At 70.6% G+C, this 461,373-nt stretch carries 322 protein-coding genes and 1 tRNA gene (1 of these 323 running past the window's edge); 173 read left to right on the top strand and 150 right to left on the bottom strand.

The window, feature by feature from the left end:
• From WME79_RS23970 to WME79_RS23955, 4 genes are all read left to right on the top strand, one after another.
• Positions 1–370: the final stretch of a hypothetical protein gene (locus WME79_RS23970; protein ID WP_437539328.1), read on the top strand. The gene continues 647 nt to the left of window position 1, outside the view; the window shows 370 of its 1,017 coding nt (coding positions 648–1,017); the start codon falls outside the window, past its left edge; its stop codon occupies positions 368–370.
• A 92-nt stretch (positions 371–462) separates the two neighbouring features.
• Positions 463–2,106, top strand: a complete 1,644-nt coding sequence (locus tag WME79_RS23965; RefSeq protein WP_437539326.1) for a serine/threonine-protein kinase — start codon at positions 463–465, stop codon at positions 2,104–2,106.
• A 178-nt stretch (positions 2,107–2,284) separates the two neighbouring features.
• On the top strand, positions 2,285–7,630 hold the full coding sequence (locus tag WME79_RS23960) for a hypothetical protein (RefSeq protein ID WP_437539324.1): 5,346 nt from the start codon (positions 2,285–2,287) through the stop codon (positions 7,628–7,630).
• Entirely contained in the window at positions 7,620–8,606 is a 987-nt protein-coding gene (locus WME79_RS23955) for a S66 peptidase family protein (protein ID WP_437539322.1), read from the top strand. Before WME79_RS23960 ends, WME79_RS23955 begins: the two co-directional genes overlap by 11 nt.
• Before the next feature lie 68 nt (positions 8,607–8,674).
• Here WME79_RS23955 and WME79_RS23950 read toward each other — a convergent pair whose 3' ends face one another.
• Positions 8,675–9,601, bottom strand: coding sequence for a lysophospholipid acyltransferase family protein (locus tag WME79_RS23950; RefSeq protein WP_437539320.1), 927 nt, complete (start codon positions 9,599–9,601; stop codon positions 8,675–8,677).
• A 99-nt stretch (positions 9,602–9,700) separates the two neighbouring features.
• On the opposite strand from WME79_RS23950, the gene WME79_RS23945 reads away from it, so the two are divergent.
• From WME79_RS23945 to WME79_RS23935, 3 genes are all read left to right on the top strand, one after another.
• A complete protein-coding gene (locus WME79_RS23945; protein WP_272093067.1) occupies positions 9,701–10,666 on the top strand; it encodes an NAD-dependent epimerase/dehydratase family protein in 966 nt (321 codons plus the stop codon).
• Between the two features lie 8 nt (positions 10,667–10,674).
• Positions 10,675–11,340 carry a class I SAM-dependent DNA methyltransferase gene (locus tag WME79_RS23940; protein ID WP_437539318.1) on the top strand — a complete coding sequence of 222 codons (666 nt, stop codon included), beginning with the start codon at positions 10,675–10,677 and terminating at the stop codon, positions 11,338–11,340.
• A gap of 87 nt (positions 11,341–11,427) precedes the next feature.
• Complete coding sequence (locus WME79_RS23935) at positions 11,428–12,729, top strand: hypothetical protein (RefSeq protein WP_437539316.1); 1,302 nt, start codon at positions 11,428–11,430, stop codon at positions 12,727–12,729.
• Between the two features lie 251 nt (positions 12,730–12,980).
• Here WME79_RS23935 and WME79_RS23930 read toward each other — a convergent pair whose 3' ends face one another.
• Positions 12,981–13,982, bottom strand: coding sequence for a hypothetical protein (locus WME79_RS23930; protein ID WP_437539314.1), 1,002 nt, complete (start codon positions 13,980–13,982; stop codon positions 12,981–12,983).
• Between the two features lie 30 nt (positions 13,983–14,012).
• Positions 14,013–17,192, bottom strand: coding sequence for a TonB-dependent receptor (locus WME79_RS23925; RefSeq protein ID WP_437539312.1), 3,180 nt, complete (start codon positions 17,190–17,192; stop codon positions 14,013–14,015).
• Positions 17,193–17,458: 266 nt separating this feature from the next.
• Here WME79_RS23925 and WME79_RS23920 point away from each other — a divergent pair, with 266 nt between their 5' ends.
• From WME79_RS23920 to bioB, 8 genes are all read left to right on the top strand, one after another.
• Positions 17,459–18,247, top strand: a complete 789-nt coding sequence (locus WME79_RS23920) for an energy transducer TonB (protein WP_437539310.1) — start codon at positions 17,459–17,461, stop codon at positions 18,245–18,247.
• 237 nt (positions 18,248–18,484) lie between these two features.
• Positions 18,485–19,201: a MotA/TolQ/ExbB proton channel family protein gene (locus WME79_RS23915; protein WP_437539308.1), complete on the top strand. Its 717-nt coding sequence runs from the start codon at positions 18,485–18,487 to the stop codon at positions 19,199–19,201.
• 111 nt (positions 19,202–19,312) lie between these two features.
• Positions 19,313–19,729: an ExbD/TolR family protein gene (locus WME79_RS23910; protein WP_437330912.1), complete on the top strand. Its 417-nt coding sequence runs from the start codon at positions 19,313–19,315 to the stop codon at positions 19,727–19,729.
• Positions 19,730–19,734: 5 nt separating this feature from the next.
• Positions 19,735–20,187, top strand: a complete 453-nt coding sequence (locus WME79_RS23905) for an ExbD/TolR family protein (protein WP_437539306.1) — start codon at positions 19,735–19,737, stop codon at positions 20,185–20,187.
• Between the two features lie 127 nt (positions 20,188–20,314).
• Positions 20,315–21,703, top strand: a complete 1,389-nt coding sequence (gene thiC / locus WME79_RS23900) for a phosphomethylpyrimidine synthase ThiC (protein ID WP_437539304.1) — start codon at positions 20,315–20,317, stop codon at positions 21,701–21,703.
• Positions 21,700–22,398, top strand: a complete 699-nt coding sequence (locus WME79_RS23895; protein WP_437539302.1) for a thiamine biosynthesis protein — start codon at positions 21,700–21,702, stop codon at positions 22,396–22,398. Before thiC ends, WME79_RS23895 begins: the two co-directional genes overlap by 4 nt.
• A gap of 167 nt (positions 22,399–22,565) precedes the next feature.
• A complete protein-coding gene (locus tag WME79_RS23890) occupies positions 22,566–23,618 on the top strand; it encodes a type IV pilus twitching motility protein PilT (protein WP_437539300.1) in 1,053 nt (350 codons plus the stop codon).
• 131 nt (positions 23,619–23,749) lie between these two features.
• Positions 23,750–24,799 (top strand): biotin synthase BioB, encoded by a 1,050-nt coding sequence (gene bioB / locus WME79_RS23885; RefSeq protein WP_437539298.1) that lies wholly within the window; start codon positions 23,750–23,752, stop codon positions 24,797–24,799.
• Here the strand turns inward: bioB and WME79_RS23880 are convergent.
• The 4 genes from WME79_RS23880 to WME79_RS23865 all read right to left on the bottom strand — a co-directional run bounded on the left by WME79_RS23880 (position 24,741) and on the right by WME79_RS23865 (position 29,542).
• Positions 24,741–26,498, bottom strand: a complete 1,758-nt coding sequence (locus tag WME79_RS23880) for a mechanosensitive ion channel family protein (protein ID WP_437539296.1) — start codon at positions 26,496–26,498, stop codon at positions 24,741–24,743. The two genes, bioB and WME79_RS23880, sit on opposite strands and share 59 nt — an antisense overlap.
• Positions 26,499–26,644: 146 nt before the next feature.
• Complete coding sequence (locus tag WME79_RS23875) at positions 26,645–27,835, bottom strand: HRDC domain-containing protein (RefSeq protein ID WP_437539927.1); 1,191 nt, start codon at positions 27,833–27,835, stop codon at positions 26,645–26,647.
• A gap of 17 nt (positions 27,836–27,852) precedes the next feature.
• A complete protein-coding gene (locus WME79_RS23870; RefSeq protein WP_437539294.1) occupies positions 27,853–28,857 on the bottom strand; it encodes a matrixin family metalloprotease in 1,005 nt (334 codons plus the stop codon).
• The gene (locus WME79_RS23865) at positions 28,844–29,542 is read right to left on the bottom strand and encodes a hypothetical protein (RefSeq protein ID WP_437539292.1); all 699 of its coding nucleotides are present in this window, start codon (positions 29,540–29,542) and stop codon (positions 28,844–28,846) included. The genes WME79_RS23870 and WME79_RS23865 overlap by 14 nt, the downstream gene beginning before the upstream one ends.
• Before the next feature lie 123 nt (positions 29,543–29,665).
• Here WME79_RS23865 and WME79_RS23860 point away from each other — a divergent pair, with 123 nt between their 5' ends.
• From WME79_RS23860 to WME79_RS23840, 5 genes are all read left to right on the top strand, one after another.
• Positions 29,666–30,448 carry a thiazole synthase gene (locus WME79_RS23860; RefSeq protein ID WP_437539290.1) on the top strand — a complete coding sequence of 261 codons (783 nt, stop codon included), beginning with the start codon at positions 29,666–29,668 and terminating at the stop codon, positions 30,446–30,448.
• A gap of 301 nt (positions 30,449–30,749) precedes the next feature.
• Complete coding sequence (locus WME79_RS23855) at positions 30,750–32,015, top strand: glycosyltransferase (RefSeq protein ID WP_437539288.1); 1,266 nt, start codon at positions 30,750–30,752, stop codon at positions 32,013–32,015.
• 271 nt (positions 32,016–32,286) lie between these two features.
• Entirely contained in the window at positions 32,287–33,561 is a 1,275-nt protein-coding gene (locus tag WME79_RS23850; RefSeq protein ID WP_437539286.1) for a glycosyltransferase family 4 protein, read from the top strand.
• A gap of 106 nt (positions 33,562–33,667) precedes the next feature.
• Positions 33,668–33,985 (top strand): tetratricopeptide repeat protein, encoded by a 318-nt coding sequence (locus WME79_RS23845; RefSeq protein ID WP_437539284.1) that lies wholly within the window; start codon positions 33,668–33,670, stop codon positions 33,983–33,985.
• A gap of 31 nt (positions 33,986–34,016) precedes the next feature.
• On the top strand, positions 34,017–34,634 hold the full coding sequence (locus WME79_RS23840; protein ID WP_437539282.1) for a thiamine phosphate synthase: 618 nt from the start codon (positions 34,017–34,019) through the stop codon (positions 34,632–34,634).
• A 36-nt stretch (positions 34,635–34,670) separates the two neighbouring features.
• On the opposite strand, the gene WME79_RS23835 is transcribed toward WME79_RS23840, so the two are convergent.
• Complete coding sequence (locus WME79_RS23835; protein ID WP_437539280.1) at positions 34,671–35,264, bottom strand: Uma2 family endonuclease; 594 nt, start codon at positions 35,262–35,264, stop codon at positions 34,671–34,673.
• A gap of 98 nt (positions 35,265–35,362) precedes the next feature.
• Here WME79_RS23835 and WME79_RS23830 point away from each other — a divergent pair, with 98 nt between their 5' ends.
• Complete coding sequence (locus WME79_RS23830) at positions 35,363–39,274, top strand: class I tRNA ligase family protein (RefSeq protein WP_437539279.1); 3,912 nt, start codon at positions 35,363–35,365, stop codon at positions 39,272–39,274.
• An 87-nt stretch (positions 39,275–39,361) separates the two neighbouring features.
• On the opposite strand, the gene WME79_RS23825 is transcribed toward WME79_RS23830, so the two are convergent.
• Positions 39,362–40,447, bottom strand: a complete 1,086-nt coding sequence (locus tag WME79_RS23825; protein ID WP_437539277.1) for an aldo/keto reductase — start codon at positions 40,445–40,447, stop codon at positions 39,362–39,364.
• Between the two features lie 133 nt (positions 40,448–40,580).
• On the opposite strand from WME79_RS23825, the gene WME79_RS23820 reads away from it, so the two are divergent.
• Positions 40,581–41,429, top strand: a complete 849-nt coding sequence (locus WME79_RS23820; RefSeq protein ID WP_437539276.1) for a helix-turn-helix domain-containing protein — start codon at positions 40,581–40,583, stop codon at positions 41,427–41,429.
• Positions 41,430–41,688: 259 nt separating this feature from the next.
• A complete protein-coding gene (locus WME79_RS23815) occupies positions 41,689–42,939 on the top strand; it encodes an AAA family ATPase (RefSeq protein ID WP_437539274.1) in 1,251 nt (416 codons plus the stop codon).
• Between the two features lie 16 nt (positions 42,940–42,955).
• On the opposite strand, the gene WME79_RS23810 is transcribed toward WME79_RS23815, so the two are convergent.
• Entirely contained in the window at positions 42,956–43,648 is a 693-nt protein-coding gene (locus WME79_RS23810; protein WP_437539272.1) for an HAD family hydrolase, read from the bottom strand.
• Between the two features lie 143 nt (positions 43,649–43,791).
• Here WME79_RS23810 and WME79_RS23805 point away from each other — a divergent pair, with 143 nt between their 5' ends.
• Together WME79_RS23805 and WME79_RS23800 are read left to right on the top strand one after the other, a co-directional pair.
• Positions 43,792–45,726 (top strand): hypothetical protein, encoded by a 1,935-nt coding sequence (locus tag WME79_RS23805; RefSeq protein ID WP_437539270.1) that lies wholly within the window; start codon positions 43,792–43,794, stop codon positions 45,724–45,726.
• A 33-nt stretch (positions 45,727–45,759) separates the two neighbouring features.
• A complete protein-coding gene (locus tag WME79_RS23800; RefSeq protein WP_437539269.1) occupies positions 45,760–48,228 on the top strand; it encodes a hypothetical protein in 2,469 nt (822 codons plus the stop codon).
• Between the two features lie 28 nt (positions 48,229–48,256).
• Here WME79_RS23800 and WME79_RS23795 read toward each other — a convergent pair whose 3' ends face one another.
• On the bottom strand, positions 48,257–48,811 hold the full coding sequence (locus WME79_RS23795) for an exonuclease domain-containing protein (protein WP_437539267.1): 555 nt from the start codon (positions 48,809–48,811) through the stop codon (positions 48,257–48,259).
• Positions 48,812–49,119: 308 nt separating this feature from the next.
• Between WME79_RS23795 and WME79_RS23790 the strand changes: the two genes are divergently transcribed.
• Together WME79_RS23790 and WME79_RS23785 are read left to right on the top strand one after the other, a co-directional pair.
• On the top strand, positions 49,120–50,187 hold the full coding sequence (locus WME79_RS23790; RefSeq protein ID WP_437539265.1) for a serine/threonine-protein kinase: 1,068 nt from the start codon (positions 49,120–49,122) through the stop codon (positions 50,185–50,187).
• 159 nt (positions 50,188–50,346) lie between these two features.
• Complete coding sequence (locus tag WME79_RS23785) at positions 50,347–50,913, top strand: hemerythrin domain-containing protein (RefSeq protein WP_437539263.1); 567 nt, start codon at positions 50,347–50,349, stop codon at positions 50,911–50,913.
• Here WME79_RS23785 and WME79_RS23780 read toward each other — a convergent pair.
• The 3 genes from WME79_RS23780 to WME79_RS23770 all read right to left on the bottom strand — a co-directional run bounded on the left by WME79_RS23780 (position 50,910) and on the right by WME79_RS23770 (position 53,109).
• The gene (locus tag WME79_RS23780) at positions 50,910–51,254 is read right to left on the bottom strand and encodes a DUF2752 domain-containing protein (RefSeq protein WP_437539261.1); all 345 of its coding nucleotides are present in this window, start codon (positions 51,252–51,254) and stop codon (positions 50,910–50,912) included. The genes WME79_RS23785 and WME79_RS23780 overlap by 4 nt on opposite strands.
• Positions 51,255–51,386: 132 nt before the next feature.
• Complete coding sequence (locus WME79_RS23775) at positions 51,387–52,820, bottom strand: zinc ribbon domain-containing protein (RefSeq protein ID WP_437539259.1); 1,434 nt, start codon at positions 52,818–52,820, stop codon at positions 51,387–51,389.
• A 133-nt stretch (positions 52,821–52,953) separates the two neighbouring features.
• A complete protein-coding gene (locus WME79_RS23770) occupies positions 52,954–53,109 on the bottom strand; it encodes a hypothetical protein (RefSeq protein WP_437539257.1) in 156 nt (51 codons plus the stop codon).
• Between the two features lie 341 nt (positions 53,110–53,450).
• On the opposite strand from WME79_RS23770, the gene nuoE reads away from it, so the two are divergent.
• The 8 genes from nuoE (at position 53,451) to WME79_RS23730 (ending at position 63,607) form a co-directional block, all read left to right on the top strand.
• Positions 53,451–53,933, top strand: coding sequence for an NADH-quinone oxidoreductase subunit NuoE (gene nuoE, locus WME79_RS23765; RefSeq protein ID WP_437539255.1), 483 nt, complete (start codon positions 53,451–53,453; stop codon positions 53,931–53,933).
• A gap of 4 nt (positions 53,934–53,937) precedes the next feature.
• Positions 53,938–55,290, top strand: coding sequence for an NADH-quinone oxidoreductase subunit NuoF (gene nuoF, locus WME79_RS23760; protein WP_437539253.1), 1,353 nt, complete (start codon positions 53,938–53,940; stop codon positions 55,288–55,290).
• Positions 55,287–55,922: an NADH-quinone oxidoreductase subunit J family protein gene (locus WME79_RS23755; protein WP_437539251.1), complete on the top strand. Its 636-nt coding sequence runs from the start codon at positions 55,287–55,289 to the stop codon at positions 55,920–55,922. The genes nuoF and WME79_RS23755 overlap by 4 nt, the downstream gene beginning before the upstream one ends.
• Entirely contained in the window at positions 55,919–56,230 is a 312-nt protein-coding gene (gene nuoK, locus WME79_RS23750) for an NADH-quinone oxidoreductase subunit NuoK (protein ID WP_272093012.1), read from the top strand. The genes WME79_RS23755 and nuoK overlap by 4 nt, the downstream gene beginning before the upstream one ends.
• Position 56,231: 1 nt before the next feature.
• Positions 56,232–58,796, top strand: a complete 2,565-nt coding sequence (gene nuoL, locus WME79_RS23745; RefSeq protein ID WP_437539248.1) for an NADH-quinone oxidoreductase subunit L — start codon at positions 56,232–56,234, stop codon at positions 58,794–58,796.
• Positions 58,793–60,790, top strand: a complete 1,998-nt coding sequence (locus WME79_RS23740) for a complex I subunit 4 family protein (protein ID WP_437539246.1) — start codon at positions 58,793–58,795, stop codon at positions 60,788–60,790. The genes nuoL and WME79_RS23740 overlap by 4 nt, the downstream gene beginning before the upstream one ends.
• Positions 60,787–62,313 (top strand): NADH-quinone oxidoreductase subunit N, encoded by a 1,527-nt coding sequence (locus tag WME79_RS23735; protein ID WP_437539244.1) that lies wholly within the window; start codon positions 60,787–60,789, stop codon positions 62,311–62,313. Before WME79_RS23740 ends, WME79_RS23735 begins: the two co-directional genes overlap by 4 nt.
• Before the next feature lie 310 nt (positions 62,314–62,623).
• Positions 62,624–63,607 (top strand): hypothetical protein, encoded by a 984-nt coding sequence (locus tag WME79_RS23730; protein ID WP_437539242.1) that lies wholly within the window; start codon positions 62,624–62,626, stop codon positions 63,605–63,607.
• Positions 63,608–63,643: 36 nt separating this feature from the next.
• On the opposite strand, the gene WME79_RS23725 is transcribed toward WME79_RS23730, so the two are convergent.
• Together WME79_RS23725 and hisC are read right to left on the bottom strand one after the other, a co-directional pair.
• Entirely contained in the window at positions 63,644–64,825 is a 1,182-nt protein-coding gene (locus WME79_RS23725; RefSeq protein ID WP_437539240.1) for a tetratricopeptide repeat protein, read from the bottom strand.
• Positions 64,816–65,907, bottom strand: a complete 1,092-nt coding sequence (hisC, locus tag WME79_RS23720; protein ID WP_437539238.1) for a histidinol-phosphate transaminase — start codon at positions 65,905–65,907, stop codon at positions 64,816–64,818. Before hisC ends, WME79_RS23725 begins: the two co-directional genes overlap by 10 nt.
• 96 nt (positions 65,908–66,003) lie before the next feature.
• On the opposite strand from hisC, the gene WME79_RS23715 reads away from it, so the two are divergent.
• A complete protein-coding gene (locus tag WME79_RS23715; protein WP_437539237.1) occupies positions 66,004–66,933 on the top strand; it encodes a hypothetical protein in 930 nt (309 codons plus the stop codon).
• A gap of 16 nt (positions 66,934–66,949) precedes the next feature.
• On the opposite strand, the gene WME79_RS23710 is transcribed toward WME79_RS23715, so the two are convergent.
• From WME79_RS23710 to WME79_RS23680, 7 genes are all read right to left on the bottom strand, one after another.
• A complete protein-coding gene (locus WME79_RS23710; protein WP_437539235.1) occupies positions 66,950–71,101 on the bottom strand; it encodes a PAAR-like domain-containing protein in 4,152 nt (1,383 codons plus the stop codon).
• A 194-nt stretch (positions 71,102–71,295) separates the two neighbouring features.
• Positions 71,296–73,062: a hypothetical protein gene (locus WME79_RS23705; RefSeq protein ID WP_437539233.1), complete on the bottom strand. Its 1,767-nt coding sequence runs from the start codon at positions 73,060–73,062 to the stop codon at positions 71,296–71,298.
• A gap of 339 nt (positions 73,063–73,401) precedes the next feature.
• Complete coding sequence (locus WME79_RS23700; RefSeq protein ID WP_437539231.1) at positions 73,402–74,307, bottom strand: hypothetical protein; 906 nt, start codon at positions 74,305–74,307, stop codon at positions 73,402–73,404.
• Between the two features lie 510 nt (positions 74,308–74,817).
• The gene (locus tag WME79_RS23695) at positions 74,818–75,819 is read right to left on the bottom strand and encodes a hypothetical protein (protein ID WP_437539230.1); all 1,002 of its coding nucleotides are present in this window, start codon (positions 75,817–75,819) and stop codon (positions 74,818–74,820) included.
• A complete protein-coding gene (mvaD, locus tag WME79_RS23690; RefSeq protein ID WP_437539228.1) occupies positions 75,816–76,832 on the bottom strand; it encodes a diphosphomevalonate decarboxylase in 1,017 nt (338 codons plus the stop codon). Before mvaD ends, WME79_RS23695 begins: the two co-directional genes overlap by 4 nt.
• Positions 76,829–77,851: a mevalonate kinase gene (gene mvk, locus WME79_RS23685; protein WP_437539226.1), complete on the bottom strand. Its 1,023-nt coding sequence runs from the start codon at positions 77,849–77,851 to the stop codon at positions 76,829–76,831. Before mvk ends, mvaD begins: the two co-directional genes overlap by 4 nt.
• Positions 77,848–78,960, bottom strand: a complete 1,113-nt coding sequence (locus WME79_RS23680) for a polyprenyl synthetase family protein (RefSeq protein ID WP_437539224.1) — start codon at positions 78,958–78,960, stop codon at positions 77,848–77,850. Before WME79_RS23680 ends, mvk begins: the two co-directional genes overlap by 4 nt.
• A 229-nt stretch (positions 78,961–79,189) precedes the next feature.
• Between WME79_RS23680 and WME79_RS23675 the strand changes: the two genes are divergently transcribed.
• Positions 79,190–81,184, top strand: coding sequence for a DUF6345 domain-containing protein (locus WME79_RS23675; protein WP_437539222.1), 1,995 nt, complete (start codon positions 79,190–79,192; stop codon positions 81,182–81,184).
• Between the two features lie 130 nt (positions 81,185–81,314).
• Here WME79_RS23675 and WME79_RS23670 read toward each other — a convergent pair whose 3' ends face one another.
• Complete coding sequence (locus WME79_RS23670; protein WP_437539220.1) at positions 81,315–84,047, bottom strand: protein kinase domain-containing protein; 2,733 nt, start codon at positions 84,045–84,047, stop codon at positions 81,315–81,317.
• A gap of 380 nt (positions 84,048–84,427) precedes the next feature.
• On the opposite strand from WME79_RS23670, the gene WME79_RS23665 reads away from it, so the two are divergent.
• The 7 genes from WME79_RS23665 to WME79_RS23635 all read left to right on the top strand — a co-directional run bounded on the left by WME79_RS23665 (position 84,428) and on the right by WME79_RS23635 (position 110,811).
• On the top strand, positions 84,428–84,982 hold the full coding sequence (locus tag WME79_RS23665) for a GNAT family N-acetyltransferase (RefSeq protein WP_437539218.1): 555 nt from the start codon (positions 84,428–84,430) through the stop codon (positions 84,980–84,982).
• Between the two features lie 354 nt (positions 84,983–85,336).
• A complete protein-coding gene (locus WME79_RS23660) occupies positions 85,337–87,229 on the top strand; it encodes a phosphoenolpyruvate carboxykinase (GTP) (protein ID WP_437539925.1) in 1,893 nt (630 codons plus the stop codon).
• 331 nt (positions 87,230–87,560) lie between these two features.
• Entirely contained in the window at positions 87,561–93,263 is a 5,703-nt protein-coding gene (locus WME79_RS23655; RefSeq protein WP_437539216.1) for a sensor histidine kinase, read from the top strand.
• A 37-nt stretch (positions 93,264–93,300) separates the two neighbouring features.
• Positions 93,301–97,446, top strand: a complete 4,146-nt coding sequence (locus tag WME79_RS23650; protein WP_437539214.1) for an ATP-binding protein — start codon at positions 93,301–93,303, stop codon at positions 97,444–97,446.
• On the top strand, positions 97,377–99,074 hold the full coding sequence (locus WME79_RS23645) for a GAF domain-containing sensor histidine kinase (RefSeq protein ID WP_437539923.1): 1,698 nt from the start codon (positions 97,377–97,379) through the stop codon (positions 99,072–99,074). The genes WME79_RS23650 and WME79_RS23645 overlap by 70 nt, the downstream gene beginning before the upstream one ends.
• A gap of 224 nt (positions 99,075–99,298) precedes the next feature.
• The gene (locus tag WME79_RS23640) at positions 99,299–105,001 is read left to right on the top strand and encodes a sensor histidine kinase (RefSeq protein WP_437539212.1); all 5,703 of its coding nucleotides are present in this window, start codon (positions 99,299–99,301) and stop codon (positions 104,999–105,001) included.
• Between the two features lie 104 nt (positions 105,002–105,105).
• Positions 105,106–110,811, top strand: a complete 5,706-nt coding sequence (locus WME79_RS23635; protein WP_437539210.1) for a sensor histidine kinase — start codon at positions 105,106–105,108, stop codon at positions 110,809–110,811.
• 19 nt (positions 110,812–110,830) lie between these two features.
• Here the strand turns inward: WME79_RS23635 and WME79_RS23630 are convergent, their stop codons facing one another.
• Positions 110,831–111,847 (bottom strand): cation diffusion facilitator family transporter, encoded by a 1,017-nt coding sequence (locus WME79_RS23630; RefSeq protein ID WP_437539209.1) that lies wholly within the window; start codon positions 111,845–111,847, stop codon positions 110,831–110,833.
• A gap of 177 nt (positions 111,848–112,024) precedes the next feature.
• Between WME79_RS23630 and WME79_RS23625 the strand changes: the two genes are divergently transcribed.
• On the top strand, positions 112,025–117,712 hold the full coding sequence (locus WME79_RS23625; RefSeq protein WP_437539207.1) for a sensor histidine kinase: 5,688 nt from the start codon (positions 112,025–112,027) through the stop codon (positions 117,710–117,712).
• Positions 117,713–117,770: 58 nt separating this feature from the next.
• Here the strand turns inward: WME79_RS23625 and WME79_RS23620 are convergent, their stop codons facing one another.
• From WME79_RS23620 to WME79_RS23610, 3 genes are all read right to left on the bottom strand, one after another.
• Positions 117,771–119,021, bottom strand: a complete 1,251-nt coding sequence (locus WME79_RS23620) for a zinc-dependent alcohol dehydrogenase (RefSeq protein ID WP_437539205.1) — start codon at positions 119,019–119,021, stop codon at positions 117,771–117,773.
• 293 nt (positions 119,022–119,314) lie between these two features.
• The gene (locus WME79_RS23615) at positions 119,315–121,012 is read right to left on the bottom strand and encodes an AAA family ATPase (RefSeq protein WP_437539203.1); all 1,698 of its coding nucleotides are present in this window, start codon (positions 121,010–121,012) and stop codon (positions 119,315–119,317) included.
• Between the two features lie 101 nt (positions 121,013–121,113).
• Positions 121,114–121,884 carry a tetratricopeptide repeat protein gene (locus WME79_RS23610; RefSeq protein WP_437539201.1) on the bottom strand — a complete coding sequence of 257 codons (771 nt, stop codon included), beginning with the start codon at positions 121,882–121,884 and terminating at the stop codon, positions 121,114–121,116.
• Between the two features lie 52 nt (positions 121,885–121,936).
• Here WME79_RS23610 and WME79_RS23605 point away from each other — a divergent pair, with 52 nt between their 5' ends.
• From WME79_RS23605 to WME79_RS23585, 5 genes are all read left to right on the top strand, one after another.
• Positions 121,937–123,220 (top strand): glycoside hydrolase family 1 protein, encoded by a 1,284-nt coding sequence (locus WME79_RS23605; RefSeq protein ID WP_437539199.1) that lies wholly within the window; start codon positions 121,937–121,939, stop codon positions 123,218–123,220.
• 26 nt (positions 123,221–123,246) lie between these two features.
• A complete protein-coding gene (locus WME79_RS23600) occupies positions 123,247–125,076 on the top strand; it encodes a radical SAM protein (RefSeq protein WP_437539197.1) in 1,830 nt (609 codons plus the stop codon).
• A gap of 296 nt (positions 125,077–125,372) precedes the next feature.
• Positions 125,373–129,749, top strand: coding sequence for an SIR2 family protein (locus tag WME79_RS23595; protein ID WP_437539195.1), 4,377 nt, complete (start codon positions 125,373–125,375; stop codon positions 129,747–129,749).
• Between the two features lie 700 nt (positions 129,750–130,449).
• Positions 130,450–131,268, top strand: coding sequence for a HugZ family protein (locus WME79_RS23590; RefSeq protein ID WP_437539193.1), 819 nt, complete (start codon positions 130,450–130,452; stop codon positions 131,266–131,268).
• A gap of 156 nt (positions 131,269–131,424) precedes the next feature.
• Positions 131,425–132,369 (top strand): hypothetical protein, encoded by a 945-nt coding sequence (locus tag WME79_RS23585; protein WP_437539191.1) that lies wholly within the window; start codon positions 131,425–131,427, stop codon positions 132,367–132,369.
• Between the two features lie 45 nt (positions 132,370–132,414).
• Here WME79_RS23585 and WME79_RS23580 read toward each other — a convergent pair whose 3' ends face one another.
• Positions 132,415–133,704 carry a PAS domain S-box protein gene (locus WME79_RS23580; RefSeq protein WP_437539189.1) on the bottom strand — a complete coding sequence of 430 codons (1,290 nt, stop codon included), beginning with the start codon at positions 133,702–133,704 and terminating at the stop codon, positions 132,415–132,417.
• A 314-nt stretch (positions 133,705–134,018) separates the two neighbouring features.
• Between WME79_RS23580 and WME79_RS23575 the strand changes: the two genes are divergently transcribed.
• The 11 genes from WME79_RS23575 (at position 134,019) to WME79_RS23525 (ending at position 147,838) form a co-directional block, all read left to right on the top strand.
• Positions 134,019–135,152: a lysylphosphatidylglycerol synthase domain-containing protein gene (locus WME79_RS23575; RefSeq protein ID WP_437539187.1), complete on the top strand. Its 1,134-nt coding sequence runs from the start codon at positions 134,019–134,021 to the stop codon at positions 135,150–135,152.
• Between the two features lie 46 nt (positions 135,153–135,198).
• On the top strand, positions 135,199–136,275 hold the full coding sequence (locus tag WME79_RS23570; RefSeq protein WP_437539185.1) for a hypothetical protein: 1,077 nt from the start codon (positions 135,199–135,201) through the stop codon (positions 136,273–136,275).
• Positions 136,272–137,084: a cytidylyltransferase domain-containing protein gene (locus WME79_RS23565; protein ID WP_437539183.1), complete on the top strand. Its 813-nt coding sequence runs from the start codon at positions 136,272–136,274 to the stop codon at positions 137,082–137,084. Before WME79_RS23570 ends, WME79_RS23565 begins: the two co-directional genes overlap by 4 nt.
• On the top strand, positions 137,081–137,947 hold the full coding sequence (locus WME79_RS23560; RefSeq protein ID WP_437539182.1) for a transketolase: 867 nt from the start codon (positions 137,081–137,083) through the stop codon (positions 137,945–137,947). Before WME79_RS23565 ends, WME79_RS23560 begins: the two co-directional genes overlap by 4 nt.
• Positions 137,947–138,885, top strand: a complete 939-nt coding sequence (locus WME79_RS23555) for a transketolase family protein (RefSeq protein WP_437539180.1) — start codon at positions 137,947–137,949, stop codon at positions 138,883–138,885. Before WME79_RS23560 ends, WME79_RS23555 begins: the two co-directional genes overlap by 1 nt.
• 16 nt (positions 138,886–138,901) lie before the next feature.
• A complete protein-coding gene (locus WME79_RS23550) occupies positions 138,902–140,281 on the top strand; it encodes an aminotransferase class III-fold pyridoxal phosphate-dependent enzyme (RefSeq protein WP_437539178.1) in 1,380 nt (459 codons plus the stop codon).
• A 9-nt stretch (positions 140,282–140,290) separates the two neighbouring features.
• Positions 140,291–141,100: an SDR family oxidoreductase gene (locus WME79_RS23545; RefSeq protein ID WP_437539176.1), complete on the top strand. Its 810-nt coding sequence runs from the start codon at positions 140,291–140,293 to the stop codon at positions 141,098–141,100.
• Between the two features lie 13 nt (positions 141,101–141,113).
• Positions 141,114–141,626, top strand: a complete 513-nt coding sequence (locus tag WME79_RS23540; RefSeq protein ID WP_437539175.1) for a KdsC family phosphatase — start codon at positions 141,114–141,116, stop codon at positions 141,624–141,626.
• Between the two features lie 83 nt (positions 141,627–141,709).
• Positions 141,710–142,633 (top strand): N-acetylneuraminate synthase family protein, encoded by a 924-nt coding sequence (locus WME79_RS23535; protein ID WP_437539173.1) that lies wholly within the window; start codon positions 141,710–141,712, stop codon positions 142,631–142,633.
• A gap of 26 nt (positions 142,634–142,659) precedes the next feature.
• The gene (locus WME79_RS23530) at positions 142,660–143,541 is read left to right on the top strand and encodes a sterol desaturase family protein (RefSeq protein WP_437539171.1); all 882 of its coding nucleotides are present in this window, start codon (positions 142,660–142,662) and stop codon (positions 143,539–143,541) included.
• A gap of 289 nt (positions 143,542–143,830) precedes the next feature.
• Complete coding sequence (locus WME79_RS23525; protein ID WP_437539169.1) at positions 143,831–147,838, top strand: chemotaxis protein CheB; 4,008 nt, start codon at positions 143,831–143,833, stop codon at positions 147,836–147,838.
• 44 nt (positions 147,839–147,882) lie between these two features.
• On the opposite strand, the gene WME79_RS23520 is transcribed toward WME79_RS23525, so the two are convergent.
• The 4 genes from WME79_RS23520 to WME79_RS23505 all read right to left on the bottom strand — a co-directional run bounded on the left by WME79_RS23520 (position 147,883) and on the right by WME79_RS23505 (position 153,417).
• Positions 147,883–150,066, bottom strand: coding sequence for a hypothetical protein (locus WME79_RS23520; protein ID WP_437539167.1), 2,184 nt, complete (start codon positions 150,064–150,066; stop codon positions 147,883–147,885).
• Positions 150,067–150,331: 265 nt separating this feature from the next.
• Positions 150,332–150,721 (bottom strand): hypothetical protein, encoded by a 390-nt coding sequence (locus WME79_RS23515; protein WP_437539165.1) that lies wholly within the window; start codon positions 150,719–150,721, stop codon positions 150,332–150,334.
• Between the two features lie 816 nt (positions 150,722–151,537).
• Positions 151,538–152,092: a hypothetical protein gene (locus tag WME79_RS23510; RefSeq protein WP_437539163.1), complete on the bottom strand. Its 555-nt coding sequence runs from the start codon at positions 152,090–152,092 to the stop codon at positions 151,538–151,540.
• Positions 152,093–152,346: 254 nt separating this feature from the next.
• Positions 152,347–153,417: a lactonase family protein gene (locus WME79_RS23505; protein WP_437539161.1), complete on the bottom strand. Its 1,071-nt coding sequence runs from the start codon at positions 153,415–153,417 to the stop codon at positions 152,347–152,349.
• A 315-nt stretch (positions 153,418–153,732) separates the two neighbouring features.
• Here WME79_RS23505 and WME79_RS23500 point away from each other — a divergent pair, with 315 nt between their 5' ends.
• Positions 153,733–154,293, top strand: a complete 561-nt coding sequence (locus WME79_RS23500; RefSeq protein ID WP_437539159.1) for a hypothetical protein — start codon at positions 153,733–153,735, stop codon at positions 154,291–154,293.
• A gap of 85 nt (positions 154,294–154,378) precedes the next feature.
• Here WME79_RS23500 and WME79_RS23495 read toward each other — a convergent pair whose 3' ends face one another.
• Both WME79_RS23495 and WME79_RS23490 read right to left on the bottom strand, forming a co-directional pair.
• Positions 154,379–155,377 (bottom strand): hypothetical protein, encoded by a 999-nt coding sequence (locus tag WME79_RS23495; RefSeq protein WP_437539157.1) that lies wholly within the window; start codon positions 155,375–155,377, stop codon positions 154,379–154,381.
• A 35-nt stretch (positions 155,378–155,412) separates the two neighbouring features.
• Positions 155,413–156,177, bottom strand: coding sequence for a CAP domain-containing protein (locus WME79_RS23490; protein WP_437539155.1), 765 nt, complete (start codon positions 156,175–156,177; stop codon positions 155,413–155,415).
• On the opposite strand from WME79_RS23490, the gene WME79_RS23485 reads away from it, so the two are divergent.
• Positions 156,122–156,667, top strand: a complete 546-nt coding sequence (locus WME79_RS23485) for an RCC1-like domain-containing protein (protein ID WP_437539153.1) — start codon at positions 156,122–156,124, stop codon at positions 156,665–156,667. The genes WME79_RS23490 and WME79_RS23485 overlap by 56 nt on opposite strands.
• 100 nt (positions 156,668–156,767) lie before the next feature.
• Here the strand turns inward: WME79_RS23485 and WME79_RS23480 are convergent, their stop codons facing one another.
• Positions 156,768–158,051, bottom strand: a complete 1,284-nt coding sequence (locus tag WME79_RS23480; protein WP_437539151.1) for an extracellular catalytic domain type 1 short-chain-length polyhydroxyalkanoate depolymerase — start codon at positions 158,049–158,051, stop codon at positions 156,768–156,770.
• 455 nt (positions 158,052–158,506) lie between these two features.
• Here WME79_RS23480 and WME79_RS23475 point away from each other — a divergent pair, with 455 nt between their 5' ends.
• From WME79_RS23475 to WME79_RS23465, 3 genes are read left to right on the top strand one after another with little or no spacing between them, the layout of a single operon-like run.
• Positions 158,507–160,027, top strand: a complete 1,521-nt coding sequence (locus tag WME79_RS23475; RefSeq protein WP_437539149.1) for a serine/threonine-protein kinase — start codon at positions 158,507–158,509, stop codon at positions 160,025–160,027.
• Complete coding sequence (locus WME79_RS23470) at positions 160,017–161,018, top strand: hypothetical protein (protein ID WP_437539147.1); 1,002 nt, start codon at positions 160,017–160,019, stop codon at positions 161,016–161,018. Before WME79_RS23475 ends, WME79_RS23470 begins: the two co-directional genes overlap by 11 nt.
• Positions 161,018–161,812 (top strand): hypothetical protein, encoded by a 795-nt coding sequence (locus tag WME79_RS23465; protein ID WP_437539146.1) that lies wholly within the window; start codon positions 161,018–161,020, stop codon positions 161,810–161,812. The genes WME79_RS23470 and WME79_RS23465 overlap by 1 nt, the downstream gene beginning before the upstream one ends.
• Positions 161,813–161,935: 123 nt before the next feature.
• Here WME79_RS23465 and WME79_RS23460 read toward each other — a convergent pair whose 3' ends face one another.
• On the bottom strand, positions 161,936–162,262 hold the full coding sequence (locus WME79_RS23460) for a hypothetical protein (RefSeq protein ID WP_437539144.1): 327 nt from the start codon (positions 162,260–162,262) through the stop codon (positions 161,936–161,938).
• Between the two features lie 106 nt (positions 162,263–162,368).
• Here WME79_RS23460 and WME79_RS23455 point away from each other — a divergent pair, with 106 nt between their 5' ends.
• The gene (locus WME79_RS23455) at positions 162,369–164,072 is read left to right on the top strand and encodes a hypothetical protein (RefSeq protein ID WP_437539142.1); all 1,704 of its coding nucleotides are present in this window, start codon (positions 162,369–162,371) and stop codon (positions 164,070–164,072) included.
• Between the two features lie 87 nt (positions 164,073–164,159).
• Here the strand turns inward: WME79_RS23455 and WME79_RS23450 are convergent, their stop codons facing one another.
• Positions 164,160–165,287, bottom strand: a complete 1,128-nt coding sequence (locus WME79_RS23450) for a hypothetical protein (protein ID WP_437539140.1) — start codon at positions 165,285–165,287, stop codon at positions 164,160–164,162.
• A 284-nt stretch (positions 165,288–165,571) separates the two neighbouring features.
• Here WME79_RS23450 and WME79_RS23445 point away from each other — a divergent pair, with 284 nt between their 5' ends.
• Positions 165,572–165,757, top strand: coding sequence for a hypothetical protein (locus tag WME79_RS23445; protein WP_437539138.1), 186 nt, complete (start codon positions 165,572–165,574; stop codon positions 165,755–165,757).
• On the opposite strand, the gene WME79_RS23440 is transcribed toward WME79_RS23445, so the two are convergent.
• From WME79_RS23440 to rph, 3 genes are all read right to left on the bottom strand, one after another.
• The gene (locus WME79_RS23440; RefSeq protein WP_437539136.1) at positions 165,744–167,534 is read right to left on the bottom strand and encodes a trypsin-like serine peptidase; all 1,791 of its coding nucleotides are present in this window, start codon (positions 167,532–167,534) and stop codon (positions 165,744–165,746) included. The genes WME79_RS23445 and WME79_RS23440 overlap by 14 nt on opposite strands.
• Positions 167,535–167,895: 361 nt before the next feature.
• Complete coding sequence (locus tag WME79_RS23435; RefSeq protein WP_437539134.1) at positions 167,896–169,245, bottom strand: hypothetical protein; 1,350 nt, start codon at positions 169,243–169,245, stop codon at positions 167,896–167,898.
• A gap of 768 nt (positions 169,246–170,013) precedes the next feature.
• Complete coding sequence (gene rph, locus WME79_RS23430; protein ID WP_437539133.1) at positions 170,014–172,626, bottom strand: rifamycin-inactivating phosphotransferase; 2,613 nt, start codon at positions 172,624–172,626, stop codon at positions 170,014–170,016.
• A gap of 208 nt (positions 172,627–172,834) precedes the next feature.
• Between rph and WME79_RS23425 the strand changes: the two genes are divergently transcribed.
• The 3 genes from WME79_RS23425 (at position 172,835) to WME79_RS23415 (ending at position 179,855) form a co-directional block, all read left to right on the top strand.
• Complete coding sequence (locus tag WME79_RS23425) at positions 172,835–176,875, top strand: serine/threonine-protein kinase (RefSeq protein ID WP_437539131.1); 4,041 nt, start codon at positions 172,835–172,837, stop codon at positions 176,873–176,875.
• Between the two features lie 226 nt (positions 176,876–177,101).
• Positions 177,102–178,379: a hypothetical protein gene (locus WME79_RS23420; protein ID WP_437539129.1), complete on the top strand. Its 1,278-nt coding sequence runs from the start codon at positions 177,102–177,104 to the stop codon at positions 178,377–178,379.
• A 96-nt stretch (positions 178,380–178,475) separates the two neighbouring features.
• Complete coding sequence (locus WME79_RS23415; RefSeq protein WP_437539127.1) at positions 178,476–179,855, top strand: serine/threonine-protein kinase; 1,380 nt, start codon at positions 178,476–178,478, stop codon at positions 179,853–179,855.
• Between the two features lie 61 nt (positions 179,856–179,916).
• On the opposite strand, the gene WME79_RS23410 is transcribed toward WME79_RS23415, so the two are convergent.
• From WME79_RS23410 to WME79_RS23400, 3 genes are all read right to left on the bottom strand, one after another.
• Positions 179,917–180,714 (bottom strand): hypothetical protein, encoded by a 798-nt coding sequence (locus WME79_RS23410; RefSeq protein WP_437539125.1) that lies wholly within the window; start codon positions 180,712–180,714, stop codon positions 179,917–179,919.
• Positions 180,715–180,909: 195 nt separating this feature from the next.
• Positions 180,910–181,344 (bottom strand): YciI family protein, encoded by a 435-nt coding sequence (locus WME79_RS23405; RefSeq protein WP_437539123.1) that lies wholly within the window; start codon positions 181,342–181,344, stop codon positions 180,910–180,912.
• Positions 181,345–181,367: 23 nt separating this feature from the next.
• The gene (locus WME79_RS23400) at positions 181,368–182,033 is read right to left on the bottom strand and encodes a dihydrofolate reductase family protein (protein WP_437539121.1); all 666 of its coding nucleotides are present in this window, start codon (positions 182,031–182,033) and stop codon (positions 181,368–181,370) included.
• A 1,006-nt stretch (positions 182,034–183,039) separates the two neighbouring features.
• Here WME79_RS23400 and WME79_RS23395 point away from each other — a divergent pair.
• The 3 genes from WME79_RS23395 to WME79_RS23385 all read left to right on the top strand — a co-directional run bounded on the left by WME79_RS23395 (position 183,040) and on the right by WME79_RS23385 (position 184,856).
• Positions 183,040–183,417, top strand: a complete 378-nt coding sequence (locus WME79_RS23395; protein WP_437539119.1) for a hypothetical protein — start codon at positions 183,040–183,042, stop codon at positions 183,415–183,417.
• A 120-nt stretch (positions 183,418–183,537) separates the two neighbouring features.
• Positions 183,538–184,329: a hypothetical protein gene (locus tag WME79_RS23390; protein WP_437539117.1), complete on the top strand. Its 792-nt coding sequence runs from the start codon at positions 183,538–183,540 to the stop codon at positions 184,327–184,329.
• 14 nt (positions 184,330–184,343) lie between these two features.
• Complete coding sequence (locus WME79_RS23385) at positions 184,344–184,856, top strand: hypothetical protein (RefSeq protein ID WP_437539115.1); 513 nt, start codon at positions 184,344–184,346, stop codon at positions 184,854–184,856.
• Between the two features lie 31 nt (positions 184,857–184,887).
• Here WME79_RS23385 and WME79_RS23380 read toward each other — a convergent pair whose 3' ends face one another.
• Positions 184,888–185,940 carry an RCC1 domain-containing protein gene (locus tag WME79_RS23380; RefSeq protein ID WP_437539921.1) on the bottom strand — a complete coding sequence of 351 codons (1,053 nt, stop codon included), beginning with the start codon at positions 185,938–185,940 and terminating at the stop codon, positions 184,888–184,890.
• 13 nt (positions 185,941–185,953) lie between these two features.
• Between WME79_RS23380 and WME79_RS23375 the strand changes: the two genes are divergently transcribed.
• The 4 genes from WME79_RS23375 (at position 185,954) to WME79_RS23360 (ending at position 189,014) form a co-directional block, all read left to right on the top strand.
• Complete coding sequence (locus WME79_RS23375; protein WP_437540146.1) at positions 185,954–186,178, top strand: hypothetical protein; 225 nt, start codon at positions 185,954–185,956, stop codon at positions 186,176–186,178.
• A 507-nt stretch (positions 186,179–186,685) separates the two neighbouring features.
• Positions 186,686–187,987 (top strand): ferritin-like domain-containing protein, encoded by a 1,302-nt coding sequence (locus WME79_RS23370; protein WP_437539113.1) that lies wholly within the window; start codon positions 186,686–186,688, stop codon positions 187,985–187,987.
• Between the two features lie 167 nt (positions 187,988–188,154).
• Positions 188,155–188,520, top strand: coding sequence for an ArsR/SmtB family transcription factor (locus tag WME79_RS23365; RefSeq protein ID WP_437539111.1), 366 nt, complete (start codon positions 188,155–188,157; stop codon positions 188,518–188,520).
• On the top strand, positions 188,517–189,014 hold the full coding sequence (locus tag WME79_RS23360; RefSeq protein WP_437539109.1) for an SRPBCC family protein: 498 nt from the start codon (positions 188,517–188,519) through the stop codon (positions 189,012–189,014). The genes WME79_RS23365 and WME79_RS23360 overlap by 4 nt, the downstream gene beginning before the upstream one ends.
• A 46-nt stretch (positions 189,015–189,060) precedes the next feature.
• Here WME79_RS23360 and WME79_RS23355 read toward each other — a convergent pair whose 3' ends face one another.
• Positions 189,061–189,639 (bottom strand): superoxide dismutase, encoded by a 579-nt coding sequence (locus tag WME79_RS23355; RefSeq protein ID WP_437539107.1) that lies wholly within the window; start codon positions 189,637–189,639, stop codon positions 189,061–189,063.
• A gap of 803 nt (positions 189,640–190,442) precedes the next feature.
• Here WME79_RS23355 and WME79_RS23350 point away from each other — a divergent pair.
• The gene (locus WME79_RS23350; RefSeq protein WP_437539105.1) at positions 190,443–191,747 is read left to right on the top strand and encodes a S1 family peptidase; all 1,305 of its coding nucleotides are present in this window, start codon (positions 190,443–190,445) and stop codon (positions 191,745–191,747) included.
• Between the two features lie 100 nt (positions 191,748–191,847).
• On the opposite strand, the gene WME79_RS23345 is transcribed toward WME79_RS23350, so the two are convergent.
• Complete coding sequence (locus tag WME79_RS23345; protein WP_437539103.1) at positions 191,848–193,101, bottom strand: acyl-CoA dehydrogenase family protein; 1,254 nt, start codon at positions 193,099–193,101, stop codon at positions 191,848–191,850.
• A gap of 174 nt (positions 193,102–193,275) precedes the next feature.
• On the bottom strand, positions 193,276–193,752 hold the full coding sequence (locus tag WME79_RS23340) for an SRPBCC family protein (RefSeq protein ID WP_437539101.1): 477 nt from the start codon (positions 193,750–193,752) through the stop codon (positions 193,276–193,278).
• Between the two features lie 423 nt (positions 193,753–194,175).
• On the opposite strand from WME79_RS23340, the gene WME79_RS23335 reads away from it, so the two are divergent.
• Entirely contained in the window at positions 194,176–195,093 is a 918-nt protein-coding gene (locus tag WME79_RS23335; RefSeq protein ID WP_437539099.1) for a LysR family transcriptional regulator, read from the top strand.
• Between the two features lie 140 nt (positions 195,094–195,233).
• Here WME79_RS23335 and WME79_RS23330 read toward each other — a convergent pair whose 3' ends face one another.
• Positions 195,234–196,466, bottom strand: a complete 1,233-nt coding sequence (locus WME79_RS23330) for a GNAT family N-acetyltransferase (RefSeq protein ID WP_437539098.1) — start codon at positions 196,464–196,466, stop codon at positions 195,234–195,236.
• 193 nt (positions 196,467–196,659) lie between these two features.
• On the opposite strand from WME79_RS23330, the gene WME79_RS23325 reads away from it, so the two are divergent.
• Positions 196,660–197,535: a YkgJ family cysteine cluster protein gene (locus tag WME79_RS23325; protein ID WP_437539096.1), complete on the top strand. Its 876-nt coding sequence runs from the start codon at positions 196,660–196,662 to the stop codon at positions 197,533–197,535.
• 60 nt (positions 197,536–197,595) lie between these two features.
• Here the strand turns inward: WME79_RS23325 and WME79_RS23320 are convergent, their stop codons facing one another.
• The 4 genes from WME79_RS23320 to WME79_RS23305 form a co-directional block, all read right to left on the bottom strand.
• Positions 197,596–198,966, bottom strand: a complete 1,371-nt coding sequence (locus WME79_RS23320; protein WP_437539095.1) for a sigma 54-interacting transcriptional regulator — start codon at positions 198,964–198,966, stop codon at positions 197,596–197,598.
• Between the two features lie 90 nt (positions 198,967–199,056).
• Complete coding sequence (locus WME79_RS23315; protein WP_437539093.1) at positions 199,057–200,844, bottom strand: hypothetical protein; 1,788 nt, start codon at positions 200,842–200,844, stop codon at positions 199,057–199,059.
• Between the two features lie 97 nt (positions 200,845–200,941).
• The gene (locus WME79_RS23310; RefSeq protein WP_437539091.1) at positions 200,942–202,138 is read right to left on the bottom strand and encodes a hypothetical protein; all 1,197 of its coding nucleotides are present in this window, start codon (positions 202,136–202,138) and stop codon (positions 200,942–200,944) included.
• A gap of 125 nt (positions 202,139–202,263) precedes the next feature.
• Positions 202,264–203,085, bottom strand: a complete 822-nt coding sequence (locus WME79_RS23305; RefSeq protein WP_437539089.1) for an alpha/beta hydrolase — start codon at positions 203,083–203,085, stop codon at positions 202,264–202,266.
• A 540-nt stretch (positions 203,086–203,625) separates the two neighbouring features.
• Between WME79_RS23305 and WME79_RS23300 the strand changes: the two genes are divergently transcribed.
• Positions 203,626–205,326, top strand: coding sequence for a DUF1592 domain-containing protein (locus WME79_RS23300; protein WP_437539087.1), 1,701 nt, complete (start codon positions 203,626–203,628; stop codon positions 205,324–205,326).
• A complete protein-coding gene (locus tag WME79_RS23295) occupies positions 205,323–206,699 on the top strand; it encodes a DUF1552 domain-containing protein (RefSeq protein WP_437539085.1) in 1,377 nt (458 codons plus the stop codon). Before WME79_RS23300 ends, WME79_RS23295 begins: the two co-directional genes overlap by 4 nt.
• 171 nt (positions 206,700–206,870) lie before the next feature.
• Here the strand turns inward: WME79_RS23295 and WME79_RS23290 are convergent, their stop codons facing one another.
• Entirely contained in the window at positions 206,871–208,037 is a 1,167-nt protein-coding gene (locus WME79_RS23290) for a S1C family serine protease (RefSeq protein WP_437539083.1), read from the bottom strand.
• A gap of 205 nt (positions 208,038–208,242) precedes the next feature.
• Between WME79_RS23290 and serA the strand changes: the two genes are divergently transcribed.
• Both serA and WME79_RS23280 read left to right on the top strand, forming a co-directional pair.
• Entirely contained in the window at positions 208,243–209,502 is a 1,260-nt protein-coding gene (gene serA / locus WME79_RS23285; RefSeq protein WP_437539081.1) for a phosphoglycerate dehydrogenase, read from the top strand.
• 66 nt (positions 209,503–209,568) lie between these two features.
• On the top strand, positions 209,569–210,594 hold the full coding sequence (locus WME79_RS23280) for a LacI family DNA-binding transcriptional regulator (RefSeq protein WP_437539079.1): 1,026 nt from the start codon (positions 209,569–209,571) through the stop codon (positions 210,592–210,594).
• Between the two features lie 200 nt (positions 210,595–210,794).
• On the opposite strand, the gene WME79_RS23275 is transcribed toward WME79_RS23280, so the two are convergent.
• The 3 genes from WME79_RS23275 to WME79_RS23265 form a co-directional block, all read right to left on the bottom strand.
• On the bottom strand, positions 210,795–212,030 hold the full coding sequence (locus tag WME79_RS23275) for an MFS transporter (RefSeq protein ID WP_437539078.1): 1,236 nt from the start codon (positions 212,028–212,030) through the stop codon (positions 210,795–210,797).
• Between the two features lie 146 nt (positions 212,031–212,176).
• The gene (locus WME79_RS23270; RefSeq protein WP_437539076.1) at positions 212,177–213,049 is read right to left on the bottom strand and encodes an alpha/beta fold hydrolase; all 873 of its coding nucleotides are present in this window, start codon (positions 213,047–213,049) and stop codon (positions 212,177–212,179) included.
• A 130-nt stretch (positions 213,050–213,179) separates the two neighbouring features.
• The gene (locus WME79_RS23265; protein ID WP_437539075.1) at positions 213,180–214,586 is read right to left on the bottom strand and encodes an FAD-binding oxidoreductase; all 1,407 of its coding nucleotides are present in this window, start codon (positions 214,584–214,586) and stop codon (positions 213,180–213,182) included.
• A 178-nt stretch (positions 214,587–214,764) separates the two neighbouring features.
• Here WME79_RS23265 and WME79_RS23260 point away from each other — a divergent pair, with 178 nt between their 5' ends.
• From WME79_RS23260 to WME79_RS23250, 3 genes are all read left to right on the top strand, one after another.
• Positions 214,765–215,682, top strand: coding sequence for an alpha/beta hydrolase (locus tag WME79_RS23260; RefSeq protein WP_437539073.1), 918 nt, complete (start codon positions 214,765–214,767; stop codon positions 215,680–215,682).
• A gap of 579 nt (positions 215,683–216,261) precedes the next feature.
• On the top strand, positions 216,262–216,723 hold the full coding sequence (locus WME79_RS23255) for a hypothetical protein (protein WP_437539072.1): 462 nt from the start codon (positions 216,262–216,264) through the stop codon (positions 216,721–216,723).
• A gap of 477 nt (positions 216,724–217,200) precedes the next feature.
• Positions 217,201–218,025: a CBS domain-containing protein gene (locus WME79_RS23250; protein WP_437539071.1), complete on the top strand. Its 825-nt coding sequence runs from the start codon at positions 217,201–217,203 to the stop codon at positions 218,023–218,025.
• A 23-nt stretch (positions 218,026–218,048) separates the two neighbouring features.
• Here the strand turns inward: WME79_RS23250 and WME79_RS23245 are convergent, their stop codons facing one another.
• From WME79_RS23245 to WME79_RS23235, 3 genes are all read right to left on the bottom strand, one after another.
• Positions 218,049–219,857, bottom strand: a complete 1,809-nt coding sequence (locus tag WME79_RS23245) for a hypothetical protein (protein WP_437539070.1) — start codon at positions 219,855–219,857, stop codon at positions 218,049–218,051.
• Between the two features lie 126 nt (positions 219,858–219,983).
• Positions 219,984–221,066, bottom strand: coding sequence for an HmuY family protein (locus tag WME79_RS23240; protein ID WP_437539069.1), 1,083 nt, complete (start codon positions 221,064–221,066; stop codon positions 219,984–219,986).
• Positions 221,063–223,240, bottom strand: coding sequence for a TonB-dependent receptor plug domain-containing protein (locus tag WME79_RS23235; RefSeq protein ID WP_437539067.1), 2,178 nt, complete (start codon positions 223,238–223,240; stop codon positions 221,063–221,065). Before WME79_RS23235 ends, WME79_RS23240 begins: the two co-directional genes overlap by 4 nt.
• Positions 223,241–223,688: 448 nt before the next feature.
• Here WME79_RS23235 and WME79_RS23230 point away from each other — a divergent pair.
• Positions 223,689–223,763: transfer RNA gene (locus WME79_RS23230), tRNA-Glu, on the top strand.
• Positions 223,764–223,848: 85 nt separating this feature from the next.
• Here the strand turns inward: WME79_RS23230 and WME79_RS23225 are convergent.
• Positions 223,849–224,127: a Uma2 family endonuclease gene (locus WME79_RS23225; RefSeq protein ID WP_437539065.1), complete on the bottom strand. Its 279-nt coding sequence runs from the start codon at positions 224,125–224,127 to the stop codon at positions 223,849–223,851.
• 168 nt (positions 224,128–224,295) lie between these two features.
• Positions 224,296–224,532, bottom strand: coding sequence for a helix-turn-helix domain-containing protein (locus WME79_RS23220; protein WP_437539064.1), 237 nt, complete (start codon positions 224,530–224,532; stop codon positions 224,296–224,298).
• On the opposite strand from WME79_RS23220, the gene WME79_RS23215 reads away from it, so the two are divergent.
• Positions 224,468–224,950, top strand: a complete 483-nt coding sequence (locus tag WME79_RS23215) for a hypothetical protein (RefSeq protein WP_437540144.1) — start codon at positions 224,468–224,470, stop codon at positions 224,948–224,950. The two genes, WME79_RS23220 and WME79_RS23215, sit on opposite strands and share 65 nt — an antisense overlap.
• A 511-nt stretch (positions 224,951–225,461) precedes the next feature.
• Here the strand turns inward: WME79_RS23215 and WME79_RS23210 are convergent.
• Positions 225,462–225,944 (bottom strand): hypothetical protein, encoded by a 483-nt coding sequence (locus WME79_RS23210; RefSeq protein WP_437539062.1) that lies wholly within the window; start codon positions 225,942–225,944, stop codon positions 225,462–225,464.
• Between the two features lie 720 nt (positions 225,945–226,664).
• Here WME79_RS23210 and WME79_RS23205 point away from each other — a divergent pair.
• Entirely contained in the window at positions 226,665–228,173 is a 1,509-nt protein-coding gene (locus tag WME79_RS23205) for a cytochrome P450 (RefSeq protein ID WP_437539060.1), read from the top strand.
• The gene (locus WME79_RS23200) at positions 228,170–228,661 is read left to right on the top strand and encodes a nucleoside deaminase (RefSeq protein ID WP_437539058.1); all 492 of its coding nucleotides are present in this window, start codon (positions 228,170–228,172) and stop codon (positions 228,659–228,661) included. Before WME79_RS23205 ends, WME79_RS23200 begins: the two co-directional genes overlap by 4 nt.
• 24 nt (positions 228,662–228,685) lie before the next feature.
• On the opposite strand, the gene WME79_RS23195 is transcribed toward WME79_RS23200, so the two are convergent.
• Positions 228,686–229,582 carry a LysR family transcriptional regulator gene (locus WME79_RS23195; RefSeq protein WP_437539056.1) on the bottom strand — a complete coding sequence of 299 codons (897 nt, stop codon included), beginning with the start codon at positions 229,580–229,582 and terminating at the stop codon, positions 228,686–228,688.
• Positions 229,583–229,646: 64 nt separating this feature from the next.
• Here WME79_RS23195 and WME79_RS23190 point away from each other — a divergent pair, with 64 nt between their 5' ends.
• On the top strand, positions 229,647–230,198 hold the full coding sequence (locus tag WME79_RS23190; RefSeq protein ID WP_437539054.1) for a ferritin-like domain-containing protein: 552 nt from the start codon (positions 229,647–229,649) through the stop codon (positions 230,196–230,198).
• 89 nt (positions 230,199–230,287) lie between these two features.
• On the opposite strand, the gene WME79_RS23185 is transcribed toward WME79_RS23190, so the two are convergent.
• Positions 230,288–231,355: a hypothetical protein gene (locus WME79_RS23185; RefSeq protein ID WP_437539052.1), complete on the bottom strand. Its 1,068-nt coding sequence runs from the start codon at positions 231,353–231,355 to the stop codon at positions 230,288–230,290.
• Positions 231,356–231,553: 198 nt separating this feature from the next.
• On the opposite strand from WME79_RS23185, the gene WME79_RS23180 reads away from it, so the two are divergent.
• Positions 231,554–232,630 carry an ABC transporter substrate-binding protein gene (locus WME79_RS23180; protein ID WP_437539919.1) on the top strand — a complete coding sequence of 359 codons (1,077 nt, stop codon included), beginning with the start codon at positions 231,554–231,556 and terminating at the stop codon, positions 232,628–232,630.
• A gap of 70 nt (positions 232,631–232,700) precedes the next feature.
• On the opposite strand, the gene nudC is transcribed toward WME79_RS23180, so the two are convergent.
• From nudC to WME79_RS23165, 3 genes are all read right to left on the bottom strand, one after another.
• Complete coding sequence (gene nudC, locus WME79_RS23175; RefSeq protein ID WP_437539050.1) at positions 232,701–233,510, bottom strand: NAD(+) diphosphatase; 810 nt, start codon at positions 233,508–233,510, stop codon at positions 232,701–232,703.
• Positions 233,511–233,624: 114 nt separating this feature from the next.
• Positions 233,625–234,671: an ABC transporter substrate-binding protein gene (locus tag WME79_RS23170; RefSeq protein WP_437539048.1), complete on the bottom strand. Its 1,047-nt coding sequence runs from the start codon at positions 234,669–234,671 to the stop codon at positions 233,625–233,627.
• A 529-nt stretch (positions 234,672–235,200) separates the two neighbouring features.
• Positions 235,201–236,022 carry a polysaccharide deacetylase family protein gene (locus tag WME79_RS23165; protein ID WP_437539046.1) on the bottom strand — a complete coding sequence of 274 codons (822 nt, stop codon included), beginning with the start codon at positions 236,020–236,022 and terminating at the stop codon, positions 235,201–235,203.
• Between the two features lie 334 nt (positions 236,023–236,356).
• Between WME79_RS23165 and WME79_RS23160 the strand changes: the two genes are divergently transcribed.
• From WME79_RS23160 to WME79_RS23145, 4 genes are all read left to right on the top strand, one after another.
• Positions 236,357–237,517 carry an alpha/beta hydrolase family esterase gene (locus tag WME79_RS23160; RefSeq protein ID WP_437539044.1) on the top strand — a complete coding sequence of 387 codons (1,161 nt, stop codon included), beginning with the start codon at positions 236,357–236,359 and terminating at the stop codon, positions 237,515–237,517.
• Between the two features lie 466 nt (positions 237,518–237,983).
• A complete protein-coding gene (locus tag WME79_RS23155) occupies positions 237,984–238,706 on the top strand; it encodes a response regulator transcription factor (RefSeq protein ID WP_437539042.1) in 723 nt (240 codons plus the stop codon).
• A 400-nt stretch (positions 238,707–239,106) separates the two neighbouring features.
• Positions 239,107–239,514: a Kazal-type serine protease inhibitor family protein gene (locus WME79_RS23150; protein WP_437539040.1), complete on the top strand. Its 408-nt coding sequence runs from the start codon at positions 239,107–239,109 to the stop codon at positions 239,512–239,514.
• 367 nt (positions 239,515–239,881) lie between these two features.
• Positions 239,882–241,675, top strand: a complete 1,794-nt coding sequence (locus WME79_RS23145; RefSeq protein WP_437539038.1) for a CotH kinase family protein — start codon at positions 239,882–239,884, stop codon at positions 241,673–241,675.
• Positions 241,676–241,708: 33 nt separating this feature from the next.
• Here the strand turns inward: WME79_RS23145 and WME79_RS23140 are convergent, their stop codons facing one another.
• Both WME79_RS23140 and WME79_RS23135 read right to left on the bottom strand, forming a co-directional pair.
• Positions 241,709–242,803: an HmuY family protein gene (locus WME79_RS23140; protein ID WP_437539037.1), complete on the bottom strand. Its 1,095-nt coding sequence runs from the start codon at positions 242,801–242,803 to the stop codon at positions 241,709–241,711.
• Between the two features lie 11 nt (positions 242,804–242,814).
• Complete coding sequence (locus WME79_RS23135) at positions 242,815–244,815, bottom strand: TonB-dependent receptor plug domain-containing protein (RefSeq protein ID WP_437539035.1); 2,001 nt, start codon at positions 244,813–244,815, stop codon at positions 242,815–242,817.
• Between the two features lie 371 nt (positions 244,816–245,186).
• On the opposite strand from WME79_RS23135, the gene WME79_RS23130 reads away from it, so the two are divergent.
• Positions 245,187–246,422 carry a serpin family protein gene (locus WME79_RS23130; RefSeq protein ID WP_437539033.1) on the top strand — a complete coding sequence of 412 codons (1,236 nt, stop codon included), beginning with the start codon at positions 245,187–245,189 and terminating at the stop codon, positions 246,420–246,422.
• A gap of 36 nt (positions 246,423–246,458) precedes the next feature.
• On the opposite strand, the gene WME79_RS23125 is transcribed toward WME79_RS23130, so the two are convergent.
• The 4 genes from WME79_RS23125 to WME79_RS23110 form a co-directional block, all read right to left on the bottom strand.
• Positions 246,459–247,850 carry an MATE family efflux transporter gene (locus WME79_RS23125; protein WP_437539031.1) on the bottom strand — a complete coding sequence of 464 codons (1,392 nt, stop codon included), beginning with the start codon at positions 247,848–247,850 and terminating at the stop codon, positions 246,459–246,461.
• A 236-nt stretch (positions 247,851–248,086) separates the two neighbouring features.
• The gene (locus tag WME79_RS23120; RefSeq protein WP_437539029.1) at positions 248,087–248,686 is read right to left on the bottom strand and encodes a hypothetical protein; all 600 of its coding nucleotides are present in this window, start codon (positions 248,684–248,686) and stop codon (positions 248,087–248,089) included.
• A 403-nt stretch (positions 248,687–249,089) separates the two neighbouring features.
• Positions 249,090–249,479, bottom strand: a complete 390-nt coding sequence (locus WME79_RS23115; protein WP_437539027.1) for a hypothetical protein — start codon at positions 249,477–249,479, stop codon at positions 249,090–249,092.
• Between the two features lie 114 nt (positions 249,480–249,593).
• Entirely contained in the window at positions 249,594–250,112 is a 519-nt protein-coding gene (locus WME79_RS23110; RefSeq protein ID WP_437539025.1) for a hypothetical protein, read from the bottom strand.
• 289 nt (positions 250,113–250,401) lie between these two features.
• Between WME79_RS23110 and WME79_RS23105 the strand changes: the two genes are divergently transcribed.
• Positions 250,402–251,385 (top strand): MBL fold metallo-hydrolase, encoded by a 984-nt coding sequence (locus WME79_RS23105; protein WP_437539023.1) that lies wholly within the window; start codon positions 250,402–250,404, stop codon positions 251,383–251,385.
• Positions 251,386–251,439: 54 nt separating this feature from the next.
• Here the strand turns inward: WME79_RS23105 and WME79_RS23100 are convergent, their stop codons facing one another.
• Positions 251,440–252,360: a helix-turn-helix domain-containing protein gene (locus WME79_RS23100; RefSeq protein ID WP_437539021.1), complete on the bottom strand. Its 921-nt coding sequence runs from the start codon at positions 252,358–252,360 to the stop codon at positions 251,440–251,442.
• A gap of 216 nt (positions 252,361–252,576) precedes the next feature.
• Between WME79_RS23100 and WME79_RS23095 the strand changes: the two genes are divergently transcribed.
• The gene (locus WME79_RS23095) at positions 252,577–252,936 is read left to right on the top strand and encodes an SLOG family protein (protein ID WP_437539019.1); all 360 of its coding nucleotides are present in this window, start codon (positions 252,577–252,579) and stop codon (positions 252,934–252,936) included.
• Between the two features lie 53 nt (positions 252,937–252,989).
• The gene (locus WME79_RS23090; RefSeq protein WP_437539017.1) at positions 252,990–253,532 is read left to right on the top strand and encodes a hypothetical protein; all 543 of its coding nucleotides are present in this window, start codon (positions 252,990–252,992) and stop codon (positions 253,530–253,532) included.
• A gap of 12 nt (positions 253,533–253,544) precedes the next feature.
• On the opposite strand, the gene WME79_RS23085 is transcribed toward WME79_RS23090, so the two are convergent.
• The 3 genes from WME79_RS23085 to WME79_RS23075 all read right to left on the bottom strand — a co-directional run bounded on the left by WME79_RS23085 (position 253,545) and on the right by WME79_RS23075 (position 257,255).
• Positions 253,545–254,531 carry a protoglobin domain-containing protein gene (locus WME79_RS23085; RefSeq protein WP_437539015.1) on the bottom strand — a complete coding sequence of 329 codons (987 nt, stop codon included), beginning with the start codon at positions 254,529–254,531 and terminating at the stop codon, positions 253,545–253,547.
• Positions 254,532–254,766: 235 nt separating this feature from the next.
• Positions 254,767–256,143: a DUF5939 domain-containing protein gene (locus WME79_RS23080; protein ID WP_437539013.1), complete on the bottom strand. Its 1,377-nt coding sequence runs from the start codon at positions 256,141–256,143 to the stop codon at positions 254,767–254,769.
• A gap of 173 nt (positions 256,144–256,316) precedes the next feature.
• Positions 256,317–257,255 carry a fibrinogen-like YCDxxxxGGGW domain-containing protein gene (locus tag WME79_RS23075; protein ID WP_437539011.1) on the bottom strand — a complete coding sequence of 313 codons (939 nt, stop codon included), beginning with the start codon at positions 257,253–257,255 and terminating at the stop codon, positions 256,317–256,319.
• A gap of 299 nt (positions 257,256–257,554) precedes the next feature.
• On the opposite strand from WME79_RS23075, the gene WME79_RS23070 reads away from it, so the two are divergent.
• The 3 genes from WME79_RS23070 to WME79_RS23060 all read left to right on the top strand — a co-directional run bounded on the left by WME79_RS23070 (position 257,555) and on the right by WME79_RS23060 (position 261,318).
• Complete coding sequence (locus tag WME79_RS23070; RefSeq protein WP_437539010.1) at positions 257,555–257,686, top strand: nitrogenase-stabilizing/protective protein NifW; 132 nt, start codon at positions 257,555–257,557, stop codon at positions 257,684–257,686.
• 43 nt (positions 257,687–257,729) lie between these two features.
• Entirely contained in the window at positions 257,730–259,877 is a 2,148-nt protein-coding gene (locus WME79_RS23065; protein ID WP_437539008.1) for a DUF2169 domain-containing protein, read from the top strand.
• 205 nt (positions 259,878–260,082) lie between these two features.
• On the top strand, positions 260,083–261,318 hold the full coding sequence (locus WME79_RS23060) for a TIGR02270 family protein (RefSeq protein ID WP_437539006.1): 1,236 nt from the start codon (positions 260,083–260,085) through the stop codon (positions 261,316–261,318).
• Between the two features lie 75 nt (positions 261,319–261,393).
• Here WME79_RS23060 and WME79_RS23055 read toward each other — a convergent pair whose 3' ends face one another.
• From WME79_RS23055 to WME79_RS23030, 6 genes are all read right to left on the bottom strand, one after another.
• Entirely contained in the window at positions 261,394–262,401 is a 1,008-nt protein-coding gene (locus WME79_RS23055) for a hypothetical protein (RefSeq protein ID WP_437539004.1), read from the bottom strand.
• An 11-nt stretch (positions 262,402–262,412) separates the two neighbouring features.
• Positions 262,413–263,993 (bottom strand): PAAR-like domain-containing protein, encoded by a 1,581-nt coding sequence (locus WME79_RS23050; RefSeq protein ID WP_437539917.1) that lies wholly within the window; start codon positions 263,991–263,993, stop codon positions 262,413–262,415.
• Positions 263,994–264,008: 15 nt separating this feature from the next.
• Positions 264,009–265,088: a hypothetical protein gene (locus WME79_RS23045; RefSeq protein WP_437539002.1), complete on the bottom strand. Its 1,080-nt coding sequence runs from the start codon at positions 265,086–265,088 to the stop codon at positions 264,009–264,011.
• Between the two features lies 1 nt (position 265,089).
• On the bottom strand, positions 265,090–266,226 hold the full coding sequence (locus WME79_RS23040; RefSeq protein WP_437539000.1) for a DUF2169 family type VI secretion system accessory protein: 1,137 nt from the start codon (positions 266,224–266,226) through the stop codon (positions 265,090–265,092).
• 20 nt (positions 266,227–266,246) lie between these two features.
• Positions 266,247–268,493, bottom strand: coding sequence for a type VI secretion system Vgr family protein (locus tag WME79_RS23035; RefSeq protein ID WP_437538998.1), 2,247 nt, complete (start codon positions 268,491–268,493; stop codon positions 266,247–266,249).
• A 273-nt stretch (positions 268,494–268,766) separates the two neighbouring features.
• Entirely contained in the window at positions 268,767–271,514 is a 2,748-nt protein-coding gene (locus WME79_RS23030) for a bifunctional acetate--CoA ligase family protein/GNAT family N-acetyltransferase (RefSeq protein WP_437538996.1), read from the bottom strand.
• Between the two features lie 187 nt (positions 271,515–271,701).
• On the opposite strand from WME79_RS23030, the gene WME79_RS23025 reads away from it, so the two are divergent.
• Both WME79_RS23025 and uxuA read left to right on the top strand, forming a co-directional pair.
• The gene (locus WME79_RS23025; protein ID WP_437538994.1) at positions 271,702–273,318 is read left to right on the top strand and encodes a pectinesterase family protein; all 1,617 of its coding nucleotides are present in this window, start codon (positions 271,702–271,704) and stop codon (positions 273,316–273,318) included.
• Between the two features lie 70 nt (positions 273,319–273,388).
• A complete protein-coding gene (gene uxuA / locus WME79_RS23020; protein ID WP_437538992.1) occupies positions 273,389–274,462 on the top strand; it encodes a mannonate dehydratase in 1,074 nt (357 codons plus the stop codon).
• 52 nt (positions 274,463–274,514) lie between these two features.
• Here uxuA and WME79_RS23015 read toward each other — a convergent pair whose 3' ends face one another.
• The gene (locus tag WME79_RS23015; protein WP_437538990.1) at positions 274,515–278,189 is read right to left on the bottom strand and encodes a hydantoinase B/oxoprolinase family protein; all 3,675 of its coding nucleotides are present in this window, start codon (positions 278,187–278,189) and stop codon (positions 274,515–274,517) included.
• A 187-nt stretch (positions 278,190–278,376) separates the two neighbouring features.
• On the opposite strand from WME79_RS23015, the gene WME79_RS23010 reads away from it, so the two are divergent.
• The 6 genes from WME79_RS23010 (at position 278,377) to WME79_RS22985 (ending at position 288,348) form a co-directional block, all read left to right on the top strand.
• Positions 278,377–280,929, top strand: coding sequence for a DUF2169 domain-containing protein (locus WME79_RS23010; protein WP_437538988.1), 2,553 nt, complete (start codon positions 278,377–278,379; stop codon positions 280,927–280,929).
• A gap of 233 nt (positions 280,930–281,162) precedes the next feature.
• Complete coding sequence (locus WME79_RS23005; RefSeq protein WP_437538986.1) at positions 281,163–283,391, top strand: type VI secretion system Vgr family protein; 2,229 nt, start codon at positions 281,163–281,165, stop codon at positions 283,389–283,391.
• Complete coding sequence (locus tag WME79_RS23000; protein ID WP_437538984.1) at positions 283,388–284,320, top strand: DUF4123 domain-containing protein; 933 nt, start codon at positions 283,388–283,390, stop codon at positions 284,318–284,320. Before WME79_RS23005 ends, WME79_RS23000 begins: the two co-directional genes overlap by 4 nt.
• Positions 284,314–284,727, top strand: a complete 414-nt coding sequence (locus tag WME79_RS22995; protein WP_437538983.1) for a hypothetical protein — start codon at positions 284,314–284,316, stop codon at positions 284,725–284,727. The genes WME79_RS23000 and WME79_RS22995 overlap by 7 nt, the downstream gene beginning before the upstream one ends.
• A gap of 15 nt (positions 284,728–284,742) precedes the next feature.
• Complete coding sequence (locus tag WME79_RS22990; protein WP_437538981.1) at positions 284,743–286,113, top strand: T6SS phospholipase effector Tle1-like catalytic domain-containing protein; 1,371 nt, start codon at positions 284,743–284,745, stop codon at positions 286,111–286,113.
• A 39-nt stretch (positions 286,114–286,152) separates the two neighbouring features.
• A complete protein-coding gene (locus tag WME79_RS22985; protein WP_437538979.1) occupies positions 286,153–288,348 on the top strand; it encodes a type VI secretion system Vgr family protein in 2,196 nt (731 codons plus the stop codon).
• Positions 288,349–288,606: 258 nt separating this feature from the next.
• On the opposite strand, the gene WME79_RS22980 is transcribed toward WME79_RS22985, so the two are convergent.
• Both WME79_RS22980 and WME79_RS22975 read right to left on the bottom strand, forming a co-directional pair.
• On the bottom strand, positions 288,607–290,244 hold the full coding sequence (locus tag WME79_RS22980; RefSeq protein ID WP_437538977.1) for a peptidoglycan-binding protein: 1,638 nt from the start codon (positions 290,242–290,244) through the stop codon (positions 288,607–288,609).
• 30 nt (positions 290,245–290,274) lie between these two features.
• Positions 290,275–290,661, bottom strand: a complete 387-nt coding sequence (locus tag WME79_RS22975) for a PAAR domain-containing protein (protein WP_437538975.1) — start codon at positions 290,659–290,661, stop codon at positions 290,275–290,277.
• A 260-nt stretch (positions 290,662–290,921) separates the two neighbouring features.
• Here WME79_RS22975 and WME79_RS22970 point away from each other — a divergent pair, with 260 nt between their 5' ends.
• Both WME79_RS22970 and WME79_RS22965 read left to right on the top strand, forming a co-directional pair.
• Entirely contained in the window at positions 290,922–291,737 is an 816-nt protein-coding gene (locus WME79_RS22970) for a hypothetical protein (RefSeq protein ID WP_437538973.1), read from the top strand.
• Between the two features lie 175 nt (positions 291,738–291,912).
• Positions 291,913–293,496, top strand: coding sequence for a protein kinase domain-containing protein (locus WME79_RS22965; RefSeq protein WP_437538971.1), 1,584 nt, complete (start codon positions 291,913–291,915; stop codon positions 293,494–293,496).
• Between the two features lie 55 nt (positions 293,497–293,551).
• On the opposite strand, the gene WME79_RS22960 is transcribed toward WME79_RS22965, so the two are convergent.
• A complete protein-coding gene (locus tag WME79_RS22960; RefSeq protein WP_437538969.1) occupies positions 293,552–294,496 on the bottom strand; it encodes a bifunctional methylenetetrahydrofolate dehydrogenase/methenyltetrahydrofolate cyclohydrolase in 945 nt (314 codons plus the stop codon).
• Between the two features lie 295 nt (positions 294,497–294,791).
• Positions 294,792–295,589: a hypothetical protein gene (locus WME79_RS22955; protein ID WP_437538968.1), complete on the bottom strand. Its 798-nt coding sequence runs from the start codon at positions 295,587–295,589 to the stop codon at positions 294,792–294,794.
• Positions 295,590–295,992: 403 nt separating this feature from the next.
• Between WME79_RS22955 and WME79_RS22950 the strand changes: the two genes are divergently transcribed.
• Positions 295,993–296,847 (top strand): hypothetical protein, encoded by an 855-nt coding sequence (locus tag WME79_RS22950; protein WP_437538966.1) that lies wholly within the window; start codon positions 295,993–295,995, stop codon positions 296,845–296,847.
• A 193-nt stretch (positions 296,848–297,040) separates the two neighbouring features.
• The gene (locus tag WME79_RS22945; RefSeq protein WP_437538964.1) at positions 297,041–301,996 is read left to right on the top strand and encodes an MG2 domain-containing protein; all 4,956 of its coding nucleotides are present in this window, start codon (positions 297,041–297,043) and stop codon (positions 301,994–301,996) included.
• Positions 301,997–302,062: 66 nt separating this feature from the next.
• On the opposite strand, the gene WME79_RS22940 is transcribed toward WME79_RS22945, so the two are convergent.
• Positions 302,063–303,652 (bottom strand): endo alpha-1,4 polygalactosaminidase, encoded by a 1,590-nt coding sequence (locus WME79_RS22940; RefSeq protein WP_437538962.1) that lies wholly within the window; start codon positions 303,650–303,652, stop codon positions 302,063–302,065.
• A gap of 268 nt (positions 303,653–303,920) precedes the next feature.
• On the opposite strand from WME79_RS22940, the gene WME79_RS22935 reads away from it, so the two are divergent.
• Positions 303,921–305,405, top strand: coding sequence for a sigma 54-interacting transcriptional regulator (locus WME79_RS22935; protein ID WP_437538960.1), 1,485 nt, complete (start codon positions 303,921–303,923; stop codon positions 305,403–305,405).
• A gap of 52 nt (positions 305,406–305,457) precedes the next feature.
• On the opposite strand, the gene WME79_RS22930 is transcribed toward WME79_RS22935, so the two are convergent.
• The 7 genes from WME79_RS22930 to WME79_RS22900 form a co-directional block, all read right to left on the bottom strand.
• A complete protein-coding gene (locus WME79_RS22930) occupies positions 305,458–307,284 on the bottom strand; it encodes an amidohydrolase (protein ID WP_437538958.1) in 1,827 nt (608 codons plus the stop codon).
• Entirely contained in the window at positions 307,281–307,427 is a 147-nt protein-coding gene (locus tag WME79_RS22925; protein WP_437538956.1) for a hypothetical protein, read from the bottom strand. The genes WME79_RS22930 and WME79_RS22925 overlap by 4 nt, the downstream gene beginning before the upstream one ends.
• Before the next feature lie 11 nt (positions 307,428–307,438).
• A complete protein-coding gene (locus WME79_RS22920; protein WP_437538954.1) occupies positions 307,439–308,116 on the bottom strand; it encodes a hydrolase in 678 nt (225 codons plus the stop codon).
• 308 nt (positions 308,117–308,424) lie between these two features.
• Entirely contained in the window at positions 308,425–309,285 is an 861-nt protein-coding gene (locus WME79_RS22915) for a formylglycine-generating enzyme family protein (protein ID WP_437538953.1), read from the bottom strand.
• Positions 309,285–310,163 (bottom strand): hypothetical protein, encoded by an 879-nt coding sequence (locus tag WME79_RS22910; protein ID WP_437538951.1) that lies wholly within the window; start codon positions 310,161–310,163, stop codon positions 309,285–309,287. The genes WME79_RS22915 and WME79_RS22910 overlap by 1 nt, the downstream gene beginning before the upstream one ends.
• 4 nt (positions 310,164–310,167) lie before the next feature.
• Complete coding sequence (locus WME79_RS22905; RefSeq protein WP_437538949.1) at positions 310,168–312,018, bottom strand: serine/threonine-protein kinase; 1,851 nt, start codon at positions 312,016–312,018, stop codon at positions 310,168–310,170.
• 232 nt (positions 312,019–312,250) lie between these two features.
• Positions 312,251–312,646 carry a VOC family protein gene (locus WME79_RS22900; protein ID WP_437538947.1) on the bottom strand — a complete coding sequence of 132 codons (396 nt, stop codon included), beginning with the start codon at positions 312,644–312,646 and terminating at the stop codon, positions 312,251–312,253.
• A 372-nt stretch (positions 312,647–313,018) separates the two neighbouring features.
• On the opposite strand from WME79_RS22900, the gene WME79_RS22895 reads away from it, so the two are divergent.
• From WME79_RS22895 to WME79_RS22885, 3 genes are all read left to right on the top strand, one after another.
• Positions 313,019–313,201, top strand: coding sequence for a hypothetical protein (locus WME79_RS22895; RefSeq protein WP_437538945.1), 183 nt, complete (start codon positions 313,019–313,021; stop codon positions 313,199–313,201).
• A gap of 311 nt (positions 313,202–313,512) precedes the next feature.
• The gene (locus WME79_RS22890; protein WP_437538943.1) at positions 313,513–313,770 is read left to right on the top strand and encodes a hypothetical protein; all 258 of its coding nucleotides are present in this window, start codon (positions 313,513–313,515) and stop codon (positions 313,768–313,770) included.
• 209 nt (positions 313,771–313,979) lie between these two features.
• Positions 313,980–314,258, top strand: coding sequence for a hypothetical protein (locus tag WME79_RS22885; RefSeq protein ID WP_437538941.1), 279 nt, complete (start codon positions 313,980–313,982; stop codon positions 314,256–314,258).
• A 179-nt stretch (positions 314,259–314,437) separates the two neighbouring features.
• Here WME79_RS22885 and WME79_RS22880 read toward each other — a convergent pair whose 3' ends face one another.
• The 3 genes from WME79_RS22880 to WME79_RS22870 are packed head-to-tail and all read right to left on the bottom strand — an operon-like array spanning position 314,438 to position 318,670.
• Positions 314,438–315,970, bottom strand: a complete 1,533-nt coding sequence (locus tag WME79_RS22880) for a hypothetical protein (protein ID WP_437538939.1) — start codon at positions 315,968–315,970, stop codon at positions 314,438–314,440.
• A gap of 37 nt (positions 315,971–316,007) precedes the next feature.
• On the bottom strand, positions 316,008–317,648 hold the full coding sequence (locus WME79_RS22875) for a hypothetical protein (protein ID WP_437538937.1): 1,641 nt from the start codon (positions 317,646–317,648) through the stop codon (positions 316,008–316,010).
• Positions 317,649–317,668: 20 nt separating this feature from the next.
• Positions 317,669–318,670, bottom strand: a complete 1,002-nt coding sequence (locus WME79_RS22870) for a hypothetical protein (protein WP_437538935.1) — start codon at positions 318,668–318,670, stop codon at positions 317,669–317,671.
• A gap of 707 nt (positions 318,671–319,377) precedes the next feature.
• Here WME79_RS22870 and WME79_RS22865 point away from each other — a divergent pair.
• Complete coding sequence (locus WME79_RS22865) at positions 319,378–320,376, top strand: ATPase (protein ID WP_437538933.1); 999 nt, start codon at positions 319,378–319,380, stop codon at positions 320,374–320,376.
• A gap of 366 nt (positions 320,377–320,742) precedes the next feature.
• On the opposite strand, the gene WME79_RS22860 is transcribed toward WME79_RS22865, so the two are convergent.
• Positions 320,743–322,329, bottom strand: coding sequence for a hypothetical protein (locus tag WME79_RS22860; RefSeq protein WP_437538932.1), 1,587 nt, complete (start codon positions 322,327–322,329; stop codon positions 320,743–320,745).
• Between the two features lie 258 nt (positions 322,330–322,587).
• Here WME79_RS22860 and WME79_RS22855 point away from each other — a divergent pair, with 258 nt between their 5' ends.
• From WME79_RS22855 to WME79_RS22845, 3 genes are all read left to right on the top strand, one after another.
• Entirely contained in the window at positions 322,588–323,586 is a 999-nt protein-coding gene (locus WME79_RS22855; protein ID WP_437538930.1) for a hypothetical protein, read from the top strand.
• A gap of 1,947 nt (positions 323,587–325,533) precedes the next feature.
• On the top strand, positions 325,534–326,355 hold the full coding sequence (locus WME79_RS22850) for a hypothetical protein (protein ID WP_437538928.1): 822 nt from the start codon (positions 325,534–325,536) through the stop codon (positions 326,353–326,355).
• Positions 326,343–326,477 (top strand): pyrroline-5-carboxylate reductase dimerization domain-containing protein, encoded by a 135-nt coding sequence (locus tag WME79_RS22845; RefSeq protein ID WP_437538926.1) that lies wholly within the window; start codon positions 326,343–326,345, stop codon positions 326,475–326,477. Before WME79_RS22850 ends, WME79_RS22845 begins: the two co-directional genes overlap by 13 nt.
• Position 326,478: 1 nt before the next feature.
• Here the strand turns inward: WME79_RS22845 and WME79_RS22840 are convergent, their stop codons facing one another.
• On the bottom strand, positions 326,479–326,865 hold the full coding sequence (locus tag WME79_RS22840; RefSeq protein ID WP_437538924.1) for a hypothetical protein: 387 nt from the start codon (positions 326,863–326,865) through the stop codon (positions 326,479–326,481).
• 735 nt (positions 326,866–327,600) lie between these two features.
• Here WME79_RS22840 and WME79_RS22835 point away from each other — a divergent pair.
• Both WME79_RS22835 and WME79_RS22830 read left to right on the top strand, forming a co-directional pair.
• Positions 327,601–328,761: a hypothetical protein gene (locus WME79_RS22835; protein ID WP_437538923.1), complete on the top strand. Its 1,161-nt coding sequence runs from the start codon at positions 327,601–327,603 to the stop codon at positions 328,759–328,761.
• A 138-nt stretch (positions 328,762–328,899) separates the two neighbouring features.
• Positions 328,900–330,369: a hypothetical protein gene (locus tag WME79_RS22830; RefSeq protein WP_437538921.1), complete on the top strand. Its 1,470-nt coding sequence runs from the start codon at positions 328,900–328,902 to the stop codon at positions 330,367–330,369.
• 161 nt (positions 330,370–330,530) lie between these two features.
• Here the strand turns inward: WME79_RS22830 and WME79_RS22825 are convergent, their stop codons facing one another.
• The 5 genes from WME79_RS22825 to WME79_RS22805 all read right to left on the bottom strand — a co-directional run bounded on the left by WME79_RS22825 (position 330,531) and on the right by WME79_RS22805 (position 336,026).
• A complete protein-coding gene (locus WME79_RS22825; protein WP_437538919.1) occupies positions 330,531–331,472 on the bottom strand; it encodes a formylglycine-generating enzyme family protein in 942 nt (313 codons plus the stop codon).
• 6 nt (positions 331,473–331,478) lie between these two features.
• Entirely contained in the window at positions 331,479–332,081 is a 603-nt protein-coding gene (locus WME79_RS22820; protein WP_437538917.1) for a hypothetical protein, read from the bottom strand.
• Entirely contained in the window at positions 332,078–334,324 is a 2,247-nt protein-coding gene (locus tag WME79_RS22815) for a hypothetical protein (RefSeq protein ID WP_437538915.1), read from the bottom strand. Before WME79_RS22815 ends, WME79_RS22820 begins: the two co-directional genes overlap by 4 nt.
• 93 nt (positions 334,325–334,417) lie before the next feature.
• Positions 334,418–335,029 (bottom strand): 50S ribosomal protein L11 methyltransferase, encoded by a 612-nt coding sequence (locus tag WME79_RS22810; protein ID WP_437538913.1) that lies wholly within the window; start codon positions 335,027–335,029, stop codon positions 334,418–334,420.
• Between the two features lie 133 nt (positions 335,030–335,162).
• Complete coding sequence (locus WME79_RS22805; RefSeq protein WP_437538911.1) at positions 335,163–336,026, bottom strand: fibrinogen-like YCDxxxxGGGW domain-containing protein; 864 nt, start codon at positions 336,024–336,026, stop codon at positions 335,163–335,165.
• 598 nt (positions 336,027–336,624) lie between these two features.
• Between WME79_RS22805 and WME79_RS22800 the strand changes: the two genes are divergently transcribed.
• The 11 genes from WME79_RS22800 to WME79_RS22750 all read left to right on the top strand — a co-directional run bounded on the left by WME79_RS22800 (position 336,625) and on the right by WME79_RS22750 (position 356,410).
• Complete coding sequence (locus WME79_RS22800) at positions 336,625–337,944, top strand: CmpA/NrtA family ABC transporter substrate-binding protein (protein WP_437538910.1); 1,320 nt, start codon at positions 336,625–336,627, stop codon at positions 337,942–337,944.
• Between the two features lie 57 nt (positions 337,945–338,001).
• Positions 338,002–338,799 carry a nitrate ABC transporter permease gene (ntrB, locus tag WME79_RS22795; RefSeq protein WP_012236667.1) on the top strand — a complete coding sequence of 266 codons (798 nt, stop codon included), beginning with the start codon at positions 338,002–338,004 and terminating at the stop codon, positions 338,797–338,799.
• Positions 338,800–338,804: 5 nt separating this feature from the next.
• The gene (locus WME79_RS22790; protein ID WP_437539915.1) at positions 338,805–339,635 is read left to right on the top strand and encodes an ABC transporter ATP-binding protein; all 831 of its coding nucleotides are present in this window, start codon (positions 338,805–338,807) and stop codon (positions 339,633–339,635) included.
• On the top strand, positions 339,632–340,513 hold the full coding sequence (locus WME79_RS22785; RefSeq protein WP_437538908.1) for an ABC transporter ATP-binding protein: 882 nt from the start codon (positions 339,632–339,634) through the stop codon (positions 340,511–340,513). Before WME79_RS22790 ends, WME79_RS22785 begins: the two co-directional genes overlap by 4 nt.
• Before the next feature lie 374 nt (positions 340,514–340,887).
• Positions 340,888–342,624 (top strand): hypothetical protein, encoded by a 1,737-nt coding sequence (locus WME79_RS22780; RefSeq protein ID WP_437538906.1) that lies wholly within the window; start codon positions 340,888–340,890, stop codon positions 342,622–342,624.
• A gap of 56 nt (positions 342,625–342,680) precedes the next feature.
• Complete coding sequence (locus tag WME79_RS22775) at positions 342,681–343,922, top strand: vWA domain-containing protein (RefSeq protein ID WP_437538904.1); 1,242 nt, start codon at positions 342,681–342,683, stop codon at positions 343,920–343,922.
• A 338-nt stretch (positions 343,923–344,260) separates the two neighbouring features.
• The gene (locus WME79_RS22770) at positions 344,261–349,342 is read left to right on the top strand and encodes an AAA family ATPase (RefSeq protein ID WP_437538902.1); all 5,082 of its coding nucleotides are present in this window, start codon (positions 344,261–344,263) and stop codon (positions 349,340–349,342) included.
• 182 nt (positions 349,343–349,524) lie between these two features.
• Positions 349,525–350,547 (top strand): sugar-binding protein, encoded by a 1,023-nt coding sequence (locus WME79_RS22765; RefSeq protein WP_437538900.1) that lies wholly within the window; start codon positions 349,525–349,527, stop codon positions 350,545–350,547.
• 68 nt (positions 350,548–350,615) lie between these two features.
• Entirely contained in the window at positions 350,616–352,139 is a 1,524-nt protein-coding gene (locus tag WME79_RS22760) for a sugar ABC transporter ATP-binding protein (RefSeq protein WP_437538898.1), read from the top strand.
• A 35-nt stretch (positions 352,140–352,174) separates the two neighbouring features.
• Positions 352,175–353,311, top strand: a complete 1,137-nt coding sequence (locus WME79_RS22755; protein WP_437538896.1) for an ABC transporter permease — start codon at positions 352,175–352,177, stop codon at positions 353,309–353,311.
• A gap of 471 nt (positions 353,312–353,782) precedes the next feature.
• On the top strand, positions 353,783–356,410 hold the full coding sequence (locus tag WME79_RS22750; protein ID WP_437539913.1) for a glycoside hydrolase family 15 protein: 2,628 nt from the start codon (positions 353,783–353,785) through the stop codon (positions 356,408–356,410).
• A gap of 34 nt (positions 356,411–356,444) precedes the next feature.
• Here WME79_RS22750 and WME79_RS22745 read toward each other — a convergent pair whose 3' ends face one another.
• The 3 genes from WME79_RS22745 to WME79_RS22735 form a co-directional block, all read right to left on the bottom strand.
• Positions 356,445–357,635, bottom strand: coding sequence for an ATP-binding protein (locus WME79_RS22745; RefSeq protein ID WP_437538894.1), 1,191 nt, complete (start codon positions 357,633–357,635; stop codon positions 356,445–356,447).
• Positions 357,632–358,918 carry a sensor histidine kinase gene (locus WME79_RS22740; protein WP_437538892.1) on the bottom strand — a complete coding sequence of 429 codons (1,287 nt, stop codon included), beginning with the start codon at positions 358,916–358,918 and terminating at the stop codon, positions 357,632–357,634. The genes WME79_RS22745 and WME79_RS22740 overlap by 4 nt, the downstream gene beginning before the upstream one ends.
• 178 nt (positions 358,919–359,096) lie before the next feature.
• Positions 359,097–360,605: a cobalamin B12-binding domain-containing protein gene (locus WME79_RS22735; protein WP_437538890.1), complete on the bottom strand. Its 1,509-nt coding sequence runs from the start codon at positions 360,603–360,605 to the stop codon at positions 359,097–359,099.
• Between the two features lie 211 nt (positions 360,606–360,816).
• Here WME79_RS22735 and pucL point away from each other — a divergent pair, with 211 nt between their 5' ends.
• Both pucL and WME79_RS22725 read left to right on the top strand, forming a co-directional pair.
• Positions 360,817–361,662, top strand: a complete 846-nt coding sequence (gene pucL, locus WME79_RS22730; RefSeq protein WP_437538888.1) for a factor-independent urate hydroxylase — start codon at positions 360,817–360,819, stop codon at positions 361,660–361,662.
• 59 nt (positions 361,663–361,721) lie between these two features.
• Positions 361,722–362,933, top strand: a complete 1,212-nt coding sequence (locus WME79_RS22725) for a PAS domain-containing protein (RefSeq protein WP_437538886.1) — start codon at positions 361,722–361,724, stop codon at positions 362,931–362,933.
• A gap of 97 nt (positions 362,934–363,030) precedes the next feature.
• Here WME79_RS22725 and WME79_RS22720 read toward each other — a convergent pair whose 3' ends face one another.
• From WME79_RS22720 to WME79_RS22705, 4 genes are all read right to left on the bottom strand, one after another.
• On the bottom strand, positions 363,031–364,362 hold the full coding sequence (locus WME79_RS22720) for a hypothetical protein (RefSeq protein ID WP_437538884.1): 1,332 nt from the start codon (positions 364,360–364,362) through the stop codon (positions 363,031–363,033).
• Between the two features lie 37 nt (positions 364,363–364,399).
• Entirely contained in the window at positions 364,400–365,437 is a 1,038-nt protein-coding gene (locus tag WME79_RS22715; protein WP_437538882.1) for a hypothetical protein, read from the bottom strand.
• Positions 365,438–365,810: 373 nt separating this feature from the next.
• A complete protein-coding gene (locus tag WME79_RS22710; protein ID WP_437538880.1) occupies positions 365,811–366,938 on the bottom strand; it encodes a hypothetical protein in 1,128 nt (375 codons plus the stop codon).
• Between the two features lie 119 nt (positions 366,939–367,057).
• On the bottom strand, positions 367,058–367,981 hold the full coding sequence (locus WME79_RS22705) for a LysR family transcriptional regulator (RefSeq protein WP_437538878.1): 924 nt from the start codon (positions 367,979–367,981) through the stop codon (positions 367,058–367,060).
• Positions 367,982–368,063: 82 nt separating this feature from the next.
• On the opposite strand from WME79_RS22705, the gene WME79_RS22700 reads away from it, so the two are divergent.
• The 3 genes from WME79_RS22700 to WME79_RS22690 all read left to right on the top strand — a co-directional run bounded on the left by WME79_RS22700 (position 368,064) and on the right by WME79_RS22690 (position 372,654).
• Entirely contained in the window at positions 368,064–369,125 is a 1,062-nt protein-coding gene (locus WME79_RS22700; RefSeq protein WP_437538877.1) for an MBL fold metallo-hydrolase, read from the top strand.
• Positions 369,126–369,752: 627 nt separating this feature from the next.
• Positions 369,753–371,267 carry a DUF1592 domain-containing protein gene (locus tag WME79_RS22695; RefSeq protein WP_437538875.1) on the top strand — a complete coding sequence of 505 codons (1,515 nt, stop codon included), beginning with the start codon at positions 369,753–369,755 and terminating at the stop codon, positions 371,265–371,267.
• A 1-nt stretch (position 371,268) separates the two neighbouring features.
• Positions 371,269–372,654, top strand: coding sequence for a DUF1552 domain-containing protein (locus WME79_RS22690; RefSeq protein ID WP_437538873.1), 1,386 nt, complete (start codon positions 371,269–371,271; stop codon positions 372,652–372,654).
• Between the two features lie 226 nt (positions 372,655–372,880).
• Here WME79_RS22690 and WME79_RS22685 read toward each other — a convergent pair whose 3' ends face one another.
• The 3 genes from WME79_RS22685 to WME79_RS22675 all read right to left on the bottom strand — a co-directional run bounded on the left by WME79_RS22685 (position 372,881) and on the right by WME79_RS22675 (position 375,889).
• The gene (locus WME79_RS22685) at positions 372,881–373,216 is read right to left on the bottom strand and encodes a 4Fe-4S binding protein (protein ID WP_437538871.1); all 336 of its coding nucleotides are present in this window, start codon (positions 373,214–373,216) and stop codon (positions 372,881–372,883) included.
• Positions 373,213–374,847 (bottom strand): FAD-binding protein, encoded by a 1,635-nt coding sequence (locus tag WME79_RS22680; protein WP_437538869.1) that lies wholly within the window; start codon positions 374,845–374,847, stop codon positions 373,213–373,215. Before WME79_RS22680 ends, WME79_RS22685 begins: the two co-directional genes overlap by 4 nt.
• A 217-nt stretch (positions 374,848–375,064) precedes the next feature.
• Positions 375,065–375,889, bottom strand: a complete 825-nt coding sequence (locus WME79_RS22675) for a hypothetical protein (protein WP_437538867.1) — start codon at positions 375,887–375,889, stop codon at positions 375,065–375,067.
• A gap of 171 nt (positions 375,890–376,060) precedes the next feature.
• On the opposite strand from WME79_RS22675, the gene WME79_RS22670 reads away from it, so the two are divergent.
• The 6 genes from WME79_RS22670 to WME79_RS22645 all read left to right on the top strand — a co-directional run bounded on the left by WME79_RS22670 (position 376,061) and on the right by WME79_RS22645 (position 385,085).
• Complete coding sequence (locus WME79_RS22670) at positions 376,061–376,216, top strand: hypothetical protein (protein ID WP_437538865.1); 156 nt, start codon at positions 376,061–376,063, stop codon at positions 376,214–376,216.
• A gap of 45 nt (positions 376,217–376,261) precedes the next feature.
• Positions 376,262–380,092 (top strand): RHS repeat-associated core domain-containing protein, encoded by a 3,831-nt coding sequence (locus WME79_RS22665; RefSeq protein WP_437538863.1) that lies wholly within the window; start codon positions 376,262–376,264, stop codon positions 380,090–380,092.
• The gene (locus tag WME79_RS22660) at positions 380,089–380,931 is read left to right on the top strand and encodes a hypothetical protein (protein WP_437538861.1); all 843 of its coding nucleotides are present in this window, start codon (positions 380,089–380,091) and stop codon (positions 380,929–380,931) included. Before WME79_RS22665 ends, WME79_RS22660 begins: the two co-directional genes overlap by 4 nt.
• Positions 380,932–381,512: 581 nt before the next feature.
• Complete coding sequence (locus WME79_RS22655) at positions 381,513–381,971, top strand: DUF6640 family protein (protein ID WP_437538859.1); 459 nt, start codon at positions 381,513–381,515, stop codon at positions 381,969–381,971.
• A 210-nt stretch (positions 381,972–382,181) separates the two neighbouring features.
• Positions 382,182–383,216 carry an NAD-dependent epimerase/dehydratase family protein gene (locus WME79_RS22650; RefSeq protein ID WP_437538857.1) on the top strand — a complete coding sequence of 345 codons (1,035 nt, stop codon included), beginning with the start codon at positions 382,182–382,184 and terminating at the stop codon, positions 383,214–383,216.
• 150 nt (positions 383,217–383,366) lie between these two features.
• Entirely contained in the window at positions 383,367–385,085 is a 1,719-nt protein-coding gene (locus tag WME79_RS22645) for an RICIN domain-containing protein (RefSeq protein WP_437538855.1), read from the top strand.
• 117 nt (positions 385,086–385,202) lie between these two features.
• Here WME79_RS22645 and WME79_RS22640 read toward each other — a convergent pair whose 3' ends face one another.
• The gene (locus WME79_RS22640; protein WP_437538853.1) at positions 385,203–387,179 is read right to left on the bottom strand and encodes a hypothetical protein; all 1,977 of its coding nucleotides are present in this window, start codon (positions 387,177–387,179) and stop codon (positions 385,203–385,205) included.
• A gap of 57 nt (positions 387,180–387,236) precedes the next feature.
• Positions 387,237–389,711, bottom strand: a complete 2,475-nt coding sequence (locus tag WME79_RS22635) for a heavy metal translocating P-type ATPase (RefSeq protein ID WP_437538851.1) — start codon at positions 389,709–389,711, stop codon at positions 387,237–387,239.
• Here WME79_RS22635 and WME79_RS22630 point away from each other — a divergent pair.
• From WME79_RS22630 to WME79_RS22615, 4 genes are all read left to right on the top strand, one after another.
• Positions 389,710–390,540 carry a cadmium resistance transporter gene (locus WME79_RS22630; protein WP_437538849.1) on the top strand — a complete coding sequence of 277 codons (831 nt, stop codon included), beginning with the start codon at positions 389,710–389,712 and terminating at the stop codon, positions 390,538–390,540. The two genes, WME79_RS22635 and WME79_RS22630, sit on opposite strands and share 2 nt — an antisense overlap.
• Before the next feature lie 196 nt (positions 390,541–390,736).
• Positions 390,737–391,474 carry a TetR/AcrR family transcriptional regulator gene (locus tag WME79_RS22625; protein WP_437538847.1) on the top strand — a complete coding sequence of 246 codons (738 nt, stop codon included), beginning with the start codon at positions 390,737–390,739 and terminating at the stop codon, positions 391,472–391,474.
• 19 nt (positions 391,475–391,493) lie between these two features.
• Positions 391,494–391,919: a VOC family protein gene (locus WME79_RS22620; protein ID WP_437538846.1), complete on the top strand. Its 426-nt coding sequence runs from the start codon at positions 391,494–391,496 to the stop codon at positions 391,917–391,919.
• A 170-nt stretch (positions 391,920–392,089) separates the two neighbouring features.
• Positions 392,090–393,061, top strand: coding sequence for an SDR family NAD(P)-dependent oxidoreductase (locus WME79_RS22615; RefSeq protein ID WP_437538844.1), 972 nt, complete (start codon positions 392,090–392,092; stop codon positions 393,059–393,061).
• A gap of 88 nt (positions 393,062–393,149) precedes the next feature.
• Here the strand turns inward: WME79_RS22615 and WME79_RS22610 are convergent, their stop codons facing one another.
• The 3 genes from WME79_RS22610 to WME79_RS22600 all read right to left on the bottom strand — a co-directional run bounded on the left by WME79_RS22610 (position 393,150) and on the right by WME79_RS22600 (position 396,969).
• On the bottom strand, positions 393,150–394,181 hold the full coding sequence (locus tag WME79_RS22610; RefSeq protein WP_437538842.1) for a hypothetical protein: 1,032 nt from the start codon (positions 394,179–394,181) through the stop codon (positions 393,150–393,152).
• A gap of 299 nt (positions 394,182–394,480) precedes the next feature.
• Positions 394,481–395,485, bottom strand: a complete 1,005-nt coding sequence (locus tag WME79_RS22605) for a hypothetical protein (RefSeq protein ID WP_437538840.1) — start codon at positions 395,483–395,485, stop codon at positions 394,481–394,483.
• Positions 395,486–395,553: 68 nt separating this feature from the next.
• Positions 395,554–396,969 carry a protein kinase domain-containing protein gene (locus WME79_RS22600; RefSeq protein WP_437538838.1) on the bottom strand — a complete coding sequence of 472 codons (1,416 nt, stop codon included), beginning with the start codon at positions 396,967–396,969 and terminating at the stop codon, positions 395,554–395,556.
• Between the two features lie 270 nt (positions 396,970–397,239).
• Between WME79_RS22600 and WME79_RS22595 the strand changes: the two genes are divergently transcribed.
• Positions 397,240–398,046, top strand: a complete 807-nt coding sequence (locus WME79_RS22595) for a hypothetical protein (protein WP_437538836.1) — start codon at positions 397,240–397,242, stop codon at positions 398,044–398,046.
• A gap of 83 nt (positions 398,047–398,129) precedes the next feature.
• Here WME79_RS22595 and WME79_RS22590 read toward each other — a convergent pair whose 3' ends face one another.
• A complete protein-coding gene (locus tag WME79_RS22590) occupies positions 398,130–399,422 on the bottom strand; it encodes a glycosyl hydrolase family 18 protein (protein WP_437538834.1) in 1,293 nt (430 codons plus the stop codon).
• Between the two features lie 250 nt (positions 399,423–399,672).
• Here WME79_RS22590 and WME79_RS22585 point away from each other — a divergent pair, with 250 nt between their 5' ends.
• Positions 399,673–399,798, top strand: coding sequence for a hypothetical protein (locus WME79_RS22585; protein ID WP_437538832.1), 126 nt, complete (start codon positions 399,673–399,675; stop codon positions 399,796–399,798).
• 253 nt (positions 399,799–400,051) lie between these two features.
• Here the strand turns inward: WME79_RS22585 and WME79_RS22580 are convergent, their stop codons facing one another.
• Positions 400,052–401,449 (bottom strand): sigma 54-interacting transcriptional regulator, encoded by a 1,398-nt coding sequence (locus tag WME79_RS22580; protein WP_437538830.1) that lies wholly within the window; start codon positions 401,447–401,449, stop codon positions 400,052–400,054.
• Between the two features lie 400 nt (positions 401,450–401,849).
• Here WME79_RS22580 and WME79_RS22575 point away from each other — a divergent pair, with 400 nt between their 5' ends.
• On the top strand, positions 401,850–403,526 hold the full coding sequence (locus WME79_RS22575) for a cellulose binding domain-containing protein (protein ID WP_437538828.1): 1,677 nt from the start codon (positions 401,850–401,852) through the stop codon (positions 403,524–403,526).
• A gap of 15 nt (positions 403,527–403,541) precedes the next feature.
• Here the strand turns inward: WME79_RS22575 and WME79_RS22570 are convergent, their stop codons facing one another.
• Positions 403,542–404,384, bottom strand: a complete 843-nt coding sequence (locus tag WME79_RS22570) for an MBL fold metallo-hydrolase (protein WP_437538826.1) — start codon at positions 404,382–404,384, stop codon at positions 403,542–403,544.
• Between the two features lie 430 nt (positions 404,385–404,814).
• Between WME79_RS22570 and WME79_RS22565 the strand changes: the two genes are divergently transcribed.
• Entirely contained in the window at positions 404,815–405,828 is a 1,014-nt protein-coding gene (locus tag WME79_RS22565; RefSeq protein WP_437538824.1) for a glycoside hydrolase family 11 protein, read from the top strand.
• Positions 405,829–405,920: 92 nt separating this feature from the next.
• On the opposite strand, the gene WME79_RS22560 is transcribed toward WME79_RS22565, so the two are convergent.
• Complete coding sequence (locus WME79_RS22560) at positions 405,921–406,724, bottom strand: DeoR/GlpR family DNA-binding transcription regulator (protein ID WP_437538822.1); 804 nt, start codon at positions 406,722–406,724, stop codon at positions 405,921–405,923.
• Between the two features lie 190 nt (positions 406,725–406,914).
• Between WME79_RS22560 and WME79_RS22555 the strand changes: the two genes are divergently transcribed.
• Complete coding sequence (locus WME79_RS22555) at positions 406,915–408,132, top strand: MFS transporter (RefSeq protein ID WP_437538820.1); 1,218 nt, start codon at positions 406,915–406,917, stop codon at positions 408,130–408,132.
• A 62-nt stretch (positions 408,133–408,194) separates the two neighbouring features.
• On the opposite strand, the gene WME79_RS22550 is transcribed toward WME79_RS22555, so the two are convergent.
• Positions 408,195–408,824, bottom strand: coding sequence for a class I SAM-dependent methyltransferase (locus WME79_RS22550; protein WP_437538818.1), 630 nt, complete (start codon positions 408,822–408,824; stop codon positions 408,195–408,197).
• A 133-nt stretch (positions 408,825–408,957) separates the two neighbouring features.
• Between WME79_RS22550 and WME79_RS22545 the strand changes: the two genes are divergently transcribed.
• Positions 408,958–410,223, top strand: a complete 1,266-nt coding sequence (locus WME79_RS22545) for a sulfotransferase family protein (RefSeq protein WP_437538816.1) — start codon at positions 408,958–408,960, stop codon at positions 410,221–410,223.
• 30 nt (positions 410,224–410,253) lie between these two features.
• Here WME79_RS22545 and WME79_RS22540 read toward each other — a convergent pair whose 3' ends face one another.
• Positions 410,254–411,087 carry an alpha/beta fold hydrolase gene (locus WME79_RS22540; RefSeq protein WP_437538814.1) on the bottom strand — a complete coding sequence of 278 codons (834 nt, stop codon included), beginning with the start codon at positions 411,085–411,087 and terminating at the stop codon, positions 410,254–410,256.
• Between the two features lie 78 nt (positions 411,088–411,165).
• Here WME79_RS22540 and WME79_RS22535 point away from each other — a divergent pair, with 78 nt between their 5' ends.
• Positions 411,166–411,294, top strand: a complete 129-nt coding sequence (locus WME79_RS22535) for a hypothetical protein (RefSeq protein WP_437538813.1) — start codon at positions 411,166–411,168, stop codon at positions 411,292–411,294.
• 219 nt (positions 411,295–411,513) lie between these two features.
• Here WME79_RS22535 and WME79_RS22530 read toward each other — a convergent pair whose 3' ends face one another.
• Positions 411,514–413,841 carry an adenylate/guanylate cyclase domain-containing protein gene (locus tag WME79_RS22530; RefSeq protein WP_437538811.1) on the bottom strand — a complete coding sequence of 776 codons (2,328 nt, stop codon included), beginning with the start codon at positions 413,839–413,841 and terminating at the stop codon, positions 411,514–411,516.
• Between the two features lie 972 nt (positions 413,842–414,813).
• On the opposite strand from WME79_RS22530, the gene WME79_RS22525 reads away from it, so the two are divergent.
• Entirely contained in the window at positions 414,814–416,283 is a 1,470-nt protein-coding gene (locus WME79_RS22525) for a protein kinase domain-containing protein (RefSeq protein ID WP_437538809.1), read from the top strand.
• Between the two features lie 173 nt (positions 416,284–416,456).
• Here the strand turns inward: WME79_RS22525 and WME79_RS22520 are convergent, their stop codons facing one another.
• Positions 416,457–417,305 carry a helix-turn-helix domain-containing protein gene (locus WME79_RS22520; protein WP_437538807.1) on the bottom strand — a complete coding sequence of 283 codons (849 nt, stop codon included), beginning with the start codon at positions 417,303–417,305 and terminating at the stop codon, positions 416,457–416,459.
• A 193-nt stretch (positions 417,306–417,498) separates the two neighbouring features.
• Between WME79_RS22520 and WME79_RS22515 the strand changes: the two genes are divergently transcribed.
• Positions 417,499–417,897: a hypothetical protein gene (locus WME79_RS22515; RefSeq protein WP_437538805.1), complete on the top strand. Its 399-nt coding sequence runs from the start codon at positions 417,499–417,501 to the stop codon at positions 417,895–417,897.
• A gap of 6 nt (positions 417,898–417,903) precedes the next feature.
• On the opposite strand, the gene WME79_RS22510 is transcribed toward WME79_RS22515, so the two are convergent.
• The 4 genes from WME79_RS22510 to WME79_RS22495 all read right to left on the bottom strand — a co-directional run bounded on the left by WME79_RS22510 (position 417,904) and on the right by WME79_RS22495 (position 421,744).
• A complete protein-coding gene (locus WME79_RS22510) occupies positions 417,904–418,611 on the bottom strand; it encodes a DUF4336 domain-containing protein (protein WP_437538804.1) in 708 nt (235 codons plus the stop codon).
• Between the two features lie 66 nt (positions 418,612–418,677).
• Complete coding sequence (gene gstA / locus WME79_RS22505) at positions 418,678–419,283, bottom strand: glutathione transferase GstA (RefSeq protein WP_437539911.1); 606 nt, start codon at positions 419,281–419,283, stop codon at positions 418,678–418,680.
• A gap of 44 nt (positions 419,284–419,327) precedes the next feature.
• Positions 419,328–420,062: a Uma2 family endonuclease gene (locus WME79_RS22500; protein ID WP_437538802.1), complete on the bottom strand. Its 735-nt coding sequence runs from the start codon at positions 420,060–420,062 to the stop codon at positions 419,328–419,330.
• Between the two features lie 272 nt (positions 420,063–420,334).
• Entirely contained in the window at positions 420,335–421,744 is a 1,410-nt protein-coding gene (locus WME79_RS22495; protein WP_437538800.1) for a formylglycine-generating enzyme family protein, read from the bottom strand.
• A 785-nt stretch (positions 421,745–422,529) separates the two neighbouring features.
• On the opposite strand from WME79_RS22495, the gene WME79_RS22490 reads away from it, so the two are divergent.
• The 4 genes from WME79_RS22490 (at position 422,530) to WME79_RS22475 (ending at position 427,977) form a co-directional block, all read left to right on the top strand.
• The gene (locus WME79_RS22490; protein ID WP_437538798.1) at positions 422,530–423,978 is read left to right on the top strand and encodes a radical SAM protein; all 1,449 of its coding nucleotides are present in this window, start codon (positions 422,530–422,532) and stop codon (positions 423,976–423,978) included.
• Complete coding sequence (locus WME79_RS22485) at positions 423,968–424,576, top strand: LysE family translocator (RefSeq protein ID WP_437538796.1); 609 nt, start codon at positions 423,968–423,970, stop codon at positions 424,574–424,576. The genes WME79_RS22490 and WME79_RS22485 overlap by 11 nt, the downstream gene beginning before the upstream one ends.
• A gap of 422 nt (positions 424,577–424,998) precedes the next feature.
• Positions 424,999–426,633, top strand: a complete 1,635-nt coding sequence (locus tag WME79_RS22480) for a hypothetical protein (protein WP_437538794.1) — start codon at positions 424,999–425,001, stop codon at positions 426,631–426,633.
• A gap of 222 nt (positions 426,634–426,855) precedes the next feature.
• The gene (locus tag WME79_RS22475; protein WP_437538792.1) at positions 426,856–427,977 is read left to right on the top strand and encodes an acyl-CoA dehydrogenase family protein; all 1,122 of its coding nucleotides are present in this window, start codon (positions 426,856–426,858) and stop codon (positions 427,975–427,977) included.
• Between the two features lie 64 nt (positions 427,978–428,041).
• Here WME79_RS22475 and WME79_RS22470 read toward each other — a convergent pair whose 3' ends face one another.
• Both WME79_RS22470 and WME79_RS22465 read right to left on the bottom strand, forming a co-directional pair.
• On the bottom strand, positions 428,042–434,050 hold the full coding sequence (locus WME79_RS22470) for an AAA family ATPase (protein WP_437538790.1): 6,009 nt from the start codon (positions 434,048–434,050) through the stop codon (positions 428,042–428,044).
• A 64-nt stretch (positions 434,051–434,114) separates the two neighbouring features.
• The gene (locus WME79_RS22465; RefSeq protein ID WP_437538788.1) at positions 434,115–435,101 is read right to left on the bottom strand and encodes a response regulator; all 987 of its coding nucleotides are present in this window, start codon (positions 435,099–435,101) and stop codon (positions 434,115–434,117) included.
• A gap of 337 nt (positions 435,102–435,438) precedes the next feature.
• Between WME79_RS22465 and WME79_RS22460 the strand changes: the two genes are divergently transcribed.
• The 5 genes from WME79_RS22460 (at position 435,439) to WME79_RS22440 (ending at position 439,677) form a co-directional block, all read left to right on the top strand.
• Positions 435,439–435,594, top strand: coding sequence for a hypothetical protein (locus tag WME79_RS22460; protein WP_437538786.1), 156 nt, complete (start codon positions 435,439–435,441; stop codon positions 435,592–435,594).
• Positions 435,595–435,950: 356 nt separating this feature from the next.
• Positions 435,951–437,939 carry a transketolase gene (tkt, locus tag WME79_RS22455; RefSeq protein ID WP_437538785.1) on the top strand — a complete coding sequence of 663 codons (1,989 nt, stop codon included), beginning with the start codon at positions 435,951–435,953 and terminating at the stop codon, positions 437,937–437,939.
• Positions 437,940–438,052: 113 nt separating this feature from the next.
• A complete protein-coding gene (locus WME79_RS22450) occupies positions 438,053–438,250 on the top strand; it encodes a hypothetical protein (protein ID WP_437538783.1) in 198 nt (65 codons plus the stop codon).
• A gap of 39 nt (positions 438,251–438,289) precedes the next feature.
• Positions 438,290–438,691, top strand: coding sequence for a YybH family protein (locus WME79_RS22445; protein ID WP_437538781.1), 402 nt, complete (start codon positions 438,290–438,292; stop codon positions 438,689–438,691).
• A gap of 47 nt (positions 438,692–438,738) precedes the next feature.
• Positions 438,739–439,677 carry an AEC family transporter gene (locus tag WME79_RS22440; protein ID WP_437538779.1) on the top strand — a complete coding sequence of 313 codons (939 nt, stop codon included), beginning with the start codon at positions 438,739–438,741 and terminating at the stop codon, positions 439,675–439,677.
• 43 nt (positions 439,678–439,720) lie between these two features.
• On the opposite strand, the gene WME79_RS22435 is transcribed toward WME79_RS22440, so the two are convergent.
• From WME79_RS22435 to WME79_RS22410, 6 genes are all read right to left on the bottom strand, one after another.
• Complete coding sequence (locus WME79_RS22435) at positions 439,721–441,268, bottom strand: Hsp70 family protein (protein ID WP_437538777.1); 1,548 nt, start codon at positions 441,266–441,268, stop codon at positions 439,721–439,723.
• Positions 441,269–441,330: 62 nt separating this feature from the next.
• Positions 441,331–441,633: a Uma2 family endonuclease gene (locus WME79_RS22430; protein ID WP_437539909.1), complete on the bottom strand. Its 303-nt coding sequence runs from the start codon at positions 441,631–441,633 to the stop codon at positions 441,331–441,333.
• A 21-nt stretch (positions 441,634–441,654) separates the two neighbouring features.
• Complete coding sequence (locus tag WME79_RS22425; protein ID WP_437538775.1) at positions 441,655–442,476, bottom strand: hypothetical protein; 822 nt, start codon at positions 442,474–442,476, stop codon at positions 441,655–441,657.
• A 246-nt stretch (positions 442,477–442,722) separates the two neighbouring features.
• On the bottom strand, positions 442,723–443,805 hold the full coding sequence (locus tag WME79_RS22420; protein WP_437538774.1) for an NADH:flavin oxidoreductase/NADH oxidase: 1,083 nt from the start codon (positions 443,803–443,805) through the stop codon (positions 442,723–442,725).
• 302 nt (positions 443,806–444,107) lie between these two features.
• Positions 444,108–444,506 (bottom strand): PEGA domain-containing protein, encoded by a 399-nt coding sequence (locus WME79_RS22415; RefSeq protein WP_437538772.1) that lies wholly within the window; start codon positions 444,504–444,506, stop codon positions 444,108–444,110.
• A 446-nt stretch (positions 444,507–444,952) separates the two neighbouring features.
• Positions 444,953–445,339 carry a VOC family protein gene (locus tag WME79_RS22410; protein WP_437538770.1) on the bottom strand — a complete coding sequence of 129 codons (387 nt, stop codon included), beginning with the start codon at positions 445,337–445,339 and terminating at the stop codon, positions 444,953–444,955.
• 283 nt (positions 445,340–445,622) lie between these two features.
• On the opposite strand from WME79_RS22410, the gene WME79_RS22405 reads away from it, so the two are divergent.
• Positions 445,623–447,455: a M2 family metallopeptidase gene (locus WME79_RS22405; RefSeq protein ID WP_437538768.1), complete on the top strand. Its 1,833-nt coding sequence runs from the start codon at positions 445,623–445,625 to the stop codon at positions 447,453–447,455.
• A 15-nt stretch (positions 447,456–447,470) separates the two neighbouring features.
• Here WME79_RS22405 and WME79_RS22400 read toward each other — a convergent pair whose 3' ends face one another.
• The 6 genes from WME79_RS22400 to WME79_RS22375 all read right to left on the bottom strand — a co-directional run bounded on the left by WME79_RS22400 (position 447,471) and on the right by WME79_RS22375 (position 454,000).
• Positions 447,471–448,292, bottom strand: coding sequence for a GNAT family N-acetyltransferase (locus WME79_RS22400; RefSeq protein WP_437538766.1), 822 nt, complete (start codon positions 448,290–448,292; stop codon positions 447,471–447,473).
• 286 nt (positions 448,293–448,578) lie between these two features.
• Complete coding sequence (locus WME79_RS22395; protein WP_437538764.1) at positions 448,579–449,040, bottom strand: hypothetical protein; 462 nt, start codon at positions 449,038–449,040, stop codon at positions 448,579–448,581.
• 409 nt (positions 449,041–449,449) lie between these two features.
• On the bottom strand, positions 449,450–450,676 hold the full coding sequence (locus WME79_RS22390) for a ferritin-like domain-containing protein (RefSeq protein WP_437538763.1): 1,227 nt from the start codon (positions 450,674–450,676) through the stop codon (positions 449,450–449,452).
• Between the two features lie 71 nt (positions 450,677–450,747).
• Positions 450,748–452,040, bottom strand: a complete 1,293-nt coding sequence (locus WME79_RS22385) for a cytochrome P450 (RefSeq protein WP_437538761.1) — start codon at positions 452,038–452,040, stop codon at positions 450,748–450,750.
• Positions 452,041–452,342: 302 nt separating this feature from the next.
• The gene (locus tag WME79_RS22380; RefSeq protein WP_437538759.1) at positions 452,343–452,696 is read right to left on the bottom strand and encodes a hypothetical protein; all 354 of its coding nucleotides are present in this window, start codon (positions 452,694–452,696) and stop codon (positions 452,343–452,345) included.
• 617 nt (positions 452,697–453,313) lie between these two features.
• Positions 453,314–454,000, bottom strand: a complete 687-nt coding sequence (locus WME79_RS22375) for a DUF1349 domain-containing protein (RefSeq protein WP_437538757.1) — start codon at positions 453,998–454,000, stop codon at positions 453,314–453,316.
• A 394-nt stretch (positions 454,001–454,394) separates the two neighbouring features.
• On the opposite strand from WME79_RS22375, the gene WME79_RS22370 reads away from it, so the two are divergent.
• Positions 454,395–454,577 carry a hypothetical protein gene (locus WME79_RS22370; protein ID WP_437538755.1) on the top strand — a complete coding sequence of 61 codons (183 nt, stop codon included), beginning with the start codon at positions 454,395–454,397 and terminating at the stop codon, positions 454,575–454,577.
• Between the two features lie 19 nt (positions 454,578–454,596).
• Here WME79_RS22370 and WME79_RS22365 read toward each other — a convergent pair whose 3' ends face one another.
• On the bottom strand, positions 454,597–459,204 hold the full coding sequence (locus tag WME79_RS22365; RefSeq protein WP_437538753.1) for a HEAT repeat domain-containing protein: 4,608 nt from the start codon (positions 459,202–459,204) through the stop codon (positions 454,597–454,599).
• A 143-nt stretch (positions 459,205–459,347) separates the two neighbouring features.
• A complete protein-coding gene (locus WME79_RS22360) occupies positions 459,348–460,907 on the bottom strand; it encodes a hypothetical protein (RefSeq protein WP_437538752.1) in 1,560 nt (519 codons plus the stop codon).
• Positions 460,908–461,373: the final 466 nt, after the last annotated feature.

Raw genomic sequence — 461,373 nt, 5'->3', positions numbered from 1 at the left:
GTCCGGGCTCTGCGCCGAGGTTGAAGGGAGCGGCCGCTGCACCATCCCGTGCTGTGGCTCGGAGATGTGCCCGGACACGCCCGGCGAGGTGAGGCAGCGCGTGGGCTGCGCTGAGCTCGCGATCGACGGACGCTCGACCGTCCGCGCGTGCATCACGCTGCTGTCCGGGGACAGCCTCGCGGCCGTCGGCGTTCCGTGCACCACGCCCGAGGACTGTCGCAGTGGTATGTGCATCAAGCATCCTGAACAAACGCAGCGATTCTGTAGCGACGTCTGCTGCAGCGATGCGTCCTGCGGCGACGCCGCGTTCTTCGGCTGTCTCCCGAGAGCGACAGGCGAGTCGTGGGCCTTGCGGTGCGAGCCCAAGTAACGGACGATCCCCCCATCGCGGTGGTAGTTCGTGCAGCTGACGGCCAGTTCCCAGCCAGCGCCCCCGGGTCGCCCGGCGAGCCCAGCAGGGCCATGGCGCTGATTTGCCCGCGCTGTCACCTCCTCGCGGCCGTCGCTCTGGAGGGGAGGAGCTCGTCCAGCCAGCTCCCGTCCCCCGCCGGCGACCGCGGTTCCCAGGGCGGCCAGAGCGCGAGGCTACCTCGTTGCCCCCACGACGGGCTGGCCCTCGTGAGCCGCGAGGTGCTTGCCGAGACCGACGGAGATCCGTTCCTGGGGATCACGATCGCGGATCGGTTCGTGATCGTGGGCAAGCTCGGCGCCGGCTCGATGGGCACGGTGTACCGCGCGCGCCAGGAGGCGATGGGCCGCGACGTGGCCATCAAGATACTGCGATCGGACAGGGCCTTCGACGCGCAGGCGAAGGCGCGCTTCACCCGCGAGGCGCGCGCGATGAGCCTCCTCCGGTCGCCGCACACGGTCACCGTGTTCGATTTCGGCGAGGTCGTGGACGACGCGACGGACGCGGCCTTCGGCCGCGGTCGCTCTGCAGAGCAGAGCTCGCCCGTGGAGGGGACGACGTCGAGCAGCGGCTCCCTCTACCTCGCGATGGAGCTGCTCGAGGGCGAGTCGCTCGGCCAGCGGCTCAAGCGCCTGCGGCGGCTGCGCGTGGGCGACGCCGCCCGCTTCGCGCGGCACGCGCTCCTGTCGCTGGCCGAGGCGCATGACAAAGGGATCATCCACAGGGACCTCAAGCCGGACAACCTGTTCCTGGCGAGGCCCCCCGCGGGCGAGCACGAGGAGATCTGCAAGGTGCTCGATTTCGGCATCGCGAAGGTGATGACCGGGACAGAGCGGCCGGTCGACGCCCTCGAGACCCAGGCAGGCACCGTCTTCGGGACGCCGCGGTACATGTCGCCGGAACAGGCGCAGGGCAGGCCGCTCGACGCGCGGAGCGACCTCTACTCGCTCGGCGTCCTGCTCTATCAGATGCTGGTCGGGAGGCCGCCGTTCATCGACGACGATGCGGTCGTCGTGATGGCGAGGCACATCAAATCGTCGCCGGTGCCGGCGAGCGAGGCCGCGCCGGACGCCAGGATACCGCCGTCGCTCTCGCAGCTCCTGCAGCGCGCCCTGGCCAAGCGGCCCGAGGATCGGCCGCGGAGCGCCCAGGAGTTCATCGCCGAGCTCGATCGCGCGATGGACGAGGCCAGGCCGAGCCTCGACCGCGAGCGCCTCGGCCCGGCTCAGCCCGCCGAGGTCGGCGCCACGAGCGAGCTGCTCGCGGTCGTGGGCGACGGCGCCGACGCCGCGCAGGCGCCGAGCACGCTGCGTCCCGCGCCACGGAGGCGCACCTCGCGCGTGGTCGTCGGCGCCGGCGCCCTTTCTCTGATCGTGATGGCGCTCGCCGTGCGCGAGCTCCGCCGGCCTGCGGACGGCGGCGCGCGCAGCCTTCAGAAAGGGGTAGCGCTGGAAGCGAGGGCACTCGCGGGCGCGATCTCCCGCGCCGACCCGCCGCCCGCCGCTGCGCTGACCGCACCGGAGCCGCCGCCCGCGCCGGAGCCGCCGCCCGCCGCACCGGCGCCGCCGCCCGCCGCGCCGACCCCGGCGCCCGCGGGTGTCGCCAGCGCGGCGCCTGTGCCCACCGGCGTTCCATCGGCGTCGACACCCAGGCGAAAGTCAGCGCAGCCGCGCAAGCCGTATGTGAAATTCGACTGATGACGGCACGCGCGCGGCACCGCTGCGCGCGGCCGACGTGGGTCCCCGAAGGCCCGCTCTTCCATGGAGTCCCGTCGCGCGAGAGACAGCGGCGCCCGATCGTGAATGGCGCCGAGAGTCGCTGTACGAGCCGGAGGCTAACGTGTAACTTCGCCGCGCACCGATGGATCCCCGGGAGATGGAAACGCTCGTCCAGCGGCTCGTCACGAATCCGCATGACGGGGAAGCCCTGGCGTATGCTCACCGAGCCGGGGAGCAGGACCCACGCTCGTACGCCATGCTGCTCGAGCGCGTCGGCAGCTCCACCGCAGATCCATCGTACGCGGCGCACTGGTTGAGCGAGGCCGCGAACGTGTGGTCGACCACCATCGGCGACGCGCACCACGCCGCGCGGACGCTCATGATCGCGATCGACAAGGATCCGACGCAGCGGACCGCGGCGGAGCGGCTGGCGCAGCTCTACCGCGACAAGGGCGATCAGAAGGCGCTCGTCGCGCTCCTGGAGCGGCTCGTCAAGGCGCTCACGCCGCTGCTCTTCGAGCGGCCCGAGGTGCGCGCGCAGGTCTCGACCCTGCACGAGGAGCTCGGCCGGCTGTGGAGCGAGCCGCCGCTCTCGCGGCCGGAGCGCGCCCTCGAGAACTGGCGCCGCCTGGCGGAGCTCGACCCGCACAACGTCTACGCCATCTACGCCGCACGCGAGATGCTGAAGGCCCAGCAGCAGTACGCCGAGGCGATCCCGTACTTCGCGATGGAGCAGGCGCTCGTCGACGACCCGGAGCGGCGGCTCGCCCTGCTGCGCGACGAGGCTGACATCCGGCGTCGCGCCGGCGATCTCGCGGGCTCCACCGTGGCGCTGAGGAACGCGCGCGCGTTCGTGCCGCACGACGTGGGGCTCATCCAGGCGCTCGGCGTCGCCATCGTCGACCGCATCGAGGCGGGCGAGCCGGTGCCGCAGGCAGAGCGTGACGAGGCCGCGGAGCTCTTCGTGGCGCTCGCGGAGACGTACGACGGAGAGTACGGCTATTCGTACTCGGTCTACGCCCTCCGCGCGGCGCCCGGGCACGATCGCGCCATGCAGCTCGCCGACCACTACGGGAAGCAGCTGGGCCGCATCGCGGAGCTCCGACCGCGCTACCTCGCCTACCTCCAGGTCAACCCGAACGGGTTCATGGCGCCCGAGGCGCGCAAGCGGGCGTCCGTGCCGCCCCCCCCGCGGCTGCCGTCGGTGCCGCCGCCGCCCATGGGCGTGGCTGCCGCTCCTGCGCACCGGTCGTCGGTGCCGCCGAGCGCGGGAGCCGCCCATGCGCACGCGTCAGTGCCCCCCTCGGGTGTCCTCTCGTCGCCGGCTGTCGCTGGGCTGGTCGAGCCGGGGGTGGCCGCGTTCGCGCCGGCGTCTTCGTTCTCTCCCGCGCCAGGGTCGACGGCGCCGGACACGCTGGCTTCGCCTGCGGACGCCGCAGCGCCGGCCTCCGCGGGGGCGTACGGCCTGGCCGGCGCCGCGCCGGCGCCTGGTGCCTTCGGCGGCTCGGCCGCCTCGGAGGCGCTGCAGCCGCCGAGGGAGGAGCCGGCCGAGCTTCGCAAGCCGCTGACGCTCGCCAGGCTCCGCGAGATCCTCAAGGGCGAGCCGGCCAACCCGGACGTGCTCGCGCAGGTCGAGGAGCAGCTGCGCCAGAAGCGGATGTTCGTCGAGCTGCGGGACGTCCTGCTCGCGGCGGCGCGCGTCCCCGAGGCGCCCATCGAGCGCAGGAAGGCGCAGCTGCGCGACGTGGCCGGGCTGTGCGAGGCGCAGCTGCGGGACATCGACTCGGCGGTCCAGGCCTGGAAGCTGCTCTCCGAGCTCGATCCCGGCGACGCGCAGGCCCAGGCCGAGCTAAGGCGGCTGCTCGAGCGGAGCTCGCGGTGGGACGACCTCGCCGCGCTGCTCGAGCAGGACGCCGCGGCGACGCCCGACGTCGCGCAGAGGGTCGAGATCGAGAAGGCGCTCGTCGAGCTCCACGAGCAGAAGCGCCGCGACCCCATCGCGGCCGCGGAGGCGTGGGTGCGGATCGCGGGCCTCACGCCTGACGACGGCGCGGCGCTCCTGTCCGCCGTCAAGCTCTTCGAGCGCGGCGAGCGCTTCGATCTCGCGGCGCGGGTCCTCGCCGACGCGACCTCCTGGTTCCGGGGGAAGCTGAACCATGGGCCGCTCCTTCAGAAGCTCGGCGAGCTCCGGATGCGGCTCGACGAGCCGGGCGCCGCGGGCGACGCCTACGGCCAGGCCGCCGAACTCCTGCGCCAACCGAGGCTGTGGGAGCTCGCGCAGAAGGCCTACGTCGCGGCGGGGCGGCTCGCCGAGGCGGCGAGGGCGCTCTGCGAGCGCGCGCTGCTCGCGGATCGCAAGGCGCGCCCGGCGCTCCTCGTCCAGGCCGCCGAGCTGCTCCTGAGCGCAGGGGACGTCGACGGCGCGCTCGACCGCGTCGAGCGCGCCATCGAGATCGATCCGGCGACCGACGCCGCCCCGGCGATCGAGGACCTCTACCGGCGCGCCCACCGGCGGCCCGAGCTCGTGCGGTTCCTCCTGAGCCGGGCCGAGGTGCTGGGCGACAGGGCGGAGCGCGTCGCGGCGCGACGGGCCGCGGCGGCCCTGCAGCGCGAGCTCGGCGAGCGCGACGGGGAGCGCGCGACGCTCACGCTCCTGCTCGCCGACGGCGACGACGCCGAGGCGATCGCGCGGCTGGCCGAGGACGCCGGTGAGCGCGGCGATCACCAGCAGGGCGCGGAGCTCCTCCGCAAGCTCGGCGACCTGACGGACAGCGAGCCCGGCAAGATCTCGCTCGCCCTGCGTGAGGCGCGCATGCTCGCGGAGGGCCCCGGCGACCTCGAGGCCGCGATCGCGCGCTACGAGGCGGTCGTGGCGACGCTCGATCCGCAGAACCGGATCGCGCTGCGGGGGATCGCCGATCTGGAGGAGCAGCGCGGCAACCCGAAGGGGGTCGCGGGCGCGCTCGAGCGTGAGCTCGTGCTCGTGTACGACCACGACCAGGTCGACATCGCGCAGCGGCTCGCGGCGCTGTACGAGGGCCCGCTCGACGATCCGCGCGGCGCCGTCCGAGCGCTCGAGATCGTCCACGCCGTCGAGCCGGACGACCTCGATGCGGTCGCTCGGCTCCTGCGGCTCGCCGAGCGGCTGAACGACTGGCCGAAGGTCGCGCGTCTGATGGCGATCCTGATCGAGGTGGAGGGCGACGACGACGAGGCGTCGCAGATGACACGGCGCCTCGCCGAGATCCTGGACCAGCAGCTGGGCAAGAGCGACGAGGCGCTGGCGCTCCTGGAGCGGCTCGCCGATCAGGGCGACGAGCCGAGCCGAGAGGCGTACGTCGCGCTCGGCGACCGGATCGGGTGGAAGGGGATCGTCGCGACCAAGCTGGTCGCCTGGAACGAGTCGATCGCGCGCGCGGGGCGCGAGGTCGCCCTGCGCGGGGCCTTCGAGCGCTTCGTGGAGGTCGGTCGCCAGAAGGACGCCGCGCGCGTGGCGATGGAGCTCGCGCGCTCGCGCACCGCCGACGCCGGCCTCGCGGAGAAGCTCGAGGCGATCGCGGTGGAGCTCCAGGATCGCGAGGCCCTCACCGTCGCGCACGAGCTCCTCGCCAGGGATCTCGCGGGCACGGCCCGGGCGGTGGAGCTCGTGCGGCAGGCCGAGGTCCGGGTCTCCGTGGGCGCCGATCCGCTGGAGTCGATCCACCACGGCGAGGGCGCGCTCGCGAGCGTGCCGACCGCCGAGGTCGAGCCGCTGCTCCAGCGGCTCGCGGCGCTCGCCGAGGCCCCGGGCCTCATCATCGACCTCTTCGAGCGCCAGGTGAGCCGGTGCCGCACGCCGGCCGATCGCCTCGCGGCGCTCGTCCGCGCCGCCCAGATCGCCTGCGAGCGCGGCGCCATCGACCGGGCGAGGAGCTTCTTCGAGCTGGCCCTCGGCGGCGGCGTTCAGGAGGAGACGATCGCCACGCTCGAGCAGGTGGCGCGCGACGACGACGAGCGGTCGCGGTCGACGGCGCTGCGCACGGTCCTCGCCGAGGCGCTCGCGGCCGGCGGCCAGGGCTCGCGCGACGGCGGCCGCACCCGGGCGGCGCTCCTGCGGCGCGCGGCCACGATCGCGTACCAGGACCTCGGCGACGTCGACCGCGCCTTCGGCTGGCTGGGCGACGCCGTGCTCACGCAGGTCGACGACGCTTCGCTCGACGCGCTCGAGGCCCTCGGGCGCGAGGTGGGCGATCTGCCCCGCGTCGGCGCGACGCTGGACCGCGCGCTGGACGAGGTCTTTGACGGCCCGCTCGTGCGCAAGCTCCTGCAGCGTCGCGCCAGGCTGCGGCGCGACGTGCTCGGCGACCGGCAGGGCGCCGCGGCGGACCTGAAGAAGCTTCACGACCTGTCGCCCTCGGATCAGGACGTGATGAACGACCTGTCGGGTCTCCTGCTGGAGCTCGGCGATCACCGCGGCATGATCCAGCTGTACGAGGACCAGATCCTCCGCGGCCGCGATCCGGCGCAGCGGGCAGAGCTCGCGCGCAAGGTGGCGCGCCTCTGGGAGGAGGAGCTCGGCGAGGCGCGAGAGGCGGCGGACGCCTGGCGCCGCGTCCTCCGCATGAAGGCGGGCGATCCGGACGCGACCGCGGGCCTCGAGCGGGCCAAGACCGGCAAGCTCAAGCGCACCCCGCCGCCTCCTTCGCTGCCGACCCGGGCGCCGGGCCCGCCGCTGACTGAGCCGCCGCTCGCGCCCCGGGCGCCGGCGCTCGAGACGCTCGGCCTCGAGGCCAGCGCGGTGGCGGCGGCGGTGAGCAACGGCTACGCGGGCTCCGAGGCGCACGAGGGCGTCGAGGCGCAGCAGGCCGCGGAGGCGCAGCAGGCCGCGGAGGCGCAGCAGGCTGTGGAGGCGCAGCCGGTTGCGGAGGCGCAGCCCGTTGAGGTGTACCCGGCTGCAGAGGTGTACCCGGCCGCAGAGGTGTACCCGGCCGCAGAGGCGTACCCGGTTGCGGAGGCGTACCCGGCTGCGGAGGTGTACCCGGCTGCGGAGGCGTACCCGGCTGCGGAGGCGCAGCCGGCGGACGCCGCCGCCTCGCAAGCGCTGCCGGTCGAGCCGGAGCGGCAGGTCTGGGCCTACGGCGTCGCTTCGCACGCCGACGCGGTCGACGCGAACAGCGGCGCTGCCCATGTCGATGTGGTGCTGCGCGAGGGGCAGAGGCTCCCTCTGGATAGCGCCACCCAGGTCATCCAGATTGCTCCGGCTGCGTATTCCGATGCGCCAGCTGCTCCCGCGCACTGGTCGGAGCTCGACGCTCATGCAGCGCCGCCGACGCTCGGCGACGTCGACAACGGCGAGGCCCATCGAGCGCACGATGAGGCACCCCTCTCGGCCCCTGCGCTGCCCGTCGCGCCCGCAGCCCCCATGGCGCCTGTCGTGCCGCCCCTGCCTGGCTCCGACGCGATCGACGTCGACACCGATGCGGAAGACGTGGAGTTGATCGACGACGACCCTGGTGCTCGCTAGCTCTCCCCCGCCGATCCTGCCGCCGGCCCTCCGGCCGGGCGATACCGTCGCGGTGATCGCCCCTTCCAGCCCGTTCGAGCACGTCCTCGCGCGGGTCGGCATCGGCTGGCTCGCCCAGCGCTACCGCGTCCTCTTCGACGCGGGCGAGGGGCCTCCGTTCGACGGCGACGTCCACGGGGGCGGGCCGCCATCGCTGTCGGCGCCCTCCCATCACGGGCTGTTCGCGCGGGCCGGGTACCTGGCCGGCAGCGACGCCCGGCGCAGCGGCGAGCTCGCCCGCGCGCTCTCGCATCCCGACGTCAGGGCCATCTTCGCGGCCCGCGGCGGCTACGGCGCGAACCGGTTCGTCCACCGGCTCGACTGGAGCGTCCTCGCGGCGCACCCCCGCTGGATCGTCGGCTTCTCCGACGTCACGGCCCTCCACGTCGAGGCAGCGCGCGCGGGCGTGGCGTCGCTCCACGGTGTCCACGTCACCGCGCTCGGGCGCGGCGACGCCCGCGCCCGCGCCGCGCTGATCCGCGCCCTCGAAGATCCGCTGGGTGAGCGCCGCTTCGACGGCCTCACCACGCTGCGCGCCGGCGTGGCCGAGGGGCCGCTCTTCGGCGGCAACCTGGCCCTGCTCCACGCCTGCGCCGCCGCGGGACGGCTCCGGGTCCCGGAGGGGTGCATCCTCCTGCTCGAGGACGTCACCGAGCGGCCCTACCGCATCGATCGCATGCTCGCGACGCTCGAGGTCGGCGGCCACCTCGCCCCGGCCGCGGCGGTGGTCCTCGGCGACTTCGATCAGTGCGCACCAGGCCCCGACGGCATCACGGTGGACGAGGTCCTCCGCGACAGGCTGCTCCCGCTGGGCATCCCCGTCGTCGCCGGGCTGCCGATCGGCCACGGCCATCGCAACGAGCCCGCCATCCTTGGCGGCCACGCGCGCGTCCTCGCTCACGGCCCCGAGGCCGCGGTCACGCTGGCGGGCGCCTGAGCGCCCGCGCGCTCACGACATCACGCGCTCACGCGCTCACGCGCTCACGCCATCACGCGATCACGCGATCACCAGAAGATGCTCTTCCGCTCCTTCAGGCCGCGGTTCAGCATCGACTGGATCCGACCCTTCACGAGCGCCACCTTCTCCTGGATCACCGCGTCGTCGTCGTCGGGGTCACCGTGGAACGTCATCGGCTCGCCGAAGTAGATCCGGTATCGGGTCGGCAGCGGCAGCTGGCCGCCGGGGAGCAGGAGCTGTGGGATGATCGGGAACGTCGGCATGCCGAGCGCCTTCGAGACCGACTCGAGGTTGCCGAGCGAGATGTACTGTTCCTCGCCCCCGATGACCGCGATGGGCACGATCGGCGTGTCGGTCTCGAGCGCGAGCCGCATGAACCCGAGCCCGAAGTCGAGCAGCTGATAGCGGCTGGAGAACCCCTTCGAGATCCCCTTCGTTCCCTCCGGGAACACCAGGATCGCCGCGCCCATGTCGAGCAGCCGCCGCGCGTTCTCGGGGACGCCGACGACCTGGCCCACGCGCGAGAAGAAGGTCGCCACGAACGGCAGCGTCTGCGTCCACTTCTCGACCATGCTCCGCATCACGCGCGGCGGCTCCGCGTCCAGGAACAGCGAGGCCGCGATGAGCATGCCGTCGAACGGGAGCTGGCCCGAGTGGTTCGCGATGAGGAGCACACGGCCGGTCGGGACGCGCTCGATGCCGAACACCTCGGTCCGGAAATACAAGCGATGAAAGAACGCGGCGACCCCGACCGCGTACTTCGCCCACTCCCGGTCGAGGCCGAACGGGTCGACCCCGTCCGCCGCGTGCGGCAGCGCGACCCGGCGCAGCCGGTCCTCGAAGTCCTGACCGAGCAGCCGGATGGTGGCGTCGTCGATCGTGCCGCGCAGGCTGTCGACCCCGACGCGCGCGAGCGGCAGCGCGCTGTGGGTGACGAAGTGGCTCAGCCTGGCGAGCGTCGTTCTGCTGGCCATGGGCGGCGGACGATAGCAAAACTCGCGTGGGCCTGCACCGGCACGAAGGGCTTGACCATCGGCCTCCTCGAAGCGACCGTCGCTCCGATGAGCGAACGAATGCTCGGTCGAGGCCGCCGTCCCGCTGCGGACACCGATCCGTCCCTCCGGTCCATCCTCATCACCGGCATTTGTGGTCGCCTCGGGCGGCGCCTGGCGCGGCGCCTCCACCGCGAGCGGCACGTGATCGGCGTCGACCGGCGCAGCTTCGAGGGGCGCCCCAAGGACATCGAGCATCACCAGATCGACATCCGCCGCAAGAAGACCCAGGACATCTTCCGCCAGGAGCAGCTCGCCGCGGTGGTCCACCTCGGGGTCATGCACGATCCGCGGGTGAGCCAGATGGAGCACCACAGCTGGAACCTTGCTGGGTTCCAGCGGCTGCTCGAGTTCGTCGCGCAGTACGACGTGCCCAAGCTCATCGTGCTCTCGAGCGCGAACGCCTACGGGCCGCGCCCCGACAACCCGCAGTTCATCACCGAGGACGCCCCGCTGCTCGGCGGCGCGTCGTTCAGCGAGATCCGCGACCTCATCGAGGTCGACATGCTGGCGCAGTCGTTCTTCTGGAAGCACCCCCAGACCGAGACGGTCATCCTCAGGCCGGTCCACATCCTCGGCTCCGTGCGGAACGCGCCGTCGAACTACCTCCGGCTCAACGTGATCCCGACCCTCCTCGGCTTCGACCCGATGGTGCAGGTCATTCACCAGGACGACGTGGTGTCCGCGATCCTCGCGGCGCTCCGCCCCGGCGTGCGCGGGATCTTCAACCTCGCGGGGCCCGCGCCGCTGCCGCTCTCGCGCGTCATCGAGATGACCGGCCGGGCGCGCGCGGCGATTCCCCACTTCGTCATGCAGACGATCATCCCGCGGCTCTGGCGGTTCAGGGCGACCTCGTTCCCGGCCCCCGAGCTCGATCACATCCGCTACGTGTGCATGGTCGACGACCGGCGGGCGCGCGACATCCTCGGCTACACGCACGAGCACGACATCCAGGAGACCGTGCAGGCGGTCGACGACATCACCTGAAAGGCGTCATGAAGCGAGCGACCCGGATCGAGCGGCTCGTCGACTACTACGAGGACTTTGCGCCCGACTACGTCTCCACCTGGAAAGACATCCAGCACTACGAGAAGCCCGTGCGCGCGTTCCTGCGCGAGGTGGTCACCGAGGGCGCCCGGGTGCTCGACGCGGGCTGTGGTCCGGGCCACCTCACGCGCGATCTCCCGCCGTCCGTCGAGGTCGTCGGCTTCGACATCGCCGAGGGGATGCTCGAGATCGCGCGCAAGAAGCGGCCCCACGGCGCCTATCACCGGCACGACTACCACCTCCCGATCCCCCGCTCCTGGGGGCGGTTCGACGTCGCCCTTGCGCTCGGCACACTCGAGTTCTGCGACGAGCTCTCGCTCGTGCTCAAGAACCTCGCCGGCGCGATGCGCCCCGGCGGCCGCCTGCTGGTGAGCATCGTCGAGCGGCGGCCGAACGTCCGGCTCCACGAGCGCCACGCGCGCCCGCTCTCCGACGCCGAGCTGAGCGGCGTGAAGATGTATCTTTACACCTTCGCCGAGCAGACGGACGCCATCCTGGGTTCTGGCCTGCTCCCGCGCAGCTACCGGCTCCACCCCGGCTGGCGACACACCGAGTACGACGTCGACGTGCTCTACGCGCTCTGGGACCTCGAGGCATCAAGCAGCGGCCGGTGATGCACCGTGGACAGCGCGGCGAGCCTTTCCGCGCCGCGCTGTCCAGGGTATCTCGTGGAGAGTCGTGGAGAGGAGAGCCACGGTTCGATGGAAGTGAAGCTCGGCGGCACCTTCCTGACCTGCGCAATGGGGCCGCTGCACCACGCCGGCGCGTGCATGCAGGCGAGCCGTGTGCCGGAGGGGCTCCGCGAGCTGGCGCCGGAGGGGCTCCTCGGCGGCTTCCAGCGCGGCGTCGATCAGGCCGCGAAGCTCGCGGGCGTGCGCAGGGAGGACGTCGAGCGCCTCCTCCCGATGGCCGACGTGCGCGAGGCCATCGAGCGGCTCGGCGATAGCCAGTCCGAGGCCGTCCTCGCCTGGGACGTCTACGCCGGGCGCATCGGCGGGCTGCTCGAGGGCGTCGCCGAGGTGACCGACCACGGTCGGGCCCCCGACGCTGGCATGTGGCTCGAGCGGCTGGCGAACAAGGTCCGGCGCGATCGCCCGTTCGCGGAGCCGCTCCAGGTGCTCGCCGAGGACATCGCGCAATGGCAGGCGATGATCGGCCGCTGCCGCAAGCTGCTCGACGAGAGCGGCGGCGGCGCGCTCGCCAAGGCGTATCACCGGCGGAGGCTCCGCAGGATCGCGTCGATCGTCGTCTCGGCCCTCGTGATCGTCGCGGCGCTGTCGGTGATCGTGCGGTTCCGCGCCGCCCGCGCGCGCGTCGATGCGGTCCTGGAGCGCCCGGAGGTGTGCGCGGTCCGCGACATCGCAGAGGACGATCTCGGCCGCGCGGCGAGCGAGCAGCAGCGGCGCGTGGCCGCGCGGCTCGATCAGTGCGCCGCGGTGGAGGCCCGCGAGGCGCGCGAGCGCGAGGAGCGGCTGCGCGCCGAGGAGAGAGCCCGCGAGGAGCAGCGGCTGCGCGCGGAGCGCGACGAGAAGTGCGCCGCGCTCGCCGTGCGGTTCAAGGCGGGGGCGTTCTCGGACGACGACGGCAAGATCGCCGGCGTGGAGAACGATCTGCTCCGGCGGATCGCGGGGCGGCGGCTCCTCGCCACCGACGTCGGGCCCGCCGGTCCCGCGCTGCCGTGCGAAGGCGCGCGCGGCGGCGACGAGCTGCGCGCGGCGTTCGCGGACGCCCTGATCGCGTCGGTCTGGACGTGGGCGCCGGCCGCCGATCCCGGCCCGAAGCTCGGCGATTTGCTCGTGGCGCGGCGCGCGGAGCTGCCTCCCCGCGCGCAGACGATGCTCGGGGTCCGGACCGGATACGAGTCCAAGCGGGCCATCGTATCGGGCGATCCGGCGGCGCTCGGGCGGGCGTCGCGCCTGTGCGCGCTCACGGCGAAGCTCGAGATCGCGAGCGGGGCCGGCTGCGCGGCGCTGGCGAGGCTGGCCGTCAAACCGGGGCCGTGAGCCGGCGGTCCGAGGGATCGCGGCGGGAGCTGCGCTGACGTTGGGTCCGTCGGGCGAGCGCGTCGTCGCGGACGCTCATCACCTCTCGCTCGACCATCGCTGGCGCTGCGCAACGAGCAGGGGCTCTTCGAGCCTGCCGTCTTCGCGCGACGACCAGGGATGCGCCTGGGCGATGAGGGTTTAGGGGAGGTGAGGGGAGAGGGGCCGGAGGAGCGCTGGCGGGACGATGGGCGCCCCGCCAGCGAGGCTGCCTACTTGAGGGCGGGGATGGAGTCCGCGTCGAGCACGCACAGGCCCGCGCCAGCGTCGCACTTCACCTTGAGTTCCGGGGAGAGGCGAGGGTTCACGCAGAGGGCATCATCGCCCTTGTCTGTGGGGATCGGAGCGCCCCCGGGCTCGGGATTCGGGGCGTAGACCCGACAATCGATCGCCGGCCAAACTCCGACGACCTTGTACGTCGCCGAGCAGCTCTCCTCCGAGTAGGTGACTTCTGCCTCGAAATGATTGCCGAGGTTGGCGGCTGTCACGTACACGCGCATGTTGCGCCACTCGAGCTTGTGCGATCCCAGCGCCACCGGCGGTACGCCGCCTTCCCCACCGCCGCCCTCGCCGGCGCCACCGTCGCCGGCACCACCGGCTCCGCCAGCGCCGCCTTCCCCGGCGCCACCGGCACCGCCGTCGCCGGCACCACCGGCACCACCGGCACCGCCAGCGCCGCCAGCGCCGCCGTCGCCGGCACCACCAGCGCCGCCTTCCCCGGCGCCACCGGCACCGCCGTCGCCGGCACCACCGGCACCGCCAGCGCCGCCCTCGCCGCCGGGCAGCAACACCACCTCGGCGGGATCGAACGTCGGCACCGTGCAGATCTCGTTGTCATCCGGGTCGCGACTCGCGAAGGCACCGATCGCGAACGGGTTCAGATCCGGGTTCGGGTCGATCGTGGCGCCGCCGCGATACCAAGTGCCGAATTCCAGGGTCTGGATCGCGACGAGCTTCTCATCCACGTCGGGGAGCTTGTCGCCATTCTTGTCCTGATTGTACACCTGCATCCCGACCAGCTCGACAGTTCCGTCCTTCAGAGCACAGGGGCCCTCGGCATCCCCGTCGATCCGGGTAAACTTCGTTGCGAACGCGGACCCAAGGGCGCCGCCGACCGTGCACTCGGGCTTGGGCTGCGAGCAGCCCGGAGACATCGCCGCGAGCGGTGAGAGCGCCGCGAACCCTGCCATCCAAACAAGCCATCGCTTCTTCATCGCTTGCATCCTTTCCCGCGCGCGCCGCGCCTAGAACGTCACCCGCGCGCCGAACCGGAACTGCCGCGGTGTCTGGAACTGCGTGGGCTCGCCATAGTTCGGGTTCACGGCCTTCGGATCGAGCGGCTCGCCGGTGTTGTGGTCTTTCACGCACGTCGGCAGATCTTCCTTCGTTCCATCGACGCAGGGATCGACGTACGCGCTCGTGTAACGCTGGTCCACCTGGATGACCTCCTGGAAGTTGAAGAGGTTGAAGACATCCATGGTGACGGTGAGCTCGCTGTCCTTCGCGAGCTTGACCGAATAGCCGATGTGGCCGTCGACGTTGTGGACCCAGGGGAGGCGGTCGCCGGCGCCTCGGGGCAGGATGAACGACTCGTCGGGGCCGTACAGGTAGTGCGCTCCCCAGTAGTCGATGGGGGCGCCGGAGCGGGACCTGTACGTGAGGCCGACGTCGAGGACCATTCCCTTCGGGAGCTCGATCGCCTTCGCGCCGTAGACCTTGATCTCGTGCGTGTTGTCGCCGGGCAGGGCCCCCTCGCGGTTGACGAGGAGCGACGCCAGATCGAACTCCGTGTTGATGTTCGGATCGAGCTGGTCGGTCTCGGGCTTGAAGAGGCCCGGATAGTTGCCTCGCAGGTACGACAGCGTATAGCTCACCTGGGCGAGCCACAGGTCGGAGAAGGTCTTGTTGAAATAGAGGGTCAGCGCGTCGTAATCGCGCGTCGCCTCCGGGAAGTCCTTGGCGATCCCCTTCCCGGGGTTGCCGATGAAGTAGGTGTTCGCTTCGTCCCGGCTCATGTCCTCGATGACGTTGTTCATCCAGCGCTTCGTGTACGTCGCGCCGACCCGCCCGTTCGGGATGACCTCGTATTCGCCGCCGATCACGATCTCGTCCGACGACTGCGGCTCGAGATCCGGATCCACCGGAGACTTGCCGCCGCCGAACGTGAACCAGTTCTTGTTCGGATCGTAGTTCAGGGCCCCTGGGGCGCCGAAGGCCTCGTCGATCGGAACCCGGCTGTCGTCATTCCGGCACTGCCCTTCGCCATAACCCGTCGCGTCCTCGGGGTTCCCAGGGTTACAGCCGCTGGCGCCGCCCCGGTGGAAGGAGCGGATGTTCCGCTCGTCGCCGAACGCGCGATCCAGCATGTCGAGGGGGACGCTCTCGTAATACCGCGCGTAGTTCGCGAACACCTTCGACCGGCCCTCCTGCGTGATGTCGTAGACGACGCCCACGCGCGGAGACCACTGGTTCGCGAGCGCCAGCCCGAGCTTGCCGTCGCTCGCGTACAGGTACTGCGCGTCGTAGCGGACGCCGATGTTCAACGTCACCCGGTCGAGGATGCTCCAGCTGTCCTGCGCGAAGGCGCCGATCGTCGCCCCGAGCGACGACACCGTGAGCTTGTCCTGGATCACGTAGTCCCTGGCGCCGGGGCCGGTCGCCAGGCCGTCCGGACCGGTCAGGAAGCCGAGCTCTCGCTCGTCATGGGAGGCATCCCACTCTCCCTCCTCCACGTAGGTGGTGCCGCCCGCGTACGCCTTGATGTGCTTGTACGTCGTGATCTCGCCGTCGATGCCGGCCTTGACCACGTGGTGCCCGAGCCCCTCGAAGATGCTCGTCACCATCGCCTTCAGCTGGAAGCGGTTGAGCGCGGCGTCGTCGATGAAGTCGGGGCCGCCTTGCCAGTACTGGCGCACCGCGCAGGGCACCGCGGCGACCTCGCCGGTCTCCGTTTTCAGCGGCTCGCACATGGCCCGGGCCTCGGGCGAGAGCCTCTCGAAATCGTAGATCGAGTACGGGTTCGGGGAGTACCGCTGCCAGACCATGAGGGGCACGCCCGCCAGGCCCTCGCGCGTCCCGAGCTCCGAGCCGTCCGGGGGCAGCCGCGCGCTCCGCTGGTTGTGCCAGCCGAGGGTCGCGTCGAGGAGCAGGGTCTTGTTCTTGAACGCAGACGACCACTTCAGCGCGACGTCGGTGGACGACGCCACGTACTCGTGCGCCATCGCGCCGTACTGGCCGATGATGTTCGAGAGCTCGGTCACGCCCTGCTGCGGGTCGAACCCGAACGTGCCGTTGCCGCCCGAGGTGGAGGGCGAACCGTAGACGGAGAGCGCGACGCTGTGGTCTGGATCGATCTGGTAGGTCAGCTTCCCGAGGTACTGCAGCGTCTGCTCCTCGGCGCGGTAGAAGCGCTGCGTTCCCGGCAGCCGGTCGACGACGTTGAGCCCGGTCGCGCGATCCTCCACCGGCTCGAACGTGGTGGGGTTGTAGCGCGTGGCGTACAGGTTGCGCTCCATCGAGTAGCTCTTGAACGCGAGATCGGCGCCCGCGAAGAACCAGAGCTTGTCCTTCAGGATGGGGCCGCCGACCTCGAACCCGTAGTCGCGGATCGACGATAGGGTCTCGTCCGTCTGGATGGTCTCGCCCTGACGACGGACCGCCTTGGGCGCGCCCTCGAAGACGCCGGGCGTGATGTTGAAGAAGACCGAGCCCTGGAACGCGTTGCCGCCGCTCTTCGTGACGACATCGAGGACGCCCCCGGTCGCGCGGCCGAACTCGGGCATGTACCCGCCGGCCACCACGTTGACCTCCTTGATGAACTCTATGGTGAGCGGCGTGCCGACGATCCCGTAGGCCGGGTCGTTCACCGACAGGCCGTCGATCACGTACTGGTTCTCGGGGGAGGAGGTGCCGGCGATGGACGTGCCGAACTCGTCGGCCTGCGCCCCGGGGACGGTCGCGGCGACCGACTCGAAGGAGCGCGTCGTGGCGCCCTTCCCCGTGGGGGGCGAGACGGCGATGCGCCGGGTGAAGTCCTGGGTGATGCTCTGGCTCACGCTGCTCGAGCCGACGTCGACCGTCGGCGCGCGGCCGATAACGACGATCTCCTCCGCCTTCAGCGCCTCCGGGAGCAGCTCGACGTTGACGCGGAAGGTCGTCGCGGCGCGGACCCCGATCCCTCCGCGCGCGTACGGCTTGAACGCGTCCTTTTCGAAGCGCAGTGTGTAGTCGCCCGGCGGCAGGTTCGGGATACGGTACTGGCCAGTGCCGTCCGTGACGACCAGCTGCTCCCCTTGCAGCGCTGGCGATGTCGCCGTCACGACCACATCGGCGGCCGGCGCCCTGTTCGACGCGTCGACTACCCGCCCGAGGAGCACGCCGCTGCCCGTCTGCGCGAACGCAGGGTACGCGGTCAACAAAGTCATCGCGAGCAGCAGCAACGCCGCCCACGGCCCCAACGGCGCACGTGAGCGCCCTCCGTGTTCCAGCCTCTTTTCGAGAAACTTCACGGAATTCCCTCCAGAAATGTATGCCCCTCGAGTCCTTCCTTACCCTAGACAGGAATCGCGCCAGACAATAGACTTTTTTGTAGGACTCGCTCGCTTGTACACTCCGGGTAGGCGCCGCACGCTTCCATACGTCGCGGCTTCTCTACCTCGATCGGCTCGAGTCCTAGGAGTTACGACCCCTCATGTTCGACTCGGTACTCGGTCGCGCTACCGCCACCCAGGGGCGACTAGGGACGGGGACAGCGCTCTCCATTGTCGCCCATGTGGCGATCGCGGGGGCGATCCTCTGGCAGGCCACACGCCCTCGAACCGAGAAGCCGAAGGACGTCGAGGTCACATTTTTCGCCCCGGCGCCGCCCCCTCCGCCGCCGCCGCCTCCGCCGCCTCCGGGCGGCGGCGCGAAGCGCCCGCCGAAGGTGGAGCGCATCGAGCAGCCGAAGCCCGTCAAGACGCCTGACACGATCTACGACATGCCGGAGAAGCCCAAGGCCAAGGCGCCGGAGCCAGAGCCCAAGCCGGAGCCGGTCAAGGAGGATGCGCCGGAGCAGCCGGGCGGCGTCGAGGGGGGAGTCCAGGGCGGCGTTCAAGGGGGCACCGTCGGTGGCGAGGTCGGCGGTCAGATGGGCGGCCAGCTGGGCGGCAAAGTCGGCGGCCAGCTGGGCAGCACGGCGCCGCCGCAGAACGTGGTGCTTGCGTTCGGCGCCGGAATGACCCGGCCTTCGAAGGTCGCGGGGCGCGACCCGCAGTACACGCGCGAGGCGCTCGCCGCGCGCGTCGAGGGGCTCGCGATTGTCAAGTGCATTATCAAGCTGGACGGCTCGCTGAGCGGCTGCCGGATGGCCAAGTCGCTTCCTCACATGGATCGGGCGATCCTCGATGCGCTCGCGACGCATCGCTATACCCCCGTCATGTACCAGGGGCGCCCGGTCTCGGTGGACTACGTGTTCCCCATCCGGCTCAAGCTCCCTTGACGTCCGGGCGCGCAGGAGTGTTATTGAACCGCTGGAGCATCTAGTAGAGAAGGGTACGGGTAGGTCCGCGCTGCGGTGCTGCCGAGTCCGCTCGGTATCCACAGAGGTGCTGCTCCAGCATCACCTGAGGTGCTGCTCCAGCATCACCTGAGGTGCTGCTCCAGCATCACCCGAGGTGCTGCTCCAGCATCACCCAAACCATCACGCGACATGGGGCGCCAGGAGGCGCGAGAGACGATGCAATTCACGTTGATCGAGCTGTGGGGCCACATGGGGCTCTTCGCGAAGCTGATTGTCTTCGCGCTGGCCATCATGTCCGTTGCGTCGCTGATCGTCTTGGGCGAGCGCCTCGTCGTGTCGTTCCTGTCGCGCGCCGCCTCCCGCGCGTTTGCGGCGCGGGTCGGGCCGCTGCTCGCCCGGGGCGAGCTCGATGGGGCCTGGACCGCCGCGAGGCCGGGCGGCGAGAGCGGTTATCTCGGGCGCGTCATCGGCGCCGGGCTCGCCGCTTATGCCTCAAACACGCCTTCGCGGCTGCCGGCGCAGGGGCACGAGCGCGACGGAGTGTTCGAGTCGGTCTCGCGGGCGCTCGAGCGGCAGGCGCAGCGCGAGGTGCTCAGCCTGAAGCGAGGTTATGGCCTGCTCGCGACGGTCGGATCGACGGCGCCGTTCGTCGGCTTGCTCGGGACGGTCATGGGCATCGTGACGGCGTTCCAGCAGATGGCGGCCTCTGGCTCCGGCGGCCTCGGCACCGTCTCGGCGGGTATCGCGGAGGCGCTCATCACGACCGCCTTCGGGCTCATCGTCGCGATCCCGGCCGTCATGGGGTACAACTATCTCCAGGGTTGGGTCGAAGCCCGGTCGATCGACATCTCGGAGTCGTCGAACGAGCTCCTCGACGTCGTGGCGAAGCGGCTCGACGGGCGCCTCGGGCCGGCCGCTGAAGAGGCTGCTTGACAGAGGACCCGCGCGACACCCCGCGTGCCTCTCCGCGGAGCGCGGCGCCCGGCGCCTCGCCCCCGCGGCGCGGCGCGCGGTGACGCGCCCAGCAGGGAAGCGAGCGTTCCAATGGGGATGGGTGTCGGCCCGCAGAGGGGCCCCAAGAGCGAGATCAACGTCACGCCGCTCGTCGACGTCGTCCTCGTCCTGCTCATCATCTTCATGGTCGTCACGCCGATGCTCCAGCGCGGCAAGGACGTGAAGCTGCCGCAGGCCGCGAAGGTGGACGAGGAGAAGAAGGAGGTGGACCCGTTGATCCTCTCCGTGACGCTGGAGAAGACGGTGTGGGTCGAGAACGACAGATACGATGACGCCGGGCTCGCCGAGCGGCTCGCGCGCGAGTTCGCGGCGCAGCCGGGGCGCAAGGTGCTGGTCAAGGGGGACCAGCGCCTCTCGTTCGGCGACGTCCGCAGGGTGATGGAGACGGCACGCAAGTCGGGCGCGAAGAGCGTCTCGCTGGCGGTCGAGGAGCTGAAGGGGAGATAGCGGCGATGAGCGCGAGCGCGAAGAGGAAGTTCGTCATCAAGCCGGCGGTGCCCCTGAACTCCGACATCAACGTGACGCCGCTCGTCGACGTCGTGCTGGTGCTGCTCATCATCTTCATGGTCGTGACGCCGCTGCTCGAGAAGGACATCGGCGTGCGCGTGCCAGACACCGAGCAGGTCAAGCAGGACACCCCTCCGCCGCCCGACCAGCTCGTCGTCCGGGTGAGCGCGCAAGGTGAGCTGCAGGTGAACGACGAGCGGGTCGAGCGCGCCGAGCTCGTGGGCAAGCTCAGGCCGATCCTCGAGCGCCAGAGCAGGCCGCAGGACAGGATCGTCTTTGTCGTCGCCGACGACGGCGCCGTCTACGGCACCGTCGTGGAGGTGCTCGACGGCGCGAAGGCCGCCGGCGCACAGACGCTCGGCATGATGACCGAGCTCCCCGAAGCGCCGCCTCCCTGACAGCGGCGCGAGCGCTGGTAGAGGCGCGCTTTCTGGCCGGCTCGAGGTCGGGCGGCCAGGCGCGACGCGGCGCTTGCGTCGCGCGCGGTCGCGACCTAAACCGCCCACCTCGAAAGCGAGGTCGTCGATGTTGCGGTCCGAATGGGTGAGCAAGCGCGCCGGGAGCCCGAACCAGAGCCAGATGCACTTCGCGAGGAAGGGCATCATCACGGAGGAGATGGAGTACGTCGCCCGCCGTGAGAAGCTCGCACCCGAGCTCATCCGCAGCGAGGTCGCGCGCGGCCGGATGATCATCCCCGCGAACAAGAACCACCTGAACCTCGAGCCGATGTGCATCGGCATCGCGTCGCTCTGCAAGGTGAACGCGAACATCGGCAACAGCCAGACCACGAGCGACGTCAGCGGCGAGCTCGAGAAGCTGCGCTACTCCATCAAGTACGGCGCAGACACCGTGATGGATCTCTCGACCGGGGGCGACATCGACGGCATCCGCCGCGCGATCATCGCGGACTCCCCTGTGCCGATCGGGACGGTGCCGATCTATCAGGCGCTCGAGGCGTGCAAGGGCACCGCCAAGATGACGGCCGCGGACCTCATCGACATGCTCGAGCACCAGGCGAAGCAGGGGGTCGATTACTTCACGATCCACGCGGGCGTGCTGCTCGAGCACCTGCCGCTCGTGAAGGGCCGGATCACCGGCATCGTCTCGCGCGGCGGCTCGATCATGGCGCAGTGGATGATCGAGCACCACAAGCAGAACCCGTTCTACACCCACTGGGACAAGGTGCTCGAGGTCTGCGCCAAGTACGACGTCACGATCTCGGCGGGCGACGGCCTCCGCCCCGGCTGCCTCCACGACGCCAGCGACGCCGCCCAGTTCGCCGAGCTGAAGACGCTGGGCGAGCTCACGAAGCGCGCCTGGGAGAAGGACGTGCAGGTGATGATCGAGGGCCCCGGGCACGTGCCGTTCGATCAGATCGCGATGAACGTGCAGAAGGAGATGGAGCTCTGCCACGAGGCGCCGTTCTATGTGCTCGGCCCGCTCGTCACCGACTTCGCGCCTGGCTATGACCACATCACGAGCTGCATCGGCGCCACGATGGCCGGCTTCGCGGGCGCCGCGATGCTCTGCTACGTGACCCCGAAGGAGCACCTCGGCCTTCCGAACGCCGAGGACGTCAAGCAGGGCCTCATCGCCTACAAGATCGCGGCCCACGCCGCGGACGTGGCGCGGAAGCGCCCGGGCGCGCGGGATCGCGACGACGCGCTGAGCCGCGCCCGCTACGCCTTCGACTGGAAGCAGCAGTTCGCGCTCTCGCTCGATCCGGAGACGGCCCAGGCGATGCACGACGAGACGCTCCCTCAGGAGTACTTCAAGACCTCGGAGTTCTGCTCGATGTGCGGGCCGAAGTTCTGCTCGATGCACATCAACCGGGTGGTCGACGAGTACAACGCGCGGCAGGAGCCCGAGAACGCGCCCACGAAGCGGTCGCTCTCGATCCTCGATCAGCCGTGAAGCAGGGGAGGGGCCGCGACGGCATCCGCCGCGCGCGGCGGACGGCGCCTGTCGCGGCGCGCCTCGCCTTCGTCGTACCCGTCGCGCTCGTCCTGCTCGCGCCCCTCGGCTGTCGCCGCGAGCAGGGGAGCGCCCCTCGCGCCGCTGCGTCGCCCGCCTCGGCTGCTTCCTCGCCCTCCCTGGCGCCGCGCCCGCCGAGCCCTCGCCTCACCGATCCGCGCTGGCGCCTCGCCGCGGGGGACGACCCGCTGGAGTGTGCCCGGCTGGCCGAGGCCGAGGGCGCCTCCGGCCTCCTCGCCGCGCTCGATGACGGCGGCGACATCGCGCTCACGGCCCTGCGCGCTCTGCCGTACGCCGATGACGCCGACCTGGCGCTCGGACCGCTCGCCGAGCGCGCCCGCGCGTCGTCCGGGCCGTCGCTCCCGCCCCTGCTCGAAGCGCTCCTCGGGATCGCCGGGCGGCCACCGCGCCCGCGCGAGCCGCTCGACCCGGACGGGGCGCGCGGCGCGGCCGCGGCCCTGGTCGAGCTGTCAGGTCGGCGCGACCTCCCCTCGGACCAGCGCGCGCTCGCCGTCTCGGCGGCGCGCGCGCTCGCCGAGCGGGGGCTCGTCGATCCTCTCCGTATTCCGGCAGATCTGGATCCCGAGGGCTCCGTCGCGGGCGCCGCGGGAGGCCCGGCGGCGCCGCGTCCCTGACGTCCCGCGCGGCGGTCCCGGGCCGCGGGGCCGTCCCGCGCGGCGGCGCGGGCGCGCGGCCGTCCCGCGCGGCGGCGCGGCGCCCTCTGGGCTTTCGCCCTCTGGGCTTTCGGTTCGTGCAGCCGCGCTTTGGGCCGGTCGGGTTCCAATTTGGTACCTTGCCCCCCGTGACGACGCCGTACACCTCCGAGGCCTTCCTCCATCAGCTCCTCGGCAAGGCGCTTGCCGCCCACGCCAGCGACATCCACCTCAAGGTCGGTCAGCCGCCGGGCGCGCGGGTGCGCGGCGACATGGTCTACTTCCGCGTCGACAGGATCCGGCCCGAGGACAGCGAGGCCGCCGCGCGGGTGCTGCTCGCCGGGCGCCCTGCGCGCGAGCTGCTCGCCACGCTCCAGGAGCTCGACACCTCCTACGTCGTCCCGGGCCTCGGCCGGTTTCGCGTGAACATCTATCGCCAGCGCGGCTCGCTCGCGATCATCCTGCGGAGCATCCCGCTCAAGATCCCGACGTTCGAGGAGCTGGGCGTGCCCTCGGCCGTCCGGGCGATGGTGGAGCACGATCACGGCCTCGTGCTCGTCGCGGGCACGGCCGGCAGCGGCAAGAGCACGACCCTCGCCGCGTTCGTCGGGCACATCAACGCGACCGTGCCGCGCCACATCGTGACCCTGGAGGATCCGATCGAGCACGTGCACGAGGACAACCGGTCCAGCGTGAGCCAGCGCGAGATCGGCGTCGACACCGCGGATTTCCCGACCGCGCTGCGCTCCGCGCTGCGGCAGGACCCGGACGTCGTGCTGATCAGCGCGCTCCGCGACGGCGAGTCGCTCGATCTCGCGCTTCACGCCGCGGAGACCGGGCACCTCGTGCTCGCGGCGGTCAGCTCGGCGGACGTCACGCGCGCGCTCGGGCGGCTGATCGCGCTCGGCAAGAGCCCGAGCGAGGTGCGCGACCGGCTGGCCGACTGTCTCCATGGCATCGTCGCGCAGCGCCTGCTCCCTCGCCGCGATGGCTCGGGGGAGGTCCTCGCCGCCGAGGTGCTCGTCGGGACGGCAGCGGTGCGCGAGGCGATCCGGCGGCCGGAGGGGAACCCGTCGCTGCGCGAGCTGATGGAGAAGGGGGTCACGCCGTACGGCATGCAGACCTTCGACGCGCACCTCAGGCAGCTCGTCGCCCAGGGGACGATCGCCAAGGAGACGGCGAAGGCGGTGACGGCGCTCTAGAGCGAGAAGCGGGCCAAAGCCGCCAGAAAAGAGCAGAATTTCGAACCGCCAAGCCGCCAGGGACGCCAAGAAATCCCTCCCTATCGCGCCTTGCTTGCGGCGGCGCCTCAAGCCCGGCTATGAGCGAGCCCATGCTCGAAGGGATCGAACGAGAAGCGGCGGAGCACAGGAATGGATGCAGCGGCCCGGCCGGGCACGCCCCGCCGGCGGGCGCGCCCCGCCACGACTGGACCGTCGGGCAGGCGGTCGCCCTGCACGACCTCCCGCTCTTCGAGCTGATCGACCGCGCCCGCGCTGTCCACCGCGCGTTCCACGGCGAGCACGAGGTCCAGCTCTGCACCCTGCTCAGCGTCAAGACGGGGGGCTGCCCCGAGGACTGCGCTTACTGCCCGCAGTCGAGCCATTACGAGACCGAGGTCGGGCCGGAGCGCATGCTCGACGTCGGCGCGGTCCTCGCCGCCGCGGAGCGCGCCCGCGACGTCGGCTCGACGCGGTTCTGCATGGGCGCCGCGTGGCGCGAGGTGAAGGACGGCCCCGCCTTCGAGCGCGTCCTCGACATGGTGCGCGGCGTGAAAGCCCTCGGCCTCGAGGCGTGCTGCACGCTCGGCATGCTCACCGACGACCAGGCGCGCCGCCTGAAGGAGGCCGGCCTCGACGCCTACAACCACAACCTCGACACCTCGCGGAAGGCCTACAAATCCATCATCTCGACGCGCACGTACGACGAGCGGCTCGTCACCCTGCGCAACGTCCGGCGGGCGGGCATCACCGTCTGCTCGGGCGGCATCATCGGCATGGGCGAGTCGATCGCCGACCGCTGCGAGATGCTCGTCGAGCTCGCGCGCCTCGATCCCCACCCGGAGAGCGTGCCGATCAACGCCCTCGTGCGCTCGCCAGGGACGCCCCTCGAGAGCCTCCCCCCGGTCGATCCGATCGAGTTCGTCCGGATGATCGCGGTCGCGCGGGTCATGATGCCGCGCGCGATGGTGCGCCTGTCCGCCGGGCGGGCGGAGCTCTCGCGCGAGACGCAGCTGCTCTGCATGTACGCGGGGGCGAACTCGATCTTCTACGGGGACAAGCTGCTCACCACGCCGAACCCCGGCGAGGACGAGGACCGCGCGCTCATCGAGAAGGCGGGGCTTCAGCCGATGGCGCCCGCCGCGGCGCGCGCTGCCCGTTAGCGAAGCCCCCGGCCGCCGCCGCCTCCGGCTGCGGGCGCTCCCCTCCGCGCGGCGCGACGTGCAGCGTCTGCGTCGGGTAGGCGAGCCGCGACCCGGCCATGTCGATGATCTGCAGGAAGGTGATCAGCATCGACTGCCGGATGTCCCGGAACTCCGCGAAGTCGCTCGTCTGGAACCAGGCCGTCACCTCGACGTCGAGCGAGGACGGGCCGACGCCGATGAAGCGCACCACGATGTCATCGGGCCAGATCTTCGGGTGCTCCCGCAGCGCCCGCTCGCACTCTTCCACGATGGCGCGGAGCTGATCGGGCGATGTGTCGTGCTCGATCCCCAGCACGCAGGCGAGGCGTATCCGGTCGCGCGCCGTGAACGACTCGATCTGAAGATCGGCCAGCTTGCCGTTCGGGATCGTGACGATGGTCCGGTCGAGCGTGCGGATCCGGGTCGAGCGGAGCCCGATGCTCTCGACCGTGCCGAGGAGCGCGTCGACCTTCACGAAGTCGCCGACCTGGAACGGCCGGTCGATGCCGATCGCGACCGAGCCGAAGAGGTTCTCCACCGTCTTCTGCGCGGCGAGGGCCAGCGCGACGCCGCCGATGCCGAGGCCGGCGATGAGGCTCGCCACCGGGTAGCCGAGCTCCGAGAGCACGGCGATCACGCCGATGATCACGATCGCGACCTTCGCGATCCGCCCCATGAGCGGCACGAGCGAGCGCGCCGCGGGGTTATCGCGCGTCGCGGGGGCGGCGAGCAGGCGGCCGCCGACGGCGTCGATCGTGCGCAGGGCGAACCAGAAGACGGCGACGAAGACGCCGGCGCGCAGCACCTTGTCGAGGAACTCCTCGGCCGGCAGGTAGAGCCCGAGCCACGGGAGCGCGGCCGTGATCACGAGGAGCGCCGCCGCGAACGTGAACGGACCGCGCGCCCCCCCGAGGAGCACGTCGTCGAGCGTGGACTCCGTCCGGGCGATGACGCGGCGGAGCGCGGCGCGGATGAGGTAGCTCAGCACCGCGCCGACGAGCCAGCCGGCCAGCGCGAGGACCGGCAGCGCGAGCCACTGCCACCAGAGCAGCTCGCGCGGACCGGGGCGCAGGAGCGCCGGCGGCAGGTGATCGCGGAGCCAGCGATCTTCGAGCCGCGCGTACCACTCGTCGACGCGCTCCACCGTGGCGCGCGAGAAGATCCAGCGCACGCCGTCGGGCGTCGTGCGCCGCACCAGGCGCACCGGCTGGGGCCCCGTCCGCGTCGGGATCTTGCCGAGCTGCTCGACGCCGGCCCCGAGGTTGTCCTGCGTGTCCCCTTGCGGCTGCGGCGAGAGCGTCTCCACTTCCAGCCAGAGGTGCCGATCGAGCACCGCCTTGAGCCTCTGCGCGAGCACCGCGCCGTTCGCCCTCGGCGGCACGTCCAGGTAACGCGCGGCCTCGGCGTAGTCGCCCCCGCGGCACAGCTCGACGAAGCTGCGCATGGAGGCCCGAGGCGAGTCGGGCGCGACCGGGGTCACCTCCGGATCGGGGCCGACCTCGGCGTTCGCTGCGGGCGGCGGCGACGGCGGGGGCGGCGGAGCGGACAGCTCTCCGGCGCTCGCTCCCAGAAGGGCGCACCCGAACACGAGCGCGAAGGCGAACGCGGCGCGGAGCCACATCGCCGGCGGCCAGAGGCGGAGCCGCCTCGGCGCCTTGGGGTGATCGGTCGAGGGCATGGGCCCTGCTATTCCATCGCCCGGCGGCTCTGTCGACCGCGCGGCGCGCGCGCCACGTGCGCTCGCTCGCAGCGGGTTCCATGTGTCGGAGATCCCGGAGGGGATCGCGGACACGCGGAACCGACCTACGGAGCCGATACGCGGCGCTACGTCGCGGCGGCAGGCGGCTCGCCCGGCTGCGCCGCGGCCACGAGCGCCGCGAGCGCGCGGCCGTAACGCGCGAACCGTCCCGCGCCGAGCCCCGGGATGCGCGCGATCGCGGCGGCGATCGCCTCGTCCCCCGCGTGGCCCTCGGCCAGCGCGATCTCCGCGAGATCCTGCGCGCAGTGGCCGGGCAGCACGACCTGCTCGTCCACCTTCCGCGCCTTCGCCTCCGCCCTGCGCCACGCCGCGATCCGGGTCTCCACCGCGCGCCGCGCGGCGAGCTCCTTCCGGGGCGGGCGGGCTTGCTGGAAGAGGGCGCGCTCGCCCTCGGGCACGTCGCCGTCGCCGCACCCCTGCTCGACCGCGCGGAGCCACGCCGCGACGCACGTGGCCGCCCGGCCCGCCGCGGCCCCGCGGATCGCGCGCACGTCGTCTGCGCGGGCAGGCCTCCGCTGCGCGAGCTCGAGCAGCACCTCGCTGGCGACGATCTTGAAGGAGGGCACGTCGGCCCCCTCGGCGGCCGCCTCGCGCGCCGCCACGAGCCGCCGCAGGACCGCCCGGCCCTGCGGATCGAGCGCCTGGGCCCCCTTGATGCGCGCGTAAGCGGGCCGCGCATCGCGCGGCGGCCCGAGGGCGGTCGCGAGCTTGTAGGCGCACTCCTCCTCGATCTCCTCGTCGATCCCGAGGGCGCGGCTGCGCTCCGCGAGCCGCGCGCGGAGCGGGAGCAGGTGGCGCACGTCGTCGGCCAGGTAGCGCAGCTCGGCGTCCTCGATCGGCCTGCGCCCCCAGTCGTGCTGCTGGAGCTGCTTGTCGACCTTCACGTCGAGCTCCGACAGTAGCAGCGCGGCGAGCCCCGTCGCCGCGCACCCCAGCATGCGCGCGGCGACCGAGGTGTCGTGCGCGCCAGCGAGCGGCGCGCCCGCCTCGGCGAGCATGCGCGCGTCGAAGGTGAGGTCGTGCAGCACCTTGGGCGGGCCGGCGGCCCCGAGGAGCCGCGCGAGCGGCGCGACAGGCACACGGAGCGCATCGACGACCCCGACCGCGATGTCGTCCCCCTCGCGGAAGGCGAGCTGGACGGTGCAGAGCCGCGCCCGGTACGCGAACAGCCCGTTGGCCTCCACGTCGACCGCGAGCGCGTCGGCGCGGGCGGCGCGCTCGACCAGCAGGACGAGCTCGCCTTCGCGCTCGACCAGGACAGGAGGGCTCTGGCTCAGCAGGCCTCCTCCCGGCCCGCCCGCGCGGCCGCGCCGCGCCGCGCCCGTACGGCCACGCCGACCAGCGCGAGCGCGGCGAGGACGAGCCCGCCGCCGCGCCCGCGCTGGCCAGCGTTGCCGCGCGGGGCCGCGGCGCAGCCGTCCGACTCCTTCACCACGGGCTGATCCGCGGCGCACAGGGCAGAGAAGCCGTGGCGCGGCGTGGGGTCGCAGCCCTGGATCGGCTCCCCGGGCGGATACACCGCGCAGATCCCGTCGAGGTCGTCCTGCGAGAGGTCGCGGAGCGAAGAGGTCCCCGGCCGGTAGTCGGCGAACATCGTCGCGTCGCGCTCGCTCGAGTGCGAGAGCCCGAGGAAATGGCCAGCCTCGTGGGTGGCGATGCTCAGGAGGTCGAACGAGACGCTCTCGTCTCCCTGGGAGAGCGCCACGTCGAACGAGTTGACCTCCATGTCCGCGTCGTAGATCTCGCCGGTCTTGAGGTGGTAGGTGACGGTCGTGAGCGCGAGGGTGTTCCCGCCGCCGACGTACGGCCACCCGTCGTCCCGGAACGTGATGATGTTCGCGTTCGCCTTGCGCTTGTTGTACTCGTGCGTGTCGCACGCGACCGGGCCCAGGTAGGTGACCTCCATGCGCGGGGTCTGCCCGTCGCCGCAGTCGGCCTCTGTCCACGCGGCGAACGCCTGCTCGAAGATCGCCTCCGCCTCCTGGAGCGACACCTGGGCGGAGGCGTCCTCCTGGAGGGAGTAGCTCACGCACGGCGAAGGCCAGGCGAGCGGGGTGCCGCAGTCGGTGCTCTGCGACGGCGTGCAGACCGCCGCGGTCTCCGCCTTCCCCGACGCCGTCTGCTCCGGCGGACAGACGCTCGTGCGGCAGTAGGCCAGGGCGTCCCCGGGGTAGGCGAGCGCCGCGGCGATGAGCGCGCTGCAGGCTGCGGCGATGGTGGTGGCGCGCGCGGGGTGGCGCGCGCCCGCGGGTCGGGGCGCGAGGTCACTTCTGCGCATGTTTCGCCTTCCATGCCTGGTTCACCGCGTCGATCGCCGTGTCGAGCGTCGCGCCGATGAGCTGTTCGCGGGCCGAGATCGCGGGGCCGGGCCTGGGCAGGACGGTCCCGCTGTCGGGGCTCACGGCCAGCCGGCGCACGGCGATGCGCCGCGCGCCAGCCCCGCCGGCGACCGTCGGCTTCTCCTCGCCGTCGACGACGGGGTAGTGGCCCTGGGCCATCCCGGAGACGACAAGGGCTGAGCCCACCCTGGAGACGAAGACCATCGCCTGCGCGCCGATCGCGATCTGCGCGTCGCCCGACACGTGCTGTCCGACGTCCCCGACAACGCCCCCGAGCGTCCTGACCCAGACCTCGCCGTCGGGCTGTCCGGCCACGGTCCGGTCGATCGACAGGCGGGTATAGGTGACGATCCTCCTGGCCCCGCCGAGCTCTTCCCACTGGCTGCGCTGCTCGATCGCGGTCGCGACCACGACGTACGAGGCCGCGGCGACGAGCTCGTCCAGCGAGAGCTGAATGGCCACGGCCGCCTGCGCCGCGCGCGGACCGGACAGGAGCGCGCCGCGGCTCGCCTCCGCGCGCTCCTGGCCGGCCGGCGCGTGGCTGTCCGCTGTCGGGAGGGGCGTGAGCGTGAGCGCTGGGGGCAACGCGACGAGGAGGGCTATGCCAAAAGCTCTGGGAGACATAGGCGCAAAGATATCATGCTGCCGAGCGAGGCGCGCCGGGAGCGCCGGTTTTCGTCGACGCGCTGGACCCTGTGTCCCGGTCCGACTAGCAGATCGTCTGGGTCGACACCCGAGGAGCCTGCGATGACGAGCGACGCGTTGACGATCGGCAGATACACGTTCACTTCCCGCCTCTTCGTCGGGACGGGCAAGTACAAGGACCTGGATGAGACCCGTCGCGCGCTCGAAGCGTCCGGCGCGGAGGTGGTCACGGTGGCCCTCCGCCGCGTCAATTTGAAGGAGCGGGGCGAGGGGTCGATGATGTCGCTGCTCCAGCAGGGACGCGTCACGATCCTGCCGAACACGGCCGGTTGCTACACCGTCGAGGACGCGGTCCGCACCTGCCGGCTCGCGCGCGAGCTGGGTCTGTCCGAACTCGTGAAGCTCGAAGTCATCGGCGACGAACGGACGCTGTTCCCGGACAACGAGGCGACGCTGGAGGCGGCGCGGATCCTCGTGAAGGAGGGCTTCACGGTGCTGCCCTACTGCATGGATGACCCGATCGTCTGTCGTAAGCTGGAAGACATCGGGTGCGCGGCGGTGATGCCCCTGGCCGCGCCGATCGGCAGCGGGCTCGGCATCCGCAACCCGTACAACCTGATGATCATCCGAGAGACAGCGAAGGTGCCGGTGATCGTGGACGCGGGAGTCGGGACAGCGAGCGACGCCGCTGTGGCGATGGAGCTCGGGTGTGATGGGGTATTGATGAACACGGCCATCGCGGGCGCGCGGGACCCGATCCTGATGGCGCAGGCGATGAGGGACGCGGTGCGGGCCGGTCGGATGGCGTATCTCGCGGGGCGGATGCCGAAGAAGCTCTATGCGACGGCCTCGTCGCCGGAGCAGGGCAAGATCGCCGCGCTGTAGCGCGGCGCCGCGGGTGTGGCCGCGCACCTCGAGCCCCGCGCGCTCGCGTTCCGAGCGTATTCCACCGATGCGGGAGGCGCTTGCGGGCGCGATGAGGGATGATGAGCGAGCAGCCCCGACGTCCAGCACGGCGATGCTGCGGCGCCGCCAAGTCAAGCGAACAGCATCCGCATGTCATGATACGCTCACCTACCTGAGCCAAAATGACACGGAACGCTCATCGCACGGTCGACACGCTGTCGTGGCGCGTCACGGCGCTCCGACGACGACCGCGGCGACCTGACGGTCCGCTCAGGAGAATATGAGCAAGCCCAACGTCTGCATGGTCGTGAACAACCTCGAGGTCGGCGGGCTCGAGAAGGTGGTGCTGAGCCTCCTCGATCGCCTCGGCGATCACGGCTTCGACCTCTCGCTGATCTGCCTGGACGGCGAGGGACGGCTCTTCTCGGAGGTCAAGCTCCCCCGCTCGAAGTGCCTCGTGATCACGAAGGACCTCCGGCCGGTGCTGCCCGGCCTCAAGAGCGATCCAGAGGCGCTGCTCTGGATCCGGCGCTTCTTTCACCAGCGCTCGGTCGATATCGTCCACGTCCACAACCGTGCTCCGCTCATCTTCGCTGGCTTCGCGGCGCGCCTGCTCCGGAATCGGCCGCTGGTCGTCTACTCGGAGCACAACCAGATCAACCGGGCGAAGGGCTTCGATCGGCGCAAGTTCGGCTACTACGCCTACCTCGCCGACGAGATGGTCGCGGTGTCGCACGACCTCAGGCGCATCCTTGTCGACGACGTGAAGGTCCGCGCGCCCGTCCGGGTCATCCACAACGGCATCGACGGGACGCGCTTCGCCCGCGCCCGCGAGAGCGGCGCAGGCGCGCGAATCCGCGCGGAGCTCGGCATCGGCGAGCGGGAGTTCGTGTTCGGGTGCGCCGTTGTGCACATCGAGCAGAAGGGGCTCCGTTACCTCCTCGAGGCGGCGCCCGAGGTGCTGCGGCGCGCGCCGGAGGCGCGCTTCGTCATCGCCGGCGACGGCCCGCTCCGGCCGGAGCTGGAGCAGCGCGCCAGGGACGCGGGGCTCGGCGACCGGGTGATCTTCCCCGGGTATCGCTCGGACGTACCGGAGCTCGTCTCCGCGTTCGACACCTACGTGCTCCCGTCGCTCTGGGAGGGGCTGCCGCTCGCGCTGCTCGAGGCGCTCGCGCTCGGCAAGCCGATCGTGGCGAGCCGCGTCGGCGGCGTCCCCGAGATCATCGAGCACGGCGTCGACGGGTTCCTCGTCCCGTCGAAGGACCCTGGCGCGCTGGTCGAGCACCTCACGCGCGTCGCGCTCGACGGGGAGCTCCGCGAGCGAGCGCGCGCGCGCGGCCCCGCGAAGTTCACCGAGCAGTTCAGCCTGGAAGCGATGGTCGACGCGCACGTGCGCCTGTTCGACGAGCTCATCGCAAGGCGGCGCGGGGGCGACGCCCCGTCCCGGGCGCGCGCATCCTCGACGACCGCGGGGTCCTCCGGGCCGGCCGCTGGACGGGACGACGGCAACCAACGGGTTGGTCATCGGGCTGGTCTGGACGTGTAAGGACATACGATACCAGGTGAGACTGAATCGAACCTGACCAGGCCGAATACGATGCTGAGCGAGGCAAAATGGGACACCGAACGATGCTGAGCGAGGCAAAATGGGACGCTGAACGAGACTGACCGAGATTGGCGAAACGGACCAAGATTGGCGGGATTGACGAGACTGAGCGAGACTGGCTAGACCGATTACGAGACCGAGCGCGAACGACGTCCTCTTTCGAGGCGCTCACCGACTCGGCTCGCTCGGAGAGGAGGAGCTCTTGCGGCGGATGCGCGTTTTGCTGATCACGAAGATCTTCCCGAACGCGGTTCACCCGGACGAGGCGCCGTACAATCGGCGGCAGTTCGCCGCGCTGTCGCGCTACTGCGACGTCCGGGTGCTCGCGACGATTCCGTGGTTCCCCGGCATGGAGCGCCTCTCGAAGTGGCCTATCGGCGCCAGCGCGCCGCGCGAGGAGGTCATCGACGGGCTGCCGGTCCGGCACCCGCGGTACCTCTATGTGCCCAGGATCGCGCCCGCGCTGAACGGCCCGCTGTATGCGGCGTCGATGCTCCCGGAGCTCATCGGGCGCGGTCCGTTGCCCGACGTGATCGTCGGGGCTTTCGCCTACCCGGACGGCTTTGCCGCGGTCTGTCTGGGGCGATTGCTCGGGGTGCCGGCCGTGATCAAGACGCACGGTTCGGATATCGACGTGATCCCGCGCGACCGGCGGCTGCGACGGCCGCTCGGCTGGGGGCTCACGCGCGCCGCCCGGGTGGTCACGGTCAGCCGCAAGCTCGCGGACGGGGTCGCGGCGCTCGGCGTGCCGCGCGATCGCATCGACATCGTGATGAACGGCGTCGACGTGAAGACGTTCCAGCCTCGCAACCGCGCCGAGGCCCGCGCCGCGCTCGGCAAGTCGCCGAGCTCGCGGCTGATCGTCTTCGTCGGCCACTTGAACCGCGACAAGGGCGTGCTCGATCTGATCGAGGCGTTCGAGCGGCTCGCGCAGCTCCACCCGGACATCGATCTCGCGCTCGTGGGCAGCGGCGCCGAGGAGCAGGCGTGCAGGGCGGCCGCCGCCCGGATGGGCGGCCGGCTGACGGTGACCGGCTACTTGCCGCACGATCAGGTGTCGCTGTGGCTTGGCGCGTGCGACGCCCTCGCGCTCCCGAGCAAGCACGAGGGGACGCCCAACGTCCTGCTCGAGGCGCTCGCCTCGGGGCGCCGCGTGGTCGCGACGAGCGTGGGAGGCATCCCCGACGTCCTGCGCAGCGCCGAGCTCGGCGAGCTCATCCCGCCGGGGAACCGGGGCGTGCTGACGGATGCGCTGCTCCGCGCCGCCCGGGCCGACTACGACCCGGTGCGGATCGCGGAGCTCGCCGGCAGGCGCGACTGGGATGACAGCGCGCGCGCCCTCCACGAGTCGCTCCTGCGCGCGGTCCGCGGCGAGCCCCTGTCGAGCACCGGCGGTCAGGACACGGGCGACGCGCCCTTCGGCGCCCCCGCCTCGAAGGGCGGGTTCGAGAACGGCGCCGCCCGGACGGACGCCTCCCTGAACTAGCCCCGTTACCGACCGCCCGGCCGAGCGGGCCCGCGCGGCTCGGCCGGAGGAGCGGCGTCGCCGCGGCCGCGGCGTCCTCTTGACGCTCGCGCTCGTTCAGCGGCGAATGCCGCTCGTGTTCACCGGCTTCCGCGCGGCCTTCGGCTCCATCGCGATCTTCGCCGCTGTCGCGCAGGCTCCTTACCAGTGCGCGAGCGAGGTCGACCCGGATCGCCGCGTGTACGAGGACCCGAGCGAGGCCCTGTACGCGCTGGCCGAGCGCTTCAAGGCGAGCGGCGATCGCCGCGCCCAGGTCGACACGCTGCGTTTCCTGGTCGAGCGGTATCCTGCCAGCCGTTTCGCCCAGATGGCCCGGCAGGATCTCGAGGCGCTCGGCGAGGCGGGCGCCCCGGCAGAGCGCCCGCCGGGCGACGGATCGCGATGACGCGCCGCCGCCGGCGCGCTGGAGGACGGCCATGCTCACCCCGAGGTTGACCCTCATCACCCAGGCGGCGGACGTCCCGGAGCCCGTCCTGCTCGCGCGGCTCTCGGCGTTCGGCGCCCTGCCCCCCGAGGCCCGCGCCCGCGTGGCGGTGCAGCTTCGCGATCCCGAGCTCTCCGGCGCGGCGCTCCACGCGCTCGGCAGGCGCCTGCGCGACGCCACCGCCGCGCTCGGCGCCTCGTTCCTCGTCAACGATCGCCTGGATCTTGCGCTCCTCCTCGGCGCGGACGGCGTCCACCTCGGCCGCCGCTCGGTCGCGGTGGCCGACGCGCGCGCCCTGCTCGGGGCCGGCGCCTTCGTCTCCGTCGCATGCCACAGCGTCGACGACGTTCTCCGGGCGGCCGAGGCCGGCGCGGACGCCGCCGTGCTCTCGCCGATCTTCGCGACGCCCGGCAAGGGCCCGCCGCTCGGCCTCGCGGTCCTGCGCGAGGCGCGGGCCCGCCTCACCGCAGCCTCGCGAGGCATCGCGCTCCTCGCCCTCGGCGGCATCGACGCGGCCTCGGCGCCGGCCTGCCTCGAGGCGGGCGCGGACGGGGTGGCCGCCATCCGCGCGGATTTCAGCGGCGCGCTGCCGGCGCTGTGCGCGGGGTGAGCTGCGCGCGGCCGCGCTGCCCGTCCCGGCCGGCGATTACCGCGCCCAGAGCGCGGCGAGCGGCAGCTCGACCGCCTCGAACGGCTCGGGCCGCAAGATCTCGTCGCCCTCGTAGGTGTCGAGCAAGAACCACCGCCCGTCGTCGAGCCGGTAGACCTCGAGCATCTGCGCAACCGGGTTGAGCAGCCAGGCGTGGCGGACCCCTTCGCGCCGGTAGATCCGCATCTTCTTGCCCCGGTCGACGCGCTCGGTGCGCGGGGAGATCACCTCGCAGACCCAGTCGGGCGCGACGTTGTAATGCGCGGGCGCGTCCTCGGGCCCGAGCGCGTCGGGCATGCGCTCGCGGCGCCAGCCGGCGAGATCGGGGACGATCTTGTCGGGCCGCGGTCCCAGGTGGAGCTCGGGTTCGTCGAGGATGACCCATCCACCAGGTCCACCGGTGCCCAGATCGAATGGTCCCCCGAGACTCACGCCCAGCCGCGACGCCGTCCGCGTGTGCGGCCGCGCTGGCCGCGGGAACGTGTACAGCTCCCCGTCGAGGATCTCGGCGACCATCTCGTCCGGCACGGCCTGGAACGCGGCCTCGACCTCGGGCGCATTGCCTGGAAATAGCGGGTGCTGCGCGCTCATCGTGCGATCCTAGCACCCCTGCCGTTCGTCGCGCGCGCTCCGCGCCGGCCCAGCGCTTCCCTCGACGCTGGCAATGGGCCTTGCTACTAGGCCGGGCCATGTCCGAAGCGTCCTCGAAGAAACCGACCGACGGCCCGCCCGAGCCCCTGTTCGACAGGGTGGCGACCGAGCTGAACTTCCCCGCCGACGAGGCGAAGATCCTCGCCTTCTGGAAGCAGCGCCGCATCTTCGAGAAGACGCTCCGCGCCGAGACCCGCGCCACCGGCCCTTCGCGGGGCACGTTCGTGTTCTACGAGGGCCCGCCGACCGCCAACGGCATGCCGCACAACGGCCACGTGCTCACGCGCGCCGTGAAGGACGTCTTCCCCCGGTACAAGACCATGCGCGGCTACGACGTGCCGCGGAAGGCCGGCTGGGACACGCACGGGCTGCCGGTCGAGGTCGAGGTCGAGAAGGAGCTGCGCATCCACGGCAAGGCCGATATCGAGCGGTACGGCGTCGAGCCGTTCATCTCGCGCTGCGTCGACTCCGTCTTCCGGTACACCGAGGCGTGGGAGAACCTGACCGACAAGATCGGCTTCTGGGTCGACCTCGACAGCGCCTACGTCACCTACCACCGGAGCTACGTCGAGAGCGTCTGGTGGGCGCTCTCCCAGCTCCACAGGAAGGGGCTGCTCTACCGCGGCCACCGCGTCTGCTGGTGGTGGCCCCAGGGCGGGACGGCGCTCAGCGCGGCCGAGGTCGGCTCGAACTACAAGACGGTCGACGACCCCAGCGTGTTCGTCGCGTTCCCGCTCGTCGACGAGCCGGACACCGCGCTCTGCGCCTGGACGACGACCCCGTGGACCTTGCCCTCGAACGGCTACGCCGCGGTCCGGCCCGAGTTCGACTACGTCGTCGTGGACGCGGGCCCGCCCGCGGGGGGCGCGGCGCCCGTGGCCGGCAAGCTCATCGTGGCCGCGGCGCTGCGCGAGGAGCTCGCCAAGAAGTTCAAGCGGGACCTGCCCGTCCTCCGCGAGCTCAAGGGGAGCGAGCTCGTCGGCAAGCGCTACCGCCCGCCGTTCGACGCCTTCTCGAGGTCGCTCTTCGATACCCCCCTGCGCAGGAAGGACGGCAAGGCAGAGCCGCTCTACTGGGTCGTCCTCGGCGCGGATTTCGTCACGCTCGACTCCGGCACTGGCATCGTCCACGTCGCGCCCGCGTTCGGCGAGGACGACTTCAACGCGCACAGGCGGCGGATCGCGGAGCTCGCCGAGCCGGGCGCCGACGTCCCGATGCTCTGCGCGGTGCGGCCGGACGGCACGTTCGAGCCGGGGCTCACGTCGTTCTCGGGCCTCTGGGTGAAGGACGCCGATCCGCTGATCATCAAGGATCTCGCGGCCCGCGGGCTGCTCGTCCACGAGGAGAAGTACCGCCACGACTACCCGTTCTGCTGGCGCGCGGACGACGACCCGCTGATCCAGCTCGCGCGGCCGGCCTGGTACATCAGGACCCGGGACAACATCGACAAGGCGATCGCCAACAACCGCGCGGTCCACTGGCACCCGTCCCACATCCAGGAGGGCCGCTTCGGCGACTTCCTCGCCAACAACGTGGACTGGGCGCTCTCTCGCGAGCGGTACTGGGGGACGCCGCTCAACGTCTGGGTCTGCGCGAACGACGAGGAGCACCAGCTCGCCCCGGCCTCGGTCGCCGAGATCGAGGCGCTGAACCCGCGCGCCTTCGACCACTTCCGCGACGCCAAGAAGGCCGACCCCGGCCTGAACGATCACCTCATCGTCCACAAGCCGTGGATCGACAAGGTGACGTTCCCCTGTCCGTTTACGGCTGGGGGCCCGCCCGGCGAGCCGGGCTCTGCCCCCAGGCCCCCGTGCGGCGGCGAGATGCGGCGCGTGACCGAGGTCATCGACGCCTGGTTCGACAGCGGGAGCATGCCGTTCGCGCAGTGGGGCTACCCGCACGCGGAGGGCTCGAAGGAGCTGTTCGATCGCGCGTTCCCGGCGGACTTCATCAGCGAGGCGATCGATCAGACGCGGGGCTGGTTCTACTCGCTGCTGATGGTCTCGACGCTCGTCTTCGACGAGGCCACGCAGGAGAAGCTCGGGCTGTCGAGGGTCCGGAGCTACCCGCACCCGTACCAGACGTGCGTCGTGCTCGGGCACGTCTGCGACAGGGAGGGCAAGAAGGAGAGCAAGTCGAAGGGCAACTACACGCCGCCCGAGGTCATCCTCGAGCGCGTCCGGATGGAGTTCGCGGCGGCCGACGGCGCCGACGCCGGGCTCGGCGCGGCGAAGGACGGCGTCGCGATCATCGCGCGCGAGGACTACGAGGGGCTCGATCTCACGGGCGACTCGGCGAAGGTGCGGGTCTACCGCGCCGATCGCGAGGGCGCGGCGCTGACGCTGGAGCTCAGGCCGGCGACGGGCAACAAGCGCCTCCCGCGCCGCATCGTCGCGCTCTCCCGCGGAGACCTCGACCGCCTGGGCCTCTCGCCGGCCGACAAGGCGCTCTCGGTGATGCCCAACGACGTGCCCAGGCTGCCGCAGGACCAGCGCGTCTTCATCGAGGATCCGGCGACGCCCGCGCCCGGCGCCGACGCGTTCCGCTGGTTCTTCTACGCGTCCTCCCCGCCGTGGACGAACACGCGCCACTCGCTCACGAACGTGCGCGCGTACCAGAAGGAGTTCGCGGTCAAGCTCCGGAACGTCTACTCGTTCTTCACCATCTACGCGAACATCGACGGCTTCTCGCCCGCGGAGGGGAACCCGGGCGCGACGGACACGTCGCCCGCGGCGCTCGCGGCGAGCGCCGGCTACCGGCCGGCGCGGGAGCGAGCGCTCCTCGACCGGTGGATCCTGTCGGAGCTCGCGCTCTCGACGCGGGAGGTGACGGCGCACCTCGACGAGTACCGGCTGTACGAGGCGGCGCAGCGGCTGGTCGATCTCGTGGACGCGCTCTCGAACTGGTACGTCCGCCGGAGCCGCGCGCGCTTCTGGGCTCCGTCGATCGGAGACGCCCTGGAGATCGCGCCGGGTGCGGTGCGCGCTGCCCAGGACAAGCGCGACGCGTACTTCACGCTGTACGAGGTGCTCGTCGCGCTCGCCAAGCTGAGCGCGCCGTTCACGCCGTTCTTGGCCGAGGCGATGTACCAGAACCTGGTGCGGCGGCCGTGGCCTGCGTCGCAGCCGGAGAGCGTCCACCTCGTGGCGTTCCCCGAGGCGGACGCCGCCGCGGTGGACGAGCCGCTCGCGATCGAGATGCGCGCCGTGCGCGAGCTCGTCTCGCTCGGCCTGCAGGTGCGCACGGCGAACAAGCTCAAGGTGCGGCAGCCGCTCTCGCGGGCCGACATCGTGCTGTCGCAGCAGGGGCTCGCGGCGGCGCTCGCCGAGCACGTGCCGCTCATCGCCGAGGAGCTCAACGTCCACGAGGTGCGCTTCCTGAAGCCCGGAGAGGAGGGGAGCGCGGTCCGCTACGTGCTCAAGCCGAACTTCCGCGCGCTCGGGCCGAAGCTCGGAAAGAAGGTGCAGCTCGCGAAGCAGGTCCTGGCCAAGGCCGACGCGGCGGCGCTCCGCGCGGCGCTCGCGACCGAGGGCAAGATCGCGATCGCGCTCGACGGCGAGCAGGTCGAGCTCGGCCCCGAGGAGATCGACGTGGCGGTCGAGGCGGGCGAGGGGTTCGCGGCGGCCGGCGGCCGCGCGGGGGTCGTCGTGCTGCACACGGCGCTCACGGACGCGCTCCGCGACGAGGGGCTCGGCCGGGAGATCCTCTCGCGGGTGCAGGGGCTGCGCAAGGAGCTCGACCTCGGCTTCACCGAGCGGATCCGGCTCGCGCTCGACGGCGGCGAGCGGGCCCGCAAGGTCGCCGAGGCGGCGCGCGAGATGCTCATGCAGGAGGCGCTCGCCGCCGAGCTCGTGCTGGGCGCGGCGCCCGCGGCGTGGGGGCAGGGCGAGCGGCGCGAGGTCAACCTCGACGGCGAGGCGCTCGCGATAACGCTCGCGCGGACGGCGTGAGGGCGCCGGGGGGGCTCTGCCGCGAGGAACACCAAGAAGGGTGGGGAGGCGCGTACGAGCGCCCCCGCCCGGGCGCTCGGCGCGCGCTCAGTACCGCTCGCTGTCGTTCTTCGGCGCCATCGGCCACGCCGGCGCGCTCTCGCCGTTGATCGTCGTGCCGCCGTTCATGAACGTGCCGGCCAGGCGCAGGAAGCCGGCGGGGAAGTCGAGCGTCGGCGCCGAGAGCGCGTCGAGCGCGGCCACCTGATCGGGCGCGAGCCTGACCTCCAGGGAGGCGAGGTTGTCGTCGAGCTGCGCCAGCGTGCGTGCGCCGATGATGGTGGAGGTGACGCCCGGCCGGGCCACCACCCAGGCGAGCGCCACGCGCGCCGGCGTGGTGTCGAGATCCCTGGCGATCTCGACGAGCTTGTCGACGATGGCGTACGCCTTGTCGGTGAGCGCGGAGAGCACGAACGGGCCGCGATCGGTCTTGTGCTTGCCGGCGTTCTCCCGCGTGTACTTCCCGGAGAGCACGCCGCTCTTGAGGGGCGACCAGGGCGTGACGCCGAGGCCCAGCTCGCGCGCCATGGGGATGAGCTCCCCCTCCACCGTGCGCTCGAGGAGCGAGTGCTCGATCTGCAGCGCGATGAACTGCGCCCACCCGCGGAAGCCCGCCAGACCGTGCGCCTGCGCCACCTTCCACGCCGGGGTGTCGGAGACGCCGACGTAGCGGACCTTGCCGGCCGCCACCAGATCGTGGAGGGCTCGCGCGGTCTCCTCGATGGGCGTGTTCTTGTCCCAGACGTGCATCCAGTAGAGGTCGATGTAGTCGGTCTGCAAGCGGCGCAGCGACTGCTCGCACTGCGCGAAGATGGCCTTCCTCCCGGCCCCGCCGCCGTTGGGGTCGCCGAGGTAGAGGTTGGCGGTGAACTTGGTGGCGATCACCGCCCGGTCACGCTTGCTCGGGTGGCGTCCGATGTGATCGCCGATGATCTTCTCGGAGTGGCCCTTGGTGTAGGCGTTGGCGGTGTCGATGAAGTTGCCGCCGCGCTCGATGAAGCGATCGAGGATCGCCTCGGACTCCTTGACGCTGGATCCGAAGCCGTGGTCTTCGCCGAAGGTCATGGCGCCGAGGCACAGGGGGCTGACGCGCAGGCCGGAGCGGCCGAGGGTGACGTAGTGGTCGAGGTTCATCGTGGTCCTCCTGGGGGTTCGGGCTGAAGAGCCCTATCTGGACGGCACCGTGCGTCCCCGCCGGCGTGCAATCTTGGAGGAAACGGCCGAGACGGGGCCGGGTGGGTTGATGGCAGCCCGAGGCGAGCCCACGATGGCGAACGTGGTGGGATCGATCGAACAGGCCATCGCGCGGCGCGCCCCGCACCCGGAGGCCGGCGCGCCGGCGTCGCGTGTGCTCCGCAATTTCGTCGTCGCCGTCCGCGCCAGCACGCCGCCGGTCACGAACCTCGACCTGCTGCCCGATGGCACGACGTCGCTCGTCTTTCGCCTCCTCGACGCGGACCGCGCCGACATCGTCGTCCTCGGGCCCAAGACGCGCGCGGTGTACAAGCGCGTGCCGCGCTTCCGGCTCGCGGTGCAGGTGGTCTTTCGACCCGGCGGCGCGTACCCCTTCTTCGGCGTGCCGATGGACGAGCTCGCCGATCGCATCGTCCCGGCGCGCGATCTCTGGGGCCGACACGCTGACGCCCTGCTCGAGCAGCTGGTCGCGGTCGGAACGGGCGTCACGCGGGACCCTGCGCGAGCTCGCCTGGAGGTGATCGAACGCGCCCTCGAAGGCCGCATGCTCGGTCCCGACGTGTTCGAGCCCGCATCAGCGGCCGTCGCGCGCGCCGCGCTCCGGAAGCTCTCGCTCGCAGGAATCACCGTGGAAGAGACGGCGAGCGCGCTCCACGTCAGCCCGCGGAACCTGCGGCGCGCCTTCGTCGCGACCGTCGGCGTCTCGCCGAAGCAGTACGCGCGCATCGCCCGCTTCCAGCGCGTCGTCTCGAACGCGCAGGTCGCCCGCGGGTCGTGGTCGGAGATCGCCCTTGCGAGCGGGTACTGCGATCAGCCGCACCTGGTCAGGGAGTTCCGCGAGCTCGCGGGTCTCTCGCCGGTGGCGTTCATGAAGCGACGCTCGACCGGCGAGGTCAGCGGCTCGGGCGGGAGCCGCGGGTGAACGCTCCAAGGGCCCGAGGGCGTTCGGTGAGCGCGCGGATCGCGGGGCTCCGGCTCGATTACGTGCCGGGCCTTACGATCCTGCGGGTGTGATCGCCTCGCAGCGCGGGGCGGCGCTCCTTCCGCAAGGATCTTGTTGCGGACATCGCTGGCGAGGCGTTCGATGATCGTCGTCGGGTGGGGCGCATCGGAGACTTTCAGGACGGTACCGAGACGAAGGGCCGGGTATCGCCGGCCCGTGACGGGCGACAGCCTGCCCGGTGGACGTCCTCGAACCGAGGCTCCGCGCCGCGATGATCACCCACGTCTACGTCAGCAACTACGGCAGCGTCGGGGCTGGGCTCGAGCTCACGCTCGGGTCGCTCACCGCGCTCGTCGGTCCGTCCGGCTCGGGGAAGGGCTGCCTGCTCGACGCGGTGCGGTTCCTCGCCGAGTGCGCCAACGGGGCGTTCGATCTGGCGGCGGCGAACCGGCGCGGCGGCGCGCTGGAGGGCGCTCGCGGCGACGGCGCGCTCACCACGCTCGGGGTCGCGGTCTCCAGGACCGAGGGCCACGGGTTCTGGCTCGTGCAGCTCGCGCCGGGAGAGCGGGAGGGCGAGGCGCGCGTCAAGAGCGAGACGGCCGCGTGGTGGCAGCGCAGCGCGCTCACGCGGCTCGTCAAGCCGGGCCTGCGCGAGGTCTTCGACGCCGGCAGCGACGCGCCCGAGGTCTCCTTCGACCGGCTGAAGGGCAGCCCGAAGGGGTTCTCGCGCAAGGACAAGGGGCGCAGCGGCACGCTCGCGTACCGCGGCGTCGCCCCCATCGCCGTGAGCGGCACGAAGCTCGTCCTGCCGCTGCTCTCCGACGGACCGCTCACCCCGATGCTCGACGAGCTGCGCCGGGCGGTCCTCTACTCCCTCGCGCCGCGCACGCTTCGCTCGCCCCAGAAGCTCAGCGCGTCCCGGCGCCTTAAGGCGAGCGGCGACAACTGGGGCTCGGTCCTCCGCGCGCTCGCGAAGGAGCGATGGCAGGACCAGTTCCTCGCGGGCCTGTCCCAGGTGATCGGCGACGTCGACGGCGCCCGCGCGTCCTCGTCGGGTGGGTTCCTCGTCCCGGAGCTGCGCCACGGCGTCGACGGAGACGGGCGCGAGCGCTGGCGGGCCGCCGTGGACGAGCCGGACGCGACGCTGCGGCTCGCCGCCATGGTCACGGCGCTCTCGCAGGAGCCCCCGCTCGTGCTCGCCGGCTTCGAGCACCCCGACGCGGGCGTCGATCGCGCCGCGCTCCCGGCGCTCCTCGAGTACCTGCGTGGCGCGTCCGCCCAGCGACAGCTCCTGCTCACCACCGAGAGCCCCGCGCTCCTCGACCTCCTGCCGCCCGACGCCGTCTACTCGGTGGAGCGCCGCGACGGCTCGACCGCCGCGTCGGCCATCGACGAGCCGCAGCGGAGAGCGCTCCGGGAGCGGCTCGGCGCCCCGGAGAGCCAGCGCTCCCCGGCGGCGCGCGCCGGGCGCCCGCCCGGTGGCTCCTGAGCCTGCCCGCGCGCCGCTACGACGCGAGCCGCTCCCCGGGCGGCGCGAGCGGCGACGCGTCGTAGCGCGCGAGGAGATCCTCCGGATCGAGGTAGATCGCCGCGCACCCGGCCTCGAGGAGCTCCATCTCGGGGAAGCCTCCGCAGAGGAGCCCCACCGAGAGGAGGCCGAGCTTCGCCGCGGCCTCGGCGTCGGACGGCGCGTCGCCGACGAGCACGACCTCGCGAGGATCGACGCTGCCGAGCCGGTCGAGCGCGGCCTCGAGGACGTCGGGGCGCGGCTTCGACCTGTCCGCGTCGTCGGCCGATACCGTCCACGAGACCAGATCGCCCACCCGGGCGAGCTCGACGCTCGCGTCGAGCTCGCCGCGCGGCGTCGGCGAGGCGAGCACGATCCGGCGCCCGTCGCGCGCGACGCGCTGGAGCAGCTCGCGCACACACGGGAACGCCCGGGCGCCCGGGAGGAGCTCGCGCCCGTAGATCTGGTCGCGCAGCGACGAGATGCCTGCGCCGATCCAGCCCATCTCCTCGGGCGAGAGGAACGTCTGCAGCAGCTGGTCCGCGCCCTTGCCGACCTGGCTGCGCAGCTTCTCCCGCGAGACCTCGCGGCCGAACCGCCGGAAGGCCTGCTGCCAGGCGGCCGCGTGCAGATCGACGGTGTCGAGGATCGTGCCGTCGACACCGAAAATGACGGCGCTGACGCTGACCATGGCGCGACACGTGGCGCAGGGCGGGACGCACCGCCATCGGAGGGCTCCCGACGGCCCCCATCGCGCAGCGCCGGCTGCGCTCGGCCGGAGTCGCGATAGACTGGCCGGGGAGGGCGAGCAGGCAGGGCGATGACGACATGAACATGCGGCTGTCTGCACTCGCGGTCCTCCTCGGCGGGCTGCTTGGCCCGGCCGGCGCTGCAGCGGCCGAGCCGGCGCTGCTCGCGGTCGATCTGGACGACGACGACGCCGACGGCGTGCCGGACGGCGAGCAGCCTCGAGCGCCGCCCGCCCCGGAGCTCCTCGCGCTGCGCGCGCCGCGCGGCGCGAGCCAGGCGCCCGCGGCGATCCCCGCCGGCCTGCGGCTCCTCGTCGACGGAAGCCCGGTCAAGCCCGGCGCGGCGATCCCCGCGGGCGCACGCCGGGTCGAGGTCCAGGCGGTCCGCGCCGGGCGCAGCGAGATCGCGCTCTTCGGCGAGGCGCGGACGATCAGCGCGTTCGAGGTGCGCGCGATCGACGGCGCCGGGCGGCGCATCGACATGGCGCGCTCCCACGCCTCGCTTCAGCGCACGCCCCCGGACCGGCTCGGCGACGATCCGTTCGCGAACCTCGACGATCCCGACGCGATCCGGCTGCTCGTCATCGGCGCGCCGGAGGATCTGCCGCTCACGCTCGACGTCCACTCCGCGGCGCCGTCCGGCGGGGCGATCGATCGCCTGTCCGACGTGCCGCTTGGCCACGTGCGGTGTCCAGAGGATGTGCCGCCGGGCCTCGTGTGCGGATCGACGCGACCCCTCCGGGTGGTCGCGGATGACATCGATCGCAACCACCCGATGATCGCTGATCGCTCCGTGAAGGGCGAGGTCGGCGGGGCGCTCGTCGTCGCCCTGCCCGGCGGGCCGAAGGTCCAGATGATCCGCGTCGCCGGCCCGCGCGCCTCGCCGCTCGGGCCGCTCGGGCGCACGCGCGCGCGCCTCCGGATCGTCATGGTGCGCCCCCGCGCCGGCGGCCCGCCGCCGATGGGCGGCGACGACGCGGGAGCGCTCGCCATCGCGCGCGCGGAGGTCGAGCGGGCGAACGCCTTATGGGGCGCGTGCGGCGTGAGCTTCGGCCCGCCCGAGGCGCTCGACGTCACCTTCGTCGATCCGCCGCGCCCGCACCTGCTCGCGATCGGCTGCGACCACGGCCTGCCGGCCAGCGGCGGCGCGATCCGGGTGCGCGTCGACGGCCACGAGGTGACCGCGGCGATCGCGCCGCGCGCGCGCCCCGACGCGGCGGCCCGGGCCGTCGCCGCGGCGATCGGCGCGGCCGGGTTCTCGGTGCGCCTCTCCGACAACCCGGCGATCGGCGCGGGCGCCTACGGGACCACCGACGTGCTCGTGCGGCGGCCGGGCGGCGCGCTCGCGACCATCGAGCCGCCGGCGGCGGGCGCGCTGAGCACCGACGCGACGCTCACGGCGTGCATCGGCGCCGTGGACCTCGACGACGGCCTCCAGCACTTCAGCGACACCGACGCGATCGCCGGCACGGTCGAGGAGCGGGCGCTGCTCAAGGCGTTCGACGACGGCGACCCCTCGACCGTCGACGTCGTGATGGTCCCGAGCTTCGCGGGCGGTGGGCGGATCGGCGAGTCGTTCATCTTCGCCGACGGCGGCGCGATCCGGAACACGATCATCGAGGATCGCGCCGGCCTGCGCGCGGATCGCGCGTCGTTCGCGCTGTCGCACGAGCTCGGCCACGTGCTGCTCGACGAGCCGGGGCACCCGGACGATTTCGGGATCGACACGCCGACCCGGCTGATGGACGCCGACGCGGCCAACGCCTCCGCGTATGGGCCACGCCGCATCACCGTGGACGAGTGTGCGCGCGCGCTCCGACAGAGCGGCGCGGCAACGCCGCGCCTGGGTCAACCGAGCGGCGCCGCCGAGCCGCGCCTGGGCGGGCACCCGCCGCGCGGCGCGAAGGGCGCCCCGGGGGCCGTGGCGGAGGCGCTGGGCGGCGCGCCCGGGTTCCGGCCGAGCGGCCCCGTGCCGCTGCTCGCGCCGTGGCCGCTCGCACCGCTCGGTCGAGAGAGGTGAAAGGCCGCTTCGCGCTGTGGTAGGAGCGGGCCCATGCGGGTCCCCCAGCGGAGCGGCCTCTTCAGCGGCGTCGCAGCCCTCGCGTGCGCCTCGGTCCTGCTCGAGATCTCGCTCGCGCGGATCTACGCGGCGTTGTTCGGCGAGGTCCACGCGTTCCTCGTGCTCTCGCTGTCGCTCGTCGGCGCGGGCATGGGCGGCGCGCTGCTCTACGTCTTCCCGTCGCTCGCCCGCCCGCCGGCGCTCTTCGCCCGCATGGCGATCCTCGCCGCGCTCGCGTCGGGCGCGACCCTCGCCGCGGTCATCCTGCTCGCGCACCGCGAGCCCCTGTCCGTCCCCGCGCCGGGGTCGCTCCCGTGGCTCGCGCTGTGCTACGCGGCCTCCACGGTCCCGTTCGCGCTCGCGGGCCTCGCGCTCGCGGCCGCGATCCGGCACGCGGCGCCCGAGATGCCGCGCCTCTATCTGCTCGATCTCGTCGGCGGCGCGCTCGGCGGGCTCGCCGCGGCAGGCGCGCTCCGCGCAGGCGCGCCCCGCGCCGCGCTCGCGGCGGCGATCTTCTTCGCGGTGGCGGGCATCTTCTTCTACCTCGGGTCGCGCTGCTGTGAGGGCGAGGAGCGGGCGCCCGGCGGCCTCGTCGCCACGTTCGTGCTCGGCTCCTTCGTGCTGCTCGCCGGCGACGTCGGCGCTCCGTGGCTCCGGCTCGCCGGCATCCGCCGGGGGTCGCCCGATCGGACCGAGCACGAGGCCTGGACCGAGCGCTCGCTGATCACCGTCGATCGACCGAAGGCCGGCGCGGCGCTGATGCGGCTCGGCGGCGCCGCGGCGAGCCCGATCCTCGACGCGAAGACGACGCCCCCGCCGCAGCCCGAGGACATGGCGTACGCGCTGCACAAGGACCAGGGTCCAGCGCTCGTGGTCGGCGCCGGGGGCGGGCGCGACGTGCGCGTCGCGCTCAAGGCCGGGCAGCAGGAGGTGTACGCCGTCGAGGGCGACCGCGGCGTCCTCGAGGTGATGCGCGGGAAGTACGCCGCGTTCAGCGGCAACCTGCTCGACAAGCCCGAGGTCCACCTCGTGGTGGGCGACGGGCGGAGCTTCGCCAGGCGCACGCCGCTGCTCTTCAGGAACATCGTGATCCCGTCGACCGACACGGTCGAGGCATCGACGACCGGCGCGCTCGCGCTCTCGGAGAGCCGGCTCCTCACGCTGGAGGGCGTCGGGGACTTCCTCTCGCGCCTCCTGCCCGAAGGCACGCTCGTCCTGGCCCGAGCGGACGCGGACTTCGATCGGCTGCTCTCCCTCACGGCCACGGCGCTGCGCCGCGCCGGCGTGGCCGCGCCGAAGGATCACCTCTTCGCGTGCAGCGCCGCGCAGAAGACCGCGCTCCTCGCCCGGCGCACGCCGCTCGCGCGCGAGGACGTCGATGCGCTCCGCCGCCACTGCCGCAAGCACAAGTTCTCGGAGGTCCTCGCCCCCGACCGCCCGGCGACCCCGGTCCGCAGCCTGCTCGTCGCGGCGGTCGCGCCCTCGGCCTCCGTGGCGGCCGCGCGCGTCGCCGAGGGCGCAGCCGCGGAGGCCGATCTGACGCCGCCCACCGACGACCGGCCGTTCTTCGCGTACACCGTTCCGGCGCGCCGCCTGCCCGCGGTGCTCGGCGACGTCGGGGCCCTCCGCGCAGGGCACACGGCCCTCTTCGCGCTCGCGCTGCTGCTCGCCGTCGGCGCGCTCCTCTTCGCGCTCGGCGTGCTGCTCCCGGTGCTCGCCGCGCGCCGTCTGCGCGGGCACGTCGCGCCGCATGACGCCGGGGCGCCCGCGTCGCCGTCGACGCCGCCCGCCCGAGCGCTCGCGTTCTTCGCCGCGATCGGCGCGGGGTTCGCGCTCGTCGAGCTCGCCGTGGTCCGGCACGGTCTCCTCCTGCTCGACCTGCCTGCGCACGAGATCCCGGCCGTCCTCGTGATCCTCCTTGTATCAGCCGGCGTGGGCGGCTTCCTCACCGCCCGGGTGGCCCCGGGCGCCGCGACGGCGGTCTCCGGCAGGGTGGCGGAGGCGCTCGCTGTGGCCGCGGCGCTCTCGGCGGTGGGGCTCGTGCCGCTCGCCCGGTGGGGCCTCGGGCTCGGGGCCTTCCCGCGCGCGCTCCTCGCCATCGCGATCCTCGTGCCGTTCGGCGTGCTTGCGGGCTCGCTCGCGCCGCTCGGGGTCAAGATCGTGGACTCGGTCTCGTCGGCGCTGCTGCCGTGGTGCTGGGCGCTCTGCGCCCTCGCGGGCGCGACCGCGATGGCCGTCGGCGCCCTGTGCGCGCTGAACCTCGGCTACAGCGCGCTGCTGCTCGGCGCGGGCCTCGCTTACCTCCTCGCCGCGGCGACCGTGCCGCCCGCCGCGGCCGGGGCGAGCGTCGCGGGCGATGACGAGCGAGCGGCATCGTCCGGCGGCGCCGCCGCCAGCGAACCGCCGCCCCGGGACGCCGCAGGGGCGCAGCCCGAGGCGCTCGAGGCGGCGCCGATCGCCTGAGCGCCCTTCGCCGGCGGCGCCGCCGGCGTTACCGCCGCGCGGCCAGCAGGAGGTGCGCGAGCAGGCCCGCGATGTTGTAGGCGTCGTCGATGCCCCGGTGGTGCGTGCCCGCGAGCGGCAGGCCGGCGCGCTCCAGGGCCTCGGCCATCCCCACCTCGCGCGACAGCGCGTGCGTCACCGCGAAGAGGCTCTTCACGTTGAGGTGGCTCGGCCCGAACGGGAGCGGCACGCCGCGCGACTGGCACTGCCGCTCGAACATGCGCCGGTCGTAGTCGCCGTAGCTCGCCCAGAGGCGATCCTGCGCCTTGAGCTCGCTCCGGAGCGTCGCGCACGCCTCCCTGAACGACACGCCCGCGTCGACATCCGCCTGCGTCAGCGTCGTGAGCGCCGTACAGAACGGGCTCACGCGCGAGCGCTCCGGGCGCACCAGGATCGAGCGCCGCTCCCGGCGCCGGCACGAGGCGACCTCCAGCGGGCACACGCCGATCTCGATGATCTCGTTCTCTTCGCCTGGCGGCGGGTCGCCGTCCCAGCAGGTCGATTCCACGTCGATCACGAGAATGAGATCAAGACGCTTCGCCACGTCGTCGCCCTCGGCATGTAGTGAGGAGTGCGCTGCGAAGGTAACGGGGATCGGGACGCAATTTCCTTCAGGATTTTCCCGACCATCCGGAAACGCCTTGGGCGGTTCGCTTCGTCCGGGCAAAAACTGAGTAGAAACGGGACATAAGCCGGAGGTGCACCCACACGTCGTTGGTCGTTTAGGCACCCAATCCGCTTGCTTGGCGGGCCTGGTCCATGGACACTCGTCAGGTAATTTCTGACGAGGTTCTCTACGTGGATCCTGGCTCCCAACTGCGTTGCTCCTCCGGTTCGGCCAGGGAGAGGTCCGTGATCGCTGAGGCGCTGCCTGACGCTGACGACGCGGGCTGCGGTCCAGCCGAGGAGCGACGGCTGCCTCCTCGTTCCGGGATCGTCCGCCACGCGGGCCGCGAGCGGGGGGCGCCGAAAGCGCTCCCGGCGGGGCGTGGCGCCGGGGCGGTAGGCGGCATCACCACCGGGGCCCCGGCGTGTGGGCGGCTGGCCGTCGACCCGCTCGTCGGTCGTACAGAGCACGGACTGCACATCGAGCGGCTCATCGCCGAGGGGGGGATGGGCGCAGTGTACGCGGCCCGCCGCGCCGCGACGGGGGAGCCGGTCGCCCTCAAGGCGCTCCGGCGCGTGCACGCGGGGGACTCCGGGATCGAGAGCCGGTTCGCCCGCGAGGTGCGGCTCGCCCGCCGCATCGACCACCCGAACGTCTGCCCCGTGCTCGGCGAGGGGCGCCTCGAGGACGGGCGGCCGTTCTTCGTGATGCCGCTCTTCGACGGCGTCACCCTGAGCGAGGAGGTCCGGCAGCGCGGCCCCTTGCCGATCGGCCGCGCGCTCGCCCTCGCGGACCAGATCCTCGCCGGCCTCGCGGCGATGCACGCGGCGAAGGTCGTCCACCGCGACCTCCAGCCGGGCAACATCCTGCTCGTCCCCGGGGCGCGGGGCGCCGGGGCAGGGGAGGGCGCGACGACGGTCAAGCTCATCGATCTCGGCTTCGCGCACGAGCCCGGCGTCGACACGGGCGACGGCGTGACGCCGGACAGCCCCGGGTCGCTCGTCGGCACGCTGCTCTTCATGTCGCCGGAGCAGGCGATGCGGAGCCGCGCGATCACCGAGCGGAGCGACCTTTTCGCGGCCGCGCTGCTCATCTACTACGCCCTCTCGGGCAAGCTCCCCTTCCGCGGCCGGGGCGATCTCGACGTGCTCGTCGCGATCGTGCGGTCCGCGCCCGTGCCCCTCCGGCGGGAGCGCCGTGATGTCCCGCGCGTGCTCGACGAGGTGCTCTCGCGGGCCCTGTCCAAGCACCCCGACCACCGCTTCCCCAGCGCCTCGGCGATGCGCGACGCCCTCGCCGGCGTGCCGGTGTAGCCAAGGCAGCGCCCGCGCTCCGCGCGCTCCGGCGCCGGCCCGCTCCTTGCCACGACGGTGCCGCCTGCACCGCGCCGCCCGGCACCGCGATCCGGGGCTGTGCACGCGCTGCTCAAGCGCGGCGGCGCGAGGCGGTGAGCTTCACGCGAGGGGAACCCCATGGACGCACTCGATCTCTTGGAGCAGCAGCATCTCGAAGTCAGCGCCCTGATGGCGCGCATCGCCACCGAGCCCAGCCCGGGCCTCCGGACGTCGATGGTCGCGCAGCTCTCCCGGATGATCGACGCGCACGTACGCATCGAGGAGACGTACCTCTACCCGGTGTGTGCCGAGCGGATGGCCGGCGACAGGAAGCCGCTCCACGACGCGTACGAGAAGCACGGCCTCGCGCGCTTCGCGGCGGACAACCTGCTGCGCACGCGCGTGACCGATGTGCGCTTCGAGGCGCGCCTCCGGCTCCTGCGGGACATTTTCGCCCACCACGCCGACGAGGAGGAGGACGTCCTGTTCCCCAAGGCGAAGCGGGGCCTGACGGACGAGCAGCTCGACGTGATCGGCAGCGATCTGGAGCGCGCTTACGAGGTGCTGCTGCGCGTCGGCGTGCCCGAGGGCGCCCCGCTCCCGCGCTCGCAGCGCGGCTGGCCCCGGCGCGGCGCCCACGCCGTGCGCGCCCTGCGCCCCGTCTCACGGCGCCGGGGCGAAGCGATCCGCGTCCGCGGCTGCTAAACCGGCACGGGGCCGCCGAACGCGCCGAAGAAGCGCGCGATCCAGACGGTGAGCATCAGGACCGCCAGCGTGATGCCGAGCCGCGTGACCCACGCGCCCTGCATCCCCTCGGCGGCCGCGATGCGGCCGTCCTTCACGTAGATCGCCGCGTTGTACGCGAGCGCGGCGATGACGAGAGGCGCCATGACCGGGGAGAGCGGGTGGAGCCGCAGCGCGTCGGCCAGGTGGCCCTGCGCGAGGGCGAGCGTCGCGCGCGTGAGCCCGCAGCCGGGGCAGGGGTGGCGGGTGACGATCGCGAACGGGCAGAGCGGGGCGCCGCACGCGACAAGGAGCCCGAGCACGGCCGCCGCGGTACCGAGGCGCGCCGCGCGGCCGCGCGCGTGCGCCGCGCTCCATCGGGACAGGGCCGACGGAGCGGGCGAACGAGCTTCAGTCGAGCTGGACGGCGACACGGCGGAGGACCGCGGCGCGGGTCAGGCGGCGTTCGGGTCCCAGACCTCGTTGAGGTCCTTCGCGAGGGCGTAGAGCGGCAGGAAGACGTAGAGCACGATGCCCTCGGCCTGCTGGTTGCGCGAGCCGGCCATCTGCTTGGCCCGGGTCACCTGCTCCGGCACCTTCACCCAGAGGAAGTAGTAGTTGAGGAAGGGGATGAAGAGGTACCAGGGCTTGAACTCGGGGTCCTTCGTCGCCTGCTGGAGCTCGTTGAGCATCGCCCACATCTGCCAGATGGCGTAGAGGAAGCAGACCATCCCGATCACGCACACCGTGACCGGATTGCGGGTCTCACCCTTCGCGCCCGGGGCCATCGAACCGCCGCCGCCGTACACGCCCAGGTTGCTGGCCGCCTGGCCAAACTGGCCGGGCGCCGACATCTGCGCGCCGCCGGGCGATCCGCCGTAGCCAGGATCGCTCACGCCCGGAGGACTGCCATAGCTGCCGGCGGGCGAACCGCCGTAGCCGCCGCCCGGAGGGCTGCCGTAGCCGCCGCCCGGGGGACTGCCGTAGCTGCCGCCTGGAGGACTGCCGTAGCCGCCGCCGCCCGGAGGGCTGCCGTAGCCGCCGCCGCCCGGAGGGCTGCCGTAGCCGCCGCCCATCGGGTCCTGGCCCGGAGGCGGCCCGTACCCGCTGGCGCCGTGCTGCGGAGGCTGCCCGTAGCCGGGAGGCGCGCCGCCAGGCGGCTGCCCGTAGCCGGGCGGCTGCCCGTAGCCGGGCGGCTGCCCGTAGCCGGGCGGCTGCCCGTAGCTGGGCGGCTGCCCATAGCCGGGAGGCGCGCCGCCGAGGCCGCCCATCGGGTCCTGGCCCGGGGGCGGTCCGAAAGGATTCCCGCCCGGGCCGCCCTGCGGGGGCTGCCCGTAGCCGCCGGGCGGAGGAAACGCGCCGGCCGGCGCGCCCGCCCCGCCCATGCCGCCGGGCGGCTGGCCCGGGGCGCCGTACCCGGGCAGCTGGTCGATCGCCATGGTGCCGCCGAGCGGGTTCACGCCCTGGGGCTGCTGGCCGAACGGCGCATAGCCGCCCGACGGGCTCGCAGCCGCGCCGCCGAAGGCAGGGCCAGACGGCTGCTGTCCCGCGGGGGACGGCGAGCCGTAGCCCATCCCGGGAGGCGGCGGGGCAGGGGGAGGCCCCGCCGAAGCACCGAGCCCCGCCGGCGGGACGCCGACCACCGTGCCGGCGAGGCCCTGCGGCGGGCTCGGGATCGCGGCCATGCCCGGCGGCGCTCCCGCCGGAGGCGCAGGAGGCGGAGGCGCCCCCGGCGCGCGCGGACCCGCCGCGCCCGCCCCGGAGGACGGCTGACTCATCAGCATGGTGCCCTTGAACTTCGGCGCGGCCGCGCTCTTCAGGTTGTAGCCGCACTTCGTGCACGTGGACGCCGTTTCCGAGTTTTGCGTCCCACAATTCGGACAGAACACGCACCACCTCCGGAGGGGGGTTCGCTGCTACGGATGCCCGCGCCCCTGCGCGTCGTAATGGGCGCCGAGGGTAGTTGAAGCGCGTTCCGGTTCTCAAGTGAAAGACGAAGAACGCCGCGGACTTCTCCGCAGGCTACGCGGTCTTCGTCAGAAAACCCAGGGAGTACCGCGTGGCCACGTGCTCCAGGCGGGGGGGTGGGGCGGGTCCAGGCGGGGGGGCCGCGTCCACGTCCACGTCCACGACCACGACCACGACCACGTTTACGACCACGATCGCGGGCACGGCCACGTCGGGGGAGCTGTCCGGTTTCTGGGCAGCGGTAGGCTTTGTGTGGTCCGCTTTATGTTTCCCCCCGGCGCGCCTTGACAGTGACCACCGTCGCTCACTAGCGTGCCCGCGCCTCGGGACGGCTCCGTACGACGGACAACCGAATGCCCGGCCGCCGGTGCGCGGGGCTGTCCGCCTCCGGCAGGCGCCTCCAGATCGGAGGCGCACGAGGTAGCGCCCGGTCTGCCGGGCGGACCCTCGTTGAAAGGGACCCGCGTTGCGGGGTCCCGACTGCATGTGGAAGCGGGCACGCCGCGAGCGCGGCGCGCCCAGGGAGCCAGCGGACCGTGCCAACAGCCGACATGACCGAACAATTTGCTCTGAACGCCGAGCGGCGAACCGAGTTCGAGAAGATCCTCGCGCGCTACCCGAACCGCCAGGCCGCGTGCATCCCCGTGCTCCACCTCTGCCAGGAACAGGAGGGGTGGGTCTCCGAGCGCGTGCTCCGCTGGGTCGCCGAGCAGCTCGGCCTCTCCGCGGCGCACGTCCAGGGGGTCGCGACCTTCTACACGCTCTTCAACAAGGAGCCCGTCGGCAAGCACCAGGTCTGGGTGTGCCGGACGCTCAGCTGCGCGCTGAACGGCGCGGACCAGGTGCTCCACCACTGCGAGAAGCGGCTCGGGATCCACGCCGGCGAGACCACGAAGGACGGGAGGATCACGCTGCGCACCGCAGAGTGCCTCGCCTCGTGCGGCACCGCCCCGATGATGCAGGTCGATCGCGACTACCACGAGGGCCTCACGCTCGAGAAGGTGGACGCGATCCTCGATCGGTTGACGAGGTGACGAGATGCTCCGGCTGACGCGCTATCTGACCAAGAACTACGACACGCCCGACGGCCACAAGCTGTCCGTCTACGAGAAGGGCGGCGGCTACCAGCAGGCGAAGCGCGCCCTCGGGATGACGCGCGAGGCGCTCGTCGAGGAGATGAAGGCGGCGAACATCCGCGGCCGCGGCGGCGCCGGCTTCGCGATGGGCGTGAAGTGGAGCTTCATGCCGTGGCCCCCGAAGCCCGAGCGGCCGCACTACCTCGTCATCAACGCGGACGAGGGCGAGCCCGGCACCTTCAAGGACCGCACCTTGATGGAGAAGAACCCTCACGCCGTCGTCGAGGGGTGCATCATCGGGTGCTTCGGGATCGGCGCCCACGCCGCGTACATCTACGTGCGCGACGAGCTGCACCTCTCGAAGGCGCGGCTCTGGGGGGCGATCGAGGAGGCGCGCGCGAAGGGCTACCTCGGCAAGCGCCCGTTCGGGATCGACTACCCCGTCGAGGTCTACGTCCACACCGGCGCCGGCGCGTACATCTGCGGCGAGGAGACGTCGCTCCTCAACTCGCTCGAGGGCAAGCGCGGCGAGCCGCGGCTCAAGCCGCCGTTCCCCGCTCAGTTCGGCGCGTTCGGGATGCCGACGACCGTGAACAACCTGGAGACGATCGCGGCCGTGCCCACGGCGCTCGAGCTCGGGGGGGAGAACTTCTCGAAGCTCTCCTCGCTGCACCACCTGAAGGACGGCGGCTGCCGGCTCTTCGGCGTGAGCGGCCACGTGAACAACCCCGGGATCTTCGAGGCGGCCGTCGGGGTCACGCTCCGCGATCTCATCTACGAGTACGGCGGCGGCGTGAAGCACGGGAAGCTCCTCGCGGTCATCCCGGGCGGCTCGTCGTGCCCGATCCTGCGCGCCGACGAGGTCGTCAACGCGCCGAGCGACAAGTCGCCGCTCCACCCGTGGCACGGCCAGAGCGTGCTCGACGTGCCGCTCGGCGTGGACACGTTCCGCGCGCTCGGGACGATGCTCGGGACCTGCTGCGCCATCGTGCTCAGCGACAAGGCGTGCCCCGTCCTCGCGATGCACAACCTCATGCGCTTCTACCGCCACGAGTCGTGCGGCCAGTGCACGCCGTGCCGCGAGGGCAGCGCCTGGATCCACCGGATCCTCGATCGCATCGTGCACGGCGAGGGGACGATCGAGGAGCTCGATCGGCTGCACGAGATCGCCGACAACATCATGGGCAACACCATCTGCGCCTTCGGCGAGGGCACGGCGATGCCCGCGCTCGGCTTCCTCAAGAAGTTCCGCAAGGAGTTCGAGGCGTACATCCAGACCAAGGGCCGCTCGTCGACAGGGGTGCTCACGCCGTGAAAATCTTCGAGTTCGCCTTCTTTGGGCTGGCGTCGCTGCTCGTCCTGCTCGGCGGCCTGGCCACGGTCGCGGCCAGGAACCCGATCCGCGGCGCGATGGGCCTGCTCACGTCGATCGTCGGCATCGCGGGGCTCTACCTGATGCTCTCGGCGGAGTTCCTCGCCGCGATCCAGATCCTCGTGTACGCGGGCGCGATCGTCATCCTCTTCCTCTTCGTGATCATGCTCCTCGGCCCGTCGGCGACGTCGCCGCGCGACGCCCGCACCGCGGTGCCGCGCTACGTGGGCGCCGGCGTCCTCGGGGCGAGCAGCATCGGCGCGCTCGCCCTGGTCGCGAGCGCGTCGAAGCCCGGGGTCGTGGCCGTCCCGGCCGCCCCCGAGTCGCTCGGGACCATCGAGGCGCTCGGGCACGAGCTCTTCACGAAGGGGATCGTGCCGTTCGAGCTCTCGGGCGCGCTGCTCCTCGTCGCCGTGATCGGCGCCGTCGCCGTCGCCCGCGGCAAGCAGGTCGACCCGACGCTGCTGCCTGTCGGCGAAGGCGCCGGGTCGCCGGAGCCGGGCGACCAGGGGGCCGCGCAGCCGGGCGCCCTCGCGGGACACGCCACCCTGTCGGCCAAGGAGCCGCACTCATGATCTCCGTCCCCATCGAGTACTACCTCGTCGTCGCGGCGGTGCTGTTCGTGATCGGGTCGATCGGCTTCCTGCTGCGCAGGAACCTCCTGGTCCTCCTGATGAGCATCGAGCTGATGCTCAACGCCGTGAACCTCACGCTCGTCGCGTACAACCGGGTGCACCCGCACGATCACGCCGGGCAGATCTTCACCTTCTTCGTCATCGCCATCGCGGCGGCGGAAGCCGCAGTCGGTCTCGCGATCGTGCTCGCGTTCTACCGCATCCGGAAGACGATGCGCTCGGACGACGCCGATCTCCTGAGGAGTTAGCGTGGAAGCCCTGAGAGTCTTATTCCCCGCGTCCGAGTTCGCGCTGCTCGCCGTCATCCTCGGCCTGCCGGCGCTCGGCGCGTTCGTGAACGGCCTCTTCGGCAAGCGCCTCGGCAAGGACGCGGTCCGGCTGATGGCGCTCGCCGCGCTCGGCGGCGCCTTCCTGGCGGCCGTCACGACGTTCCTGATGCTGCCGCACGAGGGCGGCAAGCTCACCTGGACGGCCTGGCGCTGGTTCTCGATCACCGGCCGGATGGGCCAGACGATCCCGATCGACGCCGCCTTCAGCGTCGACGGCCTGAGCGGGACGATGATCCTCGTCGTCACCGGCGTCGGCTTCCTCATCCACCTCTACTCGTCCGCGTACATGCGCGAGGACCCGGGGTACTACCGGTTCTTCGCGTACCTGAACCTGTTCATCTTCTCGATGCTCGTGCTGATCATGGGCGACAACCTCGCCGTCCTCTTCGTGGGATGGGAGGGCGTCGGCATGTGCAGCTACCTGCTGATCGGGTTCTGGTTCAAGGACGACAAGAACGCGAGCGCCGGCAAGAAGGCGTTCGTCGTGAACCGCATCGGCGACTTCGGCCTCCTCGTGGCGATGGCGATGCTCGCCTACTACACGGGCACGCTGAACTTCGACGGCATCGCGGCGAACGCGGGCAACCTGCTCTCCGCGGTGAAGATCTGGCCGATCGGCAACATGTCGGTCGACACCGTGCCCGGCTTCCTGAGCTTCCTCATCCCGTCGCAGCCGGTGCTCGTGTACGCGGGGACGCTGGCCGCGCTCGCGCTGTTCCTCGGCTGCGCCGGCAAGAGCGCGCAGATCCCGCTCTACGTCTGGCTGCCCGACGCGATGGCGGGCCCGACGCCGGTCTCCGCCCTGATCCACGCCGCGACGATGGTGACCGCGGGCGTCTACCTCGTGGCCCGGCTCTCGGCGGTGTTCGTGCTGTCGCCGTTCGCGATGGCGGTCGTCGCGGTGACCGGCGTGGCCACGGCGCTGTTCGCGGCCTCGATCGGGCTCTTCCAGAACGACCTGAAGAAGGTGCTCGCCTACTCCACGGTGAGCCAGCTCGGGTTCATGTTCATCGGCGTGGGCGTCGGCGCGTTCGCGGCCGGCTTCTTCCACGTCCTCACGCACGCCTTCTTCAAGGCCTGTCTGTTCCTCGGCGCCGGCTCGGTGATCCACGCGATGCACGCCCGCATCCACGACACCGACCAGTCCCAGGACATGCGGAACATGGGCGGCCTCAAGAACTACATGCCGCTGACGCGCTGGACCTTCCTCCTCGCGTGCCTCTCGATCGCGGGCTTCCCCGGGTTCGCCGGGTTCTGGTCGAAGGACGAGATCCTGTGGCGCGCCTTCTCCAGCCGGATCGAGTCCGTCGCGACGCGCGGGCAGCCGGTGTGGCAGTGGCCCGAGTGGCTCGGCCCGGCGATCTACTGGGTCGGCATCCTGGCCGCGACGATGACCGCGTTCTACATGTTCCGCGCGTACTTCCAGACGTTCCACGGCGAGTTCCGCGGCTGGACGATCGTGCGCGGCTGGAAGGACCCGCACCCGCACGGCCACCACGACGATCACCACGGGCACGCGCACGGCGAGAAGCTCGAGGGCCCGGAGCCGCACGAGTCGCCGCTGCCGATGACGATCCCGCTGATCGTGCTCGGGGCGCTGTCGGTCTTCGCCGGCTTCCTCATGGCCGAGCCGCTGGTGCACCTCACCCACAACCACGCGTTCGCGCCGCTCGCGCACCTGCTCGAGCCGGTCTTCTCGATGACGTCGCGGGCGGTGACCGCGCGCGAGGGCGTCGAGGGGCTGCTCTTCCCGATGATGCTGCCCGGCGTCGCGGCGTGCTTCACCGGCATCGGCCTGGCGATGCTCGTGTACTGGAACAAGCGCGGCGAGCCCGAGCGGCGCTTCGCCGAGAGCTTCCCGGGGCTCTACCGGCTCATCTACGACAAGTGGCGGATCGACGAGCTCTACAACGCCACGGTGGTGGGCATGGTCGACGCGATCGCCGACATCTTCACGATGGCCGACAAGTGGATCATCGACGGCATCATCGCGAAGCTCTCCGCCGCGCTTGTCGGGTTCTTCGGCACGGTGCTGCGCGCGCTCCAGACGGGCCGCGTGCAGGTCTACGCCGCGTCGATGGTCGTCGGCCTCGCCGGCGTCGGCTGGTTCCTTGTCAAGCCGCACGCGGACGCGAACGTCGACGACGCGGAGCTGCGCCGGTCCGGTGAGGTGAGGCTCTCGGCGGCGCCGGGGCTCGGCTACCGGTACCGCTGGGAGGCGCCCGGCCTGCCGGCGCGCGACTTCTCCGAGGCGACCGACGTCACGGTGAAGCTCGAGCCCGGCGAGACGAAGGACGTCGTCCTCCGCGTGCGGAACGCCTTCGACCGCGAGGCGACCGAGACCTTCTCGTTCTCGAGGCCGGCGAGCCGCAAGGCCCCCGCGGGCCCGACCACCCTGCTGGGCTCGGACGTGCCCGCGCTGCCCCCGGGGGCGACCCCGGCGGAGCAGATCCATGACCTGATCCAGCCGAGAGGCCTGCAATGAGCGCGCTCGACCTCGTAACGCAGTACTGGCCGGCGCTCGCTGCCGGCGTCGTGGGAGCGATCCTCCCGCCGGGCGACGGCCACGGCGCCGACGCCGGCGACGATCACCACGACGGCCATGGTGACGACCACCATGGCGACGACCACCACGGCGACGAGCACGGCGAGGCCCACGCCGCCGCGGGGTACACCCCGTGGCAGCGGGCCGGCCTCGGGCTCATCGCGGCGCTCACGGTGCTCTTCGTGCAGTGGCTCTGGCCGTCCGGCGCGGCCGCCGAGGCTACCGAGGAGTGGTCGTCGCTGCTCAACGTGCTCATCGGCCTGCCCTTCGTGGGCGCCGCCGCGGTGCTGTTCGTGCCGCGGCAGCTGCTCTCGCTGCTCCGGGGCTTCACGCTGGTCGTGCTCGGCGCGGGCTTCCTCGCCTCGCTGTGGCTGCTCACCGTGCCGATGACCGTGGGCTGGCACTTCCAGTCGATCAAGGAGTGGATCCCGACGCTGGGCATCCGGTGGCACGTCGCGATCGACGGGATCAGCCTCTGGCTCGTTCTGCTGACGACGTTCATCGCGCCCATCGCGGCGTACGCGTCGTTCGGCTCGATCAAGAACCGGATCAAGGAGCTCTGCTTCTGCCTCCTGTTCCTGCAGGGGGCGATGCTCGGCGCGTTCGTCGCGCTCGACCTGTTCCTGTTCTTCCTCTTCTGGGAGCTGATGCTGGTGCCGATGTTCGTGATGATCGGCATCTGGGGCGGCGTCGAGAAGATCAAGGCGGCGATCAAGCTCTTCGTCTACACGATGGCGGGCTCGATGCTGATGCTCGCGGGCATCGTGTACCTCGTGTGGGCGAACCAGAAGCTCACGGGCGCCTACACGTTCGATTACCTCGCGCTGTCGCGCGTGGTGCTGCCCCGGGGCGCGCAGATGCTCTGCTTCTGGGCGTTCTCGATCGCGTTCTTCATCAAGGTGCCGATGTGGCCGGTGCACACGTGGCTGCCGGACGCCCACGTGCAGGCGCCGACCGGCGGCTCGGTGATCCTGGCCGCGGTGATGCTGAAGATCGGGACGTACGCGTACCTGCGCTTCTCGATGGGCCTGTTCCCCGGCCCGGCCTCGAGCCTCGCGGCCAACTTGGCGGGCATCGCGATCCTCGGCGGGGTGATCTACGGCGCGCTCGTCGCCTGGAAGCAGTCCGACGTGAAGCGCCTCGTGGCGTACTCGTCGGTCGCCCACCTGGGCTACGTGATGCTCGGGCTCTTCGGCGTCACGCCGAGCGGGATCCAGGGCGCGGTGCTCCAGATGGTGAACCACGGCGTCTCCACCGGCGCGCTCTTCCTCCTCGTCGGCGTGATCTACGACCGCCGGCACACCCGGGAGGTCTCGGAGTTCGGCGGCCTCGCCAAGGTGATGCCGGTCTACGCGACGCTCTTCCTGATCGTGACGTTCGCCTCCGTCGGCGTGCCCGGCACGAACGGGTTCATCGGCGAGTTCATGATCATCATGGGGACCTACGCCTCCGAGCGCCTCGGGACGTTCAGCGGGATCCACACGATCGGCGCCGCGGCGGGCGTCATCCTCGCCGCCGTCTACATGCTGAGCGTGGTGCAGAAGATGTTCTTCGGGCCGCTCACGAACCCGAAGAACAAGCACCTGCCCGACGTGACGCCCCGCGAGGGCCTCGCGCTCGCGCCCCTGATCCTCATGGTCTTCGTGATCGGCCTGTTCCCTGCGATCTTCCTCGATCGGATGAAGGAGTCGGTCCTGTCTACTTACAACCAGTTCAAGGTCGTCTCCGGGCAGGCGATCCTCTTCGCGGACGAACGGAACGCGAAGCTCCTGCCCGAGGACACGTTCTCCCCCGCCTTCCTGAAGGGGGCGCCCTCGCTGGGCTCCGGTGAGGGCGCGGCCGGGGCGGGTGAAGACGAGCAGGCTCAGCGCGATCGGGGCGCGCGCGGAGCAGACGGCGCGCTCGCGGCGCGCGCGGGGGAGGCGGCGCGATGATCCTCGGACCGTACATCGCGGTATCGCCGCTCATCGTCGTCTCGCTCGGCGGCGCGCTGCTGATGCTCGCGGAGGCGTTCTCGCACCGCCGCGAGGAGTCGCACGATCGCCGCTCCGGCCCCTCGTCCGACATCGCGCTCGGGACCGCGATCACGCTCCTCGCCGGGGCGGTGTTCTCGGGCGCTGTCGGGTTCGTCGGCCCCGAGACGCTGGAGGGGTTCGACTCGCTCGCCCCGTACCTGGTCATGGACCGGTTCACGCTGTTCTTCTCCTTTGTGCTCTGCCTGGGCGGCGCGCTCGCGGCGCTGCTCGCCGGGGGGTACCTCCCGGAGCACCGGCTCGACCGCGGGGAGTTCTATCCGCTGCTGACCTTCTCGACGGTCGGGGCGATCATCCTCGCCGGCGCTGGGGATCTGCTGACGCTCTTCCTCGGCCTGGAGACGATGTCGCTCGGGGCGTACGCGCTGACCGGCTTCCGCCGGACGTCGCCGCGGAGCACCGAGGCGGCGATCAAGTACTTCCTGCTCGGCTCGTTCGCGGCGGCGCTGCTGCTGTACGGCGGCGCGCTGATCTACGGGGCGACGGGGCACACCGACCTCGCGGGGATCGGCGAGGCCATCGCGGGCGCGAAGGGGGCCGCGGCGCCGAACCCGGCGCTGCTGCTCATCGGGGCGGCGCTGATGCTCGTCGGGCTCGCGTTCAAGGTGAGCGCGGTGCCGTTCCACATGTGGACGCCGGACGCGTACGAGGGCGCCCCGACGCCGGCCACGACGTTCATGGCGGTGGCGGTGAAGGGCGCGGCGTTCGCGACGCTCCTGCGGGTCCTGCTCGGGGCGTTCGGTAGCCCGGCGCTCTCGTCGTGGGCCGCGGGCTGGCCGCCGGCCGTGGCGGTGATGGCGCTGCTCACGATGACGGTCGCGAACCTGATCGCAGGCCGGCAGGAGTCGGTGAAGCGGATGCTCGCGTACTCGAGCATCGCGCACGCCGGGTACCTGCTGGTGGGCGTCGCGGCGACCGTGCGGGCGAGCGAGGATGGGCAGGCGAGCGTGCTGTTCTACCTGCTCACCTACACGGTCTCGACGGTCGGCGCCTTCGGGACGCTCATCCTCTGCGGCAGCCGTGGGGCCGAGGCCGTGAGCTACGAGGACCTCTCCGGCATCGGCAAGCGGCACCCGGTGGCGGCGCTCGCGTTCTCGCTCTTCCTGCTGTCGCTGGCCGGCGTGCCGCCGACCGCGGGCTTCTTCGGCAAGCTCTACATCGTCAAGGCGGCGATGGGCGCGGAGCTGTACACGCTGTCCGTGGCGCTGCTCCTCAACAGCGTGCTGTCGGCGTACTACTACCTGCGGGTGCTCGTGTACATGTACATGCGCGAGCCGGCCCCGGGCGCTCCGATCGCGCGGCCGATGCGCTCGGGCTACGTCAACGCGGCCCTGGTGGTGTCCGCGGTGCTCGTGATGGTCCTCGGCATCTGGCCGACGACCTCGCTCGGGATCGCGGTCCGCGCGGTCCTCGCCTCTCGCTAGAGCGGGGGCCCACCCGCTTCGGATACGGGCCCACCTCGACGTTTTCGGTGCTCGGCGTACTGGAGGTACGCCTGCGCGCCGAAAACGCCGATCTGGGCCCGTCTCCTGTGCGGGTGAACCCCCGCTCGGCAACGCGGGTGCTGGCCTGGAAGAGCGCTGCCAACTCGTATGGCAACGGGGCGCCGGCGCTGGCGGCGATCGCAGTTCATTCGGCAGCGAATACGCGGTGCTGCGCGGGGCGCGCGAGTTGCTAGAGTCGGCGCCGATGCGAACCGGCGAGAAGCTGCAGAGAAGAGCGGGGGATGGAAGGATGCGAGCGGCGTGCGTCGCGCTGCTCGGAGCGCTCGGGTGTCAGGGAGGGAACGCGAGCAGCGGCGCGACCGCGGGGAGCGCGACACCGGCGGGGAGCGCGGCGCCTGTGGCCACGGGAAGCGCGGCGCCTGTGGCCGCGGGAAGCGCGGCGCCGGTGGCCACGGGAAGCGCGGCGCCGGCGGCCGTGGGGAGCGCGAGCGCCGGCGCGGCGGCGAGCGCGCAGGCCGGGGCGGGTGAGGCGCACGCGATCACGCTGACCTCCGAGGACGTCGCGAAGGTGATGAACCCGAAGCGACAGGCGCCGTACAGCGGGCCCACGGGGACGCTGCGAGGACGCGTCACCATCAAGGGCGACCCGCCGCCCGATACAGGGCTCAGCTTTCCGATCGGCAAGTGCGGCGAGGCCGCTGCGACCTACGGGCGGCTGTTCCGCGTGGGACAGCAGAACGGGGTCGCCGACGCGCTCGTCACCGTCGTCAACTACAGCGGCTACGCGCCGGAGCGCGAAGAGGCGGAGAAGGTGACCATCCACGGGTGCGCGTTCTCGAAGCGGACCGTGGTCATGTCCTATGGACAGCGGCTCGAGGTCGCGAACCTCGATCCCCTCGAGCCGTACATGCCGAACCTCGAGGGCGCCCCCTTCCTGGCGGTCCTCGTCGCCGTGCCGCAAGGCGACCCGGTGAAGTTCTACCCGCCTCAGCCAGGCTACTACCACCTCGTGGACAAGCTGCCGAAGCCGTTCCTCAAGGCCGAGGTCTTCGTGCTCAAGTTCGCGACACACGACGTGACCGGGCTCGACGGCAAGTTCGAGATCAAGGACATCCCCGTGGGCAAGGTGCTCACCGCCGCCCTGCTGCCGGCGATCGAGCAGGACGTGAAGCGGGAGATCGAGATCAAGGAGGGCGACAACACGCTCGATTTCGAGCTCAACTTCGACCTCAAGAAGTACAACGAGAAGCCGCACACCAAGCGCTCGCCTTGAGGTACACGGCGGGGGCACGCGCCCCCGCCGCCCCGATCAAGGCGTGCCGCCCGCGAGCTCCCGGTGGACGCGCCGCTCTATCTCCTGGGACAGCGCATCCGGGGCGACGAGCGCGGGCGGCGGCGGGCCGAGCCAGGTGAGCGCGGCGTCGCGGCCGACGCGACGGAAGAGCAGCTCGGCAAAGAGGAGCCGGGCGAGCCGCGAGGGGGCCACCGTGGGGCCGCCCGCCGCCGCGGACAGGTCGAGGGCGTCGCAGGCCCGGGTCAGCGCGTCGAGATCGCCGCTCAGATCGGCCGCCACCGCGAGCGCCACGAGCGCCGAGGCGCTCGCCGGATCGGCCGCCGAGACGAGCTCGGCTTGCTCGCGGGCCTCGCCGAGGCGGCCCAGCGCGGCCGCGCGCACCGCGACCTCGGCGGGCGTCAGATCCGCGTCGCGCGCCAGGCTGCGGGCGCGGCGCAGCTGGCCCAGGACGAGCGCCTCGTCGACCTCGGCCAGCTGCCCGCCTGACGACATCCGCCGCCCCCGGACGGCTGCTTCCGGCGCAGCCAGCTCCCGCAGGCGCCGCGCAGCCTGCTCGGCCACCGCGCGATCGCCAGTCTCGACGGCCGCCGCGTGCAGCGCGCGCCACGCCTCCGTCGACCACGGGCGCCGCACCACGAGCGCCCGCAAGGCGAGGCGCGCGTCGTCCGTTCGGCCCAGGCGCCGCAGGATCTCGGCCCGGAGAAGGGCGCCGTCGTCTCGATCCGGATCGAGCAGCATCGCCCGCTCGATCCGCCCGAGCGCCGCGTCGAGCCGCCCCGCCGCGAGATCGCAGCGCGCCTGCTCGCGGTACGCCGGCTCGTAGTCGGGTTCGATCGCGCGGGCGCGCTCGAAGGCGGCGCCTGCCGCCTCCCCGCGCCCGAGCCGGCAGCGCACGGACCCGATACGGGTCCAGATGTCCGCGCTGTCGGGGTCTCCGTCCTCCGCCAGCTCGTACGCCTCCAGCGCCGTCGCGAGATCGCCGCGCGCCTCGGCCTCGGCGCCGATCGCATACAGCGCATAAGCGTGCGCCGCGATGGGACGACCCTCGATGATCTGGCCGTCGATCGAGCGCGCGACGCGGGGCGCGGCGCAGCCGGCCATGGACGTCAGCGCCGCGAGTGAGGCGAGCGCTGCGAGCGGGGCGAGGAACACGCGCGGCGCGCGCCGCGCGGCGGAGCGGGGCACGGCTACGCGCACGCGGCGATCTCGGCGAGGAGGCGATCGTTCTCCTCCGGGAGGCCGACGGTGATGCGGAGCCGGTGCGCGAGGCGCCCGCCCGCCGCGTGGAAGCTGCGCACGAGGACGCCGCGCGCCGCGAGCGCCTCGAAGACCTCGCCGGCAGGGCGGCGCGTGCCGATCCAGAGGAAATTGGCGTGGCTCGGCGCGACCGAGAGGCCGAGCTCGGCGAGCCCAGCCACGAGGCGCTCGCGCTCGGCCGTCACGGCGGCGGCGGCGCGGCGGAGCTCGCCGCCGAGCTCCCGCAGGGCGAAGGCGGCCGCGCGCTGCGACGGGGTGGGCAGGTTGTAGGGCTGGCGGACCTTGTCGAGCTCGGCCACGAGCTCCCGGGCGCCGATGAGCCAGCCGATCCGCAGCGACGCGAGGCCGATCTTCGAGAGCGTCCTCAGCACAGCGACGTTCGGGTGCTTGCGCAGGAGGGCGAGCTGGTCGCGCGGGGCGAAGTCGATGTACGCCTCGTCGACGATCACGAGGGCGTCGCTCGCCGCGGCGATGACGGCCTCGAGCCGATCCTCCGACATGAGCGCGCCCGTCGGGTTGTTCGGCGATGCGATGAAGACGACGTTGGGGCGCGCGAAATCGACGGCGCGCACGAGGCCCGCCACGTCGAGATCCCAGCCGGCGTCGAGCGGGACCTCGACGACGCGCATCCCGCGCGCGCGCGCGCTCAGCTTGTACATGACGAAGGTGGGGCTGACCGTCACGACGCTCGCCGCGTCCACGCCCTGCCGCGGGCGGCTGAGCGCTGTGAGCACGATCGAGATCACCTCGTCGGAGCCGACGCCGGCCAGGATCTCGTCAGGCTCGGCGCCGCAGTGGGCGGCGATGGCCTCGCGGAGATCGAGGGCGCGCGCGTCGGGGTAGCGGCCCCAGTCCTCGGGCGCCGCGGCCCGCGCGAGGGCCGCCCGCGCCTCGGCCGAGAGCAGCGGCGGGCTCTCGTTGGCGTCGAGGCGCACAGGAAAGTGCCCCGCGACCGGGGTGTAGGCGTGGAGCTCGGCGAGCTCCGGACGAAGCAGCGCAGGGAGGAAGTCGGGCAGCGGCATGGCTCGGTCCACGGTCGTCGCGGGCGCGGCGATGAGGGAGGAGGAGAGCGGTATACTACCCGCCTCCTTCCAGGACCAGAGGACCTCATGCCCACGATGAGCCACGCGACCGTGCTCGTGCCGTCGCTGTCGTCCCCCATCGCTCGAGACCAGACCCTGATCTTCTCGCCGGATTTCCCTCTGGAAGAGCGAGCGGGAGAGGCGTCCGCCGTGCCGCGCGCCGCCGGGTCGCCCTGGTCGGTCGCGCGCGTCGGCGCCGCGGCAGGAGCGCTCCGGGAGGTGGCGGAGGAGAGCGCGCGCGGGTTCGGGCCGCTCCCTGAGGGCGCGCTGCCGGAGAGCGCGCCTGGAGACACCCTCGGGGCGTACGCGTTCTCGTTCGTGAGCCCCTCGTTCGCAGCGCCCTTCGCCAGCCGGCGTGAGGGGGTGCTCTTCGCCGAGCGCGTCCTGCCTGCGTTCGGGCTCTGGAACGACGTCGACGACGCGACGTGGTCGCAGGCCGCGACGCAGCTGACGGTGCATCGCCACAGCGGCCCCGACGACTTCGTGATCGAGCTGGAGGCCAAGGGGGATGAGCGCGTGGTTGTCGCGCGGTGCCCGCACCCCGAGACGCTCGGGGCCGCCGTCGCGGAGGTCGTCGCGACGGCGCGGAGGCCGAGGGGCTGGCTCGGGAGATGGTTCGGCGTGAAGCCGTTCGACCGGCGCTGTGCGCTGAAGATCCCCCAGCTCGACCTGTGCGCGGCCCGTGTGCACGAGGAGCTCGTCGGCAAGCCGCTCGCGGGCGGGGAGGGGCGCAGGATCGGAGACGCTCGCCATGCCGTCCGCTTCCGCCTCGGCTGGGATGCGCTCCCGCCGACCGAGCCCGGGCCGCTCACCCTCGGGCGCGGCGATATGTACGAGCGCTACTTCGTGTGCGACGGCCCGTTCCTCGTCGTCGTCCTGGGTGCGCCGCCGCAGGACGAGGTGCGGCTCGCCGCATGGATCGGGTCGCCGGAGCCGCTGCAGGGCGCGACCGCCGGCGCGCCCTGAGCGGCGGGGCCGCCCATCACTGCCCGAACGTGTACCAGCGCGGCTTGATGTCCTTGATCAGGTGCCCGCCGCCGTTGACGTGCAGGTTGCCCGGGGCGTTGCCAGACCCGAGGCCGGTGGGCATTCCGCTGACCAGGCCGGAGGCGCCCGCGTTGCCCATCGCCGCAGCGGAGGCCACGCCGGGGACGCCCTTCGCTGTCGCGCCGGACGTCGTCGCTCCGGTCCGGTCCGCGACCGCCTGGGCGACGCTGCGGCCCATGAAGTTCGGCTTCGTCCCGCCGTTGCACGTGACGACGTCCACGCGCGCTCCAGGCATTTTCCCGTTGAACCCGGCGGCGTTCAGCTTGTCCGCGAGCTGGGCCCCCGAGATCTGCTTCCCCGCCCACTCGACGCTGCCCGGCCAGCCGTGGGTGTCGACGACGACATCCGTCTCGCCCTTGAGGCTGCCAGGCACGACCTGGTTCGGCTTGAGGATCGTCGCGCCCGGGTACTTCGCCGCGTACTGCGAATAGTAGGCGTTGTGGAGCTTGGGATCGTTCGAGGCCGTGATGATCGTGAGCAGCCCGAGCGGGTCGATGAAGAGCGTCGGGTTCGGGACGAAGCCGATCTCCTGCAGCGAGCCCGAGAGGCCGATGGGGTCCGGAGAGATGAACACGCGCAGGTCGGGCGCGTAGTAGCGGTACCGGTTGTAGTGCAGGCCGGTGAGCTCGTCGGCGCGCTGCCCGGCGAAGCGGAGCACGCCCGGCTCGCCGCGCTTGTGGGCGACCTCGCCCCAGGTGGTGAGGTCGATCTCGGTGATCTCGCCGGCCGCATCGAGGGTGAGCCACGGCGTCCCTGCGGCGTCGGTCGCCACGAGGCGGAAGCCCGCGCCGCCCTGCGACTCGAGAAGCGGCATGTGACCTGACGCATCGAAGACGCGGCGCGTGACCTGCCCGCCCGAGGCGCGCTCCTCGACGATGCTGTCGCCGTCCCAGCCGAACCACGTGCTCCCCTGGCCGACGATCTCGGCCACGCGGCGGCCGAGCGCGTCGTAGATGTACTGGACCTTCAGCCCGTCGCCGCGCACGGCCTCGGTCAGCCGATCGTTCTCGTCGAAGGCGTACCGCCACGTGCGCTGCGGATCGGGCGCGTCCCGGCCCGAGAGCCGGCCAAGGCGATCCCAGTACAGGACCTGATCGCCCGCCGCGCGCGGCCGTCCGCCGGCGCCGACCGACGCTTCACCCCGCGCGATCGCCGTGCCGTGCGGCGAGTAGGAGAACGCCTCCGTCGCGCCGAGCCCGCGCACGTCCACGGGCCGCCCGTGCGCGTCGAGCTCGTAGCGGCGCTCGCCGCGCTGGCTGTCGATCACGGAGGCCAGCGCCCCGGTCGGGTGCCAGCGGTAGGCGCGGGACCGGACGACGTCGCCTGGCGTGCCCTCCACCTGGATTTCGAGGGGGAAGCCCTCGGCGTTGCGCCGGGTCAGGATGGCGCCGGCGCCACCCTCGCGCCGGCGGGCGCGCTCGCCGTCCTGCTCGTCGCGCTCGAAGACGAAGCGCTCGGCGGCATCCGGATGGCCGACGCCCATCGCGGCGACCCGCCCGTACGTGTCGTGCTCCAGCGTCACGCGCCAGCCGGACGAGTACCGGCGCCCCACGAGCTGGCCGCCCTCGTCGTAGTCGTAGCTCGTGACGAACTTGAAGCCGCCGCAGGTCTGGGTGTCCCGCAGGATCGCGCCGCGCTCGTCGTACGCGAGCTCCGTCGTGCAGGCGCCGTTCGTCGCGCGCGCGACGCGCCCCAGGGCGTCGTACTCGAAGCGCTCGATGAGGCCCGACGAGTACTCCCGCGCGACGACGTTGCCCGCGCCGTCGCGCGAGAGCCGCACGATCGACTCGTCGGGGCGGAGGATCGACACGAGCCGGTCCGCGCCGTCGTACTCGTAGCGGTACTGGAGCCCCGTGAACGTCGTCTCGCGGACGAGGTTGCCGGCCGCGTCGTACTCGAACGAGCGCCGCTCGCCCGCGGCGTTCTGCATCCAGCTCAGCCGGAGGAGCGCGTCGTAGCCCATGGTCCAGCGCGAGCCGTCCGGCAGCACCTGCTCGACGAGCGCGCTGGCCACGTAGCGGTACTGCGCGCGGCCGCCGCCGGGGTACGAGGTCGCCGTGCACATCCCGAGCCCGTCGAAGGCGCGCTCGGTGCGCTGCCCGCTCGGCCCCACGGCGCTGACGATGTTGCCCGAGGAGTCGTACTCGAGCGTGGTCGCCGCGCCGCCGGGCGACTCGATGCGCACGGGCATGCCCAGGAGATCGTACACGTAGGTCCACACGCGCTCCCCCTGGGCGTAGCGGACGAGGTTGCCGTGCGCGTCGTACTCGAGCGTGTCGACAAGGCCGCTCGGGTACGTGATCTTCGTGTTCTTGCCGCGCGCGCTGTACTCGGCCGTCGTCTTGCCGAGCGCGTCCTCGATCTCGACGACGCGCCCCCGGCTGCGCCGCACGGTGGAGCGGTGGCCGTTCGGGGCGATGGTGGTGACGCCCTGCCGCTCCTCGTCCGTCTGGTACCGGACCGTGCCGTCGCCGCTGCTGATGGAGATCAGCCGTCCGGCGAGATCGTGGCGGCGTCGCTGCGTGGTCCCGGCGCCGTCGGTGACGGCGATGAGGCGCCCGACCCCGTCGTACGTGAACAGCATGGAGTAGCCGCGCGGGTCGACGTAGCGCTCGACGAGGCCCAGCGCGTTGCCCTGGTAGCGATGGACGTGGCCGAGCGCGTCCGTCACCGTCGTCTGGTAAGGCTCGGGCCCGTACGCGACGCGCGTGTGGAAGATGCCGCGAGGACCGCCGGCCGCGTGCGCTTCGGGGGCGCCGAGCGCGGCGAGGAGGTCGCCGCCGGGCAGCTCACCCCAGGTCTCCACGCAGCGCCGCTCGCCACCCACGTCCTGGTACACGAAATGGAAGACGACGCCGTCGGCCCGCGTCTCCGAGCGCAGGTAGTGCTCGTCGTCGTAGCTGAACCGGGTCTCCGCGCCGCCCACGTCGATGACCCGGACGAGGTCGCCGCGCCCGTCGAGCTCGTAGGTCACGAGGCGCCGGCGGTGCTCCTTGCCGCCTTCGTCGGCGACGGCGACGGACCAGATGCGCAGGTTCCCGTCGCGGGAGACCTCCGCGCGGCGGCCGACCGAGTCCGTGATGGCCACGACCTCGTCCTGATCCCACTCGATCGTGGCCCTGTTGCCGAAGGCGTCGCGCAGCTCGGCGAGCGCGTACGCCCGTGGATCCGCGGTGGGCCGGAGGACCCGCACGAGGTCGTCGCCCAGGTCGACGACGATCGCGTCCCCGTCGAGGTGCACCGTCCGGCCGTGGGGGAGGAGCAGCGCTTCGCTGGCCCCGGGCAGCGGCATCTCGGTGCGGCGCTGCTGGTCGTCGACGAGCACGAGGTGATCGCCGTTGCGCTCGGCGCGCCAGGCGAGGCTGTGCGACCAGCCCCACCCGAGGCCGCAGCGGTGGCGCACGGCCGAGGTGCTGTAGGTGCGGATCCACTGGACCCAGAGGAACCCGGTGAGCGTGAAGTCGGCCGCCGGGGTCGTGAACAGCGTCCCGGTCACGACATCGATCGGATGGCCCGCGGCCGCCTGGCCCTCCGCGCCCGGCGGCGCAGGCGGGCTCGGCGGCGCGGCGCCGCTGTTGCTGCCGCCGCCGCCTCCACCGCCGTTGCCGCCGCCTTGCGGGCTGCCGCCGCCCGGGCCTCCGGCGCCGCCGCCGCCGCCGCCTCCACCGCCGCCACCCCCGCCTGCGCCGCTCGCGTTGGCGCCGGCGCCGACGGTGATGCTCTTGTTCATCTGGCCCATGCTGCCGGTGATGCCGGCCATGCCGAGCTCGATGATGACGTTCGGCGCGCCGAGCCACGGGAAGCAAGGCCCGGCGGTGTTGAGGCTGACCACCTCCTTGAGCGTGCCAGGCTCGTTGCCGTGGCACGCCTTCATGCAGCCGCCGACCGTGAGGATCTTCGCGCCCTCGATCTTCGTGCGCATGCACGGGTCGATGATCCCCTCGGAGACCGTGCCCATGGTGGGGTAGGGGATCGGCAACGGGCTGGGCGCGGCCGGGGTCAGACACACGCTCACCGCCATACCGGTCATCTGGTGACCGGATTTCTCGGTGATGGTGTCCATGTGGAGGGCGGTGACCTTTCCCATGGTGGGTAAGGATGCTCTCACGCCCCTGAAGGGGTCCGCAACGGCGAGCACGTCCTCAGCGCGCCGCGAGGCGCGACGGCGGGATCAGCGCGTCAGGAGGCGGATCAACGCGCGACGAGGCGCATCGGGGGCGGCTGTGCTGGATGTGCTCGGCCCCGATCTATCCGAGCTCGCTGCGCCGGGCCGAGGTGCCGCTACGGCAGCCAGCGGCCCACCTCCGCGATCGCGGCGGCAGCGCCGACGATCGCCGCCGAGCCGCCCAGCCTGCGCACCAGCGGCGCGAGGTCCGTGAGCCCGCCCCAGCCGATCAAGAGGTCCTCGAAATCCCTCTGCCAGCGGTTCCCCAGCACATCGCAGAGCACGCACGCTGCGTCGTCCAGCGCCATCCACGGCGCACATGCGAGCACGGAGCGCAGCGTGTCGTCGTCGCCATGCTGCCAGTAGGCGTCCATGACCTCGGCCACGGCTCGTCCGCGGAGCGCTTCGGGCAGGTGCGGCACGATCGCCGCGAAGGCGGTGACGCGAAGGACGCCCTCCGTCCTGTCCGCCAGGCGCAAGGCTTCTTCCGGCTCAAGCCCCGCACACGCGGCCGCAGCCCCCTGATGAGGACCGGAGAGCAGAGACCCGAACTCGCTGGGAGCGGCATCGCGCAGCCGGCGCGTGAGCTCCGGATCGGCCTCTGTCGGGACGCCGGAGAACGAGGGGATCGGGCACGGCACGAGCTCGGCGACCTCATCGAGCGCGGCCCGCGCCTCGTCCGCCCACGCCTCCACCACCTCGCGTTCGGCCCCGGTCAGGGTGCCCGCCAGCGTGACGAGCGCCACCGCCCGCGCGCGCGCCGCGCCGGTCGGCTTCGCGAGATCCACGCTCGGCTCCCTGTAGGGGCGGGCGCGATCGTCACGCGGTCCGCGCCGGCTTCCCTCCTTGGCGAACAGCGCACCCTCGACGACGGCGCACCGCGTGATGTGGTTCAACGCCGCCGCGCGCTCCGGCTCGGTGGACGCGCCGAGCAGCGCATCTTCCGCAGCCGTGCGCGCGCGGCGCGCGTCCGTGACGAACCCCACGAGCCCTCCCGGTCTTTCCATCCAGGCGGCGAGCCACGCCGGCGAGACCAGATCCATGAAGGCGGACAGCGCAGGCGCTCGCCGCGTCATGTGGGCCCCCAGGTACTCGACGAGGTACGCAGGCCAGGCGATGGCGCTGCCCTCGGAGGACATGGCCGCGCGCAGGGCGGCCAGGCCTCGAGCGACGATGCCGTCTTCGAGCGACGCACTATCCACCGACGCAGCCCAGCGCGCGCGCGTCGCGTCGTCGCGGAAGCGGCAGGTCCCGTCCTCCGCAAGGACCACGAGATCACGCACCGCGCGCGGCGCGCGGTGGAGCGCCTCGATCGACCCGCTGGACAGCCCGAACGCCGCGATCAAGTCGTCGTTGGATACCGCCGCGAGCGCCGCCGCCAGGGCGTCGAGGCACCGCTCCGCAGCGCGCCCTTCGTCCCCGCTCTCCACCAGGGTCTCCTGCGCCAGCCCTCGCGCCGCTTCCGCTGCAGTCGCCTCCCCTGGCAGGTGGATCACGGCGGAGCGCTCCTCGGTCCACTCGAGAGCATCACGCCAGCCTGAGCTCCGGGCGTAGGGCCCTTGCACGTCCACAGACACGAGGATGCGCACCCTGTCGCCGGCTTCGTCCAGAAAGGGCACCCCCTTGTCAGGCGCCCAGTCCGCCGCGCGATCGAGCCCGTCGACGATCACGAGCAACACGGGATCCTCCATGTCCAGATCCCACCGCAACGCTTCTGCGATCGACCACCGGAGCTCGTTCGGGCCGCGTGGCCGAGAGAACGCCGCTGACGACGAGCTGCGAAACAGGCCGAGCAGCACCTTGAGCGACTCGCGCTCCACCGCTGTCCCGAAGCACGGGCTCACCGGAAGGAAGAGCACCTCTGCGCTGTTCCGCGCCGCCATCGACAGAGCCCATCGCGCGAGCACCGCGGCGCGCCTTGTCTGATCTGCACCGACGACGAGCGCGCAGGCCGGTCCTTCCGCGAACCACCTGTCGAATGCCGTCCAGAGATCGGCGTCTTGCTCGGACGCGGATCGTGCCAGGGCATCGCCTTGGAGCCATCGCCAGAACTCGGCCAGGCCAGCGTGTGACCGCGCGTACCCGCCGTCGGGTCCGCGCAATCGATCCGCGGCACCTGTTCGCATGCGGCCATCCTCGACGGCGCGACGCGAAAGTACAGTGGAGTTTGCGACGCAGCGCGCGCTTCGCCGCCGCGCGCCAGCGCCGTCGACCCGCGTAACTCAGCGCACCACGAGGCGCATCGGGGGGCGGCTGTGCTGGATGTGCTCGGCCTCGAACTCCTCGAGCTCGAACGCCCTGTCCATGTCCATGTCGAGCTCCGCGAGCTCGCGCTGCGTGCTCTCGCCGTTGTCGAGATCGTCGAGCTCGCGCATGAACCGGTCGATCTCCACGCACGTCGCGGGCGAATCCACGGGCGTCATCGACTGCTCGTGCATGAGCTGGATGAGCTCCAGGATGGTGGCGAGCTTCTGCGAGACGACCTCCAGCCCGTCGCGGGTCTGGTTCCAGCACTCGGCGCGCCGGTAGGCGATCGAGAGGCGCCGCTCGGACAGCCCGCGGGTCCGCCCCGCGGACGTGCTCCGGACCGCCTCGAGCGAGCGGATCGTGTCCATGAGCTCGCCGTGGTTGGTCATCGCGAGCGACTCCTGGCCGGCCTTGTGCGCGATCGCGAGGCGGATGTAGCTCATGATGAGGCGGCTCAGGCCGAAGCCCTCGTCGAGCAGGGGCGGGATCGATCCGCCGCGGCGCCGGATGTTCTCGCGGGTGCGATCGATCAGCCGATCGAGCCGCGCGAGCTCCTGCTGGTGCCGGATGTCCATCTGCCGGATCAAGGACTCGCGCGCCCTCGACCAGGCCGCCCGATCCACCTCGTCGAGCTGCGCGTCGATGCTGCGCCGGAAGAAGCCGCGCCAGGGGACGACGCACAGGATCATGAGCTCCGCCCCGAGCCCGAGCAGCAGGAGCAGCGGGCTCCAGCCGATGAAGCTCAGGAGGAGCGCGCTCCCCACGACGAGCAGGTTGTACGGGTGGACCAGCACCCGTCCCAGGTACGTGCTCGCTGTGCGCCTCCGCAGCGGTGCGACCTGGACGCCGAACGCTGCCAGCATGGCCCTCGACTCGGCCATGCTGGCGCCAAGCACATCCTCCAATCGGCAAAGCTCTCGATCGCACGTCGTCATGGAGCCCCCCTCCTCACCTGGTCCTCTGGTCCTCGTGCCACCTCACCCCGTTCACCACCCCCCGCGGCCGAACCGCGACTGACGGTCGGCGGTTCGGCGCGCCTGCGCGCGCCCCCGCGCCGATGCGACAGCGCGCTGTGAACGCAGGTCACGCCCGCCGAGCCCGCGCCGGCAGCCATCTGCCCGCGGAGCCCGCCTTGGAGGGCCGCACGTCCACCGCGCTCATCGGCCGTCCAGGCGGTATCACCATGAAAACTCAAGCTTTCACGGCGGCGCTGCAGCATCGCCAGCTCCACGAAGTCCATGCTTTCCCTGCTGTTCGCGTCCCGAAGGCCTCATGAACGACCGCGGTGCGTCGCCCGAGCGCAGCGCCGCGGTCGATCCGGGAGCGAGCAGAGCGGGCTCCGTGCCAAGCGCTCCGGCACCGCGCGGCGCACGATCGGCGAGGGGACGCGCTCAGGCGGGGAGCGGAGGGGCTGCGTCCAGCACGTGGACGCCGGGCGCGCCGAGCGACATCGGCACGCGATCGAGGCCGGCTTCGCGCGCTGCGGCAAGCCATGCCGTCGAGGGCGGCGCGCCGCCGACGAAGAGGGAGACGTCGCCTCCGCCCGCGCCGCTCGGCGCGATCGCTGCGCCCTCGGCGGCCGCGGCAGGGCGGAGGCGCCTGAGCGCGGGGGTGACGATCGGCGCGCCCGCCCGGTCGCCGAGCTCGGCGAGCGCGTCGACCTGGCGATCCAGCGCGGCCACGAGCGCGCGGGCGTCCGCGGCCATGACCGCGGCGCGCGCGCCCTCGGCGGCCGCGCCGAGCAGCGCGCGGTGCACCTCCGGCTCGCGGGCGGCGAGCGCGCGCACGCGCTCGAGCATGGCGCTCGTGCGCGCCGAGGCGTCGCTGGCGAAGACCTCGATCACGAGCCCGCCCGGCAGGGCGTGCGGCGCCACGTCGAGCTCGCCGCCCGGCCCGAGCCGGCAGCAGAGCACGCCGCCGTAGACGCTCGCCGCGACGTCGACGCCGCTGCCACCGCCCTGCGCGCGCCGGTGCGCCGCGAGCGCATCGAGGAAGAGCGCGCGGGGGTCCCACGCGGGCGCGCGCTGGTCCTCGGTGGATGCGCGCGCCGCCTGTGCTTCCGAGGCCGCCGCGGCGCGCGCGGCGAGCGTCGCGACGAGGATGGCGGCGCTCGAGCCAAGGCCCAGCTTGCGGCTCGCCTCGCGGGGCGGCGCGCCTGGCGAGGCCAGAGGCGGCTCAGGCTCCGCCGAGCGGAGCGCCGACGCATCGAACCACGCCGCCGCGTCGAGCGCGCCCGCGTCGATCGCGGCCTGGACCTCCTCGGTGACGAGCGCGGCGGGCCGCGCTGGATCGGCGAGGACGTACCGATCGACGGCGGCCACCAGCGCAGGCGCGCCCTCGAGCACGGCGTACGCGCCCGAGAGGACCAGCTTGCCAGGCGCCCGGACGATCACGCGCCCCCGGAGCCGGAAGAAGTGGACGCGAGGCGGGCGCCGCCGCCGGGGACCGCCGTGATGGTGCGGAGGACGCCAGGGACGGCGAGCAGCGCCGCGCCCACGGAGGCCTGCGCCTCGGGCGTCGTGAAGACCTTCACGTGCGGGCCGGCGTCGATGGTGAAGAACGCCGGCGTCCCCTGGGCGCGGAGCCTCCGCACCGCGGCGATCACCTCGACGGTGGCGCCGGTCCAGTAGAGCAGGCCTGGCGAGGCGGCGATGCTCGAGGCGTGCATGCACAGGGCGCTCGCCTCGGCCGCGGCGCCGAGCGCGGCGAAGTCGCGGGCGAGGACCGCGGCGCGGACCGCGTCGAAGAGCGACGGCGCCGCGTCCACCCACGCGGGGAAGTACGGGCTCGTCATCGCGGTGTGCCGCATGCCGTCGCTGGAGCCCACGTCCTTCGGGCCCTCGCGCGTCACCGCGATCACGACCGCCAGCGGCCAGTGGTCCTCGGGCGCGAGCGGCGTCGCGGCGAGCGCCTCGTCCCCGGGGCGGCCGGCGCGGAGCTCGACGAAGCCGCCGAACGCGGAGCGCGCGGCCGAGACCGAGGTCTTCCTCGCGAGATCGCTCACCAGCGCGGGCTCGGTGGGCAGGCCCGCGGCGGCGCTCGCGGCGAGCGCGAGCGCGGCGAACGCCGACGCGCTCGAGGCGAGGCCCGCCGCGGTGGGGAAGTCGTTCCGGCTGATCACGCGGGCGCGCTCGCGCTGCCCCGAGGCGGCGCGGACCCGGTCGAGGAGCCCGGCGACCCGGCGCGTCGCCTCCGCGTCCGGCGGCAAGGCCGCGCCGCCGAGGTGGAGCTCGTCGCGGTCGAGCGACGCGTCGAAGGCGACCTCGGTCGTCGTCGCCATCCCGGCGAGCGTCACCGAGAGGCTCGGGACGGCGGGCAGGTTGTGGCCATCGGCCCGCTTGCCCCAGTACTTCGCGAGGGCGATGTTCGGATGGGCGATCGCGGTCGCCCGGCTCACGACGCTCATGCTTGCTCCTGTGGCTCCGTCCTCGTCACGCCCGCCTTCACCCGGGTGACGAAGCCGCTGTACCCCGCGTCGCGCCAGGCGGCGAGCACGCGGTCCGCGGCGCCGTTCGACGTCGCCGCCCCGCCGCCGTCGCCCGGCGGACGCGGCGGGAGCAGCGCGATGACCGAGCCGCCGCCGCCGGCGCCGGTGAGCTTGGCGCCGAGCGCGCCCGACTCGCGCGCGAGCTTGCACAGGGCCTCGATCGCCTCGGTCGAGACGAACATGCCGGCGAGGAGCATCTGGTTCAGGTCCATCAGCCGGCCGAGCGCGACAGCGTCGCCCGCCTCGATCGCGAGGGCCGCGTTCTCGACGAGCGCGGTGATGCCGGCGATGGACGTCGCGGCCAGCGTGGGCTTGCGCTCGAAGAGCCTCGCCACGAGCTCGACCATGCTGCGCGTGGACGACGACACCCCGGTCGAGCCCACGCAGAGCCACAGGTCGTCGCGCGGGGAGACGGAGGTCGCCCCGTGCGCTCGGTTGAACCGGAAACAGCCGCCGCGGGCCGCGGCCGTCGTGTCGATGCCCGACGGGTTGCCGTGGAACACGCGCTCCCAGGCGGCCGCGGCGTCGGTGACGGCGGCCGTGGCTTGCACGGCGGTCGCGGCTTCGGCCGCGGTCCGCACGGCGGCCGCGGGCGCGCGCGCGAGCGCGGCCACCGACCGGGCGATCGCGACCCCGAGCGCCGCCGAGCTGCCCAGGCCGCCGCCGGGCGGCAGATCGCTCTCCGCCTCGACGCGCACCGGGCCGACATCGGGCAGCGCCGCCAGGAGCGCCGCGAACGCCCGCGCGACGTCCTCCTCGGCCGGCGCCGCGCGGAGCTCGCGCCCGCCCAGCCGGAGGGCGCTCGCGCCGGAGCAACGGATCGCCCGCGCGCGGGCGCCGCGCTCGATGCCGGCGGCGAGCGCGGGCGCCCCGTACACGACGGCGTGCTCGCCGAGCAGGATGACCTTGCCGGACGCCTCGCCGAGCGCCTCGGTCATGCGCCAGTCCACCGGAGCGCGCTCGCGGCCCCGCCCAGGATCTGCCGGGCCGACGCGCTCACCGGCAGCGACGTTGCGAGGACCTCGGCCTCGCCGCACAGGGCGGAGAGCCGCTCCTCGACGGCGCGCCGCGCGCCGCACGCCTCGAGCGCGAGCGTCGCGGCCGCCACGGCGTCGTCGCTCGCGTCCTTGCGGCCGAGCGCGCGCTCGACGGCGCTCCGGCCCGCGGCGTCGAGGCGCCCCTCGGCCGCGGCCAGCACGGCGGTGCGCTTGCCGGCGCGCAGGTCGTTGCCGACCGGCTTGCCGGTCGCGGCGGCGCTCCCGAAGGTGCCGAGGAGGTCGTCGCGCAGCTGGAAGGCGATGCCCACGGGCGCCGCGAACCGCTCGAGCGCCGCCACGGTCTCGGCCGGCGCGCCGGCCAGCGTGGCGCCGAGCGCGAGCGGGCCGCGCACCGTGTAGCTGCCGGTCTTGAGCGCGTGCATCTGCTCGACGTCCTCGGCTCGGCCGACCACGTCAAGGTGCTGCCCGATCACGACGTCCTCGTGCATCTTGCAGAACAGCCGGACGGCCGCGAGCGTCGTCGCCGGCGGCGCGTCCGCGCCCGCGAGCGCGCTCAGCGCGAAGCTCCAGGTGAGGTCGCCCGCGAGGATCGCGGACGAGGCCCCGAGGTGTGGATCGCCGAGCGTTTCGGTCAGCGCGACGTGGACGGTGCGGTCTCCGCGCCGGACGGTGTCGCCGTCGATCCAGTCGTCCTGGATGAGCAGGTACGTCTGGAGCAGCTCGAGCGCGACGCCAGCGTCGATCGCGGGGCCGAGCGGCGCGTCGGGCGCGACGCCCTGGTAGGCGGCGACGAGCAGCCCCGCGCGGAACCGCTTGCCGCCGCGCAGCGTGAGGCTCCGCGCCTCGGAGACCATGGCCTCGACCTCGCGGCCATAGCGCTGCACGGAGGCCGCCTTGTCGCGCCAGCGCTGATCGAGCGCGGCCTCGACGCGGGGGCGGATGGAGGAGAGGAAGTCGAGGAACAGGCGCGCGCCGGGATCCGCCGTCCCTTCGAGCGTCCGATCGCCGGCGCCGGGCGCGCTCTCTCCGTCCTTCGTGTGCGCTGTCATGGAATGCGCGGCAGCCTAGGAGCCGGACGCGAGGCGGTCAATCTCGGCCGAGAGCGCGCGGAGCGCGGGGAGTCGCGCCGCGGAGCGGCGCGGCCGAGGTGGCTTGGGTCGTGCAATGCGTGGTGCTCGCGTCGCGGGCCGCGAGCGCCGCGCGGAGGCTCCCTGCGAGATCGCTCGTGCGGAGTTGCGCGCCGAGCCTCGCCGTAGCCGCAGGGAAAGGGGGACTTTGATGAAGAGATCACCGGATGGGGTGTTGGGCGTCTTTCTCCTCGTGACCCTCGGCGTCGCCGGGTGCAGCGGCCGCGACGCCCGCGAGGATCTCCCGGAGAGCGCCGACCGCGGCGTGTTCCGCGCGGCGTCGCCTGCTGCGGGGTCGCCTGGCAGCGAGACGCGATCCCTGCCCGCATACCGCGTGATCGGCGGCGGCGCCGACGTCGCGCGGGCGTCGGCGCTCGCCGGCGCGCTCGGGCTCGCGGAGGATCCCGCGCGGGGAGGCGCCGCCGCGCTCGTGGCCGGCGGCGCGATTCGCTACCTCGACAGCGCGCGATTCCAGCGCTTGCCCACGAGGAAGGCCGACGCGCCCGCGCCTGGGTTCCGCGACGAGCGCGGCTTCGCCACGTCGGCGGGTGATGACGCGCTGGATTTCGAGGCGCTCGCGGCGCTGCACGTCCTGCCGGAGCCGGAAGCGGCGGCGCGGGCGTGGGCCGCGCTGGACGCCGCGGGCCTGTCGGTCGGGCACGATATCGCCGTCGGCCACTCGCTGATCGAGGCGGTCGACGCGGAGGGGCGTTATGTGGCGCGGGCCGAGCTCGACACGCAGGTGAGCTTTCGCGACGAGCTCGAGGGGATCCGGCTGATCGGCCCCGGGGCCAAGGTCCGGGTGACGTTCGACGGCGAGGGCGCCGTGACCCACCTGATCTACGCGCAGCGCGAGCTCGAGCGCGGGGAGGACGTCGCGATCGTCCCGGCCTCCGAGGCCCCCGCGCTGTGTGCTGGCGCGCTGGGCAGCGGCGCGGTGATCGCGGCCGAGCCGGAGCTCGTCTATTACGCTCCGCCGCTGTCCCGCGAGGTACGGCGGATCCTGCCCCATTACGTGTGCAGCGCACGGCGGACGGTCGGCGGGGAGGTCGTGGACGTTCGTAAGAGGATTGTGCCGGCCGTCATAGACGCTCCGAGGGCTGAGATCTCGGTCCGTGTGGACGGCGCGACCGCGCTCGCGGAGGCGAGCGTCACCGGAGGTACTGCGCCATACACGTACAGGTGGGTATCGTCGGCGCGCTCGCTCGACGGGCTCGACTCGGTCGACGAAGGGCGCGAAGGGCGCGAAGGGCGCGAAGGGCGCGAAGGGCGCGAAGGCAGCGCGAGGGTGAAGGTGTCTGGCGTCTCTGGCCTTCGCGGGGAGACGGAGACGCTCTCGCTCTATGTCACGGACGCCGACGGTCTGGTCGCGACGGCCGCGCAACGGCTCTCGCTCGGCCGCGCGTCGGCGGGGCTCGAGGCGGCGCGCCCGCCGACCCCGCCGCCGGTCGACGACAGCCGCGCGGTGGTCGGCGCCGAGTGGGTCGGTCTCTGCGGTGGCCTCGATCACTCGGCGGCGAACGTCGACGGGCTGCTGAAGAGCTTCCGGGAGGGGGGCATCGAGTCTCGCTTCAACTGGGGCGATCAGCGCGCTTGGGAGGTCGATTTCAAGGATCCAGCGCTGGGCGGCCAGGACGCGTCGTTCGCGGATTCGGTGGATCTCACGTTCTACACGGGGCACGCGAACGGCGTCGGGTTCATGTTCTGCAGCGCGATGAACGACCGGGTCCTCCATTTCAGCGACGCTCGCTGGGGCAACGCCAACCTGGAGTGGATGGTGGTGGCCGCCTGCGGCCCGCTCCAGGACGACGGCGGCGCGTGGCGCTACCGGTGGGCGGGCGCATTCGATGGGCTGCATCTGCTTCTCGGCTATGCGACGGAGTCGTTCGACGACACGACCGAAGGATCCAAGTTCGCGCGCTACCTGCTCGACGACGCGAGCCCGGCGCCGGTGCGGCAGGCGTGGGTGACGACGGCGATCGAGGTCCAGCCGGACGACGAAGTGATCTACGCGGTAATGGGGGCGTACGGGCAGGGGTGGACAGTGCCCAACTACGATGACCATTTCTGGGGGAAGGGGCCGGTTGGGCCGGATCTGACGGGGGCGGCGAGGATCGGGTTCTGGCGGATCTCTGGGCCGACTTAGCCCTATTGCGGGAGGTTGGTCGCGGAAAGAGAGGAGCCGCCAAGACGCCATAAGACGCCAAGAAACACAGAAAAAGTGTGGCGTATTATCGTGTCCTGGCGGCTCCATCACTCCGGCAGGGTGAGCGAACTCAGTACCCGAGCCACTTCGCGTCGAGCTCGATCGAGCAGTGATCGACGAACCGAAACCCGACGCCGCCCCCGTCGGCGCCCCCGATCGTGTACACCGACTCGTTTGCCTGCGGCCGATGGTCTGTCGCGCTGAACGAGATCGGCCCCGCCGTCATCCCGTCGAGCACCACGTTCTTGAAGCCCTCGAGCGCGGCCTTCAGGTCCGCTCCGGTCGGGTGCGTGCGGCCGGCGTCGACGGCGCGCTCGACGGCCTCGCGCCACATGAGCGCCGCGGCGTGGCCCTGGACGTAGGGCTGGTCCTGGTACAGCTCCAGCGGGTGGCCGTCCTTCTCCCGGTAGGCCCTGTGGATCCGCAGCATCTCCGCCATCCCGCTCGAGTGCTGGGTGTCGCCGTAGACGGGCACGGGGAACAGCCCATAGAAGATCCCCGCGCAGTCGGCCCCGCAGATCGCCAAGGTCCTCTCGCCGATACCCCAGTTGTTCGCCATCACGCGAAGCTGCCAGCGGTTCTTCTCCGGCCCCGGGAACGCCTGCTGGATGAGCTTCTGCGCCGCGGCCGCGCCCTTCCCGACGAAGGACGAGGGGAGGACGCTGTTGCCAGCCCAGAACCAGCTCGTCGGGACGTACGACGGGTCCGCCCGCTTCTTCTCGATCTCCCGCTTCACATGGCCGATCACCGCGTCGACGATGCGCCCCTCATCCTCGAGGGACGACGTCTGCGGGACGATCAGATCCTCGCCGAGCAGCATCCCAGGCAGCTCCTCCACGTAGGCTTTGCCCGCGGCGAGCGGATCGACGCAGTAAAGGCACTTGTCGATCGTGTCGTGCACCATCGCGATGCGCCCAGGCGCGATCTTCCAGGCGGCCTTGATGCCGATGCGGATGGCGGTCGAGTAGTCCGTGGCCGGGAAGAAGATGAAGGGATACCCAGGGCTCGTCTTGTGCTCTGTCGCGGCGGCGCTCTGGCCCAGGGCGTTGAACTCGGCATGGGACACGTCCGCCGAGATCGGCACCGGCGTGGCGAGCGAGCCTGCGTACGAGCCGGGAATGATGAGCTTCTTCTCGTCCGTGAGCCTCGGGGCGACACGCGTGGTCGGCCCGGTGCCGAACACGAACAGCGTGGAGACCTCGCTCCACCCGGGCTGCTGCCGCCACGCCTCGATGACCTCCTCCGTCTTGGCGGGGTCGTACTGCGCGTCCTTCATGTCGACGTCGATGGGACAGCCCCGGAGCCCTCCCTGACTGTCGTTGAGGTGACGCAGGTAGTCGTAGACCCCGTAGCTGTAGGGCGGCGAGATGTCGGTGGCCGTCCCTGTGTCGCCCGTCGTGATCCGGACGCGGAGCACCCCGGTGCAGCGAGCGCCGGCGTCCGGCTCGACGAGCACGGCCGCGGCGGAGCCGGCAGCGGGCGCCTGCCCACCAGGGCGGCGCGTGGAGAACGCCGCCGCCGCGACAAGCACGGCCGCGCCGAGCGCCCCGATCAGATAGCTGCGCTGCTGAGGCCCGGCGCCCGTGCGGAGGTTCGACTTCAGGCTTGTCGAGTCCGAGGCGGGGCGCCCGGGGCCCGGCGTCCCCGAGGTCCTCTGCCCCCGCTCCTCGTCGAGGGCGATCACGGGCTGAATGCGCCTTCCTTCTGCGCCCTCGAAATGGCTCACGCGGGAGATGCGGGGCTCGACGGGCGCGCTCGGGCGGTCCACATCCTGCGCGCTCTGATCGAGGTACGCCTTGACCTGCCGCTGCATGCTCGCCCGGCGCTCCGCGAATACCCCCATCATGCTCGCGCCGATCTCGTCCGACCCGACGTCCTCGCCCGCCGCGTGCAGGTAGTCCTCGAGCGCCGCGCGCATCTCCTGCGCTGTCGCGAACCGCTTCGCCGGATCGCGGTCGAGCGCCCGCGCCACGATGGCGTCAAGGGCCGGAGGGATGTCCGGCCGGAGGAGCGAGGGCCGCGGGATCTCGTCCACGGCCGCCAGCTTCCAGAGCGCGCTCACGGCGTCGCCCCCGAAGAGCCGCTCCCGCGTGAGGAGCTCCCAGAGCACGATCCCGGCGACGAAGATGTCGGCGCGTCGATCGGTCGACCCGCTGTCGACAGCCTGCTCCGGCGCCATGTACGAGGTCTTGCCCTTCAGCTTCCCGGTCTCGGTGAGATCGGTGTTGATGGACGCCTTGGCGATGCCGAAATCGAGCAGCTTCACCGCGCCGTCGTACGTGACGAAGATGTTGTGCGGGGAGACGTCGCGGTGGACGATGCCGAGCGGCGCGCCGTCGTAATCGCGGAGCTCGTGCGCATAGTGGAGGCCGCTCAAGAGGTCGGCCACGATCCTGACCAGGACGCCGCGCGTGAAGCCCGCCGCGCCCGGCTCCCCCTCGGCCACCGCCCTCATGATCGCGCTGAGCGGCTGGCCCTCCAGGTACTCCATCACGGTGAAGTAGCCGGCGTCGTCGTGGTCGACCTCGTAGGTCTGGACGATGTTGGGATGGTTGAGACGGGCGGACAGCTTCGCCTCGTCCAGGAACATGGCGACGACCTTCTCGCCGTCTCCGCCCACGCCGCTCACGCCGCGATGGCGCTTGACAACGACGAGCTTGTTGAAAGACCCCGGCCCGCGCGCGATCGCCAGGAACACGTCCCCCATCCCGCCCCGGCCGAGCTTCGCGATCAGCCGGTACTTGCCCATGATCGCCGCCTGGGTCGGCTCCGCGTCCGAGGTGTCTTGACCCGTGCCCACCATGTTACCGGCCGTCCTCAGGGGCGCGCGACGCTCCAAGCGGACTGGGTATATGAGCAAAGCCGGTTATCCTTGTCAACGCCCCCCGCGGGCGGACCCACGGCAGGCCGCCGGCGTCTTGCACGTCGCTGCACGTCGCTTCGGCGTCGCCGGCTCCGACAGGACGGAAAGCGCGGGCGCAGCCAGCGGGAGCTACGGCTGCGCAACGGCGTTCGCGTCCAGCGTGACGGCGCGTCGCCACCGGGATATATCTCGGAGCTCCTTCACCCATTCACGAATGCGCCCGAGGCACAGCGTGCCTCGTCCACGCGCCGCCTGGACGAGGCGCGTGGACGCACCGCGCTCGGCCGGAGCGCGGTGGAGCGAGCAGGGCCCAGAGACCCATGCAAGAAAAGCATATTTACCATCAAGACGAGCTCCCCGACTCCTTCCGGTGGCAGGCCGTGTCGTTCATGCGGGTGGCGTGGCCGTCGATATTCACCGGTCCACTCCGGCTGCTCCAGCACACGTATCCGCCCGACATGGGCACGGTCCACTTCACGATCAGCGAGGAGGGGGTGCTGCTCAGCTACGCTTCGGTGATGCGCCTCTCGCTGCCGCACGCGGGGGAGCAGCACGTCGTCTATGGCCTGGGCAACGTCTTCACATTCCCGCCCTACCGGGGCGAAGGCCACGGGCGGCAGGTCGTGGAGATGGCGACGCGCTTCCTCCAGGACAGCGACGCCGATGTCGCCGCGCTGTTCTGCAACCCCAGCCTCGAGCGCTTCTACGCCGCGTGCGGCTGGGAGGCGCCGCCCGGCGCGATCACGCGCATCGGCACGCCGGAGCGCCACTCCGTGTACAAGGAGCTCCGGATGATGCTGTTCCTCTCGGAGAAGGGGCGTCGCGCCCGGGCGGCGTTCGCACGGGAACCGCTGTACGTGGCGTGGCCATGGTGAGCACCGGCGCGCAGGCACCGGGGCATTGGCGGGCGGCGCGCCTGCCCGCGAGGAAGCCCTCGGGGCCACCCGCTGGACGGATTTCGGGGGATTACGGGCGGATCGACGACCCAGCGCATAGCGCAGGGCTCGCCCCCAGGCGCACCTGGTGCGCGCAACCCTGCTGTAGCGATCGGGCTCAGGAAGAATCAGAGCAGCCTCGCGGCCGCATTTCGGCCAGAATTGCTGTCGAGGGCGGGCAGGGCCTGCGCTTTGCAGAGCGCGTTCGACCCAGAGAGCCAGGAGGGTACGCAAGTGTCCGTAGCAGCCAGCCAGAACAGCCAGAGCTCGTTCCACTCGGAGCCGCCGCCGCCGGTGTCGATCCCCGGCCTGCGGGCGAAGATCGCGAACGAGAAGCTCAGGCAATGGATCGCCGAGGTCGTCGCGCTGTGCCAGCCGGACAACGTGCACGTGTGCGACGGCTCGAAGGAGGAGTACGACGCGCTCTGCGACCAGATGGTCAAGGCGGGCACGCTCATCCGTTTGAACCCGGAGAAGCGCCCGGACAGCTACCTCGCGCGCTCGGACCCGAGCGACGTCGCGCGGGTTGAAGACCGCACGTTCATCTGTAGCCGGCGAAAGCAGGACGCCGGCCCCACCAACAACTGGGCCGAGCCGCAGGAGATGAAGGCCACGCTGCGCCGGCTCTTCGCCGGGTCGATGCGGGGCCGCACGCTCTACGTCATCCCCTTCAGCATGGGCCCGATCGGCTCGCCTTACTCGCACATCGGCGTGGAGCTCAGCGACTCGCCGTACGTCGCCGCGAGCATGCGCATCATGACGCGCATGGGGCGCAAGGTGCTCGAGGCGCTCGGAGACGGCGATTTCGTCCCCTGCCTGCACTCGGTCGGCATGCCCCTCGCCCCGGGACAGGGCGACGTCCCGTGGCCGTGCAACGCGGAGCACAAGTACATCGTCCACTTCCCGGGAGAGCGGCTGATCTGGTCCTACGGGAGCGGCTATGGCGGCAATGCGCTGCTCGGCAAGAAGTGCTTCGCGCTGCGCATCGCCTCGGTCCTCGGCCGGGAGCAGGGGTGGCTCGCGGAGCACATGCTGATCCTGGGGGTCGAATCGCCGAAGGGCGAGAAGACGTATGTGGCCGCGGCCTTCCCGAGCGCCTGCGGCAAGACGAACTTCGCCATGCTCATCCCGCCGAAGGCGTTCGCGGGCTGGAAGGTCACGACGGTGGGCGACGACATCGCCTGGATGAAGCCCGGGCGGGACGGGCAGCTCTATGCGATCAACCCCGAGGCGGGCTATTTCGGCGTGGCCCCGGGGACGTCGGACAAGTCGAACGCGAACGCGATGGCGACCATCCGGAAGGGGACGATCTTCACCAACGTGGGGCTCACGCCCGACGGCGACGTCTGGTGGGAAGGGATGACCGACGAGCCGCCGCCGGAGCTCGTCGACTGGCAGGGGAAGCACTGGACGCCGGACTGCGGCCGCAAGGCGGCCCACCCGAACGCGCGCTTCACGACGCCTGCGTCGCAGTGTCCGTCGATCGATCCGCGCTGGGACGACCCGAACGGGGTGCCCATCAGCGCGATCGTCTTCGGCGGGCGGCGGGCGACGACGGTGCCGCTCGTGGTCCAGTCGTTCAACTGGAGCTTCGGCGTCTACACGGCCGCGACGATCGGCTCGGAGATGACGGCGGCGGCCGCCGGCAACATCGGCCAGGTGCGCCGCGACCCGATGGCGATGCTGCCCTTCTGCGGCTACCACATGGGCGATTATTTCAACCACTGGCTGCAGATGGGGCGCCAGATCGTCAATCCGCCCCGCATCTTTTCGGTGAACTGGTTCCGCAAGGACGACCAGGGCAACTTCCTCTGGCCGGGCTTCGGGGAGAACATGCGCGTCCTCAAGTGGATCGTCGACCGCGTGCATGGCCGCGGCTTCGCGGAGGAGAGCCCGCTGGGCTGGATGCCGCGCTACGAAGACATCGAGTGGCGGGGCATGGACCGCTTCTCGAAGGAGAAGTTCTACCAGCTGATGGCGGTCGACCGCGAGGCGTGGAAGGTCGAGTTCGGCTCGCACGGGGAGCTCTTCGAGCGGCTCTACGACCGGCTGCCCAAGGAAATCCTGCTGATGCGGGAGCTGCTCCTGTCGCAGCTCTGGCGCTCGCCCGAGCGGTGGGAGCTCGCGCCCGAGCGCTACCTCGAGGAGCACGAAGACCACGACGACGTTGACGAGCCCGGCGCCTAGAGGCCTTCCCGGGTGAGGGCGCCCGCGCGGCACACGGCGCGGGCGCTCCTCCGCGTGGGCGTCGAACGACCACATCGGAATTGACGGGCCTCCCCCATGGTAGTGTATCGGTAGTGTATCGATAGAGGGGGCGTGGGGTGGCACGACCGTCGGAGACGGTGACCGGGAACGCGGCGCCCGGCGGGCGCCACGCGCTCACGCCGCCGGTGGGGTTGGGTCGTCTCCGCGAGGCGCGCGGGCTCGACCGCGCCCGGGTCGACAGCTGCCCCCATGTCCTGCCGGACAGCCGGACTCCAACGCTTCGTGGCGCGTCTTCCGCAGGGGGCTCCCCATGGACGTGAGCGCTCCCTCTTACTTGGTCACCGAGACGCTTCACGAGGGCCAGCGGGTCAGCCTGATGCGCGCGGTCCGGAGCGCGGACGGCCTCTCGGTGGTCATGAAGGTCCTCGACCCGAGGCGCAGCCGCCCGCAGGACATCGAGCGGCTGAAGAACGAATACGCGATCGGCAAGCTGCTGGACCACGAGGCCGTCGTGGCGCCGCTCGCCCTCGAGACGCACGAGGGGCTGCCGGCGCTCGTCATGGAGGACTTCGGCGGCGAGTCGCTCGATCACTTCATCGGCGCGCCCATGAACCCTGCGCGGTTCCTCGACATCGCGGTCCGCATCGCGGCCTGCGTGGCGGCGATCCATGAGCGGGACGTCATCCACAAGGATCTCAAGCCGCAGAACATCCTCGTCAACGCAGCCACCGGTCAGGTGAAGCTCGCCGACTTCGGCCTCGCGTCGCGCCTCTCCCGCGAGCAGCCGCCGGCAGGGCCCTCGCGGCTCATCGAGGGGTCGTTGCCGTACCTGTCTCCTGAGCAGACAGGGCGAATGAACCGGGGGATCGACAGCCGCGCCGACCTGTATGCGCTCGGCGTGACGTTCTACGAGATGCTCACCGCGCGCCTGCCGTTCGAGGCGCGGGACCCGCTCGAGTGGGTGCACTGCCACGTCGCCCGCGCCCCGCCGGCGCCGTTGGCGCTGGTGCCTGAGCTGCCCGAGGTGCTCTCGGCGCTCGTCCTGAAGCTCCTGGCCAAGATGGCGGAGGATCGTTACCAGACCGCCCGCGGCCTCAAGCACGACCTCGAGCGGTGCCTCTCGCAGCTCCGGGCCACCGGCCGGATCGAGCGGTTTCCGCTGGCCGAGCGCGATGTCTCCGGTCGCTTCCAGGTCCCTCAGAAGCTCTATGGCCGCGAGGGCGACGTGGCCGCGCTGCTCTGCGCGTTCGAGCGGGTGGTGGCCACGGGAGCCCCCGAGCTCGTCCTGGTCTCCGGCTATTCCGGCATCGGCAAGTCGACGCTGGTGCACGAGCTCTACAGGCCGATCGTCCGGGAACGAGCCCTGTTTCTTTCAGGGAAGTTCGACCAGTACAAGCGCGATATCCCTTATTCCACGCTCGTCCAGGCCTTCCGGGAGCTGGTGCTCGAGATCCTCGCCGAGAGCGAGGATCGGATCGCAGCCTTCCGGCAGCGATTGCTCGGCGCCCTCGGGGGCAACGCGCAGCTCATCGTGGAGGTGATCCCCCAGATCGAGCTCGTCATCGGCCGGCAGCCTCCGGTCCCCGAGCTCCCGCCGTCCGAGGCGCAGAACCGGTTCCGGGTCGTGTTCCGGCACTTCATCGGGGTGTTCGCCCGGAAAGAGCACCCGCTCGCGCTCTTCCTCGACGATCTCCAGTGGACCGATTCGGCGAGCCTCGGGCTCCTCCGGGAGCTTTTGACGCACCCCGAGACGCATCATCTCCTCGTGATCGGCGCGTACCGCGACAACGAGGTGAGCCCCTCGCACCCGCTGATGATGGCGGTCGAGCAGGTGCGGAAGGAGGGCGCGCGCGTCTCGGACATCGCGCTCGGCTCGCTCTCCCGAGAGCACCTCGCCGCGCTCGTCAGCGACGCGCTCCACTGCAGCCGCGAGGACGCCGCGCCGCTCTCGGACCTCGTCCACGAGAAGACGGGCGGCAACCCCTTCTTCGCGATCCAGTTCCTCGCCGCGCTTCACGAAGAGCGGCTGATCGCGTTCGATGAGGGCGCCGAGGCCTTCCGGTGGGATGTGGCGAGGATCCGCGGAAAGGGCTTCACCGACAACGTGGTTGACCTGATGGTGGGCAAGCTCGTGCGGCTCCCTCCGAGCACGCAGAGGGCGCTGCAGCAGCTCGCCTGTCTGGGGAACACCGCGGAGGTCGCCCTCCTCGCGATGGTCCGCGGCCGCACGGAGCAGGACGCGCACGCTGACCTGTGGGAGGCCGTCTCCGCAGGGCTCGTCCAGCGCCTCCCCAGCGCGTACAAATTCATCCATGATCGGGTGCAGGAGGCGGCCTATTCACTCATCCCCGAAGGCGAGCGGGCGGAGGCGCACCTCGGGATAGGCAGGCTGCTCGCGAAGCGCACGGCGCCGGAGGAGCTCGAGGAGAAGATCTTCGAGATCGTCAATCAGCTCGACCGCGGCGCTCCGCTGATCACGTCACGGGAGGAGCGAGCGCAAGGCGCCAGGCTCAACCTCGTTGCCGGCAGGCGCGCCATGGCGTCGGCGGCCTTCGCCTCGGCCCTCACCTACCTCGTCGCCGGCGCCGCGTTCCTGGAGAAAGACCGCTGGGAGCGGCAGTACGAGCTCGCCTTCGCGCTCGAGCTGCGGCGCGCAGAGTGTGAGTACCTGACCGGGGAGCTCGGGGCGGCGGAGGAGCGGCTCGCGATGCTCTCGCGCCGCGCAGGGAGCCTCGTCGACGCGGCGGCGGTCGCGTGTGTGCGTGTGGACCTCTACACGACGCTCGATCGGAGCGAGCTCGCCGTCGAGATCTGCCTCGAGGTCCTGCGACGCGTCGGCGTCGCGTGGTCGCCGCACCCGACGGAGGAGGAGGTCCAGAAGGAGTACGAGCGGCTGTGGGGTCAGCTCGGGAGCCGGCCGATCGAGGCGCTCATGGACTTGCCCCCGATGACCGATCCGGCGATCCGCGCGATCATGGACATCCTCAACTGGGGCCAGGCGCCGGCCTTGTTCACCGACCAGAAGCTGCACAGCCTCCTCATCGGTCGCATGGTGAACCTGAGCCTCGAGCACGGCAACAGCGATGGATCGTGCTTCGGCTATGTCCATGTCGGCGCGGTCCTCGGCTCGCGCTTCGGCGATTACCGCGCGGGGTACCGCTTCGGAAAGCTCGGCCTCGATCTGGTGGACAAGCATGGGCTCGACCGCTTCAAGGTCCGCGTCTACCTGGATTTCGGAGTTCTGGTCAATCCCTGGACGAGGCACGTGCGCACCAGCATCGAGCTCCTGCGGCGCGTCATCGACATGGCGAGCGAGACCGGTGACCTCACCTTCGCTGCCTTTGCCCGCAATGCCTCTCTCGTGATCCTGCTCGCGAAGGCGGAGCCGCTCGGCGACGTGCAGCGCGAAGCCGAGAGCTCGCTCGCGTTCGTGCAGAAGGCGAAGTTCGGTCTCATCATCGATTGCATCATCGCGCAGCTGCAGCTCGTCCGGTGCCTCCGCGGTCTGACGCCAAGCTTCTCCTCCTTCAACGACGTGAGCTTTGACGAAGCCAGCTTCGAGCAGCACCTGGAGAGCGATCCGCGCCTCTCGGTAGCCGCCTGCTGGTACTGGATCTGCAGGCTCCAGGCGCACTTTCACGCCGGCGACTACGCTTCCGCCCTCGCCGTGGCGATGAAGATCGAGCGGCTCCGCTGGGCGGTGCAGTCGTTCCTCCTCGTGACCGACTACCATTTCTATGGCGCGCTCACGCGGGCGGCCTGCTGCGAGGTGGCACCCGCGTCGAACGACGAGCGGAACCAGCACCTCGCGGCGCTCGCCGCCCACCACGCGCAGCTCGAGGTCTGGGCCTCGAGCTGCCCCGAGAACTTCGGCAGCCGCGCCGCGCTGGTCGGCGCAGAGATCGCGCGCGTCGAGGGCCGGACGCTCGACGCCGAGCTGCTTTACGAGGAGGCGATCCGCGCCGCGCGTGAGAACGGCTTTGTCCACAATGAGGCGCTCGCGTACGAGATCGCGTCGAGGTTCTACCAGGCGCGGGGGTTCGACGCGTTCGCCGCGACGTACCTCCGCGACGCCCGCGCCCGCTACGCACGCTGGGGGGCGGACGGTAAGGTCAAGCAGATCGACCAGCAGAATCCGCCCCTCTGGGAGGCGAGGACGCTCGCCCAGTCCGCCTCCTTCGCCGCGCGGTCCGAGGAGCTCGACCTGCTCTCGGTGCTCAAGGCATCGCAGGCGATCTCGAGCGACATCGTCCTCGACAAGCTCCTGTGTACGCTGCTCACGGTCGTCCTCGAGCAGGGCGGCGCGCAGAGAGCTTGCCTCGTCGTGGCTCAGGGCGAGCGCCTCTCCATCGAGGCCGAGGCCACCCTCGAAGAGCGCGGGGCGGCGACGACCGTCGTCTCGCGTTCGACAGAGGAGGTTTCTCGGCGCGTGCCCATGTCGCTCGTCCGCTACGTCCAACGGACGAAGGAGCGCGTCATTCTGCACGACGCGGCCGCGGACGCGGGCAAGTTCTCGGGAGACGAGTACTTCGCGCGGAACAGGCCCAGATCGATCCTCTGCGCGCCGATCCTGAGGCGGTCCGAGGTGGCGGGCCTGCTCTACCTCGAGAACGACCTCCTCGCCGGCGCCTTCACGCCGGAGCGGCTCACCGCCCTCTCGCTCCTGGCCACGCAGGCGGCGATCTCGCTCGAGAACGCGCGGCTGCTCTCCAGGGAGCAGTCCGCGCGGAACGCGGCCGAGGCGGCGGAGCGGCGGGCCGCCTTCCTGGCGGAGGCCGGGGAGATCCTCTCCGGGTCGCTCGATTACGGAGAGACGCTGTCGCGCATCGCGCGGCTGTCGGTGCGAACGTTCTGCGACTGGTGCATCATCGACCTCGTGGAGGGCGGGGTGATCCGCCGGCTCTCCTGGGCGCACCGAGACCCTGCGAAGGAATCGTTGCTCGAGGAGCTACAGCGGCGGTATCCGCCTGGCTGGGATTCGCCGCACCCGGCCCTCAAGGTCCTGCGGGGCGGCGCGCCGCTCCTGCTCGCCGAGGTCTCCGACGAGGTCCGCCGGGAGCACTGCGAGGACGAAGGGCACGCGAGGCTCATCCGCGAGCTCGGGGCAGTGAGCTCGATCACCGTGCCGCTCGTGGCGCGGGGACAGACGATCGGCGTGCTGAACGTCGTCTCGTGCGTGCCGGGGCATCGCTACGGGGGCGCCGATCTCGAGTTCGTGCAGGAAGTGGCGCGTCGCGCGGCGATCGCGATCGACAATTCGCGGCTCTACCGGGCTGCCCAGGACGCCGTCTGCGTGCGGGACGAGTTCCTGACGGTGGCGACGCACGAGCTCAACACGCCGATGACGTCGCTCACGCTCACGCTCGAGGCCGTGGATCGGGCCCTCCAGTCGAGTCGACCCTGGGATCCGCAGGCCATGCGCAGGCAGGTCGACCGCGCGCTGCGGCAGGCTGCGCGCCTGACCCGCCTGAACAACGAGCTCCTCGATGTCTCGCGGATCAACGCGGCTCGGCTGTCGCTCGATGTCGCGGAGGTCGACCTCGTGGCGGTCGTGCGCGAGGTGATCTCCCGGTCCAAGCTGGATCTGGCGCGCGCCGGGTGCTCGGTCTCGCTGCGAGGCGGCGGCCGGAGCCTCGTGGGGCTCTGGGATCGCTCGCGGGTCGACCAGATCGTCTCGAACCTGCTCGCCAATGCGATCAAGTTCGGCGCGGGAAATCCCGTGGAGATCTCCGTCGGGGAGGAGGCGGGGACGGCGCGGCTCGCGATCAGGGATCATGGGATCGGGATCGACCCGGCGCGCCAGGGGCAGATCTTCGAGCGGTTCGAGCGCGCGGTGTCGGACAGGCACTACGGCGGGCTGGGGCTCGGCCTGTACATCAGCCGCAGGATCGCGGAGGCGCACGGCGGCTCGATCCGCGTCGAGAGCGCGCTCGGCGCCGGGGCGACGTTCATCGTCGAGCTGCCGCGCGCCGGGCCGCCGCGCGGGGCCGAGCCGGGCTCCCTGCCGGGCTGAGCGGCGCGCGCGCTGGACGGTCCCGCGTGGTATCCCCATGTCCCGCCAGGCCGCCAAGCCGCCGGGCGCCGGCGCTTCGCGGCGTGTCTTCCCCATCGGTGTCCGCATCGAGATGAGCGCTGTGCCCCCCTACACGATCACCGAGACGCTCCACGAGGGCCAGCGGGTCAGCCTGCTGCGCGCGGTCCGGAGCGACGATGGCCTCCCGGTGGTCATGAAGGTCCTCGACGCGAGGCGCAGCCGCCCGCAGGACATCGATCGGCTGAAGCACGAATACGCGATCGGCAAGCTGCTGGACCACGAGGCCGCCGTGATGCCGCTCGCCCTCGAGACGCACGAGGGGCTGCCGGCGCTCGTCATGGAGGACTTCGGCGGCGAGTCGCTCGACCACCTCATCGGCGCGCCCATGGATGCCGAGCGGTTCCTCGAGCTCGCGGTTCCCATCGCGGCCTGCGTGGCGGCGATCCATGAGCGGGACGTCCTCCACAAGGACCTCAAGCCGCAGAACATCCTCGTCAACGCGGCCACCGGCCAGGTGAAGCTCGCCGACTTCGGCCTCGCGTCCCGCTTCTCGCGCCAGCAGCCGCCGACAGGGCCTCCGCGGCTCATCGAAGGATCGCTGCCGTACCTGTCTCCGGAGCAGACGGGGCGAATGAACCGGGGGATCGACAGCCGCGCCGACCTGTATGCGCTCGGCGTGACGTTCTACGAGATGCTCACCGGGCGCCTGCCGTTCGAGGCGCAGGACCCGCTGGAGTGGGTCCATTGCCATGTCGCGCGCCCCCCGCGGCCGCCCTCGGCGCTGGTGCCTGAGCTGCCCGAGGTGCTCTCGGCGCTCGTCCTGAAGCTCCTGGCGAAGATGGCGGAGGATCGCTACCAGACCGCCCGCGGCCTCAAACACGACCTCGAACGGTGCGCGGCGCAGCGCCGAGCGACCGGCAGGATCGAGCCGTTCCCGTTGGCCGAACGCGATGTCTCCGGCCGCTTCCACGTCCCTCAGAAGCTCTATGGCCGCGAGGACGACGTGGCCGCGCTGCTCTGCGCGTTCGAGCGGGTGGTGGCCACGGGCTCTCCCGAGCTCGTCCTGGTCTCCGGCTATTCCGGCATCGGCAAGTCGGCGCTGGTGCACGAGCTCTACAGGCCGATCGTCCGGGAACGAGCCTTGTTTCTTTCGGGAAAGTTCGAGCAATACAAGCGCGATATCCCTTACTCCACGCTCGTCCAGGCGTTCCGGGAGCTCGTGCTCGAGATCTTCGCAGAGACAGAGGACCGGATCGCGGCCTTCCGGCAGCGATTGCTCGGCGCCCTCGGGAGCAATGCACAGCTCATCGTGGAGGTCATTCCCCAGGTCGAGCTCCTCATCGGCCGGCAACCGCCGGTCCCCGAGCTCCCGCCGATCGAGGCGCAGAACCGGTTCCGGGTCGTGTTCCGGCACTTCATCGGGGTGTTCGCCCGGCAGGAGCACCCGCTCGCCCTCTTCCTCGACGATCTCCAGTGGACCGATTCGGCGAGCCTCGGGCTCCTTGGCGATCTGTTGACGCACCCTGAGACCCGCCATCTTCTCGTGATCGGCGCGTACCGCGACAACGAGGTGCGCCCCTCGCACCCGCTGATGATGGCGGTCGAGCAGGTGCGGAAGGAGGGCGCGCGCGTCTCGGACATCGCGCTCGGCCCGCTCTCCCGAGAGCACCTCGCCGCGCTCGTCAGCGACGCGCTTCGCTGCCGCCGCGAGGACGCCGCGCCGCTCTCGGACCTCGTCCACGAGAAGACGGCGGGCAACCCCTTCTTCGCGATCCAGTTCCTCACCGCGCTGCACGAAGAGCGGCTGATCGCGTTCGACGAGGGCGCCGAGCGGTTTCGATGGGACGTGGCGAGGATCCGCGGAAAGGGCTTCACCGACAACGTGGTTGACCTGATGGTGGGCAAGCTCGTGCGGCTCCCTCCGAGCACGCAGAGGGCGCTGCAGCAGCTCGCCTGTCTGGGAAACACCGCGGCGGTCGCCCTGCTGACGACGGTCCGCGGCGGCCTGGAGGAGGACGTGCACGCGGATCTCCGGGACGCAGCGCGCGAGGGGCTCGCCTTCCGCCTGGACGGCACGTACAAGTTCCTCCACGACCGGGTGCAGGAGGCGGCCTATTCGCTCATCCCTGAAGGCGAGCGGGCGGCGGTGCACCTCGGGATAGGCAGGCTGCTCGCGAAGCGCACGGCGCCGGAAGAGCTCGAGGAGAAGATCTTCGAGATCGTCAATCAGCTCAACCGGGGGGCCGCGCTGATCACGGCGCGCGAGGAGCGTGAGCGGGCGGCGGAGCTCAATCTCATCGCGGGGAAGCGCGCGAAGGGGTCGACGGCCTACGCGTCGGCGCTCAAGTATTTCGCCGCGGGCGCGGCGTTCCTCGAAGAGGACAGCTGGGACCGGCGGTACGAGCTCACCTTCGCGCTCGCGTTCCACCGGGCTGGATGCGAGTTTCTGACCGGCGAGCTCGGGGCGGCGGAGGAGCGGCTCTCGGAGCTCGCGCGCCGCGCCGGGAGCCTCGCCGACGTGGCCGCCGTCGCGTGCGCGCGCGTGGATCTCTACACGACGCTGGATAGAAGCGAGATCGCCGTCGAGATCTGCCTCGATGTCCTGCGGCGCGTCGGCGTCGACTGGTCGCCGCACCCGACGGACGAGGAGGTCCGGCAGGAGTACGAGCGGATGTGGCAGCGGCTCGGGAGCCGCCCGATCGAGGAGATCCTCGACTTGCCCGCGATGACCGATCCGGACTGCCGCGCGATCATCGACGTCCTCACGTCGTGCGACGCGGCCGCGTTGTTCACTGACGAGAACCTGCTCTGCCTCATGAACGCTCGCATGGCGAACCTCAGCTTCGAGCATGGCAACAGCGATGGATCGTGCCTCGCCTACGTCCGGGTCGGGACGAGCCTTGGGCCGCGCTTCGGCGACTACCGCGCGGGGTTTCGCTTCGGTAAGCTCGGCTTCGATCTGGCGGAGAAGCGCGGACTGGTCCGCTTCAAGGCCCGCGTCGACCTGGTCTTCTGGTACGTGATCAATCCCTGGACGAGGCACATGCGCACCAGCGTCGGCCCCTTGCGACGCTCCTTCTATGCGGCGGAGGAGACCGGCGATCTCACGTATTCGTCCTGTATCCCCACGGCCCTGGTCGCGCTCCTCCTCGCCGAGGGAGAGCCGCTCGGCGAGGTGCAGCGAGAGGCCGAGGGCGGGCTCGAATTCACGCGGAAGGCGAGGTTCGGCCTCGCCATCGACACCATCACCACGCTGCTGCAGCTCACCCGGACGCTCCGGGGATTGACGCCGGTCTTCGGCTCGTTCAGCGACGACCAGTTCGACGAGCGCCGGTTCGAGCGGCGCCTCGAGGACGATCCGCGCCTGGCGTACGCCAAGTGCCTGTACTGGATCCGCAAGGTGCAAGCGCACTTTTGCGCGGGTGATTACGCTGCTTCCATCGAGGCCGCGGCGAGAGCGCGGACGGTCCTCTGGATGATGCCGTCGTTCCTCGATGTCGCCGAGTACCATTTCTATAGCGCGCTCGCGCACGCGGCCTGCCACGACGCGGCGCCCGCCGAGGAGCGTGCTCCGCACCTGACGGCGCTCGTCGCCCACCGCGAGCAGCTCGGGGTCTGGGCCGAGAACTGCCCCGAAAACTTCGGCGACCGCGCCGCGCTGGTGGACGCCGAGGTCGCGCGCATCCGCGGCGAATGGGACAAGGCGGCGCAGCTGTACGAGCAGGCGATACGCTCGGCGCGCGAGAGCGGCTTCGTCCACACCGAGGCGCTGGCCTACGAGCTCGCGTCGAGGTCTTACCGGGCGCGGGGGTTCGATCTGATCGCGGACACGTACCTGCGCGAGGCCCGCGCCTGCTACACCCGCTGGGGGGCGGACGGCAAGGTCAAGCAGATCGACCAGCAGAATCCCCGCCTCTGGGACACGAGGCCGCTCGCCCAGGCCGCCACCTTCGCGGCGCGGTCCGAGGAGCTCGACCTGCTCTCGGTGATCAAGGCATCGCAGACCATTTCGGGCGAAATCGTCCTCGACCAGCTCCTGCGCACGCTGCTCACGTCCGTCCTCGAGCAGGGGGCGCGCAGCGAGCTTGTCTCATTCTGTGTCAGGACGCGCGCCTCGCCATCGAAGCGGAGGCGACGCTCGATGAGAACGACCGGGGAGTGACGACGACCCTCCTCGCGCCCTCGCAGGGGGAATCTCCATGGCAGCGGGTCCCCAGCTCGCTCGTTCACTATGTGCAGCGGACGAAGGAGCGCGTCATCCTGCACGACGCGGCCGTCGACGCGGGCAAGTTCTCCAGCGACGCCTACTTCACGCGGAATCGGCCCAAATCTCTCCTCTGCGTGCCCATCCTGAGGCGGGCCGAGGTGGCGGGGCTGCTCTACCTCGAGAACAACCTGATCGCCGGCGCCTTCACACAGGAAAGGCTCTCCGCCCTCTCGCTCCTCGCCACACAGGCGGCGATCTCGCTGGAGAACGCGCGGCTCCTCTCGAAGGAGCAATCCGCGCGGACCGCGGCGGAGTCGGCGGAGCGGCGCGCGGCCTTCCTGGCCGAGGCCGGGGAGATCTTCTCGGCATCTCTCGATTACGGAGAGACGCTGTCGCGCCTCGCGCGGCTGTCGGTGCAGACGCTGTGCGACTGGTGCGTCATCGACGTCGTGGAATGTGGACAGATGCGACGGCTGTCCTGGGCGCACAGGGACCCGGCGAAGGCGCCGTTGCTCGAGGAGCTGGGGCGGCGGTATCCCACCCGCTGGGAGGCGCCTCATCCGGCGCTCAGGGTCCTCCAGTCCGGTGAGCCCCTCCTGATCCCCGAGACCTCCGACGAGGCCCTCCGGAGCCACTGCGAGGACGGCAGGCACGAGAGGCTTCTTCGCGAGCTCGGGATCTGCAGCCTTGTGATCGTGCCGCTCGTGGCGCGGGGACAGACGATCGGGATGCTGAGCGTCGCCTCGTCCGCGCCAGAGCGCCGCTACGGGGACGCCGACCTCGCGCTGGTGCAGGAGGTGGCGCGCCGGGCCGCGATCGCGATCGACAATGCCCGGCTCTACAGCGCTGCCCAGGAGGCGGTCCGCATGCGGGACGAGTTCCTGACGGTGGCGACGCACGAGCTGAACACGCCGTTGACGTCGCTCACGCTGACGCTCGAGGTCGTGGATCGGGCGCTCCGATCGGGCGACTCCTGGGACCCGCAGGCCATGGGCCGGCAGGTCGACCGCGCGCTGCGGCAGGCGGTGCGCCTGACCCGCCTGAACAGCGAGCTGCTCGACGTCTCGCGGATCAACGCGGCTCGGCTGAGGCTCGATGTGGCGGAGGTCGACCTCGGGGAGATCGTCCGCGACGTGCTCGCGCGGTTCAAGCTGGATCTGGAGCGCGCCGGGTGTGCGGTGTCGCTGCGGGAGGGCGGCCGGGTCGTGGGCCTCTGGGATGGTTCCCGCGTGGACCAGATCGTCTCGAACCTGCTCGCCAACGCGATCAAGTTCGGGGCTGGCAAGCCCGTGGAGATCTCCGTCGGCGAGGAGGCGGGGATGGCGCGGCTGTCGGTCCGGGATCATGGGATCGGGATCGACCCGACGCGTCAGGCGCAGATCTTCGAGCGGTTCGAGCGGGCCGTGTCGGACAGGCACTACGGCGGGCTGGGGCTCGGCCTGTACATCAGCCGCAGGATCGCGGAGGCGCATGGCGGCTCGATCTGCGTCGAGAGCGCGCTCGGCGCCGGGGCGACGTTCATCGTCGAGCTGCCGCGGACCGGGCCGCCGCGCAGGGCCGAGCCGAGCGCCCTGCCGGGGTGAGCAGCGCGCTGGATGATGAGCGAGCTCCCGCTTGCCGGACAAGCGTGCGCGAGCTCATGGCCATTCGTCTGGCGCCGTGTGTCCACACCAATCATATGGGTGTGCCCGCTCGGTGAGGCGCACGGACGCGACCACGTCCGAGTCGACGGCTGCCCCTATGTCCTGCTAGACCGCCAGGATCCAGCGCTCCGCAGCGGGCCTTCCGCGCGGGGCTGCCCATGGACATGAGCGCTCCGTCCTATACGGTCATCAAGACCCTTCACGAGGGCCAGCGGGTCAGCCTGCTGCGCGCGGTCCGGAGCGCCGATGGCCTCCCGGTGGTCTTGAAGGTCCCCGACTCGAGGCGCAGCCGCCCGCAGGACATCGAGCGGCTGAAGAACGAATACGCGATCGGCAAGCTGCTGGACCACGAGGCCGCCGTGGCGCCGCTCGCCCTCGAGACGCACGAGGGGCTGCCGGCGCTCGTCATGGAGGACTTCGGCGGCGAGTCGCTCGACCACCTCATCGGCGCGCCCATGGATGCCGAGCGGTTCCTCGAGCTCGCGGTCCGTATCGCGGCCTGCGTGGCGGTGATCCATGAGCGGGACATCCTCCACAAGGATCTCAAGCCGCAGAACATCCTCGTCAACACGGCCACCGGCCAGCTGAAGCTCGCCGACTTCGGCCTCGCGTCGCGCCTCTCCCGCGAGCAGCCGCCGGCAGGGCCCTCGCGGCTCATCGAGGGGTCGTTGCCGTACCTGTCTCCTGAGCAGACAGGGCGAATGAACCGGGGGATCGACAGCCGCGCCGACCTGTATGCGCTCGGCGTGACCTTCTACGAGATGCTCACCGGGCGCCTGCCGTTCGAGGCGCAGGACCCGCTGGAGTGGGTGCATTGCCACGTCGCGCGCCTCCCGCCGGCGCCGTCGGCGCTGGTGCCTGAGCTGCCCGAGGTGCTCTCGGCGCTCGTCCTGAAGCTCCTGGCCAAGATGGCGGAGGATCGCTACCAGACCGCGCGCGGCCTCAAACACGACCTCGAACGGTGCCTCTCGCAGCTCCGGGCCACCGGCAGGATCGAGCCGTTTTCCCTGGCCGAGCGCGACGTCTCCGGCCGCTTCCAGATCCCTCAGAAGCTCTATGGTCGTGAGGACGAGGTGGCTACCCTGCTGCGCGCGTTCGACCGCGTGGTGGCCACGGGCTCTCCCGAGCTCGTCCTGGTCTCCGGCTATTCCGGCATCGGCAAGTCGTCTCTGGTCCACGAGCTCTACAGGCCGATCGTCCGGGAACGAGCCCTGTTTCTTTCGGGGAAGTTCGATCAATACAAGCGCGACATCCCTTATTCCACGCTCGTCCAGGCGTTCCGGGAGCTCGTGCTCGAGATCCTCGCCCAGAGCGAGGACCGGATCGCGGCCTTCCGGCAGCGATTGCTCGGCGCGCTGGGGAGCAACGGGCAGCTCATCGTGGACGTGATTCCCCACGTCGAGCTCATCATCGGCCGGCAACCGCCGGTCCCCGAGCTTCCGCCGATCGAGGCGCAGCACCGGTTTCGCGTCGTGTTCCGGCGCTTCATCGGCGTGTTCGCCGGGAAGGGGCACCCCCTCGCGCTCTTCCTCGACGATCTCCAGTGGGCCGACTCGGCGAGCCTGGGCCTGCTCTGTGATCTGGTGACGCACCCCGAGACGCGCCACCTCCTCGTCATCGGCGCGTACCGCGCCAACGAGGTGACCCCCTCGCACCCGCTGATGCTGGCGATCGATCAGGTGCGGCACGACGGCGCGCTGGTCTCGGACATCGTGCTCGGCTCGCTCTCCCGAGAGCACCTCGGCGCGCTCGTCAGCGATGCGCTCCACTGCAGCCGCGAGGACGCCGCGCCTCTCGCTCTCCTCATTCACGAGAAGACCGGCGGCAACCCCTTCTTCGCGATCCAGTTCCTCACCGCGCTGCACGAAGAGCGGCTGATCGAGTTCGACGAGGGCGCCGAGGCCTTCCGGTGGCGCGTGGAGAAGATCCGCGAGAAAGGCTTCACCGACAACGTGGTCGACCTGATGGTCGGCAAGCTCGTGCGGCTCCCTCCGAGGACCCAGGAGGCGCTGAAGCAGCTCGCCTGTCTGGGGAACACCGCGGAGGTCGCCCTGCTGACGATGGTCCGCGGCGGCGTGGAGGAGGACGTGCACGCGGATCTCCGGGACGCAGCGCACGAGGGGCTCGCCTTCCGCCTGGATGGCACGTACAAGTTCCTCCACGACCGGGTGCAGGAGGCGGCCTATTCGCTCATCCCTGAAGGCGAGCGGGCGGCGGTGCACCTCGAGATAGGCAGGCTGCTCGCGAAGCGCACGGCGCCGGAGGAGCTCGAGGAGAAGATCTTCGAGATCGTCAACCAGCTCAACCGGGGGGCAGCGCTGATCACATCGCGCGAGGAGCGTGAGCGAGCGGCGGAGCTCAACCTCATCGCCGGCAAGCGCGCCAAGGGGTCGGCGGCGTTCGCCTCGGCGCTCACCTACCTCGCCTTCGGCTCGGCGTTCCTGGACGAAGACCGCTGGGAGCGGCGGTACGATCTCGCCTTCGCGCTCGAGCTGCACCGGGCCGAGTGCGAATTTCTGACGGGCGAGCTCGGGGCGGCGGAGGAGCGGCTCTCGATGCTCTCACGCCGCGCCGCGAACCTCGTCGACGCGGCGGCGGTCGCGTGTGTGCGCGTGGATCTCTACACGACGCAGGACAGGAGCGAGATCGCCGTCGAGATCTGCCTCGAGGTCCTGCGGCGCGTCGGCATCTCGTGGCCGCCGCACCCGACGGATGAGGAGGTACAGAAGGAGTACGAGCGGCTGTGGGAGCAGCTCGGGAGCCGCCCGATCGAGGCGCTCGTGGACTTGCCCTCGGTGACCGAGCCGGCCATTCGCGCGATCATGGACATCCTTGGTCGCGGCCAGGGGCCGACCTACTTCACCGACAAGCACCTGTACAGCCTCGTCGTCGGCCGCATGGCGAACCTGAGCCTCGAGCACGGGAACAGCGACGGATCGGGCTTCGGCTATGTCAATGTCGGCATGGTGCTCGGCGCGCACTTCGGCGACTACCGCGCGGGGTACCGCTTCGGCAAGGTCGGCTTCGAGCTTGTGCACAAGCGCGGCCTGGACCGCTTCAAGGCGCGCGTCTGCCTGACCTTCGGGCACCTCGTGAACCCCTGGACGAGGAACATGCGCAGCAGCCTCGAGCTGATGCAACGCGCCTTCGACATGGCGCATGAGACCGGCGATCTCATCTTCGCGTCCTATGCCTGCAATTGCTCGATCATGCTCCGTCTCGCCACGGGGGATCCGCTCGGCGACGTGCAGCAAGAGGCCGAGAGATCGCTCGAGTTCGTGCGGCAGTCGAGGTTCGGCCTCATCATCGATGTCATCACCGCGCAGCTCCAGTTCATCCGGTGCCTCCGGGGACTGACGACGAGCCTGTCGTCCTTCGACGACGCGAGCTTCGACGAGGCCAGGTTCGAGCAGCACCTGGAGAGCGATCCGCGGCTCTCTCACGCCGCCTGCTGGTACTGGATCTTCAAGATCCAGGCGCACTTCCTCGCCGGCGACTACGACTCCACGCTCGCCGCGGCGGCGAAGGCGGAGCGGCTCCTCTGGACGAAGCAGTCGTTCATCGACGTCGCCGACTACCATTTCTACAGCGCGCTCGCGCGGGCGGCGCTCTGCGAGGCGGGAGCTGCGCCGATCGGCGAGCGGTCCCAGCACCTCGCGGCGCTCGTCGCCCATCACAGGCAGCTCGACGTGTGGGCGGAGCACTGCCCCGAGAACTTCGGCAGCCGCGCCGCGCTGGTCAGCGCCGAGATCGCGCGCCTGGAGCACCGAGATCTCGACGCCGAGCTCCTCTACGAAGAGGCGTTCCGCTCCGCGCGCGAGAACGGCCTCGTTCACAACGAGGCGCTCGCCTACGAGATCGCGTCGAGGTTCTACCGGGCGCGGGGGTTCGACCTGTTCGGCGCGACGTACCTCCGCGAGGCGCGCGCCTGTTACGGGCGCTGGGGCGCGGAGGCCAAGGTCAAGCAGATCGATCAGCAGAGCTCGCCCACCTGGGAGGCGAGGGAGCCCGCATCGACCACCACCGTCGCGGTGCGATCCGAGCAGCTCGACCTGCTCTCGGTGCTCAAGGCCTCTCAGGCCATCTCGGGCGAGATTGTCCTCGACAAGCTGCTGTGTACGCTGCTCGGGGTCGTCCTCGAGCAGGGCGGCGCCCAGCGAGCTTGCCTCGTCGTGTATCAGGACGAGCGCCTCTCGATCGAAGCCGAGGCCACGCTCGACGAGCGGGGCGTCTCGACGGCGATCCGGCCGGGTCCGGCGGAGGGCTCTTCGCCCTGTATTCCCATGATTCCCATGTCGCTCGTCCGCTACGTCCACTGGACGAAGGAGCGCGTCATCCTGCGTGACGCGGCGGCCGACGCGGGCAAGTTCTCCGGGGACGAGTACTTCGCGCGGTGTCGGCCCAGATCGCTGCTCTGCGTGCCCGTCCTGAGGCAGGCCGAGGTGGCGGGCATACTCTACCTTGAGAACAACCTCCTCGCGGGCGCGTTCACGCAGGACAGGCTCACCGCCCTCTCGCTCCTCGCCACACAGGCGGCGATCTCGCTGGAGAACGCGCGGCTGCTCTCCAAGGAGCAATCCGCGCGCACCACGGCCGAGGCAGCGGAGCGGCGCGCAGCCTTCCTGGCCGAGGCCGGGGAGATCATCTCCGGGTCGCTCGATCACGGAGAGGCGCTGTCGCGACTCGCGCGGCTGTCGGTGCGATCGTTCTGCGACTGGTGCGTCATCGATTTTGCAGAAGGCGGGGAGACCCGACGTGCCTTCTGCGCCCACAAGGACCCTGCGAAGGAGCCCTTGCTCGAGGAGCTGCGACGGCGATACCCTCCTGACCCGCACTCGCCCCACCCGTCGGCCCGTGCCTGGCGGGACGGTGGGCCCCTCCTGCTCCCCGAGATCTCCGATGACATCATCCGGAGACACGCCGAGGACGACGGGCACGCGAGGCTCATCCGCGAGGTCGGGACGCGGAGCTCCGTCATCGCGCCGCTCGTGGCGCGGGGACAGGCGATCGGGATGCTGACCGTTGTCTCGTCCGCGCCAGAGCGCCGCTACGGGGATGCCGATGTCGCGCTGGTGCAGGAGGTGGCGCGCCGGGCGGCGATCGCGATCGACAACGCGCGGCTCTACAGCGCTGCCCAGGAGGCCGTCCGCGTTCGGGACGAGTTCCTGACGGTGGCGACGCACGAGCTCAACACGCCGATGACGTCGCTCACGCTGACGCTCGAGGCCATGGATCGGGCGCTCCGATCGGGCCGCTCCTGGGATCCGCAGGCCATGGGCCGGCAGGTCGACCGCGCGCTGCGGCAGGCTGCGCGGCTGACCCGCCTGAACAGCGAGCTGCTCGACGTCTCGCGGATCAACGCGGCTCGGCTGAGGCTCGATGTGGCAGAGGTCGACCTCGGGGAGATCGTCCGCGACGTGCTCGCGCGGTTCAAGCTGGATCTGGCGCGCGCCGGGTGCTCGGTGTCGCTGCGAGAGGGCGGCCGGATCGTGGGCCTGTGGGATGGTTCCCGCGTGGACCAGATCGTCTCGAACCTGCTCGCCAACGCGATCAAGTTCGGGGCCGGCAAGCCCGTGGAGATCTCCGTCGGGGAGGCGGCGGGGGCGGCGCGGCTGTCGGTCCGGGATCACGGGATCGGGATCGACCCGGCGCGCCAGGGGCAGATCTTCGAGCGGTTCGAGCGCGCGGTGTCGGACAGGCATTACGGCGGGCTGGGGCTCGGCCTGTACATCAGCCGCAGGATCGCGGAGGCGCACGGCGGCTCGATCCGCGTCGAGAGCGCGCTCGGCGCCGGGGCGACGTTCATCGTCGAGCTGCCGCGGACCGGACCGCCGCCCGGGGCCGAGCCGCGCGCCCTGCCAGGCTGAGCGGCGCGCGCGCTGGACGGTCCGGCGTGGTATCCCCATGTCCCGTCAGGCTGCCGGGCGCCGGCGCTTCGCGGCGTATCTTCCCCAGCGGTGTCCGCATCGACATGAGCGCTGTGTCCCCCTACACGATCACCGAGACGCTCCACGAGGGCCAATGGACCCGCCTGCTGCGTGCGGTCCGGAGCGCCGATGGCCGCCCGGTGATCTTGAAGGTCCTCGACCCGAGGCGCAGCCGCCCGCAGGACATCGATCGGCTGCAGCGCGAGTACGCGATTGGCAAGCTCGTGGACCACGACGCCATCGTGAGGCTGCTGGCCCTCGAGACCCACGAGGGGCTGCCGGCGCTCGTCATGGAGGATTTCGGCGGCGAGTCGCTCGACCGCCTCCTTGACGGGCCGATGAGCGCCGAGCGGTTCCTCGACCTCGCGGTCCCTATCGTGGCCGGGGTCGCGGAGCTCCACGAGCGGGACATCCTCCACAAGGATCTCAAGCCGCAGAACATCCTCGTCAATGCAGCCACCGGCCAGGTGAAGCTCGCCGACTTCGGCCTCGCGTCCCGCTTCTCCCGCGAGCAGCCGCCGGCAGGGCCCTCGCGCCTGATCGAGGGGTCGTTGCCGTACCTGTCTCCGGAGCAGACGGGGCGAATGAACCGGGGGATCGACGGCCGCGCCGATCTGTATGCGCTCGGCGTGACGTTTTACGAGATGCTCACCGGGCGCCTGCCGTTCGAGGCGCAGGATCCGCTGGAGTGGGTCCATTGCCACGTCGCGCGCCTCCCTCCATCCCCCTTGGCGCTGGTGCCTGAGCTGCCCGAGGTGCTCTCGGCGCTCGTCCTGAAGCTCCTGGCCAAGATGCCCGAGGATCGCTACCAGTCCGCCCGCGGCCTCAAGCACGATCTCGAGCGGTGCCTCTCGCAGCTCCGGGACACGGGCAAGATAGAGCCGTTTCCCCTGGCCGAGCGCGACGTCTCGGGCCGCTTCCAGATCCCTCGGAAGCTCTACGGCCGCGAGGGCGAGGTGGCTGCGCTGCTCTGCGCGTTCGAGCGGGTCGTGGGCACCGGCACCCCCGAGCTCGTGCTGATCTTTGGCTATTCCGGCATCGGCAAGTCGTCTCTGGTCCACGAGCTCTACAGGCCGATCGTCCGGGAGCGAGCGTTCTTCCTCTCGGGGAAGTTCGACCAGTACAAGCGCGACATCCCTTATTCCACGCTCGTCCAGGCGTTCCGGGAGCTCGTGCTCGAGATCCTCGTCGAGAGCGAGGACCGGATCGCAGCCTGCCGGCAGCGGCTGCTCGGCGCGCTCGGGAGCAACGGGCAGCTCATCGTGGACGTGATCCCTCAGATCGAGCTCATCCTCGGGCGGCAGCCGCCGGTCCCCGAGCTTCCGCCGATCGAGGCGCAGAACCGGTTTCGCGTCGTGTTCCGGCACTTCATCGGGGTGTTCGCCCGGAAGGAGCACCCCCTCGCGCTCTTCGTCGACGATCTCCAGTGGGCCGATCTGGCGAGCCTCGGGCTTCTTCGTGAGCTGATGACGCACCCCGAGACCCGCCATCTCCTCGTCATTGGCGCGTACCGCGACAACGAGGTGACCCCCTCGCACCCGCTGATGCTGGCGATCGAGCAGGTACGGAAGGAAGGCGCGCTGGTCTCAAACATCGTGCTCGGCGCGCTCTCCCGAGAGCACCTCGCCGCGCTCGTCAGCGGCGCGCTCCACTGCAGCCGCGAGGCCGCCGCGCCGCTCTCCGACCTCGTTCACGAGAAGACGGGCGGCAACCCCTTCTTTGCCATCCAGTTCCTCGCCGCGCTGCACGAGAAGCGGCTGATCGCGTTCGATGAGCGCGCCGAGGCCTTCCGGTGGGATGTCGCGAAGATCCGCGAGAAGGGCTTCACCGACAACGTGGTTGACCTGATGGTCGGCAAGCTCGCGCGGCTCCCTCCGAGCACCCAGCGGGCGCTGCAGCAGCTGGCCTGCCTGGGGAACAGCGCGGAAGTCGCCCTCCTGGCGATGGTCCAGGGCGGCTCGGAGGAGGAGATGCACGCGGATCTCCGGGACGCAGCGCACGAGGGGCTCGTCTTCCGCCTGGACGGCGCGTACAAGTTCCTCCACGACCGGGTGCAGGAGGCGGCCTATTCTCTGATCCCCGAAGACGAGCGCGCGGCGGCGCACCTCGAGATAGGCAGGCTGCTCGCGAAGCGCACGGCGCCGGAGGAGATCGAGGAGAAGATCTTCGAGATCGTCAATCAGCTCGACCGGGGGGCTGCGCTGATCAGGACGCGCGAGGAGCGCGAGCGGGCGGCTGAGCTCAACCTCATCGCAGGCAAGCGCGCCAAGGGGTCGACGGCCTACACATCGGCGCTCAAGTATCTCGCGGCCGGGGCGGCGTTCCTGGAACTGGAAGAGGACAGCTGGGAGCGGCGGTACGACCTCGCGTTCGCGCTCGCGTTCCACCGGGCCGGATGCGAGTATGTGACCGGCGAGCTCGGGGCGGCGGAGGAGCGGTTCTCGGAGCTCGCGCGCCGCGCCAGCAGCTTCGCTGACATCGCCGCCGTCACGTGCGCGCGCGTGGAGCTCTACACGATGCTGGATCGATGCGAGCTCGCTGTCGAGATCTGCCTCGATTTCCTGCGCCGCGCCGGCATCGCGTGGGCACCACACCCGACGGACGAGGAGGTCCGGCAGGAGTACGAGCGGATGTGGCAGACGCTCGGGAGCCGCCCGATCGAGGGGCTCGTCGACTTGCCACCGATGACAGACCCGGATTGCCGCGCGCTCATCGACGTCCTGATGTCGGGCGAGCCGCCGGCGTCTCTCACCGACGAGAACCTGTTCTGCCTCATGGTCGGTCGCATCGCGAACTTCTGCCTCAAGCATGGCAACAGCGACGGAGCATGCATGGCCTACACCTGGGTCGGGATGGCCCATAGCGCGTACTTCGGCGACCACCGCTCGGGATTTCGCTTCGGCATGCTCGGCCTGGATCTGGCCGCGAAGCGCGGGCCGGTCCGCTTCAAGGCCCGCGTCGACCTGATCTTCTGGTACGTCATCAACCCCTGGATCAGGCACATGCGAACCTGCGCGGAGCCGCTGCGGCGCGCCTTCGACGCGGCGCAGGAGGCCGGCGATCTCGCCTTTGCGTCCTATATCCTCAACGGCCTGCTCTCGCTCATGCTCATCGGGGGAGCTCCGCTCGGCGAAGCGAACCGAGAGGCCGAGAGCTCGCTCGCGTTCGCGCGGAGGGCGAAGTTCGGCCTCATCGTCGACCTCATTGTCGCTCAGCTGCTGGTCATCCGGGCGCTCCGGGGCTCGACGCCGGCGCTCGCGGCCGAGGACGACCCCCTCGACGAGGGGCGGTTCGAGCGGCGCCACGAGGGCGATCGAGGCCTCTCGGTGGCGACGTGCTGGTACTGGATCGGCAAGCTGGAAGCGCGCCTCTTCGCTGGCGATCATGCTTCTGCCATCGATGCTGCAGAGCGAGCGAAGGCGCTCCTCTGGACGTCGCGGTCGTATCTCGTGGTGGCCGAGTACCATTTCTATGGTGCGCTCGCGCGGGCGGGCCGCCATGACGCGGCTCCTGCCGATGAGCGGCCCCCGCTCCTCGTGGCGCTCGCCGCCCACCGCGATCAACTCGAGGTCTGGGCCAGCAACTGCCCCGAGAACTTCGGCGCCCGCGCCGCGCTGGTCGGCGCCGAGATCGCGCGCATCGGCGGCGAATGGGACAAGGCGGCGCAGCTGTACGAACAGGCGATCCGCTCGGCGCGCGAGAGCGGTTTTGTCCACATCGAGGCGCTGGCGTACGAGGTCGCGTCGAGGTCCTACCGGACGCGAGGGTTCGATCTGATCGCGGACACGTACCTCCGCGAGGCCCGCGCCTGTTATGCTCGCTGGGGCGCGGACGGGAAGGTCAGGCAGATCGACCAGCAGAACCCGCGGCTCTGGGATCGGAGGCCGCTCGCGCCGAGCGCCTCGTTCGCGGCGCGCTCCGACGAGCTCGATCTGCTCTCGGTGATCAAGGCGTCGCAGACGGTCTCGAGCGAGATCGTCCTCCACCAGCTCCTGCGGACGCTGCTCACGGTCGTCCTCGAGCAGGGCGGCGCGCAGCGGGCTTGCCTCTTCCTGTGCCAGGGAGAGCGCCTGACGCGCCTGACCATGGAGGCGGAGGCGACCCTCGAAGGGAAGGGCGCGGCGACGATCCTCCTCGCGCCCTCGCTGGACGATTCTTCGTGGCAGCGCGTCCCCGGCTCGCTCGTCCAGTATGTGCAGCGGACGAAGGAGCGCGTCATCCTGCACGACGCGGCCGCGGATGCGGGCAAGTTCTCCGGCGACGACTACTTCATACGGTATCGGTGCAGATCGGTCCTCTGCGTGCCCATCCTGAGGCAGGCCGGCGTCGCGGGCTTGCTCTACCTCGAGAACAACCTCCTCGCCGGCGCCTTCACGTCGGACCGGCTCACCGCGCTCTCGCTCCTCGCTTCACAGGCGGCGATCTCCCTGGAGAACGCGCGGCTGCTCTCCAAGGAGCAGGCCGCGCGGACCTCGGCAGAGTCGGCGCAGCGTCGCGCGGCCTTCCTGGCCGAGGCCGGGGAGATCCTCTCTGCCTCTCTCGATTACGGCGAGACGGTGTCGCGCGTCGCGCGGCTGGCGGTGCTGACGCTCTGCGACTGGTGCATCGTCGACCTCGTGGAAGGCGGAGGGATCCGGCGGCTGTCATGGGCCCACAGGGACCCGGCGAAGGAGCCGTTGATGGAGGAGCTGGAGCGGCGCTATCCTTCTCGCTGGGAATCGCGTCGCCCTGCGCTCCGGGTCCTCCGGACCGGCGAGCCGCTCCTGTTCCCGGAAATCCCCGAAGAGGTCCTCCGGAGGTACTGCGAGGACGACGATCACGAGAGGCTCATCCGCGAGCTCGGGATCCACAGCTCCATCGCCGTGCCGCTCGTGGCGCGCGGACAGCCGATCGGGGCGCTGAGCGTCGTCTCGTTCGCGCCAGGGCGCCGCTACGGGGACGCCGATCTCGAGCTCGTCCAGGAGGTGGCGCGCCTGGCCGCGATAGCGATCGACAACTCGCGGCTCTACCGCGCTGCGCACGAGGCGGTGCGGATGCGCGATGAGTTCCTGACCGTGGCGACGCACGAGCTCAACACGCCGATGACGTCGCTCCTGCTCACGCTCGAGGCCATGGAGCGGGGCATCCGGTCAGGGCGGTCCTGGGACCCTCAGGCCGTGGGCCGGCAGGTCGACCGCGCGCTGCGGCAGGCGACGCGCGTGATCCGCCTGAACCGTGAGCTGCTCGACGTCTCGCGGATCAACGCGGCTCGGCTGAGGCTCGATGTGGCGGAGGTCGACCTCGGGGCGGTGGTGCGCGAGGTGCTCGCGCGGTTCAAGCTGGATCTGGCGCGCGCCGGGTGCTCGGTCTCGCTGCGGGAGTGCGGCCGGGTCGTGGGCCTCTGGGATGGTTCCCGCGTGGACCAGATCGTCTCGAACCTTCTCGCCAACGCGATCAAGTTCGGGGCCGGCAAGCCCGTGGAGATCTCCGTCGGCGAGGAGGCCGGGACGGCGCGGCTCTCGGTCCGGGACCACGGGATCGGGATCGACCCGGCGCTCCAGAAGCAGATCTTCGAGCGCTTCGAGCGGGCCGTGTCGGACAAGCATTACGGCGGGCTGGGGCTCGGCCTGTACATCAGCCGCAGCCTCGTGGAGGCGCACGGCGGCTCGATCTGCGTCGAGAGCGCGCTGGGCGCCGGGGCGACGTTCATCGTCGAGCTGCCGCAGGCCGGTCCGCCGCCCGGGGCCGAGCCGCGCGCTCTGCCGGGCTGAGCGGCGCTGCCAGGCGCCCTCACGCCGGCTCGTCGCGCTCCGGGTCGATGTGCACGAGCACCTCGGCGTCGGGCTCGAGGGCGAGGATGGTGTCGCGTGCGCGGTCGCCGGTCGCGTGCGCGCGCGCGAGGGGGAGGTCGCCCGGGAGCTCGATGTGCACCTCGACGAACAGCGTGCGCCCGGCGATCCGCGTGCGCAGCCTGTGGTGGCCGAGGAGCTCGCCGCGCGCGCGCATGGCGTCGAGCGCGGCCGCGATGGCGCCGACGCGCTCCTCCGGGGCGCTCGTGTCGATGAGGTCGCGCACGCCGAGCCGGAGGAGGGTCCCTGCGGACGTGAGGATGTAGACGGCGACCGCGACCGAGAGGATGCCGTCGATGCGGGAGAAGCCCGTCGCGTACGTGAGGGCGACGCCGGCGAGGACCGCGAGGTTCGCGGCGATATCGGTGCGGTAGTGGACGGCGTCGGCCTGGATGGCGCTCGAACCGGTGCGCGCGGCGACGCGGCCGAGGTAGGCCACGAGCGCCGCGGTGATGAGCGCGGCGGCGGCCATCGTGCCGAGCGTGACGGCGGCGAGGCGGAGCGGCTCGGGCGAGAGCAGCCGCCGGATCCCCTCGATGAGCAGGTAGACCCCCGAGCCGCCGATGAGCAGGCCCTGACCGGCGGTCGCGAGCGTCTCGATCTTCGCGTGGCCGAACGGGTGCGAGCGGTCGGGCGCGGCGTGGGCCAGCTGGATGGCGAGGGCGTTCGCCGAGGAGGCGAAGAGGTCCGTGAGCGAGTCGACGGCGCTCGCGGTCACGGCCATCGATTGGCCGAGCTGGCCGGCGACGAGCTTGCCGAGGGCGAGGCCGCCGGCGGTCAGCGCCGCGATGCGCCCGGCGCGCAGCGCGGCGCGGGCGCGATCGGCAGGGTCGAGGCGGCGGTCTTCGGAGGCAGGGGCGCCGGGGTCGACGGCGCGGGCGGCGGGCGCAGCGCCGGGGTCCGGGCGGGTGGGGTCGGGGAGAGCGCCGGCGCGGGCGGCGGGAGGCGGTCCGCTCATGGCCGGCAGGCTACCCCGCGGCGCCCGCGCTCGTCATGCTCGCGGCGGGCCGGACGCCTCCGCCTGCCTGCGGCGGGCGGTTCAGCGCGCGGGCGGGCGTGCACGTGAGCCCGGGGATCCCTGCGCGTCGGCTCCGGCGAGGTGCAGGGAGGGCGCGTCCTCGCCATGGACATGGAGATGAGCCCCGCCTCGCCATACACCATCGTCGAGACCCTCCACGAGGGCCTGAGGACCAGCGTGCTCCGCGCGGTCCGGCGCTCGGATGGCCGCTCGGTGATCTTGAAGATCATCGACCCGAAGCGCAGCCGCCCGCAGGACGTCGAGCGGCTGAAGAACGAGTACGCGATCGGCAAGATGCTGGACCACGAGGCCATCGTGAAGCCGCTGGCCCTCGAGACCTACGAGGGACTGCCGGCGCTCGTCATGGAGGATTTCGGCGGCGAGTCGCTCGATCACTTCATCGGCGCGCCGATGCAGGCCGAGCGGTTCCTCGACCTCGCGGTCCGTATCGCGGCCGGCGTGGCGGCGCTCCACGCGCGGGGCATCCTTCACAAGGATCTCAAGCCCCAGAACATCCTCGTCAACGCGGCCACCGGCCAGGTCAAGCTCACCGACTTCGGCCTCGCGTCGCGCCTCTCCCGCGAGCAGCCGGCGGCGGGGCCTCCCCGGCTCATCGAGGGCTCGTTGCCGTACCTGTCTCCGGAGCAGACAGGGCGCATGAACCGGGCGATCGACAGCCGCGCCGACCTCTATGCGCTCGGCGTGACGTTCTACGAGATGCTCACCGGGCGCCTGCCGTTCGAGGCGCGGGACCCACCCGAGTGGGTGCACTGCCATGTCGCCCGCGAGCCGCAGCCGCCCTCCGCGTTCGTCCCGGAGTTGCCTGAGATCCTCTCCACGATCGTCCTGAAGCTCCTCGCCAAGATGGCGGAGGATCGCTACCAGACCGCGAGCAGCCTTCACCATGACCTCGAGCGGTGCCTGGCCGAGCTCCGGGCCACCGGCAGGCTCGATCCGTTCCCCTTGGCCGAGCGTGACGCCTCCGGCCTCTTCCAGATCCCTCAGAAGCTCTATGGGCGCGACGACGAGATCGCCGGGCTGATGTCCGCGTTCGAGCGCGTGGTCGGCACGGGGGCCCCGGAGATCCTCCTGGTCTCGGGCTATTCCGGGATCGGCAAGTCTGCGCTGGTGAGCGAGCTGCACAAGCCGATCGTCCGCGAGCGTGGATTCTTCCTCTCGGGGAAGTTCGAACAGCACAAGCGCGATATCCCGTACTCGACGATCGTCCAGGCCTTCCGGGAGCTGGTGCTCGAGCTCCTCGCCGAGAGCGAGGAGCGGCGCGCGGCCGTCCGGGAGCGGCTGCTCGCCGCCCTCGGGGTCAACGGACAGCTCATCGTGGACGTGATCCCGCAGGTCGAGCTCGTCATCGGGCGGCAACCGCCGGTCGCCCCGCTGCCGCCGAACGAGGCGCAGAGTCGGTTTCGCGTCGTGTTCCGGCGCTTCATCGGGGTGTTCACCCGGAAGGAGCACCCCCTCGCGCTCTTTCTCGACGATCTCCAGTGGGCCGATCCCGCGAGCCTCAGGCTCATCGAGGACCTGATGACGCACCCCGAGACGCGGTGTCTGCTCGTCATCGGCGCCTACCGCGACAACGAGGTGACCCGCTCCCACCCGCTGATGCTGGCGCTCGATCAGATGCGGAAGGGAGGCGCGAGCGTACGGGAGATCGTGCTTGCCCCGCTCTCCCGCGAGCACCTCGCCGCGCTCGTCAGCGACACGCTCCACTGCAGCCGCGAGGACGCCGCGCCGCTCTCGGATCTCGTCCACGAGAAGACGGCCGGCAACCCCTTCTTTGCGATCCAGTTTCTCATGGCGCTCCACGAGGAGCGCCTGATCGCGTTCGACGTCTACGCAGACGCCTGGCGGTGGGACGTCACGAAGATCCGCGCCAAGGGCTTCACCGACAACGTGGTGGCCCTGATGGTCGGGAAGCTCATGCGGCTCCCTGCCAGCACCCAGGAAGCAATGAAGCAGCTCGCCTGCCTGGGAAACACCGCAGAGGTCGCGTTCCTGGCGATGGTCCATGGCCGCTCGGAGGGGGTGTTGCACGCGGTCCTCTGGGAGGCCGTCCTCGCAGGGCTCGTCGTCCGCACGGACGGCGCGTACAAGTTTCTCCACGACCGCGTCCAGGAGGCGGCCTATTCGCTGATCCCCGAGGACGAGCGGGCGGCGATGCACCTCGGGATCGGCCGTCTGCTCTCGTCGCGGACGCCGCCCGAGGAGATCGAGGAGAAGATCTTCGAGATCGTGAACCAGCTGAACCGCGGCGCCGCGCTGATCACGGCGCGGGACGAGCGTCAGCGTGTGGCCGAGCTCAACCTCGTCGCGGGCGAGCGCGCCAGGAGAGCCACGGCTTACGCCTCGGCGCGGAGCTATCTCACGGTCGGCGCCGAGCTCCTGGGAGGTGAGGGCTGGGACACGCGGTACGAGCTCGCCTTCGCGATCGAGCTCCACCTTGCCGAGTGCGAGATTGTCACCGGCGCCCCGGCGGCGGAGGAGCGGCTCTCCGCGCTCTGGCGCCGCGCCCGGGATCTCGTCGACGCGGCCTCCGTCGCGCGCGCGCGCGTCGAGCTCTTCACGACCCTCACCTGGAGCGATCGCGCTGTCGAAGCGTGCCTTGAATACCTCCGGCGCGTCGACGTCGCGTGGTCGCCGCACCCGACCGACGAGGAGGTCCAGCGGGAGTTTGAGCGGCTATGGGAGCTCCTGGGGAGCCGCTCGATCGAGGCGCTCATCGATCTGCCCGCGATGACCGATCCGGTCTCGCGGGCGACCGTGGATGTCCTCACGTCGACCATCCCGCCAGCGCTCTTCACCGATGCCAATCTGCTCGCCCTCATCCTGGGTCGCGCCGTGAACCTCAGCATCGCGCATGGCAACAGCGACGCCTCGTCCTTCGCCTACGTCTACCTCAGCACGTGCCTCGGCCCGCGCTTCGGCGACTACCAGGCGGCGTACCGCTTCGGCAAGCTGGGCTTCGATCTGGTGGAGAAGCACGGGCTGCTCCGCTTCAAGGCCCGCGTCTACGCGACCTTCGCGTTCATGGTCCTGCCCTGGACGAGGCACCTGCGCGCCAGCGTCGAGCTCATGCGACGCGCCCGCGACGTGGCGCAGGAGACCGGCGACCTCGCGTATGTGGCCTATGCCGGCAGCTCCCTGGTCTCGCTCCTGCTCTCGGACGGCGATCCGCTCGACGAGGTGCAGCGCGAAGCCGAGAACGAGCTCGAATTCGCGCGGAGGGCGAGGTTCCACCTCATCATCGACCTCTACACCGGAAACCGGCGGCTCATCCGGACGCTCCGGGGCCTCTCGCCGGACTTCTCCACGTTCAATGACGCGGAGTTCGACGAGGGCCGGTTCGAGCAGCACCTCATGAGCGATCCCGCGCTGACGCTCGCCGCATGCTGGTACTGGATCCGCAAGCTGCAAGCGCGCTTCTACGCGGACGACCACGCCGCCGCCGTCGAGGCAGCATCGCAGGCAGCGCAGCTCGTCGGGTCGTCAGCGTCCTTCTTCGAGGCGGCGGAGTACCATTTCTATGCCGCGCTCGCGCGGGCAGCACACCACGACGCGGCGAGCGCCGACGAGCGCTGCCGGCACTGGGATGCCATCATCGCCCACCACCAGCAGCTCGAGCGCTGGGCGATGAACTGTCCCGAGAACTTCGGGAACCGCGCGGCGCTGGTCGCCGCCGAGATCGCGCGCATCGAGGACCGGCACCTCGACGCCGAGCGCCTCTACGAAGAGGCCATCCGCTCGGCGCGCGCCAGCGGCTTCGTCCACAACGAGGCGGTCGCATGCGAGGTCGCGTCTCGGTTCTACCGAGCGCGGGGGCTCGACAGGTTCGCCGACACCTACCTGGGCGACGCGCGGACCTGCTACGCCCGCTGGGGCGCCGACGGCAAGGTGGCGCAGCTCGACAGGGAGAATCCGCACCTCCGCGAGCCGAGGCCCACGCCGTTCACCGCCACCTTCGCGGCTCGACCCGAGCAGATCGACCTGCTCTCGGTGACCAAGGCCTCGCAAGCCATCTCGGGCGAGATCATCCTCGACAGGCTCCTGCGCACGCTGCTCGAGGTCGTCCTCGAGCAGGGCGGCGCCCAGCGGGCCTGCATCCTCCTGAGTCAGGACGGAACGCTCTCGATCGAAGCGGAGGCCGCGCTCAAGGAGGGAAGGGCGGTGGTGAGCACCCTCGAGTCGGGGCCGGTGGCGTCTTCTCAGCGCCTCCCCTTGTCGCTTGTCGACTACGTGTGGCGGACCGAGGAGCGGGTCATCCTGCACGACGCGGCCGCCGATGCGGGCAGGTTCTCCGGCGACGTCTACTTCGCGCGGAATCGGCCCAAATCGCTCCTCTGCATGCCCATCCTGAGGCGGGCCGAGGTGGTGGGCCTGCTCTTCCTCGAGAACAACCTCCTCGCCGGCGCGTTCACGCAGGAAAGGCTCACCGCCCTCTCGCTCCTCGCCTCGCAGGCGGCGATCTCCCTGGAGAACGCGCGGCTCCTCTCGAAGGAGCAGTCCGCGCGGACCGCGGCAGAGACGGCCGTGCGGCGCGCGGCCTTCCTGGCCGAGGCCGGGGAGATCCTCTCCGGGTCTCTCGATTATGGGGAGACGCTGTCGCGGCTCGCGCGGCTGTCGGTGCGATCGCTGTGCGACTGGTGCATCATCGATGTCGTCGACGGTGGAGAGACCCGGCCTGCGGCCTCGGCCCACAGAGATCCTGCGAAGCAGCCTTTGCTCGGGGAGCTACGACGGCGATACCCTCCTGGCCGGGATTCGCCCCACCCGACGGCCCGCGTCCTCAGGGACTGTGAGCCGATCCTGCTCCCCGAGATCTCGGACGAAGTCCTCCGGCGATACGCCGAGGACGACGGGCACGCGAGGCTCCTCCGCGAGCTCGGGTCACAGAGCTCCATCACCGTGCCGCTCGTGACGCGGGGACAGCCGCTCGGGGCGCTGAACGTCGTCTCGTCCGTGCCGGGGCGCCGCTACGGGGGCGCCGATCTCGAGTTCGTGCAGGAAATGGCGCGCCGGGCGGCGATGGCGATCGACAATTCGCGGCTCTACCGTGCTGCCCAGGAGGCCGTCCGGATGCGGGACGAGTTCCTGACCGTGGCGACGCACGAGCTCAACACGCCGATGACGTCGCTCACGCTCACGCTCGAGGCGATGGATCGGGCCATCCGGTCGGGTCGGATCTGGGACCCGCGCGCCATGGGCAGGCAGGTCGACCGCGCGCTGCGGCAGGGAGCGCGCCTGACCCGCCTGAACAGCGAGCTGCTCGACGTCTCGCAGATCAACGCGGCTCGGCTGAGGCTCAGCGTCGTGGAGGTCGACCTCAGGGAGGTCGCCCGCGACGTGCTCGCGCGGTTCAGGCACGATCTGGAGCGCGCCGGGTGCTCGGCCTGGCTCCGGGACGGCGAGCGGATCGTGGGCCGCTGGGATCGCTCTCGCGTCGATCAGATCGTGACGAACCTGCTCGCCAATGCGATCAAGTTCGGCGCGGGCAAGCCCATCGAGGTCGCCCTCGGCGAGGAGGCCGGGATAGCGTGGCTCTCGGTCAGGGATCACGGGATAGGCATCGATCCGGCGTGCCAGGAGTGGATCTTCGAGCGCTTCGAGCGCGCCGTCTCCAACCGGCACTACGGCGGGCTGGGGCTCGGCCTGTACATCAGCCGCAGGATCGCGGAGGCGCACGGCGGCTCGATCCGCGTAGAGAGCGCGCCCGGCGCCGGCGCCACGTTCATCGTCGAGCTGCCGCGCGCCGGGCCGCCGCGCACCGTCGATCCGAGCGTTCTGCCGAGCTGAGCGCCGCTTGCAGGGGGCGGGCGGGCGCCGCGCGCCGCCTTGAGCAGGCGGCGCCGGGCTACGCGACGGCGCGGTCCAGGTGGGCAGGCGCCCCCGCCCGCGACGGGCGGAGCTCGACCTTCACCCACCCGGCGTCTCGCCGATCGAAGGCCTTGTAGGCGTCGATCGCCGACTCCAGAGGCGCTTTCTTGGTGAGGATCGCGGTGGGATCCACCTGGCCGGTCTGCACGAGGTCCACGAGCTTCGGGATGTACTTCCGGTGATTGCAGTTGCCCATCTGGAGGGTGAGGTTCTTGTTCATGGCCTCTCCGATGGGGAACGTGCGCGACGTCTGCGGATAGACGCCGATGACCGCGATGGTCCCCGCCTTGGCGACGCACCGGACGGCCCACTGCAGCACCTGAGACGGCCCGTCGCCGGCGCGGAAGGCGTCGCCCGTCGTTCGCGCGTTGGGGGCGATCTGCTTGACCTCGAGGTCGAACGCCTTGGCCTGCTGCTTCGCCTCCTTGTGGGCGGGGCCTTCATGCGGGCGCTCGGCGTCGACGCCCACGGCGTCGATGGCGCGGTCCACGCCGATGCCGCCGGTGAGGCGCAGGATGGCCTCGATCGGGTCCTCGGCGGAGAAGTCGACGGTCTCGGCGCCCTGCTCGCGCGCCATCTCGAGGCGGTCGGGCACGCGATCGACGGCGATGATGCGCCCCGCGCCCATGAGCTTGGCGCTCGCGATCGTGAACAGGCCGACGGGGCCGCAGCCGAAGATCGCGACCGTGTCCCCGGGCTTGATCTCGGCGAGCTCGGCGCCGAAGTACGCCGTCGGGAAGATGTCGGAGAGCAGGATGGCCTGGTCGTCGCTGACGCCGCTTGGCAGCTTGACGAGGCCGACGCCGGCGAAGGGGATGCGCGCGAGCTCGGCCTGCAGCCCATCGAACGGGCCCGACATGGCGGGGCCGCCGAAGAACGCCGTGCCCGCGTGCTTGCCGTTCGGGTTCGCGTTGTCGCACTGCGCGTAGTACGCGGCGCGACAGTACGAGCAATAGCCGCACGCGATCGTCGAGGGCACGACGACGCGATCGCCCTTCTTGAGGTTCCGCACGTCGGCGCCGAGCTCCTCGACGACGCCGACCGCCTCGTGGCCGAGGACCGTGCCCGGCACCATCCCCGGCATCGTGCCGCGGACGAAGTGGAGATCGGTCCCGCAGATGGCGCTCGCCGTGATCCGGAGGATCGCGTCGCTCGGCTCCTTGATCTTCGGCTCCTTGACGTCGTCCATGCGGATGTCGCCGATGCCGTGAAACACTACCGCCTTCATGGGTTCTCGCTTTCTCCCTTCAGGGGGGCGGCGCGCCGGCCGGCCGAGAGGCGCAGGCCGCCGCGCTCTGCAGAGATGGCCGAGGTCCTGGACGCCGCGTGTCCGTGCCGATCCCGTGCCAGCTTGCGCGTGCAACCGCGGCGCGGAGGGCGCAGCAACCGAGGTGCCAGCGGACATCGCCGGGAGATCCGGCTCCGGCGCGCCGCCCGCATCCGCGGCGCGCTGCTCCTCGAGCGGTGGGGCGATCGTGACAATCTGCCCCGTCCGGGGCCGCCCGCCGCAGGCGAGCCCGGTTATCCGGGCTCGCCCGACCGGACGCGGACGACCTTGCCGTCGAACGCGACGGCCAGCGCATAGATGGGCGCGGCGCCGCTCGCGCGGAGCTCGGCGGCGTAGTCGCGCGCCCGGATCTGCGCCAGCGCCTCGTCGAGCGCCTGATCGAGGCTGACCCGCGGCGCGCGGGCGACCTTGAGCTCGAGCACGACGCCAGGCCGGCCCGGCTGCGCCGGCCGGATCATCACGTCGGGCCGCCCTTGCCCGGACTCGCGGTTGGAGCGCACCTGATGGCCCGGCTCGAGCGCCGCGAGCAGGCCGGCGACGAAGCCGTGATAGACCGCCTCCGGATCGACCCTCGTCGCGTCGTGGTACGAGAGCACGCCGGCGACGAAAGCCTGGAGCTCCGCCTCGAACCCCGCCGCGTCGCCCGAGAGGAGCGCGGCGAGGAGCCGTTGCATGCTGCTGCCCTGCCGCCTGAGCCGCGCCTCCGCCCAGCGGCGGAACGTGCCCGTATAGAGCAGCCGCACCTCGCGGTTCGGGATCTTCAGGGCGTGCGCGGGCTGCTCCCCGTGGCCGCGCGAGCGCTTCTCGGCGCGCAGGTATCCCGAGAAGACCAGCAGCCCGAACAGCGCATCTTCGTTCTGCGCGAGGTCGCCGATGGCGACGTTCTCGTCGAGCACGCGCTCGAGCTCGCCTCCCTCCATCAACACCTCCAGCGCGGGCTGCAGCGTCACGGCGTGCTCCTCGATCACCTTCTGGATGAGATCGTTGGAGCTCGTGCCGAGCCAGAAGGGGAGCGGATCCTGGTCTTGCCCTTCGAGGAAGCTGAGGATCGACCAGGGGTTATAGATGACCGCGCCGCCGAAGTCGTAGCCATTGTACCAGGCGCGGATCACCTCCAGCAGGCCGCGCCGCCCCGCCTTCTCGAGCAGCGCCTCCACGTCGGCCTCCGTGAACCCGAAGCAGGTGTTGAAGTCCGATCGGAGGAGCGAATAAGCGACCACGTTGTTGAGCCCGGAGAAGATGCTCTCGCGCGCCACCCGGAGGATGCCGGTGAGGACGGCCCTGTGGAGGTGCGGATTGCCCTTCAGCCCCTCGGTGAGGAACGTGCGCACGAAGTCGAGGATCCTCGGCGCATAACCGTGCAGATACCCGGCGTGGATGGGCTCATCGTACTCGTCGATGAGCATCACGACGCGCTCGCCATGGAGGCGGTGGAGGTGGCTCGACAGATCCAGCAGCGCCCGGCCATACACGGCCTCGGACGCCGTGCCGTCCAGCACTTCCTTGTACCGGCGCTGCTCCACCTCACCGAGCTGGCCGCTGTCGAGCACGTGGCGGTGCTGGTTGTAGAGCTCGACGATCTTCTCTCGCAGGGCAGCCCAGCAGCGCTCGAACGTCTCCTGTTTCGCTCCCTTCAGCGTCAGGTAGATGACGGGATACCGCTGGAAGTGCTCGCGATAGCGCTCTCCGGCCCGCCATACCGAGAGATCTTCGAACAGGTGGGACAGGTCCTCCTGCCGCTTCTCGAAGAACCAGCGCAGCATCGACAGGTTCAGCGTCTTGCCGAACCGCCGGGGGCGGGGGAGGAGGACGACCTCGACGCCTCCCTTGTCGACGAGCTCCAGGATGAGGTGGGACTTGTCGACGTACTCCAGCCCGGACTCGCGGAGCTTTCGGAAGTCGTCGATGCCGAGCGGGACGCGGAGGGACATGGGATTCCAGCCGTATGCGGCCCGTCCGATAGGAGGTCAAGCGAGCCGCGCCGCTGGCCGCTCCCCGTGGCCGATACGGCCGCCGGGCTGGCGTCGTGGCATCACCGCCCTTCGCGCCGCCGATCCGCGGCGTTCCCCCGCGCAGGCGTCGTGGCGTACCGCGCGAGCGCGCGCCGGACCGGGCCGCGATCGGCGCCGCCGGCGCGCACGGGATCGGCCTCGCCGACCAGCACCGACAGCGCGCGCGCCTGCGTCGTCGCCGCGGCCGTGAGGGCGCGATCGCCGTTCCGCGCGGCGAGCGCCGAGAGCCGCCGCGCCACGCCGAGCGCCGCCGGCAGCGCGCCCGCCGCCACGTATGCGGCCGCGAGCTCCTGGAGCAGCTTGCCGTCGTCGCCGCGGAGCGCCGCCGCCGCTTCCAGGTCGGCGATCGCCTCCTCGCGCCGCCCCTCGCGCGACCGCAGCGCCGCCCGGGCGCGGTGGCCCTCGACGAAGCCGCTCACGTGGTCCAGCCCCACGGTGTACGCGCGCTCCGCCTCGCGCGGATCGCCCGCCCGCTCGTACAGCGCGCCCAGCCCGAGGTACGCCGGGCCGTAGGTCGCGTCGAAGCGGACCGCCTCCAGGTACCGCTGCAGCGCCACATCGGCCTCGCCGGCCGCGGCGCGGACCTCGGCCTGGCGCGTCAGCTCGGCGGCCTGGGCCGTCGCCCAGCCGACCCCGTCCGCCCAGGCCAGCGCGGCCCCGTGCAGCACCGCCGCGGCGAGCCAGGCGGCGGCGAGGGCGCGCGCTCGGCGGCGCGCGCCCCCCGGATCTACGCACCGCGCCGCGCACACCGGGCCGAGCGTACCGGCGCCCGGCCCGTGGAGCAAACGCACGGCTGCTCCGGAAGGCAGCCGCCCGGCGCGAGTTCGCGTAGGATGCGCGCTCATGGGTGAGGATCTGCGCTTCCCGGACGGGTTCCTGTTCGGCACTGCCGCCTCCGCCACACAGGTCGAGGGGCACTGCGCGCAGAGCGACTGGGCCGCGTTCGCTCGCGAGCCGGGGCGCGTCCGCGGCGGCGATACGCCGGACGACGCGTGCGACCAGCTGCACCGCTTCCGCGAGGACGTCGCGCTCCAGGCGCGGCTCTGTATGGGGGCGCACCGGCTCTCCATCGAGTGGGCCCGCGTCGAGCGGGAGCCGGGCGAGTTCGATCCAGCCACGTGGGACCACTACCGGGACGTGCTCGGCGCGCACCGGGACGCCGGGATCACCCCGATGGTCACCGTCCATCACGTCACCCTGCCGCGCTGGGTCGCGCAGCGGGGCGGCCTGCTCTCGCAGGATCTGCCGGCGCTCCTCTCGCGCTTCGCCGAGCGCGCCGTCGAGGCGCTCGGCGACCTGTGCCAGCTCTGGGTCACCATCAACGAGCCCAACATGCTCGCCCTGCAGGCCCACCTGCTCGGCGTCTGGCCGCCGGCGCGGAGCTCGCCCGTCGAGGCGGTGCGCGCCCACCAGAACCTCTTCCGCGCCCACGCCGCCATGTACCGCGCCATGCACGAGGCCGCGGGCCGGCGAGGGCATTCCGTCTCGGTCGGCGTGGCGCACCACCTGCGCGTCATCGAGCCGGAGCGGTTCGGGCGGCTCGCCGACCGCATGTGGGCGGCCCTGTTCGAGCGGCTGTTCAACGACGCCTTCGCGCGCGCCGTCTGCGACAGCGGCCTGCACGACTTCTTCGGCGTGAACTACTACAGCCGCGACCTGGTCCGCTTCTCGCCGGCCCACGCGCGCGCGGGGTTCCTCCGGCGGCTCGTCCCCGAGGGGGCGGAGGTCAGCGATCTCGGCTGGGAGATCTACCCCGAGGGGCTCGGCTACGTGCTCGACGCCTGGTGGCCCCGCGCCCGGGTCCCGATCTACATCACGGAGAACGGCATCGCCGACGCTGACGACGACCAGCGCCCGCGGTTCCTCGTGCGGCACCTCGCGGAGGTCGCGCGGGCGATCGAGCGCGGCGTCGACGTGCGCGGGTACATGCACTGGTCGCTGCTCGACGGCTTCGAGTGGGCCGAGGGGTACGCCCCGCGCTTCGGGCTGGTCGAGGTCGACCGCGTGACCCAGGAGCGCAGCCCCCGGCCGAGCGCCGAGCTCTATGCCCGGATCGCACGCGCGCGCCGCATCGACGCGGACGGCGCGGGCGGCGCGCGGAGCGAGCGCGGCGCCGCGCCCGCGTGACCGACGGCACCGGAAAGGCAGGATCGATGCGCATCGCGCTGCTCTACCCACCGCCCTGGAAGATCCCCGCGCCCGGGGAGGCGCCCGACACGAGCGGGGACGGCCCGCCGGCCGAGTACCGCGAGGGTGACCTCGACCCGGACTTCCACCAGACCCCGTACGGGCTCTTCTCGCTGGGCGCGCAGGCCATCCGCGCGGGCCACCAGGTGAAGGTGCTGAACCTCTCGTCGTACCCGTTCTCGCAGGTCGAGCGGGTCGTGCGCGAGCTCGGCGCGGACGTGTTCGGCCTGTCGTGCTGGACCGCCAACCGGCGCGGCGTGGCGCTCACCGCCCGGTGCATCCGGCGGCTGCACCCCGGCGCGCACATCGTCGTCGGCGGGCCGCACGCGACCCCGCTCGCGGCCGAGATGCTGCGGCACCACCCGGAGATCGACACGGTGACGCTCGGCGAGAGCGAGCACTCGTTCCTCGAGCTCCTCGAGCGCCTCGAGGCCGGCCGGCCCGCGCTCGGCGTCGCCGGCACGGCCTACCGCGTCGACGGCCGGGTCGAGCTCGGCCCGCCCCGGCCCGCGATCGAGGAGCTCGACGCGCTCGCGTCGCCGCACGACCACTTCGCCACGCACATCGTGATGACCTCGCGCGGCTGCGCCTGGGCGTGCACGTTCTGCGGCGCCGAGGCGACCTGGGGCCGCGGCTTCCGGGGTCAGTCGGTGCCTTACGTGCTCGACTCCATCGAGGCCGCCGTGGCGAAGCTGCCGGTGAAGATGGTCCAGATCAAGGACGACACCTTCACGACGAACCGCAAGCGCGTCATCGAGATCTGCCGCGGCATCCGCGATCGGAAGATCTCTTTCCTGTGGAGCTGCGACACGCGCGTCGACGTGCTCGGCGAGGAGCTGCTCCGCGAGATGCGCCTCGCCGGCTGCCAGCGCCTGAGCCTCGGCGTCGAGTCGGGCTCGCCGTCCATCCTGAAGAACATCGACAAGAAGATCACGGTCAAGAAGATCATCGAGTCGACCGAGCTCGCGAAGAAGTACGGGATCCAGGTCCGCTACTACATGATGCTCGGCAACCGCGGCGAGACGGCGGAGACGTTCCGGGAGACGCTCGCGTTCCTGGAGGCGGCGAGGCCGCACCAGTACATCTTCTCGTGCCTGTCCATCTACCCCGGCACGCGTGACTTCGACGACGCCGAGGCGGCCGGCTGGCTGGAGCGCGACGTCTATTTCCGCGGCGACTTTCAGGAGCTCAAGACGCCGTTCGACGCCTCGGAGGAGGACACCGCGCTGATGAGCGCCTGGTTCGAGCAGAACAAGGGGCTGCGCGAGGTCTACCGCGAAGGGGTGGGGGAGCGCCTGGCGATCCTCGAGCGGCTCGGCGATCACCACGCGGCGCACCTGGAGCTCGGCGTCGCCTACCTCGACGCGGGGCAGCTCGACCTCGCGGAGCGGCACGCCGCGCGCGCGCTGGAGCTCGGCCATCCGCTGCCGGGGCTCGCGCTCAACGCGCTCGCGTGCGTCGCGGCGGGCCGGCGCGACTGGCAGGCGATGCAGGACCACTTCACGGCGGCCGCGAAGCGCGACCCGCAGCACGCCGTGCTCATCCGCAACGTGCAGGCGGCGCGCGCGTGGTTCGCGAAGGGCGGGCCGGGCAAGGGGCTCCCGCTCGATCTCGTCGCGCGCTGCGACTTCCAGCTCCTGGAGCGGACGGCGCAGCCAGCGCTCCCGGGGCCGCTCCCGGAGGACTTCTCGGTGTGGCCGCAGGCCGTGGCGCGGCCCGCGCCGCCGCGTCCGGCCGAGGCGGGCGGGCGCGACGCAGCGGCGCAGCGCGGGCGGCTCCGGGTGCTGCCGTCGTAGGGATGGCCGACGGGTCGCCGATGCCGCCGGCGATTCCTGTTGTCGAGCTCGATCGGGTCGTACGCCTCCTTAGAGCCGCTTTTTAATTTGGGGGCGAGCACCAGGCGGCGAGAATCCATCGGGCTCATGACGCAACGTGGGCGACAGTTAATGAGCGCAGGGGAAGGCGGGTGATGGCGGGTATGCACGGGGAAATAGACATTCCGTGGACGCGGTTTTGGATTCCGCGCGACACGAAGCCCGTGCTGGATGGACGGGGGTACCTAGCGGATCCCGAGGGAATGTATGGGCGACATATGAACCCGCAGGCGCGGACGCTGGAGCAGCTCGAGGATAGGCCGTGCGTCGCGCTTCTCGGAGAGCCCGGGAGCGGGAAGTCGTATGCGGTTGGTGCCTATGTATCCGGCCTTCGTGCAGAGCACTTCACGACGCTGCTCCACGTCGACTGTCGGTGGCATCCCGATCTGGAGAAGCAGATCTTCGCGACGGAGGCATTCAAGCAGTGGCTCGCGGATCGCATCGCGCTCACCCTCGTCCTCGACAGCCTCGACGAGCATCCGCTGGGAGCATACGAGGTTGCGTCGCAGCTCATCGACCAGATCCGGTCCGGGCCACTCGACTCCTTGCGGCTGCGCATCGTGTGCCGCACAGCGGAATGGCCCTCCATGCTCGACGAACAACTCCCGCTCCTGTGGAAGCCGCAGGGAGAAGAACCGCAGGCGACCTTCCATGCGCTGGCGCCGTTGCGGCAGAGCGACGTCGAACTGGCAGCAGGGAAGGATGCGGCCGGATTCATCTCAGAGATCGCGCGGGTGGACGCCGGATCACTGGCCGTCAAGCCGATAACGCTGGGCTTCATGCTCGACGAGTACCGGCGGTGCAGGAAGCTGCCGAGCACGCGACTGGAATTGTATGAGAAGGGATGCCGGATCCTCTGCGAAGAGTCGAGCAAATCGCGCCGGGGAGCACGCCGTACCGAGAAGCTGCGAGGTTTGGAGCGCATGGCGATCGCCTCCCGGATCGCGGCGGTCTGCGTCCTGGGACGTCGAAGCGTCGTGTTCACGGGCCTGGATCTCGGAACCATGCCGCCGGAGGCCGTCACGCTCGAAGACCTCGCTGGGGCCCCCGAGCCGAGCGCGTCCGGCCAGGTAACGGTGGATACCGAGGCGCTCGAAGAGGTGCTCAACGTGAGCAGCTTGTTTGCGCCGCGCGGCAGCGACCGGATCGGGTGGGCCCATCAGACATATGCCGAGTTCCTGACCGCTCGGTTTCTGCATGAGCGAGGGCTATCGACGGAGCAACTGGTTGTCCAAGTCTCGAACGGAGCGATGGGACGCGTGGTCCCGGCGCTGCGCGAGACGGTGGCGTGGCTGGCAAGCATGAATAAGGAGTTCTTCCAGCGCATGCTCGTTACGGATCCCGAACCGCTCCTTGCGAGCGACTTCGCGCTGGCAGGGAACGCGGAGCGCGAGGCATTGGTTCAAACTCTGCTGGAAAAGCTCGACCGGCGAGTGATGTCAATCAGGACGATCCTGCACCGACGTGAGCTTCTGGCGCGCCTCGAGCATGCCGGGCTCGCCGACCAGCTTCATCCTTACATCACCGGGCGTGACCGCTACTCCATGGCCCGGTGGGCGGCGCTGGAGTTCATGGACGTATGCAAGGTGGTCGCGCTCCAAGACGCAGCAGTGGATGTGGTGCTTGATGGAAGCGACGACAAGGAAATCCGTATATCGGCTGCGCGAACGCTTGTGCGTATCGGTTCGCGGGAAACCAACAGACGGCTCTTGCCGCTCCTTGGTGGCGATCACGAGGCAGACCCGGAAAACGAGCTGAAGGGATATGCGTTGTTGGCTCTCTGGCCGAACGATATCGCCGCGGCCGATGTATTTGCTAATTTGATGCCATCGCAAAGGCACTCTTATGGTGGGGCTTATGGGCACTTCCTGGATATACTGAACGAAACGTTGCCTCCAGCAGCGCTACCGGAGGCGCTCCGCTGGACTATGGGGTTGCCCTCACGCCGTGAGACACCGCTGGAGCTAGCCGACCTGCTTGACAAGATTCTTCGAATGGCTTGGGAGAGCGTCGAAGACGCCGAGGTGCGTGTGCTTCTCGCGCAAGCCGTGGTTCGGCGTCTGGCGGTCTACGACGGTATCTTCGAGCGTCGCGGTCATCGCGACGACGACACCCCCGATCCAGCGCGGGACGACGCTCGGCGACATCTGCTCGCAACCGCTATGGTCGCCTTGTTGCCCTGGGGGCCGCACGATACGTTCTCGATCGTTCATCACGGATTTATCCTCGCAAAGGACGTGCCCTGGGTCATCGAGCGACTCCGCGCCGGAGCGACGCCGGTAGAGCGTGGGCATTGGTCTGCTATCTTGAGGCAAGTTGTAGTACTCTCGAATTGGACATTTGAAATCGCGAATCCTATTCTTGGAGCATTGGACGAGCTCGACGAGATCCGTCTGGCAATGCCATGGCTCGTTAAGGAGGTTGAACTCGGGTCAGCCCTGTCCCGGTGGATGCGACGCGAGCATCGTCAGTCTCGCAAATTTCGTGGTCGCTTTCGGTTAAAGCCGCGCATATCCCGAAGAGTTCCGCGTGTGCAGAGGCGCATCCAGGGTTGCTTGCGACGGTTTGGTCAGGGCGATGTCGATGCTGGGTGGAGACTGCAGTTGTTGCTTGCGGTAGATCCTAAAGGTGAATCCCATCGAGATTTGCGTGGCGAGGAACTTAGGAGTTTTCCCGGCTGGCAACGCGCTGATGAAGAGACGCGGAGCCGTATTGTCGATGTCGGTCGTAAATATCTGTTATGCGCCAGCGAGCGATCGAGTGAGTGGCTTGGTAAATCGGTTTTGTATCATCCAGCTGCTGCCGGTTACAGATACATCTGCCTGCTCGATGTGCTTGATTCCGTGTGGCTCGACGAGCATGCAGTCGCCGTTTGGGCGAACTGGAGCGCTATCACTCTTGCCTTCGCACTAAACGCGGGCGCGCAAAGCCAGCGAGTCGTATCGCGCGCCTATCGGACCGAGCCCGAGCGCGTGCGGGATGTGCTGCGCGTTCTGCTCGATGAGGATCATCGCAAGCACGGTTACCCATTCCGTCTTCGCCAGATGGAAGCGTGCTGGGATGCGGACCTCGGGCGTTTCTTGCTCGAGTACGTACGACGTCCGGATCTGAAACCTCGATTTTTCGGCGAACTGCTCGACGAGTTGATCGTGCATGGGGTCGAGGGCTCAACGGACACGGCGGTGGCGATCCTGAACGGTCCGGTTCCCGAGTGTGGTCCTGGACGGCTTCGCGCGCATGCGGCAGCCCATGCGCTCATGGCTTTTAACCCCAAGAATGGCTGGCCCGCCGTGCGTCCTCTTCTCGAGGCGGATCCCGCCTTCGGGGAGGAAGTATTTCTCACATTCGTGAAAGAGATCGACCGTCGGCATTCCAGCGCCTGGGGTAAGTGTCTGTCGATTCCCGATGTAACGTCGATCTATGTGTGGATCGAGCGACACTTTTCACGCGATAGTGACCCACTGGACCCGCAGGGTGAGATTCATGAAATCACTTCGCGACACATGGTGGCTGAGCTTCGAAACTCGCTTCTCGGCGAGTTGACGTCGCGAGGCACCTTAGAGGCCGTCGCCGCAGTTGAACAACTCCAACAGACGTTCCCCAATCGCGACTTCACGTGGGCCATTCACGGCGCGAAAGATGCCGCCGCCCAGGGAACCTGGATCCCTCGCACTCCGCGTGAAATCATCGACCTCGGCCCTACCGCCTCCACCGCCGTAGCCGGCCGTCCTCCCCCTGTCGCCGTTCCCAGAGTCTTGTTCCCGGCCGGCCTCGTCGAAGCTTACCGGCAGAACAGGCTTGCCGTGCTCTTCGGCTCGGGCCTGTCCATGGCACGTGACGTCCAGGGGAATTTCCCGCGTTGGAACGAACTGTCCGAGCGGCTGCTTGTGCAGGTTGAGAAGTATGGCACGCTGTCGCCCAAGCAGATCGACGGTATGCGCAGCGTCCTCGGGGACGGGCATATCTCGCTCAAGATGATGTTGTCTGCCCTCGACTTGGTGAAGCAGGCGCTCGGCGAAGTTCGTAAGTACCGAGCCGCGATTAGCGCTGTCTTCCGGCCGCAGAGCGCGGCGCCGGGCGATGTTCATCGTGCACTCACCGAGTTGGATATCGACGTCCTCGTGACAACCAACTACGATCAGCTCCTCGAAGCCGTCGAAGGTCCCCCCGTTCGAGCACTCTATACATGGCGAGAGTCCGATGATGCGCATTCGGATATTCAGGAAGTGCGTAAGGTGCTCTTCAAGATTCACGGCACCGCTGAGCGCGGTGATACTGTTGTCCTTACGCATAGTGAATACGCGAATGCGGTGGCATGTGTTCCCTATCGATATGCTATGAGTTACCTGCTGCAGACGTTTACCTTTCTGCTGGTTGGGTATGGTATCAACGACCCACTCGACCTCGATCTCGTCTTTGAACTTAACGATCGTGCCTTTGGCGCAGCTGCGCGTACGCACTATGCGCTGATGGCGAACCCGAGCCCGAGCGATCGCGATCGCTGGCAGCGCGACTTCAATGTACAGGTCGTACCCTACCAGAACCACGACGACCTCCCGACCATCCTCCGCGCGCTACGAGCGACCAAGCCGTGATCTCCACACGAATCGACCGGCACTGCTACCGGGCAGGACTGCTCGTCGTTGCGCCGGAAGCGCTCGTCGCAGACTGATGCGTACAGCTGTCGGGAACGGCGCTCTGGGATTCGTCTTGCGGTTGCTCGTGCTCCGTCGCAACAGCACTCAGGTCGTGACGGATTCATCGGAAGCAACCCATCGACCAGAACTGGGCGTGCGCTCCGCGATGGCCTACGGTAGATGGCCTACGGTAGAGACGGAGCAAGATGGCCCGATTGCCGGCGCGATGCTACCCGCGCTCCAGTGGCTCGATCGCGAAGCGGCTCGCCGGGCGCTGGAGGTGATGTTGAAGAGTTACGAGTGCCAGAGCGATTTCACGTAGGAAGGACGTCGCGTAGAAGCGTATGTAGGAAGCAGCGCACTCGCTGTCGACCGTACGTTGCGCGTGCGGCATTGCGGTGCCCGAGGCGGCATGCGAGCGCATCGTCGCGTGGTCCAGGAGAACGCGGAGCACCTGGAGCACTGACTTGGAAGGTCGCCAGCGTCGGGGCGCTCACCGGAGTGTTCGACGAGTCGAGCTGAGCTGACGACGAACAGGGGCCGCCCGGAGCGTACCGATTCCGCCATCGAGCAGCTCGAGATCGGTGCGCCGCGCAGCGTCCCCGAAGCGCACGTGCCCCGGTTTCGCCGGCCCTCCCGGCGTGCTACCCGCCCTTCCATGTCGACGAGCACAGACCACGGCCGCCCCGGCGCCGGCCCGGAGCCGGCGGCGGACCCACCTCTCCAGGGCGCGAAGGCGCCGAGCCACGCCGAGCGCTGCCGCACGCTGGCGCAGCGGGCCCGCGCCGCCACGCTGTGCACGCTCGCGCGGGATCCCGCCGGCTATCCGTACGGCTCGCTCGTCGCCGTCACCGTGGACGCGCACGGGCGCCCGCTGCTGCTGCTCTCGGCGCTCGCCGAGCACACAGGCAACCTCAAGGTCCGCGCCGAGGCGTCGCTGCTCCTCGCCGAGCCCGCCGAGGGCCTGGCCGACCCGCTCGCGCTCGGCCGGATGACGCTGATCGGCCCGTGCCGCCCGCTCGAGGGCGCGGATGCGGCCGCCGCCCGGACGAGCTTCCTCGCGACGCACCCGCGTGCGTCGTACTACATCGACTTCACTGATTTTTCTTTCTACCGGCTCGATCCGGTGTCGATCCGCTACGTCGGCGGCTTCGGCCGCATGTCCTGGGTCGAGGCCGACGCGTACACGACCGCCGAGCCCGATCCGCTCGCCGCCGACGCCGCGGGCATCCTCGAGCACATGAACACCGACCACGCCGACGCTGTCCTCGCGTACGCGAAGGTCCTTGCCGGGATCAAGGACGCCACCGCCGCCACGATGACCTCGGTCGATCGTTACGGCTTCGAGCTGGACGTCATCACGCCGGCGGGGCCGAAGGCGGCGCGCCTCTCGTTCGGTGCGCCGGTCTCGGCGACGGACGAGGTGCGGAAGGCGATGGTGGCGATGGTGCGCGAGGCACGCGGCCGCACCGCCTAGCGGCGCGCCGCGCGGGCGCTGTCCTTCCGCCGCTGGCGCGGGGGCGGCCGCCTTCCGCCATGGCGGCGCCAGCCCCGGAGCGCGCTCCTCCTTGCCAAGACGACGCTGATTCCGGCGCTCCGGCCCATGGCACGCGATCTGCCGAGATCGCGCCGCATGGGAGACGCCGACATCACCTTGCGCCACATCGCGCGACGGTTTCCTGACGACCTGGCGTCCGTCTTTGTCCCCGAGGACGGGTCGGTCGAGGTCCTCGGCTGGATAGACACCCAGGTCACGAAGCTCGAGCGACGCGTCGACAAGGCGCTGCGCCTGCGCATCGGCGCCGAGCTGCGCGTGCTGCACGTCGAGTTCTGCTTCGCGTTGCGCGACGACGTGCCCGACCAGATGTTCGAGTACCTCGGCTTCCTCTTTTCGGCGCTCCGGCGCGAGGCTCCCGGAGCGCCGGTACCGCCGATCGAGAGCGTCGCCGTGGTCCTCTCGGGTCGCAGGCGGCGTCTGCCCGCGACAGGGAAGCGCCGCACCTCCTGGCGCGGGCGGCGGTTCAGCGGCACGCACTTTCGTGTCGACGCGGTCTACCAGCGCACGATGGCCGAGCTCCGGGCGCGAGGCAGCGTGTTCTGGCTCGTGTTCGCCCCGCTTACCAGGGACGCCACCGCCGCAGCGATGCGTGAGGTCGTCGCGGAGATCTCCGCGCGGGCGGCGACCGTCGAGGAACGGATCGAGCTATACACAGCGCTCCTGGTCATGGCCGCCATCGACCCCTGGGAGCACAACTTGCGGAAGGAGCTCGTCATGCTGATGGAGGACAGGGAGACGGAGAAGAAGCTGCTCCGGACCATACCGATCATCGGGGAAATGCTCGCCGAGGCCGAACAGGAAGGCGCGAAGGCGGCCGCGAAGGAGGCGGCGCAGAAGGCCGTCGCCGAGCTCCTCGGCCGCCTCTTCGCGCGGCGGGTCGGGCGCCAGCCGACCGCCGAGGAGGAGCGCTCGATCCTCGAGCGCGCACAGGCCATCGGGCCGGGCGAGGTCGAGGACGCCCTGCTCGATCTCGACAGCGATGCGCTGGTCCGCTGGCTCGCCGAGCCGATCCGCCGCTGACCCGAGCTCGATCCTGACGGCGATGTCTCGCCGGTGCGCAGCCCGTCACCCGTCGCGGCGCCGCGGGCTGCCCGACCTCCTCCCGCCGCGGCGCGAGCGCCCCAGCGCGTGGTGGAGCCCGCTCTGGAGCGAGCTCAGCGTGACGAGCTCCCGGAGGTCGATGCCGATACCCACCATCGTCTGCGCCACCTCGGGGCCGACGCCGGTGAGGATGACCTCCGCGCCGAGCAGCTTGACCGCCTGGGCCGCCCTGATCAGCGAGTCCGCGATCTCGGCGTCCACCACCGGCACGCCGGTGACGTCGAGGATGACCGTGGCCGCGCGCTGCGCCACCACCCCCTGGAGCAAGCGCTCCAGCAGCTGCTCGATGCGCACCCGGTCCAGCCTCCCGACGAGGGGCATCACCAGGATCCCCGCGTCGAGCGGGATGAGCGGCGTCGAGAGCTCCCGGATGGTCGCCTCCTGCGCGTCGATCATCTGCGCTTGAAGCGCCGCGCGCTCCGCCTCGGCCCGCCGGAGCTCGGTCACGTCGTACCCCTCGGCGATCAGGAGGACGCTCTGGCCCAGCATGTCGAAGATCGGCTTCATCTTCAGGTCGAGCGTCGCCACGCGCCCGCCGGGCCCGTGGATCTGGACCTCGCACGAGGACGGCTCGCCCGTCGCTGCCCGGCGAACGCACTCCCTGATCCGCTCCCCTGCGCGCGCTCCGCCGACCCAGAACGGCGCCTGCCAGAGCGGCCCGCCGCGCGCTTCGCCCGGCCGCGCCCCGGTGAAATCGGCCATCGTCCGGTTGCACTCGATCAGGTCCCCGTGCGGGGTGAGCAGGCCGATGAACATCGAGGTCTCGTCGAAGATCGCCCGGAACTTCTGCTCGCTCTCGCGCAGCGCCTGCTCGCGCTTCAGCTGCTCCGTGAGGGGGCGCGAGAAGGCCGAGAAGAACTGCTCATCACCGCTCTGGACGAGGTGAGAGCTGACCTCGACGTCGATGAGGTGGCCGTCCTTGTGCCGGTGCCTCGCGAGGAAGCGGAGCGACCCCTTGGCCTTGACCTCGTCGATGACCGTGGCGATCTCGTGCGGCGGCCGCGGGTCGATCTGGCCGATGTTCATCGTCAGGAGCTCGCTCCGGTCGTACCCCACGATGCCGGCGAAGGATGGATTGCAGTCGAGGATCTCGCCGTTCATCCCGACGACGTGGAACCCCTCGCCGGCCGCCTGCAGGATCAGCCGCGTCCGTTCCTCCCGGCGCTCCAGCTGCTCATGGAGCCTGTCGATCTCCTTTCGCAATCCGGCGTTCTCCACCCGGAGCCGCTCGATGCTGTCCTGATCCGTCTCCACGTTCGCTCTTCCTTCCATCCTTCCGGCCGCCCCCCTCCCACCCCGCCGAGGAGCCGCTCTCTCCTCCCGCGCGTCTCCAACAAACCAGGAAGATAGCCGATCCCGGCGTCACGCCGCGCGCTCCTCGGCTGCCCGAGCGCGTCGGGCGCGGTCGACCAGAGCGGTCGAGCCCGCCGCATCGCCGCGGTGTCGCGGCGTGCCGCGGTGTGTCGCGGCGGCGTTGCGCCCATGACATCAGCGCGCGACGCGCCTGCGCGATACGAGCACACGCCCTCGACCTTAGGCCCTCGGCGGCGCCGGAGCGCGAATGTGCGATGACCCTCCTTGCCCGTGACGCCCACGATGAGCCGCTCCCCGGGGCGCGATCCCGCCCGGGCGCGGGCGCCCTCGCGCTGAGGTGGCTCGGGGTCGCCGTCGCGGCGGCGGCGCTCTGGAGCACGCTGCGCGGCGCGGATCTCCCGAGCGTGGCGGCGCTCATCGCCTCGGTGGGAGCGCCGATGATGGCGCTCGCCCTGGTCCCCAACCTCGTCGCGCGGCTCCTCCAGGCCGAGGCGAGCCGGCGCGTCTTCGACACGTGCCACCCCGCTTCCGGGCGCCCCGCGCCGTTCTCCCGGTATCTCGCGCTCACGCTGTCGACCGAGGCGCTCAACATGAGCGTCCCCGCTGGCGCTGCCCTCTCCGAGTCGGTCACGTTCTATCTGCTGCACCGCTGGTGCGGGATCCCGGGGCCGCAGGGCGTCGCCGGCATCGCGGCGCGCAGGGCGCTGATCGTCCTCGCGAACGCGGCGTATGTGGCGATCGCCCTCGCGCTCGGCTTCGGCCACCTGGAGCGCGCCTCGCGCCCCCTGATCGGCGGGCCGGGGCTCCCGTGGCTCGTGGTCCTCTCGGGGCTCGGCCTGCTCGCCGTGGCGCTCGCGCTCGGGGGCGCGCTCCTCTCGGGCACTGTCGCGTCGCGGGTCTTCGCGTGGCTCAAGCGTCTGCCCGGCCAGCGCGTGAAGGCCTATTTCGAGGCGAGGGAGGCGGCCTTCTCCGCGACCGACCGGCACGCGGCCGCGCTCGGGGAGCGCCGCTCTGCGCTCGCGGCGGCGGCGCTGCTGCTGCTCGGGATGTGGCTCGCCGAGGGGGCGGAGACGTACTTCTTCCTCCGGCTCCTCGGGGTCGACGTCTCGTTCGCCGAGGTCCTCTCGTTCGAGGTCGTCCTCGCGCTCCTCCGCGCCGCCGCCTTCATGGTGCCTGCCGGGCTCGGCGTGCAGGACGCCGGCTATGTCGCCTTCCTGACCGCGCTCGGCGTGCCCGCCGCGGCCACGGTCGGCGCCGCCTTCGTCCTCATCAAGCGCGCCAAGGAGCTCGTGTGGATAGGGCTCGGCCTGCTCGTGTTCTTCGGCGGCCGGGCAGCATTCCGCCCGGCGCCCGCCCCCATGGCGGGAAGCGAGGTGACGAGAGGGTGAGACGTCGTGGTGATGAGATGACGCGAACTTAAAATGATGAGGTGAGATGATGTCGAGAAGCAAGGCGCTGTTCATCTGTGGATCCATCAACCAGACGACGCAGATGCACCAGATCGCCCGGGAGCTCCCCGAGGTCGACGCGTACTTCACCCCGTATTACGGCGATCGCGACGCCGAGCTCTTGCGGAGGCTCGGCGCGCTCGAGGGCACGATCGGCGGCAACAAGCTGCGCGGCCGCTGCCTCGACTACCTCGGGGAGCACGGCCTCCCGGTCGACGACGGGGGCCGGCGGGGCGATTACGACCTCGTCCTCCACTGCTCCGATCTCGTGTGGCCGAGCAACATCACCGGGAAGAACGTGGTGCTCGTCCAGGAGGGGATGACCGATCCCGAGAGCCTCCTCTTCCCGCTCGTCCAGCGGATGCCGTTCCTGCCGCGGTGGCTCGCGGGCACCTCGGCCACCGGCCTCAGCGACCGGTACACGCGCTTCTGCGTGGCGAGCCCGGGATACCGCGACCTCTTCGTCCGCCGCGGCGTCCGGCCGGAGAAGATCGTCGTCACCGGGATACCGAACTTCGACGACTGCGCGCGTTACCGCGACAACAACTTTCCCTTCCGGCACTACGTGCTCGTCTGCACATCGGACATCCGTGAGGTGTTCTGGTACGAGAACCGCGAGAAGTTCATCCGCAAGGCCCGCTCGATCGCCGCCGGGCGCCCGCTCCTGTTCAAGCTCCACCCGAACGAGAAGGTGTCGCGCGCGGTGGCCGAGATCTCGCGGTTCGCGCCCGAGGCGAGCGTCTTCACGGGCGGGTGCGCCGAGCACATGGTCGCCAACTGCGATGTGCTCATCTGCCAGTATTCCTCGCTGGCCCACGTCGGCCTCGCGCTCGGCAAGGAGGTCCACTCGTTCTTCGACCTCGACGAGCTCCGGCGGCTCTTGCCCCTCCAGCACGGGCGCGCCGCCAGCAACATCGCCGACGTGTGCCGCTCCCTGCTCGCAGGCGAGGGGCGCGCCGCGCGGGGGCCCGCCGCGGCCGACGCGCCGGCCGCCGCGCGGGGCGGCCGGCGCGGCCTCCCGGCGCGCACGGCCGCCGGCGAGGCGGAGGAGGTGAGGGCGTGACGACGCTCGTCGTGATCCAGGCCCGCATGGGATCGAGCCGCCTGCCCGGCAAGGTGATGCTGCCGCTCGCGGGCCGGCCGCTCCTCCAGCGCATGATCGCGCAGGTCGCCGCCGCGCGGTCGCCCTTCAAGCTCACCGTGGCCACCACGGTCGACCCGGCCGACGACCCGATCGCCGCGCTCTGCGCTGCGATCGGCGTGCGGTGCTTCCGCGGCCACCCGACCGATCTGCTCGACCGCCATTACCACGCTGCTGTGCTCGCTGGCGCCGATATCGTCGTGAAGATCCCGTCGGACTGCCCGCTCATCGATCCGGACGTCATCGATCGTGTGCTCGCGTTCTTCCGCAATACAGAGGGCCGCTACGATTACGTGAGCAACCTCCACCCTGCGACGTATCCCGACGGAAACGACGTCGAGGTCATGACCATCGCGGCGCTCGAGCAGGCGTTCCGCGAGGCGCGGCGCCCGCTCGAGCGCGAGCACACGACGCCGTTCCTCTGGGACAACCCGGGCCGCTTCCGGCTCGGCAACGTCACCTGGGAGACCCGGCTCGACGCCTCCATGTCTCACCGGTTCACGGTCGACTATCAAGAAGATTACGATTTCGTGAAGGCCGTTTACGAAGCGCTCTCCACCCCCCAGAATTCCGTCGTGAGGCTCGGCCCCATCCTCGAGCTGCTCGCCGCGCGCCCGGACATCATGGCCATCAACGCGAGGTACGCGGGCGTCAACTGGTACAGGCACCACCTGGGCGAGCTCAGGACCGTGTCCGCCAGGGAGACGAGGGTGCCTGGAGACACCGCATGAACGAACTCGGCCCGTCCTGCCGCGCGGAGCTCGCCGCGCTCGCGCTCCGCGTCCGGGAGCACATCGTCCGGATGTCGGCGGACGGAGGCTGCTTCATCGGCGCCTCGCTGTCGTGCGCCGACATCCTCGTCTACCTCTACGCGCGCGTGCTCAGGATAGCGCCGGCGACAGCCACGGATCCGGGGCGCGACTACTTCTTTCTCTCGAAGGGGCACGACGTCCCCGCGCTCTACGGCACCCTGGCGGAGCTCGGCTTCATCCCCAGGGCGCGCCTCGAGAACCACCTCAAGCCCTCGGATCGCATCTACTGGCACCCGAACCGCGCCGTCCCTGGGGTCGAGTTCCACTCCGGCTCTCTCGGACACCTGCTCTCGGTGGCGATCGGGGTCGCGCTCGACATCAAGCTCCGCGCCGAGGACGGCCGCGTCTACGTGCTGCTCGGCGACGGCGAGCTCGACGAGGGCTCGATCTGGGAGGCGTGCCTCGTGGCGCACGCCCAGGGGCTCGACAACCTCGTGGCGATCGTCGACAGGAACGGGTTCCAGGCCAACATGGCCACGGAAGATCTCCTCCCGCTCGAGCCCATCGACGAGAAATTCAGGGCGTTCGGCTGGTCGGCGTCGACCTGCGATGGACACGACTTCTCCTCGCTCGCGGCGGCGCTTCGGGGCCTCCCGCGCGAGCCCGACCGGCCGACCGCGATCATCGCGCGGACCGTCCGCGGCAAGGGGCTCCCCAGCATCGAGGGGCGCGCGGATCGCTGGTTCGTGAGCTTCACGCGCGCCGAGGTCGAGGCGCTGCTCGCGGAGCTCCACGGCGGCGGCCCGGCGGCGGTGACGTCCGAAGCGCGGATCGTGAGGTGATGAAGGTGCGTTACGAAGAGGCGCTCCTCGCGCTCTGTCAGGGCGACCCCCGGCTCATGGTGATGACCGCCGAGAACCGCGCGGCGATCCGTGGCCTGCCCCGCCGCCTCGGCGGCCGGTTCATCGACGTCGGCATCTGCGAGCAGACGATGATCGGCGCCGCCGCCGGCCTGGCGCTCCGCGGGCGCATCCCGATCGTCCACGCGCTCGCCACGTTCCTCGTGATGCGCGCCTTCGAGTTCATCCGCACCGACGTCGGCATCCCGGGCCTGCCGGTGAAGCTCATCGGCGCGGTGCCGGGCTTCCTCTCGGAGGCGAACGGGCCGACGCACCAGGCGCTCGAGGACGTCGCGCTGATGCGCGGCGTGCCGGGAATGCAGGTGTTCTGCCCCGCCGACGAGGCGGAGCTCGTCGCCTGTCTCCCCCAGGTCATCGCGAGCCCCGCGCCTTGCTACGTGCGCTACACGGCCCTCCCGCAGCGGTCTCCGCACCCCGAGCCGCCCGCGATCGGCAGGGCTGAGGTTCTCTCCCAGGGGCGCGACGTCGCGATCCTCACGTATGGCTTGCTGGTCGGCGAGGCGCTCTCTGCAGCCGAGTCGCTCGCCGCGCGGGGGCTCTCGGTGCGCGTCGTGAACCTCCGCTGGCTCAAGCCGATCGACGAGGACGCCGTGCTCGACGCGCTCGCCGCGGCGCGCCTCACCGTCCTCCTCGAGGACCACTTCACGACCGGCGGGCTCGCCTCGATCGTCGCGGAGCTCTGCCTCGCGCGCGGCGTCGCCGCGCCCGTCCTGCCGATCTCGCTCGGGGATCGCTGGTTCACGCCCGCGCTGCTCGCCGACGTCCTCGAGGAGGAGGGCTTCACCGGCCGGCAGATCGCCGCCCGCGTGCTGGCCGAGCTCGACCGGCGATCGTCGCGCTCTGCGCCTCCCACCCGCTGAGCCGGAGAGAGATCTCATGAGCCCTCCCAAGCAAAGCCGATCCGATTCGAGCGGTCCGAGCCCGGCGGACGCGCTCCACCCGCAGCACGCCTCGTACCCTGACATCACCCGATCGAACGCGCTGTTCGAGCGCGCCCGCGGGCTCATCCCGGCGGGGACGCAGACGCTCGCGAAGGGCCCTGGCCAGTGGGTCCGCGGCGTCTCGCCGAAGTACCTCGTGCGCGGCCGGGGCGCGCGCGTCTGGGACGCGGATGGCAACGAGTTCATCGATCTCGTGATGGGCGTCGGGCCGATCTCGCTCGGATACGCGTATCCCGCCGTGGATCGCGCGATCGCGGAGCAGCTCGCCGAGGGGATCACCTTCTCGCTCATGCACCCGCTCGAGGTCGAGGTGGCGGAGCTCGTGCGGGAGGTCGTCCCGGGCGCGGAGATGGTCCGTTTCAGCAAGACCGGCGCCGACGTCACCAGCGCCGCCGTGCGGCTCGCCCGCGCCTTCACCGGCCGCCGCAAGGTGCTGTGCTGCGGATACCACGGCTGGCACGACTGGTACATCGCGGTCACGGACCGGAGCGCGGGTATCCCGAGCGAGGCGAGGGATCTCACCTTCACCTTCCAGTACAACGACCTCTCGAGCGTCGAGGAGGCGCTCGACGGCGACACCGCGTGTGTGATCCTCGAGCCGACCGTGTTCGAGGCGCCGGCGCCCGGGTTCCTCGAGGGCCTCGCCGCGCTCTGCCGCGAGCGGGGCGCGCTCCTCATCTTCGACGAGATGTGGACGGGCTTCCGGCTCGCGCTCGGCGGCGCGCAGGAGCGCTTCGGGGTGAAGGCCGATCTCGCCTGCTTCTCCAAGGCGGTCGCGAACGGCATGCCGCTGTCGATCCTGACGGGGCGGCGCGACGTCATGCGCCTCTGCGAGAAGGACGTCTTCTTCTTCACCACCTTCGGTGGAGAGGCCTTGTCGCTCGCCGCCGCGAAGGCCACGATCGAGGAGATCCGCGACAGGGCCGTCCCCGAGCGGCTGGCCGAGCAGGGCAAGAAGCTGAAGGACGGTTACAACGGCCTCGCCCGCGCGCTCGACATGCCGTACACCGCGTGCTCCGGGCCCGAATGCCGCTCGATCGTGACGTTCTCGGGCCCCGAGCCGCTCCTCCTGAAGTCGCTCGTGCAGCAGGAGATGCTCGCGCGGGGCGTGCTCTGGGGCGGCTTCCACACGATGTGCTTCTCGCACACCGACGAGGACGTGGCGCGGGTGCTCGAGGCTTATGGAGAGGTCCTTCCGATCCTCAGGGACGCCGCCCGCCGCGGCGACGTCGCGGCGCGCCTCCGGGGCGAGCCGGTCGAGCCGGTCTTCCGGAAGACCCACAACTTCCACGTCAAGCCGAGGCCCGTGGGCTGAGGAGATCCGATGAGCACCACCGTTGCTTTCTCCCTCGACGGCCGCGTCGCCGTCGTCACCGGCGCCCTCGGGCTGCTCGGGAGGCACCATTGCCGCGCGCTCCGGGACGCGGGCGCCCGCGTGATCGCCGCGGATCTCGACCACGCCGCCTGCGAGCGCTTCGCCGCGGAGGAGGGGCTCGCGGCGGGGCAGGGCGTCGACATCACGCGCCGGGCCGCGGTCGAGCGCCTCACCGACGCGGTGCTCGCGCGGTTCGATCGCGTCGACGTGCTGGTGAACAACGCCGCGGTGAACGACAAGTTCGAGAGCCCCGCGGCCTCGGCCGAGCTGTCCCGGTTCGAGAACTACCCGATCGAGCTCTGGCAGCGCGCGCTCGACGTCAACGTGACGGGCACGTTCCTGTGCTGCCAGGTGATCGGCGCGCACATGGCCCGGCGGCGGCGGGGGAGCATCGTCAACATCGCTTCCACCTATGGCGTCGTGGCGCCGAACCAGTCGATTTACCGGCGCCCCGACGGGACGCAGTCGTTCTACAAATCGGTCGCTTACCCTGCGACCAAGGGGGCCGTGCTCTCGCTCACGCGCTTCGCGGCGGCGTACTGGGGCGCGGACGGGGTGCGGGTCAACGCGATCTCACCCGGCGGCGTGGAGGCCGGGCAAGAGGGGTATTTCATCGAGAACTACGCCAGCAAGACGCCGCTCGGCCGGATGGCGAAGCCGGAAGAGATCACGGGGGCGCTCGTGTACCTCGCGAGCGACGCCTCGAGCTACGTGACGGGCGCGAACCTGCTCGTCGACGGCGGCTTCACGGCGTGGTGAGGCGGGCGCTCCGATGATCGAGCTCCCCGAGGCCGAGCTGCGCCTGCGGGCGCGCCGGATCCGGCTCGTCCTGACGGACTGCGATGGAGTCCTGACGGACACCGGCGTGTATTACTCTGAGCGTGGCGAGGAGCTGAAGCGCTTCTCCCTGCGCGACGGGATGGGCGTGGAGCGCCTCACGCGCGCCGGCGTCGCGTCGGCGATCGTGACGGGCGAGACGTCGCCCAGCGTGCGGCGGCGCGCGGACAAGCTCGGGATGCGGGTGTTCCTTGGCGTCCGCGACAAGGAGGCTCACCTCCCGGCGGTGCTGCGGGAGGCCGGCGTCGCGCGCGGCGAGGTCGCGTACATCGGCGACGACGTGAACGACCTCGGGATCCTGCGAGCGGTCGCCGAGGAGGGCCTCACCGCCGCGCCCGCCGACGCCGTGGCCGCTGTCTTCTGCGCGGTGCACCGCCGGTGCGAGGCGCGCGGGGGCCACGGGGCGTTCCGCGATTTCGCCGACTGGATACTCGAGCTCGCGTCGTGAGCCGCGCCTCGCCGCCCTCCGGGGCGGCCGGCGCGGGCGCGGCGCGCGCGCCCCGCGCGGGCAATGGAAATGGAGGTTAGCTCATGTGGTCATCACCTGCTGTCGTCAAGATCGGCAATCGGCTCGTGGGCGACGGCGAGCCCGTGTTCGTCATCGCGGAGATCGGCATCAACCACAACGGCTCTCTCGAGATCGCGAAGAAGCTCATCGACGGCGCGTGCCTCGCGGGGTGCGACGCCGTGAAGTTCCAGAAGCGCACGCCGGAGAAGTGCGTGCCGCGGGACCAGTGGCACATCGAGCGCGACACGCCCTGGGGCCGGATGACGTACATCGATTACCGGCATCGGGTCGAGTTCGGCGAGCGTGAGTACGCCGAGATCGATCGCTACTGCAAGGAGCGAGGCATCCTCTGGTTCGCCTCGTGCTGGGATGAGGAGTCGGTCGAGGTGATGGAGCGGTTCGACCCGCCCTGTTACAAGGCGGCTTCGGCGGCGCTGACGGATCACGCCCTCTTGCGCGCGATGAAGGCCACGGGGCGCCCGCTCATCGCGTCGACAGGCATGTCGACGATGGAGGAGATCGAGGCCGGGGTCGCGGCGGTGGGGCAGGGCAAGCTGCTCATCGCGCACGCCACGTCGGCGTACCCCTGCGCGCCGGAGCAGCTCAACCTGAGGATGATCGCGACGCTCAAGGCGAGGTACCCGCGCTGCCCGATCGGCTATTCCGGCCACGAGACGGGGCTCGCGCCGTCGGGCGCGGCGGTGGCGCTCGGCGCCACGTTCATCGAGCGGCACATCACGCTCGATCGGGCGATGTGGGGCACCGACCAGGCGGCGTCGGTCGAGATCGTCGGGCTCGTCAAGCTGGTCGCGAACCTGCGCGACATCGAGCGCTCGCTCGGCGACGGGATCAAGCGGGTCTACGAGAACGAGCTCGCGCAGCGGAAGAAGCTCGCAAGGGTGCGCCCGTCGGACGGCGCCACGGCGAGCGGGGCGCGCGCCGACTGAGGCGGAGCGAGGCGGGCTGAGGGGCGATGCTGCTTGACGTGCTTGGTGACTGGAGGGTCCTCTCGCCGCTGCTCATCGCGGGCGCGGCGGGGGGGCTCATCGGCCTGGAGCGGCTGTTCCCGTACGATCCGGGCCAGCGCCTCTTCCGCAAGGGGTTCTTCAACGACTTCTTCCTTTACACGCTCGCGCAGAGCTATGTCCTCGGCCTCGTCATCGACGCGATCATCCGCGCGATCGACGGGGCGGCGGGGCCAGGGCGCCTTCACCTGGTCACGGGGTGGCCGGTCTGGGCGCAGCTCCTCTTCTTCTTCGTGATCCACGACTTCTATATCTACTGGTTCCACCGGCTCCAGCACTGGTCGCCGATCCTCTGGAGGACGCACGAGGCGCACCACTCGGTGGAGGACGTCGACTGGCTCGCGGGGTCGCGGTCGCACCCGATCGAGATCTTGATCAACCAGACGGTCGAGTTCGCGCCGATCGTGCTGCTCGGCGCCGCGCCCGAGGTCGCGCTGATGAAGGCGACGCTCGACGCGGTGTGGGGGATGTACATCCACTCGAACATCGACGTCCGGACAGGCCCGCTCCAGTGCGTGATCAACGGGCCGGAGATGCACCGGTGGCACCACTCGGGCGTCTTCACCGGGTACGGCTTCAACTTCGGGACGAAGCTCGCGGTGTGGGACTGGGTCTTCGGCACGGCGTACCGTCCGGCCGGGGAGAAGCCGCCCTGCTACGGGCTCGTGGGGGTCGAGTTTCCGGAGGGGTACCTGCGGCAGATCCTCTATGCGTTCCGGAGGGAGGAGGGCGTCGCCCGCGACAGCGCGGACGACGCTCCCGAGGCGGGCCCGGCATCGGGGGAGAGGGCTCCGGAGACCCCGACGAAGGGCTCGCCGGCCGCCGTGTGACGAGCCACGCCTGAGAGGGGCCCCGCTCCCTGCGCACCATCACCGCCGGCCATGAGCCGTTGCGAGGCCACAAGACTCACATGGGGCGCGCAGCGAGGCAATTTGCCACACATCTGATATCCGCCCGCCGCCGAAATTCCGGGGATTTTGGCCCCGCTGAAGGCGTTCGCGAGCGGCCCCAGCCTGGGCACGCTTGCTGCCGTCGAGGTCGGCTATGTCGACCGAGCGCGAGGTGCGCGATGCCACAAAGACAAGAACACGCACAGTCCGGCCAGAGGTAGCGCCTTACGTGGTAGGGATCGGCGCTTCGGCGGGGGGGCTCGAGGCGCTCGAGCACTTCTTCGAGAACATCCCGAAGGACAGCGGGATGGCCTTCGTCGTGGTCCAGCACCTGTCGCCAGACTTCAAGAGCCTGATGGACGAGATCCTCGGGCGCCGCACCGAGCTGCCCATTCACCTCGTCGAGAACGGCATGCTGGTCGAGCCCGACCACGTCTATCTGATCCCGCCGAAGAAGGAGATGATCATCTCCGGAGGCCGCCTGCTCCTCAGCGAGCGGGATCGCGACCAGGAGCTCGCGCTGCCCATCGACGTGTTCTTTCGATCCCTCGCGCAGGACTGCGGCCCGCGGGCGATCGCCGTGGTCCTCTCCGGGGGCGGCAGCGATGGCTCGCGGGGGATCCGCGCGGTTCACGAGGCGGGCGGGCTGGTCGTCGTGCAGGACGTCGACAGCGCGCAGTTCGATGGGATGCCGAAGACCGCGCGAGACGCCGGTGTGGCCGACTGCGTCCTGCCTCCCCAGGACATGCCGCGCGTCCTCCTCGAGCACGTGAGGTCCAAGGGACATCGGCCGGAGCGGGACGCGGTCAGCGTCGATCAGGGGATGAGCGCGGTCTACAGGATGCTCGAGGAGCAGTTCGGCATCGACTTCACGCACTACAAACCGAGCACCGTCACCCGGCGCATCGAGCGACGGATCCAGCTCGCGCATACGGACGATATTGAACAGTACGTCAAGCGCTTGAAGAGCAAGTCGAGCGAGCTCGACGTGCTCTACCGTGATCTCCTCATCGGCGTGACGCGCTTCTTCCGGAACGAGGAAGCGTTCGGCATCCTCGAGCGCTCGGTGCTCCCCGAGCTCCTGCGCGCGGGACCGCAGGACGCCCCGTTCCGCGTGTGGGTCGCCGGCTGCGCGACGGGCGAAGAGGTCTATTCGCTCGCCATCCTCCTCCACGAGCTCACGTCCGGGAGCGGCCACCGCCCGTTCAAGGTCTTCGCGACCGACGTGCACCATGGATCGCTCGAGATCGCGACGCGCGGGCTCTACGAGGAGGAGGCGGTGGTGAACGTCTCCCCCGAGCGCCTCGAGCGGCACTTCATCCGGCGCGGACGCAGCTACCAGGTTGTCCCGGATCTCCGCCAGTCGGTGGTCTTCGCGCACCACAACGTGATCAAGGACGCGCCGTTCACGCGCGTCGACTTCATCAGCTGCCGCAACGTGCTCATCTATCTTCAGCCGGCGGTGCAGCAGAAGGTCCTGAGCCTCTTTCACTTCGCGCTCAACCGCGGGGGCGTGGTCTTCCTCGGGCCCAGCGAGACGCCGGGGCACCTCGCGCACGACTTCGAGATCGTCGACAAGCAATGGCGGATCTACCGGAAGTACAGCGACCGGCGGATGCAGGTAGAGCCCCGCTTTCAGCCGGTATCGCCGAAGGCCCGGAGCGCCCCGCGCTCGGGGATCGCCGCGCCCGTCGCGCGCCACCCGGCGTCGCACCTGCTCGGGACCTACGACGCGCTGCTCGACGAGTTCATGCCTCCGAGCCTCCTCGTCAATGACACAGGGGAGCTCGTCCACGCGTTCGGCGGCGCGAGCCGATTCCTGAAGGTCAGGGATGGCAGACAGGGGCTCGACGCCTTCGAGATGCTGGACGGCGACCTCAAGCTGGTGCTGACGGGGGGCCTCCGGCGCGTCATCAAGGAGCGCACGGCGATCGTGTTCAAGGGGGTGCAAGCGGAGGGCGGCGTCTACAAGATCACGATGCGCCGGGTCGAGAGCCGACGAGGCACCTTGCCCCACGTCCTCATCACCTTCGACGCGATCGACGGGGCGCCGCGACGGGCGGCGATGCCGGTGAAGGAGATCGACCTGGACGACGTATCGCGCGAGCAGCTCGGCGCGCTCGAGGCGGAGCTCGGTCACACGAAGCAGACGTTGCAGGCGATGACCGAGCAGCTCGAGGCGAGCAACGAAGAGCTGCAGGCGGCGAACGAAGAGCTCCTCGCTTCCAACGAGGAGCTGCAGAGCACGAACGAGGAGCTCCAGAGCGTCAACGAGGAGCTTTACTCGGTGAACGCGGAGTACCAGCGGAAGATCGCTGATCTGACCGAGCTCGGAAACGACATGGAGAACCTCCTGTCGAGCACGGACATCGGCACCATCTTCCTCGATAGGGAGCTCAAGATCAGGAAATTCACGCCGCAGATCGCGGAGAGCTTCAACCTGCTCTTGCAGGACGTCGGCAGGCCGATCGAGACGTTCACGTATGCGGTCGACCACCCGGAGCTCACCGCGGATCTCAAGCGCGTGCTCGCGACGGGGGAGCGCGTGGAGCGCGAGCTGCGCGACCGGCATGGTCGCTCGTTCTTTCTTCGCATCCTCCCCTACCGTGCCAAGGGCACCATCGCGGGGGTCGTGCTCACGCTCATCGACGTGAGCGGCCTGAAAGCGGCGGAGGACGCGCTCTTCCACGAGCGCTATCTCCTGAATAGCCTGCTCCGCAGCGTGCCCGACGCGATCTACTTCAAGGACGCGCGCGGCCGGTTCATTCGCACGAACCACGCCATGGCGGATCGCCTCGGCCTCGCCGATCCAGGCGAAGCGGCGGGCAAGACCGGCTTCGAGCTGCCTGGGTACGAGGCGGCGCTCGCCGTTCACCAGCAGGACGAGGTGGTGCTGCGGACCGGCGAGGCACAGCATTACAAGCTGGAGCAGCGCGTACGGCAGGATGGCGCCGTGGAGTGGGACCTCGTCACGCGGCTCCCGCTCATCGATGCGGCGCGCCACATCGTGGGTATCATCGGGATCTTCCGGAGCGTCACCGCGCAAAAGCGATCGGAGGAACAGATCAAGGACGCCGTACGCAGGCGCGACGAGTTCCTCGCCATGCTGTCGCACGAGCTCCGCAACCCGCTTGGCGCCATCGTCCACGCCACGGCGCTGCTCAAGGAAGACTGCTCCGCGCCGGACGGCGCGTCCGGGCTCGACGAGAAGGTCGTCCAGATCCTCGAGCGTCAGTCCACGCAAATGGCGCGCCTGCTCGACGACCTGCTGGAGGCGAGCCGCGTCACGCAGAACAAGATCGAGCTTCGAAAGCGCGTGCTCGACCTCGGCTCGGTGGTGAAGGACGCCGCCGACGCGGTGAAGAACCTCATGGACACGCGCGGCGTCGATTTCTCGGTCGTGGTCGATCCCGAGCCGATCTGGGTCGAGGGCGACCCTGCGCGGCTCCAGCAGGTTCACGTGAACCTGCTCAACAACGCTGCGAAGTACACCTCGCGAGGGGGTCATGTCACCCTGGAGGCGCAGCGCGTGGACGACCACGCGGTGGTCCGCGTGAAGGACGACGGCGTCGGGATCCCGAGGGAGATGCTCGACACGGTGTTCGAGCTCTTCGTGCAATCGAGCCGCACGCTGGACCGATCGGCGGGAGGGCTCGGCGTGGGGCTCACCCTCGTCCGAGGCCTCGTTGAAAAGCACGGCGGCACCGTGAGCGCGCGGAGCGAGGGGGAGGGCAAAGGGTGCGAGTTCGAGGTGCGGCTGCCGATCTCCGAGCCGTCCTCCGAGGAGGAGGCGACGCGCGGCTCGCTCCTCGGGGAGCTCTCCAGGAGATCGCGGGTCGTCGTCGTGGAGGACAACGACGACGGCCGCGAGGCGCTCTGCGCGCTCCTGACGCGCGCCGGGTTCGATTGCCATGCGACGGCTCACGGGATCTCGGGGATCGAGCTCATGGACGAGGTGCTCCCGCACGTGGCCATCGTGGACATCGGGCTGCCGGGGATCGACGGCCTCGAGTTCGCGCGCCGCGTTCGCGAGAAACCCCAGCACAAGGACGTCTATCTGATCGCGCTCACCGGCTACGGGCAGCAGGGGGACCGCGAGAGGGCGCGTGAAGCCGGGTTTGACGAGCACCTCGTGAAGCCCGTCGATCTCGCCACGCTCAAGCGGCTGCTCGCCGAAGGAGAGCCAGTGACGGGCGAGCGCGGCGCCGGAAGCGCTCGCCCGGCGGGCCCCTCCTGAGCGCCGCGCGTCCTCGCCCAGCGAACAAGCTTATCTGGAGACGGTCATTCGAAGGCGATCGACCAGCCGCTCGAGCCGCAGCACTCGAAGGAGATCTGCCCGTCGTCACCGCCGCCGCCGACCATGCGGAGCGTGGCCTGGCTGGACACGACGCCGCTCACCGCGAAGCTCGTATCGCAAGCGGCGGTGACCTCGAGGGGAGTCGGCCCGTCGAAGGTCACGACGAAGTCGGCGGTCTCGCCGTCGTTGCAGCCGACCGAGATCCCGACGCTCGCGATCCGGTGTTCACCGCCGAGATCACAGGGATACTCGTCGCCCACCAAGATGGAGCCCGCGCCGGGGCAGAGCACCTCGCGAGGCCCGCACGGGGCGCAAGCGCCGCCGCAATCGACGCCGGCCTCGCCCTCGTCCTCCACGCCGTTGAAGCAGGGGTCGTCGCCGAAGTCGCCGAGCCCGTAGACGCAGAGCTGGTTGGAGAACGACGGGAGGAAGACCTTGCCGTCGGCGATGGTGGGCGGCGAGAACTTGGCGAAATCCCCGCAATCGTCGCGCGCGGCGACCTTCTGCGAGGTCCAGAGGACGCGCGAGAGATCCGAGGCATCGAACGCCTCCAGGATCCCCGGGCGCACGGCCTGGTTCGCGTCGCCGCGGAGCGGGTGCGTCGCCCAGAGGATGCCGGTGCCGGGGGCGCCGCCGTTGGCCGAGAGCGAGAGGATCCCGCCGGGCATGCCCGGCGGCGCCGGCCGCTCGCTCTGGCCAGCCGGCTGGAACTGCGCGCCGTCCCAGCGGAAGCCGCGGAGGTAGTTGTTCTCCCCCCACACGTAGATCATCGGGCCGCCCGGCAGATCCCAGACGATGGGGGAGCCGTGGACGTGGTCCGGCGTCACCGGGAACGTCTGCAGTATCTGCGTGTCGCCCTCCGGGTTGAACCCGCCCAGGTCGTGGCGATCGAGCACGTACACGTAACCGCCCTTGCCCGCGCCGACGAGCAGGTTCGAGCGGGGCAGGAGGAGCGCGCCGGACGAGCCGAGATCGAGGTCGAGCTCGTTGAGGTAGTCGACGTTGTACGGCGTGAAGTGATCGAGCACCTCGAGCTCGGGAGACAGCCGGACGACGCTGCTGCCGAAGTTCTCGGCGCCGTCGAAGGTGCCATTGCCGGTCAGGAGGTAGACGCTGCCGTCGGCGTCGACGCTCACCCCCTGCCCAGCCATCCAGATGCCGCCCGCCCAGCCGCCGGGCGTGTCGTTCCAGACCGCGCGCTGCTCGAGCGTCGCCGCGTCATGGGCGAGGACCCAGCCGTGGTAAGGCCCGGTGTCGCAGTAGCCGGCGAAGGCGATGTAGATCATGCCGTTCGCGAGCGTGAGCGCCGGCCTCTGGTTCTCGATCGCCGGGTCGAACGCGAGGGTGCCGTCCACGCTGCCGTCGCCGGTGCCCGGCACGCTGGCCTCGAGGACGACCGGGCTGTTCGGCCGTTCCGCGCCGGTGGCTAGATCGAGCGCGCGGAGCCGATAGACCTGCTCGCCGCCGTTCTCCTTGGTCTTGGCGACCACGTAGATCGTGCCCGTCGCGCCGTCGATCACGGGCGTGCTCAGGATGCCGATGTTGCCGCTGATGTCCCGGTAAACTCCGCACGCCTGGCCGACGTCGAGGTGGTCGACCGGCGTCACGCCGTTCGCCGGATCGTTGAAGTTGACGTGCCAGAGCGGCTCGCCGGCCTGCGGGTCGCGGGCGTCGAACGCGTAGACCGAGTTGTTCATCGTGGCGACGTAGACGACGTCGCGCGCGCCCTGGCCGGGGATGGCCACGCCGGGCACGTAGAGCGGCTGCGCGTAGATCTGGTCGTCGACGGCGCGCCGGAACAGGAGCCCGAACTGGCTCGCGTTCACGTTCTCGGTGGTGAGCGTGGTCTCGGCGAGGTTCGCGCCGGTGCGCTCGTTGTCGTTGTGGAACGTGAGGACGCGCGTGCTGCCCGGCGCGGCGCCGCCGCCTCCGCCGCCCTGCTCCCCCGCTCCGGCGGAGCCGCCGTCGCCGCCGTTGCCGCCGTCGCCGCCGTTGCCGCCGTTGCCGCCTCCGGCGCCGCCCGCGCCCGGGGTCGGCGACACGACCTCCGGAGCGACGCACGACGCGGCCGCGGCGCAGAGCGCCAGGGAGAGCCCGAGCGCGGTGATGGACGTGAGATGCCGGCGCGGGGCGCTCACGCGCCGGCCTGTGGAGAGAGAGCTTGCCATGACGAGCCTTTCGATGAAATCGGACCGAAGCGCGCCGGACGGGGCGGGCCGCGATGGCTCCGGACGACCGGCGACCGACGGACGACCGACAGAGGCGTCGCGGTGGATGCTCGCCTCTCGCTCATGAATACACCCGGCTCATCCGTCCTTCATGTCATAGCGCCCTGCCGTGTCATTTTCGTGTCGCCGGCGTTGGTCACGCCGCGGCGCGGGCGCGCCGTCGGCGAATGCGACAACTACCTTGGCGGATCTTTCAGACTACTTATCAATATTTTCGCACTGGGCTGTCGCTCGTCACGCACTGCCGCTCGCACATCCCGATCCACTCGTTGCAGGCCCACTGGGCATCCCACGTATTATGGCCCCACCAGATATCGACGTAGCCGACGATTGGCCGACCCCACCCCCCATTCGGGTCATTATTAGGACCGTAGCACTTCCATACGGTATGCAGCGCTTGCTCCGCGGTTCCAACCGCCTCCGCCGCGTCGGGGTCGATCGCGTTCGCTGACTCGAGATCCGCCGCCTCCACCGCGTCGGGCTGGGTCTCCTGCCCGTCATCGCCTTCGAGGGAAGCGTCGCCAACGCAGCCACCGAGCACGGCTGCGGCGCCGAGGAGCGCCAACGGGAGTACCATCTTGCTGAACAAGCTCATCTTTTTACTCTCCTGAGAACCTTTGCTGGAGCGGACCGTTTGCATCCCGCTCTTGCCTACCTGGATGCTCCGGTGTCGGGCCGTCCTTCACCCAATCGTGTGCGGCCATTTCTTTTTTTCGAAAGTGGTATATCGCTCCCCAACGGAGCGCGCTCCTGCATACCCACCTTCTCCCGCATCAGTGGCAACCCGCGCCCGGCGACGCGACCTCTGGAGCGACGCATGACGCGTCCGCGAGGGAGAGCCCGAGCGCGGCGATGCACGTGAGATGTCGGCGCGGGGTGCTCACGCGCCGGCCTGTGGAGAGGGAGCTTGCCATGACGAGCCTTTCGATGACATCGGGCCGAAGCGCGCCGGACGGGGCGAGCAGGCACGATGGCCCCGGACGATCGGCGACCGGCGACTGGCGACCGACACAGGCGTGGCGACGGATGCTCGCCTCCGGCTCATGAATGCACCCGGCTCAGCCGTCCTTCATGTCATCGCGCCGGGCCGTGTCGTTTTCCTGGGGCAGCCGTCGGTCGCGCCGCGGCGCGGGCGCCCCGTCGGCGAGGAGACATGAGCCCCTCACGTGAGCTTGGAGCTCACCCGAAGCCCACGACGGGCTTCACGTCCGCCGGCTGACGCGATGCCCGTCGAGGACCATCGCCGGTGCCCCTCCGGCAGCTCATAGGGGAAATTTAACGCTCTGGCCGGAAGTGCGGTGCGGCGAACGGGGGTTTCGGCGGCCATCCAAGGAGATCCAGGGATGGTGCGGGCGGGGTCAGGCGGCGCCAGCGCGGCTCGACGACCGTGCCGGCCGACGCCGGCGCGCTGTCAGAGGCACTCGACGAGGCCGTCGTAGAGCGATCTGTCCGTTCCGGGGAGCGCGGCGTTGATCGCCCGACCCGACGGCGCCGAGAGCGCCTCGACGAGGTCGGTCACGGCGGTCTCCGGGGCGACGGGCATCTCGCAGACGAAGATCCTGGCGTCCACCTCCACATCGCCTGTGGAAGGCACGATCTCCTCGTTGCTCGCGGCGAGGACCCACACGCAGCTGCCTATCGTCCCGGCGTGCTCCTCGACGGAGCAACGGAATCGAAGCGGCTCGTAGTTGGTGAAATCGCCTTCGCAGAACGTGTCGCCGCACACGACGTCGAAGTCGTCTTTCAGCTCGCGAAGCAGCTCGTACCAGGCGTCGATCTCGGCCGAGCTCGTGAAGTACGACTCGGCGTCGACGAAGCTCTTCGCGCCTGTGGAGCCGGCCGGAGCCGCTGCGTCGTCGCGCTGCGGTGTGGTGCTCTCCGGTGGCTCCGGGGTGGCGCCCTGCGCGGTGGAGCAGGCGAGCGCGAGGACAGGGAGAAACATGGACATGGCATGATGAACCGACATGGGTGCCTCCATCCGGGCGCGGCGCGTGACGCCGGCTCGGGCTAGCACGCCGCTTCCGGGCCTCGCGCTGTCCCGCAACGGCGGGACCAGCGCGAGGTCGGACCTCGCGGCGTTCTGGTGGGCACGTATTGCGAGCGGTGTGCCGCGGCCTTTTTGCCGGATCTTTGGGTCCTCTCCGCGCTCCGGGACCTGGCGGCCGCCATGCGCGCCGCCAGCTTCGCCAGCTCGGGGCTATCGCGCGCGCAGCGTTCAGATCACGGGAAGCTCAGGATCTCCACCCAGTGGGGACCGCGACCCACCGGGCACGCCTTCAAGGGCGTGAGCCGGCCGCTCTCGCGGTCGATCGCGTGCACGCGCACCGCATGCGAGAGCTGCCCGGCGGCGACGAGCCAGCGGCCGCTCGGGTCGATCCGGAAGCCGCGCGGCTGCTGCTCCGTGGGCGCGTGCGAGACCAGGCTCAGGCGGCCGGTCTGCGCATCGACGCTGAACGCGGCCAGCGTGCTGGAGGTGCGCTCCGACGTGTAGAGGAAGCGGCCGTCGGGCGTGAGGTGCAGGTCGGCCGCCCAGGGCTTGCCAGAGAAGCCCTCGGGCAGCGTGGAGAGGCTCTGCACCGGCGCCAGCGTCCCGCGCTCGGCGTCGAAGGCCAGGACGTCGACGCTCGCGTCCAGCTCGTTGAGCAGGTAGACGAAGCGCCCGTCGGGAGCGAACGCGAGGTGGCGCGGGCCGGCCTGCGGACGCACCGGAAACGCCGGTGGATCGTTGGGGGTGAGCCGGCCAGTGGCCGCGTCGAAGCGCCACTGCACCACCACATCCGAGCCGAGGGCGCTGACGAAGACGTAGCGGTTCGACGGATCCACCAGCGTGGCGTGCGCGTTGCGGCCGGTGGGCAACACCGCGGCTGGTTCGCCCACCGCGCCGTCGCTGCCGAGGGGGCTGATGCTGGTCATGTGACCGCCATAGGAGGCGCCGAAGAGATGGCGCCCGCTGTGATCGGTGATGAGGTGCGACATCCTGTCGGGCAGCGGCGCCGCCGACAGCGGCGTCAGCCGCCCGCTCGCCGCGTCGAGCGCGAAGCTCTGCACCGCGTGGGGCTCGGTGCGCAGCGCGACGTAGAGGAAGCGCCGGTCCGGCGAGACCGCCAGCGGGCCGGCCTGGCCTTCGATACCGACGGCCTGCACCGGCGCCAGCGACCCGTCGGCGGGGTCCAGGTGCAGCACCGAGATGTCGCAGCTCTCGGCGTTGGAGACATAGACGTAGGTGGCGGCTTGGGTCATCGCGGCGAAGGGGCTGAAGGCCGGCGCCAGTATCCACCATCGGGCCGGCATCGCGCCACAGATCCCGCTCCGGGCGGCGCGCCTGCCCACGTCGCAGCAACGCGCGCCATCAGGCAAGCCGAGCGGCAAGGGCGTGAGGCGCGGCTGCGGGAGAGGCGACGGCAGCGGTGAAACCCCATGGACGAATCGCGCGAGGACCGGCACGATACCTCGCCATGGGACGAAAGAAGCCGCATGCTGCGGCGATGCTCTCGCTCGTCGCGGCGCTCGCCCGGCCCTCGCGCGCGCTCTCGGCGGGGCGAATGAGCCGCTCGCCGCGGGCGTGATGGTCTGTCTCGGTGGTTGGGCGCGGAGGTGCAAGGTCCGATGCTGAAATGGCTGCTCGTCGGGCTCGTGGTGTTCCTCGTCTACCGGTTCGCGATGAAGCGGCCGCGTTACGATCGGCTGTTCTCGCCGGACCACCTGATCGAGCTCTCGCGCGGGCTCGGCCGCGCCAAGGACACCGCCCTCAGGCGCCCCGGGGGGGGCCCGCCCGCGGACCCGTTCGCCGAGGGCAATGCGTTCATCACGTCCGCCGACATCGCCGTGGTGTATACCGTCGCCGAGGCCGGCGAGGACGGACACGAGCACCACGTCTCGCTCTCGTTTCGCGGCGGCGCTCTCGCCCGCGCTGCCGCGGGATTCCTTGCCGCGGCGCTCTGTCGATTGCTCGGCCTGGGGGAGACGCAGCGCGTGCTCGCGGTCTCGAACAGCGGTGTCTACCACCTGATCTTCCAGGTGCCCGCCGCGGACGAGGCACGTTTCGCAGCGCGATCGGTCCAGAAGCTCGACGACGCGTCTGCGCGGAGGCTCGTCGGCGTGGCCATGGAGGATCGCGGCCCGCTGCTCGCGCGCCTCGGCAAGCTCGACGTCAAGGTCCCGAAATAAAGTTCTCGCGCCGCTTCGTGACCGGCGGGAGAGCGGGTGCGCGGCGCTCTCCGACCTCCCCGCCGTGCGCCGATTGACCGCGCCGTCAATTGCCGTCGGAGACACCCCATGAAAACCCCCGGGCCTCGATCGCGTCGAGCAGCGACGCCGTGGAGGGATGGGTGGCGATCAGGGAATCGACCAGGGTGCGGGCGGCGGTCCACGCCTCGGAGCCGTCGGCGTCGAACGTGTGGAAGACGAGCACGTCAATGCCGGCGAGCCGGGCGGCGAGCATCTGGAGGGCGGCCATCAGGACTCGATTTCCGCCGTAGGCGCCGGTGCCCCAGTGGCCGGTGTGCACGACGACGGCAGGGGCTTCGGCGGCGAGCCCCGACTCGAGCACCGCGGCGGAGAAGGCCGTCGTGGCGGTCGTCGTGATCTCCTCGATCTGGGCGCGCGTGTAGCGACCGTTGCCGCCGGGGGGCGCTTCCATGGCGATGAGGTTCGTGATCGTGGGCGGATCGATCCGGGTCGTGGCCTTGCGGATGACGTCCGGGGAGGCGCGGGCGAAGCGGTTCCCGTAGAGGCCATAGGGCATGGCGGCATCATGAGCGGTATCGACAGAGCAGCGGCGCTCGACGCCCCGGAGGAGGATCGGCGTCGGGACGGCGCCGTCGCGGGTGGTCGGCGGGAGCGCCGGATCCTGCGCGGCGAGCAGCGCCTCGCGGACGGAGCCGAGCACGGGGTGCTCGGCGGCCTGCATCTCGTCCTGCGCGAACAGGCGGCTTCCATAGGCCACGAACAGCAGGAGATCGGCGAAGTTGACGTGCCACTCGACGGCGGGGCGCGCGGCGGGCTCGGGAGCGTACGTGTAGACGTCCTCGCGCATGCGGAGCTCGGGGGCGGCGGCGGGCACGGCGGCGGGCAGCGGCACGGCCTGCCACCGGGAGACGACGACGGTGCCGCGGTGCGCAGCGCCGGGCGGACAGGCGATGGAATGGACGAGGCGCTTGTTCGCGTCGGTGATGCGCGGCGGGTGCGCGGCGACGAGGGCGGCGGCGTCGAACTCCTTCCGGGCAAGGAGGCGCGGTTCGCTGGCGGGCATCGAGGATCTCCTGGGAAGAAGGGGAACGAGAATCCTTACTCGCAGTCGACAAACACGACGTCGTAGGCGATGGTCGCCGAGATTCCGGAGACGCTCACAGAGTAGGTGTTGCCGGCTTCAGGGTCCCAACCGTTCGGCACGATGCGGATGGCGTTCGTGGAGCCGTAGCGCCCCTGGAGCGGCTCCACGTTGACGGCCAGAGGGGCTCCGCCGCTCGTGATCGTGACCTCGGCGTCCTCGAGCTGGATGTCCTCGCTCTGGATCGACCAGCCGGTGTCGCTGAGCGTGCTCCAGCGGTCGCCGTACGCCTGCATCGGGAACACCCCGGGCGGAGGCCAGGCCGTCCACTCCTTGCCGGCCCGCCCCGTCCCTCCGATGTTCTGCATGCAGGAGGCGCCGTTCTTCCCGGTAGAGCCGAGGCCGATCGGACCGAGATCGTTCGCAAGGATGATGCGCCGGTGGCCGAAGGTCGTCTCGTTCCCGGGGTCGATCAGATAGCCCTGAACGCTCGCAACGCCGGGGCCACTCGAGATGTTGCTCGTCCTCGCGCCGTCCGCGCCTGTCTTCGAGTAGCACTTCCAGCTCTCCGGCGGCTCGTGCGAGAGCGAATTGTTCGCGTCCATCATGAGCGCGCAGGCCTGGGCCTGAGCGTCGCGGGTGGGCTCGGTCACGACCGGGGGCAAGTCCGCCAGCCAGCGGTACAGGTTGAAGAGCCGGAGCGCGTTCGCTCGACCCTCGGGAGAGATGTCTCCGGGGTCGCACTCGGGATCGAGCGAGCCGCTCCACGTGCCTTCGCTCATGTCGGCAGTGTCGGCGTTGAAGCGCGCGCAGGTGCCTTCCGGCGAGCGATCGCCTGTCTCGGGCGCCGACCCTCCCGAACCCCCCGATGCCGTGCCTGCCGCGCCGCCGCCCCCTGCGCCTGTGCTGACCGCTGACGAACCTCCCGTGGAAATGCCGCCAGTTCCTTCGGCGCTCGAGGCGCCCGAGCCTGAACCCGCACCGCCGCTGCTCGCGGCCGCTCCACCCGTCCCGCCCGACCCACCGGCTGGCGGTGAGCCGCTCGACGAACCTGCTGTGCCAGGATCGGCATCTTCGCTGCCGCAGGACGCGGCAGCCGCGACGAGGAGCGCCGTCGATGCGACGAGTCGAAAGCGAGTGAAAGCCGTCTTCATGATGGAAGGAAATCCAAACGCTCCGGAAACGTCAAGCCCCAAGGGCACGTTCCTCCAGATCAGCGCAGGCGCGGATCACACCTGCGGACTGAGCACGGATGGCACGGCAGATTGCTGAGGGCAGCTCGAATGGAGGGGCTCAGGAGCCTGGGAGGCCGAGGAGGAGCGCCGGCGTGCCGAGCGCGAGGCCACCCGGGCCGTACGCCGGCGCTACACGCTCACGCAGCAGATCGGCGACGGCGGCGGGCCAGCGCGCCAATCCCTGCCACGAGCAATCCGACGAGCGCGCCGCCGGGCAGTTGACCCCTGGAGGCCGCGTTGAAGCTGCACCCACCGTCGTCCGACGCGCTGTCGCCGCCTGTCGTGGTCGGATCGCTGTCTCCGGAAGCGGCGCTTCCACTCGCGCTGCTCGTCGAGCCGCCCGTGGTGGCTCCGCTGGCGGCGTTCGTCGTGCCTCCGCTGGTCGCTCCGCTGCCCGTGCTGCCGCTCGCGTTGCCACCTGTGCCTGACGTGGCGCCGTTTGCGCTGCCACCTTCGCCACCGGCGCCGGAGGCGCTGCTGCCTCCGCCTGACGCGTCGCTGCCTCCGGTTCCATCACCGCCGCCCGCGCCTTCTCCCGTGGACGGAGGGTCCATATCCAGCCCGAAGAAGCGCACGGCGTCGGCCCACAGGCCTCGCCCCGAGAGGTCGTGCGGGGCGCCTTGCGCGGAGTTCGTCTCCAGGACGAGCGTCCCCGCAGCATTCGTGTAGGAGGACCGATTCCAGGTATCCGAGGAACCCCTGAAGCTGCTCGTCTTGCCGTCGGACTGATTCAGACCGAGGACGTTCGTCCACTGCGCGATCTCGGCAGGAAAGTTCGGTTCGTAGTTGAGGGTGGTGTCACCCGTTCCGTGCCAGAGCTGAACCCGAGGCCGTGCGCCGGTGAAGCCCGGATTCGCGTTGCGCACGAGGTCACCCCACTGGGCAGCGCTCCTGTTGGCAGGGGTCGTCCAGCCATAGGCGTTGCCTCCCGTCCAGGCGCCAGCGGGAACACCCGCCAGCACCGAACCCCCAGCGAACACGTCGGGGTAGGCAGCGAGGAGCGCATTCGTCATGCAAGCGCCGGAGGACGCCCCCGCAGCGAAGACTCGGGCCGGATCGGCGTGGTGCTGTGTGACGGCGTACTGGACCATCTTGGTGATGGCCTCTCGCTCACCGCTGCGCGCGGGCGTTGCGTCAAAGCAGTTGCCGCCTGCTTGCGGAGTGATGATGAGGAAGCCGTGCTGATCCGCCAGACCCTGGAACCAGCCATGAGCGTTTCCTGCATTCCCGCTGCAGTAGTGCAGCGAGACCACGACCCCCGGCGAAGCGTCGACCTTATCCGGGACGTAGAGGTCCATGGGCGTGTTCCCGCCGTAGTTGACCCGGGTTTGCCACGAAGCCGCCAACGACGGCGAAATCGCGAGCAACACGGTTGCGAGGGAAGCGGCGGCGGGCGCGACGAATCGAAAGGTGGTGGTCATTGGCTACCTCGCTATCGCTATATCAATAACAGTCGACGAGTAGAACAGAAATCGCGACTCGCCGACGTCCCATCGTTCGCTCCTGATCCTGATGTGAATTGCCGCGACGCGGCTTCCATGTGTAAGAGCATTTGTATCACATTTTTGCAGGCAAGCCGAGGCGCGTAGTCGAGGCAAGCCCGATCGCTGGGCGAGGAGGTGTGTCGTTTCGTAACAATCCGTGGGGGTGTGTCGTTTCGTAACAATCGGTGGAAGGAATGGAAGGGCCCGTCAGCGCCGCGGCCATCGCTGAAGATTAGGTCGTCGTCGCTCTGCTCCCAGCGGGTCGCGACGAGTCAGGTAGGAGCGGCCGCGACAGGACAGGATAGGCCAATCCATCGTACGTAGCGTAGCGCTGCCCGGCTGAGGCCGGTGCAGTGGAAAATTGCATGAGCCTCTCACCATGGCGTGGCATAGTGGATGCCCTTCTGCCGCCCTGGCCTGCCATGTCGAGCCCCGACGAGACCACGATTGCCCCCGGGGATGTCCTCCTCGGCAAGTATCGGGTGGAGAGCGTCCTCGGACGGGGCGCCATGGGGCTCGTCGTCGCCGCGCGCCACCTCGCCCTCGATGAGCGCGTCGCGATCAAGGTGCTGTTGCCGAAGTACGTGCGGGATCCGGAGATCCTCCAGCGCTTTCTGAGGGAGGGGCGCGCCGCCGTGCGCGTCCGCAGCCAGCACGTCGTGCGCGTCGCCGACGTCGGCACGCTCGAGAGCGGCGCGCCGTACATGGTGATGGATCACCTCGAGGGGAGGGACCTCGCCGCCGTGCTCGCGGAGAGCGGGCGCCTCGCGGTGCCCGTGGCCATCGAGCTCGTGCTCCAGGTCTGCGAGGCGCTCGCGGAGGCGCACGCGCAAGGCATCGTCCACCGGGACGTGAAGCCGAGCAACCTGTTCGTCACACGGAACGCGGACGGCTCACCGTGCGTCAAGGTGCTCGACTTCGGGATCTCCAAGATGACGCACGCGGAGGATCACGCGTTGACGCGGGTGGGGGGAGTGCTCGGCTCGCCGCTCTACATGTCCCCCGAGCAGCTCCGCTCGTCGAGCGACGTCGACGGCCGCGCGGACATCTATTCGCTGGGCGTCGTCCTCTTCGAGCTGCTCACGGGGCGAACGCCGTTCTTCGCGCAGGAGCTCGCGCAGCTGGTCTACCTGGTCACGCAGGGGGAGCCGCAGCGGCCGCGCGCCCTCCGCCCGGACCTCCCGGAGCCGCTGGAGCAGGTGATCCTCGCGGCGATCGCGCGCGATCGCGATCGCCGGTTCCCGACCGTCGCGGATCTCGCGCTCGCGCTCGTGCCGTTCGCCCCGCCGCACGCGCGCGCGGCGGCCGAGCGCCTCTTCGGCGCGCTGCGCGGCGCGCTCCCAGCTGGAGCCCTGCCGCCCGGCGCTCCTCCCGCAGCCACGGCGGTCACGGCGGCCGGGGCGACCCTCCCCGCGTCGACCGTGCCCCTCGACGGGGGAGCGCTCACGATCGCGCCGCTCGGTACGACGACCCGCAAGCCAGCGTCGCGCGAGAGGCGCGCCGCCCCGATCGCGATCGGGATCGGCGTTGCGCTCGTGAGCGGCGGCCTGCTCCTCTGGCGCTTCTCGGACGGAGCCCCGAGCGACATCGAGCGCGAGGCGGCATCGTCGGCGAGCCCTCAGGGCGCGGTCCCGGAGCCGCGCGCCGCGCAGCCGAGCGCCGGGCCAGAGCCGCGCCCCGCGCAGCCGAGCGTCGCGCCGGACGCGGCCGTCGGGCCTGCCGCCAGCGCCCCGCCGCCCCCCAGCGCCGCTCCCGGCGGGCCGGCCGAGGGGCCGCCGCCCGAGGCGCGCGCCACGGCCCCCGCACCGCAGAAGCCCGCGAGGCCGGGCGGCTCGGCGCAGCCGGCGAAGCGCGGCGCGCCGCAGGGGAAGCGGCCCTCCAGCGCCGACCCGTTCTCGCGCGATGTCTTCTGATACCTTTGATACCTTCGCCGACACGATGACGCCGTCGCAGACGAAGAGCCGACCGAAGCGCAGGCGCGCCGCGCGCCTCTGCGCGATCGGCATCGGCCTGGCGGCGGCGATCGCGGGAGGGCGTCCAGCGAGGGCCGAGGACAAGGCGGGCGCCGTGGCGCTGTTCCGGGAGGCGGGGGCGCTCGTCGACGCTGGCCAGGCGTCGCGCGCCTGCCCCAAGTACGAGGAGAGCCTGCGCCTCTACGACAGCGTCAACACCCGCTATTTCCTCGCCGATTGCTACGAGCGCATCGGCAAGATGGCCTCCGCGTGGGCGCACTTCCTCGAGGTCGCCGCGCGGGTGCACGCGAGCGGCGACCGGGAGAAGGAGGCGAAGGCGCGCGAGCGCGCGGCGGCCGTCCAGCCGAAGGTCTCGCGCCTCTCGGTGGTCGTCGAGGCCGCGAGCACGCCGGGCCTCGAGGTGAAGCGCGACGGCACGCCGGTCGGCCCCGGCCAGTGGGGCGTGCCCATGCCGGTCGACGCGGGGACCCACGTGATCCAGGCGATCGCGCCGGGCAAGCGGGCGTGGACGGCGCAGGTCGAGGTGAAGCCGGGCGGCGTGACCTCGACCCTCGTCGTGCGCGCGCTGGAGGACGACCCTGCGTCGAGGGACGCGGGCGGCGCGGGGGACGCCCGCCGCCCGATCGCGCTCGTCACGGCAGGCGCGGGGGTCGTGGCCGTGGGCGTCGGGGCGGCGCTCGGCTTCGCGGCGAAGTCGAGGTTCGACGAGTCGCGCCCGTTCTGCAACGGCGACCGCTGCGATCAGCGCGGCATGGACATCCGCAGCGGCGCCGTGGCGCGCGCGAACGTCGCGACCGTGGTCTTCGGCGTCGGCCTCGCGGCCATCGCTGGCGGCGGCGTGCTGTGGCTCACCGCGAGGAGCTCGACCCAGGGCGCGTCGCTCGCGATTTCGCCCGCGGTCGGCGGAGCGCTCGTGCAAGGCAGCTTCTGATGCGCTTCCAGGTGCTCACGGTCGCCCTCTGCGCGTCGATGTTGCTGAGCGGATGCGGCCTCGTCCTTGGCATCTCGCCCGGCGAATACGACCCGGATCCGTTTGGCCTCGATGACGGGTCCGGGGGAGCCGGCGGCTCGGACGTGGGCGCGGGCGGCGGCCCGGGCGGCGCCGGCGGCTCGGACGCGGAGCCCGAGATCCCGGCCTGCACCGCGCTCCTCGACGACCTGGAGGACGGCGACGGCGCGATCCTCCGGTGCAAGGACCGTGTCGGCAGCTGGTACACGTACAACGACGGCACCCGGGGCGGCACGCAGACCCCTCTGCCCGGCCGCCCGTTCGTACCGGTCTCGCCCGGGCACGACCCGAGCGAGTACGCCGCGCACGTCGCGGGGAGCGGATTCGTCTCGAGGGGTGCCGGCATGGGGTTTGATCTGAACTTCGCCCCAGGCGGGGCGAAGCTCACCTACGACGCTTCTGCCTACTCGGGCCTGACCTTCTGGGCCAAGGCGGCAGCGCCGACGCACATCTACGTGAACTTCCCCGACCGCAACACCGATCGCGAGGGCGGCGTGTGTGAAGGCTCCGGCTGCGGCGACCACTTCGGCGAAGGGATCGACATCACGACCGAGTGGGCGCAGTACACGGTCATGTTCGATATCCTCAGCACGGACGGCTGGGGCGTGCCTGCGCCCCCGGCGTTCGACGCTGCGCACGCTTACTCGGTGGAGTTCCACACCGCAAAGTCGACCGTGTTCGATATGCTCGTGGACGACATCGCGTTCGTCCCGTGAGCGCGGGCTCCTGACAGACCGGTAGAAGCCGCGTCTCGCGCGGCTCCATCCTGGATACCCTCTGGACGAAGGGCGGGTCAGAGCTTCAGGCGGTCGCAACGCGGCACCGCGAAGGCCTCAGCTTCAATAGCCGTGCTGATACCAGCCGTCGTCGTCATCATCGTTGTCGTCGTCGTCATCGTGATCGTCGTCGTCATCGTGATCGTCGTCGTCATCGTGATCGTCGTCGTCATCGCGGTCGTCGTCGTCGTCGCAGTCGTGGTCCTTGGGCTTGCCAGAGTGCTTCGTCTTCAGGCTCTGGATGTCCTGAACGAGCTCACCGTCGATCTCTGCAAGGCCGTCATCGTCTGCCCGCGAGCCGGCCAGCTGTTCGTCGCTGGGCTGCTCGCCCCCGCACGCATTCAGAAAGACCGCCAGATAACACATCCCCTTCAACGCGCTTCGCCGCATTGTGAGCCTCCTCACCGCACGCGTGGTGCGCGCGGTCGGGCACCGGTGAGCACCCGGCGTGCCTGACAGCCGCACGCGTGAGCGGTCCCCTCCTCATGAGCATTTCATGATGAGCATGTCATGGCCGCGCCCGTGTGTGTGGAACGCACCGGGCCCTTTTGACCGAGACTTCCGCTCCAGGAGCTGCGTCGAGAAGCCCTCGTATTTCTCCTCCTCGCGGGGCGACCCCACTGCGCGCGGTGTCGAACCGGAGTCGTCGCGCACGAAGCTCGTCGCCGCCCGCTCCACATCTGCTCGCGCAGCGCGCACGGCCCGAGCGGTCGGACCGTCGCCCGGCGGCGAGTCGAGTCCACACAGCACGCAGCGCCGTGCGCCGGCGAGAGACACCCGACACGCGGCCCCGACGGCACGAGCGGCCGATGAACGAGCAACCTCGGCACAGCGACTCACGTCGGCCGGGACGTGGATCACAGCGATGCTGGCGAGACGACCGAGGCCGCGAGTGCATAGATGCGCGCCGCCGGCGCTGCACCCGACGCCCACGACGCATCGCTCTCACCGGCGCCGGCGCTTGAACCCCGTGAACTGGCGAGCTGCCGTTGCTCACGCCCACCGGAAGTACTACTGTCCGCGCCTCTCCTGTTTGCCTATTTTCATGGTCTTACCGCTCGCCACGGGGAGGAATGCCATGGGCACAATCTACTGCGACCGCAGCTCCGAGAACGCCAGAGCATCGTTTGTTCAAAACGGCCACATGGTTACCGACGGCTCCGAACGCGCCGATCTTCTGTGGATTCGAAAAGGTTATCAATCGTACTTCGGCGCGCTGCGCGAAGATCAGCTGATTAACCACATCCCGAACGAACGGCACATGATCAACAAGGGGCTCATGACCCTGGCGCTGAAGCGGTTCGATCAGCGCCCGGCGAGCGGCGATCTGAGGCTCAGGGACTTCTACCAGGACACCTATCTCCTCTTCGATCGCGCCGAGCGCGCCCGCTTCTTCGCGCAGCTGCCCGGCAAGGACAGGAAGGACAACCTCTGGATCCTCAAGCCTGGCAACGAGTCGCGCGGCCGAGGCGTCCGGATCCTCTGGACGCTCCAGGGGCTCCGCCAGGCGTGCGAGGCCGGCCTCCTCGATCGCGCGTTCGAGGACAACCAGTACATCATCCAGCGGTACATCAAGACCCCGCTGCTTCTGGAGAACCGGAAGTCGGAGATCCGCGTCTACTGGCTCATCGCGAGCCTCGATCCTCTCGTCGTGCTCGTGTACAAGGAGGGGACCGTACGGCTGAACACCCTGCCGTTCGAGCTCGACGATTTCGACAATCCGCTGATTCACGTGACCAACGTCTACCAGCAGAAGCGACACCCCGGTCACGACCCGTCCGCGGTCCTGAAGTGGACCTTCGACGATCTGCGGCGCTACCTCGCCGATCGGCGGCAGGTGGCTGGCCCGACCTACCTGGAGGACAGCCTGAAGCCGGCGGTGAAACGGTGCCTGAGCTACGTGGTGCGCGCGTGTCATGGCGCGCTGCTGGAGCGGAGGCCGGCGCGTGGCCACTGCTTCGGCCTCTACGGCGCGGACCTGATCCTCGACGACACGCTTCACCCGTGGTTGACCGAGGTGCAGAAGGGGCCGGGGCTCAGCTTCGACGACCCGGTCAAGCGGACGCTGATCCCGGGAATGCTGGACGAGGCGGCGCGGATCATGCTCGAGATCCAGGGCCGGAAGACACGCCGCGAATCGCTCGCCGGGCTCGAGAGCGTGAAGGGGTTCGAGGTCGTGATCAACGAGGCGCAGGCCTGAGAGCGCGAGAGGACGAGACGGCCGGCGAGCGCACGCGGCCCGCGACGCCGCCGGCTCTCGAGGGCTGGAGCCCCGCCAGGCGGGTGCCTATTCTTCGGTGACGTACATGACGTTGCTGCTGCCGATGTGGACGAGGATCGCGTTGTCGGTCGCGAGGTGGGTGTCCAGTTGAAGGCTGGCGTTGAAGCCCGCGGTACCGGTGCTCGTGGTGCTCCACCCGCTCGTCCCCCGCTTGGCCCGCCAGGGCGCGCCGCTCTTTGTGTAGGCGATCTGCGGGTTGAAGGCGTCATCGAGCACCAAGGAGACATAGGGCCCCGGAACCGACGTGTCGACGGTGCTGACCGTCCAGGCCCCGGTCAAGAAACTCCACGAGGCGGATTTTAATTCATTGTTGCTCGTGTACGCGATCTCGTGGCGGAGCGACCTCGCGTCCATGGACACGTAGCCCCCGCCGTTCGCGTCGATCAGGGTGGTCGTCCAGCTGCCGAGAGCGGGAATGAACCGGCTCACCTGCACCCCGACCGAGGTCTCGGCGAAGGCGACGAACGGCGCCGTGCCCTCGATGGCAATCGCGTCGGAGGCGAGCCTGATCTGGTTCGTGTTCGCCTTGATCGTCGCGATAGACCATGGACCCACGCCGACCTTCTGCGCGTGTTTCAGGCTCCGGACGCCGGCGCTCGTCTCGGTCGTGTAGACGACGTGGATGACGTAATTCTGGATCGCCGAATCGAACCTGACCTCGATCGAGGGCGTGCGAATCGCGTCTGCGGAGACGACCGTCTCGCAGTCCCACTGGCTGAGGACGCCGCAGTTGCCGGCGTTGCCGCCGACCCGCCTGGCGACCTTCAGGCTAGAACTGTCGAGGTCGACGTACGCGATGAACTCGGTGCCGTCCTCCTTGCCGATGGTCATCGAGAGGCCGTGGAGGAAGTCCACGGATTCATCGACCGTCTCTACCACCCAGGGTAGCCATCCGCCCGGGAAGCCGACGTTGGCCTCCCGGCGGGCGACCTTGACGACATCGCCGGTCGTATCCCCGTAGGCGACGCTGTGCCACTTGGTCCAGGCGCCCCCTCCCCAGTCCCTCCACGCATAGCCCTGCGCCGTGTGTCCGGCCGCGCTGGCGCCAGGGATGGTGTTCGTGGACCACGCCATCGCCTCGGAGCCCACCAGCAAGATGGCCGCCGCCATCGTGAACTGAAAACCTCTGAACATGACTCGCCAACCTCCCGTTGCATTGTCCTGTAAGAGAGCCAGACGGAGCGCTGCCCCGTCGGCACGGGGCATCGGCAAGCTGCATGCGAAGGAAGCGAACCTCTCCAAGCACGACGGGTGCCACCCATGCCGGCGCGCCTCTTCGGCCCCGAGGAGCGGCGCTCACCGCGATCACCGAGCGCGACAGGCCGCGAGCGCGTCGGCCTCTCGGTCGCGCTCTGGCGTTCCTACGCATCGAGCGCACCTGCCGGATCCGTGACATGTCACGTGACATGTCACGTGACATGTCACGATATCGAACGCTCGAGATGGCGCTCTGGTGCCTGAAGCCCGACCCCGTGCGCGTCCGCGCCGCGCTCGGCGCTGCGCTGGCAGAGCCGGAGCTCGACGCACCCGCCCCGCTCACCCCGGGGAACGCGCGCCGAGGAGGTGCCGGCGGGCGGCACCGGCGTCGCGTCACATCGCGGTGATCGCGATGTTGTCGACGAGGACCGGATCGCCGGTCGAGACGCGGATCTGCAGGTTGTTGTCGTCCGACGGCGGGGTGAACGCCGCCGAGCAGGTGGTGCTCCAGGCGCTCGAGGGCGAGAAGCTCGTCCACATCACCTGGGTGCCGCCGCTCACGACGCGGAGCTCGGCCTGGGAAGACCCGCTCGCGGTGGTCCTGCGCGCGTCGAAGCAGATCTGGTACGGCCGCCCTGCCGCCAGCGCGAGCTGGCGGTTGCGCACCGGGTAGCCCGTCGCGCTCTGCGTCACGCGAACCGCCCAGTTGGGCGTGCCCGTCACCCGTCCGTCGGGCACCACCTGCGCCCGGCTCCCATCGACGTCGTTGCGCCAGTTCGTGCGCTTGTCGAAGGTGTCGAAGTTCATGACGGCGGTGCTCTTCACCACGCTCGGCGCGGACACGAGGATATCCGCGGTCCCGAACACGCCGAGCCCGAGCGTGAGCCCGTCGGACGGGGCGTTCACCTCGAACGTGTGCATCTGCCAGCCCGATCCCACGGTGTTCGCCACGTATTCGCCCCCGATCCACGTCGCGCCGCTCTTCAGGCCCACCCACAGCGAGCTCGCGTACTGGCTCGCCTGCGTGTAGGTCATGAGCGTGATCCGGTAGCTGCCCGCGGCCAGGTTCAGCTTGCCGTGCGAGAGCGCGTCGGCGTAGCCCGCGCCGGTCGTGCGGTTGATGCGCGCCCACCGGTTCGCCACGTCGAGGGTCGCGAGCGCGGTGAGGTCCCAGAGCGCGTTGCGGCGCTGACTGTCGAAGCCGAGGTTGTACCAGTCGCGCCGCGCCTCGCCGCGCAGCCGCTCGAGGTCGCGCTGGATGTCGAACTCCCAGTCGAGCTCCTTGTCCGCCCAGCCGTAGTAGTTGGCCGGGGTGAGGCCGAGGCTCGTGACGAGCGGGACGTTGACCGTGGGGCCCTGGGCCGCTGGGTCGAAGCTCGGGTTGATGTAACCCCAGTACAGCAGGTCGCGCATCGAGAGGGCGTTGCGGCCCCAGCACCCGCTGGAGCACGCCGTGGAGAGCGGGGCGATGATCATCTTGCCGTTCGCCGCGTTGAAATGGGGCGAGCCGCTCATGCCCCCTTCTCCCCAGACGTTCATCTCGACGCCGGTGTTCGGCGCCGAGGACGGGGTGAACCAGTGCCCCGCGCCGGTGACGCTCGTGACCTGGCCGTTCGCGTACATGCGCGTGTCGAAGGGGAGGCTGCCGTTCTGCTGGTTGTTCGCCGAGATGCTGTAGATCTGCTGTCCGACGACGGGCGGCGACACGTCGAAATCGACGTAGCCGTACTTGTCGCCCGGGTTCTCGCCCGCGGCGTTCGGCCAGCAGAAGAAGAGCACGCCGTCCGTGTCGTTGAACGTCTGCTCCATCGCGTCGCACGTGAAGCCCTCCGTGTCCGACGCGGCCGTGCTGCCGTTTCGGTACGTGCGGAAGGTGATGGTCGTCGGCCCGCCCCCGCAGTGGGCCGCGCTGAAGAAGACGTTCGGGCCGATCATCACGCCGTTGCAGTAGCCGCCCAGCGACGCCTCGGCGAACTGGCTCACCGCGATGTCCGGGTTCGTGGTGTAAAGGCTGGCGGCGTTGACGATCCGCTGGTTTGGGCTGAGCGTCATCTCGGTGGCGAGCGCGCTCTCGGCCTCTCCGACCGGCTCGTCGTCGAGCTCATCGACGCCGGCTGTCGCGGCGCAGCCGGTGGTGACAAGGATTCCGAGGAACGGTGCGGTGCGGAAGAAGTGCTTCGACATGGTCGTCTCCATGGGCTCCTGCGCTCTCGCGCGGCGCCGCGGCGCTGGCTGGCTGACACGCAGCGACGCGCCTGGATCGCTGTGCGTTCGACGCCCGCCCAAGCAATCGACATACCGTCCGTGAACCGTGGAATCTGCGCTGCTATCGGCGAGTTTGTCGCGCGGCCGTCGCACCGCGCCGCGCGGGTGTGGCCTGCGCGACCACAGGCCGGCGGCGCCCCGTGTCGACGTCCCCTTGGACGGCGTCGCGGGATCGATCGGACGGTGGACAACGAACCCTGCGATGCCGCGTACCGTTGCGATCCGGCTGCCCAGGCCTGCGCTCGGGCGGTAGAGCCCGACGTTTGCAGGTTGAAACAGATCAGTCGCAGGTGCCGCCCGCGTAGTTGCCGGTCACCTCGATGAGGAACGCGCCGGGGTCGATCTGATCGACGATGGCCTGGGCCTGGCAAGTCGGAAGCGACTCATTGTCCGTGATCGAGAGCGTTTTCTCCACGGTCTCAAGCGAGCCGAGCGCAGTGAGGCTCGTGAGCATCGGGTTTTGCCTGATCATGAGCCGGGGGACCGAGGTCAGATTGTCGAGCCCCGAAAGGGAGACGAGTCGATCGTTGCCAACGATGTGGGTGTAGCCAGTCACGGCTTCGAGCATCTCGAGTCCGGCGAGGTCGCTCAGCATGGGATTTCCGGTGACCCGCAGGGCGCTGAGGACGTCATTGTCTGGGCTGAGACCGGTGAGGCTCTGGAGATTTGCGTTGTCGGCGATGGAGAGCTCGTCGTGGATCCTGACGTTCTCGAGGCCCTCGAGGTTCGTCACGCCCGTTCCAAGGATCTCGATGCGGTCTGCCCGCGTCAAATTGCTCAGGGCTCGGAGGGACGTGATGCCCGGTGCGCTGACGATCGCAAGGAAGTCGATTCTCGTGTGGCCCCGCAGGACATCGATATTCGTGAGCGAGGCGTTGGCATTCAGCGAGAGCCCACCGAGCAGGACGCCAGCGAGCGCGTCGATATTCTCGAGCGCGTCGTTCGCGAGCACGGAAAGATCCATTATCTCGCTCATGTTTTGCAGGCCGACGAGATCGCGGAGCTTGGCGTTGGCCTCGATGCTTATATTGAATCCGCGAGTGAGGCCGTGGAGGCCGGCGATGCTCAGTAGCTCGCGATTTTGACCGATGTAAATTTGACCGCGGTTTTCGGTCAGCGACGATAGGGCGTCGAGGTTCGTGAGCGAGTCATTGCCGCTGATGAAGAGGTTTTCGGCTCGCTCCACGCGTAGACCGTCGAGACTTTCGAGCGCCGGGTTGTCTTGGACGATGAGATTTTGGGCCTCCGTGAGACCAAGGCCGTCCAAGCTCTCCAGGCTCTGATTCCGGAGGATCTCGAGAGTGCTCGAGTCCTGGACGTAGTGCTCGAGGCCGTGGAGATCGAGCAGGGCGACGTTGTCGAGAATGCTGAAGAAGGAGCCCACGTGACGAAGTCCTTCGAGGCCCGAAAGGGAGCGCAAGGCTCCGGTGTTCCTGACGGTGAGGGTGTTCGTGACCACCTGCAGTCGTTCGAGCCCGCGCAAATCCTCGAGCGAGTCGCTCGTGATGTCGATGGTGTCCGCCCCGGTCAGGCACCTGAAGCGCTGGAGGTTCTTGACGCCCTCATCAAGCGTGATGTTGGCCGCGCTGTGAATGAGCGGCAGCGCGTCGACCTGCGTCTGGGTCTGCACCCAAATTGGAGCGAAATAGGAGACGGAGTTCGCGCACTCCGGATCGGTCGGCTTGCCTGGGAGGCTCTCTCCGCCGCCACCGCCGCCTCCCGTGCCACCACCGCCGGTGGGCTGCGCACCGCCGCCTCCGCCCGCGGCGCCGGCTCCGCTCGTGCCCGTGGCGGCGGCGTCCCCGCCGCCCGTGCCCGTCGCAGCGGCTCCCGCGCCGCCCGTGCCCGTCGCAGCGGCTCCCGCGCCGCCCGTGCCCGTCGCAGCGGTTCCCCCGCCGCCCGTGCCCGTCGCGGTGGTGGTGCCCGGCGGGAACCCGCCCGTGCCCGTCGCGGTGGTGGTGCCCGGCGGGAACCCGCCCGTGCCCGTCGCGGTATCGGGACCATCACCCTCGCTGGGCTCTTCGCCAATCTGGAGCTCCGTCCTGCAGCCGCCGAGGAGCGGCGAAGTCGCCGCAAGCGAAGCGAGAAGGAAGAGGTTCGCGGCGCGCCGCGGGAACGTGGCGCACGAGGAAAAGCGATTCGACATGGGGGTTCTCCGCCGAAAGGACCGCATCGTGCGGTCACCTGGTGCGTGGAGCGATCGGCTCGATTTTTTGAGAGGATCCCTGGATGCCGAGCGATTCGAGCCCACCATCATGCCGGGCCCCTGCCGTATCGGTGTAAAAGTACGCGTCTTGCGCGGTCGGCCCCGCGATCCCGAGCCCGACGGCCCCGAAACAGCGGCCCCACGAAGCGGTGCCCCGCGCCGCCCCGGCGAGGAGCGCGAGCGCCGCGGATCTCACGTCAGGATTTCGACATACCCGTCCGTTCCATGCACGCGGATGCGTTGCCCATCCCGGATCAACCTGGTCGCGTTCTCCACGCAGACGACCGCCGGCAAGCCGTATTCCCGGGCGATCACCGCGCCATGGGTCGTCAGGCCCCCCACTTCGGTCACCAGGCCCTTGATGGACACGAACAAGGGCGTCCAGCTGGGGTCGGTGAAGGTGGTGACCAGGATGTCCCCCGCCTCCAGATCCGCATCGGCCATGTCCAGGAGGACGCGGGCTCGCCCCTCGACAACGCCGGAGGAGACCGCCAGGCCGACCATGGCTCCGGCGGGGAGATCGGCCCGTTTGTGCGCGCCTGACACGATTTCCCCATCGGACGTGATGACGAGCGGTGGCGACAGCTTCTTGTAGACCTCGTGTTCGGCTCTCCGCTTGCCGACCACCTGGTCGTCCAGCTGATGCGTGCGCACGACCTCACGAAGCTCGTCGAAGGTGAGGTAGTAGATGTCTTCGACGTCGCGGATCACGCTGGCCTGCACGAGCCGCTCGGCCTCTTGCAGCAAGGCGTGCTTGTAAACGAAGTAGCGATTGACGAGGCCGTACTTCGGATATTCGCGATAACCGATGAAATTCCGGAGCCGATCGATCATCCGCTGAGCTTCGCTGGCCTTCTGCTCCCCCTCCGGCAGCTGCCTCAACCGGTCGAGCAACACGCGCGCTCGCTGAAAGGCCTCCTGCCGCCCCTGCTCGAACCTCCGCTCGCCGGCGCGAGGCTCGAAGTTCTTGATATTGCTCAAGATCAAGGGGACCAGGGTCGTTGGCTTCTCGCTCCAGCGGGCCCTCGTGATGTCGATCTCCCCGGCACATCGCATGCCGTATTTGTGGAGGTAAGCCCGGATGGCGTCCCGAGCTTCCTTGCCACCGTCGAGCTCGACCAGATCCTCCAGGAAGCCATCGTGCTTCACGTTCTGCAAATAGGAGACCACGTCCGGATAAGGACGGATCACGTCGGCGACATCCAGCAACGCCAGGCCCATCTCCGACGTGATGTTGTTCGACACGGACTGGGAGAGCGTATCCGCGACGCTCCTCTCGCCGAGCCACGCCATCATCTTCTCGTTGATCCACGACGAAGCGTTCATGCCCGCCATGATCACGCCCATGCTCCGTGGCCCGAACATGGACTTGCTCAATCCCTGGATGTCCTCCCGGATGAAGTCGAACAACGCCGTTCCGGTCTTGGTCCGGATGTCGCGCTTCAGCTCCTCGAGCGCGGCCTGGCTGCGCTCGACCAGATCCGCGGCGATCGCCGGGTCGTCCTCGACCTGCGCGTCGAAGCGCCCGGGCGCCTGCTTGCCCTGGCCGGGAGGCGAGGCCGTCGGGTCGCCGGGCAAGGGCTCGATGAAGTCTCCCCGCTCGATGATCGTCAAGAGGGCGTCCTTGAGGAGCGGATGGGAGCGCCCCAGGAGATCCAGGAGGGCGTCCCGGCTGGCCGGTGAGGCCAGCTGCTTCGTGGGATCGACGAACAACCTGCCGCCCGCTGCGAGCATGCGGCCACCGGAGGTCAACTGGAACAACGAGAGCCCCAGGGGCTTCATCGGGTCGGTCATCATCTGTTGATGGCCGACGGAGATGTAGACGTGGTTGCCTCCATCACCTGCTTCGGGGATGGGATACAGGGTCGTGATCGGCCGGCTCTGGACGACGTGGAGCTCCTCCTCGGCCAGGCACCATTCGATGTCCTGGGGGTGGCCGAAATGCCCTTCGATCTGCCGGCCCAGGCGCTCGATCCGCAGGATCTGCGTGTCTGTCAGCACCTGCCCGTCCTGCCGCTCGGGCTCGATCGCCCGTTCTTCGGTGCCGCCCTCCGCCAAGGCACGAGTGGCCAGCGTCTTTTTCGCGATCGCCTTCTCGATGACCTGGCCGTTCCGCACCTTGTAGCGATCGGCCCTCGCCAGGCCGGCGACCAGGGCCTCCCCCAGGCCGAAGCCAGCCTCGATCGACGACACCTTCCGGTTCGACGTGACGGGATCGGCCGTGAAGACGATCCCCGCCGCCTGCGGGAAGACCATCTTCTGCACCACCACCGCCATGTGGATTTTGCGGTGATCGAAGCCGTGCTGGATCCGGTAGGTCACCGCCCGCTCGGTGAAGAGCGATGCCCAGCACCGGCGGACGTGGTGCAGGATCGCCTGCGTCCCGAGGACGTTCAGATACGTATCCTGCTGGCCCGCGAAGGAAGCCCCCGGCAAATCCTCCGCCGTCGCGCTGGACCGTACGGCGTAGGCATCGTCCGCGCCAAGCCTGGAAAGAGCCTGGGTGAGCGCCTCTTGCAGGTCCTCAGGGATGGCCGTCTCTTCGATGATCCGGCGCAGCTCGCCGCTGAGCTCCCGGATCCCGTCCCGGTCCTCCGCCGCGAGCAACGACAACCGATCGAGCAACCCGCCGATCGACGGCGCTTCTCCCATGATCCGCTGGAAAGCCTCGGTCGTGACGCAAAAACCAGCGGGCACGCGGATCCCCTCGATCCTCGAGAGCTCCCCCAGGTTCGCGCCCTTCCCCCCGACCCCCTTGGCCTTCGTTCGATCGACGTCCTGGAGAGCAAGCACATAGGTCCGCATCCGTTCACCTCCATCAGGGGCGTCGGCGGCTCGTTCGCGTCGACAGATCGTCACGCCCCCTCGTCGAAGGGCGCCACTATAACGCGAACCAGGATGGGCTCTACCGGACGAAACCCCACGATGGCGACCTCTTCAGGTCGGCGGGAGGCATCCATGCTTCCGGTGGCTCGACGCGCGCAGTAGCATCGCCCCGGAGGCAACCCCGCAGATGCGCTGCACCCTCTGTCACCGCAGGATCGGTGTCGTCGCGGGTTGCCCGCTGCACGGCGGCATGGCCGCGAGCGCCGCGAAGGAAGAGGCCGGGGCGGTGGAGGTCGCGCCCCGGATCCCGGGGTTCGATGGGCTCCGCCTCCTCGACGAGGGCGGCTTCGCCCGCGTGTTCGCGGCCTCGCGGCGCGAGGACGGCATCGCGGTGGCGCTCAAGATCGCGCGCCACCGAGGCGATCCGCGGTTCTCGCGCGAGGCGGCGGCGCTCCGCCGGGTCGGTCCGCCGGCGGTGCCGCGGCTGCTCGGCGAGGGCGAGATGGAAGGAGGTTTTCCTTATCTGGTCCTCGAGCTCGTCGACGGCGAGACGCTGGCGCGATGGATGGAGGCGCTCCCCGGGGCGGGCGCCGCCGCGCCGGTCGAGGCCATGCGGCTCGTCGATGCGATCGGCGCCGCGGTCGACAGGGTGCACGCGGCCGGCGTCGTGCACCGGGATCTGAAGCCCGAGAACGTGATGCTGCGTCGGATGGGGGGGCCGGCGCCGGAGGTCGCCCTCCTCGATCTCGGGCTCGCGCGGGCGGGGGAGGGGAGCGGCGCGGCGGAGGAGGGGAGCGAGGTCACGCACACGGGGCTCCGGCTCGGCAGCGTGCTGTACATGGCGCCGGAGCAATGCCTCGACGCGCGCGACGTCGACGCCCGCGCGGATCTGTACTCGCTCGGGGTCATCGCCTTCGAGCTGCTCACGGGGCGGCCGCCCTTCGCCGGGGACGCGTCGGCCGTCGTGCACGCGCACGTCTCCCAGCGCCCGCCGCGGCCGTCGCAGATCGCGCCCGTCGCCTGGGGCGCCGACGAGGTGCTGCTGCGCGCGCTGGCCAAGGCGCGCGAGGAGCGCTTCGGGTCGGCGCGCGCCTTCTGCGAGGCGCTCCGGGCCGCGCTCGCGGCGGTCGCGGCCCCCTCGCCGCGCCGGGCGGTCGATCCGGGGCTCCAGGGAGCCGCGTCGCCCCCCCAGGACGCCACGGCGACCGGGCGCGCTCCGCCGCGGAGCCCCGTCGCGCTCGTCGCGGTCCGCGGCAGCGCGCCGATGGACCGCGTCGTCGGCATTGCAGCCTCCTCCGGTGGGCGGCTCGCCAGGGTGCAGGACGGCCTCTACGTCATCGCCTTCCCCGGGCCAGCGGGCCTGCGCGCGCGCGCCGCGTTCCAGGCGGCCCAGCGGCTCGTCGCGTCGCTCGACGGCGTGACCTCGGCCGCGGTGCACGTCGCGGAGCTTCACGCGCGCGAGGGCGCGGGCGGGATGGTCTTCGCCGGGGCCGCGCTCGCGCGACCCGCCGACTTCTGGCCTCCCGGCGCGCCGGGTCCGGTGGTGGTCACCCCCGAGGCCGCCGCCCTCCTCGCCGAGGGCGCCGAGGCCGCCGAGGAGGGCGCCGAGGCCGCCCCAAGCGCGAGCTCCGCCGCGCTGGACACCCCGGCGCTCGCGCTGCCGCTCCGCGGGCGGGACGATCTCGTCGCCGAGGTCGTCGCGCATGCGCGCGGGGCCCTTCGCGACGGCGTGCCGCTCCTCTTCACGCTGCTCGGCGAGGTCGGCCACGGCAAGACGCGCCTCTGCGAGGCGGTGACCGCAGCGCTCTCCGCCGAGCCCGGCGTGCGCGCGATCGCGGTCGCAGCGAGGCCGCCCGACCTCGCCGAGCCGGCTGGCCTCGCCCGCGCGCTGCTCCGCGCCTGCCTCGACGTGGGCCCCGGCGCGGCGGCGGGCTCCCTCCGCGACGCCTGCGTCGCGCGGCTCGGGCCCGAGCTCGGCCTCGCCTCGTGGTCCGCCGTCGCGTTCGCGCTCGACGCCCTGCCCGAGACCGAGCCCGCCGTCGCCGCCATGCTCGCCGCGCCCGGCGCGCTCCGCCAGACGCTCGCCCGGGCCGCCGGCGAGGCGCTCCAGCGGCTCGCGCGGGAGCGCCCGCTCGTGCTGGTCGTCGACGACGCGCAGTGGGGTGACCAGGGCGGCCTCGACGCGATCGAGATCGCGACCCTCGCAGGCGCGCGCGCCCCGCTCGCCGTCCTCGTGGCGGCGCACCCCGCGCTGGCCGCCGCGCGCCCGCTCCTCGGCGAGCGGGCGGCGCGCGCCCGGCAGCAGACGCTCCCGCCGCTGGACGCCGGCGCCGCGCGCGCGTTGCTCCTCGACCGGCTGCACCCGGTCGAGTTCGCGCCGGAGCCGGTCCTCGCGAGCCTGCTCGGCGCCGCGCAGGGGGTCCCTCTCTTCGTGGTCGACCTCGCCGCCGCGCTCCGGCAGGCGGGCGCCATCAGGAAGGCGCGCGGCGGCCCGGGGTGGTACCTCGCCGGCGACGAGATCGCGCGGGGCGAGGCCGCGCCGGTCATGAGCGGCCTCGCACGGCGCGCGCTCGCCGGCTTGCCGCCGCCGCTCGCCGAGCTCGCAGAGGTGTGCGCCCTCGCGGGTGACGAGCTCGCGATCGATGAGATCGGGAGGCTCCTTGACGAGGCGGCGCGCGAGCGCGCGATCGGGGCGTGCGCGGAGCTCGACCCCGGCGTCGGCCTGTCGCGGCTCCTGCGCCGCGGCTTGCTGCGCGCCGCGGACGGGGGGCGGCTCGCCTTCGCGCACCCGCTGCTCCGCCGCGCGATCGAGGCGGAGGTGCCCGCGGCGAAGCGGCGGCGGCTGCACGGGATCGCGCTCCGGGGGCTCCTTGCGGCGCCCAGGGAGGGCGGCGCGGCGCTCGCCAGGATCGCGCGGCACGCGGCGGCGGCGGGCGCGCACGCCGAGGCCGCGGCGGCTTGCTTCGAGCTCGCCGAGGAGGCGCGGCGGCGGCACCTCTACGTCGACGCCGAGCGGCACTACACCGCGGCCCTCGCGGCGCTCGCGGAGAGCGGGCGCGCGGGCGCGGCGCCCGCGGACGCCGCGGCGGCGCTTCGAGGCCGCGTGAGCCGGGGCGCGGCGCTCGCGGGCCGGGGCAAGGTGCGTTACCGCATCCAGCGCTTCGACGACGCCGCGGACGACCTCCGCGGCGCGCGGGCCATCGCCGAGGCTTCCGGGGACGACTCCATGGTCGCGGATCTGCTCCTCGAAGAGGCGACCATCCTGGACTGGTGCGATGACTTCGCCGGCTCGCAGGCGCTCGTGGACCGGGCGGTACCCCTGCTGGAGCGGCGCGCGGATCCCGGCCTCGATGTGCGCTGCGACGTGGCCCTCGGGCGCGGGCACTTCCGCCGGCAAGAGCTCGAGGAGGCCATCGCGCGCCTCGCGCCCGCGGCGAGGCGCGCCGAGGCGCTCGGCGACCACGAGAGCCAGGTGATCGCCCTGCTGCTGGTCGCGCCCGCGCTGGTCTACGCCGGCCGGTTCGAGGAGGCCGAGGCCCGGTTCGACGAGGTCATCGCGCGCTGCGAGCGCGTGGGCGACCGCCTGCACCTCGGCGGCGCCTACCAGAACCGGCTGACGATCCGGTTGATGCGCGAGGACCCGGAGGGCGCCGTGAACGACCTCAGGACCGCGGTCGCGCTGGCACGCGAGCTCGGCAACGCGTACCTCGAGCGCGGCCCGGCCCATAACCTCGCCGAGCTGCTCTACTGGGGCGGCGAGCTCACCGAGGCGCTGCCCCTCGCGCTCCGCGCCCTCGAGCTCCAGCAGCGGTTCTTCGATGCGAGCGCCATGCCCGACTACGCGCTGCTCGTCGCGCGGATCCAGTGCGCGCGCGGCGAGCTCGCCGAGGCGAGGCGCCACCTCGACTGGGTGCGGGCCCGCTGCGATCTCGGCGCTGCCCCGCCGGTCACGCGGGTCCTGGTCCGCCTGTGCGCGCAGGTCGTGGAGGGCGCGGGCGCGCCGGCGGAGGCGTGGGGAGCGCTCGTCGCCGAGGTGCGGGAGGCCGCGCTCCTCAGCGAGCACATCGAGGTCCTCTGCTTCGCCGCGGCCGCCGCGCTGGAGAGCGGCAGGCGCGAGGACGCCCGCCGCTTCCTCGGAGAGGCGGCGCAGAAGACCTGGGGAACACGGTTCTGGAAGGGGCGGCTCTCGCGCCTCTCGGCGCAGCTCGACGGGCGCGAGCTCCCGTGAGCGGCCTCCCAGCAACGTCTGTCGTCGCCCAGGCGACAGGCCCCCGCCGGCTGTCGCGGCGCGCGCCACACCGCGCCCGGCCCCCGGAGAGGAAAGCGCGTATTCCCGGGGCCGAACGGGGTGGCGCGAGGCGTGCTTTAGACGGGCGGCTGACGTGTTGCGGATGTGCTTCCGACTCGATGACCGGAAAGGGGCAACGATGAATCGACGAACGGCTTGTCTCGGAGTGGCCACCCTGTCGCTGGCTGCGGGCATCATGCTCGCTGCCAGCGCCACGAGCGCGAGCGGCGCGCCCCCCGTGCCGCTCATGGTGATCGCCAACCACCTGACGCTCGACCACCTGGGCCACAACCTGCTTACAACCAACCGGCAGAGCCTTCAGGCGCTCGATCGCAATCCGCTGACGACAGCGTCGTTCGCCGCGGGCCCCCTCCATGACGCCCTGCTCGACCCGTGGGCGCGCGATGTGATGAAGGATCTCGTCGAGTGTGCCCTCTCCACAAAACAGCGCGTCGAGTGGACCCCGCCGGCGAACGAGGGAGCATGGGCCCCGACGCCGGAGGAACGCGCTGCGCGCGCGGCGAGCGCGCAGCCCGACAGCGCTCTCTCTTATTCCGGATCCATGGGGCTCTGCCCTGCGTGGGCTGATCCGCAGTGGCCCGCGCGGGACAAGGCGCATAACGCCATGAGGGCGAGCTGCCAGGAGCTGGTCTCGGCCTGCTTGCTCGCCAAGAACAACGCCTTCGGCGCGCGGGTCAATATCTCGGCTCGTGGCCGTGTGCTCCCGGAGAGGCCGGGTGTGCTCCCGGAGAGGCCGGGGGAGACCAGGATGCTCCCGGTGGACGTGGGGGAGAAGACGGATTATCCGTGGCGGGAGGGCGCGTTCTTCGGCAACCTCTTCAATGCGAGCGCGCTCAACACGGATTTCGAGGTCACGTTGGTCGCAGGCAAGGTCGTGCGACCGACCCTGACCACAGCGCACCTCGACGATATGATCTACGGGGAGGCGTTCGTCTGTCACCCGCAAGAGCACGCCGCGGGCCCGCAGTACGACGACTTCATCTACATGCAGCGGCGCGTGTGTGCCAGGTCCACGGGGGGAGGTCAGCCGGGGTGCCTCGCAAAGCATGTCGGCGCGTGCCGGAGCTACGCGGATGGCGTGTCCGGAACCGGAGAGATGGGCCGCGCGAATGTATGCGCTGGAGATCCGGTCGATGGGACGTACACGGGCCCCTGCACCGGCGAAGCCGGCGACACGAGACGGTGGATGCATCCCGTGACCGTGTACCTGCGCCAGCCGTGTGATGTCTTCGGTCCCAGGAGGTGCCTGGAGCTCAACGAGAACGGCTCGGGCCCGGTCGCCGTTCGCAAGCCGCCCGTCATCAACCGGCAGCCGCCGGATCCGATTTTTCGCGTCCCTCAGGGGGACCCGCCTCCCATGCAAGGTCCTCCCCCCCAGGGCAAGGTCGTTCCGACGCAGCTCCGCGGGCCGACAAAGCCGTGACGCTGCTGTCCGGCGGTCGCCCGGCCGGAGCCGTGCTTGGAAGCGTCACCATGGGGCTTGCGCCCCGCGGCCAGCTGCTGCGATCTCGGCAATGCAGTGGCCGCACCGACCCGATCCCTCGACCCCGCCTCCACCCTCCTCGACGAGGAGCCGGGTGCATCCGACGACCTCGCTCCCGGCACCCTCGCCGGGGAATTTCTTGTGGAGGCGGCGCGGAGCCACGGCGGCTTCGCGGTGGTCTACCTGGCCACGCAGCTTGGAACGGGGCGGCCCGTCGCGCTCAAGGTCCTCCGGCGCCGGCTCGCCGCAAGTACGCGTATCCTTGAGCGATTTCAGCAAGAGGCCGCGGCCCTCCGGGGCCTCGCTCACCCGCACATCGTCGCGAGCGTCGGCGTGGGCGACCTGCCGGACGGCAGGCCCTACATCGCGATGGAATGGATCGAGGGCCGCACGCTGAAGCAGGAGCTCCGCGCGCGCGGCGCGTTCGCGGCCGCGGAGGCGCTCGCCGTGCTCGAGGAGGTCGGCGGCGCGCTCTCCGCCGCGCATGCGCTGGGCATCGTCCACCGCGACGTCAAGGCGCAGAACGTCATGGCGATCCCGAGGGACGGGTGGTTCACGACGCGGCTCGTCGACTTCGGGATCGCCAAGCTGCTGGAGCCCGAGCGGCTCGGCCGCGGGCCGATCTTCACGCAGAGCAGCGTGCTCGGGACGCCGGGCAGCATGGCCCCCGAGCAGATCGCCGGCCGCACCGTCGACGCGCGGACAGACGTGTATGCGCTCGGCCTCTTGCTCTATGAGCTGCTCACGGGCCAACCCGCGTTCCACGCCGACAACTTCGTCGAGCTCGAGGAGCTCCAGCTCTTCGCGCCGCCACCTCGGGCGGGCGATCTCGTGACGGTGCCGCGGGCCTTCGACGCCGCGATCGCGCGCTGCCTCGAGAAGTCGCCGGACGCGCGCTACCCGAGCGTCGCCGAGCTCCTCGCGGATCTCCGCGCAGCGCCGCTCGCCACGAGGGACGACGCCCGCGTCTGCCCGGCGGCGGCGCTGCACGTCGCGGTGCAGATCGAGGGAGGGGACGAGCTCGACGAGGCGGCCTTCGACGACGCCGAGGCGGTGCTCGCGGCGGCGCGGCGCGCCGCGGCCGACGCGGGCCTGGTCATGCTGGTCGACGGCGGCGGGGTGCTGGTCGGCGCGACGGCGCTCCCCGGCGATCCGGAGGGCAGCCGCGCCGCCAGGGCCCGGCTGGTCGGGGCGGTGCGCGCGCTCGATGCGACCCTCGCGTCGCGGCCGCGGCCGAGCCCGGCGGTCCAGGTCGCGCTGGTGCTGCACGCCGCGCCGGCGACGGTCACAGGCCCGGACGGACGGGAGCGGGTCGCGGGGGGAGAGCTCTTGCGCCTCAACGAATGGACGGCAGGGCATCCCGGGCGCGGCCTTGTGATCTCGAAAGCCGTGCGCGCGGGGATCGACGAAGGCTAACCGGCCGCGTGAGGCCTCTGTTGAAGATGTCAATTCAGTCCGGCGCGGGTCGAGGGCGATTTCACCTCACGACGAGCTTCCCAGCCGACGTGACACACGATTTGTTGGGCTCAGGCGGCGTGTCGCCAGATTCGCACTCCACCGGCACTTTGTAGTCCTTGCCGACCGTCCCCTTCGGGTACCAGCACTCCGCGTCGAGGTAGCGTGTCAGGTAGTGGTCCCCGTCGGTCGACGACGCCTCGTTCGTCTTCCAGTCCGTGCCCGTGTAGAGGATGATCGAGCCTTGCCCGCACATCCTTTCGGCCTCCTTGACGAGCTCCGGCTTCCAGATGGGAGCAGGCGTCGTGCCCTTCTCCGGCACCTTGTCGCACGCCGTGAGCTCGCGCGAGCCGTCGTCCTGGGCGCGGAGGTTCGTCCGCTCGTTCGTATCGAAGTTCAGGGCGCCGCTCACGGTGGTGGTCCAGTCCATGCCGGGGCGCTGCTGTCCGCCTTGCACGCGGAGCGAGGCATAACCGCAGCCCTGCTCGCCCGAGTCCTTCTTGCGGAGCGCCGTCAGGATCTCGGCGCATTTGTCGCGCGCCTGCTGCACGTACATCTTCCCATCCACGGTCTCGGTCATCCACTCGTTGCCCACCGCGAGCTTGGTCTTGTCCGCACAGCTCGCGGCCACGATGATCGCGTTGAAATACGCCTCGTTCGTGTCGAGGTTCTTCTTCGACGCGGCGGACGTCTCGTTGTACCTCTTCGTGAACTCGTCGAGCTGAGCCTTCTCCTCCGGGCCGAGCGACGCGATCAACGCGCCGCAACCGAGCGGCGCCGCGCACGAGAGGAGCAGAATCGCCGTCAATGCCTTTGACATGGTTCCATTCATGGGGCGGTGCGATAGCGTCGCACGGATATGGCGTCAACGCGAATGCGCGCCGCGCGGCGAGCCGGCGCGCGCCTCCGCAGGTCGCGCGCCGCTCTCCTGTGTGACGGCGCCGCATCTCCGCCCACCTGCGCCGGGTGGATTCACGAAGCCGACACAATCGCCATCGATCGGGGAGCGCGACCTTCAGGACTTCCGCTGCCGCTCGATCTCGGCGCGCAGGCGTTCGTCCTGCTCGCGCAGCTCCGGCGTGAACTCCTCGCCGAAGTCCTCCGCCTCGAAGATCGGTCGAATCTCGAGCTCCCATTCCCCGCTGGGCATGTAGTCGGCGCAGCGCCTGGCCCACGCGACCGCGTCGTCCAGCGACTTCACCTGCCAGAGCCAGTATCCGCCGACGAGCTCCTTGGCTTCGGCGAAGGGGCCGTCGATGAGCGTCGTCCTGCCGTCCGAGATGCGCAGGCGCTTGCCTTTGCTGCTCGGGTGCAGCCCCTCTCCGCCGAGCATGACGCCGGCTTGGACGAGCTCCTCTTTGAACCTGCCCATCTCGGCGATGACCTTCTCGTCCGGCATCCTCCCCGCCTCGGATTCCTTCGTGGCCTTGACGAACACCATGACTTTCACGGAGCTCTTCTCCTTGGTAAAGGCTACTTCGTCAGGACGACATGGGTGGCGTGGCCCGAGGAAGCGTGCTCCGTGCATCGGTAGCCGAGGCTCACCGTATCGATGCCGGCGAGGAGGTGCTCGCCCCGGCCGAGGAGCACGGGGGAGATCACGAGGTGGAGCTCGTCGATGAGCCCCGCGGAGAGGTACTGCCGAACGGCGGAGACGCCGCCGCCGAGCCGGATATCCTTGCCCTGGGCCGCCTCCTTCGCGCGCTTCAGCGCGGCGTGGATGCCTTCGGTCACGAAGTGGAAGGTCGTTCCGCCCTCCATGGTGAAGGACTCACGAGCATGGTGCGTGAGCACGAAGACGGGCACGTGGTAGGGCGGGTTCTTGCCCCACCATCCCTTCCAGCCGTCGTCGGGCCAGGGGCCCCGCTGCGGCCCGAACATGTTGCGGCCCATGATCCAGGCGCCGAGGTTCTCGAAGCCGCGCGCGGCGAAGTCGTCGTCGACGCCTGTCCGGCCGACCGTGTCGCCGATCAGCGAGGCAGCGAAGTCGGCGGACATTTTCTGGAACGTCTTCGTGCCGAGGACCCACTGGTGCAGCGCCATCCCTCCGACGCCCATCGGATTGGCCAGATCCTGGCCGGGACCGGCGCCATGACCGTCGATCGAGATCCCAAACGCGTTTACCCGAAGCCTCGACATGCGCGCAACTCCTTCTGGCGCAGGCATCGCCTGCGGCCCTTCTGACGACCGTTCTCCTGAAGTGGCGACGAACGAGCCGGGGCCGGATCGACACGCCGGCGAAATTTTTCTTTTTTGCTGGCCGATTGTCACATGAAAACGCTGTGTATTCAATGACTTAGGATGTCCCAGGCGGGCGGACCGCTGCTCGCACGGCCGCGAGCGTCGTGGTCCGGCGGAGGCCGTGGTCCGGCGGGGAACCCCGACGCCGGCCTTCCGGAGCGCGGCGGAGACGAGCGGCCGGAGCTCGCCGCGATCGTCCCGGGGCCGAGCGCGGAGCGGGCGCCCCCTCCCAGAGCTGCGTATACGCGGGCCGCGGTCTTCAACGCGGCCGAAACCGCCCCGCGAGGCGCCGTCCCAGGCTTGCCCGCCCGGGTTGCTCACGAAGCGGTCGGTCAATCACCGTCAGGCGGCTTCGCGAGGCTGCAAATCGGCATGCGCTCACCTCACCATGCGTGGCGTGTGCCACGCTGGCGATACCAACAATATATTATATTGTACACTCATTGTGGAGATTGCGGATCAATGACACGAATTCGTTGCATGACACCCATGAGGTCGCTATCATTGGGTCATCAAGCGGTTGCTTGGAGCGCCGAACAAGACTGGACCTCGCCAGGCAGGTGAGGGGGCAGCGCCCGGAGTGCCGAGGAGCCCTACTGAAGTAGGGTGATGAGGCGTAATGACGCGATGCGCGCCCCCTGTCTGCCTGCCTGACGTTGAGAGGCGCTCTTGTTATGGCACCACTATGGGTTGGCTTCGCTGCGCTTCGCTTTGCAGCGTCTTAGACGGGTGAACTTCGATGAAGGGTTACGTCAATGGGCTCTTTGTTTCTATGGTTCTGTTCGCGCTCTGCTCGTTCGTACCTGGAGCTCATGCTTTCCCTAGGGACGGTGAGGCGGTGCCGGACGCGCGCGTCGAAGATGTCGACGGCCGATCTATCGAGAGTAGCTCCTGGAAAGGGAGAGTGACGATCCTTTTCTATGAGAGCCGGAGCTCATCGGAGCAGAACCAGGCGCTCAAAGAAGAGCTCGCGAGGCTGTCGAAGCAGGCGTCGTACCGGTCGATGATGCGCGTCGCGGCCATCGCAGACGTGAGCGAGTACAATTATTGGCCTGTCAAAGGGATCGTGAAGGACAAGGTCCGTGAGCAATCGGCTGCGAGGGGAATGCCCATCTACTGTGATTGGGATGGATCTTTCCGCAAGAAGCTCGAGCTCAGGCAGGACGCGAGCAACGTGATCCTGATCGGCAGGGACGGGCGTGTGCGGGTCGCGTTCGCGGGCACGGGCAAGGCAGCGGACCGGGCGCTCCTCATCGATCGGCTCCGCGCCGAGGTGGAATGAAGGCTCATGACGGCGCCTCGTTCACCTCGAACATGAAATGGACGAGCCGTTCGATGATGCTTCCGTGGGCTCGTGGTGAGAAGCGACGCGTGCGGCCCAAATGACGCTGGTGAGCCGTCCATGGCCGATTGGGGAAACTCCATGATGCTGGGTCCATTCGATCTTTGTCGTGTGCGTCGTGCTGCTTTTACCTTGGTACGCGCTGTTTTTGTCGTACCTGACTCGCAGCGCGCGATCCTTGATGCTCCCTATCAATTCTATGTTTTTGAGCTGTTTCATCGGAGCTGGATCAACAAGCTCTCCCATTTCGTTGGCATTCCTGTCGCGATGATGTGCGCCTATTCCGGGCTGTCCTTGACGGGGGCGGCTGTGCTCGCATCCGTGATGCTTGGCATGCACATCGCGATCGCCCGCGCGAGCAGGCTGGAGGGCCACATTGTCGTGCCGCTCGTCGTCGCGCACGGGCTGTTGTTCTCGGGCGGGGTTTTCGTGGTCGCCCCCTTCAACGGCGCAGGCGCCGAGCTCTACAGGAATCCCTGGCTGCAGGTCCTCGCCTGCTCGGTGCTCCAATACCTCACCCACATGCTCGAGCCGTGCGTCCCCGCGCCGCTCAGCCTGGACGGGAGGATGCAGCCGATGCGGCTGTGGGTGCGATCCCTGACGCTCCGTAGAGCGGTCGGTGTCCTTCTGCTCTCGGTGCCCCATGTGATGGTCGAGCTGATCTCCAGCCCTCGCAACCTCTTTCTTCTCATCGTCTACGCCTGGAAGCGCTGCGGCTACAGCCTGATGTCACTGAGCCGCATGTGGGACTTCATCTCCAGCGAGCTATCGAGCGTCCGGCCGGCGTTCTCGCTGGCTGAATTCCGGCACAGGTTCAACAGCATCCAGTCTTGCTCGGATGACCTCTCATGACACAGATCCCCTCCATGGCTGCAAACTTCGATGCGGAGCGATTTCTTGGCACGTGGCACATCGTCGCGACCAACTATGGGTTCTGGAAGAACCGCATCCACCCCACGGTTACCTACTCTCGATGTCCTGGGCCGGGATTCTGCATGAGCGATAGGCTGTCGTTCGAGGCCCGACCGCTCTTCGGAGGGCAGTATCGACCGGCGGTGCTCGAGGGCATCGATACGCAGGACGCCCAGCACGCCGCGCACTTCGTGTGGCGTGGCGCGGGCATCCTTGGCCTCATCCGCAGCCCTTGGTACGTCGTTGCCGTGGGCGAGGCGTACGACTGGGCCGTCACCTACTTCGGGCGATCCAACGTGGGCACGGCCCCGGGCGTGGACATTTATTCGAGGGAGCCGTCGCTCGCCCCGGAGAAGGTGAAGGCGATCCTCAAAGATCTCCGCGCTGACCCGTTCATGGCGGCGAAGTCCGATGGCATGTTCGCGACCGTGCAACCGGGCGTTCCGCCGGGCCAGGTTGCGTTGTAGGACGAGCCCCCGGACGGACGCGCTCCCGCAGCTACGGCCACACCACGTCGGTCGGGCTGCTTCGATCCGTCGTCGTCCCGTCGCCGAGCTGCCCGTTCGAGTTCGAGCCGAAGCAGCGGATCGCACCGGTGTCGCCGAGCGCGCACGTGTGCAGATCGCCGAGCGCGACCTCGACGACGCCCTCGAGGCTCGTGATCTGGGTCGGCACGTGCCGCTCCGTTTGCGTTCCGTCGCCGAGCTGCCCAACATCGTTGCGACCCCAGCACCAGAGGGTTCCGTCGGACTTTACCGCACACGTGTGCTTGCGTCCCGCCGCGATCTGCACGACGTCCGTGAGGCCCTCGATCGTCGTGGGCGTCGTGTGGAAGGCGGTGCCGCCGTCGCCGAGCTGACCGTTCCGATTGTCGCCCCAGCACGCGACGCCACGGCTCTGGAGCAGGGCACATGAGAATTGCTGGCCGGCCGCGAGCTGCAGCGGATGGTCGATCCCGCCGACGAGCGTTGGTGTCGGCACCGGCTCGCTGCTGAACGTTCCGTTGCCGACTTCGCCCCAGCCGTTGGAGCCCCAGCAACGCACCGAGCCGTCGCCGCTCGCCGCGCAGGTATGAAAATAGCCGAACGCGAGCCGCTCGACGCCGTTGATCGGGAGCGCGGTGGGCGTTGGGTGATCATCGGTATCGACATCGCCGAGCCCGAGCTGCCCGCTGGAGTTGTCGCCCGAGCAGGAGAGCGTGCCGCCGCCGTGTATCACGCAGTTGTGCCAGTGGCCGAGCGCGAAGTCGCCGAGGCGCTCGACGCCGGCGACAGCGACCGGCGCCGGCGACAGCTCGATGTCCGTCCCGCCGTTGCCGAGCGCGCCGTTCGGATTCGCCCCCCAGCAGCTCGCGGCGGCCGCGTTCGTGCGTACGCACGTGAACTCGTACCCGAGCCCGATCTGGACGACGCCAGTGACGCCCGGAACGGCGAGCGCAACGCTCGAGTCTCCGGAGCGTCCCTGGCCGAGCTGGCTCGCGTTGCCTGCGCCCCAGCACCGCACCGTGGTGTCGGCGAGCACGGCGCAGGTGTGTTGCCCACCGGCGGCGATGTGGTTCGGCGCGTTGCCCGATGCGCCCCCAGCGCCGGTGCCGGAGCCAACGGAGCTCGAGCTCGTGGAGCCGCCGGCGCCGGACGCGCTGGAGCCCGAGCTCGTGGAGCCGCCGGCGCCGGACGCGGCGGAGCTCGCGCTCGTGGAGCCTCCGGCGCCGGATGCGCTGGCGCTCGGGCTTGTGGAGCCGCCGGTGCCGGACGAGCCGGAGCCAGGGCCTGTGGAGTTGCACGGATGATCGGTCAGAGCGAGGGAGAGGAGAACGGCGCTGTGCAGTGTGAAGGTGCCGTTCATCTGGGATCGAGAAGGGTTGGACATGGGAACGAAACCTCCGAAACGCGCAGTATACGCCGGACGGGTTTGGTCGAACATCCTTCGCATGACGTCTTGAGCGACTCGTGGATACCTGTCGGCGTGGTGTGGATAACATTGCTCAAACGAGTGAGCCCGCTGGCGCTGTGGGTTCTTGTCGGCGGGTCAGGGGTTCGTACGTTTTGAACGTTCTGGTTGCTGCCGGTGATTGCTGGCAGCACCCGCAACGTCGTGCCGAGACCTTCCACGAGCTCTCGAGGGGCAGGCTCCTCGCCGCCGTTCAGCCGGTGGAAGATGTCGAGGTGAAGCTCGACGCCGAACGAAAGCGGTTCGAGCTCTCCGGTGGGGGATGCGACGGTTTCGTGCCGCGTGATGCTTCGATCAAGCTCGTGACAAACTCCCCCTGGCTCTCGTTCTGGTAGGTTCAACGAACATGAGACGCAGGATCAAGCTCGTCGCGATCGAGATCGCCGGTGCGGTCGCGTTCCTGGTGCCGGCGCAGGCCCTGGCGCGGTCCGAGGGGTCGTTCAACCCCGGCTTCTTGCTGTCCGCCGGCAGCGGCGAATGCCCGGTGGGGGTCGGCACGGAAATCAGCGGCATGGTTTTCCCGAAGGGCGACCCGGGCTCGATCGGTTACGGTGGTTTCTTCCAGGCGCAGACATATGCCGGCGACTATGCGCGCCTGGCGTTCGGGTTTCAGCTCGGGAACGTCGTCGGTGGAGAGCTCGGCCTCGCGGGTCTGACCCGCAGCAATCTCCACACGTCGACGTTCGCGCTGCACACGGGCGTCTTCGCCTCGGCCGCCGTGCTGGGGACGGGGCTGCGCGTGACGATCCCGATGAGCGGCGCCGATCACGGCCTCCCGGCTCACGGCGTCGAAGTGTCGTGGGTCTTGACCCTCAAGGCTCCGATCTACAGCGGCGGCAGGCTCTTCACCTCGTTCGGCCGGCCGCTGCGAGACGAAGAGGGCCCCATCACGGCCGCGGCGCTCGAAGCGAGCGGCTGGGCGGACACCAGCGACCCCGCGCTGGTCGCTCACCTTTCGCCCCGGGAGCGCGAAGAGCTCGCCGCCCTCTGGCTCGAGGCCGCGCTCGTCGAGCACGCCTCGATCGCGACGTTCTCCGCGCTCGCGCTGGAGCTCCTGGCGCTCGGAGCACCCGCAGACTTGCTCGCGGCTTGCCAGCAGGCGGCGCAAGACGAGATCGAACACGCGCGCCTCTCTTTCGGTCTCGCGAGCACGTATGCGGGGCTATCGCTCGGGCCGGCCAAGTTGCCGTTGCCGGCCAGCGCGCTCTCGGGCGACGCCGCCTCCGTCGCGTACCTGAGCTTCACCGACGGCTGCATCGGTGAAACCTTCGCCGCTTCGCTCGCGCGGCGAGCGCAGCGCCACGCCGCCGATCCGGCCGTCGCGCGGGCGCTCGCGCGCATCGCGACGGATGAAGCGCGGCATGCCGCGCTCGCCTGGAGCATCGTCGCATGGTGCCTGACGCTCGACCCGGTGCGCGTCCGCGCCGCGCTCGGCGCTGCGCTGACCGAGCCGGAGCTCGAAACGCCCGCCGCCCCGCCAACGGACGTTCTGGGGCTGCCGATCGCGCCGGCGGCTCGCCACGGAGCGGTGCCCGTCGAGGAGCAGAAGCCGCTACGGCGCCGCGCCGAGCGCACCGCGCGGGCGCGCCTGAAGCGCATGCTGCGAGCGCCGCGCGAAGCGCGGGTCGAGGGAGACCTCGCGCCCTGACCGGGACGCCCTACGCGAGCGCTCGCGCCTGACACACAGGTGAGCCGCCGCGGAGCTGCGCCGCGCTGAGCCGCGCTCCACGCGGGCCGGCGAGGTCCGGCCGCGCGTGCAGCCCCGCGCGCGTTCGCGCTTGACCGACGTATGCACTGTCGTGTATATGTACCGGCATGCAACTGGACGTCTTCCAGGCCCTGGCTGATCCCACGCGCCGCCGCATCATCGAGGCTCTCCTTTCTGGCGAGCAGCAGGTGGCCGAGGTCGTGGAGAAGGCCGGCATCCACCAGTCGGGCGTGTCGCGGCACCTGCGCATCCTCTCGGAGTCAGGTTTCGTCTCGATGCGACCCGACGGGCAGCGGCGCCTCTACTCCCTTCGTCCCGAGCCGTTCCGCGAGCTCGAGGACTGGCTCGGCCGCTACCGGCAGCTCTGGGAGGAGCGTCTCGATCGTTTTGGTGCCGCGCTCGAGAAGAAGCGCGCGCAAGTGCAGAAGAACCCGGCCATTCAAGACGGCCCAACCACGAGGAAGCGATCATGAACAGCGCAGTCAAAGCCCAGGCCCGATCCAAAGTCAGAGTCGAGCGCACCTATCGCGCCACGTTGCAGGAGGTCTGGGACCTCTGGACCACGCGAGAGGGCTTCGAGTCCTGGTGGGGGCCGCGAAACTTTCGAGCCGCCGTGGCGGAGCTCGACGCGAGGCCGGGCGGCACCCTGCGCTACGAGATGATCGCCGCGACGCCCGAGATGGTCCGCGCCATGGCGGAGATCGGCCAGCCACCCTCGCACGGCGTCACCTCCACCTTTGCCGAGGTCATGCCCATGACACGGCTCGTGCTCCGCAATGTGATCGACTTCTTGCCCGGCGTGCCGCCCTACGAGAACGACATCGAGGTCGAGCTCACGGAGCTCGGCGACCGCGTGAAGATGGTGGTGCTGCTCGACACCATGCATAGCGCCGAGTTCACCGAGATGCAGAAGGAAGGCTTCACCAGCCAGCTCACCAAGCTGGACGAGAAGTTCGGGGTGGCGTGAGCGTCATCGCCACGACAATGGCGCCCACGTCACGGGAGCGCGTGGGTCACAGCTTCGAGGCGGCGTGGTCCCAGTTCACCAGGTTCCACCATGCCTCGACGTACTTCGGCCGGGCATTGCGGTAGTCGATGTAATACGCGTGCTCCCACACGTCGCACGTGAGCAGCGGCGTCTTGCCCTCCGTGAGCGGGGACCCGGCGTTGCCCGTCTGCACGATCTCCAGCTTGCCGGAGCTATTCTTCACCAGCCAAGCCCAGCCCGAGCCGAACTGACCGACGGCCGCGGCGCTGAACTTCTCCTTGAACGACGACACGCTTCCGAACGCCTCCTCGATCGCCGCACGGAGCGCGGCGGGAGGCTCACCGCCGCCCTGCGGCTTCATGCTGTGCCAGTAGAACGTGTGATTCCACACCTGAGCTGCCTGGTTGAAGACCGCGCCGGACGTCGTGCGGACGAGATCCTCGAGGCTCTTGCCCGCGAGCGCCGCGTCCGCTGCCACGAGCTCGTTCAGCTTCGTGACGTAGGCGTTGTGGTGCTTGCCGTGGTGGAAATCGAGCGTCTCGGCCGAGATGTGGGGAACCAGTGCGTCTCTGGAGTAGGGGAGCTCGGGGAGAGTGAAGGCCATGGTTCTGTTCCTCTGTTTGCGTGTCGACGGCTGCGCGCTCGTCGCAGCCCGTGGTGAGTAGCTAGGCGAAGACCTTCGGGTGGCGCTCCAGCCACGGATCGAACGTCCGCGCGTCGCGGCCAGACAGCCGCTCCGCGTCGCCGGGTCCGGCGCCAGCCTAGCAACCCCGGTGGGCGCGCGTGGTGTCTTGCCAATGGGTTGGCAGGTTTCCATCCATTTGGAGAGGCGGCCTCCCGGCCAGCGGTTCAGTGGTTCCGCAAGCCTGCCAGAGCCGACCGGGGCCGGCCCAACCGAGCGGAGCGCCCTGACGCATAGGCGTTTGCGGGGGGACTGCGCCGTGGCCCATGGATGAGGCTGCGGCGAGCCGAGCGCGCCCACGCCGATGGCCGGGTCGTGGCCGCCGACTGGGTCGTCGCGCTCATCCTAAAGATGCAGCTCGATGCGAACAGCGAGATGGAGCTTTGTTCCGCGCCTCGAACGCCGCCGTTCCATATCTCCGTATGGCATCGCTCCCGGTAACGCCGCATACTCACGGACGTGATCCTTGAGCGGTTGCGGGGCGGGTTTCATACGCCCACCTCTGGCCCTCCCGCTCCGGTCGTCTCCCCACCGTAGTCGACCCGGTGTGCCCCATGGGCCTGCTCGGAGACGCCGTCGCCGAGGCGGCATGCCGTGATCACAGCGCCCGTCCATCTGCCTGCTGAGAACGCTTGCTTGACCTCGATGGCGCTGGCAGCCGCGTGGCAGAGGCGGACTCCGTCGGCGCGAACGATCGTCTGAGCAGAAGATGATGTGGAGACAGAATGAAGAAGAAAGAACTTGGTAATACGCTGGGTCTCGTGGTCTGCGCCGGCGCCGCGCTCGGCCTCTCCACGGCCTGCTCGGGCGCCGACGTGTCGGACGAGCCGCTCGAGGAGCTCGGGTCGGCGTCGGCCGAGATCATCAGCGGCGGGCTCGCCGAGGCGAGCCCCTGGGCCGTCCAGGTCTTCGACGTGCGCGGGAATACGGGCGACTTCTACCAGTGCACCGGCACGCTCGTCGCGCCGCGCTGGGTGCTCACCGCGCAGCACTGCATTGCGGACGAGGGCGAGACGTCGGCGATCCGCATCGGCAGCAACACGTACCGCGAGGGCCGGCGCATCGCGGTCGATGCCGTCGAGGTGCCCTCGGCCGGCGTCGACATCGCGCTGCTCCACCTGACCGAGGACGCCGGCGGCCCGGTCGTCCAGCTCGCCAACGCGGCGCCGGCCGCGCCGGCCAGCGCGACGATCTACGGCTGGGGGAGCGAGGGCACGCCGCTGGTGATGGCGCCGTCGCTCAAGAAGGCGAGCATCAACATCGATGGCCGGTATTCCGACAACGAGCTCAGGGCGATCGGCGTGACGGGCTCGCCCTATAGCGGCGACTCCGGCGGCCCGTGGTTCGTCAACGGGCGTCAGGTCGCGGTGTACACGGGCTCGATCGGTCAGGACGGCACGAACTTGAACGCGACGCTCATCGGCGTCGACGTCGCGCGCCACCGCGCGTGGATCGACGCGACGATCGCCGGCGGCCCCACCGTCCATCCCGCCAGCGAGGTGGTGCTCTACGATCTCTCGAACTTCTCCGGCGTCTCGCAGGGCTTCGGGATCGGCCGCTACAGGCTCGCGGACATGGCGATCATCGGCAGCGACCGCGCGAGCGCGATCAGGGTCCCCGCCGGGCTCCGGGTCACGGCCTTCCTGGGCGACAACTTCGAGTGGGATGCGCGCGTCTTCACCTCGGACACGGATCTCGTGGCCGCGGGCTTCGACAGTACCATCTCGAGCCTCGTCGTCGCGCGCGCCTCGGACCCGCAGCTGGACGTGGTCACCTTCTACGAGAACGCCAACTTCTCGGGCGACTCGTTCCTATTCGGTGTCGGCGGCGCCCTCTTGTTCGCCATCCCATGGACCCATTGGGACTCGCGGATCAGCTCCGTCCGCGTCCCCCCGGGCCTGAAGGTGACGCTCTCCGCCGGATGGATCGGGTATTTCCCGGTGGAGACGCGCGTCTTCACGGCAGACGCGAACCTCGCTCCCCACACCTTCGACAACAAGACCCGAAGCTTCCTCATCGAGCGCTTGTAGGAGCGCGCGCGGCGCGGGTGGCTCGCGTCGCGCGGTGGGCGCCGAATTCTCCCCACGCTGGCCGCGCGAGGCGAAAACGGCGCTCTCTCGCGGTCCTTGCTCAGTAGGCGCCCTTCGGCTCGAGCCCCAACATGTGCTGGCCGACCATCGTGGACACGGCGTCCCAGTTGAGGGTGATGTGCTGGGCGATCGCGTTGCCGTCCCGCCACATGCGCTGGATCGGTTGACCGAGCTCCAAGCTGCTGCCACCGACGCACGAGAACAACGCGTCAATGGCGGAGTGCGACAGCTTCGCCGCGTAGGCGTGGCCTCGCCGATTGCGGATGCGCTTCTCGATGCTCACGGACCTCCCCTGGGCTGCTGTCAGCTCCACCTCGGTGATGTCGCGGTCGAGGACGAGCCTCGCCGCGTCGACGGCGGCCGCGGCGTCGGCCAGGCGCGACTGGACGTGAGCGAACTGGCAGAGGCGCGCTCCCGCGCCGCCGATGCCGCCGCGCGTGACGCGACTGTCACACAGATCGATGAAGGCATCGATGGCGCCTTGGGCGGTGCCCAGGAGCGGGGCCACGAGGCAGACGGGGATCGCCGAGAGGAAGGAGATGCTGTAGATACGGTTGGGGTTCACCGAGCCCCCTGGAGGCGCGCCGGACGCGGCCTCCGCGAAGGTGAGCTTCCGATGACCCGGGACGAAGGTCGGCTTGTTGAGCACCACGGTCTTGGACCCGGTGCCAGCTTGACCCGCGACGTGCCAGTCGTCCTCGATCGACCAGTCGGCGCGGGGCACGAGCAAGAAGCCAGCGTTGGGGGTGGCGTCGTTCTCCCTCGGAAACTGGACGCCCAGCACGGCCCATTGTGAGTTGTCGACGTTGGACGCGAAGCGCCAGTTGCCCTGGATCAGGTACCCGCCATCGACCGCGTGCGCTGCGGTGATGGGCGAGTAGGAGCCGCACATGATGGCCCGGGGATTTTCCCTCCACACGTCGTCCTGCGCCTGCGCAGGGAACAACCCAAGCAGCCACTGGTGGATCGCCCCGAGCGAGCATGCCCAGGCGGACGAGGTGCAGCCTCGCCCGATCTCGCTGATCACGTCGAGGAGCGCGGTGAAGCCGTACTCGTAGCCGCCGTAGCGAGCCGGCTGCATCAGCCGAAAGAAGCCGGCGCGATGGAAGAGCTGGTTCGTTTCCTCCGAGACGCGGCGCTCGATCTCCGTTTGCTGGGCTCGCTCGCGGAGACCGGGGACGAGCTCGCGCGCAGTGGAGACCAGACTCTCGAGGGATGGCGCGTTGGCGGCGGGGCTGATCCGACCGGGCGCCTTCATGACCACAGCTCTGATAGACGACTGTTCGAAGCTCATAGAGTATCCCTCGCGTGACGAAGATTCGCTGCCTGGCGCGACCCGATCGGCGCGGCCAGGGGCACGCGCGCCGGTCCAGCCGAGTGGGCCGACATCGAGGCTGACGAGAACGGCGCTGGCGACTTTGTCCCTGCAGCCGCGCCAGCGGCTGCAGGGACGGCTGCCTGCTGCTCCCTACCGCGCGGACTGGTGCTCGCTCGACACCATCTTCCGGATGGCGTCCAGCGTGGCGTCCACCGCCTTCACGTACTCCCGCTCAACCACCTCACGGAACTCCCGCTCCCTGGCGCTGCCGGACGGCGCGTCCAGGAGCTGCAGCGCGAAGCTGAACCGCAGGCGCAGGTCGCCGTCTTCGCCGAGGATCTCGTTGACGATGAAGCCGTCTATACTTCCCGACTGGCGAACGAACACGACCTTCTCCTCCGGGTAGAAGGTGACCTTCTCTCTCGCCTCTTCGCCTCGGAAGACGATATCCCGAACAAGGCTCCCGGGCGAGCGCTGGACGACATCACACTTCGCCAGGCCGGGGACGAAGGGCAAGGCGTTCTCGGCCTTCATGACGAGGCCTCTCCAGATTTCGCCTCTGCTGAGCTTCGGATGGGTCGAGGCGGGATCCCGGTTCACGGCGACCTCTCTGAACACGTAGATCATGCTGTCTCCTGATCGATCTTCCCCCCAGATGGCCATGCGCCGGGGGCCGCGAGGCACCTCTATGATAGGATACTACAGCCGCACCTGGTCCGAGGTGCGGTTGTAGGCGTCAAGATCGTCGAGAAATTGGTCTACGTCCGCCCGTCCGCCCGTCCGCCCATCCGCCCTTCCACCCGTCGACCGCCGCCGATGGGCCGCACGTGCGGCTGTGGCGCCACGGCGTGGCCGATGGCGCGCGCTGCGCCTTCAGGATCCCCGGGGAGACCGGCATCGCCGATGGCGGCCCGCGCATCGGCGCGGATCGCCGCGAAGCCGGACGCCGCGCCGGCGCCGCCTCGCTTAGGATCACGTCCGGAGTATGCGAAGATGCCCGCGACGGCGCCAGAGGGCGCCATGGAACGGCCGCGTTCGAGGAGTGGAACGTTGAGGGAGCCCGATGATCTGTCCGGTCTGTCGATGTTCGTGCGCATCGTCGAGGAAGGCTCCCTCAGCGCGGCCGGCCGGGCGCTCGGTCTGCCCAAGGCGACCATCAGCCGAAACCTCGCGCTGCTGGAGAAGCGGCTCGGCGCGCCGCTGCTCATCCGCTCCACGCGCGCGCTCAGCTTGACGGATACGGGCAGGCGTTTCTTCGACAAGGTCCAGCCCATCGTTCGAGAGGCGCAGCAGGCGACCGCCGAGGTCAAGATCCTCCACGCGGCTCCCTCGGGGCTGCTGCGTATCACCGCGCCCGTCGCCTATGGCCAGGCGGCGATCGCGCCCCGCCTGCTCTCGTTCATGAGGCGTTATCCGGCGGTTCGCATCGACCTGCATCTCCATGACGGGCGCGTCAACCTGGTCAACGGCGGCTACGACCTGGCCGTCCGCATGGGGGCGATCGAGGACAGCGAGCTGATCAGCCACAAGCTGGCCGACATCACCATGGTCATCGTCGCCTCGCCGAGCTGGCTGGAGCAGCACGGCGTGCCCCGGAGGCCCGCCGACCTCGCGCAGCATGGCGCCGTCGTCACGCGGCCCGAGCTCGTTCATTGGAAAGTCGGCGGGGAGACCGTGCGCGTCCCCTGGCGCATGAGCACCGGCAACATGATCGTCACGCGGGATGCCGCGAGGGCTGGTCTGGGCATCGCTTTCGTACCCGAGTTCCTTGCGTTGCGTGACCTGGAACGAGGAACGCTGGTACGCCTGCTCCCCGACCTCGATCTGCCGGTGATTCAAGCGACCGCGCTGTATACCCGCGCCGCCAGCCAATCCGTGGCGCTGCGCACCCTGCTGGACGACCTCCTGTCCAGCCGACCCATCGAGGTCGACACCGCGCCATCCCAACCCTGCCCGGGCGCGGTGTGACCCTTGGCGTCTTATGGCGTCATGGCGGTTCCATCATTCCGGCAAGGTGGGGTAATTACTCCACCACCGGCGCGCGCGCATCGGCCCGGGGATATCCCGCCGGCGCGAGCGTCATCACGCGCGGGACCAGCCGCCGGCCTTCAGAACCGATCCGCCAGCGTGAGCTGCGGGTGCTGCGCCGGGAAGAGCACCGGGACGAGCCGGGCGGCGTCTCCTGCAAGCCGGAGCTTCCCCGCGTCGCACACCTCCAGCGGCGCGTCCGAGCCGAGGAGGAGGCGCGCCACCGCCCAGCCGCCGTGGACCGCGCTGCGCGCCCCCGCGGCGCTCCGCCCGCGGACGACCTCGACGCGGCCGCGGTCGAGGCGGAGCGTCGCCGTCTCCTCCGGGCTGGTGAGGGTGAGCGCGCCGCGGTAGCTCGCGAGCTCGGACGCGGCGAGCCGGGCCGAGAGCTCCGGCGCCATCGCCGTGAGGCATCCCGGGAGGTCGACGACCCGGACCATCGCGGCGCCGCTTTCAGCATACCGCTGCTCGTAGCGGCTGTTCAGGGTCCGGAGCCGCGCGGCGAGCGCCGAGCGGAAGGGGAGCGTGTCGAAGCGGAGCTCGGGGAGCGCCTTTCGCCGGCAGAGGGCCGCGAGCGCCGAGAGCACCGCGTCCGGTGCGCCGGTCGCCTCGGCGCACACGAGCCGGATCCTGCTCGCCTGGACGACGACATGCCCTTCGGGGCGCTCTCGATCCGCGCCCCAGCACCAGGCCTCGACGTCCTTGCGCATGCCGCTCCACGAGCGCAGAAAGGTCGGCCGCACCGCCGTGCCGGTGAGGCCGGCGTTCCACCGGTTGTGCAGCCGCACCAGCGCCTGCGTGGGCGCCGCGGGGATCCGGCGCAGCCCGCGCAGCCGAGGCAGCGTGGCCGGGAGGTCGGCGAGCTTCACGCGCCACCGTGACTCGGGCCAGGCCGGCACGTAGCCGAACCGGTGGTAGAAGTCGTCGATCCCGAACAGGATCGAGAGGTGATATCCGCGGGCGCGCATGCGGTCGAGGCTGTGCGGAGCCGTGCGGGCCATGAGCCCTTTGCCGCGGTGGGCCGCCTCCGTGGCCACCGCGCCGATGCCGCCGCAGCGCACCTCCGCCCGACCGATCCGCATACGATAACCCCACACGCCCCAGTGGGTGACCATCGCATCACCGAGGAACCCGATGACCGAGGCGTCCCAGTCGTAGTGGCTGTGGTTCACGTACCAGGCGGCGCAGTCGGCGCGGAAGCGCGCGTAATTGCCAAAGGTGCGCGCCGCGATCTCGATCACCGCCGTCGCGTCGGCGACCGGAGCGGGGGAGCGGACGGTGAGGGGCGGAGTCTTCAGAAGCGTACCCGCCATCGGTAGGAGCGGTTCGCCCACGGCGTGGGATCGAGCATGCGTCCCTCGTATCCGGACCCCGCCAACTCTGGCCAAATTTCTGCTGCGCGGAGCGGGGCCCAGCCCCTGACAGGATCCAGCGGTGTGATGGCGTCGTCGTCGGACATGGAAGATCCGGCAGACGTCACTTATCCTCGGCCGAGCGGAGGTGAGCGTGATCGAGCGTGGGAGGGGGGACAGCCAGGCCATTCGCGCCAACGTGGCGCAGGCATCGCCGGCCCTTCAGGCCTTCTTTCAGGCAGAGCTCGAGCGGGCCAAGGAGGTGCTGGCGGGCGGCGCGGAGAGCCCGAGCGCGCTCGCCGAGAGCGCCGCGGCGCGCGTCGCGCAGCACCTGGAGCGGCTCGGGGTGGCCGACGCCCCGGCGTGCACCCGGGGGTGCTCCTTCTGCTGCCGGGGGCGCGCGGTCGAGGCGCTGGCCCCCGAGGCGATCGCGATCGCGGCGTTCCTCGCCGAGGCGCGATCTGCCGGCGAGCTGGCCCGCCTGCGCGCGCAGATCGCGGAAGCGTCGCAGAGGGCGCGCTCGCTCGACGCGGAGCGGCGCTGGCGTGAACAGACGCCCTGTTTCTTCCTGAACACCGAGACGGGGGCGTGCTCGATCTACCCCGTTCGTCCGCTGGTCTGCCGACTCCACAACTCGGTCGATCGAGACCAGTGCCAGCGCGCGTCCGAGGACATGACCCAGAACACGGCCGTCCCCAGGCATGGAGCCTACGAGATCCTTTATGGCCTCGCCCAGTCCGCGATCATCGTCGCGTGCCAGGACGCTGGGCTCGACGCGCGCTCGCTCGAGCTCACGACCGCCGTGGCCATCGCGCTCGCCGAGCCAGAGGCCAGCGCGCGCTGGGCGCGCGGCGAGGCGATCTTCGAGCCTGCGGCGACGCAGCGCGAGCCGGCGCTCGCGTCCCAGGCGGCGCCTCGGGCCGTCCAGCCAGGCCTGGTGCCGCCCGAGCGCCTCGCCGAAAGCGCGCACAACGCGGCCAGAAACGCGCGCAAGCGGGAGCGGAAGGCGCGCCGGAGCGGACAGCGCTGACGCTCCCTCGCGCGCAGCCCGTCACTGCCTCCTGCACGACCCGAGCGAGCCGCCGCGGCGCTACCCCTCCGGATCGCGCTCCGGCCCCAGCCCGTGCCGGTGGAGCAGGCGGTACAGGTACCGCCGATCCAGCCCCGCCGCGGCCGCGGCCCGCGAGACCTTGCCGTCGTGGGCGCGGAGCAGCGCCTCGAAGTAGCGCCGCTCGAAGTCCGAGAGGACCCGGTCGCGCGCCTCGGCGTACGGCACGCTCGCGTCGACCGGCGGCGGCGCGCTCACCGGCGCGAGCTCGCTCACGGGCGGCGGCGCGCGGAACACCAGGTACTGCTCCACGTAGTTCCTCAGCTCGCGCACGTTGCCCGGCCACGCCGCGCGCTTCAGGCGGGCGATGACCTTCGGCTCCCGCAGCGCCGCGGCCTCCTCCGGCGTCGCGTGGAGCGCGGCGAGGAGATCGTCGAGCAGCGCCGGGATGTCCTCCGGCCGCCGCCGGAGGGGCGGCATCGGGATCCGCACGACCGCGATCCGGAAGTAGAGATCGGCTCGGAAGCGGCCCGCGTTCACCTCGGAGCGCAGGTCCCGGTGCGTGGCCGCGATGACGCGCACGTCGACCTGCCGCGCCGTGTTCGTCCCGACGCGGCGGATCTCGCGCGCCTCGAGCGCCCGCAGGAGCTTCGGCTGGAGGTCGAGCGGCAGCTCGCCGATCTCGTCGAGGAAGATCGTCCCGCCCGACGCCTCCTCGAAGGCGCCGACGCGCTGCTCCGCCGCGCCCGTGAACGCGCCCTTCGCGTGCCCGAAGAGCTCGCTCTCGATCAGGTTGCCGTGGATGGCCCCGCAGTCGACGACGACGAACGGCTTCTCCTGCCGCGCGCTCCGCTCGTGGATCGAGCGGGCCGCCTGGCTCTTGCCGGTGCCGGTCTCGCCCTCGAGCAGCACGGTGACGTCGCGCTCCGCCGCCCGGGCCAGGAGCGCGAACACCCCGCGCATGGCCGCCGACGCGCCCGAGAGCGCGCCGAACCGCGCCTCGTCCCACAGCGGGAGGCGGTTGTGCTCCGTGCCGAACTCGAAGCGCGCCACGGTCTTGCCGACGCGGATGAGGCTGCCCGTGCGCAGGAACGCCTCGACGACGGAGACGCCGTCGACGGCCGTGCCGTTGCGGCTCTTCAGGTCGCGGACGCGCGCGCCGGCCTCGTCGATGCGGATCTCGCAGTGGAAGCGTGAGACGGTGGGGTCTGCGACGACGAGGTCGTTGCCTTCGTCCGATCCGAGCGCGCATCGATCGGCGGAGGAATCCCACACGACGCCCCGGGCCGGCCCCTCGACGAGCTCCAGACGGAAGCGGCGCACCGCGCTCGCGCTGTCATCTGCAGGCGAGCCGGTGTGCGTCAGCGTCTCGGGGCCGCCTTCGGCCGCCTTGCTCGGAGGTCTGCTGGGCACGCGGCCACGGTATCACAGCGGGCGGGGGAGCCATCGCGCCGCGCTCGGGCGGCTCGAGCGCGCCGGGCGTCCGTGGGTGGGACGCCGCGCTCAGAAGAACCCGATCGGCCCCGGCGACCACGCGAACTCCACCGCCTCGCCGAGCGCGGGCGGCGCGACGCGGCGGAGCCTCCCATCGCGCCACGCCAGGATCACGAGCCCCGGATCCTCGAGCGGCGCGCCCAGGTCGACCTCGAGCCGCACGGGCCTCCCGTCCGCGACCTCGGCGACCCGGATCGTGGCGCCGCACTGGCCGACCTCGTAGCCCGCGGCGATCGGCGAGGACGGCGCGCGGTAGAGCGTCTCGAACGCCCCGGTCAGCATCGTCCCGTCGATGCGCCCCAGGGAGAACGAGGACGGGCCTGTGCGCGTGAGGCGGTGCGTGCCCTTGTTCATCGAGAGGATCGACCAGCAGGAGAACGAATCGGGCGACTCCAGGGCGCGGATCGCCTGAGGGTACATGGCTGCCATCGGATCCGAGGCGGCCGCGATGAAGACCCGCTTGCGGGGCGGCGCGTCGATCTCCGCGCTGCGGGCGATGTCCTCGAGCTTGCGGGCGATATCGATGCTCGACGAGGTGGCGGCGAGGAACAGGAGCGGCGCGATCCCGAGGTGCACAGCGGCGAGGAACCAGGCGCCGGCGCGGCGAGGCCATGACGCGACCCCGGGTGAGGGGGCGCGGCGCAGCCCGCGCAGGACGACGACGGCGAGGAGCGGCGCGATCCCGAGGCCCGGCATCAGCAGCAGGCGCGACCCAGGGAAGCCCCCGAGGCTCGTGAAGAACGCGAGGAGCGCCCCGGGGACGAGCCAGCGCAAGGCGGCCCGCTCGCGCTCGGGGACCGCGGGGAGGCAAGCGCGGTAGAGGAGGGCGACGCCGGCGGCCGCCGCGAGCCCGATCGCGATGAAGGGGAGCTTGGGGAGCGGGACGGAGAGATCCGCGGGCACGGCCACGAGGGCGCCGCCGATCAGGATGGGCAGCCGCTCCGCCGCGGTGGCCACGAAGGTGAGGGGGCTGGTGAGCGGGTCGATATAACCGCCGGTGTGCGCGGCGCCGCCGCCGAACGCCTTGTACGCGGCGAAGTACCCGAGGAGGCCGAGCGCCGGGAGCACGCCGGCCGCCCGGGCGCGCCAGCCGTCCGCGCGGCCCGGCGGCACGGGACCGGCGAGCTGATAGGCGATCCAGTACGCCGCCCCGCCGAGCGCCGCCTCGCCGCCGAGGAGCCCGATCCCGAGCCCGAGCGGCCCGAGGTACAGCCCGGGTCGCCACCCTTCCTCGCGGTAGCGGAGATAGGCAAGGAGCCCGAGCACCACCGGGAGCGCCGCGAGCAGCATGTGCTGGCACGCGATCCAGCCGACCGGGTGAACGTGGTTCCCGCTGATCGCGAAGATCAGCACCGCGAGCGCCGCGGTTGCGCCCGGGAGCACCCGCAGGAACAGCCTGCCTGCGGCCGCGACCAGGGCGAGATAGAGCCCGATCGAGACAAGGTGGTACCCGAGCGGAGTGTCGCCGAAGACCGCGCGCTCCAGCGTGAACACCGCGCTCGCCAGGGGGCGGACAAGGTGGATCCTGAGCTCCGGATCGGTCCACCACGGCAGCCCGGAGATGGAGACGGCAGCCCGTGTCTCCTCCGGGGCGCCGGGGAAGAAGTTGTAGAGATCGTACCAGGGAGGCGAGGCAGGGATCAGCTTCGCGAGGTAGCAGAACAGGATGTAGTCATCGGCATAGAAGGCGATCGCCACCGTGGGCAGCGCCAGGGCGAGCGCGAGGAGCAAGACAGCCGGGACGAAGCGAGGGTGGCTGAGCCACCGCGCGAAGCGATCGGAAGGATCCGGTTTCATTCGGGCCCACAACGTAGGGGAGGCTGCGCGCGCCGTGTAGATGGCGCCGAGCACCCGCGCGTGCTCCGCGTGCTCGAGGGGGGTCGATGCGGTCGGGTCAGGGAAGGCTCAACGTCGTCCGGTAGATGATCGTTGGCCCGCCCTGCGCCCGGAACCAATCGAGATCCTCGCCGTCCAGCGGAGAGGTGTAGTTGTACACGGTCATCTCGTGCTCGCCGGCGTCGAGCGCCGAGGCGAAGCACGTGTCCCCGCGCGACGGCAGGTCGAGGACGAAGGAGACCGAGAGCGCGTCCGGGTCGACCTTCCAGAGCGAGCACCGCTTGGGCTCGAACGAGTATTCGACGAGGTATTTCTGCGCCTGCTGCGCCGGCGGGAGCTCATCCATGTCGAGATCGTAATTGCCTGTCTCGTTCAGGTTGCGGCGGCCGATCAGGTAGATCTCCTCGCCGCGGCGGAAGACGAGGGGAGAGTCGTATTTCCGCTTGTCGCTCTTGCACTCCCAGTCGCCGAGCCGCTCTGGCTCGGCGCGGCATATCTTGGAGCCCCACCCGAGCTCGTCGCCGGCCTCGTTGCGCGTCACCGCGATCACCGAGCCGTCGTCCTGGAACACGAAATCGGTCTCGGAGCCGCCGCCGATCTGCACCGTCGGCTGGCCCGGCACGACCGGCTCCCAGGCGAGCCCGTCGCGGCTCTTCAGCCACTTGACCCGGATGGGCTCGCCGTCGGGCTGATAGATGTTCTCGCCGCCCTCGTAGCCGATCATGTAGGCGACCCCGTCGATCACCTTGAGCCTCCAGGGGATGAACCCCGGCTGATCTTCCCACCAGGAAGGCTCGCTGAACCGGCCGGGCCCCTCGTACACGGCGAACATCGTCCCCTGCGGCTCGAACTTCGTCGGATCCTTCCCGAGCACGGCGAAGTAGAGGTACAGCGCGCCGCCGTACGAGAGCAGCCGCGGCTCGCGCACGTCGGTCCCGAGCGCGACGCGGGTCTCCAGCGTCCAGCGCGCCTGGTCGGTCGAGCTGACCACGTAGAGCTCGGCCTTGTCGCTGGCGAAGTGGTTCGGGGCCGTGCGGAACGCCAGGAAGTACCGGCCCTCGTGGGCGACGACGTCGAGGTTGTTGTTGGCCTGCTGCGTCTCGACGCCCTCGGGCGTCGCGGCGAACGGCACGACCTGGATCGGCGCGGCGACCGCCGGGCCGAGGGGAGCGATGCCGTCCTCGGCGCCGCAGCCCGAGAGCGAGAGCAGGAGAGCTGCCGGAGGGAACGAGACAAGAGGCGAGTTCGAACGCATGAGCCCCACTCCTCGCGGCCGGCGGTGCGACCGCGCTCCTGCCGGTGCGGGTAGCACACCCGCCCCTGGAAGACAGCGCGCCCGGGCCGGCGGGCCGAGGGGCCGCGGCTGTGCCCGGACGGCCGTCAGCGCATCTCGGCGGCGGCGCCGCGGATGAGCTGCAGGAGGTCGCGCCGCATCTCGTCGCTCACCGAGTGGCCGACGCCAGGGTAGCTCGCCAGTCTCGCCCTGACGCCGCGCCCGTCGAGCGCCGCGATCGCGTCGCGCGTCGGGCCGATCGGGACGCGCCGGTCGTCCTCGCCGTGCAGCGCGACGAGCGCCGGAGGCGCCGGCGCCGCCGCGCCTGCGCCGGGGAGCACCGCCGGGGGGACCCAGCCGCCCATGGGGAACGCGGCGCCGACAACACGCGGGTGGTGAAGAGCGAGCGCAAACGTGAGCGCGCCGCCCTGGGAAAAGCCGGTCACGATGGCCTTTCCTCGCGTCGGCCGCTCGGCGGCGACCCGCTCGATCGTCGCCGCGAGCGCGGCGGCCGCGCGCAAGATGCCCTGTCCCACCTCCTCGCTCGCGAGCGCCTGCTGGAGCGGAAACCACGAGTAGCCGCCGCCGTACGGCGTGAGCCCGCGCGGCACGATGAGGCGCACCTTGACGTCGGCGCCCGACAGCAGACCCGCGAACGACTCGGGCCTGTCGCCGAGCCCGTGAATCGCGACGACGAGGGGGAGCGCCTCGTTCCGGTCCGCGCCGCCCGTGATCTCTTCGAGGTACTCGACCGCGGCGGTGGAGACCGTTGCGCTCGCGGATGGCGCGGCGGGAGGCGCCTGCTGCTCGGTGCCCGCCGCGCCTCCCCCGCGCGGGGCTGCCCGTCGCTCGCACGCCGCGAGCGAGACGAGCGACGCGAGCGCCAGCGCAGACCAGGCGTAGCAGCGGCGGAGGCGAGAGGGGCGCATCGAGGAGATGCTTGCTGAACCCGCTGCTCGGCAGCAACAGCGAACTTCCCCCGGCGGCGACACCGCACCCGCCTCGGCAGGATTGGCCAGCCATCGAGATCTCCTTCCATGGCCGGAGTGCACGGGAGATCACACCCACGAGAACGAGAGCTTTTGGTGCCGTTGGATTTGTCTGCTCCACGACGATCGCTGCGCATCTGCCCATGGACCAAGATTTTTTTGGGTTGTTAGTAAAGTGTATTTCCTACATAACTGGATCTAGCTGCTTGGCTTAGAGCGACGAATCCTCTTGTTGCCAGGCAGCCGATGGTCGGCGCGTCGCGTCGTTGCTCCGCGTCGCCCTGCTTCAGCAGGGCGCCTCGTCGCACCTGACGTTGCGCCCACCCTCGGCTGCCTGGCGAGGTCCGGCTTGGTTCGGAGCCTTTCTTCGGGAGAGCTCGGCGACATCACTGGCTTATCAATTGACCACCTCCTCACGGTGGCGGCGGTCAAGGTGTGTCTCCTGCATACACAATCGATCTGCTGATCAGGAGAGCTCTGATGATCTCACCGCCTTGTCGATTGACCGCCTTCCCGCGGTGGCGGCGGCTGCTCGGCGCGCAGCTGAGCGTCGCCGCGCTCCTGATTTCGGGGTGTACGGGCGCCGCGGGCGATCCGGGAGGGGGCGACGGGGATGGCGTCATCCCGGGCGGGCCGACAGGGCCCGAGGTCGCCGAGCGCAGCATGTTCCCGCGGCTGACCCACGTGCAGTGGGAGAACACGGTGCGCGACCTCCTGCGCCTCGACGACCGGCCTGGCCTCTCGGCGTCGTTCACGAGCGACCCGCTCGGCGGCGTGTTCGACAACAACGAGGCTGCGCTCCTGGTGACGCCGGGCCTCTGGGGCGATTACCAGCGCGCCGCCGAGGAGCTCGCGGCGATGGTGACCGCCGACCAGGGCAAGCTCGATCGGATCGCGCCCGCGGACCTACCGGACGCGCCGGAGGCGCGGGCGCAGGCGTTCGTCGAGCGGTTCGGCGAGCGGGCGTTCCGGCGCCCGCTCACGGCCGAGGAGCGGAATGTGTACGTCGCGCTGTTCCACCGCGGCGAGGAGCTCTTCGAGGGCGAGGACCCGTTCGCCGCGGGTGTTCGCGCGGCGATCGAGGCGTTTCTGCAGTCCCCCCATTTCGTCTACCGCGTCGAGATCGGCGCCGGCCCGGCGGAGGGCGGGCTCATCCCGCTCGGCGGACACGAGATCGCGACCAAGCTCGCCTACTCCCTGTGGAACACGATGCCCTCCGACGCGCTCCTCGAGGCGGCGAAGGCGGGCGAGCTCTCGACCCGCGAGGCCGTCCGCGCCTACGCCGCGGGGATGCTCGACGACCCGCGCGCCCGCGAGGTCGTCGGCGCGTTCCACCGGCAACTCTACGACTACGAGCAGTACCACGATCTCAACAAGGACCAGGCGCTCTACCCCGAGTTCGTCCCCGAGATGGGCGACGACATGCAGCGCGAGGCGGAGCTCTTCGTGGATCACGTCGTCTTCGACGAGGAGGGCGGGCTCACCGACCTGCTCACCGCGCGCACCGCGTTCGTGAACGAGCACCTGGCCGCGGTCTACGGCGTCGAGGGTGAATTCTCGGACGAGTTCAAGCGGGTGGAGCTCGACGAGGCCGAGCGCTCGGGGCTGCTCACGCGCCTGGGCTTCCTCGCGGCCAAGGCGACGGCGCGGCAGCCGGACTCGATCCACCGCGGCGTCTTCGTGAACCTCAGGATCCTCTGCGCCACGCTGCCGCAGCCGCCCGACGACGCGACCTCGCTGCCGCCGGGCGAGCTCGCGACCAACCGCGAGCGCGTCGAGGCGCACACGGGCAAGGGGACGTGCGGCGCGTCGTGCCACGGGCTGCTCATCAACCCCGCCGGGTTCGCCTTCGAGCATTACGACGCGATCGGCAAGTACCGCACGATCGACAACGGCGCGCCCGTCAACTCCGCGGACGTCTACACGCTCGGCGGCCAGCCGAGGAGCTACGCGGATGCGGTCGAGTTCAGCCAGCTCCTCGCCGAGAGCAGCGAGGCGCATGGGTGCTACGCGGAGCGCTGGATCGAGTTCACCCACGGCCGCGGCGTGCGCGCGGAGGACCGGGCGCTCGTCCAGGAGCTCGGCGAGGCGTCGCGCGGCGGCGCCTCGACCAAGGAGCTCATCGTCCGGATCGTCTCCTCCACTGCTTTCCTCGCTCGCGTTCCCGCGGAGGCGCCATGATCACCCGACGACGTGTGCTTCGAGGCCTGTTCGGCGTCACGGTGGCGCTCCCGTTCCTGGAGACCTTCGCGCCGCGCCGCGCCGCGGCCGGCGCGGGGGACGCGCCGCCCTTCGCGATCTTCATGCGCCAGGCCAACGGCGTGGCGCAGCAGGTCGGCGAGGAGCCGGAGATGTTCTGGCCCAGCGCGCCGGGCCCGCTGACCGCCGAGTCGATGGCCGCGGACGCCGATCGGGCGGTCAGCGAGCTCAAGGACTACGCGAGCCGGCTGATCATGGTGCGCGGCGTCCGCTTCGCGTTCGAGGGCAACGGGTGCGGCCACTCCGGCGGCGGCAACCAGTGCCTGACGGCCGCGCAGGTGTCGGAGGATCCGGCGGGCAACGAGTCGCTGGCGATGGGCGAGTCGATCGACAACCGCATCGCGACCGAGCTCAACCCGGCGGGCGTCGAGCCGCTGACGCTCTACGCGGGCAGGATGGCCGGTTACATCAACGAGGTGCTCTCGTACCGCGGGCCGAAGCAGCTGCGCGCCGCCGAGCGCGACCCGTACAAGGCGTACCAGAAGCTCTTCGGGCTCGCCGAGGTGGACGCCGCGGCCGCGAAGGCGCTGGCCGCGCGCCGGGCCAGCGTGAACGACCTGGTCCGGGAGCAGATGCAGGCGCTCATGCGCCGGAATGACCTCAGCAAGGGCGACCGCGAGCGGCTGGAGCTCCACTTCGACAGCATCCGCGACCTCGAGGTCGGGCTCGCCTGCGCGCTCCCGCCGGAGCGGGTCGCGGAGATGGAGGCGATCTCCCCGGACGTCGGTGACTACGACAACGTGGAGACCGTCGCCCGCATGCAGCTGGACATCATCGCGCTCGCGATGGCGTGCGGCGCGACGCGCGCGGCGACCCTGCAGGTCGGCGACGGCAACGACTCGACCGAGTACACGATCCACGGCGTACGGCAGAAGAGCTTCCACAAGATCTCGCACCGCATCGACGGCGACGGCGAGGAGGGCCCGCCGATCGAGGGCGCGCAGGAGCTGCACCACCAGATCGACCGGATCCACGCGCGGCTCTTCAAGCACCTGCTCGACAGGCTCTCGTCGTACGATCTCGGCTCGGGGACGCTCCTCGACCGCGGCGTGGCCGTGTGGCTCAACGACCTCGCGGACAAGTACCACGCCTACTCCAGGGTTCCGTACATCCTCGCCGGCGGCGCCGCAGGCTACCTGAAGACCGGCCAGTTCATCGACCAGCGGGTCACCATCAACAAGCTGCTCAACACGATCGGCACGGCCGTCGGCTGCACGAACGGCCAGGGCGGCCCGCTCGACGATTTCGGCGATGAGAGCCTCGAAGGCGGGCTAGTCGACACAATCATCTCTTGAGAGAGGAGCTCGCCCGCGGCGGATACGGGCCCACCTCGACGTTTTCGGTGCTCGGCGTACAGGAGTACGCCTCCGCGCCGAAAACGCCGATCTGGGCCCGTCTCCTGTGCGGGCGAGCTCCGCCGGCGCTTGGGTAAATGGGGGATGGGGACGGGGGCGAGACGGGGTGGCTCAGCCGAGGAGCTCGACCGCGACTTCGATGGTGGCCTTCTCGGCGTTGGGGCCGCGGAGGACGTCGACCTTCACCTTGTCGCCCGGCTTCTTGCCGTCGAGCGCCTGGTACAGCCCGTCGTAGTCGGCGACGGGCGCGCCGTCGATCCCGACGATCACGTCGCCCAGGACGAGCCCGCGGTCGCCCTCGGAGAGGCCGCGCAGGCCCGCCTTGTCGGCGGGGCCGCCCGGGACGACGGTCATGATGATGAGGCCGCGGATGCCGTTGCGCCGCTCGAGGCGGCGGGACTGATCGAGCTGGATGCCGAGGCCGACCTGCTCGGCCTTCCCGGTCCGGATGATCTGCGGGACGATCCGCGCGATCGTCGTCGACGGCACGGCGAAGCCGATGCCGGCCGAGCTGCCGCTCTTCGAGAAGATCATCGTGTTCATCCCGATGAGGTGCCCGCTCGAGTCGAGCAGCGGGCCGCCGGAGTTGCCGGGGTTGATCGCGGCGTCGGTCTGGATCATGTCGCGGATGGTCACCTCGCCAACGCCCTGGACCTGGCGCCCGAGCGCGCTGATGATGCCGGTCGTCAGCGTGTGATCGAGGCCGAACGGGTTGCCGATCGCGATCGCCTTCTGCCCGACCTCCAGCGGCTCGCGCAGGGGCGCGACCTGGATCGGCTTCAGCATGTCCTTGGGGGCGTCGATCTTGATGACCGCGATGTCCTTGCGCGGCTCGACGCCGACGAGCTTCGCCGGGAACGTCTTCTCCCCCTGGAGCCGGACGACGAGCGACTGCGCGCCGGCCACGACGTGGTAGTTCGTGACGACGTGCCCGTCGGCGTCCCAGACGAAGCCCGAGCCCGAGCCCGCGGGCACCTCGACGGCGGTCCCCCAGAAGCGGTCCACCACGAGCCGCTGCTGGGTCACGAACACCGTCGAGGGCGCGACGTCCCGGAACACGGCGATCGAGTTGCGCTCGTCCTCGATGAGCGCGCCCTTCGACGGCGGGACGGGCGGCGGCGTCGTGTCGATCGTCGCCGACGTCGCCGGCGCGTCGGGGACCTTCGTCGCGTTGGGCGACGGGCCGCTGGGGCCGGGCTTCCCCTTGCATCCAGCGGAGGCGGCGAGCGCGGCGACGACGAGGACGGCAGGGAGTCGAGCGTGTCTGCGGTGGCGCATGCGGCGCAATCTAGCTTGCTATCGGCAAGGCGTCTCCTCTGCGGCGCGCGGCGAGATGGCGCGGCAGTCTGCCGCGCGCAACGGATGCGCGGAGCCGATGCGCGGGACGGTCGCGCTCTGGCATCGGCGCGCATTCCACGTGTCGCCGTCGGATCGGATCCTGGGATGCAAAAGGGCAAAGTTGCGGTAGATGTGGCCTTGACGGATGAAGCCCATGACGCCCTCAGCAACGAAATTTCAGACGACCCCCCCTGTCGCGAAGGAGCCCGTCAAGGTGCTCCTGCTCGAGAACATCCACCAGAGCGCGCACGAGCTGTTCCGGTCGCGATCGTTCGAGATCGAGACGCGGAGCTCCGCGCTGAAGGAAGACGAGCTCATCGCCGCGCTCGCGGGCGTGGACATGCTCGGCATCCGGAGCAAGACGCACGTCACCGCGCGCGTGCTGGAGAAGGCGGACAAGCTGCTCTCCATCGGGTGCTTCTGCATCGGCACGAACCAGGTCGACCTCGACGCGGCGAACCGGCGCGGGGTGCCGGTGTTCAATGCGCCGTTCAGCAACACGCGCAGCGTCGCCGAGATGATCATCGGCGAGTCCATCATGCTGGCCCGGCAGCTCGGGGACAGGTCGCGTGAGGTGCACTCCGGCACCTGGAAGAAGGTCTCGAAGGCCTGCTACGAGATCCGCGGCAAGACCATCGGCCTCATCGGCTACGGCCACATCGGCCAGCAGCTCGGGGTGCTCGCCGAGGCGATGGGGATGCGCGTTGTCTACTACGACATCGCCCAGAAGCTGCCGATGGGCAACAACCGCGCGCTGCCGACGCTCCAGGCCCTGCTCGCCGAGTCGGATTTCGTCTCGCTCCACGTGCCGGCCACGCCGGAGACGCACAACATGATCGGCGCCGCCGAGCTCGCGCACATGCGCAAGGGCGCGTACCTGCTCAACGCGAGCCGCGGCTCGGTCGTCGTGATCCCGGCGCTGGCCGAGGCGCTGAAGAGCGGCCACCTCGCGGGCGCGGCGATCGACGTCTACCCGGAGGAGCCGGAGTCGAACTCTGACGGCTTCCTGACCGAGCTGCAGAAGCTCCCGAACGTGATCCTGACGCCGCACATCGGCGGCTCGACCGAGGAGGCGCAGGAGGCGATCGGCCGCGAGGTGTCGCGCGCGCTGACGCAGCTCGTGACCACCGGGGCGACGACGAGCGCCGTGAACTTCCCGAACGTCGAGCTCCCGCCGCTCAAGGCCACGCACCGCATCCTCAACGTCCACCGCAACGTGCCTGGCGTGCTCCGCGACGTGAACCGCATCGTGTCGGACGTGAACGCCAACATCGACAGCCAGGTCCTGTCGACGGACGCCAACATCGGTTACCTCATCATGGACCTGTCGCAGGACGTGTCCGCCGAGGTGAGCCGGCGCATCGGGGCGCTGGAGACGAGCATCCGCACCCGCGTGCTCTACTGAACGTGCGTCGAGCCGGGGCGCCGCCGCGCCCCGGTCCGAGTCCCCGGCCCCGAGAGGTGCCCCGCCTTGTCGCCACCGTTCACGATCCAGCCGGGGCCGCGGCCGCAGATCCGGATCGAGGAGGTCGCCAAGCGCGCTCGCGTCTCGCCCGCGACCGTCAGCCGTGTGGTGAACGGCAGGGGCAAGTACAGCGCGGAGACCCGGGAGCGCGTGCTGGCGGTGATCGACGAGCTCGGCTACGTGCCGAACACCGCCGCCAGGAGCCTCGCGCAGGGGAAGACGGGTGTCCTCGGCCTGCTCCTGCCGAACATCAGCACCGAGTTCATCTCCAGCCTCGTGCGGGCCATCGCCGCCTCGGCGGCCGAGGCCGGCTACGACGTGCTGCTCTCCCTGAGGCCGGAGGCGCCGGCGCGGCGCCTCGTCGGGCGGCACAACACGGACGGGGTGCTCATCTTCGGCCATTACGTCCACGAGGCCGACCTCCAGCAGCTGGTCCACCAGAAGTGTCCGGCGGTGCTCATGTACCAGTCGTCGCCCGCGGACGTCCCGCTGCCCAGCGTGATCATCAAGAACGCCTCCGGCGCGCGCGCCATCGTGGGGCACGTGATCGAGGCCCACGGCCGGCGCCGGATCGCCTTCCTCCATGGCGTCTCGGAGAGCGAGGACTCCACGACGCGCGCGGAGGGGTACCGGGAGGCGCTGGCCGAGCACGGCATCGCCGTGGACCCGCGCCTGATGCGCCGCGGCTTCGACGCGCGGGAGGCGCGGGCCGCGACGCTCGCGTGGGTGCGCGAGGGGGTCGACTTCGACGCGATCTTCGCGTGGTGCGACCACGCGGCGGCAGGCGCGATGGAGGCGCTGCGCGCCGCGGGCAAGCGCGTGCCCGTGGACGTCTCGGTCGTCGGCTTCGACGACGCGCCGTCAGCGCGACACCTCGAGCCCGCGCTCACGACGGTGCGCGCGCCGACGGACGGGGTGGGCTACCGCGCGGTGCAGGCGCTGGTGGACCTCATCCAGACGGGCAAGGCCGAGCGGAGGATCGAGCTGCCGACGGAGCTGATCGTCCGGCGCTCGTGCGGCTGCGATCTCTGAACCCGGCGAGGATCCTTGCTCCGCGGATCGAATTTCCGGGGAATTTCACAGGGAGGCGGGGAGACGGGGCGTAAAATCCCACCAATCTCCCCGTCTCCCCGCCTCCCTGTTCAATTTCTTCTTCCCGCTGCCAATGAATGAGGGGATTTGGCAGGTTTCGACGTTGAGTGCCGCGATGGACCTCGCCGCCGGGACAGCCCTTATTCATTCCAGACCGGGACGCTGACGCGCTCTCCGGCGCTGCGCCGGGAGGCCGGATCGTCGCCCGCGAAGACGACGGTGAACACGACGAACGCGGCCCACAGCGCCGCGAGGTGGTAGATCATCGCGATGCCGCCCGCGGCCTGGTAAATGGCGCTCGACGCGGGAGGGCCGAGGAGCATCCCGGCGGCGTAGAAGACGTTGTAGATCGAGTTCGCGCGGCTGTAGTCGCGCGGCGCGGTGACGACGCCCTGGAGCGCCAGGCTGAGCGGCGATATCGACGCGAGCGTCGCCCCCGCGATGAACACGGCCACGCACATCGCGTCGTAACGATCCAGGTACACGAAGCCGAGGATCATCAGCGTGCCGACCGTGCCGAGCACGCGCATGAGCAGGAGATGGCCGCGGCGGTCGCCGATCCGGCCAAAGACGTTGGTGAAGAGGAGCATGCCCACCGCGAAGTAGGCGGGGATCTGGATCGTCTGATCGCGCGTGACCCCCTTGGACGCCATCAGGTAGAGCGGCAGGAACAGCACGACCGACGCCTGGAAATAGCCGTAGGCGAAGGTCGCGAAGCACGCGGTCTTGATGCGCCAGAGGATCGAGGCGGAGGACGACGAGGGATCCGCCCCGCTCGCCGCGCCGGCCTTCCCGTGGGCCTCGGACATGCCCGGCAGGTCGCGGTCGAGGCGCGCGAGCACGAGGACGGCCGAGAGCAGCGAGATGATGCATGAGAGGAGGAACGCCGAGGGCATCGAGGAGAGCGCGACGATGTGCGGCGCGCAGAGCGGCCCGAGGACGTAGCCGAGCGCCATCGAGACGGCGTAGAGGCTCGTGACGAACGCCTTGTTGTCCTTGTCCGACCGGGCGAGCAGGATCGTCTCGCAGCTCACCCAGATGCCGACCGAGCAGGCCCCGTCGACGAAACGCACCGCGGCGATGGCGGCGAAGCTCGGTAAGAAGGGGAAGGCGCCGACCGCCGCCGCGTACCCGACCAGCGCGAGCACCAGCGTGGCCTTCGCCGAGAACCGGCGGATGAGCGTGTCCATCGGCAGCGAGAGCAGGACGATGCCGAGCGCGAAGCACGACGCGAGCAGGCCGATGTCGGTCTTGGTGAACCCGCGCTCATCGAGGAAGACCGACGTGAGCGAGATGGCGATGCCGTAGGCGAGACCGAGGAGGAAGATCGCCCCGAAGACGAGCCAGATGTTGCGATCAGGGATGCGGCGGAGCATAAGCGCCCGCCAGGTTCGATCGGTCGCTCCGCCGTGTCAAACGGGTACGTGCGGCAGGAAGCGCGCCTCGCCGCGGGTGTCGCCGCGCGCGCACGCGCGAGCGCTGCTCGCGGCACAGCGCGGCGCGACCGCGTGCAGCGAGGGCGTCAGCGCAGGAACTCGAGGAGGAGCTGATTGACCTTCTCCGGCCTGTCGTAGTGCACGAAATGGCTCGCGTCGGGGATGCGGGCGACTCGGGCGTTCGGGACCAGCTTCGGATCCGGCGCGGCGAGCTCGGAGCCGAGATAGCGATCGTGCTCGCCCCAGATCACCTGCACCGGGATGTCGATGCGGGGCGGCCTGCCGAGCTCGCGAAGGCCGCCCGGGCGGAAGAGGGCCCGGTAATAGTTGATCATCGCCGTGAGAGCGCCGGGCTGCGACCATGCCTGGACGTAATGGGCGAGATCCTCGTCGCTCACCGCGCCCGGGCGCCGCGGGTCGTCCTTCACCGACGCGCGAAGCAGGGCAAAATCGTCCCTCCGCGCGGCGAGCTCCGGGAGCTTCGGGAGCTGGAAGAAGAACATGTACCAGCTCTTGCGGAGCTGCTGCGCCGTGCGGAACCCGGCGAACAGCCGCTCGGGGTGCGGGCAGTTGAGGATGGCCAGCCGATCGAGGAGCGCCGGATACTGCGCCGCGAACCCCCAGGCGACGCCGCCGCCCCAGTCGTGGCCGACCACCGCGGCGGCGCGCTCCGCGCCAGAAGCCTGGATCAGCGCGGCCACGTCCGCGGTGAGCTCGGAGAGCGTGTACGCGGCGACGCCCTCGGGCTTGTCCGAGAGGTTGTAGCCGCGCATGTCGGGCGCGATCACGCGGTAACCCGCCTCGACAAGCGCGGGGATCTGATGGCGCCACGAGTACCAGATCTCGGGAAAGCCGTGGAGGAGCACGACGAGCGGCCCGTCGCCCGCCTCGACGTAGTGGAGGCGCACGCCGCCGTGCTCGGTGAACCGGTGCGAGAGCTTGGATTCGTCGAGGGTCATCGTCTCTCCTTGCGCTGATTCCGTCGAACGGCCGCCGGCGCTCTGCCGCGCGGTCACGGGTTGAATCGCTGGTGGCACCATGGTGGTCCGGGGGCGTGGCGAGCGAAGCGAGGGGGCGAGCGGAAGGCGCTCAGACGTCGATGATCTTGCCCGGGTTCATGAGGTTCAGCGGATCGAGCACCCGCTTGATCGACCTCATGATCGCGAGCTCCTCGGTCGAGCGCGAGTAGGGCAGGTAATCCTTCTTGAGAAGGCCGATGCCGTGCTCGGCGGAGATGCTGCCGTGGTACTTCTTCACGAGCGAGAAGATGGCGTGATCCGCCTCGTGGGTGCGCTTCAGGAACTCTTCGCGCGTGAGGTCGTCGGGCTTCATCACGTTGATGTGCAGGTTGCCGTCGCCGATGTGGCCGAAGAGCGCGATCTCCCACCCTGGATAGCGGGCCTCGAAGAGGCTCTCGAGCTCGGAGCAGAAGCCCTCGAGCTCCTGGATGGGGAGGGACACGTCATTCTTGTGCGGCAGCCCGGTCGCCGACAGGCTCTCGCTGATCCCTTCGCGGAGCGCCCAGAGCTCGGCGGCCTGCGCCCCGTGCTGCGCGAGCGTGCCGTCGGTGACCAGCCCGCGCTCGAACAGCGAGGTGATCCACGCCTCGAGCGCCTCGGGCTCGCCGCGCTCGACCTCGATGAGCACGTAGTAGTCCGACGGCGCAGAGAGCGGCACACGCACGTTCCGGTGGCGGCGCAGCCGCGCCTGGCACTTCTCGGTGAAGAACTCGTAGGCCATCACCACGAACGGCCCCGTCCGGGCCTCGCGGAACAGCGCGAGCACGCCGGCGAGGTCGGGCACCGCGAACAGGAACACGTTGAGCGCCTCGGGCACCCGCGTGAGCTTGAGCGTCGCCTCGGTGATGATGCCGAGCGTGCCCTCGCTGCCGATGAACAGCTGGCGCAGATCAATGCCCGTGTTGTTCTTCTCGAGCGCGCCGTTCAGCTCGAGCACGGCGCCGCTCGCGGTGACGACGGTGAGCCCGAGGACCCACTGGCGCGTGAGGCCATAGCGGATGACCTTCACGCCGCCGGCGTTCGTGGCGATGTTGCCGCCGACCTGGCTCGACCCCTTCGAGGCGAAGTCGACAGGCCAGGTGAGGCCGTGCGGCGCGACGTACTGGTGCACCGCCTCGGTCACCGCGCCGGCCTCGACCCGCACGGTCGCGCCGAGGACATCGACCGGGCCCATCTTGCGCATCCGATCGAGCGACACGACGAGCTCGCCCCTGGCCGCCACGGCGCCGGCGGCGAGCCCCGTGCGGCCGCCGGAGGGCACGACCGGGACGCGGTGCTCGGAGCAGAGGCGGAGCAGCCGCGAGACCTCGTCCGTCGAGCGCGGGAGCGCGAGGGCGGAGGGCCTGGGCTCGTGGACCTTGGTCCAATCGCGGCCGAACGTCGCCAGATCGGCGGCGTCCGTCGAGAGGAAATCCGCGGGGAACTCACGCTGGATGGCCGCGAGGAAGGGGCCGGGGAGGCCGGTAAGTGGGGTCATGGTCGGGTCGGTACTGCGGCATCGCCGGGAGGGCAAGGGCAGGCGGTCTTCGCCCTCACCCAGGGGCTGGCGCGCCGAGCGGGTCGCTTCGCCGGCGGGGCGGGGGTCCTCGCGGCGCAGGCGCCGCGCGAGCGTTGCCGCGCCACGACCGACAGGGCATCTTGACCGAGGAGCGCGCATGGACAGGACAGACCGCGCGGCAATCGTGGCAAGCATGGCGGTGCTCGCGCTGGCCGCGTGCGAGCGCGCTGCCAGCGAGGCGCCGCGTGGATCCAGCACCGAGGGCGGCGGGGGCGGCGCCGCCCCGGACCCGATCGCGGCGAGCAGCGGCGCGTCGGGCGCGAGCGAGCAAGGGAGCGCGGGCGGGCAGGGCGGCGGGGGCGGCGAGGGCGGGGCGCTGAGCTGGGAGCCGGTCGAGACGGACTGGTGCTCCGCGGGCTGGATCGGCCTGGACGACCACACCTGCTTCCATGTGCCGGAGACCGCGCCTCGAGGCGCGCCGATCCTTTATGTGCTGCACGGGGCCATGGCGCCCGACTCGCTGCCCGTGGACCTCCAGGCCATCGCCGCGGGGGCCGCCGAGGCGCTCGGGGCCGTCGCGGTGTTCCCGCGCGGGAGACCAGGACTCTGCACCTGGGATCCGTCCGTGGAGACCTACTCCTGCTGGCCGACGCGCCGCGAGACCGTCGACGCCGCGGCGCCCGCCCTGATCGACGAGTGGATGCGCGCAGAGGCGCTGATGGAGCGGATCCTCGGCGAGACGTTCGGCGGGCGTTATGTCATGGGCTTCTCCAACGGAGGCTATTTCGCGAGCTACGTGGCGCTGGAAGGCCTCGTCGCCGTCGACGGCGCTGCGCTCGTCGGCGCGGGGCGCATGGTCATCGAGGAGCACCTGTTCTCCGAGGAGAGGCCGCCGATCTTCATCGCCGTCGGCGAGCTCGAGCTCGCCTCCACCATCGCGAGCGCCGAGAACCTCGCCGACGTGCTGACCCAGCACGGCTGGGAGCACGAGCTCGTTGTGCACCCGGGGCGCGGCCACGAGATCCACGCCGACGACTTCTCTCGAGCCTGGGAGACCTGGGTCGCCGCGCCCTGAGCGGCCCCGCGCCGCCGCCGCGCTCGCCCGGCGGAGGATGGAGCCGATTCGACAGGACCCCTGACGCTCGCGACGCGGGATGCCCGGAGCGTCCTTTTTGAGCACTCTCGCGTACACGAGCGCAGAGGAGATGGGCTGAGCGCGCCGCGCGGGGCGGCGCTGATCGCCTGAGGACGGCAAACGCATCTGCGGTGGTATCGCTCCTTGTCTCATGTTGTCGGCGGGGAGTCTCGACATCGTCGGAGACGCCTCGTCGACGCGCGCTGCGCCGACAAGTCTGCAGCGCGCGAAAGGCGTGTTATTGCCGGAGCCGCCGCGTTGCGCGAGGCGCTCCCGGCGGGCGCCGAGCGCGCCTGGAAGCGCCTTCTCTGCGCAGTGATCCGGCGCGGGGGGACGCGCCGGATCACTGCGGGGTCGTGCGCTGTTTAGGAATGTCGGTTTGTCGTTGCCTCGCGCCCGCAGCGCGCGCCCTTGGGCGGCAGGCTCTGCACACCAGCTCTCGGGCATGAGCGCTGCTCTCTCCGCAACCCGACTGACGCGACGGTCTTGCAGACGTCGCGGGCAGGGCAAGGAGGAGAAATGGTCGAGCTGTTGAATACCAGGTTGATGTGCGTCGCGATGGCGATGGCGGCGCTGACCACCGGGTGCGCGGTGGGCGCGGGCGATGCCGACGTCGACGAGAGTGATGCGGACGAGGCCGTGACGGTGGAGGAGGCCTCCCAGGCGCTGTGCGGCAACGCCGGCTGGCGGAGCTGCGGCGGCGCTCCCGGGATCGGGGGCTTCACAGGCGCGAACCCCTGGGGCTGGAACAACGGGAACTGGGGCGTCCCGAACTGCGGCAACGGGGGCTTCACAGGCGGCTGGAACCCCTGGGGCAGCCAGGGCTGGAACAACTGGGGCAACTTCGGCTCTCCCGGCTGGAACAACTTCGGGAACTCCAGGCCTTGCGGCGGGAACCCTTGGGGCGGCTGGAAGCCGCCGTGCGGCGGCTCCGGCGTTGGCGGTTTCCCCGGCTGGGGCGGCGGCTGCGGCAGGTTCTAGCCCACTGGCCCGGAGTCCAATCCGCGGCGACGAAGGCGAGCGCGGGCCCTGGACCGGCGCGCGACGGGCCCTCGGAGCACGAGGGACCCCCTGCGCGCCCGGCGCCTGAGCAGCGGGTCGTCTGATGGGTCGCCCGGGGAGAGGCACCGGGACCCTGGCCTCCGGGAGCTCGCGGCGAGCGCGCGGCTCCTGGAGGCCAGGCGCCCCGGGGCTGCGGGTCGGCGACGGCCATGCGGCTGACGGCCACATTCAGGGGCCCCCCACCTGTCGCATTTTAGGACATCGCCGCCGGGCAGGCGCACCTGGGTCTGGCGGCTCAGCCGCTGCCCAGCTTGTTACACACCTCGGCGCAGATCGCGCGTCGACGCGCGGTGCCTGCGCTTGCGCCACGCCCCGGCAGCCCTCGTCGCATGGCGGATCGCTTCTTGCTCCCTCCGGAGCGCGCCGGTGCGCCGGCGTCCTTGAGGAATGCTCGCCATGATGTCTTTTGCGACACCCGTCTCGCGTTACATGACCTGTGAAGTCATCGCGGCGTCCGACATGACGCCGCTGCCAGAGGTGCACCGCACGCTGGGCGAGCGCTCGATTTCCTGCGTTCCGATCCTGGACGCGGCGTCGCGCGCGATCGGCGTGCTGTCCCGCACCGACCTGCTCCGGCTCGGCAGGTTCGAGACGAAGACGAACAGCCGAGGAATGCTGCTCACCTTGCCCGATGTCCCGGCGCGGGCCGTGCTGCGCCCGGGCATCATCACCGTCGGGCGCGCGACGCTGGTCGTCCAGGCGGCGAGCGTGCTGCTGAAGCACCGTATCCATCGCGTGTTCGTCCGCGAGGACGAAGCCTTGACCGGCGTGTTCAGCACCAAGGATCTCCTGCTCTCCCTGGTCGAGGCGCGGGACCCGACGCCGATCGCCGGGCTCATGTCGGCGCCCGCGTACACGATCCCGCTCGACGCGCCGCTCGCGCTCGCCGCCGACCGGCTGACGACGGCGCAGGTGAGCGGGCTCGTGGTCGTGGATCCCGGCGGGTGGCCGGTGGGGATGTTCACCCAGACCGAGGCGCTGCTCGCGCACGGCGTGCTGTCCGATTCACCGGTCGAGGACGTGATGAGCCCGGCCATGGTCTGCCTCGACGTCCGGACGCCGCTCCACCGCGCCGCGGCCGCCGCGCACGCGGCGCAGGCGCGGCGCGTGCTCGTGGTGCAGGGGCGGCGGCTCCGCGGCGTGCTGACGGGGCTGGACTTCGCGCGCGCCGTCGCAGGGACGGGCGTGATCTCCATGGCCGCGAGGTCCAGGGCGGGATAACGCCGGCCGCGGGGAGCGCAGCCTCACCGCGCGGCGGCGCGGGTCGCCATCCGCTCGACGACGCTGTCGGGGTCGGCGGTCAGGCGCGCAGCGAGCGCGCGGGCGGCGGCGCGCGAGGCGGACGCGACCCCCTCGACGGCGCCGAGCCGCGCGCGGCGCGGGAGTCGCGGGTCCGCGGCGAGGGCCTGGAGCTCCGCGATCACGCGCGCCGAGGCGAAGGAACGCGTGGCGGCGCGGCCCGCCGCGGTGAGGGCGCGCGCCCTCACGTACGCCGGCACGCCGGGATCGCGGCCGACCGCGAGCAGCCGATCGGCGTCGGCGCCGCCGGCCGCGCGGAGCAGCTCGTCGAAGTCCGCGCCTCGGGCCGCGCTCTGGCCGCAAAAGTGCCCCGCGAGCAGCGCCGCCGCGTGCGGCGGGAGCGCGGCGGTGGAGGCGAGGCGGTCAGGCGCAAACGAGCGAGCACCCTCGCCCGGAGCCGGCGGCGCGATGGGCGCTCCGCTCGCCGGCGTGTCGGCCGGGAGCGGGACGGCCGCCCCGCCGCCCTGCTCGACGATCCCGCGGTAGAGCGCGCTCGCCCGCACGATCGCCTTCTGTTGCGGCGTCAACGTGCCCGAGAAGTCGCCCCCCGTCGGGAACATGAGATTCCCGAAATCCGGGCAGCGCTCCATCAGCGAGTTCACGTCGCCGCACTGCGAGGTGTCGTCCAGCGGGTCGCCGAAGTCCGCGTCGAACTCGGTGGTGTGGAACAGCCCGGCGAGGTGGCCGAGCTCATGGCGCAGGATGACGGTGTCGACCGAGGGCTCCTCGTAGAGCGTGACCACGATGCCGCTCAGGTGGGTGCCGTGCTCGACCGCGACCGAGGGCACGGCGGGCGTCACGCCGGACGCCTGCGCAATGCTCCCCCCGAACGCCGTCACCGCGATCACGTTGAGGGCCGGACGGCCGGGGGCGCCGGCCGTCTGCTCGAGCAGGCCGGGGAGGACCTCCTCGTCGACGAACTCCCACTCCGAGCCGATGTGGTGGACGTTGATGCTGCCCACGCCGAGGCCTACATACCCCTCGTACGCCTCGAGCAGCGCGCGCCGCATGTACTGCTCGGAGATCGCGTCGCCGGCGATGAAGGCGTTGATGTCGATCTTCCCGCCGTGAAAGCGCCCGTCGAGCGTCTGGCGGTGCCACACCGAGAGGCGCACAGGCTCTGCCAGGGGGCCGGCTCCGCCGTTGCCGAGCTTGATCCAGTAGATGCCCGGCGCGAGCGGCGCGGATGCGTCCGCGCCCGTCTGGGGGACGGCCGCCGTGCCGATGCCCTGGTTGAAGAACGCGGCCATCGTGCCTGGGATGGTGTAGTCGGCCGCCAGCAGCCTGCCGTCGGGGCCGCGGATGCTCTCGATCCCGATCGGCTCGAAGCTCGGCGATGACGCCATGATCTCGGCGACGGCCGTGAAGCCCAGGGTGCCCGGCTGGACGCTCACCGGGATGGCATCGTCGAAGCCGACGTTGTTGTGCTCTTCCTTGACGAGGGGCGGAATCGGTGGTGCGCCTCCCTCGCCGATGCTGCCGCCTTGACCGATTCCGGACGAGCCTTCCGACGCGGAGCTCGCGGTGTCTCCGGAGCTCCAGGAGCCACCGGCGCCGTCGGAGCCCTCGGGCGGTGGCTCGAACCCGTCGACCACCACCCTGCCGCCGCAGGCGCCCGCGACGAGGGCGGCGAGGGCGCCCGCCGCGAGGAGACCGCCACGGCGCACCCGCGCTGCCCGGCGCTCGCCGTCCGGCTTCCCGTCCACGCGAGACGGATCGATGGCGCTCGATGCCGGTGCAAGCGACGTTGACATAAGCATGCTCCTGCGTCGGTAAGGGCCCTCCCTCACCGCGCGCGCAGTATGCGCGGGCCATCGCGCGGTGTCACGCGCTGCGCACGCTCGTGACCTCGGCAGGGTGTGCGATGGCGTGAGCGGCGCTCATTCCACTTGCTTGACGCGCATTCTCACCCGACCTGGAGATGCTTCCGTCGCGCCCTCGAAGCGCTCGATGACGATCACGAAGCGCGATACGCCGTCCGCGCTCTGGACGAGCCACGCGGCGTCCTTGGCCGGAGCGGGGGGCGTCGCGCCGGGTTCGAGCCACCGCCCCGTGAAGGCGGTCGCGATGTGGTCGCCGCGGTACGGGACGGCGGGATCGGTGAGGGCCGCGTGGTCGGCCGCGTCGAACCGCGCCTGCTCCGACGCGGCGGTGCGCGCCTCGACGTCGGCGAGCTTCTCGGAGGCCGACGCAGCTGCCTGGAGGTCGGCGGCGCGCGTGGTCCCGGGGCCGCCGAGCTCGCCGTTGACGCTGACGAGCGATCTTCGGAAGCAGACGTTCCACTCCGTCGACGCGCGCGCCTCTTCCGGCGTGAGCATCAGCTGCCGGTTGCCCGCGAGGTCGAGGCAAGCGCTCGGCTCGGTCTCGACCGCGTCGATGCCGCCCGCGGTCGCGTCGAGATCCTGGATGTCGACGGTCGGGCCAGAGCCGTCGGGGAGCACCTCGGCATAGCGGAGCTGATAGAGCGCCGTGACCGGCGCCCCGTCGACCTCCCCATAAAAGGAGAAGATCTGCAGCTTCCAGTACCTGCCCTCGTGCTCGATCGCGTGGACGTGGTAGCGGCTGAAGGCGACGTGCTCCTCGCCGTCGTAGGCGTACCAGCGCGAGAAGGCGCCGCCGGAGTCGTCCGTGAGCAGGAAGGGGGTGCTCGGCAGCTCACCCGCCCTGTAGTCCTCGAGGCCGATCGGCAGCGCCCCGCCTTCGCCGGGGCCGCTGATGCCGCTGTTGGTGAAGACGTCGTAGCCCGAGAGCGCGAGATCCCAGTCGGTGGACGCCGCGCCGTCGCCTTCCGCGACCACGATCTCCGGCGTGGCGAGGCGGAGGAAGACGCGGCCGGTGGCCGGCACGTCGACCTCGAGGAGCGCGCCGTCGTCCGTGGTCCCGGGCTCTCCGCTGGAGCTCCCGCCGTCGCCGCACGCCGGGGTGAGCAGGAGAAGCGCTGCCGCGACCGATCCTCTTGTCATGAGTCCTCCCACGGTAGATCGGCGCGGACGCCGACGTAAAACGTGCGCCCCTCGAGGGGCCGGTGATCGCCGCGGCGATCCGGGTCCTTTTGCGCGCCAAGAAGGTTCCTGACGCCGATATACGCCTGCGACGAAGGCCAGAGCGGCCGCGCGAGCCGCGCGTCGAGCGTCGTGAACCCGGGGGCGTACACGTCTTCCTCGGCGCGCGGGTCTCTCTCGACGAACGCGCTGCTGAGGGTCCGGAGACGGGTGACGAGCTCGAGCCGGAGCGGCAGATCGGCGCGGAGCGCCGCCTGCGCCGTGTGCGGTGGTTTGCCGGAGAGCGGCTGTCCGGGATCGGCCGTGTCGTCGCGTGTCCAGAGGTAGGCGTAGCCGGCCTCGATGCGGAGCCACGATGTGGCCTGGAGCGTGGCCGAGAGATCGAGGCCTGCGGTGCGCGCCTCGGCGATGTTCGTGTAGGTGTACGTATCGACGCCGTCGGAGGAGCTGACGGGGCTCGGGTCGACGTCGATCAGGTTGTCGACCCAGTTCGAGAAGGCGCCGGCCCGCGCCGTGATGCCCTCTCGGGGGATCCATGTGACATCGCCGTTCACGCCCCAGGACGTCTCGGGGGCGAGCTCCGGGTTGCCCTCGAGGATGTAGCCGAGGCTCGAGTGGTCGAACGAGAACCCGAGCTCCTTCGCGCTGGGGGCGCGGAATCCCCGCCCGCCGGAGACGCGCAGCGTGAGCGACGGCGAGGGCCGGTACGCGAGGGCGAGGCGTGGGGCGACGACGCCGCCGTAGCGGACGCGGAGCTCGCCGCGAATGCCGGGCATGAGGGTGAGCTCGTCGGTGAGCTTCCACCCGAGCTGGCCGTAGAGCGCGGCGCTGCCGAGCCGGGTGCTGGGCACCTCGTCGTTCGGTGGGATCTCCTCGGTGCCGGAGGTGGTCACGGCGGTGATCTTGAGCACCTGGTCGAGCGTCTCCACCTCGGCGCGCGCCCCGGCGACCCAGGTGCGCTTCCCGTCGGCGACGGTGGCGATCGCCTCGTAGCTCTGGAGGCTGCCTGAGCGCTCGCGCAGCTCCTCGTAGGGCGAGCCGCGCTGGTCGCGGCCGCTCGAACGGAAGGCCCATTGTTGGCCTGCGGCGAGGCGCAGGCTGGAGCCGCCGCCGAGGTCGAGCGTCTCGGCGAGGTGCAGGGTGATGCGGTCGGTCACCTCGGGGAGGTCGTAGAGATAGACCCCCAGGACGGGCCGCTCCTTCTGCTCGATTCCGTCCTGCTCGTCGTGGATCCAGCGCGCGCGGAGCCGCAGGTCGATGCCCCTGCCGAGCGCGGCGCCGGCGCGCAGGCCGAGGAGGGTCTGGGAGCGCTCGGGCAGGGCGGTGGGGGCGTCGGCGCCGGCCTCGGGATGGGCGAGGTTTTCGGCGGGCTCGACGAGGGAGAGGCTGTCCTCCCGCTGGAACGAGGTGTCGGCGCTGACCCAGGCGCGCTCGCCCCGGTAGGCGCCCGATCCATGGAGGACGAGCCCGGCGCGGCTCCGGCCTTCGAGGCGAGCGCGGCCGCTGAAGCCGGGGTGTTCGGGGGGCGCGGAGAGGACGTTGACGACGCCGCCGATGGCGCTGGTGCCGTAGAGCGAGCTGGTCGGCCCGGTGACGAGCTCGATGCGGGAGACGTCGCCGAGCGGGAGGGCGGAGAGGTCGATGGCGCCGCCGGCGTCGCCGATGACGCGCTCGCCGTCCTCGAGGACGAGGACGCGGTCGAGGTCGAAGCCCTGGATCTGGATGGCGCTCGGGTTGCCGAGCGCGCCGTAGGCGCTCGGGTTGACCTGGACGCCGAGCTCGCCGTCGAGCGCCTCACCGACGTTGGTGGCGCCGCGCCGCTCGGCCTCGTCGCGGGTGACGACGCGCGTGCGCACCGTGGCGCGCTGGCTGCTCTCGGGGGTGCGGGTGCCGGTGACGACGACCTCGATGGGAGGTGGCGCGGCGGGCGAGGGGGGAGGAGGCGAAGGGGAAGGAGGAGAAGCGGGAGAGGGAGGCGGAGAAGCGGGAAGAGGCGAAGAGGAAGGGGGCGCGGCTGAGGGCTGCTCGGAAGGGAGCTGCGCGAGCGCAGGGCGCGAGAACGCGGCTGGGACGAGCGCCGGGAGCGGGCAGAAGGCGAGCAGCGCGGCGCGCGTCAGGCGCCGACGCCGGGGCACGGTCCTCCCTGGGACATCGGAACGGCAGGCTCGAGGCGCGGGGACGGCAGCATGGGGAGAGCTCGGCCTGTGCGGCGTTCGGTCGATGGAGTGAGGTAGGGTGGGGATGGTCGCCCGATTCAAGGCGGTCGTCCAGCGGTTCGGGGGCGGCGGGCGCCGCGGGCGGGGTAGATGGCGTGCAGCGGAGCGGGAGCAGGGGAGGAGCTCGTGTCGTGTCGGGACGGAGGCTCGTGGCGGGCGAGCGGCGAGCCGGAGAGCGGCGATGCCGAGCGACCGACGCCTCGGCGGGTGGCCTGCGGTGCGCCATGAGAGGCCGCGCGGTCGGCGCGCGCCGCGGCTGCGGGGGGCGCGGGCGGGAGCGGTCCCGACGGCGGAAACCCCAACGGGCGACGCGAGTTGGGCTTGCATTGCTCGACAACGGAAGGTAGGGTCCCGCGCCGAATCGCCGGTCCCCATCGTCTAGCCCGGCCCAGGACTCAGCCCTTTCAAGGCTGCTACGCGGGTTCGAATCCCGCTGGGGACGCAATTCATTCATAATTTCAAGCGCTTGGCGACGCGCTGAGCGTCGGCTGGAGGTTCAGGTAGATGCCGCACGAAGGGCGGCAACGCTACTGGGCCGCCGGGTCTCCGAGCGCTCCTTCTCCGGATTCAGGACCGAGCAGCTCCACCTCGCTCCAGAGCGCGTCGAGATCGAGCGAGAGTCCCTCCAGGCCGGGAATACTGCCGACGATCCCGTCGGCCGCCGAGCGCGCGTGCACGTAGCGGCGGTCGGTTCCTGGCTCGAGGAGCTCGAGCGTCCTTTCCTGCGGGTCGATGATCCAATACCAGCGCACCCCGAAAGACGCGTACTCGTGGAGCTTCTCGACACGGTCGCGTCGTGCGTCCACGGGCGCCTAGCTGAAAACGCGGTGCGCCTCCGGACCAAAGGGCATGAGGAGGTGGTCAGGAAGAATTCGTGGGCTGCTCTTCCTGCCGTCCCGCCTTCATGTTGATTCTCTCTGGCTCTCAACCCGATTTCAACGCGCCGCGACGATCTCGTGCGTGAGTGAAATCCTCTACTCCGCGAGCTCGGCGTCAGCGGTCCGTTCCATCTCCGCAGGGCTGGTGGGCTTCGCAGCTTTCACGCGCTTGAAGGGCCGGATCCCGCCGGACGAGACGAGGCTGTACTCGGCGCCCCTCGTTGTCCCGGCTCTCGCCACGCGGCCGCGAGCCACGAGCGCGCGAAGCGTGACGTACACGCTCCCGTTCGGTAGCCCGCTGCGCGTGGCGATCTCCGTCGCCGTCCCTCGCACGAGGGATCGAACGGTTTCGAGCACCACAGCCTCCCGGTCGCTCGCGGAGGCTCCCGTCGCCGTCGTCGTGCCAGCCGTGGTTTGGTCCGCGCCGGATGCCGGTGCGGAGGTCTTCCTCGTGGACGGTGCGGAGGTCCTCGTGGACGGTGCGGAGGTCCTCGTGGACGGTGCGGAGGTCCTCCTCGTGGACGGTACGGAGGTCCTCCTCGTGGACGGTGCCGTCGTCGAGGAGCTTGACGCTCCCGAGAGCGCGCCCTGCTTCCCGCTCCTCGTAGGCGTCGCCACGCTCTTTTGGGCGTGCGTGGGCTTCTTCCGGGGCTTCGGACGGCGCGCCGAGGAGGCGTTCTCCGCTGGCCGTCCCAGATCGGCGAGCATCGTCGTCACAGTCCGGTGCGCTGCGGCGCGGTGCTCCTCCTGAACTCGTTCGACCAGGCTCAGGATGTCCTTTACAAAGCGGTCCACCCGCTCCTTGATCGCGTCAGAGGCGTTCATGGGCGGCGCCTTAGTAGCACGAACGCTCCGACAGTCGAGAGCTTGAAAGCAAGCTGGGCCGGTCTGGGCAACCGGTGGCGTTGACTACGCGCGCCAGGAGCCGGATCCCGAAGGCCGTCCGCGCGCGCCGCGCCGGCATGTCTCCGGCACCGTCGAGCGCGCTCTCGGGTCACTCCCCGCCGAGCGGACTCGCCAGGCGTGCGGGAGCAAGCGTCGGGTCGAATGCCGCTGCCGCGCGCCTCTCGGCACCCGCTCACGCCATGGAGGCGAAGGGAGCGGGGAGGGCCTTCCGGGCATCCTCGGGGTGGCGGCCAGCATCGAGCGCAGGCAACCGATGCGCCTCTTCGCCTCGGCCGCCGTTCAGCGGACCTGGTGTCTTCTTCCCCGGCGGTTCCCCGGCGGCTCGCTCCCCGCTGCAGTAATCCAGCGAGACGACATCACGGACACGCGTTCGGGGCAGCGGTGCAGTTGCCGAGTGCCCCGCACACATAGGAGCGCGCGCACGTCTTGGCGTCATCCTGGGAGTACGTCACGACGTGCTGGGTCGACCTCCCGAAGGGACTGGTGACGCATATCGCGTACGTTCGCGCCGCCCCCGCCGGGGCGAGCTGAACCCCCTGGAGCGCGGCCGTCGCGGCGGCGCATCCCAGCGCCTCCACTTCCGAGTCCGCGAAGATCACGAGCCCCGGGCCCGCGCAGCGCGTGTCCGGCAATGCGGTGTTGAACGTATAGGTGTTTGCCCCACGGCAATCGTTGAAGCTCGGTTCGCGCGTCCGGGCAGCGCCGTCGCGCACACCGCTGGCATCGCCTCGTCCGTCCTCGGCAGGGCCGCCGCCGGCCGAAGGCGATCCGCTCGCGGGGGTCATGGTGAACAGCAAGAAGGCACTCGAGGCATGTAGCGCCGTTGCGAGCAGTCTCATGAATCGTCTCTTATCGTAACCGGCCGACCGAGCTCGCTCAGAAGTCGAGTGTTGGCAGGCAGCACGTTGGTTAGCACGTTGGTCAGCACATCTCGTGCCGCGCCGCAGGGCTCGCGCTTCAACGCCTTTCCAGTGGCGGCGGTCGCAACAAGGGGCACGTTTTCTTGTCCTCTTCCCTGATCGGCGCGGGCAAGAAGCGTCCTTTTGCGCATTCGAGCAAGATCTTGATGCTGGCTCCTTCTTCCTCAGTCCCGACGTTTCGAGCTCGCAATGTCGTTCGGGCTTCACCTGGGGCCGGCTCGTCGGCGCGGATCGCGGGTTGCCTGGGCAATGACAGCGCCTTGAGCGTCGCCGTGGGGCTCGTGGCGCGGCACCCGCGTCTGGCGCGGTCAGGGAGCTACCCCGCAGGACGCCGCAGGCGATCGACCTCTGCCGTTGACACCGCATGCGCAGTGCGGGAGGATGAGCTGAAGCAGCGAGCATGAGGGCTTCGCACAAGCCCAGTCCCTGCCTCACCGTCTCGCCCTGTTCGAACGTTGACGGCGGATAAATCGGAAGAAGACAGACGCGGCGCCTTGCGGGGGGCGGGCGGCACGGCATGGTGGAGGACCACCCAGGGGCAGCACACAGGTGGTGCCCGTCGGCGAGCGTGGCATTCGGCTCTTCCCTTAACAGCGGTCGTAACGCTCTCTCCTGTGCGAGCGTTGGAGTCACCATCTCATGCAAAATACATCTCGATCGCAGTCGGATAGCAGCGCTCCGCAGCCGCTCACCGGCCGCACCCGGCGGAAGATCGTGCGGGCGCTCGTCCGTGCCGAGTCCCGGTCCAACGGGGCGGGGCCGCCGCGGCTGGGGGCGATCGTGCCGGGCATCGGCACGGCGATCGCGCTGCTGGCCGACCCGATCGAGCTCCAGCGCGCAGGCCACGAGGCGCTGGGTGATGTATTTACTCTATCGCTGTTCGGGCTGCCGCTCACGTTCGTCGGCGGCAAGGACGCCGCGCAGCGCTTCATCGACGCGGGTGAAGAGCTGAACCTCGTGGACGCGTACCGGCGGCTCGCCGGCAGGATCCTCGGCGAAGACCTCTTCGTCGAGGTCCAGCCCCACGTGCTCCGCGCGCTCTCCGGCGCGTCCGTGCGTCGCCAGAGCGGCCCTCTCGCGGATTTCACGGCGCGCTTTCTGCGCGCGCGGCTCGCCGGGGGCGGCGAAATCGACGCGCTCGCGCTCGCCAACGACCTCGTGCTGCACATGGCATGTCGGTTCGTGTGCGGCGACACCATCTCCGAGGCGCTGTGCGACGAGCTCGCGCGCCAGTTCCACATCCTCGAGAGCGAGCTGAACCTCACGGGCTTCTTCTTGCCCATCGAGACGCCCTCGGCGAAGCGCCGCAAGCAGGCGCGGGAGCGCATCATCTCGATCTTCATGAGCGAGGTGCGGCGCGTGGCGGCCGAGGGCAGCGCTGATCCGGAAGGTTATCTCCATGCGGTGATCAAGAGCTCCCTCGGAGACGAGCCCACGGCCGCGACGCCCGAGCAGCTCCGCAATGCCGCGCTCGCCGTGATGGGCGCGGTGCTCGGCGCGCACACGAACACGGCCATGAGCCTCGCCGCAAGCCTGTCGGAGCTGCTGGAGCACCCGCGGGCGCTCGCCGCGGTGCTCGAGGAGCAATCTGGCGTCCTCCAGGATGGGCAAGCCCTCGATCTCGGCGCGCTCTGCCGCATGCCGGTGTTGCTCCGCTCGATCAACGAGTCGCTGCGCCTCCATGGCAACGGTGGCCTCTGGCGGGTTTCGCGAGAGCCGGTGGAGCTGGGCGGCCACATGATCCCGGCCGGCAGCCTCATCGGGATGTCGATGGGGCTTGTCAACGGCGACTCGTCTTTCTACCACGATCCCGCTCGCTACGAGCCCGATCGGTATTGCGACATGAAGACGGACGCCTTCCAGAGCCCCGCGGTCAAGGATCGGCGGTTTGGCGCGTTCGGGCTCGGCCATCACCTCTGCCCTGGCCGGACGCTCGCCTACACGATGTTGGGAATTGCGCTCACCGTGCTCCTGCGCGACTTCCGGATCGAGGTGCTTCGCCGGCCGCGCGCGTGGCTCGACCTCATGATGGGCGGCATGGCACGCCCTGTCGGTCAGCTCCGTATCCGTGTGACGCCTGTGCGCCGCGCGCCCGCAGGCGTGATCCCGCGCTCGAGCTCGGTGGACGGCGAGGTCGGTTTACCATGACCCATCAACCAGGCAGCCCCAGGGACGTTGGCTTCATGCAGCTCGCCGTGGACGCCGCGAGCGACACCCTGCGCGCGGGCAACATGCCGTTTGGCGCGGTGCTCGTGCAAGGCGATCAGGTGCTCCAGGTGAGCAGCAACCAGCGGCGCACGGCCAACGCAGGGCAGGGAGACTGCACCGCACACGCCGAGGTGGTGTTGATCCGCGAAGCAACGGCGGCGCACGGCCCGCAAGCGCTCGCGGGCGGCACCGTGTACGCCAGCGGGGAGCCTTGCGCCATGTGCTCGGGGGCGCTGTTCTGGGCGGGGGTGAGCCGCATCGTCTACGCAGCCAGCACGCAGGACATCATCGACGCGCTCGGCGGGCCAGCGCTGCCGGTGCGCTGCCACGAGGTGCTGGCGAACGCCTCTCCCGCCGTGCGCGTGGACGGGCCGATCTTGCGAGATGCCGCTGTGGCGCTGCTGCGGAGCGCCGTGGAGCGCTCGTAGCCCGCTCCGCGACCCGGCGGGCCATCACCCTGCCCGCGCCGCGCCCTTGCCGATCTCGACGATCCGCGCCGCCAGCCGTTCGGCCGCCGGAGGCAGCTCGGCGCCGCGGCGGGTGATGAGCCGGTAACACACGGTCCCCAGCTCGGGCACGGGCCGCAAGATCACCCCGCGCGGCGGCGCGCAGATGCCGTTCACCACGGCGACGCCGAGGCCGAGCGCCGCGAACTGGAGCATGAGCGGCCAGCCGTCGGCCTCGATGGGCGGATCGACCTCGTGGCCGAGGCGCGCGATGGCGCGGCCGATCAGATCGCGGTGCGATCGGCCCGCGGGGGGCAGCACGAGGCGCTCGCCCGCGAGGTCCATGAGGCGCAGCGAGCGGCGGCGCGCGAGGCGGTGGCGGCGCGGCATGGCCACGCAGAGCGGCGTGCGCAGCACGTCGCGCGCAACGAGCTCGGGCGGCACGAGATCGAGCACGCCGACCGCGAGGTGCGCGTCGCCCGCGCGCACCGCCGCGCAGGCCGACGGTGCGCCCAGCGTGAGCAGGCGGAGGCTCGCCCCCTCGGCGGCGAAGCGCGCCAGGGCCGGGCCGAGCAGATAGAGGAAGGCGCCCTCGCCGGCGGCGAGCGTGACCGACTCGCGCTGCGGCTCGCCGCGGAGATCCCGCGCAAAGGCCTCGGCCCGCGCGACCGCGTCGCGGGCGTGCGCGGCCACGCGCAGGCCGCGATCGGTGAGGCGGAGGTGCTTGCCTGTGCGCTCGTAGAGCGGCGCCCCGAGCTCGTCGCCGAGCCGGCGCACCCGTTCGAAGAGCGCCGGCTGCGAGAGCCCCACGCGCCGCGCGGCGTGCGTGAAATTGAGGGTGTCGGCGAAGGCCACGAAGGCGCGGAGGAGGTCGCCGTCAAGTATCGGTCCGGCCGATGGCATATCCGATCATTCTAGTCGACGCCGATGGTCCGGTCCCCCAGATCGAACGTCGAAGGAGGCCACCATGAACGCTTCGAATCCCGTCGTTCTCCGAGACAGCCACGCCTGGTGGGAGGCCGTGAAGAAGGACCCGGAGGCGCTCGTCGCCTGGCTGCTGGATCAATACCGCGGCGAGGCCACCGCGGCCGGCCGCATCGAGATGCTGCGCGACGCGTTCGCGGAGCCCGGGACGCGCGCACACCGGATCCTCGGCGTCATCGCCGGGCAGGAGCGCCGCCACGCTGTCTGGGTGGGAGACCTGCTCACCGCCCGCGGGATCGAGCCGAAGATCGGCGCGAAGCGCGAGCGTTACTGGAAGGAGACCCTCGATGTCGTCCGCGATCTCGAGACCGGGTGCGCGGTGGGCGCGCACTCCGAGCGCATGCGCCTCGAGCGCATCGAGGCCATCGCCGCCGACCCGGAGGCGCCCCCCGACGTGCGCGCGGTGTTCGAGCGCATCCTGCCCGAGGAGCGCTTCCACGCGCGCGCCTTCGCGGAGCTCGCGGGCGCGGAGGCGCTGGCGGCGACGCAGGGCGCGCACGATCTCGGCCGCCGCGCGCTCGGCCTCGCGCCGTGATCCGCGCCGCCGCTCGTTCACGGCGGCCCCCGAAAGCTCGGTCGCCACGCAGCGCGCGGGTCCTCGCGGGGCGAGCGCGACGGTTCCGCTCAGAATACGATGGTGGAGTACGGGCAGCGCCTCTTGATCTCGTCCACATCGCACACCTGAGGCGGCTGGCAGTCAAACGACGGCGGGCAGCTCGGGTCCTGCTCGCAGCCGCACCCGCACTCGTTGGAGACGTAGGTCAGGCCTCCGGTGCAGGCGAAGTCGATGACCGCGCACTCCTTCGGGCTGGTGCTCACGTACTGGCGCCACCACTCGCTCGACGGGTCGCAGCCGCAATAACGCTCGGTGCACGCCACGCCCCCGCCGGCGGTGCAGGTGCAGGTGTTGCAGCCGTCGAGGGAGGGGAAGCTGTCGCCCTGCTCGTACCTCACACCTCCGTAGGTGCAGGTGTCCGGACAGCCCTTCTCCGTGCATGCGACGCTGCCATCCCCGCCGCACGTGCAGGTGTTGCAGCCGTCGAGGGCAGGGAAGCTGTCGCCCGGCATGTACTCCACGCCTCCATACGTGCAGCCCTCCGGGCAAGCCACGTCCGTGCACACGATCTCGCCGTCTGCGTTGCACGTGCAGGTGTTGCAGCCGTCGCCCGGTGGGACCGGCGCCCCCGCCGCGTAACCGATGCCGTCTCGTTCACAGCCGTGACACGCGATCTTGGTACAGCCGATGTTCCCGGACCCCGAGGGATCGCAGGTGCAGGTGTTGCACCCGTCGGACGCCGGGAACGAGTCACCGGGCATGTAGGAGAGCCCGTCGTAGGTGCAGCGGCCGCTGCAGTCCACCAGGGTGCAGGCGACGTTCCCGTCCTCCATGCAGAAGCAGCTGTTGCACCCGTCCCCGGCAGGGAACGACTCGCCCGGCGCGTGGGTGACCCCGCCCCACGTGCAGTCGGAGGTGCACTCCATCAGGGTGCAGGCCACGTTCCCGTCCTCCGTGCAGGAGCAACTGTTGCACCCGTCCTTGTCACGAAATTCGTCGCCGGGGCTGTACTCGACGCCGTCGTACTCACACGTCGTCCAGCCGATCGGTCCGCAGCCCGCGAGCGCGCCGGAAAGGGCGATCGCGAGCGAGAACGCGGGGCCGAAATGAAACCAGGTAGCTCGAAGGTCTGTCATTGGATTCGCTCCTGTGCCAAAGAGTGCCAGGGCCGCGCGTGGGAGAATCCCCACAAAAACGCGCGGTTTGATGCAAGACAGCGCTCAAGAAAAACCTGTGCCAGGCACGTCGAGGGCCACGCGTTCTGACGCACGCGCGAGATCGCCGGCAAGAGGAGAGGCTTGTATTCTAACGGATATTTGTCTAATATAACGGATATGACCCCTCCGCGTTCAATCCCTGCTGAGCTGCGCCGCGCTGCGCTGCGTGCGGTCCTCCTTTTCGCCCTGCTGGTGTCGTGCGGCGCGCTGGGCTGCTCGCGCGACGACGCTTCGCGTGCCTCCGCCCCCGGATCGGAGGGCGAGTTCGAGACGCTCGAGCTCCGTTATCAGGGCAACAACGGCACGGTGACGCCGATCGAGCTCGCGGAAGATCTCGGTTACCTCGCGCCGATCCGCCTGCATTTCGTCGGCAGCACGGTGAGCGGCCCCCAGAGCGTGCAAGCCGTGGTCACCGGCGACACCGACTTCGGCGGCGCCTTCAACGGCGCCATCATCAAGCTGATCGCGGCCAAGGCGCCCATCATCGCCGTCGCGGGCTACTACGGTGTCGACGAGCAACGCCAGAGCGGCTTCTATGTGCTGAACGACAGCCCGCTGCGCACCGCGCGCGATCTGCTGGACAAGACGATCTCCATGAACACGCTCGGTGCCCACAGCGAGTTCATGGTCAGGGAGTTTCTGTCGCGAGGCCAGCTCACGCCGGAGGAGGCCCGGCGCGTCACGCTGCTCGTCATTCCTCCGGTGAACGGCGAGCAGCTGCTCCGCGAGAAGCAGGTCGACGTGGCGACGCTCGGCGACATCTATCGCGATCGCGCGCTCGAGCGCGGCGGCATCCGCTCGCTGTTCTCGGACTATGAGCTCTACGGCAAGTTCACCGCGGGCAGCTATGTGATGAAGACGAGCTTCATCAAGGAAAACCCCAAGACCGCGCGGCGCTTCGTCGAGGCAACGGCCAAGGCCATCGAGTGGGCCCGGGACACGCCGCGCGAGACGGTGGTGGCGCGCTGCATCGCGCTGATGAAAAAGCGCGGTCGGAACGAGGAGGACTCGGCCATCAAGTTCTGGCGTAGCTACGGCGTCGCCGGCAAGGGAGGCTTGATCACGGAGCGCGATTTCCAGGTCTGGATCGACTGGATGGTCAAGAGCGGCGAGCTCAAGCCGGGGGAGATCGCCCTGAGCCGCGTCTACACGAACGAGCTCAACCCCTACGCGAACGACCAGGCCGCGAAATAGACAACGTCGGTCGCCGAGGGGATGGCCTGGCGCACGAACCTGCTCCCCGCTGTAGCGCGGCGGCCGTCGCTCAAGACCGTGGCGCGGAGCGCTGGACGAAGGCGTCGATCAAACGTCGCGCGATGCTCACCTTGGGGGGGAGGTCGGGCAGCTGCTCGCGCGAGAACCAGTCGGCTTCGACGATCTCGTGGCCGTCCGGCGTGAGCGCGCCGCCAGCATACGTGGCCGAGAAGCCGATCATCAGCGAGCGACCGAACGGCCACGGCTGGCTGCCGAAATACTTCAAATCACGGATCTGAACGCCGACCTCCTCGCTGACTTCGCGCGCAGCCGCTTGCTCGAGCGACTCGCCGATCTCCACGAAGCCTGCCACCGCGCTGAAGCGCCCGGGCGGAAAGCGCGCGCTGCGCGCCAGGAGCACGCGGTCCTCGCGCTCCACCAGCACGATCACGGCGGGCGCGATCCGCGGGTGCACGCTCAACCCACAGCTCGGGCAGCGCCGTGTCTGCTCACCGACGCTGGGTTCGCGCCCATCCGAAGTCGCGGCGTCCTGTTGGGTGGCTGTTCCGCACCGCCCGCAGTGGCGGTGCGTCTCGGCGAACTCGACACCAGCAAGCGCGAGCCCCAGGATGTGCAGCGTGGGCTCGGGCAGCTCAGAGAAGAGGGAGCGGACCGAGGCGAACGCGAGCTCGGCCGGAAGCTCGACGCTGGGCCGAGCTCGCGCCGCGTACCAGCCCCGACCCTCGAACCTGCCGAGGAACACGGGTAGATCGGCGAACGCCGCGATGGCATCGCGCTGGCCGAGGAACAGCCCGCCGGCACGCTCCACGACCACCTCCAGCCCGCGCACGATCACCACGAACTCTTCATTGACCATCATAGCGGAGCGACAGGATACCAGGCTCGCCGAGCGCCGTCACCGCCGCGCACGACAGCTCGCAGCAGAAGCTCGGGTCGCCTCCTCCGGCAGCTCCGCTTCGAACTCTTGACTGCGTCAGGGCAGCGTGCGGGGCTTCCAGAAACCTTCGAGCTTCTCCTCTCTCAGGACTTGATCGAGGAAGCTGCGATCGACCCAGGGCTCGAAGTCGAACGTCGTGCGGATCAGGCCCAGGCGCTTGGCGTCGGCGATGCTGTTCTTGTAGCGAGCGACCACGTACGCGTCCACGAGCGGGCTATCTCTGTCGCGCACCGACTCGCCGGCCCAGTCCTCCTTGAAGGCGCCGAACGGGACGCCGGAGCGCGACCAGACGCGGTATGCCGGGCTCAGGTCCTTCTCCTGCTCCGCGAGCCATTTCGCTGCCAGGACGTACTGCCGCACCACGCGCTTGGTGATCTCGGGGTACTTTCGGATGAAATCTTCCGAGCCGATGATGGTGCTGTTGCAGGTGTAGCGGGGGTCGCCCTTGGTCGAGTAGATGATGCGCACGATGCCTTGATCGCGCTGGGCGAGCAGGTCAGGGCCGCCGATGGCGGCGTCGACGTCCTTGGTCGCCAGCGCTGCCTTGGTGGTCGCGTTGTCCATGTTGATGGCGCGGGTGTCGCGCTCGCTGAGCCCGTTGGCCTCCAGGATGCGCGCCGCCGAGAGCTGCAGGCAGGTGCCCTTGAACACCGCGAAGCGCTTGCCCTTGAGATCCTTGATGCTCTGGATCGGCGAGTCCGAGGGTACGGCGATGTACAGGTTGCTCTTCGGCCCGCTCGCGAGGATGCGCGTCTTCAGGCCGCCGGCGCGGCCGATGATCGACGGCAGATCGCCGAGCAGCGAGAAGTCGGTCAGCCCGTTGGCGTACGTCTCGTTCACCGCCGGTCCCGCGCCGCGCAGGAAGTTCCAGCGCACCGGCACGCCATCGCTCTTGAATTCACTCTCGAGCGTGCTGTTCAGGTTGAGCAGCGACCAGGCCGAGCCCCCCACCACCGGGCGATTGCCGACGCCCACGCCCGGGTTGGCGACGCGGATCTCGGTCGGTTTTTCTGCAGCCTGGGCGCTCAGCGCGATGACGAGCGGCGCGAGCACCAGGGCGAGCAGCTTGAACAGCTGTTTCATGCAAAGCTCCCTTTCGTTGGGCGTCCGTCGCGAACTATCGAGCGGACGATTTGTCCACTATAACGGATGAGCTGGCCGAGCGAAAGTGGGCATCGCGCGATGACGCTCTGATCTGGGCAGATCGATGGTCGGCGGCGACGAGCTTGCGGCTCGAGCTGCGGAGGAGCTGCTGCTGGAGCAGCAGGGGTGGTGAGGAGGTGCTCGAATCCGTGCAGCGGCGCAACAACAAATGGCCGCTCCAGCGGCTCCAGGACCACCCTCCACGGCGGAAGACAGGCGATCCGCGTCGCGGCACCTGGATTGCTCTCACGGCCATGCCTGGACCATCCGCCTCCAGTCCTGTCGATCCAGGAGTTCCCGCCATAACCTCCCGCTTTGCCGCGCGCGCACGTTATGCAAGCCGCTCCAGGTTGAGCCCGACGCGCGGCTCTCCGCTTCATGGCGCTCTTCCTTCCCGCGCGCGATAGCGGCAACCGGCCTGCCTCGCGGCGGCGCGCGGGGGCGGGGTGGCGGAACGCGCACAGGCCGCCTAGCGAGGCACCTCGCCGTGGATCACCTGCCGCACCGTCAGGACGACGACGCGGCCCGCGTCGCGCTCCTCCGCGAGCCAGTCCAGGAGGGTGGAGAAGTCCTGGCTGGAGATGCTGTACTTGCCGCAGGCGTCACAGACGTGGTGGAAGATGAGCTGTATCCATCCGCCGTCCTCCTGCGCGCGGCGGATGAGCGCCTTGATCGCGGGGACGCGCTCGCTGCGGCTGAGCGAGCCGGGCGCGCGGGTGGCGGTGAGGTCGCGCGGAGGGATGGACTCTGTCCATGGGCACAAGATGCATGAGGCGAACGCGAGCCCGCCCGAGCGCCTTCCGCTGTCGTAACCACAGGAGCGCACCAGCTCGGTGCTGACGCTATCGTGAGCGCCCCAGGGGTAGGCGAAGTTGCTCACGGCGAAGCCCAGCGCGAGGAGAGCGCGGCGATCATCGCAGATCTGCCGGCGCTGCTCGCTGGCCGTGAGCCCGGGCAGCCGCAGGTGATTGAGGGTGTGGCCGCCGATCTCATGGCCGTCGGACGCGAGCGCGCGGAGCTGCGCGACCGTCAGGTGGCCGGGGCGATCGAGCGCACCGCTGTTCACGAAGAACGTGGCATGCATCCTGTGCTCGGCGAGGACGGAGCGCACGGAGATCTGATCCGCCAGCGTGTCGTCAAACTCGATGGACACGACAAGGGCGCCCGGGGGACGTCGCGTCAGGTGGACCGAGGAGAGGAGGACGGCGGCGAGGCACGCCACGATGAACGCCAGCGCCGCCTGCTGTCGGCGCGTCGCGAGGCGCAGCGCACAGCCCCTCTCCGTGGGCACGATCTCCACGGAACACGTTGCCGTATCATCGACCGTGCCTGGGGCTCCGGCGCCCGTCCGGGAAGACCAGGGCGCTCTGCGCCTTCCAGGAACGGCTGGAGATCTCGCGGGACGGCGAACGACGGCGAGCGGCTGCGGCGTCGGGCGTCGAGACATAGGCCGGTATGCCCATGCCGCGAGCCAGCGGCCTCGGATATGACAGCCACCTGCATCGTGGTGATGCGAGGGCGGACGGCGATCCTGGGACGGGGAGCCGGCGCTGCCTCGCACTTCCGAGGGCGTGACGTGATCACCGGATAGCCGTCTTGTGTTCACCGGACAAAGGTGCTGACCAATGATGTACGGACGAACGAGTTTATCGAAGCAACTTCTGCTGTCAGGAGCGCTTGGCATCTCCCTCTGGGGCTGCGGCGGCGGCAGCGACGGGACGACCAGCGCCGGCGGCGACGGCGGCGGCTCCGCCGAGAGCGCCAGCACGAGCGGCACTTCGGGCAGCGGCGGCGGGACCACGGCGGCGGGCACGACGTCCTCGGCCGGCGGGAACAGCAGCGGCAGCACCAGCGCTGGCAGCACCAGCGCCGGCAGCACCAGCGCTGGCAGCACCGGCGCTGGCGGTGATGGCGCCGGCGGCAGCGGCGCCGGCGCGGGCCCTGCTGGGGCCGGGGGCAGCGGCGCAGGCGCCGGCGGCGGGAGCGTCACCTGCCCGTCGCCCGCGCTGCGCGCCGGCGATACGAACAAGACGATCACGGTCGGCTCCACGAACCGCAGCTATGTCTTGCATGTCCCTGCCGCGTACGACGGCAGCAAGCCGGTTCCCCTCGTGGTGGACCTCCACCCCCTCGGCGGCTCAGGCCCGTCGGAGCGATCGGGCTCGCCGTATCCGGCGCAGACCGACCCGGAGGGGGTGATCATGGCGTTCCCGTCAGGGCTGTCAGGCCCGTCGGGCGGCGCCTGGAACGTCGGGCCCTGCTGCGTGAAGAACACCGACGACGTGGCCTTCGTCAAGGCGATGGTGGCAGAGGTCCAGGAGACCGCCTGCATCGACCCCAAGCGCATCTACGCGGTCGGCTTCTCGATGGGAGGCGGCATGTCCCACTACCTCGCTTGCCACGCGGCCGACGTGTTCGCCGCGGTGGCGCCCGCCGCCTTCGATCTCCTGGAGGAGAACGTCGGCGACTGCAACCCGTCGCGCCCCATCACCGTGATCTCGTTCCGCGGCACCTCGGATCCGATTGTGCCTTACGCCGGTGGACACTCCGCGGTGGTGAGCGGCATGCCCATCACGTTCCTCGGGGCGAAATCGACCCTCGAGAAGTGGGGCGAGATCAACGGGTGCACGGGCTCGCCATCGGCCGAAGACAGCAAGGGCTGCTCGACCTTTTCGAGCTGCGAGGGCGGCGTCGAAGTGGCCCTTTGCACCAAGCAGGGAGGGAGCCACGAGCCCGGCAACGCCGCGGTCGGCTGGCCCGTCCTGAAGCGGCACACCCTGCCGTAACCTCCTCCTGACGCGCGCTCTGCGTGCTCGACGCGGCGCGTCCCACCATTCCCGTGCGCGGCGTCCCTCGACCCTCGCCGCCCTGCTCACACCCGCCTCGACATTCGAGCGCCTCCGCTGACATCGAGATACGACCCGCTGTGGGAAGCAATGACGCTGCGCATCCGCAGCGCGGTCCCTCGGCCTGCAGCGCCATCGGAAGAATCTGTTGCTGATGTGCGAATGTCGCGCGATGGTCGATGCGTCGATGCGACGTGACGCGCGGACTCGCGCGTTGGCGGCTAACGCCTTGATCGATCGAGGTGGCGAGTGATACTTTGCGAGCCTGCCTCCCGAGCGGCCTCGCGGTCCAGCGGCAGGCGTCAACGAGCTTCCCATGAAGGTCAGCGGAACCACAATCCTGACGCGGAAGGCCTTGGTGAGCCGGAGATTCGGCTCGGAAGCGTGGCGCGGTCTCTTTCGAGACATGGCGCTGAGCCACCCGTGGTTCAGGCAGCCGATCACGGCCAGCAGCCTGGTTCCGCTGCCCGAGTTCCTCACGTTCCACGACGAGCTCGTGCGGCGCTTCTATCCGGACCGCAAGGACGCTCTCTTCGAGCTCGGGGCCGAGTCGGCGCGCTGGGCGCTCGTCGATGGCCCGCTGAAGCGCTTCGTCCGAGATCCAGGGATCTCCTCCCTGGTCACGACCATTCCCACGCTCTGGCATCGTTACTTTTCCGAGACCGACAGCCGCTCCGAAGCGGCGCTGCGGGACGCTGGCGTCGAATTTCGAGTTCGCGACCTTCCGGCCTGGCACCCGTATTTCGAGCATTTTGTGATCGGGTACACGAAGGAGATGCTGGAGCTCTATTGCGCCAACCCGATCTGGACGCATCGCCTCGCCGGGGGACGCGGGACGACGTACAACTATCTGCTCGCCACTGATCCCGCTCCGAGCGCTCCTCCGAGCGGCGAGCGCGCAGGCGGCGGTCGCGCTCGGCTCGTCCGGTCACGAAGGGCGCTCACGGGGCGCGAGCTGGAGGTGCTGCGGCTCGTCGGGGTCGGCAAGACCAACCGCGAGATCGCCGTCATCCTTCACATCTCCCAGAAGACCGTGCAGCATCACATCGCCCACGCCTACGACAAGCTCGGCATCTACAGCCGCGCCGGCGCGACGCTGTGGCTGGGCGAGCGGGGGCTCCTCGGCTGAGGGGCGGCGAGACGGCGCCAGTCGTCAGAGGGCCGCGCAGGCCACGCTGCGGGGGCCGGTTGCGCAAGCCCTAGCTCATATTGCGCAGCTTTCGCCCGATCCGGGCGGCCTCTGACGCCGCAGCCGGGCGCGCACGCCGTGGAAACCGCCGCCCGACGCGTGGCCCGACTCCTGCCAAGGGGACCGTGCCCCCGCGGCGCTGCGACCGTCGGCTCGAGGTCTCATCGCAGGTCGGTCGCGTCGAGTGGACTCTCGCGCTCGCCGACCGATCGGCAGGGGGATGACAGGGATCACGCGCCGCGCTCGCGCCCGGCGCAAGGCGCCCTTTCTCTCCAGGGGAGGGGCTCGCGCACGAACATCGCTTTGCCGGGAGCGGCGAGGCGACATTGGAGGAAACATCATGAACGTTCAGGCTTGGTTCAAGGGAAGTCGCATCGCATCCGTCGTCTGGCTCGCGCTCGCCATGGCCCCGCTCGCCGCGGGCTGTCAGGTGGAGGTGGCCGACGATGCGCCCGAATCGATCGTCTCCGAGTCGAGTGAGGTGAGGGGAGGCCGCGGGCCACAGGGCGGCGTCTGCGGCGGCCTCGCCGGGATCGCGTGCGAGCGCGGCTTCTTCTGTGACTACGACATCAAGGCGCAGTGCGGCGCGGGCGATCAGACGGGCGTCTGCGCGCCCATCCCGGCGGCGTGCACCCAGCAGTACAATCCCGTTTGCGGCTGCGACGGCAAGACGTACAGCAATGCATGCTTCGCGAACGCGGCAGGCGTCTCGGTCGCGTCGCCCGGCAAGTGCGGCGCGCCCTCGTGAACGCGCGCCGCGGGGGGCCTGATGTGCCGCGTCCCCCCGCGGCGTCGACTCGATAGCTCCCGCTGCTCTCCCGCGTCGATGTCGGCCTACCTTGCTCTCCTCGGGGAGCGGAGAGGCCTGCGCGATCGTCGCGGGAGGACGCGCGGCGCGCCTGCGCCGCCCTCCTTCCATGTGGAAATCTCCACTGCATCATCAATGGAAAAATCCTCTCCGATTGATGTGAAAAGTTCCACCACGTCCCAGCCCTGCGCCGTGCGTCGATCCGGCCGATGACGGCATGCCGCACGCTTCTGGCGCGAGGTTTCGTCACGCAATCGATGCAGAATTGACATAAGATTGCCCCGAAACGCGAGCTGAGGAGCGATCGATGACCTTAAGAATTCTTCGTTGCCTGTTGCCTTTCGCCACGTTGGCGGCCGCGCCTCTCGTGGGCTGCGGCTCGTCCGACGACCCCGGCGCGACCGGGACGGGCGCCGGCGTGAGCAGCAGCACCGGAGGGCAGGGCGCGGGCGGCGACGGCGCGGGCGGCGACGGCGCGGGCGGCGACGGCGCGGGCGGCGACGGCGAGGCGGGCGGTATCCCCACGGAGCCGCCGGATTACGCCGCCGCGTTCCCGCAGGACCGGGTTCCCCGCATCGACATCACCATCGGGCCCGACCAGTGGCAGCAGATGGTCGACGACATGACGGACATGGCCGGCGAGTTCGGCTCGCAGGCCGGTCCATTCGCACCGCCTCCGGAGTGGGTCACGGCCTGCGATGGTCTCGTGGCCGGCGACGCCTGCACGATAGACCTCTTCGGGGCCGCCACCGAGGGAGCGTGCACGGAGCTCCCCGGCGGCCTGACCTGCCAGCCGATCCCGCAGGAGCCCGGGGAATTCGTGCCGCCGCCGGACTGGATCGCCGCCTGCGAGGGGCTGGCGGCGGACGCCAGCTGCACGATCGATATCTTCGGGACCGCCACCGAGGGAGCGTGCACCGACGTCGAGGGCGAGCTCACCTGCATGCCGCCCGGCCCTGGGGGCGGCGATCCGGGGCTCATCAGCAGCGTCGAGCTGCTCCCGCGCACGCCTGTTTACGCCGAGTGCGACGTCGCCACCGAGGATCGGCAGTGGAAGCACGTCGGCATCCGCTTCAAGGGCAACTCGAGCCTGCTCCTGCCCTGGAACGCGGGCAACTGGAAGCTGCCGCTGCGCCTCAACTTCGACCGATACGAGGACGAGTATCCCGAGACCAAGAATCAGCGCTTCTACGGGTTCGACTCGATGTCGTTCGCGAGCGGGTACCTGGATCCCTCGCTCCTGCGCGAGAAGATCGGCACCGACATCTTCGCCAAGGCGGGGATCCCTGCGCCCGCGACCGCGTTCTACCGGGTCTTCATCGATCACGGGGAAGGGCCCGTCTATTTCGGGCTGTACACCGGCATCGAGCTCCCGTCGGACGAGTCGTTCCTCGACACCCATTTCGGTGGCAACAAGGGCAACCTCTACAAGCCCGATGGCACGGGCGCGCGGTGGGAGACGTGGGACCCCGACACCATCGTCAAGGAGAACAACGAGGACGATACCGATCTCTCGGATGCGCGGGCGCTGTTCGACGCGCTGCACGCCGACAGGACCGACGCCGCCGCCTGGCGCGCGGGGCTCGAGGCGCGCCTCGACGTCGACGGCTTCCTGCACTGGTTCGCGCTGAACGCGGTGGTCGAGGACTGGGACGTGTACGGCCGCCTGCCGCACAACTATTATCTCTACGCGGACCCGAACAAGGGCGGGCAGTTCACGTGGATCCCCTGGGATCACACCTTCGCGTTCTCGGACGCCGACGCGGGCGTGACCATCGGGCTGACGGCGCTGCCCCTCTCGATGGCCGACGTGACCGAGCAATGGCCGCTCGTCCGCTACCTGCTCGACGATCCGGTCTATCTCGAGGTCTACCGCGGCTACGTGGCGCAGGCCGCCGCCGAGGAGTACGAGGCGGCCGCTACAGAGGCGTGGTTCAAGGCGGCGCACGACCTGATCGCGCCGTACGTCGTCGGGCCGGAGGGCGAGATCGAGGGGCACACCCACCTCGCGACGCCCGAGGACTTCGACAACGGCCTCGCGACGCTGATCGCCCACGCCAAGGGGCGGACAGCGGAGGTGGCCCTCTACCTCGAGCAGTGAGGGGCGCGCCGTCACCTCACAGGAGGATCGACGTCACTCCGCGACCGCCTTGACGTGAAGGACGACGGTCCCTGGCGATGTGGCGGTCGCGCCCTTGAGCTCGCTGAAGCCAAGGAAATACCTCGCCTGGCCGCCCGCGTCGGCGGCGAGCCAGGCGGCGCTCGCGGGCGCGACGGGCGACTTCGTGCGATCGAGCCACGCGCCGCCGAACCCGCTCACCACGCGATCGCCCAGGAACTCCTGCTCGGAGAACGCCTCGGCCGACACGCCCTGGAACCGCGGGAGCTCGCCCTCCGCGGTCTTCGCGGAGACCTCCTCGGTCGTCTCCTCGGCAGTCCGAGCGACATCGAGATCGACAGCGCCCACGCCGCGCGGGCCGCCGAGCCCGCCGTTCACGCTGATGGCGTCGCGGCGGAAGCAGAGGTGCCACGCCTCCGACGCGCTCGCCTCCTCGGCCGATAACGTCGTCTTCTCGCCGGTCCCGAGGTCGACGCACTCGCTCGGCTCCCCCGGAGGCGCCTCCCGGCCGCCGGCGGTCCCGTCGATGCCCGCGATCTCGGTCACTTCCCCTGCGCTGTCGCCGGTGATCTCCGCGACCCGGATCTGGTAGAGCCCACCCACGGTCGCGCCGTCCCGCTCGCCGTAATAGCTCATGATCTGCACCTTCCAGAGGCGCTCTCCGTCCTGGATCCCGTAGACGTGGTACCGGCTGAAGAGCGTGTGCGTCGCGTCGTCGTAAGCGTACCAGTCGAGGAAGGCGCCTCCGGCCTTGTCGGCCGAGAGGAAGGGGACGGCCGGGGCCTCGTCCGAGGCGAAGGTGGCCACGTCGAAGGGGCCGATGACCCCGGCGCTGCCGCCCCCGGACGGGCCGCTGTTCGTGAAGACGTCGAACCCCTCGAACGCGAGGTCCCAGTCGAGCGAGGCCTTCGGGTCGCCCGCCGGCTCCGCGATCGCGGGCGTCCCGAGCTTCACGAAGACGCGCCCGGACGCGGGGACGGGGATCTCCAGCGCGGTCCCGGACGCAAACGGGTCTCCTTCTGGACCTTGCCCACCGGATGGACCGCTCGACGGATCACCCGCCGAGTCGCTGCAGCCGATGAGCAGCGACGAGACCAACGAGACGCTCATGAAGATGCGCATCACTCCTCCTCTTCCAGGGGCCAGTCGGCGCGGAGCCCCGCGTAGACGACCCGCCCCAGCGGCGGCCTGAGATCGCCGACGACCCCCGGCTCCTGATGTGAATCAAGCAGGTTCCTGACCCCCACGTACGCCTGAGAGCCCGACCAGACCTCGCGCGCGATCCGCAGATCGACGGTCTCGTGGGCCGGTGATCGGGTGTCCGCGTCGACGAACGCGTCGGACGCGACTTGAGCGCGGAGACAGGCCTCGACCTCCCAGGGCAGGATCGCCCGGAGCGAGGCGGTCACCACGTGCGGCGGCCTGCCGCCGAGCGGCGCGTCGATGACGTCGTTGCGCGTCCAGAGGTAGTCGTAGGCGACCTGGCCGCTCACGCGCTCGCCGAGGCGCACAGACCCCGAGGCCTGCGCGCCGAACGTCCGCGCCTCGCCGAAGTTCTCATAACGATAGTCGACCGTCGCGCCGGACGAGCTGCCGCGCGCCACGTCGAGATCGATGAGGTTGTCGACCCAGTTCATGAATGCGCCCGCGCGCAGCGTCGCCTCGGCCGAGGGGCGGTAGGTGACGTCGGCGTTCACGCCCCACGACGTCTCGGGCGCCAGGTCCTCATTCCCGAGGACGCGGTAGCCGTACGCCGAGTGATCGAAGACGAAGCCGAGCTCCTTGGCCGTGGGCGCGCGGAACCCGCGGCCCACCGAGGCGCGCAGCTGGAGCGCCTCGAAGGGGCGGAACGACGCCGCGAGGCGCGGCACGATCGCCTGCCCGGAGCGCACGTCCGCCTCGGCGCGGACGCCGGGGAGCACCGTGAGCGTCGGGCCGAGCTTCCACTGGAGCTGCCCGTAGAGCGCCGCGCTCCCGAGCGTTTGCGGCGCGACCTCGGTCGCGGGCCGCATCACGACGCCGGTGCTCAGGCTCTCCGTCTCTGTCGACGTCTGCTCGAAGCTCCCGGCCTCGGCGCGCGCCCCGAGCACCCAGGTGCGCGGGCCGTCCGCGAGCGCGGCCACCACCTCTGCGCTCTGCATGCGGGCGCGCCGCGCGTGCCGGGCGCCGATCCGCGAGCCGCGCTGGATGGCGGCCGTGGCGTTGTCCACCCACTGCCGGCCCAGGGTGAGCCGCAGGCTCGACCCGCCGCCGAGATCGATCGTCTCCAGCAGGTGGAGCGCGAGCCTGTCGGTCCGCGCGGGCTCGTCGAGCAGGTACCGCCCGCGGAGCGGATCGGGCCGGGACAGGACGCCATCCAGGCGATCGCGCACCCACCGGGCGCGGGCGCGGACGTCGATCCGCCCGGCGAGCGTGGCCCCGGCGCGCGCTCCGATCGCGCTCCGGGATGTCGCTGGAATGCGGGTGTCGGGGACGCCCGGGGCGAGCGTCACCGCGTCGCCCTGGGTGAAGCTCGCGTCCGCGCCCGCCCAGGCGGACTCTCCGCGGTAGGCCGCGCTGCCCTGGAGGGAGAGGCCGAGCGGGCTGCGCCCCTCGACCCGCGCGCGTGCGCTCGGCCCCAGGAGCCGGGGAGGCGCCGTGAGGATGTTGACGACCCCGCCGATCGCGCGGGACCCGTAGAGCGCGCTCGTCGGGCCGGTCACGATCTCGATCCGCTCGACGTCGGCCGTGGAGATGGCCGAGAGGTCGATGGCGCCGCCGATGTCGCCGATCACCGGCTCGCCGTCCTCGAGGATGAGGACGCGATCGCGGTCGAACCCCTGCACCTGGATCGCGCCGACGTACCCGAGGTGCCCGTACGCCCCCGGGTTGACCTGCACGCCAGGCTGCGTGGCGAGCGCCTCCGCCACGTCGGCCGCCCCGCGCCGCTCGATCTCGTCGCGCCCGACGACGTCCGTCTTCACGGCCGAGCGCTGCGCGCTCTCCGGCGTCCTCGTGCCGGTGACGACCACGGTGACGCCGGCCGTATCGGGCTCGCCCGCCCGGGCGTCCTCGCCGCGGGCGCCGCGCTGCGCGCCGGAGGTCGCGAGCAGCAGCGAAAGGGCCGTCGCCGCGGGCCTCACGGCGAAAGCCCGCCCGTGCCGCCGTGCGCTCGCCCGGGCTCGTCAGCGCCCGCCACCGACACCCGCAGAGCCTCCGCGCGACGTATGAATAATGAAAATGATTTTCATTATTCATACGTCGATGCCCTGGATCCGGGGTTGAGTCAAGACAAAAAAGTCCTGCGCCACAGTGGGCCAGCCCTGTCCCTGCGATCGCGGGCGCTGCACCGGCGTGAGTCACCGCCGCGAGAGCGACCGTCTCCGCGGGGTTCGATGACATCGGGGCCCCTGGCACAAGCGCTGCTGCGCCGGGGCGCATGCGTTATCACCAAATTTCTTCAGTCCTCATACCCCTGTCCGTGGTCGTCGCCGGCTGCTCCTCCGAGAGCACCGTGCCCGACCTGTTGCCCCTGCCGTCCGGGTGCAGCGATCCGGAGACGCCGGGGTGCGTCCTCACCTCCGAGAAGCAGCGGATCCTCGCCCCCTCGGTGCCCGACGCCGATCGCGAGGCGCTCGCCGACGGCAACACGGCGTTTGCGCTCGACCTCTACGGGAAGCTCGGCGCCGCGCCGGGCAACGTCTTCTATTCGCCGCACAGCGTGTCGAGCGCGCTGGCGATGACGTACGCGGGCGCGCGCACCGAGACGGAGACGGAGATGGCGAGCGCGCTGCGCTTCACGCTGCCCCAGGAGCGGCTGCATCCGGCGTTCAACGCGCTGGATCTGGCGCTCGAGAGCCGCGGCGAGGTCGCCGAGGGGCAGGACGGCGAGGGGTTCCGGCTCAACATCGCCAACGCGCTCTGGGGGCAGGCCGGCTATCCATTCCTGCCCGCGTTCCTCGACGTGCTCGCGGAGAACTACGGGGCCGGGATGAACCTCGTCGACTTCGGCCAGACGACCGAGGCCCGGGAGATCATCAACGGATGGGTGGCTGAGCGCACCGAGGACCGGATCAAGGACCTCCTGCCGGAAGGTTCCATCAGCGGCGCGACCCGGCTCGTGCTGACGAACGCCATCTATTTCAACGCGGCGTGGAAGTTCCCCTTCAAGGAGGAGGCGACGGACATTGGCGACTTCACGCTGGCGGACGGCTCCACGATCTCCGTGTCGATGATGGCCGGCACGTCGGAGGTCCGCTACGGCGAGGGCGACGGCTACGCGGCGCTCGAGATGCCCTATGACGGCGACGAGCTTTCGATGGTGCTCGTGCTGCCGTCCGACATCGAGGCGTTCGAGGACGGCCTCGACGGCGCGCGCCTCGACGGCGTCCTGGGCTCGCTGGAGCCGCGGAACGTCACCATCGGGCTGCCGAAATTCAAGGTGGAGTCGACGTTCGACCTCATCCCGCCCCTCATGGATCTGGGGATGAGCGCCGCCTTCGGTGCCGCGGATTTCTCGGGGATCGACGGGCAGCGGAGCCTTTCCATCTCCGCCGTGATCCACAAGGCGTTCGTCTCCGTGAACGAGGCGGGCACGGAGGCCGCGGCGGCGACCGCGGTGGCCCTCGACGAGAGCGGGCCGCCCGAGCCCGCCGCCATCCGCTTCGATCGCCCGTTCTTCTTCTTCATCCGGGACAACGCGACGAGCGCGATCCTGTTCGTGGGCCGCGTGTCCGACCCGTCGCCGTAGCGCCGCGAGGCCGCGCGTCCGGCGCGCGGGCGCGGCTCACCCGGCGGTCGCCTCGCGCAGCGGGGCGCTGGCCTCGGCGCCGCGCCCGTCGAGCCTCCGGAACTCCCGGCCGACCAGGAGGACCACGAGCACGAAGATCGCGATGTCGATCGCGGCGTTCGCCCAGAACACCCCGCTCACCCCGGCGATCTTGGGCAAGAGCCACATCAGGGGGAGATAGAACACGAGCTGCCTCAGCAGGGCGAGCGCGCTCGCGAGCTTCGCCCGCTCCACGGAGGGGAAGAACACGAGCGCCATGAAGACCCACGGCATGACGGGCAGGGCGAGGACGGAGATCCGGAAGTCGAGCAGCTGCTGCGCGGCGAAGTCGAACCCCGGCAGCATGGAGCCGAGGACGGCCTCCGGGGCCAGCATCATCGAGACCCAGAACGGCAGGAGCAGCACGAGCCCGGCGATCGAGAAGTGGCTGAAGGCCTGCTTCACCCTGCCGTAGCGCCGCGCCCCGTAGCTGATCCCCTCCACGGGCTGCAAGGCCCGCATCAGGCCGAACAGCGGCGTCATCATGAACAGGGAGATGCGGTTGCAGGCGGCGAAGAAGGCGACGTCGTGCTCCGTGCCATAGGTCGACACCGCCCCGTAGACCACGAGGTTCTGGACGACGCCCATGATGCACACGATCATCGCCGGCATGCCCAGGGAGACGATCTGTCGCCGGATCGCCGGGTCGATGCGGATCGTGCGCCAGGCGGTGTCGAACGAGGCGCGGCCCCTCGCGTAGTACAGGAGCCCGATGGCCGAGTAGACGAACATGGCCGCGTTGGTGGCCCAGGCCGCGCCCTGCACGCCCCAGCCGAACGTGTGGATGAACAGCGGCTTCAAGGCGACGTCCACCAGCAAGCCGAGGGAGATCATCCAGGCCGCCGTCTTCATCTTGCCTTCGCCGCGAACGGTCATGTTCACCGCGAGGCCGTGCACCCAGAACAGCGAGCCGAGGGCCGTCGCCTGGAAGTACGCGGTGCCGTGCGCAAGGATCTCCCCGCTGCCGCCCATCGCGCGCACGAGCGGCTCTGCAAATGCATAGGCGAGCACGGCGTACGGCAAGCTGACGAGGAGCGACAGCCCGTTCACGCTCCCCAGGAGGCCGTGGAGCTTGCCCCGGTCGTCCGCGCCCAGGTAGATGCTCAGCGCCGTGCCGGCGCCGGTCCCGATCAGGCTGCCCAGCCCCAGCGTGAACTGCGACAGGGGATAGGCGATCCCCACGCCGGCCAGGGCGCTCTCGTTCATCAGCTGGCCGACGAACACGGCGTCCAGGAACGAGTTGAGCCCGTACAGGACCATGGCCAGCACGGCCGGCCACGAGAGCCGCCACATCACGGCCTTCAGGTCGCCTTCGAGGATGAACTGCTTGTGCGCGTCTCTATCGCTCATGGCACAGGTCTCCGTTGATCCGGCCGCATCGACTCCACGCGGCCAGGGCGGCGCGCGCACGGTACCTCGGCGGTCCCGGAGCCGGGAAGCGAGCTGATCGCGTGACGCCGCCATCTCGAGGGCGCAGGCCCGAGCGTCCGGAGGCGCCGTGAACCGTCAGCAGAATGGGCTCGTTCGGCGCCCGGTCGGAAAGAACGAATCACGTCTCGGCCGTCGCCGATGTCGGGTTCAAGGCGTCATCTCGAAGGGCTGCGCGGCTTTCGCCGACGCGCCGGCCGTCGCCGCGAGGCCGCCGCGAGGCGCTTCTGGATCGCCGCCTGCGTTTCGCGAGGCAGCGTCGCGATGTACTCCGTGGACAACGCGCGGAGCACCGCGTCCGGCAGGGCGAGCACCGCCTGCGCCTCGGTGAGCCCGGCGAGCCGCTGCTCGGGGGCGAGGCCAGCGAGCCGCTGCTCGGGGGCGAGCCCCGCGAGTAGCTCCTCGGGGGCGAGGCCGGCGAGCCGCTGCTCGGGGGCGAGACCCGCGAGCCGCTGCTCGGGGGCGAGCCCCGCGAGTAGCTCCTCGGGGGCGAGGCCGGCGAGCCGCTGCTTGGGCGGCACCCGCGCGACGAGGCGCGCGAGGACCTTCTCGAAGCTCTCGACCACCCGCTTTTCGTCCTTCATGTGCCGCTTCCTCTGCCCCGGGAGCGGACGTCGAAGCTGCTCGACATGCTCCAGGAGCGCCCAGAACACCGCGATCTCCGCCGGGGAGAGCGCCGGGATCCCGCCGGGGTCGGCGACCATCCCAGGCGTCACAGTGTACAGCAGATGGTCGCCCTTGCGAGCGTTCGCCGGCACCGTCTCCACCACCCGCAGCGGGAAGACGCAGAGCCGACCCTCGTGCGTGCCCGGTCCCGTCGGCGTGAGCGCGCAGCCGAGGGACCTCAGCGCCTCGACGAAGCGCGGGGTCAGGCGGGGCGCGGAGCGGCTCGCGCGCGAGCTGAAACTCCGAGATGCACTGATACCAGCCTGCGGGCAGCACGTGCTCGAGGAGCGCAACGAGCACCGGATGCCACGCCGTGTAGACGCGGACGCGACGGCGCCCCTGCGGCGAGCGCGTCCCGCTCTTCGTCGCTGTGCGCGCGGCCTTCGGCATGAGGAGCAGCGCTACCACGACCGCCGCCGACAGGCGAGCTCGTGGCGTGAAGCGGTGACGCTGGCGGCGCAGCGCGGTGCCCGCCATTCATGGCCACCAGCACGATTACGTGGCGCCCGGAGTTGTCGTTCCGGTGAATGCATCCCAGGCCCGAATGTAAGCGCGCGCCTCGGGTCCCAGATGAGAGACGACGCGCGCAACGGCGGCGGGGGCATCAACGCTGTGGGCGCAGATGGCCTCCAAGAGCCCTGTCGCGACCGCATCTGCCTCTGGGCCGCTTCCCGACAGCGAATGCTCCACGAGCCGCGAAACCTTGTCCAACGTGGTGTCATCGAGATCGGATTCAAGTTGGACAAGCGTACGACCGATGTGGCCGAAACCGACCGTTATAGGGACCGCATCGGGCTCCCAGTAGGCGACGACCTCAGACACCGCTTCCCGCAACTTCGGGTGGCAAGCGGCAAACTCCTGGTACGGGTTGAGCGAATCTGCCATCAACGTTCTCCTGCTCGGAGAGGGCCCCCCTCGACGTCCAGGCCGTATGGGGGCTTCGTCATGTGGCACCTATGCTCGCGAGCGGCTGTCGGCTGCCGCGAAGGCGCTATTTCGTTAGACATGGGCGATTTTGCGACCAAACCGGGCCATCATTTCCCTGGCGCGCGGAGATGAGCTCAGCTGGTTCGCCACCACCGGATGATCGGCCTTTCCTGCGTGTTCGATCGCAATCACGGCCTCGGCTGCCGTGTCCACGTCTCGATCGAGCGCTCCGGCGAGCACGGATACCGTCTCGTCGTCGTTCCAGCCGATGCGTCGGAGGGCATGGATCGCTTCCGCCGAGAGAATTTCGGTTGAATGGCGAGCGGCGTCGCGCAGGAGAGGCTCTAAACTGATGGCCTGTGCTCCCATGAGTCCGGCGGAGATCAGAGCGCATCGGTAGACCTCACCGAAGCTCCGGTACGAATGCCCGAAACGATTGACCGCCGAGCCATCCAAGACCGATCGGATGGCAACAAGAGCCGGCGCGCCCATTTCTGCCATTCGGTGCGTGGCGAAGACTCGAGCCGCAGGATCGGAGAACAGCGTGATGAGCTCTTCCGGAGTCTTGGCGCTTAGATCCGGCTTCTCCATGATTCCTTCGTCCTCGCCAGGCAACGAGCGCTGGGTAGCCCAGTCTAGTCCATCGGGCCTGGTTCCGCATAGCACGCGAAGCCTGGCCCCACCGAACCCGTTCGATCGAGCCCTAGCGAGCCCCCCAGGGACGCCATTCGTCCAGGCATCCAGGCCACGCCCCCCGCCGCTGGCGCGTACGAGCAAAACATTGGCTTCTGGGAGGAAGCGCGCCAGCGCCGATCTTCGCATCTTCTCCCCCGTCTCCGGGGCAGGACGCCCCGCGATGCCATCGAGAGAGGAACCCACCATGTCGAAGCTCATCCGCGCCGCCGCTGTCGCCTCGTTCACCGCCCTCGCCGCCTGCGCCTCGGAGGCCGCGGGCCCGGGCGTGCCCGCGGAGGGCCCCTCCGGCGCGCCGGCCGCGCGGCTCGCCGCGTTCACGTCGGACGCCGCCGGCTTTGATACACGCTCGTATTACTACGACACCGGGCGCGAGGTCGTCGTGTTCGACGCCCAGTTCACGGGAGCGTACGCCCGGAGCGCCATCGAGCAGATCCGCCGGGAGACGCAGAGCCCGATCACGTACGTCGTGGTGACGCACCCGAACCCGGACAAGTTCAACGGCACCTCCGAGTTCCAGAAGATCGGCGCGAAGGTCGTCGCGAGCCGCGCCACCGCGGGCGCGATCGACGAGGTCCACGCCTACAAGAAGGCGTACTTCATCGGCGCAGGCATGTTCACCGAGGAGACGTACCCGCCGAAGGCCGTCGTCGACGTGACGTTCGAGGGCACGTACTCGCTCCCGCTGCAGGCCGGCGCGGTCGAGCTGCGCGAGCTCGAGCACGCCGGCATCTCGACGACGCAGACCGTCGCGATCGTCCCCTCGGCCAGGGCGCTCGTCGTCGGCGATCTCGTGCACCACAAGGCGCACGCGTGGCTCGAGGGCGGCATCCGCAACGGCAAGCCGTCGCCGGACCTCGCCTCGTGGCGCGCGGCGCTCGACGAGCTGCTGGAGTTCGACGGGCTCACCGTTTATGGCGGCCGGGGGCAGACCGCCCCGGTGCGCGCCGCGGTGGACGAGCAGAAGGCGTACCTCACGGGGATGGAGTCGCTCGTCGAGCGCTACGTCGCCTCGCTCGGCGCGAAGAAGAGCGAGCTCTCGGGGGCCGAGGCGTCGAGCCACCACAAGCAGATTGCGGCCCTCGCGAGCGCCGAGTTCCCTGACTACGATCTCGCCTACATGGTCGAGTACGGCGTCTACGGGCTCGTGAACGCGATCGCGAGCAAGTGAGGGCCCCGGCGCGGCCGCCCGGGCGCGCTGTTCGCTCGCGCGCGCCGCGCCGCTTCACCTCGTGGGCGCTTCGTTCGCTTGTGCGCGAGCCCGGTAGTCCTTCGGCCGCTCGCCCGTGAAGGCGGCGAACGCGCGGGTGAACGCCCCCAGGCTGTCGAACCCGACCGCGACCGCGACGTCGGTGACGCGGGCGCCGCCTCCGGCCAGCAGCTCCATCGCGTGCAGCATCCGGGCGGTGCTCAGGTACTCGGTCCACGTTGTCTGCGCCTCCTCGACGAACCGCCGTGACAGCGTGCGCGTCGAGGTGCGCGCCGCGCGCGCGGCGTCGTCGAGGGTCGGGTGTTCGCCGAGGTGCTCGCGCGCGAACCGCATCGCGCGGGCGAGCTCGGGCGAGCGCGCCACCGGCAGCTTGAACGGGAGCGGCTCGGCGACCCACTCCCGGCACAGCGCCCCGAGCGTCTTGAAGAAGAGCGAGGCGGTCGCGTCGCGCCCGCCGTGGTCTGGCCCCCAGCGCATCGCGTGGAGGACCATCTCTCGCGCGAGCGGTGTCACCGCGAAGACGCGGCAGTCGACGCGCTCCTCGCCTTGCGGGTCGCCGGAAGGCAGCGGCACCTGGGTGAGCCGCGGCGACAGGTACACCGTCCGCAGCGCGACGGGCCCCGCGGCGTGCGCGCGGTGCATGACGTGAGCCGCGATGAACGCCGCGCGCTGCGGCGGCAGGATCCAGTGGGCGCTGCCGACCTCGAGGTGCAGGACGCCTGCGCTCGCGTAGAGCAGCTGGTGCTTGCGGTGCGCGTGCACGTCGCCGCTGAACGGCAGCACATCGTCGGCGAGGCCGAACGCGGGCAGGTCGACCGCATCGACGTCGACCGGCGCGCGCGGCGCGGAGCCCGACGCCCCCGGCGCAGGCGAGCCGGCGAGGAGCGGGGTGGCCGCCTTCAAGACGCTCTCGGCCGGAGGGGGCGTCGTGCTCACCCCGCGCGCGGCCTGCCTGTGGGCAAGGCGGGTTGGACTGCTCGATCCCATGCTCGTTGAGATGATAGGGCGGAATTCGCCGCGAGGGCGCCTGGCGAGGCGGTCGCCCCACAGAGCGGGATGGTTCGGCGGGCGGGCACTGCGCCGGGAGGGCCAGGCGGGGGTGTGTACATCCTGATGTTCCCGCTCCGCGCGCTTCGAGGGTAGGATGGTGGAATGACGCGTGTGATCGTCGCCGGCGCTGTGGCGTGGACCAAAGTGGACGCGATCCGGCGCGAGCTGGCGAAGCTTCCTGTGGGGGCGACCGTGATCCACGGCGACTCGCCGGGCGCGGACGCCCTGGCCGGGCGCGTCGCAGCCGATCTAGGGCTCTCCGTGGAGCCGATGGCGAAGAACAAGGCGGACTATGCGAAGTACAAGCGTGGTGCCTGGAAGGGGCTCAACGAGCGGATGCTGGCGAGCGGGGTAGTGCGGGTGCTGGTGTTTCATCCGGCGGTCGACAAGAGCCGCGGGTCGGGACACCTCGTCGGGCTGGCGAAGGCGGCTGGTGTCGAGGTGAGCGTGTTCGTGGAATGAGGGGCACGGAGGGCGCGGCTGGCAGGAGTGCAACGGATGAGAGGTTCTGGGACATGACGGCAGCTTGGCGACAGCATCCGAGGCTTGAGGGGCGTTTCCTCGTCGATCACCCGGACGATCTGCAAGTCCTGGTTCATGATGGTGGACCGCGGCTCACCGATCGCCGTCCGGAGCTTGTCTGGGTGCGGGTTACCGCATGCGACGGCGATGTCTTTACCGCTCGGGTCCTGAACCAGCCGCACCAGTTGAAGACCGTCAGCGAAGGCGCAGAGGTTCGGTTCATTGCGCCGACCGGCGGCGAGCACTTGCTGCAGGCCCGCGAGCGGTACCTGCGAGAGCGCGCAGACTGGATCATTGGCCCGTGTAGCAAGTGTGGCTTGGACGAGCTGTTCGACGCGCCTTCCGAGCTGATCGCGAAAGTCTTCCCGAATATTCCTGCTGGCGCAAGAATGGACGCATTCAGCGCCTTCTGCGGTGCCTGTGGCGGTGTCCAGCTGGTCCAGCACAAGGACTTCAGAGAGGACCACGGTGGGGGGCCGGACGAGCAAACGGAAAGGCAGTCTCCGGGCAAAAAGTGGTGGCAATTCTGGAAGTGAGCCATTGCGGGATCACCGCGCGCCGCCGGACGCGGGCCGTGGGCGGCGCTCGGCGGCGCACGCCGGGGGCTCCGCCGTGCGCTGTCGCTCCGCTCTGGGCATGATCGCCTTGCCCACGATATCGAGCGCGAGCTCGATCCCTGCGGCCAGCTCTCCGACCGTGTGCATTCCGGACATGTCCGCGTCGATCTCGACCAGGGTCTTCGCCAGGCCGGGGCGGACCCCTGTGAGCACCACGCTCGCCCCGAGCAGCCGCACAGCGGCTGTGGTCTTCACCAGGTGTTGAGCGATCTGCGCGTCCACCGTGGAGATGCCGGCGATGTCGAGGAGGAGGACCCGCGCTTGCTCCTCGCTCACGCGCTGCAGCACGGCCTCGATGATCTGCTGCGCGCGCTGATCGTCGATGGCGCCGATCAGGGGCAGGAGCAGCACGCCGTCGTGGACGCGGATGATCGGCGTGGACATCGCGCGGATCGACGCTTCATGGCGCCTTAACACGTCGAACGTCGTGGAGAAGTACGCGTCGAGCGCCAGGGAGACGTCGAAATAGACCAGCTTCTGGACGCTCGTGAACGCGCGTACCACCTCTGCAGGATCTCCGATGTCCTCGGAGAACGCCTCGAGCAAGAGGTGCATGTACCGACGATACGCGCCTAGGTACCACGTGGGCTCGACGCCGATGCGCGCGTGCGCCGCGCCGACGTGCAGCCGGTGCTCGACATAGGCTCGGTCCAGCTTGCCGGTGAAGAGTCCCAGGAAATACTCGCGTTGCAGGCGCTTCGCGCGGCGAAGGGAGTCGCCGTCGCGGAAGAGCTGGCGCGTCGGCCCGAAGGCGAGCAACAGCTCGTAAAACGCGTCGACGATCGTCTCGGTGCGCTTCTCGGCGTGCGGCCGCAGCGCCGCGATGCGCGCGAGATCTTCGTCGGTGATCTGGAAGAACGCGCGGCGATCCTCGACTTCGCGCTCGAGCGGGCGCGGCCATATGCTGTCTTGGGCCATGATGGGTCTTTGAAGAGGCGAAAGGGCGATAGCACGCTTCGGGCCAAGGCAGATATGTCCCGGTCGTATTCGCTCGCGGCGAGTGGCGGGCGGAGCGGTCTGCCCTCATCACGTGCAAGATCTGCGACGCCGCGCAAGGCGTGCGTGGTTTGCTGACGCGATCGGTGGGACGACGCGGAGCGCGCCGCTGGCCGCGCACGGTGAGCGGGTCCGGTGCGTCGGAGAGGCGCGCGCGTCAGCGCGCAGCCATGCCGGGAAAACCCGCCGAATGCACGGTGCGGGTCCCCTCGATCCCCTTCAGGTCGACGTGCGAGGCGCGCGGCGGCGCCCAGCCCTCGGCGGTGAGCAGACCGACGAGCTCGGCGTCGGCGGCGAGCGGCGCAGAGACGGTGAGCTCGCCGCCTGCGGAGACGCCGAGCAGGCGCGCCGCCGTGTTCACGGTGCGGCCGAAGTAGTCGAGGCGTTGGTTCAGGTTGACGAGCAACGCCGGGCCGCGGTGCATGCCCGCCCGGAGCACGAGGCGCTCGCCCTCGGGTCGGCCGGCGTTGTGGCCGAGCATGCCGCGCATGGCTGCGCTCAGCGCCGTCACCGCGGACCGCTCGTCCAGGAAAGTGGCCATGACCGCATCGCCGATGGTCTTGACCACCGCGCCGCCCTGAGCTTCGACGGCGCCGATCACGACGTCGAAGTGATCGCGCACCAGGTTGTACGCGGGGGCGTCGCCGATCCGCTCGTACAGCCGCGTGGAACCGCACAGATCGGTGAAGACGACGAGGACCGATCGGACCGTCAGCCGCTCCCGCGCCGACAGCACCATGCCGCCGAAGTAGCGCCGGTACTCCGGCACGTGGAGCAGCTCTAGCCCGCTGAGCCGCCGCGGCAGGCTGGCCGGATCGAGCTCGTCCTTCAGGACATCGTGATGAACGATGAAGCCGCACTGCGGCCAGCCGACGTTGGTGAGCGCGATCGTGAGCGGGCCGGGCCGCACCGCGAGCTCCGTCACGTCATACTGGGGTCCCGCGAGCTGCGAGATCGCGACAGCCTGCACCTCGTCTGTGGGCTCACCCTCGACGCGAAGGATGCCCTTGGCGCGGGTCAAGGGGCAGAAGTAGCGGTAGCGGCCCGGGGTGAGCACCTCGGTCGCCGCTGCGGTCTCGCCGAGCGCGGCGGTCAGACCGTAGCGGGGGTGGAGCGCCGACGGCGGCTGGCAAGTAGGGGGGAAGCCGAGGTCCTCGATGGACCGGCCGAGCGAGAACGTCACCTCGACGCGCGCCGCGATGTCGACGTCGAAGGAGTACTCGCACATCGGGCAGAACGAGACGGCGGCGGCCGTGGCGAGGTCGTCGATCGCCTCGGCCAGCATGTTGCAATGGCTGCAGTGGACGTCCCAGTGCATGTCGAAGAGGCCAGTCTGGGTGCCGTGCAGCAGGACGCGGATGACCGCGTGCGCGTCGAGCGCGGTGTCCGCCGCGACCACGTGGGGGTTGATACGGTAGCGACGGATGAGCGGCGCGTCGTGGAGCCATCGCTCGACCGCATCGATCTCGCCTGCGTTCACGGGGTGCTGCTGCCTGAGCCGCTCGAACAGGCTCTTCAGACGGTGGATATCCATGGCTGCTCCCCGAGCATGCGCATGTCTCGCAGGCGGCGGGAAGCGCCACGTGCGTGCCCGGCCGCGCCGCCCCCCACCTTCCCACGGGTGCTCCCTGCCGGTCCGGGGTCAAAGGCAGGCTGTGGTGGCTGCCCGCCCGTCCCCCGCCGAGCGGCGGTGTCCCCGGCTGGCGTTCACCACCGGACCCAGCGGGATATCCTCCTCACGCGCGTGTATGCGCTCTCGTCGGCGTGGAGACCGAGGCGCCGCGCGGCCGCTGATTGCAAATGGGGGCCCCAGCCGGTGTCGTCCAGCGGGTTGTCCGCGTCGGAGCCGAGGTTGTATACCCAGCAGGCGCTGTAATGCTGGGTCACGTGCGAATACTGCTCGGAGCAGTTCGACGTCGAGGTGTCTCCATCGAAGTCCGAAGAGGACCACCCGGCCGCGAACTGCGCCGCATAGATCTCGGAATCGCCGGACACGAGCTCCGGGGACGTGAAGCGCATGGTTTCTGGCACGATCCCGGTCGTTGTTGCGCGGAACAGCGGGGCGACCTTCCCATCCAGGTCCTCCGCCTCGTCGCGGTACTCGGTCCCATGGAGATAGAGCCACCCCGCATAGACGTTGGCGCTGAGCGACGGCTCTCCCTTGCCGCCGAACCGCTGGAGCAGCGGAATGTCCCAGAAAGGCATCGTGGTACCGGTGTCCGAGCCGACGCTGTTGTAGAGGAGCGTCCAACCGCCGCCGTCGGTCTCCATGTCGCAGTAGACCGCTGGCGGCTGGATCGCCCCGGCGGCGGCGGGATCTGAGAGGTACACGCCGCTCGGCGAGCCGGCAGGGACGGCGGCGCAGCTCGGGTAGACGCACGCTTCGTTGACCTTGCCGTCGCAGTTCTCGTCCGCGGGCGTGTCGCACAGCTCGTCCGTGGGCCGGACCTGCCCCTCACAAGGCCCATAGTCCATCCCGTCGTCGTTGCAGGTCTTGAGCCCGGTCTTGCAGGCGCCCACGGCGGCCGTGGATGGCGGGCCGCTGTAGCAGAGCTCCTCCGTTCCGGGCACGCAGATCGGCTCGAACTTCCGCGGCGAGGAGGAGCACGCCGCTGCGGTCAGCAGCGCGGCTGCCGCACAGGACATATGGGCTCTCGATGCGACGCCGATGAGCATCCGTCACCCCCCCCTCGGTCCCCGTGCAACCAGAGCTACACGGCGCAGCGCCTCTGGACGTTCGCCCCGGCGCCCGGCAAGATCGCGAGCACCTCATGCAAGCACGTTCTCTTGATGCCGCAGGAGAAGATGCGTTTCTCGGAAGACGAGGCACATCAGGCGTCCGCGGCGCGCCGTACCACGAGGAGGGCTGCTGAGCGAGCTTCCGTGGCTGCAGAGGGCCTGTCGGCCGGATCGAGCTCGACCACGACGTCGGCGTCGCAGAAGGAATGAGCCGACGATCCGCGATCGTATACCGCGGGCGCCTCGCGGCGGAATATCACGATTTCGTGTCGCGCTCGCCGCTCCAGGAGCGTCTGTTCAAGGTGCTGAAAGACGCCGTGCCCCGCGGTCGCGCTTGACGCCGAAGCGCATGCAGGTGCAGCCAGGACGTGAGGTGCGGGCATGGATGTGATCTCGGATTGTGCCCTCCTTGTGTCGAAGATCGGGTGGCAGCCGCGGCATGGCAGCTTCGCGCTCACCGTGGTGTGCAAGGCGACGTTCGAGCTGCGGCCCGAGCTGTCGCCGCTCGCCGCCACGCAGGAGCCCGTGGTCGAGGCCGACGTGTACACCGGCGAGGGCGGTGCCCTCGCGCTCGCGTCGGAGCTGGTGCCATTCAAGGCGCGGCCCGAGGTGCTCGTCTCCGGGCATGCGTATGCGCCGGAGGGGCGGCCCGTACCGTCGCTCGTCGCGCGGCTCGCGGTCGGTGACATCGACAAAGCGATCCAGGTGGTGGGCGATCGGGTCTGCGGCCACGATGGGCGGCTCGGCGAGCCGTCGCATTTCACCCGCATGCCGCTCGCATGGGAGCGCGCGGCCGGCGGCCCGGACACGAGCAATCCAGCCGGCAGGCCATTCGGCGCCGCGGCGCGAGCTGACCGCTCGGGCCGCGAGCCGGCGCCCAACCTGTGGCCTGTCGGGCGCCGGCTCGCGTCGCAGGGTGACATCGTCTCGCCGGTGGGCTTCGGCCCGATCGCGCCGGCGTGGCCACTGCGCGCGGCCTGCCTGCACCGGCATGCCGCCTTCTGGAACCCGCGGCGGTGGCATGAATGGCCGCTTCCTGAGGACATCGACGTCGGGTACTTCAACGCCGCGCCGCCCGACCAGCAATGCACCGAGCCATTCGGTGCGGAGGTGATCTACCTCGAGAACCTGCACCCGCGCTTCGCGCACCTGTCGACGCGGCTCGCGCCTGTCACGCCGGCCGCGATGGTCGAGCATGGATCCGGACGGCGGCGGCTTCAGCTGCGCTGCGACACGCTGCAACTCGATACGGATCGCGGGCTCGCGATGCTCGTGTGGCGAGCGCACGTGCTGCTCGAGCGCGCAGACAGCCGTGGTCGCGTGGTCGTGACAGGACCCGGCGCGCCGGAGGCGCTGCCCTCCAGGCGGGCGCGCGACGCGCTCGGCGTCGACGGCACGCTCGCGGTGGGGGCCGCGATGCCCTCGTCGACGGCGCTGCCGTTCTCAGGCGTCGTGGCGCGGGCCCCGAGCTCCGTCCCGCCGCTGGCGTCGGTCCGCGCCGTATCGGCGTCTCTGGCGCCCGCCAGAGAGCACACGACCCAGACGAGCTCGGGCACAATCACACCGTCGCTCATCGAGCATCCACTCGCGAGGACCGAGGCGCCGGGGCTCATCGAGCATCCACTCGCGAGGAGGACCGAGACGCCAGGGCACGCCGAATACCCGCCCGCGGGGAGGACCGAAACGCTGGGGCGCGCCGAGCACCCGCTCACGAGGACCGAGACGCCGGGGCTCGTCGCGTCGTCGGCCGCGTTGCCCTTCGCCTCTGCGCAAGGGCATAACGCGCCCCGGAGCGACGCCCCGCCCCGAGCGAGCACGTCGGGGCTCCCGTTTGTACCGCCGTCGGAGCCGCCTCGCCCCTCCGCGCCGCCGCTGTTGGTGCCGCCGTCGGAGCCACCTCGCCCCTCCGCGCCGCCGCCGCTGTTTGTGCCGCCGTCGGAGCCGCCTCGCCCCTCCGCGCCGCCGCCGCTGCTCGGCGCGATCGCGGCGTTCTCCGCAGGACCCTCCGACGCGCCCGCGCCCGTCACCGAGCGGCCTCCGGCCACGGAAGCCGATGCGACGGATGCGCCGGCGCCGGTCGTCGAGTCCGCGCCGGAGGTCGCGTTCGAATCGTATCCGCCGGAGCGATGCGGTGCGATCGCGGCGCGCCTCGCGTGCGACACGGGCTCGGCCGGCGACGTGCTCCGCGCCGAGGAGCTCGACGAGGCGCGTTGGCAGCGCGTCCACGCGCACTGGCTCGACCTGATCCGCGGTGACGCCGCGCGCAGCAGGAAGACGCTGCTCTCGATCTATGACAACGCCTATGTGAGCGCGCTCGAAGCGGAGCGCGGCCCCATTGCGCCGGACGACTACGCGCGCCTCGCGGAGGCCGCCGAGCGCAGCGAGATCGCGGGAGCGCTCGCCGAGCGTGGCCTACCGGCCGACGCGTGGCCGCATATTCACCGCGTATGGATCCAGCGCCTGGTGAAGGACGTGCGGCTTGGAAAGCAGGTGCGGAGGGTCATCGATGCGCTGCGCGAGGCGAGCTGAGCCCGCCGCGGTTGATCTCGACCGAGCCGCCCTGGATCGGGCGCGCACCGAACCGCAATCGTCGTCGTGAGGAGCGTGCATGAACCGGGCACGGAGCGTCGAGCGCTCGTGCCAAGTGCGTGACGCCGCTCGACAGCGACCCGCGCTGCGCCAACAATGCCGCGCGCGTTGCGCGGTGGGCGCGACCGGCAGCCGAGCGCGCGCGATGAACAGGGTCCTGGTTCAGATCGTTGAGAGGCACGCCGATGAGGCCTCCTTCCTGTGGGAGCGACGGGAGCGGGCGTGCCGCTCGCCGCTGTTCGATCTGGACGCGCTCGCGGAGATCGACCGGAGGCTCCAGGCGAACCTGGAGGGCCTCGCCATCGCCGGTGATGTCGGCCTCGAGAAGAGCCTGGAGGCAGCGTCGCGCGGCGGCGTCCCCGAGCTCTTCGTCGCCGTGCACGTCGCCGCAGAGCGGGGCAACGCGATGGCGCTGGCCCGGCTCCTCGTCGGCGCAGAGAAGCGATCGGGAGCTGAGCGCGCCGTGGTGTCGGCGCTCGCGTGGCTGTCGGACCTGCGCGCGAGCAACGTCCTTGACGAGCTGCTCGCCAACGAGTGTCCGCCGGTGTTCCAGGGCTTCGCCATCGCGGCGCACGCTGCCCGCCGACAGGATCCCGGCGCGGCGCTTCGCAGGAGCATGGGTGCTCCGGATGCCGGGCTCCGCGCGCGAGCCTTTCGCGCTGCCGGTCGGCTCGGGCGGCGCGACCTGCTCCCGGAGCTGTGCGCGGCGGCGCAGCCCGGCGAGGACGAGGCGTGGCCGTGGGCCGCGTGGGCCGCGGTGCTCCTCGGCGATACCGGCGCTTTGCCTTCGCTGTGGGAAGCCGCTGCTGCCCGGCGCGAGCCCGCGGCCTCGGCCGCGTGTGAGCTCGCCGTGCGTTGTGTCGGCGCGGCGGAAGCGGCCGCCCGCCTCGCCGAGCTCGCCGCGGCCCCGGAGAGCCTGTCGACGGCGCTCGCGGGGGCGGCCGCTCGGGGCGATGCGGCGTGCATTCCGTGGATACTCGAGGTGATCGAGCGCGAGCCCGCGCTGTCGCGCCGCGCCTCATGGGTGTACGCGACCGTCACCGGCGCCAGGCTGGAGCCGCCGCTCGCGGTGCGCGCGCCCGACATCGAGCCTCCCGATGACGTGGTGGCCCGAGCCGTCGTGAGCCCCTGGGAGGACCTGCCCGAGCCCGATTGCGCCGCGATCCGCGCGCACTGGGAGCAGGCGCGGCCCGGACATGCGCCAGGAGAGCGGCGCCTCGGCGGGCGCGCGCTCACGGCCGCGTGGGTCGAGGCGTGTCTCCGCACAGGCGCTCAGCCGTGGCGGGCCTCCGCTGCAGTGGAGCTCCTGCGGGCGTCGAGGACAGGCGGGCTGTTCCCGGTGCACGCGCCCGGATACGCGCAGGCCGCCCTGCTGAAATGAGACAGCGGCCCTGGCGTGGACACCGAAGCGCGCCATACCGCTCGCTGTGATCGAGAGGGTCGCCGGCTCCGCGCTTCAGGCAAACTCGTGGGAGCTGAAGAGGAGCTCCCAGCGCGCTCCATCGAACAGCGCGGCGCCGTGCGCGCCGGCAGTGAGCAGATGGCCGCCGTCAGGGGAGACGTCGATACGGCCCGACGCCAGGAAGACCTCCGCGGGAATATCTGCCGTCGTGAGCTCGTCGCCCTCGACCGTCCACAGACCGTAATCCGAGCCGCACCACAGCTTGCCTGCGAACCAGGCGCTGTCCCGGAACGGCACGCTGCGCTCGACGTCGACCAGGAGCTTCCAGGCGTCGCCGCGGCCGACCCAGACGCTACCGGTCTGGGTGGTCACATAGACCTTGCCATCGGCGCCGCAGGCGACGGTGCACAGCCGGTGGTTCGTGGGGAACGCGCACCGGCCCCACCGCGCGCCGTCGAAGCGCCACACCTCACCGGCGTCGCCCACCACGTACATGTCCGTCTCCGCGAAGCCGGCGAGATCGTTGAACGTGTAGTTTGTCTGCGCCTCGATCCGATCGTCCTCGTGGCTGCTGCTCAGCTTCTTCGGCAGAGGCATCCCGTTGTCCAGCGGCGCCCAGGACGAGATGCCCGCGCGAAGGTACACGCGGCGCGGCCAGCCCACCGCGTACATGGATTGCCCGACACGCACGATCTTGCTCGTGGCGGCGAGGAGCGTCGTGGAAGGAAGCTCGCCCGGGATGTCGGCCTCCTGACCTGCGCGGGATCGATCGTAGGAAAAGACCTGCCTGCCCGTGTCGACGGCCACGAACTCGATCGCCGACGGGCCATACGCGATCTCGGTGAAGCCGAAGTTGCCTAGCTCGCTGCGGACGAACCGCTTCTGATCCAGGGGTCTGTCGGCGCGCGCGAACAGGAAGCGCGTCCGCGGCAGAGGATCCCTGTGGGGGCTGTCCGTGCTCTCGACCATCACGTAGAAGGTGCGCGCAGCGTCCATGATCGCGCAGTCATACACGGTATAACCTGCGCAGTGCCTCTCCCAGTGCTCTCGGTCCAGGATCATCCGCCTCTCCACTACATTCCGTCGTGCTCGACGCTGGGCCCGCCGCCGGCCATCCCGGAGTGAGGCACGACCTTCGCGCCCGCCAGCGGGCCGCAGTTATGGGCGCCCTGGTAATAGGCGTCAAGCTGCGCCTTGAGGCAGTCGGCGTCGCACCCATAGAGCCGGGCGACCTCGTTCACCATCAGATCGCGCGCTTCCTTGTAGCTCATCGTGCGGCTGTTCAGGTGCGGCTTCATTTTCAATTCTGTATACTTGTGGAACAGCCCGTGGCTCCCCTGCGTGTTGTTGGTGCCCTCCATGCAGATCGTCGGGGCGCCCTTCTCGGTGTAGCCCTGCCAGCACTCTTCCTTCGGCAGGTTGTCGCGCGGGATCGTCTTCCCCTTCGTCGCGGGGTCCTTGTTCCAGGCATCGCGGTACGCCGCCGTCTTCTCGGGGTTGCGGAACATCGCGTCCGGTAGCAGGTGGTGCCCTGTCTGACCGGGGCAACATCCCTTTCCGGCCCAGGTGTCCGCCTGGCTGTCGGTCTCCTTGTAGGGGACCAGGAGACACTTGCGCGCCCGGAGGCACGGGCTCGCCGCCGCATAGGCGCTCTGCACGTCGGCCATGACCTCGCTGGCGACCTTCTTCTGCTCCTCCGGTGACAGCTTGTCGAAGTTCTTTATCTTGTCCTTGAACCTGTCGAAGGTGCTGGTGATCTTCCGGGCGCCCTCGTCCAGCGACGAGGCCATCTTCTTCAGCTCGTCGAGCTCGTCCCTCATCTGAGGGATCTTCTCCGCCAGCTCGATGCCCGTGCTGACCACGTCCACCGCGGTGATGACCCATCCGACGACGGGGATCCAGCCGGTGAGGCCGCGGCGCGCGGCGAACGCGACCGCCTTCTTCACGGCGAACTCGGCGATCTCTTTCTCCAGCTTGGCGATGACCTCGCTCTGGAGGGTGGCGGTCGCCTGGCTGATGACCGAGTTGATGTCGCCGAAGTCCTTCAGCCAGCTGTCGAAGTCGACGCCGGGCTTGACGAAGAGCGGCCCGCAGTGGTCGAGCACCCACGAGCCATGGTTGCCGCCCTGCCTGTCCGCCGGGATGCCCTTGCGCTTCTTCCGCTTGTCGTCGTCGGGCTTGCAGCGCTTCTCCATGCGCTCGACGTCCTTCTTGCAGGCGCCGGGCGGCGCAGCGCGGGAGATGTAATAGACCGGCGGCGTGTTGGCGGGGTTGGAATGGTTGTGCGTCACCATGTCCATGTGCCGGGTCACGGCGAGCCCCTCGACGAACACGTTGGGGGACCAGGAGACGAAGTAGCACTTGCCCTGCACGGCGCCGGAGACCGTGCCTTTCTTCATGGCCTGCGTGGCCGGCTCATCTCCGTAGCTCGTCGCGAAGTAGCTCTTGTCCTCGAGGCAGATCTCCTCCCCCTTGATGAACACCGTCTTCGACCCGTTGGTGATATCCGGGGCCTTGCACATGTTCATGTAAGGCACGGGCACGCCGGGCATCGGCGCGCCGGGGGAGAAGCAGACGTCGGTGGCCATCACCGATGTTCCATCGGCGCTCCTGGAGCAGATCTCGTTGCCGTTTGCGTAGACGTGGTGGGCCATCGGATTCACCCGTTCTCATGACGCGACGAGCAGCAGCGCTCCACGCGGCGTGGCGCTGCTGGAGAGGTGCACGAGCGTGTTCGGGCCGGCCGCCCGGCCCTTGCGAGCGTCGTCGAGCGCGATCGCGAGGAGGAGCGGCGCCATGGCCGCGCCGACGTGCCCCACCCGCGTGACGGGCGTGAAGAGCTTGTGTCCAGGCGGCGATGGACTGCGCAGCACGCGCGTCCATGCGTAGCTGGCCTCCTCGAAGAAATAGGGCTCCCCGGAGATGTCGGCGTAGCGGGCGTGAACCGCGTCGGCGGGGACGCCGGCCTCCTCCAGGGCCTGCCGGATGGCCCTGGACAGGCCGACGCCGCGGCTGCGCTGCCTGGCTTGCAGCGTCTGCGGCTCGTTTGCCATGCCGAGGCCTGCGATCGAGAGCGCCGGCGCGCGTTGGACGTCCCGCGCGTCTCGCTCGCCGCTGCGCGTGACGAGCACGCAGGCCGCGGCTTCCCCGGGAATGAAGCCCCCGGCGCTCCGGCCTGTGAGCAGCCGTTCGTCGCTCAGCGCCTCGCTGATCTCCTCGGGGTCGAGCAGGCTGTCCGCGCCTGCGACGAGGACGCCGTGGATCGACGGGGAGGCCAGCAACTCTCGAGCGTGGGTGAGCGCCTCGATCAGGCCGGGGCTGCCGCCCTGGATCGCGCGGGCCTCGGCGTGGAGCTTCCTGCCGCAGGCGCTCTCGAGGGCGGCGACGCGACGTCGCAGCATGTCCTCTGGCGGAGCGGGACGGCCCTCTTCCGGGCCCAGGATCAGGAGGCACGTCCGCGCGACGTCGAGACCGTCGACCTGCTCGAGACACTCGGAGGCGGCCAGCGCGAACATGCGCGCGAGCCTCCCGTCTCCGCCCAGCGTGGCGCCGTCGGCCTCGTCCGGCAGCTCCAGCGCCCCGGCTGGTATCACCGCGCCGAGGATCGGCTCGCCGAGACGGTCGATGAACTGCGTCTCTGCGAAGCTGTCGATCGAGGCGCGGATCGCGGCGCAGGCAGCGGCCGTCGAGAGGCCGACGCTGCATACGACGCCCGAGGAGACGACGGAGATGGGCGGCTTTCTGGCCATCTCAGTCCAGCGCCTTCGTGACCGGGGCCAGGTCTTCGTCTCCGGTCTCGACCCCGCCGCAGCCGCAATCCTCCGTGCCGAAGACCCGGCTCTTCCACCAGCGCTTGCAGACGCTGCCGGCCGCGACCGTGTGGATCTCGTCGATGCTCCGCGCGAGGGGCAGGCGGGCGCGCCAGACGAGGTCGAACGTGGCGGTGTCCGCGTCGATGGCGAGGGTGTCGACGACCGGCGCGAGCACGGCGTGGCCGTGGCGCCTCGACAGCGCGACCAGGGGCAGATCGAGATCTGGGAGCCGGAAGCTCGCGACGCCGCTGGCGGAGAGCAGGTTCAGCAGGGTGACCTCCTCACCGCCCTTCGGATAAGGCATCTGCTGATCGGCGGGCGCGCACTGGTGATAACGCTCGTCGAAATCGGGCGGGGGCAGGGGGAAGATCTCGTCCCGCCACGCCTGATCGTACGTGCCGGCCAGCGCCAGCCTGGGCGCCCAGTTGCGCGCGATCGGACCGAGCGACATGGGCGCGTAGAGCCTCTCGGGATCCGAGACGGGGGTGCCGGGGGCCTCGAGGTTGGGGACGGGCCGACCCTCGAGGAGCTTCAGGAACTTGCCGCGCGCGTACCCGCACCCGATCAGGTTCGCTGGATGTGCCAGGAAATCGGCGGGGTCGTCGGAGCCTATCGCCCGGTGGTCGAACGCGCCGCCGAAGGCGCGGCTGTACGTGATCGGCACCGCGGCGAACGGCGCAGGCTTGCTCGGCTCGTACCCGCTCAAGCGCTTGACCCAGGTCCTGTTCCCGAGCACGCGGACGGCCTTCTGGATGGGGCCGACCTTGATGCCAGCGGTCGTCTCGGTGACCGGTTTGCCCTGCGGCGCGTGCGCGGAGCCCTTGACGATGACGTCGCACGCGGGCTTGAACGGGACCATGTCGTTCTCGAACAGGGGTGTGGACAGGCCCTCTTCTCCCTCGAACACGTCCTTGTACAGGAGCCCACGCGGCCTGTCGGAGAGCTCGGGCGTCGCCGCGGGGTGGGTGGGGATGCGGTAGGTGGCCTTCGCGACGACCACGAGCCACGGCCGCCCGCTCTTGTCGATCGACTCCGTGGCGTTCATGTCGAGGTTGGTGGCGTTGATGACTTCCATCGGTCGAGCACCCGGACGGGTCAGTTCATGTGGATCTTCGATCCCTTGACGTTCACGTTGGCGGCGCTCTCGACGTTCACGTCGCCCTTGGCGTTCACGTTCACGACGCCCGTCGCGCTGACCGTGATGTCTTTACCCGAGATAGTGATCAGCCCTTCCTTGTCCATCGTGATGACGCTGGCGCCGCAGGTGATCGTGATCTTGTCGCCCACGGTCACCGTCTTGCTCAACCCGACGCTCTCGGTCTGCACGAGCGCCACGTTCGTCGCCATCGCCCCGCCCACCGTGATCGCGTAGGCCGCGCCCACGGTCAGCGCCTTCGCTGCGCCCACGGTCTCGGCCGAGGCGAGCGCCACCGTCTCCGCCTTCGCCATGCCGACGCTCACGCTCATGTTCGCGCCGATCGTCTCGCGGTGGTTCGCCCCGACGGCCACGGTGCGGTTCGCGCCGATCTGCTCGCTCTGGTTGACGCCCACGAACAGCGACTCGTTGACGCCCACCGACTTCGTTCGGCTGTTCCCGATGGTGACGCTCTCGTTGTTCCCGACCAGCCGGGTGCGGTCGTTTCCGATGCTCACCGACTCGTCATGCACGACCGTCCGCGCGCGATCGTGGCCCACGACGAGCATGTCGTCGTGCCCCACCTGCTTCGTGCGGTCGTGGCCGATGCGCACGGCCTCGTCGTGCTTCACGAGCTTGTCGAGGTCCTTCTCCGCCTGCATGCGCAAGAGCTCCTGGCCCTTCTTGTCCTCGAACATGATCTCGTTGTAGTTGTCGCCGCCGCCGCCCGGGGACGATCGGCTCTGCCAGCCGCTCTGGGTCTTGTTGTCGGGGAGCTTGTACGGCGTCGTCTGGAGTCCGGTGTACACGCGGCCAACGATGATGGGCCGATCGGGATCACCTCCGAGGAAGTCGACGATCACCTCCTGGCCGATGCGCGGGAGGTTCGTGCCGCCGAAGCCCGCGCCGGACCACGGCTGGCTCACGTGGATCCAGCAGGAGGAGGTCTCGTCCATCCTCGACTCGCGGTCCCAGTGGAAGTGGACGCGCACGCGGCCGAGCTCGTCCGTGTGGATCTCCTCGCCGGGAGGGCCGACCACCGTCGCGCTCTCCACGCCGGCCGCCTTCGGCTTCGGGGTGACGAGCGGCGGCCGGTAGGTCAGGCTGGCGCTCACGGCCTCGCAGGTGCAGGACCATTCGCTGTGACGCTCGCCGCTGAGCGTGGCGTGCGTCACGAGGAAGGCGCTGCTCGGGGACAGCTCGCTCTTTGGATGATCGAGGAAGGAGACGACGGCGCCTGGCGCGAGATCGAGCGTGTTCGTGTCGAAGGCGACGGCCCGCGCCCCCACGCGCTGCGCGTCGAGCCTGCGCTGCGCCAGAGCGCCGGCTTCTTTCTCGTCAGTCCGGTAACGCCCCCTGTCGTCGGCGACGGGCGTGGGCTGTCCCTTGTCGCTCTCGTACAGGAAGGCGCCGGGTACATAATGGAACCGCTCGAGCGACTCCTCCAGCGGCTCCGCGGCCTTCGCCGTGCTGAGGAGAGCGTAGTTCGGCGGCCGGCGGTGGTCGTGATCGCGCACCGAATATCTGCCAGGCCGGATCTGGCGACCGACGCGCACCTTGGTGACGTGCTCGAGGTCGGCGTCCGTCGGGTTGTCGCGGAATGCGATCGATGGCTCTCTCGGGGCGTTCCGGTGCGGGGCCTCGTCAAGGACCAGCCGCGTCTCGCCGTCCTCCGTCGTCTGGAAGTAGAAGCTGATCCCCGCGTCTTCGAGCATCCTGCAGATGAACGCGAAGTCCGTCTCGCCGTACTGGACGCGAACTTTGCGCTTCCCGTACGTGGCGGAGATGCGCTCCGACGTCGGGATGTTCCACTCCGCGAGGAGCGTCCGCACGATGTCGAGCTCCGATTGGAGCTGGAACATGCGGTGATTCCGGCGCTGGGTCAGCAGCCACAGCGCGGGTACGAGGACGAGCTTGTACGTGGAGACGCCGATGTCCTCGGCCGCCGATTGCTCGATGTGGCTGCAGATGCCCGTCCACGTGCGCGCGCCCCGCCCGACGGCGCTCTGACGCAGCGTGAACCTCATCGGCTGGCCAGCGATGGCCTCGAAGTCGATGTCTGCGTTGTCCGATACGACGACGAGGGAGATCTCGAACAGCGCGCTCATCCGCTCCGTGACGTGGAAGTGCCGGACATCCAGCCGATCCCCGGAAGCGACGGTGACGTCGATATAGCGGAGCACGTCGGACGGAGAGAACGTAGCCATGCAAACATGATTCAGGAAGCCGTCCCGCCGCGCCAGAGGAAATCGTGCGGGACGGCGCGCTGATCCGGCGTGCGGATCGCTGCCATTTGCCTTGCTGCCATAATCGTAACCAACAGGTCACCTGGAGGACACTGAAGGCACGAATGCGAGGCGTATCGGTTTCAACGACGTTGGCGGTGGACAGGATGCCTGGACGTGCGCCAGCCGGGACCGCCGCGACGGCGGGCCCGCACCGACAAGGTCACTGGGCGGGACGAGAGCTCGTGGACGCGCCTACAGCGTCAGCTCCGCCCTCGCGGTCGAGTCCCCGATCTCGCGCGTCACCCGGAAGCCGAGCTTCTGCGCCACGCGCTGCATCTCCACGTTCTCGGCCAGGATGTCGGCGCTGATGCGGGAGAGCCCCTCGTCGCGGCCGATCTGGACGAGGAGGCCCAGCAGCCGGGAACCGAGCCCCTGCCGCTGGTGCTCATCGCTGATCAGCAGGGCGAACTCCGCGTCGCGCGTGCCTGGCAGCTTGCTCAGCCGGCCGACGCCGATGATCTGCCTCTGCGCGCCGCCCGCGGGCGGCTTCTCGACGACGAGCGCCATCTCGCGGTCGTAGTCCGCGAAGCAGACGCGCGTCAGCCGCTCGTGCGCGGTGCGCAAGTCGAGCTGCATCGGGTAGAAATACCGGAGCCGCACCGTCCGCTCGGACAGCTTCTGGTGGAACTCGACCATCTGCGGCTCGTCCTCGGGGCGGATGGGCCGAATTGTGAACGACGCCTGCCCGTCCTTGCTCTTGAGCTCCGTCACATACTGCGTGGGATACTCGCGGATCGCCGACCTGGGGAGCGCGGACTCCGGCGTGTCCGGCGGGTGCAGGACGACGCGGGCGTCGAGGGCGATGGCGCCCTCCGCGCTCACGGCGAGCGGGTTGATGTCAATCTCGCTTATCCATCGCTGCTCGATCACGAGCTGCGAGAACCTCACGAGCAGGTGCTCCAGGGCGGTGAGGTCCACCGGCTTGCGGCCGCGCACGCCCTTGAGCGCGCGGTAGATCCTTGTCTGCTCCATCATGCGCCGGGCCAGCGTCGCGTTGAGCGGCGGCAGGCCGAGCGAGCGGTCCTTGAAGATCTCGACGAGCTGCCCTCCGGCCCCGAACAAGAGCACCGGGCCGAACTGCGGATCGACCGAGCTGCCAAGGATGATCTCATAGGCGTCCTTCAGCGAGATCATCGGCTGGACCGTCACGCCCTGGAAGTGCTGCGCGCCGGCACGCCGCGAGACGCTCTCCTGGATCTCCTCGAACGCGCTGCGCACGGCGTCATCGTCGCGCAGACCGAGCTTCACGCCGCCCACGTCGGTCTTGTGGGTGATCGTCGCGCTGTACAGCTTGAGGACGGCCGGATACCCCATCTCCCTGGCCGTGGCCACGGCCTCGTCCGCGCTCCTCGCGACGGCCGTGGGCACCGTCGGGAGGCCGTACGCCGCCATGAGCTGCTTCGACTCCACCTCATCCAGGAGCGTCCGGCCCGACGCGCGCACGCTGGCGATGAGCTCCCTGGCCTTCTCGCGATCGACGTTCAGCGCTCGCTCGTCCGTGCTCGGCGTCTCGTACAGCGCCCGGAGGGCGTAGGCGTAGCGGACCATGGAACAGAACGAGCGAGCGGCGGTGTCGGGGTACTCGAACGTCGGGACCCCGGCGCGGTTCAAGATCGCTTTGCCCGCCTCCACCTCCACGCCGCCCATCCAGCTGGCGAGGACCGGCTTGCCCTCGACGTGCGCGTGCTTGCGCAGCGCCTCGGCGGTCTGGGTCGATTCGGTCATGTCCTGCGGCGTGAGGATGACGAGCACGCCGTCGTTGTTCGGGTCCTTGGCGCAGATCTCGAGCGCCTTTGCGTAGCGGTCGGCGCCGGCGTCGCCGAGCACGTCGACCGGGTTGTTGCGGCTCCATGCGGCGGGGAGGAAGCCGCTCAGCTCGCCCAGGATCTCCGGCGAGAGCGGCGCCAGCTCACCGCCGTTCGCGACGAGCGCGTCCGTCGCCAGCACGCCCGGGCCGCCGGCGTTGGTGACGATGCACAGCCGGTTGCCGCGGGGCCGCGGCTGCTTGGCCAGCGTCTCGGCCATGGAGAACAGGTCCGCGATGTCGTTCACGCGCAGCACGCCCACGCGCCGGAACGCCGCGTCGAGCACCTCGTCCGAGCCGGTGAGCGAGCCGGTGTGCGAGGCGGCCGCCTTCGCCGCCGCGTCGCTGCGGCCTGGCTTGATCACGATGATCGGCTTGGTGAGCGCCACCTCGCGGGCGGCCGACAGGAATGCTCGCGCGTCCCGCGGGTCGCCGATCGACTCCATGTAGATGAGGATGCTGCTCGTCTTGGGGTCGTTGCCGAGGTGGTCGATCAGGTCGCCCCAGCCGACGTCGAGCATCGAGCCGACGCTGACGAACGCGCTGAAGCCGACCTGTTCGTTGAGGCTCCAGTCGAGCACCGCCGTGCAGAGCGCGCCGGACTGGCTGATGAACGCGACCTTGCCCGGCCGCGCCTGCCCCTTCGCGAACGTCGCGTTGAGCCCGCCGATCGGGTTCATGACGCCAAGGCAGTTCGGGCCGATGATGCGCATCTTCCCGCGGGCGCGATCCATGATCTGCTGCTCTAGCTGGACGCCCGGGGGGCCCATCTCCTTGAAGCCGGCCGAGATGATGATCGCGCCGGGGACGCCGGCGTCCACGCACTCGCCGATGAGGCCCGGCACGCTCGCGGCGGGCGTGACGAGGACCGCGAGATCCACCTTCGCCGGCACGGCCGCGATGCTCGGATAGGCCTTGATACCGAGGACGCTCTGCCGCTTCGGGTTCACCGGAAAGACGGTGCCGCCGAACGGGTTGCTGATCAGGTTCCAGAGGAGCGTGCGGCCGACGGCGCCGCTGTTCTCGGTCGCGCCGATGACCGCGACGTTCCGCGGCCTGAAGATGGGGTCGAGGCTCTGAGGCTCCTGACGAAGGACATCGTGGGCACGGTCGGTCATGGGTACGGAGTCAGCCATGAAGCTCCTCGAGGGTGGATGGGGCGGACCTACCAGGGGCCATTGCGCGGGAACGACGATGGGCGTCGTGCCACACGGCCGGGCTGGATGCATGGGGAGTCTCTGCGAACAGAGCAGGGGGGCACGTTCCGTGCCCTGAGCGTAGATTGCCAGGCTGCGCAGCGCCTTGATATCCTGCGCCGACGCCATGATCCGCTCTCGACTTTTTCTCTTCGGGCTCCTCGGTCTGTGTGCCATCGCCTGCGAGGGCGCTGGGACGGCGGACGACGGGAGCACCGAGGCGTCCAGCGACGCCTCGACCACCAGCGCTTCGACCAGCGGCGCTTCGACCAGCGGCGCTTCGACCAGCGGCGCTTCGACCAGCGGCAGTTCGACCAGCAGCGCGGCGTCGGGCGGCGGCGGGTCGACCAGCAGCGCGGCGTCGGGTGGCGCGGGAGCGGGCGGCGCCGGCGCGGCCGGCGGCGGCGAGGGCACGGGCGCGAGCCAAGGCGACGGCGGCGCGGGCCCGGTCGACCTCCCTGCTGGCGTGAGCGCGCTGTTCCCCGTGCCAGGCGCCCGCGGGCTCTGCCCAGATCCGCCGCTCCGCATCACGTTCCCCGGCGCTCCGACGCTGGGCAGCACGGGCTCCGTTCGCGTGTTCAACGCCGCCCGGCCAGGCGCGGCGGTCGCGACGGTCGACATGGCCTCGATGACCGTGAGCGCCACGATCGGCGGCCGGACGTTCAACGTACCTCGCCCGGTGTACGTGGACGGCAACGATGCTGTCGTGTCCTTGCCGTCGCGCGCGCTCGACTACGGCCAGTCCTATTACGTCACGGTCGACCCCGGCGCCGTCGTCCCCCCGGGGGGCGGCTCGTTCGCGATCGCGGACGCGACGGCGTGGCGCTTCGACACGGCGGATGCAGGCCCATCGAGCGTCTCGTCGCTCGAGGTGGCGCTCGACGGCTCCGGCGACTTCTGCTCGGTGCAAGGCGCGCTCGACGCGGTCCCGGCGAACAACCGGGACAGCGTGGTCATCACCGTTCAGCGAGGGACCCACCACGGGGTGGTCTACTTCGAGAACAAGCACAACATCACGCTGCGCGGGGCCGACCGCAAAGGCACGGTCCTCTCGGGCACGAACAACAACAACCTGAACCCGAGCACCAGGGGGCGCGCGCTGGTCGGCGCCGACAAGGTGAGCGGCCTCATCATCGAGAACCTCACCATCCACAACCTCACGCCGCAGGGCGGCTCCCAGGCGGAGGCGCTGCGCATCCAGGACTGCGACAAGTGCGTCGTGCGCGACGCCGACATCCTGAGCCTCCAGGACACGCTGCTCTGGTCCGGGCGCATCTACGCGGACAACTGCACCATCGCTGGCAACGTCGACTTCGTGTGGGGCACGGGCGCGGCGTATTTCAACCGGTGCGAGATCAAGACGGTCGGTCGATCCGGCTACATCGTGCAGGCGCGCAACGGCGACGCTGGCAACGGCTATGTCTTCGTCGACTCGCGCATCACCAGCGACGCCGGCATCACGGGGAACACGCTGGCGAGGATCGACGTGAGCCAGTATCCGGCGAGCCACGTCGCGTACATCAACTGCACGCTCGGCAGCCACATCTCGCGGGCGGGGTGGACGATCACCGGCGGGGCCGCGCCGCGCTCCCTCCGTTTCTGGGAGTACCAGAGCCGGGACACGGAAGGGCGTCTCATCGACACCAGCGGGCGTATCGCCGGATCGACGCAGATCTCCGCCGAGCAAGCGGCGACGATGCGCGATCCAGCGACCGTGCTCGGCGGCTGGGACCCTCCGCGCTGAGCCGGCCGCGCCGCGCCTCGACCCCTGAACCCTGCACGGGATGACCCGTGACGCTGGAAGGACCGCAACGATGAAGATGACCTTTCGCTGGTACGGCGAGAACGACCCTGTGAAGCTCGAGTACATCCGTCAGATCCCGGGCATCTACGGCATCGTTTCGGCTATTTACGATGTGCCGGTGGGCGAGGTGTGGCCGGTCGAGCGGCTGCAGGCGCTCAGGGCGCGCATCGAGGGCGTCGGCCTCCGGTTCGAGGTGGTGGAGAGCGTGCCCGTGCACGAGGACATCAAGCTCGGCAAGCCGACTCGCGAGCGGCTGATCGACAATTTCTGCCAGAACATCCGCAACTGCGCGGCCGCCGGCGTGAAGGTGATCTGCTACAACTTCATGCCGGTCTTCGACTGGACCCGCACCGAGATGGCCAGAGAGCTGCCCGACGGCTCGCTGACCCTGGCCTTCGACGCCGCGGCGGTGGCCGAGATCGACCCGGAACAAGGCATCTCGCTGCCCGGCTGGGACTCGAGCTACAAGCCGGAGCAGCTCCGCGCCGTCCTCGACGAGTACAAGAACGTCGGCGAAGACGCTCTATGGGAGCACCTGGAACACTTCCTCCGGCGCATCATCCCGGTCGCCGAGGAGGTCGGCGTCCGCATGGCCATGCACCCGGACGACCCACCCCGGCCGATCTTCGGCCTGCCGCGCATCGTCAAGAACCGCGACGACCTGATGCGCCTCGTGAAGACCGTCGATTCTCCGGCCAACGGCATCACGCTGTGCTCCGGCTCGCTGGGCGCCGATCTGTGCAACAACATCGTATCGCTTGTGCGCGAGTTCGGCGGCTTGGGCCGCATTCCCTTCGGTCACCTGCGCAACGTGGCGGTGCAGGAGGACGGCACCTTCTTCGAATCTGCCCACCTGTCCTGTGAGGGCTCGCTCGACATGGCCGCCATCGTGAAGGCGTACCATGACGTCGGCTTCGACGGCTACGTGCGCCCGGACCACGGCCGCATGATCTGGGGCGAGACCGGCAAGCCGGGATATGGTCTGTACGACCGCGCGCTGGGCCTCGTGTACCTCAACGGCCTGTGGGAGGCCACGTGCAAGCTCTCGCCCGGACCCGCCGCCAAGCCGCCCACTCCTGGATGAGCGGGTGAGCGGGTAGGGGAGCAGGACGCCGCGGCATCAGTGGAACGCGCCCTCACGCGGGCACCGGCGCTCCGTACCCGCCGCCCCCCGGCGTCTCGATCACGAACACATCGCCGCTCCCCATCTCGACCGATCCGATGTGCCCCAGCACCTCGACCGAGCCGTCCGCGCGCACCACCAGGTTGCGCCCGGGCGCGCCCGCCCGCCCGCCGGCCAGGCCGAACGCGGCCGTCGAGCGCCCGTTCGACAGGATCGACGCCGTCATCGGCTCCAGGAAGCGCACAGCGCGCGTGCCGCCGTTCCCGCCCGGAAAGCGCCCGGCCCCGCCGGAGCCCTCGCGGATCTCGTAGCGATCCAGCCGCACCGGGAACCGGTGCTCCAGCACCTCCGGATCCGTCAGGCGCGAGTTCGTCATGTGCGTCTGCACGACGCTCGTCCCCGCAAAGCCGCGCTCGGCGCGCGTGCCACCGCCGCCGCTCCCGCCGATCTCGATGCCCGCCCCCGAGCCGCCCGAGATCGTCTCGTAGTACTGGAGCCGCTCGTTGCCGAACGTGAAGTTGTTCATCGTCGGCTGGCTGCTCGCGAGCACGCCGAGGGCCCCGTACAGCGCGTTCGTGACGCAGGTCGACACCTCCACATTGCCCGCCACCACCGCGGCCGGCGGGCGCGGGCTCAGCATCGAGCCCTCGGGGATGACGACCTCGATCGGCTTCAGGCAGCCCGCGTTGAGCGGGATGTCGTCGTCCACGAGGGTGCGGAAGACGTAGAGCACCGCGGCCATCGTCACCGCGCGGGGCGCGTTGAAGTTGTTCTCCATCTGCCCGGACGTGCCGGTGAAGTCCACGATCGCGGCGCGGCGCTCCCGGTCGATCCGGAGGGCCACCTCGATCGTCGCGCCGTTGTCGAGCGGCAGCGAGAAGCGCCCGTCGTGGAGGAGCGCCGGGTCGAGCCGTGCGATCGCGAGGCGCACGCTCTCCTCGGCGTTGTCCTGCACGTGCTTCATGTAGGCCTGCACCGTCGGGAGGCCGAACTGCGCCACCATCGCGGCGAGCTCCTGCGCGCCCTTCTCGTTCGCCGCGATCTGCGCGCGCAGGTCGGCCAGGTTCTGCTGCCGGTTGCGCGCCGGGTACGGCCCTGCGCCGAGCAGCGCCAGGATCTCCGCCTCGCGGAGCCGCCCGGCCTCGACCAGCTTCACGTTGTCGAGGAGGACGCCCTCCTCCTCGATCGTCCTGGAGAACGGCGGCATCGAGCCCGGCGTGATGCCGCCGATGTCCGCGTGATGGCCGCGCGACGCCACGTAGAACAGCACGCGAGGCCCCGTCTCGTCGCCCTCGTCCCACACCGGCGTGACCACCGTCACGTCCGGCAGGTGGGTGCCGCCGCGGTACGGATCGTTGAGCGCGTAGACGTCCCCCGGCTTCATCCCTGGGTTCCGCGCGATCACGGTCTTGATCGACTCGCCCATCGAGCCGAGGTGCACCGGCATGTGCGGCGCGTTCGCGATCAGGCTGCCCTCCGCGTCGAACAGCGCGCACGAGAAGTCGAGCCGCTCCTTGATGTTGACCGAGTGGGCGGTGTTCTGGAGGCGCAGGCCCATCTGCTCGGCGATGTTCATGAACAGGTTGTTGAACACCTCGAGCATCACCGGGTCGACCTCGGTGCCCACCGCGCGCCGCTCCGGGCGCGGCGCCACCCGGGTGAGCACCATGTGGCCTAGCGCGGTGATCTCGGCCTGCCAGCCGGGCTCGACCACGGTCGTCGCGTTGGCCTCGGCGACGATGGCCGGCCCGTCGATCACCGCGCCGCGCCCGAGCCGCTCGCGCCGGTACAGCGCCGCGTCGTGGAACGCCCCCTCGGCGTACATCCGCACCCGAGCGTCGGCCTCGGGGCGGTGCGGGCGCGCCTCCACGGGCCGCTCCTCGGCGGCCTCGCCCGGCCCGATCGCCTCCACGGAGACGCTCTCCAGGACGAGCGCCTTGTCCGGCATCAGGAACGCGAACCGCCTGCGGTAGGCCGCGTCGAAGGCGGCGCGGATCGCCTCCGCGCTGCCGTCGGGCACGACGAGGGCGGTGTCGGTGCCCTCGTAGCGGACGTGGACGCGCCGGACGAGCCGCACCCGCTCCGGCGAGAACCCTTGCCCCACGAGCTCGGCCTCCGCGTCGCGGCCGATGCGCGCGAGCGCCTCGCGCGCCGCGCAGAGCCCCGCCTCGTCGAGGCGCCGCTCCACGGCCGCCTCGCGGATCGCGCTCTGGTCCGAGAGGCCCATGCCATAGGCGGAAAGGACCCCCGCGAGCGGGTGGACGAAGACGCGGCGCATGCCGAGCGCGTCGGCCACGGCGCACGCGTGCTGGCCGCCGGCGCCGCCGAAGCATTGCAGGGTGTACTGGGTGACGTCGTGCCCGCGCGCCACCGAGATCTTCTTCACCGCGTTGGCCATGTTCGCGACGGCGATCTGCAGGAAGCCCTCGGCCAGCTGCTCGGGCGTGATCGGGCGCGACGTGTCGCGCTGCACGTCGGCCGCCATGGCCCGGAAGCGCTGCTCGACGACCTCGCGGTCGAGCGGCGCATCGGCGCCCGGGCCGAACACGTGCGGGAAGAACTCCGGCTGGATCTTGCCGAGCATCACGTTCGCGTCGGTGACGGCCAGCCTCCCGCCGCGGCGGTAGCACGCAGGCCCCGGGTTGGCGCCGGCCGACTCCGGCCCCACGCGCAGCCGCGCGCCGTCGAAGCCGAGGAGCGAGCCGCCCCCCGCGGCCACGGTGTGGATGCTCATCATCGGCGCGCGCATCCGGACGCCGGCCACCTGCGTCTCGAAGGCGCGCTCGAGCTCGCCTGCGTAGTGCGACACGTCGGTCGAGGTGCCGCCCATGTCGAAGCCGATGACCTTCTCGTGCCCGCCCGCGATCGCGGTGCGCACCATGCCGACGATGCCGCCCGCCGGGCCGCTCAGGATCGCGTCCTTGCCCTGGAAGCGGCCGGCCAGCGTCAGCCCGCCGCTCGACTGCATGAAGTAGAGCGGCACGCCGGGCATCTGGCTGGCCACCTGCTCGACGTAGCGGCGCAGGATGGGCGACAGGTACGCGTCGACCACCGTGGTGTCGCCGCGCGAGACGAGCTTCATCAGCGGGCTCACCTCGTGCGACGCGGAGACCTGCGTGAACCCGACCTCGCGCGCGATCTCGGCCGCCCGCCGCTCGTGCGCGGCGAACCTGTAGCCGTGCAGGAAGACGATGGCGCAGGCGCGGATCCCGGCCTCGAACGCCTCCGAGAGCGGGCGGCGCAGCGCCTCGCCGTCGAGCGGCTCGACCACATCGCCGCGCGCGCCGACGCGCTCGCGGGCCTCGACCACGCGCTCGTAGAGCAGGTCGTGCAGCGCGATATGGCGATCGAACAGGCGAGGGCGGTTCTGGTACCCGATGCGCAGCGCGTCGCGGAAGCCGCGCGTGGTGACCAGCACGGTGCGGTCCCCCTTGCGCTCGAGCAGCGCGTTCGTGGCCACCGTGGTGCCCATCTTCACGCACTCGACCTCGGCGGGAGAGATGACCTGACCGGGCGCGAGGCCGAGCAGGCGGCGGATCCCCTCGACCGCCGCGTCGGCGTACTGCTCGGGGTTCTCCGACAGGAGCTTGGCGGTGGTGAGCGAGCCGTCTGGCCGCCTGGCCACGACGTCTGTGAACGTGCCTCCGCGATCGATCCAGAACTGCCACTTGTGCGAGGTCGAGGTCATGGAACCCACTCCTTGCCGGCCGCATCCTCCGCCGCGCTCCGCCCCGTCCTGCCCGCCGAAGGGACGCAAGACTAAGTTTTCATTGAACAATCTTCAACTGCCGGGAGGGTGGACCTGCCCATGTCACTGGAAGCTCGCAGCGTTCCGGGAATTGCTGTCCTGGACGTAACAGTGATATCTCGGCCTGATGGAGGTCCTTGCCGTTGGCCCGCTTCCCGTGGCCTCGCTCCTCTGGCAGCCGCGTCCGGGCGCGTGGATGTTCACGTTCGTCTGCAAGGCCACGTTCGTGCTGCGGCCGGGCGAGTCGCCGCTCGCGCCGGAGCAGGAGGCGCTGCTCGAGGCCGACGCGCACTGGCGCGACGATCCGGCGTTCAGCCTCTACGCCTCCACGGACATCGTCCCGATCCGCCCGCGCGTGGACGTCGTGCTCGTGGGCCACGCCTTCGCGCCGGGCCAGGCGCTGGTCCGCTCGCTGGTCGCCCGGCTCGCCATCGCGGAGATCGACAAGTCGATCGAGGTCGTGTGCGACAGGAGCGTCACGAAGGACGGCGCGGCGCGCGAGGGGCAGCCGTTCGCGCGGATGCCGCTCCTGTGGGAGCGCGCCGCCGGGGGCGCGGACACGGTGAATGCGGTCGGCGCCGCGGCCGGCGCGCGCGACGCGTACGGCGCGCGCCGCCTCCCGAACCTCGTGCCGCCGGGCACGGTCGTCTCGGGGCCCGATGACGTCGTCGAGCCGATCGGCTTCGGCCCCGTCGCCCCGTCCTGGCTTGCGCGCCGGAGCAAGCTCGGGCGCCACGCCGCGGCCTTCGCGTCGGGTGAGTGGCAGCGGAGCCCGCTCCCGGCCGACATCGATGCGTCGTACTTCAACGCGGCCCCGCCCGATCAACAGCTCGCCGCGCTCCGCGGGGACGAGCGGCTCGTGCTCGAGAACCTGCACCCGGAGCACCCGCACCTCGCCACGCGCCTCGCGGGTGAGCGCCCTCAGGCGTTCGTGGAGCGCCCGGGCCAGGCCCCCCAGCCGGTCGCGATGCGCGCGGATCTGCTGTGGATCCACACGGATCGCGCCGTGTGCGCGCTGACGTGGCGCGGGCAGATCCCGCTCGCGCACCCGCACGACGCGGGCGTGGTGCGGATCGGCCTGGTGAGCGCGCCGGCGAGCGCGCCGATCTCGTCCGCGCGGCGCGAGAGCGAGCCAGGCGAGGCGCGGGAGGTGCCTTCTTCGCCGCGGTCGAGCGACCCTGGCGCGCGCGCCGCGCGCGGGGCGGTGCGCGTGGAGCTTGCCGCGAACTCGCTCGGCGAGACGGTGCCGACCACCGGGGCGGGGGGTGTAGCGCTCCCGTTCGTCACGCCCGCCGGCGCTCCGCAGCCGTCGCAGGCGGCGAAGTCCGCGTTCCAGCGCTTCGCCGGCATGCCGTTCGTCGCTTCGCCCGCGGTCGCCCCGCCCGCGGTCGCCCCGCCCGCGGTCGCCCTGTCCGCGGGGGCGCCAGCGTCGGGCGCGCCAACGTCGGTCGCCTCGGCTGCGGCGGCCTCGCTGGCGATCGCTCCAACGTCGGTCACCCCGCCCGCGGTCGCTCCAACGTCGGTCGTTCCGCCTGCGGTCACCCCGGCCGCGGTCGCTCCGCCTGCGGTCGCGCCAACGTCGGTCGCCCCGGCTGCGGTCGCCCTGCCTGCGGTCGCGCCAATGTCGGTCGCCCCGGTCGCGGTCGCCCCGGCTGCGGTCGCCCCGCCAGCGGCGGTCCCGCGGCCCGCCGTGGTCCCGCCGGCCGCCGAGAGCCCCTGGGCGGCTGGCGCCTCGCGCGCCCCCGGAGCGCCCGCGCCCACGTTCGGCTCCGCCGCGGTCCAGGCCCAGGCGTCCCCTGCGCCGCCGGTCGTCCCGCCGCGATCCGACGCGGCGCCGGCCCCGGCCCGGCCGTCTTCCGTGAGGGCCCCGGCCACGGCGCGCTCGAGCGCCTCCGAGATCGTCCACCTCCTCTGGTACGACCCGGAGAGCGTCCCGCGTGTCCGCCGCCAGCCCTCCTTCCGTCCGCTGCTCGAGGAGCTCGACGAGCGGCCGATCGACCGCGAGGCGGACGAGCCGGCGCTCGCGAAGGATCCGATGGCGGTCGAGGATCGCCGCGAGGTCTTCGAGATCATCGCCCGCGCCAGCGCGACGGACGCCGAGGGCACGCAGGAAGCCGTCGTCGACGCCGTGCGCGAGGGCGGCAAGTTCGTCCCGCCGGTCTGCCTCCTCGCCGGCGAGCTGATCTTCCACTTCGACGAGCTGGAGACCCTGAAGGCGACGGTCACCGCGGCGGCGCCGCTCGCGGGCAACGACGAGCAGCTCAAGGCGGCGGTGGTGGCCGCGCAGGACTTCCTGAAGCTGCCGGACCTCCGCTGCGCCCCGTCGGTCGCCGAGGGCCTGACGACGCGCATCAAGGAGGCGCTCGACGGCAAGCGCGGCGCCCCGCCGGGCTACCTCAAGGCGCAGACGGAGCGCGTGCTCCTCGACCAGCGGCACTACCAGAAGCGCCCGGTCCTCGGCGGCCCCCACCTGCGCGCGTTGCTCCAGCCCTCGGGCTCATCGCAGCAGATCCCGGCCTACCTCCCTGAGGCCCTCGCGCAGCAGCTCCCGTTGTACCAGCGCTTCCGGTCACGGCTCGTCGCCGAGCTGCACCTCCAGGTCGACCAGAGCGAGTCGCACGCCGTCGCGCTGCGCGTCCTCGCGCTGGCCCGCGTGGCGCCGCTCCCCGCGCGCCGCTGACGCCTCTGACGGAGATGCGCGTGAGGTGTGATCTGTGCGCGTGTGAACGAGAACGATCTTTATCGCCCGAACCCCTCATCGTCTCTTCCTTATGACCTCTTCCTGTGATGACCCTCCCTCTGCTGTCTCTTCCCATGTTGACGTGCCTCGGAGTGTTGTCGTTCTCCGGTCTCCACCTACGTTTGGCCAGCGCGTCGAAGCCCGCCGCGTAGAGGGCACCTAAGGATCCGCGCATGCCGCACCTGGAGCTTTCGTTCGAATGCGGAGAGGCCTCGCTCTCCGTCCATCAGTTCAGCGTCCACGAGGCGATATCGACGCTGTTCACCGTCTCGGTCGTCGCCCGGTCGGAGAGCAGCTCCATCGATCTCCAGGCCATCGTCGGGCTGCCCGCGTCGCTGCGCGCAGCGAGCGGCGTCCGCGCCGTGCGCGGCGAGGGCGCGCGCCTCTGGGCGGGCATCGTCAGCAACATCGAGCAGGTCGAGGCCGTCGAGACGTCCCCGAGCGCCCTCGAGGTGTCGACCTACCACCTGCGCATCGTGCCCACGCTCTGGCTGCTCGGCCAGCGCCGTGACTATCGTATCTACCAGCACCTCACGATACCCGATATCGTCGACAGGCTCCTCGGCGAGTGGTCCATCGCGCCCGTCTGGAAGATCAACCGGGGCCAGTACCCGAAGCTCGAGTACAAGGCGCAGTACGGCGAGACCGACCACGCGTTCCTGAGCCGCCTGCTCGAGGAGGCGGGCATCGCGTTCGTGTTCGCGAACGACGAGGCGGGCGGCTCCGCGCTCACGCTCGTGGACCGGCCCCACGCCGGGGAGACGCGCACAGGCGGCCCGCTGCGCTTCGTGAACAGCGCGAACCAGGTCGGCGAGACGGAGTTCGTCACCCGCGTGCGCCTCGCCCACGAGGTCAGGCCCGGCGCCTTCACGATCCGCGATCACGACCATCGCAACCCCGCCTATCCGCTCTTCGGCGAGGCCGCGAAGGCGCGCGAGCCCGAGGACAGGCTGGAGCAGTACCTTTACGAGCCCGGGGCGTTCCTTGTCGAGACGGGCAAGGGCGGCGGCACCCCGGTCGCGGACGACAAGGGGGTCGCGCGGTACGACGAGGCGTACGGCAAGGCGCGCGCCGAGCGGCTCCTCTCGGGCGCCCGCGCCGGCAAGCGCCTGGTGTCGTTCGAGACGAACGCGATGGATCTCATGCCGGGGTCGATCTGCTCGATCGAGCACCACCCGCACGCCGAGCTCGGCGAGGCGGCGAGCCTGCTCGTCAGCGCGTGCACGGTGGAGGGCTCTCCCACGGTCGAGTGGAGGACGTCGGCGGAGGCCGTGTTCACCGACGTGCCTTATCACCCCCCGCAGCGGACGCCGAAGCCGCGCGTGGAGGGCGTCCAGAGCGCGACCGTGGTGGGCCCCGCGGGCCAGGAGATCCACGTCGACGAGCTCGGCCGCGTCCGCGTCCAGTTCCCGTGGGACCGCGAGGGCCGCCTCGACGACAACAGCTCGTCCTGGGTCCGCGTCAGCCAGGGCTGGGCGGGCACCGGATACGGCATGATCGTGATCCCGCGTATCGGCCAGGAGGTCCTCGTCGCCTTCCTCGACGGCGATCCCGACCAGCCCGTCATCGTCGGACGCGTCTTCAACGCCGCGCAGAAGGTGCCGTACAAGCTGCCCGATCACAAGACCAGGAGCACCTGGAAGAGCGACTCCTCGCCTGGCTCGAACGGCTCCAACGAGATCATGTTCGAGGACCTGAAGGGCAAGGAGCTCGTCTATCTGCAGGCCCAGCGGGACCTGCGCAAGCTCGTCAAGAACGACGAGGCGATCACGGTGGGCCACGACCGGCAGAAGCTCGTCGTGCGCAACGAGCTCGAGACCACCGGCGGCAACCTCACGGAGGTCACCGGCGTGAACCGCACCGAGATCACGGGCGCGAACCGCCTCACCGTGGTCGGCGGGGCGCACGGCAAGCTGGTGATCGGCGACGAGAGCGAGCGGACGGACGGCGGCCTCGCGCTCTTCGTCGGGGAGGATCAGGACCTCGTTGTACGGCAGGTGAAGCGCGAGCGCGTCGAGGGCGACGCCCACCTGCGCGTGAAGGGCAAGCGGAACGAGCAGATCGACGGCAAGGAGTCGCTGACCGTCGGGAAAGACAGGCACGAGAAGATCGCGAAGAGCCACGCGCTCGAGGCCGGCAAGCAGATCCACCTCAAGGCCGGCACGGCGCTCGTGATCGAGGCGGTGAAGGATCTAACGCTGAAGGGCCCGGGCGGCTTCATCCGGATCGACGCCCAGGGGGTGACGATCCAGGGTGATCTGGTGAAGATCAACAGCGGCGGATCGGCGGGGTCCGGCGCGGGGGCGGAGCCCGAGGCGCCGGAGGAGGCGAAGGAGGCAGAGGTGATCGAGCCGGTGAAGCCCGAGCCGGAGAACGTGGCGCTCACGGGGCTCGGCCAGTGAGCGCGCCTGTGCAGCGCGCGATCGTCGAGGTCCCTCACGGGCCCATGAAGGGGCAGAAGACCGCGATCGCGCCTGGCGGCCGCCTGCGCGTCGGCCGCGTCGACCGGGCCGATCTCGCGATCCCGCGGGATGCGCAGATGTCCGCGCTCCACTTCGAGGTGCGCTGGGACGGCGCGACGTGCCGTGTCCGGGATCTCGGCAGCGCCCGCGGGACGCTGGTCGGCGGGGAGCCGGTGACCGAGGCGGAGCTCGCGAACGGCGCCTGGATCCGGGCGGGCGAGACCGATTTCATGGTGTACTTCGAGGCGGCGACGCCGCCGGACGACGAGGGCGACGACGGGATCGACCCGGACGCGCCGGACGCGCCGTACCAGCGGCGGCTCGCGGCGGCGGCCGCGGAGCGCCGCGCGTACTGCCGTCGGGTCGCGAAGGACCGGCTGCGCCGCGCGCCCGCCCCCCTGTATGCGGTGCTCGACGCGGCGAGGAGCCCGCGGATCCTGGTGCTCCTGCGCGAGTCGGTGGCTCCATACCGGTCGCTGTACGAGGGTATCGAGGGGGAGGCGCTCGCGGACGTGGCGCCGTACCTCGTCCGGCTACCGATCGACGCTGGCGGCGATGGCGACGGCGGCGGCCTCCTCGATCGGCTGGTGGACGAGGGCTGGGGCAAGCGATGGGGGATATTCCTTGCCTGCCCGCTGCCGTTCCGCGACGTGCGGCGCCACCTGCGCCGCTTCCTGATGGTCGAGGAGGACGAGACCGGGGAGCGCCTCTATTTCCGCTTCTACGACCCCGGCGTCCTCCGCGCGTTCGTGCCCACGTGCACGCCGCTCCAGAAGGGAGATCTCTTCGGCGAGATCCGGGAGATGTACATGGAGAGCGAGGATCTCGACGTCCTCCGCTACGCGCGCCCGAGGGGGAGGCCATGCTGAGGGTGAAGCGCCACCAGCGGAGCCAGGCCGGCGATCCCGCGTTCGTGGACCGGACAGCGGCGCACTTCCGGCGGTTTCACGGGGACGCGACAGCGGGCCTGTCGGACGACGAGCTGCGCTTCCGGATCCGGCACGGGATCGAGCGCGGGCGCGCCCACGGGCTCACGTGGGAGTCGAGCCTCACGGTCTTCGTGGCGCACATGATCGAGATCTGCCCGGCGTTCGACGAGCACCCGGCCGCGGCGCGCGTGCTCGCGGACGAGGCGATCCCGGCGGACGAGCGGGTCGAGGCCCTCCTTTCGCACCTCAGCGAGGACGAGTGGGAGGAGGCCGCGCGCATGGGTGATCCCGCCGCGTACTGGGCACGCGTCCACGCGGAGGAAGAGGACGGCGAAGGGCGAGGCTGAGCTTCTGGAGGTCGCATGAAGGGCAAGAGCATCGACGCCAACGAGCCGCTCGACGGCGGCACCCCGGCGCACGTCAAGGCGAGCTTCAACCAGCAGTCGGCGAGCGCGCTCCCGAACGAGCCGCCGTCCGGCACCGAGCGCTGCCCCGCGGGGCGCATCCGGATCGGCGTGTTCTTCGACGGCACGGGCAACAACATGTTCGTGGACTGGGCGAGGAAGAACCCGTCGAACGTCGCCAAGCTCTTCAAGCTCTACAAGCGCGAGGGCACGGTGCAGACGTCCGCGTACCACATCGGCGTCGGCTCCCAGGTGATGTCGAGCGGCGCCAGCCAGAAGGTGGAGGACATCCTCGGCGGCGCCGCCGGCCTCGGCGGCCGCAAGCGCATCGACTGGGGCCGTGAGCAGCTCAACGAGTTCTTCAACCGCGGCAAGAACCACCTCGCCGTCGAGAAGATCATCGACGTCTACGGCTTCAGCCGCGGGGCCGCGCTGGCGCGCGATTTCGTCAACAACGTCAAGAAGTTCCGCGTGGACAACACCCACGCGACGCCCCGCACCGACTACGTGGTGGTGGGGGCTTCGATGGCGGGGGCCGCGGTCGTGCCGGTGAAGGTCTATCCGCCGCTCGGCGGGCTCAAGGTGGCTTTCCTTGGCGTCTTCGACTCGGTCGGCTCCTTCACGGTGGCGGGCAAGGACATGGACGTCGAGTACGACTTCAACGTCGACGCGGACTGGGTCGCGTGGACGACGCACTACATCGCCGAGGACGAGCGGCGGAGCTTCTTCTCGCTCCAGTCGATCCAGGGCAAGAGCGCGTGGCGGCGGCTCTTCAACAGCGTCGGAGGCGAGGAGCCGCTGCCGGCGAACATGGAGGAGACCCCGTATCCGGGGGCGCACGCGGACGTGGGCGGCGGCTACAAGCCGGGCGAGCAGGGCAGGCTGGTCAACCTCGCCCACATCCCGCTCAGGGACATGCACGCTCGGAGCAAGGAGAAGAAGGTCCCGCTCTTGCCGCTCACGAGCCTGCCCGCGGAGTTCCACGTCATCCCGGGCGACCTGCTGGTCGCCTACAACAGGTACCGCGCCGACCGCACGCCCCTGCTCGGCCAGCGGTACCTCCAGGCGCTCGATAACGACGAGTACAAGGAGATCTCCGTGGCGCGGGCCATGATGAAGTCGTGGAGCTACCTCAAGACGAAGTACATCCACGATCAGCTCGACGAGTTCGGGCCGACGACGTTCCTCGACTGGCCATCTGACAAGCTCAGCAAGGTGAACGACTGGCTGAACAACCCGATCGACAACCTCGTCGACTGGTACAAGGACAGGCCGAGGCCTCCTGTGCGCCAGCGGAGCGTGTACTTCAATGCCTCGCGCAGCAAGTGACGTTGCGCGCCGCCCCCGAACCACCAGGGAGACCCGCTGATGCCCCTCCTCGAGCTCACGTTCGAACGCCTCGACCCGTCGCTCTCGGTGCGCCGCTTCGCCGTCCGGGAGGCGATATCGACGCTCTTCAGCGTGACCGTCTGGGCGCGGAGCCCTGACCCGTCGCTCGATCTGTCGGCGCTCGTGGGCGCGCCCGCCACGTTGGTTGCGTTTGCGGCGGGCCCTGGTCACGTGCTCTCGGGCGAGGGGGGGGCGCGGCGCTTCTCGGGCCTGGTGCGCCACATGGAGCTCGCGGAGGTCGAGCCGAGGGGGCTGTCGCTCTATGAGATCCACATTGTCCCGGCGCTCTGGCTGCTCACGCAGCGCAGGAACAACCGCATCTTCCAGCACCTCGCGATCCCCGACATCCTCGGCGCGCTGCTCGGCGAGTGGGGGCTGGAGCACGCGTGGGAGATCGACCGCGGGCGCTATCCGAGGCTCGAGTACAAGGTGCAGTATGGAGAGACCGATTTCGATTTCTTCAGCCGGCTGCTGGAGGAGGCGGGCATCGCTTATGTGTTCCCGGAGGACGGCGGCGGCTCGCGGCTGCTCCTGAGCGATCGGCTGACCGAGGCGGCGGCGCGACCGGCGCCGATCCCGTACGCGAGCAGCCTGAGCGCGCCAGGACCAGAAGAAGAGGTGGAGCGCGTGACGCGCGCCTCGCTGGTCCACGAGGTGCGCCCGGGGGCGTTCACGCTGCGCGGTGTCGATTTCAGGAGCCCTGCTGTCGCGGTCACGGGGGAGGCGCCGCGGGCGAGCGCGCCGGAGGACAGGTACGAGCAGTACCACTACCAGCCGGGCGGCGCGCTGGCGGAGACGGGCCGGCCCGGGGGGACGCCGGTGGCCGACGCGAAGGGGGTCGCGCGCGGCGACGCCGCGTACGCGCAGGGCCGCGCCGCGCGTGCGCTCGAGGGCGAGCGCGCGGGCCGGCGCGCGATCGACTTCTCGACGAACGCGGCGGATCTGCGGCCGGGCACGGTGTTCTCGATGAGCGGCCACCCGCACCCGGACCTGGCCGGCGCGCCGCGGCTGCTCGTGACCGCGCTCTCCCTGGAGGGGACGCACGACGACGTCTGGCAGATCACCGGTCGCGCGGCGCTCGCCGACGCGCCCTATGCGCCGCCGCTCCGGGCGCCGAAGCCGAGGATCCACGGCGTGCAGAGCGCGCGGGTGGTCGGTCCGCCGGGGCAGGAGATCCACACCGACGAGTTCGGTCGGGTGCGGGTGCATTTCCCGTGGGATCGCGCGGGAACGCGCGACCCCGAGGCCTCGATGTGGATCCGCGTGAGCCACGGCTGGGCCGGGGCCGGCCATGGTTTGCTCGCGCTGCCGCGCGTCGGCCAGGAGGTGCTCGTCACGTTCCTGGAGGGGGATCCGGATCAACCGGTCGTCCTGGGCCGGGCGTACAACGCGATAGAGCCCGCGCCCTACGGTTTGCCGGGGAGCAAGGCGATCAGCGCGTGGAAGAGCGAGTCGTCGCCGGGCGGGGGCGGGTTCAACGAGATCAAGCTCGATGACGCGGGCGGAGAGGAGCTGTTCTATTTCCAGGCGGAGAAGAACCTGCGATCGCTCGTCAAGAACGACGAGACGATCACGGTGGGCCGAGATCGCAAGAAGCAGGTGATGGCGAGCGAGATCGACACCACGGGGGTGAACCGGACCGAGGTGACGGGGCTGAATCGCGTCGAGGTGACAGGGACCGACCGGGCGCTCGTGGTCGGCGCCGGGCGGGCGCAGCGCGTGCGGAAGACGTCGACCGAGCGGATCGAGGGGCTCCACGCGCGGCTCGTCGGCAAGGACCTGGACGAGGTCGTGAAGGGGAAGCGGCGGGAGCGGGTGGAGGAGGCGCTGCACACCCGCGTGAAGAAGGATCGCCGGCAGCAGATCGACGGGATGCAATCGCTCACGGTCCTCGAGGATCGGCACGAGAAGGTCGCTGGCACCCACGCGCTGGCGGCGGGGAAGGCGGTCTCTCTGGTCGCCGGCGAGGACATGGTCGGCGAGGGCGACAAGGCCGTGACGGTGAAGGGGCCCGGGGGTTTCCTGCAGATCGACAGCGCCGGGGTGACGATCAAGGGGATGCTGGTGAAGATCAACGCGGGCGGGTCGGCCGGCAAGGGCGAGGGCCCGAAGGCCGAGGCGCCGGAGGAGGCCGTGGAGGCCGTGGTTCCGGTGCCGCCCGGGGTGGGGTCATAGGCCTTAACCAAGCCTCGCGCCGCGTTCTCCTACATCCGAACGTTTACGTGAACGTTTACGTGGTCGTGGTCGTGGTCGTGGTCGTCAACGATAGGCCGTGAACGACCACGACCACGACCACGTTCACGACCACGTTCACGTTCATGTAAACGTTTACGTTGGTGACCGATGGTGGGGTGGGGGGGCGGGCTTCGCGCCCTGAGTGTAACCGAACGAGCTTGGTTAACGCCTATGCCTGGGTAGGGTAGGGCGCGCGCGTCAGGGCTTCTTCGCAGCGCCGGCCGCGCCCGGCGCCGTGATCTCGTACTCGCCCGGGGGCACCGCCTGCAGCGCGCGCGCCCTCTCACAGGCCTCCTTCGCGCAGCCGGCGATGAGGTCCTCCACGACAGCCCGGTAGTCGTCGCGCGTCACGAACCCGTCGCCGTCCCTGTCCAGGGCCGAGCTGCGTTTGTAGACGGCGCGCTGGCGCCTCGTGACGCGGATCTCCTGGCCGTCCTTCGTCGCGGTGTAATACGTCGCCTTCTCGTCGACCCCGAGGAGCTCGCCGTCCTGAGAGATGACGCTGCGTCCGCCTGCCTCCCTCCGGTGTGCCTTGTAGTAGGCCGTCACGTCGTCGGAGATCTCGACGCGTCCCGCGCCGGGATCGTCGAAGAACGGGCCGCGGCAGATCGAGGCGGAGACACCGAGGAGGTCGTGGGCCGGATCCAGGCCGTCCGGCTCCAGGACGGCGAGCGCGACGTCCCGGATCTCGCTGAAATCGGCCGCTGGATACGCCTGCTTCCGCGCCTCGAAATACGCCTCGGCGACCTCGAGCTGCGCTATCCGGCACATGCCCGCGAGCGACGCCGTGGACGTGCCGAGCTCCGCGGCCGTGCCCGGCGCGATCTGCAGGAGGCCCACGGCGTTCGAGCCGGGATCCTTGACGCTGGGAGAGCAGGTGTGGCCCGTCACGAGGTGGATGACGCCCACGAACGCTCCCGCGTCGCCGCCGAGGCGACGGGCCATCTCGCTCGTGGCGAGGAGGAAGTTGTGGTCGTTGTCGAGGCAGTCCTCATGCTGCGCGCACAGGGCGCATGTCCCTTTGCGCGGGGGCCTGAGCACGTTGGGTGTCGCCGGGGAGACGGCGTTCGCGCGGGCCCGCCCTTCCTTCCTGGCGAGCGCGGCGCAGAGCGCGGGCGTCGCGGGGAGCGCCTCCACGAGCCTGACCGCGGGGGCGCCCTCGGCCTGGGCGGGCACCTCCCTGGCAGGCGCGGCCTCGCCCTTGTGCGCGGCCTCGAGCCGCCGCATCGTCTCCTCGTCGGCGTGGCCGGTCGCGGGGAGGCCGAAGTCCCGTTGGAACCGCCTGAGCGCGCGCACCGCGGCTTCCAGCGGCGACCCGGCCGACGGCTCGATCGCGTAGCCGAGGTTCCTGAGCCGCTCGACGATGCCCGAGGTTCCCTCGTCGGGCGTGCTCGCGATCGGGTTCAGGTGAGCGATGTCGAGGTCCCAGCGGTACCTCCCCACGTCGAGCCTCGCCTTCGCGGCCTCGGCCGGCATCTCTCGGACGATCGCGCCCGCGGCGTCGGTGGTCCCCGTGAGCGTCTCGCCCCCGACCTCCAGGGTGAACGCCTGCTCCGCGAGCGGCTGGCCCCGCGGATCGCGCAGGAAGAGGTGGAGCTTCCTCGCCGACGAGGCGGCCGCCGCCGCGATCGGGAGGCCGCGCTTCTTCACCGACCTTGCGCCGCTTTCGGGGATGAAGAGCACATCGCCCGGGTAGAGCACGTTGGCGTCGCCGTCGCGCCTGTCGTGGAGGTCCTTGTTGGCCGCGTCGGTCCAGATGACCATGGGATCGGAGAAGCCGTATCGCTTCGCGATCGAGGACAGGCACTCTCCCTGATGTACGGTGTGGCTGGGCATGGCGCTCCCGGGGGTCCTCGCGCTCTCTGGTTATCCTTGCCGCTGCTGCCGCGCCTCGCGCTCCTTGCGCTTGCGCTCGCACTCTTCGCAGAACGGCTCATCGGTCTTCAGGGTCTCGGCCTGGGCCGACGACCCGATCATCACGGTCGGGCACCCCGCCACGATCACCCCCCCGTGACCGGTCGGATCCCCCATGCGCGCGGCGGGCTTGTTGCCGATGAGCACCGTGCTCTCCCCCTGCTTCACGGAGTCCGGCGGCCCGACGCAGGTGAGCGTGTCGCCCTCGCGGGCCGCCGGCTGAAACCCGATCAGGACGGTGGACTCCCCGAGCAGGACGGGACCACCGACGTGCGGTACGGGGCCCGGCTCGACCTTGGGGCAGGTGTGCATGTCGGTGATGCGCGCAGCAGGGGGCATGGCGTCTCGTCTCCGTCGCGTCCGGCGCAGCGTCATCGTCGCGCGTTCGTCCGGGGCGATCATAGTACGGATCCATTCGCGCGCGTCGTCGGGCGCGCTGGGCCGCTGCACCGTGGTCCGCCGTGGTCCCGCGGGGCCTGCTGCCTCGCCACGGCCCCATGGCCGCGTGCGTCCGTCCGGAACCGGCGTTCAGCGCTGTACAACCGTTCGTGCGGCGTGATAAGCGCTCGAGCAGCCCTCGAACGAGAGGATCTGCTCGAATGTCCAGCAAGCAACCTCCTCCGCACGTCACCGCCGCCCACGCGGCGGGGCTGGCTGCGCTGCTCGGCGCGACGGACGCTGCCGCGGAGAACGAGCGCGCGGGGAGGGCGGAGCGGCACTTCGAGCGGGCACGGCGGGGGCGGTCGGCGCAGCCCGGGCCACGCGCGAAGCCCGCCGCTGGCCCGCTCCCGCCGAGCGGCAGGTCGAACGCGGGGGGCGCGAGGGAGTACGTGCGCGCCGCGCCGACGCGCTCGCCGGTGCTGAACGCGTTCCTGAGCGAGCTCGGCACGGAAGGCGAAGCGCTCGTGCCGGCGAACGTCCACGTCTTCGACGAGCACACCCTCGCGCCGAGGCTCGTCGAGCTCGCGCGCCAGCGGGTGGTCTCCATGCTGCTCGCCGTGGGCAGGACCGAGGTGGCCATGACCCTGGCGCAGATGCCGTCGATCACCAACGAGCGCGCCGCGCGGCTCTTCATGAGGCAGGCGGTCCACGTCGGCGGCGATCTCGGTGAGATCACGGGCGACTACGCGCGGCACTACCGGCGCTCGGGGGCCCCGGAGCGCGACGACCAGCGCGCGGGCTGCATCATGGCCGCGTTCGCAGGACGCCTGAGCGCCATGGCGGAGAAGCTGCTCGGCCCGCACGTGCGGGCCGAGCTGCGCGCCGCCCTGGAGGCGCTGACGTCGCAGGGCAGCCCTCCCGCGCGGCGGGCGCGCGCGAGCGATCTCCGCGCGCCGCAGGCCGCCGGGCGAGGCGCCCCCGCGACGGCGGCGCGCGACGCCGCGAGCTCGGCGGCACGGCCGAGGCGCAAGTAGGCGGCGCGCGGCGCCGCGGGCTCGGCGATCCGGTCGAGGCGCAAGGACGCGGCGCGCGGTCCGGGTCGGATCCTGTTGCGGTGGGCCCGTTCGTTTGCTTCGTTGGGCGCGAGGCGCCCCGGCTGCTCGACCCTGAGCCCCTGGGGTGCGCGTTCCCAGCGAGAGGCCGAGGCTCATGAATTCGCTCGTAGAAGGCAGCGTCGTCGCCGGTAGATACCGCCTCGAGCGCATGCTCGCGCGGGGCGGGATGGGGTCGATCTGGGTGGCCCGGCACCTCCAGCTCGACGCCACAGTCGCGGTCAAGCTCATGGCGCCCGAGTACGCTTCCTCGTCCACCGCGCGGGCGCGCTTCGAGCGCGAGGCGAGGGCCGCGGCGCAGCTCAAGATACCGAACGTCGTGCACGTGCACGATTATGGGATCGAGGGCGACACGCCTTTCCTCGTGATGGAGCTCCTCGAGGGCGAGGATCTCGAGACACGGCTCTCGCGGGAGAGGCGCCTCTCCACGGCGGCTACGCTCGGCATCCTCACGCAGGTGTGCAAGGCCCTGCGTCGCGCGCACGAGATGGGGATCGTCCACCGCGACCTCAAGCCGGCGAACCTCTTTCTCTCGCGGCAGGACGAGGACGAGATCGTGAAGATCCTCGACTTCGGGATCGCCAAGGCCCAGGGCACGCTGCTGGCCGGCAACGAGACGAAGACAGGCACGCTCGTCGGCTCGCCCTACTTCATGAGCCCCGAGCAGGTGCGCCGCAGCAAGACCCTCGACTGGCGCAGCGATCTCTGGTCCGTCGGCGTGATCGCGTATCGCTGCCTCACCGGCCATCTCCCGTTCCCGGGCGAGGAGATCGGCGAGGTGTTCGTGGCGATCTGCACGGAGGACGCCCCCCTCGCATCCAGCATCGTGCCGGAGCTCGGGCCCGGGGTGGATGGGTTCTTCTCACGGGCGCTCGCGCGCGACCCGGCGCATCGGTTCCAGGGCGCGAGCGAGCTCGCCGAGGCGCTCGGCGCGGCGGTCGGCGCGGCGGGGTCGGAGCCCCGACCTCTCCAGCCGTCGGTTCCCGCGGAGGGGGCGACTCCGCTGCTCGTCGTCCGTGGCGGCACGATGGCCGCGAGCCCAGATGCGATAGTGGCGCGTCCAGACGCGATAGTGGCGCGTCCAGACGCGATAGTGGCGCGTCCAGATGCGGCGAGCCCTGGAATGATGGGACCGAGTCCCGGCACGATGGGCGCCGCCTCCAGCGCGTCCGCGCCCACGCAGCGAAACGAAGCAGGACCCCCCTTCCACGGCTCTCCGAGCGGTGGCGCCTCGGAGGGCGCTGCGCCGGCGTTCCAGGGGTCCATCAGCACGTTGACGTCGGCCGGAAATACCCTCGCTCCGACGAAAGCCGACAGCCGCCGCGCCAGGATCTCGCTGGCCGTGGGCGCGACCGCGCTCGCGCTGGGGCTCGTCACCTATGCGGTCCTTCGCGCCCCCGCGCCGGGCGGCGAGCCGACCTCGCAGCCCGACCCGGCGGCGTCGCCTGTCTCCGCGTCCGCGCTCTCCGCCGCCCCGCCGTCAACCGCGTCACCGGAGCCTCAGCCGCCGCCCTCCCACAGCGCGACGGCCGCGCCGAGCGCGCCTGCAGCCTCCGAGGCACCGACCAGCGCGCCCGCGCCCGTGCGCGCGACGCCGGCGCCGTCATCGTCCGCCAGAAAACGGGCGCCGCTGCCCTCGAGGCCCCGGACCCCTCGGGACGATCCCACCGACCACATGTGACCAGCCGCCGCGTCGCGAGGAGCCCGTGCGCTCGCGCACGCCGCCGCGCGCGAGCTCACCCGCCCGGGTGGGTGTTCTTGTAGAGCCGCAGGCTGTTTCGGATCGCCATCGTCACCGTCATGGGGCCGACGCGGGGCACGAACACGCTCGCCTTGCTCTGGATATCGTCGCTGAAGTTCTTGAAGGTGGAGAAGTTGATGCAGAGGGCGCCCTCGCGGATCTCGTCGCCCTGCACGACAGGGAAGCTCCTCGAGGGCACGCCGGTCACCACGATGTCCGCCTGCCGCAGCGCGCTCGCCCGGTCCACGGTCGTCTCGCGCACCTCGTGCATGTCGCCCGAGGAGCTGGGCACGAAGAGCAACGGACCGTCGATGTCGAACGACGTCACGTGGGCTCCGTCGTGCGCCATCATGCTCGCGAGCGGCCTCCCGACGACCTCGCTCCGGTTGAAGATGCATACGCGCCGGCCCGCGAGCGGCTGCTCCCCCTCGCCGAAAAAGCCGGCCGCCTCGACCAGCTTGAGGACGGCCAGCGGCGTGCACGGCAGGATCGCCTTCCTGGTCTTCGCCTCGTCCAGGAAGCGCTGGTTCTGGTACAGGCAACGTGCCCAGAACGTGTGGAGCCCCTCGATGTCCTTCGCGGGATCGACGCTGTCCCGCAAGTACACGTCCTGCTCCGTGCCGAAGATCGGGTAATACACCATCATCCCGTGCACGCGCGCGTCCTCGTTCGCCGCGCGGATGGTGTCCTCGGCGTCGAGCCGTGTCGCGTGGCGGATCTCGAAGCGGACCCCCACGGCCTCGCACGCCTTGCGCGTGTACTCGGCGTACGTGTACGACGGCCCGTGATCCGCCGCGAGCACACCGACCAGGACCAGCGGCTCGGGCAGCGCCGCGAGCTCCGCCCGGATCTCGCTGCGGTACGTCTCCGCCACCGCGGTCGGATCGAGGACGCTGGCCGTGCGAGTGCCCGGGCTCGGCGGAATGTGGTGAGGGTCCATCCTGGGGCGGAGACGAGCACGCGCGAGCATCGGTGTCAAGTTTCCGGCGGGGCAACTCTCTCACCTCTGCCGACGCTGCCAGTTCTGCCGATTCCTACTTTGACTTCGCCGGCGCGATGCGCGATCGGTGACTCGGGCGCTTCGTGGCGTGGAGTTCCCGGCAGGGCGGTATCGCGCCGCGCTGGAAGCGCGACGTGTCCCATCCCAACCATGGTTCACGCCGGGGCCGAGGAGGAGCGCGGGCAGGGGCGGAGACTCCAGCCCTCCGGAGAGCCGCCTTGCCTGGCTCACGAGCTCATCGCGAGGAGGACCGCCGCTCCGGGCCCGCGTCCACCACGGGCGCCGCCACGCGGTTGCCTTCGGTCTCGGCGGGGCTGCCGGCGCCGGGAACGCGGAGGACCATACCGCCCTTGCCGCGCAGCTCATCGACGAAGTTCGCTCCGAACACCTCCTCGGGTGTGTCGCCGTCGCGGCCGCCCATGCCGGAGAGCCCCTCGAGGCTAGCGATGTTTCCGTCCCGGCGTCTGGGCGCCGGACGAGAGCGCAAAACATCGTCCCGGGTCACCTTCAGCGCCACCACGTCCTCGCGCATCACGTCGATCCAGGATGCGGGGAAGTCGGCCTCGGCGCCCGCGGGGCCGCGCACGCGGAGCCGCGAGATGTCGTTGCCAGGATCGTTCGCGCCGATGCCCACGAGCTGCGCCTCGGCCTCGTCGGCGGTCATCACCCGCGTGTCGGGGCCGAGCTCGACCGTATCGTCCGTGACCCCGAGCGCCTCCTCCAGCTCCTGCCTCCGCTCGGGCGGCTGCGGCACGAGCGAGGTATCGACGCGCCCCGGCGGCTGCGCCGTCGTCCGCCCGTCGTAGTACCGAGGCAGCGCCAGGAGCTCGTCCCGCCCGGACCGTAAGTAGAGGTGCCCGTCCGCCGTGCCCTGCACGAGATCCATCGAGATCAGCAGCTCCTCGCTCGCCAGCGGAGAACGGAGCACCACGTGGGTCAGCACGCCCCGCTCCCGGTCGATCAGGACGCGGTCGAGCACGCCCGCATCGAGGCCGCCGTCGGCCATCACGGGCATCTCGAAGTCGATCTGCATGGTCCCCTCCTCGGCGGCGAAACGCCTCGCACTCGGGCGAGAACCTGAGACGGTCGGATGCCGATGTCCAGGGGAGCACGGCGCGGACGCTCGTGACCGGTCGACCCCATCCCATGGGCCGGGCGCGCCGCGTGGCCTCGCCATCGCAGGTGGTCGGCGGTCCTCGGCGCTTCGAGTCCTCGAGTTGTCGAGTCGCAGAGGCGTCGCTGACGCGGGCGAGAGCGCTGATGGTCACGCGATGCCGTGATCTCGTGATGCCCTGGCGGCGCGATTCCGTGATCTCGTGTGCCGTGACGCTGTTAAAAACCGCGTTGTCGCGGTCCTGCGTGGCTGTATCGCCGGGACTGAAGCGGTGTTATGGCTGGAAATCATGGGGATGATGCGAGCTCGATACGCGATGCTGATGGGGCCAGCCGTTCTGTGGTTGGCTGTGGCGCAGGGCTGTTCGACGACAGTACGAGACTTCGGAGGTGGCAGCGGCGGCGATGGCGGCAGCGGCGGTGACGACAGCGGCAGCGGCAGCAGCGGTGGTCATGGCGCCGGGGAGAGCGGCGGTGAAGGCGGCAGCGTCGGCGAAGGCGGCAGCAGCGGCGAAGGCGGTAGCGTCGGCGAAGGCGGCAGCAGCGGCGAAGGCGGCAGCGTCGGCGAAGGCGGCAGCGTCGGCGAAGGCGGCAGCGGCGGCGAAGGCGGGGGTGGGCCGGTGTGTACGCCGGAGACCGACGGCGAGCTCTGCACCGCGCGCGGCCAGGAGTGCGGCGGCTTCGAGGCCGTCGATCGGTGCGGCGAGCGCAGGCAGGTCGCCTGCAATGGGTGCGCGCTCCCGGCGCGCTGCGGGGGCGGCGGCGCGGTGGACCGCTGCGCCGCGCACCCGTCGCTGATCGGCATCGACGGCTACATCCTGCAGGAAGGCTCGCTCGGAGGGCGATTCCACGTCACCTTCGCCAACGATGGCGTGGCCACCGCCGGTGGCTTTTGCTGCGCCGATACCGTCGCGGAGGCGCGGAGCGCGTACCCGGGCAAGAACATGATCGTGTTGCCAGGTCAGTCCCGGGTGACCGCCGGAGAGGTGCCGTCGCTCCGGCGCGTCGATGGGTACATCGTTCCTTCCCGCCCCGGAGACGCCGGACCGCTCCGGGTCGAGTTCGCCATCGACGGCGCCCTCACCGGCGAGGGGACCTGCTGCGCCGAGAGCATCGACGCCGCACGCGCGGCGCACCCCGACAAGAACCTCGGCTACCTCCCCGAGTTCCCCATGTGAACGGAGACCGGCGCGCCGGGGAGGCGCCGGTGAGCCAGAATCTTGGCACACCCTGGCGCACCTCCCGCGCGCCGTCTGCGTCTATTCCCGCGGATTTGCTGCTCCAGGGCCGAGGTCCATCTTGGTACGTCGGATGCAACCTACGCGCCGGCCGCTGGGGATGTGCCAGCGCCGATCGGGAGGATTTGGACTTATGCGCGTACGCTTCGATGCTCTCCGCCGACGCTGGAGCTCTCCCCACCTGCTCGCTGCGCTGGCGCTGGCGAGCGCGTTCGCGGCGGGGTGCTCCTCCGATGAGGCCCCGCCAACGACGCTCGGTCGCCCGGATCAACCGCGGAACGGCACGCTCGAAATCGACGAAGCGAGGCTGCTGGGCGCGATCGACGGGGGCGATCTGCGCCTCCAGATCCCGGTGCGCAACCTGACCGCCGGCGCGACGAGCGGCCACCTGCGCGTCACGCTCGTCGATCTCGCCGCGGACAAGGAACAAGGCACGACCGAGGTCGACCTGGAGATCGCGGGCGGGACGGCGACGACCGCGGAGGCGCGCCTTCCGGCGCCGGCCGTGAGCGCGCAGCCGGGCCTCGCGAGGTACGTCGTTCGCGTCGACGACGGGTCGGAGGAGGGGCTGCTCGTCACGCGGAGCCTTCTCCGCGTCATCCCGCCCTACGACGTGCAGCTCGAGGGGCCGGCGCGCGTGGTGCGCGGGCGCACGGCGAGCTACCGCGTGCGCGCGACCGACGCTTTCTCCCATCAGCCGGTGCCCAACGTGGAGGTCGAGCTCTCGGTGGGCGAGGGGGCGCGGCCGCTCCGCGGGACGACCGACGCGCTCGGCGCCGCGGTGTTCGAGGTGGAGCCCGGCGCGCTCGGCGCGCACCCCGTCTCCGCGCAGGCGCTCGGCTTCGGCGTCAACGCGGCCCTCACCGCGAACATCACCGTCGAGGGCCCCGGCCCGAAGCTGCTCCTCACCACCGACAAGCCGCTCTACAAGCCCGGCCAGACGATCCACCTGCGCGCGCTCGCGCTCGAGCGGGGGAACAACGCGCCGCTCGTCCGCGAGCCGATCACGTTCGAGGTGGAGGACGGCAAGGGCAACAAGATCTTCAAGAAGCCGATCGTGACCGACGCTTATGGCGTCGCGGCGACGACGTTCCGGATCGGATCCATCGTCAACACCGGCGAGTTCAAGGTGCGCCTCGTGAGCGGGGAGACCACGACGGAGAAGGTCGTGACTGTGGGGCAGTACGCGCTGCCCAAGTTCGAGGTCGCCGTGAGGACCGACAGGCCGTGGTACACGGCGGGCGACACGCTGACTGGCACCATCGATGCGCGCTATTTCTTCGGCAAGAACGTCGCCGGCGGCAGCGTGACCATCGAGGCGGCGTCGCTGGACATCGGTCAGACGACGTTCCAGCGCATCGTGGGCGAGCTCAACGCCGAGGGCCATTACGGGTTCAGCCTGACGCTTCCGCCGAGCCTCGCGGGCCTGCCGCTGGAGCAGGGCGACGCGGCCGTGACGCTCACCGTCACCGTCGCGGACACGGCGGGACAGGAGGTCACGAAGGCGATCCCGGTCAAGGTCGCCGCCGACGCGGCCTCGATCGTGCTCGTGCCCGAGGCGCGCGAGCTCGTCCCGGGGATCCCCAACACCCTCCTTCTCTTCGTCACCGACCCGCTCGGGGCGCCGCTCGCCGACACGGCCGCGGTCATCACGGCGCCGGACGGCACGCAGCTCACCGCGCGCACCGACGCCTTCGGCCAGGCCGTGGTGAGCTTCACCCCGCCGGTCGCGACGGCGGACGGCGCGACGGCGGACGGCGCGTTCGAGGTGCGGGCGACGGTGGGGGAGCGGGCGGTCACGCGGAAGTTCTCGTTCGGCACGCAGACGGGCGGCGAGCACCTCCTCGTGCGCACCGACCGGGCCGTCTACGAGACCGGCGAGACGGTCGAGGTCACCATCGAGTCCAGCGAGGAGGCCGGCAGCGTCTATGTCGACTGGCTGAACGACGGTCAGGCCGTCGACATGCGCTCTCTCGAGCTCGAGGGCGGGCGCGCCCATTTCAGCATGCCCGTCGACGCCGGCCTGCTCGGCAGCAACCGGGTCGAGGCCTACCTGGTCGACGACGATGGCAACCTGGTCCGCTCCGGCCGCACCGTGTTCGCGCGGGGCGACTCCGCGCTGAGCGTCGAGGTCCAGGCCGACAAGCCGCTGTATGCGCCGGGGGAGACGGCGACGCTGCGGCTGTCGGTCAAGGACGACGCGGGGAACCCGAAGGTCGCCGCGCTCGGCGTCCAGGTGGTCGATCAGGCCGTCTTCGCGCTGGTCGACGCCCAGCCCGGGCTGCTCCGCACGTACTTCGAGCTGGAGGACGAGTTCGCGAAGCCGAGCTACGAGATCCACGGCCCGGCCGCGAACCTCCAGGACCTGCTGTTCAACGCGACCGCGAGCGAGGATCCCGAGCAGGCCGAGGCCGCGCAGGTGAAGACCCAGGCCTCGCTCGCCGCGCTCGCCGGCACGTCGCTCACCGGGCTCCAGGCGCGCACGTGGCCCGCCGTGCTGGCGAAGGTGCCGGAGGAGCTCGCGCCGTTCTACGAGCGCCAGAAGGGCGTCATGAAGCCCTGGCTCGCGGAGGCCACCGTGGCCGCCGCGCAGGAGCTGAAGGCGCTCGGCTGCGACAGCACCCAGTTCAGCTGCAACGGGGGGGGCGTGTACGTCGAGCTGCTCGGGAGCCGGGTCGCCGAGCGCCTGCGCGCCTTTGATGTGTGGGGCAACGCGTACCGGGTGGCCTCCAGCTGGAGCGGGCTCACGCTGCAATCGTCGGGGCCCGACGAGGTGGAGCAGAGCCAGGACGACGCGACGTTCGCGTTCGCGTTCAGCGATCTCGGGGTCCAGGTGCCCCCGCAAGGGTGGGATGAAGGGGCCGTCCCTGACGCGGACGGCGGCTGGGCCAATGGTGGCGTCGCGAGCGCGAGCGGAGCGGGGACCGGAACGGGCGGCGGCTCGGCCGGGGAGCCCACCGAGGAGCCTGGCGGCGCCGGCGGGCCGCGCGTCCGGCGCGAGTTCCCGGAGACCCTCTACGTCAACCCGAGCGTGATCACGAGCCCCGACGGCACGGCCACCCTGAGCATCCCGCTCGCGGACAGCATCACCGAGTGGCGGCTCTCGGCGCTGGCGAACTCGACCGACGGCAAGCTCGGCGGCATCCAGAGCGGCTTCAAGGTGTTCCAGGACTTCTTCGTCGACGTGAGCTTCCCGGCCACGCTCACGCGCGGCGATGAGGTCGAGTTCCCGATCGCCGTCTACAACTACCTGGAGACGCCGCAGACGGTCGATCTCAGCCTCGAGCCGGGGAGCTGGTATACGCCGCTCGGCGCGACGTCGACGACGGTGTCCCTCGCGGCGGGCGAGGTGCGCGGCGTCCGGTTCCCGGTGAAGGTGAACACGGTGGGCGTCAACTCGCTCACCGTCACCGCGCGGGGCAGCGCGGGCGCCGACGCCGTGGCCCGCACCGTGCGCGTGGTCCCGGACGGGAAGCCCTTTGCAGAGAGCGAGTCTGGCATGCTCGCGCCGGGCAACGCCGCCCACGCGCTGTCGTTCCCTGCGGACGCGGTCCCCGGCTCGAACCAGCTCTATCTCGAGATCTACCCCGCGTTCCTGTCGCAGGTCGTGAGCGGCATGGACAGCATGCTCCAGGTCCCGAATGGCTGCTTCGAGCAGACCACCTCGACGACCTGGCCCAACGTGCTCGTCACGCAGTACATGAAGCAGACTGGCCAGATCACCCCGGAGATCCAGATGAAGGCCGAGTCGCTGATCTCGGCGGGGTACCAGCGATTGCTCACGTTCGAGCACTCGGGCGGCGGCTTCTCGTGGTTCGGTGAGCAGGACGGGCATCCGTACCTGTCGGTCACAGCGTTCGGCGTCATGGAGTTCGCCGACATGATCAAGGTCCACACCGTGGACGAGGCGATGCTCGCCCGGACCGTCGCGTGGCTCGCCGGGCAGCAGAAGGCGGACGGCACGTGGGAAGGCGACCAGACCGAGTTCTTCAGCTTCCACACGGGCACGCTCCGCAACAGCGCCTTCGTGCTCTGGGCGCTCGCGAGCGCGGGGTACACGGGGCCCGAGATCGGGACGGGGCTCGCCTACCTGGGCCGCTCGCTGAAGCCGGCGACCGACGACCTGTACACGCTGGCGATCGCGGCCAACGCGCTCGCCGTGGCCGACCCCTCCGGCGCGCTGACCGACAGCGTGCTCGACGCGCTGGACCAGCGCAAGACCGCGGAAGGAGACGCATTTTACTGGGATGACGGGGGCACGCAGACCTCGTTCTACGAGTCCGGGAACGACGCCAGGGTCACGACCACCGCGCTCGCGGCCCACGCGCTGCTCTCCGCGGGTGCCCACCGGCCGAGCGCCGACGGCGGCGTGAAGTTCCTGACCCAGTCGAAGGACGCGAACGGCAATTTCGGCTCCACCCAGGCGACGATCTGGAGCCTGCGCACCCTGCTCCTCGCCGCGAGCAAGGGGACGGAGGGCGCCACGGGGACGGTGACCGTCGCGGTCGACGGCGAGGCGGCGGGCACGGTCTCCCTGCGCGAGGACCAGGCCGACGTCATGACGACGGTCGACCTCACACACCTCGCGACCGCGGGCGCGCACGACGTCACGATCGCGTTCTCGGGCGAGGGGAAGCTCAGCTACAACCTGGTAGGCCGCCACAACCTGCCGTGGAGCGCGGTCCCGAACGACGCGGGAGGCCCGCTCGCGGTCAGCGTGACGTACGACAAGACCCAGCTGTACGTGGACGACATCGTGACGGCGTCGCTGAGCGTCCAGAACAAGACGGACTCGGTGCAGAGCATGGTCCTCGTGACCGTGGGGCTGCCGCCCGGCTTCCAGCTCCTGACCGAGGATCTCCAGGAGTACATCGCGGCGGGCCAGCTCTCGAAGTTCGAGATCACGGGCAAGCAGCTGATCCTCTACGTGAAGGAGATCCCTGCGGGGCGCGCGGCCACCTTCGCTTACCGGCTGCAAGCGACCATGCCTGTCAGGGCGGAGGACGGCGGCGCCGAGGCGCACCCGTACTACCAGCCGGAACAGCAGAGCTTCTCCGGAGCGCAGCTCCTCGAAGTGGCGGGGGAGTGAGGGGCTGAGCGGGCGAGGGGCGCTGACCGCGGGTGCGCGGCCAGCGCCCCTGCGCTGGCGTGGGGATCAGGGGCAGGCGACGCGCCAGGCGTCGAGGTCGAGCTTCTTGATCAAGGTCGAGAGCCCGAGCGGCTTCGTGGCGGCGCAGACGGCGTTTGCCTGCGAGGCGTCGACGTACTCCGCGTGGAACACCGCCTTGCCCGCGCGAATGAACGGGGTGAGCATGTCGCACTCGTCGTATTCGTGGCACTCCTCGTTCAGGGCCCAGTCGAAGCTTCCCACCAGGTCTTTCACCTGATCGAGATCGTTCTTCAGCCCGATGGACAGCCCGCGCGCGTGCGCCTCGGTGGCCAGGAATCGGTTGTAATCGAGCTGCGTCGCCGCCGTCAGCGGGAAGCCGGGGCTGTTGGTGTAGCCGTCGACGTTGTCGGGCTCCACGCCGTCGCAGCGCTTCTGCACCGCCAGATCCAGCCGAGCCTTCATGACGTTGCGCACGCCGGCGTTGCGGGTGTCGAGCCACCGCTCGCCCGGCCAGCCGTCGAGCGGGTTGCCGAGCCCTGCGGCGGGGAACTTCGACGCGTCGTCGCGCCAGTCCTCGCTGCTCCCCGCGCTGAAGTAGCAGATCACCTTCTTCCCGGCCGCGCGCAGCGTGTCGATCTTCGCCTGCGGGGCATCGAAGAGGTCGATATCGTACATGGCGACATCGAGGCTGGTGTCGATGGTGCCCGTGAGCTGCCATTGCCACGTCGTCCCCGGCGCGGGGACCCAGATGCCGCCGGTGGAGCCACCGGTGCCGGTGGAGCCGCCGGAGCCACCGGTGCCGGTGGAACCGCCGGAACCACCGCTGCCGCCGGAGCCGCCGGAGCCGCCGGTGCCGCCAGTGCCGCCGGAGCCGCCGGAGCCACCGCTGCCGCCGGAGCCGCCGGTGCCGCCAGTGCCGCCGGAGCCGCCGGAGCCACCGCTGCCGCCGGAGCCGCCGGTGCCGCCGCTGCCACCGGTACCGGTGGAGCCGCTGGTGCTAGTGGAGCCGTCGCTGGTCGTGCCCGTGAGGACGAGCTTGTCGAGCAGCGAGCTGTCGGCGGAGCTGCTCGTCGCGTACCGGATCTTGAGGGTGCCGCCCGCCACGAACCGCCCGAGCGGCTCCGGCAGGCTCAGGCTCGCGCTCGTCCAGGACCAGTTGCGCGCGAACGCGTTGTCGCCGACCGGGACCCAGGCGCCGGCGGCCGCGTCCCACGCCTCGAAGGTCCAGCGCATCGCCGACTTCGCCGGGCCGCGGTAATTCACGCCCAGCGCGAGGGACGAGAGCTGCGCCGCCGAGGTGCCCGAGGGGAGCGCGTACTCGCACGTCGCGCTCGTGCCGGGCGCGAACTCGACGTACTTCTTCCACACATCCTGCTTGCCCGTGAGATCCGCCGTCGCGAGCGCGGCGGCCGTCTGCCCGGCGCCGATGCTGCCCCGGCTCACCGTCAGCTTGGAGCAGGTCATCGTCAGGGCGCCGCTGACCGCGTCGCCGCTCGCCGCCGAGGCGATCTCCGCGTCGGAGCCCGGATCCGCGCCGCACCCGACGGCGGCGAGCGTCGCGGCCAGGCTCACGAGGGCATGGCGCAGGGCGCCGCAGATCGCGAGAGAGGACGCCGGTCGGATGGGATAAGTCATGCTCGTCTCCTGTCGTGTTGGTCGTTCGTGAAGCCAGGCGCACGTCGGCGCGATGCGTCTCCAGACGCTCCGGTCCCCGCGATGGCTCTCGGCGATGGCGGCTCCAGCAGCGTCTCCACGCGCGCCGTCGAGGCACTGGGTCCGTGCGCTCCGCAGAGGCATTGCAAGGCGGGGACCAGCGTGCGCTCCGCGTCTTCCGCGCGGCGGCGCGCGCTGCGGTTGCTGCGGGTTGCGCAAGCGTCGTACACTTGCGCAACCTTCGAACGGCATGGCGGAGCGAGACCCTCGTCGACAGGCAGCTTCTCCGCCGAGCGCGGCGCCGCCGCGTACCGCGGCCGAGGTCGCGACCGAGCTCGACGCCGCGGAGAGCGCGCCCGGCGAGGGGACGCCGCAGGGGCAGGCTTCCCTGATCATCCGCGCCGGTGATGGCGCGGCGCGGGTGATCGATCTCACCGACGGCGAGGTGGTCGCGGTCGGCCGCGCGCCGGAGTCCACGGTCTGCCTCGACGACGCCCGCGTCTCGCGCAACCACGCGTGCGTCGCGCGGCGGGGCCAGACCGTCGCGCTCGTCGACCTCGGGAGCCGCAACGGCACGTCGGTGAACGGCGCCGTCGTGCGCGGGGCGGAGCGGCCCCTCGCCGGCGGCGACGTGATCCGCATCGGCCCGGTCGAGATCGTCGTCGCGATCGCGGCGCCTGCGCGCGTCGAGGCGGCGCCGCCGGGGGCCGAGCCGGAGGCGCTGGAGGGCCCGCCCTCTGGCCTCGGCGCCGGGTTCGTCGTCGCGGACGAGGCGATGGTGAAGGTCTTCCAGGTGGTGCAGCGCCTCGCGCGCGCGCAGACGACGGTGCTCGTGCTCGGCGAGACGGGCGCGGGGAAAGAGGTCGTCTCCGAGCAGCTCCACCGCGCCAGCCCGCGCGCCGGGGGCCCGTTCGTGAGGCTCAGCTGCGCGGCGCTGCCCGAGGCGCTGCTCGAGAGCGAGCTCTTCGGGCACGAGAAGGCCGCGTTCACCGGGGCGGATCGCCGCAAGATCGGCTACTTCGAGGCGGCGCAGGGCGGCACGCTGCTGCTCGACGAGATCGGCGAGATGCCGCTCGCCATGCAGGCCAAGCTGCTGCGCGTGCTCGAGAGCCGGCGCGTGGCCCGGATCGGCGGCACGCAGGAGATCGAGCTCGACGTGCGCGTCGTGTGCGCGACGCACCGGGACCTCCAGGCCGAGGTGGCAGCCGGGAGGTTCCGGCAGGATCTTTACTATCGCATCAGCACGTTCGTCCTCCGCGTCCCGCCGCTGCGCGAGCGGCGCGCCGAGATCGCGCTGCTCGCGCACCGCTTCGCGCAGCAGATCGCCGGGCGCATGGGGGAGCGGGCGCCGCGCTTCGCGCCCGCGGCGATGCAGGCGCTCGAGGCGCACGCGTGGCCCGGCAACCTGCGCGAGCTGCGCAACGCGGTGGAGCACGCCGTCGTCCTGGCCGAGAGTGGCGTCATCGAGGTCGAGCACCTTCCGGCCTCCGTGGTGGAGGGCGCCGAGGGCGGCGCGCCCCCCGCGAGCGCGGGCGCGCCGCCGGCGAGCACGGGGGCGCCACCGCCGTCCGCCGACGGCGGGACGATGCCGGCGCGCCTCGCCGAGCTGGAGAAGAAGAGCATCGAGGACGCCCTCGCCGCCGAGGGGAACAACCAGACGCGCGCGGCGAAGCGGCTCGGCATCTCGCGGCGCGCGCTGCTCTACAAGCTGGACAAGTACGACATCAGGCGGTGAGCGTCGGGAGAGCACATGGGCGCCGCGCCCGGTGGCCGGCCGCTCGCGGGCGTCAGAACGCGAAGCACTCGCACCCGCCGTCGAGCAGGCCGCGCAGCTCCGAGAGCCATCGCGGGAGCTCCGCCCTGCGCTGGAGGGCGGTCGCCCGCGAGAGCGCCTGGCCCGCGGGCTCCTGGCCCGCCGAGGAGCGCCGCCACGCGCCGGGGTGATGGTGGAGCGGCGACCAGTCGGGCATGACGGGCAGGTCGCCCGGGTCGAGCGGCTTGAAGTCACCCGCCGCGTACACCGGCTTGCCGCCGAGGATCGTGAGCACCGACTCGAGCGACTGGATCTCCTCGTCAGGGATACGGAAGTAGTCGTCGCTCAGGACGGCCAGATCGGCGAGCTGGCCAGCCGCGATTGTGCCGCGGGTGCCCTCGTCTCGCGACATCCACGTGCTGCCTTGCGTGTACAGCCGGAGCGCTTCTTCCCGTGTCAGCCGCGATTTCGCGGGATAGAGGGAGAGCCCTCCCAGCGTCTTTCCCGTGGTCATCCAGTACAGCGCGACGAACGGGTTGTAGCTCGCCACGCGCGTGGCGTCGGTCCCTGCGCCGACCGGGATGCCGAGCTCCAGCATGCGCCGGATGGGCGGCGTGCGCTCGGCCGCCCGCGCGCCGTACCGCTCCACGAAATACTCGCCCTGGAACGCCATCCGGTGCTGGACGGCGATGCCGCCGCCGAGCGCCCTCACGCGCTCCATGTTGCGGTCGGAGATCGTCTCGCAGTGATCGAAGAACCAGCGCAGCCCTCCGAGCGGCGCGTCCCGGTCGACCTTCTCGAAGACGTCCAGGAACCGCGCGATCGACTCGTCGTATGTGGCATGGATCCGGAAGGGCCAGCGGTTCTCGGCCAGGAAGCGCACGACGCGCTCGAGCTCGGCCTCCATCGTCTCCGGGAGATCCGGGCGCGGCTCCAGGAAGTCCTCGAAGTCCGCCGCGGAGAAGACGAGCATCTCCCCGGCGCCGTTGCAGCGGAGGAGGTCATCGCCCTCGCCCGGCTCGACGACCTTGGACCAACGCATGAAGTCCTCGAGCTCCGCGCCGGCCTTCTGCGTGAACAGGTTGTAGGCGATGCGCAGGGTCATCTCGCCGCGCTCGTGCAGCTTCTGGATGATCTCGTAGTCCTCGGGATAACGCTGGAAGCCGCCGCCGGCGTCGCACACGCTCGTGACGCCCAGGCGGTTCAGCTCCCGCATGAAGTGGCGTGTCGAATTGACTTGGTGCTCCGGCGGGAGCTTTGGCCCCTTGGCCAGCGTCGCGTAGAGGATGGTCGCGTTCGGCCGGGCGATCAGGAGGCCTGTGGGGTTGCCCGCCCTGTCGCGGGCGATCTCGCCCCCGGGCGGGTCGGGCGTCTCCCGGGTGTAGCCGCAGGCCCGCAGGGCCGCGCGGTTGAGCAAGGCCTGGCCGTAGAGGTGCAGGAGGAAGGCCGGCGTGTCCGGCGCCGCGGCGTTGATCTCGTCCAGCGTCGGCAGGCGGCGCTCGGCGAACTGGAACTCGCTGAAGCCGCCGACGACGCGCACCCACTGCGGGGCCGGCGTGCGCGCCGCCTGCTCGCGGAGCATCCGGAGCGCGATGGACAGCGAAGGCACGCCTTCCCAGCGCAGCTCCATGTTGTAGTTCAGGCCGCCGCGGATGACGTGGAGGTGCGAGTCGTTGAGGCCAGGGATGACCCTGCGCCCGCCGAGGTCGACCACCTTGGTGTCCGGCCCGCGGTGGAACTCCGAGGCGTTGTCGACCCCGGCGATCCGCCCGCCGACCACGACGACCTCGCGCGCCTCGGGGCGCCGCGGATCGAGCGTGGTGATGCGTCCGTTGGAGAGGATGAGATCGGCAGGTTTCATGGGTCTCCGTTCGTCGGGTTGAGCCACTGCGCGGCCAGCTCGTCCAGGGACCGGCGCGCGAACTCGGCCAGGCCCCGCTCGAACGCCTCGGCGTGCTCCTTCCGGACACGCCGGGTGATGGCGACGTGGATCGTCCGGCTCATCTGCGGGCCGCCTAGTGGCCGGATTTCTTCGGCACGATCTGCGGCTTCGCCGCGGACTGAGGCGCGCGGTGGACCATCGTGTAGGCGTACTCGACGCCCACGCCGTACGCGCCGGCCTGCTGCTTGAGCAGCCCCATCAGGTTGTTGTAGTGCTCGCGACGCGCCCAGTCGCGCTGCCACTCCAGCAGCGCGGGGAGCGTCGTGAGGCGCACGGCGCCCGCCTGGACCATGCGCGACAAGGCTGCTTCATGGGCCGCGGGAGAGGTGGCTCCACAGCAATCCTCGACGACATAGACGTTGTAGCCGGCGCCCAGGAGCTCGATGGTCGGCCAGGTCACGCAGACCTCGGTCCAGAGCCCCGTCATCAGGAGGTTCTTTCTCCCCGTCGCCTCGATGGCCTTCCGGAACGCCGGGTCGTCCCACGAGTTCATCGAGCTGCGCTCGATGACGGGCTGGCCGGGGAACACGTCGAGGAGCTGAGGCCACACATAGCCACTGAAGGACTCCGTCTCCACCGACGTGAGGATGACCGGGACCTTGAACTCCTTCGCCACCTTCGCGAGGAGCGTCACGTTGTTGATCAGCGTCGCGCGGTCGATGCTGGCGACGCCGAACATCATCTGCGGCTGATGATCGATGAAGACGACGGCGGTGTCCTGCGGTGTGTACAGCTTTTGATACTGGTTCATGTCTCTCTCATCGCTCCTGCCATTGACGGTCGAACGGACGACCTTGCCGATCACGAGCGGCGTCCGCGCCCCCCTCGGGCCGGTGCGGCCGTCACCCTATGCGGTCGTGACCGCACGTTCTTGGACGAAACTGCCGAGAGCCGAAGGCTCCTGTGGTGCTCTCGCGGCCCGAAGTCGAGCGATGAAGATCGCAGGTTCGTCCTGGACCACCGCCGGCCGGCTGCGTCCGGGGGGGCCCTTCGACGAGCTCGCGCGCTCCTCTCGACCTCGAAGGGAGAGGGCGAGCGGCCGCCGGCGCCGTCGAGGCGCTACCCGCTACAGCAGCGGAAGCCGATGGTGTGATCGGTGTCGGCGCGCTCGCGCTCGTCGCGCGCGTCGCACCGGAGCTCTTCGAGCGCTCCCCCGCTGTCGAACGCCCCGCCCCGGGTCCTGCAGAGGTCGCCGGGGCCGACGTCGTCGGAGCACGCGTCTTCCCACTCGCGGACGTTTCCGCTCATGTGCTGCAGGCCGAGGTAGCCGCCCTCGCACGCCAGGCTGGCGTCGTCGCCGACCGGCACCGTCTCGGTGCTGTCGCCGTTGCACTGGAGAGCGTTGAACTCGCCGGTGGAGTGAGCGAGCGCGCCCTGCTTGCTGCACGCGTCGAACCACTCGCCCTGCGCCAACTCACCGCGGAACGGCAGCGGGCCGCCGTTGCGCTCGCCGCAGAGGCGCTTGCCCTGGCTCTTGCAGAAGGCGCGCGCGTCGCACCAGTCGACGCAGGTGGCGGGGTGCTCGTCCTCCTTGCGGCGCGTCGTGCACACGGGGGGCGCGTCGGGCCCGGTGTCGTCGAAATCGAACGTGCTGTTGAACGAGCAGAACGGCTCCTGCGCCGCGACGTCCGGCTGCGTGGCGAGGAAGGCGCGGTAGGCGGCGTTCGACACCTCGGTCTGGTCGATGCAGAACGAGCTCTCGATCGTCACCATGCCGGCGGGGCACTGGCAGACGCCCTCGGCGCAAGCGGCCGTCGCGCAGTCGGCGCTGGCGTCGCAGGGCTGGCCGTACAGGCAGGAGGCGTTGCCGGCCCCGGGCTCGCAGGTGAGGCCGTGCAGCGGCCGCACGAGCGAGCACGCCGAGAGGAAGGCAACCACCAGGGCGGCGGCGCCGCCGCGGGCGCGGGCCGACGCGCGCATCAGAAGGCCCCCGCGACGCCCGCGGCGTTGCCGGCGATGAACGGCCAGAGCGCCGTCGCGCCGGCCTTCGGGGGCTGCGCCGCGGCCGGCCGGGTCATGTAGAGCCACGCCGCGGCGCCCAGCGCGACGACGCCCACGCCGAGGCCGATGTCCGCGACCGCGTGCTGGACCCGGATGGCGCGCACCTCGCCCTCCGTGCAGCGCGGGGCGCACGTGGCGCGCAGGTCGGCCTCGGCGCTCAGCGAGAGAGCGCCGGCGACGGCGAACACGGCGAGCCCAGCGACGCCGACGGCGCCGGAGGCCCACACGAGCCCCGGGACCGAGGGCTCCGCAGGGGGCGCGGCGCGCGGGGCGAGCGGGCGAGGGGAGGCGGGCGCGCCGGCCGGAGGCGCGCCCAGGGTCACGGTGAGCGGGCGGTTCTTCTCGCCTTCGCGGATCAGCACGCGCTCCTCGACGGCGGGGCCCGTCGCGGGCTCGAAGCGGAAGGTGTGTGGGCCCGGGTCCACCGGCAGCGCCTTGCCGTCGAGCGCCGCGGCGAGGGGGCGCCCGTCCACGAGCACGCGAACGTCGAGGCGCTCTCGCCCGTGCGCGTCCCTCGCGACGACGACCACGGAGGGCAGGCTCTTCTCGACCTCGGCGAGCCACGGCCCGCAGTCGGCCACCGCGGCCGCCGGGCACGTCGGCTGCGAGCAGGTGACGAGCGCGTCGCGCGCCTCGATCAGCCGGCCGTCGCGGCGGAGGCCCTGCGCGCGCTCGTAGGCGGCGGCGCACGCCTGCTTGTGCGGCGCGGCGTCGGTGCGGGCGCCGGTGAGCGAGAGCGCCGCGGCGGCGGCGAGGGAGAGCGCGAGCCGGGCGCGGGCGGGACAGAGAGGGGTCATCGGTTCACAGGCACTCAGGCTTGAGCCGGCGTATGCCGGCCTTGTCCACGGTATAGGGCGGGGAGCAGCGCTGGGCGTCGGCGCGGGTCGTCCGCGGCGCGGGTGCGGGTGCGCGCGTGCCGGCGGTCGGGCGCGCCGGGCGCTGTGCGGGCGCTGGCGCGACGGCGTTCGCCGGGTCAGCCGCGGCAGCGCTCGTCGGGTCAGCCGCGGCAGCGCTCGCCGGATCAGCCGCGACGGTGCTCGTTGGGCTCGCTGCGACGGCGCTCGTCGGGCTCGCTGCGACGGTGCTCGTTGGGCTCGCCGCGACGGCGCTCGTTGGGCTCGCTGCGACGGCGCTCGTCGGGCTTGTCGCGACGGTGCTCGTTGGGCTCGCCGCGACGGCGCTCGCCGCCGAGGCGCTGGCCGGCTGCGCCGCGGGCGCGTGGACCGCGCGCGCGGCGTCCTCCGGGCCGGGAGGGGCGCGGCGCCACGACTGCGCCGCGAGCACGGCCGCGCCGCCGAGGAGCAGCACACCGAGCAGCGCGAGCGGCCGGCGCGCGCGCTTCCTTGCGGTGGGGGGCGGGCCGTCGCTCCGCGCGCCGTCCGTCGCAGGGAGTCCCAGCGAGATCCCGCTGGACGTCACCGACCCGAGCGGGGGCTCAGCCGCCAGCGTCCCCTGGACGAGCGCCCTCGCCGGGATCGCGGGCGCGGTCTCTGCCAGCCCCCGCGCCGGGTGGTTCGGCGGCGTGGGCTCGCGTTCGCCCCAGTCGCTGGGCTCGCTCGGCCCGCCCAGCGCGGCCGCGTCCGCGCTGGCCGTCGCCGGGCCGCTCGGCATCGCCGCCGACGCGCTCTCGATCGCGGCGACGCGGGCCGCCCGCCGCGCGAGCGCGTCGCCGGCGAGCTCCTCCACCCACTCACCCACGGCGCGCGGCGACGCGAGCGGGACGGCGTCCTCGATGGCGACCGCGAGCTCGCGGGCGGTCGGGTAGCGGCCCTCCGCGTTCCGCTCGAGCGCACGGAGGACGATGGCGTCGAGCGCAGACGGCACGTGCGCTGCGAGCGCGCTCGGGGGCACGATCGGCCCCTCGAGCACGGCCCGGATGAGGGCGCCCTCGTCGCCGCCGTCGAAGAGCCGGCGGCCTGCGAGCGCCTCCCAGAGGACCGCGCCCGCCGCGAACACGTCGGTCCGCTGGGTCACATCGGCGCAGAGGAGCTGCTCGGGCGCCATGTACGCGAGCTTGCCCTTGATCTGCCCGCCGCGGGTGGTGCTGAGCCGCCCGCGCGCCTTGGCGATGCCGAAGTCGAGCAGCCGCGCCGTTCCGTCGACGCCGACGAGCACGTTCTCGGGCGAGACGTCCCGGTGCACGATGCCCAGCGGATCGCCCGACTCGCTGCGCGCCTCGTGGGCCGCGTGCAGGCCGTGGAGCGCGCCGCACGCGATGCTCGCGACGATGGGGACCGGCGCCGGCGCGCCGCGCGCGCGCGCCGCCCGGAGCAGCCGCGCGAGCGACTCGCCCCGCACGTACTCCATGACCAGGAACGCCTCGTCCTCGGCGAGGAGGAGGTCGACCATGGCGACGACGTTGGGGTGCTGGATGCGCGCGACGATGCGGGCCTCGTCGCGCAGGCTCTCGGCGATCTCGGGCGCCTCGGCGAGCGCGGGGTGCAGCCGCTTGATGGCCACGGTGCGCGAGAAGCCCGCGTCGCCGACGAGCCGGCCGAGGTGCACGGACGCCATGCCGCCGGATGCGATCGGGCTGTACAGCAGATATCGCCCGATGGGCCTGGGCTGCGACGGCTCCGACGACATGCCGGCGTGATGATACACGAGCACGCCCGCGAGGGGCGAACGACACGGCACGAGCGACGGGCTCATGCAACTGACGTCGTTCGCCGCTGTCGGCTCATGGCGTGGGGGCCTCGGGCGTGCGCTCTGGCGCCGCAACCAGGGCCGCGCGGATCAGCTGGGGATACAGATCCTCTGTCGGAATGGGAGCGTCACGGCGCCGACGCCGGGGTTGCGCCTGGTCGTGACGGGGCCGTGGCAGGCCATGTTCCAGGCCGTTTCGAACCTCCAGGTGAGAACCTTCCGGCGCGGGCGGGGGCCGTCAGTCCTCGAGGGGCGTGCTCGGCTCGACGAAGCAGAGGCGGTAGCCGTCGGGGTCGGTGACGACGACCTCCCGTGTGTGCCACGGCTGGTCGCGCGGCCCGTCGACGGCGGCGCCGGCCGCCGCGGCGCGCGCGGCGATCGTCTCGATGCCGCGGTCGCCGGCGGCGCTGAAGCAGGCGATGACGCCGAGGCCGCGCTGCCCGGAGAACGAGACCCCCGGCGGCGTCGCGACGAGGAAGACATCCGCATAGCGTGCCCAGCGCAGGTGGATGAACACCGGATCCTGGTGGACGCGGGTGAAGCCGAGGAGCTCGTAGAACGAGGCGGAGCGCTCCGCGTCGGCGACGAGGAGCTTGACGTAGGCGGGCATCACGTAGGGGTCGTCGCTGGGCATGGTCGCTGGGCGCGAAGGTGCGCCGCGCCGGGCCGGAAGGCAAGGCGCGAGCGCCGGACGAGGCAGCGGCCGCCCGCGAGCCCGGCGGTCCGCTGGGCAGCGCGAGAGATCGAGAGAGCGGAACGAGTTCTGAGATGGAAAGTCAATTCTCTCCGCTGCTCGCGCGCATGTTCGCTGACAAGACGCTCTCTCTCGAAGCGGTGCGCTCTTACCGCGGAATCGTGTGCGCACGGGCGAATGCCCGGAACGGAGCGACTCATGTCGTTTCGGATGCGCTCGCCGAGTTTCTATTTGACGCCTAGACCACACTCGGAAGAAATGGCGAGTGCATCCGCACCGCGTGTCGCCGCCGCTCGGCGAGGAGCCTGCACCATGTCGATGCGCTTCCACGGCAAGCTCGGGCTCTTCTGCGCTTGTGCCCTCGTCGTCGCTCCCGCGCCGGCGCTGGCGCTCGAGTTCAGCGGCGGCGTGAGCGTCGGCGGGATCCAGGTCGGGACCGAGCCCGAGCTCGCCGTGAGCCCCTTCGTCGAAATGTCTTCGCGGGTGCGAAGATGATTGCAAGTGAGGTCCAATGTTCGAGCTGACGACTATATTTACCCCTGCGGACGGCAGCCCGCCGCGAACCATCACGCTCCGAATCAGTGATGTGCGACCCGATTCCGATGGGGCATCCTGGTCTGTCGCTGTAGAGATCCTCGGGTTCAGAGATGATGACAAAGTTCGGTTGAAACAGGTGGACTGGACCCAGGCGATCGTGGACGGTGCCCAATTCATCGCTCGGAGGGTCAACGACAAGGTCAAGAACGTCGGCGGCGGAACCCTCGATCCACCCATTTGGAACACGGAGTGGGGGACTTGATCCGCTGATGATCGAGCTGACGTTTAGGCTGACCCCTGAAAACGGCGAGCCGCGCGACGTCCTGGTTCGTATCCATGAGCCAACCCGAAACCCTTCGGAAGAAGAGTGGCCTTGGGATGTCAAAGTGGACATCGATGGGGGCCAAACGGCCACGTGCGGGATGGATCCTCTCGATGCGATCGAGAACGAAACTCGCCACGCCGCGATCGTGCTGCGCGAGGTCTATGGCGATGCGCTCGATCCGCCCGTCGAGCCGCAAGATTAGGAAGATTTGTAACCGATGAGCACCCACACGGCCACCAGGGCGCTGGTGCGCACGCTCGAAATGACCCTGCCCGGATCGAGCGACGTCCACGACATCGTTGTTCGCATCGGGCTGCCAGAGCCCGATCCCCTTCCAGGCGGAGACTTGTCGAGCGGAAGATGAGGGCGGCACGCTTGAGCTACCGATTGTGCCATAAAGAGAGAGGATGGATGAACGCAATAATAGAGGTTACGTCCATATTCACGCCCTCGGGTGGAGGCGCGCCGCGGACCATCACGATCCGCGTTAGCGACCTCCGCGAGGATCCCGACGGACTGTGGTCTGTGGCCGTGGACGTGCTCGGCTTCAAGACCGATGATCACGTACGTCTCAAGGGCGCTGACTGGCTGAACACCATCGAGAGCGCGGCTGGCTTCATTCGGCAGCTCGCCGGAGGCAAGGTCAGGGATTACGGCGGCACCATGACTCCGCTCCTCCTTCCGCCTTGACGTCTGCGCCGCGAGAGTCCGAGCTCGCATCGCGCCGCCTTCGGCGTCGAGGCGCCTCTGGACCGCAGCGGCCGTGCCAGAGTCCGCTTGCTCCTTCCTGCGGGCGTCTGGATGTCCTGGTCCGCGTTGACGCTCCCTCGGCCCAGCCGGAGAGTTCGCCACAGCAGGCCTCAATCCGTTTACTCAGGAAACCGCAACGTCTCGTGGGCCTCGCCGCTCTCTCCCACCGTCGTGCTGCCATCGTGGTTCCAGCTGGTGCCGCCCGTGCCCGGCTTTCCGGTCTCGATGGTGACGCCCTCGAGCGTGAGCTGATCCTCGTCGAGGTAGGCGACTCCGATGGAGTCGCCGCCGCGCCCCGGGCCGCCGTAGCCGCCGGGCGCTCCATTGCCGCCATGGCCGCCGACACAGGAGTAGAATCCATCCCCCAGCGCTCCACCCGCTGCGCCTCGACCGCCTCGGCCGCCGCGCTGGGGTGGCCCGCCGTCGCCACCACCGCCGCCAAAACCCGCTGTGATCTTGGTGTCGCGCACCGTCACCCGGGCGTGAAGCGCGAGGACGCCGATGGACGGCTGTCCGTTCCCTCCACCGCGGCCTCCTCGGCCTCCGCAACCACCGGCCCCTCCCGAGCCTCCTCCTGGGCCTCCCTTGGAGGCCACGTCGCACAGGGCGAGCCCGCCCAGGCGACCGCCGCCGCCGCCGCCGCCCTGGCCCTGCGTGCCCCAGGTGCCCTCGCCCCCCGTGTCGCCCTCCCATCCCGTCTCGGTGAGGCGCCCGATGCCCTTGCCCGGTGCGCCCTGCGTTCCTGAAGCGCCCGGGCCCCCGGTGGATCCGATGGAGCAACTGCGGTTGTCCTGCTCCCCGACACCACCGCTTGCGGGCGGCAATAGGTCGGCGGGTTCACCATCGCCTCCATCCTCGGCGCTGTCGGGGCGCCCGTCCCCTCCCTTGCCCCCGGTGCTCGTGACCCCGTTCTCGCACCGGTTCACGGCTGCAGGCCCTCCGGCGACGAGGGTCGCCGAGCACGCGTCCCCTCCGATGTTGCCATCCGGTCCGTCCGGTTGATTGGTCGGCCACTGCTCGCCAGGGCTGCCTGCATTTGCCCCGCGGGTGGAGATCTCGCTCCGAAGGATCTCCACCGCCGTGCTCGACTGAACGAGCACGCCGACCGGGCCCGTCGAGTGGACGTCGAGATCGGCGAGCGTCGACACCCCGTCCGCGGCCCCCCTGTCCTCGGGGCCCGCGGGCTCGACGAGCACGATGGGGCCGAAGATCCACCGGTGCTGTAACAAGGACCGCTTGGGTAGATCGCTGCGGACCCATTTCCGGCAGTCGAAGCCCCCGAGGAGATCCACGCCGGAGGGCAGCCTGATCATCTGCTCCACCAGGAATCCGTCGTTGCAGATGAACACGCGCCCTCGTCCAGCGCGCGCGAGCTCGACGCCGCGCTCGACGGTGAACACCGGCTTCGCCTTCGTGCCGGGGTTCCCGTCGTCGCCCCCACCGAATTCTGCGGCGACGAACACGCCACAGCCGTCGTCGAGGATGTCGGCGGCGACGTGCTCGACGCAGACCGACTCCGGGGGCGGCTCTTCCTCGCACGAGGTGCCTTCACAAGGCGTCACGCCAGGGTCGTTCACGTCAGGCACAGTTCCGCAGCCGGTCGCCCAGGGTGACAGCAGGAGGACGAAGGTTGCAGCGGTGATTTTCCTCATGGGCGTATCCTCACGTGTGCCGACAGCACAGGGCGGTTCATCGAGGCGGCTCCGGGTCTGGCGCATCGAACCGGTACCAGAACCGCGTAATCCCTTCGTCCCCATTGCCGGGCATGGTTTGCGGGGTTGCGTTGCCGCCGAGCCCCCCCTTACCGGCTTGTCCGGGCGAGACCGTCGCATCCTCCAAAAGTGCCACGGAGGCGCCCACCGAGCCGATGCCGAGCGAGTGGCCCCCGAGACCGCCGCCGGCATCGCCCCCGCGGCCGCCGTGGCCGCCAGCGCCGCCGGCGCAGCCTCGCGACGTGCCGGTCAGAGACATGTTTCCGCCGAGGCCGCCGCCCCAGCCAGGGCCTCCCCACTGGCCCGTTCCGCCGACCCCGCCATTGCCGCCCTTGGCCCCGAGGACCTTGCTGGCCTTGATCGTGAGGTCGCTCCCCTGCAGCGCCACGATCGCGATGCTCGCGCCGCCGTAGTTGCCCCCCTGGCCGCCGTTGCCCCCGCATCCGCCGCTGCCCCCCGATCCGCCGGCCGCACCGCCCTGGGGTCGACCTGCCGGACACGCGTTCATGGGGCCGCGCCCCTTGCCGCCGCCACCCCCGCCGCCGCCCTGACCGACGCCGCCCTTCTCCCCGTCTTTGCCGCGGACGCCGACCCATCCGTCGATGTCCAGGAGGCCGGCGCTGTCCGCTCCGGCGGCGCGCTCCGCAGGGGCGCCGTCTGCTCCCTTCGCCCCTTCCTTGCAGTCCATGCTGGATGACGCGCCGAGGCCACCCAGACCTACCTCGGGCGGATTCCCGACCGGCTCCGACAGTCCTGACGTCCCATCGCCGCCCGTATCGAGGCCTCCATCGCCCCCCTGGCCACCCATCGACTCGATGCCTTCGCCGCAGACGGTCACGGCCGGAAGGGCGCCCGGCGCCATGTCCGCCGTGCAGGCGTCCACGCCGTTGTTCCCCACCACGCCGGCGTTCGCGCGGAAGCTCGGCGCGTCCTCGCCCGGATCTCCATCCTTGCCATCGCCTGCGAGGATCACGCTCGACCGCACGATCGCCCTGGCTCCATGTTCCAGGATCATCGCGATCGACGATTTGCCATCGCGCGCGGAGGCGTCGGCCGCCACGGCGCGCACGCCGAAGATCACCGACGTCGCGTCGTCTCCCGCGATGACCGCATCGTCCCCCCCGAGGACCCGCACCGGGATCCCCACGGGCGGCGCGATGACGGTCAACGCGCTCTGCCCGTCGAGCGGCCCTCCATAGGACCAGTCGCCGCCGGCGCACTGACGGCCGCCCCAGAGGTCGACCCCCTGGGAAAGCGCGATCGCCTCCTCGAACACCCCGCCGCACGCGTACACGCGCCGGGTCGCTGCTTCGCCGGGGCCTCGACCGCTCGCGGCGAGCCTGATCGCGTGCTGGAGCGTCTTGACCGGCGCGCCCTTCGTGCCGGGGCTCGTGTCGTCGCCCTGCTCGCTGACGAACACGCCGCATTCGTCGAGCGCTGGCGCCGTGCCGGGCTCTCCGTCGCACAGACCCGGCGGAGGCTCGGGATCGGGGGCGCACGCCGCCACCTCCCCGCAAAGATCGGTGTAAGCGCACCCCGTCAGCGTGCCCGCGCCGCACGCGCAGAGCGCGACAGCGACGACGGACGTCGCCGCGCGCCGTCCTTTCTTCGAGCGCATCTCCTCTACCCCCGATGTGCTCACCACTGCCCCTCGATGCTCACGCCGGTCTCTCGCCCGGTCGCCACGGGCGCGAGGTGAACTCGACCCTGCGTCGGCGTGCGCCCCAGGAAGGAGAAGTCGGTGAAGAACGACGCAGCGGTCAGTGCTCCGATCACACCCCCCGCGATGACCAGGCCAGTCCCCACGCCGGCGGACAGGTTGCGCGCGTCTCGCAGCCGGACAAGGTCAGCGCACGGGGAGTCCTGCGGCGCTTGCCAGCACATGGACGAGCTCGGCGTCGCACCACGCGTCAGCCCGTCGCGCCGCTCGCTCAGGTCCCCATCCAGCTTGCTGGCCCTGACCATGAAGATGCCGCCCCCGAGCAGGGCGCCCGTCGTGACGGCGATGCCCGTGATACGCAGCGTCCCCGGCCAGGAAGCCCACGGGCTGGGGGCCTGCGCGCGCGGAGCGGGCAAAGTGCGCACGGAGATCGGCGTCGTCGACGCGGCCTCCTTGGCGCTGCTCGCCTCCTTGGCGCTGCTCGTCGCCGCACACGGCAACGGCATCGTGAACTCGTGCTCCGCGTCCGCCACGGCGCGCAACGTATGCAGCGCGTCCTGACAGCCCGGTGCACGGCCCCTCACCATGTGTTGGCCCGGCTCCAAGAACAGCGTGTAGGTCCGCGCAGTCCGGCCGATGCGCTTGCCGTCGACGAGCACCTCGGCGTCGGGCGGATCGACCGCGAAAATGAGCGTCGCGACGTGCTTCGCTGCCTCGCGCAGTCCTGCCTCGAATCGCCGCCGGAGCGCTTCCGGCAGCGCTTCGCGCAGTTCCAGGCTCCTGGCAAGGTGCTCGGCCGCGTCGCGGTGCTTGTGCAGCGCGACCTCGCAAAGGCCGAGCTCGCCGGCGAGCTCCGCGCGCTCTCTCTCGGTGCTGGTCGCCGGGTCTGCGGCCTCGAAGGCCGCCTTGTAGGCAGCGTGTGCCTCGGTCCACTGTCCCGCTGCGCGCGCTCTCTGACCACGGCGAACATGGTCCTTCACCGACGCACTGCCGCTCGGATTCGTCTTCGGCTGGCTCCCGTTCGCGCTGGCCGAGCTCGTGACGCCTGTTGCGGCCCCGAGCGTGAGAAGAACCGAGCACGCATGTGCCATCAAACGCATGTGGTCACGGTACTCACGCTCACTGCGCAGCGTCAATCAGCAGGAATTTTCAAGTTCTTGCCCTCTTCGTGAGAAAATGTCACCCGAGGCCGCAATGCCGTCGTTTGCCGCCAGGGTTCATGGGGCCTTGCGCGGCGCCGGTGGCGTTGCTGCGCGGCCTCGGCGCCCTGCTGAGCGGCCTCGGCGCCCGCCTGCGCAGCCCCGGCGACCCGCCTGCGCACCTATTTGTGTGTCCTATCGTACGATCGTGCGGCTCCTGAGCAGCCCCCCGCGACCTCCTGCGCACCCATTTGTGTGTCCTATCGTACGATCACGTGGGTCCTGCGCCGCTTCAGCGCCCCTCTGCGCGCCCAGTTGGTGGCCTGCGTTGCCATGGCTCGACGCCGGCGCGCGCATGGCCGTCGCCGCTGCTGCGCAGCCTCGGCGTCCGCTCGCGCGGCGCCTCGGTCTCCTCGCGACCTTGCGACGAAAGCGTCGATATCGTGCTCTCCTGTGACCCGAAGCCTCGGTGGCGCCGATTCCCTTATCAAGCGACCGCTCCTCTGCTCGGAGGGGCGCTGAGCCCGACAAGGAGACATTTCATCGCCATGGCACCGAAGGCTTCCACCGCCGCTTCCTCCAGGACCAAGAACGCCCAGAATAGGCGCGCTTCGAGCGACGCAGGAGGCGCGCACCGCTCGTCGGGCGGTGCGCCCGAGTTCGCGCTGAGCGCCGAGCGAGAGGCCGAGCTGCTCCGAGAGGCCGAGTCGCTCGGCGACAACACCTCCCTCTTTCCAGGCAAGCTCGCTCGACGCGTCATCTGGTCGAGCCGCATCCAGCTCGCCGCCGAGCGCGACGCGGCGGATCTCGTGCGCACGCCGTTCGCCGAGGGCGAGCCCCCGCTCACGCACGACGAGATCCGCGGGCTTCGTGAGAAGATCGAGCTCCTGCGCGGCGTGCAATCGCGCTGGCAAGCGGCGCAGCAGCGCCAGGAGCGAGCCGCCGCGGCCTTCGAGAAGCCCGCCGCCGAGGCCGTCCAGATCAAGCAATCGCTCCTCCGCTTCTTCGATCTCCGCTTCAAGAACAGCCCCGGAGGCCAGAAGCGGCTCATGGCGATCCGGGCGGGCAGCGGCGACGCGGATCTGGTCCAGGACGTCTCCGATCTCCTCTTGCTCTGCTCCGAGCACGCGGAGGCCCTTCAAAAGGCGCCTCGCGGCGAGGCCGCCGCGGCGGACCGCCTGCGCGAGCTCTCGCCGCTGCTCGCGCGCATGCTCGCCGACAAGACGCTCTCTCTGGAGGCGGTGCGCTCGCGCAAGCTCCGCGACGCCGCGTACACTCTCGTCGTGAACGCCGAGCGGAAGCTGCGCGCCGCCGCGGAGTACTGGTACGCGGGCACCGACAAGATGAAGGACTATGCGCCGTTCCCCGCCTCCCGCGGCGTCCACGGCGGAGGAGAAGAGGAGGGGGAGGGTGGCGGCGAGTCGGAGGAGGTCGAGCCGGAAGACAGCGAGTCGGAGGAGGCCGAGCCGGAAGACGGCGAGTCGGAGGAGGGCGAGTCGGGAGACGACGAGACAGGCGATGACGGGGAAGACGGGGAGTCGCGCTGAGCTCGCCTTTCACGACTCCCTGACGGGACGACCCAGGGCCCGACCGACGAGCGCCGGTCCCGGAGAGCTCCCGCCAGCTGACTCACCTCCGGCGCCGTAGTCGCCTCGCTCACCAGCTCGCTGAGCCACGCCGTCACCACCGGTAACGCGGTGGCGGCACGGACCGTCCGGGGCCGTCGGCTGTTGCACGACGACGTCGTCTATGGCGTAGAAGCGCTCGTTGGTCTTTGGCTCCACCGCTCGCGATCCTCGGCGCAGCTCTCGAGGCGCTGCTCGACATCGTACTTCGCAGCGCGATCGTCGCCCTTGGCGCGTAGCGCACCCGATCAGCTTGAAAGCCCAAGGGCCTTCTCATGAAGGCACAGATCAGGGCGAGAGCTTCAGAAGGAAGACATCTCGCATCTGGGCGGAGATCGGGCCGCTTCCGAAATCGACCGTGCCCGCGAATCCGCCGAGGACGAAGGCGTTGCCCCCAGGGTCTGTGTCGATATCCCATCCGAACTGCGCTCCGGCGCCGCAGAAGCATCGGCTCCAGAGCGCGTCCCCGTGGGGATCGAGCTTGGCGACGAAAGCCTCTTCCACCGCGCCGTCGCCGCTACCGATAGGCCCGTTGCCGAAGTCGATCGTGCCGCCGAAGGAGCCCGTCAGCACGGTGTTGCCCTGATCGTCCGCCGCGATCTGGTAATGGACCAGGCTCATGCCGTCGCCGAATTGCCTGCTCCAGATGTGCTGTCCGTCGGGATCGAGCTTCGCGACAGCGATACCAGAGCTCGCGGTGAGAGCGCCTCCGCCGAAGTCCACCGTGCCGTCGAGCGCCGCGAGGACGTGCAGAGCCCCATGTCCATCGGTATCGATGTCGAGGCCGGTCTGATTGAGCGCACCGCCGAAGCGCTTGCTCCAGCGCGGGGTGCCGTCGGGGTCGAGCTTCGCCACGAAGATGTCTCGGTCCCCCGCGCTGACGAGGGGGCCACCGCCGAAATCAATGGTTCCGCCGAAATCGCCCATGACGAGCACATTGCCCTGCCTGTCCAGCGCGACGCCCCTGCAGGCCTGGTAGTCGTGATCTCCGAAGAGCTTCCCCCAGAGCACCTCGCCGGTGGCATCGAGCTTCATCACGAGGGCATCGACGCCGCCGGCGCCCACGATCGGCTCGTCGCCGATGGGAATGGATCCCCTCGCGCCGCCGGTGACGACCGCGTTCCCGGCCCGGTCGACCGCGATCTGGGGCGCGAGCTGGACGGCATCGTTACCGAAGCGCTTCGCCCAGAGGAGGCGGCCATCGGGGGCATATTTTGCGATCAGGATATCCTGGCTCTCCGTCGCGCCTGCCATGGGACCCGCGCCGAGGTCGAAGGTGCCACGGGCCAGGCCTGCGGCGAGCAGATTGCCCTGCGCGTCGGCCGCGAGGGTCGAGTACTTTGCGATGCCGCTCGCCGTGTTCGGCAAGGCGACGTTCCAGAGGCAGGCACCCGACGCGTCGAGCTTGGCGACGAAGGCGCCGAGATCCGGGGCGTTGAGGGGCTCTGGCGCTGCGCTCAAGGGGCCGCAGCCGAGATCGATCGACTCGTAGATCTCGGCCGACAAGAAGACGTTCCCTTGTGGATCTGCCGCCACGGCGCGGGGACTCTCCGCTCCGGAACCCGCGATCGTCTTGCTCCAGGGTAGATCGTCCGGCGTGACTGTTCCTCCGGAGCCTGTGGCCGTCTCCGCGCCTCCGGAGCCTGTGGCCGTCTCCGCGCCTCCGGAGCCCGTGGCCGTCTCCGCACCTCCGGAGCCCGTGGCCGTCTCCGCGCCTCCGGTGCTGGTCGCGCCGCCGTCGCCGCCTGTGCCTCCGCTGCGCTGATCCGGAATGACGACCGAGGAGCATGCCGTGAGGCATGCTGCGGCGAGCAGCGCAGCCCTGCGTCCGCGCGATCCGCCGTTCTGAAAAAACACCCATCGAGTGCCGCTCATTCAATGCCTCCGTTGTGAATCCGTGTCGATCGCCCGAACGCTCCAAGAATGTCCCGTCAGCTACAGCATGGCTGTATGAGACGCACACAGCAGCGAGGGCTTCACCATTCGGAAGCCGTTTGCTTGTCCTGGCTAGCCCCTCTGAGCGTGAGCACGGCGATGTTTCGGCTCCTCCGGACCCTCTGCGGTCCGTGCGGAGGGGGCGCCCGCGCGCGCGGCGCCATTGTCTTTCTCCGCGACGTCGGAGACGATGGGCCCATGAACGCAGTCGGACGGCGACTTGCCGGGGTCCTCGGGTCGCTGGCGGCCGCGCTGATTGCCGCCGCCGGTTGCAGCGCGGGCGGGGAGGCTTCGGGCACGGGCGGCGCGGCGGGATCGGGCGCGACGGGAGGCGCGTCCGCCACCGGCGGCGGTTCCGCGACCGCAGGCGCGCCGGGGACGGGTGGCGGGCCCGCGGCAGACGCCTCGGGGACGGCCGGCGGATCTGAAACCGGAGGCAGCACGGCTGCGATGGGCGGCACGAGCGAGGCAGCCGGAGGGGAGGGGGCGGGGAACGGCGGCGCGGGTGGCGCAGCGGGAGCTGGCGGCGCCGGCACGGCGGGCGCGGCGCCGACCGGCGGCACGGGCGGCGCGTTCCCGGTCGGCGACGAGTTCGAAGGCAGCGCGCTCTCGCCGGACTGGACCGTGCTGCGGCCCGACCTCGCGGACGTGGTGGTGAGCGGCGGCGCGCTCTCGCTCACGCCGCACGGCGGGGCGCTGTGGTACCAGGCGAGCCAGGGCGTGCTTGTCTACAAGCTCGTGACCGGCGACTTCAAGGTCACCGCCACCGTCCACGCCCGGCGGGCGTCGAACCGCGAGCAGACGCCGAACCAGTTCGCCGACGTCGGCGGCCTCATGGGCCGGAACCCGAGCGGGAGCTCCGAGAACTACGTGCTGGGCGTCGTCGGCTACGCCGAGATGAACCAGCTCGCCGTCGAGCACAAAAGCACCACCAACAGCAAGAGCACGTACGGCGAGACGGCCTTCACCGCCGACGCCGAGCTGCGGCTCTGCCGGACGGGCGCGACCTTCACGATCTACTACCGCCACCCCGTCGACACGGGGTGGCCGACGTCGGTCGCGCCCATCAACCGCGCCGATCTGCCGGCGACGCTTCAGGTCGGCATGATCGCCTACACCGGCGTGCGGTCCCCCGACTACGTCTCCATCTTCGATCGCATCACCTTCGAGCCGGTCGGCGCAGGTTGCGATCGCTGACATGCGGCCGGCGCGCCTCCACAGTGGTTCGGCCCTCTTCGCCGCCTCACGAGGGTGATCCTGGTGATCACGAGGCGCTGATCCGAGCGATCACGATGTGGTGATCTTGGTGATCAAGATGGCGTGAAGTCCGCACCGCGCCTCCATCGAGGAAGCGGTTCGCGGCGGCGAGGCCGTGTTCAACTGCGTGCACATCGCAGGCTTCTGGGCGACGATCCACCCAAAGGCGTCCGTGGCGCACCCTGTGTCCGTTTGGTAGTAGGCGATACGAACCACCGCGCCGGTCCCCCCCCGCGGCGCTGTCCGAGGCTGCGATCGACGGGTAGTCGATCTGGCGCATGCAGGGCGTCGTGGGTTGGATGGACTCGGCCGTGGCCAGCGGAGCGGCCTGGTTGGCAGGGAAAGATAGGTGCTTCACAGAATTCGCAGAAACCGACGCCATATGCATTGTGACCCCATACGCCGTGATTGTTGGCGCATGGGCATCTCGGCTGGAGGGGTCGGATGTCACCTTGAAGGCGGGGCTCCAACCAGCGGCGCTCTTGCTGGCGTAGTAGACCTCGCGCGTGGCGTTCGCCCCGGTTGCGTCTCGAATGTGGAGGACCCCGATGGTGCCGTCCGAAGCGGCCGCGATGGCCGGCCTGTAGGCACTTGCAGCGTCGATGGCGAAGGGGGGGCCCAGGTGATGCCATCCGGTGAACTCGAATAGTAGACCGTGCCCCCGTCGGCCCAGACCGTGTGAAGGCCGCTCTTCGTGTCGACGGTCTTCGTCCCGTTGGTGTCGTAAAGGAGGCCCTGCGTCGTGCTCGGGTAGGGCGTGACCGGGGCGGTGAAGGCGAGCGCCTCGGCCACTTCGGCCACAGGCTCCTGCCGTGGCTCGTTGCCCCCGAACTCACCGACGCAACCGCTCGCCATCGGTAGGATGCAACAAATTGCTGCAGCCCCTGCGTACCGGTGCAACAGGTTCGATGTCATCGTGCTCCTCCCTGACCGAACATTGATCGTCGCGCAATCTCTCGTGTCCGAGAACCGAGCTCTACCCACCCGGGCCGGCTCGATCTCCGTGTCCTTCTTGTTGATAGGCATGGGCTTGCCGAGCTGGAGTTGCATGGTCGTTCCTTCTTCTCAGAGCGTGGACGGGCATCGTCTACGGCCGGGCCCTCTGCCCGATCGTGTCCTGCCCCTTCAATGGATTACGCCGCTCGATGGATGATCTATCAAGACGCGCAAAAAAAGAGGCGGAGGTCGTCGAGCTCCGCCTCCCGGCGCCGCAGGACGCGCCGCTGCTTCATGAGCTCATCGCTGCATCAGCAGGATTGTCTCCGTCGGATTGCCGAGGAGGGTAGTGAACTTCGGCGCGAGCGCGCTCAGGTCCCGGTTCTACTGCTGGACCGGGGCGATCCGCGGGTCGGCGCGCGCGATCCGCGGCCTATCCTGCTCTACGCTCCGAGGAACACCGATCTATCGAGCGCGGAGGATTTTTTTTCGGGGAACGATCACCCGGAAGCTCGCCCGGTCGGCGGCCGGCTCTCGGCCCGGATCTCCTTTCTGGGTCCTTGTGTGCCCAACCCGAGGTTCCCGAGGGCGGAGGGAAAGCGCCACCCCGCCATCGCATCAGCTCGCACGGCACCGACCTCCTCGCTGCAGGCGACCTCGTGATGCCCTCCCTGCTGCCCCGAGAACGAGCCCCCCGCGGAGCGCCCCATCCCCCCAATCGGGGCCACCGGAGCGCACGAGCGCGGACGCGTCGCGCCACCTCGCCCACGTCGTCCTTCGAGGGCGGCGGCGCCTCGTGGAAGCACGCTCCCTCGGCGCTCTTCTCGAAAATGTCACCCGCGCGAGCGGTAAGCCGCGTGCCCGTTGTCACCGGGTCGGGTCAGCGTAGCATTGCCGTCGCAGCACGCCGCCTCGGCCCGCTGCGTTCGAAAAGGGGAACATCCTATGCACATGCAACTAGTTCGCACTTGTTTTCGCGTGCTGTCGGTCGCTTCGGTCGTCGCCGTCCTGGGGTGCAACGTCGAGGTCGAGAGCCCGGATCAGGGCGACGGCGACGTCGACGGGGGCGAGGACGAGGCGATCGGCGCCGCCGAGCAGGCGTTTGCCGCGTTCGGGTACAGCAGCGCCACCGCGACGTCAGGCAACGCCTTCCAGAACCTCGGCACCTGGAGCGGGAACGCGGCGTACATCATGGGCGTGACGGGAAACCTCCAGGACGGTGGCAACGTCGCGATGTACAGCTACCTCGGCACGGCGCGCGTGTTCGCGCACGCCGACTCGGGTGTGTCGGTTCGTGCCTACGGTGGGCTCGCCAACCCCGGCACCATGATCACGCAGGTCGGTTACTCCAACAACAGCTACATCACGACCAACCCCAGGGTGTACCTCGCGTCCACCAGCAACAACCGACGCTGCTTCCTGACGCAGGTCATCAACTACGAGGGCAGCGACAACTTCGCCAACGCGTCGGACTACATCGGCGTGGAGAAAGACGGCAACTCTTGGTACCTCCACGGGCAGGGGAAGGTCGCCGGCTACGCGAGCTGCGTACAGGTGACGGACTACCTCGGCGAGGCTTACCACGGCATCCAGGCAGGGTCGGTGGACCTCGGCCCCGCGGTGGCCGGCAAGACGTGCTGGCTCAAGGGGATTGGCGGCATTCTCCGCGGCGGCGTCTCCACCGGCGTGGTCGTCCAGTACGACGCCACCCAGTCCAGGTGGGAGATGAACGTCTCCGCGAACACGCAGGGCTTCGTGGAGTGCAGCATCTGATCGGCCGAGGGGGCACCACCGCCGCGGCGATCGAGACGCTCGACCGCCACGCGGCGCAGGCCGCCTTCGTCGAGGCCATCGGCAACGCGCGCCGGCGCGCCCAGGAGCTGGGCGGCCGCTGAATCAGTGGTCCGTCGACGCGAAGATGCGCAGCCCCTGCGGCGTGCGCAGCAGGTTGTAGCTCTCGCGCCAGGTCGACAGCACGCCGCCTGACGCGTCCAGCAGGTCCCACGACACGGTGGCGAGCAGCGCCTCGCCCCCCATCGTCACCACCTGGAGCCCGCGGTGGCGGCAGGCCGTGCAGCCGTCGCCGCGGTACTGGTCGACGATGCGCTGGAAGTAGGCCCCGACGGCCTCCGCGCTCGTCAGCAGGTCGTGCCGGCCGGCGGCGTGCATCGCGAGGTACGGCACGTGGTAGCGGTGGGCGATCAGCGGCCCGTCGAAGCGCGCGAACGCGGCGACGAAGTCATCGAAGAAGGCGGTGGCTTCAGCGTGGTGGACGTCGGTCATCGACAGGGCTCCGGGGCGGGCAACCCGCCACCGTAGCGGGCGCGGGGGACGACAACACTGCTGCCGCCATGGATAACACACGGCCGACCGCCCAGCGGGGAGCAGGTTCGTGCGCTACGGGCTCATCCGCGTCGTTCGGCTCCCTGCGGCGTACTTTCGTACGCCTCACTCGCCTGCCTAGCGGCTGAACCCGTAGCGCACGAACCTGCTCCCCGCTGTGGAATGCGCCTCCACGGTCCCGTTTCGGACCCCAGTATGCATCCAGGCCACCAGGGCGACAGCCGGCCTGTGCATGTGGATCGTCGATCGAGCCACAGCTCGCTCCTGCGGAAGGTCGATCGTGCAAGGGGGTCTATGTTCACACGTGTGCAGCGTGGCTGTACGACGGCTGCTACAACGAGCTTGACTTCCGGATCGCTCTTGGATTCTCTAGATCCCGCCATGCGCCTACCTTTTCGCTGCCTTGGGATCCTCGCGGCCAGCCTTTGCGCCGGCTGTTTCATCGATAGTGTGCGGCCTGGGGCCGAGGCCACCGACCTCGTGGGCGGGCATTACGAGTCCGGCGAAGATGCGGCTCCAGAGGAAGAGACGACTCCCACCCCTCCACAGAAGGGTGAGACAGATACGAGCGAGTCGAACGATGAGGCTGACTCGCCTCCGATAGATACGGAGGGGCAGGCGGGCGGTCCGATAGAGGATGATCCGATAGAGGATGATCCGATAGAGGATGAGCCGATGGAGGATGGTCCGATAGAAACGGATGGTCCGATAGCGCCGTTGCAACCCGACCGGTCGCCAGTTGTGCACGATCCGGGGACGTGTTTGCCCTCCACGGTGCAGGAGGGGGACGATTTTTGTTCGGCGCGCCAGGTGTGCACCGGTAACACGATCACGGCGAACTGCAGGATTATCGGTGGGGTTGTCAGCTGTGTTTGTCAAGACAGCTTTGGCGGCGGGAATGCCTTCTCGCTTCCGAGCTTGTCTGCCGGGGTATGTGGCCCGATCCTCGAGGCGTGCAAGGTGGGGAATCTTGTATACGGCGAGCCCGTGTGCGCCGAGCCGATCACGCAGGTCTTTGACAGCGTTTGCCAGACCGACCGCAGGTGTGAGGTTCCGCTGATGGTGGGAGCGATCAGCGCTTTTGCTTACGACGATCAGCAATCTTTCTGCACCGCCAGAAGCGCCGGTGGGATGAACTGCACCTCTTCCACCGAGGCCCGTTATACATCGTACCACCTCGCGGAGAACGACCTGGAAGCGGGCTGCGAGCAAGCCCTCGCGGTATGTGTCTCCGGAGACGACGCGTCGCCCTTCACCGAACCTCCGAGCTGTGCGCCGACTGACCAGGGGCAAGCAGAGGATTCCTGCATCCTCGGTACGTCCTGCATTTACTCGGCAGACCTCGGGGGCGGTGTCACGCAAACTGCGGCGGCTGGTTACGTCATCAACTGCGGCGCAGACGCCGGAGGCAGCGCCTGGGGATGCAGGTGTTCGGACAACCGGAACAGTGTGTATTTCGACATTCCCAACAATGCCTCCGGCTCGGAGATCTGCACGAACCTGGCAGAGCCATGCAAGTCACTTCATCCCGAGACGGTTTTTCGCGATGCCACATGCAGCCAGTTTCACCGAACTGCGAGCCGTGGCGTCTGCTATTCCGAGCTCGATTGCCAGCGGCCGTCCAGCTTGGGAGGTCTGGATGTCGTGTTGCACGCGTCGTTGAACATCAGCTGTAAGCAGGAAGATCCGGCATTCGGGTGGCAGTGCGAGTGCAGCGGAGCGGACCGTCACGTCGTCACCGTCGACGCCGAAGACGCGCTGGGCGCCTGTGACACCGCCGCCGCACCGTGCCAAGAACTGGCAAAACTGAGCGCGACCTCTGCGACCGCTGAGTGACGCGTCCGGTGTCAGGGATGCATCGCCGGCCCACCACCCGCGCGATGGCTCTCGCCAGTCCTCGCGCTTGACCGGCGCGACCAGCGCCGTATTCTCGAGCCGTTCGGGCGCGCCGACGACCGGCTGAGCCACGCCGCCATGAAAAAACATCAGCGCTTCTTCGGTACCAGGAAACACGCCGCGGTCTTCGTCACGCTCGCCCTTGCCGCTGGCGCGGTCGCCTCCGGCTGCAACGGGAGCGACTCTCCCGAAGAGCCCACGGGCGGCACGGGGGGAACGTCGAGCTCAAGCGGAACGGTGAGTGGCTCTGCGGGAACGGGCGGCTCCCCCTCCACGCAGGGATCCCCTTGCCCGGAGCCGACGGGAGCCGGCACCGTTCACGATACGTTGTTCATCGAAGCGGACGAGACCTGGACGGCCGAGGCGAGCCCGCATCACGTTCCTTCGAGCATCGCCATCCGCGGAGCGACCGTGACGGTCGAAGCGTGCGCGGTCGTCGTCATCGGTGAAGACCAGACCATCGAGATTGGCGATTCGTCCGGGGAGCCCGCTGCGCTGCGCGCCACGGGAGAGGTCGACGCAGGCACCCTTCGCCCCGCCACTTTCACCTCGGAGGGCGATGGCTCCTACTTCGGCAGCCTCTGGGTCGACGTGACGGGGGCGCTCGAGCTCGAGAATACCGTCATTGTCGGGGGCGGCAGCGTGAATACGGGGACCACGAACGGTGCCATCGTCGCCATGGGCCCTCTCGGCCTGCCAGCGAACGACAGCGTGCACCTGGTGAACGTCACCGTCTCGGACTCGGCCGGGATCGGCGTCCATCTGGGCGACTTCACGGCATTCTCGGCGGACTCGGATGGCCTCGCCATCGAGGGGGCCGGCGCCGTGACGCCGGTCGGCAGCGAAGAGACCCTCTACCCGCTGGCGGTGACCACGGCTGCGTTGAGCTCGATCCCGCGCGGAGACTACGTGAACAACGCGCGCGACGCGGTCCTTGTCGACGCGGCCGATCGGTATCCCGCCGACGTCGTGCTCCGGGATCGCGGCGTGCCGTATGTCTCCGCAGGCGACTTCCACCTCGAGCCCGACGACGCGAACGCCCTCGATTTCACGATCGAAGCGGGGGTCACTGTGGCATTCCCAGCCGAGTCACGTCTGGCACTCGGCTCGGCCTCGGGCCCTGTGCGCGTCGTCGCGCAGGGCACGGCGGCCAAGCCCATCGTCTTCACTTCGGTGAAGGACACGAAAGCCGCCGGGGATTGGGTGGGTGTCGATTGGGGGGGAGCGCCGGCAGGCGGCAACGTGTTCGACTTCGTGCGGATCGAGTATGCGGGCGCTCCTTCGCAAATCTCGAGCTTCGGATGCGGCCCGAACGCCAACGACGCGGCGCTCATCCTCACCGGCTGGCGCCCGGACGGCGCCTTCATCGAGAACTCGAGCTTCGTCGACTCGGCGGGGGGCGGCATCGTGAGCGGGTGGGACTCGGACCAGGCGGGCCCCGATCTGACGTCGAACAACGTATTCGAGGGCCTCGCAGCGTGCAGCGTCACTCAGCCGAAGGTCAGCGGGGCTTGCCCCGGTGCCGACGCCACGCCGGACTGTTATTGACGCCTCGGGCAGAAGTCCGATTTCATCCTGGAAACCCGGGTATGGGCTGAGCCATTCACCGCGCGGCGGGAAGCGCTGGCGGCATGGCGCCGAGCCGCACGCGACGTCGCGCGGACGGCTGTTCCTTCGGGCGCGACGGGCGCTGGCCGACGCGGCGCAGCTTACTTGGTCGGCTGGGCCGCCGGCTCGACGACGCAGCGGATCCCGAGGAACCCGCAGCGGTACGTCGCCTCGAAGCCTCCCGGCCGCGCGGACCTGACGAGCGGCGCGATGCCGTCGCGCCAGCTGCCGCCGCGGGCGATGCGCATCTTGCCCTTGCCGTCGTTGGCGCTGGTGGTCCACTCGAAGACGTTGCCCGCCAGGTCCTGGATGCCCTGCGGGCTCGCGCCGGCTGGGAAGCTCCCCACGTCGCACGCGGTCTTGCGCGCGGTGCCGCCGCCGGACCAGCAGAGCTGATCCTTCGGGGCCTCCTCGCCCCACGGATACGGCCGCGCCTCCTCGCCGCCGCGGGCCGCCCACTCCCACTCGTCGTCGCGCGGCAACCGCTTGCCCTGCGCCGCGCAGTAGGCCTGGGCCTGCGAGAAGTCGACGCAGACCATCGGCAGCTTCTCCTTGCCGGCCACGCCGTAGGTCGACGCCTCCTTGGCGCAATCCGCGAATGTATCCGTGCACTTGCCAGCCTTGACACACGCCGCGAAGGACTCGGCCGTGACCTCGGTCCTGTCGACGCAGAGGTCACCCACGGTGGCCTTCACCTTGAGCGGGCCCATCACGAAGCTGCCGCCCGGGACCCGGGCCATGCTGTCGGGGCAGCCGTCCGAGGGCTTCGCTGCCTCGGCGGGCGCGGCGGGCGGCTCGGCGCCGGGCTGCCCGGCGCTCGCCTGCGCCGAGGCCGCTGTCGGCTCGGGCTGGGGCGGCGCCGGGGCGAGCGCCGCCCCGGTCGAGGCCGGGTTCGTGGCCGTGGGCTGCGCAGCGGTCGCCTGAGCTGCGGGCAGGCCGCCGGGAGCCGCGGGGGCGGCGCCGCACGCGGCGGCGAGGACGCCGGTCGCAGCGGCAAGGAGGAACAGCGAGGAGATGGCGCGGAGCGTGGTGTGGGATCGCATGGTGTCTCAGGAGGCGGTCACGGTCGGCGCCGGCTCGTCTTCCAGCCATTGCTCCTGGATGACGATCGCCGGCAACAAGGTGAACGGCCCGTCGTAGCCCGGGCCGAACGTCAGGATCTGGATCACCCGCCGATCGCCGCGGCGGATCGGGAACATCACCTCGCCCCCGCGCGGGAGCTCGCTGCCGCCGCGGGCCGGATCGATCCAGAAGGCCACGCCCTCGGACTTCCCGCCGAGCAGCGAGATGGCCGAGACGGTGAGCTCCGGGCAGCGGATGCGCAGCCACTCCCTCGCCCTGTACGCGCGGCAGCCCGCGGCCGCGGGGCCGGCGCGGGAGAGGCGGACGCGGGGCGCCGCCTTCCACTCGACGGCCGTGGGCTGCTTGGACGGTTCGGGCGGGAACGGCGCGGCGTCGAGGGGCAGCTCGTCGCCGGCATCGGTCGCGCCGGCGTCGGTCGCCGTGGCGTTCCTCGCGCCGGCGTCGGTCGCGGCGCTCGCCGCGGCCTTGGGCGCGCCGCCGGGCTGCGCGCCTGGCGCCCCGGACGCCGCGGCCAGGACGGAGGCCACGCCAGCACCCATCAAGGCGAGCAGCACGGAGCGCGGCCTCATAACGTCTCCAGGAACGCCACGAGCGCCGCCCTGTCCTCGGGCGACAGGTGGCTGGTCTTGCCCATCCAGTCGGCGTTCTGCTCGATGAGCTCCGCCAGCGTGCCGGCGCGCCCGTCGTGAAGGTAGGGCGGCCGGCCTCCGACGAAGCGCAGCGACGGCGTCTTGTACTCGGGGCGCGGATCCTCGTCGTAGCCCGGCGGCGGCGGTCGCTTCGGCATCGGGTACGCCGTGCGATCGGTGTAATCGCTCGTGGGCACGTGGCAGCGGGAGCACTTCGCCTCGTCGCTCTGGAAGATCTCCCGGCCGCGCTTCACGCGCTCGTCCGGCGCCCCCTCGGCGCGCGGCGGCGTGACGAGGCCCCGGCGGAGGAACATCGCCAGATAGGTCGCCCGCGCCGCGAGGCCGGCCGGCGTATGGTCGATCGGCAGCCCGCCCCAGCGGTGCAGCCCCATGCCCGTCTGGAGCCTGCTGACGAGGTCCTCGCTCTCGCCGTGCCAGCCGTACGGCCCAGCCGCGCCCACGTTGCCGGCGAGCATCGGGGTGCGCCGCGGAACCCCTCGCTTCTTGGCGACCTCGGGGATGTTCTCCAGCCGTCCGACGAAGTTCGCGTGCTCGCCGTCGGCCGTGCTGAAGGTGGCCTCGCGCCAGACGTACCCGTCGTCGCGCCCGTCGGGGTGGCATCCCGCGCAGCCGAGATTGCCGCTCACCGTGGCGTCGAGCGCGCTGTAGAAGAGCCGGCGGCCCTTCGCGACCTCCGGGCCGAGCGGATCATCGGCGAGGTGCACGAGCGCCGACGGCCCTTCCGTCACGGCAGCCGTGGATGACGCGGGCGCGGGGCTGGCCGCGCCCGTCTGGCCCGCCGCTCCAGCGGGCGCCACGCCCGGGCCCGCCGCCGCGTCGTGCAACCGGAGCGCCGCCACGTCGCCGGTCGATCGGCAGAAGACCCACGCCGTCGCCTCGTCCGCGGAGAGCGCGAGGCCTGTCGGCGCGCCGCACGTGCCAGCCACGCGGATGTGCGGATCGTAGCGGCCGCCGACCGGGTAGCTCCTTACGATCGCGAGCGTCGGATCCACCGCGGTCGCGTCCACCTCGAGCACGAGATCGTCGCCCTCGCCCGCGACGAGCAGCGTGCGCGCGCCTTTGCGGTACGCCAGGGCGCGCGGCTGGGTGACGGGCGTGACGCCCGCGCCTGGCAGGGTGATCACGCTCTCCGGGGTGATCACCTGCTCCGCGAACGCCGACCGGAGCACCGGCAGGTTGCCGTGGTGCGGCGGGGCGAGCGGCTCGTCCCGGCCCGTGATCAGCACGTCCACCGTCGCGGCGCCGAACCACGCGGCGTGGCCCATGGCGCCGAGCGCGTGCCGCGCCGCGAACAGGCGCCGCCCGTCCTCGGAGAGCGAGAGCGCATACCCCAGCGACGCGGCGAGCCGCTCGCCCGACGGCGCGCGCAGCGGCGAGGCGGGCAGGGCGACGCGCCGGACCTTCGGCGCCCCGCCGAGATCGTCGATCCTCGTGAGATCGGCGCCGACGAGGTGGCTGACGTACGCGGCGCTGCCGTCGGGCAGCACCGCCACGCCCCGCGGCTCGCGCGCCACGTCGACGGTCCACCGCGTCTGCTTGGTCTCGAGGTCGACGGCCGAGACCTTGTGGGTCCACGCCGAGGTCACGATCGCTGTCTTTTCGTCGGGCGTGACCGCGATGCCCCACGCGTCGGCGGGCAGCGGCACGCGGCCCACCTCGACGAGGCCGGCCGCAGGATCCGCCCGGAAGATCAGCAGCAGCCCCGGGTCGCGGACGGTGGCGAGCACACGCGCTTCGTGTCCGCCGAGCGCGAGCACCTGCGCGGGCCTGCCTGGCGCGGGGATCCCGGCGCCGGGCCGGGCGGGGTCGAGCGGCAGCGGCACGACGCGCACGACGCCGTGGTCCTCGTCGGCCACGTAGAGCGCGTCCTCGCGCGCGGCGCGGGACAGGGCGCCGCCCTCGCGGACCGGCGCGCGCAGCGGCGCGGCCGCGGACGGGGGCAGGGGAGCCGCCGGGGCGCCCGCGCCGCTGGCCGAGGAGCTCGCGCTGCCGGCCGGGCCAGGCCCCGCGTCGGTGCCGGGCGTGGGGCCGCGGGAGCAGGCGCTCGCGGCGAGCGCGAGGAGCGCGGCAAGGTGGCGTGTCGCGGGGAAGGTGGGCAAGGGATCGCCGGATGTTCGCGCGCCCTCGCGCCCCGGGTCAACGGCCGCGCTGCGAAAGGGCACGACGGCGCTGCTTCCTCATCCCCCTCCTCCGGTTCCGGTCATGGAGTCATGCGGTCGTCCGCGGGCATCCGGGTGACGCCCGCCGCGCCGAGATCATGTCGCGGCTCCGGCATCGACGCGCGGCTCGGCGTTCCGCCACACGAGCGTGCGCCACGCGCCCCGCTCGAAGATCTCCGGTCGACGCTCGGCGAGGAGCGGCGCATAACGCGCCACGATCTCCGGAACGTCGGTGGACACGAGCCCCGAGAGGATCAACGTCCCGCGGGGAGCCAGGCGAGCCACGATCCGAGGGGCGAGCGCCGTGAGGACGTCGCGAAGGATGTTGGCCACGACGATGTCGAACGTCCCCTCCGGCCACGTCGCCGCGAAGCTCACGCGCGCTTCCACCGCGCTCCGCCGTGCGTTGTCCGCCGCGATCGCGTTGGCGGCGGCGTCGATGTCGACCCCGATCGCCTCGCCGCCAAGCTTCGCGGCGCCGATCGAGAGGATCCCCGTCCCGCTCCCGACGTCGAAGAGGCGGAAGCCGCTGCGTGGCGCGAACGACGCGAGCGCCTGAAGGCACATCCGCGTGCTCTCGTGCCGGCCGTCGCCGAACGCGTGGCTCGGGCCGAGGACGATGGTGCGCTCGTCGACCTCCGCGTCCCGCGGACCGGTGATCACGCGAAAGCGAGGCGGCACTTCAACGAGGGTCGAACGGTCGCTCATTCGTCGTCGAAGTCTGCCACCGCGGCGGCCGGGGCGTCATCCGTGCGGTGGGCCTCGGAGGCGCCGAGCGGCGGGGGTTCGCGGGGCGCCGACCCGGCCCTGCAGCGAGCGCGCTGACCCGGGCGTGGCGCGATCACCAGCGGGTCCAGCGGGAGATCCGCTGCACGCGCGTATAACCGCTCCCGTCGTCGGAGAGCCCGTACGACGTCGCGTCCGGCGTGCTGATGTGCGGGCCCCAGCCCTCGTCCTCGATCGGCTCATCGGCGTCCGCGCCGAGGTTGTAGACGAAGCAGTACCCGTAATGCTGTGTGACGCCCGCATAAGCGCTCGCGCAATTGCCGTCGTCCTTGGTGTCTGCGTCGAAATCCGGCGACGACCACCCGGTGGCGAATTGCCACGAAAAGAGGTGTTCATCGCCGCCGATCCGTATCGGCGCGAGGAGTTGCATGGTCTCGGTGTCGATGCCCTCGGCGGTCGCGTGCATCACCTCGGCGACGGTCCCTGCGATGTCCTCGATCTCGTCGCGGTATTCCCGGCCGGTGATGTACAGCGACGGCTGGTAATGGTTGTCGCCGAGCGACGGCGTCCCCTTGGCGGCGAGCCGATCGGCATACAGGATCTTCCAGAACGGGAGCGTCGCGCCGTCCGCTGACCCGACGCTGTTGTAGAGGAGCGCCCAGCGATCGCCGTCCACAGGCTCACCGCAGTAGACCTCGACCTGCTCCTGCGGGCCGGGCCCGTCGGGATCGAGCGCGTAGACGCCGCTCGGGGCGCTCGCGGGGACGGCGCCGCACCGGTCGTAGACGCACCCTGCGCTCGCCTCCTCGGCGCAGTCTTGCCCGCCGGCGCCCCCGCCACCCCCTCCGCCCCCGGCGCCCCCGCCGGCGCCCCCGCCCGCCTCCAGGTGATAGGGCCCATCGAGCCCCGCGAGGGACGTACACCCGCACGCCAGAAGGCACGCCGCCGCCCCCACCCACGTCGCGGACCCGCTCGTCATCCTCGCTCCCATGACCTGCTGCCTGCCGCATCACACCCGCCGGACCGGCGTGGCGCTCCTCCTGCGCCGCGCGGACGCTACAGCCTCACCCCAGACCTGGCAAGCCACCGCTCCGTTCGCGACGCTTCCCGACCGCGCTCGCCCGGGCGCGCCGCTGCCACGCAGTCATTGAAACTGAAGAAGGCGACGTGACCAACGCAACCAACGCAACGAACGCGAAGTGAATGAAGAAAAAATATCCTACAGAAACTTCATAGAAACAGGCGCCCATGCATCGTCCTTGGCAAATCATGGGCCCGTGTATGGCTGAGGCCATCCAGGGCGCACGCCCGCGGCGAGATCGCGCTCACCCTGCCGATCCCACCGCGGAGCTGGCCTGGAACACCAATCACGTTGATCAAGCGAGAAATAAGCCGCCAAGACGCCATAAGACGCCAAAAAACACAAAATTCTTGGCGTCTTATGGCGTCTTGGCGGTTCGAAATTCTGCGCTTTTCAGGCAGTTTCAACGCAGCCCGTCCAGTCTGCCCCGACCGGCGGGCGTGTCTCTCTCCATGCGCCCGAGGCTCCACGGTCATCCCAGCAAAGGATCTTTGGAATGAAGAGACGAGAACCTGCGAGTGAGGCCCCGAGCGCCGCGCCGCTCGACCGCCGCCATTTCCTCGGCGGTGCGCTCGCGCTCGGGGGAGCCGCGCTCCTCCCCGCTTGCGAATCGCGGTCCGAAGCGTCGGCGAAGCCCGCGGCGACCGCCGCGCCCGTCATCCCGGACGCCGCCAGGCCGGAGGTGTCCGATCTGCGCTTCGGCATCATCGCGCTGACCGACTGCTCTCCTCTCGTGATCGCCCACGAGAAGGGGTTCTTCAAGAAGTATGGCATCAATGCGACCATCGTGAAGGGCGCGAGCTGGGCGGCGATCCGCGACTCGCTGACGAACGGGGATCTCCAGGCGACGCACATGCTCTTCGGCATGCCGCTCGCCTCGACGATGGGGCTCCTCGGATCCCCGAAGAAGCCCATGGTCATCCCGTGGCTGCTCAACCGCAACGGCCAGGCGCTCACGATGAAGAGCGACCTCCGGGGCAAGGTGGCCGGGGATCCCAAGGCGCTCAAGCCGTTCGTCGACGAGGCGAAGGAGAAGGGGGCGCCCATGACCTTCGCGATGACGTTCCCGCCGGGAACGCACGCCATGTGGACCCGTTATTACCTGGGCGCGGGCGGCGTCCACCCGGACAAGGACGTCGCGCTCGTGACCATCCCGCCCGCCCAGATGGTCGCCAACATGAAGGTGGGCAAGATGGACGGCTTCTGCGTCGGCGAGCCGTGGAACGCCAGGGCGATCGCCGACCAGATCGGCTACACGGCCCTCACCACCCAGGAGCTCTGGAGGGACCACCCCGAGAAGGTGTGCGCGTTCACCGCGGAGTTCGCCGACAAGAACCCGAAGACGGTGAAGGCGGTGATCAAGGCGCTCCACGAGGCGAGCGTCTGGCTGGACAGGCTCGACAACCGCCCCGAGCAGGCGGACATCGTGTCGAGGCCCACGTACATCAACTGTCCGCCGGAGCTCATCCTCGGCCGGCTGCAGGGGCACTACGACTACGGCGACGGGCGCAAGAAAGAGGACAAGGACTACATGATCTTCAGCGAGCGGGGCTGCAATTACCCGCAGCCCAAGTACGCGCTCTGGTGGCTCAGCCAGTTCCGCCGATGGGGCATGGTGGAGGGGAAGCCGGACTACGAGGGCGTCGTCAAGCAGGTCATGCGCCCCGATCTCTACGAGGAGGCGATGAAGGAGCTCGGGGTCGCCCACGGCGGCAGGAGCGACGCGCCCGAGGCGCTGTTCGACGGCGTGACGTTCGATCCGAAGGACCCGGAGAAGTACGCGACGTCGTTCCCGGTCCACGCCCTGAAGGGATGAACCCACACCGCCGGGCCGGCGGGAGGCGCGGCGGCGGAAGCGGAAGAGGAGTGCTGCATGAGCGAGGCGAAGGCGATCTCTCCGAGGATTCGAGTCGACCACATGATCCTGCCCCTCTTCGGGGTGGCGTGCGTGATCGGTCTATGGGCCGCCGCGAGCAGCCTGTGGACCCAGGCGCTGCCCTCTCCGCTCAAGACATGGGAGGTGAGCAGGCCTTACATCTTCGAGCCGTTCGAGAAGCGGGGAGAGCTCGACCAGGGCATCCTCCGCTTCACCTGGTACTCGCTCCAGCGGGTCGCCAAGGGCTACACGCTGGCGATCCTCCTCGGGACGCCGATCGGGTTCTTCCTGGGCGCGTCGCGGCTGTTCAAGTCGAGCTTCGATCCCATCATCCAGATCCTCCGCCCCGTCTCGCCGCTCGCGTGGCTCCCGCTCGGCCTCGTGCTCTTCCAGAAGCCCGACCCTGCCGGCGTCTTCACCATCGCGATGTGCTCGATGTGGCCGACGGTCCTGAACACCGCGCTCGGGGTGCGATCGATCCCGCAGGACTACATGAACGTCGCCCGGGTGCTCCGGCTGTCGCGCATGAAGACGCTGTTCAAGGTGCAGCTCCCCGCGGCGCTCCCCTACATGTTCACGGGCTTCCGGCTCAGCCTCGGCATCGCCTGGCTGGTCATCGTCGCTGTGGAGATGCTGACCGGCTCGCCCGGGGTCGGGGGCTTCCTCTGGCAGGAGTACAACAGCCTCATCTACGAGCACATCATCCTGTGCATCATCACCATCGGCGTCGTCGGCTTCCTCCTGGACGCCCTGATGAGCCTCGTCGAGCGCCGGCTCAAGCTGGCGGGAGCGTGACGTCCATGCCGCTGGTCGAGCTCTGCAACGTCGGGAAGAGCTATGGCGGCGGGGCCACCCGCACCGAGGTGCTCAGGGACATCCACCTGGAGATCGAGAAGGGCGAGTTCGTCGCCGTGGTCGGCTATTCGGGCGCCGGCAAGACGACGCTCATGTCCCTCATCGCCGGGCTCCTCACGCCGGACACCGGCGAGGTCAAGCTGAACGGGAAGGCGATCGAGGGGCCGGGCCCGGACCGCGGCGTCATCTTCCAGAACTATTCACTCCTGCCCTGGCTCACGGTCTACGAGAACGTCTACCTGGCCGTCGACCAGATCTTCGGCGCCTGGTCCACAGAGAAGAAGCGAGAACACACCGAGCGCTACATCGCCATGGTGAAGCTCACCGAGGCCCGCGAAAAGAAGCCGGCGCAGCTCTCGGGCGGGATGCGCCAGCGGGTCTCGGTGGCGCGGGCGCTCGCCATGGATCCGGAGGTCCTCCTGATGGACGAGCCGTTCGGCGCGCTGGACGCGCTCACGCGCGCGACGCTCCAGGACGAGCTCGCGCGGATCTGGCGCGCCACCCGGAAGACCGTGCTCCTCATCACGAACGACGTCGACGAGGGCATCCTCCTCGCCGACCGGATCGTCCCGCTCAGCAAGGGCCCCCGCGCCACGCTGGGGCCCGGGATCACCGTCGATCTCGAGCGCCCTCGAGATCGCAAGGCCCTCAACCACGATCCGCGGTTCAAGGAGATCCGCGGCGCGGTGATCAGCTATCTGCTCGGCCCGGGCGCCGGGCCCAAGGCGCGCGAGAGCGCGCCCGACGCAGCGCGGAGCGCGGAGGCGGTCGCATGAAGAAGTACCTCGAGATCTGGAATGTCACGAAGACCTTTCCCACGCCGAAGGGCCCCTCGATCGTCGTCCGGAACTTCGACCTGAACCTGAGGAAGGGAGAGTTCCTGTCCCTCATCGGCCACTCCGGGTGCGGGAAGTCCACCGTGCTGTCGATGGTCGCGGGCCTCTCCGAGATCACGAGCGGCGGTATCGTCCTCGCGGGCAGGCAGATCCAGGGGCCTGGCCCGGACCGCGGGGTCGTGTTCCAGTCGCCCTGCCTCCTTCACTGGATGACGGCGCTCGAGAACGTCCTGCTCGGGGTCGAGCAGGTCCACCGGCAGAAGAGCAAGAAGGACTGCATCGAGATCGCGACGCACTACCTCGAGCTCGTGGGGCTCGAGGAGTCCCTGCACAAGAAGCCGCGCGAGCTGTCGTCGGGGATGCAGCAGCGGGTCGGGCTGGCGCGCGCCTTCGCCCTGTCACCCAAGATGCTCCTGCTGGACGAGCCCTTCGGCATGCTCGACTCGCTCACCCGGTTCGAGCTCCAGGAGGTGCTCATGAACCTGTGGGCAGAGGACCAGAAGACGGCGCTGATGGTCACGCACGACGTCGACGAGGCCCTGTTCCTGTCGGACCGCATCGCGATGATGACGAACGGCCCGGGGGCGCGGGTCGGCGAGATCCTGGAGGTCCCGTTCCCGCACCCGCGGGACCGTCAGGAGGTGCTGGAGGACCCGATGTACTATCCTCTCCGAGAGCGGCTGATCACCTTCCTCGAGGGCCAGGCCCACAAGGAGAAGCCCGCCGAGGAGAGCGCCAGAGAGTCCGTCCCTGAAGGCGCCGTGAAGACGGGGCGGTTCTGGAGCGCGCTCTGGAAGGGGACGAGGACATCGGCGTAGAGCGGGGGACAAGGAGAGCGGGCGGCCGTCGCCGGGCCGCTCTCATGAACGTGCCTCTCCAATCAGCCTGCATGTCCTCTCTTATCGAGGCATGCGACAGCGTCGCTTCCTCGTACGAGGGCTCTTTGCGACGAACCTCACCAAAACGCGGATTGCGGTCTCGCTGACCGTTCGGGGCAGAGGTCATCGCGTCCAAGCGAGCTCTGCGCCGCGCGCCTGTGCGCGCAGCGCTCACGACGCTCACCACCTCCGACAAAAATGGAGGGAGAGGGGCATGCCCTGAAACAAAAGCCATACGGACAAGCTGGAGTTGCGCGAATGTATCCTTTCTCCGACTGCGTCGGTTGCGGCAAGCGATCAAGCGAGGAAAGTGTATGCGCGTATCTCGAATCTTCGCGGCTGTCGGCATCGTATGGCTCTCTGGTGCCTGCGGCTCGTCCGAGGGCACCGGCTCGGGAGGCGAAGGTGGCATCGCCACCACGTCAGGGCCCTCCAGCGGCGCGGCCGGGGGCAGCTCCTCCGCCGGTGGCTCCGGGGGGGCCAACGCTGGCGGCGGCGGGATGACCGGAACGGGCGGCGCCGGCGCGGCGGCTGGCTCTGGAGAAGGCGGTGCGGGCGCGGGCACAGGCGTTGGCGGCGCCGGCGGTGCGGGCGGCGCGGGCGGCGCGCTCGCCAGCGGTACGGGCGCCGGCGGTGCGGACGGCGTCGGCGGTACGGGCGGTTCTGACACGGGGGTCGAGGTGCCGAGCTGCGCGCCTTTCGGGTCCACGTGCGCGCGCTCTGGAGATTGCTGTTCTGGCATCTGCGACAGCGCGACCAGCGCCTGCGCCTCGCCGCTCAGCGTCTGCCTCGGGACCGGCGCCGCTTGCGGCGAATCCTCGGAGTGCTGTAGCCTCAACTGCGCTTCGGGCAGGTGCAGCCCGACCGCCTGCCTCCCCGATGGCTCCGACTGCACTGCAGGCGGCGCCGCGTGCTGCAGCGGCATGTGCGTCGGCGGGACGTGCAGCGACGTCAACGGCGGCACCGCATGCCAGACGGGCGGCAACCCGTGCACCGAGGACAGCCAGTGTTGCTCCCAGCTCTGCGGGCGAGACAACCGCTGCGTCCTCTACTCCTCGTTCTGTGTTCAGCGCAACGACGCCTGCAAGGGCGACAGCGACTGCTGTACCGGCGTGTGCGTGAAGCGGAACACATCCGACCCCGCGGGCTACTGCGGCGCGGAGCCGTCGACGTCGAGCCGCTGCAACAGCGGCGGCATCGACGGTACGGTCTGCGACAGCTGCGGCTTCTGCTGCAGCCGCGTCTGCGCGCCGTACGGCCCCACCGGGATCGCCGTCTGCCAGCCGCCGAGCGGCTGCCGCGTGAACGGCGCCCTGTGCCGGCGCAACGAGGACTGCTGCGGCGGCGATCCCACAGCCGATCTGCCGGGCGCCGGCAATGTCGTCTGCGACAAGTCGGGGGATCCGGACGGGGAGATCGGCCGCTGCCGCAACCCGAACGGCTGTACACCCCAGGGCGGCGTCTGTCACTTCAAGGACAGCTATTGCTCGGATACGTCCACCAGCGCTCCCAATAACTGCTGCAACTACCTGGGCCACGCCAGCAATTGCCGCCTCGACGCCCTCGGCGTGCCTCGGTGCAACGCGCTCACGGCCTGCCGCCAGGCAGGCGAGGACTGCGCCTCCGCCGACGACTGCTGCGACGGCGCTCCCTGCGTGCGGAACAGCGAAACTGGCAAGCTCCAGTGTTATGACACACCCGGAGGGACGCCCCAATGTGTCATCGAGGGCGGACCCTGCACGAACAACGGCGACTGCTGCGTTGGAACGACGTGCGAGTACGAGCCGGGCTCTCTTTCGGGCACGTGCACGACGCCGGACACCCCGCCAGGCGCGACAGGGAGCTCGAGCGCGAGCGCGAGCGGGAGCTCGAGCGCGACCGGCGGAACGGGCGGCGCCGGCGGCGCTGGCGGCGGCGGTGGCTCGGACGGGGCAGGCGGCACCCCGCCGCGATGTGCCGAGTACGGGCAGCTCTGCAGCGCGACGTCCGACTGCTGCAACGCCGGAACCGTGCAGTGTTACAACGGCATCTGCCGCATTCCTCCGGGCTGACGCCGCGTTCGGGCGCGTTGACTCGTGGCGACTCACTCGTGTCGAGGAGAATGGATATGACCGGCAAGAACCGCGGGATCTACGCCCGCTCCTTGTTCCTGACGTCGCTCTGGTGCCTGGGCTGGGCGCTTGCGTTGGGATGTTCGGGATCGGAAGGCGGAACGGGCGGGGGCGGCGACGGCTCCGGAAACGCCGGCTCCGGAAACGGCGGCTCCGGCGGGGCGGACTCCGGTGGAACGGGCGGAGACCCCTCCCTCGGAGGCGGCTTCATCGCGACCGGGCCGGGCGCCAGCTCGGGCGGGGGGGAGGGCGGCGGCGACTGCGGCGGCCAGCAGGTCGACGCTCAGCCGCGGCAGGTTCACCTCGTGATCGTGCTCGATCGCTCCGACAGCATGACCAAAGCCTGGGAAGCGAGCGACCGATGGACGATGACGAAGGGCGCCCTCGGCACCGCGCTCGACGTGATCAAGGACAGGATGTCCGTCGGGCTTCAGCTCTTTCCCTCCGACGACCACTGCGGCATGGCGGCGGGGGAGGACCTGAGCGTGGCCGTGGCGCCGGGCGCGACCTCTGTCCCCGCCATCAAGACCCTCCTGGAGGCCACAGACCCCGGCGGCGCGACGCCGACCGCGGACGCCCTCGCGCGCGCCCTCGGGTACCTCACCGTGGGAGCCGGCGGCGCCCTCGAAGGCGACAAGTACGTCCTCCTGGCGACCGATGGCGGCCCCAACTGCAACCAGGAGCCAGCCATGACCTGCGAGGCCGCGACCTGCACCACGAACATGGATGGGGACTGCCCTTCGGGCGTGCCGAACTGCTGCGTCGCGGGCTTGACGGACGCGTGCCTGGACGACGCGCGCACGGTGCAGCAGGTGAAGGACCTGCGCGCGGCCGGTATCAAGACCTTCGTCGTCGGCATCCCCGGCGCGACGGCCTATGCCGCTGTGCTGGACCAGCTCGCCGTCGAGGGCGACACGGCCAGGTCGGAGACCTCACCCCGTTACTTCGAGGTGGTGGACGCGGCGAGCCTCGGCGATACGCTGACCAGCATCACGAGGGAGCTCGTGAGGACCTGCGAGCTCTCGCTGGAGACCGAGCCGCCGGACCGCGCGAAGGTGAACGTCTTCATCGACGAGCAGGTGCTGCCGAAGCCGGGCGACGACGGCTGGGATTACGACGACTCGACGACCCCGCCCACCATCGTGATCAAGGGCGCCACATGCGAGCAGGTGAAGTCCATGGGGGCGGAGAGCGTCCGTGTCGAGTTCGGTTGTCCCACCGTCGAGGTGCCGCAATAGCCTGCGCCTGTGACGCGCCCTCCCGGCGCACCGCGTGATCGACCTCCTGCAGCCCTCCGAGAGCCAGCCCACATCGCATGAAGCGGCGCGCCGGCGCCGTACTGCCGCGCTCGGCAACGGGCGCGAACACCAGACTCCGTCCCAATTGGATATCTAGCGCACAAACGCTGAAAAATATCATCCGGGACGAATGACTGCTGTGATTTCGATGATGACTCGGGCGCAGCGATCTAGACATAATCCGCCCATGGTGCGCTTGTGCGAGAACACCGTCCGTCCTGCCTGCTCGACGCGAGCACCAGCGTCGGCGGGCCGGCCCAGCGCCCCGGCGAGGTGAGATGCTCTCCGCGACCTGTTCCGTGAGCCAGCCGATCTACGTCGACTCGAGCATCGAGGTGTTCGAAGGGACCTGGGGTGACGAGCGCAAGCCTGCTGTCTTCAAGGTCCTGAAGAGCGAGTTCCCGAGCGCGCGCGAGCTCGCGGCGCTCCGGCACGAGTACAACGTGCTCTGTGCGCTCGACGTCGAGGGCGTCGTCAAGGCGTACGGGCTCGAGAAGCACAGGAACGGCCTCGCCCTCGTGCTCGAGAGGCCGAGCAGGACGACGCTCCACGACATCCTGCGCGCCGGCCGGCTGGAGCTCAAGGCGGCCTTGACGATCGCCCGCTCGGCGGCCCGGGTCCTCGACGAGTTTCACCGCCGCAAGGTGATTCACAAGGACATCAAGCCGCACAACCTGCTCGTCGACCCGGACACGCTCGAGGTCCACTTCGTCGGCTTCGGCATCGCGACGCTCCTGCCGCAGGAGATGCAGCAGGCGATAAGCCCCGAGGCGCTCGAGGGGACGCTCGCGTACATGTCGCCCGAGCAGACGGGCCGGATGAACCGCGTGATCGACCGCCGCACCGACCTCTACTCGTTCGGCGTGACGCTCTATCAGATGCTCACCGGCGTCCTGCCGTTCACCGGCAGCGACCCGCTGGATCTCATCCATGGCCACATCGCGCGGACGCCGGTGCCCCCGCCCGAGCAGGTCCCGGGCGTGCCCGACGCGGTCTCCCGGATCGTGATGAAGCTCCTCGAGAAGAACGCGGAGGATCGGTACCAGAGCGCCTTCGGGCTCTTCGCCGACCTCGACGCGTGCCTCCGCCAGCTCGCGACCACCGGCGCCGTGGCGCCCTTCGCGCTCGGCCTGCGCGACATCCCGGACACGCTGCGCATCCCGCAGAAGCTCTACGGCCGCGCCGAGGAGGAGCGCGCGCTGCTCGCCGCCTTCGAGCGCGCCGCAGGCGGGGAGGGTGAGCTCCTGCTCCTGTCGGGGTACTCGGGCATGGGCAAGTCGGCCCTGGTGAACGAGATCCACAGGGCCATCGCCCAGCGAGGCGGCTACTTCACCGCGGGCAAGTTCGAACAGCTGAACCGCGGGGCGCCGTACGCCTCGCTCGCGCGCGCCTTCCGGGAGCTCATCCGGCACATCCTCACCGAGCGGCCGGAGCAGCTCGCGCGCTGGAGCGCGGCGCTCGGCCGCGCGCTCGGGAGCAGCGGCCAGCTCCTCGTCGACCTCATCCCGGAGCTCGAGTGGATCATCGGCCAGCAGCCCCCGGTCCAGCAGCTCCCGCCGGCGGAGGCGCAGGGCCGCTTTCACGCGACCTTCAAGGCGTTCGTCCGCGTCTTCGCGACCGCCGAGCACCCCCTCGTCCTCTTCCTGGACGACCTGCAATGGGCCGACCCGGCCTCGCTCAAGCTGCTCCAGGTCCTGGCCGCCGATCCCGAGCGCGGCTACCTGCTCCTCCTCGGCGCCTTCCGCGACAACGAGGTGTACGCGGCCCACCCGCTCCGCGTCGCGCTCGGCGAGATCGAGAAGGCGGGCGCGCCGCTCCGCGAGCTCAAGCTGAGGCCGCTCGCCCTCGCCGACGTGAGCGCGCTGCTCTCGGACGCGCTCTCCGCGGCCCGCGACGACGTCGAGCCGCTCGCCCGCGTGGTGTTCGATCGGACCCAGAGCAACCCGTTCTTCGTGCGGCAGTTCCTGGGCTCGCTCCACGCGGAGGGCCTGCTCCGCTTCGAGGCGGGCGCCTGGACATGGGATCTCGATGGCATCCGGCGGCGCACGGTCACCGACAACGTCGTCGACTTCATGGCGCGCAAGATCGAGGAGCTCGATCCCGAGCTCGTGCGCGTCCTGCGCCTCGCGGCCTGCATCGGGCACGAGTTCGGCCTGCGCACCCTCGCGGTCATCAGCGAGCGGCCGGCGCACGAGACCGTGGCCGCGCTGTGGAAGATCCTGCAAGAGGGCCTGATCGCGCCCGTGGACACGGATTACCGCCTCGCCCACGCGGCCGACGACGAGGAGCGGACCGGCGTCGACTGGCGCGTCAACTACCGCTTCCTGCACGATCGCGTCCAGCAGGCGGCGTACTCGCTCATCAGCGAGGATCGCAAGCGCGAGGTCCACCTCAGCATCGGGCGGCTCATGCTCGCCAGCTGCGAGGGCGCGGCCCGGGACGAGGCGCTGTTCGACATCGTCAACCACTTCAACATCGCGGCGCCCATCGTGACCTCGCCCGCGGAGCAGGCCTCGGCCGCCGAGCTCAACCTCGCCGCCGGCAGGAGGTCCAAGGCCGCCACCGCCTACGAGGCCGCGGCCGGCTATTTCCGGGCGGGGCTCGGGTTTCTGTCCCACGGCGGCTTCGACGACCACTACGAGCTCGCCCTCGCGCTCCACAGGGAGCGCGCCGAGGTCGAGTCGCTCTGCGGCGCCTTCGAGGAGGCCGAGCGGCTCTGTACCGCGGCGCTCGCGCGCGCCCGGACGGCCATGGACAAGGTCTCTGTCCTCCTCGTCCAGGCGAACCAGTACCTGCTCCAGTGGCGCAATCACGAGGCGACCCTGGTCCAGAAGGCCGGCCTCCGGCTCCTCGGCTGTCCGATCCCCGAGGGCCGAGAGGAGGTCGCCGCGCTGCTCGAGCAGGAGCTCGAGGCGGTGCCCGTCCTCCTCGGCGGGCGCAGCATCGAGGAGCTCGCCCACGCCCCGAGGACGACGAACCCCGAGCACCCCGTGACGCTGGAGCTGCTCGTGAACCTGTTCTTCGGGGCCTACAACTCGAGCGACCAGACGCTCGCGAACCTCGCCATCGTGAAGATGGTGACGCTCTCGCTGCAGCACGGAAATAGCGATATGTCCGCGTTCGGATACGTCGCGTACGGCATGGTGGTCGGCCCGCTGCTCGGCGAGTACGAGACGGCCTATCGGTTCGGCAAGATGGCCGTCGAGCTCGCAGACCAGCTCGACAACCTCGTGCTCCGGGCCAAGACCTACCACATCTTCTCCGCGGACGTGCACAGCTGGACGCAGCCCCTGCGGAGGGCAGATCCCTATTACGACCGGGTCTACGACCTCGGGCTCCAGGCCGGCGACTGGACGGCCATGGGGTACATGATCAGCCAGAGCGGCTCGGACCGGCTCACCTACGGGATGAACCTCGCGGAGCTCTCGCAGCTCACCGAGATGCACCTCGCGTTCCTGCGGCGCGCCCGGAGCCATGACATCATCGATATCCTCCTCGCGGGCGTGATCCAGCCCCTCCGCTGCCTGCAAGGGCTCACGAGGGATCGGCTCAGCTTCGACGACGACGGGTTCGACGAGGCGTCCTACGCGGCGAAGCACGGCGGGTCGCCCTACCACATGGGGTGGCTGTATTACTCCAAGATCCGGAATGCCTACCTGTTCGGCGACAGGGCGCGTTTTGCCGATCTGATGCCGAAGCTCGCCGTGATCGAGAGCGCCTTGCCGACGCACGCCAAGGTGCCCGAGGCGACGTTCTACGCGGGCCTCATGCGGATCGCCGCCTGGGAGGGCGCCGAGGGCGCGGAGCGGCGGGAGCACGAGGAGCACCTGCTGCGGCTCCTCGGGCGGATGAAGCGCTGGGCCGACGCCGGACCCGACAACGTGCTTCACAAGCACCTGCTCCTGCTCGCCGAGCAGGCCCGCGTCGAGGGGCGGAGGGCCGAGGCGATGGACCTCTACGAGCGGGGCATCGAGGCCGCGCGGCAGGCCGACTACGTCAACAACCAGGCGCTCGGGAACGAGCTTTACGGCAGGTTCTGGCTCGCCCAGGGCCGGGCCGAGTTCGCGCACATCTTCCTGCGCAGGGCGGTTTACCTGTACGAGCGCTGGGGAGCGAGCGAGAAGGTCAAGGCGCTGCGCGTGGAGCTCGCGCCGGCCGACCCCTCGGCCCTGGGACAGGCTCCGCCGCTCTCGCCGACTGGCACCGCGCTCCAGGGCCTCGTCGCGGGGGAGAGCTTCGATCTCGCCACGGTCCTCACGACCGCGCAGGCCATCTCCAGCGCGATCGTGCTCGACAAGGTGATCGAGCAGGTCTTGCGCAACGTGATCAAGTGCGCCGGGGCGAGCCGGGGGTTCCTCATCCTCGCGCGCGGCGAGGCCTTGACGGTCGAGGCGATGATCGCGGTCGGCCCCGATACCGTGAGCCTGGGCCTGTCGATGCCCCTGGAGGCGCGCCTCGATCTGGCCCGCTCGGTCGTGCATTACGTGACGCGCTCTCGCGAGGCGCTCGTGATCGGGCGCGCGGAGGACGACCCGCGCCTCGCCGGCGATCCGCACGTGATCGCGCGCCGGCCGAAATCGATCCTGGGCTTGCCGCTCCTGCACCAGGGCCGGCTGAGCGGGGTGCTGTACCTGGAGAACCACCTCGCGGAGCACGCGTTCACCGCCGATCGCATCGAGCTCTTGCGGCTCCTGTCCTCGCAGGCGGCGGTGGCGGTCGAGAACGCGCTGCTCTACGCCGACCTCACGGCGGTGAGCGCCGAGCTCCGGGAGGCCAACGAGCGGCTGGAGCAGGAGGTGAGGGAGCGGACGGAGGAGCTCTCTCTGGCGAACGTGCGCCTCTCCGCGCAGAGCGCCGAGCTCCGGGAGGCCAATGTGCGCCTGCTGCACGAGCTCGGCGAGCGCGAGCGCGCCGAGGAGGCCCGGGCCGAGCTGCAAGAGGAGGTGATCCGGTTCCAGCGGGCGAAGATCTCCGAGCTGTCGACCCCGCTCGTACCCATCACGAACGACGTCATGGTCATGCCGCTCATCGGCACGCTGGACGAGGAGCGCGCGCACGACGTGCTCACGACCCTGCTCGACGGCGCGACAAGGAGCAGCACCCGGACCGTCATCATCGATGTTACGGGGATCAAGGGGGTCGATCAACGCGTGGCGAACGCCCTGCTCAACGCGGCGAACGCCCTCCGGTTGCTCGGGGTCCAGGCGGTGCTGACGGGCATCCGCGGCGAGGTCGCGCAGGCGCTCCTCCAGCTCGACATCGACATGTCGCGCATCGTGATCCGCGGGACGCTGCAGAGCGGGATCGCCTACGCCGTCGGCCGATCGGGCGGCATCAACGCGCCGAGCGCGCGGCGCTAGGGGTGCGGGAGCCGCGGTAGGGATCTCCGCGTCGAATCGTGTAGACACGTCTGGAGCGGATCGCGCATCATGAGCTGGCCAGTTGGCACGGGGGTGCTTGCTCCGTCGTGCATCGGCACGAGGCGCCCGGATCCGCTGCGCGAGGCGGCTCTTGTCGGGTGGACGGGTGGAGGGGAGAGCGCATGTTGAAGAGCATCGGTCGGTTCATCGTCGGGGTCTGCGTGGCAGCAGGGCTCGCGGCACTGGGCTGCGACAACAGCGGCGCGCCGGCGGCGGGGGGCAAGCCGAAGCTCGCCTACATCACGAACGGCGTCGCCCCGTTCTGGACCATCGCCGAGAAGGGCGTCATCGACGGTGCGAAGGAGTACAACGTCGAGGTGAGCGTCGTGATGCCGAGCGACGTGAACGACCAGATGCATCGGGTCGAGGATCTCCTGATCCGCGGCGTTGACGGCATCGCGATCAGCCCGATCGACGCGGAGAACCAGGTCCCGCTGCTCAACAAGGCGGCCGCGAAGACAAAGCTCATCACGCAGGACTCGGACGCTCCGAAGAGCGATCGCATCGTGTACATCGGCATCGACAACTACGTCGCTGGCCGGATGGCGGGGCAGCTCGTGAAGGAGGCGATCCCCGGCGGCGGCAAGGTGGCCATCCTGGTCGGGCGGCTCGAGGGGGACAACGCCCGCAAGCGCCGTCAAGGCGTGCTCGACGAGCTGCTCGATCGCCAGGACAGCAGCGCTGGGAACGACCCGCTCAGCCAGGAGCTGAAGGGGGCGAAATACACCATCGTCGCGACCCTGACCGACCAGATCGACGCCGCCAAGGCGAAGAGCAACGCCGAAGACATGATGTCGGCGCACCCGGACCTCGTGGGCCTGATCGGCCTGAACGCGTACCACACGCCGGCCCTGCTCGAGGCGGTCAAGCAGGCGGGGAAGATGAGCTCGATCCAGGTCGTCGGCTTCGACGAGCAGGACGCCACGCTGCGCGCGATCCAGGACGGCGAGGTGGTCGGCACCGTGGTGCAGAATCCGTACATGTACGGCAAGGAGTCGGTGCGCGTGCTCTCGGCGCTCGTGCGGGGGGATAACTCCGTCGTGCCCCAGGACAAGTTCATCTCCCTGCCGGCCCGGCAGATCCGCAAGAGCAACCTGGGCGAGTTCTGGGCTGATCTGAAGCAGAAGGCGGGCCAACAACCGTGAGCCCGGCGTCGGGCTGCGCGGCGCCGCGCGCGCACCGCGCCGGCGACGCCTGACGTGGACTGACGCGAATGACAGCCTCCTCGCCCGAACTGGACGCGACGCCGGTGCTCGAGGCGCGCGGCCTCACCAAGCGCTTCCCCGGCGTGCTCGCGCTCAGCGGCGTGCACCTCACGCTCGGCCGCGGCGAGGTGCTCGGCATCGTCGGCGAGAACGGCGCTGGCAAGAGCACCCTCATGAAGATCCTCGCCGGCGTCGAGGCGCCCGACGCCGGCGAGATGCTCTTTGACGGGCGGCCTGTCGCGCTCGGCTCTGTCAGGGAGGCGCTCTCCCGCGGGATCGCGCTCATCCACCAGGAGCTCAATCTGGCGGACAACCTCGATGTAGCGGCCAACATCTATCTTGGCCGGGAGCCGCGGCGGGGCGGCTTCATCGACGAGGGCAGGATGGAGCGGGAGGCGCGGGCGATCATGGCGCGGGTCGGCCTCGCGTGCTCGCCGCGCGCGCTCGTCAGCGGCCTGTCGCTCGGGCAGCGGCACCTTGTCGAGATCGCGAAGGCGCTCTCCGCGAACGCGCGGGTGCTCATCATGGATGAGCCCACGTCGTGCCTGTGTCCGCACGAGGCCGAGGCGCTCTTCCAGGTGGTGAGGGAGCTCCGCGCGGGCGGGATCAGCGTCGTGTACATCTCTCACCGTCTCGGCGAGGTGAGGGCGCTCTCGGATCGCGTGCTCGTGCTGCGCGACGGCGAGAACGCGGGCGAGCTCTCGCGCGAGGAGATGAGCCACGATCGCATCGTGAGGTTGATGGTGGGCCGCGATCTCTCGCAGTTCTATCCGCACGTCCCGAACCCGCCGGGCGAGCCGGTGCTCGAGGTCTCTGGCCTCCGGACGCCGAGGCACCCCGAGCGAGCGCTCTCCTTCACCGTGCGCGCCGGGGAGATCGTCGGCGTGGCGGGGCTCCTCGGCGCGGGGCGCACATCGCTGCTCCGGACGCTGTTCGGCGTCACGCCGGCGGCCGGAGGCGCCGTCCGCGTTGCCGGGCGGGCGATCACGCCGCGCGCCCCGCGAGACGCCATCGCCGCCGGGATAGGCCTGGTCCCGGAGGATCGCCAGCAACAGGGCATCATCCTGGAGATGGCGATCCGGGCGAACGTGAGCCTCCCGAGCCTCGGCAGGGCGCAGCGCTACGGCGTCCTCGACCGCGCGGGCGAGCGCCGGATGTCGGTGCAGATGATCCGGGAGCTCGGCGTGCGGACGCCGAGCGACGTGCAGCCGGCGCAGCACCTGTCCGGCGGCAATCAGCAGAAGGTCGTCATCGCAAAGTGGCTCTCGATGTCGCCGCGCGTCCTCCTCCTGGACGAGCCGACCCGCGGCATTGACGTCGGCGCCAAGCACGAGATATACCAGCTGATGGAGCGATTGGCAGCGAGCGGCATGGCCACCCTGTTCGTCTCCAGCGACATGGAAGAGGTGATGGGCATGTCCGACCGTGCGCTGGTGATGCACGAGGGGCGCATCGCCGGCGAGCTCGGCCGCGCCGAGCTGAGCGAGGAGGCGATCATGCAGCTCGCGACCGGCAGCGACGCCGCGGCGTGACGCGGCGTGACCAGGACCCATCGAGGCCAGAGAGCATGTCTGTGACGACGACACAGGATCTCCGGGCGCGCGGCGCCGCGCCGGCCGCGCCGCTCGTGCACAGCACGCGACGGAAGGTGCTCGGCGTCTTCTGGCTCCTCCTCGCGGTGTCGCTCGGCACCGCGCTCCTGAACGGGAGGTTCCTCCTCGCAGAGAACCTCGAGAACCTGATCCGGCGGACGGCGCTGTTCGGCATCCTCAGCATCGGGGCGGGCTTCGTGATCATCACGGGCGGTATCGACCTGTCGATCGGCTCGGTCGTGGCGCTCGCCGGCTGCATGCTGCCGTGGCTCCTCTCGGTGCAGCACTGGCCGGCCTCGCTGGCGGTGCCCGTGCTGCTCGCCATCTCCCTGTGCATCGGGCTCGCGCACGGGCTGCTCATCACGAAGCTCCGGCTCCAGCCGTTCGTGGTGACGCTCTGCGGTCTCTTGCTCTACCGGGGCACCGCGCGCGGGATCTCCGGCGATCAGACGCAGGGGTTCGGCGTCGGGTTCGAGTCGCTTCGCTACCTGTCGGTCGGCAGCCCGGTGTCGGTCCCCGTGCCGTTCCTCTCGTGGATCTCCGAGGGGCGCTTCAGCCCCTACGCGGTGCACCCGTTCACCGGCGTGAAGACGCGGCTCGATCTGATCGCGTGGATCGACATCCCGATGCCGTTCCTCTTGTTCCTCGCGATCGCGGTGGCGGCGTCGATCTTCCTGAACCGCACCGTCTACGGCCGCTATCTGATGGCGCTGGGCCGCAACGAGCAGGCGGCCCGCTACAGCGGGGTCGATACCGACAGGATGACGATCCTCGCGTATGTCCTCTGCTCGGTGCTCGCCTGCTTCGGGGGCATGCTGTTCGCGTTGGAGGTCAACTCGGCCCAGCCGGTCGATTTCGGCAATTTCTACGAGCTCTACGCGATCGCCGCGGCCGTGCTGGGCGGCTTCAGCTTGCGCGGCGGCGAGGGCGCGGTGCTGGGCGTCATCCTGGGCACCGCGCTGATGCAGGTGCTGCGCAACGCCATCAACATGCTGGGCGTCCCGACCCAGATCGAGTTCGCGGTCATCGGCGCCGTCATCCTGATCGGCGTCATCGCGGACGAGGTGGTCAGGCGCTACGCGGCGGCGAGGCGCAAGGTGGTGGGCTCGTGAGCTCATGAGCTCGCGGCGGCGAGCTCGCGGCCGCGCTCCGTCGAGCCCGCGATGGGCGCGGCGCCGTTTGCGTCGATCGCCAACCCGCGGTTGACGGTTTCGGTGTTGGTGGATCCGCGTCGACACGGCGCGTAAAGCGCAGCGTCGCTGTCCTTGCCAGGAGCTCGGCATAGCGGCGCGCAAGTGCGCGCAAGCGTGGGAAGATCGCGTGCTACGCTACAACATTGCTGGCGTCCCACGCGGAGCCGGAGCGAAGTGAGCGCAGGGGGCCCGGGCCGCGATCCGCCAGCTCGATCTAAAAACATCAACCAAGTCGCTGTCTTACGGTAGCCGTGGAGCGGTCTTCACGCGACGGCCACCCGATGGAAAGGGAATGGCGTGATGCTGAAGCGCATTTCTTGTGGCACTACAATTATTTACCTGACGCTCGGGCTCGCGGGCTGCGCGCTCGACACGGATGCAGAGGAGCCGATGGCCGGGGAGTCCGCGGTCCCGTTCCCGTTCGGCGCTGCCGGCACGGCCCCGCCAAAGGGTTCGGCCCTGAAGGCCGTGGGCGCCGGCCTTGCCGCCAAGGGGGTCGGGGTACCCTCTGTGTGGGGACCTGCTGAGAAGTCCTTCCTTGGCACCTCGACGACCGCGGCCTCGAGGGTCTACTTCACCGGTCATCGCGGCATCGTGTCCGAGGTGTTCTATCCGGTGCTCGACACCGTGAACACCGTCGATCTGCAGTTCCTGGTGGGGGACACGGCGAAGACCTTCGTCGACGAGGAGAAGCAACAGAGCTTCACCGTGTCCCAGCCGGACAAGCGATCCATGCGCTGGCAGGCGACGACCAATAACAGCGCCCACAACTGGCGGATCACCAAGACGATCTTCACCGATCCAGGGCGCAACGCGCTGATCCAGCGCGTCCAGTTCGACGCTCTGGGCGGCAGGAACGTCACCCAGTTCGACCTCTACCTGCTCCACAACCCGGCGATGGACAACTCAGGGGCCGGCGACACGTCGAGGACCGTGGCGGCAGGGGGGCGCACGCTGCTCGTCGCCTCGGAGAACAGCCGCGCCTCGGCGCTCGCCACGTCGCGCCCCTGGAAGGTGGTGAGCGGCGCGCCGATGGTGTCGAGCGGCTTCGTCGGCGAGTCGGACGGCTGGACCGACCTCCTCGGCGGGAACGTCGACAGGACCATGACGTGGCGAAACGACCTGGCGAGCGGCGGCAATGTGGCGCAGATGGGCTGGATCGATCTCGGCACGAGCGCCGTCACGAGCGTCTCGTTCGACGTCGTGCTCGGCTTCGGCGCGACCGAGACCGAGGCGACCTCCACCGCGAACGCGACGCTCGGCAGCAGCCTGAGCACCCTGCAAACCACCTACGACAACGGGTGGAAGACCTACGCCGCCGGGCTCAGCAGCCAGAGCGCCACCGCCGACGACCAGTATTACCTCGCGGCGATGTCGCTCAAAACGATCCAGGACAAGTCGAACGGCGCCATGATCGCGGGGATGGGCACGCCCTGGGGCGAGACCAACGGCGACGGCAACAACGGCGGCTACCACCTGGTCTGGGCGCGCGATCTCTTCAAGTTCGCCAGCGCGCTGGTGACGGCCGGCGACACCGCGACCGGGACCTCGGTGGTCAACTACCTGTTCAACACCCTGCAGCAGTCGAGCGACTGCGGCGTCGCCGAGTACAACGCGCCGAGCTGCCCGCAGGGCTACAGCCGCGTCGGCCGCTTCCCGCAGAACGCCTGGGTCAGCGGCTGGCAGTACTGGCAAGGCACGCAGATGGATGAGCAGGCGATGCCGATCATCCTCGCGTGGCGGCTCGGACCTTCCGTTTACAACCCGCTGTGGACGAAGATCAAGAGGACCGCCGACTACATCGTCAACACCGGCCCATGGACCCAGCAGGAGCGCTGGGAGGAGAACGCCGGGTACTCGCCGTCGACCATCGCGGCGGAGATCGCGGGCCTCGTCTGCGCCGCCACGATCGCCCGCGCGAACGGCGACACCACCAGCGCGGCGCGCTACATGGCCGCCGCCGACTACTGGCAGCAGAGCGTCGACCGCTGGACGTTCACGACCACGGGGTACCACGGCGACGGCCGGTATTACATCCGCATCAACCCCTCTGCGCGGGGCAACACCGGCAGCGGGCCGCAGGTGTACAACCCGGTGTCCGGGCCGGACGCGGCGATCACCTTCACGATCGGCAACGGCGGCGGCACGCACGACCAGCGTTACATCGTCGACGGCGGGTTCCTCGAGCTCGTGCGGATGGGGGTGAAGCGGCCCGACGATCCCTCGATCGTCGCGACGCTGCCCGAGTACGACGCCATCCTGAAGCGGACCATCGCCGGCAAGGGCGACGCCTGGTTCCGCTACAACTACGATGGATACGGCGAGAAGAACGACGGCGGCAACTTCGACGGGAGCGGCGGCCGGGGCCGGCTGTGGCCCATCTTCACGGCCGAGCGCGGCATGTTCAACATCGCCAGCACGGGTGTCGGCGCCGACGGCAACCCCTTCCTGACCGCGGTGAAGGCGTTCTCGACGCCGCAGGGCTTCATCCCCGAGCAGGTGTGGAGCGAGACGACGGACGTCACCGGCTGGTCCGTCCAGAAGCCGGCGAACGTCACGGCGGGCACCCCGACGCGGTCGATGAGCCCCCTGAACTGGGCCATGGGCGAGTACATCAGCCTGCTGGCGTCGATCCGGGCGGGCAGGGTCGTCGATATCCCCTCGGTGGTCTGCGGCCGCTACAACACGTGTGTGGTGCCGCCCGCGTCCGGCGAGGCCGGCGTCACGGTCAACGTCACCGCGACCACCGTGGTCGGCCAGCAGATGTACGTCACTGGCAACACCGCGGCGCTCGGCAGCTGGAACACCGATCTCGGTGTCCCGGTCGATCCGCGCAGTTACCCCGTGTGGACGAACCGCGTCAACCTGCCGGCCAGCAGCGCGCTCCAGTACAAGTACTATCGCAAGAACGCCGACGGCACCGTGACCTGGGAGAACCTCCCGGGCGGCGGCAATCGCACGGTGAGCACGCCCGCGTCCGGCGGGACGCTCACGCTCAACGACACCGTGAGCTGGTAAGTCGGACGTGGCGCGCGCGGCGCGCGCGGCGAGCCTACGCCGCGGAGCGCTCGGGCTCGCAGGCGCGCCCATCCTTCATCGGGAGCGTGAAGAACACCCGCGTTCCCCGGCCGAGCTCGCTCTCCACGCGGATCGTGCCGCCGTGGCGCTCGACGAGGTTCTTGCAGATCGACAGGCCGAGCCCCGTGCTCTTCTCGCCGCCGGTCGACCGGGTGCTCGTCCTCCGGAACTTGCTGAACAGGCCGCTGATCTCGTCCGGGCGAATGCCCAGGCCCTGATCCTCGATCATCACCTCGATCGCCTGACCGACCCTCCGCGCGCGCACCGTCACCGTCGTGCCCGGATGAGAGAACTTGAACGCGTTGCTGAGCAGGTTGCTCAGGACCTGCTCGATCCGCGCGACGTCGCAGCAGACGGGCGGGAGATCGGCGGGCACGTCGACGTCCACCGCGATCCCCTTCCGGCCGGCGCCGTGCTCGTTCAGGGAGACCGCCGCCGCGATGATGCCCCGCAGGTCGGCCTCCTGCATGCCAAGCACGGCGTGCCCGTGCTCCAGCGTCGTGATGTCGAGCAGGTTCTCGAGCAGCTGCAGCGCGAACTCGGCGTTGTCCTGGATCTTCAGGGCGTAGCGCCGCGTGTCCTCGGGCCCCGCGCCGACGCCGGCCAGCTGCATCTTCGAGAACCACTGGATCGCTGCGATCGGATTGCGCAGATCGTGCGCGGCGATGCCCATGAGCTCATGGGTCCTCTGGGTCGCCTCGGCGAGCTGCTGGTTCTCGACGTGGAGCGCGTCGGCGCTCGTCTTGAGGCTCGAGAGGAGCCGCTGGCAGCGGCTGATGCGCTCGTGCTGGGCGAACGCGTCGCTCAACACGCCGGCGAGCGCCGGCGGATCCCACGGCTTGGAGATGAACCTGTACACGCCGCCCTCGTTGATGGCCTGGATGGCGGCGCTCGTGTCCGCGTAGGCGGTCATGAGGAGGCGGACGGTCTCCGGGAATTCGGCCTTGAGCCTCGCGTAGAACTCCGTGCCCGTCGTGCCCGGCATCCGCTGATCGCTGAGGACGACAGGGATGGACCGCTCGCGCAGGATCGCGTGGCCCTGCTCGGCGCTCTCCGCGATGAGGACATCGTAGTCGCGCCGGAGCTCGCGGCGGAGCGCCTTCAATGTCTCGCGCTCGTCGTCGACGATGAGCAGCGAGCGCCGCTCGCCGGAGGCGTGCGTCATGGGTCGAGCTCCTTCGGTAGCGTGATCGTGAAGGTGCTGCCCACCCCGGGGGTCGACCGGGCGGTGAGCGTGCCGCCGTGCTGATCGACGATGATCTTGTGGGAGATGGTGAGGCCTAGCCCCGTGCCCTGCCCGACAGGCTTGGTGGTGAAGAACGGATCGAAGATCCGGCCGAGGACGTCAGGGGTTATCCCGGCGCCGTTGTCCTCGAACTCCAGGACGACCCCGCATTCTTCATTGCGCTCGCGGATCACGATACGACCGTTCCCCCGGCCTCGGCACTCGACCGCCTGGGCCGCGTTGATGAGGAGGTTCAGGAACACCTGGCTGAGCTCCGCCGGCTTGCAGCGCAGCTTTGGCAGCTCGGCCCACTCGACCGTCACCCGGACGCCGCCGTCCTTCAGCGTCGGTCCCGCGATCGCGAGGGTGCTCTCCAGGCACTCCTTCAGATCGCAGCGCTCCTCCTCCGCCCGGTCGATCCGCGTGAAGGTCCTGAGGTCCTCGACGATCTTCTGCACGCGCGCGAGGCCTCCCAGCGTGCCTTTCACGAGATCCCCCGTATCCTCACGCAGAAAGTCGAGCTCGACCTCCGCGCGGAGCGCCTCGGCGAGGCCCTTCACGTCGTCCGAGCCTGCGCTGACGGCGGCCCGATCGAGCGCCTCGTAGGCCGCAAACAGCCGATCGAGCGACTCTGCCAGGGTGTGCACGTTGCTGCGGACGAAGGCGAGCGGGTTGTTGATCTCGTGGGCCACGCCGGCGGCGAGCTTGCCGAGCGCGTTCATCTTCTCGGAGTGGACGAGCATCGATTGCGTGGCGCGCAGCTGCTCGAGCGACCGCTCGAGCTCCTTCTGCTCGGAGACGAGCCGCCGCTGGAGGCTCGAGATCCGCGAGTTGAGCGCGGACACCTCGGCGACGACGCGCTCGAGCTCGATGACGTCGAACTCGGCGAGGAGCAGCAGGTCGTGGCCGACCCGCCAGACCTCCCCCCGGAGGCTGTGCGCGATCGACCGGAGATCCCCGAAGTGCAGCATGCCGCTGTAGATCGGCTCCTCGGCGCCGCGCCCGGCCGCGGCGAGCTGCGCGAAGCTCGGGCTGACGAGGCGAGCCTCGGCGCGACCCGGCTCGCCCGCCCCAGCGAGCAGCCGGCGCATGCCGTGGTTGGTGAGCCTCGGCGCGCCGTCCGGCGTGAACACGCCAATCGCGAGCGCGGTCGAGGCCATGAGGAAAGCGGCGGTGCGCTCCGCGACTGGACCGCTGAGCTCGTGTTCCGGCGGCGGGGCCACGAGCGGCGCTCCTTCGTTTTCTCCTGCGCTTTGCGTCCTGCGCGGTTCCATCGGAATCATCGGAAGCCGAGCCTCTCCCTCGCTCGCGGCGGAGGCGCTCTGTCTTTGCCAGGCCGGCGCGGAGCTCGCTATGCGAAACGCACGCCGCGGGGCCTGCGCGTGAGGGCGCGGAGCGGGGTCATGCGCTCCGCTTCGCGAGGAGCTGCTCCGCCGTGCGGACGGCCCGCTCTGCGCTCGGCGCCGAGCCGTCGGCCCCGAGCTGCCTCCAGAGATCGTCGACGACGCAGAACGGCTGGCCCCCGACCAGGACGACGACGCCCCTGCACCGATCGTCGCCGCGCGCTGCGGCGATCACCTGGCGGACGCTCGAGAGCTGATCGCTGAGCGCGGCCGAGACCGCGAGGACGTCGGCCTTCCGCTGGACGACCTCCTGGAGCACGTGCTCGGCCGGCGTGCTGGCCCCGAGATAGAAGGTGTCCCACCCCGCCATCTCGAAGTAATCGGCGACGAAGCGCGCGCCGATCTCGTGGAGGTTCCCGTCCACGGCGGTGGCCACGAGGCGACGGCCGGCGCGATCGGCGCTGACCACGTGTGGATAGAGCTGGCTCAGGATCATCTGCGTGACCGCCGTGCAGTAGTGCTCCCCGGCGATGCTGAGCTGACGGAGCTGCCAGCGCCGGCCCAGCTCGTACTGGCACGGCTGCAGCACGTGAGCATAGATGTCCTTGATCGGCGTGCCCGCGTCGACCGCCTCCCGGATGGCCCGCACCGCTCGCCTTCGGTCCCGCTCGAGCAGCGCGTCGAGGTAGCCGCACGCGACGGCGCCGAGCGGAGCCTCCGGGCGGACGAAGCTGGGATTCTCGGCGTGCATCGAGGTGAGCCGCTCGATCGCCGCCGCCAGGTACCGCCGCGGCGCCTCGGCGAGGCGCTCCGGCAGCGTGAGCGCTAGGACGTCGCCGAGCGCGCGCAGGTAACCCACGAGCTCGGCGGGGTCGAGGCCATGCTGCACCAGCAGCGTCTGCGCCCACTCCGCATAGGCGCTGAAGAGCTCCGGTGAGTCGTGGTCGATCGCCGCGGCGAGCTGCGCGACGTGGCGCCTGGCGTCGTCGAGGCAGAGGGCGCGCTTCGCGCCGGCGGCGAGCGCGTCCGCCGGGCGCCGCATGAAGCTCAGCGCGACGCTCATCGGCGCGATGCGCGCCGCCGAGCGCTCGATGGCCTCCGCCGGCGAGCCGGCCTCGCCGGCGGCGTACGGGGCCTCGGGGATGGCCGCCAGCGCGGCCGGCGTCACGAGGGGCGAGGCGCAGAGGCGCTCCCGGCCCGCGGCCAGCGCGTCCTGCGCCAGCGAAGAGAGCGCCGGATCGAGCTGCTCGCCGATGCTCTCGCTCAGGGCGTCGAGCGCGGCCCCGAGCGCGCGCCGGGGCACCCCGAGCGCCTCGAGGAACACCGCCGTGAACGCGCAGTACTCGCAGAGCTGCCGGGCGCCCGCCGCGCGGAGCGCCGCGGCGAGGGCGTCGATGTGCGCCGCGAGGTCCACGTGGCAGCGCGAGAGCGCCTCGCGCTCGCCGCGCGCTCCGAAGGCGCGCGGCGCGACGGACGCAGCCTCGAGGCGGGCGAGCGCGGCGTCCCTCAACGATTCTCGGCGAGCGACGAGCTCATCGGCCGCCCTGTCACGCTCTGTGGTCACCATGCCCGCGTATGTGGTGACGCGCCATGGTCGCCGCACGTGCGATATCGCACGGGCCCGCCCGACGACGCTCCGGCGGGCGGCCGCCGCCGGAGCGTCGTCGCGCGCCGCGCGCCGAGGGGCCCGCCAGGCTTGAGGCGGCGTCGTGCTTCAAGCTACCGTCTCTCCCGCGTCTCAAGGGAGCGTCGTCGTCCGGCGCGGGAGCTGAAGAACGATGTCCATCTCGTTGGTGCGGAACGCCTACGGCAAATCGAGGGTGCGGCTCGTGAAGGTCCGCCGCGCGGGCGCGCGGCACGAGCTCACCGACGTCCAGGTCGACATCCAGCTGGAGGGCGAGTTCGACGACGCCTACATGAAGGGTGACAACAGCAAGGTGCTGCCGACGGACACGATGAAGAACACCGTGTACGCGCTCGCCAAGGGCCACCCCGTCGAGCCGATCGAGGACTTCGGCGTCCTGCTCGCAGAACACTTCCTCGGCAAGCCGCACACCCGGCGGGCGAGGGTAGATATCGCAGAGAACGTCTGGTCTCGCGTCGACGCGGGCGGCGCGCCGCACCCTCACGCCTTCCTCCGCGCGGCAGGGGAGCGGCGGACCGCGGAGATCTCCGCGGCTCCTGGCGAGGTCGAGATCACGTCCGGCATCGCAGACCTCCTCGTCCTCAAGACCACCGGCTCGGCGTTCTCGGGTTTTCCGCGCGATGAATACACGACGCTCAAGGAGACCGGGGACCGCATCCTCTCGACGCTCATGGTGGCCCGCTGGCGCACGGGCGGCCGCGACCCGGCGCCCACGGCGACGTGGGAGCGCGCCCGCCGCGCCCTGATCGAGACGTTTGCAGAGCGACACAGCCTCTCGGTGCAGCACACCATCCATGACCTCGGGGAGGCGGTGCTCGCCGCCTGTCCTGCCATCGACGAGGTGAGCCTCTCGCTCCCCAACAAGCACTGCCTGCTCGTCGATCTCGCACCCTTCGGGCTCACCAACGACAACGAGATCTTCGTCCCGGTCGACGAGCCGCACGGGCTCATCGAGGCCACGATGAAGCGAGGGAGCTGACCATCGGGCGCGGCCGTTTTTCTCGACATTCCGACGATGTGCCCGGTACAGTGCGGCGCATGGACCAGCTGGCGGGCCCGGACGAGCTTGAGGTCGCGACGAGCTACATGAACGCAGTCCTCAACGGACCGTTCATCGCCGTGGAGTGCACGGGCGACGTCGGGTCTCTCGAGATCGCCGCGTGGAGCGCCGGGGCGGAGCGGCTGCTGGGTTATACCGGGGAAGAGGTGATTGGCCGCCTCCTCGCGGACACGGCGCTGGGCAGCGCTGAAGTCGACCTCTGGCGACGCCTCTGCGACGGTCAGGGCGGCGCGCCGCTCACCGTCGAGCACCGGCGGAAGGACGGGCGCGTCGTCGCGTGTGTGTGGGTGCACGAGCCGGTGCGCGGCGCCGACGGCCAGGTGGTGCGCAGGCTCTTCATCGGGCAGGACGTGACCGACCGCGGCCGCCTCGCGGACGTGTCGCGGGACGACTCGATCATCCTGCGCGCCATCCTCGATCACGTCCCGATCGCCGCGTGCAAGTATGATCGCGACGGGGTCTTCACCCACCACGACGGCAAGGGGCTCGAGCACTCGGGCGTGAAGCCTGGGGCGCTCATCGGCAAGAACGTCTTCGACCTCTACGGGTCCAGCCCGGAGGCCGCGGACGGGATGCGGCGCGTGCTGGCGGGGGAGGTCGTGGAGAACCAGGTCGAGACCCACGGCGTCACCTGGCGGTCCTGGCTGCTCCCCGTCTTCGACGAGCGCCGCGCGCCGAACGGCGCGGTGTCCGTGACGTTCGACATCACGGACATGAAGCGCAAGGAGGTCGAGCTCCAGGCGAGGCTCGACATGATCCAGGCCCAGCAGCAGGTGATTCGCGCGCTGTCGACGCCCATCATCGAGGTCTGGGATCGCGTGCTGACGCTCCCGATGGTCGGTGTCGTCGACAGCGTGAGGACCTCCGAGGTGATGGACAGCCTCCTCGACGCGATCTCGAGCAAGGGGGCGCGCTTCGCGATACTCGATCTGACCGGGGTCGACGCGGTGGACACGAAGACGGCGAGCTACCTCATCGAGATGGTCCGCGCGATACGGCTCCTCGGCGCGGAGGGGGTGATCACGGGTATCCGCTCGAACGTGGCACAGACGATGATCGCGCTGGGGGTCGATCTCTCGGGGATCATCACGATGGGCAACCTCCGCGCCGGCCTCAAGCTCTGCATCCAGCGGATGAACGGCGCCGACGCCGCCGCGGCCAACGGCGCGCGGCGGGCCGAGCCCCGCTGATCGGAGCTTCGAGGGCACGATCGATCTCGGCGCCGGACCGAGCACGAGCCCCGAAGCGGAGGGGTCGATGCGGGCATGGCGGCGCGGTCGGAGCGGGCTATGGCGCTGGCGTACGCGGCGGCGAGATGTCGAGATCTGCCATCTTCCCCTCTCGCTCTAGCCGCCAGATGTCCTCGTCGGTGACGAACTCCTGCGCGAGGAGCGCTCGCGCCCGCTTGATCTTGGCGAGGAGGACGGGCTCCGTGACCGGTGTGCTCGACTCTTTGGTCGGCGCGGGCGGCGGCTTCATCAGCGAGAACGTCCCGCGCGCCGCGTGCCCCTCCGCCGTCTCGCCCTCGAGAATGTACGTGATGGTGAAGACATCCGGCTCACGCACCGTGTCGAGCCTCACCTCCACGTCGACCCCTTGCCCCGGTGGGATCTCGACCAGGCCGAGCGAGGCCTTCTCGTGCGGTGAGGCGCTCGACGCCCCCGCGTGGTGCCGCACGGCCGTGACCGCATCGATCCGGACCGGCGCGTCGCTGTGATGCCAGAGGCGGAAGGTCTGCCGGACCACGCCGTCGCCGTCCTGCCGGGGAAAGCGGGGCGTCGGCGTCGCCGCGATGGTCACGATCCCCCGCTCCGCGAGGTCCTGAAACATCATGTTCGGGATCTGGAGCAGGGCGCGGCCGGTGAGCTTCTCGCCCGCTTCGCCCTGGACCTCCACCCGGATCAGAAACTCGGAGACGAGCGCGGTTTGCGGGCGGCGCTCGTAGCTGTGGGTCACGAACGGCGCCTTCGTCTTCTCCGAGCCGCCGTCGTCGAACACCCAGGCATAACTCGCGGGCTTGAACGGCCTCGCGTCGGGGTTGTCCTTGAGCCCGACGTCGACGATCTGTGCCGTGAGCTCGAATTCACCGGGGGTGCTCGGCAGGAGCCTGTGGGTGATGACGACGATCCGCTCCGGCTTGCAGGCGTTGACCTTGTATCTCGGGACCTCGATCTGAGTCACCGCGTTGTTACGCCCGAACACGGAGATGGTGGGCATCTCGTACGATCCGTCCATCTCGGGCCAGATGCGGAGCGGCACCCGCGATCCGGTGCGCGTGCCAATGACGCTGTGGAGGTATTCGTCTGTCCCGTTCGTGGTATGGGAGCGCACCGTGATGAGGTTCTCCTCACCGGCGCACACTTCCGGCTTCTCGACCTCGATCTCGTCGATGAGGGGGGCCGGGTCCTCCGCGGGCGCCCTCGTGCTTGCCGTAACGGCGCTCGCCGCGCGTCTCGCGCTCGGGGGGGCCTCCGGCGCGCTTGCCCTCGGCGCTGCGCGGACGGGCTCGGGCGTCTTGGGGGCACGGATCGACCAGACCAGGACCCAGAGCGCGGCGGCGAGCAGCACCACACCGACCCATCGCGCCTTTGACCGATGCGCACCGATCCTGGTCGTCATGGCCTGAGCTCCTCATTCCATTGTGCTCGAACGTTCGTCAGTACCAGCACCCGTAGACGTTGCCTCCGGAGTTCCACTGGACGTTGTGGTTCGTATCGGCGGACCAGACGGTCGCGCCGGCCTGCGTCCCCCAGGGGTGCCCGCTCCAGCCGCCGATGCGGTCGGGGCTGATGGACACGGCGACGGTCTTCGGGTCGTCTCGGACCCCTCTCCACAAGCTGCTGCTGCCGGTGTCGCATGCGTGCGAGGCCATGCAGTTCGCGACCTGATTGGCGGCCTTGTCGCAGACGTCCGTGAGGCAGACGATCGATGTGCCGATCGAGCCCCAGAACCCCAGGCTGTTCTCGCAGCTGTCCATCACCCCGTCGTGAAGGGCGTTGGCCGCGCTGGCGAGCTTGGCGTGGCTGTACGTGTACGGCGGGATGGCGCCCTGGCCGTCGAGATAGTGCGCGTAGGCCAGGAATGACGAGCAAACCATACCGTTGTTCCACGCCGGCCCGCCGGTGGGCGTGCCCTCGGTGTTGCGGTACTGGAAGAACGAGTAGTGCACCCGGTCGCCGCGAACGCTCAGCCGAGGGATCTCGACCCCTTCGTCGATGATCGAGCGTTCGGCGTAGTAGGGCACCTCCCACCAGATGGCTTCGCCGATCGACGCGGCCCGCTTGGGATCGCCGACCTGGTAGGTCAGCGCGGCCGGGCCGCTCCCGCCGCTCCCGTAGAGGAAGCGGTAGATCCCACCCTGGTTGACCTGCGCGAGCCCGGGATAACCATCGAGCAGATCGTTCGATACGATGGGCGTGCTGCACACCTCAGGCCAGGAGTTCTCGCGTGGCTGCTTCATGGTGGCATGCGTCACCCACCGTCCGGGTCCGTGTGACAGCATCGAGTGCGTCCGGAACTCGCCGACGGCGTTAAGGACGTCTCCGATCGGCCCCGAGCCGGCGCTGAACACCGCCGCGCCGTTCGGCGCGTTCCAGCCGGCGCTGGAGTACCCGCACGCCTGCTCGGCGGCGGCAGCGGCGGAGGCGAGGCACGACGATACGATGACGAGCGGTAGGACGAACGCTGGTTTCACGGGCGCACCTCCGATCGAGAGCATGGCCGTCGAGACACGGGGCAGTGAAGCGGGCGCGTGGAGCGTCCTGGGCTCTGACGGACGAACGCCGCGAGCGGCCCGAGCCGGAGGGGGCGCTCGCTCGAGATACGGAAGGATGACGCTCCAGAGGCGGCGCGTGCGGGTGCCCCACCCCCGGCAGATAGTGTGGTCTGAGGAAACCGTGGGCAAGAAGAAAATGGAGGCGCGATTGCCTTCTACCGCCGTGATCGAGCCCCTCAGGCGGGCGGGCCTGGCTAATGCACAGGATGATGCACAGGATGATGCACAGGATGATGCACAGGATGATGCACAGGATGATGCACAGGACGGACCGGCGGGACCCGGGGACGCCTCATCGGTTGACGGGAGGCAGCGATCCCCGTCCCGGGGCTCCGAGCACCTCGACCGCCCCCTCCGACGACAACAAGATCTGCGGGTTGGCCTGCGCCGGCGAGATCACGTTGAGCACGCCCCTCGCGCGCACGCGCAGGCCTGGCTTGATGAACTTGTTGCGCGCGTCCACCGGCGCGCCGTGGTGCGCCGCCCAGCCCCGCGCGAGTTTGTCGCGGATCGCCTTGAAGAGCTCAGGATCGCTGAAATTGACCAGCGTATACTCGCGCTCCACCCGATCGCTGTCGACGACGCGCAGCGCCCAGATGTCGAATTTGATCTGCGGGCTCCTCGGGAAGAGCACGAGATCGCCCTCCAGCGCGATCGGCTGGCCGTGACCGGCCTGCATGCGCTCCAGCACCTCGATGGGCCTCGAGACGGCCGGATCGAGCCGCAGGTGGATCGGGCGGTCGGGGTGCTCGGCGATCACGTAATGCAACCGGATCTTGTCATTGCGCCACAGGTCTCGCACGTGCTCAGGGCGGGTCACGAAGACCGGCACCACCTTGTCTGCGAGCTCGACCACGAGGACCTTGCCCTCGGCGTCGACGCCGTGCACACGACCCACGAGCTCGCGCCCCCCAAGGAGCGCCGCGGGGATCGTCGTGTCGTGCGCATAGGACGGCGCGTCCACGCCGGAGGAGAACCGCGTGATCACCTCGATGCGGCGCACGCGGACATGGCGCTGAGGGCCCTTTTTCTCGAGGTTGCCGAAGACGCGCAGCCGGTCATGCCGCCGGAGCCCGGCGAGCTCCCGCGCGACCTCGGGCGACCCCGGGATCATCGGAAAGTCAGCGTAACGGAAGAAATCGTGCGGGAGCCGGTAGGTGAATACGAAGAGACCGGCCTCAGCCGCCGCGCCGTGCATCCATCCATCGAGCCCGCCGCCGGCGAGCGCCGCGGCGATACCGGCATCATCGTCCGGGTCGATCACGGCCGAGGGATCGCGCGGGGTCGGCGTCGCGTGATGGATCGGAGTCGCGCGCGCGGGCGGCGCGGCCGGAGCCTGTGTCGACGGAAGACTGCAGGCGGACGGAACGATCAAGAGGGCGAGAAGCCAGCCGAACACCGCGACCCCAGGTTGACCCATGCGACAGCATAGCAATATCGGAGTCGAACCCGCACGGAGACCGTGGAGTGCCTGAGCGGCGCTATCGCCTGCTCCGGTCGAATCGGGCCCGCAGAGCGATCCACACGAACGTTGGAGGCTCATGTGGACGCCCTGGAGCGGCCTCTCGCGGTGGAGCTGGAGATCAGGCTCTCCCGGATGCTGCGATGGCGCGGGTCGGTCGTCCAGCGTGGATGAAACACGACGTGGAGCGTGAACGGCTCGACCTCGAAGGGGAGCGGTCGGGTCGTGAGCGGGAGCCCCGAGGCGCGGACGATGCGCGCGGGCAGCGTAGCGACGAGCTCGGTCTCCGCTGCCAGCGAGAGCGCGAGCAGCAGCGACGGCACACGCACCTGCACGTCCCGCGATCGTTCGAGCCGCGCGATCGCCCGCTGTACCGTCGAGAGCCCCGGCAGCGCGTTGCCCACGACGACGTGCCCGCACGCGAGGTACCGCTCGAACGTCGCGCGCCCGCGCGTGAGCGGGTGCCCACGCCGGGTCACGATCACGTGTTCGTCGTCAACGATGGGGCGGAACACGAACTGCTCCAATCCGTCGATGTCCACCCGCGGGATCAGCGCCAGGTCGACCTCCCCGCGCTCGAGAGCGCCGATCGTCTCCAGCGAGGGCTGGACGATGCGCAGCGTCGTCATCGGCCGCGCCTCGGCCTGCTGCGCGAGCCACGGCCTCAGCACGACCAGGGTGCCGTAGTCAGACGTCGCCACGCGCAGCGGAAACGGCTCGTCCTCGCGCTTCTGGCGGACCATGGGATCGAAGACCGTGCGCAGCGCCCACAGGGCGCGCTCCACGTCGGGCTGGAGCGCGAGCGCCATGGGCGTCGGCTCGAGGGCGCGGCCGGTGGACACGAACAAGGGATCACCGAAGACCTCTCGGAGCCGCGCGAGCGAGCGGCTCATGTTGGGCTGCGTCGTGCCGAGGCGCCGCGCCGCCTGGGTCACGCTCCGCGTCTCGAGCAGGTGGTGGAGCGCGCGCAGCCCGTTGAAGTCGACGTCCTCGATCCGCATCTCCGGATCATATCCCGCGCGACATGGCAGGCATCACGCCGAAGCATGACTCGTGTGCGACCGCGCGCCGTACAACCGAGGCATGCGTGATGTTTCGCTCGATGAAGCTCCTTCGCTGACGCCGCCCGAGCCGCCGATCGTGCCTCGCCGGCCCTCCACGTTCATCCGCCCGTGGCTTCGCCGGATCGGCGCCGGGCTCGGCGCCGTCGTCGCGCTCGGGGCGGCGCTCGTGATCTGGGCCGGACTTGGCAGCCCATCGAAGCTCCCTCGCGTGGAGCTCGCCGTGCCGCCGCAGCGCGCCTCCGCGTGGGAGGACGTGTTCGCGCGCGGCCAGCGCGTGCGGCTCTGTACCCTCGAGACGGGCGAGGTCGGCGGAGCGCGCTCGATGTTGCTTCGCAGCGACCACGTCGCGTTCGATCGCGCCCGCGAGCACGAACCGCTGCCGATCTACGCGCACCTCGTCCGCCATCCCGCGCGCGGCGACGTGCTGATCGACGCCGGCCTCTCCGCCCCGTTCGAGCGGGATCCGTTCGGCGACATCCGCGCGCCGGTGAGCTGGCTGCACCGGGCGATGGGCACGCGGTTCACGCTCCCAGCGGGGCGCTCGCTCGGTGCTCAGCTCGCGCGCTTCGGCTCACGCCCGCGTCAGGTCTACCTGACGCACGTTCATGGCGATCACACCGCCGGCCTCGGCGAGCTCCCGGGTGACGTGGAGATCGTGACCGGCGAGCACGAGGCCGACGATCTCGCGGGGCACCTCGGCTACGGGCACTTCGCCGAGGGAGCGACGCTCTCGGAGCTCTCGTTCGCGCGCGGCGTCCCCATGCCGCCGTTCGACCTGGCCATCGACGTATGGGGCGACGGCGCGCTCTGGGCGCTCCCGACGCCTGGCCACTCGCGCGGTCACCTCTCGTTTGTGGTCAACGCCGAGTCCGGCCCGGTGCTGCTCGTCGGTGATGCATCTCATTACGCCTGGGCATTCGAGCGCGGCATCGGCCCGCGCGGTCCCTCGGCGAGCGACGAAGCCGTGGGACAGCGGAGCCTGGATCGCCTGCGCGAGCTCGTCCGCGCCCACCCGAGCCTGCGCGTCGTCTACGGGCACGAAGCGCCCCAGGTGATCTGCGAACTCTCCCCCACGCCGTGACGCCGCGAGGCGCGCGGCGCGTGGGAAGCCGCTGGTCGAAATTGGAGAGTTTTCGGCGGCTCGTGATCAATACGCGCCGGAGCGGGAATTCCAGGAATCGCTGTTCGTGTGCGCGGCGTGGGTGGCTTGGAGAGGTGCGACGGCGTCGCGCTATCGCCTCGCTGCTCGGGCTGGCGTGCGCCCGGTCCTGCTGGCCTGACGCGGCGCGTGTTGCGTCAAGTGGCGGCCAGTCGATCCATAATATGACGGGAGTGGAGTCTTCGGGCAGTATCAGACTTCGCCTGCGGATGGTTCGTTGTTGACCGCTGTCCGGCCATTGAACGGCGGCGTCTGGCGCTGTGAATTGGTGGGAGCAGCGCTTGACGTCTGACGAGGCTTCACCGTAGGTTGTGACCGACGGTAGGAGGTCACGGTATGGCTGACTTAGGATATCGTCGCTGGCGAGCCGGTCACGCGCTCATAGCGACGCTCGCGCTGACGGCCGCGGCCGGGTGCGGTAACGGGCAGATTGGAGCTTCGGGCTCCGAGTCTGGCCCAGGCTCCAGCTCCGGGGGGGACGGCTCGACGTCCGGACAAGAAGATCCCCCGGTGTGCGGCGCCGAGCGGATCCTCGCACCGCAGCGGCGTTTGACGCGATTCGAATACAACAACACGGTCCGAGATCTCCTCGGAACGTCCCTCACCCCAGCCGATCAATTCCCCCCGGATGAGATCGCCGGCGGTTTCAACAACAACGCGACGGTGCTGACCGTATCTGCGCTGCACGCGGAGAAATACCTCCTGGCTGCCGAGGCGCTCGCGACCGAGGCTGTTGCGGGCGATCTGTCGAAGCTCGTGCCGTGTGATCCGGCCGCGGTCGAGGGGCAAGTCGCTCAGGAGGAGGCGTGCGCGCGGCAATTCGTCCAGGACTTCGGCCGTCGCGCGTACCGCCGACCGCTCGAGACGTCGGAGGTCGACCGGCTGATGCGCGCCTACGCCGCAGGGCGCACGGACGGGTCGTTCCGTGAGGGCATCGAGGTCGTCATCCGGGCCGCGCTGCAATCGCCGAAATTCCTGTTCCGCCTGGAGCTGCGTCACGATTCCGATGCCGCCTCGTCGCGGGTGCGCCTCGACCCGTACGAGATGGCGTCGCGCCTGTCGTACCTCGTCTGGGCGTCCGGCCCCGACGAGGAGCTGCTCGATGCCGCGGAGGCGGGCCAGCTCGATACCCGCGAGCAGCTCGCCGAGCGAACCCGCCAGATGCTGGAGCACCCGCGGGCGCGCCGGGCCATCACGGAGTTCTACAAGCAATGGCTCAACCTCGGGAAGCTCGGGACCATCGTCAAGGAGGAGAGCAAGTTCCCCGGGTACAACGACGAGCTCGTCGCGGGGATCAGCGCGGAGACTCCCGCGTTCGTCGAGCACGTGCTGTGGTCCGGGGACCACAAGCTCTCGAGCCTGCTCACGCTGCCCGTCGGCTTCGCCACCGAGTCCGTCGCCGAGCTGTATGGCGTGACGGTCCCGCCCGGCTCGACCACACCCCAGCTCGTGCAGCTCCCGCCGGACCAGCGCGCAGGGGTGCTCACGCAGCCCGCGTTCCTGGCCGTCCACGCGCACCCCGATCAGACCTCTCCGGTGCTGCGCGGCAAGGCCATCCGCTCGAAGTTCATGTGCCAGGATCCGCCGCCTCCCCCTGACGACGTCGACCTCACGCCGCCCACGGGCGATGAGGGTGTTACAGCGCGTGAGCGGTTCAACCAGCACGCCTCCAATGAGAGGTGCGCCGGCTGCCATAAGCTGATGGATCCGATCGGCTTCGCGTTCGAGAACTTCGATGCCGTGGGCGCGTACCGCACCCAGGAGGGCGGGCAGGTCATCGACGTCTCCGGGGAGATGGTCGCGTCCGATGACATGGACGGCCCGTTCGTCGGCGTTCGCGAGCTGGCGGAGAAGCTCGCCGGGAGCGCGCAGGTCCGCGAGTGCCTCGCGACGCAATGGTTCCGCTACACGGCGGGCCGCTTCGAGAACGTCGACGACGAGTGCTCGCTCGACGGACTGCGCGCAGGGTTCCACGGCTCGGAGGGCGATCTCGTGGAGCTCATCGTGGCGACGACGCAGACCGACGCGTTCCTGTACCGCAGCGCGATCGCAGAGGAGGAGTGACATGAACCCGCGAATGATCTCTCGACGGCGGATGCTCCAGGGCGCGCTGGCGGCGACGGCGACGATTCCGCTTCTCAACTCCGAGCTGGCCCGCGGGCAAGAGGCCACCGCGCCCAAGCGCTTCGTGGTGTTCTATACGCCGAACGGCACCATGGAGTCGAAATGGATGCCCACGGGCACCGAGACGAACTTCACGCTGAGCCCGCTGCTCCAGCCGCTCTCGCCGTTCAAGTCGAAGATTATCCCGATGCGCGGGGTCAACATGAACGTCGTGGTCAACTCCAACGTCGGCTCCGAGCACGCTCGGGGCATCGGTGGACTGCTGACGGGGCGGGCGCTGCTCAAGGGCAACTTCAAGAGCTTCATGTCCACCAACGCCGGCTGGTCGTCGGGCATCTCGCTCGATCAGCACATCGCGAACAAGCTGCAGCCCAAGACGCTGTTCAAGACCCTGGAGCTCGGCGTCCAGGTCCGTGACGCGGAGGTGCGTGGCCGGCTCAGCTACGCCGGGCCGGACCAGCCCATCCCCCCCCGCGAGGACCCTTACGACACGTTCCAGCAGCTCTTCGGGGCCACGGTGCCCGACCCGGGCCAGGACCCGGGCGGCTCTACCGCGCTGGATCGGCTCCGCGCGCAGCGGCGGACCGTGTTCGATCTCCTCCGCGAGGACATCGCCGACGTGCGGCCTCGCATCGGCAAGGAAGATCGCCTCAAGCTCGACTCGCACCTGCAGTCGATCCGGGACATCGAGGCGCGCCTGGCCGGCGGCGGCTCCTCGAACGGCGGCGGCGGTACCCCGACCACGGGCAGCTGCCAGGCCCCGTCGCTGGGCGACCGCATCGACCTCTCGAAGGACGACAACATGCCCGCCATCGGCAAGCTCCAGATGGATATGATGGCCGCGGCGCTCGCGTGCGACCTCACCCGGATCGCCACGATCCAGTGGTCGTACGCCGAGAGCGAGCACCTCTACCCGTTCCTCGGGCTCACGCAGAATCACCATGCCATCTCCCACGAGTGGAACGCGGCGGGGGACGAGAAGTACATGAAGATCCACACGTGGTTCGCGGAGCAGCTCGCCTACCTGCTCGGGAAGCTCGACTCGTACGCGGAGGGGGATCGCACGCTCCTCGACAACACCGTCGTCCTGTGGGTCACCGAGATCGGCGAGTCGAGGCAGCACGCGCTCACGAACATCCCGTTCTTGCTCGCCGGCAGCGGGGGCGGAGTCTTCCGCACCGGCCGCTTCGTGGACTATCTGGCGAACGGCGGCTCTGCCCGCCAGCACAACGATCTGCTCGTCACGATAGCGAACGCGATGGGGACCGACGACAAGACCTTCGGCGACCCGCAGTACAGCACTGGCGCGCTTCCCTCTCTCACCTAGAGCGACGGTCACCCGCTTCGGATACGGGCCCACCTCGACGTTTTCGGTGCTCAGCGCACTGGAGTGCGCTTGCGCGCCGAAAACGCCGATCTGGGCCCGTCTCCTGTGCAGGAGACCGCCGTTCTGCTCGGCATGGTGCAGAGGTGGGCGGAAACCGCATCAGCCGCTCCAGAAGCCTTCGTCCTGCGCACGGGAGAGCGCGGGCGCGGGGAGCGTCACGGGGTGTTCATTGCCCGGCGGTCACGGCGCGGAACCGGAACGTGGGGTCGCGGTCGGTGCCGCCAGGCCTCGCGGCGCGCCAGCCGAGGTGGTGCGCGTAGCTGCCCAGGTGGCCGTCCTGCTCGAGCCGCTCCTCCGCGACGGGGTCGCGGCGCTCGGCGAGCGGGCTCACGTAGAGCGCGTCGGTCGGGCAGTAGAGCTCGCACATGAAGCAGGTCTGACAGTCCTGCTGGCGCGCGATGACAGGCGCCTCGCCGGGCCGCGCCTCGAAGACGTTCGTGGGGCAGACCTTGACGCAGAGGTTGCAATCGATGCAGCGGGCGTCGCTCAAGAGCTCGATCACGCGAGATCTCCTCGGTTGAAGGGCCGGTGGGAGGGGCCAAGCGGGCTCCGGCGGGGCTCGACCCAGACAGACGAGAGCCCGCCGGTGGTGAGGTGGTGGGCCTGCTCGGGATCGGTGTCCGGCAGGTCCGTGCGCTGGTGCAGCCCCCGGGACTCGGCGCGCACGAGCGCGCTGCGGTAGCAGAAGCGCGCCGTGGCCAGCAGCGCGGCCGCCTCGCGCGCGCGGACCTGCGCGACGCCGGCGGCGCGGAGGCGCGCGCTCGCGTCGCGCCACGCGCCCTCGAGCCGCTCGACCGACGCCGACAGCTGGTCACCTTGCCGGAAGAGGTTCTTGTCGAGCGGCAGCATCTCCTGCCGGACGAGGTCGATGACCTCCCCTGCGTCGAGCCCGCCCTCTGTCCCGCTGGGCCGGAGGCCGACGGTCCCGGCGGCGCGCACGGCCCTCGCCGCGGCGCGGTCGCCCAGGCTGGCCGCGAAGCGCGCCGCGGCGTGGCCAGCCCAGGTGCCGCTCGAGATGGCCCAGGCGGCGTTGGGGCTCCCGCCGCCGCTCGAGGCGCCGACGATGAGCTCGCGCGAGGCCGCGTCGCCCGCGGCGTAGAGCCCCGGGACGCTCGTCGCGCACTCCTCGTCGACGACGCGGATCCCGCCGCTGCCGCGCACCGTGCCCTCCGCGCGCAAGGTGACCGGGAAACGCTGCTTGAACGGGTCGATCCCGAGCCGGTCGTGCGGCAGAAAGCAGTTCGGCTGGCCGTCGCGCAGCCAGCGCTGGATCTCGGGGCCGGCGCGATCGAGCACCGCATAGACCGGCCCGCGGCGCAGCTCCCTCGCCACCGCGAGCATGCGATTCCCCCGGCTGTCGATCTCCTCGCCCGACTCGGTGGTGAAGGTCGCCCAGAAGTACGGGAGCCCCTTGGTGACCGAGGCGTAAGCCGGGCTGATGCCATACTGGGCCGAGAACTCCATTCCGGAGAGCTCCGCGCCCACCTCCGCGGCCATCAGGTAGCCGTCGCCCGTGTTGACGTCGCAGCCGAGCGCCTTGCTCAGGAACGCGCAGCCGCCGCTGGCCAGCACCACGGCGCCGGCGCGGATGCGCCACGCGGCGTCCTCCTGTCGGGAGTAGCCCTGCGCGCCGGAGACCACCCCGTCGCTCGCGAGCAGCTCGAGGGCAGGGGCGTGGTCGAGGATGCGGACGCCGGCGCGCCGGAGCTGCCGGCGCAGGAAGTACATGTAATCGGGGCCCCTCAGGTTGGCGCGGTACTGAAGGCCGCTGTCGTCCACGGGGAAGGGGTAGCCCCACGCCGCGAGCTGGTTGATCTGCGTCCAGGTCGCGTCGAGCACGCGCGCCATCCACTCGTGGTGCGCGAGCCCGCCGCTCCGCGCATAACGGCTCTCGATCGCGCGCTCGCGGGCGTCCCCGTCGGGCGCCACGTACCAGGCCCCTGTGTTCGCGGGCGCTGTCGCGCCCGACGTGCCGCAATAGCCCTTGTCGACAAGCACCACGCCGCGCGCGCCGCTCGCCGCGGCCCCCAGCGCGGCCCACGCGCCGGCAGGGCCGCCGCCGATCACCAGCACGTCGGCGACGTCGTCGATCTCGGAGGCGCGGGGAGGGGACAGCGTCGCAGGGGTGTTCATCGGGATCCGCCGCCGCGGGCCCAAGCAGCAATCGGGCCAGTGCGGCTGTCAGCGTGGACGGGTGGTGGGCGGCTCCGTTGCTGTCGCAGCAGCAGCCGGTGATGATCGGGTGCTGCGGCGCGCGCAGGATCGGTGTCGTCGCCGGCTCGGCGTTGGCCGTCGCTGATGTCCGGACGAACCCAGCGATTTCGTTCGATCGCCCGCGCGAGAGCTTCGCCTACCCCCGCGCGTGCTGCCGCTGCAGCGGCGGGCCGCCGAGCTCGCCCGGGCTCGCGCCCGAGAAGGCCTGGAGCGCGCCGGTGAGATCGGGGAAGACGACCACGTCGCGCGCGGGCTCGCCGGGATCGTAGCGCAGCCAGAGCAACGGCCACGCGTAGGCGCGCACCGCCTGCGCCACGATCCGGCCGCCGGCGGCGAACGCGCCGAGGGTGGCCACCGCGCTCTCGATCGTGCCGGCAAAATGGTGGCCATGAAAATCCGGCTCGACCACCCGGTCGCCGCCGCCTCGGTAGGCGGTGCGTAGCGCCCGGGGGCGGAGGTCGAGGCAGCGCAGGGGCTCGGGGGGATCCGCGGCGCCCAGCGCGCGCTTCAGGGCGCTCTCGAACGCGAACAGCGCCGGCACGAAGGACATCTCGCGTGGCACATAGAGCTCGCGCACCTCGATCGGGCGGTCCTGCAGGTGGCGGATGCGCACCCGCCGCAGTTGGCCGTCGCCCATGCAGGACGCGCAGACGACGAGGCTCGCGCTGGCGCCGGCGCACGCGGTGCAGGGACGGGGGCCGAGATGCTCGACCAGGCGTCGGTAGGCACGTGCCTCGAAGGCGTCGGGGAGCGGCGGCTCTCCCGGCGCGATCTGCAGCGCGTCCTCCACGCTGAGGTCGACGACCTCGGTCCAGCCTTCGCGGCGCACGATCGACGCGAGCATCACCAGCGCTGCCACGCGGCGCTCCTCGGCCGGCGCGCCGGGCGGCAGCGCGAGCCCCTCGGCGCGGGCGCGCCCGAGGGTTGGCAGGTACCGGGCCACGGGGTCGGATGGATCCACCCTGGCAAGGCTAGTACGTCGTCGCCCAAGGACGAATTTGCGGGGGCGAACCGGTGCGATCGGTCGTTATCGACGGCATTTCGGCCGGGCATGGCGACGGATCGCAGCCCCTCGGAAGGTGTGGGCCCAACGCGGGCCCAATCACCGAGCTTGGCGCCTGGCGAACTCGGGATGACCGAGATGTCGCCTCGGGCCGCCGTCGTCGCCTCGCTCGCCAGCACCCTGAGCCGCGCCGTCGCCCTCGGGGACGTCGTGGCAGCCCGGGTCGTTCACGAGGCGATCGCTCGGCTGCTCGGGCTGCCGGTGGTCGAGCTCCGCAGGGTCTGAACTGCTGGCTTGTCTCCGGGGGGACGTTCAAGCGAACCTCAGAGTATGGCGCGCACGGCTCCGGTCCCGAACATCCCGGCCATTCCCGGCATGAACCCCGGCGTCTTCGTGATGGGCGGCGGCGGCGGCGGCGCCGGAGCGGGAGGACCCGGCGGCGGCGCCGGAGCGGGCCGGCAGGGCGCTGGGGGCGGGAGCGGCGGGAACCAGGCGCAGGGCGGTGGCAAGGGCGCCCCGGATCCGCAGCGCTTTCCGCTCTGCGGCACGAAATCGCACCCGGTCGACGTCGCCACGGGGCGCGCGTTCACCCATCCCATTCTCATCGTCGAGCTGCCCGGACCCTTGCCCCTCCAACTGACGCGCAGCTACAGCGCCCAGGCGCACTGCCGCGACGTCGGCCTCGGGTGGGGATGGGCCCACAGCCTCGGCTGGCGCGTCGAGGAGCGCCGCCGCTCCATCGACGTCTGGACGGACCAGGGCACGCGCGTCTCCTTCCCGAAGTCGCTGCGCACGGGCGATGACGTGGTCTCCTCATTCGGCTTCCGCCTCCGCCGTGAGCCGTGGGGCTATGTCGTCGACCCGAACGACGGGCGACTCTATGCCTTCTCGGAGAAGCTCGGCGAGCACCTCTACCTGCTCACGGCGATCGAGGACAGGAACAAGAACCGCATCGCGCTCGTGTACGAGGATGGCCAGCTCGTCGAGGTGACGGACAGCGCCGGCCGGAAGCTCCGCGTGCGCAGGGACGGCGCTGGGCACATCGCCTCGATCGAGGTGAAGAACGCGCTGGAGCAGGGGCGGTGGATCGCCCTGGAGAGATACGATTACGACGCGCGCGGACGGCTCGTCACGGCGACCGACGCCGACGGCTTCTCCGCGCGCTACGAGTATGACGACGAGGCCCGGCTCACCGCCGACGTCGATCGGACCGGCCTCTGCTTCCATTTCGTGTACGACGCCCAGGGGCGGTGCATCGAGTCCTGGGGCGACTACCTATCCAGCCCCGATCCGAGCCTGGACCCGGACGTGCCCTCGGTGCTCGCCTCGGGCCGCCACCCCGCCAGGGGAGTCCACCACTGCGTCTTCGAGTACCTCGACGAGGACTACACGCACGTCATCGACTCGACGCACGTCGGGCATTTCGCGCACAACGCGTTCGGCCTGCTCACCATGGCGCACGACGCCGGGCCGTCGCCCGTGCGCGCCGTGTACGACGCGCGCGGGTTCCTCGCCGTCCTCGAGTATCCGGACGGCGGCTTCGAGCGCTTCGAGCGCGACGGGCGCGGGAACCTGGTTGGCTACACGAACCAGCTCGGCGCCCGTACGTCGATCGTCCGGGATGAGGCGGGCTCCCCCGTCAAGATCACCGACCCGCATGGAGGGGTGACTCAGATCTTTCGCGACGCGTGGGGGAACCCGGAGCACATTGCGAATCCGCTGGGGCAAACCACCACCTACCGCCCCGACCAGCGGGGCCTGCTGCGCGAGCGGATTGATCCGAACGGGGCGAGGACATCGTACCAGGTTGACGCGCAGGGGAACCTGATCGCGGTCGCGTCGCCGAACGGCGCGGTATGGCGCTTCCGGTACGACGCGCTCGGCCGGGTCACAGGGCGCACCGATCCGGCGGGCGCCGAGACGCGCTTCGTCTACTCCGATCGCGGCGACCTCATCGCGGTGATCGACGCCCAGGGAGGCGTCTCGCGGTATCAGTACGACGGGGAGCGGCACCTCGTGCGGGCCCAGAACCCGAGCGGGCATGTCACCGAGTGGGGGTGGGGCGGGTATCACCGGCTCTGCTGGCGCAAGGACGCGAACGGCCACGTGTCCCGCCTGCTCTACAACCGCGAGGGCGAGCTCACCACGGTCGTGAACGAGATCGGGGAGAAGCACCAGCTCCTTTACGATATCTATGGTCGGTTGATCGAGGAGCGCACGTTCGATGGGCGCGTACTGCGCTATCGCCTCGACGCGGCGGGGCGCCCGACGCGGGTCACGACGGGCGAGTCGATGGCGGCCGAGGCGGCAGGGCCGGCCGTGCATACCGATCTCGCGTACGATCTGGCGGGGCGCCTCGTCCAGCGGACGACCCCGGCGGGCGACGAGCATTTTGAGTACGACATGCTCGGCAACCTGGTCGAGACGCGCTGGCCCGGCGGGCGCATCGAGCTCGAGAGGGATCCGCTCGGCCAGATCGTCAAGGAGATCCAGGTCCTGGGGAGCGAGGCGCACGCAGTCGAGGCGCGGTACGACGCGCTGGGCAACCGGATCTCGCGACGCACAACGCTCGGGCACAGCGAGGCGATCGCGCGCGACGCGATGGGCTCGCGCGTGCGCACAGTGCTGGACGATGCGGCGTTGATCGAGCACGGGCTGGATCCCTTCGGTCGCGAGGTCTTCCGGCGTCTCCCGGGCGGCGGCGCGATCGGGACCTCGTACGACCCGCTGGGCCGCCTCTCGCAGCAGCGCCTCACGCGCCCTGGGGAGCGCCCGCCGACCGCGCCGGGCCATCCGGCGTGGGCGGGTGAGCCGCCCGACGCCGTCGTGGCGCTGATGAGCTACCGCCATGATCCGACCGGCGAGCTCGTGGCGCGGAGCGGCGGCGCGCGCGGGGTGACGGAGCTCCGCTACGATCCCGTGGGCCAGTTGCTCGCGATGACGCCCGAGGTGGGGCGGCGCGAGGTGTTCCGTTACGATCCCGCGGGCAACCTGCACGAGGGAGACGGCGCTCCGGAGCGCAGGTACGGCAGGGGCGGGAAGCTCCTCCGGAAGGGGAACGCGGAGTACCGCTGGGACGCCGAGGGGCGGCTCGTCGAGCGGCGCGAGGACGCAGGAGGGGACAAGCCGCGCGTCTACCGCTACGGCTGGAGCGGCGCAGGGCTGCTCGAGCGCGTCGATGCGCCGGACGGCGCCCGCGTCGAGTTCGAGTACGATCCGCTGGCGAGGCGTGTCCGGAAGCGAGTCCTCGCGTGGGACGAGGCGGCAGGCGCGCTGCGGCTCGCGCGCGAGACCCGATTCGTGTGGGATGGAGACGTCCTGGTGCACGAGATCACGCGCTCTCCGGGCCAGAGCGCGGCCGCGCCTGGGGGCGCTGCGGCCTCGGTGCGGACCTATTGCTTCATGGACGACTCGTTCGTCCCGGCGGCGCACCGCGAGGCCGACGGGCGATGGATTCATTACGTTAACGATCCTGTCGGTACGCCGGAGCACCTCCTCGACGACGCGGGCGAGATCGTTGGCTCGCTGGATCGGCAGGCCTTCGGGCTCGAGGCACCGCGCGACGGCGACGCCAGCACCCCGCTGCGGTTCCCGGGGCAGTACGAGGACGCCGAGACCGGCCTCTACTACAATCGCTATCGCTATTACGACCCGGCCGATGGCATGTTCGTCTCCCCGGATCCGCTCGGCGTGTCCGGGGGGTCGGGTTACTACGGTTATGCGGTCAACCCGTTTGCATGGATCGATCCTTTCGGCCTCGCGTCGCTGCGCGAGGCCGAGCGGCTGCTGGAAGACTCCGAGAATCGCAGCTTCGGGAACAACGTGGGGCACGCGCGCGCGCACGTGCCGGGCCCGGGACAGGATCCGTCCGCGCTCGCGACCTCGCGGCCGACAAAGCAGACGAACACGGTCTTCCGCTCGCGCAACCAGGCGCTGCGCTCGCTGCGGGACATCATGACCCGCGACGACGCGGCCCTCCGCTCCCTCGCGCCGGGGCAGGTGCACTCGGGCTCCTACACGCCCAGGGAGACGCTAGAAGGGCTGGAGTCCCAGTCAGGGCAGCCTGCGCAGCGCGCGTGCGTGAATCGCGTCACCTACTCGATCGGGCGGCTTCCGAACGGTCAGCTCCACCTGCTACATTTCGCTCCTCGCCAATCATGAGCTCATCCAGCCAGCGAACCCTCGTCATTCTCGACGAGCGCGGCGCCGCCGCGCGCCTCCCGTCGCAGATCGCGTCGCTCGTGCAGGGGTACCGGATCATCTACCTCTCCGACACGCGCCACGCCCCCTACGGCACGCTTTCGCGGGTGTCGGCGGCCCGCCTCGTGCTCCGGTGCCTCGACCTGGTGCGGGGATACGGCATCTCCGCGGTGCTGCTGGCCAGCGCGGCGGCGTCCCGCGCGGCGCTCCCGGCCGTGCGGATAGCGTGCGCGCGGGCAGGAATCGCGCTCCACGAGGGCGCCTCGCTGGCCGCCAGGGAGGTGGTCCGCCGGCACCGCTTTGGCGACGTCGCCGTGCTCGGAGGCGAGATCGTGGATGAGCGCGCCGTCGCCAAGGCGCTCGCCGAGGCAGGGCTCTCGGCCCGCGCGCGGGCGGTGCCGCTCGATCTCGCCTCGCTGGGCGAGGCGGGCAAGGACGTGCTGGGCCGGCTCGTGGAAGCGCAGCGCGCGCAGGTGGGGACGTACGTGCTCGGCTCGTCGGGAGCCGCGAGCGTAGCGGATCTGATCCGCCGGTCCGATCCAGACGCCGTGATCGTCGAGACGGACACGGCGCTCGCGACGGAGGTCGCCGTGGAGCTGGAGGCCGAGCCGGCGGCGGGGAAGACGGCGTCCTCGGTGATTCGCTGCGCGACCGAGGCGTCCGAGCACTGGCAGGAGCGCATCGCGGAGCTCGCCGGTGTCGCGCCCGACGCCGTGGCCGGCCGGTGGGTCATGCCGGCGGGACCGGGCGAGGGGCCCTTCGCCGTCGCCATGGATGAGGACGGGGATCCGCTCGACTGAGGCGGCCGCGCGACACTGCCCGGGCTCAATGAGCTGGGGAGTCGGGACCTGGCCCGGGTCGCGCCCCTCATCCCAGCAGCTTGTCCGTGAACGCGCCGGAGAACCGCGCTTCGCTCTTGCCCTCGCCTCGGCAACGTCCCGTCTGGCGCCGTCCCCGAGCGACGCTGCCGCCCCCGCCGTGGTGGACGCTGAAGCATCCGACGTCGGCCGTTGGGTCCGCGTTGGGCCACACCCGAGGAGGATCCAGCCGCCCGTGTCCCGTAGAGGTATTGAGAATTGTTGGCCTTTCCGTCGCTCGCTCCGCCGCACCAGCGACGAGGCCCAAGGACGAAGTTGCGGCGGTGAACCGTCGCGATCCGTCGCGCGACCGCCATGGTGCCTTGCCCGCGGGCGTGGCGGCGCGAGCCATCTCTCTGGCGCCTCCGGGCAATGCGAGCCGTCGAGGCAGACGTTAGGGTCAGATCATCGAAGCCGTCGCCCCGTGCCCCGGCCGGGACACGAAGCGCGCGTGACGCTTCGACAAGCGCCATTCTACCGGCGGATCGGCGAGCGCGTTCGCCGCAGTTCGCCACGGAACAAACATGAGCCAGCGAGCGTCCAAGGTCCTTATCTCCATCGCAGCCGCGGCGACGTCCATCATTCCGACGATCGCAGACGTGAACCACACGCACCTGTTCAATCCACTGTGGCCGCCCCACGCCAGATTTCATGGGGCGGTGCTCCTGCTCGTCAACATCATCTCCGGCGTGATGGCTCTGGTGCTGCTCTGGGGTCGTTATGAGGGCCGGGATTCCCGCCTCGCGGTGAGGTTCGCGGCGTTCTTGCCGGCGCACTGCTGGGGCCCGTTCATGCCAGCCTCGCGCCTGCCTGGTACGTCGAGCTGGCCCGACGGGATGGAGCCCTTCGCGTCAATCCACCCCAATATGGTGCTCGCCGTCGTGATCGTCGCCATGTCGGTCGGCGGCGTCGTGCTCGACCGGCGCGCTCGCAACGCGAAGTCTGCTGCCGACGCCGCGCAGCTCGCGCCAACGCACACATAGCATGGGAGTCGGGGGAGGTCGGCGTGGTGAGGATACTCTGCACTTCGCCACCGCTCTGTTACCGCGCCGCGCCGCGCCGCCCCGCCCGACCCTGACCACCAGGGCCGCCCGAGGCGACGGATCGGTAACGGCGAGCTCCCCAGGCCCGGGCCTGACCGTTGGGTCTTGCATTTTTGCCGCCACAAGTTGCGTTTCTGGGCGTTGTCTTGCGTGGTCGCAAGACTCATCCTGGTGCTCATGAACAACGCATCGCTCGTCTCCAGCCCGTCGTCTCGCCTCCACGTCGTGCTAGGCGCCGGCCAGATCGGCCCGCGGGTCGCGGATCTCTTGCTGGCGCAGGGCCATCGCGTGCGCCTGGTGCAGCGCACCCGCCGCGCTCCGGAGCGGCCGGGGCTCACGTCGGTGTGCGGCGACATCACCGACCTCGCCTTCGCCGAGGAGGCCACGCGCGGCGCTAGCGTGGTCTACGATTGCATGAACCCGCCCTACCACCTCTGGGCGACGCAGCTCCTGCCCATCGCGCGCGGCGCGGTGCACGGCGCGAGCAAGGCGGGCGCGAAGCTCGTGGCCCTCGACTGCCTGTACATGTACGGCGTGCCCGACGGGGCCATGAGAGAGGACTCGCCGCGCCGCCCTTGCAGCAAGAAGGGCGCGCTGCGCGTCGAGCTGGAGGAGATGCGCCTCGCGGCCCAGCGCCGTGGCGACGTGCGCGTGGCCATCGGGCGCGCCAGCGACTTCTTTGGCGCCGACGTGCCGCTGTCCGCCTGGGGCGACCGTTTCTATTCGCGCGCGCTCGCCGGAAAAGCCGTGGAGTGCATGGGCGATCCCGAGATGCCTCACTCGTATACTTACGTGGAGGACGTGGCGCGGGGCCTCGTGACGCTGGGCGAGCGGGAGGAGGCCATGGGCCATGTCTGGCACCTGCCGACGGCGCCTGCCGAGAGCACGCGGGCGCTCGCGCAGCGCCTCGGGCGCGCGCTTGCCGTCGAGGTCGAGGTGGCGCGACTCCCGCGCATCCTGCTGCGTGCGATAGGCCTGTTCTCGCCCTTCATGCGGGAAGTGGCCGAGATGGCGTACCAGTGGGACGTGCCCTATGTCATCGACGACACGCGCTTCCGCGAGGCCTTCGGCTGGTCGGCGACCCCCGTCGAGCGGCAGGTCGCCGATATCGCCGCGTGGGCCCGCGGCAGGTACAAGATCGCCGCCCCGCGTGGAGCAGCGGCGATCCCCGCGGCGCGGGCCTGATCGGGCCACGAGCGCGCGGCCGAGTTCTCCGCGGGGCGCAGGCTGGCAGATCGCACGGGAGCGGATCAAATCAACCAGACCACCGCGCGCGAGAAGGACTTGACTCGCCCGGTTGGAGGCCCGGAGATGGCGCTCTTTCTGGAGGGCGTCATGCGTCTCGGTTCCTTGTCTCCGGTGATGGGCCTGCTGGTCGTGGGGCTCGGCGTCGCGTCTTGCGGTTCCGGCGCGGAAGAGCTCCCTGGGGGCTCATCGGAGGGCGGCGGCGGCGCTTCGCAGGTCGGCGTTTCTGTCGGCTCGGCGTCTGGCGGAGGCGGGGCGCCCGGCGCATCGGTCGGCTCGGCGTCTGGCGGAGGCGGGGCGCCCGGCGCGTCGGTCGGCTCGTCGTCTGGCAGCGGCGGGGCGCCCGGCACCTCCGGCGCATCGGTCGGCTCGGCGTCCGGCGGCGGCGGGGCGCCTGGCGAGGGTGGGGGACCGGAGCTCCCGCCGGCCGTCGGACCCCTGGTCAACGGGATCCAGTGGGCCGACACCTCGGGCAAACCCATCCAGGCGCACGGGGGAGGGGTGATCCGGGTAGGCGACTATTACTACTGGTTCGGGGAGAACCGGAACCCGGACGGGACGTTCTATGCCGTCTCCTGCTATCGCTCGACCGATCTGCGGCGCTGGGAGTTCAGGAACCATGTCTTGACGATGGACTCCGACAAGGACCTCGATCCGGCCAACATCGAGCGCCCGAAGGTGGTCTACAACGCATCCACGGACAAATTCGTGATGTGGATGCACTGGGAGAACGGGGTGAACTACGGCGAGGCCCGCGCCGCGGTCGCGAGCTCGAGCACCGTCGACGGCGACTACACGTATCACGGCAGCTTCCGTCCGCTCGCCGGCAGCGGGGTGACCGATCACGGCAAGCCCGGGCACATGTCCCGCGACTGCGGGCTCTTCGTCGATGACGACAGCAAGGCCTATTTCATCTCCGCCACGAACGAGAACTACGATCTCAACCTCTACGAGCTGACCCCCGACTACCTGTCCGTCGCTCGCCTCTCCGCAACGCTCTTCCCCGGCGGGCACCGGGAGGCGCCGGCGCTGTTCAAGCGGAACGGCACCTATTTCCTGCTGACCTCCGGCGCCACGGGCTGGTCGCCCAACCAGGCGAAATACGCGACGTCCCGCTCCCTCGACAGGGGCTGGTCGTCGATGACCAATGTCGGTGACGGCACGACCTACCACTCCCAGTCGACCTACGTGCTCCCGGTCCAGGGCAGCGCCGGGACGGCCTACCTGTACATGGGAGACCGGTGGGCCGGGGCCTGGAGCGGACCGGTCAACAACTCGACGTATGTCTGGCAGCCGATCTCCTTCCCGTCGGACACCACCATGAGCATGCGCTGGAACAACACGCTCACCATCGACACGTCGGCCGGCACCGTCGTCGGAGCGACGAACAATTTCAAGCTCGTCAACAAGAAGAGCGGCAAGGTGATGGATGTCGTCGGCGCGTCGGGCGAGGACGGGGCGGACGTCGTCCAGAACGCGGACAGGGGCGGAGACAGCCAGAAGTGGAGCTTCAACTACAATGGATCGGGCTACTTCCGGCTGACCAACGTCAAGAGCGGCAAGGTGCTGGATGTCCCTGACGAGTCGACGAGCGACGGCGTCGCGCTGGTGCAATGGGAGAACCATGACGGCGACAACCAGGCGTGGCTGTTCATCGATCTGGGCGGCGGCGATTTCCAGATCAAGAACAAGAAGAGCGGCAAGCTGATCGGGGTGTACCAGGGCTCCACCGAGGACGCCGCCGTGATCGAGCAGCGGGCGGGCGGCAGCGGCGACGAGCAGCGATGGCAGATCGACGTCGCCGAGTGATGGGGGGATGACCGGCGGAGCGGCCCCCAGCGGGGGCCGCGGCGACGCTGGCGCCGGTGAGCGCCGAGCCCGGCCCGATCGAGGTCGAGCCGGGCCGGGTGGAGGAGCGCGGCGCCGCTACGACCGGACGCGCCGCCGCCGCCCGAGCGCGAGGCCCGCGAGCGCCGCTGCGAGCGCGCCGGCGCTGCCCGCGGAGCCTGCCTGGCCAGCTGCGCTGCACCCCGCTGCGGCCGGCGCGACGTCGCCGCCCGTGTCCGCATCGGCATCGGCCGGCGCCGGCAGCGCGTCGGGCTCGTGCAGATCCCGAGCCCACATCGGCGCGTCGAGCAGCTCGTCCCTGAACCAGGTGGACAGCACCTCACGCTCGCCGCCGCCCTCCAGCGCGCCTGCGAGGTTCGCGGGCGCCGCGAGGAGCGCAGGGGAGCCTGCCGCGCTCGTGACCTGAGCCAGCGTGTTGCCAATGGTCACGTGCCAGCTCCCGTCGAGCCAGCGCCCGTGCCCGAGGTCCGAGCTGATCACCTCGGGTGCGCCCCCCGGCCGGCCGATGTAGCGCTTGCCGCCGTTCAGGAAGAGGACGTCGCCGGTGTCGCTGAGGCCGTCGTGGCCGACCCGGAGCTTCGCTTGATCGAACTGGCTCGATGTCGCGAAGTCGCTGATCTGATGCTGCTCGCCGTCGGGGGTCCGCAGCCACACCTGGTTGACGGCGCCATTGCTCTTCAGGAAGCCGGCGTGGCCCGCGTGCGCCAGCAGCCCGGCCGAGGCGCCCGTGATCGAGTCGCCCAGGAACACCTCTTCTCCATCCGCCGTGTACAGGTAGCTCGAGCTCGTGCGCCCGTCCCACCACCGGCCGACGACGTTCGTCCCGTCGGTGATCGGCCGCTGCAGGTTGCCCTCGTGATCGCCGAGGAGCGCCCCGCCAGGCCCGACGATCGAGGCTCCCTCATAGGTGCCGAAGTAGATCTCGCCGGAAGCCGTGATGTCGGCCTGGAATGGCGATCGGCTGCCCCAGCTGAACCAGAGGGTCGTGTTGTCCCCCGTGGACGAGTCGTGCGCGTGGGCCCAGTCGTCGCTGTCCGAGGTCCACACCGCCGTGTCGCCGTTCACCGCGTCGAGGCGCGCCGCGCGCCCGACCGTGCTCCGAACGCCGTTGATCCAGGAGCGGACGTAGCCGTTTGTCGTCTGGTACACAGCCCCGGACGGCATGAGCGCGCCATACACCGCGCTGAGCGGGGCATCTCCCGCCGGCATCGTCTCGATCCACGTCACGGCCCGTGTGGCGCGCTCGACGATCCCGATGCGCCCGCGGTCGTTCAGGACAAGGAGCCGCGTGGCATCGAAGTCGAGGATGGCGCCAGGAGCGCGCTCGACCACGGTGAGCCGCGGGCTCCGATCGACGTGGATCGGGCCGACCGTCCGCGTGACGGTCGGGCCCACGCCGTCGCTGGCCTCGATCGTGAGCGTGTACGTCCTGCCCGACGGGAGCTGATAGACAACAGGGTTTCCCCACCGGTCCTCCTTGATGTAGAGCCGCTCCGGGTGGGACGACTGGAGTTCTTGCGGCGCCGTGGTGAGGAAGTTAATGACTACGTTGGCGCGCCCGACGTCCGCGGGGCTCCTGAACTCCGCCGATAGGCGCTGGCACTCGTACGGCGGCGTCGGGATGCACTTCGCGTCGAAGCGCACGCCTGCTGTCAGGGTATCGTTCGGTAGCACGTTCCATCCGAGGGTCGGCGGCGCGTACCGGTGCAATGTGCGCTGTGCGGTCGCCATCTCGCCGAGCGTGCTGTACGCGTCGACCGTCACGACGTGAGGTCCATAGGGAAGATCGCCCCCGAGCTCGCCGAGATCGAACGACCCTTCGAAGGTGCCGTCTTCCGTCGGCGTGAGCTCGATGACGATCCCCTCGAACTCCGCTTCTACGTAGTAGACATCGTCTGGCGCCTGCGCCGCGACGCGCACCGGGATCGTATCGCCCTCGATGAACACGTTGCTCGGCTGGACGATCTGGACCGTGACGGCAGCGTCAGCGGCACCGGCAGAGAGGGACAGGGCAAAAGCAATCGCGGTGCCAACGTATCGACGGTAAGCTTGCATGGACCCTCCGTATTTCAGGAGGCTTCGGTGCGCCTGCGGTCCCTCTCATTCATTCATTCATTCATCTGTTCCACGTCGCCCGAACGCGCGGAGCCTGAGCGAATTGCCGAGCACCGACACGCTCGACAGCGACATGGCCGCGCTCGCGAGGACCGGTGAGAGGAGCCAGCCGGTCAGCGGGTACAGCAGCCCCGCGGCGATCGGGATGCCGATCACGTTGTAGATGAACGCCCAGAACAGGTTCTGCCGGATCGTTCGCAGCGTGGCGCGCGCGAGCGTGAGTGCGGTGGGGAGGCCCACGATCCCGCCGCGGATCAGCGCCACGTCCGCAGACGCGATGGCGATGTCCGTGCCGTTGCCCAGGGCGATCCCCACGTCTGCGCTGGCGAGCGCGGGCGCGTCGTTGATGCCGTCGCCGACCATGGCCACCCTGCGGCCGGCGGCCCGCTGCTCGCGGACGATCCGCGCCTTGTCCTCGGGCCTCACCTCCGCGAACACGGCGCGGATGCCGAGCTCGTCGGCGACGGCGCGCGCGGCGCCCGCCCGATCGCCGGTCACCATCGCCACCTCGACGCCGAGCTCAGCCATGGCCGCCACGGCGCGGCGCGCCTCCTCGGTGGGCCGGTCGGCGACCGCGACGAGGCCCGCGAGCCGCCCGTCGACGGCCACGAACGACGGCGTGCGGCCCAGCGAGGCCAGGCGATCGGCCTCGGCCTCTTGCGCGACCGTGTCGATGCCCGCCCGCTGCAGCCACGCCGCGGTCCCGACGCGCACGAGGCGCCCCGAGACGCGCGCCTCGATGCCGTGGCCGATCTCTGCGCGGAACGCCGAGGCCGGCTCCATGCCGATCCCGCGGCCGCGGGCGCCCTCGACGATCGCCCGCGCCACCGGGTGCTCGCTCTCGCGCTCGGCGGCCGCCACGAGGCCAAGGAGCGCCGCCTCGCCGTGGCCCGCGAGGTCCACGACGTCCGTGAGCTCGGGCCGACCCGAGGTCAGGGTCCCGGTCTTGTCGAGCAGCACCGTGTCGACGCGGCTCGCCGCCTCGAGCGCCGCGCCGCCCTTGACGAGGACGCCGAGCTCCGCGCCGCGCCCTGTGCCGACGGCGACGGCGGCCGGCGTGGCCAGCCCCAGCGCGCACGGGCAGGCGATCACGAGCACGGCGACGAACCGCTCGACCGCCGTGGCGAGCCCCGCGGCGGTGGGGTCGATCGCGAGCCACGCGGCGAAGGCGAGCGACGCGACGCCGAGGACGACGGGCACGAAGACGCCGCTCACCACGTCGGCGAGGCGCGCGATCGGCGCGCGCGACCCCTGCGCCTGTTCGACGGACTCGACGATGCGCGCGAGCGCGGTGTCCGCGCCGGTCTTCGTGACGCGGAAGGTGAGGGCGCCGCTCTGGTTGAGCGTCCCGCCGAACACGGCCGAGCCCGCCGTCTTGTCGACGGGCATGCTCTCGCCGGTGAGCATCGCCTCGTCGACCGCGGAGGCGCCGTCGACCACCTCACCGTCGGTCGCGATGCGCTCGCCGGGCCGCACCCGCACGAGGTCGCCCGGGGCGAGGGAGGAGGCGGGCACCTCTTCCTCGGCGTCGCCGCGGACGCGCCGGGCCGTCTTCGGCTGGAGCGCCACGAGCCCGCGCACCGCGTCGGCGAGCCGCTTCCGCGCGCGCGTCTCGAGGAGCTTGCCGAGCAGCACGAAGGTGACGATCGCGGCCGCGGCCTCGAAGTAGACGGGCGGCGCGTGGCCGTGCTCGGCGTGCGGGAAGAGGCCGGGGGCCGCGACCGCGGCGGTCGAGTAGAGCCAGGCGGCGCCGGTCCCGAGGCTCACGAGGGTGTTCATGTCCGCGGCGCGATGCCGGAGCGCGCTCCAGGCCAGGCGAAAGAACCGGCGCCCCGGCCCGAAGACCACGACCGTCGCGAGCGCGAGCGAGAGCCAGCGCGCGGGGGCGCCTTCGAGCGCCGGGATCGCGCCGTGGGACATGGCCACGGCGAGCAGCGGCGCGGTGAGCAGCGCGGCGATCGCGACGTCGCGCCGGAGCGTCCGCTGCTCCTTCTGCTCGGCCGCATCCATGGCGGCGGCGCGCTCGGCCGCGCTCGATTGCTGGCGCGCCGCTGGGGCGCCCGCCGTCGCTGCCGGGCGCTCGGGCGCCATGGAGGCCGCGTGGACGCCGGTGATCGCCGGGCTTGCGGGGGCGCCGTCGGCCTGCGGGGCTGCGGGAACGCCGGTGATCGGCGCGGCGTCAGGGAAGCTGGCCGCCGGGGGGACCTCGGGCACCTCGTATCCCGCCTCCACGATGGCGCTGGCGAGCGCGGCCGGCGTGGTCGCCTGCGCGTCGTAGGTGATCGTCGCGCGCCGGGTCACGAGGTTGACGGCCGCATCCTGGACGCCGGGCGCGGCGCGCAGCGCCTTCTCGACGCGGCGCACGCACGCCGCGCAGGTCATGCCCTGCACCGGAAGCTCCGTCCGGGCGCCCTGCGCGGCGGGCGCGGCCTTCGCGCTGGTCGGCTGCACGGGCTGGGGAATCGTCGCCATGGCTTCTCCTTACACGAGCTCGTGGCTCGTCTCCTGTCGCCTGCGCAGACGCGCCGCCGCTCCGGTGATTACGGTCTACCCCCAGCAGGCCCGGGTGGGCTCCAGCGCCGGCCGGTTCGGAGCGGCGCCGGCGCTCTGCCGAGCGGACGCGAACCGGGGGAGGTGGTACGTCCGTGGGCGCGCCATGGAGCAGATCCTTCCGGTTCTCGGGGTGAGCGTGGTCGTGTTCGTGTCCACGAACATCGATGACATCCTCCTTCTCTCGGCCTTCTTCGCGGATCCGGACTTCACCCCCGCTCAGGTGGTGGCCGGCCAGCTCCTCGGCATCGCGGCGCTGGTGATAGCGAGCGTCGCGTGTGCGCTGCTCGCGGTCCGCGTACCGGACGGATGGATCGGCCTGCTCGGACTGGCTCCCCTCGCGCTCGGCCTGCGAGGCCTCTGGGCGCTCTGGCGAGGCTCCAGGGCCAGGGAAGCCGGCGTGGCGGATGGAGCGGACGAAGCGGACGCAGCAGACAGCGCGCGCGAGCCCCATGGCAGCGCGTCGCGCTTCAAGGTGATCGCCGTGGCGAGCGTGACCCTCGCGAACGGCGGGGACAACCTCGGCGTTTATATCCCGCTGTTCTCCAGCTCTCCTGCGCACATCCCGCTTCATGCGGCCGTGTTCGCGGTCATGACCGGCGCCTGGTGCGCGCTCGGGCACCGCCTTGTCAACCACCCGATCCTGGGCACGCGCATCCGGCGTTCCGGCCGTGCGGCGCTGCCGTTCGTCTTGATCGGCCTCGGGCTCTGGATCCTGTCCGACGCCCTCGTGCTCGTCCGTGCGGGGTAGTAGAGCCCGGGGGGCGCTGTGAGCTCACCTTGGTGAGAGCGCCGTGCCAGTTCCACCCACCAGGAGTCTGGCCAGGGATCCGGACGGGCCAGGGCAAGGCGTACGCAGGAGCAAAAACGAAACTGATAAGTTTCGGAACTTGACAGTTCCGGAACCTTCCGGTATCGATACGTCCGGAGGTCGAGAGGCAACGGGGATGACCCAGAAGGATGGCGACTCAGTCGAAGTCCAGCCCGCACAGCCCGGGCGAAAGCGAGACCACTCGCGCGACGCTGAGATCCTTGACGCAACGCTCGATGTCCTCGCGGAGGTGGGCGCTGCGGGCCTGACGATGGACCTGGTGGCCGCGCGAGCAGGAGCCGGGAAGGCGACCATCTACCGCCGTTGGACCTCGAAGGCGGAGCTGGTCATCGACGCCGTCGCGCACATGAAGCGCAATCAGGTGGATCTCGAGCATCTGCCCGACACGGGCACGCTCCGCGGAGACCTCCTCGGCTTGTTCAAGCCGCAGTCGATCGAAGAGGGCGAGCGCAAGCTCAAGATCATGACCGGGCTCGCCTCGCTGCTCTCGCAAGAGCAGGCGCTCGCCGAGGCAGCGAACAGCGCGGTCGTCGAACCGTGGGCCGAAGCGCATCTCGCGCTGATGCAGCGAGCCGTCGCGCGCGGCGAGATCTCGGCGTCCGCCGACATCCGCACTCTGTCTCAGGTCATCCCGTCGATGGCCGCCTACCGCACCTTGGTCCAGCGCAGGCCGATCGACTTGGCCTTCCTCGTGTCGATGGTTGACGGAGTCATCGTACCGGCCCTCCGGAATCAGCCCTCCGACGTGCCATCAGACGCGACAGGTCACCGACCCGATCTCGCTGCCTCACCGGTCGGCAAACCCCCGTCACGCCGACGATCCGTGAACGCGCAGACACGCTCAAAACCCTGAACTTGCATAGGAGAAAGTCATGACCGTAAGCGTCACCAACCACCTCAATTTCCGTGGCGATGCCCGAGCGGCGCTGGAGTTCTACCAGCTCGTGTTCGGCGGTGACATCGCCATCGTGACCTACAAGGACGCACAAAACGTCCAGGCTTCGTCGGAGGCCGATCATGTGATGTGGGGCCAAGTCGCTGCCAAGAACGGCTTCCGAGTGATGGCTTACGACGTGCCTTCCAGCGTGCCATGGGAGCAAGGAAAGAACGCGTTCTTTGTCTCGGTCCGCGGCGACTCGGCCAAGGAAATCACCGAGCTCTGGGAGAAGCTCTCTGCTGGCGCGACCGTCGCGCAGCCTCTGGCGCCGTCGGGATGGACGCCCCTCTACGGGATGCTCAAGGACCGCTTCGGCGTCACCTGGGTCCTGGATGTCGCCACGGAGTACAAGGCCCCCTGAGCCAAAGGAAGAACGCGTGGAGTCGCCTCTTCCAGGGGCCGACGCCGGGACTCCCGCGCCGATGAAGACCAGGCGTGGGTGATTGTGCCGCGCTTTGCAGCTTCGGTGTGTGGTCCGCTGAGCGAGAGCCCGCGCGTCGGCGCAGAGCAGCTTCTTCGCAGGAGACAACGATGGCCCAGACCTTCGGAGCGACGTCGGCCACAGATGAAGTCCTCGCGGGCCGCGATCTCAGCGGCAAACGCATCTTGGTCACCGGCGTCTCTGCCGGCCTCGGGATCGAGACTGCGCGCGCGCTCGTGGCCCATGGATCCCACGTGGTCGGCACCGCGCGCAACCTGGCCAAGGCGGAAGCAGCGACCCGCTGGGTGCAGGCGGCGAGCACCGGCTCCGGCGGGCTGGAGCTGGTGGAGCTGAACCTCGCTTCGCTGGCGAGTGTCCGTCGCTGCGCCGACAACCTGCTGAAGCGCGGGGAGCCGTTCGACGTTCTCATCACCAACGCCGGTGTCATGGCGTGTCCGTTCGGCCTGACCGAGGACGGGTTCGAGCTGCAATTCGGCACGAACCACCTCGGGCATTTCGTGCTCGCCAATCGGATTGCGTCCCTGCTGCGTGGAGGCTCGAGGGTGGTGGCTCTCTCGTCCTCGGGACATCGCTACTCGGACGTCGACCTCGACGATCCGCATTTCGAGCGCACGCCGTACGAGCCGTTCGTCGCGTACGGGCGCTCCAAGACCGCGAACATCCTGTTCGCGGTGGAGCTCGATCGACGCCTCCGCGAGCGCGGGACGCGCGCCACCGCTGTGCACCCGGGCGTCATCAAGACCGAGCTCGGGCGCCACCTCCCCGGCGACGCCCTCGCGACCTTTGTCGAGCGGAGCAACGCGGACCTCGCTGCTCGAGGCAAACCACCGTTCGCGCTCAAGACCATTCCCCAAGGCGCGGCGACCTCGGTCTGGGCTGGAGTGGTGGCCGCGGCGGACGAGGTTGGCGGCCGGTACTGCGAAAACTGCCATGTCACCACGAGGGTGACCCTCGACCCGATCGATCCCATCAGCGAAGGGGTCCGTCCGTACGCGCTCGATCTGGAGCGGGCAGCAGCGCTCTGGGCGAAGAGTGAAGAGCTAGTCGGTGAGCGCTTCTGAGCCTACGGGCGAGGGCATGCATTCCTCCAAAGCCCACTCCGCGCTCAGAAGCCCTTGACGTCCAGTCGACGCGCCCGCAAGCCGCTCGTCAGGGCATCGGGTAGACGAGCGAGAGCCCAGCGACGCACATCTCGTCGAACGTGTTCCCCTCGCCGTAGCCCACGTCGATCGTCGAGCTCAACCGAGCCTCCTTGAGCGCCTTGACCACGGACGGGTTCTCCGTCGAGTTGTTGTACGTGCACCGGATCTGGAGCACATCGCCCGGCTCGAGCGTCGGGAGCGACTCGATGGGCGCGTCGTACGAGTACGAGCGCTGCCAGGCGAACTCCCACTTCGGCGCGTGTGCCAGGCACTCCTCCCTGGGTTGATCGGGCGAGCCGCTCGCGCGCGTGACGGTCACCTTCTGGTCGAATCCCAGGTAGTGCATGTGCAGGAACTGGCCATAGACGCGCGTCCCCTGCGGAAACGGTATCTCTTGCCCCACGGGCGAGTCCACGGCCGGGATCGTGAACTGCTCCGTCTCCACGTGATCCTTGCTGTCCGCGGGGACCAGGAACTCGACGCCGTCTTTGTCGCCCGGCCCCGGTAGCAGCCCGAAGCCAAGCTCGTTGACCGGCTCGTCGAAGTTGCCGAGCAGGTGGTAGAGGAAGCCGTACTTCGGCTTCTCTCTCGTGAGCCTGAGCTGGATGCGCGTCAGGTCTGGGTCGGCCGTGGCGCCGGCGGGGTGATAATGGATCTGCATCAGGAGGAGCGACCCCTTCGGGATCAGCTGCCCCACCCCGTCGGGCAGATCGACAGGGGCGGTGCCGGGGGCCCACGCCGTGAGCATCTGGAAGTCCCCCAGGTTCGAGCCCGCCGGCACCTCGCCCTCGCCGCACGGAAAGCTCCCGTCGGCGCCGGCCAGATCCGCGATCGACCGCGCCGGATCGATGACGATCACCCCGTGATGAACGACCTTGTTGTTGCCGGGCACCATCTGGAGACCATTCAGGTACTGGTCCTCGGTGAGCCCGGGATCGATGACGAAGCAGCGGAACTCGTCGCGCTCACCGGAGGTGACGTAGGGCTCCTTCGGATGAACCTCGAGGGTCGCGCCCGGCAGGTCGGGGCTCTTCGGCACGAACGCAGCGGGCGCGTCCTTCGGGTCACCCTCGGGGCTGCCGGCCTCGCTCCAGGCCTCCAGCGTGCTGATCTCCGTTCGTGCCCGGATCGCGCGCGATCGTTCAACGCTCGTTCGCGATGGTCACTCCTCCACAGTATGGGCGCGATATCCATCGTCTGGAGCGCCGATCGGTTCGAACCGCAGAGACGCAGAGGGCTCGATGCTCCCGAGACGTGTGGATTTCCTTCTCCTCCGAGCGCGCCGCGCGTGGCGTGCTGGCCGGCTCATGGGCCGGCCAGCACGCCACGCGCGGCGCGTCACCAGCGGCCACGCACCAGGACGCCGCCACCGGCCTGGCCCGCCGTCAGCTCCCAGCTCACCTCGGGCGCCCGCTGGCGGCGCGGGGATGGCTCCAGCAGGAAGACCAGCGCCGACGCGCCGGCGAGCGCCACGCCGGCGCCGAAGCCGACCGTGCTCACCAGCCCAAGCGTCTTCGCGCGGTTGCCAGCGTCGAGCCCGTCGGGTTTGCATCGCGCCCGGTCGGGGCTCACGTCCCTGCAGTTTTCGGCCGCGACGCCGCTCGCGTCGAGCGCCATCCACCCGGTCACCGATCCGACGATCAGCCCGGCCACGCCGAGCCCGCCCGCCACATAGGTGACCACCCGCAGGCCGCTGGGCCCCTGATCCGGCGCCGGCGCCGGCGCCCGCGGTTCGGCGGGCGGCGGCTTGGCGGCCGCGGGGGGCTTCACCTCGATCACGATCGCCTTCGACTCCGACCGGTCGATCGTGAATCGCGTCTCGGTCACGGGCCATCCCGGCGCCTGCGCCGTCACGACGTGCTCTCCGGGATCGACGGGGAGCGCGACGCCGAGCGAGGGCTGCTCCAGCGTCATGCCGTCGCACTGCACGCGCGTCCCCGCCGGCGCGCCCGGCGGCAGCGACAGCGTGAGCTGCGGCACGAGCGGCGCGAGCGCGCTGCGTTGCCCGAGCGCGATCTTGTGTCGCGCCGACTGCTTGACCCGCTCGGCCTCACTCATGCGATCAACCATCGCGAGATAGTCGTTGTAGCGTGCGACCGCGGTCGCGATACGCCCCCATTTGGCCTCGCACTCGGCGAGCGTGAAGAGCCGGCCCGGGCGAGGATCGAGGCGCTGGCTTTCGGCGAGGGCAGGGCAGCCGGTCTCGTACCGGCCTGCCAGCATGTCGGCGCGCCCGCGGTCGAAGTGCGATTCCGCGACGGCGAGCGCCTGCGCGCTGGCCGGCGCCGCGACGGCGACGCCCAGCACGCCAAGGCAGATGGACCGGAACCAAGAGAAGCGCATGAGTGAGCCGCCCACTACCATCGTTCCCGCTCGCTCCTGGCCCAAAAATGTCCGCCCTGCCATCGTGCTCAGTCCGGCTTGTACAGCAGCTCAGGGCTTAGCTCTGCGGCCGACGGGGCTGGCGCGAGCCTGCGCCGTGAGCCGAGCGCTGGCGGCGGCGACGCGCTCGCCGCCCCCGTCGCAGGGGCGAGCGCGCGGCTGCCCTTGACCAGCGGCACGGAGGCCGCGGGATCGGGCGTCGCGACGTCGGGCGCGCTGGCCGCCGCCGAGGCTTCGGGGAGAGGCGGCGTCGGATGGACTTCAGGGGGCGCGGAGGCGGGCGAGCGCGCGGCCCCCGCGGTCTGCGCGGGCTCCGCGCTCCCGCCGGCGGGGAGCGCGCCGCGGCTCAGCGAGGCGAAGGCGCCAACGCCGCCGCCGAGGAGGACGAGCACCGCGACGGTGATCGCGGCTCGGCTCCGTTGCTTCGTGGGGGGCAGCGCGGTCACCACGGTCGCAGTCGGGAACTGGACGTCGCTCGGCGGCGACAAGGAGCGGGAGCTCAGGGGGCCATGTCCGCTCGGCGTCTCCGCGGGGAGCAGGCGCGATGATCGCACCGGCGCGGCGGGCAGGTCGAAGACCTCGGCGAGCGCCTCGACTGCGGCCGAAGCGGTGGCGAAGCGCGCCTCGGGGGCGCGGGCCGTCACCTTGGCGAACCACGCGTCGAACGCTGGAGGCACCTTCGCCCCCTCGGCGTCCGCGCGCGCGGACGCGGGCTCCTGCGGGCCGTGCACCGCGAGCGCCGCGAAAGCGAGCGCATTGTCGTACTTCCGCCTGTCGTTCAGCCAGTACGCCTTGCCGACGAGGAGCGTGTACGCGATCATGCCGAGGGCGAAGATGTCCGCAGCCCGCGAGACCGACTCGCCGCTGAATTGCTCGGGCGCCATGTAGAGCGGCGTGCCGAGGACCGCGGTCGCCGCCGAGTCCGTCGCCGTTTCGACGACGAGCTTGGCAATGCCGAAGTCGAGCACCTTGATCCGGGGCGCCCCGTCGTCGGTGTCGGCCAGGAACAGGTTGGCGGGCTTGAGGTCGCGGTGGACGACCCCGGCGGCGTGTGTCTTGTCGAGGGCGACGGCGGTCTGGCGCAGGAAGGCGACGGCCTCTTCCGCCGGCAGGCGCCCGGCGTGGCGGAGGCGCTCGTCGAGCAGCGTGCCGCGGAGCAGCTCCATCACGAGGAACGGCTTGCCGGTCTCGGCATCGATCCCGGCGTCGAACACCTCCACGATGTGGTCGCTCTCGATGCGCGCGGCGACGCGCGCCTCCAGCTTGAACCGGGCCTGAAACTCGGGGTTGTCGGCGAGGTGCGAGTGCATCACTTTGAGCGCCCGCCGGCGCTCCGTCTCGATGTGCAGAACCTCGTAGACCGCGCCCATCGCGCCGCTGGCGATTCCACGCACCACGCGGTACCTGCCAGCAAACAGCATCCCGTCGGCCAGACTCAGCGACATGGGTTCCACCAGCGGGCGAACTTATACACCAGCGTACGCGACGCCTGCACTCAGGAACTGACGGATCGAGGCGTTTTTTACAGTGCTCCAGTAAAGATCCAGGGCGCGCTCCGGCGGTCTGCGCCATCGCGCGGCGGAATGGCCGGTGGTCGCTCGCTGACTGATCGGTGACAACCGTGTAACTTGGTGGGGTCATCATTCCATTTCGGCGGCCAACTTCATATCCTCCGCGACCAGAACCTCGCGAAATTCCCCATGAAAATGAAGACGATGCTGGCTTTCGTTCGGTGCGCCGGCGGATGTGCCATGGCGCTGCTCGGGCTCGGATGTGCGCAGCTCTTCGGCTTCGACAAGATCTACGAGCCAGAGGACCAGATCTCCGGAGACGAAGGCGGCGGCGCAGCGGGCTCAGCGGCCGGGAGCGGTGGCGGTGCGGGGGATCCATGCGAGATCCTCGCTGTGCTGCCCGGTGAGACCCTCGCCCTGTCGATGGTCGACGACATGGAAGACGGAGACACCCGGATCTCCGGAGGGGACGGGGCGAACCCCTGGGCAGGGTTCTGGTTCGAGGACAACGACGAGTCACCGCAAGGAAGGCAGGATCCTGCGGACCCGGCGGACCTCGTGAGCCCCCTTGACCCTCCGCGCGGCGCCAGCATCAAGGCTTTGCACACGAGCGCCGATGACGGCTTCATCGTCTGGGGAGCCGGCGTCGGCTTCCATCTGGACGACGAGGGCTACTACGACGCGTCCGAGTACCGTGGCCTCACGTTCTGGGCCCGCGCCGAGGAGGGCTCCACCAGGAAAATGAAGGTGATGTTCATCGATCAGCAGACCTATCACCTGGGGGGCATCTGCAACGAAGCCGAGGAGGAATGCAACAATCACTTCCACAAGCCCGTCATGCTGGAGAGCGAGTGGAAGCACTTCAAGATTCCGGTGGAGTGCCTCAAGCAGGAGCCCTACGGTAAACAGTTGATCGCGCCCGCCCTGGACCGGCTCTGGGCCATCGAGTTCTTCTTCGACAAGGAGCTGGCGTTCGATATCTGGATCGACGACGTCGCGTTCTACCGATAGGCGCAGATCTCCTTCCATCGAGGGGAGCGCGCGCTGTCCGCGATCGGCGGGCGGAGTCGCTGCGCGCTCCACGCGATCCCGCTTCAGTCCGTGACGAGAGGTCCCACGCCGTTGGCGAACTGCCACCCCTTGCTCTCGTCGACGTGGATCTCCCAGTCGAACACGCCGCGGAGCGCCGGGTGGTTGCTCTCGACTTGATTCCACGTGGGGATCGCCTCGTCGATCGACATGTAGTATTGCCGGTCCGAGATCCCGAACCCCACGACGACGTGCGTCGGACCGAGCAGCGAGACCCACTCGTTCACGCTGTTCACGATGTAAGACTGCTCGGCGAGGTCGGGGCCATCGTAGTACTGCGGGGCCGCGTAGTCCATGGCGCCGGCGTCCACCATCTCCTTGCAAAACGTCTTGTCGCGGCTGTTCCAGGGGGCCGGAGGCGCGGTGATGATGAAGCCGGGGATGCGCCGCTTCAGCTCCTGGCTGATCCAGATCATCTCGGAGGTGTCGGGGGCCTGATCGGCCTCGAAGGTGTTCCAGTCGAGGCCGTCGAACCCACCCAGGCTGTCGTAGATCCCGATCACGCTGTCGACGAACGTCTCCGACTTCGCGCGCGTCGGGAAGCTCATACCATTGTTGGCGCCGCCGACGGAGAGGATGATCCTGCGACCCTGGCTCGTCCGTGCGTACTCGATGTCGGCGTTCAGGTTCGTCGCTGCTCCCTTGCCATTACCCGGCGCCTCCCAGTAGACGGCGCCCGTGGTGCCGGGCGGTCCTCCGAAGGGCTTCGCGTGAAAGAGATAGATCACGTTGTAATTGCTGTTGATGTCCCGGATGCGGACGGGCGCTTCCGTCCAGTTGGGGTAGTAGCCAGCGACGACCTTTGCGGGGAGCCCACCGGCCGCGCGGGGCCTGCCGTCGTCGCCGGGGCTTCCGCCGTCGCCGGGGCTGCCGCTGCAGCCGGAGTACGGCTCCCAGAAGTACGTGCTGACGGTCGGGATGTAGCCGGGATTTTCGCGCTCGGCGATGTAGGCCGACCCCTCGTAATCCACGATGTCCCCCGCGTTATACCACTGACCCTCCTGCCATTGCGGATAGCTGCACGATCCCTCGGTGGGCTCGGGGCTGGAGCCCTCGGTGGGCTCGGGGCTGGAGCCCCCGGTGGGCTCGGGGCTGGAGCCCTCGGTGGGCTCGGGGCTGTCGCTGCAGTCGGAGTACGGCTCCCAGAAGTACGTGCTGACCGTCGGGATGTAGCCGGGATTTTCGTACTTGGCGAAGTAGGCCGATCCCTCGTAATTCACGATGGCCCCCGCGTCGTACCACTGACCCTCCTGCCACTCCGGAAAGTCTGCGCACGCGGCGGATTCGTTCTGATCCACGTCGAGCTCCTCCGGCGAACTGGAGGCAAGGCATCCGAGCCCGCTCGCGGTGAAGGCGACGAGGAGAAGCGACAGCTTGGGAGCAATCTCAGAAAGATGGAGAGACATGGTGGCCTTTCTTCGACGAGAGACGAACGCTCGCCGACGGTGGTGTCGCCGGACGCAGCATTGCCATGCTGTGATCCGGCGTCGCTGGGCCGTGACTCGCCGCTGGGCTCGACCTCGATCACCACCCGTTGCTGTGGGCATCGTGGTACCGAGCGCGGCCGGGTCGTCGTGGCCCACTCCTGCGGCGCCGCTTGGGGCCGGCTTCCGCTTCTTCTTCTTCTTCTTCTTCTTCTTCTTCACCGAAGAGCAAGCGATGTACCAGTCGTGATGGTGGCTCCGACGAGGGGCGCACGGCGTCGCGGCAGCCCGTCGCTGAGCTCTTCCTGGAGCCGAAGCGCGGCGATCGCGTCCGGCAAGCCGGGTGCGCGCGTGGGCGATCGGGGAGATCGCACCGCGATCGCCCTGATCGCGAGCGTGGGAACTCCTGGATCGCCCCGGGCGATCCGGCGCTCTCGCGCCGCCTGGAGCTCATCCGCGGCCTGTCGCGCGTCTGTCGCCCCGTGGGCGCCGCGCCGCAGGCGTCAGGTGGAGTGCCGGGCGCGCAGGATCTGGAAGTACCGCCGCGCGATGCCCGACGCGGCCGCCGCGTTGCTGACGTTGCCCCCGTGCTGCGCGAGGACGCGCTGCACGTAGCGCCGCTCGAAGTGCTCGACGATCCGCTCCCGCGCGCGCGGCAGGGGCAGGTTCAGCGCGAGGATCTCCTCGACGATGTCGCCGGATGTCCCGGGCTCTGCGCCTCCGCGCGTGGAGGGCGGAGCCGGCGCGCCCGGGGAGGCGAGCCCGGCCCGGGTTGTCTCGATCGGCGCGGCCTCGCCGAGCGCCACCCGGCGCGCCACGGCGTTGTAGAGCTCGCGCACGTTGCCCGGCCAGTCGTAGTCCTCGAGCCGCTCGCCGAACCCCTGGGGGAAGAGCGCGCCGCGGCCCGCGAGCTGCCGCCAGAAGTGGTGCGCGAGCACCGTGACGTCCCCCCGCCGCTCGCGCAGCGGCGGCAGCTCGATCCGCGCCACCGCGAGCCGGAAGAACAGATCGTCCCGGAACCGCCCCGCCTGGATCTCGCGCTCCAGATCGCGCCGCGTCGCCGCGAGCACCCGGATGTCGACGCGGATCCACTTGTTCGAGCCGACGCGCTGCACCTCCGAGCGCTGGATCGCGCGGAGCAGCTTCGCCTGGAGCGCGAGATCGAGATCGCCGATCTCGTCGAGCAGCAGCGTGCCGCCGTGCGCCTCCTCGAAGACGCCGCGGCGGGTCTCGTTCGCGCCGGTGAAGGCGCCGCGCTCGTGCCCGAAGAGCACCGACTCGACCAGCGTCGGCGGCACCGCCGTGCAGTCGAACACCACGAACGGCCCGGCAGCGCGCGGCCCCTGCTCGTGGATCGCCTCGGCGAGCACCTCCTTGCCGGTCCCGGTCTCGCCCTCGATCACCACGGGGACGCTCGAGGCCGCGAGGCGCTCGCACAGCGGGTAGAGCAGCCGCATCGCCTCGCTGGCGCCGACGAGCCTGCCGAACTGCACGGCGGACGAGAGGTCGGCCGCCTGCGTGACGCCGAGCGCCTCGACGCGGAGCACGGTCTCGCCGATCCGGATGAGCTCGCTGCCCTGGAGGTAGATGTCGCCGATGCGGAGCCCCTGGACGAAGGTGCCGTTGGTCGAGCCGAGATCGGTGACGCGCAGCCGGGCGCCAGCGAGCTCGAAGGCGGCGTGGCGGCGCGATACGAGCCGGTCGGTGAGCGCGATGTCGCAGGCGGGGCTGGTGCCGGCGAGCACGCGGGCGGGCAGCCCCGGCGCCACGGTGAACCGGCGGCCCTCGTCCGGGCCCGCCATGATGGAGAGGGCGAAGCTCTCGGCCGCAGCCGCGGCGGGGCGGACCGGCCCGGGCAGGAGTTCGGTGGAGGCGGCATCGTCGTCGCTCAACGGAGGCATACCGCCATCTCAGCAGGCCTCCGCGCCGACGTCACGTGAGGCCGCGCGGCGTTCACGCCTCGCGTACCGCGGAGCGTGAACCCCCCGGGTCACTGTGTGACCCCCATGACGGCGGGTGCGATCCCGCCGATCGCCCCTTTGCCCCGGAGATCGCACCCGAAGGATCGCCGGGATCACCCTCGCACGCACTCCCGGTAACGATCCGTTGAGCCTGTCGCTTCGAAGCCCAATTCGGCGCTGCTCAGCGCTGGCACACGCTGTGCTCGAAGGCAGCCGTCGCGCCCAGACCGGGCGATGGCGGATCGGCCGGCAAGGCGTGAAAGGAGCACGATTGACAATCATGAACTCGAGATATCTACATGCTGTCGAGCAGACGAGACGGAGCAGCCGGCGCGCACGTGTGACGTTCCTCGAAAGGATGGCCGATTTCTTGCGGGTTCGTGCCCTCCGCCTTGCGTGCTTGAGCCTCTTCGTCGCGCTCTCGACTTGTGGTCACTCGAGCGGTAGTCTCGCCGGAACGACAGACTTTACCGTTCAGTACAGCAACTACGACGCCTCCGCGCCGAACGACACCATCATCGAGGCCGGGATAAAGATTCGCAACAACACCTCTGCCTCGATACCGCTGAGCAGCATCGTCATTCGCTACTGGTTCACGAAGAACAGCGCGACGAACGTGACCCCGGCTTGTTGGTGGTGGAGCCCGGGCTGCAGCCGAATCACGCTGACAACCGGGACAGTGTCCTATACGGGCGCCGATCGTTACGTACAGATCGGCTTCACCAGCGCCGCCGGGAGCTTGGCTGCGGGGGCGACGACCCAGCCGATCGACCTCGGGATCGAGTTCGACACGAACGTTGTCGAGACCGACGATTACTCGTATGGAAACCAGACAACCTTCTCCAACTTTGGCCGTATCACCGTGCACGATGCCGGCTCCGCGCCCACGGGCGGACTGCGCAGCGGTACGCCGCCGAGCGGCAGTGTGTCGCCGCCTCCGGCGCCGATCTCCCTGACGGCTACGGCGTCGAGCGCAAGCGCGATCTCCCTGAGCTGGGCGGCGAGCAGCGGTGCGACAAGCTATGACGTCTACCGATCAACCACGTCGGGTTTCACGCCTGGCACGGGAAACCGCATCGCCAGCGGCATAACCTCTACCAGCTATAACAGCACCGGCCTGGCCGCGTCGACCACCTACTATTACAAAGTTACGGCCCTGAATGCGGGCGGCGCGTCTGCCGCCTCCAATCAGGCGAGCGCGACGACCCGGGCCGGCAGCGCGGTCACGGCCGAGTTCTTCGACGATTTCAGCTACAACGGGACCAGCGACGCCAACTTCACGAGCTGGTGGTCGCTGCGGAGCTGGTCGGGGGCGCCAGGGGTGAGCGGCGCGGCGTGGCTGGAATCCAACGTCTCGCTGGTCGCTGACCCGCAGAACGCCACGAACAAGCTGATGCGTCTCAAGGCGAGCACAAGCGGCACCGGAGCGACCACCTCGCAGGCCGAGGTGATCACCAACGCCCAGAAGTTCCGCTTCGGCACCTACGCTGCCAAGGTCAAGTTCAACGACACCCCGCTGTCCGGCACGCGTTTTTACGCCGACAAGCCCGTCGAGACCTTCTTCACCTTGACCGAATGGGCCGTCGGCGACCCGGACTACTCGGAGCAGGATTTCGAGTACATGCCCAACGGCGGCTGGGGGCAGGGCAACACGAACACGATGTGGCTGACTTCGTGGGAGACGTCGGACGTGAACGTCTCGAACTCGGTCTCCGCGAACTTCAACGGCTTTCACACGCTCGTTGTCCAGGTCACCAGCACGTCCATCAGCTATTACATCGATGGAGTGCATCGCGCGACGCACGGTTCCATGTACGCTCCAGAAGTGGACCAATTCATCTTCTTTAACCTCTGGTACGATGAGCTCGATGCCGCGCAGCGCAGCTCGCGGACATACCACGAGGATATCGACTGGGTCTACTTCGCCGAGGACGCGATCCTGTCGTCCGCCGAGGTCGACGCGAAGATAGCTGGCTTCCGCTCCTCGTCGATCTCCCGTCGAGACACGGTGCCTTAGAGCGACGGAGGTGCGTCAGAGCTCGAGCGTGCCGCCGAGATCGAGGAAGCGCGTCCGCTCCTCGAGACCGGCGGCGACGAACGCGCCGCGGAGGTCGTCCTCGGACTGCTGGAAGTGCGCCCATCCAGAGCGATGGATCGGCAGGATGGTCTTCGCGTCGAGCAGGCGGCACGCGGCGATCGCCTCCGCCGCGTCGAACGTGAAGCGCGCGCGGCGGAACCCGGGCGCGCGCGGGAAGCCGACAGCGCCGCAGTGGACAACGGCGAGGTCGACGGGGCGCTGGCGTCGGATCTCCGCGAGCGTGGCCTCGAGCGCTGGAAAGAGCACGGTGTCGCCCGAGATCCAGACGCGCGGGCCGTCGTCCACGTCGACGAGGAAGCCGGTCACCTCGTGGGCCTGCGGCGCGTAGCCCGGACCATGGCGGGCGACGATCGTCGTGACGGTGACCGGTCCAACGCGTGTCTTCGCTCCAGGGGCGAGCCCGACGGCGCGTCCGCCGAGCCCGAGGCCGCGGCCCGGCGCATCCTTGGTCGCCGCGGGGCGGGCGAGTCGCCGCGCGCTCGGGACCGTCGTCACCACCCGGCCGACGCGCGCCTCGTCGGCGACGAGCGCGCGCCCGGCCAGGTCGAGGTTGTCGGCGTGATGATCGTGGCTCAGAAGGACGGCGTCGAAGGAGCCGAGCGACGCCGGGCTCTCTGGCGTCACATAGCGCTTCTCCGTCGCGAACCACGATCGCGGCACGAACCACGGCCCGAAGTCGTAGGCCGTCCCCACCTCGTCGAACACCGGATCGGTCAAGAACCGTGTCTCGCCGATGCGGAGGACGAGCGTCGCCGTCCCGAGGTACGTCAGCTCCATGGCGCAGCTCCCGATCGTGCGAGCATGGCGCTAGCCACGGTCGAGGCCGGGCGCCTGGCCACGCCGGCCCCGGGCGCACCTGTGGCGTGGGTCAATTGGGGTTTGGACATCGGGGTCGACGATGTATCGCGATCGGGCCGGCGCAGCAAATCCGACCAAGGTCGGGTGTCATGTCGGGCGAACCTGCGCGAGCGCCTCCCGAATGGCGCCGATGAGCTCCCCGCTTTGGAGGGAGGGCGCGCCGCGGCGACGATTCTGAGGTGAGTGGGGTTCATTGTCCTCACTCGGCAGTGCCGGGAGCGATGAAGTGCAGTGGATGTTTGCGCGGGTCTGGAAACTTCTGCCCGATACGGCAACCCGAGGACGAGGTCTCCTTCCCAACGTTTCGCCTCGCTTGATCAATGCATGCATACCCGGGCATGCTCCGACCATGAAGGTCCTCGTTCCGTCGCGTTGGTCGCTGGGTACGCTCGCCGCTTGCCTGGCAGTTGCGGCTTTCACGGGCTGTACCGGCTCCGGGGAGGTGAAGGACGACAACGGGAGCGGCGGATCGATCGCGGGATCCACGGTCGGGAGCGGTAGCGGTGGTCAACCGGGCGCCGGGGGCGCGGGCGCTACCTCCGGTACCGGAGGCGTCACGGGGAGCGGCGGCGCGAGCAGCAGCGGCGGGCTCCCTGGTGCGGGCGGAGCGACGGTTGGAGGTGGCTCCACGGGCGACGGCGGCGGGTCCACAGGCGACGGCGGGTCCACGGGCAGCGGCGCGAACACCTGCCCGCCGGCGACACCCCTGACCGGAGGCAGGGAGTATTGCTCGAACAGCCGAGGCAATGCGGGCAATGGATACGGTTATGAGCTCTGGGCCGAAGGAGGCGGATCGGGCTGCATGACCGTGCACGGCGTCGACGCCACGTTCAGCGCGGAATGGAACAACGTCGAGGATTTCCTGGCGCGCGTCGGGCTCGACTTCAACCAGACCAAGAAGCACACCCAGATCGGCACCATCTCGGCGGAGTTCGCGCATACCAAGACGGAGGAGGACGGCGGCTTGACGTACATCGGCATCTACGGCTGGACCGTCAACCCGCTGCGCGAGTTCTATATCCTCGACGACTGGGGGAGCGAAAAGCCGGCAGGTTTTTCTTCCGACGGGACGCCGCGGGACGAGGTCGGCACCCTCACTGCCGATGGCGAGACCTACGACGTGTGGAAAAAGACCCGCGTGAACAAGCCGGCCATCACGGGGCCAAGCGAGACGTTCGATCAGTATTTCAGCATCCGGCGGACGGCTCGCACGTGCGGCACCATCTCCGTTTCCGAACACTTCACCAAGTGGGAAGCGCTCGGCCTTTCCCTGGGGAATCTGCACGAGGTCAAGTGGTTGGTCGAGGCCCAGTCCAACAGCGGGACAGTCAAGTTCACGAAGGCGACCGTCGTCGTGAAATGAGCGAAGGCGTCCAAGGACATCGGACATCCAGCTCGGCATGGCCAGAGCGCGCCTGCGCCTCCTGGAAATCGCGGCAGGATCTCTGACCCGCTCTACGAAGCCGGCTCCGCCTCGAGGTCCTGCGTGACGGTGACGCCCGCGGCGCGGTAGGGCGCCAGCGCCTCTTTCGACACGCCGCGCTCGGTGAAGAGCCACGTGAGCTCGCTCAGCGGCGCGACCACGTACGGCGACACGGTGCCTAGCTTGTCCGCGGTCACCAGCGCGACGACCTCGGCCGAGGCCTCCACCATCGCCCGCTTCACGTACGACTCGTCGAGGTCCAGCGTGGTGACGCCGAACGTCGGATCGAGCGTGCACACCCCCAGGTAGCAAAGGTCCGCCCGGATCTGGCGCACCCCCGCGATGGTCACCCCGTCGGCGGCGGCCAGCGGATCCTTGCGCATGCGCCCGCCCAGCAGGACCACCTCCACCCGCGGGTGCTCCGAGAGCGCGATGGCGACAGGAGGGCTGTTGGTCACGACCGTCGCCTCGAGATCGCGCGGGAGGTGGCGCGCCACAGCCACGTTGGTCGTCCCGCTGTCGATGAACACGACCTGACCCCGCTTGATCAAGGTCGCCGCGGCCCGCGCGAGCTCTTCCTTGGCCTTCGGCCGCTCTCGCTCGCGCGCAGGGAAGCTCGGGTTCACCCGCGAGACCGGCAGGCCGCCGCCGTGAACCCGCTGCAAGAGCCCCTCGTTCGCCATCTCGCGCAGATCGCGCCGGATCGTGTCCTCCGAGACGCCGAAGGCACGGCTCAGCTCGGCTGCCACCACCTTTCCGTCACGTTCCAGTACCGCGAGAATATGCTGGCGCCGCTCGGCCACCATCAGGCCGGAGATGTCTGCGTTGTTTTGCACGATTGTTCCTGTTTGTGCACGAAGATGCTTGCTTCGGTCCGATCCGGTCCCAAGATCTTTCCCTGATGTTCACGAAAATGCACGAACCTTCCGGGGAGCCTCCAACTTTCACCGCCGTCCTCCGGACGGCCTTCCCCGGGCCGCGGCTGTGCGCCAGCGGCTCGCCTGGTCCTGCGCGGGGGGTGCTGTGATGGGCGCCCCCCTCTCGCTCGTTGACGACGTCGCGCGCGCCCGCCGCGCCGTCTCGGTCATGTTCGTGGCGAACGGCATCGCCTTCGCGTCGTGGGCCGCGCGCGTCCCTGCGGTCCGCGAGCGGCTCGGGCTGCGCGACGGCTTGCTCGGCCTCGCCCTCCTCGGCCTCGCCTGCGGCGCGATGCTCGCCTTCCGCGCCGCCGGGCCGCTCGTCGCCCGCTTCGGGAGCCGGCGCATCACCCGCGTCTCGGCCCTGCTCCTGTGCGCGGCGTTGCCCCTGCCCGCGCTCGCGCCTTCGTTCGCCGCGCTCGTCGCGGCCCTCCTGCTGCTCGGCGTGTGCAACGGCCTCATGGACGTCGCGATGAACGCGCAGGCCGTCGAGGTCGAGCGGCGCTCCGGTCGGCCCATCCTCGCCTCGGTCCACGGCATGTTCAGCCTCGGCGGGCTGATCGGGGCGGCCCTTGGCGCGCTCGCGGCCGACCGGGCGCTGTCGCCCGCGGCGCACCTGGTCGCCGTCGCCGCCGTCCTCGCCGCGGCCGTCGCGCGCGAGGGCAGGGCGCTCTCGGCCGACGCGCGCCCCGAGCCCGCGACCGCGGCCGCCGCCGGGACCGCGCGCTCGACCGGGCTCCTCCTGCTCGGCCTCGTCGCGTTCTGCTCGTCCGTGGGCGAGGGCGCGATGGCCAACTGGTCGGCCGTCTACCTGCGCGACGAGCTCCACACCACCGCGGCCTTCGCGGCGACAGGCTACGCCGCGTTCTCGCTGGCGATGCTCCTCGGGCGGTTCTCCGGGGACGGGCTGACGCAGCGGTTCGGCGCCGATCGGGTCGTGCGCGCGGCCGGGGTCGTGGTCGCAGGCGGGCTCGGCGCGGCGCTGCTCGCCAACGCCCCCATCGCCATGCTGCTGGGGTTCGGGTGCGTGGGCGCCGGCCTGTCCGTCGTGGTGCCGCTGGTCTTCCGCGCCGGGGCGAGCGCCCCCGGCGTCGCGCCAGGCAAGGCGCTGGCGACGCTCGCCACCCTGTCGTACGGCGGCTTTCTCGTCGGCCCTCCGGCCATCGGCCTGGTCTCCGATCGCCTCACCTTGCGCGGCGGCCTCGCCCTCGTCGTGGCGCTGGCCCTCGTGATCGTCGCGCTGGGCCCGGCGGTCATCCGCGGGCCCGCGTCCCGCGCCTCCGCCGCCCGCACGCCCGCGCGCCCGCAGGCGATCGGGGCGCACTGACCGCGGGCACCGGCGCGTGGCCTCCCGCTCGGGGCGATCTCCTGGGAGCTCGCGCCGAGGGATCAGCGCTTGCGCCACACCGTCGCCAGCCACGGCTGCTGCTCGCGCGGCCGGCCCGCCGGTCGATAGTAGTGCTCGATCTCCTCGAACCCGGCGGCGATCACGTGCTCCCGCCACCGATCGAGCGACCAATAACAGCCGTACCGGTCGCCCGACCACCCCTCCCGATCGTCGCCGCGCGGGTTCGAGCTGAAGAGGACGCCGCGCGGGCGGAGCGCGGCGTGGAGCTCGCGGAGCACGCGCGGCAGCTCCTTGCTCGGCACGTGGAACAGCGACGCGTTGGCGAATATCCCGTCAAAGCGCCCGGCCTCGAGGTCGAGGTGCAGGAAGTCCTGGTGGAGCACCTCGCAGCCCGCGTGTCGCCGCGCCATCTCGACGAACCGCGCGGACCCGTCGAGGCCGACCGGGGTGTGTCCCGCGGCGCGGAACGCCGCGAGATCGCGCCCTGGGCCACAGCCGAGATCGAGGATCGTGAACGGACCTGCCCCCTCCAGGGCCGCGAGCAGCGCGGCGCGGTTCTGCGAGACGTCGTGATCGCGGGTGCCCTCCCAGAACGACAGGGCGTGATCATCGTAGTGAGCCAGGGTCCTCTCGGTGAGCGCGGAGCGCCGGGGGGCGCTGTCGTCGTGCATGGCGGCAGTGTGGGCCGGGAGCGGACCGCCGAAAAGGACCGCGAGGCGCTCGTGGTGCCGCCGCCGCCCGGCCCGCGTGCGCCCGCTCGGCGCTATCCCTCCATGCGGCGCGCGCCTACCCTGAGGCTGGCGCATGCGCGGACCCACGAGCTCGACCTCCCATCCGTACCGCCTGTCGATGCCGTTCCGCGCGCTGAACGCGGTCGGGGCGCGGATGGGGCGCTCGGCGCTCCGTGCGCTCGCCCCCCTGGACGTCGACGTCCTGTCCGAGCGCGCCCGGCGGCGCACGGGCCTGACCGATCCCGGCGAGGGCTGGTTCTGGGAGGGGCTGCGGGTCCTCTCCGCCTCGCTCGAGGACGAGGCCGAGCTGGCCCTGCTCGGGAGGCTCGGCTTCGGCGAGGAGATAGAGCGGCAGATCGCGAATCGGCTGCTGCTGCGCGAGGATATGCGGCGCGAGCCGCGGATCGCCGAGCAGCGCACGCCGCGCCCGGTCTTCATCGTCGGCTATCCGCGGACCGGCACGACGCTGCTGCACAACCTGATGACGCTGCACCCGGACGCGCATGCGCCGCGCTTCTGGCGGCTCCACGCGCCGTCGCCGCCGGTCCGTCCCGAGGACGAGGCCCGCGATCCCCGGCGCGCGGCGGCGAAGCGCCGCGTCCGCCTTGCGCACGCCATCTGTCCGATCTTTGCCACCATCCACGAGCTTTCCGCGGACGGCCCGGAAGAGTGCGTGTTCCTGATGCAGAACACCCTTCTCCCCTGTGTCCGCGCCGAGACGCCGTCGTACAGGAGGTGGGCGCTCGCGCAGGACCTCGTCCCGGACTACCTGCATCACCGCCGCCAGCTGCAGGTCTTGCAATGGGGGCGCCCCGAGGGGCGCTGGGTGCTCAAGTCTCCCTTTCACCTGCCGGCGATCGCCGCGCTGCTGCAGGTGTATCCGGACGCGTGCATCGTGATGACGCACCGCGACCCGCTCCGGGTGGTCCCGTCGTTCTGCAGCCTCGTCGCGGCCGCGCGCGCGATACACCAGCGGCGGGTCGAGCCGCGCGCGGTCGGCCCGAGGGCCATCGAGCTGCTCGGCGCCATGATGGACCGCTTCCTCGAGGCCCGCGCGCGGCTCGATCCGGCGCGGTTCTTCGACGCGAGCTACGAGGAGCTGACCGCGGATCCCGGCGGGCTGGTGCGGCGCATCCACGAGCGCTTCGGCCTCGGGTTCGACGGCGCTGTCGCCGCGCGGATCGAGGGGTGGATGCGCGAGCACCCGCAGCACCGCTGCGGGGTTCATCGCTACGCTCTCGACGAGTTCGGGTTCACCGAGCGGGAGGTGCTGGACCGGTTCGGCGGCTACCTGGAGCGGTTCGGCGAGCTCGCCGCGGGGAAGCGAGCGCGGAGCTGAGCGGGAGAGCGGGAGTGCCGCATGTCGGGCTCAGGCGGCGTCGAGCCAGGCCTCGAGCTCGGCGGCGAACGCTGCCGGCGCGTCGAGCATCAGCCAGTGGCTGGTCTCCGGCAGCACGACCGCCGTGAGCGCGGGCCTCAGCGCGTGGAGGCTTTGCGGCCATGCGTTCGAGGGGGCGATGATCGCGTGGGCTCTGGCGCCCGGGGCGGCGAGGTAGCGGTCCAGCGCGCCCACCGACTCGAACTGCAGCAAGCTCCGGGTCATGCCGAGCAGCCGGTCGTGCGGCGTGGCGGCGAGGCGCGCCAGCACCACCTCCTGCGTCGCGGGCGTGCTGCCCCCGAGCGCCTCGCTGAACATCGCGCGCGCGACGTCACGCCAGCCGTCCGCCGCGAGCGCGGCGAGGTAGGGCGGGAACTGCTGCGCCTGGACCTCTGCCGGGAGCTGCGTGAAGTCGCGGGGCGGATCCGCCAGCACGAGGCGCGCGACCCGCTGCGGATGGGCGGCCGCGGCGGCGAGCGCCACGAGCGTGCCGTAGCTGTGGCCGACGAGCGCCACGCGCGGGAGATCCAGGGCGTCGAGGACCGCAAGCACGTCGACCGCGCAGGCGGCGGGCGTGTAGTCCGCGTCGGGCGGGGGCTCCGACGCGCCGTGTCCGCGGAGGTCGATGGCCACCGCGCGTCGCCGGCCAGCGACGTGCGCGAGCGGCGCCTCCCAGAAGCCGGCGTGGCCGACCATCCCGTGCACGAGCACGACCGGCAGCGCCTCGCGCGAGGGACCCGCGCCCGCGGCGGTAGGAGCGCCCGTGGCCGGATGATCGACGATGTGGAGCGCGCCCGCAGGGCCCGCGACGGTCAGGGAAGGCATGGGCGTCTGCTACCTCGGTGTGTGGGGCCGCGTGAAGGGGCCGTGTTGCGCTGCGAGGGCGGAGCGTAGGCGAGGCGCTTGTTCGAAGCAAAGGTGCTCACCCAGGAGCGCTTCGCCGTGAGCCACACGCAGGTCGATGTCCTCGGAGCCGAGGAGAACCGGTCGCCGAGCCGATATGGCCCCTTCAGGAGCACCGGTTCGAGGTGAACGACATGCCTGTTGACGACCAGGCCGCGGCAGAGCGCCCCTGGGAGCGTCTTCTCGCTCTTTCCGCGAGACACTGAGTTGGCCCGTTGTCCGCTCCCCAGCACCAGGGGAGGGCTCAATTCCGTTCCATGTCCCACGCGATGGATACCCTCTCCGGGGGCCGGGCGGCCTGGCGGCGTCCCAACCACCCAGACGCGAGCCTGCCTGTGCCGCGAGCCGCTACGCCTCCGCGCGGTGCAGCTTCTGAACGAACGCCGCGAGCCCTGGTGGTGACGACGTGAAGTGGATGCGCACGACGTCCTCGGCGCGCGCGTCGAGCTCGATCACCTTCGCGTGCAGCTCGCCGCCGAGCTGCTCGGCGAGCGGACCGGACGGGTGGATCTGGAGGTTCGTGAAGGGCGCGGGCCGGGGATGCAGCCGCAGCACGGCGCCGAAGGGCGAGAGTCCGAGGATGAAGGCGGATTGCGGCTCTCCCTCCACCCGCTTTCCCGCGAGGCGCGCGCACACGACTGGCAGCGGCGACGAGAGCGAGAGGATCTCGACCCGCCGCTCGGGCAGGTAGAGCCGCTCGGGGTTGTCGAGGCCCAACACCTCGTGGACCAGCACACGGTTCGAGAACCCCTTGACGGCCAGCGCGTGGCTCTGGCCGAGCAGGAGGCCCGCGCCGGCGGCGCGGCGCGTGGTGTCCGCGATCAGGATCTGGCGGCCCACCGTGCACGACTCGATGCGGGACGTCAGGTTCACCTGGGCGCCCACCACGCCGTATTTCGTGCGCGCCTCGGAGCCGATGTTGCCGACGACGACCGGGCCCGTGTTGAGCGCGATGCCCATCTGCAGCGTCGGCAGGCCCTCCGCGCTGTTCTTTTCGTTCACCGCGTCCATCGCGATCTGCATCTCGAGCGCGCAGGCGACCGAGCGGCGGGTGTCGTCGCCCGCCGGGAACGGCGCGCCGAAGAGCGCGAGGATCGCGTCGCCGATGAACTCGATGATCGTGCCGCCGCGCGCGACAATGATGCGCGCCATCTCGCCGAGATAGCCGTTCAGGAGCCGCATGACGACGTCGGGCGCCATGTTCTCGGTCATCGTCGTGAAGCTGCGGAGGTCCGTCATCATGATGGTCACCTCGCGCTCCTCGCCGCCGAGGAGCTGGGCCTCGGGCGAGGAGAGCAGGCGGTTCACCACGTCATCGCTCAGGTAGCGGCCGAACGTCTTGCGGATGAACTCGCTCTTGACCGACAGCTCCGCCGCGAGCTGCGAGAGCTGCTCGCGCGAGCGCTTCAGCGTGAGCTGCGTGTCGAGCCGCCCGAGCAGGATGTCGAAGTCGATCGGCTTCGTCACGTGGTCGTTGGCGCCGAGCTTGAGCGACTCGACGACGTCCTCGCTCGCGCCGCGCGTGGTCACCATGATCACCGGGAGCTCGGCCTGCGACCGGCTCTGGCGCAGGGCGGAGAGCACGCCGAGGCCGCTGATGCCGGGCATGTTCACGTCGAGCAGCACGGCGTCGAAGCGCTCGCGCGCAGCGAGCCCGAGCGCGCGTGGTCCGTCCTCGGCGGACGCGGTGCGGTAGCCGTTGTTCTGCAGCACCCGGCAGAGGACGTCGCGGTTGCCTCGGCTGTCGTCGACAACGAGGATGGTCCCGCGCCCGCTGCCCTCGATCTCGGCGTGGACCGCGGGCTCCTCGTGCGGGGAGGGGATGCTGACCTTCACGCTCGAGGGCGCGTCCTCGTCGCCGTTCTCCATCGCCTGCACGATGGTGAGCAGCTTGCGCGACGCGAGCTCGATGTTGCGGATGTCCTCGATGTGCTGAGGCGCGACCTTGCCCTGCAGCGACGCCACGAGCAGGCGCGTGTAGCCGAGGATCTGGTTGATCGGCGTGTACGGGTCGTGGCCGCCGCCGTGCGGCTCGTGGAGCCGCTGCGGCTCGCGCCCCGCGGACGACCTGGCAGCCGCCGCGGGCTGGTGCGCGGAGGGCAGCCCGCCGGTCGCCGTGCGCCTGCCCGGCGATGAGGCCGGCGCGTGGCCGCGGCCGGCGTTTTCGTCGCGCGACGCCTCCGGGACGCGCGAGCTCGGGGGCTCGGGCGGCTGGGTCGCGGGCACCGCGGCGGCGCCCTCGGACGGGTCCCACCGATCGAACGGATCCTGCAAGGTGTAGCCGCTGCGCGCCGCGGCCGCGGCCGCGGCGGTCGGCCGCTCTCGCCAGCCGCGCGCCTCCTGCGACGCATACGCGCCGTGCGGAGAGAGCGGGACGCTCGGCCGATCCCGCCGCACGCGCGCGTCGGCCGGGAAATGGCTGCCGCGCGCCGGGGGCGGCGCGTGCTGCTGAGGCGGCGGGAGGGTGCTGCCCCCGCGGTTCGATGCGGGCGCTGGCGGCAGGGCGCTGCCGCTGCCGGCGCTGTTGCGCGTGGGAGGCGGCGCCGACGGCAGGGCGCTGCTGCTGGCGCTGGCGCTGGCGCGCGACGGGATCGTCTCCGGCGGGGTCCCTCGCGACGGCACGGGGCTGACCGTTGCCTTTTTGGGCGCGTCCTTGTCGGAGGGGGATCGGCTCATGGTTCCGGCGATTCTACGCCTGCGCGCGTAGACGCAACCATGGATGACACCCGCGCTTCATTTTTTATCGCACCCCTACGCCTCAGCTTCAGCCTCGGCGCGGGTGGATTTCCTCCGCTGGCGTACGCGCGAGCTCCGCGGGCGTCCAGGCCGTCCTCGGCTGGGTGAACTCTTTCAGTGAGCCGGCATCCAGAAGACGAGAGGCTTCAATCCTCCTCCAGGAGACAACCCGCCTGTCGCGGCGCGTGATCCAGGGAGGCGCGAGCGCACCCCGCGCGGAGCTCGGACAGGCCCGCCCTCCGATGTCGGACGATGGCGACCCCCAATGGGTCTCGCCGCGTCCTCGTGACTCCCGCGCTGGATGACGACACGAGCGCCACCCTCCATGCTGCCCGGACGGTGGTTGTGGGGTTAAAATGAAAGACTTTTTTCGAAGTCAAGAGGCGATGAGCCCTCTCGCGCACCGGAGGGCTCATCTGGCGTGGCGAGGTGGGCCCATGGATGAAGCCGCAGCGGATCGCGAGCCATCGCCGCACGACAGGCACGCTTGTTCCCGGGCTCCCCACCTGATGATCAGGTGGCCTACCTTCAACTCCGTTGTTCAGCGTCACCGCGCGCGACGACGGGTGCTTTCGACCGGCCAGATGAACCTGGCGCTCCGCATGCGCTCATGCGCCGACACCGGCGCACGGTGGATGTCCGTCCATGTGGCCGTATCGCACATGAGTGCTCCATGGCCCCTGCGCTCCTGGGGGATGGAAGAGACGGGTCGGCTTCAATGTGCGCGGGTGCGCGACACGCGCGCAAACGTGACACAAGTGAGACAGGAACAGGCGTGGCGGAGAGCACTTTGTTTCTCTTGCAGAGGCAATGAAGGCGTCGTAGTGATCTATTTACGCCATTCGGGCGAGTTTCCCGCCGGAGCTGACGGAACCACCGGCTCGGGCCTGTGCGAGAAGGAGTAGCAGAGGTATGCCCCTGCACACCGGACAGATGGTGACGCCATCGCTGAGGCTCGTGCGCATCCTCCGGCGGGGCGGGATGGGGAGCATCTGGGTTGCCGATCGCCTTCCGCTGAAGGCTCAGGTGGCCGTGAAGTTCATGTCGCCCGAGTACGCGGATGACCCGGGCTACGTCGAGCGATTCCGGCGAGAGGCGGTCGCTGCGGCCCAGATCACGAGCCCGCACGTCGCGCAGGTCCTCGATCACGGCTTGACGGCGGAGGGCATGCCGTACATCGCGATGGAGCTCCTCCGCGGCGAGGACCTGAGGGTCCGTATCAGCCGCCAGGGCCGGCTGCCGCTCGGCGAGGTGGCGCGTATCGTGGCGCAGGCGGCCAAGGCGCTTGGGCAGGCGCACCGGCTCGGCATCGTCCATCGCGACATCAAGCCGGACAACCTGTTCCTGATCCAGGTCGATGGGGAGACCTTCGTCAAGGTGCTTGACTTCGGTATCGCCCGGCGGGTCCGGGACCTGCGGGTCACCTCGACGGGGAACGTGGTTGGGACGCCGCTCTACATGAGCCCGGAGCAGCTCGTCACCCCGAGGGATCTCGATTTCCGTGCGGATCTCTGGTCGCTCGGCGTCGTCGCCTACCATGCGATGACGGGGCGGACCCCGTTCGCCGGAGAGACGCTCGCGGCGCTCACGCTCGCCGTGCACAGGGGGCGGTTCACGCCGCCCAGCGCGCACCGGATCGACGTGCCGGCCGCCGTCGACGAGTGGATGACGAGGGCCCTGCAGCAGGATCCGAGCGCGCGCTTCGGGTCGGCGAAGGAGATGGCCGACGCGCTGGAGCGCGCGCTGTCGTCGCGCAAGTGGGGCACCGAGACGCCGGCCCCGGCGGTCCGGGACGCGGGCGCGGAGAGCGCGGTCGAGGCGCCGCCCGTGAGCTCGCAAGACGGCGTGGTCACCCGGCGCAACCCTGTCATGACGTCGCCGTCGATACCGGTCGTCGAGGCGGATCTCTGCGATGACGACGGCGGCGATGGCACGACGTCGGTCCTCGGCACGGCGTTGGGCCGCAAGAATCGCAAGCGGCCATCCGTGCGGCTCGCTGCAGCCGCCGCGATCGGCGCCGTGCTGGCCGGCGCCAGCCTGTTCTTCGGCGTCCGGTTCGCCGCGCCCGCTGCCGACAGCGCCGCGCTCGCCGCCGTCGCCCCCCGCGCCGGGCTGGCGAGCTCGACCGAGGCGACGCTTCTCGCCAGCGTGGTGGAGGCACCCCGGCCGCTGGTCGCGCCGGAGCTCCAGGAGCCGGTCCAGGCCGCGGCGGCGCAGCCCGAGAGCGCGCCCACCAGCGAGGCCTCGCGGTCGACCCCGAAGAAGAAGCCCTCCGTGCGCCCGGCGCGATCCCCCGGGCGGACCAAGACCGTTCCGTCGACTGGGCGGCAGACCCGACGCATCAAGCCCTTTCCCCGCAACGACATCGCGATGCACCGGTAGAGCTGCCAGCGCTGCTCATCGCGATGCACCGGTAGCGCTCTCTGCGCTGCTCATCGCGATGCACCGGTAGCGCTCTCTGCGCTGCTCATCGCGATGCACGAGCAGCGCTCTCAGCGCTGCTCAGGGGAGCGCGGGCAGTGCACGGCTCGCTGACGCGTGCGCGGCGCGTGCCCTCAGCGCGGGATCGGATGGGATTCCTCTGCGGAGGGCCCTTTTCCTCGGCGTCGCGCCGCCGCGCGCAGCGCCTCCGCGGTCGCCTGGTCTGCCGGGAAGAACGACTCGACCGCGAGCTCGGACAGGGTGACGTCGATCGGCGTGCCGAAGACCATGGTCGTGCTGAGGAAGCTCAGGACACCGTCCTCCGTCCTGAGCCTGAGCGGCACCGCGATGGCGACCGGGTCGGGCTCGCGGGCGGGCTCAGGGCGCATCGATCCTTCCGGCGATGGATAGCGGAGGAGCTCTTCGAAGAGCGTCACGAGGGTGGGATCCGAGCTCACGTCGATCTGACGGCGCAGGCGAGAAAGCAGATGCGCGCGCCACTCGGTCGAGTTCTCGATGCGCGGCGCGAGGCCCCCTGGGTGCAGGCTCAGGCGCAGCACGTTGATCGGGGGCTGGAGGAGGGCGGCGTCGGCGCCAGCCAGGAACGGGCCGATCGCGCCGTTCGCGGCGACGAGGGTCCAGTGCCGATCGATGGCGACCGCCGGATAGGGCTCGTGGCCGGCGAGCACCAGATCAACCGCCCTTCGCGCCGCCGCGAGCGCGGGATCGCCGAGGCTGCGCTCCGGATAGAGCGGCGCGTACCCCGCCGCCACGAGGAGCTGGTTGCGGTCGCGCAAGGGCACATCGAGGCGCTCCGCCAGGTGGATCACCATCTCGCGGCTCGGCTGCGCGCGGCCGGTCTCGAGGAAGCTCAGGTGGCGTGTCGAGATGTCGGCCTCGCAGGCGAGGTCGAGCTGGCTCATTCGACGGCGCTGGCGCCATTCGCGCAGGAGACCCCCGATCGGCGGGTGTGAGCTCATCATCGCGAGTCGACCCTAGCACGCGGGGAAATGACGCCCATTACCTGGGAGGTAATCGACCCCATGCGGAGGGCGCCTCAAGGTGAGCCGTGTCAGGGGCGCTGCGGACTCCCGGCGCGCCACGCGCGTCCGACGTCGAGCAGGTCCCGCTCACCGAGGGGCGATGAGCCCCCGACTGCAACGAAAGGAGCCCACCATGTCGTTCGTGATCTCTCCTCACTTCCTGCGCCGCGTCCTCCTCGCCGACGCGGCCCTCAGCGGCGCCACCGGGCTCCTCATGCTCGCGGCCGCGGCGCCCCTCGCCGGCCTGGCCGGCCTCCCCGAGGCGCTGTTCCGCTGGGCTGGCGCGAGCCTGCTCCCGTTCGCGGCGCTCGTCGCATGGCTCGGTACGCGCGAGCGTCCGGCGCGGGGGGCCGTCGTCGCCGTCGTCGTCGCGAACGCGCTCTGGGTCGTCGACAGCGTGCTCCTCCTCGCGCTCGGCTGGTTCGAGCCGACGGCGGTCGGCTATGCGTTCGTCGCGGCGCAGGCGCTCGCCGTCGCGCTCTTCGCGGAGGCGCAGGTCATCGGCCTGCGCCGCGCGCAGGCGGCCGCCTGAGAGCTCTCATCTCGCCGGCAGGAGCCGGCCAGCCCCAGCGCCCATCCACGCGAGCGCGCCGCGCGTCCGGTCCTTCGCCTCTCCTTCGATGACCTCGCCGTGGGCGACGACGACGCGCTCGAAGTCCCACGCGAGGACGTCGGCGACGCTGCGCGCCGCCGCAGCGCGATCCCTCATGAGCACGCGCCACACGTGGTCCTGGGCGGTCTTCTTCCACACGCCGCCGACCCAGAGGAAGACCTTCATGGCGAAGCTGCGGGCCTCATGCACGTTGAAGAGGAGATCCGTCACGATGAGCGTCCGCGACCGCGCGTGCAGGAACGCGTGCTCCGCGATGTACGGCACGCCCTCGATGAGGCGTACGCCGAGATCGTCGCCGATCTCCGGTGCGACGCCGGATCGGGGCAGCGGGGTGAAGCGGAGGCCGGAGAGCTTCTTCTCGAGCCCGGGCGCCCCGAGCACGCTCGCGCGCGGCCAGCGCTCGGTCGCGGCCCTCAAGAAGACGTGGTGGAGGTAGCTCGGGGCGACGAGGGCGCGCACCTCGCCGAGCGCATCGATCTCCCGGGCGGTGTCGTCATCGAACGCCAGCGGCGAGTGGATGACGATCCCGCCGTCGGCCCGCCTCACGACGGTCGTGCGCGCCGGCAGATCGCCGAACGGCAGCCGGAAGTCCCTCTCGTACGCCCACACGTCCTCGGCGATCGCCCGCAGCATGCCGTCATGCAAAGTCGCGTATGATCGTGGTGTCAAGGCGCGTACCCGCAGAAACGCGAAGGATGCCTACCGCCGCCGCTCGGCCTCGATGGCGGCCTGCACGGCAGGGCGGGCGCCGACGCGCTCCCTGTAGCGGCCGAGGACGGGCCATCCGCCGAGATCGACGCCCGCGAACCTCGTCCACGTCGTCACGGTATAGAGGTACGCGTCCGCCACCGTGAACCGCTCGCCGAGGAGGTACGTCGTGCCCTCGAGGCGCTGCGCCACGTAGGCGAAGCGCCGGCCGAGGAGCGCCCTCGCCGCGTTCTTCTGCTCGTCCGGAACCCTCGGCTTGAAGAGCGGCGAGAACTGCTTGTGCAGCTCGGTGCTGATGAAGCTCAGCCACTCCTGCAGCCGGTAGCGGTCCAGGGTGCCGGCCGGGGGCGCGAGCCCGGACTCGGGCCTCCGATCGGCGATGTACTGGACGATCACCGGCCCCTCGGTGAGCACCTCGCCGCCCTCGATCTCGAGCGCGGGCACGTAGCCCTTGGGGTTGATCAAGGTGAAGTCGGCGCCCGACCTGGTCTTCTTCGTGCCGAGGTGGACCTGATCGAGCTCGAACTCGAGGCCGGCCTCGCGCAGCGCGATGTGCGGAGAGAGCGAGCAGGCGCCAGGGCTGAAATAGAGCTTCATCGTGTTCTTCACAGCGGGAGCGAGAGGAGCGCGGGATCCGATCGCTACTTCAGCGTGTCGGGATCGACGCCGAGCTCCCGGAGCCTCGCCGCCAGCCGCATTGCCTGCTGCTCAGCGGACTCGGCGCGCTGCTCAGCGGACTCGGCCCGTTGCTCTGCGGATTCGGCCCGCGCCGCGAGCTCCTTGCCAGCAGGCACGAGCTCTCCCTCGGGGGTGAAGAAGCGGAGCTGCCCCTCCTCGACGCCAAGGAAGAGCTCGAGCTGAGCGCTCCACAGGCGTCCGGAAGCATCCTGGGAGAGCGGCTCATACTGCCCGTCGACGAGGTGGAAGCCGGAGAGCTCGAGCGTCTCCGGATGGAACCAGAAGTAGTCCGGCGTCCGGAAGACATCCTGGTAAATCTGCTTCTTGAGGCCGCGATCGGTGCCCTCGGTGCTGTCCGAGAGCACCTCCACGATCACGTTCGGGTACCGGCCGTCTTCTTCCCAGACGACCCAGCTCTTGCGCGGCCTCCGCTCGGTGCCGAGCACGACGAAGAAATCCGGCCCCCGGAAGTGCTCGGTCTTGAGCTGCCTGGGGCTGAAGTAGATGGTCAGGTTCCCCGCGGCGAAGAAGTCGGCCCGGTCCTTCCAGAAGAGCTCCAGGCTCTCGAGCAGCACGATCATCTGGACGAGGTGCTGGTAGCTCTCCATCGGCGGCTCGTTGCTGTACAGATCGCCCGGCGGAGCGACGACGCTCGGGTCGACGATCTCCGCCGGCATCGCGAAGGCGAGGGACGTCATGCCGGAAGCCTGCCGGAGGATCCACCCCGCAGCAAGGTCCGCGGCGCACCTCGCCCTGTCCGCGTAGCCGCTCGACAGCTTACGGATCCCGGGTGCGCTCACTTCGAAATCCGCCATCCGGCGGCGTTCCCGCCAGGGTGCTTCGTGTTCGTCCTTCTCGGCCAGCGCAGCGTCCGTCGCTGCCGCACGTCGGCGCGTGATGGCACCGCGCGCTCAAGCTCAGCTCGCTCGCGTCCGGCTTCGCGAGGGCCGCCCTCGGCGGCAGCTCGGCGCTAGGGCGTGCGCGCGCAGCGCACGCCGACGCCGTAGTCGCCGCGATAGTTCGCCGGATCGTAGGAGACCGCCGAGCGATTCGACGACAGGAGATACGGCATCAACCCCGTGTGGAAGCCGCCGCCCGGCAGCACCCGGTTCGTGGCGCCGGTGAGGTTCGCGCAATCCTCGCAGGGGCTCACGTAGTTCGCGTAGACGTCGAGGTTCCACTCCCACACGCTGCCCGAGAGATCCCACTGTCCATAGCGCCCGACGCCGAGCGGCGTGCTCCCGACGTCCGGCAAATTCACGACACCCGTACAATTGCCTCGCCTTCCGCTCGGATAGTAGCAATCGTAGATCGCGTACTGGTTGCCAGATCCGGGATCCATCGAGCCCCAGGGATACATGCGCTGCTCGTCTCCACCGGCAGCTGCATATTTCCATTCGGCCTCGGTCGGCAGAAAGCCGCCGTCCCAGATGCAGAAGGCGTGCGCCTCGTACCAGTTCATGAACGTGAGCGGCAGCATCTCGTTGTCGCCGGCGTTCGCCGTCCAGGTGCCGTACACGGTGGGGGTCAGGTTCTTGGTCCACGTGCCTGCCGCGCCCTGGCCCGTGGGAATGTACCTGTCCCAGCTCGAGTTCCACCCAGATTCGAAGCTTCCGCGTTTCGCGCTATCGGCCACACCCTGGCCGTCATTCAGATGCGTGTGTTTGCCGCTGCCCGCCGCGGGCGGGGAGCCGCCGGCGACCAGGTAATTGACGTACTGCCGGAAGCGGCCCACGGTCATCTCGTATTTATCCAGGCGAAACGAGCTCACCATCGCGGAATCTCTCGTGTTGGTCGCTCGGCTGCCGTTGTTGCTGTACGTTCGATAGAACGTGCCGCCCGTGACCAGCAGGCTCGTGCAGCAGCTCTCATTACCGTCCGGGCCACACGTCGAGAGCCCTGGTCCGCCGGGCGCGCAGCTCGGCGGCTCGTCGACGCTCGCGCTGCCGCCGGATCCACCGCTCCCGGACGAGGCCGAGCCGCTGCCCTGACCGCCCGTGCTGTTGCCGCCGCTGGATGTGCCCGCGCCTCCGCCGCTGCTGCTCGTGGTGCCGCCGCTGTTCGTGGTACCGCCGCTGCTCGTGGCGCCACTGCTGCTCGTGGCGCCGCCGCCGCCGGCGTCACCCGGGCTCGATCCATCGGCGCCGTCGCTCCCGCATGCCGCAGCGCCGAGCGCGAACGCGGCCCACCACGCGCCATGCCGCTGCCGTCCGCCTTCAGGGAGCGCGGCGGCTTCCACATAGGGGGCCAGTGCGTGCGCGGTGCGGCGAGGCGCCGCGTTGCATCGGAGCTGCGTTGTGTGTTGCCCGCGGAGCATGTGCGGAAAGTACTCCACTCGACCTGGCATGTCTCCACAGAAATCGAAGACAGCGACGCTCATGGACTGCCATTGTAAATTTGCTGCCCTGTCCGTTCAGCCCGAGCGTTCATGTCTCCACAGAAATCGAAGACAACGACGCTCATGGACTGCCATTGTAAATTTGCTGCCCTGTCCGTTCAGCCCGAGCATCCACCGGCTCGCCGGCTGGATGGGGAGCGGGGGCCGCGGCGGCGCGCGCAGTTGCGCGGGAGGCGGACGCTGCGCGGTCCGCGCGGCGGGTCCGGTGGCGGCGGCGCTCCGGGCGAGCCGGACAGGACAGCGGTGGTAGCGCGGGAGGAAGCAGGGCGCGGGCGGGGCCGCGTCGCGTCCGGTGAGGGAGGACGCGCGCAAGCCTCGGCCGTCGGGCGAGCGAGCTGCCCAGGAGAGCTGAAATTCAAACCGGAGGGCGCCGAGACCCGCCGGAGCAACCTTCGGTTCGCGCGCTGACGGCGGCGCCGGGCAGACGCCGGACGCCCGGCAAAGCGCAGTCGAGATAGAGCAGGTGGTTGAGCCCGAGCTGTGGCCGATCGGCGGCTCGCTCCTGCCGCATGACAGGCCGTTGCTCGACCGGGTAATGTGTTGCCTAACTCCTGCGGCGCGCCTCGAGCCGCGCCCTGAACCCCTCATTGGCCGAGGTGTGTGTCTGGCCCTCGAGACGGGCCTTCTCGCCGGAATCGGACGAGGATCGCCGCTGGTCCGACGCTTGCTCAACAGCCCCGGCACAGCGCGCGGCGCGTCGCTGCGGCCCCGGACGGCTGGGCGCCGGAAACGCGGAGTTATCACCCACCAGCGCAGAAGGAGTCTCGATGCTGCTGCATAGCAGGTTCGACCACGTCGCCAGGAACACCATCGACTACTGGATGAAGCCCGACAGCGCCAACCTGTCGGCGGCCGAGCTCCTCGACGCATGGACCCTGGCGCCATGGCTCGACCGCGCCACCTTGCAACTCTACCTGCACGTCCCGTACTGCGCCCAGAAATGCAGCTTCTGCGCGTTCTCCGGCGGAAATTCCCTGAGCTTCAAGATGGCCGACCGCTACGCGGATCTGCTGATCTGGCAGATGCGCGACCTGCTCGGCCGCAGCCAGGCCAAGGGCAGGCCGATCGCCTCGGTGAACATCGGCGGTGGCAGCCCGGATCTATTGCGCGCTCACATCGGCAAGGTGCTCCGGGCCGTCCGCGACCTGCCGGGATGCACGAACAGCACGGAGATCTCGGTCGAGTTCACCCTCTCCACGGTGACCGACGAGTTCATCGACGCGTTGATCGAGCACCAGGTCACGAAGGCCAGCTTCGGTGTTCAGGTCCTCGATCCCGCCATCCGGCGCCAACTCCTCATGCCGTCGGTGCTCCGGAACATGGATGAGACATGCAAGAAGCTCGCGCGCGGCGTGCCGATCATCAACGCCGACCTGATGACGGGCTTCCCGGGTCAGACCGTCGAGTCGGTGCTGTCAGACCTGGAGTGCATCGTCGGTCATCCACATATCAACGCCGTCAGCAGCTATCTCCTCACGCCCGGCGCGGCGCCGAAGCTCGTCGGGGATATCCAGGCCGGCAAGGTCCCGGCGCAGCCCCGCCACGAGCACCAAGCGCTGTTCAGGCTGCATACCTACGCGACATTGCTGCGTCGGGGATGGATACGGAAGGGGACCAACACCTACATGAACCCGGACAAGATCCCGGAGCGCGCCCTCTCCATCGTGGCAGGCAACGAGTGCATCGGCGCCCGGCGATACGAGGATTTTCTGATCGGCGCAGGGGCCCAGGCTATCTCGTCGATCCCCGGCGCGCGCGTCGAGAACATCGTCGACATCGATGCGTGGAGCGCAGTCGCCGAGCGGGGCGAGCACGGGTTCTCGCTCGACAAGTCGTCCCTGTCACACCAGCGCGACATGGCGCTGTGGGTCTTTCCGCTCATGGGAGACGGGCTCGACGTCAGCGAGTACGAGGCGCTGCGAGGGTCCGGTGCGCTCGACGAGGCGCAGATGGGCAACCTTCGTTCGTTCATCGAGGAGGGGCTGATCTTCCGGTCGGGGGACCGCTACCAGCTCACCATCACGGGCGAGGTGTTCATGGGGCACCTCGTGCGCAACCTCAAGAAGGAGGCGGATCGAGGCGTCCTCGATGACTACATCGATGAGGGATACACCCTCGGGCAGCTCGTGGCGAAGAACAAGATCGTGCCGAAGAACGCCACCAACAACAGACAGCTGTTCCGTCAGATCGTCCGAGGTGCCGACAGTGAGCACTGAGGTGCTGCTGGCCTACTGCATGGCTATCTTCGTCGCGTCCATCATCCCGGGCCCATCGATGCTGCTCGCGCTCGCCAAGGGCGCAAACCACGGCTGGGGGGCAGGGGCGCTCTCCGGGGCCGGAAACATCGCGGCGTCGATCGCGCAAGCGGTCGCCTCCTACCTCATCATCCGTGAGGTCGGCAGCCTGTCGAGCTCACTCTTGCTCGGCATGAAAGTCGTGGGGGCGCTGTACATCTTCTACGTCGGCTGGACGCTGATGGGCGTCGCCAACTTCGGGAGCGGCCGTGAGGTCGCGGCGCGGTCCGGGTCGTCGTGGCAGCACGTCCGCGACGGCTTCATGTTCGCCATCGTCAACCCCAAGGCGATCGTGTTCTTCGCCGCCCTCTTTCCCCAATTCGTGGGGCGGAACGCGGCGGGCGGCGTGATCGCGATAGGCGTCCCGATCGTCACCATCGGCTTCGCCTGCTTCATGATCTATGTCGTGGCGGGCCGCGTGATGGTGGAGATCCTCGGGCACGGGCGGCACGTCGGGAAGATCTTCGGCATCTGCATCATGCTGTGCGCGCTGGCGCTCCTCTTTGCCCGGATCGCCTGAAGAACACCTCGGGGCGCGCGATCCTCCTCGACCCTGGTCCGCCGCCTCGGCGCCGCTGCACGGAGGCTGCAGCCTCCAGCAGGTGGAGGCGCGCGCCTCGCGCCACGGCTCTCAGGTGAGCGCCGCCGCACGCGAGCCGTTCATTCATCCGACGCCCTCACCGCTCGCCGCGAATCGCTCGCGCCCGCGAGTTCCCTGCGGGTGCAGGCCGGCTCCCGCTCGTCGCGAGGGCAGGGGCCGAGGCGCCGGGCGCGTCATCTCCCCACCTTGCGGCCCGCTGCTTGCTTGACCGCTGCTCGCAGCTGGATGCGCGCGACGCACGCCGCGACCTACCCGGAGACCTCACGATGACCGAGCCGCCGTTTCCCCTCGTCCCTTCGCCTCATTCGCCGGCGCCTGCGACGCCGAGCCTCCATCGTCCCATGGCCCCGGACGCGCTGCCCCGGCGCGGCGCCGCGGCGCTCCTCGTGACGGCGGGCGTGCTCTGGTCGAGCGCGGCGGCGCAGGCGGCAGAGCCCGACTTCAACCACGATGGTTACGCCGATCTCGTCGTGTCGGCTCACCTCGAAGACGTGAGCGCAGCGCAGGACGCAGGCGTGGTCCACGTGATCTATGGATCGAGCCAGGGTGCCTCCGCGACCGGCGCCGGGGGCACCGGACGCACCGATCAGTCGTTCGCTGCCGGCTCGCTCGGGATCGCAGGTGTCGCGCCGGAGGCGTGGGACCACTTCGGCAAGGCGGTCGCCTGGGGCGACTTCAACGCCGACGGGTGGACCGACCTGGCGATCGGCATCCCGTCCCGGGATGTCGATGGACTGGACGGGGCAGGAGCGGTGGCGATCATCTACGGCCTCCCGGCCCAAGGCTTCCTCGCGGCAGGGCTCCGGCCGGGCGGCATGGATGGCAATGCGAAAGCACAGCTCATCACCCAGGACTCCACCGGCGTGGCCGGGACCGCGGAGGAGGCAGACAAGTTCGGCACCGCGCTCGCGGCGGGCGACTTCAATGGCGATGGCATCGACGACCTCGCCGTCGGCGCGCCGCGGGAAGATTATCCCACCGGTGGCGTCAACATCATCTATGGCTCGGCCACGCCCCAGGGGCTGGGGTACGGGAAGGCGGGCACCTTCCGGCGCTGCCTCGCGCCCCAGGGGAGCATCTGTCCCTCCCTCTTCCTGGCAGGCTCGACGCTCGCTGCTGCCGATTTCGACGGCGATGGTTACGACGACCTCGCGATCGGGAGCGACTGGTACTCGCGAGGCCTCGTCACGCTCCTCTACGGTACAGCGTCCGGCTTCGCAGCGAGGGACCTCTACATCCTCCGACAGGACTACGAGCTGCCGGGGCCGTCCAACGAAGGGGACGAGTTCGGCGCCGCGCTCGCCGCCGGAGACTTCGACGCCGACGGGTTCGCGGATCTCGCCGTCGGCGCGCCCGAGGACTTCGTGCCCGTGCTCGGCGGATACGACGCACCTCAGGGATCCGTGAGCGTGGTCTATGGCACGAGCGACGGGCTGTCGACCCTCGGCAGCCAGCGCTTCTTCCCGTCCTTCCTGGGGAACCCCGGGAACGAGCTGATCGGGTTCGGTAGCGCGCTCGCCACCGGCAACCTCGACGGGCAGCACGGGGACGATCTGGTGATCGGCGCGCCGTACGAGTCGGGAGCAGGGTACTCCGGGAACGGCGCGGCGTACATCCTCTATGGCATCTCCGGCGGGCTATCCATCCTCTCCCGCAGGCACTGGACTCAGGAGAGCTCCCTAGGGGCCTTCCTCTTCGCTCCGATATGCGACGAGTTCTACGGGAACGGCGATCACTTCGGTGAGGTGCTCCGCGCGGGCGACTACAACAATGATGGAAAAGCGGATCTCGCGGTCTCTGCGCCCGGAAAGAGCCTGACAGCCGACGTCGGCCACGAAGGGATGGTCTTCGCGCTCACCAGCGGCGGTAACTTCTTCGACAGCGATCCGCGCAACTTTTCATCCGTGCGGTCGCTCCGGCAGGGGAGCGATGGCGTGAACGACCTCGGCCAGGCGAACGATGGCTTCGGGCAATGACACCTCGATAGGGCCGAACACGGCGACGCTCGGCCGCGGGCCGAGGGACAGCGCGCCTCGGACGAGCGCGCCGGGCGGCGTCTCCTCGAGCGCGGTCAGTCGACCGGCAGCGGGCCGGTAGCGCCACCGCGGCCGGGCGGAGCCCCTCCGCCGCCTGCCGTTGGCGCTGCGCTGGGTCGGGGCACTGGGTCGCGTCGCCGCCGCGGCCTACACTCCCTTCGCATGTCCCCCGCATCGCCCACGCCGCCTGCCACGGCCGACTCCGCCGTGCTGATCGAGCGCGCCCGCCGGCTCGCGACGCTCGTGCTCGCCCCCTCGTCGAACGCCACGGATCAGGCTGCGGCGGTTCCCCGAGAGCACATCCGCGCCCTCGCGGACGCAGGTCTCCTCGGGATCGCGACGCCTGCGTGCCACGGCGGCCACGGCGCCCCGTCGCAGGTCGCGCGCGAGGTCCTGGAGATCCTCGCCGGCGCCTGCGGTGTGACAGCGTTCGTCCACATGCAGCACGCCGCCGCGTGCCCGCTCATCGCGCGCGGCGACAACGAGGCGCTCAAGGAGCGCGCCCTGCCTCGCTTCGCCTCTGGAGAGCGCTTTTGCACCGTGGGCTTCTCGCACGTCCGCCGCCCGGGCCCGCCGATGGTCAGGGTGGAGCCCGACGGCGACCGGTTCCGCTTCGACGGCACCGTGCCCTGGTTGACCGGCCATGGGCTCGCCGACGATGCGGTCATCGCGGGCGCGCTCCCCGATGGCCGCTTGATGTACGTCCTGACATCGCTGGATGCGGGGGATTCCATCGAGGCATCGCCGCCGCTCCGCCTGAGCGCGATGAACGCCTCGGCCACGGTGTCGCTGACGCTGCGCGATCTGCGCGTCGGCCCCGAGCAAGTGATCGCCACCCTGACGCGCGAGCAGCAGGCCGCCCGCGACGTGGCGGGATTGCTCACGCCGTCGGCGCTCTCCCTTGGCGCGGCCGGCGCCGCCGCGGCCCTGCTCGCGGACCTGGCAGAGCGCCGCGGCAGCGCGCGCCTGGCGGGCGCCGCGCGAGCGTTCGAGGACGAGCGGGAGGCCGCCCGCGCCGAGGTCGATGCGTGGGCGGACCGGCCGGAGGCAGAGGGCTATGCAGAGCATGCGGTCCGCGTTCGCGCCTGGTGCATCGATCTGGGCGTCAGGGCCGCGCACGCCGCGGTCGCTGCGACCGGAGGCAGCGCCAACCTCCTCGACCACGCCGCGCAGCGCCTCTTCCGCGAGGCGATGCTCTATTCGCTCACGGCCCAGACGCGCGACCTGCAGACAGCGACGGTGGAGCGGCTGCTCGAACGGGCGACTCGCCCCAGGTCGGGGTAACGGCCGCGACCCGGCGGCTCTCTCCCGCTATCCTTGGCATCGTCCCCCCGACGAGGGCCACTCGCTACGTCGATTCCTGCGGATCCGCGCGGCCGTCGGCGCCGCCCGCGCCGCCCGGGCCGTACGCGCCGACAAAGTCCCGCAGCTTCCGGGTCTGGTAGCTGCGTGCCAGCGTCGTGAGCTGCTCGATCCAGGGTCTGAGCCGCGGATCGTGCTGCGCTATCCGCTCCGCCTCCTCCAGGATCTTGTGGACGAGCCCCTTCTTCGCGAGCGCCGACAGGATCGCCAGCTCTTCGGCCGGAGGCGGCGCGAGGTGTCCGCCGCCGGCGGGCTCCTTCGCCGGCGCATCCCGAGCGGGGGCTTCCTCGCGGCGAAGCCACTCGATGCCCAGCAACCGCGATATCTTGTCCAGGAGCGCGCTCGCCACGATCGGCTTGGGCAAGAAGTCATCGCAGCCGGCGCTGGCGCACTGCTGCCGCTCGGCCTCGGATACGCTCGCCGACGAGGCCAGGATGACGACTTGCCGGAGCTCGGGCATGCGCCTGAGGCGACGCGCGGTCTCGTAGCCGCCCATGTCCTTCATGTACACGTCCAGCAGGATGAGCGCCGGCGCGCGCAGCGCCGCCATGCGCAGCGCCGCCTCACCGCCGTCCGCCTCGCACAGATCGAAGCCGAGTGGGCCAAGGAGCTCGCGTACCACCGCGCGATTGTCGGAATTGTCGTCCACGATGAGTATCGTGCGGCGCTCCCCCGGATAGCCGACGATCGTGTCCCACCCTCTGGCTTCTCCTGGGCTCGTCGCGAGTTGCACCTCGACGAGCGGAAGCGTCACGGTAAAGACGCTGCCCTCGCCGACCTCGCTTTGCACCTCGATCGCACCACGCATCTGTTGCACAAGCTTCTTCGTGATGGCGAGGCCAAGCCCTGTGCCCTCGCTCTTCGCGCTCTGCTCGCCCACCTGCTCGAAGGGCTCGAAGATGCGCGACAGGTGCTCCGGGGCGATCCCAGGACCCGTATCCTCGACCCGGAACCGCACCATCCGCCCTGCAGGGACGGTCTCCTCCAGCACCTCGACATGGAGGGACACGCTTCCTCGCTCGGTGAACTTGATGGCATTGCCGAGGAGGTTCAAGAGTACCTGCATCAGCCGCTTCTCGTCGGCACAGACGGCCTGAAGCGCACGACCGCGCAGCTCGTGGGAGAACGTGATCCCCTTCGCTTCGGCGCGCACCCGGCACAGGTCGACCACCGTCCGCACGAGCGCAGGCAACCGGAACTCCGTCAGGACGGAGTCCATCTTGCCCGCCTCGATCTTGGCCAGGTGCAGCAGGTCATTGATGAGCGAGAGCAGGTGCTCGCTCGACTTCTGGATGACCCGCAGGCCGTCCCGCCACGCCGGCGGGACGTCGGGCGTTCGCTCCAGGATCTGGGCATACCCCATGATCCCGTTGAGCGGCGTCCGCAGCTCGTGGCTCATGCTGGAGAGAAAGTCGCTCTTGGCCTGGCTGGCGCGCTCCGCGGCCTCCTTGGCGATGCGGAGCTCGACGGTGCGCTCCTTGATCTTGGCCTCCAGGTCCCGGTACAGGAGGGCGTTCTCCACGGCGATGGCGGCCTGCGCGGCGAGCACCGACAGGAGCTCCACCCGCCGCTCGGGGAACGCCGCAGGCACCTCGCGATGCTCGAGGTAGAGCACGCCCACGAGGCGCCCTCGATGCGACAAGGGAAGCGAAAGGACCGAGAGCACGGAGCGCGAGGCCAGGTGCGGATCGGCCGCGAAGCGCGCGTCTGACCTGGCGTCGTCCACCACGACCGGCTCGTTCGTGCGCGCCACGTAGTGCGCCACCGTCCTCGCCACCTCGCTGCTCTGCGAGAGCGGCTCGGACAGGCCCGTCTCGATGTGGCCTCCCTCCACCGAGAGCCGCGCCACGACCGAGAGCTCTTCGCCTTCGCCCAGCAGCAGGACGCCGCGCTGCGCCCCGGCGCTCTCCAGCACGAGCTCCATCAGACGCCCGACGACCCGCTCCGGGTCAAGCTCGCTCGACAGCGCCCGCGCCGCGCGCACCGCGGTGTTCACATCGAGCTGCGCGCCGCCCGTGACTCCCGTGGTGGTCAGCGTGGCGACGCCCGTCGTGCGGCGGCGCTCCGCCGTCGCGGGCTGGGCAGGCGCACGGAGCAGGGCAGGCCATCTCGCCTCCAGGTGGGCCACAACGGCGTGCGCTTCCCAGCGAACGTAGGCGTCCCTGGCCTCGCGCAGGTACAGCGCGGCGATACGGCTCCTGCCCGCCTCGAGGTGAAACTCGGCGCAGAGCTGCGCAGCCAGGGCCTCGATGTGAAAGAATCGCTGCTCGCGCGAGAGCTCGATGGCCTCGTCGTACCTGGCCATGGCTTCGTCGGTCTTGCCCTGCACCCGGGCGTGCTCGGCCTCGAGGAGGCGCAGCTTGTGGAGGAAATTGTCCGCGCTCCCCTCGGCGAAGTACCTCAGCCGCGCGAGGCCTTGCTCGATGTCCTCGCGGAGCCCGGCCCGCTCCGCCGCGTCCGCGGCCTCTGGCCAGCACCTCGCGGCCGCGAGCGCGAGCCAGAGCGGTATGTCCGTGACCGGGGGAAAGCCGAAGATGGACACGCGGAACTGCTCGGCCTCCCGTGCCCGTGAGAGGGCCATCGGGTACGCGCCGGCGATGATGAACAGGTGCGCCTCGAGGATGCGAGCCAGCTCGGCTGCCATCCCGTCTCCGTCCGCCAGGAAGGAGCGCGATCCTCGTGAGAGCGGCTCGCCCGACAGGAGCCTCCCTGCGCCGTCGGCGGTCGTCAAGAGGTCGCACCACGACGCGATAGCCTCGAAATAGTGCGTCCCGAGCGCGGTCCCCCCGCGCTGCATCAACCCCCAGCGCGCCGCCCGGTGCGCCTCGAGGTGCCCGAGCGGCTGGCCACGCCACACTCGGTAATAGAACAGGTCGCCTTCCAGCCCCCAGCTCATCCCCTGGAACGAGCCGACCTTCAGGCCGGTCGCGCAGGTTCGCTCGAAGATGGGCGCCATTTCATCCGCGGGGCGGGAGTAGGCCGTGTACTGCCCCTGGAAGGACAGACACTCTGCCAGAAAGGGCGACGCGACACGCTCGGCTGCGCGCACTCCAGGGCCGACCCAGCACGCAGCGCGACGATACATCCCTGTGGTGAGCGACCAGACGTTCGCGAAGCAAACGATGATGAAGGGAGAGACCGGCGTGAGCGCCCGCCGCTCTCGCACCCTCAGCACGGCGCGAACGATCACGAGCCCGGACAGTATCGGCTGACCGCCGATCGCCGCACACACCATGAGGTGCATCGTCAGCGCATCGATGAGCACCTGCTCCGGGGAGGGATCGAGGGGCATCCGTTCGAACGCGTCCGGGTCGCGCTCGAACCATCGATCCAGCTCGGCGGACTCCTCGAGGAGCGCGGCGCCGCGCGCGTCGTCCGTGCCCGGAAATGCGATGTCCTGCTCCGTGAGCGCGGCGAGCCCGAGCTCGACCCCTCGCGCGAACTGGCCCGCCGCCTGGGCGCAGCGGACGCGGATCTCCTGCGCCGAGAGCCTGGTGAGCGCCGGCAGCGGCATGGCGAGCAGCCGCGCGCACCGCGCCTCGACGTCGTCGAACTCCCGCAGCAGAAAGGCCGCCTCGATTCGCTCGAGCGCGAGCTCCGCGCACAGCGGCGCGTTCTTGCGCCAGGCGTCATCGCCCAGCAAGTCCTGCGCGGTCTCGGCGAGGCTCAGGAGAAGCCGGTACGAGCTCGCCGCCTTCGCGGCGCGCGCGGCCTCGAGGTTCAGCCGCGCCAGCGCCTCGCGCTCGCCTGCGGAGTCCATCCGCGCTGAGCCCAGGTTGAGGTGCCGCACCAGCTCCAGGAGCTCTTGCGGTGTGCCCCCCTGCGTCCGATGCCGCGCCCACAGCCGCCGGCCGATCTCCAGGTGCGCCAGGACGCGCTGCGCCGGCGGGGCCCGCTCGTAGCTCGCCTGCTGCACGCGGTCGTGCAAGAAGCGGTATTCAGCGTCGAGCGCGTCTTCTCCAGTTCCGGTTCCGGCCTCTCCCAGCGCCTGCGCGGTCCGGTAGGCTCCATCGGCCGGCACCACCAGCTCCTCCCGGAGGGCGGGCCACAGCGCACCGGTCACCCGGGCGCGCTCCCATCCGCTGAGCCGCTCCAGATCGTGGAGGTGGAAAGCGTGCCCCGCGCACGCCGCGAGCCCCAGGAGCTGCTGTGTCGCTTCAGGCATCTCGAGCAGCTTGTCCGTCAGGAGGGCGACGACGTTGTCGGTCACCTGCGCCTGCTCGATCTCCTTCTGGCCCCAGCGCCACGCGCCGCTCTCCGGGTCCCGCGCCACCTTGTTCTGCCGGTGCAGGGACAGCAGCAGTTGCTCCATGAAGAACGGGTTTCCTCGCGTCTTTTGCCACAGGATACGCGAGAGCGGCTCCACCCGCGCCGCCTCGCTGTTCAGGGCCTGCGCTGCCCATGCCTGCACGTGCTCCGCCGACAGGGGGTGCACTGACATCCTCGACACCCTCGCCCCGCTCTCCTCGACCGACGCCACGAGCCTCCACAGCGGGTGCTCGGGGGGCGCCTCGTTGTCGCGGTACGCCGCGAGCAAGAGGAGCTCTCTCCGCTCTGCGTCGGTCAGCAGCGTCCTCAGGATCTCCAGCGTGGCGCTGTCCGCCCACTGCATGTCGTCGAGGAACATCACGAGCGGCGCGTTCGGCGTCGTGACCGCCCGCACGAAGTTCAGCCAGGTCAGCCGCTGGCGGGCGAGCACCTGCTCGCCGTGCACCGGCGGCACCGGCGCGAGCTTGCCCATGATCAGGTCGAGCTCCGGCACCACGTCGGCGATGAGCCGGGCGTTGTCCCCCACGTCGGCCCTGATTCGCTCCTGCCACGCCGTGAGCGTCGGCTTCGGGCTCGCCAGCCACTGCTGCATCAGCGCCCCGAACGCTTGCGCCATGGCCGCGTAGGGCGTCGACCGCGCGAGCTGGTCGTGCTTGCCCGAGATCAGGAGCCCGCGCCCCGCACGCGCGATGTCCCGGTAGACGGTGCGCACGAGCGCCGTCTTGCCGATGCCGGACGGGCCGCCGATGAGCACGAGCTCCGCCGCGCCCTCGGCGGCGCGCGCGAAGGCTGCGCCCAGGAGATCGCGCTCGTGCTCTCGCCCGACGAGGACGTCGGGTAGCCGCAGCTTCTGCGAGAAATCCTTGTCCCCGAGGGTGAAGCGCTCCACCGCGCCGCGCTCGCGCCACATGCGCAGCGCTCGCTCCAGGTCTTCCGCTGCCCCCTTGGCCGTCTGATACCGCCGGTCAGGGTTCTTCGCGAGGAGCCTGGACACGATCGCTGCGAGGCCCGGAGGCACGTCGGGGACGACCTCGTCGAGGGACGGCGGCTCCTTGGCCAGGTGCGCGTGCACCAGCGAGAGCGGGTCGCGCTCGGTGAACGGTAGCCGCCCTGAGAGCGCCTCGAAGAGCGTCGCTCCGAGCGAGTACAGGTCGGTGCGGGGATCGAGCGCTCGCGCTGTGCGGCCCGTCTGCTCGGGCGACATGTACGCCAGTGTCCCCTCGAGCCCTTCGGGGACGCTCGCCGCCGTCGCCTCCAGCGGCAGCGACGACGCGATGCCAAAGTCGAGCAGCTTGACCTGCGCGTACGCCGCGTCGACCAGCACGTTCTGTGGTTTGATATCCTTGTGCGTTATGCCGGCCGCGTGCACGGCCTCGAGGGCTCGAGCGAGGAGCGCTCCAAGCCTCAGCCCCGCTTCCACCGGCAGGCGCCCGCGATCGGCGAGCTCCAGATCCAGCGACCGGAAGCCGGGGTCCTCGATCACCAGCGCGACCGTGCCGCCCTGCCGCAGGAGCTCCCGCGCCCGCGCTACCCCTGACACCTCTCCAAGCTGTGTCAGGATCTGATGCTCATGCAGGATGCGCCCCATCACGCGCGAGCTTGGCGCGGCCGCCACGGGGAGCTTGAGCACCACTCTGTCGCCGGAGGGACGATGGACCGCGCGGCGCACGCGGGTCTCGGCCCCTTCGTGCATCACCTCCCCCACAACGTAGTCTCTCAGATCCATCCCGGTTCAGCTCCTCTTCGGGTCCGGCGGAGACGCCGGGCGAACAACGGAATTCTCCGGTACTTCAGCGCTCGGGCTTGTGCTGGCGGCGGCCGCGTGTCCGCAGCGCGTGCTCCACGCCCGACTGCAAGGTGGCCTTCGTCACGAGCTGATCGAGGTGCAGGTTGAGCGCCACGAGCGTTTGCGCGACCTCTGCGCGGATGCCCGTGACGACCGTTCGCGTGCCGAGCAGCGAGAGCCCCATCGCCGCTTGCACGAGCATGCGTGCAACCGTCTCATCTACTTCTTTTACGCCGGTGATGTCAATGATGAGATAGTCCGCCCTGCGCTCGCTCGCTCCGCGCAGCGCTGTCTCGACCGCTTGCCCGGCACGCTCGACGTCCACCGTGCCGATGAGGGGCATCACGAGGACGCCATCGATCATCGGAATGAGCGGAGCGGAGAGCTCGAGGAGCCGCTCCCGCTGGGCCGCGATGATCTGCTCTTGCAGCGCCGCCCTGGCCGCCTCGGCGCGCTCGCTCTGCATCAGCTGCTGCGAGAGCCGCTCGTTCGTGTCGCGCAGCATCTGCACGGCCTGCGCCAGCGCCTCCTCCGCCTTGACGCGCTCCTGGATCTCCTCCGAGAGCCTCGTATTCCGCTCTTCGAGATCCCGCGTTGCGCGCCGGAGCGAGAGCTGGGTGTGCACCCGCGCCAGGAGCTCGGTCTTCTCGAACGGCTTTGTCACATAGTCGACGGCGCCCACGCGGAAGCCCTGGATCCTGAACCTCGCTTCAGCGAGCGCCGTCATGAAGATGACGGGGATGCTCTGCGTCGCCGGATCGGCCTTGATCCGCCGGCACGTCTCGAACCCGCTGAGGCCGGGCATCAGAGCGTCGAGCAAGATGAGGTCCGGCTGGGCCCGGCTGGCCAGCTCGATCGCCTCCTCACCGTCGCGCGCGACAGCGACCTCCAGGCCATCAGAAATGAGCGCGCTCGACAGCACGGCCAGGTTGTCCGCGTTATCGTCCACGATGAGGACGAGCCCAGAGAGCGGAATTTCTTGCTCTGTCATGGATCTCTGCCGGTCTCAGTACGCTCGATCCAGCCTCGTGCGCCCGGTCGGCATGCCCCGGCGGATGGCGAACGAGCAGACACATACGCTGTGAGCTGGTGGCCCCGTCACAGGAACCCTCCCTTCTCTCGTTCTTTCCGTACCACGGGCTGGCCAGCCTTGACACGTCTTTGTCGGCGGCAGAGCGGAAGGTCGTACGAGGTAGAAGAGAGGGTGGGCTGAGCCACACAGGTCATCCCCATCATCGACCTACGCAGGAGGTGGGAGCTTCCCGTCTTGATACGAGCTCCCATGTTGGCTCGCCTCACTCGCTTTCCTTCGCGAAGGAGGCCCCCGCTTGTTCTTCGGCTCTCCCGCCACGATACGAGGCCTGACGACCTATCGCGACGACGGTATCGCGCTCGCCGGCGACTTCACGGGTTCAGCCGACTTCGGCGCCGGCCCGCTCATCGCCGGGGGCCAGGACGGCTTCGTCGCGGTCTTCGCCCCCTGAAACGAACGCGAGCGCGTGGGTGGGGGTGAAGGCCGCCGCGGCTCCATCGCGTCTGCCCGCACCTCAGGGCGGCGGCGCGCGGCGGCGTGTCGGCTCGGCGCCCGTCCTCCGGCGGGGGCCGCGCGAGCAGCTGCCGGGGCTCCGTGAGCGCAGCGGACCGCGCGGCGGGCGTCCGCCATGGCGCAACCAATGGCCGGTCCGGCCCGATCTTCGCCCCGCGGCCCCGGCGCATCCGACGAAAGCCTGGACAGTCAAGCGAGCGCCGAGGCGCGCTAGGCGCGGTCCTGGCGCCGGCGGCGGGTGAGGGGCCTCGCGAAGGGGCGCGCTTCGCGACGAAGTAGGTTAGAGTGCGCGCCATGCCTGATTTCGCCAAGCTCGCCGCCGCGGCCTCGATCGCCCGCGGCCTCGCCATGGATGCCGTCCACGCCTGCTCATCCGGTCACCTCGGCCTACCGCTAGGGGCCGCCGAGATCGGCGCCGCGCTCTATGGCGACATCCTCCGCCACGATCCGAGCGAACCGCACTGGTTGAACCGCGATCGCTTCGTCCTGTCCGCTGGCCACGGCAGCATGTTCCTCTACGCCTGGCTGCACCTCTCGGGCTATCCGGTGTCCCTCGACGACGTCCGCCGCTTCCGGCAGTGGGAGTCGAAGACGCCCGGCCACCCGGAGTACCATTACACCGAGGGCGTCGAGGCGACGACGGGCCCGCTCGGCCAGGGCGTGGGCAACGCGGTCGGGCACGCGGTGGCCGCCAAGATGCTGGCCGCGCGGTACAACACGCCGGAGCACACGATCTTCGATCTCAAGGTCTACTGCCTCGCCGGCGACGGCTGCCTCCAGGAGGGCGTGGCCGCAGAGGCGGCCTCCTTCGCAGGGCACTTCAAGCTCGACAACCTGATCCTCATCTACGACGCCAACGACGTCACGCTCGACGCGATGGCCATCAAGACCCAGAGCGAGGACACGGCCAAGCGCTTCGAGGCCTACGGCTTCGAGGTGCTCCACATCGAGCAGGGCAACGATCTGGAGGCCGTCCAACGGGTGCTCGGCCAGGCGCGGGCGTCGAAGAGCGGAAAGCCGAAGTTCGTGGTCGCGCACACCCTCATCGGCAAGGGGATCCCGGAGGTCGCCGGCACGCAGAAGGCGCACGGCGAGGGCGGCGCCAAGTTCGTGGATCAGGCCCGCAAGAACCTGGGGCTGCCCGCGGAGCACTTCTACGTCAGCGAGGAGGTGAAGCAGTTCTTCGCGACGCGCAAGGAAGAGCTCGCCAAGGTGCGCGGGGCGTGGGAGGCGACCTTCCAGGCCTGGCGCGCGAAGAACCCCGAGCTCGCCCGCCAGCTCGACGACGGCCTCGCGAAGAAGCTCCCGGCGGACCTCGACGCGCGCGTCCCCGCCTTCGCCGCCGGCACCAAGGTCGCCACGCGCAAGGCCGGCGAGACCGTGCTGCAGGCGGTCGCCGAGGCGGTGCCCGCGCTCATCGGGTCGAGCGCCGATCTCTACGGCTCGACGTTCAACTACATCGCCTCGAGCACCGACTTCGATCCGGAGCACCTCGGCGGCCGGAACATCCGCGCAGGCATCCGCGAGCACGGCATGGGGGCGATCATGAACGGCATCGCGTACCACGGCGGCTTGCGCCCGAGCGGCGCGACGTTCCTCGTGTTCGCGGACTACCTGCGGCCGAGCATCCGCCTGGCCGCGCTGTCGCACCTGCCGGTCATCTACATCTTCACGCACGACTCGGTGGGCGTGGGCGAGGACGGGCCGACGCACCAGCCCGTGGAGACCGTCTCCGGGCTGCGCGCCATCGTCGATCTGGACGTCATCCGGCCGGCGGACGCCGAGGAGACGGCCGGCGCCTGGCTCTCCGCGCTGGAGCACAACGACGGCCCGACGGTCCTCGCGCTCACGCGCCAGGCCGTCCCGCTGCTCCCGGGCGACGCCGCCGCGAAGCGCGAGGGCGTCCGGCGCGGCGCCTACGTCCTGGTCAAGGAGACGGCGGCGCTCGATACCATCCTGATCGCGACGGGCAGCGAGGTGCAGCACGCTGTCGAGGCCGCGAAGCGGATCGGGCCCGGCGTCCGCGTCGTCTCGATGCCCTGCGTGGAGCGGTTCGCGCGTCAGGATCACGCCTACCGCGAGGCCGTGCTGCCCGCCGCGTGCACGCGGCGCGTGTCGATCGAGGCGGGCGTGACCTTCGGCTGGCACCGGTGGGTCGGCTTCAAGGGGATCGCCCTCGGGATCGACCGCTTCGGCACGAGCGCCCCTGGCGACATCGTGATGGATCGGCTGGGCATGAATGCCCAGGCGGTGGTGCAGGCGGTGCAGGACCTCGTGCCCTGACCAGCTAAAGTAGCGAGAGAGCGCCAGGAACGCCGAGAAGCAACATTCCTCGGTGTTCCTGGCGCGGTTTCCATCTCCCGTTCCGCTGCTGGCCGGCGCTATAGTTTGCCGCGGTGCGCTGCCCGCTCTGCACTTCGCCGCTCGCCTACATTCATGGCCACGCCGCGTGCGTGAACAGCCGCTGCCCGATGTTCGGCGCCAACCAGGCCGAGTGCTGCACCGGCGAGACCGCGGAGAGCTGCCCTGCCGCGGCCGGCGGCGGCGCGGCGCCCCGGCCACCCATCGGGACGCGGGGGCGACGCGCGGAGTGACGCGCACGCCAGCGAGCCGTCCTCCAGCAGGGAGATCCCATGAGCGAACCGTCCCTCGACGATGACGTGACCGCACACCTCCTCGCGCTCGAGCGAGGCGCCCTCGAGCGCTGGGGCGAGGGGGATCCCTCGGGGTTCCTCGAGATCTCGGCCCCGGACGTCGTGTACTTCGACCCGATGATCGAGCGGCGCATCGACGGCCTCGATCAGCTCACGCGCTACTACGAAGGCGTCCGGGGCAAGATCCGCATCGAGCGGCAGGAGATCTTGAACCCGAAGGTGCAGCGGGTGGGGGACCTCGCCGTGCTCACGTTCAACTTCGTCTCCTACGGCGGCAACGAGGACGGCCTGCGCTGGAACTGCACCGAGGTTTACCGCAAGGATCCCGCCGGCTGGCGCATCATCCAGACGCATTGGTCGTTCACGAAGAAGACCGGGTGAGCGACGAGAGCGCTGGACGCCGCACCCCGCCGAGCTAAAAGCGGCCCGTGCCGTCGGGCGACCTGATCTCGCAGCTGTTGGCCCTCTTCGCGGTGCTCGGCGTGGGCGTGCTGCTGCGGTCGCTGGGCCGGGCCGGCCAGGCGGACGCCGCCGTGCTGCACCGGCTGGTCATCGACGTCACCACGCCCGCGCTGATCGTCACCGTGCTCCGCCGCTCGGGCATCGGCCACGGCGCGTGGGGCGCTGTCGCCGCGTCGACGGTCGCGCTCTTCGCGTGTGCCCTCGCGGGGGTCGCGGTGGCGCGGGCGCTCGGGCTCCCGCGCGCCGCGCAGGGCGCCGCCGGCCTCGTCGGCAGCTTCTCCAACACCGGCTTCCTCGGCGTGCCCGTCGTGCTGGCCCTCTACGGTGACGCGGGCGGCGCGGCGGGGACGGCGATCCTCGTCGACAGCATCGTCACGACGCTCTTCCTGTGGACCTTCGGCGTCGCGCTCGCCGCGCGCATGGGCGGGGGCGGCGGCGTGGACGGGCGGGGCCTGCTCGCGGTGCTCCTGCACCCCAACGTGCTGTCGATCGCCGTCGGGCTCGCGCTCCACGCGCTGCCGATCCCGCTGCCGGGTTGGTTGGAGCACGCGCTCGACGCGCTCGGGAGCGCGACCCCGACGCTCGTGTTCCTCGCGCTGGGCCTCAGCCTCGACCTTGCTTCGCTACGCGGCCGCGTGCGCCCGCTCGCGGCGGTCGCCGCCGTGAAGCTGCTCCTGTCGCCCGCGATCGCGCTCGGCGCCGCGGTTGCGCTCGGCCTGAAGCGGCCCTCCTCCGAGGTGGCGGTGCTTCAGTCCGCCATGCCGACGTCCATGGTGTCCGTGATCATCGCCGCGCGGTACGGCTGCGACGGTCAGTTCGCGGCGGCAACGGCGGTCGTGACGACGCTCGGGGCGCTGGCGAGCCTGCCGCTCGTGATCGAGCTGCTGCGTCGGCTCCTCCCGTGACTCCCGTGACGTCGAGCGGCCTCGGACACGGCCGCTCCGCCGCTCACGCCCCGACCTGGTAGACGCGCCGGTACCCTGCCTCCACGTCCGTGATCGTCACCTCGACGATCCCGTGCGAGGTGATCGCGTACTGCTCCTCGATCAGCGGCCCCTCGTTGCCCATGCGCTCGACGGTCACCCCGCCGAGCTCGGCGGCGCGATCGCGGAGCCGCCTGTCGAAGGGGAACACGACCTCGTTGAACGCCGTGATGTCGCCGTGGGGCACGCCGAGCCGGTCGAGCGCCGCGCACTCGACGAACCGGTAGCGGCCGACGTTGTGCGCCGCCCGGTACACGCGACGCGAGACCACCGGCGCCTCGTGGCTCGACGGGATGCGCGCCTCCCGGTCGAAGATCGGATCGAAGACCACCTCGTCCCCGCCGCTGCCCTCCCGGAACACCCCGAAATGGCGCGAGAGCCGGTCGGAGAGCTCGAAGCCCGCGTCCTCGTCGACGGCGATGGCCAGGCCGATCGCGATCGCCGCCGAGGGGTAGGGGGAGCGATGGACGCGGCGCCCGAAGCGCTCGCGCAGCGTCCGCGCGACGATGGGCAGCGAGCTCGCGCCGCCGACGACGTAGATCCCTGCGATGTCGGCGAGCGCCTCGCCCGCTCCGGCGTCGAGGCGCGCGATCACCGGCTGCATCGCCGTGATGGTCGACTCCACGAGGGGCACGCACCGGTCGTAGTAGTCGGAGGTCGCGATCGTCACCTCGTGGGCGGGCGAGAGATCGCCCAGGCAGGCCTCCAGGTCGATCACGATGCGCCGGGAGTTCGGGTTGAGCCGCTCCTTCGCCTCGCGGCACTGGTCCGCGAGCGCCGCGAGCGCGCGCGCCGGCAGGCCCTCGCGCTCGATCTTGCCGGCGTCGAGCGCCATCGAGGCCAGCGCGGCGTCGAAGTCGTCGCCGCCGAGGTGGTTCAGGCCCGCGGTCGTCACGGCGTCGTGGCTGCGCCCGGTCATGTGGACAAGCGACGCGTCGAACGTCCCGCCGCCGAGGTCGTAGACGACGATGTGCTCGCGCTTCGACGTGATGGTGCTGCGGTGGCGGTGCGTGTACTCGAAGCCGGCGGCCGACGGCTCGTTCAGGAGCGCGATGACCTCGAAGCCGGCGCGGCGGAAGGCGTCGAGCGTCACGAACCGCTGCGACCCGTGCGCGTTGGCCGGGGTCGCCACGACCGAGATGAGGCGCCCGTCGTCGTCCTTCTTGGGCCGGTTCGACCGGTTCAGCACGGCGTCGCGGAGCGATCGCAGGAACAGGGTCAAGAGATCGAGCACCCGGAGCGTCGTCCCGCCGATCTCGACCTCGACGTCGGGCGACGCGCGCGGGCCGGAGAGCACGCGCTTGAACGAGCGGAGCACGGTCCACTCGGGGTCCGAGGCGACCGCGAGGGCGTCGAAGCCGAACCGGAGCTCCCCCCGCCGCTCGGCGGCCACGGAGGGGTAGAAATCCACGGTGTCCCCCGCCGCGTCCTGGAAGCTGACGACAGGGTAGTTCCCGCGATCGCAGCACGCGACCACGGTCCGCGTGGTTCCGAAATCGATCCCGAGGCGCAAGGTAGGGTCTCCTCCGGCCCCATGCTGCCACATCCGGCCGCCCGCGGTGAAACTCTGCGAGGTCAGTCGGCTTCTAGCTCGAAGGCACCGTCGTAGATGGCATCGACCGAGATCTCGGCGCCGTTCGCCAGGGCGATCGTATCGCCCCGCTCGAGCACGCGATACCGCCAGGAGCCGTCCCCCTCGCGTCGATAGTGCTCGATACGCACGTGCCATGGTGAGACGAGCAGGTAGTCCGTCAGGCAGGGGAGGCGCTGGTACCCCTCCCACGTCTCGCCCCGATCGAAGGCCTCGGTGCTGCGTGAGAGCACCTCGACGATGGCAGTGGGGTTCGAGAGGACGTCGCCGGCGGCGCGCTGGCGCAGGTCCTGGGATCCCCGTGAAGCTCAGCTCATCGGCTCGCCTTCCTCCGCGTCGGCCCAGAGCACCTCGCGCTCGTACACCCACCCGCTTGTGGACAGCTCCAGGCGGACCAGCGCGAGCTCCGCTTCATGGCCGCCGACGCAACCGTCGAGCGCGTGATTCCGAGCCACGACAGCCGCCAGCCGCCGCGGGCCGTCGCTCCACCGTGCGGTAGGTGCTCCGCGCTGCAGCTCGTCGCGGACGTGCCCTGGTGTGCGGCCGCCGAGGCGCTCGTCGATGAGCTGCTCGGCTTCTCCGCCGAAGAGCACGCGTGGGAGCGTGAACTCGTGGCTGCCGAGCCCCTGAAACACCGTGAGGAGGTCCACCACCCCGAAGGCGCCAGCTATGGACTCGAGGCGCGCTGAGTCGGCGGCCCTCCAGAGATCGCCGTGTACGAGCCTCGCGAGATCGATGTCGCCTGGCTGCGGCGGCGCCTCGCCGCGCACGCGCTGGACGAGCGCCTCCCACCCGTCCCCGCCAGGTGCGCTGTCGAGAGCGCAGCCGCGAAAGTGCTCGACGTGCATCCGATCCAACGGCTCCGCGTGTGCGGCCCTCTCGCGCGCCCGATCCTCGAGGGCGTCTCGGGGCACGACGCCTTCCGCCACGGCCCACGCGAGGGCCAGCCGCGCAGGAACGTAGACGTATCGGCGCTCTCCTTGCTCGAAGAGGATCAGGTTGCGGCGCTGGTACTGCCAGAACCACTGGCTCACCCCGAGGACGGACCACGAATCGAAGAGCCCTGGAGGGTCGATGCGCACCGTATCGAGCGCGCTCGTCTTCCAGTGGCGCTCCTGGGACCCGAGCATCAACGCGGTCAGCGGCGTGTCGGAGGTGATGACATCGTCGGCAGCGTGGTGGTGGGAGCCCTCGCGGCGGGGCTCCCCGTGAGGGGCCGGCGTCCTGTAGCAGGAATGGTTGACCCGCGAGGGTGCAGGTCTCGATGGCCCGACCGCGCGCCCGCGCAGCGCTTCCCACAACCATCGACGGACGCTCCATCGCTCCCCCATCGGTCGAAGATAGCTGCGGACGAGGGGACGACCAGCGTCCCCTGTTCAGCGCTTGAGCCAGTGCCCGTAGGGCGGCGGGAGGACGCGGCTCGGCTGCTCCACGCCCAGCTTCTTGGCCGCGTGATAGGCCCAGTGCGGGTCGTCCAGGAGGGCGTGCGCCAGCACGATGAGGTCCGCCTGGCCCTCCTTCAAGGCTGCTTCGGCCTGCTCGGGCTCGTTGATGAACCACCCCGTGGCGACCGGCAGCTCCGCTTCCTTCCGGATGCGCCCGGCGTGCGGGAGCAAGAAGCCAGGGCCCCAGGGGATCTTCGAGAGATCGGGCACGGCGAACCCGTGGCTCGCGTCGAGAAGATCGAGGCCGGAGGCCTTGAGGCGCCTCGTCAGCTCGATCGACTCCTCGACCGTGACGCCGCCGTCCACCCAGTCCGTGATCGAGAGGCGGATCGTCAGCGGCAAGCGCTCCGGCCAGACGTTGCGCACCGCCTCGAACGTCTCGACCAGGAAGCGGATCCGGTTGTCGAACGACCCCCCGTACTCGTCGGTGCGCGCATTGGCGAGCGGCGAGTAGAAGCTGTGCGCCAGATAGCCGTGCGCGAAGTGCAGCTCGAGCCATTGATAGCCCGCCTCGCGTGCCCGCCGCGCGGCGGCGACGAAATCGCCCTTCACGCGCTCGATGTCGGCCTTCGACATCTCCCTCGGCACCTTGGGGAGGTTCGCTCCGAACGCCTTCGCCGAGGGCGCCAGCGTCTCCCAGGCGCCCTCGTCCTGCGTGAGGTGATCGTCGCCCTCCCAGGGCCGGTTGGCGCTCGCCTTCCTCCCCGCGTGCGCGAGCTGGATCCCCGCGACCGCGCCCTGCTCCTTGACGAACGCGACGATCCGCTGGAGAGGCTCGATCTGCCCGTCCTCCCACAGACCGGCGTCTCCGGGGCTGATGCGGCCTTCCGGGGATACCGCCGTCGCCTCGGCGATCGCCAGGCCGACTCCGCCCCTCGCCATCGAACCCAGATGAACAAGATGCCAGTCGGTGGCGTACCCGTTCCTGGAGGAGTACTGGCACATGGGAGAGACGACCACGCGGTTGCGCAGCGTCACGTCCTTCAAGCGAAAGGGCTCAAATAACCTCGTCACGGAGACCTCCTTGTCAAGCCGGCGCAGCTTTGCACGCCCGAGCGTGCGCGCGCAAGCCGAGGCGCCCTCCGGTCGGACAGCGCGCTCCTCGACGCTGCCGCGCGGAGCGCTTCGAGAAAGGTGCGGTGGAAGATCGTGCCTCGAGAGGTCACCCGAGGCGAGCGACAGCGTCGTTCGATGCGCGATGCGGCGTCACGCGAGCCAGGAACCGGCGAGCGAGATGGAGTCTCCGGAGCGCGCCGGCCGGTCGCTCCTCCTCGTCAAGCCTCCGCGACCTTGATGAGCTGTTTGCCGCCGTCCCGCTACTTCTTCTCGCCCTGCTTGTCGCCCGTCGCGCCGCCGCTCGCTTCGACGAGGGAAGGTGGTGGGTCCGACTGGACCGTCTTCGCGTCGCCGGGCTCGAGCGTCACCATCATGGTCCGGTTGCCGCGCTCCGGGTCCACGAACGTTACCTCGTGCGACCCGGGTGCGACCTTGCGCCCCGAGATCGGCGTCGTCCCGATGGGCTTGCCGTCCAGCAGGATCTCGGTCGGCTGCGCGGCGATCACGTCGAGCATCGGCGCGTCGTCGAGCGGAGGCTCGGGCTCCGGCTCGGGCTCGGCGGCGATGGGCGGGGGTTGTGGGGGCTCCGGCGGCGGCTTCGGGGCGCCGCCGCAGCCGGCGATGGCGAGGGTGACGAGGAAGGTGGAGGTGCGGAACATGGACCCAAAGCTAGACAGGAAACGCGCGGGAGGAAATGGTGAGAGTGGCCTCACGCGCGCAACGCTCCGCCACGGCGCGCTCGCTGCGGCCCAGGCAGGGCGCGCAGCTCCCCGGGGGACCCCCACCGAGACGGCGGTCTGCTACCGCCCCTCCATGCAGCCACCATGAGCGGGCGCCGGGAAGGAGACCACCATTCTCAGCCGCATTATCCACCCCGAGCGGGATGACCTCTCCCCTGAAGCGGCCCGGTCGATCCTGCAGCTCGTCTTCGACGAGCAGGATTGCGCGCGGATGCACGAGCTCGCTCCCGCAAGTGGTCTCGTCGATCCCGTTCGAGATCGATCACATCCCTTGCCGTGCTCGCCATCAACCACCCTGACGCGGGTACCTTGCGAGCCTCCCTCATCGGGGAGGGGCTCTTTCCCCCGACAGAACGATCGCTCCGTCATCCACCGCCGCTGCCGTAAGGGCGGGTGATGATCTCGAGGAAGTGCCCGGCGGGATCAGGGAAATAGACGCCGCGCCCGCCGTCATGGTGGTTGATCTCCCCGGGGTGCTGCGCTCTGGGATCTGCCCAGTACGGGATCTGGCGTTCGCGGATTCGACCGAAGATCGCGTCGAACTCGGCCTCGCTGACCAGGAAGGCGAGGTGCTGAGAGCGGATCTCGTCGGCGGTGTCCATGAAGTCGAGCGTGACGTCATTGTCGAGCCGTACCGTCAAGAAGTGCCCGAACGGCACAGGCGCCGAGAGGCCCAGGATCTCGGTCAAAAAGGCGGCGGACGTCGTCTTGTCCCGCGCCGGGATGATGGTGTGATTGAGCTGGACGGCCATGCTCGCTTCCTCCCTTCCGTGGGCGGTTGCCCACCTCCGGCGGATCTTGAGCGATCTCGCGACGAGGGGCCACCTCCAGGCTGGCGCGATGACCTGGATCGAGCGGACTTTGCCGCCTCTCGGCCCTCGCCGCGGCGCGCCTGAGAGGATTGCTGGAGCCGGCGAGCGGCCTTAGGAGCCCCACCAGGATCGCGGCGCCGAAGCGCACCCCGCGCCCTCTGCGCGTCCGGGGTGGAGGGACGGTTTCACGCCGGAGCTGTCCGCGATCGAGGAGCGGCGGGAAATGGTGCGCATTCCGATGTTCGTCGTCGCCTTGCCCTGCAGCATGCTCGCGCTCACGGCGGCCTGCTCCGAGCCCACCCCGCCCACGCCGCCGGAGCCCGTCCCCGACCCAGCGGCGGAGGAGGCCGCGCGGTTCATCGATGCGGCCGAGGCGGAGCTGCACGAGCTCAGCACCTACAACAACCGCGCGGCGTGGGTGGCGGCGACGTACATCACCGTCGACACCGAGATCCTCTCGGCCGCGGCGAGCGCGAAGCTGCTCGGGGTGCAGGCCGATTACGCGAAGCGGGCCGCCCGCTTCCTCGGCCTCGATCTGCCCTATGACGTCCGCCGCCGGCTCGAGCTCCTGCGAACGTCCCTCACGCTCTACGCGCCCGCCGATCCCGCGAAAACGAAGGAGGTCGCGACCATCGCGTCGAGGCTGGAGGCGATGTACGGAGCGGGCAAGTACTGCCCCGCGGGCGGCCAGTGCCTCGATCTCGAGGAGCTGAGCAGGATCCTCGCGAAGAGCCGCGACCCCGAGGAGCTGAAGCGGGCGTGGGTCGGCTGGCACACGGTCTCTGCCCCCATGCGCGGCGATTTCACGCGGCTCGTCCAGCTGGCGAACGAGGGCGCCCGCGAGCTCCGGTTCAAGGACACAGGCGACGCGTGGCGCTCAAAATTCGAGATGCGGCCCGGCGTGCTGTCGCGGGAGGTCGATCGCCTCTGGGGGCAGGTCAAGCCGCTCTATGACGCGCTCCACTGCTACGCGCGGGGCCGGCTCGCCGCGAAGTACGGCGAGGACATCGTGCCCGGCAAGGGCCCCATCCGGGCCGATCTGCTCGGCAACATGTGGGCGCAGGAGTGGAGCAACATCTACGATCTCATGGAGCCCGAGGGCGCCGCGCCGATCTACGATCTCGACGCGGCGCTGCAGGCGAAGGGGTACACGCCGATCGAGATGGTGAAGACGGGAGAGCGCTTCTTCGTCTCGCTCGGGTTCGAGCCGCTCCCGGCCACCTTCTGGGAGCGGTCGCTCTTCGTCAAGCCGGCGGATCGCGACGTCGTCTGTCACGCGAGCGCGTGGAACATCGACGACGACGAGGATCTGCGCATCAAGATGTGCATCGAAATCACGGCCGGCGACTTCCAGACGATCCACCACGAGCTCGGCCACAGCTTCTACCAGCGGGCGTACAATCACCTGCCGCTCCTGTACCGCGACAGTCCCAACCCCGCGTTTCACGAGGCCATCGGCGACACGATCGGGCTCTCGGTCAGTCCGGAGTACCTCCAGCGGATCGGGCTCGTGGACCAGCTGCCCCCCGCCTCCAGCGACCTCTCGCTCCTCCTCCGCGAGGCCCTCGGCAAGATCGCCTTCCTGCCGTTCGCTGTCTCGGTCGACCGCTGGCGCTGGGGGGTGTTCTCGGGGGACATCCAGCCGGCGGGATACAACAAGGCCTATTGGGAGCTCCGGAGGAGGTACCAGGGGGTCGTGCCGCCGGTGCCCCGCTCCGAGTCAGACTTCGATCCTGGCGCGAAGTACCATGTGGCGGCGAGCGTCCCTTACATCCGGTACTTCTTCGCCCATCTCCTCCAGTTCCAGTTCCACCGCGCGCTCTGCGAGGCAGCGGGGTACAAGGGGCCGCTCCATCGCTGCACGATCTACGGCAGCGAGAAGGCCGGCGAGCGCCTCCGGCGGATGCTGGAGATGGGGCGGAGCCGCCCGTGGCCGGACGCGCTCGAGGTGGTGACGGGATCGCGGCGGATGGATGCGACAGCGATGCTCGACTACTTCGGGCCGCTCAAGGACTGGCTCGACCAGCAGAACCGCGGCAAGACGTGCGGGTGGTAGGCGGGGCGCGCGGGATCAGGCCTGCGGCGGCGGCAGGTAGTCCGCCGGCGGCGTGTAGAAGGCGAAGCGCGTGACCGCGTGGTAGCCCATCACTTCGTACACGGGCCGCCCCAGGTCCGTCGCGTGGAGGACGGTCTTCTGGGCGCCGGTGGCGCTCAGCGCGTCGTCGAGACAGCAGCGCATCACCGCCTCGGCGTAGCCTTTGCGCCTGTGCTCGGCTGCGGTGGCGACGAAGCCCACGTACCGGATCCCCTCCACCATGAACGTCGCCGCGCAGCATACCGGCTCGTCGCCCATGTAGCCGACCCGCCCGAACGCCCGGTCGTCCCACAACGCCTCGTGGGCCAGGGCGGCGCGCCCGGTGGGGAGGGGGAGGCTGTAGGCGATGGAGTTGAGATCGGCGACTGCCGCGCGCGTCTCGGCGTCGCCCACGCGCCTGAGCTCCAGGCCGGCGATCTCCCGCCGCGGGGTGGGGAGCGCGTCGGCCACCATGCCCATGATCGACACCGCAGGCTGGAAGCCGAGCCCGGCCAGGAGCTCGGCGGCCGCCTCCGCGTCACCGCCGGGCGCCCAGCTGTCGGACAGCGCGAAGAACCAGGGAACGCCGCCGGTCCGGGCGAGCTCGGCGCCGATGCGCGCGCGGCGCTCCAGATCCGTGAGGTTGCCGGCCGGCGAGGAGAGCGTGGCGATGTTGAGCAGGGCCATGTCCGTGCCCGAGAGGATGACGGAGACGCCGTCCGTTTGCTCGATCCGGTGGCCGGGGAGGCAGCGGCTGAAGTGGATCCAGGCGGCCAGGAACTGCGCGTTGCACTCTGCGATCTCGCTCGGGTCGGGCATGGGAGACCTCCTCTGGACCGAGATATACAGGGCCGGGCGCCAGGCGATCGAGCTTTCGCCGCCGAGCGTGCGGGCCCTACGGCGCTGCCGTGGCTGTCGGCTCGGCAGCAGCAGGGCGCTTTGGCGGGGCAGGATGACCCGATTGATACTGACGGATCAGGGCGCCGGATGTGACGAAGTCAACACGAAGGCGCCAATCCCAAAGGATGCAGACCGGAGAGCGGAGGTGCGCCGACGGGCGCGAGGGGGCCGAGGTCAGCGCCGCTCGTCCCCGCCTCGGGCGGCCTCACGGCTCGACCGACCCCAGCGTGTGGCAGTTGTTGCACGAGAAGTCGCCATTGCCGGTCGTGGGGTCGTACTGGACGCGCTGGAGCAGGCTGGCCATCTCGGGCACGACCTTCTCGAACATGAAGGTGCTCCACTCCGCGCGCTCGGGGTGCTCCGGGTCTTGCACGTACTCGAGGAACCCCTCCTCGGTGCCGGGCAACACGGCGATCTCCGGGCTCGGCATGGCGTAGGCGCGCGTGGCCCCGTCGGCGCCGTGGCACGTCGCGCAGTCCATGGTCTCGAACGCCGGGTCGTACGCCACGAACACCTCCTTCATCCGCGGCAGGACGTCGCTGTTCATGTACGCGACGCGCTGCTCGAAGGTCATGTCCTTCCACGCGGTCGGCTCCGGATCGGTGGAGTCCTCCGCGCCACCGCACGCGGCGACGAACAGGCACGCTGCCATCGAGACGCGCCTCATGACCGCGCTCCTCGTCCGGTGATCGGAACGCGGCGGTGCGTGATCCGGCTGCTCTCGCGCTGCCTTCGCGTCGTGGGTGGCCGGTTCCGCGGTGATCATGGATCGCATGTCGTATCTCCTCTCGTGGGTCGAGCTGGTTCGATGTAGGTCGTCCGGACGGCACTGACCGGATGCGCCCTGGTTCTACCGTCACGACGAACGGGCGGGCCCGAGATCGACACGCTCAGCGATGTTTTTTTGCTGCCGCCATCTGTCGATAACTGCTTGAAACTGCTGGGTCATGAGCGCGCCATTGCGGCGAGCCTCAACGTCGACTGACGTCGACTGATGTCCACTGACGCCGGCTGATATCGGCTGATCTCGACTGACGCGGACCGGGGCAGGGGCAGGGATGCTTTCTTGGATCCTCTCACGAGGGCGACGCCGCGGCGCCGGGGCTCGGGTCGGGCGAGGGAGCGGAGAGGGGCGCGGACAACAGCGCCTCTGCGCACGGCGCGATCACGTCGCGCACGGCGTCCAGGTGGCAGCGCGCCCGCTCCGCCTCGGTGAGCCGGCCGTGGTCGCGCCATGCAGCGGCGTCGATCCCCGCCCGCTCGCCGAGGCGCACGCCGCGCACCTCGGCGAGCGCCTCGGCGAACGCGCGCGCCACGGCCGCGCGCGCCGGCTCGCCGCCGCGCGCCACGGCCCAGCGCACGAACGCCCAGGCGAGCTCGGCGTGAGCGGCCTCGTCGGCCGCGATCCTGTCGAGGGTACGGTGCGCCTCGGGGTCACGCGCGCGGTCCCGCTGCGCGCTGGCCAGGAGCGCGGCGAGCGTCTCGCCCACGCAGCCCTCGCGCACCGCGCTGGCCGCGGCGCCGGCGAGCGTGGGCGCGCCGAGCGCGCCATCCATGGCCAGCGTCCCCGGGCCGAGCGGCCGGCCGGCGTAGCGGCTCGCGAGCGTGAAGCACGCCCTCGCGTGCTGCAGCTCGTCCGACAGGGCGCGCTGCGCGGCGTCGATCAGGGCGGGCGGCGCGCCGAGGGCGAGCAGATCGAGCGTGAAGCGCGCGAAGGACGCGATCGATGCGTGCTCGAGGCGCGCGTCGGCGAGCCACGCCTCCGCGAGGGCGGCGCGCGTCACGGGATCGAGCGCGGTCATGTCGTCCGCCGCAGGATCGAGCACCCAGTCGGCGCGCGCCTCGACGCCGGCCAGGCGCGGCTCGCCGCCCACGAGGAACGGGCGGCCGCAGGCGCCGATGCCCGGGTCGTCGACGTCGTAGCAGCACTGGCCGTCTTCCAGCCGGCCATTCTCGTAGCTCACGCAGGATACGGGGTTCGGATGGTAGTCGCTCGGGCAGGCCTCGGCGCTCCCTCCCGCGCCGCCGGCCCCGCCGCCCCCGTCGCCGGCGTTTGCCTGGATCTCTTCCAGCGAGAAGCACCTCGTCTGGACGCTGCTCTGACCGCCGGCGCCGCCCTGACCGCCAGCGCCGCCCTGACCCGCCGCGCTACCCTGACCGCCAGCGCCGCCCTGACCGTTGGCACCCGTACCTGTCTCCGTGCCCTCCACGGCGCCATCGAGGCAGCCGACAGCCAGCGACAGGCCGGTGAACATGCCGGCTCCCACGATGTGCATGATGCGCGCGCGAAGATCTCTTGTCATGGGGCTTTGCCTCCTGCGATGTACCGTCCCTCGGCACAGCATCAGGATGTTTCCTGATCCCCGGGACGCGGTCACGCCGCGCCGAGCGTCACCGGCACGGCCGTGGGCTTGCGGAAGAACAGGCTGGGCGCGTAGCTCGGCCGCGCCGCGGCGGCGAGGCGCAGCCCGGGGAACGCCGCGCGCAGCGCCTGCACGGCGCACCGCACCTCGATGCGCGCGAGGGGAGCGCCGATGCACGTGTGGATCCCCCAGCCGAAGCCGAGGTGTCGCCCGCGCGGGGTGGCGACGGGGCGGGTCACGTCGAACCGCTCCGGGCTCGGGAAGACCGCGGGGTCGTGGTTGGCGGCCCCGAAGAAGGTGAACGCCGTGGCGCCCGCGGGGATCTCGACGCCGCCGACGACCGCGGGCGCCGTCGCGCGCCGCGGCTCCATCTGCACGGGCGCGTCGATCCGGAGCGTCTCCTCGATCGCCGCCTGGAGCAGCGCCGCGTCGCTGCCGATGGCGTCCCAGAGCGCGGGCGCCTCGAGCAGGCGGTGCACGAGCGAGCCGATCAGGCTCGCGACGGTCTCGTAGCCGGCGAAGAACAGGACGATGATATGGGAGATCATCTCGTCGACCGACAGCGGCGCCTCGCCGTCGATGCGGGCGCCGATCAGGGCGGTGATGAGATCGTCGGCGGGCTCGGCGCGGCGCCGCTCGATGAGAGCGGTCAGGTAGCGCTCGTAGGAGACGAACCGCCGCGCCGCCTCCACCTTTCGCGCCGTGTCGGCCGTCGGATCGTAGAGCGTGAACCGCTCGTCCTGGCAGGCCCTGAGCAGCGGCGCGTCCTCGAGCGGTATCCCGACGAGGGCGGCGCTCATCTGCAAGGGGAGCGGGAAGGCGAGCGCCTGCATCAGATCTACCGGTCCGCTGCCGAGCTCCATGGCGCTCACGAGCGCGTCCGCGGCCCGAGCGATCGCCGGCTCGAGGGAGGCGACCCTCGCTGGCGTGAACCCCTTGGAGAACAGCGCCCGCGCGCGCGTGTGCCCGGGAGGATCGTTGTTGAAGAGCGCCGGCGGCATCTCGTACACGCCCTGCTTGAGCTCGGCGATCACCTCCGGCGGCAGATCCGGCGGCAGGTCGAGGATGTGCGCTGAAGAGAACAGGACCGGCTCGCGGAGCACCTGCGTGAGCTCGGCGTGGCCCGTGACGAGGTAGGCGGAGAACGCCTCGCTGTAAGCGACCGGCGCCTCCCGGTGGGCCGCCTGATAGAACGCGCGCGCGGGGTCGTCTGTATAACCCGGCGAGAAGGGCTGGAACAGCGCGCCGACCCGGCGCGCGCTCTCGCTGACCGGTGGCCCCTGAGGGGTGTTCTCGTCAAGCATCGGTCCCGAGCGTACCGGGTCCGGTGAGCGAGGGAAACAGCCCGGGAGATCAGTAGAACGCCCACGAGGCCGTCCAGGGGCACGGAATCCGCGCGCGCGGCGCCCGGCGCGCAGGCGCAGACCAGGACCGCGGCGATGGTCATGCTCGCGGCGCGGCGTGCGGAGGGGCCAGCGTGCACCACGCGAATGGTTCGCGGCGTTGAGCGGGCCACTACCACCCTCGGCGCCGCCTCGAGCTCGATCAGGTGGTCACGCTCTGCCGGGCCGTCCCGCTACGCGCGGCCGCCGGATGGGATGGGATTCTAGAGGTCCTGGATGAAATCACATCCGATGCTTCTGCCGAGAGAGTGGCAATGGATGGCGGTCTCCGGCGCCAGGTCCGTGCGATGGATGTTGGGAGTCCGGTAACAGGTGGACTGGTCATTGCCGACGATGATGTACGCCCACCGCCTCCCCGTCGGGGTGGGGCCCGACATCGTGCAATCGAGCCTGGTCCCTGCCACGAAGCCGTTCACGATCGCTTGCTCGGTCTCGCCGGCTTCTTCGCTGTCGACCGACGGATCCATGGAACCCACGCACGCCGAGCCGGTGACGCAGACGAGCCCTGTCACGAGCGCCATGCCGAGCCAGTTCTGGAGATTGCGACGATTGCTCATACTTCCCCTCTTTCTACGGCGGAGACTCGTTGCGGTGGAGCCCCGGTGGTCACCGTTCGCGAGCCTCGTCGGATTGACGAGCAAGAGCTATGCTCGGGGCGTCTGTCACCCGGCGCTACAGCGTCACTGGCCTGACTTCAGATATCGATACATCTCCGCTCCCGGGGCAAAATCGTGCGACATGGACGCGGAGGACGTCACGAGATACAGGGAAGCGCGCGACATCGAAGATGGATAAGGTCGCCAGGGACACGCCGCCTGGCGACAGGACATGGAGAACGCCGTCAGGGCCGAGGTACGGCGGGACAGGGGCGAGGCACGGTGCGCCAGGGACAAGACGCGACGTGCCAGGGACACCCGGGCGCGCCTTCGCCTGTCCCAGGAGCGACAAGCGGGTTGAAACCGCCTGAAAAGATCAAAATTTCGAGCCGCCAAGGCGCCAAGGACGCCAAATAATGTTCTGTTCTTGGCGTCCTTGGCGCCTTGGCGGCTTATTTCTCGCTTGAACGACGTGAGCGCTGCTTCCGCACCGCCGTCACGCCGGATCCTGCGCGATCACGAGCGCCGCGGGGGATCGCGCAGGACGAGGCCGCGCGCATCAGCGCGCGGCCCGTGCTTCACAGCACGTGCGGGAGCGGCAAGGCGATCCCGGTGAGCGGCGGCATCTGGCCGGCGCGCGCCAGCGCATCGCCGTACGCGGCGTCTCCGCTGCGGAGGTCGCCGAGCCGGCGCGGCGCGAAGCGGATGTCGTCGAAGACCGCGGTGCAGCCGTCGCCTGCCGGCGACTGGGCCGAGAAGCCGACAGCGAGCTCCGCCGTGCTGCCCAGCGAGAAGCTGCGGACGAGGTGCCATGTCGTCCCGTCGGTGGAGGCGTGGAACGCGCACACCCGCCCGAGCCGCGAGACGCGCAGCCAGACGTGATCCGCGTCGACGTCGAAGGAGCGGCGGTCGTCCGACAGGCCGCGGGTCACCACGGAGACGACCGTCGGGGCGCCCTCCGGCGAGCGCTCGAAGCAGAGCTTCGCCCACGAGCGCTCGTGCGCCCAGAGGAGCAGCACGCCGGCGTCGCGCACCGCCGAGAAGCCCACGGTCACCCGTGCGCTGGCAAGGAAGTCCCCGTGAGGCGTCCCGAGCAGGCGCGGCGCGTTGAGGGCGCCCCTTGTGCGCTCCGGATCGAGGAACAGGTCGGTCTTGCCGCCTGCTGTGACGGTCAAGCTCGACGCTTTCCCGGCACTCCAGCTCCTGGGCGGTACCTCCCAGCGGAGCGGCGTGGGCCACGGCGTTAGGTGTACAGGTTCGCTCACCTCGTCTCCCTCCCCTGCATCGCGTCGATGGTACCGGAGTGTGCTCCTGTGTTGTCGTGGAATCGTTTCGGTGTGTATGGAGGATCTCGGTTCTATGCGAATTACCGTCCCTCTGATCTCCTGCTGTTTGGTTGGAATCCTGGCGGGGTGTTTGAAACCGAAGCATGGACCGCCCGAGTTCCTGCTCGGTGCGAAGGCGGTGCGGACGCCGCCTGGTCGCGATGATGACCGGGACGAGAACCCCGGCACCGGGGTTAGCGGCACCGGGTATGCGGACGCCGCGGTCGCCCTCGCCGGTGCGGCCGGGTCGACCGTCGCAAACCGCGCGGTGTACGACACTTGTTACGCGGCGTGTCCAACCGGGACGGCGTGCGACGCAGCCACGGGGATGTGTGTGCGACAGCCGTGCGGGGGGAAATGTCCGGCCGACTACCGCTGCAGGGTCGTCGAGGGGAAGGAGACGTGCGTCCTCGGTGAGCCCGATCGCGGCGTGGCGTCGCCGCCGGCCGCGCCCGGGGCAGGGGAGCTCGGGCCGGGAGGGACGCCCGGGGCCGCGCCGGGGCCGCGAGTGAACTGAGGAGCGGCGCCCCGCTCGATCACCGCCCCTCGATCCGCCGGATCACTTCTGCATAGACCTCGCGCCGGTCCGGCCGCGCGCGGCCCAGCGCGTCCTTGAGCGCGGAGATCGCCGGCGCGCCCACGTGCCCGAGCCCCTCCGCGGCCGCGCGGCGGACGACCGCGTGCGGGTGCAGGAGCAGGCCCACGATCGCGGGGAGCGCCGGCGGCCACGGCGCAAAACAGAGGATCCGGATCGCCGAGCGGACCACGTCCGGCAGCGGATCCGAGAGGAGCGAGCACGTCGCGCGCAGGTAGGCGGCGCGATCGACCGCGTCGCGGAGCAGCCGGTGCGCGTGGAGCCGCACCCGGGGGCGCCGATCGCCGAGCACCTCCACGAGCAGCGCTGCGAGCTCCCCGTCGGGCGCCCCGGCCAGCGCCGAGAGCGCCCGGCGGGCCTGCTCCGCGTCCCCTGCGCGCGCGAGCCGCACGAGCTCCTGCCGCGCCGGACCTCGGTCGCTCGCCTCGAGTGCGCGCGGCTCCGGGCGCGCGCGCAGCGCTTCCAGCGCCCGCGCGTCCTCGGCCGCGCGTCCCCCTCCGGGCGGCCGGAGCGGGCCATCGTCGAGGGAGAGCTGCCCGGCCAGATCGGCGCGCCCCTCGGCGCGGAGGCGCTCCACCACGGCCTCGAGCTCCGGCGTCCGGAGCAGCCGCTCGCTCGCGACCAGATCGAGGTAGCCCCACGCCCCCTGCCGGAGGCGATCGACCAGGCGAGCCGCCCGCGCGTCAGGAGCGACGCGGCGGATCGCCTGGGCCGCCGCCGCGCGCGTCGCCGGCGCGCCCGACTCCCACCACGAGAGCAGCTGCGGGAACAGGCGCTCCGCTTCCGGCGGCATCAGCAGGTCCGCGAGGCGCGCCGCGCGCTCCCGGCGCGCCTCGTCGGCCGGGTCGCCCCGGAGCTCTTCCTCGGAGAGATCGAGCAGCGAGGGCGCCAGGAAGGGAAGCCCCAGGACGCGGTCCACGCCGTCCAGGTCGCCGCGCAGGTAGGCCCGCAGCGCGGCGGCGCGGGCGTCGGGCTCCGGCCACGCGAGGAGCGCGGCGGCGGCCTTGCTCCGGAGCTCGGGCGCGGGCGCGGCCAGCATCGACAGCAGGCGCTCGCGGAGCGCGGCCGAGCGCGGCTGGTCGAGATCGGACGGCCGGGGCACCCGCGCGTCGCCGCTCGGCGCGGCCGCCTGCTCGGCGAGGGTCCAGGGCGGCGCGCCGATCGGCTGCAGCGACTCCATCCAGTCGAGCAGCGCCGCCCGCGCCGGCTCGGCCGCGGCCGGGAACACCTCGATGAGGGCGGCGAGCTGCGCGCGCGAGCCGAGGCCGCCGCGCGGCCCCGCCCGGAGCGCCGCGAGCGCCGCCGGATCCATCGCCGCGGCCCTGAGCGCCGCCCGCCACGCCGCCGCGCCCGCGGGATCCTCGCCATCGCCCGCCTCCGCCGTCGCCCCGAACGCCTCGCGCAGGATCGCCGGCTCGGCCGTCCACGGATCGGCGGCGGCGCGCGCCATCGCGAGCGCCTGATCGACGTCGGCGCGCCCGAGGATCACCCCGCACCGCCGCAGCAGCGCGAGCGGCGATCGGCGCGCCCCCGGCGCCGGCGCGAGCCCGCGCACGCGCGCCGCGACGCCGAGCGCCTCGGCGCGCGCGAGCTCAGGCGCCGCCTCCTCGAGCAGCGGGAGCAGCCCGTCGCGCAGATCGGCCGCCGCCGCCGCGAGCCCATCGAGCAGCGCCGCGGCGTGCCGGGCGTACAGGCGCGCCTCGGCGGGCGACCACGGGGCGGTGGACGCGCGGACGAGCAGCCGGAGCGCCGCGTCACGCAGCGCCGGCTCGTCCGCTGCCAGGCGGAGCCACTCAGGCGCGAGCTTCCGCAGGGCGGCGAGCCATCGCTGCGTCAGCGCCGCCTGCCGCTCGAGCAGGCCCCGCGCCGTCGCGTCGTCCCAGCCGTCGCGGGCGAGCGCGGCAGCGAGCGCGTCCGCGGCGCCTGGTGGAGGCGCGGCGCCTGGGCGCGCTCGCTCGCGGGCGGCGAGGCCGTGCGCCTCGAGCTCCACGGCGAGCTCGTCGGCGGTCCCGGAGGCGAGGGCGATCTCGCCATCGAGCACCCGCTCGAGCAGCCGCGCCGCCGCGGCCGATCCCTGGCGGAGCCCGCTACGGATCGCCTGCGCCGACAGCTTGCCGCTCAGGGCATCGAGCAGCCGGTCGCGGGCGCGCTCGTCCTCCACGGCCCCTGCGGCGGCGAGGATCGTCGCCTCGCACGCCGGCCCGACGATCGCCCGCAGCGCGGCCTCGAGCGCCGCCCGCAGCCCCGGGTTGTCGTGGCGGCCGAGCCAGAAGACGAGCTTCGGCACGGCCTCGGGCCCGCCCGCCCGCGCCAGCGCCTCGGCCGCCGTCTTCTTGATGCTCATGTTCGGGTGATCGAGGCACGCGGCGATGGCGGGGCAGGCCCAGCGCGCCTCCATGCCCCCGAGCGCGCGCAGCGCCTGCCTCGCCGTCTGCACGTCGCCCGCGCCCGTGAGGAGCGTCAGGCTGGCCGAGAGCGCCTCGGCCCCGTCCTCGGCGAGCAGCGCGATCACGCGCTTGCGCACGCGGGGATCGCGATGGCGGAGCAAGCGCGGGACGCACGACCGCGCGGCCTGACCGCGCGTCGAGCGCAGCAGATCGACGAGGAGCGCGCGCTCGCCTGCGGACACGCCGGATCGGTCGAGGAGGTCGAGCGCGAGGCTCGCGAGCAGCGCGTCGCCGGCAGCGCTCTCGCTCGTGGCGTCGAGGAGGCAGACAGGCCGGATCTTCCGGCGCTGGTGGAGCCGCCGCCCGAGGCCGCGGATCGCCTCCGCGACATCGTCCGGGATCGCCGGCTCCGCGGGCCGCGCGGGGCCCCAGTCGAGGTCGCGATCGGGCGGCTCGGCTGGCCCGCCAGGGGCCCACGCAGCGGCGTGGTCCGCCGCGATCCGGAGCAGCAGATCCGCGATCGCCGGGAGGGCGCTCGCGTCGCCCGCGCGCGCGAGCGCCCTGAGCGCGTCCGCTGGCGTGCACCGCTTCACCGCGCGCTGGAGCACCGCGAGCTCCGCCGCCTCGGCCCCGGCGAGGTCGGCGGCGATCTCGGCCGGCAGGTCCCGGGGGTTCAGTCGGGCGACGAGCGCGCGCCGGTCCGCCGGATCCTCCGTCAGGTGCCAGAGCAGCGCCGCGGCGCGGTGGCGCTCGCCTCGGAGGTGCGGGGCGATGGCCGCGCCTGCGCCGCCCTGGCCGAGCGCGGCCCGGAGCGCATCCACCGTGCGTGGGCCGCCGATCGCGGCGAGCGCGTCCAGGGCCGCGGCGGGCGCGCGCGGCAGGGCGGCGAGCACGTCGTCCTCCGCGGCGGCGTGGCGCAGGGCGCCCAGCGCGCGCAGGAAGGGCGCGGGCGAGGGCGCGTCGCGGAGCTTCTCGGTGAGCGCGTCGCCGAGCGGGAGATCCGCCGCGCCCTGCCGCGCCATGGCGACGATGATCTCGGCGCGGCGCGGCCAGCTCGCGTCGCTGCCCGGCGCCGCGGCGAGCTCCGACAAAAGCGCGCGCCGGCAGGTGAAGGCGATCACCGCGACGTCTTCCGCGGCGATCGTGGGATCGGCGAGGGCGAGGTCGAGCAGGGCCGCCGCGTGCTCCGGGGCGGGGAAGTGCCCGCGCCGGTGCAGCGCGCGCAGGCAGGCGATCGCGCTCGGGCCGAGCAGCAGCGGATCGCCCGCCGCGGTGTCCAGGATGGCGCCGACGTCCTCGCGGGTCGCGTGCTCGCCGAGGAGCGTGAGCGCCCGCTGCCGGAGCCGCGGCGGCGCGTCCTCGCGCGAGACGAACGCGCGCAGCGCGGCGCCCTCGCCATGGCGCGCCGCCGTCTCCAGCGCGGCGGCGGCCACCTCGGGGGCGCCGCCAAGGAGCTGCCCCAGGCGCGCGACCGGGAGCGGCGCGCCGGCGAGGACGGCCCAGGGCGCGGCGAGCTCGCGCAACGCGCCGGCGACGATCGCGGGCGCCGCCGCGTCGAGCAGCGCGGCGAGCACCGCGCGCGCCTGCTCGGGCGCGAGCAGCGCCGCATGCAGGCAGCGCCGGGTGAGGTCGAGCGCCGCGGCGGCGAGGACCGGATCGCGACGGGCCGCGAGCTCGGGGAGGAGCGCCTCGGGCGCGGGGATCTCGGCCGGATCGAGCGCGTGGAGCGCCTGGTAGAGGAGCTCGCCGGCGGGCTCGCCGCGGACGACCTCCGGCCGCGTGAGGATCTCGGTCCGGAGCCACGCGACGCGAACGGCCGCGGGGAGCGAGGCCTCGCGCCACGCCGGGAGGCGCTGCTCCGGGAGGGAAGGCCAGAGCTCGCGGTAGAGCCCGGCGAGGAGCAGCGCGACCTCCGGCGTCCTGTCGAGTGTGCGCAGCGTGCGCGGGAGCAGCGCCGCGAGCTCTCGCCGCCCAGCGCTGCCCTCGCGCCGGGCGGCCTGGGCCATCCGCGTGAGCCCGAGGTACCGCACACGCTCGTCCTCGTGCTTCACGAGCTGGGAGAGCATCTCCTTGCTGCAGCGCGCCTCGTCGACGTGCTCGGCGAGCCACCGCACGTCCGCGCGGCGGAGCGCCGCGGCGAACGTCTCGTCCAGGTGCACCATGGCGGCGCCATCGTAGACCGGCGCGCGGCGGCGCGGCGCCGGCAAAGCGATCGCCAGCGCCTGGTCACCGACGCCGTCGGCGCGCGGTCACCGCGATGGCCGGCGCCAGATCATCGAGGGTGTCGGCGCGCGGTCATTCAGAGTCACTCCGACGGCCTGCTCCCCGTCACGGCAGCGCGCGACAGATTGAGCAGCGCCTTCGCGCGCGAGTACGCGATGTACGGGTTGTCCGTGGAGCCGCCCAGATCGTCGGCGTCTTCCCCTGGGCCCTGCGCCCTCACCGGGAGCCAGAGGTAGTCGGGGTGCAGCTGCTTGCCGTTGATGCCGTTGACCAGGGAGGGGTTCCTGATCCACTCGCCGCCGATCACCGCCAGCCGATCGTCGAGCTCGAGCACGTAGTGGAGCTCCACGTTCAGGACAGGGATGTTGCGCTGCGCGGGGGGCTGGAGGAGCTGCTCGGGGCTCACCTCGTCCGAGACCATCCCGTAGCGCCCGCTGACGCGGACGAAGCGCCTCGCGTACGGGTTGAACCGGTAATTGTAGCAATCCGCTCCCTGGAACCCGCCGTTACAGACGAGCCGCGCTGCCTCCTGCGCGCTCACCTCCGCCATCGTGTCGATGCTGAACGACGTGACCGGGTAGCTCCACACCTCGCGGTGCCATGTGTAGTCGACGACGAACGCGCGCCGCGCCCGCGCGCTCGACGTCGAGCTGATGGAACTCGCGCCCAGGCCGAGGAGGCCAGTCATGGCGATGTGCATCGTCGCGGGGTTCAGGTCGCGGCACGCCGGATCGACGGGCCTGCCGTACTGATCGCGCTGGACCAGGTCCTCCCGCGTCTCGCAGCGCCGCCCGGACACCGTGGCCGAGTCGCTGTGGTACAGCTCGGTCATGAGCGCCTCGATATCGGCGGTGCGGAACAGGATGCACCCCGTCTCGGCCGAAGCGCACGTGGTCACCTTGCCGCCCGAGAGCTTCACGCGGATGTCGCGCTGCGGCGGCCCGCCGTCCTCGGCGACGACATAGGCCGCCCAGCCGTTGCAGTGTCCCCACCAGTACTCCGGGGTCACCCCTTGATACAGGCCGTGGTGCTTCAGCTCCCAGTACGTCGTCGGCCCCGCCACCTGCGTCGCCCGGGGAGCGCGCAGCCCGTCAGCCCGGCCCGCCCCGGAGGTGATTGCGTACGCGGGCGGATCGAGGGACCGGCCCTGTCCCGCGTAGAACAGGAGATCGTACTTCTCGGCCGGAGATAGATTGTCTGGATCGGACGTCAGATCGCCGTAGTCCTTGACCGCGGAGTTCCACCGATCCGCGATTCCGTTCTTGTTTTGCGGCCACCACTGCGAGGCGAAGGGGCCCGTGGACTGGCCTTGCAGCAGGCTCGAGTTCAGCGCCACGTACGACCCCCTGAGCTCCGGATGCAGGCTCGTGGGCAGATTCGCGCCGTCGATGGCCTCTCGCGTCCCGGTCAGCGGGATGAGGAGCGTGTGCGAGCCGCCGAGGATCTGCCCGGTCTCGGGCGAGAAGTCGAGCACATACGGTATCGTTCCACCCTCGATGAAGCGCGCTGTCTCCAGCCGCGCGCCGCTCTGTATCTGTGGAGCGGCCACGCCTTCACGTGGCGGCTCTTGCTGATCCAGGTCCATACAGCCCAGCGCGAGAACCGCTGAGCCCACCGCCATCGCCCCGATACGCATTGTCATGGCCGCTCCCCCCCGACGCCTACCCTGTGCCACCTGCGTCGCCGGTGTCTGCAGAGGTCAGGCCAGCGGAGAGGAGGATGCGTCGCGCAATCGATGCACGCGCGCGGCACGCGCGCGCAGCCGTGCTGCATTGAAGGTCTTGTTAGTCCTTTGCGTACTCCTTTGCGCGCGGGCGCATGCGCTCCAGACGGCCGATGGTGCGCTCACGCGCCTCTGGCCCGCGCACCCTGAGCATCCACGGCGAGCTTTCGCCCGGGATGGTCTCTTGCGGCGTCACGTCCTCGTGCGAGGCGAGCTCGTGGCGCGCGACCTCGACCGGCGGCCCGCACGCCGGGCACGGCCGGTGGGCGTGCCACGCGTCAGACCAGGGGGCTCCACATCCTCGCGATCCTCGCGCCCTGGGCGGTCCTGTCGTCTCGCGACGTGGCGGGCGGCCGATACCTCGGACGTTTCGGCGCCGCACCGG

Origin of the sequence: Sorangium sp. So ce726 (assembly GCF_051521405.1) — a bacterium.
In the GTDB taxonomy this organism is placed as follows: Bacteria; Myxococcota_A; Polyangia; order Polyangiales; family Polyangiaceae; genus Sorangium.
Note: the sequence above shows the minus strand (reverse complement) of the source record. Positions and strands in the feature narration are given on the sequence as shown.

Coding starts and splice junctions, on each gene's coding strand:
- WME79_RS23965 (WP_437539326.1), top strand. CDS start 463: ATGGCGCTGATTTGCCCGCGCTGTCACCTCCTCGCGGCCGTCGCTCTG.
- WME79_RS23960 (WP_437539324.1), top strand. CDS start 2,285: ATGGAAACGCTCGTCCAGCGGCTCGTCACGAATCCGCATGACGGGGAA.
- WME79_RS23950 (WP_437539320.1), bottom strand. CDS start 9,601: ATGGCCAGCAGAACGACGCTCGCCAGGCTGAGCCACTTCGTCACCCAC.
- WME79_RS23945 (WP_272093067.1), top strand. CDS start 9,701: ATGCTCGGTCGAGGCCGCCGTCCCGCTGCGGACACCGATCCGTCCCTC.
- WME79_RS23940 (WP_437539318.1), top strand. CDS start 10,675: ATGAAGCGAGCGACCCGGATCGAGCGGCTCGTCGACTACTACGAGGAC.
- WME79_RS23935 (WP_437539316.1), top strand. CDS start 11,428: ATGGAAGTGAAGCTCGGCGGCACCTTCCTGACCTGCGCAATGGGGCCG.
- WME79_RS23930 (WP_437539314.1), bottom strand. CDS start 13,982: ATGAAGAAGCGATGGCTTGTTTGGATGGCAGGGTTCGCGGCGCTCTCA.
- WME79_RS23925 (WP_437539312.1), bottom strand. CDS start 17,192: ATGACTTTGTTGACCGCGTACCCTGCGTTCGCGCAGACGGGCAGCGGC.
- WME79_RS23920 (WP_437539310.1), top strand. CDS start 17,459: ATGTTCGACTCGGTACTCGGTCGCGCTACCGCCACCCAGGGGCGACTA.
- WME79_RS23915 (WP_437539308.1), top strand. CDS start 18,485: ATGCAATTCACGTTGATCGAGCTGTGGGGCCACATGGGGCTCTTCGCG.
- WME79_RS23910 (WP_437330912.1), top strand. CDS start 19,313: ATGGGGATGGGTGTCGGCCCGCAGAGGGGCCCCAAGAGCGAGATCAAC.
- WME79_RS23905 (WP_437539306.1), top strand. CDS start 19,735: ATGAGCGCGAGCGCGAAGAGGAAGTTCGTCATCAAGCCGGCGGTGCCC.
- thiC (WP_437539304.1), top strand. CDS start 20,315: ATGTTGCGGTCCGAATGGGTGAGCAAGCGCGCCGGGAGCCCGAACCAG.
- bioB (WP_437539298.1), top strand. CDS start 23,750: ATGCTCGAAGGGATCGAACGAGAAGCGGCGGAGCACAGGAATGGATGC.
- WME79_RS23880 (WP_437539296.1), bottom strand. CDS start 26,498: ATGCCCTCGACCGATCACCCCAAGGCGCCGAGGCGGCTCCGCCTCTGG.
- WME79_RS23870 (WP_437539294.1), bottom strand. CDS start 28,857: ATGCGCAGAAGTGACCTCGCGCCCCGACCCGCGGGCGCGCGCCACCCC.
- WME79_RS23865 (WP_437539292.1), bottom strand. CDS start 29,542: ATGTCTCCCAGAGCTTTTGGCATAGCCCTCCTCGTCGCGTTGCCCCCA.
- WME79_RS23860 (WP_437539290.1), top strand. CDS start 29,666: ATGACGAGCGACGCGTTGACGATCGGCAGATACACGTTCACTTCCCGC.
- WME79_RS23855 (WP_437539288.1), top strand. CDS start 30,750: ATGAGCAAGCCCAACGTCTGCATGGTCGTGAACAACCTCGAGGTCGGC.
- WME79_RS23850 (WP_437539286.1), top strand. CDS start 32,287: ATGCGCGTTTTGCTGATCACGAAGATCTTCCCGAACGCGGTTCACCCG.
- WME79_RS23845 (WP_437539284.1), top strand. CDS start 33,668: ATGCCGCTCGTGTTCACCGGCTTCCGCGCGGCCTTCGGCTCCATCGCG.
- WME79_RS23840 (WP_437539282.1), top strand. CDS start 34,017: ATGCTCACCCCGAGGTTGACCCTCATCACCCAGGCGGCGGACGTCCCG.
- WME79_RS23835 (WP_437539280.1), bottom strand. CDS start 35,264: ATGAGCGCGCAGCACCCGCTATTTCCAGGCAATGCGCCCGAGGTCGAG.
- WME79_RS23830 (WP_437539279.1), top strand. CDS start 35,363: ATGTCCGAAGCGTCCTCGAAGAAACCGACCGACGGCCCGCCCGAGCCC.
- WME79_RS23825 (WP_437539277.1), bottom strand. CDS start 40,447: ATGAACCTCGACCACTACGTCACCCTCGGCCGCTCCGGCCTGCGCGTC.
- WME79_RS23820 (WP_437539276.1), top strand. CDS start 40,581: ATGGCGAACGTGGTGGGATCGATCGAACAGGCCATCGCGCGGCGCGCC.
- WME79_RS23810 (WP_437539272.1), bottom strand. CDS start 43,648: ATGGTCAGCGTCAGCGCCGTCATTTTCGGTGTCGACGGCACGATCCTC.
- WME79_RS23805 (WP_437539270.1), top strand. CDS start 43,792: ATGCGGCTGTCTGCACTCGCGGTCCTCCTCGGCGGGCTGCTTGGCCCG.
- WME79_RS23800 (WP_437539269.1), top strand. CDS start 45,760: ATGCGGGTCCCCCAGCGGAGCGGCCTCTTCAGCGGCGTCGCAGCCCTC.
- WME79_RS23785 (WP_437539263.1), top strand. CDS start 50,347: ATGGACGCACTCGATCTCTTGGAGCAGCAGCATCTCGAAGTCAGCGCC.
- nuoE (WP_437539255.1), top strand. CDS start 53,451: ATGACCGAACAATTTGCTCTGAACGCCGAGCGGCGAACCGAGTTCGAG.
- nuoF (WP_437539253.1), top strand. CDS start 53,938: ATGCTCCGGCTGACGCGCTATCTGACCAAGAACTACGACACGCCCGAC.
- nuoK (WP_272093012.1), top strand. CDS start 55,919: ATGATCTCCGTCCCCATCGAGTACTACCTCGTCGTCGCGGCGGTGCTG.
- WME79_RS23740 (WP_437539246.1), top strand. CDS start 58,793: ATGAGCGCGCTCGACCTCGTAACGCAGTACTGGCCGGCGCTCGCTGCC.
- WME79_RS23735 (WP_437539244.1), top strand. CDS start 60,787: ATGATCCTCGGACCGTACATCGCGGTATCGCCGCTCATCGTCGTCTCG.
- WME79_RS23730 (WP_437539242.1), top strand. CDS start 62,624: ATGCGAGCGGCGTGCGTCGCGCTGCTCGGAGCGCTCGGGTGTCAGGGA.
- hisC (WP_437539238.1), bottom strand. CDS start 65,907: ATGCCGCTGCCCGACTTCCTCCCTGCGCTGCTTCGTCCGGAGCTCGCC.
- WME79_RS23715 (WP_437539237.1), top strand. CDS start 66,004: ATGAGCCACGCGACCGTGCTCGTGCCGTCGCTGTCGTCCCCCATCGCT.
- WME79_RS23710 (WP_437539235.1), bottom strand. CDS start 71,101: ATGGGAAAGGTCACCGCCCTCCACATGGACACCATCACCGAGAAATCC.
- WME79_RS23705 (WP_437539233.1), bottom strand. CDS start 73,062: ATGGCGGCGCGGAACAGCGCAGAGGTGCTCTTCCTTCCGGTGAGCCCG.
- WME79_RS23700 (WP_437539231.1), bottom strand. CDS start 74,307: ATGGCCGAGTCGAGGGCCATGCTGGCAGCGTTCGGCGTCCAGGTCGCA.
- mvaD (WP_437539228.1), bottom strand. CDS start 76,832: ATGAGCGTCGTGAGCCGGGCGACCGCGATCGCCCATCCGAACATCGCC.
- mvk (WP_437539226.1), bottom strand. CDS start 77,851: ATGACCGAGGCGCTCGGCGAGGCGTCCGGCAAGGTCATCCTGCTCGGC.
- WME79_RS23680 (WP_437539224.1), bottom strand. CDS start 78,960: ATGACAGCGCACACGAAGGACGGAGAGAGCGCGCCCGGCGCCGGCGAT.
- WME79_RS23675 (WP_437539222.1), top strand. CDS start 79,190: ATGAAGAGATCACCGGATGGGGTGTTGGGCGTCTTTCTCCTCGTGACC.
- WME79_RS23670 (WP_437539220.1), bottom strand. CDS start 84,047: ATGGTGGGCACGGGTCAAGACACCTCGGACGCGGAGCCGACCCAGGCG.
- WME79_RS23665 (WP_437539218.1), top strand. CDS start 84,428: ATGCAAGAAAAGCATATTTACCATCAAGACGAGCTCCCCGACTCCTTC.
- WME79_RS23655 (WP_437539216.1), top strand. CDS start 87,561: ATGGACGTGAGCGCTCCCTCTTACTTGGTCACCGAGACGCTTCACGAG.
- WME79_RS23650 (WP_437539214.1), top strand. CDS start 93,301: ATGTCCCGCCAGGCCGCCAAGCCGCCGGGCGCCGGCGCTTCGCGGCGT.
- WME79_RS23640 (WP_437539212.1), top strand. CDS start 99,299: ATGAGCGCTCCGTCCTATACGGTCATCAAGACCCTTCACGAGGGCCAG.
- WME79_RS23635 (WP_437539210.1), top strand. CDS start 105,106: ATGAGCGCTGTGTCCCCCTACACGATCACCGAGACGCTCCACGAGGGC.
- WME79_RS23630 (WP_437539209.1), bottom strand. CDS start 111,847: ATGAGCGGACCGCCTCCCGCCGCCCGCGCCGGCGCTCTCCCCGACCCC.
- WME79_RS23625 (WP_437539207.1), top strand. CDS start 112,025: ATGAGCCCCGCCTCGCCATACACCATCGTCGAGACCCTCCACGAGGGC.
- WME79_RS23620 (WP_437539205.1), bottom strand. CDS start 119,021: ATGAAGGCGGTAGTGTTTCACGGCATCGGCGACATCCGCATGGACGAC.
- WME79_RS23615 (WP_437539203.1), bottom strand. CDS start 121,012: ATGTCCCTCCGCGTCCCGCTCGGCATCGACGACTTCCGAAAGCTCCGC.
- WME79_RS23605 (WP_437539199.1), top strand. CDS start 121,937: ATGGGTGAGGATCTGCGCTTCCCGGACGGGTTCCTGTTCGGCACTGCC.
- WME79_RS23600 (WP_437539197.1), top strand. CDS start 123,247: ATGCGCATCGCGCTGCTCTACCCACCGCCCTGGAAGATCCCCGCGCCC.
- WME79_RS23595 (WP_437539195.1), top strand. CDS start 125,373: ATGAACCCGCAGGCGCGGACGCTGGAGCAGCTCGAGGATAGGCCGTGC.
- WME79_RS23590 (WP_437539193.1), top strand. CDS start 130,450: ATGTCGACGAGCACAGACCACGGCCGCCCCGGCGCCGGCCCGGAGCCG.
- WME79_RS23585 (WP_437539191.1), top strand. CDS start 131,425: ATGGGAGACGCCGACATCACCTTGCGCCACATCGCGCGACGGTTTCCT.
- WME79_RS23575 (WP_437539187.1), top strand. CDS start 134,019: ATGACCCTCCTTGCCCGTGACGCCCACGATGAGCCGCTCCCCGGGGCG.
- WME79_RS23570 (WP_437539185.1), top strand. CDS start 135,199: ATGATGTCGAGAAGCAAGGCGCTGTTCATCTGTGGATCCATCAACCAG.
- WME79_RS23560 (WP_437539182.1), top strand. CDS start 137,081: ATGAACGAACTCGGCCCGTCCTGCCGCGCGGAGCTCGCCGCGCTCGCG.
- WME79_RS23555 (WP_437539180.1), top strand. CDS start 137,947: ATGAAGGTGCGTTACGAAGAGGCGCTCCTCGCGCTCTGTCAGGGCGAC.
- WME79_RS23550 (WP_437539178.1), top strand. CDS start 138,902: ATGAGCCCTCCCAAGCAAAGCCGATCCGATTCGAGCGGTCCGAGCCCG.
- WME79_RS23545 (WP_437539176.1), top strand. CDS start 140,291: ATGAGCACCACCGTTGCTTTCTCCCTCGACGGCCGCGTCGCCGTCGTC.
- WME79_RS23540 (WP_437539175.1), top strand. CDS start 141,114: ATGATCGAGCTCCCCGAGGCCGAGCTGCGCCTGCGGGCGCGCCGGATC.
- WME79_RS23535 (WP_437539173.1), top strand. CDS start 141,710: ATGTGGTCATCACCTGCTGTCGTCAAGATCGGCAATCGGCTCGTGGGC.
- WME79_RS23530 (WP_437539171.1), top strand. CDS start 142,660: ATGCTGCTTGACGTGCTTGGTGACTGGAGGGTCCTCTCGCCGCTGCTC.
- WME79_RS23520 (WP_437539167.1), bottom strand. CDS start 150,066: ATGGCAAGCTCTCTCTCCACAGGCCGGCGCGTGAGCGCCCCGCGCCGG.
- WME79_RS23515 (WP_437539165.1), bottom strand. CDS start 150,721: ATGAGCTTGTTCAGCAAGATGGTACTCCCGTTGGCGCTCCTCGGCGCC.
- WME79_RS23510 (WP_437539163.1), bottom strand. CDS start 152,092: ATGTCGGTTCATCATGCCATGTCCATGTTTCTCCCTGTCCTCGCGCTC.
- WME79_RS23505 (WP_437539161.1), bottom strand. CDS start 153,417: ATGCCGGCCCGATGGTGGATACTGGCGCCGGCCTTCAGCCCCTTCGCC.
- WME79_RS23500 (WP_437539159.1), top strand. CDS start 153,733: ATGCTGAAATGGCTGCTCGTCGGGCTCGTGGTGTTCCTCGTCTACCGG.
- WME79_RS23495 (WP_437539157.1), bottom strand. CDS start 155,377: ATGCCCGCCAGCGAACCGCGCCTCCTTGCCCGGAAGGAGTTCGACGCC.
- WME79_RS23485 (WP_437539153.1), top strand. CDS start 156,122: ATGTCTCCGGGGTCGCACTCGGGATCGAGCGAGCCGCTCCACGTGCCT.
- WME79_RS23490 (WP_437539155.1), bottom strand. CDS start 156,177: ATGAGCGAAGGCACGTGGAGCGGCTCGCTCGATCCCGAGTGCGACCCC.
- WME79_RS23480 (WP_437539151.1), bottom strand. CDS start 158,051: ATGACCACCACCTTTCGATTCGTCGCGCCCGCCGCCGCTTCCCTCGCA.
- WME79_RS23470 (WP_437539147.1), top strand. CDS start 160,017: ATGTCTTCTGATACCTTTGATACCTTCGCCGACACGATGACGCCGTCG.
- WME79_RS23465 (WP_437539146.1), top strand. CDS start 161,018: ATGCGCTTCCAGGTGCTCACGGTCGCCCTCTGCGCGTCGATGTTGCTG.
- WME79_RS23460 (WP_437539144.1), bottom strand. CDS start 162,262: ATGCGGCGAAGCGCGTTGAAGGGGATGTGTTATCTGGCGGTCTTTCTG.
- WME79_RS23455 (WP_437539142.1), top strand. CDS start 162,369: ATGATGAGCATGTCATGGCCGCGCCCGTGTGTGTGGAACGCACCGGGC.
- WME79_RS23450 (WP_437539140.1), bottom strand. CDS start 165,287: ATGTTCAGAGGTTTTCAGTTCACGATGGCGGCGGCCATCTTGCTGGTG.
- WME79_RS23445 (WP_437539138.1), top strand. CDS start 165,572: ATGTCACGATATCGAACGCTCGAGATGGCGCTCTGGTGCCTGAAGCCC.
- WME79_RS23440 (WP_437539136.1), bottom strand. CDS start 167,534: ATGTCGAAGCACTTCTTCCGCACCGCACCGTTCCTCGGAATCCTTGTC.
- rph (WP_437539133.1), bottom strand. CDS start 172,626: ATGCGGACCTATGTGCTTGCTCTCCAGGACGTCGATCGAACGAAGGCC.
- WME79_RS23425 (WP_437539131.1), top strand. CDS start 172,835: ATGCGCTGCACCCTCTGTCACCGCAGGATCGGTGTCGTCGCGGGTTGC.
- WME79_RS23410 (WP_437539125.1), bottom strand. CDS start 180,714: ATGTCAAAGGCATTGACGGCGATTCTGCTCCTCTCGTGCGCGGCGCCG.
- WME79_RS23400 (WP_437539121.1), bottom strand. CDS start 182,033: ATGTCGAGGCTTCGGGTAAACGCGTTTGGGATCTCGATCGACGGTCAT.
- WME79_RS23390 (WP_437539117.1), top strand. CDS start 183,538: ATGGCCGATTGGGGAAACTCCATGATGCTGGGTCCATTCGATCTTTGT.
- WME79_RS23385 (WP_437539115.1), top strand. CDS start 184,344: ATGGCTGCAAACTTCGATGCGGAGCGATTTCTTGGCACGTGGCACATC.
- WME79_RS23370 (WP_437539113.1), top strand. CDS start 186,686: ATGAGACGCAGGATCAAGCTCGTCGCGATCGAGATCGCCGGTGCGGTC.
- WME79_RS23365 (WP_437539111.1), top strand. CDS start 188,155: ATGCAACTGGACGTCTTCCAGGCCCTGGCTGATCCCACGCGCCGCCGC.
- WME79_RS23360 (WP_437539109.1), top strand. CDS start 188,517: ATGAACAGCGCAGTCAAAGCCCAGGCCCGATCCAAAGTCAGAGTCGAG.
- WME79_RS23355 (WP_437539107.1), bottom strand. CDS start 189,639: ATGGCCTTCACTCTCCCCGAGCTCCCCTACTCCAGAGACGCACTGGTT.
- WME79_RS23350 (WP_437539105.1), top strand. CDS start 190,443: ATGAAGAAGAAAGAACTTGGTAATACGCTGGGTCTCGTGGTCTGCGCC.
- WME79_RS23345 (WP_437539103.1), bottom strand. CDS start 193,101: ATGAGCTTCGAACAGTCGTCTATCAGAGCTGTGGTCATGAAGGCGCCC.
- WME79_RS23340 (WP_437539101.1), bottom strand. CDS start 193,752: ATGATCTACGTGTTCAGAGAGGTCGCCGTGAACCGGGATCCCGCCTCG.
- WME79_RS23330 (WP_437539098.1), bottom strand. CDS start 196,466: ATGGCGGGTACGCTTCTGAAGACTCCGCCCCTCACCGTCCGCTCCCCC.
- WME79_RS23315 (WP_437539093.1), bottom strand. CDS start 200,844: ATGAAACCGGATCCTTCCGATCGCTTCGCGCGGTGGCTCAGCCACCCT.
- WME79_RS23310 (WP_437539091.1), bottom strand. CDS start 202,138: ATGCGTTCGAACTCGCCTCTTGTCTCGTTCCCTCCGGCAGCTCTCCTG.
- WME79_RS23305 (WP_437539089.1), bottom strand. CDS start 203,085: ATGCGCCCCTCTCGCCTCCGCCGCTGCTACGCCTGGTCTGCGCTGGCG.
- WME79_RS23300 (WP_437539087.1), top strand. CDS start 203,626: ATGATCTCACCGCCTTGTCGATTGACCGCCTTCCCGCGGTGGCGGCGG.
- WME79_RS23295 (WP_437539085.1), top strand. CDS start 205,323: ATGATCACCCGACGACGTGTGCTTCGAGGCCTGTTCGGCGTCACGGTG.
- WME79_RS23290 (WP_437539083.1), bottom strand. CDS start 208,037: ATGCGCCACCGCAGACACGCTCGACTCCCTGCCGTCCTCGTCGTCGCC.
- serA (WP_437539081.1), top strand. CDS start 208,243: ATGAAGCCCATGACGCCCTCAGCAACGAAATTTCAGACGACCCCCCCT.
- WME79_RS23275 (WP_437539078.1), bottom strand. CDS start 212,030: ATGCTCCGCCGCATCCCTGATCGCAACATCTGGCTCGTCTTCGGGGCG.
- WME79_RS23270 (WP_437539076.1), bottom strand. CDS start 213,049: ATGACCCTCGACGAATCCAAGCTCTCGCACCGGTTCACCGAGCACGGC.
- WME79_RS23265 (WP_437539075.1), bottom strand. CDS start 214,586: ATGACCCCACTTACCGGCCTCCCCGGCCCCTTCCTCGCGGCCATCCAG.
- WME79_RS23260 (WP_437539073.1), top strand. CDS start 214,765: ATGGACAGGACAGACCGCGCGGCAATCGTGGCAAGCATGGCGGTGCTC.
- WME79_RS23255 (WP_437539072.1), top strand. CDS start 216,262: ATGGTCGAGCTGTTGAATACCAGGTTGATGTGCGTCGCGATGGCGATG.
- WME79_RS23250 (WP_437539071.1), top strand. CDS start 217,201: ATGATGTCTTTTGCGACACCCGTCTCGCGTTACATGACCTGTGAAGTC.
- WME79_RS23245 (WP_437539070.1), bottom strand. CDS start 219,857: ATGTCAACGTCGCTTGCACCGGCATCGAGCGCCATCGATCCGTCTCGC.
- WME79_RS23240 (WP_437539069.1), bottom strand. CDS start 221,066: ATGACAAGAGGATCGGTCGCGGCAGCGCTTCTCCTGCTCACCCCGGCG.
- WME79_RS23210 (WP_437539062.1), bottom strand. CDS start 225,944: ATGAGACTGCTCGCAACGGCGCTACATGCCTCGAGTGCCTTCTTGCTG.
- WME79_RS23205 (WP_437539060.1), top strand. CDS start 226,665: ATGCAAAATACATCTCGATCGCAGTCGGATAGCAGCGCTCCGCAGCCG.
- WME79_RS23200 (WP_437539058.1), top strand. CDS start 228,170: ATGACCCATCAACCAGGCAGCCCCAGGGACGTTGGCTTCATGCAGCTC.
- WME79_RS23195 (WP_437539056.1), bottom strand. CDS start 229,582: ATGCCATCGGCCGGACCGATACTTGACGGCGACCTCCTCCGCGCCTTC.
- WME79_RS23190 (WP_437539054.1), top strand. CDS start 229,647: ATGAACGCTTCGAATCCCGTCGTTCTCCGAGACAGCCACGCCTGGTGG.
- WME79_RS23185 (WP_437539052.1), bottom strand. CDS start 231,355: ATGACAGACCTTCGAGCTACCTGGTTTCATTTCGGCCCCGCGTTCTCG.
- WME79_RS23180 (WP_437539919.1), top strand. CDS start 231,554: ATGACCCCTCCGCGTTCAATCCCTGCTGAGCTGCGCCGCGCTGCGCTG.
- nudC (WP_437539050.1), bottom strand. CDS start 233,510: ATGATGGTCAATGAAGAGTTCGTGGTGATCGTGCGCGGGCTGGAGGTG.
- WME79_RS23170 (WP_437539048.1), bottom strand. CDS start 234,671: ATGAAACAGCTGTTCAAGCTGCTCGCCCTGGTGCTCGCGCCGCTCGTC.
- WME79_RS23160 (WP_437539044.1), top strand. CDS start 236,357: ATGATGTACGGACGAACGAGTTTATCGAAGCAACTTCTGCTGTCAGGA.
- WME79_RS23155 (WP_437539042.1), top strand. CDS start 237,984: ATGGCGCTGAGCCACCCGTGGTTCAGGCAGCCGATCACGGCCAGCAGC.
- WME79_RS23150 (WP_437539040.1), top strand. CDS start 239,107: ATGAACGTTCAGGCTTGGTTCAAGGGAAGTCGCATCGCATCCGTCGTC.
- WME79_RS23145 (WP_437539038.1), top strand. CDS start 239,882: ATGACCTTAAGAATTCTTCGTTGCCTGTTGCCTTTCGCCACGTTGGCG.
- WME79_RS23140 (WP_437539037.1), bottom strand. CDS start 242,803: ATGAGCGTCTCGTTGGTCTCGTCGCTGCTCATCGGCTGCAGCGACTCG.
- WME79_RS23125 (WP_437539031.1), bottom strand. CDS start 247,850: ATGAGCGATAGAGACGCGCACAAGCAGTTCATCCTCGAAGGCGACCTG.
- WME79_RS23115 (WP_437539027.1), bottom strand. CDS start 249,479: ATGGCAGATTCGCTCAACCCGTACCAGGAGTTTGCCGCTTGCCACCCG.
- WME79_RS23110 (WP_437539025.1), bottom strand. CDS start 250,112: ATGGAGAAGCCGGATCTAAGCGCCAAGACTCCGGAAGAGCTCATCACG.
- WME79_RS23105 (WP_437539023.1), top strand. CDS start 250,402: ATGTCGAAGCTCATCCGCGCCGCCGCTGTCGCCTCGTTCACCGCCCTC.
- WME79_RS23095 (WP_437539019.1), top strand. CDS start 252,577: ATGACGCGTGTGATCGTCGCCGGCGCTGTGGCGTGGACCAAAGTGGAC.
- WME79_RS23090 (WP_437539017.1), top strand. CDS start 252,990: ATGACGGCAGCTTGGCGACAGCATCCGAGGCTTGAGGGGCGTTTCCTC.
- WME79_RS23085 (WP_437539015.1), bottom strand. CDS start 254,531: ATGGCCCAAGACAGCATATGGCCGCGCCCGCTCGAGCGCGAAGTCGAG.
- WME79_RS23080 (WP_437539013.1), bottom strand. CDS start 256,143: ATGGATATCCACCGTCTGAAGAGCCTGTTCGAGCGGCTCAGGCAGCAG.
- WME79_RS23075 (WP_437539011.1), bottom strand. CDS start 257,255: ATGTCCTGTGCGGCAGCCGCGCTGCTGACCGCAGCGGCGTGCTCCTCC.
- WME79_RS23070 (WP_437539010.1), top strand. CDS start 257,555: ATGAGCCGACGATCCGCGATCGTATACCGCGGGCGCCTCGCGGCGGAA.
- WME79_RS23065 (WP_437539008.1), top strand. CDS start 257,730: ATGGATGTGATCTCGGATTGTGCCCTCCTTGTGTCGAAGATCGGGTGG.
- WME79_RS23060 (WP_437539006.1), top strand. CDS start 260,083: ATGAACAGGGTCCTGGTTCAGATCGTTGAGAGGCACGCCGATGAGGCC.
- WME79_RS23055 (WP_437539004.1), bottom strand. CDS start 262,401: ATGATCCTGGACCGAGAGCACTGGGAGAGGCACTGCGCAGGTTATACC.
- WME79_RS23050 (WP_437539917.1), bottom strand. CDS start 263,993: ATGGCCCACCACGTCTACGCAAACGGCAACGAGATCTGCTCCAGGAGC.
- WME79_RS23045 (WP_437539002.1), bottom strand. CDS start 265,088: ATGGCCAGAAAGCCGCCCATCTCCGTCGTCTCCTCGGGCGTCGTATGC.
- WME79_RS23040 (WP_437539000.1), bottom strand. CDS start 266,226: ATGGAAGTCATCAACGCCACCAACCTCGACATGAACGCCACGGAGTCG.
- WME79_RS23035 (WP_437538998.1), bottom strand. CDS start 268,493: ATGGCTACGTTCTCTCCGTCCGACGTGCTCCGCTATATCGACGTCACC.
- WME79_RS23030 (WP_437538996.1), bottom strand. CDS start 271,514: ATGGCTGACTCCGTACCCATGACCGACCGTGCCCACGATGTCCTTCGT.
- WME79_RS23025 (WP_437538994.1), top strand. CDS start 271,702: ATGATCCGCTCTCGACTTTTTCTCTTCGGGCTCCTCGGTCTGTGTGCC.
- uxuA (WP_437538992.1), top strand. CDS start 273,389: ATGAAGATGACCTTTCGCTGGTACGGCGAGAACGACCCTGTGAAGCTC.
- WME79_RS23015 (WP_437538990.1), bottom strand. CDS start 278,189: ATGACCTCGACCTCGCACAAGTGGCAGTTCTGGATCGATCGCGGAGGC.
- WME79_RS23010 (WP_437538988.1), top strand. CDS start 278,377: ATGGAGGTCCTTGCCGTTGGCCCGCTTCCCGTGGCCTCGCTCCTCTGG.
- WME79_RS23005 (WP_437538986.1), top strand. CDS start 281,163: ATGCCGCACCTGGAGCTTTCGTTCGAATGCGGAGAGGCCTCGCTCTCC.
- WME79_RS22995 (WP_437538983.1), top strand. CDS start 284,314: ATGCTGAGGGTGAAGCGCCACCAGCGGAGCCAGGCCGGCGATCCCGCG.
- WME79_RS22990 (WP_437538981.1), top strand. CDS start 284,743: ATGAAGGGCAAGAGCATCGACGCCAACGAGCCGCTCGACGGCGGCACC.
- WME79_RS22985 (WP_437538979.1), top strand. CDS start 286,153: ATGCCCCTCCTCGAGCTCACGTTCGAACGCCTCGACCCGTCGCTCTCG.
- WME79_RS22980 (WP_437538977.1), bottom strand. CDS start 290,244: ATGCCCAGCCACACCGTACATCAGGGAGAGTGCCTGTCCTCGATCGCG.
- WME79_RS22975 (WP_437538975.1), bottom strand. CDS start 290,661: ATGCCCCCTGCTGCGCGCATCACCGACATGCACACCTGCCCCAAGGTC.
- WME79_RS22970 (WP_437538973.1), top strand. CDS start 290,922: ATGTCCAGCAAGCAACCTCCTCCGCACGTCACCGCCGCCCACGCGGCG.
- WME79_RS22965 (WP_437538971.1), top strand. CDS start 291,913: ATGAATTCGCTCGTAGAAGGCAGCGTCGTCGCCGGTAGATACCGCCTC.
- WME79_RS22960 (WP_437538969.1), bottom strand. CDS start 294,496: ATGGACCCTCACCACATTCCGCCGAGCCCGGGCACTCGCACGGCCAGC.
- WME79_RS22955 (WP_437538968.1), bottom strand. CDS start 295,589: ATGCAGATCGACTTCGAGATGCCCGTGATGGCCGACGGCGGCCTCGAT.
- WME79_RS22950 (WP_437538966.1), top strand. CDS start 295,993: ATGGGGCCAGCCGTTCTGTGGTTGGCTGTGGCGCAGGGCTGTTCGACG.
- WME79_RS22945 (WP_437538964.1), top strand. CDS start 297,041: ATGCGCGTACGCTTCGATGCTCTCCGCCGACGCTGGAGCTCTCCCCAC.
- WME79_RS22940 (WP_437538962.1), bottom strand. CDS start 303,652: ATGACTTATCCCATCCGACCGGCGTCCTCTCTCGCGATCTGCGGCGCC.
- WME79_RS22935 (WP_437538960.1), top strand. CDS start 303,921: ATGGCGGAGCGAGACCCTCGTCGACAGGCAGCTTCTCCGCCGAGCGCG.
- WME79_RS22930 (WP_437538958.1), bottom strand. CDS start 307,284: ATGAAACCTGCCGATCTCATCCTCTCCAACGGACGCATCACCACGCTC.
- WME79_RS22925 (WP_437538956.1), bottom strand. CDS start 307,427: ATGAGCCGGACGATCCACGTCGCCATCACCCGGCGTGTCCGGAAGGAG.
- WME79_RS22920 (WP_437538954.1), bottom strand. CDS start 308,116: ATGAACCAGTATCAAAAGCTGTACACACCGCAGGACACCGCCGTCGTC.
- WME79_RS22915 (WP_437538953.1), bottom strand. CDS start 309,285: ATGCGCGCGTCGGCCCGCGCCCGCGGCGGCGCCGCCGCCCTGGTGGTT.
- WME79_RS22910 (WP_437538951.1), bottom strand. CDS start 310,163: ATGACCCCTCTCTGTCCCGCCCGCGCCCGGCTCGCGCTCTCCCTCGCC.
- WME79_RS22905 (WP_437538949.1), bottom strand. CDS start 312,018: ATGAGCCCGTCGCTCGTGCCGTGTCGTTCGCCCCTCGCGGGCGTGCTC.
- WME79_RS22900 (WP_437538947.1), bottom strand. CDS start 312,646: ATGCCCAGCGACGACCCCTACGTGATGCCCGCCTACGTCAAGCTCCTC.
- WME79_RS22895 (WP_437538945.1), top strand. CDS start 313,019: ATGTCGATGCGCTTCCACGGCAAGCTCGGGCTCTTCTGCGCTTGTGCC.
- WME79_RS22890 (WP_437538943.1), top strand. CDS start 313,513: ATGATCGAGCTGACGTTTAGGCTGACCCCTGAAAACGGCGAGCCGCGC.
- WME79_RS22885 (WP_437538941.1), top strand. CDS start 313,980: ATGAACGCAATAATAGAGGTTACGTCCATATTCACGCCCTCGGGTGGA.
- WME79_RS22880 (WP_437538939.1), bottom strand. CDS start 315,970: ATGAGGAAAATCACCGCTGCAACCTTCGTCCTCCTGCTGTCACCCTGG.
- WME79_RS22875 (WP_437538937.1), bottom strand. CDS start 317,648: ATGCGCTCGAAGAAAGGACGGCGCGCGGCGACGTCCGTCGTCGCTGTC.
- WME79_RS22865 (WP_437538933.1), top strand. CDS start 319,378: ATGGCACCGAAGGCTTCCACCGCCGCTTCCTCCAGGACCAAGAACGCC.
- WME79_RS22860 (WP_437538932.1), bottom strand. CDS start 322,329: ATGAGCGGCACTCGATGGGTGTTTTTTCAGAACGGCGGATCGCGCGGA.
- WME79_RS22855 (WP_437538930.1), top strand. CDS start 322,588: ATGAACGCAGTCGGACGGCGACTTGCCGGGGTCCTCGGGTCGCTGGCG.
- WME79_RS22850 (WP_437538928.1), top strand. CDS start 325,534: ATGCAACTAGTTCGCACTTGTTTTCGCGTGCTGTCGGTCGCTTCGGTC.
- WME79_RS22840 (WP_437538924.1), bottom strand. CDS start 326,865: ATGACCGACGTCCACCACGCTGAAGCCACCGCCTTCTTCGATGACTTC.
- WME79_RS22835 (WP_437538923.1), top strand. CDS start 327,601: ATGGAGGATGGTCCGATAGAAACGGATGGTCCGATAGCGCCGTTGCAA.
- WME79_RS22830 (WP_437538921.1), top strand. CDS start 328,900: ATGAAAAAACATCAGCGCTTCTTCGGTACCAGGAAACACGCCGCGGTC.
- WME79_RS22825 (WP_437538919.1), bottom strand. CDS start 331,472: ATGCGATCCCACACCACGCTCCGCGCCATCTCCTCGCTGTTCCTCCTT.
- WME79_RS22820 (WP_437538917.1), bottom strand. CDS start 332,081: ATGAGGCCGCGCTCCGTGCTGCTCGCCTTGATGGGTGCTGGCGTGGCC.
- WME79_RS22810 (WP_437538913.1), bottom strand. CDS start 335,029: ATGAGCGACCGTTCGACCCTCGTTGAAGTGCCGCCTCGCTTTCGCGTG.
- WME79_RS22805 (WP_437538911.1), bottom strand. CDS start 336,026: ATGACGAGCGGGTCCGCGACGTGGGTGGGGGCGGCGGCGTGCCTTCTG.
- WME79_RS22800 (WP_437538910.1), top strand. CDS start 336,625: ATGAAGAGACGAGAACCTGCGAGTGAGGCCCCGAGCGCCGCGCCGCTC.
- ntrB (WP_012236667.1), top strand. CDS start 338,002: ATGAGCGAGGCGAAGGCGATCTCTCCGAGGATTCGAGTCGACCACATG.
- WME79_RS22790 (WP_437539915.1), top strand. CDS start 338,805: ATGCCGCTGGTCGAGCTCTGCAACGTCGGGAAGAGCTATGGCGGCGGG.
- WME79_RS22785 (WP_437538908.1), top strand. CDS start 339,632: ATGAAGAAGTACCTCGAGATCTGGAATGTCACGAAGACCTTTCCCACG.
- WME79_RS22780 (WP_437538906.1), top strand. CDS start 340,888: ATGCGCGTATCTCGAATCTTCGCGGCTGTCGGCATCGTATGGCTCTCT.
- WME79_RS22775 (WP_437538904.1), top strand. CDS start 342,681: ATGACCGGCAAGAACCGCGGGATCTACGCCCGCTCCTTGTTCCTGACG.
- WME79_RS22770 (WP_437538902.1), top strand. CDS start 344,261: ATGCTCTCCGCGACCTGTTCCGTGAGCCAGCCGATCTACGTCGACTCG.
- WME79_RS22765 (WP_437538900.1), top strand. CDS start 349,525: ATGTTGAAGAGCATCGGTCGGTTCATCGTCGGGGTCTGCGTGGCAGCA.
- WME79_RS22760 (WP_437538898.1), top strand. CDS start 350,616: ATGACAGCCTCCTCGCCCGAACTGGACGCGACGCCGGTGCTCGAGGCG.
- WME79_RS22755 (WP_437538896.1), top strand. CDS start 352,175: ATGTCTGTGACGACGACACAGGATCTCCGGGCGCGCGGCGCCGCGCCG.
- WME79_RS22750 (WP_437539913.1), top strand. CDS start 353,783: ATGGCCGGGGAGTCCGCGGTCCCGTTCCCGTTCGGCGCTGCCGGCACG.
- WME79_RS22745 (WP_437538894.1), bottom strand. CDS start 357,635: ATGACGCACGCCTCCGGCGAGCGGCGCTCGCTGCTCATCGTCGACGAC.
- WME79_RS22735 (WP_437538890.1), bottom strand. CDS start 360,605: ATGGTGACCACAGAGCGTGACAGGGCGGCCGATGAGCTCGTCGCTCGC.
- pucL (WP_437538888.1), top strand. CDS start 360,817: ATGTCCATCTCGTTGGTGCGGAACGCCTACGGCAAATCGAGGGTGCGG.
- WME79_RS22725 (WP_437538886.1), top strand. CDS start 361,722: ATGGACCAGCTGGCGGGCCCGGACGAGCTTGAGGTCGCGACGAGCTAC.
- WME79_RS22720 (WP_437538884.1), bottom strand. CDS start 364,362: ATGACGACCAGGATCGGTGCGCATCGGTCAAAGGCGCGATGGGTCGGT.
- WME79_RS22710 (WP_437538880.1), bottom strand. CDS start 366,938: ATGGGTCAACCTGGGGTCGCGGTGTTCGGCTGGCTTCTCGCCCTCTTG.
- WME79_RS22705 (WP_437538878.1), bottom strand. CDS start 367,981: ATGCGGATCGAGGACGTCGACTTCAACGGGCTGCGCGCGCTCCACCAC.
- WME79_RS22700 (WP_437538877.1), top strand. CDS start 368,064: ATGCGTGATGTTTCGCTCGATGAAGCTCCTTCGCTGACGCCGCCCGAG.
- WME79_RS22690 (WP_437538873.1), top strand. CDS start 371,269: ATGAACCCGCGAATGATCTCTCGACGGCGGATGCTCCAGGGCGCGCTG.
- WME79_RS22680 (WP_437538869.1), bottom strand. CDS start 374,847: ATGAACACCCCTGCGACGCTGTCCCCTCCCCGCGCCTCCGAGATCGAC.
- WME79_RS22670 (WP_437538865.1), top strand. CDS start 376,061: ATGACCGAGATGTCGCCTCGGGCCGCCGTCGTCGCCTCGCTCGCCAGC.
- WME79_RS22665 (WP_437538863.1), top strand. CDS start 376,262: ATGGCGCGCACGGCTCCGGTCCCGAACATCCCGGCCATTCCCGGCATG.
- WME79_RS22660 (WP_437538861.1), top strand. CDS start 380,089: ATGAGCTCATCCAGCCAGCGAACCCTCGTCATTCTCGACGAGCGCGGC.
- WME79_RS22655 (WP_437538859.1), top strand. CDS start 381,513: ATGAGCCAGCGAGCGTCCAAGGTCCTTATCTCCATCGCAGCCGCGGCG.
- WME79_RS22645 (WP_437538855.1), top strand. CDS start 383,367: ATGCGTCTCGGTTCCTTGTCTCCGGTGATGGGCCTGCTGGTCGTGGGG.
- WME79_RS22640 (WP_437538853.1), bottom strand. CDS start 387,179: ATGCAAGCTTACCGTCGATACGTTGGCACCGCGATTGCTTTTGCCCTG.
- WME79_RS22630 (WP_437538849.1), top strand. CDS start 389,710: ATGGCTTCTCCTTACACGAGCTCGTGGCTCGTCTCCTGTCGCCTGCGC.
- WME79_RS22635 (WP_437538851.1), bottom strand. CDS start 389,711: ATGGCGACGATTCCCCAGCCCGTGCAGCCGACCAGCGCGAAGGCCGCG.
- WME79_RS22625 (WP_437538847.1), top strand. CDS start 390,737: ATGACCCAGAAGGATGGCGACTCAGTCGAAGTCCAGCCCGCACAGCCC.
- WME79_RS22620 (WP_437538846.1), top strand. CDS start 391,494: ATGACCGTAAGCGTCACCAACCACCTCAATTTCCGTGGCGATGCCCGA.
- WME79_RS22615 (WP_437538844.1), top strand. CDS start 392,090: ATGGCCCAGACCTTCGGAGCGACGTCGGCCACAGATGAAGTCCTCGCG.
- WME79_RS22605 (WP_437538840.1), bottom strand. CDS start 395,485: ATGCGCTTCTCTTGGTTCCGGTCCATCTGCCTTGGCGTGCTGGGCGTC.
- WME79_RS22600 (WP_437538838.1), bottom strand. CDS start 396,969: ATGTCGCTGAGTCTGGCCGACGGGATGCTGTTTGCTGGCAGGTACCGC.
- WME79_RS22595 (WP_437538836.1), top strand. CDS start 397,240: ATGCTGGCTTTCGTTCGGTGCGCCGGCGGATGTGCCATGGCGCTGCTC.
- WME79_RS22580 (WP_437538830.1), bottom strand. CDS start 401,449: ATGCCTCCGTTGAGCGACGACGATGCCGCCTCCACCGAACTCCTGCCC.
- WME79_RS22570 (WP_437538826.1), bottom strand. CDS start 404,384: ATGGAGCTGACGTACCTCGGGACGGCGACGCTCGTCCTCCGCATCGGC.
- WME79_RS22565 (WP_437538824.1), top strand. CDS start 404,815: ATGAAGGTCCTCGTTCCGTCGCGTTGGTCGCTGGGTACGCTCGCCGCT.
- WME79_RS22555 (WP_437538820.1), top strand. CDS start 406,915: ATGGGCGCCCCCCTCTCGCTCGTTGACGACGTCGCGCGCGCCCGCCGC.
- WME79_RS22550 (WP_437538818.1), bottom strand. CDS start 408,824: ATGCACGACGACAGCGCCCCCCGGCGCTCCGCGCTCACCGAGAGGACC.
- WME79_RS22545 (WP_437538816.1), top strand. CDS start 408,958: ATGCGCGGACCCACGAGCTCGACCTCCCATCCGTACCGCCTGTCGATG.
- WME79_RS22540 (WP_437538814.1), bottom strand. CDS start 411,087: ATGCCTTCCCTGACCGTCGCGGGCCCTGCGGGCGCGCTCCACATCGTC.
- WME79_RS22530 (WP_437538811.1), bottom strand. CDS start 413,841: ATGAGCCGATCCCCCTCCGACAAGGACGCGCCCAAAAAGGCAACGGTC.
- WME79_RS22525 (WP_437538809.1), top strand. CDS start 414,814: ATGCCCCTGCACACCGGACAGATGGTGACGCCATCGCTGAGGCTCGTG.
- WME79_RS22520 (WP_437538807.1), bottom strand. CDS start 417,305: ATGATGAGCTCACACCCGCCGATCGGGGGTCTCCTGCGCGAATGGCGC.
- WME79_RS22515 (WP_437538805.1), top strand. CDS start 417,499: ATGTCGTTCGTGATCTCTCCTCACTTCCTGCGCCGCGTCCTCCTCGCC.
- WME79_RS22510 (WP_437538804.1), bottom strand. CDS start 418,611: ATGCTGCGGGCGATCGCCGAGGACGTGTGGGCGTACGAGAGGGACTTC.
- gstA (WP_437539911.1), bottom strand. CDS start 419,283: ATGAAGCTCTATTTCAGCCCTGGCGCCTGCTCGCTCTCTCCGCACATC.
- WME79_RS22500 (WP_437538802.1), bottom strand. CDS start 420,062: ATGACGTCCCTCGCCTTCGCGATGCCGGCGGAGATCGTCGACCCGAGC.
- WME79_RS22495 (WP_437538800.1), bottom strand. CDS start 421,744: ATGAGCGTCGCTGTCTTCGATTTCTGTGGAGACATGCCAGGTCGAGTG.
- WME79_RS22490 (WP_437538798.1), top strand. CDS start 422,530: ATGCTGCTGCATAGCAGGTTCGACCACGTCGCCAGGAACACCATCGAC.
- WME79_RS22480 (WP_437538794.1), top strand. CDS start 424,999: ATGGCCCCGGACGCGCTGCCCCGGCGCGGCGCCGCGGCGCTCCTCGTG.
- WME79_RS22475 (WP_437538792.1), top strand. CDS start 426,856: ATGTCCCCCGCATCGCCCACGCCGCCTGCCACGGCCGACTCCGCCGTG.
- WME79_RS22470 (WP_437538790.1), bottom strand. CDS start 434,050: ATGGATCTGAGAGACTACGTTGTGGGGGAGGTGATGCACGAAGGGGCC.
- WME79_RS22465 (WP_437538788.1), bottom strand. CDS start 435,101: ATGACAGAGCAAGAAATTCCGCTCTCTGGGCTCGTCCTCATCGTGGAC.
- tkt (WP_437538785.1), top strand. CDS start 435,951: ATGCCTGATTTCGCCAAGCTCGCCGCCGCGGCCTCGATCGCCCGCGGC.
- WME79_RS22445 (WP_437538781.1), top strand. CDS start 438,290: ATGAGCGAACCGTCCCTCGACGATGACGTGACCGCACACCTCCTCGCG.
- WME79_RS22425 (WP_437538775.1), bottom strand. CDS start 442,476: ATGCTCGGGTCCCAGGAGCGCCACTGGAAGACGAGCGCGCTCGATACG.
- WME79_RS22415 (WP_437538772.1), bottom strand. CDS start 444,506: ATGTTCCGCACCTCCACCTTCCTCGTCACCCTCGCCATCGCCGGCTGC.
- WME79_RS22410 (WP_437538770.1), bottom strand. CDS start 445,339: ATGGCCGTCCAGCTCAATCACACCATCATCCCGGCGCGGGACAAGACG.
- WME79_RS22405 (WP_437538768.1), top strand. CDS start 445,623: ATGGTGCGCATTCCGATGTTCGTCGTCGCCTTGCCCTGCAGCATGCTC.
- WME79_RS22400 (WP_437538766.1), bottom strand. CDS start 448,292: ATGCCCGACCCGAGCGAGATCGCAGAGTGCAACGCGCAGTTCCTGGCC.
- WME79_RS22395 (WP_437538764.1), bottom strand. CDS start 449,040: ATGAGGCGCGTCTCGATGGCAGCGTGCCTGTTCGTCGCCGCGTGCGGT.
- WME79_RS22390 (WP_437538763.1), bottom strand. CDS start 450,676: ATGACAAGAGATCTTCGCGCGCGCATCATGCACATCGTGGGAGCCGGC.
- WME79_RS22385 (WP_437538761.1), bottom strand. CDS start 452,040: ATGCTTGACGAGAACACCCCTCAGGGGCCACCGGTCAGCGAGAGCGCG.
- WME79_RS22380 (WP_437538759.1), bottom strand. CDS start 452,696: ATGAGCAATCGTCGCAATCTCCAGAACTGGCTCGGCATGGCGCTCGTG.
- WME79_RS22365 (WP_437538753.1), bottom strand. CDS start 459,204: ATGGTGCACCTGGACGAGACGTTCGCCGCGGCGCTCCGCCGCGCGGAC.
- WME79_RS22360 (WP_437538752.1), bottom strand. CDS start 460,907: ATGACAATGCGTATCGGGGCGATGGCGGTGGGCTCAGCGGTTCTCGCG.